The sequence below is a fragment of the Streptomyces sp. B21-105 genome, assembly GCF_036898465.1.
Taxonomy (GTDB): domain Bacteria; phylum Actinomycetota; class Actinomycetes; order Streptomycetales; family Streptomycetaceae; genus Streptomyces.
On sequence record NZ_JARUMJ010000001.1, the window covers coordinates 1 to 461373 of the forward strand.

Annotated in this window: 331 protein-coding genes, 1 tRNA gene and 39 pseudogenes; 187 read left to right on the top strand and 184 right to left on the bottom strand. The window is 70.8% G+C overall.

What is annotated here, in order from left to right; genetic code table 11:
- The 3 genes and pseudogenes from tap to QA802_RS00015 form a co-directional block, all read left to right on the top strand.
- Nucleotides 1–2072: telomere-associated protein Tap (gene tap, locus QA802_RS00005; RefSeq protein ID WP_334517129.1), on the top strand; the 2072-nt coding region annotated here is incomplete at its 5' end.
- Between the two features lie 91 nt (nucleotides 2073–2163).
- On the top strand, nucleotides 2164–2721 hold the full coding sequence (gene tpg, locus QA802_RS00010) for a telomere-protecting terminal protein Tpg (protein WP_334517131.1): 558 nt from the start codon (nucleotides 2164–2166) through the stop codon (nucleotides 2719–2721).
- A gap of 157 nt (nucleotides 2722–2878) precedes the next feature.
- A pseudogene (locus QA802_RS00015) lies at nucleotides 2879–3381 on the top strand (transposase); the annotation flags it as partial.
- A 36-nt stretch (nucleotides 3382–3417) separates the two neighbouring features.
- Here the strand turns inward: QA802_RS00015 and QA802_RS00020 are convergent.
- The 3 genes and pseudogenes from QA802_RS00020 to QA802_RS00025 all read right to left on the bottom strand — a co-directional run bounded on the left by QA802_RS00020 (nucleotide 3418) and on the right by QA802_RS00025 (nucleotide 5641).
- A complete protein-coding gene (locus QA802_RS00020; protein WP_443042249.1) occupies nucleotides 3418–4104 on the bottom strand; it encodes a transposase in 687 nt (228 codons plus the stop codon).
- Nucleotides 4105–4299: 195 nt separating this feature from the next.
- A pseudogene (locus QA802_RS41375) lies at nucleotides 4300–4398 on the bottom strand (hypothetical protein); the annotation flags it as partial.
- A gap of 40 nt (nucleotides 4399–4438) precedes the next feature.
- A pseudogene (locus tag QA802_RS00025) lies at nucleotides 4439–5641 on the bottom strand (IS3 family transposase).
- Between the two features lie 273 nt (nucleotides 5642–5914).
- Here QA802_RS00025 and QA802_RS00035 point away from each other — a divergent pair.
- From QA802_RS00035 to QA802_RS00045, 3 genes are all read left to right on the top strand, one after another.
- A protein-coding gene (locus QA802_RS00035; RefSeq protein ID WP_334517135.1) for an IS5 family transposase occupies nucleotides 5915–6732 on the top strand; the annotation gives its coding sequence in 2 pieces (ribosomal slippage) (nucleotides 5915–6257 and nucleotides 6257–6732; 819 coding nt in all).
- A gap of 154 nt (nucleotides 6733–6886) precedes the next feature.
- Nucleotides 6887–7345 carry an SRPBCC domain-containing protein gene (locus QA802_RS00040; RefSeq protein WP_334517136.1) on the top strand — a complete coding sequence of 153 codons (459 nt, stop codon included), beginning with the start codon at nucleotides 6887–6889 and terminating at the stop codon, nucleotides 7343–7345.
- Nucleotides 7342–7686 (top strand): ArsR/SmtB family transcription factor, encoded by a 345-nt coding sequence (locus tag QA802_RS00045; RefSeq protein ID WP_334517138.1) that lies wholly within the window; start codon nucleotides 7342–7344, stop codon nucleotides 7684–7686. The genes QA802_RS00040 and QA802_RS00045 overlap by 4 nt, the downstream gene beginning before the upstream one ends.
- A 10-nt stretch (nucleotides 7687–7696) precedes the next feature.
- On the opposite strand, the pseudogene QA802_RS00050 reads toward QA802_RS00045, so the two are convergent.
- Nucleotides 7697–8534: pseudogene (locus tag QA802_RS00050) on the bottom strand (IS5 family transposase).
- Between the two features lie 98 nt (nucleotides 8535–8632).
- On the opposite strand from QA802_RS00050, the gene QA802_RS00055 reads away from it, so the two are divergent.
- Together QA802_RS00055 and QA802_RS41380 are read left to right on the top strand one after the other, a co-directional pair.
- Complete coding sequence (locus QA802_RS00055; protein WP_334517140.1) at nucleotides 8633–9493, top strand: hypothetical protein; 861 nt, start codon at nucleotides 8633–8635, stop codon at nucleotides 9491–9493.
- A complete protein-coding gene (locus QA802_RS41380; RefSeq protein WP_443042053.1) occupies nucleotides 9490–9993 on the top strand; it encodes a variant leucine-rich repeat-containing protein in 504 nt (167 codons plus the stop codon). The genes QA802_RS00055 and QA802_RS41380 overlap by 4 nt, the downstream gene beginning before the upstream one ends.
- A 546-nt stretch (nucleotides 9994–10539) precedes the next feature.
- On the opposite strand, the pseudogene QA802_RS41385 reads toward QA802_RS41380, so the two are convergent.
- Both QA802_RS41385 and QA802_RS00065 read right to left on the bottom strand, forming a co-directional pair.
- Nucleotides 10540–11589, bottom strand: a pseudogene (locus QA802_RS41385) (site-specific integrase); the annotation flags it as partial.
- 188 nt (nucleotides 11590–11777) lie between these two features.
- Nucleotides 11778–12506 carry a site-specific integrase gene (locus tag QA802_RS00065; protein ID WP_334517144.1) on the bottom strand — a complete coding sequence of 243 codons (729 nt, stop codon included), beginning with the start codon at nucleotides 12504–12506 and terminating at the stop codon, nucleotides 11778–11780.
- 56 nt (nucleotides 12507–12562) lie between these two features.
- Between QA802_RS00065 and QA802_RS00070 the strand changes: the two are divergent.
- Nucleotides 12563–12706: pseudogene (locus QA802_RS00070) on the top strand (ATP-dependent DNA ligase); the annotation flags it as partial.
- A gap of 330 nt (nucleotides 12707–13036) precedes the next feature.
- On the opposite strand, the gene QA802_RS00075 reads toward QA802_RS00070, so the two are convergent.
- On the bottom strand, nucleotides 13037–14131 hold the full coding sequence (locus QA802_RS00075) for a LacI family DNA-binding transcriptional regulator (protein WP_334517146.1): 1095 nt from the start codon (nucleotides 14129–14131) through the stop codon (nucleotides 13037–13039).
- A gap of 428 nt (nucleotides 14132–14559) precedes the next feature.
- Here QA802_RS00075 and QA802_RS00080 point away from each other — a divergent pair, with 428 nt between their 5' ends.
- From QA802_RS00080 to QA802_RS00125, 10 genes and pseudogenes are all read left to right on the top strand, one after another.
- A complete protein-coding gene (locus QA802_RS00080; protein ID WP_334517148.1) occupies nucleotides 14560–15828 on the top strand; it encodes an ABC transporter substrate-binding protein in 1269 nt (422 codons plus the stop codon).
- A gap of 89 nt (nucleotides 15829–15917) precedes the next feature.
- Nucleotides 15918–16790 carry a carbohydrate ABC transporter permease gene (locus QA802_RS00085; RefSeq protein ID WP_334517149.1) on the top strand — a complete coding sequence of 291 codons (873 nt, stop codon included), beginning with the start codon at nucleotides 15918–15920 and terminating at the stop codon, nucleotides 16788–16790.
- A gap of 12 nt (nucleotides 16791–16802) precedes the next feature.
- The gene (locus QA802_RS00090) at nucleotides 16803–17639 is read left to right on the top strand and encodes a carbohydrate ABC transporter permease (protein ID WP_334517151.1); all 837 of its coding nucleotides are present in this window, start codon (nucleotides 16803–16805) and stop codon (nucleotides 17637–17639) included.
- A 115-nt stretch (nucleotides 17640–17754) separates the two neighbouring features.
- Nucleotides 17755–18612, top strand: coding sequence for a glycoside hydrolase family 43 protein (locus QA802_RS00095; RefSeq protein ID WP_334517153.1), 858 nt, complete (start codon nucleotides 17755–17757; stop codon nucleotides 18610–18612).
- A 121-nt stretch (nucleotides 18613–18733) separates the two neighbouring features.
- Nucleotides 18734–21208 (top strand): carbohydrate binding domain-containing protein, encoded by a 2475-nt coding sequence (locus tag QA802_RS00100; RefSeq protein ID WP_334517155.1) that lies wholly within the window; start codon nucleotides 18734–18736, stop codon nucleotides 21206–21208.
- A 255-nt stretch (nucleotides 21209–21463) separates the two neighbouring features.
- Entirely contained in the window at nucleotides 21464–22789 is a 1326-nt protein-coding gene (locus tag QA802_RS00105; protein WP_334517157.1) for an alpha-L-fucosidase, read from the top strand.
- Nucleotides 22790–22818: 29 nt separating this feature from the next.
- A pseudogene (locus QA802_RS00110) lies at nucleotides 22819–23067 on the top strand (TIM-barrel domain-containing protein); the annotation flags it as partial.
- 118 nt (nucleotides 23068–23185) lie between these two features.
- Complete coding sequence (locus tag QA802_RS00115; protein ID WP_334534186.1) at nucleotides 23186–23308, top strand: TIM-barrel domain-containing protein; 123 nt, start codon at nucleotides 23186–23188, stop codon at nucleotides 23306–23308.
- A 45-nt stretch (nucleotides 23309–23353) separates the two neighbouring features.
- Nucleotides 23354–23947, top strand: a pseudogene (locus tag QA802_RS00120) (IS6 family transposase); the annotation flags it as partial.
- Between the two features lie 155 nt (nucleotides 23948–24102).
- Nucleotides 24103–24423, top strand: a pseudogene (locus QA802_RS00125) (IS5/IS1182 family transposase); the annotation flags it as partial.
- 594 nt (nucleotides 24424–25017) lie between these two features.
- Here QA802_RS00125 and QA802_RS00130 read toward each other — a convergent pair.
- Nucleotides 25018–25587 (bottom strand): hypothetical protein, encoded by a 570-nt coding sequence (locus QA802_RS00130; RefSeq protein WP_334517159.1) that lies wholly within the window; start codon nucleotides 25585–25587, stop codon nucleotides 25018–25020.
- 133 nt (nucleotides 25588–25720) lie between these two features.
- Between QA802_RS00130 and QA802_RS00135 the strand changes: the two genes are divergently transcribed.
- Both QA802_RS00135 and QA802_RS00140 read left to right on the top strand, forming a co-directional pair.
- A complete protein-coding gene (locus QA802_RS00135; RefSeq protein ID WP_334517161.1) occupies nucleotides 25721–26836 on the top strand; it encodes an AI-2E family transporter in 1116 nt (371 codons plus the stop codon).
- Between the two features lie 210 nt (nucleotides 26837–27046).
- Nucleotides 27047–27766, top strand: a pseudogene (locus QA802_RS00140) (IS6 family transposase).
- Nucleotides 27767–28092: 326 nt separating this feature from the next.
- Here QA802_RS00140 and QA802_RS00145 read toward each other — a convergent pair.
- Nucleotides 28093–29295 carry a hypothetical protein gene (locus tag QA802_RS00145; RefSeq protein ID WP_334517163.1) on the bottom strand — a complete coding sequence of 401 codons (1203 nt, stop codon included), beginning with the start codon at nucleotides 29293–29295 and terminating at the stop codon, nucleotides 28093–28095.
- Between the two features lie 637 nt (nucleotides 29296–29932).
- On the opposite strand from QA802_RS00145, the pseudogene QA802_RS00150 reads away from it, so the two are divergent.
- Nucleotides 29933–30664 (top strand): annotated as a pseudogene (locus QA802_RS00150) (IS6 family transposase); the annotation flags it as partial.
- Between the two features lie 243 nt (nucleotides 30665–30907).
- On the opposite strand, the gene QA802_RS00155 reads toward QA802_RS00150, so the two are convergent.
- Entirely contained in the window at nucleotides 30908–31123 is a 216-nt protein-coding gene (locus tag QA802_RS00155) for a hypothetical protein (protein ID WP_334517165.1), read from the bottom strand.
- 198 nt (nucleotides 31124–31321) lie between these two features.
- Between QA802_RS00155 and QA802_RS00160 the strand changes: the two genes are divergently transcribed.
- Complete coding sequence (locus QA802_RS00160) at nucleotides 31322–32398, top strand: hypothetical protein (protein WP_334517167.1); 1077 nt, start codon at nucleotides 31322–31324, stop codon at nucleotides 32396–32398.
- A 138-nt stretch (nucleotides 32399–32536) separates the two neighbouring features.
- A pseudogene (locus QA802_RS41390) lies at nucleotides 32537–33655 on the top strand (IS630 family transposase).
- On the opposite strand, the gene QA802_RS00175 reads toward QA802_RS41390, so the two are convergent.
- From QA802_RS00175 to QA802_RS00185, 4 genes are all read right to left on the bottom strand, one after another.
- Complete coding sequence (locus QA802_RS00175) at nucleotides 33656–33778, bottom strand: hypothetical protein (RefSeq protein ID WP_334517169.1); 123 nt, start codon at nucleotides 33776–33778, stop codon at nucleotides 33656–33658.
- Nucleotides 33779–34031: 253 nt separating this feature from the next.
- Nucleotides 34032–35339 carry an alpha/beta hydrolase family protein gene (locus QA802_RS00180; RefSeq protein ID WP_334517170.1) on the bottom strand — a complete coding sequence of 436 codons (1308 nt, stop codon included), beginning with the start codon at nucleotides 35337–35339 and terminating at the stop codon, nucleotides 34032–34034.
- Between the two features lie 335 nt (nucleotides 35340–35674).
- On the bottom strand, nucleotides 35675–35965 hold the full coding sequence (locus QA802_RS41395) for a cytochrome P450 (RefSeq protein ID WP_443042054.1): 291 nt from the start codon (nucleotides 35963–35965) through the stop codon (nucleotides 35675–35677).
- Nucleotides 35941–36306: a hypothetical protein gene (locus QA802_RS00185; protein WP_334517171.1), complete on the bottom strand. Its 366-nt coding sequence runs from the start codon at nucleotides 36304–36306 to the stop codon at nucleotides 35941–35943. The genes QA802_RS41395 and QA802_RS00185 overlap by 25 nt, the downstream gene beginning before the upstream one ends.
- Here QA802_RS00185 and QA802_RS00190 point away from each other — a divergent pair.
- A complete protein-coding gene (locus tag QA802_RS00190; RefSeq protein ID WP_334517173.1) occupies nucleotides 36283–36468 on the top strand; it encodes an IS3 family transposase in 186 nt (61 codons plus the stop codon). The genes QA802_RS00185 and QA802_RS00190 overlap by 24 nt on opposite strands.
- Nucleotides 36469–36906: 438 nt before the next feature.
- Here the strand turns inward: QA802_RS00190 and QA802_RS00195 are convergent, their stop codons facing one another.
- Nucleotides 36907–37215, bottom strand: a complete 309-nt coding sequence (locus tag QA802_RS00195; RefSeq protein ID WP_307049451.1) for a putative quinol monooxygenase — start codon at nucleotides 37213–37215, stop codon at nucleotides 36907–36909.
- Between the two features lie 98 nt (nucleotides 37216–37313).
- Here QA802_RS00195 and pdxR point away from each other — a divergent pair, with 98 nt between their 5' ends.
- A complete protein-coding gene (pdxR, locus tag QA802_RS00200) occupies nucleotides 37314–38735 on the top strand; it encodes a MocR-like pyridoxine biosynthesis transcription factor PdxR (protein WP_334517179.1) in 1422 nt (473 codons plus the stop codon).
- 45 nt (nucleotides 38736–38780) lie between these two features.
- Here the strand turns inward: pdxR and QA802_RS00205 are convergent, their stop codons facing one another.
- A complete protein-coding gene (locus QA802_RS00205; protein WP_443042055.1) occupies nucleotides 38781–38888 on the bottom strand; it encodes a helix-turn-helix domain-containing protein in 108 nt (35 codons plus the stop codon).
- Nucleotides 38889–38954: 66 nt separating this feature from the next.
- Nucleotides 38955–39056: pseudogene (locus tag QA802_RS41885) on the bottom strand (hypothetical protein); the annotation flags it as partial.
- A 104-nt stretch (nucleotides 39057–39160) separates the two neighbouring features.
- On the opposite strand from QA802_RS41885, the pseudogene QA802_RS41400 reads away from it, so the two are divergent.
- Both QA802_RS41400 and QA802_RS41405 read left to right on the top strand, forming a co-directional pair.
- Nucleotides 39161–39448: pseudogene (locus tag QA802_RS41400) on the top strand (IS3 family transposase); the annotation flags it as partial.
- Nucleotides 39449–39496: 48 nt separating this feature from the next.
- Nucleotides 39497–39704, top strand: a pseudogene (locus QA802_RS41405) (DDE-type integrase/transposase/recombinase); the annotation flags it as partial.
- Between the two features lie 49 nt (nucleotides 39705–39753).
- On the opposite strand, the gene yczR reads toward QA802_RS41405, so the two are convergent.
- On the bottom strand, nucleotides 39754–41145 hold the full coding sequence (gene yczR / locus QA802_RS00210) for a MocR-like transcription factor YczR (protein WP_334517181.1): 1392 nt from the start codon (nucleotides 41143–41145) through the stop codon (nucleotides 39754–39756).
- Nucleotides 41146–41274: 129 nt separating this feature from the next.
- On the opposite strand from yczR, the gene yczE reads away from it, so the two are divergent.
- The 4 genes from yczE (at nucleotide 41275) to QA802_RS00230 (ending at nucleotide 44863) form a co-directional block, all read left to right on the top strand.
- Nucleotides 41275–41904, top strand: a complete 630-nt coding sequence (gene yczE, locus QA802_RS00215) for a membrane protein YczE (protein WP_443042056.1) — start codon at nucleotides 41275–41277, stop codon at nucleotides 41902–41904.
- A 515-nt stretch (nucleotides 41905–42419) separates the two neighbouring features.
- A complete protein-coding gene (locus QA802_RS00220) occupies nucleotides 42420–43028 on the top strand; it encodes a DJ-1/PfpI family protein (protein WP_334517183.1) in 609 nt (202 codons plus the stop codon).
- A 552-nt stretch (nucleotides 43029–43580) separates the two neighbouring features.
- Entirely contained in the window at nucleotides 43581–43931 is a 351-nt protein-coding gene (locus QA802_RS00225; RefSeq protein WP_334517184.1) for an STAS domain-containing protein, read from the top strand.
- Nucleotides 43931–44863: an anti-sigma factor RsbA family regulatory protein gene (locus QA802_RS00230; protein WP_334517186.1), complete on the top strand. Its 933-nt coding sequence runs from the start codon at nucleotides 43931–43933 to the stop codon at nucleotides 44861–44863. Before QA802_RS00225 ends, QA802_RS00230 begins: the two co-directional genes overlap by 1 nt.
- Before the next feature lie 73 nt (nucleotides 44864–44936).
- On the opposite strand, the gene QA802_RS00235 is transcribed toward QA802_RS00230, so the two are convergent.
- From QA802_RS00235 to QA802_RS00265, 6 genes are all read right to left on the bottom strand, one after another.
- On the bottom strand, nucleotides 44937–45254 hold the full coding sequence (locus QA802_RS00235; RefSeq protein ID WP_334517188.1) for an integrase core domain-containing protein: 318 nt from the start codon (nucleotides 45252–45254) through the stop codon (nucleotides 44937–44939).
- Nucleotides 45238–46599: an IS30 family transposase gene (locus QA802_RS00240; protein WP_443042057.1), complete on the bottom strand. Its 1362-nt coding sequence runs from the start codon at nucleotides 46597–46599 to the stop codon at nucleotides 45238–45240. The genes QA802_RS00235 and QA802_RS00240 overlap by 17 nt, the downstream gene beginning before the upstream one ends.
- Nucleotides 46512–47345: an IS3 family transposase gene (locus QA802_RS00245; RefSeq protein WP_334517192.1), complete on the bottom strand. Its 834-nt coding sequence runs from the start codon at nucleotides 47343–47345 to the stop codon at nucleotides 46512–46514. The genes QA802_RS00240 and QA802_RS00245 overlap by 88 nt, the downstream gene beginning before the upstream one ends.
- Nucleotides 47333–47620, bottom strand: coding sequence for a transposase (locus QA802_RS00250; protein WP_334517194.1), 288 nt, complete (start codon nucleotides 47618–47620; stop codon nucleotides 47333–47335). Before QA802_RS00250 ends, QA802_RS00245 begins: the two co-directional genes overlap by 13 nt.
- A 184-nt stretch (nucleotides 47621–47804) precedes the next feature.
- Nucleotides 47805–49538, bottom strand: coding sequence for a zinc-binding dehydrogenase (locus QA802_RS41410; protein WP_443042058.1), 1734 nt, complete (start codon nucleotides 49536–49538; stop codon nucleotides 47805–47807).
- Nucleotides 49539–49594: 56 nt separating this feature from the next.
- Nucleotides 49595–50059, bottom strand: a complete 465-nt coding sequence (locus tag QA802_RS00265) for a MarR family winged helix-turn-helix transcriptional regulator (protein WP_334517196.1) — start codon at nucleotides 50057–50059, stop codon at nucleotides 49595–49597.
- Nucleotides 50060–50217: 158 nt separating this feature from the next.
- Here QA802_RS00265 and QA802_RS00270 point away from each other — a divergent pair, with 158 nt between their 5' ends.
- From QA802_RS00270 to QA802_RS00280, 4 genes are all read left to right on the top strand, one after another.
- Entirely contained in the window at nucleotides 50218–51162 is a 945-nt protein-coding gene (locus QA802_RS00270) for an NmrA/HSCARG family protein (protein WP_334517198.1), read from the top strand.
- A 218-nt stretch (nucleotides 51163–51380) separates the two neighbouring features.
- Complete coding sequence (locus QA802_RS00275; RefSeq protein ID WP_334517199.1) at nucleotides 51381–51761, top strand: DoxX family protein; 381 nt, start codon at nucleotides 51381–51383, stop codon at nucleotides 51759–51761.
- 372 nt (nucleotides 51762–52133) lie between these two features.
- A complete protein-coding gene (locus QA802_RS41415) occupies nucleotides 52134–52406 on the top strand; it encodes a hypothetical protein (protein WP_443042059.1) in 273 nt (90 codons plus the stop codon).
- Nucleotides 52403–53311 (top strand): pirin family protein, encoded by a 909-nt coding sequence (locus tag QA802_RS00280; protein WP_334517200.1) that lies wholly within the window; start codon nucleotides 52403–52405, stop codon nucleotides 53309–53311. Before QA802_RS41415 ends, QA802_RS00280 begins: the two co-directional genes overlap by 4 nt.
- A gap of 401 nt (nucleotides 53312–53712) precedes the next feature.
- Here the strand turns inward: QA802_RS00280 and QA802_RS00285 are convergent, their stop codons facing one another.
- Both QA802_RS00285 and QA802_RS00290 read right to left on the bottom strand, forming a co-directional pair.
- Nucleotides 53713–54597 carry a PucR family transcriptional regulator gene (locus QA802_RS00285; protein WP_334517202.1) on the bottom strand — a complete coding sequence of 295 codons (885 nt, stop codon included), beginning with the start codon at nucleotides 54595–54597 and terminating at the stop codon, nucleotides 53713–53715.
- Nucleotides 54598–55201: 604 nt separating this feature from the next.
- Nucleotides 55202–55981, bottom strand: a pseudogene (locus tag QA802_RS00290) (ThuA domain-containing protein); the annotation flags it as partial.
- A 929-nt stretch (nucleotides 55982–56910) separates the two neighbouring features.
- Here QA802_RS00290 and QA802_RS00295 point away from each other — a divergent pair.
- From QA802_RS00295 to QA802_RS00305, 3 genes are read left to right on the top strand one after another with little or no spacing between them, the layout of a single operon-like run.
- The gene (locus QA802_RS00295; RefSeq protein WP_334517203.1) at nucleotides 56911–57381 is read left to right on the top strand and encodes an AMP-binding protein; all 471 of its coding nucleotides are present in this window, start codon (nucleotides 56911–56913) and stop codon (nucleotides 57379–57381) included.
- Nucleotides 57354–57989: an AMP-binding protein gene (locus QA802_RS00300; protein WP_334517205.1), complete on the top strand. Its 636-nt coding sequence runs from the start codon at nucleotides 57354–57356 to the stop codon at nucleotides 57987–57989. The genes QA802_RS00295 and QA802_RS00300 overlap by 28 nt, the downstream gene beginning before the upstream one ends.
- A 2-nt stretch (nucleotides 57990–57991) precedes the next feature.
- Entirely contained in the window at nucleotides 57992–58450 is a 459-nt protein-coding gene (locus QA802_RS00305) for a hypothetical protein (RefSeq protein WP_334517206.1), read from the top strand.
- Nucleotides 58451–58912: 462 nt separating this feature from the next.
- Here QA802_RS00305 and QA802_RS00310 read toward each other — a convergent pair whose 3' ends face one another.
- Nucleotides 58913–60451: a carboxylesterase/lipase family protein gene (locus tag QA802_RS00310; protein ID WP_334517207.1), complete on the bottom strand. Its 1539-nt coding sequence runs from the start codon at nucleotides 60449–60451 to the stop codon at nucleotides 58913–58915.
- Nucleotides 60452–60549: 98 nt separating this feature from the next.
- On the opposite strand from QA802_RS00310, the gene QA802_RS00315 reads away from it, so the two are divergent.
- Entirely contained in the window at nucleotides 60550–61518 is a 969-nt protein-coding gene (locus tag QA802_RS00315) for a helix-turn-helix transcriptional regulator (protein ID WP_334517209.1), read from the top strand.
- 792 nt (nucleotides 61519–62310) lie between these two features.
- On the opposite strand, the gene QA802_RS00320 is transcribed toward QA802_RS00315, so the two are convergent.
- Complete coding sequence (locus QA802_RS00320) at nucleotides 62311–62787, bottom strand: MarR family winged helix-turn-helix transcriptional regulator (RefSeq protein WP_334517211.1); 477 nt, start codon at nucleotides 62785–62787, stop codon at nucleotides 62311–62313.
- A 156-nt stretch (nucleotides 62788–62943) separates the two neighbouring features.
- Here QA802_RS00320 and QA802_RS00325 point away from each other — a divergent pair, with 156 nt between their 5' ends.
- Nucleotides 62944–64050 carry an ABC transporter substrate-binding protein gene (locus QA802_RS00325; RefSeq protein ID WP_334517213.1) on the top strand — a complete coding sequence of 369 codons (1107 nt, stop codon included), beginning with the start codon at nucleotides 62944–62946 and terminating at the stop codon, nucleotides 64048–64050.
- A 669-nt stretch (nucleotides 64051–64719) separates the two neighbouring features.
- Here the strand turns inward: QA802_RS00325 and QA802_RS00335 are convergent.
- Nucleotides 64720–65850, bottom strand: coding sequence for an amidohydrolase family protein (locus tag QA802_RS00335; protein ID WP_334517215.1), 1131 nt, complete (start codon nucleotides 65848–65850; stop codon nucleotides 64720–64722).
- Between the two features lie 201 nt (nucleotides 65851–66051).
- On the opposite strand from QA802_RS00335, the gene QA802_RS00340 reads away from it, so the two are divergent.
- Nucleotides 66052–66528, top strand: coding sequence for a MarR family winged helix-turn-helix transcriptional regulator (locus QA802_RS00340; protein WP_334517217.1), 477 nt, complete (start codon nucleotides 66052–66054; stop codon nucleotides 66526–66528).
- Nucleotides 66529–67446: 918 nt separating this feature from the next.
- Here the strand turns inward: QA802_RS00340 and QA802_RS00345 are convergent.
- Entirely contained in the window at nucleotides 67447–68247 is an 801-nt protein-coding gene (locus QA802_RS00345; RefSeq protein ID WP_334517219.1) for an SDR family NAD(P)-dependent oxidoreductase, read from the bottom strand.
- 72 nt (nucleotides 68248–68319) lie between these two features.
- On the opposite strand from QA802_RS00345, the gene QA802_RS00350 reads away from it, so the two are divergent.
- The gene (locus tag QA802_RS00350; protein ID WP_334517220.1) at nucleotides 68320–68832 is read left to right on the top strand and encodes a MarR family winged helix-turn-helix transcriptional regulator; all 513 of its coding nucleotides are present in this window, start codon (nucleotides 68320–68322) and stop codon (nucleotides 68830–68832) included.
- Here the strand turns inward: QA802_RS00350 and QA802_RS00355 are convergent.
- Together QA802_RS00355 and QA802_RS00360 are read right to left on the bottom strand one after the other, a co-directional pair.
- On the bottom strand, nucleotides 68801–69178 hold the full coding sequence (locus QA802_RS00355) for a hypothetical protein (RefSeq protein WP_334517222.1): 378 nt from the start codon (nucleotides 69176–69178) through the stop codon (nucleotides 68801–68803). The two genes, QA802_RS00350 and QA802_RS00355, sit on opposite strands and share 32 nt — an antisense overlap.
- Before the next feature lie 509 nt (nucleotides 69179–69687).
- The gene (locus QA802_RS00360; RefSeq protein ID WP_334517224.1) at nucleotides 69688–70311 is read right to left on the bottom strand and encodes a TetR/AcrR family transcriptional regulator; all 624 of its coding nucleotides are present in this window, start codon (nucleotides 70309–70311) and stop codon (nucleotides 69688–69690) included.
- 214 nt (nucleotides 70312–70525) lie between these two features.
- On the opposite strand from QA802_RS00360, the gene QA802_RS00365 reads away from it, so the two are divergent.
- The 4 genes from QA802_RS00365 to QA802_RS00380 all read left to right on the top strand — a co-directional run bounded on the left by QA802_RS00365 (nucleotide 70526) and on the right by QA802_RS00380 (nucleotide 74183).
- Nucleotides 70526–71455 (top strand): NADP-dependent oxidoreductase, encoded by a 930-nt coding sequence (locus tag QA802_RS00365; RefSeq protein ID WP_334517225.1) that lies wholly within the window; start codon nucleotides 70526–70528, stop codon nucleotides 71453–71455.
- Nucleotides 71456–71522: 67 nt separating this feature from the next.
- Entirely contained in the window at nucleotides 71523–72389 is an 867-nt protein-coding gene (locus QA802_RS00370; RefSeq protein ID WP_334517227.1) for an alpha/beta fold hydrolase, read from the top strand.
- A 33-nt stretch (nucleotides 72390–72422) separates the two neighbouring features.
- A complete protein-coding gene (locus QA802_RS00375) occupies nucleotides 72423–73229 on the top strand; it encodes a strictosidine synthase (RefSeq protein WP_334517228.1) in 807 nt (268 codons plus the stop codon).
- A 120-nt stretch (nucleotides 73230–73349) separates the two neighbouring features.
- Nucleotides 73350–74183, top strand: coding sequence for an enoyl-CoA hydratase/isomerase family protein (locus tag QA802_RS00380; RefSeq protein WP_334517230.1), 834 nt, complete (start codon nucleotides 73350–73352; stop codon nucleotides 74181–74183).
- A 128-nt stretch (nucleotides 74184–74311) separates the two neighbouring features.
- Here the strand turns inward: QA802_RS00380 and QA802_RS00385 are convergent, their stop codons facing one another.
- On the bottom strand, nucleotides 74312–75001 hold the full coding sequence (locus QA802_RS00385; protein WP_334517232.1) for an SDR family NAD(P)-dependent oxidoreductase: 690 nt from the start codon (nucleotides 74999–75001) through the stop codon (nucleotides 74312–74314).
- A 60-nt stretch (nucleotides 75002–75061) separates the two neighbouring features.
- Here QA802_RS00385 and QA802_RS00390 point away from each other — a divergent pair, with 60 nt between their 5' ends.
- Nucleotides 75062–75649: a TetR/AcrR family transcriptional regulator gene (locus QA802_RS00390; RefSeq protein ID WP_334517233.1), complete on the top strand. Its 588-nt coding sequence runs from the start codon at nucleotides 75062–75064 to the stop codon at nucleotides 75647–75649.
- Between the two features lie 254 nt (nucleotides 75650–75903).
- On the opposite strand, the gene QA802_RS00395 is transcribed toward QA802_RS00390, so the two are convergent.
- Nucleotides 75904–76029, bottom strand: a complete 126-nt coding sequence (locus QA802_RS00395; protein WP_334535196.1) for a hypothetical protein — start codon at nucleotides 76027–76029, stop codon at nucleotides 75904–75906.
- An 11-nt stretch (nucleotides 76030–76040) separates the two neighbouring features.
- On the opposite strand from QA802_RS00395, the pseudogene QA802_RS00400 reads away from it, so the two are divergent.
- Nucleotides 76041–76373, top strand: a pseudogene (locus tag QA802_RS00400) (helix-turn-helix domain-containing protein); the annotation flags it as partial.
- Nucleotides 76374–76454: 81 nt separating this feature from the next.
- Here the strand turns inward: QA802_RS00400 and QA802_RS00405 are convergent.
- Nucleotides 76455–77126 (bottom strand): TetR/AcrR family transcriptional regulator, encoded by a 672-nt coding sequence (locus QA802_RS00405; RefSeq protein WP_334517235.1) that lies wholly within the window; start codon nucleotides 77124–77126, stop codon nucleotides 76455–76457.
- 68 nt (nucleotides 77127–77194) lie between these two features.
- Between QA802_RS00405 and QA802_RS00410 the strand changes: the two genes are divergently transcribed.
- On the top strand, nucleotides 77195–78034 hold the full coding sequence (locus QA802_RS00410) for an alpha/beta fold hydrolase (protein WP_334517236.1): 840 nt from the start codon (nucleotides 77195–77197) through the stop codon (nucleotides 78032–78034).
- A 308-nt stretch (nucleotides 78035–78342) separates the two neighbouring features.
- Here QA802_RS00410 and QA802_RS00415 read toward each other — a convergent pair whose 3' ends face one another.
- Nucleotides 78343–78510 carry a hypothetical protein gene (locus QA802_RS00415; protein ID WP_334517237.1) on the bottom strand — a complete coding sequence of 56 codons (168 nt, stop codon included), beginning with the start codon at nucleotides 78508–78510 and terminating at the stop codon, nucleotides 78343–78345.
- On the bottom strand, nucleotides 78471–79097 hold the full coding sequence (locus tag QA802_RS00420) for a replication-relaxation family protein (RefSeq protein ID WP_334517238.1): 627 nt from the start codon (nucleotides 79095–79097) through the stop codon (nucleotides 78471–78473). The genes QA802_RS00415 and QA802_RS00420 overlap by 40 nt, the downstream gene beginning before the upstream one ends.
- Before the next feature lie 541 nt (nucleotides 79098–79638).
- On the opposite strand from QA802_RS00420, the gene QA802_RS00425 reads away from it, so the two are divergent.
- Both QA802_RS00425 and QA802_RS00430 read left to right on the top strand, forming a co-directional pair.
- Complete coding sequence (locus QA802_RS00425) at nucleotides 79639–81279, top strand: NAD-dependent malic enzyme (RefSeq protein WP_334517240.1); 1641 nt, start codon at nucleotides 79639–79641, stop codon at nucleotides 81277–81279.
- Between the two features lie 285 nt (nucleotides 81280–81564).
- On the top strand, nucleotides 81565–81753 hold the full coding sequence (locus QA802_RS00430; RefSeq protein ID WP_334517241.1) for a hypothetical protein: 189 nt from the start codon (nucleotides 81565–81567) through the stop codon (nucleotides 81751–81753).
- Here QA802_RS00430 and QA802_RS00435 read toward each other — a convergent pair.
- Nucleotides 81717–82439 (bottom strand): ANTAR domain-containing protein, encoded by a 723-nt coding sequence (locus QA802_RS00435; RefSeq protein ID WP_334517243.1) that lies wholly within the window; start codon nucleotides 82437–82439, stop codon nucleotides 81717–81719. The two genes, QA802_RS00430 and QA802_RS00435, sit on opposite strands and share 37 nt — an antisense overlap.
- Before the next feature lie 7 nt (nucleotides 82440–82446).
- Between QA802_RS00435 and QA802_RS00440 the strand changes: the two are divergent.
- Nucleotides 82447–82708, top strand: a pseudogene (locus QA802_RS00440) (IS256 family transposase); the annotation flags it as partial.
- Nucleotides 82705–83202, top strand: coding sequence for an HAD domain-containing protein (locus tag QA802_RS00445; RefSeq protein WP_334517245.1), 498 nt, complete (start codon nucleotides 82705–82707; stop codon nucleotides 83200–83202). The pseudogene QA802_RS00440 and the gene QA802_RS00445, both read left to right, overlap by 4 nt.
- Nucleotides 83203–83451: 249 nt before the next feature.
- Here the strand turns inward: QA802_RS00445 and QA802_RS00450 are convergent, their stop codons facing one another.
- Nucleotides 83452–83976 (bottom strand): carboxylesterase family protein, encoded by a 525-nt coding sequence (locus tag QA802_RS00450; RefSeq protein ID WP_334517247.1) that lies wholly within the window; start codon nucleotides 83974–83976, stop codon nucleotides 83452–83454.
- A gap of 28 nt (nucleotides 83977–84004) precedes the next feature.
- Nucleotides 84005–84613, bottom strand: a complete 609-nt coding sequence (locus QA802_RS00455; RefSeq protein ID WP_334517249.1) for a TetR/AcrR family transcriptional regulator — start codon at nucleotides 84611–84613, stop codon at nucleotides 84005–84007.
- Nucleotides 84614–84722: 109 nt separating this feature from the next.
- Here QA802_RS00455 and QA802_RS00460 point away from each other — a divergent pair, with 109 nt between their 5' ends.
- From QA802_RS00460 to QA802_RS00470, 3 genes and pseudogenes are all read left to right on the top strand, one after another.
- Nucleotides 84723–85145, top strand: coding sequence for a nuclear transport factor 2 family protein (locus QA802_RS00460; RefSeq protein WP_334517251.1), 423 nt, complete (start codon nucleotides 84723–84725; stop codon nucleotides 85143–85145).
- 345 nt (nucleotides 85146–85490) lie between these two features.
- A complete protein-coding gene (locus QA802_RS00465) occupies nucleotides 85491–85832 on the top strand; it encodes a hypothetical protein (protein WP_443042060.1) in 342 nt (113 codons plus the stop codon).
- 83 nt (nucleotides 85833–85915) lie between these two features.
- A pseudogene (locus QA802_RS00470) lies at nucleotides 85916–86185 on the top strand (helix-turn-helix domain-containing protein); the annotation flags it as partial.
- Between the two features lie 94 nt (nucleotides 86186–86279).
- Here the strand turns inward: QA802_RS00470 and QA802_RS00475 are convergent.
- Nucleotides 86280–86684, bottom strand: a complete 405-nt coding sequence (locus QA802_RS00475) for a type II toxin-antitoxin system PemK/MazF family toxin (protein WP_334517253.1) — start codon at nucleotides 86682–86684, stop codon at nucleotides 86280–86282.
- Nucleotides 86685–86793: 109 nt separating this feature from the next.
- On the opposite strand from QA802_RS00475, the pseudogene QA802_RS41420 reads away from it, so the two are divergent.
- The 7 genes and pseudogenes from QA802_RS41420 to QA802_RS00505 form a co-directional block, all read left to right on the top strand.
- A pseudogene (locus QA802_RS41420) lies at nucleotides 86794–86925 on the top strand (IS701 family transposase); the annotation flags it as partial.
- A 30-nt stretch (nucleotides 86926–86955) separates the two neighbouring features.
- Nucleotides 86956–87093 (top strand): annotated as a pseudogene (locus QA802_RS00480) (IS5/IS1182 family transposase); the annotation flags it as partial.
- Nucleotides 87094–87723: 630 nt separating this feature from the next.
- Nucleotides 87724–87927: a cold-shock protein gene (locus QA802_RS00485; RefSeq protein ID WP_307039055.1), complete on the top strand. Its 204-nt coding sequence runs from the start codon at nucleotides 87724–87726 to the stop codon at nucleotides 87925–87927.
- 313 nt (nucleotides 87928–88240) lie between these two features.
- Nucleotides 88241–89734 (top strand): DEAD/DEAH box helicase, encoded by a 1494-nt coding sequence (locus tag QA802_RS00490; RefSeq protein ID WP_334517258.1) that lies wholly within the window; start codon nucleotides 88241–88243, stop codon nucleotides 89732–89734.
- A 150-nt stretch (nucleotides 89735–89884) separates the two neighbouring features.
- Nucleotides 89885–90196, top strand: coding sequence for an SCO5918 family protein (locus tag QA802_RS00495; protein ID WP_334517260.1), 312 nt, complete (start codon nucleotides 89885–89887; stop codon nucleotides 90194–90196).
- Nucleotides 90197–90291: 95 nt separating this feature from the next.
- Nucleotides 90292–90666 (top strand): HAD family hydrolase, encoded by a 375-nt coding sequence (locus QA802_RS00500; RefSeq protein ID WP_334517262.1) that lies wholly within the window; start codon nucleotides 90292–90294, stop codon nucleotides 90664–90666.
- Between the two features lie 224 nt (nucleotides 90667–90890).
- Nucleotides 90891–91088 (top strand): annotated as a pseudogene (locus QA802_RS00505) (ATP-binding protein); the annotation flags it as partial.
- 511 nt (nucleotides 91089–91599) lie between these two features.
- Here the strand turns inward: QA802_RS00505 and QA802_RS00510 are convergent.
- From QA802_RS00510 to QA802_RS00535, 6 genes are all read right to left on the bottom strand, one after another.
- Nucleotides 91600–94359 (bottom strand): glycoside hydrolase family 3 protein, encoded by a 2760-nt coding sequence (locus QA802_RS00510; RefSeq protein WP_334517263.1) that lies wholly within the window; start codon nucleotides 94357–94359, stop codon nucleotides 91600–91602.
- Nucleotides 94360–94582: 223 nt separating this feature from the next.
- Nucleotides 94583–95593 carry a LacI family DNA-binding transcriptional regulator gene (locus tag QA802_RS00515; protein WP_334517265.1) on the bottom strand — a complete coding sequence of 337 codons (1011 nt, stop codon included), beginning with the start codon at nucleotides 95591–95593 and terminating at the stop codon, nucleotides 94583–94585.
- Between the two features lie 33 nt (nucleotides 95594–95626).
- Nucleotides 95627–97882, bottom strand: a complete 2256-nt coding sequence (yicI, locus tag QA802_RS00520; RefSeq protein WP_334517267.1) for an alpha-xylosidase — start codon at nucleotides 97880–97882, stop codon at nucleotides 95627–95629.
- A gap of 9 nt (nucleotides 97883–97891) precedes the next feature.
- Nucleotides 97892–98749: a carbohydrate ABC transporter permease gene (locus QA802_RS00525; protein WP_334517269.1), complete on the bottom strand. Its 858-nt coding sequence runs from the start codon at nucleotides 98747–98749 to the stop codon at nucleotides 97892–97894.
- Nucleotides 98746–99714, bottom strand: a complete 969-nt coding sequence (locus QA802_RS00530) for a carbohydrate ABC transporter permease (protein ID WP_334517271.1) — start codon at nucleotides 99712–99714, stop codon at nucleotides 98746–98748. Before QA802_RS00530 ends, QA802_RS00525 begins: the two co-directional genes overlap by 4 nt.
- The gene (locus QA802_RS00535) at nucleotides 99711–101006 is read right to left on the bottom strand and encodes an ABC transporter substrate-binding protein (RefSeq protein WP_334517273.1); all 1296 of its coding nucleotides are present in this window, start codon (nucleotides 101004–101006) and stop codon (nucleotides 99711–99713) included. Before QA802_RS00535 ends, QA802_RS00530 begins: the two co-directional genes overlap by 4 nt.
- 739 nt (nucleotides 101007–101745) lie before the next feature.
- On the opposite strand from QA802_RS00535, the pseudogene QA802_RS00540 reads away from it, so the two are divergent.
- The 3 genes and pseudogenes from QA802_RS00540 to QA802_RS00550 all read left to right on the top strand — a co-directional run.
- Nucleotides 101746–101895, top strand: a pseudogene (locus QA802_RS00540) (methyltransferase type 11); the annotation flags it as partial.
- Nucleotides 101896–101912: 17 nt separating this feature from the next.
- A complete protein-coding gene (locus QA802_RS00545) occupies nucleotides 101913–102344 on the top strand; it encodes a cupin domain-containing protein (protein ID WP_334517275.1) in 432 nt (143 codons plus the stop codon).
- A 307-nt stretch (nucleotides 102345–102651) separates the two neighbouring features.
- Nucleotides 102652–103479, top strand: a complete 828-nt coding sequence (locus tag QA802_RS00550; RefSeq protein ID WP_334517277.1) for an SCO6745 family protein — start codon at nucleotides 102652–102654, stop codon at nucleotides 103477–103479.
- Nucleotides 103480–104043: 564 nt separating this feature from the next.
- Here QA802_RS00550 and QA802_RS00555 read toward each other — a convergent pair.
- A complete protein-coding gene (locus QA802_RS00555; RefSeq protein ID WP_334517278.1) occupies nucleotides 104044–105183 on the bottom strand; it encodes a PucR-like N-terminal domain-containing protein in 1140 nt (379 codons plus the stop codon).
- Between the two features lie 86 nt (nucleotides 105184–105269).
- Between QA802_RS00555 and QA802_RS00560 the strand changes: the two genes are divergently transcribed.
- The gene (locus QA802_RS00560) at nucleotides 105270–106325 is read left to right on the top strand and encodes a ferredoxin reductase (protein WP_334517280.1); all 1056 of its coding nucleotides are present in this window, start codon (nucleotides 105270–105272) and stop codon (nucleotides 106323–106325) included.
- Between the two features lie 7 nt (nucleotides 106326–106332).
- Nucleotides 106333–107451 (top strand): fatty acid desaturase family protein, encoded by a 1119-nt coding sequence (locus tag QA802_RS00565; RefSeq protein ID WP_334517282.1) that lies wholly within the window; start codon nucleotides 106333–106335, stop codon nucleotides 107449–107451.
- 567 nt (nucleotides 107452–108018) lie between these two features.
- On the opposite strand, the gene QA802_RS00570 is transcribed toward QA802_RS00565, so the two are convergent.
- From QA802_RS00570 to QA802_RS00580, 3 genes are all read right to left on the bottom strand, one after another.
- A complete protein-coding gene (locus QA802_RS00570) occupies nucleotides 108019–108231 on the bottom strand; it encodes a hypothetical protein (RefSeq protein WP_334517284.1) in 213 nt (70 codons plus the stop codon).
- A 363-nt stretch (nucleotides 108232–108594) separates the two neighbouring features.
- Nucleotides 108595–109764 carry a glycosyltransferase family 4 protein gene (locus tag QA802_RS00575; protein WP_334517285.1) on the bottom strand — a complete coding sequence of 390 codons (1170 nt, stop codon included), beginning with the start codon at nucleotides 109762–109764 and terminating at the stop codon, nucleotides 108595–108597.
- A gap of 15 nt (nucleotides 109765–109779) precedes the next feature.
- Complete coding sequence (locus tag QA802_RS00580) at nucleotides 109780–110568, bottom strand: FkbM family methyltransferase (RefSeq protein ID WP_334517287.1); 789 nt, start codon at nucleotides 110566–110568, stop codon at nucleotides 109780–109782.
- Between the two features lie 279 nt (nucleotides 110569–110847).
- Here QA802_RS00580 and QA802_RS00585 point away from each other — a divergent pair, with 279 nt between their 5' ends.
- The gene (locus QA802_RS00585) at nucleotides 110848–111945 is read left to right on the top strand and encodes a prephenate dehydrogenase (protein WP_334517288.1); all 1098 of its coding nucleotides are present in this window, start codon (nucleotides 110848–110850) and stop codon (nucleotides 111943–111945) included.
- Between the two features lie 1298 nt (nucleotides 111946–113243).
- Nucleotides 113244–114137 carry a transcriptional regulator gene (locus QA802_RS00590; RefSeq protein ID WP_334517290.1) on the top strand — a complete coding sequence of 298 codons (894 nt, stop codon included), beginning with the start codon at nucleotides 113244–113246 and terminating at the stop codon, nucleotides 114135–114137.
- A 275-nt stretch (nucleotides 114138–114412) separates the two neighbouring features.
- On the opposite strand, the gene QA802_RS00595 is transcribed toward QA802_RS00590, so the two are convergent.
- A complete protein-coding gene (locus QA802_RS00595; RefSeq protein ID WP_319171723.1) occupies nucleotides 114413–114625 on the bottom strand; it encodes an MbtH family protein in 213 nt (70 codons plus the stop codon).
- Between the two features lie 289 nt (nucleotides 114626–114914).
- On the opposite strand from QA802_RS00595, the gene QA802_RS00600 reads away from it, so the two are divergent.
- The 4 genes from QA802_RS00600 to QA802_RS00615 are packed head-to-tail and all read left to right on the top strand — an operon-like array spanning nucleotide 114915 to nucleotide 119744.
- Nucleotides 114915–115718: an alpha/beta fold hydrolase gene (locus QA802_RS00600; RefSeq protein WP_334517294.1), complete on the top strand. Its 804-nt coding sequence runs from the start codon at nucleotides 114915–114917 to the stop codon at nucleotides 115716–115718.
- A 29-nt stretch (nucleotides 115719–115747) separates the two neighbouring features.
- On the top strand, nucleotides 115748–117682 hold the full coding sequence (locus QA802_RS00605; RefSeq protein WP_334517296.1) for an ABC transporter ATP-binding protein: 1935 nt from the start codon (nucleotides 115748–115750) through the stop codon (nucleotides 117680–117682).
- Between the two features lie 4 nt (nucleotides 117683–117686).
- Entirely contained in the window at nucleotides 117687–118775 is a 1089-nt protein-coding gene (locus QA802_RS00610; protein ID WP_334517298.1) for a hypothetical protein, read from the top strand.
- Nucleotides 118776–118805: 30 nt separating this feature from the next.
- Nucleotides 118806–119744, top strand: coding sequence for a TauD/TfdA family dioxygenase (locus QA802_RS00615; RefSeq protein WP_334517300.1), 939 nt, complete (start codon nucleotides 118806–118808; stop codon nucleotides 119742–119744).
- Between the two features lie 63 nt (nucleotides 119745–119807).
- Here QA802_RS00615 and QA802_RS00620 read toward each other — a convergent pair whose 3' ends face one another.
- The 8 genes and pseudogenes from QA802_RS00620 to QA802_RS00660 all read right to left on the bottom strand — a co-directional run bounded on the left by QA802_RS00620 (nucleotide 119808) and on the right by QA802_RS00660 (nucleotide 132993).
- Nucleotides 119808–120722 carry a GHMP family kinase ATP-binding protein gene (locus tag QA802_RS00620; RefSeq protein ID WP_334517302.1) on the bottom strand — a complete coding sequence of 305 codons (915 nt, stop codon included), beginning with the start codon at nucleotides 120720–120722 and terminating at the stop codon, nucleotides 119808–119810.
- A complete protein-coding gene (locus QA802_RS00625; protein ID WP_334517304.1) occupies nucleotides 120719–125278 on the bottom strand; it encodes an amino acid adenylation domain-containing protein in 4560 nt (1519 codons plus the stop codon). Before QA802_RS00625 ends, QA802_RS00620 begins: the two co-directional genes overlap by 4 nt.
- Complete coding sequence (gene argH / locus QA802_RS00630) at nucleotides 125275–126753, bottom strand: argininosuccinate lyase (protein WP_319171716.1); 1479 nt, start codon at nucleotides 126751–126753, stop codon at nucleotides 125275–125277. Before argH ends, QA802_RS00625 begins: the two co-directional genes overlap by 4 nt.
- The gene (locus QA802_RS00635) at nucleotides 126750–127838 is read right to left on the bottom strand and encodes a cysteine synthase family protein (protein WP_319171715.1); all 1089 of its coding nucleotides are present in this window, start codon (nucleotides 127836–127838) and stop codon (nucleotides 126750–126752) included. The genes argH and QA802_RS00635 overlap by 4 nt, the downstream gene beginning before the upstream one ends.
- A gap of 37 nt (nucleotides 127839–127875) precedes the next feature.
- Nucleotides 127876–128913, bottom strand: a complete 1038-nt coding sequence (locus QA802_RS00640) for an aminotransferase-like domain-containing protein (RefSeq protein WP_334534192.1) — start codon at nucleotides 128911–128913, stop codon at nucleotides 127876–127878.
- Nucleotides 128901–130279, bottom strand: a pseudogene (locus QA802_RS41425) (alpha-hydroxy acid oxidase). Before QA802_RS41425 ends, QA802_RS00640 begins: the two are co-directional and overlap by 13 nt.
- A complete protein-coding gene (gene hppD / locus QA802_RS00655; protein WP_319171713.1) occupies nucleotides 130276–131301 on the bottom strand; it encodes a 4-hydroxyphenylpyruvate dioxygenase in 1026 nt (341 codons plus the stop codon). Before hppD ends, QA802_RS41425 begins: the two are co-directional and overlap by 4 nt.
- Before the next feature lie 108 nt (nucleotides 131302–131409).
- Complete coding sequence (locus QA802_RS00660; protein WP_319171712.1) at nucleotides 131410–132993, bottom strand: MBL fold metallo-hydrolase; 1584 nt, start codon at nucleotides 132991–132993, stop codon at nucleotides 131410–131412.
- Nucleotides 132994–133398: 405 nt separating this feature from the next.
- Between QA802_RS00660 and QA802_RS00665 the strand changes: the two genes are divergently transcribed.
- Nucleotides 133399–134439, top strand: a complete 1041-nt coding sequence (locus QA802_RS00665; RefSeq protein WP_334517306.1) for a threonine ammonia-lyase — start codon at nucleotides 133399–133401, stop codon at nucleotides 134437–134439.
- Between the two features lie 149 nt (nucleotides 134440–134588).
- Here QA802_RS00665 and QA802_RS00670 read toward each other — a convergent pair whose 3' ends face one another.
- The 5 genes from QA802_RS00670 to QA802_RS00690 are packed head-to-tail and all read right to left on the bottom strand — an operon-like array spanning nucleotide 134589 to nucleotide 183655.
- Nucleotides 134589–151565: a non-ribosomal peptide synthetase gene (locus tag QA802_RS00670; RefSeq protein WP_334517308.1), complete on the bottom strand. Its 16977-nt coding sequence runs from the start codon at nucleotides 151563–151565 to the stop codon at nucleotides 134589–134591.
- Complete coding sequence (locus QA802_RS00675; protein WP_334517310.1) at nucleotides 151565–160777, bottom strand: non-ribosomal peptide synthetase; 9213 nt, start codon at nucleotides 160775–160777, stop codon at nucleotides 151565–151567. Before QA802_RS00675 ends, QA802_RS00670 begins: the two co-directional genes overlap by 1 nt.
- Complete coding sequence (locus tag QA802_RS00680; protein WP_334517311.1) at nucleotides 160672–161232, bottom strand: condensation domain-containing protein; 561 nt, start codon at nucleotides 161230–161232, stop codon at nucleotides 160672–160674. Before QA802_RS00680 ends, QA802_RS00675 begins: the two co-directional genes overlap by 106 nt.
- Nucleotides 161232–164324, bottom strand: a complete 3093-nt coding sequence (locus QA802_RS00685; RefSeq protein WP_334517313.1) for a non-ribosomal peptide synthetase — start codon at nucleotides 164322–164324, stop codon at nucleotides 161232–161234. Before QA802_RS00685 ends, QA802_RS00680 begins: the two co-directional genes overlap by 1 nt.
- Complete coding sequence (locus QA802_RS00690; RefSeq protein ID WP_334517314.1) at nucleotides 164285–183655, bottom strand: non-ribosomal peptide synthase/polyketide synthase; 19371 nt, start codon at nucleotides 183653–183655, stop codon at nucleotides 164285–164287. Before QA802_RS00690 ends, QA802_RS00685 begins: the two co-directional genes overlap by 40 nt.
- 361 nt (nucleotides 183656–184016) lie before the next feature.
- Here QA802_RS00690 and QA802_RS00695 point away from each other — a divergent pair, with 361 nt between their 5' ends.
- The 3 genes from QA802_RS00695 to QA802_RS00705 are packed head-to-tail and all read left to right on the top strand — an operon-like array spanning nucleotide 184017 to nucleotide 187920.
- Nucleotides 184017–185849 carry a fatty acyl-AMP ligase gene (locus QA802_RS00695; RefSeq protein WP_334517316.1) on the top strand — a complete coding sequence of 611 codons (1833 nt, stop codon included), beginning with the start codon at nucleotides 184017–184019 and terminating at the stop codon, nucleotides 185847–185849.
- Nucleotides 185850–185866: 17 nt separating this feature from the next.
- On the top strand, nucleotides 185867–186172 hold the full coding sequence (locus tag QA802_RS00700) for an acyl carrier protein (RefSeq protein WP_334517318.1): 306 nt from the start codon (nucleotides 185867–185869) through the stop codon (nucleotides 186170–186172).
- On the top strand, nucleotides 186169–187920 hold the full coding sequence (locus QA802_RS00705; RefSeq protein WP_334517320.1) for an acyl-CoA dehydrogenase family protein: 1752 nt from the start codon (nucleotides 186169–186171) through the stop codon (nucleotides 187918–187920). Before QA802_RS00700 ends, QA802_RS00705 begins: the two co-directional genes overlap by 4 nt.
- Before the next feature lie 191 nt (nucleotides 187921–188111).
- Here QA802_RS00705 and QA802_RS00710 read toward each other — a convergent pair whose 3' ends face one another.
- Together QA802_RS00710 and QA802_RS00715 are read right to left on the bottom strand one after the other, a co-directional pair.
- A complete protein-coding gene (locus QA802_RS00710) occupies nucleotides 188112–199613 on the bottom strand; it encodes a non-ribosomal peptide synthetase (protein ID WP_334517322.1) in 11502 nt (3833 codons plus the stop codon).
- The gene (locus QA802_RS00715) at nucleotides 199613–219004 is read right to left on the bottom strand and encodes a non-ribosomal peptide synthetase (protein ID WP_334517323.1); all 19392 of its coding nucleotides are present in this window, start codon (nucleotides 219002–219004) and stop codon (nucleotides 199613–199615) included. The genes QA802_RS00710 and QA802_RS00715 overlap by 1 nt, the downstream gene beginning before the upstream one ends.
- Before the next feature lie 230 nt (nucleotides 219005–219234).
- Between QA802_RS00715 and QA802_RS00720 the strand changes: the two genes are divergently transcribed.
- The 4 genes from QA802_RS00720 to QA802_RS00735 are packed head-to-tail and all read left to right on the top strand — an operon-like array spanning nucleotide 219235 to nucleotide 222951.
- A complete protein-coding gene (locus tag QA802_RS00720) occupies nucleotides 219235–220446 on the top strand; it encodes a cytochrome P450 (protein WP_334517325.1) in 1212 nt (403 codons plus the stop codon).
- 20 nt (nucleotides 220447–220466) lie between these two features.
- On the top strand, nucleotides 220467–221459 hold the full coding sequence (locus QA802_RS00725) for a beta-ketoacyl-ACP synthase III (RefSeq protein ID WP_334517327.1): 993 nt from the start codon (nucleotides 220467–220469) through the stop codon (nucleotides 221457–221459).
- Nucleotides 221460–221479: 20 nt separating this feature from the next.
- Nucleotides 221480–221716, top strand: a complete 237-nt coding sequence (locus QA802_RS00730; RefSeq protein ID WP_319168237.1) for an acyl carrier protein — start codon at nucleotides 221480–221482, stop codon at nucleotides 221714–221716.
- Complete coding sequence (locus tag QA802_RS00735; RefSeq protein WP_319168238.1) at nucleotides 221713–222951, top strand: beta-ketoacyl-[acyl-carrier-protein] synthase family protein; 1239 nt, start codon at nucleotides 221713–221715, stop codon at nucleotides 222949–222951. The genes QA802_RS00730 and QA802_RS00735 overlap by 4 nt, the downstream gene beginning before the upstream one ends.
- Before the next feature lie 19 nt (nucleotides 222952–222970).
- Here the strand turns inward: QA802_RS00735 and QA802_RS00740 are convergent, their stop codons facing one another.
- From QA802_RS00740 to QA802_RS00755, 4 genes are read right to left on the bottom strand one after another with little or no spacing between them, the layout of a single operon-like run.
- Nucleotides 222971–223642 carry a response regulator gene (locus tag QA802_RS00740; protein ID WP_334517329.1) on the bottom strand — a complete coding sequence of 224 codons (672 nt, stop codon included), beginning with the start codon at nucleotides 223640–223642 and terminating at the stop codon, nucleotides 222971–222973.
- Nucleotides 223639–224946: a sensor histidine kinase gene (locus tag QA802_RS00745; protein WP_334517331.1), complete on the bottom strand. Its 1308-nt coding sequence runs from the start codon at nucleotides 224944–224946 to the stop codon at nucleotides 223639–223641. The genes QA802_RS00740 and QA802_RS00745 overlap by 4 nt, the downstream gene beginning before the upstream one ends.
- Before the next feature lie 40 nt (nucleotides 224947–224986).
- On the bottom strand, nucleotides 224987–226201 hold the full coding sequence (locus QA802_RS00750) for an acyltransferase family protein (RefSeq protein WP_334517333.1): 1215 nt from the start codon (nucleotides 226199–226201) through the stop codon (nucleotides 224987–224989).
- Nucleotides 226194–227195, bottom strand: a complete 1002-nt coding sequence (locus QA802_RS00755) for an alpha/beta hydrolase (protein ID WP_334517335.1) — start codon at nucleotides 227193–227195, stop codon at nucleotides 226194–226196. Before QA802_RS00755 ends, QA802_RS00750 begins: the two co-directional genes overlap by 8 nt.
- A 518-nt stretch (nucleotides 227196–227713) precedes the next feature.
- Here QA802_RS00755 and QA802_RS00760 point away from each other — a divergent pair.
- Genes QA802_RS00760 through QA802_RS00770 form a run of 3 tightly spaced genes read left to right on the top strand, consistent with a single transcriptional unit; the run spans nucleotide 227714 to nucleotide 229130 of the window.
- Nucleotides 227714–228151 (top strand): DUF3995 domain-containing protein, encoded by a 438-nt coding sequence (locus QA802_RS00760; protein WP_334517337.1) that lies wholly within the window; start codon nucleotides 227714–227716, stop codon nucleotides 228149–228151.
- Nucleotides 228148–228669 carry an RNA polymerase sigma factor gene (locus QA802_RS00765; protein WP_334517339.1) on the top strand — a complete coding sequence of 174 codons (522 nt, stop codon included), beginning with the start codon at nucleotides 228148–228150 and terminating at the stop codon, nucleotides 228667–228669. Before QA802_RS00760 ends, QA802_RS00765 begins: the two co-directional genes overlap by 4 nt.
- The gene (locus QA802_RS00770; protein ID WP_334517341.1) at nucleotides 228666–229130 is read left to right on the top strand and encodes a hypothetical protein; all 465 of its coding nucleotides are present in this window, start codon (nucleotides 228666–228668) and stop codon (nucleotides 229128–229130) included. Before QA802_RS00765 ends, QA802_RS00770 begins: the two co-directional genes overlap by 4 nt.
- Before the next feature lie 96 nt (nucleotides 229131–229226).
- On the opposite strand, the gene QA802_RS00775 is transcribed toward QA802_RS00770, so the two are convergent.
- Together QA802_RS00775 and QA802_RS00780 are read right to left on the bottom strand one after the other, a co-directional pair.
- Nucleotides 229227–230036, bottom strand: coding sequence for an SDR family oxidoreductase (locus QA802_RS00775; RefSeq protein ID WP_334517343.1), 810 nt, complete (start codon nucleotides 230034–230036; stop codon nucleotides 229227–229229).
- 120 nt (nucleotides 230037–230156) lie between these two features.
- The gene (locus tag QA802_RS00780) at nucleotides 230157–230567 is read right to left on the bottom strand and encodes a VOC family protein (RefSeq protein WP_334517345.1); all 411 of its coding nucleotides are present in this window, start codon (nucleotides 230565–230567) and stop codon (nucleotides 230157–230159) included.
- A gap of 318 nt (nucleotides 230568–230885) precedes the next feature.
- Between QA802_RS00780 and QA802_RS00785 the strand changes: the two genes are divergently transcribed.
- A complete protein-coding gene (locus QA802_RS00785) occupies nucleotides 230886–231713 on the top strand; it encodes an SAM-dependent methyltransferase (protein WP_334517346.1) in 828 nt (275 codons plus the stop codon).
- A gap of 86 nt (nucleotides 231714–231799) precedes the next feature.
- Nucleotides 231800–232252: a DUF1569 domain-containing protein gene (locus QA802_RS00790; RefSeq protein WP_334517347.1), complete on the top strand. Its 453-nt coding sequence runs from the start codon at nucleotides 231800–231802 to the stop codon at nucleotides 232250–232252.
- Nucleotides 232253–232398: 146 nt separating this feature from the next.
- Here the strand turns inward: QA802_RS00790 and fdhD are convergent, their stop codons facing one another.
- The 6 genes and pseudogenes from fdhD to QA802_RS00820 form a co-directional block, all read right to left on the bottom strand.
- On the bottom strand, nucleotides 232399–233256 hold the full coding sequence (fdhD, locus tag QA802_RS00795) for a formate dehydrogenase accessory sulfurtransferase FdhD (RefSeq protein ID WP_334517348.1): 858 nt from the start codon (nucleotides 233254–233256) through the stop codon (nucleotides 232399–232401).
- A gap of 51 nt (nucleotides 233257–233307) precedes the next feature.
- Nucleotides 233308–234690, bottom strand: a complete 1383-nt coding sequence (locus QA802_RS00800; protein WP_334517350.1) for an L-serine ammonia-lyase — start codon at nucleotides 234688–234690, stop codon at nucleotides 233308–233310.
- A gap of 69 nt (nucleotides 234691–234759) precedes the next feature.
- A complete protein-coding gene (glyA, locus tag QA802_RS00805; RefSeq protein ID WP_334517352.1) occupies nucleotides 234760–236019 on the bottom strand; it encodes a serine hydroxymethyltransferase in 1260 nt (419 codons plus the stop codon).
- Between the two features lie 105 nt (nucleotides 236020–236124).
- A complete protein-coding gene (locus QA802_RS00810; RefSeq protein WP_334517354.1) occupies nucleotides 236125–237306 on the bottom strand; it encodes an NAD(P)/FAD-dependent oxidoreductase in 1182 nt (393 codons plus the stop codon).
- A 217-nt stretch (nucleotides 237307–237523) separates the two neighbouring features.
- Nucleotides 237524–238684, bottom strand: a complete 1161-nt coding sequence (locus QA802_RS00815) for an aromatic ring-hydroxylating oxygenase subunit alpha (protein ID WP_334517356.1) — start codon at nucleotides 238682–238684, stop codon at nucleotides 237524–237526.
- 61 nt (nucleotides 238685–238745) lie between these two features.
- Nucleotides 238746–238868, bottom strand: a pseudogene (locus QA802_RS00820) (S-(hydroxymethyl)mycothiol dehydrogenase); the annotation flags it as partial.
- Between the two features lie 374 nt (nucleotides 238869–239242).
- On the opposite strand from QA802_RS00820, the gene QA802_RS00825 reads away from it, so the two are divergent.
- Nucleotides 239243–240040 (top strand): IclR family transcriptional regulator, encoded by a 798-nt coding sequence (locus QA802_RS00825; RefSeq protein WP_334517358.1) that lies wholly within the window; start codon nucleotides 239243–239245, stop codon nucleotides 240038–240040.
- A 17-nt stretch (nucleotides 240041–240057) separates the two neighbouring features.
- On the opposite strand, the gene folP is transcribed toward QA802_RS00825, so the two are convergent.
- From folP to QA802_RS00875, 10 genes are all read right to left on the bottom strand, one after another.
- The gene (folP, locus tag QA802_RS00830; protein WP_334517360.1) at nucleotides 240058–240882 is read right to left on the bottom strand and encodes a dihydropteroate synthase; all 825 of its coding nucleotides are present in this window, start codon (nucleotides 240880–240882) and stop codon (nucleotides 240058–240060) included.
- A 242-nt stretch (nucleotides 240883–241124) separates the two neighbouring features.
- Nucleotides 241125–241745: a sarcosine oxidase subunit gamma gene (locus QA802_RS00835; protein ID WP_334517361.1), complete on the bottom strand. Its 621-nt coding sequence runs from the start codon at nucleotides 241743–241745 to the stop codon at nucleotides 241125–241127.
- Entirely contained in the window at nucleotides 241738–244971 is a 3234-nt protein-coding gene (locus tag QA802_RS00840) for a sarcosine oxidase subunit delta family protein (RefSeq protein ID WP_334517363.1), read from the bottom strand. The genes QA802_RS00835 and QA802_RS00840 overlap by 8 nt, the downstream gene beginning before the upstream one ends.
- 11 nt (nucleotides 244972–244982) lie before the next feature.
- Complete coding sequence (locus tag QA802_RS00845; RefSeq protein ID WP_334517365.1) at nucleotides 244983–246215, bottom strand: sarcosine oxidase subunit beta family protein; 1233 nt, start codon at nucleotides 246213–246215, stop codon at nucleotides 244983–244985.
- Nucleotides 246216–246273: 58 nt separating this feature from the next.
- Nucleotides 246274–247134 carry a bifunctional methylenetetrahydrofolate dehydrogenase/methenyltetrahydrofolate cyclohydrolase gene (locus QA802_RS00850; RefSeq protein ID WP_334517367.1) on the bottom strand — a complete coding sequence of 287 codons (861 nt, stop codon included), beginning with the start codon at nucleotides 247132–247134 and terminating at the stop codon, nucleotides 246274–246276.
- A gap of 37 nt (nucleotides 247135–247171) precedes the next feature.
- Nucleotides 247172–249610, bottom strand: a complete 2439-nt coding sequence (locus QA802_RS00855; protein ID WP_334517368.1) for a GcvT family protein — start codon at nucleotides 249608–249610, stop codon at nucleotides 247172–247174.
- A 236-nt stretch (nucleotides 249611–249846) separates the two neighbouring features.
- Nucleotides 249847–250824, bottom strand: coding sequence for an ABC transporter substrate-binding protein (locus QA802_RS00860; protein ID WP_334517370.1), 978 nt, complete (start codon nucleotides 250822–250824; stop codon nucleotides 249847–249849).
- Between the two features lie 13 nt (nucleotides 250825–250837).
- Nucleotides 250838–252856: an ABC transporter permease gene (locus QA802_RS00865; protein ID WP_334517372.1), complete on the bottom strand. Its 2019-nt coding sequence runs from the start codon at nucleotides 252854–252856 to the stop codon at nucleotides 250838–250840.
- Nucleotides 252856–253941 carry a quaternary amine ABC transporter ATP-binding protein gene (locus QA802_RS00870; RefSeq protein WP_334517374.1) on the bottom strand — a complete coding sequence of 362 codons (1086 nt, stop codon included), beginning with the start codon at nucleotides 253939–253941 and terminating at the stop codon, nucleotides 252856–252858. The genes QA802_RS00865 and QA802_RS00870 overlap by 1 nt, the downstream gene beginning before the upstream one ends.
- A gap of 20 nt (nucleotides 253942–253961) precedes the next feature.
- The gene (locus tag QA802_RS00875; RefSeq protein WP_334517375.1) at nucleotides 253962–255431 is read right to left on the bottom strand and encodes an aldehyde dehydrogenase family protein; all 1470 of its coding nucleotides are present in this window, start codon (nucleotides 255429–255431) and stop codon (nucleotides 253962–253964) included.
- Between the two features lie 216 nt (nucleotides 255432–255647).
- On the opposite strand from QA802_RS00875, the gene purU reads away from it, so the two are divergent.
- A complete protein-coding gene (gene purU, locus QA802_RS00880) occupies nucleotides 255648–256529 on the top strand; it encodes a formyltetrahydrofolate deformylase (protein ID WP_334517377.1) in 882 nt (293 codons plus the stop codon).
- Nucleotides 256530–256632: 103 nt separating this feature from the next.
- On the opposite strand, the gene QA802_RS00885 is transcribed toward purU, so the two are convergent.
- Both QA802_RS00885 and betA read right to left on the bottom strand, forming a co-directional pair.
- Nucleotides 256633–257478 (bottom strand): methylenetetrahydrofolate reductase, encoded by an 846-nt coding sequence (locus tag QA802_RS00885; protein ID WP_334517379.1) that lies wholly within the window; start codon nucleotides 257476–257478, stop codon nucleotides 256633–256635.
- A 3-nt stretch (nucleotides 257479–257481) separates the two neighbouring features.
- A complete protein-coding gene (gene betA, locus QA802_RS00890; RefSeq protein WP_334517381.1) occupies nucleotides 257482–259152 on the bottom strand; it encodes a choline dehydrogenase in 1671 nt (556 codons plus the stop codon).
- Nucleotides 259153–259353: 201 nt separating this feature from the next.
- Between betA and QA802_RS00895 the strand changes: the two genes are divergently transcribed.
- The gene (locus QA802_RS00895; RefSeq protein ID WP_319168402.1) at nucleotides 259354–260100 is read left to right on the top strand and encodes an IclR family transcriptional regulator; all 747 of its coding nucleotides are present in this window, start codon (nucleotides 259354–259356) and stop codon (nucleotides 260098–260100) included.
- Between the two features lies 1 nt (nucleotide 260101).
- Here the strand turns inward: QA802_RS00895 and QA802_RS00900 are convergent, their stop codons facing one another.
- The 5 genes from QA802_RS00900 to QA802_RS00920 all read right to left on the bottom strand — a co-directional run bounded on the left by QA802_RS00900 (nucleotide 260102) and on the right by QA802_RS00920 (nucleotide 267485).
- Nucleotides 260102–261232, bottom strand: a complete 1131-nt coding sequence (locus tag QA802_RS00900; RefSeq protein WP_334517383.1) for an aromatic ring-hydroxylating oxygenase subunit alpha — start codon at nucleotides 261230–261232, stop codon at nucleotides 260102–260104.
- Nucleotides 261233–261364: 132 nt separating this feature from the next.
- Nucleotides 261365–262528 carry an NAD(P)/FAD-dependent oxidoreductase gene (locus tag QA802_RS00905; RefSeq protein WP_334517384.1) on the bottom strand — a complete coding sequence of 388 codons (1164 nt, stop codon included), beginning with the start codon at nucleotides 262526–262528 and terminating at the stop codon, nucleotides 261365–261367.
- A complete protein-coding gene (locus tag QA802_RS00910) occupies nucleotides 262525–262887 on the bottom strand; it encodes a bifunctional 3-phenylpropionate/cinnamic acid dioxygenase ferredoxin subunit (RefSeq protein ID WP_334517385.1) in 363 nt (120 codons plus the stop codon). The genes QA802_RS00905 and QA802_RS00910 overlap by 4 nt, the downstream gene beginning before the upstream one ends.
- A 286-nt stretch (nucleotides 262888–263173) precedes the next feature.
- The gene (locus QA802_RS00915; RefSeq protein WP_334517386.1) at nucleotides 263174–264931 is read right to left on the bottom strand and encodes a BCCT family transporter; all 1758 of its coding nucleotides are present in this window, start codon (nucleotides 264929–264931) and stop codon (nucleotides 263174–263176) included.
- A gap of 238 nt (nucleotides 264932–265169) precedes the next feature.
- The gene (locus QA802_RS00920; protein ID WP_334517388.1) at nucleotides 265170–267485 is read right to left on the bottom strand and encodes an FdhF/YdeP family oxidoreductase; all 2316 of its coding nucleotides are present in this window, start codon (nucleotides 267483–267485) and stop codon (nucleotides 265170–265172) included.
- A 260-nt stretch (nucleotides 267486–267745) separates the two neighbouring features.
- Here QA802_RS00920 and QA802_RS00925 point away from each other — a divergent pair.
- The 4 genes and pseudogenes from QA802_RS00925 (at nucleotide 267746) to QA802_RS00940 (ending at nucleotide 271614) form a co-directional block, all read left to right on the top strand.
- A pseudogene (locus QA802_RS00925) lies at nucleotides 267746–268290 on the top strand (ADP-ribosylglycohydrolase family protein).
- Nucleotides 268291–268363: 73 nt separating this feature from the next.
- Entirely contained in the window at nucleotides 268364–268942 is a 579-nt protein-coding gene (locus QA802_RS00930; RefSeq protein ID WP_319168271.1) for a TetR/AcrR family transcriptional regulator, read from the top strand.
- A 150-nt stretch (nucleotides 268943–269092) separates the two neighbouring features.
- Nucleotides 269093–270784, top strand: coding sequence for a serine/threonine-protein kinase (locus QA802_RS00935; protein WP_334517393.1), 1692 nt, complete (start codon nucleotides 269093–269095; stop codon nucleotides 270782–270784).
- Complete coding sequence (locus tag QA802_RS00940; RefSeq protein ID WP_334517394.1) at nucleotides 270781–271614, top strand: hypothetical protein; 834 nt, start codon at nucleotides 270781–270783, stop codon at nucleotides 271612–271614. The genes QA802_RS00935 and QA802_RS00940 overlap by 4 nt, the downstream gene beginning before the upstream one ends.
- A gap of 139 nt (nucleotides 271615–271753) precedes the next feature.
- Here the strand turns inward: QA802_RS00940 and QA802_RS00945 are convergent, their stop codons facing one another.
- Complete coding sequence (locus QA802_RS00945) at nucleotides 271754–272287, bottom strand: 2'-5' RNA ligase family protein (RefSeq protein ID WP_334517396.1); 534 nt, start codon at nucleotides 272285–272287, stop codon at nucleotides 271754–271756.
- 161 nt (nucleotides 272288–272448) lie between these two features.
- A complete protein-coding gene (locus QA802_RS00950) occupies nucleotides 272449–272637 on the bottom strand; it encodes a hypothetical protein (protein ID WP_334517398.1) in 189 nt (62 codons plus the stop codon).
- Nucleotides 272638–272833: 196 nt separating this feature from the next.
- Between QA802_RS00950 and QA802_RS00955 the strand changes: the two genes are divergently transcribed.
- The 5 genes from QA802_RS00955 (at nucleotide 272834) to QA802_RS00975 (ending at nucleotide 279090) form a co-directional block, all read left to right on the top strand.
- Nucleotides 272834–274063, top strand: a complete 1230-nt coding sequence (locus QA802_RS00955) for a L,D-transpeptidase (protein WP_334517400.1) — start codon at nucleotides 272834–272836, stop codon at nucleotides 274061–274063.
- Nucleotides 274064–274358: 295 nt separating this feature from the next.
- Nucleotides 274359–275774, top strand: coding sequence for a family 2B encapsulin nanocompartment shell protein (locus tag QA802_RS00960; protein ID WP_334517402.1), 1416 nt, complete (start codon nucleotides 274359–274361; stop codon nucleotides 275772–275774).
- An 82-nt stretch (nucleotides 275775–275856) separates the two neighbouring features.
- Entirely contained in the window at nucleotides 275857–277221 is a 1365-nt protein-coding gene (gene tcp, locus QA802_RS00965) for a 2-methylisoborneol synthase (protein WP_334517404.1), read from the top strand.
- A gap of 15 nt (nucleotides 277222–277236) precedes the next feature.
- A complete protein-coding gene (locus QA802_RS00970) occupies nucleotides 277237–278112 on the top strand; it encodes a geranyl diphosphate 2-C-methyltransferase (RefSeq protein ID WP_334517406.1) in 876 nt (291 codons plus the stop codon).
- A 210-nt stretch (nucleotides 278113–278322) separates the two neighbouring features.
- Entirely contained in the window at nucleotides 278323–279090 is a 768-nt protein-coding gene (locus tag QA802_RS00975) for a class I SAM-dependent methyltransferase (RefSeq protein ID WP_334534200.1), read from the top strand.
- 53 nt (nucleotides 279091–279143) lie between these two features.
- Here QA802_RS00975 and QA802_RS00980 read toward each other — a convergent pair whose 3' ends face one another.
- Both QA802_RS00980 and QA802_RS00985 read right to left on the bottom strand, forming a co-directional pair.
- On the bottom strand, nucleotides 279144–279977 hold the full coding sequence (locus QA802_RS00980) for a class I SAM-dependent methyltransferase (protein ID WP_334517408.1): 834 nt from the start codon (nucleotides 279975–279977) through the stop codon (nucleotides 279144–279146).
- Between the two features lie 236 nt (nucleotides 279978–280213).
- Nucleotides 280214–280777: a hypothetical protein gene (locus tag QA802_RS00985; RefSeq protein ID WP_334517410.1), complete on the bottom strand. Its 564-nt coding sequence runs from the start codon at nucleotides 280775–280777 to the stop codon at nucleotides 280214–280216.
- 372 nt (nucleotides 280778–281149) lie between these two features.
- On the opposite strand from QA802_RS00985, the gene QA802_RS00990 reads away from it, so the two are divergent.
- The 4 genes from QA802_RS00990 (at nucleotide 281150) to QA802_RS01005 (ending at nucleotide 285656) form a co-directional block, all read left to right on the top strand.
- Nucleotides 281150–281653, top strand: a complete 504-nt coding sequence (locus QA802_RS00990; RefSeq protein WP_319168282.1) for a sortase — start codon at nucleotides 281150–281152, stop codon at nucleotides 281651–281653.
- Between the two features lie 260 nt (nucleotides 281654–281913).
- Nucleotides 281914–282495, top strand: a complete 582-nt coding sequence (locus tag QA802_RS00995) for a class F sortase (protein ID WP_443042061.1) — start codon at nucleotides 281914–281916, stop codon at nucleotides 282493–282495.
- Between the two features lie 267 nt (nucleotides 282496–282762).
- Nucleotides 282763–283599: a PIG-L family deacetylase gene (locus tag QA802_RS01000; protein ID WP_334517413.1), complete on the top strand. Its 837-nt coding sequence runs from the start codon at nucleotides 282763–282765 to the stop codon at nucleotides 283597–283599.
- A gap of 551 nt (nucleotides 283600–284150) precedes the next feature.
- The gene (locus QA802_RS01005) at nucleotides 284151–285656 is read left to right on the top strand and encodes an RICIN domain-containing protein (protein ID WP_334517415.1); all 1506 of its coding nucleotides are present in this window, start codon (nucleotides 284151–284153) and stop codon (nucleotides 285654–285656) included.
- Nucleotides 285657–285729: 73 nt separating this feature from the next.
- Here QA802_RS01005 and QA802_RS01010 read toward each other — a convergent pair whose 3' ends face one another.
- From QA802_RS01010 to QA802_RS01025, 4 genes are all read right to left on the bottom strand, one after another.
- Entirely contained in the window at nucleotides 285730–285969 is a 240-nt protein-coding gene (locus tag QA802_RS01010; RefSeq protein ID WP_319168286.1) for a DUF5302 domain-containing protein, read from the bottom strand.
- Nucleotides 285970–286251: 282 nt separating this feature from the next.
- On the bottom strand, nucleotides 286252–287190 hold the full coding sequence (locus QA802_RS01015; RefSeq protein WP_334517417.1) for a YhjD/YihY/BrkB family envelope integrity protein: 939 nt from the start codon (nucleotides 287188–287190) through the stop codon (nucleotides 286252–286254).
- A 146-nt stretch (nucleotides 287191–287336) separates the two neighbouring features.
- A complete protein-coding gene (locus tag QA802_RS01020; protein ID WP_334517419.1) occupies nucleotides 287337–288470 on the bottom strand; it encodes a sugar ABC transporter substrate-binding protein in 1134 nt (377 codons plus the stop codon).
- A gap of 466 nt (nucleotides 288471–288936) precedes the next feature.
- Entirely contained in the window at nucleotides 288937–289404 is a 468-nt protein-coding gene (locus QA802_RS01025) for a VOC family protein (RefSeq protein WP_334517421.1), read from the bottom strand.
- A 173-nt stretch (nucleotides 289405–289577) separates the two neighbouring features.
- Between QA802_RS01025 and QA802_RS01030 the strand changes: the two genes are divergently transcribed.
- The 5 genes from QA802_RS01030 (at nucleotide 289578) to QA802_RS01050 (ending at nucleotide 295989) form a co-directional block, all read left to right on the top strand.
- Nucleotides 289578–290777, top strand: coding sequence for a serine hydrolase domain-containing protein (locus QA802_RS01030; RefSeq protein WP_334517423.1), 1200 nt, complete (start codon nucleotides 289578–289580; stop codon nucleotides 290775–290777).
- Nucleotides 290778–290958: 181 nt separating this feature from the next.
- The gene (locus QA802_RS01035) at nucleotides 290959–291306 is read left to right on the top strand and encodes a DUF1330 domain-containing protein (protein WP_334517425.1); all 348 of its coding nucleotides are present in this window, start codon (nucleotides 290959–290961) and stop codon (nucleotides 291304–291306) included.
- Nucleotides 291307–291738: 432 nt separating this feature from the next.
- Nucleotides 291739–293049, top strand: coding sequence for a glucuronoarabinoxylan endo-1,4-beta-xylanase XynC (gene xynC / locus QA802_RS01040; protein WP_334517427.1), 1311 nt, complete (start codon nucleotides 291739–291741; stop codon nucleotides 293047–293049).
- 179 nt (nucleotides 293050–293228) lie between these two features.
- Nucleotides 293229–295157 (top strand): SMI1/KNR4 family protein, encoded by a 1929-nt coding sequence (locus QA802_RS01045; RefSeq protein ID WP_334517429.1) that lies wholly within the window; start codon nucleotides 293229–293231, stop codon nucleotides 295155–295157.
- A gap of 268 nt (nucleotides 295158–295425) precedes the next feature.
- A complete protein-coding gene (locus QA802_RS01050) occupies nucleotides 295426–295989 on the top strand; it encodes a snapalysin family zinc-dependent metalloprotease (RefSeq protein WP_334517431.1) in 564 nt (187 codons plus the stop codon).
- 256 nt (nucleotides 295990–296245) lie between these two features.
- Here QA802_RS01050 and QA802_RS01055 read toward each other — a convergent pair whose 3' ends face one another.
- From QA802_RS01055 to QA802_RS01065, 3 genes are read right to left on the bottom strand one after another with little or no spacing between them, the layout of a single operon-like run.
- Nucleotides 296246–298261: an FtsX-like permease family protein gene (locus QA802_RS01055; protein WP_334517433.1), complete on the bottom strand. Its 2016-nt coding sequence runs from the start codon at nucleotides 298259–298261 to the stop codon at nucleotides 296246–296248.
- A 19-nt stretch (nucleotides 298262–298280) separates the two neighbouring features.
- Nucleotides 298281–299000, bottom strand: a complete 720-nt coding sequence (locus QA802_RS01060; protein WP_334517435.1) for an ABC transporter ATP-binding protein — start codon at nucleotides 298998–299000, stop codon at nucleotides 298281–298283.
- Between the two features lie 43 nt (nucleotides 299001–299043).
- Nucleotides 299044–299415, bottom strand: a complete 372-nt coding sequence (locus QA802_RS01065) for a DUF4333 domain-containing protein (protein WP_334517437.1) — start codon at nucleotides 299413–299415, stop codon at nucleotides 299044–299046.
- Nucleotides 299416–299886: 471 nt separating this feature from the next.
- Between QA802_RS01065 and QA802_RS01070 the strand changes: the two genes are divergently transcribed.
- Nucleotides 299887–302682 carry a hypothetical protein gene (locus QA802_RS01070; RefSeq protein ID WP_334517439.1) on the top strand — a complete coding sequence of 932 codons (2796 nt, stop codon included), beginning with the start codon at nucleotides 299887–299889 and terminating at the stop codon, nucleotides 302680–302682.
- A gap of 341 nt (nucleotides 302683–303023) precedes the next feature.
- On the opposite strand, the gene QA802_RS01075 is transcribed toward QA802_RS01070, so the two are convergent.
- Nucleotides 303024–303518 carry a hypothetical protein gene (locus tag QA802_RS01075; protein WP_334517441.1) on the bottom strand — a complete coding sequence of 165 codons (495 nt, stop codon included), beginning with the start codon at nucleotides 303516–303518 and terminating at the stop codon, nucleotides 303024–303026.
- A 348-nt stretch (nucleotides 303519–303866) separates the two neighbouring features.
- Here QA802_RS01075 and QA802_RS01080 point away from each other — a divergent pair, with 348 nt between their 5' ends.
- On the top strand, nucleotides 303867–304709 hold the full coding sequence (locus QA802_RS01080) for a hypothetical protein (RefSeq protein ID WP_334517443.1): 843 nt from the start codon (nucleotides 303867–303869) through the stop codon (nucleotides 304707–304709).
- A 139-nt stretch (nucleotides 304710–304848) separates the two neighbouring features.
- On the opposite strand, the gene gad is transcribed toward QA802_RS01080, so the two are convergent.
- Together gad and QA802_RS01090 are read right to left on the bottom strand one after the other, a co-directional pair.
- The gene (gene gad, locus QA802_RS01085) at nucleotides 304849–306213 is read right to left on the bottom strand and encodes a glutamate decarboxylase (RefSeq protein WP_334517445.1); all 1365 of its coding nucleotides are present in this window, start codon (nucleotides 306211–306213) and stop codon (nucleotides 304849–304851) included.
- Nucleotides 306214–306359: 146 nt separating this feature from the next.
- Nucleotides 306360–307079, bottom strand: coding sequence for a flavodoxin family protein (locus QA802_RS01090; RefSeq protein ID WP_334517447.1), 720 nt, complete (start codon nucleotides 307077–307079; stop codon nucleotides 306360–306362).
- 458 nt (nucleotides 307080–307537) lie between these two features.
- Here QA802_RS01090 and QA802_RS41430 point away from each other — a divergent pair.
- The 5 genes and pseudogenes from QA802_RS41430 to QA802_RS01110 all read left to right on the top strand — a co-directional run.
- Nucleotides 307538–307606: pseudogene (locus QA802_RS41430) on the top strand (hypothetical protein); the annotation flags it as partial.
- A gap of 46 nt (nucleotides 307607–307652) precedes the next feature.
- The gene (locus QA802_RS01095; RefSeq protein ID WP_334517449.1) at nucleotides 307653–307889 is read left to right on the top strand and encodes a hypothetical protein; all 237 of its coding nucleotides are present in this window, start codon (nucleotides 307653–307655) and stop codon (nucleotides 307887–307889) included.
- 427 nt (nucleotides 307890–308316) lie between these two features.
- Complete coding sequence (tnpA, locus tag QA802_RS01100; protein ID WP_334517450.1) at nucleotides 308317–308745, top strand: IS200/IS605 family transposase; 429 nt, start codon at nucleotides 308317–308319, stop codon at nucleotides 308743–308745.
- Nucleotides 308742–309949 (top strand): annotated as a pseudogene (locus QA802_RS01105) (RNA-guided endonuclease InsQ/TnpB family protein). Before tnpA ends, QA802_RS01105 begins: the two are co-directional and overlap by 4 nt.
- Before the next feature lie 85 nt (nucleotides 309950–310034).
- Nucleotides 310035–310331: pseudogene (locus QA802_RS01110) on the top strand (EamA family transporter); the annotation flags it as partial.
- Between the two features lie 174 nt (nucleotides 310332–310505).
- Here QA802_RS01110 and gdhA read toward each other — a convergent pair.
- Nucleotides 310506–311852: an NADP-specific glutamate dehydrogenase gene (gene gdhA / locus QA802_RS01115; RefSeq protein WP_334517451.1), complete on the bottom strand. Its 1347-nt coding sequence runs from the start codon at nucleotides 311850–311852 to the stop codon at nucleotides 310506–310508.
- 281 nt (nucleotides 311853–312133) lie between these two features.
- Between gdhA and QA802_RS01120 the strand changes: the two genes are divergently transcribed.
- The gene (locus QA802_RS01120; protein ID WP_443042062.1) at nucleotides 312134–313195 is read left to right on the top strand and encodes a GDSL-type esterase/lipase family protein; all 1062 of its coding nucleotides are present in this window, start codon (nucleotides 312134–312136) and stop codon (nucleotides 313193–313195) included.
- A gap of 272 nt (nucleotides 313196–313467) precedes the next feature.
- Here QA802_RS01120 and QA802_RS01125 read toward each other — a convergent pair whose 3' ends face one another.
- Nucleotides 313468–313827 (bottom strand): hypothetical protein, encoded by a 360-nt coding sequence (locus QA802_RS01125; protein WP_334517452.1) that lies wholly within the window; start codon nucleotides 313825–313827, stop codon nucleotides 313468–313470.
- A gap of 222 nt (nucleotides 313828–314049) precedes the next feature.
- On the opposite strand from QA802_RS01125, the gene QA802_RS01130 reads away from it, so the two are divergent.
- The gene (locus tag QA802_RS01130) at nucleotides 314050–314220 is read left to right on the top strand and encodes a hypothetical protein (protein WP_057577173.1); all 171 of its coding nucleotides are present in this window, start codon (nucleotides 314050–314052) and stop codon (nucleotides 314218–314220) included.
- A gap of 130 nt (nucleotides 314221–314350) precedes the next feature.
- On the opposite strand, the gene QA802_RS01135 is transcribed toward QA802_RS01130, so the two are convergent.
- Nucleotides 314351–315319 carry a helix-turn-helix transcriptional regulator gene (locus tag QA802_RS01135; RefSeq protein ID WP_334517453.1) on the bottom strand — a complete coding sequence of 323 codons (969 nt, stop codon included), beginning with the start codon at nucleotides 315317–315319 and terminating at the stop codon, nucleotides 314351–314353.
- A gap of 63 nt (nucleotides 315320–315382) precedes the next feature.
- On the opposite strand from QA802_RS01135, the gene QA802_RS01140 reads away from it, so the two are divergent.
- Complete coding sequence (locus tag QA802_RS01140) at nucleotides 315383–315820, top strand: RidA family protein (RefSeq protein ID WP_334517455.1); 438 nt, start codon at nucleotides 315383–315385, stop codon at nucleotides 315818–315820.
- A gap of 136 nt (nucleotides 315821–315956) precedes the next feature.
- Here QA802_RS01140 and QA802_RS01145 read toward each other — a convergent pair whose 3' ends face one another.
- Nucleotides 315957–316946, bottom strand: a complete 990-nt coding sequence (locus QA802_RS01145) for an aldo/keto reductase (protein ID WP_334517457.1) — start codon at nucleotides 316944–316946, stop codon at nucleotides 315957–315959.
- Nucleotides 316947–317281: 335 nt separating this feature from the next.
- Between QA802_RS01145 and QA802_RS01150 the strand changes: the two genes are divergently transcribed.
- The 3 genes from QA802_RS01150 to QA802_RS01160 all read left to right on the top strand — a co-directional run bounded on the left by QA802_RS01150 (nucleotide 317282) and on the right by QA802_RS01160 (nucleotide 318792).
- On the top strand, nucleotides 317282–317767 hold the full coding sequence (locus QA802_RS01150; RefSeq protein ID WP_334517459.1) for a DUF2975 domain-containing protein: 486 nt from the start codon (nucleotides 317282–317284) through the stop codon (nucleotides 317765–317767).
- The gene (locus QA802_RS01155) at nucleotides 317767–317991 is read left to right on the top strand and encodes a helix-turn-helix domain-containing protein (RefSeq protein WP_334517461.1); all 225 of its coding nucleotides are present in this window, start codon (nucleotides 317767–317769) and stop codon (nucleotides 317989–317991) included. The genes QA802_RS01150 and QA802_RS01155 overlap by 1 nt, the downstream gene beginning before the upstream one ends.
- Nucleotides 317992–318069: 78 nt before the next feature.
- Nucleotides 318070–318792 carry a VOC family protein gene (locus tag QA802_RS01160; protein ID WP_334517463.1) on the top strand — a complete coding sequence of 241 codons (723 nt, stop codon included), beginning with the start codon at nucleotides 318070–318072 and terminating at the stop codon, nucleotides 318790–318792.
- A gap of 102 nt (nucleotides 318793–318894) precedes the next feature.
- Here the strand turns inward: QA802_RS01160 and QA802_RS01165 are convergent, their stop codons facing one another.
- The gene (locus QA802_RS01165) at nucleotides 318895–319191 is read right to left on the bottom strand and encodes a hypothetical protein (RefSeq protein ID WP_334517464.1); all 297 of its coding nucleotides are present in this window, start codon (nucleotides 319189–319191) and stop codon (nucleotides 318895–318897) included.
- Nucleotides 319192–319323: 132 nt separating this feature from the next.
- On the opposite strand from QA802_RS01165, the gene QA802_RS01170 reads away from it, so the two are divergent.
- Complete coding sequence (locus QA802_RS01170) at nucleotides 319324–320178, top strand: MOSC domain-containing protein (RefSeq protein ID WP_334517465.1); 855 nt, start codon at nucleotides 319324–319326, stop codon at nucleotides 320176–320178.
- Nucleotides 320179–320280: 102 nt separating this feature from the next.
- Here QA802_RS01170 and QA802_RS01175 read toward each other — a convergent pair whose 3' ends face one another.
- Nucleotides 320281–321456 carry a nuclear transport factor 2 family protein gene (locus QA802_RS01175; RefSeq protein WP_334517466.1) on the bottom strand — a complete coding sequence of 392 codons (1176 nt, stop codon included), beginning with the start codon at nucleotides 321454–321456 and terminating at the stop codon, nucleotides 320281–320283.
- Between the two features lie 95 nt (nucleotides 321457–321551).
- Between QA802_RS01175 and QA802_RS01180 the strand changes: the two genes are divergently transcribed.
- Complete coding sequence (locus QA802_RS01180; protein WP_334517468.1) at nucleotides 321552–322505, top strand: LysR family transcriptional regulator; 954 nt, start codon at nucleotides 321552–321554, stop codon at nucleotides 322503–322505.
- Between the two features lie 4 nt (nucleotides 322506–322509).
- Here QA802_RS01180 and QA802_RS01185 read toward each other — a convergent pair whose 3' ends face one another.
- The 7 genes from QA802_RS01185 to QA802_RS01215 all read right to left on the bottom strand — a co-directional run bounded on the left by QA802_RS01185 (nucleotide 322510) and on the right by QA802_RS01215 (nucleotide 327451).
- Entirely contained in the window at nucleotides 322510–323064 is a 555-nt protein-coding gene (locus tag QA802_RS01185; RefSeq protein ID WP_334517470.1) for a GtrA family protein, read from the bottom strand.
- Nucleotides 323065–323896: 832 nt separating this feature from the next.
- Nucleotides 323897–324811: an SGNH/GDSL hydrolase family protein gene (locus QA802_RS01190; protein WP_334517472.1), complete on the bottom strand. Its 915-nt coding sequence runs from the start codon at nucleotides 324809–324811 to the stop codon at nucleotides 323897–323899.
- Between the two features lie 311 nt (nucleotides 324812–325122).
- Nucleotides 325123–325353: a translation initiation factor IF-1 gene (infA, locus tag QA802_RS01195; protein WP_319168321.1), complete on the bottom strand. Its 231-nt coding sequence runs from the start codon at nucleotides 325351–325353 to the stop codon at nucleotides 325123–325125.
- Entirely contained in the window at nucleotides 325350–326141 is a 792-nt protein-coding gene (locus tag QA802_RS01200; protein WP_334517474.1) for a GNAT family N-acetyltransferase, read from the bottom strand. The genes infA and QA802_RS01200 overlap by 4 nt, the downstream gene beginning before the upstream one ends.
- 207 nt (nucleotides 326142–326348) lie before the next feature.
- On the bottom strand, nucleotides 326349–326486 hold the full coding sequence (locus QA802_RS01205) for a hypothetical protein (RefSeq protein ID WP_334517476.1): 138 nt from the start codon (nucleotides 326484–326486) through the stop codon (nucleotides 326349–326351).
- 71 nt (nucleotides 326487–326557) lie between these two features.
- The gene (locus QA802_RS01210) at nucleotides 326558–326758 is read right to left on the bottom strand and encodes a hypothetical protein (RefSeq protein WP_334517478.1); all 201 of its coding nucleotides are present in this window, start codon (nucleotides 326756–326758) and stop codon (nucleotides 326558–326560) included.
- A gap of 66 nt (nucleotides 326759–326824) precedes the next feature.
- Entirely contained in the window at nucleotides 326825–327451 is a 627-nt protein-coding gene (locus QA802_RS01215) for a class I SAM-dependent methyltransferase (RefSeq protein WP_334517480.1), read from the bottom strand.
- Nucleotides 327452–327726: 275 nt separating this feature from the next.
- Between QA802_RS01215 and QA802_RS01220 the strand changes: the two genes are divergently transcribed.
- Entirely contained in the window at nucleotides 327727–328176 is a 450-nt protein-coding gene (locus QA802_RS01220; protein ID WP_334517482.1) for a spore-associated protein, read from the top strand.
- Nucleotides 328177–328487: 311 nt separating this feature from the next.
- Here QA802_RS01220 and QA802_RS01225 read toward each other — a convergent pair whose 3' ends face one another.
- Nucleotides 328488–328736: a DUF3253 domain-containing protein gene (locus QA802_RS01225; RefSeq protein ID WP_334517484.1), complete on the bottom strand. Its 249-nt coding sequence runs from the start codon at nucleotides 328734–328736 to the stop codon at nucleotides 328488–328490.
- A 201-nt stretch (nucleotides 328737–328937) separates the two neighbouring features.
- On the opposite strand from QA802_RS01225, the gene QA802_RS01230 reads away from it, so the two are divergent.
- Nucleotides 328938–329873 (top strand): hypothetical protein, encoded by a 936-nt coding sequence (locus QA802_RS01230; protein ID WP_334517486.1) that lies wholly within the window; start codon nucleotides 328938–328940, stop codon nucleotides 329871–329873.
- Between the two features lie 124 nt (nucleotides 329874–329997).
- Here the strand turns inward: QA802_RS01230 and QA802_RS01235 are convergent, their stop codons facing one another.
- On the bottom strand, nucleotides 329998–333165 hold the full coding sequence (locus QA802_RS01235; protein WP_334517487.1) for an AfsR/SARP family transcriptional regulator: 3168 nt from the start codon (nucleotides 333163–333165) through the stop codon (nucleotides 329998–330000).
- Between the two features lie 318 nt (nucleotides 333166–333483).
- On the opposite strand from QA802_RS01235, the gene QA802_RS01240 reads away from it, so the two are divergent.
- Nucleotides 333484–333963 carry a hypothetical protein gene (locus QA802_RS01240; protein WP_334517488.1) on the top strand — a complete coding sequence of 160 codons (480 nt, stop codon included), beginning with the start codon at nucleotides 333484–333486 and terminating at the stop codon, nucleotides 333961–333963.
- A 236-nt stretch (nucleotides 333964–334199) separates the two neighbouring features.
- Nucleotides 334200–335558, top strand: coding sequence for a peptidase inhibitor family I36 protein (locus QA802_RS01245; RefSeq protein WP_334517489.1), 1359 nt, complete (start codon nucleotides 334200–334202; stop codon nucleotides 335556–335558).
- A gap of 187 nt (nucleotides 335559–335745) precedes the next feature.
- On the opposite strand, the gene QA802_RS01250 is transcribed toward QA802_RS01245, so the two are convergent.
- From QA802_RS01250 to QA802_RS01260, 3 genes are all read right to left on the bottom strand, one after another.
- Complete coding sequence (locus tag QA802_RS01250) at nucleotides 335746–336282, bottom strand: GNAT family N-acetyltransferase (protein WP_334517490.1); 537 nt, start codon at nucleotides 336280–336282, stop codon at nucleotides 335746–335748.
- Nucleotides 336283–336404: 122 nt separating this feature from the next.
- On the bottom strand, nucleotides 336405–337268 hold the full coding sequence (locus QA802_RS01255) for an endonuclease/exonuclease/phosphatase family protein (RefSeq protein WP_334534213.1): 864 nt from the start codon (nucleotides 337266–337268) through the stop codon (nucleotides 336405–336407).
- 160 nt (nucleotides 337269–337428) lie between these two features.
- Nucleotides 337429–338364 (bottom strand): LysR family transcriptional regulator, encoded by a 936-nt coding sequence (locus QA802_RS01260; protein WP_334517491.1) that lies wholly within the window; start codon nucleotides 338362–338364, stop codon nucleotides 337429–337431.
- Nucleotides 338365–338497: 133 nt separating this feature from the next.
- Between QA802_RS01260 and QA802_RS01265 the strand changes: the two genes are divergently transcribed.
- Nucleotides 338498–339790, top strand: a complete 1293-nt coding sequence (locus tag QA802_RS01265) for an MFS transporter (protein WP_334517493.1) — start codon at nucleotides 338498–338500, stop codon at nucleotides 339788–339790.
- A gap of 116 nt (nucleotides 339791–339906) precedes the next feature.
- On the opposite strand, the gene QA802_RS01270 is transcribed toward QA802_RS01265, so the two are convergent.
- The gene (locus tag QA802_RS01270) at nucleotides 339907–340689 is read right to left on the bottom strand and encodes a LamG domain-containing protein (RefSeq protein WP_334517495.1); all 783 of its coding nucleotides are present in this window, start codon (nucleotides 340687–340689) and stop codon (nucleotides 339907–339909) included.
- A 763-nt stretch (nucleotides 340690–341452) separates the two neighbouring features.
- Between QA802_RS01270 and QA802_RS01275 the strand changes: the two genes are divergently transcribed.
- The gene (locus tag QA802_RS01275; RefSeq protein ID WP_334534216.1) at nucleotides 341453–342262 is read left to right on the top strand and encodes a transposase family protein; all 810 of its coding nucleotides are present in this window, start codon (nucleotides 341453–341455) and stop codon (nucleotides 342260–342262) included.
- 17 nt (nucleotides 342263–342279) lie between these two features.
- Here QA802_RS01275 and QA802_RS01280 read toward each other — a convergent pair whose 3' ends face one another.
- Complete coding sequence (locus tag QA802_RS01280) at nucleotides 342280–343539, bottom strand: acyltransferase family protein (RefSeq protein WP_334517497.1); 1260 nt, start codon at nucleotides 343537–343539, stop codon at nucleotides 342280–342282.
- Between the two features lie 422 nt (nucleotides 343540–343961).
- Between QA802_RS01280 and QA802_RS01285 the strand changes: the two genes are divergently transcribed.
- From QA802_RS01285 to QA802_RS01295, 3 genes are all read left to right on the top strand, one after another.
- Complete coding sequence (locus tag QA802_RS01285) at nucleotides 343962–345122, top strand: TetR family transcriptional regulator (RefSeq protein WP_334517499.1); 1161 nt, start codon at nucleotides 343962–343964, stop codon at nucleotides 345120–345122.
- Nucleotides 345119–345751 carry a transcriptional regulator gene (locus QA802_RS01290; protein WP_334517501.1) on the top strand — a complete coding sequence of 211 codons (633 nt, stop codon included), beginning with the start codon at nucleotides 345119–345121 and terminating at the stop codon, nucleotides 345749–345751. The genes QA802_RS01285 and QA802_RS01290 overlap by 4 nt, the downstream gene beginning before the upstream one ends.
- A gap of 77 nt (nucleotides 345752–345828) precedes the next feature.
- Nucleotides 345829–347571 carry a pyruvate, phosphate dikinase gene (locus tag QA802_RS01295; RefSeq protein WP_334517503.1) on the top strand — a complete coding sequence of 581 codons (1743 nt, stop codon included), beginning with the start codon at nucleotides 345829–345831 and terminating at the stop codon, nucleotides 347569–347571.
- An 86-nt stretch (nucleotides 347572–347657) separates the two neighbouring features.
- Here QA802_RS01295 and QA802_RS01300 read toward each other — a convergent pair whose 3' ends face one another.
- Nucleotides 347658–349190, bottom strand: coding sequence for an MFS transporter (locus tag QA802_RS01300; protein WP_443042063.1), 1533 nt, complete (start codon nucleotides 349188–349190; stop codon nucleotides 347658–347660).
- 319 nt (nucleotides 349191–349509) lie between these two features.
- On the opposite strand from QA802_RS01300, the gene QA802_RS01305 reads away from it, so the two are divergent.
- The gene (locus QA802_RS01305; protein WP_334517505.1) at nucleotides 349510–350622 is read left to right on the top strand and encodes a DUF3533 domain-containing protein; all 1113 of its coding nucleotides are present in this window, start codon (nucleotides 349510–349512) and stop codon (nucleotides 350620–350622) included.
- A 175-nt stretch (nucleotides 350623–350797) separates the two neighbouring features.
- Here QA802_RS01305 and QA802_RS01310 read toward each other — a convergent pair whose 3' ends face one another.
- From QA802_RS01310 to QA802_RS01330, 5 genes are all read right to left on the bottom strand, one after another.
- Nucleotides 350798–354742 carry an nSTAND1 domain-containing NTPase gene (locus tag QA802_RS01310; protein ID WP_334517507.1) on the bottom strand — a complete coding sequence of 1315 codons (3945 nt, stop codon included), beginning with the start codon at nucleotides 354740–354742 and terminating at the stop codon, nucleotides 350798–350800.
- Between the two features lie 263 nt (nucleotides 354743–355005).
- Nucleotides 355006–356523, bottom strand: coding sequence for an NlpC/P60 family protein (locus QA802_RS01315; protein WP_334517509.1), 1518 nt, complete (start codon nucleotides 356521–356523; stop codon nucleotides 355006–355008).
- Nucleotides 356524–356768: 245 nt separating this feature from the next.
- Complete coding sequence (locus tag QA802_RS01320) at nucleotides 356769–357281, bottom strand: hypothetical protein (protein ID WP_334517511.1); 513 nt, start codon at nucleotides 357279–357281, stop codon at nucleotides 356769–356771.
- Between the two features lie 123 nt (nucleotides 357282–357404).
- Nucleotides 357405–357902 carry a hypothetical protein gene (locus QA802_RS01325; protein ID WP_334517513.1) on the bottom strand — a complete coding sequence of 166 codons (498 nt, stop codon included), beginning with the start codon at nucleotides 357900–357902 and terminating at the stop codon, nucleotides 357405–357407.
- Between the two features lie 192 nt (nucleotides 357903–358094).
- Nucleotides 358095–358472 (bottom strand): VOC family protein, encoded by a 378-nt coding sequence (locus QA802_RS01330; protein ID WP_334517515.1) that lies wholly within the window; start codon nucleotides 358470–358472, stop codon nucleotides 358095–358097.
- Nucleotides 358473–358671: 199 nt separating this feature from the next.
- Between QA802_RS01330 and QA802_RS01335 the strand changes: the two genes are divergently transcribed.
- Nucleotides 358672–359061 (top strand): DUF4333 domain-containing protein, encoded by a 390-nt coding sequence (locus tag QA802_RS01335; RefSeq protein WP_334517517.1) that lies wholly within the window; start codon nucleotides 358672–358674, stop codon nucleotides 359059–359061.
- A gap of 35 nt (nucleotides 359062–359096) precedes the next feature.
- On the opposite strand, the gene QA802_RS01340 is transcribed toward QA802_RS01335, so the two are convergent.
- Nucleotides 359097–359579, bottom strand: coding sequence for a MarR family winged helix-turn-helix transcriptional regulator (locus QA802_RS01340; protein ID WP_319168345.1), 483 nt, complete (start codon nucleotides 359577–359579; stop codon nucleotides 359097–359099).
- Between the two features lie 180 nt (nucleotides 359580–359759).
- Here QA802_RS01340 and QA802_RS01345 point away from each other — a divergent pair, with 180 nt between their 5' ends.
- A complete protein-coding gene (locus QA802_RS01345) occupies nucleotides 359760–361127 on the top strand; it encodes a pyridoxal phosphate-dependent decarboxylase family protein (RefSeq protein WP_334534222.1) in 1368 nt (455 codons plus the stop codon).
- Nucleotides 361128–361270: 143 nt separating this feature from the next.
- On the opposite strand, the gene QA802_RS01350 is transcribed toward QA802_RS01345, so the two are convergent.
- Nucleotides 361271–361750, bottom strand: coding sequence for an ATP-binding protein (locus QA802_RS01350; RefSeq protein ID WP_334517521.1), 480 nt, complete (start codon nucleotides 361748–361750; stop codon nucleotides 361271–361273).
- A gap of 175 nt (nucleotides 361751–361925) precedes the next feature.
- On the opposite strand from QA802_RS01350, the gene QA802_RS01355 reads away from it, so the two are divergent.
- Nucleotides 361926–362291, top strand: a complete 366-nt coding sequence (locus QA802_RS01355; RefSeq protein WP_334517523.1) for an STAS domain-containing protein — start codon at nucleotides 361926–361928, stop codon at nucleotides 362289–362291.
- A 72-nt stretch (nucleotides 362292–362363) separates the two neighbouring features.
- On the opposite strand, the gene QA802_RS01360 is transcribed toward QA802_RS01355, so the two are convergent.
- Complete coding sequence (locus QA802_RS01360) at nucleotides 362364–363293, bottom strand: UTP--glucose-1-phosphate uridylyltransferase (protein ID WP_334517524.1); 930 nt, start codon at nucleotides 363291–363293, stop codon at nucleotides 362364–362366.
- A 228-nt stretch (nucleotides 363294–363521) separates the two neighbouring features.
- Between QA802_RS01360 and QA802_RS01365 the strand changes: the two genes are divergently transcribed.
- On the top strand, nucleotides 363522–363800 hold the full coding sequence (locus tag QA802_RS01365; RefSeq protein WP_334517525.1) for a GlsB/YeaQ/YmgE family stress response membrane protein: 279 nt from the start codon (nucleotides 363522–363524) through the stop codon (nucleotides 363798–363800).
- Nucleotides 363801–363912: 112 nt separating this feature from the next.
- Here the strand turns inward: QA802_RS01365 and QA802_RS01370 are convergent.
- The 5 genes from QA802_RS01370 to QA802_RS01390 all read right to left on the bottom strand — a co-directional run bounded on the left by QA802_RS01370 (nucleotide 363913) and on the right by QA802_RS01390 (nucleotide 366201).
- Nucleotides 363913–363986: transfer RNA gene (locus tag QA802_RS01370), tRNA-Met, on the bottom strand.
- Between the two features lie 59 nt (nucleotides 363987–364045).
- Nucleotides 364046–364249 carry a cold-shock protein gene (locus QA802_RS01375; protein WP_009192932.1) on the bottom strand — a complete coding sequence of 68 codons (204 nt, stop codon included), beginning with the start codon at nucleotides 364247–364249 and terminating at the stop codon, nucleotides 364046–364048.
- Between the two features lie 179 nt (nucleotides 364250–364428).
- Nucleotides 364429–364956 (bottom strand): hypothetical protein, encoded by a 528-nt coding sequence (locus tag QA802_RS01380; RefSeq protein ID WP_319168349.1) that lies wholly within the window; start codon nucleotides 364954–364956, stop codon nucleotides 364429–364431.
- A 148-nt stretch (nucleotides 364957–365104) separates the two neighbouring features.
- Nucleotides 365105–365596, bottom strand: a complete 492-nt coding sequence (locus tag QA802_RS01385) for a hemerythrin domain-containing protein (RefSeq protein WP_334517526.1) — start codon at nucleotides 365594–365596, stop codon at nucleotides 365105–365107.
- A 113-nt stretch (nucleotides 365597–365709) separates the two neighbouring features.
- On the bottom strand, nucleotides 365710–366201 hold the full coding sequence (locus tag QA802_RS01390; protein WP_334517527.1) for a GNAT family N-acetyltransferase: 492 nt from the start codon (nucleotides 366199–366201) through the stop codon (nucleotides 365710–365712).
- Between the two features lie 288 nt (nucleotides 366202–366489).
- Between QA802_RS01390 and QA802_RS01395 the strand changes: the two genes are divergently transcribed.
- On the top strand, nucleotides 366490–367626 hold the full coding sequence (locus QA802_RS01395; RefSeq protein WP_334517528.1) for a T6SS phospholipase effector Tle1-like catalytic domain-containing protein: 1137 nt from the start codon (nucleotides 366490–366492) through the stop codon (nucleotides 367624–367626).
- Between the two features lie 181 nt (nucleotides 367627–367807).
- A complete protein-coding gene (locus QA802_RS01400; protein WP_334517529.1) occupies nucleotides 367808–368668 on the top strand; it encodes an oxygenase MpaB family protein in 861 nt (286 codons plus the stop codon).
- A 54-nt stretch (nucleotides 368669–368722) separates the two neighbouring features.
- On the opposite strand, the gene QA802_RS01405 is transcribed toward QA802_RS01400, so the two are convergent.
- Entirely contained in the window at nucleotides 368723–369085 is a 363-nt protein-coding gene (locus QA802_RS01405; protein WP_319168353.1) for a MerR family transcriptional regulator, read from the bottom strand.
- Between the two features lie 560 nt (nucleotides 369086–369645).
- Between QA802_RS01405 and QA802_RS01410 the strand changes: the two genes are divergently transcribed.
- Nucleotides 369646–370155, top strand: coding sequence for a DinB family protein (locus tag QA802_RS01410; protein WP_319168354.1), 510 nt, complete (start codon nucleotides 369646–369648; stop codon nucleotides 370153–370155).
- Between the two features lie 56 nt (nucleotides 370156–370211).
- Here the strand turns inward: QA802_RS01410 and QA802_RS01415 are convergent, their stop codons facing one another.
- From QA802_RS01415 to QA802_RS01425, 3 genes and pseudogenes are all read right to left on the bottom strand, one after another.
- Complete coding sequence (locus tag QA802_RS01415) at nucleotides 370212–371765, bottom strand: FAD-dependent oxidoreductase (protein WP_334517531.1); 1554 nt, start codon at nucleotides 371763–371765, stop codon at nucleotides 370212–370214.
- A pseudogene (locus tag QA802_RS01420) lies at nucleotides 371762–372492 on the bottom strand (class I SAM-dependent methyltransferase). Before QA802_RS01420 ends, QA802_RS01415 begins: the two are co-directional and overlap by 4 nt.
- Nucleotides 372493–372619: 127 nt before the next feature.
- Nucleotides 372620–373813 (bottom strand): lycopene cyclase family protein, encoded by a 1194-nt coding sequence (locus tag QA802_RS01425; RefSeq protein WP_334517532.1) that lies wholly within the window; start codon nucleotides 373811–373813, stop codon nucleotides 372620–372622.
- A gap of 529 nt (nucleotides 373814–374342) precedes the next feature.
- Between QA802_RS01425 and QA802_RS01430 the strand changes: the two genes are divergently transcribed.
- From QA802_RS01430 to QA802_RS01445, 4 genes are read left to right on the top strand one after another with little or no spacing between them, the layout of a single operon-like run.
- Nucleotides 374343–375728, top strand: a complete 1386-nt coding sequence (locus QA802_RS01430) for a polyprenyl synthetase family protein (RefSeq protein WP_334517533.1) — start codon at nucleotides 374343–374345, stop codon at nucleotides 375726–375728.
- Nucleotides 375725–377284 (top strand): phytoene desaturase family protein, encoded by a 1560-nt coding sequence (crtI, locus tag QA802_RS01435; protein ID WP_334517534.1) that lies wholly within the window; start codon nucleotides 375725–375727, stop codon nucleotides 377282–377284. The genes QA802_RS01430 and crtI overlap by 4 nt, the downstream gene beginning before the upstream one ends.
- Complete coding sequence (locus QA802_RS01440) at nucleotides 377281–378312, top strand: phytoene/squalene synthase family protein (RefSeq protein ID WP_334517536.1); 1032 nt, start codon at nucleotides 377281–377283, stop codon at nucleotides 378310–378312. The genes crtI and QA802_RS01440 overlap by 4 nt, the downstream gene beginning before the upstream one ends.
- Entirely contained in the window at nucleotides 378309–379367 is a 1059-nt protein-coding gene (locus tag QA802_RS01445) for a Rieske (2Fe-2S) protein (RefSeq protein ID WP_334517537.1), read from the top strand. Before QA802_RS01440 ends, QA802_RS01445 begins: the two co-directional genes overlap by 4 nt.
- A 111-nt stretch (nucleotides 379368–379478) precedes the next feature.
- Here the strand turns inward: QA802_RS01445 and QA802_RS01450 are convergent, their stop codons facing one another.
- A complete protein-coding gene (locus QA802_RS01450; protein WP_319168363.1) occupies nucleotides 379479–379703 on the bottom strand; it encodes a hypothetical protein in 225 nt (74 codons plus the stop codon).
- Nucleotides 379704–379951: 248 nt separating this feature from the next.
- Between QA802_RS01450 and QA802_RS01455 the strand changes: the two genes are divergently transcribed.
- From QA802_RS01455 to QA802_RS01470, 4 genes are all read left to right on the top strand, one after another.
- Entirely contained in the window at nucleotides 379952–381112 is a 1161-nt protein-coding gene (locus QA802_RS01455; protein ID WP_334517539.1) for an ABC transporter substrate-binding protein, read from the top strand.
- 134 nt (nucleotides 381113–381246) lie between these two features.
- Nucleotides 381247–382503: a sensor histidine kinase gene (locus tag QA802_RS01460; protein WP_334517540.1), complete on the top strand. Its 1257-nt coding sequence runs from the start codon at nucleotides 381247–381249 to the stop codon at nucleotides 382501–382503.
- Nucleotides 382500–383144: a response regulator transcription factor gene (locus QA802_RS01465; protein ID WP_334517541.1), complete on the top strand. Its 645-nt coding sequence runs from the start codon at nucleotides 382500–382502 to the stop codon at nucleotides 383142–383144. The genes QA802_RS01460 and QA802_RS01465 overlap by 4 nt, the downstream gene beginning before the upstream one ends.
- A 691-nt stretch (nucleotides 383145–383835) precedes the next feature.
- Nucleotides 383836–385638, top strand: coding sequence for an RICIN domain-containing protein (locus QA802_RS01470; RefSeq protein WP_334517542.1), 1803 nt, complete (start codon nucleotides 383836–383838; stop codon nucleotides 385636–385638).
- Between the two features lie 107 nt (nucleotides 385639–385745).
- Here QA802_RS01470 and QA802_RS01475 read toward each other — a convergent pair whose 3' ends face one another.
- Nucleotides 385746–386774 carry a saccharopine dehydrogenase family protein gene (locus QA802_RS01475; RefSeq protein ID WP_334517543.1) on the bottom strand — a complete coding sequence of 343 codons (1029 nt, stop codon included), beginning with the start codon at nucleotides 386772–386774 and terminating at the stop codon, nucleotides 385746–385748.
- Nucleotides 386775–386981: 207 nt separating this feature from the next.
- On the opposite strand from QA802_RS01475, the gene QA802_RS01480 reads away from it, so the two are divergent.
- The 4 genes from QA802_RS01480 to QA802_RS01495 all read left to right on the top strand — a co-directional run bounded on the left by QA802_RS01480 (nucleotide 386982) and on the right by QA802_RS01495 (nucleotide 394774).
- Nucleotides 386982–387962 (top strand): helix-turn-helix domain-containing protein, encoded by a 981-nt coding sequence (locus QA802_RS01480; protein WP_334517544.1) that lies wholly within the window; start codon nucleotides 386982–386984, stop codon nucleotides 387960–387962.
- A gap of 231 nt (nucleotides 387963–388193) precedes the next feature.
- On the top strand, nucleotides 388194–391877 hold the full coding sequence (locus QA802_RS01485) for a family 78 glycoside hydrolase catalytic domain (protein ID WP_334517545.1): 3684 nt from the start codon (nucleotides 388194–388196) through the stop codon (nucleotides 391875–391877).
- Between the two features lie 250 nt (nucleotides 391878–392127).
- Complete coding sequence (locus QA802_RS01490; RefSeq protein WP_334534225.1) at nucleotides 392128–392772, top strand: class I SAM-dependent DNA methyltransferase; 645 nt, start codon at nucleotides 392128–392130, stop codon at nucleotides 392770–392772.
- 355 nt (nucleotides 392773–393127) lie between these two features.
- Nucleotides 393128–394774 (top strand): SpoIIE family protein phosphatase, encoded by a 1647-nt coding sequence (locus QA802_RS01495; RefSeq protein ID WP_443042250.1) that lies wholly within the window; start codon nucleotides 393128–393130, stop codon nucleotides 394772–394774.
- 143 nt (nucleotides 394775–394917) lie between these two features.
- Here the strand turns inward: QA802_RS01495 and QA802_RS01500 are convergent.
- A pseudogene (locus QA802_RS01500) lies at nucleotides 394918–395408 on the bottom strand (RICIN domain-containing protein); the annotation flags it as partial.
- On the opposite strand from QA802_RS01500, the pseudogene QA802_RS01505 reads away from it, so the two are divergent.
- The 7 genes and pseudogenes from QA802_RS01505 to QA802_RS01535 form a co-directional block, all read left to right on the top strand.
- Nucleotides 395406–395600 (top strand): annotated as a pseudogene (locus QA802_RS01505) (GntR family transcriptional regulator); the annotation flags it as partial. The pseudogenes QA802_RS01500 and QA802_RS01505 overlap by 3 nt on opposite strands.
- 273 nt (nucleotides 395601–395873) lie before the next feature.
- Nucleotides 395874–396704 (top strand): NAD(+) synthase, encoded by an 831-nt coding sequence (gene nadE / locus QA802_RS01510; RefSeq protein ID WP_334534228.1) that lies wholly within the window; start codon nucleotides 395874–395876, stop codon nucleotides 396702–396704.
- 200 nt (nucleotides 396705–396904) lie between these two features.
- Nucleotides 396905–398137 carry an acyl-CoA dehydrogenase family protein gene (locus QA802_RS01515; protein ID WP_334534230.1) on the top strand — a complete coding sequence of 411 codons (1233 nt, stop codon included), beginning with the start codon at nucleotides 396905–396907 and terminating at the stop codon, nucleotides 398135–398137.
- Between the two features lie 157 nt (nucleotides 398138–398294).
- The gene (locus tag QA802_RS01520; RefSeq protein ID WP_334517549.1) at nucleotides 398295–398432 is read left to right on the top strand and encodes a hypothetical protein; all 138 of its coding nucleotides are present in this window, start codon (nucleotides 398295–398297) and stop codon (nucleotides 398430–398432) included.
- A 203-nt stretch (nucleotides 398433–398635) separates the two neighbouring features.
- Nucleotides 398636–399742, top strand: coding sequence for an aliphatic sulfonate ABC transporter substrate-binding protein (locus tag QA802_RS01525; protein WP_334517551.1), 1107 nt, complete (start codon nucleotides 398636–398638; stop codon nucleotides 399740–399742).
- A gap of 44 nt (nucleotides 399743–399786) precedes the next feature.
- Entirely contained in the window at nucleotides 399787–400584 is a 798-nt protein-coding gene (locus QA802_RS01530) for an ABC transporter ATP-binding protein (RefSeq protein ID WP_334517552.1), read from the top strand.
- A complete protein-coding gene (locus tag QA802_RS01535; RefSeq protein ID WP_334517554.1) occupies nucleotides 400571–401506 on the top strand; it encodes an ABC transporter permease in 936 nt (311 codons plus the stop codon). Before QA802_RS01530 ends, QA802_RS01535 begins: the two co-directional genes overlap by 14 nt.
- Before the next feature lie 17 nt (nucleotides 401507–401523).
- Here the strand turns inward: QA802_RS01535 and QA802_RS01540 are convergent, their stop codons facing one another.
- The 6 genes from QA802_RS01540 to QA802_RS01565 all read right to left on the bottom strand — a co-directional run bounded on the left by QA802_RS01540 (nucleotide 401524) and on the right by QA802_RS01565 (nucleotide 410255).
- Nucleotides 401524–402759, bottom strand: coding sequence for an ABC transporter substrate-binding protein (locus QA802_RS01540; RefSeq protein WP_334517556.1), 1236 nt, complete (start codon nucleotides 402757–402759; stop codon nucleotides 401524–401526).
- Nucleotides 402756–403718 carry a hypothetical protein gene (locus tag QA802_RS01545; protein WP_334517558.1) on the bottom strand — a complete coding sequence of 321 codons (963 nt, stop codon included), beginning with the start codon at nucleotides 403716–403718 and terminating at the stop codon, nucleotides 402756–402758. Before QA802_RS01545 ends, QA802_RS01540 begins: the two co-directional genes overlap by 4 nt.
- The gene (locus tag QA802_RS01550) at nucleotides 403715–405166 is read right to left on the bottom strand and encodes a vWA domain-containing protein (protein ID WP_334517560.1); all 1452 of its coding nucleotides are present in this window, start codon (nucleotides 405164–405166) and stop codon (nucleotides 403715–403717) included. Before QA802_RS01550 ends, QA802_RS01545 begins: the two co-directional genes overlap by 4 nt.
- 127 nt (nucleotides 405167–405293) lie before the next feature.
- Entirely contained in the window at nucleotides 405294–407486 is a 2193-nt protein-coding gene (locus QA802_RS01555; protein ID WP_334517562.1) for a tetratricopeptide repeat protein, read from the bottom strand.
- Nucleotides 407487–407490: 4 nt separating this feature from the next.
- Nucleotides 407491–409194 carry a S1 family peptidase gene (locus QA802_RS01560; protein ID WP_334517563.1) on the bottom strand — a complete coding sequence of 568 codons (1704 nt, stop codon included), beginning with the start codon at nucleotides 409192–409194 and terminating at the stop codon, nucleotides 407491–407493.
- A gap of 167 nt (nucleotides 409195–409361) precedes the next feature.
- Nucleotides 409362–410255: a Rieske (2Fe-2S) protein gene (locus tag QA802_RS01565; protein WP_334534234.1), complete on the bottom strand. Its 894-nt coding sequence runs from the start codon at nucleotides 410253–410255 to the stop codon at nucleotides 409362–409364.
- A gap of 173 nt (nucleotides 410256–410428) precedes the next feature.
- Between QA802_RS01565 and QA802_RS01570 the strand changes: the two genes are divergently transcribed.
- Nucleotides 410429–410599 carry a DUF5670 family protein gene (locus QA802_RS01570; protein ID WP_057580461.1) on the top strand — a complete coding sequence of 57 codons (171 nt, stop codon included), beginning with the start codon at nucleotides 410429–410431 and terminating at the stop codon, nucleotides 410597–410599.
- A 253-nt stretch (nucleotides 410600–410852) separates the two neighbouring features.
- Here the strand turns inward: QA802_RS01570 and QA802_RS01575 are convergent, their stop codons facing one another.
- Nucleotides 410853–411119, bottom strand: coding sequence for a hypothetical protein (locus tag QA802_RS01575; RefSeq protein WP_334517564.1), 267 nt, complete (start codon nucleotides 411117–411119; stop codon nucleotides 410853–410855).
- Between the two features lie 326 nt (nucleotides 411120–411445).
- Between QA802_RS01575 and QA802_RS01580 the strand changes: the two are divergent.
- Nucleotides 411446–411847 (top strand): annotated as a pseudogene (locus QA802_RS01580) (transposase); the annotation flags it as partial.
- A 40-nt stretch (nucleotides 411848–411887) separates the two neighbouring features.
- On the opposite strand, the gene QA802_RS01585 reads toward QA802_RS01580, so the two are convergent.
- The 4 genes from QA802_RS01585 to QA802_RS01600 form a co-directional block, all read right to left on the bottom strand.
- A complete protein-coding gene (locus QA802_RS01585; RefSeq protein ID WP_334517565.1) occupies nucleotides 411888–412520 on the bottom strand; it encodes an MBL fold metallo-hydrolase in 633 nt (210 codons plus the stop codon).
- Nucleotides 412520–413605, bottom strand: a complete 1086-nt coding sequence (locus tag QA802_RS01590; RefSeq protein ID WP_334517566.1) for an S-(hydroxymethyl)mycothiol dehydrogenase — start codon at nucleotides 413603–413605, stop codon at nucleotides 412520–412522. Before QA802_RS01590 ends, QA802_RS01585 begins: the two co-directional genes overlap by 1 nt.
- A gap of 311 nt (nucleotides 413606–413916) precedes the next feature.
- Nucleotides 413917–414339, bottom strand: coding sequence for a DUF3618 domain-containing protein (locus QA802_RS01595; protein ID WP_334517568.1), 423 nt, complete (start codon nucleotides 414337–414339; stop codon nucleotides 413917–413919).
- Complete coding sequence (locus tag QA802_RS01600; RefSeq protein WP_334517570.1) at nucleotides 414336–414779, bottom strand: phage holin family protein; 444 nt, start codon at nucleotides 414777–414779, stop codon at nucleotides 414336–414338. The genes QA802_RS01595 and QA802_RS01600 overlap by 4 nt, the downstream gene beginning before the upstream one ends.
- Nucleotides 414780–414991: 212 nt before the next feature.
- Here QA802_RS01600 and QA802_RS01605 point away from each other — a divergent pair, with 212 nt between their 5' ends.
- The 6 genes from QA802_RS01605 (at nucleotide 414992) to QA802_RS01630 (ending at nucleotide 420686) form a co-directional block, all read left to right on the top strand.
- Nucleotides 414992–415474 carry an excalibur calcium-binding protein gene (locus QA802_RS01605; RefSeq protein ID WP_334517571.1) on the top strand — a complete coding sequence of 161 codons (483 nt, stop codon included), beginning with the start codon at nucleotides 414992–414994 and terminating at the stop codon, nucleotides 415472–415474.
- An 80-nt stretch (nucleotides 415475–415554) separates the two neighbouring features.
- The gene (locus tag QA802_RS01610; protein WP_334517572.1) at nucleotides 415555–416064 is read left to right on the top strand and encodes an MSMEG_6728 family protein; all 510 of its coding nucleotides are present in this window, start codon (nucleotides 415555–415557) and stop codon (nucleotides 416062–416064) included.
- 81 nt (nucleotides 416065–416145) lie between these two features.
- Nucleotides 416146–417207: a YihY/virulence factor BrkB family protein gene (locus tag QA802_RS01615; RefSeq protein WP_334517574.1), complete on the top strand. Its 1062-nt coding sequence runs from the start codon at nucleotides 416146–416148 to the stop codon at nucleotides 417205–417207.
- 289 nt (nucleotides 417208–417496) lie between these two features.
- Entirely contained in the window at nucleotides 417497–418618 is a 1122-nt protein-coding gene (locus QA802_RS01620; protein WP_334517576.1) for a sugar ABC transporter substrate-binding protein, read from the top strand.
- Nucleotides 418619–418650: 32 nt separating this feature from the next.
- Nucleotides 418651–419430 (top strand): ATP-binding cassette domain-containing protein, encoded by a 780-nt coding sequence (locus tag QA802_RS01625; protein WP_334517578.1) that lies wholly within the window; start codon nucleotides 418651–418653, stop codon nucleotides 419428–419430.
- Complete coding sequence (locus tag QA802_RS01630) at nucleotides 419421–420686, top strand: sugar ABC transporter permease (RefSeq protein WP_443042251.1); 1266 nt, start codon at nucleotides 419421–419423, stop codon at nucleotides 420684–420686. Before QA802_RS01625 ends, QA802_RS01630 begins: the two co-directional genes overlap by 10 nt.
- A 246-nt stretch (nucleotides 420687–420932) precedes the next feature.
- Here QA802_RS01630 and QA802_RS01635 read toward each other — a convergent pair.
- The 3 genes and pseudogenes from QA802_RS01635 to QA802_RS01645 all read right to left on the bottom strand — a co-directional run.
- Nucleotides 420933–422420, bottom strand: a pseudogene (locus QA802_RS01635) (carboxylesterase/lipase family protein); the annotation flags it as partial.
- Between the two features lie 109 nt (nucleotides 422421–422529).
- The gene (locus QA802_RS01640; protein WP_334517580.1) at nucleotides 422530–422940 is read right to left on the bottom strand and encodes a RidA family protein; all 411 of its coding nucleotides are present in this window, start codon (nucleotides 422938–422940) and stop codon (nucleotides 422530–422532) included.
- 102 nt (nucleotides 422941–423042) lie between these two features.
- A complete protein-coding gene (locus QA802_RS01645; RefSeq protein WP_334517581.1) occupies nucleotides 423043–425874 on the bottom strand; it encodes an ATP-binding protein in 2832 nt (943 codons plus the stop codon).
- Between the two features lie 235 nt (nucleotides 425875–426109).
- Between QA802_RS01645 and QA802_RS01650 the strand changes: the two genes are divergently transcribed.
- The 3 genes from QA802_RS01650 (at nucleotide 426110) to QA802_RS01660 (ending at nucleotide 427689) form a co-directional block, all read left to right on the top strand.
- A complete protein-coding gene (locus tag QA802_RS01650; RefSeq protein ID WP_334517582.1) occupies nucleotides 426110–426661 on the top strand; it encodes a pyridoxamine 5'-phosphate oxidase family protein in 552 nt (183 codons plus the stop codon).
- A gap of 82 nt (nucleotides 426662–426743) precedes the next feature.
- Complete coding sequence (locus tag QA802_RS01655; protein WP_334517583.1) at nucleotides 426744–427217, top strand: iron chaperone; 474 nt, start codon at nucleotides 426744–426746, stop codon at nucleotides 427215–427217.
- 136 nt (nucleotides 427218–427353) lie between these two features.
- Nucleotides 427354–427689 carry a hypothetical protein gene (locus QA802_RS01660; RefSeq protein ID WP_334517584.1) on the top strand — a complete coding sequence of 112 codons (336 nt, stop codon included), beginning with the start codon at nucleotides 427354–427356 and terminating at the stop codon, nucleotides 427687–427689.
- Nucleotides 427690–427746: 57 nt separating this feature from the next.
- On the opposite strand, the gene QA802_RS01665 is transcribed toward QA802_RS01660, so the two are convergent.
- The 7 genes from QA802_RS01665 to QA802_RS01695 form a co-directional block, all read right to left on the bottom strand.
- A complete protein-coding gene (locus tag QA802_RS01665) occupies nucleotides 427747–428580 on the bottom strand; it encodes a class I SAM-dependent methyltransferase (protein ID WP_334517585.1) in 834 nt (277 codons plus the stop codon).
- Nucleotides 428581–428734: 154 nt separating this feature from the next.
- Complete coding sequence (locus QA802_RS01670) at nucleotides 428735–428878, bottom strand: hypothetical protein (RefSeq protein ID WP_173985839.1); 144 nt, start codon at nucleotides 428876–428878, stop codon at nucleotides 428735–428737.
- Nucleotides 428879–429048: 170 nt separating this feature from the next.
- Nucleotides 429049–429516 carry a cell envelope biogenesis protein OmpA gene (locus QA802_RS01675; RefSeq protein WP_334517586.1) on the bottom strand — a complete coding sequence of 156 codons (468 nt, stop codon included), beginning with the start codon at nucleotides 429514–429516 and terminating at the stop codon, nucleotides 429049–429051.
- A gap of 150 nt (nucleotides 429517–429666) precedes the next feature.
- Nucleotides 429667–429843, bottom strand: coding sequence for a hypothetical protein (locus QA802_RS01680; protein ID WP_319171605.1), 177 nt, complete (start codon nucleotides 429841–429843; stop codon nucleotides 429667–429669).
- Between the two features lie 172 nt (nucleotides 429844–430015).
- Nucleotides 430016–430708 carry an alpha/beta hydrolase gene (locus tag QA802_RS01685; RefSeq protein ID WP_334517587.1) on the bottom strand — a complete coding sequence of 231 codons (693 nt, stop codon included), beginning with the start codon at nucleotides 430706–430708 and terminating at the stop codon, nucleotides 430016–430018.
- Nucleotides 430709–431111: 403 nt separating this feature from the next.
- Nucleotides 431112–432110: a type I glyceraldehyde-3-phosphate dehydrogenase gene (gene gap, locus QA802_RS01690; protein WP_319171603.1), complete on the bottom strand. Its 999-nt coding sequence runs from the start codon at nucleotides 432108–432110 to the stop codon at nucleotides 431112–431114.
- A 130-nt stretch (nucleotides 432111–432240) separates the two neighbouring features.
- Entirely contained in the window at nucleotides 432241–433197 is a 957-nt protein-coding gene (locus QA802_RS01695; RefSeq protein ID WP_334517588.1) for a GlxA family transcriptional regulator, read from the bottom strand.
- Between the two features lie 221 nt (nucleotides 433198–433418).
- Between QA802_RS01695 and QA802_RS01700 the strand changes: the two genes are divergently transcribed.
- Complete coding sequence (locus tag QA802_RS01700) at nucleotides 433419–434267, top strand: pectate lyase (RefSeq protein WP_334517589.1); 849 nt, start codon at nucleotides 433419–433421, stop codon at nucleotides 434265–434267.
- Nucleotides 434268–434369: 102 nt separating this feature from the next.
- Here the strand turns inward: QA802_RS01700 and QA802_RS01705 are convergent, their stop codons facing one another.
- Nucleotides 434370–436040, bottom strand: coding sequence for a sigma-70 family RNA polymerase sigma factor (locus QA802_RS01705; RefSeq protein WP_334517590.1), 1671 nt, complete (start codon nucleotides 436038–436040; stop codon nucleotides 434370–434372).
- A gap of 266 nt (nucleotides 436041–436306) precedes the next feature.
- Between QA802_RS01705 and QA802_RS01710 the strand changes: the two are divergent.
- The 4 genes and pseudogenes from QA802_RS01710 to QA802_RS01725 all read left to right on the top strand — a co-directional run.
- Nucleotides 436307–436567, top strand: a pseudogene (locus QA802_RS01710) (ABC transporter ATP-binding protein); the annotation flags it as partial.
- A pseudogene (locus QA802_RS01715) lies at nucleotides 436564–437028 on the top strand (ABC transporter transmembrane domain-containing protein); the annotation flags it as partial. The pseudogenes QA802_RS01710 and QA802_RS01715, both read left to right, overlap by 4 nt.
- Nucleotides 437007–437991 (top strand): annotated as a pseudogene (locus QA802_RS01720) (SidA/IucD/PvdA family monooxygenase); the annotation flags it as partial. The pseudogenes QA802_RS01715 and QA802_RS01720, both read left to right, overlap by 22 nt.
- A 145-nt stretch (nucleotides 437992–438136) precedes the next feature.
- A complete protein-coding gene (locus QA802_RS01725; RefSeq protein ID WP_334517591.1) occupies nucleotides 438137–439327 on the top strand; it encodes an MFS transporter in 1191 nt (396 codons plus the stop codon).
- 441 nt (nucleotides 439328–439768) lie between these two features.
- Here QA802_RS01725 and QA802_RS01730 read toward each other — a convergent pair.
- A pseudogene (locus tag QA802_RS01730) lies at nucleotides 439769–440075 on the bottom strand (MFS transporter); the annotation flags it as partial.
- Here QA802_RS01730 and QA802_RS01735 point away from each other — a divergent pair.
- Nucleotides 440029–440415: a hypothetical protein gene (locus QA802_RS01735; protein ID WP_334535198.1), complete on the top strand. Its 387-nt coding sequence runs from the start codon at nucleotides 440029–440031 to the stop codon at nucleotides 440413–440415. The pseudogene QA802_RS01730 and the gene QA802_RS01735 overlap by 47 nt on opposite strands.
- 9 nt (nucleotides 440416–440424) lie before the next feature.
- Here QA802_RS01735 and QA802_RS01740 read toward each other — a convergent pair whose 3' ends face one another.
- Complete coding sequence (locus QA802_RS01740; RefSeq protein WP_334517592.1) at nucleotides 440425–441171, bottom strand: phosphotransferase family protein; 747 nt, start codon at nucleotides 441169–441171, stop codon at nucleotides 440425–440427.
- A gap of 478 nt (nucleotides 441172–441649) precedes the next feature.
- On the opposite strand from QA802_RS01740, the gene QA802_RS01745 reads away from it, so the two are divergent.
- The 5 genes and pseudogenes from QA802_RS01745 to QA802_RS01765 form a co-directional block, all read left to right on the top strand.
- On the top strand, nucleotides 441650–442582 hold the full coding sequence (locus tag QA802_RS01745) for a hypothetical protein (RefSeq protein ID WP_334517593.1): 933 nt from the start codon (nucleotides 441650–441652) through the stop codon (nucleotides 442580–442582).
- 127 nt (nucleotides 442583–442709) lie between these two features.
- The gene (locus QA802_RS01750; RefSeq protein ID WP_334517594.1) at nucleotides 442710–444188 is read left to right on the top strand and encodes a glutamate-cysteine ligase family protein; all 1479 of its coding nucleotides are present in this window, start codon (nucleotides 442710–442712) and stop codon (nucleotides 444186–444188) included.
- Between the two features lie 136 nt (nucleotides 444189–444324).
- Nucleotides 444325–444822: a peptidylprolyl isomerase gene (locus tag QA802_RS01755; RefSeq protein ID WP_334517595.1), complete on the top strand. Its 498-nt coding sequence runs from the start codon at nucleotides 444325–444327 to the stop codon at nucleotides 444820–444822.
- A 252-nt stretch (nucleotides 444823–445074) separates the two neighbouring features.
- On the top strand, nucleotides 445075–445905 hold the full coding sequence (locus QA802_RS01760) for a site-specific integrase (RefSeq protein ID WP_334517596.1): 831 nt from the start codon (nucleotides 445075–445077) through the stop codon (nucleotides 445903–445905).
- Nucleotides 445820–446535, top strand: a pseudogene (locus tag QA802_RS01765) (APC family permease); the annotation flags it as partial. The gene QA802_RS01760 and the pseudogene QA802_RS01765, both read left to right, overlap by 86 nt.
- Nucleotides 446536–446546: 11 nt before the next feature.
- On the opposite strand, the gene QA802_RS01770 reads toward QA802_RS01765, so the two are convergent.
- Nucleotides 446547–446921 (bottom strand): DUF6223 family protein, encoded by a 375-nt coding sequence (locus QA802_RS01770; RefSeq protein WP_334517597.1) that lies wholly within the window; start codon nucleotides 446919–446921, stop codon nucleotides 446547–446549.
- A 228-nt stretch (nucleotides 446922–447149) separates the two neighbouring features.
- Between QA802_RS01770 and QA802_RS01775 the strand changes: the two genes are divergently transcribed.
- The 4 genes from QA802_RS01775 (at nucleotide 447150) to QA802_RS01790 (ending at nucleotide 450962) form a co-directional block, all read left to right on the top strand.
- The gene (locus QA802_RS01775; protein ID WP_334517598.1) at nucleotides 447150–448277 is read left to right on the top strand and encodes a sensor histidine kinase; all 1128 of its coding nucleotides are present in this window, start codon (nucleotides 447150–447152) and stop codon (nucleotides 448275–448277) included.
- The gene (locus QA802_RS01780; RefSeq protein WP_334517599.1) at nucleotides 448274–448936 is read left to right on the top strand and encodes a response regulator; all 663 of its coding nucleotides are present in this window, start codon (nucleotides 448274–448276) and stop codon (nucleotides 448934–448936) included. Before QA802_RS01775 ends, QA802_RS01780 begins: the two co-directional genes overlap by 4 nt.
- A 504-nt stretch (nucleotides 448937–449440) precedes the next feature.
- A complete protein-coding gene (locus tag QA802_RS01785) occupies nucleotides 449441–450013 on the top strand; it encodes an AMIN-like domain-containing (lipo)protein (RefSeq protein WP_334517600.1) in 573 nt (190 codons plus the stop codon).
- Nucleotides 450014–450185: 172 nt separating this feature from the next.
- A complete protein-coding gene (locus QA802_RS01790; protein WP_334517601.1) occupies nucleotides 450186–450962 on the top strand; it encodes a polysaccharide deacetylase family protein in 777 nt (258 codons plus the stop codon).
- A gap of 178 nt (nucleotides 450963–451140) precedes the next feature.
- Here QA802_RS01790 and QA802_RS01795 read toward each other — a convergent pair whose 3' ends face one another.
- The 5 genes from QA802_RS01795 to QA802_RS01815 all read right to left on the bottom strand — a co-directional run bounded on the left by QA802_RS01795 (nucleotide 451141) and on the right by QA802_RS01815 (nucleotide 456128).
- Entirely contained in the window at nucleotides 451141–451623 is a 483-nt protein-coding gene (locus QA802_RS01795; RefSeq protein WP_334517602.1) for a hypothetical protein, read from the bottom strand.
- A 36-nt stretch (nucleotides 451624–451659) separates the two neighbouring features.
- Nucleotides 451660–452520 carry a DUF1932 domain-containing protein gene (locus tag QA802_RS01800; RefSeq protein ID WP_334517603.1) on the bottom strand — a complete coding sequence of 287 codons (861 nt, stop codon included), beginning with the start codon at nucleotides 452518–452520 and terminating at the stop codon, nucleotides 451660–451662.
- 56 nt (nucleotides 452521–452576) lie between these two features.
- Nucleotides 452577–454127 (bottom strand): MFS transporter, encoded by a 1551-nt coding sequence (locus QA802_RS01805; RefSeq protein WP_443042064.1) that lies wholly within the window; start codon nucleotides 454125–454127, stop codon nucleotides 452577–452579.
- A gap of 332 nt (nucleotides 454128–454459) precedes the next feature.
- Entirely contained in the window at nucleotides 454460–455431 is a 972-nt protein-coding gene (locus QA802_RS01810) for an AraC family transcriptional regulator (RefSeq protein WP_334517604.1), read from the bottom strand.
- 49 nt (nucleotides 455432–455480) lie between these two features.
- Nucleotides 455481–456128, bottom strand: a complete 648-nt coding sequence (locus tag QA802_RS01815) for a hypothetical protein (protein WP_334517605.1) — start codon at nucleotides 456126–456128, stop codon at nucleotides 455481–455483.
- Nucleotides 456129–456469: 341 nt separating this feature from the next.
- Between QA802_RS01815 and QA802_RS01820 the strand changes: the two genes are divergently transcribed.
- Nucleotides 456470–457795: an alpha/beta fold hydrolase gene (locus QA802_RS01820; RefSeq protein ID WP_334517606.1), complete on the top strand. Its 1326-nt coding sequence runs from the start codon at nucleotides 456470–456472 to the stop codon at nucleotides 457793–457795.
- A gap of 109 nt (nucleotides 457796–457904) precedes the next feature.
- Here the strand turns inward: QA802_RS01820 and QA802_RS01825 are convergent, their stop codons facing one another.
- The 3 genes from QA802_RS01825 to QA802_RS01835 all read right to left on the bottom strand — a co-directional run bounded on the left by QA802_RS01825 (nucleotide 457905) and on the right by QA802_RS01835 (nucleotide 461026).
- Complete coding sequence (locus QA802_RS01825) at nucleotides 457905–458237, bottom strand: hypothetical protein (protein ID WP_334517607.1); 333 nt, start codon at nucleotides 458235–458237, stop codon at nucleotides 457905–457907.
- Nucleotides 458238–458329: 92 nt separating this feature from the next.
- The gene (locus QA802_RS01830; RefSeq protein ID WP_319171614.1) at nucleotides 458330–458602 is read right to left on the bottom strand and encodes a hypothetical protein; all 273 of its coding nucleotides are present in this window, start codon (nucleotides 458600–458602) and stop codon (nucleotides 458330–458332) included.
- 153 nt (nucleotides 458603–458755) lie between these two features.
- Nucleotides 458756–461026, bottom strand: coding sequence for a M4 family metallopeptidase (locus tag QA802_RS01835; protein ID WP_334517608.1), 2271 nt, complete (start codon nucleotides 461024–461026; stop codon nucleotides 458756–458758).
- Nucleotides 461027–461373: the final 347 nt, after the last annotated feature.

Below are 461373 nucleotides of genomic sequence, written 5' to 3' on the forward strand. Positions count from 1 at the left end.
TGAACGAGGAGCCGCACCTGCCGCCACCGGCGGAGCGTGCCCGGCTGCGTGAGGCCGCCGGCATCACGCAGGCCCGCCTGGCGGCCGCGTTGAAGACCACGACCCAGTCGGTGAAGAACTGGGAGAACGGCCGCAGCGAGCCGAAGTCGCCGCGCCTGGACGCCTACCAGCGGCTGCTGAACGGGTGGGCGGCGAAGTACCCCGCCCCCGGCACAGCTCCGACAGTTCCGGTTGCCGCGACCGTGCCTGCGGCGTCTGCCGAACCGGGTGCGTCCAGGGCGGAGACGGCAGATGCCGCGGCCCCTCAGGCTTCCGCCGTTCCGGCTGCGGCGCTGGCACGCCCTGCCGTCCGGCCTGCTGCGCCGTCGCGGCGTCCGGCCACGAAGAGGGCGGCGCAGCCGGCAGCCGACCCGCGCTTCCCGCACGGCCCGCTCGCGGTCCTGGACGGTGACGGCTGCGCGTACGGCACGGGCGGGATCGTGCTGGACTGCCCGGCGACCACCGTTCCGGAGTTGGTGGAGTGGACGCTGCGCGAGTCCGGCCTCGGCGCGCCGAAGCTCAACCGCTACGGCAAGGACTCCGACCCGCTGATCGTCCTCACCGCCGCAGCCGCCGTGAAACTCGGACTGCCCGAGCGCCTGGAAGGCCACGAACAGCGCCGCTCCCTGCGCCTGCCCGAGGACCACCCGGTGGTCAAACAGGTGGCGAAGGCGAAGTGGCGGCTCACTCAGCGCGGGTTCGGGCCGTGGGCAAGGATCTACCGCAAGGCACAGGGACGCGACCGGCAGTGCGTGCAGCTCGCGATCCTGTCCTGGGACGCCCTCGACGAGCGGTCCTGGCCCGGGGTGGCGGAGATGGAGCCGGCCGACGTCGCCCGCGTCCTCGGCGTGTACGCGACCCGGGTCATCACCCCGCGCGGCTCCACAGCCGTATCGGGCCTTGAGCTGATGACGGCGCTGCGCCCGCCCACCCGCGCGGTGCGCGACGAGGCGAGCGGGAACTGGGTGCCCGGCCACAACCCCGGCAGCCTTGGCACCGAGCCGATGGCCCCCGCGCCGCCGGAGGCCACCCCCGAACACCCGGTCGTCGTGGACAGCGGCTGGAGCGGCGGGTTCTTGAACGAGGAGGCGTACCAGTGGGTGCGGCCGGTGGACCTGCTCAGCGATGAAGAGTGCACACTTCCGTACGCGGTCGGCCTGGACCTGAACACCGCCTTCCTCGCCGCCGCGGCCCGCCTGGTCGTCGGCCTGTCCGGCCCCGACCACTTCCACGCCCCAACGTTCAACCCGAAGATCCCCGGGAGCTGGCTGGTCGACCTGTCCCACGTCGAGGTGGACCCGCGCCTGCCCTCACCGTTCACACCGACCGGGGAGCGGCCGACGGGACCTGCCTGGTATCAGACGCACACCGTCGCCTACGCCCAGGAACTCGGCCACAACGTCGCCCCGCTCGAGGCGTACCTGCGCCGCGAGACCGGCGCCTACCTGGACCCGTGGCACGACCGCCTCAAGGAGGCGTACATCGACACCCTCACCGACCTCGGCGTCACCAAGGAACTCACGGACGTTCAGTTCCTGGCGGCGATGGAGCGGCACAAAGACGCCGACCCGGCCATGGCGGCTGTCCTGGCGGCTATCAAGGCCACCGTCAAGGGCGGCATCGGCAAGCTCCGCGAACGCCCCCAGGGCAGGAAATACAAGGAGGGCGAACGGTGGCCGGCCCTCCAACGCCCCACCTGGCGGCCCGACATCCGCGCCGCCGTCATCTCCAAGGCCCGCGTCAACATGCACCGCAAGATGCGCAACATGGCCACGATGACGGGCCTGTACCCGCTCGCCGTGCTCTCCGACTGCGTCGTCTACCCCAGCCCCGGGGACAGCCCGCTGGACTTCCTGCCCTACGCCGCCTCCGGCAAGCCCCAGCCCGGCGGCTTCCGCCTCGGACCCACCCCCGGCCTAGCGAAGCTGGAGGGCGTCCAGTCGATGCTCTGGGCGGTCGACCTCATGGAACAGGGCCACAACCCCGCCCGCCACATCAAAGGCGGCGACGCCGTCCTCGACGAAGGAGAGTAGGCCAGTGCCCGACACCGGATGGACGCACACGACGCGGACCCCGTCGGCCGACACCGGCGGCCAGGACCCCACCGTCGAGAAAGGCTGAGCCGTGGCAGAAATCGAGGACGCCATCGAGCGGGCCGACAGGGAAGCGTTCACCCGCCAGCCCCCCAAGACCCTCAAAGGGCAGATCGGCTACCTGATCAAGCAGCTCAAGACGACCCGCGCTGTCGCCGAGGAGATCGGGGTCAGCCAGCGGTCGGTCGAGCGCTACCGCAAGGGCGAACGCAAACACCCGCCACAGGCGATCACGGACCGCATCGACGCCGCCGTACGGACCCGCTGGCAGCCCCAGGTCCGCAAACGCCGACAGAAACAGGCCGCCACCACCACGGGCATCACCGTAGAGACAAGGGCCCGCTTCGGATACACCGCACCCATCGGCACCACCGACGACGGAAGATTCCGACGGCTTACCGTCCACCTCCCCCCGACCTACGCACAGCGCTTGTTCAACGCCCGCGACGCCGGAGCCAGCGACCAGCAGATGCGCCAGATCATCGCCGAAGGATTCAAAGACATCTACTTCCAAGACGGCGGAGCCCGCGCCATGGGCCTCTCCGACGTCACCCTCAACGACATCGACTACCTCGACCTCGACTACTAACCTCCAGACCCGCCGGGAGCCGGGAGTGTTCAATGATCGGCGGATCCGATGATCAAGGAGACGCCTGATGAGCGACACCACCATCGAGCAGATAGCGCGCGCGGATGTCGAGCCGGTGGCTGCGCCGGTGCTGGCGAGTGACGAGCAGTTGGTCGCGATGCTGGTGGACCGGGCCCGCAGCGAGGGTCTGCAGCTGACCGGGGAGGGCGGGCTGCTGCAGCAGTTGACCAAGCGGGTGCTGGAGTCCGCCCTGGAGGGCGAGATTACGGATCACCTCGGATACGAGAAGCACGACGCCGAGGGCCGGGCAGCGGCAACTCCCGCAATGGCACCAGGGCGAAGACCGTGCTGACCGATGTCGGCCCGGTAAAGGTCAATGTACCCCGGGACGTGGCGGGCACGTTCGAGCCGGCCATCGTCAAAAAGCGCCAGCGCAGGCTGTCCGGCGTGGACGAGGTGGTGCTGTCGTTGTCCGCGAAGGGGCTCACCCACGGAGAGATCTCCGCGCACCTGGCTGAGGTCTACGGGGCGAGCGTGTCCAAGGCCACCATCTCCACGATCACCGACAAGGTGATGGACGGCATGGCGGAATGGTCCAACCGCCCGCTGGACAGCGTCTACCCGGTCCTCTTCGTCGACGCCATCAACGTCAAGATCAGGGTTCTGTCGACGATCTTGTGATCCGGACCGTGCTGCTCATCGTGTGAGCAGGACGCGTTTGCGAAGGAGATCGAGGCTGGCCCGGCCGAACATCTGGCGCTTCAGCATCTTCAGCCGGTTGATGTTGCCCTCGACAGCGCCGGAGCTGTGGGGCAGGGACAGCCCGTTGCGGACAGCGTCGAAGTCGCGGCGGAGGTTGTGGGCGAAGCCTGCGAGTGGAGCCAGGTTGTCCTGTTCGACAGTGGCGATCCAGTCCTCGAGGCGGTCGCCGTGGCGTCCGGTCATCATCGCGGCGAACTTTCTGACGTGACCGGTGAGCCGGTCCAGCTCGGGATCGCGCTCACGCAGGCGGTGCAGCTCGTCGGCATCCCTGCCCCGCAGGTGTTCGGGGTGGGTCATGATCCAGGAAGTGACCTCGCGGACCGACGGGGGCTTGGGGCCCACGGCAGGTGCGTGTCCGCGCCCGGTGCGGTAGCGCCGCAGGTGTCGTTGGACGGCCAACTCCCCACCCGGGTAGCCAAGTTGTTGTATCTCGCGGTAGAGCTGTGCGGCGTTTCTGACGCCTTCGTTCCAACGCCGGTGCAGGTAGCCGACGTACGGGTCCACGATGTGCGCCCGCTGCAGGCTCTTGGCAACGACATCGTCCGCGGAGCGGGCACCCACCAGCTTGCGGACAGTGGCCTGGTGCAGCTCGAGTTTCCGGCCGATCGCCGCCTTCGACATCCCCTGTTCCCACAGTTCGTGGGCGGCAGCATGCTGCTCACGCAGCCGGGTCACGATCTTCAGCTCTTTTGGTGGCTGGACCACCTCGGGCTTTGCCTCCAGGTGGTCGGGGTTGCCTTCCCGGCCGGGAGGCGGTTCAGCCAGGCGGGAGCGATAGGCGTTGACTGTCTTCTCGACCGCCTGGCCGAGGTTGGCCCACAGGTGGTAGCGGTCAGCGACCTGCTCGGCCTGCGGTGCCCCGGCCCGTGCTCCCTCGCCGTAACCGCTGGAACGGTCCCGGCAGATCACCTTCACCTCGGGGTGACGGGCCTTGACCCGGAATCTTGGACACGGGCTATGCGGCTTGGGCCAGGGTAGTTGATGTTGTGTCGAGTGCTGTCTCGTAGGCGATGGGACTGCGTTGTCCGAGGCGGGAATGACGGCGTCGGGTGTTGTAGCGGTTGAGCCAGCGGAACGCGTCGAGACGGGCCTCGCGTTCGCTGGACCAGTGCTTTCGGCCCTGAAGCGTCTCGCGTTTGAACGTCGCGTTGAAGGACTCGGCGAGCGCGTTGTCCGCCGAGCTGCCGATCGCGCTCATGGACTGGCGGACGCCGGCCTGGCGGCAGGCGTCGGCGAAGGCCCGGCTGGTGTACTGGGCTCCGTGGTTGGTGTGCATGACCGCCCCGGAGAGGCTGCCGCGGGTCCGTTCGGCGGCGGACAGGGCGTCGGTGACGAGGTCGGTGCGCATGTGGTCCGCGATCGCCCAGCCGGCCAGGCGGCGTGAGGCGAGGTCGATGACGGTGGCCAAATACAGGAACTTCCCGCCGTCCAGCGGGAGATAGGTGATGTCACCGACGTACTTCGTGTTCGGCTCGCTTGCCGTGAAGTCGCGGCCGATGAGGTCCGGGGCCTTCGCCGCGGCCGGGTCCGCAACAGTGCTGCGGTGTCTGCGGCGCAAGCGCATGCCCGATAGACCGGCACCCCGCATCACCCGCGCGATCCGCTTGTGGTTGACGCGCTCGCCCGCCTCGCGGAGCTCGGCCGTGATTCTGGGGACGCCGTAGGCGCCGTCCGACTCGCGGTGCACGGCCCGTATCCGGGCGGCGAGGCGGGCGTCGGCCGCCTGCCGGGCGGCCCGGTCCGCGGCCGTCGCCCGCCAGTAGTAGAAGCTGGAGCGGGCGATGCCCAGGATGATGCACAGCCGCTTCACGCCGTAACGGCGCTGATGGTCAGCGACGAACTGGAAGCGGTTCACCAGCGCGTCTCCCCGGCGAAATACTTCGCCGCCTTCCGCAGGATCTCGCGCTCTTCCTCCAGCTCACGGACCTTCTTCCGCAGAGCGGCGTTCTCCGCCTCCAACAGCGTCGGCGGCTCGGTCGGCACCTCCGCCCGGCGCCCCCGGGGCCGGCTCGCACCGGCTGCCCGGACCCCGTTTGCGCAGGGTCTCGGGGTTGATCCCCAGATCGGCGGCGACCTGCCTGATCGTCGCCTCGGGCCGCGACTGGTACAGCGCGACCGCGTCCGCCTTGAACTGCGACGGATAGTTCTTCATGACCACGAGATGTCCGTTCTCAGATCCTCAGGATCAAGTGTCTCGTGTGTCCAGGATCAAGGGTCAAGGCCCGGCAATGCGGTCACCCGCCCGGCGTCGACCTCCGCCTTGGGAACGCTTCACCTCTGTAGGCGGCACAACGCGCCGGAACAGCACCCACAGCTCATCCGGCACCAGCCGCTCAATCAAGTCAGCCATGAACCGTAAACGACAAGCCGCCGCCATAAGAAACGATGTCTAAGACCGTGTCCTACGTGGTGAGGCGTCGTTGACCTCGGTATGGGGCGGGGTACGTGGAGTGGGATTGTTCCGGACGGGCTGTGGGAGATCGCGAAGCCGCTTATCCCGCCGTCGAGGGTGCGGCCGCAGGGCGGCGGAACGCAGGACACGCCTGATGAGACGCTGTTCGCGGCGATCATCTACGTGCTGGTCAGCGGATGTGCCTGGCGCCAACTACCGCCTTGCTTCGGCATATCGAAGTCGACCGCCCACCGCCGGTTCCTGATCTGGTCGAGAGCCGGCCTCTGGGGGCGGTTACACGAGGCCGTGCTGCACCGGCTCGACGACGCCGGCCTTATCGACGTCACCCGCGTCCTCCTGGACACCGCTCACGTCCGGGCTAAAAAGGGGGCGAACACACAGGTCCGAGCCCCGTGGATCGGGGTAAGCCGGGTTCCAAGATGCACGTCCTGTCGGACGCGAACGGACTGCCCCTCCTCGTCGGCGTCTCGGCCGGCAACACCCACGACAGCGAAGGGCTGAAGCCCATGGTCGAGGGTCACCAAACGAGACACGACCCCCACCGCGGACGGTACTTCAAGCCCCAGCGCCTCCACGCGGACAAAGCCTACGACCGCGCCGACCTGCGGAAATGGTTACGTGGCAAACGCATCGGAGTACGGATCGCGCGCAAAGGCATCGAGTCCAGCGAACGATTGGGTCGCCGCCGCTGGGTCATCGAGCGGACGATGTCCTGGCTGTCCGGCTACCGACGCCTGAGCCCTCGCTACGAGCGCGATCCCCGCAACTACCTGGCCTTTCTCGGACTGGCAGCCGCCCTGTGCTGCTACAAACGACTCGTCCGCCTCACCACGTAGGACACGGTCTAAGAACTCCTAACGAAATGAGTAGCGGTGCTCGAGGCTTGGCGGAACCCGAGCAGCGCCACCCCCCATGTGCAACCAATCAGTTGCGCATGGGTTTCCAGATGTGCAACATTTGGGTAGCGCATCCGGATGAGATGAGGTTGCAATGATCCCCAACACGATCGAACGCGCCATCCTGATCAACGCCTCCAGGGAACGGGTCTGGTCCGTGCTGAGTGAGCCCGCTTTCCTCGGCCGCTGGTTCGGCAATGGAGAGCCGGTCAAGATCGACCTGCACCCCGGCGGTCTGCTGGTCTTCGACCACGGCATCCACGGCGTCATTCCCGCCCGTATCCAGACGGTCGAGCCGCCGCGCGTCCTGTCCTGGCGGTGGTCCCAAGGCGCCGCAGGCGAGGAGCCGGACGACTCCAACGCCACTCTCGTCGAGTTCACCCTGACCGAAGACGGCTCCACCGGAGGCACCCGGCTGACCATGGTCGAGAGCGGCTTCGCGCACCTCGGGCTGCCCACCGACGAGGCCACCGACCGGCATCGCGCCAACAGCCAGAACTGGCCCGGCAAGCTCGACCAACTGCGCGCGGCCTGCGAACAGACCACGGCATGACCCGCACCACCGAGGGCGAACGGGCCCCCGAAGACGTCCTGGTGGCCCTGACCGACCCGATCCGCCGAGAGATCCTGGCCGTCCTTGCCCGCGAAGGCGGCGCGACCTCGACGTCCCTCGCAGCAAGCCTCCCTGTCACCCGCCAGGCGGTGGCCAAGCATCTGGCCGTCCTCGACCGCGCCGGACTGGTGCGAGCCCACCGAGCCGGACGTGAGGTCCGCTACGAAGCCGACCTGCAACCACTGAGGCGGACGACGCGATGGATGGACACCCTCGCCACCCAGTGGGAACACCGCCTCAACGTGATCAAGGATCTGGCGGAGGGGGTCACTGGCCCCTGAACCTGCCGCCTCAAAGGCCCGTCGCAGTGCGGAGTCTTCTCCAGCAGATCAGTGCGCATCCCAGGGTGAGGAAGGCTTCGTGGATGTCGTCGCGGATCTCCCAACGGATCCGCAGGCGGCGGAACCAGTGCAGGTGGGCGAACGCGCGCTCGATGACCCAGCGTTGGGTGCCCAGGCCGGAGCCGTGCTCGGTGCCGCGGCGGGCGATCAGCGGCTTCACGCCGAGGTCCCAGACCAGGCGGCGGTACTTGTCGTGGTCGTAGCCGCGGTCGCCCAGCACTACATCCGGGCGGCGCCGGGGCCGGCCGCGCTTGCCCCGCACTGGCGGCACGGCTTGGAGGAGCGGGATCAGCTGGGTGACGTCGTTGCGGTTGCCGCCGGTCAGGGTGGCGGCGAGCGGGATGCCGGTGGCGTCGGTGATCAGGTGGTGTTTGCTGCCCGTCCTGCCCCGGTCGACGGGGCTTCGTCCCGTCTTGGACCCCCCTTTAATGCCCGGATGTGGGAGCCGTCGACGGCCGCCCGGGAGAAGTCCAGGGCGTTCGCGCCGCGCAGCTTGGCAAGGAGGACCTCGTGCAACCGGGGCCATACCCGGCCTCGGTCCACTCAGCCAGACGGCGCCAGCAGGTCATGCCCGAGCCGAAGCCGAGTTCCTGCGGCAGGTGTTCCCACGCGGTCCCCGTGTGCAGCACAAACAGGATGCCCTGGAACACCAGCCGATCTGGATGCCGCTTGCGCCCAGGATGCCGACTTCGGCGTTCCACCTTCGGCAACAGCGGCTCGATCACCGCCCACAGCTTGTCGTCGACCTCCCACGGCTTCGGCCGCGCCACCCCGCACCCCCAGATCATCAGTCCGGGAGTGATCCAACCACCTCGAAGATCATTTCGTTAGGAGTTCTAAGGACCAATGGAAGGCTGGCACGCAGCGGCCCGACTAGGTTGAGCGCATGACAAGCCTCGATCACCCCCAGATGTCCGGGCTGGGGCGGAACCCAACAGCCCCTCAGGACGTCCTGATACGCCTGGCCACACACAAGGCCGGCCGACACGGGATATCGCTGCGTCGCGGGCGGCTGGAGGACGCTGTTGTCGAGGCTCTGCTGACGCACGGCGACGACAACACCGCGGTGCGCCTTCACGGAGACCGGGTCTCCCCGGCGATGCGCCGCAGGATCGCCGAGCATCCCAATCCGGCGATCCGTGACGCGTACGCAGACTTTGTCCGCGGCATGGTGGATCGCAAGGTGCCGATCGGCATCGATGCCCTGGAGGAAGCCTACGGCCAGCCTCGGGCGGCACTCGTCAGCGCGACGAGTCCGAGCCTGCGCGCCGCGGTCGCGCGAGCCTGGTACGACCGGCCTCTCGCCGTGCAAGTGGAACTACTCGCCGACCCGGATCCGCAGGTCCGTGCAGCCGCCACCGAGCACAGGCAACCGGGTGTCCCGCCTGAGTGGAGGGAGCGTTGCCTTGCCGACGCTGCTGTGTGCGTCAACGTGGCGCGCTACGCCCCGCTCACGTCGGAGCAGTTTGTGCAGCTCATGCGGAGCGAGGAAGAGAAGGTCCATCAGGCTGTCGCCGGGAACCCTCATCTATCGGCAGAGATGATTGCCCGGCTACTGGACATCAACGACCCCCTCGTGCGGATCGCGGCTGCGCAGAGTCGCCATGTGGACGCCGAAACCCGGGACCGACTGTATGCGCTCGTAGAAGCCGAACGCGCGGACGGAAGCATCGAGGCCGAGGTGGCTCTGAACTGGAACTTCGCCGAACCGGACTGGCTGCGCGAAGCGCCCTCAACGAGCAGATGACCTACCTGGACTGCCGGTACACAACATTCCGGCGCGTACTGGCCTCCTGTCACGACCTGCCTGAAGAGGCATGGCGTCGGCTGGACAACGACCCGGAACTCCTGGTCCGTCGTGCCGCCGCCCGTCGGCCAGACACACCACCGGAGGTCCTGGAAGGGCTGGTACGCGCACACGGCGACGTATTCCACATCCGACCGCTACTCGTCGACCACCCCAACTTCCCCCGTCACATGCTGCGCACGTTCGTTGACGAACCAAGCCCGAACGTGCGCTACCTCGCCCTGCAAGACCCAGAACTACCAGTGCCAGAACTTCAGCAACTCGCCGCCGCTGCCGAGTCCTTCCTGCGCCGCGGGGTCGCCCGTCACCCCAACATCACGGACGCGTTGCTGGAGCATCTGCTCTCTGACCCAGACCCCCAGGTAGCCGACGATGCCGCTGCCAACTCCGTGCTGCGGCCGACCCAGATGTATCGAATGCTCACCGCTGCTGGCTTGTGACTCCACGAGAGCCTCAGGCCCGGGCCCCGTGTTCTCCCGGTTCTCGCGGACGCGGCGGTGCGGGGTCGGTGAAGACGGGCATGCCGAGGTCGACCAGTTGGGGTCGGCCGTCGACCGGGGCCCGGCTGAGGCTGTTGAGCTTGGCGGTGGCGGCGTCGAGACTGACCTGGAGTCCTTCGACTTCTCCGAGCCAGCCGTTGCCGCGGGCCTCGCGGATGCGGTCGCGAAGGTTCTGGATGATCTCGATGAGGCGGCCACGCTGGCGGGGGTCGATCTGGAGGACCGGGCAGCGAATGCAGGCGTGTTCGTGCTTGCAGGGGGTCCCGTAGGGCGTCCGCAGGTACCGAGGGAGACCTTGCGCAGCTCGAAGTGCTGCTGGAAGTCGCGCCACTCCTGCTCGGTGGGCTCGCGGTACTCCTCCTGGGGCCGGTCGGCCCGGCGCCGGTCCAGGAAGCTGCGGTAGGTCCGCACCAGGTCGTCTTGGAAGACGGCGAGGTATGCCTGGGTGGTGGCCAGCGTCTTGTGCCCGAGGATGCGGGCGGCGATGTGGACGGGCAGGCCCCCGGTGACGGCTTCGGTGGCGAACATTCGGCGAAAGTCGTGCGGGGTGTAGCGCAGGGGCTCTCCGGCAGCGTCGCGTAGACCGGTGGCCACGAGGGTGCGGTCGAGGAAACGTTTGATGCTGGTCTCGTTCAAGACCTGGGCCTGCCAGTAGGGCCGGCGCTGGAAGAGGCGGGGGAGCTGCGGGCCGGTGACGCGCTCGTGCTGGTCGTAACGGGCGACCAGGGGGATCTTGCCGTCGTTCGCATCGCGCAGGCGCTTGACGATGGTGGCCAGGACGCTGGCCAGCTCGGGGCTGACGAGCAGGAGCCGCTCCTCGTTGCTCTTGGACGGCACAATCTGGAGCAGTGGGACGATCTCGCTGGTGTCGGGGAGCTTGTAGGAGACCAGGGCGAGGTGGGTCAGCTCGGTCAGTTCTTCAGCACGGACGCCGGTGTGTCGGAGGGTCTCGATGGCTGCCCAGGCCCAGAAGGCGTCGTCTTCGACGATGCTCTGGTTGATCCGGCGTCCGGTGCTGTAGACCTCCTTGATGTAGACGTGCTGGGAGCCGTGATCCAGACGGCTGGGGATCTGGTTGACCTTGGGCAGGATGCGCAGGTAGCGGGTGCCCTCGTGCTCGAAGACCTCTTCGAAGGGGGTGGCTCGGGCGGCTTCCAGCAGCGCGGCTGCCTCGCTGCGGACGCGCTCTGCGGTTTCCAGCAGGACTGGCAGACGGGGCAGGCGTTCACGGACGCGCTGGTGCATCCGGGAGTGGACCTGGGCGACGATCTTGTGGTTGCCCGCGCCGTCGCCGCGGGTGATCGGGCTGGGGACTGCCCACTGAGCCCAGAACGGGTCGTCGTGGGCCCATTCTTGGATGTCCAGGTAGAAGCCGCGGACACGCATCAGCGGTGGCCACCAGCACACGCCGCCGCTCGACACCGTCGAGCCTGCCGACCGGAACCCACCGGCCCGCCATCCGCACTGCCGGCCGGGAGGGGTCCTCCACCAGCAGCGATCGCCGGGTCGGGGTGTAGAAGCCGCGCGTACGGCCATAGTCGAGCATCTCGCGCCGGTCCCACTCCATATAGTCGCGCACGTCCCGCAAGGCCGACACCGGCCAGTACACCGCCCGCCCCGAGGAGCCCTTGGCGATCGCCTGCGGCAAGACCGCACGGGCGTTGACAATCCCCGACCCGGCCGGAGGCATCTCCGGCAGCTCGAACACCGTCAGCACCGACTGCTCACACAGCCGCAGCCCCGTGCGGACCATCGAATCGGCGTACGCCGCGTTCCGCGCAGCCCACCGTCCACGGAACCCCGACCGTGGCAGCTCTCCCGCATCGAAGCCGCACAGCCCAACGTTGCCACAGCCGATACGAGGCCGGCGGCAGCCACTTCACCTCCTGGCGCGGCCCCGTATGGGACGCCTCCGCCGGCACGTGCCGCACCTCTCCCCGGCCGGGTCCACGCGTCCACGGCGACCACGCAGCTGCCACGCGCTGCCGAATCGGATTCGCCCGAACGAGGTCCTGCTCGATCGCCCACAGGTAGAACTGGTTGACCGTCGAGACCTCCCGGTCCCACGAGGTGTCCTCCACCCGCGGCCCGCGCTCATCCCGTCGACGCCACCACTCGTACGCCGCGCGATCGTCCACCGTGGCTCCACGCCAGTTGTGCACTCCGCGCGCGAACCACAGGAAGTCGAAGAACGTACGCAGGTCACGGGCATGGGCGGCCTGCGTATTCCACGGAGAGGACGCCAGCCACACCGAGAAGTACCGGGTTAACGCGATGTCGTACTCGCCCTCCGGGCTGATCAGGAACGGCTGCCCTTCGGGCACTCCCAACTCGTCCAGACGCTGTTCGAGCCCAGCGAACACGGTACTGAACTCCCGCATGAATGCCGTCGCCTCGCGTGGCCACGGCCGCTCACGGCGAGTGAAGTGAACCCGCCATCCCGTGATCGACATGGCGCTGGACGATATCCGCGAACAGCTCAACAGGCGCATAACCCAAGTGGGACGGCTACCGCGCCCAGCTCGCCCGCTACGCAGACGGCCGCGTCCTGCTGCGCTCCCGCCGCGGCACCGACATGACGCCCTCGTTCCCCGAGATCCGGGCAGCGGCCGCGCAGCTGCCCGGGGACACCGGCCTGGACGGGGTTATGTGACCTGTATGGGTGTCTCACACCCAGAGTGTCTCGGTCGGCGCGCCTCCGTAGACGAGAGGCGCAGATGCCCGCCCGGCCCGCCACCGAACGCGACGAAGAAGCGATCACCGCATGGCGGGATGTGAACCGGCAGGAGGTAAACCCTCCGGGCGGCGACCGGCGCGTTCATCTGCTTCGAAGACGAAGCGGGCGTGACCGGCCGTCCGCCCAAGGGCCGCACCTGGGCCGACGCGGCAACTTCCTACGGGTGGGGCGCCCTTCGCCCACGAGCCCGGACGAGCCCTTCGTTCCCGATGCCACGGCCGGGTGACAGTTTGGAGCGGAGGGCCGTCACCCGTTCGCGGACGCCCTTCGGGCGCCGCCCTCACGCCCCGCCTGGTTCGCGGCGTGCCGGTGCGGCATCGCAGGGTCACGCCGTGCCGCCGGCGGGGCGGTGGAGTTGCGCACCACGAGTTCGGTGCCCACCTCCATGTGCTCCATGAGTAGCCTCTGCCCGTCGATGAGGGAGAGCAGCGCGCGGGCCGCCTTCTGGCCCATGTCGTGCAGCGGCTGACGCACGGTGGTCAGGCCGGGGAAGCTCTGCGCCGCCTGCGGGAGGTCGTCGAAGCCGACGACCGAGAAGTCGGCGGGCACGCTGAGGCCGCGCGCCCGGGCGGCGTCGACGGCGCCGAGCGCCATCAGGTCGGCGCCGGCGACGATCGCCGTCGGACTGTGCTCGTCGATCAGACGAGCCGTGGTGCGGAAGCCGCAGGCGTAGGAGAAGTCGCACGTGGCGACCAGCCGCTCGTCGACCTCCAGTCCGGCGAGCCGCATCGCGTCCTCGTAGCCCTGGAAGCGGATGGACGTGCTTTCCAGGTCCTCCTCACCGCGGAGGTAGGCGATGCGGGTGTGCCCCAGGTCGATGAGGTGCTGCGTGCCCTGACGCATGCCGTGGTAGTTGTCGACGCTCAGGCGGGGCAGCGGTACGTCCAGCCGCCGGGGGTCGATGATGACGCAGGGCAGCTTCTGACGGCGCAGCAGTTCGACGGTCTCGTCCTCGAGGACCGGCGCGATCATGAGCACACCGTCGACGAGGCCACGGGCCAGGAACTCGATGCGGTCCTTTTCCCGCACCGCGTCGTGGTAGGTGGCGTTGACGAGCAGTTCCTGCTCGGCACTGGCCAGTTCGTCGGCGACGCCGCGCAGAATCTCCAGGCCGTACTGACTGGTCAGGTCCAGCGCTATGAGGCCGACGAGCCCGCTACGGCCGGCCTTGAGGTTGCGGGCCGAGACGTTCGGCCGGTAGCCGAGTCGTCCGGCCACCTCCATGACACGGCGTCGGGTCTCATCGGAGGCCCCCGGCTTGCCGTTGATGACATTGGACACGGTCATCGCGGAGACGCCGGCCTCCTCGGCCACCTGCGCGATGGTCGCCCGTCCTGCCACCCGAACTCCTTCTGTCTGCCGACTTCGGCGAAGCGGCTCCGTTCGTCCAAGCGGAGCCGGAAGGGCTTCCCTCACCCATGAACACACGCTGGAAAGTGTAACGATAAGGCGGCGGGACCGTCAACGACACCCCTCATCGACGCAGGGTTCAAACCTGAAAAAAACGGTCTTAACTGGCCATTTGGCCTACCCTTCAAGGCTTGGCGACCACGCTGACCGCGCTGACCGGCGACAGAAAGTTACGTATAGATGTCGCTTAAGTTTTGCGTTACAGTCCCCGCAATCGGCATGAACGATCGCCGCAAAGGCGGGTGGAACGATCCCTTTCCGCATGTGTCAGTACTTCCCCGGCACGGAAACGGACCAGCCCGTTCAAACCCCTTCAGAGATGACAAGTCGGTCCGTACCGACGATGGGTGAGGTGTGCAATGAAGCGCTCTGGGAGACGTCTCGCGGTCGCCACCACGGTCGCCGCCATGGCGATGTCGCTGGCAGCGTGCGGAGGCGGGTCGTCCGGTGCCTCCAAGGACGGCAAGGTGACCCTCCACGTACAGGCGTGGAAGGGCGGCGGCGCGGAGCCCGCCAACGTCGCCGAGATCAACAAGGCGTTCGAGAAGGCCCACCCCGACATCAAGGTCGACTTCGAGTACATCACCGCGAACGACACCTACGTGCAGAAGCTCCAGCCCGAGCTGCTCGGTGGCAAGGCCGGCGACGTGATCATGGTCGACACGGACAAGATGAAGAAGTGGGGCGCCTCCGGCTACCTCGCCGACCTGTCCGGGGAGTCGTGGGCGAGCCGGATAGCCCCCGATGCCAAGCCCTACGCGCAGGCCGACGGCAAGACCCTCGCGATGCCGATGGAGCTGATCGGCATCGGCCTGTACGCCAACATGGACCTGCTGAAGAAGGCGGGCATCACCGAGGTCCCTGCCGACTGGCCGACTTTCCTCGCGGACCTCGCCAAGGTCAAGAAGGCCGGCATCGACCCCATCGCGCTGCCCGACAAGAGCGGCTGGACCGGCAGTTCCGTCTTCCAGGCGAGCGGTTCGACCACCGTCTACCAGAAGAACAAGCAGTGGGACGCCGACTTCCTCGACGGCAAGGCGTCGTTCGACCCGGACTGGAAGTCGTCGCTGGAGCAGTTGAAGACCCTGGAGGACAAGGGGTACATCAGCTGGAAGAACGAACTCGGCGTCGACGAGTGGGCACAGGGCCCGCAGGACTTCAGCGCCGGCAAGAGCGCCTTCTGGTACCAGGGCGCATGGCAGGTCTCCAACATCAAGAAGGCCGGTTTCCCGGTCTCCTTCGCCCCCTGGCCGGGCGGCGCCGAGGGCACCAAGCCCAACAGCATGCTGTTCGCCGGCACGATGTGGGGCGTCAACTCCCAGTCGCAGCAAGGTGACGCGGCCCGCGAGTACGTCAAGTTCTGGTCGCAGAACGAGAACCTCGCCAAGTACCTGGGGGCCGAGAACGCGGAGTCTCCGTTCACGGACGGCATCACGCCGGAATCCGCCGAGACCACGACCTTCACCACGGCCTTCAGGGAGGGCCGTTACCGGATCCTCCCGTCCAACTCCTGGTACGCCGCGGCCGCCGAGACCGAGACCGGCTCCAGGATCCAGGCCTACCTGCTGGGCAAGGAATCCGCCGCGCAGACCCTCAAGGACATCCAGACCGCGGCGTCCGCCAAGTAACCGGCCACCCCTGGTCAGCCGTGGTGGGAGCACGATCGGCGGCTCCGACCGCCCCCACCACGGCCCGTCCGGGCATGAGGAGGACCCCCGTGTTCCACCGACGGCGTGCCACCATGGCCGCCTTCCTGCTTCCGGCGATCGTCATATACGGCGTGTTCATGCTGTATCCACTGGCCCGCGGCGTGTATCTGAGCATGACCGACAGCCTCGGCGGACCGATCGCCAACTTCGTCGGCACGGAGCAGTACCGTGCCATGGCCGACGACCCGAAGGTCACCGCGGCCCTGTGGCATACCGTGCTGTACGCGGCGGTCGTCGTGGTCGCGCAGAACGGACTCGGTCTGCTCTTCGCGAGCCTGCTCTTCCGCCGGCCCAGGGTGCGCAAGACGCTCAGCGTGGTGCTGCTGACCCCCACGCTCGTCTCCCCGGTGATGGCGGCCTTCATCTGGTCGTACCTGTTCGCCCCGGAGGGCGGCATCAACGCGCTGCTCGGCCTGTTCGGGCTCGACTCATTGCAGCACGTCTGGCTCGGGGACACCTCCACCGCCCTGTACGCGGTCGCCGCCGTCAACGTCTGGATGTTCGCGGGCTACTCCTGCGCCATCTTCCTCGCCGGCTACATGAGTGTGCCCCCCGAGCTGCTCGACGCGGCCGCGGTGGACGGCGCGAGCGGCTGGCAGCGGTTCCGCAGCGTGGAGTGGCCGATGCTGGCTCCCGCGCTGACCGTGAACGTCACGCTCAGCCTCATCGGCTCGCTCAAGGTCTTCGAGTTTCCTCTCGTGCTCACCAACGGCGGCCCGGCCGGTGCCACGGACACCCTGACCATGCTCGTCTACCGCAACGTCTTCGGCGGCGGGAAGTTCGCCTTCGGCATCGCGGTCTCGGTCCTGCTCCTGGTCACCGTGGTTGTCCTGTCCAGCGCCACCTCTTCCCTGCTCCGGCTTCGCGAGCGACGAATCTGACGGACGGCAACCATGATCTCCACCCTCTGGCGCCGGACCTCCGGCACCCTCGGCACTGTGCTGCTGTGCCTCGGCACGCTGATGTTCGTCCTGCCGTTCCTCTTCACCGTCGTCACCTCGCTGCGCACCGCGGCGGATGTGGCGAGGTCCCCGCTGGGCTTCCCGCACTCCCTGACCCTGCACAACTTCACCGAGGCCTTCGGGCAGATCCACTACGGGCGCAGCGCGCTCAACACACTGCTCATCACGGCTCTGTCGTGTCTCGGCATCACCGTGGTCGGCTCCCTGGCCAGCTACCCGCTGGCCCGCATCACCCAGAACTGGTCGACCTGGGTGTACCGGTTGTTCATCCTGGGCACCTCGGTACCGATCTTCGTAGTTGTGGCGCCCCTGTACCTGCTGATGCGGGACCTGGACCTGCTCGACAGCTACGCGGGAGTGGTCATCATCTACACGGCCATCAACCTCCCGGTCGCCGTGTTCTTCTACACCAGCTTCGTCCGCTCGATCCCCGTGGACCTGGAGGAGGCCGCCGCCCTGGACGGCTGCGGAGCGTTCCGCACCTTCTTCACCATCATCCTGCCGCTGCTGCGCCCGATCACCAGCACGCTGCTGACCTTCGTCGCCCTCCAGGTCTGGAACGACCTCCTGGTTCCGCTGGTCTTCCTGCAGGACCCCGGCAAACGCACCGTCATGGTGAACGCCTACTCCTTCATCGACCCGCACACCGTGCAGCCGACGACCCTGTTCCCGGCCGCCCTGCTCGGCGTGCTCCCGCTGCTGCTGATCTTCGTCTTCCTGCAGCGGCACGTGGTCGCCGGGATGTCGGCCGGCGCCGTCAAGTCGTAGAGCCCGGCCCGGCCGCCGAGGCCTGAACACGAACACCGTCACCGTCGAGGGCGCCCCCATGCCCCGACGCCCGGCATCCCCGCCGTCCCGAACATCCCGGAAGGACCAACCACCGATGTACGTGGTCTCATACTTCACCGACACCGACGAGGCGCTCCACCTCGCCTACAGCCACGACGGTGCGGAGTTCTCGGTGGTGAACGGCGGCCGGCCCGTCCTACGGGGCACGGTCGGCACCGGCAGGCTGCGGGATCCGTTCATCGGGACGGGCCCCGACGGGCTGTTCCATCTGCTGGCCACCGACGGCTGGACGAGCCCGTGCATCGTCCACGCCACCTCGGCCGACCTGCTCACCTGGTCGGACCAGGAACTGGTCCCGGTCATGGCCGGGGTGGACGGCGCCCACAACGCCTGGGCTCCGGAGTTCTTCCTGGACCGCGCAACCGGGCTGTACCACCTCATCTGGTCGTCGGTCGTCGAGTCCGGGAGCACGGCCGAGGGCCGCGACTACGAACATGTCGGCCAGGACCACCGCATCTGGCACTGCACCACCGAGGACTTCAGCACGTTCTCGGCCCCCGACGTCTTCTTCGACCCCGGTCACTCGGTCATCGACGCCACGGTGCGGCAGCTGGACGAGGGCGGGTTCCTCATGGCCTTCAAGGACGAGCGCGGCACCAACGACCTCGCCACCGCGCACAAGGACATCCACCTGACCGCCTTCGAGACCCCCGGCGGTCCGTACACCACCGGCACGGGACCGGTCACCCCCTCGGTGGTGGAGGGGCCGTCGATCTTCCGGCGCGGAGACGAGCTGGTCATGATCTTCGACCACTACCTCGAAGGGCGATACGGGGCGGCTCGCAGCAAGGACGGCGTGGACTGGGAGCCCGTCTCCCTGGCGCTGCCGCCGGGCATGCGCCACGCCTCCGTCCTCGAAACGCCGCTGCCGGTCTCGATCCCGCCGCGCTGAAGCCCTCCGCCCCCGCCACAGATTCCGGACGTGCCCGCTTCGGCCGACCCGCCCGGTGCAGGAAGCCCCGCGTCGCATCCCGCGACGCGGAGGACACACCCACCCAGCAAGGAGCGTCGCAATGAAGCGTCGCAGATCGGACCGCCCAGGCCTCAGGGCGTCCCGCGTCCTCACCCTGCTCGCCACGCTGGCGGGCGCCCTCCTCCTCCCGGCCCCTGCCGCCATGGCGGCAGGCAGCACCTACTACGTCAACTGCTCGGCCGCCACGAACGGCAACGGCACCCAGGCCAGCCCCTGGAACTCCGTCACCAGCGTCAACAACACCACCTTCGGCGCGGGCGACAACATCCTCTTCGCCACCGGCACGACGTGTTCCGGCCAGCTCGCTCCGCAGGGCTCCGGCGCTTCCGGCAGCCCCGTCACCATGGGGTCGTACGGCACCGGAGCCAAGCCGGTCATCGACGCGAAGGGCGCCACCGGCCCCGTCATCCACCTGCTCAACCAGCAGTACTGGGAGATAGGCGGCCTGGAACTCACCAACGCGGCCTCCTCGCCCGCCTACCGCTCCGGCGTCCTCGCCGAGAACAGCTCCGGCGGCGTCCTGCACCACATCCGGGTGCACGACATGAACATCCACCACATCAGCGGCTGGTCGGGCGGCTGGTACGCCACCAACGCGGGCGTCGGCGTCCAGACCGACCACACCACACCCGTCTCCACCTGGGACGACGTGGTGGTCGAGAACAACACCTTCGACCACGTCGACCGCATCGCCGTCGCCGTCACCCCGGACGGGGACGGCCAGGGCACCGGCCAGACCACGGGCACGGTCATCCGTGACAACACGATGACCTACGACGGCGCGGACGACATCCTCGTCGTCAAGAACGACGGCGCCGTCATCGACGGCAACAAGGCCGGCTACGGCGGCGCGAAGCACACCTGCCCGCCCTCCGGGCAGTACTGCAACGGCGCCTCCGCCGGCATCTGGATGTCCGGCAGCAACGACACCGTCGTCCAGAACAACGAGGTCTACTGCCACGTCAACGGCGCCGACGGCACCGGCTACGACGTGGACTGGGGCAACCACAACACCACGTTCCAGTACAACTACAGCCACCAGAACCTCGGCGGCTTCATGCTGATCATGCCGCCGTTCTCGATCGCCAACGAGCCCACCTCGACCGTCCCCAGTGACGGCACGGTGATCCGCTACAACATCAGCGAGAACGACGGCACCAACGTCGGCTGCCCCGCCGCCGGCACCCCGACCCACGGCACGGGTGTCTTCCACTTCGTCGGCAACATCCCGAACAGGAGCGGCAGTTCGGTCGCCGTCCCGCTCATCTACAACAACAGCATCTACATCAACCAGAGCGGCCTGAACACCCCGATCCTGTACTCGCGCCGGGGCACCAGCGTCACCGGCACCCTCTCCTTCCGCAACAATGCGGTGTTCAACTACGGCACCGGCGGCTACTTCACCACCAGCGCAGGATCCGTCTACTCCAACAACCTCTTCTACGGCACCCACCCGTCCTCCGAGCCGGCCGACTCGGCGAAGGTCGTCAGCGACCCCGAGTTCCGCAACCCCGGCAACGCGGACACCTCCTCCTCGTTCACCGGCACGGATGCCTACCAGGTCCACCCCTCGTCCCCGGTGATCCGGGCCGGGGCGGTCATCAGCGGCAACGGTGGCAAGGACGCCTTCGGCAACACCGTCTCCGCCACGGCCGCGCCCAACATCGGCGCCTACAACGGCACCGGCGGCAACCTCGTCGCCAACGCCGGTTTCGAGACCGGCGCGATGAGCCCGTGGACCAACAGCGGCGCCGCCCCCTCGGTCACCTCCTCGGACCCCCGCACCGGCGGGTACGCCCTGACGACCCAGGCGAGCGGCAGCGGCGCCAACCAGAACCTGACCGGGCTGACCCCCAACACCGCCTACTTGCTCACCGGCTGGGCCAAGGTGACGAACGCCGGGGAGACTCTCGCCATAGGCGTCAAGAACTACGGCGGCACCGAAACCTTCACCAACATCGCCACAACCTCGTACTCCGAGGCCGCCGTTCTGTTCACCACCGGCTCCACCAACACCACGGCCACGCTGTACTGCTGGAAGAACTCCGGCGGCACCGCTGCAGGGAACTGCGACGACATCGCGGTGGAACGCGTGTCCACCCCTGCAAACCTCCTGACGAACGCCGGCTTCGAGACGGGCTCGCTCAGCCCGTGGACCCTCAGCGGCAGCGGATCCTCCGTGGTCACCTCGAACGCCCGCACCGGCACTCACTCCCTGCAGACCGGAGCCTCCAGCAGCGGCGTGGACCAGGCCACCGGCGGTCTGTCGCCCAGCGCCACCTACCTGCTGACCGGCTGGGCCAAGGCCGCAGGCGGCAGCGAGCAGGTCGCCGTCGGCGTGAAGAACTTCGGCGGCACCGAAAGCTTCTCGAAGACCACCGGTACCGCCTACGCCCAGCAGCCGATCTTCCTCACCACGGGAAGCGGCAACACCTCCGCCACCGTCTACTGCTACAAGAACTCCGGCACCTCCGCCGGATACTGCGACGACTACACGCTGATCAAACTCTCCTGACCGTCACCGGCACACCAGGAAAAAATCACCCCCTCCCTCAGGCGGGCCGGCTCGCCCGGCCCGCCCGAGGGCTCCTCGGTCACAGGGCCTCCCAGACGCTGTCGAGGACTGCTTGCTGAAGGGGGAGCGCCGCGAGGTTCGTACCCACCGCAATACCTTCCGACCTGTCGATTTCCCAGGTCGCCGCATCCGGCGCGCCCCCCCAGTGTTCACGGTTCCTCGCGTAACAAATGCGATGTAGCGGGAGTTTCAAGCATGAACGAGTTCCCTCTGAGCGGTCGGCTGGTCCCTGAGTGGTTCACCGACGCCAAATTCGGCATCTTCATCCACTGGGGCGCGTACTCGGTGCCGGCCTGGGCCGAGCCCATCGGCGCCCTCGGCGACGTCGACCCCGATGTGTGGTTCAAGCACAACCCGTACGCCGAGTGGTACTGGAGCACCATCCGGATCGAGGGCAGCCCCGCCCAGGAACACCATCGCACCATGCACGGCGGACGCCCCTACGACGAGTTCCTCGACGTCTGGAAGGCCGAGCTCTTCGACCCCGCGGACTGGGTGGAGCTGTTCGCCCGGGCGGGTGCGCGCTACGTCGTCCCCACGACCAAGCACCACGATGGAATAGCCCTGTGGGACGCCCCGGGCACCGGTACCCGCAACACCGTCCATCGCGGTCCACGCCGAGACCTGATCGCCGACCTCGCCGACGCCGTCCGGGCCCGCGACCTGCGGTTCGGCGTGTACTACTCCGGCGGCATCGACTGGTACGCCGGACGCCGGGACCCCGTTCTCCACGAGGACCGGATGGACGATGGGAGGCCCCATGAGGCCGCCTACGCCGCCTACGCGCACCGGCAGGTCCTCGACCTGATCGAGCGGTATCACCCCGCGGTGCTGTGGAACGACATGGGCTGGCCCCGAGCGGGCCGGGCCGAACTGCCGGAGTTGTTCTCGCACTACTACGCCACCGTGCCGGAAGGCGTGGTGAACGACCGCTGGGACAGCGCCCACGCCGACTACCTCACCAGCGAGTACGAGCTGGACCGGGCCAACGAGCGGGCAGCCTGCTGGGAGAACACCCGGGGAATCGGATTCTCCTTCGGCTACAACCAAGTGGAAAGCGCCGAGCACATGCTGGATCCGGCATGCGCCGTCCGCCTGCTGGTCGACGTTGTTTCACGCGGCGGGAACCTGCTGCTCAACGTCGGTCCGAAGGCCGACGGCACCCTCCCGCAGGAGCAACGCGCCGTTCTGGAGGGCATGGCGTCATGGATGGCCTGCCACTCCGAGGCCGTGCACGCCACCACGCCACTGGAACCAGGTTCCGCCGACCCGCAGAACGGCGGCCCCTGGGTGCGTTGGACCCGCGACGAGCGCCACGTCTACGCCTTCGTGGCCGACGTTCCTGACGGGGCCGGCGGGCATATCGTGCTGAAGGCGCGTCCGGGCCTGCTGGATCCGGATACGGCAGAACGCCTGGACGGCCAACCCGTCAAGGCCGAATCGGGACCGGAGGGTGTCCACGTCACGTCCGACGGTCTCGACACGCCGCTGCCCACCGCGATCCGCTTCGCCGCGCGGTGACCGACCGCTGACCCGGTCGTTCGCTGGGCGTGGGCAACTTCTGGCTGGACGCCTGCGAACCCGACCCGAGCCCGGAGGCCGCCGAACGCGCCGTCTACGCGGCCGGGCCGGCAGCCGAGGCCGCGAACCTCTACCCCCTGCTGCACACCCGCGCGGTGGCCGGCGGGCTGCGCGCGGCGGGCGACGACCGGCCGCTGTCCCTGGTCCGGTCCGCATGGGCGGGCAGCCAGATGTACGGGGCCGCGCTGTGGTCCTGCGACATCCCGCCCATCTTCGACGCCGTCGCCCGCCAGATCAGGGCCGGGCAGAACGTCGCCAAGAGCGGTATCCCCTGGTGGAACACCCGACATCGGCGGCTTCGCCGGCGGCCGCCCGGGCGGTCCGGGGTACCGCGAGGTGCTGATCCGTTGGCTGCAGTACGGCACCTTCAGCCCCCTCATGCGGCTGCATGGCAACCGCCTGTCGCACGATCAGGACTTCTGCACGGAGGCGACCGGCGGGCACTGTCACGTTGGCTGACCGGTGGGATGATCTTCTGGTTGATGAGCCTGGGAAGGGTCGTCCGTGGGGAGCGCGTCGCTGTCGTACAAGGGCACCGGTACCCGGTCGAGGTCATCTCCCACTGTGTGGGGCTGTACCACCGCTTCCCGCTCAGCTTCCGCGAGGTCGAGGAGCTCATGCTCGAGCGCGGCGTGACCGTCTCCTACGAGATGATCCGCCGCTGGTGCGCCAAGTTCGGGCAGGCCTACGCCAACGCGCTGCGCCGCCGGCAGCCCCGGCCCGGTGACAAGTGGCACCTGGACGAGGTCTTCATCAAGATCAACGGGCGGTTGCAGTACCTATGGCGGGCCGTCGACCAAAACGGCAACGTCCTGGACATCCTGGGCAGAACCGGCGGGACAAGGCCGCGGCCAGGCGGTTCTTCCGCCGCCTGATGAAGAGGACGGGTGCGGTGCCACGGGTGGTCGTCACGACAAGCTCCGCTCCTACGGCGCCGCCCACCGCGAGGTCATGCCCTGCGTCGAGCACCGCCAGTCGAAGTACCTGAACAACCGGGCGGAGAACAGCCACCAGCCAACAAGGCAGCGCGAACGGGCGATGAAGGGCTTCCGCTCCGTGGGCGGAGCACAGCGGTTCCTCTCCGCGTTCAGCGGTATCTCGCCCCCACTTCCGACCCCGCCGCCACCTGATGCCCGCACACCACTACCGCGCCGAGATGACCGTCCGCTTCGCCATCTGGGAGCAGATCACCGGCGTCGCCGGCCTTGCCACCGCGGCCTGAGCACAGGCCCGGCTCCCAAGCCCACCCTGCCCCGACGCGCCGTCAGGCAGTCACAGCCGACAACGTGACAACGCCCTCACGGGCCATCCGCTCCGGCTTACGTCGGCGCGGCATCCGGGCGGTCATCCCTGAACGGGCCGACCAGGTCGCGGGCCGACGGCGTCGTGGATCGGCTGGCGGACGACCGCCCACGTTCGACTCCGAGCAGTACAAGACCCGCAACGTCGTCGTGCGCTGCTTCAGCAGGCTCAAGCAGTTCCGGGCCATCGCCACCCGTTTCGACGAGCTGGCCGCCCGCTACCTCGCCGGCATCCGCATCGCCTCACTCATCCTCTGGCTCCGCGAACCGTGATCATTTGTCAGACAGAAAGTAGCCCTGGTCCGGCTCGGCGTTCCGGCACCACGGCCGAGCGCCGTTCCGCGACCGGTGATCGCCATTTGTTGTAGCGGCCTTGAATCGCGTCTCCCACACGATGGCCGCGAGAACGCCCAGGCAGAGCACGGCGGAGATCTTCCACTCCTGCGCGAAGCTCGCGAAGTGGCACCCGCCGAGCACCAGCCCGCCCTCGGCGCCGGCCCTCAACCGGATGACGCGTGTCCAACAGCACATGCGACCGGCGCCGGGAGCGGCTCCTCGCCCGGCTGCCGGAGGGGCGCGGCATGAACCTGTCCGTGCGAGCCCGGCCGACGTGCTGTTGGAGTGGGTCGCGCAGCCTCCGACACAGGGACATACTCCGCCTTCGGGAAAAGGACAGGGCATGACGTTCTTCCACCGGTGGCGGACACGAGAGACGTGAGTTCTTGGTGGTGGCCCCTCATGGCTATGCATGCGACAACGGGAGACGTCTGTCGACGGCTTCGGGAGTCATCTCGCCGTACGCCAATGCGTGACAGATAAGCGGTATCGGCGAGTGTGTTCACGAGGTCACGAGCCTTGCACGACCTGCTACTTATCCCAGACCGTGATTTCCGCCTGAGCGCTGTCCTCGTTCGGATCATCAGTGCCGCCGAAGAGAACCTTCTTCAGCTTCACAAGAGCTGTTCGATCACGACCAGTGATGAGACACAATGACTCTCCGGCGGTGGCCTCCACCACGTCCCTGCCTTGAGTGTGCACCAGGTTCGCGCATTCGCTCTGTGTCGGCGGCTTCTGATCAGCCTCGACCAACGCCATCCTGATATCCGCGAAGCGGGCGATGCCGTCTGACAGCGTTTCAGGCAACAGGATGTCCCCGCCGACCGCCAGGCCTTCGCTGGGTGGATTCGTGTCCAACTCGAAGTATCCCTCCAGGCGGACGGTGCCGTGATAGAACACGGCTGTTGTGGCGTCTGAGGAAGCCGTCGGTGCGGGAGTCCCCTGGTCCCCGCCTTTGTCCTGTAGAGGCTTGTCGCTTGCTGCGGTCACCGTCGCTGTTACGGTGACCGTAGGTTGTGCCGCGCCGGTCGGCGACCTCAAGCCCGTGGCTGGAAGGCCGAAGAAACCGGCAACGATGCCGAGTACGGCGACCACTGCCATGACGACCGCTGCCCAACCCTGCATCCTGGCCGAGCGCGGCTGTGTCGGTCCGAGGGTGCCACCTGGGGATGAGGGGCGGACCGGGCCGCTCCCCGTCCGTGGCGGGGACGGTCGTACCCATAAGGTGACCCCCATGTCTGCCACCTTGAGTTCCACGAAGACACGTGCCGCACTGCGCACATTGGCGCGCGTCTCGGTCGAGTTGCTGCTGGTGCTGGTGATGGCCGCCACGGTCATCTGGTTGCTCGGACGCATGTGGTCGGTCGTCTGGCCGTTCATAGTCGGTCTATTCATCACGACGCTGACGTGGCCCCTGACGCGCTTCCTGCGCAACCGCGGCTGGCGCCCGGCCCTGGCCGCGTCGGTCGTGACCGTGCTGTTCCTCGTCGTGGCGGCGGGCACCGTGGCGCTGATCGCGGTGCCGGTGGCGTCCCAGTCCGGCGAACTGACCGATGGTGTCGTCGACGGCATCCAGAAGCTGCGCGAGTGGGCGGCCGGACCGCCGCTGAACATCGGTGAGGATCAGATCACCGGGGCCTCGGACGCCGCGGTCGAGCGCATCCGCAACAGCGCGGGCAGCATGGTCACCGCGGTCTTCACGGGCGTGAGCACCGTGGTGAACGGCGTCGTCACCGCCGTCCTAGCCGTCTTCCTGATGTTCTTCTTCCTCAAGGACGGCCCGCGGTTCCTGCCCTGGCTCACCCGGCAGCTGCCCGGCCGGCTCGCGACCGACATCCCGACGGTGGCCGCCCGCGGATGGGACACGCTCGGAGCGTTCGTACGCTCCCAGGCGATCGTCGGTCTGCTCGACGCGGTCTTCATCGGCATCGGACTCTGGGTGCTGGGCGTCCCGTTGGTGCTTCCGCTGGCGGTGCTCACCTTCGTGTCCGCCTTCGTGCCGATCGTGGGCGCGCTGTTCGCCGGTTTCGTGGCGGTCCTGATCGCCCTGGTGTCGAACGACCTTACTGACGCCCTGATCGTGCTGGCGATCATCGTCGTGGTGCAGCAGCTCGAAGGCAATGTGTTCCAGCCCATCATCCAGAGCCGCGGACTGGGTCTGCACGCCGCGGTGGTCCTCCTGGCAGTCACCCTTGGCGGCAGCCTGGCCGGCGTCGTAGGCAGCCTGCTCGCGGTTCCGGTCGCCGCCCTCATCGCCGTGGTGTGGAACTACGTGCGCGAACAACTCACCGACCCGACGCGGGAGTCGGACGCCGAAGGCTCGCCGGACGGTGCGGTCGTCCCGTCGTAGGCCGCGGTCAGCGGCGGACTGTCGCCCGTGCGGGGAGCAGTCCGCCGCGCCCTGTCGCCGACCTCACACCGGACAGGCGTCCAGAGGTTTTGAACACGTTCAAGTCCAGACGTACTGTCCTGTCATGAACGACAGAGCCGCCCTGCGGCACTGTCACGTTGGCTGGCCGGCGGGATGATCTTCGGTCGATCAGGCTGGGAGGGGTGGTCCGTGGGGAGTGCGTCGCTGTCGTACAAGGGCACCGGTATCCGGTCGAGGTGATCTCCCACTGTGTGGGGCTGTACTTCCGCTTCCCGCTGTCGTTCCGCGAGGTCGAGGAGCTCATGCTCGAGCGAGGGATCGTCGTCTCCTACGAGACGGTGCGCCGCTGGTGCGCCAAATTCGGGCAGACCTACGCCAACGCGCTGCGCCGCCGGCAGCCCCGGCCCGGTGACAAGTGGCACCTGGACGAGGTCTTCATCAAGACCAATGGAGACCAGAAGTACCTGTGGCGGGCCGTCGACCAGGACGGCAACGTCCTGGACATCCTGGTACAGAACCGCCGGGACACCGCTGCGGCCAGGCGCTTCTTCAGCAGGCTGATGAAGAAGACCCGCACGGTGCCACGGGTGGTCGTCACCGACAAGCTCCGCTCCTACGGCGCCGCCCACCGCGAGGTCATGCCCTGCGTCGAGCACCGCCAGTCGAAGTACCTGAACAACCGGGCGGAGAACAGCCACCAGCCAACAAGGCAGCGCGAACGGGCGATGAAGGGCTTCCGCTCCGTGGGCGGAGCACAGCGGTTCCTCTCCGCGTTCAGCGGTATCTCGCCCCCACTTCCGACCCCGCCGCCACCTGATGCCCGCACACCACTACCGCGCCGAGATGACCGTCCGCTTCGCCATCTGGGAGCAGATCACCGGCGTCGCCGGGCTCGCCACCGCGGCCTGACCACAGGCCGGAACCGGGCTCCACCACGCCACGACGTGCGACAGACGCCTATCCACCCAACAACGTGACAGCGCCCTCCGTCGGGCAGGTGCACCCAGATCCCAGCGAGGCCAGTACCGAGGCATCTTTCGACAGCAGGCGGCGGCAGCGCTTGAATGCGCAGCGTCGCCGTTTCGTCGTCCCTCCGGCCGTGATGCCCATCGTCACCACCAGCTCCAGCGTGGCGCCGACCGGGACGGCGGGGAAGGGCGTGCCACGCGAGCCGTTAACGAGCGGTGACTTCAGCGTTCGTTCGGAGCGCCTGCCCTGCAGAGACGGAAGGAAGGTCACAGCGGCGGGCCGACAGAGCGCACCCAGCAGCCGTCCTCGTAGCTCCAGATCACATTAACGCTCCTCCCTTGCGAATTTGGCCTGACAAGCCATTCCAATGCGGTTTCATCCCGACTGCGGAGCGACCAGAGCACCGACGGGGGCAAATCGCCGGGCATATACCAGGAGACACAGCGCTCAAAGTCCCTGAAAATCATGAGCGATACGGGACTACCTCCCCGACCACGGTGGAAAGTCGCCCGGATCGTGTGGCGCGCGGCTTTATCTGAGCACCTAAGCTCCTGGAAGATCGCTTGGAGGAACGACAGGAACCCTGCAGCACGGATTCCCTGGATGAGCGACGCGCGGGGGATCGCGCGACGGACAGTTTTCAGGATCTTGGCGCGTGCAGCGTCGTCTGGCTTACACCTGGCCTGTTCGGCGACCGATCGGAGGAACGGTAGGAGCCCGTCGGGCTCGACCCATACCGTGATGTCGCCTTCGGACTCCGGAGGCAGTTTGGCCGGCACAGAGATCACCGGTGCCATGAACAGCGGATGAAAGAGCATCTGATTCCATGGCTCGCCTGTCTGCGCGGCAAGCTTCACAAGGCAGACTGCTACGTGACCGACTGCATGGGCGAACATCTTTTCTTCGTGCCGACTGGAGCGCGGCCGTTGCGCCTCTGCCGTGTCCAACCATGCCTGTAACAGCTCCGGCGTCAGCCGAACCGGCACACTACCTTGCTCCCGCCCCGCTCGCGCCGGCCGAGCCACCAACTCCAGCACGGTGCTGATGGCAGCGATGTCTCCCTGCGCAGCTCGCGCCTGTAAGTCCTCAGCAAAAACTGACCCTTCCTCCCCTTCCTCCGGCCAGGGACCGGATCGGGGCTCCAGCGGCTCAGACACCACGGGGGCCGTGAACAGCGGATGGGTGAGCAGGGCGTTCCAGGGCTCGCCCGTCTGAACGGCAACTCCCACAAGCCGGCCGATGACGTTACCGACCGCGTTGGCGAACATCTCTTCTTCGCGCCGGCTGGAGCGCGGCCGTTGCGCCTCTGCCGTGTCCAACCATGCCTGTAACAGCTCCGGCGTCAGCACCACAGCCGTATTGGCACTTCGCCACAACACCAATGTTATGGGGTCGATCCTCGCGCCCAGCAGTGTGCTGATTGCTTCGATTTCGCCCTGCGCAGCGCGCCCAGGTAAGTCCTCAGGCATCAAGTTATTCTCCCCTACCTATTTCTGTCTGGCCGTCATGGCATACCCGGCTCGGGCCTCGTTTTGACCGCCGCGCCGAAGGCGGCTGTGCCCAGCTGTGCGCCCGCACGTGTAGGGCGAGAGCGAGAGCGGTACGGACGAATCCTTCCTGCAGCCGTACCGAGCGGCGGGCGGCAGGTCTGGCCCGAGCATCGCCTGTGCCCGACCTGCCAGTTTGCCGAGGGCCCACGTCTGCCGATCCGGGTCCGGAGGTTCCGCCGCAGTTCCCGGGCCGCGTCACGGGCGGCCCGCAACACGCCACGGGCTAGCTGGTCGAGATGCTTAGGCGACGTGATCGACGCCCCACCCGGCTCCTGGTCGTCGGTGCCCATCTTTTCCCCCTCCCCGGCCGGCCCGGCGGCACGAGTTGGATAGGGCCGGTAGGCCCAGGGTGCCCCGCATGATGCAGTTGTTCCAGACCCAATGCCGAACGTGGCAGATTGCACGAGCGGTAACCGGGTGGCTGGTTGCAACCCTCACAGTCTCGGGAGTGGGAGCCGGTGGGCCCGGCGCCGCCGAAGGCCACCGTGGAGCACCGGTTGTCATGAACTCAGGTCGGGCCGGCGGCTGGCGCTGTCACGTTGGCTGAGCGGGTGGGATGATCTTCTGGTTGATCGTGTTGGAGGGGGCTGCTTCCGTGGGGGCCGTGGCTCCGTCGTACGAGGGGCACCGATACCCGGTCGAGGTCATCTCCCACTGCGTATGGCTGTACCACCGCTTCCCCTCAGCTTCCGCGAGGTCGAGGAACTGATGCTCGAGCGCGGGATCGTCCTCTCCTACGAGACGGTGCGCCGCTGGTGCGCCAAGTTCGGGCAGCGGTACGCCGATTCGCTGCGCCGTCGCCGGCCCCGGCCTGGTGACAAGTGGCACTTGGACGAGGTCTTCATCGAGATCAGTGGGGAACAGAAGTATCTGTGGCGGGCGGTCGACCAGGACGGCAACGTCCTGGACATCCTGGTACAGAACCGCCGGGACACCGCTGCGGCCAGGCGCTTCTTCAGCAGGCTGATGAAGAAGACCCGCACGGTGCCGCGGGTGATCGTCACTGACAAGCTCCGCTCCTACGGCGCCGCCCACCGCGAGGTCATGCCCTGCGTCGAGCACCGGCAGTCGAAGTACGAACAACCGGGCGGAGAACAGCCACCAGCCAACAAGGCAGCGCGAACGGGCGATGAAAGGCTTCCGCGGCACCGGCGCAGCCCAGCGGTTCCTGTCCTCGTTCAGCGGCATCTCACCCCACTTCCGGCCCCGACGCCACCGGCTGTCCGCACACCACTACCGAGCCGAGATGGCCGTCCGCTTCGCCATCTGGGAGCAGATCACCGGCGCCGCCTACCCCTCCACACGGCCTGAGCACAGCCCGGAACCGGGCTCCACCACGCCACGACGCACCATCAGACACCTACCCACCCAACAACGTGACAGCCCCCCGTTATGTTCTTCGCGGTCCTGCAATAGGGCCGCTGGCCTCCGGGCCCGGCATGACTGTGTCCCCCTGTCGAAGGCATGACCTGGGGGGGTGTCACCGGGCTCGGGAGGTGCCGTCGGAGACGCTGATGAGTGCCTCTGTGTGTCAAGCGGCCGAAGCAAGAGTCGTGTGGCGGTCGCGTTTGAGTGTGCGGTAGACGACGTTCGACAGGCGTCGTTTGAGGGCCCTGCGGGCCTCTGCAGGCGTCTTGCCTTCGGCGATTTTCCGCAGGTAGTAGTCCTGGCCTCGGCCGCCGTCGCGGATCTGGCAGACCGCGATGATGTGCAGCACGGAGTTCAGCGCGCGGTTGCCTCCGGACATCGACTACCTCGACCTCGACTACTGACCTTTCATCTTCGCGTCGGTGGCTGCCTCGGTGCTGAGCCGAAGCACGATGGTTGTCAAATAGGCAGGCTGGTTGTCACCGTGGCCGGGGTTGGTGGGCGTTGTGGCCAGTTGAGCGGTGACGCGGGTTGAGGCGGCAGGGGACTGTCGGTGGCTGGTGGCAGGATCACCGGCATGGTTTTCGTACGTACTACTCCTCCGCGGCCCGTCCAGGTGACCGCGGTCTTCCCCGAGTTGGCCCCGTTGGCGCGACCTGCCATCCGGTTGCATCCACGTCCGGGGTCGCCTTCGGTCAGGGACAGCTCGGTCGGCGGGCTGTTGCTGTGGCCGGCAGGGGAGCCGTGGCCGCACTGCGAGGACGTGCATCTGCACGTGGACACTGGATTCCGTGAGTCACTGACCGATGTGCGGCTCCAGAGACGCTTGCAGTCCCGGTGGCGCCCTGATGACCGGCCTCCCGCGTACACGCCCGAAGAGGAAGCGTTCAAGGAACGCGCTGCCGCACGACTCGCTGAACGGCTCGACGCCGGCCCTCCCTGGCCCGCTGAGTGCCCGATCCCGCTGTTGCCCGTGGCTCAGCTGTTCCTGCGTGACATACCCCTGTTGCGGCCGCCCGGGCAGGCCGATCTGCTTCAGATTCTCTGGTGCCCGTACGAACACGAACCGGACTACAAGCCGTCGACCGCACTGTTCTGGCGGTCGGCCGCGGAGGTCGGCGACATCCTCGCCACCCCACCGGAACCGTACGAGGCGGACTATCCGGGTTACGTGCCAGAGCCGTGCGTGCTGGCGCCAGAAGCGATCACCGAGTACCCCAACAGCCTGGATCTGAGCCCGGAGCTGCAGCGGATGCTGGATGACTGGAGCAGGTGGCAGGCAGCCGGTGCCGGCGTGGACAGCTCCTACGGGCAGTATCCGCGCGAGTTCTACCACGTTCACCTGGGCAACGCACCCGGCTGGAAGGTCGGCGGCTGGCCCCCTTGGGGCCGCACCGACCCGAACCCCCGGTACTGCGCTGTGTGCGAGGTGCAGATGGTCCCGCTGCTGACGATTGCTTCCCGGGAGTGGGACGGCGGTGAAGGTCGCAGCTGGGCGCCGCAGGAAGAGCAGGCTACCGCCCTCGCTGGCTCTCGCCGCCCGGGCCGGTACCCCTCGCAGCCGACGAGGGTAGAAGTGGGCAGCACGGACAACATGCAGATCTACGTCTGCCCGGCCTCCCCCGAACATCCACACACAGACCTGATCCAATGAACTGTCGGCCTGTCACACACCCTCCCGTAGACGGGGACAGGAATGCTGCCGAGTCAGGGCGTGTGACGAACCGCTTGCCTCACCGGTGACAACCAGGCTGCTTCGTCCGGTTGAAACCTCAGGTCACGGAGGCCGTTGATGACAACTACCGTGCTTCGGCTCAATGCGTGGTCCTCGCGTTATGCCGGTCGATATCCGCAGGGTGGTGGGCTGACGCCTGAACGGCAGGCGTTTCGCGAGCGGATCCGGCTGGAGGCCGCGGAGCGATTCGCTGCGGGCGCCTCCAACGCCGAGGTCGCCAAGGACTTACGGGTGAGTGTGAGCTCGGTGCAGCGCTGGCACCGAGCCTGGCACGATGCCGGCGCCGAGGGCCTGCGTTCTGCCGGGCCGGTGTCCCGGCCCAGGCTGAGTGAGGCCTTGTTCTGCGTGCTCGAGCAGGAGCTGGCCAAGGGGCCGGTCGGGCACGGCTGGCCGGACCAGACGTGGACGCTGGCGCGAATCAAGACGCTGATCGGGCGCCGGTTCCACACGAGCATGACGCTGTCGGCGATCGCGCGGATGCTGCACCGGCACGGCTTCAGCCACCAGGCCCCGGCCCGCCGCGCGGTCGAGCGTGACCAGGAGGCCGTGGCGGGCTGGGTGAAGGAGACCTGGCCGCAGGTGGAAGGTCCGTGGCGGCGCTCGACGCCTGGCTGTGCTTCGAAGACGAAGCCGGCTTCTCGATGACGCCGCCCACCGCACGGCCCTGGGCCCGGCGCAGACGCACACCCGTCATCCGGGTCCGGGGACGCTCCCAGCGCCGCTTTGGCCTGCTACAAGCACGGTGAACGCTCACGGCTGGTCTACCGGCCCAAGCGGCATCTCGATCACAAGCGGGGCGGCAGACGCAGTTTCACCTGGACCGACTACCGCGACCTGCTCATCGCCGCACACCAGCAGCTCGGCGCATCCATTGTCCTCGAGTGGGACAACCTCAACGTCCACAAGGACCGCCGACTGCGGGAGTTCATCGACACCCACGACTGGATCACCTGCTACTTCCTGCCGGCCTACGCACCCGACCTCAACCCCGTCGAGCGCGTCTGGTCCCTGCTGCGACGCAGCAGCCAGGCCAACACCGCCTTCACCGACCCCGACCACCTCATGAGCGCGCTTCGACACGGTCTCCGCCAGATCCAGTACCGCAGCAACCTCATCGACGGATGCCTCGCCGAAACCGAACTCACCTTCACGACATCACGGCGACAACGTCAGTAGTCAGCCCTCCTCCTTGGGGCCCCAGCAGTCGCCGTACGCCTCGTCGTTCCGGTCGTTGGCCATGTCCTGGCGGAACTGGTCCGAGGCCGTCGCGTCAGTGTTCTGAGGGATGGTGTCGCTCACGAGAGTGCCTCCTGGGCTCGGGGTCGTTGTCCTGGTGGGCGCCATCCCCCCAAGGTTCGTGGCGCCCTTGGGCACCAGGACAACGGCGTCGAGCCCCACGGCCTCAGCCACACGCCACCACGGCGACGGCTGGCACCCGCCCTGTGGCCAACCCCCGGCGGGTCTGGCGTGGAACCCGCGCAGGGAGAGACGGCCCCGGTGACCAGCAACACCGCCCGCGCCCGTGCACCAGGCGATGGACGGTGCGGGCGCCTCAGCCGATGAATCGCACGTCAGGGTGGAGCGGCGAGGGGCCGTCGAGCAGCGGCTGGTGGCGGCCGCGTAGATGCTGGTCGAAGAAGGCGGTGAGGTAGGCCCGTCGGCTCACGGTGAACCGGGCCGGGTCGACGGTACCGGTCATCCGGGTCGGTAGCCCCTTCGGCAGCGTGAGCCGCTCGGCGAGGCCCGGGAGGATCGTCTGGTAGTCGGTGAACGAGTTGTGCTCGGCCGCCTCCGTCCACAGATCGCGCTTCCAGGCGGTGGAGTTCCGCCACATCGCCCGCCAGGACGGGGAGTTCTCATGGGTGTGTGGCAGCCTGCCGGACGGGACTTCGAGCCAGGCCCCCATCTGCAGAAACGGCCGGTCCAGCCCGGTGCGGGCGACCGGCAGCAGCAGTTCGGGGTCAGTCCAGTCGTAACCGAGCGGGCCGTCGAGGTTGACCCCGGCGCGGATGCGGCGGTCCACGCGCATCGCCTCTGCGGTCGTCATCCCGCCGAGTGAATGCCCGAACATGCCGGTGCGCGCGAGGTCCAGGCTCTCCCCGAGACCGCGCGGCAGCGGCCGCCTCCCGGCGTCGGGGTTACCGCCGCGGGCGAGCACGGCGAGCTGGTCGAGGACGAACGGGATGTCGGCGACCCGGACCTCCAGCGCCGCCCTGGACCGGTCGGCGCCCGCCTCGATGGCGCCGAGCCCGGGTGCCGGCTCGATGACGCGACCGTCCGGGAACTCGACCGCGTGTGCCTCGTGGACGGGGTCGACGGTGACCACCACATAGCCGTGGCTCGCCAACTCCTCCACGGCGGTGGTGTCGAGCGTGCGCTCGTTGTACATGCCCGGCGAGTACAGCACCACGGGTCTCCGCACGGCCCCGGGCACCGGGGCCACCCCGATGCGGGCGTGGGTACCGAAAGCGGACCAGTCGATGGCCCCTTGGTCGACGCCGAGAATCTTCGCCGCGCCCGCCCCGAAGACCGCGCCCGCGCCCGCACGCATGTAGGACGCCCGAGGCCCGTCTTCCGCCGCGGCACGGTCGGCCGGATACCAGACGCTCACCATGAGCTCCCGGAACTCCCCGGCCGCGTCGCCCGCCCACCAGGGGCCACGGCGCGTCCGGTCCACCAGACGCAGTTCGGTGACGCCGAGCGGACATGGTCCGGTGGGGCGGGGGAGTTCGAGCCGTACAGGCCCTTCGAGGGCCGTCGGCGCAGCGGACGCGCGAGCGGCCGGCGCCAGAGCCGAGGCGGCGCCCAGTGCGGCTAAACCGCCGGCGCGGGCCAGCAGTCGCCGCCGCGTCACGGACATGGCCGAAGAGTCAGCAGGGGCGGAGGAGCCTGAGAAGCCGGACGAGCCGGAAGCGCTTGTGAATCGCATGACGCGATCCTGGTCGCGCTCCGCGCCCGGGTCCATGGGGCCAGCCGGATGGTGTCCGTCGCCCAACAGACCTAGGGCGTGTTTCGAAAGTCCCGTCTGTCCGGCGAGGCCTGGCACGCACTCCCCCAGAGGGGGGACCCCCAGCCGCGTTGTCGGGATCACCCCGGTACAACCAGTATCGGGGCGACCCTCCGCCTTGCGATCGCACGCACCAGACGCCGCCGGGCCTGCCCTTCGGGCAGACGACGCCACTTTCGAAACACGCCCTAGGAGGGGGAAGGGCTCCGTGCTGGCGCGGTGGCCGATTCCCTCGTCCTGTCGCGTCGCGGCAGGAGCTGCCCACGGCGGATGAGTGTGTGCACCAGCACGGTGACTTGCAGGAAGGCCAGTTGACCGTCGATGCAGGCGTGCGTGTCAGCACCGAAAGGCAGCCAGGCGCCACGAGGAGGCCGGTTCCCCAGGAACCGTTCGGGACGGAACTCCTCCGGATCGGGGTACAGATCGGGGTTTCGGTGCAGATCCCATAGGCTCGCTACGGCGAATGTCCCGGCCGGCACGTGGTATCCGCCGATGTCGCATGGCCGCGCAGCAGCCAGGGGATGGCTGTGACCGGCGGTCGCAAACGCAGTGCTTCCCGGATGACTGCGTCTGTATAAGGAGCGCTGCCATCCTGTCCGGATGCCTCATCGACCAGCCGTTGCCACACGTGCGGTGTGCTCGTGGCGCGCTCGATGATCCAGGCCGCTATCAGGGCGGGAGCCTGGGCAGCCAACAAGTAGAAGGCGATCTGGTCGCACAGCACCGCGTCGGTCAGTAGTCCATGGGCCGGGTCGGCTCGTGTTTCGACAACGCCGTCAGCGAGGCGTTCAACAGCGTGCTGAAGGTCGAGTACGTCCACCGGCACACCTTCGCCACCCGCGCCGCGGCCCGGATCAGCATCGCGACCTGGATCACCCACTTCTACAACACCCGTCGGCTACACAGCGTGTGCCATTGGAAGAGCCCGATCGACTACGAACACGACTACTGGGCCGGCTTCACCGAGGAGCTGGCTGCATAGGAAGGTCTCCACAGTTCGAGGGGATTGACAGGGCGACGGCCGTGGGCGTGACCGGCGTAGCGGTCGGTGCAACGGTGGGCGGTGTCGGCCTTCGGGGCGTGCTGGGCGGCATCGCCATGATGGTCTTCGGACTGCTTCTGACCCTCACGATCATCGGCGCCACTATCGGAATCCCCATGATCGCGACAGGGGCGGCCGGCCCCCTTCACCGGAGGCACCGCGGCCGCCACGGTCGGCACGGCGGTCGGGATCACGCAGGCCCGGCCGAGGGCGGTCGCCGAGGAAACCGTGCCGAGCGGCAGCGAGTCGGAGGTCGCCGCCGCCCGGCATCGCACTACGTCAGACTGGATGAGGGCGTCGCGTAGGCGGACATACCGTGCTTTGAGCTTCTGCCCGGCCTGCCTCCAGGGCAGGGCGAGGCTTGTCGAGCGAACGGATTCAGGCGATGTGGCGTAGAAGGGTGACCCGAAGCTCGCCGTCGAGGAGATCGTCCAGCCGGGCCACGAAGTCCTGCAGGTGGGCGGTCTGGAGGTTGGCGGCGTGCTCGTCGCGGCTGCGCCAGATCTCGTAGAGGCAGAACGAGGCGGGGTCGTCCACACCGACGTGCAGGTCGTAGGTGACGCAGCCCGGCTCACGCGACGTGGGCGCCACGAGCGCAGTGAGCGCCTGGCTCAGAACCTGCTCCTTGCCGGGCTTGGCTCGCAACTGGGCGACGACTGTCAATGCGGCAGATTCGATGTTCGTCATCAGGGATGGGTGTTCCTGTTCGTGGCGCGGCGGCCTGTTGCCACCAACTGCGTAGAACGACGGTAAAGAAGAATGGTCCGGCTATACAGTCCTCTTTTGTGGATATTCACCGAACCAATCGAGCCAGCGGCCTCCTCATCGAACTGTCCGAGGACGGCGGGTCGCTGTACGAGCGCCTGACGAGTGGGATCAGGGCCGCGATCGTGGCGGGCCGCCTGGCACCGGGCCACCTGTTGCCCCCGAGCCGCGTGCTGGCCGCCGAACTCGGCTGCTCCCGGTGGGTCGTCAACGAGGCGTACACCCAGCTCGCCGCCGAGGGGCAACTGCAGACGCGGCAGGGCTCCGGCACGCGCGTCACGACCCATCCCGCCACGCGCGACCCGGACCGGACACCAGAGACCGGGCGAGCTCCTGCCCCGCCGCCGGTGGTGGCCGACCTTCGGCCGGGCGCCCCGGATGTGGCGGCTTTCCCCGCACCCGCGTGGACCCGGTCCCTGCAGCACGTCCTCACCACCATCGAATGGGAACCGTCGCTCTTCCCGCCGCCGGCAGGAGCGCGGCGGTTGCGGGAGGTCGTAGCCGCCTATCTGAGCCGGGTGCGCGGACTGACCGTCGAGGCTGACGAGGTACTCATCACCTGCGGTACCTCCCATGGGGTCTCCCTCGTGGCGCGGGTCCTGGCCGCGCGAGGAGTGTCGCACCTGGCCGTCGAGGATCCCGGCTGGTCCCGTCTGCACCAGGTCGCGGTCGCCGCCGGCCTGCCCACCGAGCCGGTCGCCGTGGACGCCGAGGGCCTCGACGTCGAGGCGCTGCGTCGAACAGGCGCCCAGGCGGTGCTGTGCGCGCCGGCCCATCAGTTCCCCACAGGCACGGCCCTGTCGCCCACACGCCGATTGGCTCTGCTCGCCTGGGCCACGCAGCGCACCTCCGTGATCATCGAAGACGATTACGACGCCGAGTTCCGCTACGACCGCAGACCCATTGGCGCCCTGGCCGGCCTCGACCGTAGCCGTGTGGTCTACCTGGGCTCGGTCAGCAAGACCCTGCATCCAGGACTGCGGCTGGGCTGGATGGTCCCGCCACCGGCGTTGCGCCAACCGCTGCTTGACGCTCTCGATTCCGCAGGCGCCGGCCCCAGCACCCTGGATCAGCTCACCTTCGCCAGGCTCGCTGCCACCGGCGGCTACGACAGGCACCTACGCCGTGTGCGCAAGGTTTACCGGGCCCGCCGCGACGCCCTCGTGACTGCGCTGGGCAGTCACGCCGTCATCCGCGACTGCGGCCCGGTCCACGGCATCGCCGCGGGTCTGCATCTGCTGGTTCCGCTGCCCCCCGGACTCCACGATCACATGATCGCCGAACACCTCGCAGGCCGCGGAATCGCCGCCATGGCCCTTTCCGGATACGCCACCCGGCGCCACGCGCCGGCCCTGGTCATCGGCTACGGCCGCCTTACCGCGACCCGCGCGCAGTGGGCGGCCGAGCAGCTCGCGGAGGTCCTCCTCGACCTTCGCCCCTGAGCAGAAGGCCCGCCATGAGCAGAGGTCCCGCGCCAGCGCACTGGCTCAGTCTTCGCGGCTGATCGTCGACACCGCACGGCCCAGCAGGCCAGCGATCGCCCGGTAGGAATCGCCAGCACAAAGCCCGCGTGAGATCTTCTCCCGCTCGCCCATGGTCAAGCTTCTGGCGCGCCCTTTGCGGAGTCCGGGAGCGATTCCTCCGTGGTGCTTGAGGACGGTGAACACCGACCCGGGCGGCTTACCGGTCTGCCTGGATATGACGCTGATCGACTCCCCGGACCTCCACCGCCGCCACAAGTCGGCCTTCATCTCGTCCGACATCCCCGGCCGACCCAGTCTCTCCACGTAAACCGTCCTCAACCAGCACTGTTGCTCCGACCGGTTGAATCTAAGACGGCTTTCTTCGCGAAGGAGACCCGGTGACGGTGCACCCGTTCATCGAGGCGGAGAAGCGTGCAGGTCACAGCGTCAAACGAGCGTGTGAGCTGCTGAAGGTCTCCTGGACCGCCTTCTACGCCCGCCGCGCTGCCAAGCCTGGTCCCCGCGCGGTCCGTGACGCCGAGCTGGCGGAACAGATCGCCGACGTCCACACGAGATCGCGGGGAACCTACGGCGCCCCGCGCGTCCATGCCGTGCTCAAGCGGGCAGGCGCCGGATGTGGCCGCCGACGTGTCGCGCGGCTGATGCGGGCTGCCGGCCTGCAGGGCCGACACCGCAGACGACGGCACCTGACGACGATCCCCGATCCACGAGCTGCCCTGCGGCCCGATCTCGTCGTCCGGGACTTCCAGCCCGACCCCGCCGGCCTGGATGCCCGTTGGTGTGGCGACATCACCTACATCGCCATGGAGGAGGGCTGGCTGGCTCTATCTGGCCACCGTCATCGACATCGCCTCCCGTCGCGTGGTCGGTTGGGCGACGGCCGACCACCTGCGGACCGATCTGGTCGCCGATGCCCTCACGGCCGCCTGCCGCCAAAGCGGAACAAGCTCAGTGCGGCTCATGTCGCTGTTGACGCTCATGCAGTGGGTGCAGGTGTGTGCGTCCCCGTAGCGCCGCGCGCGAGCGCCTGCTCGGTTTCTGCGAGTCTGCGGATCGCTCGGGTCAGTTGGCTCGGAGGGAGCGTGTACGGCAGTCGGATGTTGCGTTCGAACGCGCCTCCGACGCCGAATCGCGGTCCGGCCGCGATGGTCACTCCATGGTCAGGAGCCATGGCTGCCAGCCGTGAGCTGATGGGCTCGGGGAAGGTCGCCCAGAGCGTCACACCGCCGACTGGTCGCAGGATGTCGACGTCAGGTAGATGCTCGCTGATGGCTTGCCGCAGGGCCTCACGTTGTGATCTGAGTTGCTGCAGCGTTTCGGGTTGCCGGGTCTGGTGCTTGTCCAGGAGGACGGCTGTGGCGAGCTGCTCGACGACGGGGGTGCCAAGGTCTGTGGTGGGACGGACTTGTTCGACGCGTTCCAAGAGAGAGGGAAGTGCGCGGATCCAGCCCGTGCGCAGGCCTCCCCAAATGCTCTTGGACACTGAGCCGATGCTGATGACTGCCGGCATGTGCAGCGCGAGGGGCTGAGGACTCGGAACGTCCAGAGCCAGATCAGTCATGGTCTCGTCGACGACTGTCGGACACGCAAGTCTGAGCCGTTGGCGCACGCTCGTAGGCATGCACATGCCGGTGGGGTTGTGAAAGTCGGGTATCAGGTAGGCCAGACTCGCGGCTCGCACTGCTGCTTGAAGCTGCTCGGTGTCCCACCCCGAAGACGTCACGGCGACGGGCAGAAGCCGGGCGCGCGCTTGAGTGAAGGTCGTGATCGCGTGTGGGTAGGTGGGATGGTCGATGAGGACTTGGTCGCGTGGCGACACGAGTGTCCGCGTCAGAAGAGCGAGCGCGTGCTGTGCACCGTTGGTGATCAGGATGTGATCTGGCCGGGTGGGAAGCCCTCTCCGCTGATACCACCGGGCGACTGCTTCGCGCAGCTCCGCAGTGCCGTAGCGGTCGTAGCCGTGCCGTTCGAAATGCCGTGGCAGTTGTTCAAGGGCGGCCGCGAACGCGGCATGGAGGATTTCGACGGGTGCAGCCGGCGCGGCAATGGATAGGTCGATGGTCTCCGCATCCGTACCGACTGGGGCTGCCGACGTAGTCCCATCGGGCAGCCGTACCGTCGCCCTGGTACGTGCCTGTGTGGCGAGGTACCCGTGGTCGACCAGGGTGCGGAATGCGGTACCGACGGTGGTTCTGCTCGTGCCGAGGGCGATGGCCAGGTCACGCTCGCTCGGCAGGGTCGCCCCTAGGGAGATGCGCCCATCGAGGATGAGCAGGCGCAGCCTGTCGGAGAGGCGTTGATGTGCCGGTCCTGGCCCCTCCTGCCATGTCCCCAACATACGCACTACCGCGTGCGAACCGATCTTCACCGAACCAGGATAGCCAATCTGGCTATGGAATGCAGGTCCAGACGGCATCAGACTCGCCGCATGGCATCTCGCGCTTCCACGGCACACACCCTCGTCCCGGCTCGTCACGACGCACCCGTGCTACCGCGCATGGACGCAGCTGCCCAGGTTCGGGCTGCCCGAAAAGCACGTCGGATCCCCCAGCTCCTGCTCGGCTTGGCCGGGTACGGGGCTGCCGTGATGGTGCTCGTCCACTCCGGACTGGGCGCGGCCAGTTGGAACGTGCTCACAGAAGGCACCGCCAAAGCCCTTGGCATCTCGTTCGGCTGGGCGACGAACCTGATCTCACTGCTGGTCCTCTTCGCATGGATCCCACTGCGCGAACTGCCGGGGCTCGGCACGCTCCTCAACGTTGCGATCGTCGGCTTCGCCGCCGATGCCACCGCGGCTGTACTTCCCGATCCGCAGGGGTCACTCGCGCAGATCGGATACCTCGCTCTCGGTCTTGTCGCACTCGCATTCTTCGATGCCCTCTACCTCGGTGCGCAGTTCGGGTCTGGACCACGCGACGGCATCATGACGGGACTCGTTCGGCTCACCCGCCTACCCGTCGCCCTTGTGCGCACCGGCATCGAAGTCACCGTCGCCGGCGTCGGCTGGCTCCTGGGTGGAACCATCGGCGTCGGAACCGTGCTGATCGCACTGTGCATGGGGCCGCTCGTCGGTTACTTCCTGCCCCTGGTAGCGGTTCGCCTCCCTGCCGTCTCCGCAGCCACATGACACACCCGGCGACCACGAGGAGACCATCACTTCACCTTTGCGCCGAAGGGTTGCCACATGGGCAGGTTTGCTGGCACCGAGCGGGCGGTCTTGGACACAGCGAGGACGTTGCGTCGTCGCAGGCGGCGACCTCCACCACGGCCAAGCTCGCTCCGCGCCACGTGTGTCGCTGATGGGTCTCATGCGTGCCATCACACACGGCCGCACGCAGGGAGATGACCGCGGACGGACCGGTCCGCCCGGTCGAGTCCGTTGCCCCGTTAGGCACGTGCGCTGAAGGCCCGAGTCCGCGCTTCGCGGGCTTGGTCACCGAGATGGTGATCATGCGCCAGTGCCACGGCTCAGACTTCGATATCACCACGGGCTTTGTGCCGACGGATCCCGTGTGCCGGCAGCGCACAGGGAGTCGCCCGAAACGCCTGGCGCCAGCAGGCCACCGGCCCTCGGTTGGCCCTCGCACCGGAACGGCGTGCCGGGAAGACTATGGAGCCGGTGCCGTACTTCAGGGAGTTGTGGTGCAGGTAGCAGTCGTCACCTTCGACGGATTCAACGAACTCGACAGCTTCATCTCTTCCGCGCTGATCAACCGAGGCCGCAAGGACGGCCTGGAGGCGTTCATCACGACACCGACGCCGGTGGTCACGTCGATGAACGGCGTCCAAGTGACCGGGCAACGCCCGATGGGTTTCGTCACCGAAGCCGAGGTCGTACTGATCGGCAGCGGCGTGAAGGCGCACGAAGTGGCGGCGGACGACCGGATGCTCTCCCGCTTGCAACTCGACCCGTCACGCCAGCTGATCGGCGCGCAGTGCTCCGGCGCGCTGGTGCTCGCCCGGCTGGGGTTGCTGAACGGCATGCCGGTCTGCACGGACGTGAAGACCCGGGCCTTGCTGGAGGCCCTCGGCGTCACCGTGCTGGACGCCCCTTTCCACACTGAGGGAGACATCGCTACTGCGGGCGGCTGCCTGGCGTCCCAGTACCTGGCCGCCTGGGTGATCACGCGAACGCTGGGGGAGGAGGCGGCGCGCAATGTCATCGACTACGTGGCCCCGGTCGGCGAGAACCAGGAAGCGGTGGAGCGGGCGATGCGGGCCGTGCACGCGGGCAAGGCCACATTGCACTGAGGCTGTCGTGATCATTCTTTTGAGGCATTCATAAGGTGGGTCCGCTGGATCTGCCGGATCTGAGATCGTGGTCAAAACGGTTCCCTGCCGTAGCCGCCCGCCCACGGCTCCTCGTCTTGTTCGTCAGGCAGCGAACCTGTGTCTTCGCCCCAGGACTTGAGACCATCGAACAGCGCATGCGCTCCCGCCACGCCCGCGCCGCCAAGGCCCTGGACGTACGAGTCGAGCCGGGCGGGGAGTTCTCTTTCGCTCTGGGGGAAGAACTGGTGACTGGACGTGAGAGTGGCTGGCCCGTAGATCGTCGGCGTGACGTGATCATTCCTCGGCCGCAACGACCTCTCTTTTCTCCCGGCGATCTTGATGTGAGCGTCCTTTGCCCGTGTCTTTACGGACCCGCTGACCGCCGTGGCAACCCCTTTGCCCGCCCCGCTGTAGCCACTTAACAGAACCAGGCGTCTCTGCCGCCTGGATACACTGCCCCGTCGGGTGGGATCTTTTCCTCTGCCCGTGCCAGTAGGGTCGGCAGGTGGCTTGATGTGAAGGAGTCCGAGCGTGGATGCCCCACATGTGGTGGGCGGGCCCGCCCAGGTGCCCAGGAGGGCGGCGTTGGAGGTGAGCCCGTTGCCAGGTCGTTCCGGGATACGTGCCCGCGGTGAGATCAGCGTCCTCACGCGTCCGTCTTGGGAGCAGGCCCTGTCCGAGCTGGCCCGGCGCCACGCTGGCGTATCGTACGTGGAGCTGTCGGATGTGGCGTTTGTTGACGTGGCCGGGGTGAGCGCGCTGGCGGTCACCGCCATGAACCTGCCCGACGGGAGGGTTGTGGTCGAGAATCCCCCGCCGCAGCTGCCGCGGGTTTTGGAGATGTTCTGGCCGGGCCTGGACCGGATCGAGGTGGCTCTGTGATGAGCACGGTGACCACCCACGAGGCGTTCGTGCACCCTGCCCTTTTCTACTGCACCGAGCAGGAGTACACGCAGCAGACGGTGGCCTTCCTGCGTGAGGGCCTGACCAACGGCGAGCCGATGGCTGTGGCGGTGCCCGGCCCCAACCTGGAGCTGATCAAGGCAGGTCTGGGCGGGGACGCCGAGGGCATCCTGTTCCTGGACATGACCGAGGCCGGCCGCAACCCGGGGCGGATCATCCCCAAGGTGCTGCGCGGATTCGCCGACGCCCACCCCAATGGGCGTGTGCGGATCATCGGTGAGCCGATCTGGGCCGGGCGCAGCGCGGTGGAGTACCCGGCCTGCGCGCAGCACGAGGCGCTGATCAACGCCGCGTTCGAGGGCCGGGCGGTGACGATCCTGTGCCCCTACGACGAGGTGCGGCTGGATCCGCAGGTGATCGCCGATGCACGGGTTACCCACCCGACCCTCCTCAGCGGGGAGGGCCGTGAGTCGGTCAGCGACGTCTACGACTGGCAGGCGGTCGTCTCCCGCTACAACCAGGAGCTGCCGACGGTGCCGGACGCCGCGGCCTTCCCCTACGGCGAGGGGGACCTTCCGGCGGTCCGCCAGTTCGCTCTCGCTGAGGCGATGCGGCTGGGCCTGGCCGGGGAGCGGCTGATGGATGTGGAGCTGGCGGTCGCGGAGTTGACGACCAACAGTGTGGTGCACGGCGGAGGCCGCGGGACACTCGCGGTCTGGGCCGAGCAGGGGCAGCTGGTGTGTGAGGTCCGTGATGCGGGCCGGCTGACCGATCCGCTGGCCGGCCGCCGGCCGCCGGAGCGCGGCCAGCTAGGCGGCCGGGGCCTGATGCTGGTCCACTACGTGGCCGACCTGGTGCGGCTGCACACCGGCGACGACGGCACGACCGTGCGCTTCTACCTCAGCTTGTGACAGCACGCGTGGGCAGCCACCCTGTGCGGGTGGATGCCCGCCCTGTCAATCCCCTCGAACTGTGGAGACCTTCCTATGCAGCCAGCTCCTCGGTGAAGCCGGCCCAGTAGTCGTGTTCGTAGTCGATCGGGCTCTTCCAATGGCAGCTGTGTAGCCGACGGGTGTTGTAGAAGTCGGTGATCCAGGTCGCGATGCTGATCCGGGCCGCGGCGCGGGTGGCGAAGGTGTGCCGGTGGACGTACTCGACCTTCAGCACGCTGTTGAACGCCTCGCTGACGGCGTTGTCGAAACACGAGCCGACCCGGCCCATGGACTGGAAAACGCCCAGCCGGCGGCAGGCCCGGCGGAACCTCCGAGAGCCGTACTGGGCGAGTTCAACCAGTCGTTGCAACACAGGGCTGTTGCAGCGAGCGTAGCTGCTCTTCGAAGACCTCGGCCGGTGTCCGCCAACCGAGTACCTTGCGGGGCCGGTTGTTGATCGCCATGGCGACGGCTTCGAGGTCCGTGGACGACCAACGGGAGAGATCAGTGCCCTTCGGGAAGTACTGACGCAGCAGCCCGTTCGTGTTCTCGTTTGTCGGTCGTTGCCAGGGCGAGTGCGGATCGGCGAAGAACACCTTTGTCCCGGTATCGAGAGCGAACTGGGCATGACCGGAGAGTTCCTTCCCGCGGTCCCAGGTGAGGGTCTTGCGTAACTGCTCGGGCAGCGGTGCCATCGACGTGGTGAGCGCCGCGTTCATCGCGATCGCGCCATAGCCCCCGAGCGAGGGGCCGTTCTTCACGGGCGGCCTCTCGCCCCAGCCCTCAAGCCGGGGCAGGTGCACCAGGAGCGTGGAGCGGCTGCTGCGCTCGACAAGCGTGCCGATCGCGGAGCGGCCCGTCCCGATGATCAAATCGCCTTCCCAGTGTCCGGGGACCGCGCGGTCCCCGGCCTCGGCGGGGCGTTCACTGAGGATGACGTCCGCGGTGACATGCCCCTGCGGCTTGTTCTGCGACCGTGCACGGGGAACCCGCAGCGCCCGGCCGGTGCGCAGACACATGACCAGTTCCCGCTTGAGCGCGCCACGGCCCTCGATGAACAGCGCCTGGTAGATCGCTTCGTGGCTGATGCGCATGGACTCATCATCGGGGAAGTCGACACGGAGCCGGTGCGAGATCTGCTCCGGGCTCCATGCCGTCGCCCAACGCCTGTCCTGCCGATGCGGCTTGTTCAGCCCCTTCCACCCAGGCGTCTCAGGCCCGGTGACGATCATGCCGTCGGGGCGACGGACGCTGCCGGCGAGCCGCTCCTGCACGTACTCTCGCAACCTGTCGTCGCCTGCGAGCTTCGCGGTCTTCGGGCGCTTCGCAGCCTGCTGCGCTTTCCACTGCGCCACCAGAGCCCGGTAGACCGGTTTGCCGCCCCGGGTCGCCGCGTTGCGGCGCAGCTCGCGTGAGATCGTGCCCGCGTCGCGGCCGATCCTGCGAGCGATCTCCCGCACGCCGAACTCCTGGGCGCGCAGCAGCGCGATCTCCTCACGCTCGGCGAACGACAGATAGCGGCCGGTGGGCTCGTCCAGGCTGATCGGCGGCATCCCGCCAGCGTGACGGAACCACCGGGTTGCGACCGGCCATGAAACGCCAACAGCCACCGCGGCCTCTGCCGTCGTCACTCCCGACGCGATCCGCCGCCAGAAGTGGCGCTGCACCGCACGAGACGGCTCCGGCCGACCCGGTGAACGCATCGGCGGTCGCATCGCCCGATCCGCCGCCCACTGCCGTCGCGCTCCCGCAGGCGCCTTTGGCACCTTCTGCTTCCGGTCTCGTCCCATCGCATACCTCCGTGATCAAGGTGTTGCGACGACCAGTTGAATCCGCCCTCGCTGCCGCGGTCCGTGTGGAAAATGACACCGCACACGTCCCCGCCGCGGGTCGCCGCGGCCATGCGCAGGGCGGCGACGACCAGCCCAGCATCGTGGCGTGCCCCCATCGCGTAGCCCAGACGCCGGGAGAAGAGGTCGATGACCGTGGCCAGGTACAGCTTGCCCTCGCCGGTTTCGATCTCCGTCATGTCCCCGCACCAGACCAGGTCGGGTGCCTCGGCGGTGAAGTCGCGGCGCACGAAGTCCGGGGCCGTCGGCCGCTTCCCCGGGCGGGTCAGCCCCCGCCGTCTGCGCACCTTCCGGGCGACCAAGCCCAGCTCGGCCATGATCTTCGCGATGGTGTTCACCGAGACCCGCCAGCCCTGCCGGACCAGCCTGATCCAGATCCTCGGCGAGCCGTAGGTGCCGCCGGAGTCGTCGAACTCCCCCTTCACCGCCTCAATCAGATACTGTCTGCGCAGCTCGCGTCGGGTGGGCTGGTAGGTGCGGCGCTTGTAGAACCACGACTCGCTCACGCCCAGGGCGCGGCAGGAGACGCGGTGCGAAATGCCGTGCTCGGTCCTGAAGTCGCTGATCACCCCGACGACGGACGCCGGGTCCGCCACGGCTACTTCACCCACAGGACCATGCAGCGTTTGAGTACATCACGCTCCATGGCCAGCTCCTTGTTGTTCCGCCTGAGCCGGGCATTCTCCCTCCTCAGACGCTCCAGCTCGTCAGCACCACCAGCCGGTGCGGCCTCCGTCCGGCGGGCACGGGAGACCCAGCTCGCCAGCGTGGTCTCGTTGATCCCCAGGTCTTCGGCGACCTCCGCGATCGTCTTGCCGGTCTCCATGACGATCCGTACAGCTCCCTCACGGAACTCCGGGTCGAACTTCCGTCGCTTCTCCGCCATGACTCCCAACTTCCCCTGCAGTCATGGTCTCTACGCTACGAGGGGAGGGTCACAGCGACGAGAGGTACGGGAACCCTAGGAGTGCCTGCAACCGGGGGCACTGGTTCCGAAACACGAGAAGGCGCGTGGTGCCTGTGCGAGGTCAGGACCCGGTCGGTCGGGACTGGTGAGGGCCTGGTGTGACTCAGGGCTTGAGGATCAGACGTAGCGGGTTGCCCTCCTTCGTGCGCAGGCGCTCTACGGCGACGCTCGCCTTCTCCAGCGGCAGTACGTCGGTGATGGACCGGGAGAAGTCGAGCCGTCCGCCGCCCACGAGTTCCACGAGCTGCGGTACGGCGTCGAGCTTGGTGCCGAAGTGCCCGCGGACCTCCTGCTTCAAGTAGCTGAACATGGCACTGTCGTTCACGACGAGCGGCCGGCCGGACAGTCCGGCCAGGATCAGGCGGCCTCCTGGCGCCAGGACGGTCAAGGCCTGCTCGTGCACGGTGCTGACGCCGGCGAAGTCGAACGCCGCGTTCAGAGCCCGTCCCTTGGTGACGGACAGCACCTGCTCCCTGAACGTTTGGATGCCGGAGTCGAGGGCAACGTCCGCACCTAGGTCCAACGCCCGCCCTCGCGCGGCGGCAACCGGGTCGACCGCGATGATCGGGAAAACGCCGACGGCCCGCAGCAACTGCACGGCGTGGGCTCCCAGACCAGCCACGCCCCAGACACCGGCCGCCTCCGCCCGGCCGGACGGCGCCGGTACGTGCGATGGCGTCCCACGGGGTCGACACGGCGTCGGGGATGATCGCCGCCTGCTCGAACGGAAGGGAGTCGGGCAGGGGGAACACGGACTCGACGCTCGCCAGGGTGTATTCGGCCCAACCGCCGTCGAAATCCACTCCGCGGGTATGCATCTGACCACCCCTGGTGTCACCGCCTGCAGGACCACCCGCTGGCCGAGGGTGAACTGAGTGACGTCGTCGCCGAGTTCGGCGATCGTGCCGGAGACCTCGTGGCCGACGGTGACGTTGTCGCCCTGGAGGTGCGGAGGACGGCCGAGGGTGCCGTCGATGAGGTGGACGTCGGACATGCACACTCCGGCCGCCGCAACCTCGATGAGCACATGGCCGGGGCCGGCCGTCGGCCGGGGTGCCTCCTCGATCGTCAGCGTATGGGTGGGCAGGTGCAGGCGCGCGGCTCGCATGAGGGTCATGGATGTGTCACTCTTCTGAAGGGCTTCCTCGGATCTCCACGCGTACCAGCGGAGCGGGGCGGCCTGCCGCCGACAGCCGGGAGTCGTCGGCGATCCTGCCGTCGGTGAAGTGCTCCTCGGGCCGCAGGAAGGCGATCGCGGCCGGTGCCTCCGTCTGCCCGTAACCCTGGAACATGACAGGGCCGAAGAACCCTGGAACATGACAGGGCCGAAGACCTCGATGGCTCGGCGCAGTTTCTCCGTCGACATGGGCGCGGAGCCGTACATGAGGTACTTCGGTGAGGAGCAGTCCCGCTGCTCGATGCCCTGGATCTCCAGCAGCCGGTAGATCACGGTCGGGGGCAGAAAAAGCTCGGTGACGCGGTGCTTCTCCATCAGGTCGAGCAGCTGCACCGGATCCGGCCGGCTCATCACTACGACCGTGCCGCCGCGCGCCGTGCAGGGCAGCGTGAGGGTGCCCACCGTGTGCGTCATCGGTGCGGCGACGAGGTTCACGACGGGGTCGTCCCGGTGGGTCGACGGCGAACAGGGCCACGCACTCATCCGGCAGATCGCCTTCGCCGAGCGGACGAATCCGCCTGCCTCCAGCACGGCCCGGGTGACCGTGTCGCTCTCGTCCGGTGCCGCGTCGACCCGGCGGCAGCGCGGGTCGGTGACGCATGGTCGTGCCGTACGGGCGGCCGGCGGGTGGTGCGCGGCGCGGTGGACGTACAGCACCACGCCGCACCGCCGACCCCCGTCCGCCGAGGTCACCGGCCGTGTTACCCGTGCGAGGGTCACGGTGACTCGTTGTCCAGCTGTTCGAGGATGCGGTTAGAGAGCCGCGCGAAGGTGGCGAGTTCGTCCGTGCCGAGGGCGTCGATGACCAGGCGGCGGACCGTGGCTACATGGTGGGGTGCGGCGGCCTCGATGGTTTTGCGGCCGGCCGGTGTGATGGCGACGAAGGCACCGCGTCCGTCCTCGGCGCAATCTTCCCGGGCCACCAGGCCGCGTTTGGTCATCCTGGCGATCTGGTGGGACAGGCGGCTCTGTTCCCACTCGATGGTGTTGGCGAGGTCCTGGAATCGTTGCCGGCCGTCGGGGGTGTCGGTGAGGGCAACGAGGATCTGGAAGTCGGCGCCGGACAGTTTGTGCGCCTTCAGGTCACGCTCCAGTGTGGCCGAGAGTTTCTGGTGCAGGCGGATGAAGGCGCGCCAGGCGTCCTGCTCGGCGGGGCTCAGCCATGCGGGTGTGTCGTTCATGTGCAGCGAGTTTACCTGGGTGCTTGACATGTCATACACCTCCGCCCTAACGTACATGACACATCATCTGACACGTCGTGCACCTTTGGGCGCCGAGTTGGATGACGTGACATGCAGTAGGGGTGTGTCGCCCCCGACCCAACAAGAAGGAGAAGGCCGTGGCGGAGAAGAAGGTCATCGCGGTGGTCGGCGCGACCGGTTCCCAGGGCGGCGGGCTGGCCAGGACGATCCTGGCCGACGCCGGTGGCGGGTTCGCGGTACGTGCGCTGACCCGCAACCCCGACGCGGACACCGCACGCGAGCTCGCGGCCCTGGGTGCCGAGGTGGTGAAGGCCGACCTCGGCGACCTGCGGAGCCTGACGCAGGCGTTCGACGGGGCGCACGGGGCGTTCCTTGTGACCAACTTCTGGGCGGACATGTCGCCCGAGAGGGAGAAGCAGGAGGCGGCAACCATGGCCCGGGCCGCCAAGGACGCGGGCGTGGCCCATGTGATCTGGTCGACGCTGGAGGACACCCGCGACTACATCCCGCTCGACGACGAGCGCATGCCGACGCTGATGGGCGGCTACAAGGTGCCGCACTTCGACGCCAAGGCCGAGGCCAACCAGTTCTTCACCGACGCCGGAGTGCCGACCACCTTCCTGCAGACCACCTTCTACTGGGAGAACCTGCTCGGCCCGATGGCGCCGCGACGGGGAGACGACGGCCGGCTCGTGCTGGCCATGCCGATGGCCGACAGCCTGCTCGCCGGCATCGCCGCCGAAGACATCGGCAAGACCGCCTACGGCATCTTCCGCCGCGGCGGCGACCTCATCGGCCGCACCGTGTCTATCGCGGGCGAGCACCTGACCGGCAAGCAGATGGCCGAGCAGCTCAGCGTGGCCCTGGGTGAAGACGTGGCGTACGTGCCGGTGCCCTTCGACGTGATGCGGGCGCAGCCGTTCCCCGCCGCGGCCGAGTCGGGCAACATGTTCCAGTTCTATGCGGAAGTGCCCCAGTTCAACGCGGTCCGCGACCTCGACGTCGTCCGCGACCTGAACCCGCAGCTGCAGACGTTCCAGGAGTGGCTGAACGCACACAAGCCCGCCTTCACCGACGCCTGACGGGCGACCCGGCGGACCTCGTTCCCCGCACCTAACCCTCCAGGGCCAGGCGTTCCCGCTGAACGCCGCTCTCGTCCCGTCGCGACGGCTGCGGCTGCGGCTCACCCGACCTCGTAGCTGATCACGGCTGTTGGAGCCGAGGTCGCACCACCGGAGCACATCGGGACGCATCACGAGAAACGTCGTGGCCCTGTCTGATACCCCCTGATTGGTAACTCATGAACATCGTTTTGTGGATTCTGGCCGGCCTGCTCGCCGCGATCTTCCTGGGCGCCGGCGGCGCGAAGCTGGCCCAGCCGAAGGACAAGCTCGTCGCCTCGCCGAACATGGCGTGGGCCGAGGACTTCTCTCCGGGCATGCTCAAGCTGATCGGCGCCCTGGAGGTGCTGGCCGCGATCGGGTTGATCCTGCCCGCCGCGCTGGACATCATCCCCGTCCTGGTTCCGGTGGCCGCCTTCGGCCTCGTGCTGGTGATGGCCGGGGCGGCGATAACCCATGCCAGACGCAAGGAGTCCAGCGCAATCGTGCCGAACCTCGTGCTGATCGTACTGGCCGGTGCGGTGGCATGGGGCCGTTTCGGCCCGTACTCCTTCGCCTGATCGCCACAGCGTGCGTACAGGAGTGCGCGCACTGCCCGCCATCACCCTCGAGGACGTCCTCGGCCTGCTCCGGCTGCCCACGCTCGCCCCTGTCAGGACCAGGATCCCCGCTGGCACCGGTGAGCCTGGGAACGCACTGGATCGCGGGTCGACCGAGGGTGTCGCACACCGTGCTGAACACGATGACGGCTTGTGCGGCTCCGCACCCGGCCGGAGGGGGCGCCGATGCCGCGGTGGCGCGCGGGCGAGCGGGGGCGTCGTGGAGCCGGCCGAATACCGAGAACCTCGTAGTCGGTCCGCGTCCAGGAACGTCAGCGAACTGGCTGAACGCGACATCGCCTACGGCCGCCTCGAGGGCATGGTTCCGCACAAGTGCCGATCACACTGGGCCGGGACTTCGCCGGGATCGTCGAGGCCGTCGGTGAAGGCATCAGCGAGGTGGAGGTCGGCTGCCGGCCGTCTTCGGGGCCGCGCCGGCGGCCCCGAAGACAGGTTATGGCCCAGGCCGCACCGACGTCGTGCACCGGCCGTGCCCCGAGATCCTTGGGCGCGCGGCGAGGTCGCCCCGCAAGTCGCCTGAACCCGGCCCATCCCCCCTTCGTCACTCCGTCTCCTTTCGAGCCGGGCACCAGGGAGCAACCATGACCGAACAGTTGACGGGTGACCGCACACTGACCCGCATCACCACCAAGCAGCAGCTGGGCCCCGACGCGCAGGTCGACGACAAGGCACTCGTCTTCGTGCCGACCGACCCGGCCCTGACCGACCCCTTCCTCGCCCTGGTCGAGGACTGGTTCTCCACCCCCGGCTTCGAGTGGCACCCCCACCGCGGCCTGGAGACCGTCACCACCGTCGTGGACGGCGTCCTGGAACACGGCGACAACCTCGGCCACGCCGGGGCGCTGCAGGCAGGTGAGGTGCAGTGGATGACCGCCGGGCGCGGCATCATCCACCGTGAGCTCGCCTACCGCGACGAGCACGCGCACGTGCTGCAGATGTGGCTCAATCTGCCCGCCGGGAAGAAGCTGACGCCGTCCCGCTACCAGGACCTGACCACGGCCGCCATGCCGCGCGTACGCGCGCCGGGTGTGACGATCGACGTCCACGCCGGCACCGTCGGCGGCGTCACCGGCGCAACCGACACTTATCACCCGGTGCAGGGCGTCGTCGCCACCCTTGACCCCGATGCCCTCTACGTCCTGCAAGTCCCCGCCGAACACCGGCTGTTCGCCCACGTCATGAACGGGCGCCTGCTGATCGGCGGCCGGGAACTGCACGGCGGGCAGACCGGCTGGTCCGACCCCGTCACGGGGAGGAGCGGGGACGACGGCGGTGCTCCGGCGGCCACCTCGCTGCACCTGGCGGCCGTCGACCCCGAACAGCCCGCCCGCGTCATGGTCTACAGCGGCACGCCCATCCACGAACCCGTCGCCATGGGCGGCCCGTTCGTCATGAACACCAAGCTGGAGATCACCAAGGCATTCGCCGACTTCCACGCCGGCGCCTTCGGCCCGGTGCCCCGCCAAACCCGCCTCGCCTACGACCGATGACCGGACATGTGCGATAGCGGGGGCGCAGCTCCGCCACTTCGCAAGTCGTCACCCACCGCCGTCTCCGGCTTGAGCGCGAGGAAGACATTGCGGCCGAAGAGCAGTGTGTCGCCGACGGCGGACGATGCTGCGCGGGACGCGGTTGTGCTCGGTGCGCAGCCGCTCGGTGCTCGTCAGCTCCAGCGAGGTGGAGCCGATCTCCTCGGTTCGGCGGGCGGCCGTCGCCAGGCGGCCGCCCGGTGTGCTCACCTCCGACCGAGCGGTGCTCCGGCATCGTTGCCGCAGCACGCTTTGCGACAATGTCGCTGTGCGCGCCGACACACCTCTGCCGTCCAGCAAACGGTCGATCGGGTTCTTCCTGACGGTACGGCGGCGGGCGGAGACCGAGGCGGCGGTCCGGTTCAGTCGAGCCGCACGTTCAGCCAGTGCATCGCGTCCAGCGCCAGACCCACGTTGGTGCCGTGCCGCTCGAGTGTCGTCGGGAGGAGCTGTTCGGCGCGGCGGACACGCTGCAGAACGGTCTTTCGATGCGTGTACAGCAGACGAGCCGTCTGTGAGGCGTTGTAGCGCTCCCGGATGAACACCCTCAGCGTCTGTCGCAGTTCGGCCGGGCCCGCGGCCAGGGGGCCGAGCGTGGTGTGGACGAATTCCCGAAGCCGGTCGCTCTCCGCGGCCAGAAGGAGCACGGCGGCGACGTCGTCGTAGAAGACGATCCGCTGCTCGCCGTGGTCGCGGACCAGACGCTGTGCTTCCAGTGCCCTGTGGTGGCTGCGTCTGAAGCCGTCCACCCCCTCGTCCCGCGGCCCGACGACGAGCCTCACATCGGGATGCTGTGCAGTGGCGGTTTCAAGGTCGTCCGGGGTCATGAGCGCCCGTGGCGTCACCCACAGCCAGAGCGACGACGTGCTGGCGTGGACGAGAAGCTGATGCGCCGACTGGGTGAGTCGGCCGACGATGCTCGCGGCCTGCACGAGACGTGCGCCGTCCGCGAGTCGCTGCGGTGCGGAGGCGCCCAGGTGGGAGGCCGACAGCGGGTATCCGAGGGCCTGCTCCAGGTTGTCCGTCGGCGCGGAGGAGCCGCCGAGTACGAGATTGACCAGTTCGAGTCGTCGAACCTGTGCGTCACCCGACAGAGCCGTGCGTTCCCTCTCGAGGAGTTCCAGCAGCGCGGCGGAGGTGTCCTCGACCCAGCGGGCGAGCGAACGGGAGACGTGGTCGAGAGCGGGCAGCAGGACCTCGGGATCGTCGTGCAGTGAGAAGGCCAGCCGCATCCAGAGGGACCACATCGCCTGCTCACCGGCGCGATATGCCGTGCGGAGAGTCTTCTCTTCTCCGTACCCCAGCGGAACCCTTCTCCGGCGATGCCGACGACCTGGCTGCTCAAGGTGGGTGCGCCCCTCAGCCGGGGGTGCTCGTACATCGACCGCGTCCAGTGGAGCGCGTTCTCCCGGGTCGCCTCGCCGAGCGCCTCGACAATGGACGGATCGGCAGCGAACGGGCCTCCCGCGGCGTCGACGACCGTCGCGTGCACCGGCATGAGAATGCCCGGATCGGCGAGTATCGCTCTCGAGACGCCTCGGATGAGCTCCTCGGAGTCACCTCCGACGTGGTGGCAGTCACCGGGCCTACTGTACTGGCGTGTGTCGCACCGCCCCGTTCGCTGTCGATCCTGCGTGCAGACCACCATTGACCTCGCGAACCACGCCCGGTTCCGGTAGACAGCCCCACACCATCTCGCCACCTTCGAGCAGCAGCCGGACAACACCGGGCAACGGACCCCACTGCAACCCGGCACTGCACCGTACGGCTCACGCAGCAATGCCCCGGACCAAGGAAGTCCGGGGCGCTGCTGCGGGGCTCTCGGGAGGCACTGCGCCTCAGCGTTCTCTAGCCGTTCTCCGGCCGACAGTCCGCCTCGACGGCGCCGGTGGCCCACTGGATTCCGCCCAACAGGTGCTGACGGACGGCGGGTTCGGCGAAGGACTCCTTGCTGTGGCCGACGCCGGTGTAGAAGGAGCGGCCGCCCTGGTAGTTCTGGCACCAGGCGATCGGATGGTCGCCGTTCATGTTGCCGCCCCAGTACGAGGACTCGTCGAGGGAGGCAAGGACGCGGACCCGTTCCCGGGGGTTCGAGCGGAAGTTGTACCACTCGTCGGTGCGGTTCCAGGTGGTGGGCAGGCTGGCGGTCGCCGGGTGGGCGCGGTCCTCGACGTGCACCGTGGCACGCATCGGCCACCACGGATGCGACTCGAAGTAGGCACCGACGAGCCCGCCGTAGAACGCCCAGTCGTACTCGGTGTCGGCGGCCGCGTGGATGCCGACGTAGCCTCCGCCACTGCGGATGTAGCCCTCGAAGGCCGTCTCCTGGGCGGCGTTCAGGACGTCACCGGTCGTCGACAGGAACACGACCGCGTCGTAGCGGCCGAGGTTGTCGGCCGTGAAGGCTCCGGCGTCCTCAGTCGCGTCGACCGTGAAGCCGTTCGTCTCGCCGAGCTGTTTCACCGCCGCGATGCCGCTGGAGATCGAGCCGTGGCGGAAGCCGGCCGACTTGGAGAACACCAGCACCCGTGTGCCGTCCTGCTTCGCCTGTGACACGGCCGGTCCCGAGACGCAGCCCAGGAGAACGGCCGCTCCGACGACTGATGTTGTCAGTCGGTTGATCGATCGCATGCTGTGTATGTCCCTCTCATCGGGTGGTGAATGTGAAGTCGTCCACGTCGTACAACGCGCCGGTGCCGCGCCCCTTCAAGATCCGGCTCATCGCCGTCACCGCTGGCCATGACGGCCGATCACCCGCCCGAAATCTGAAAACAGGCGCTCAGGTACGTACGGCGAGCTGGGTCGAGGCGGGCGGGTCAGGCCGGGGTCATTGGTCGGCCTGCGACAGGCCTTCCGCGACCTGGGTGGTGACGACGTCACGATCACGCCCGGGCCTCCTACCAGGCCACAACTGCCCTGCGAACACCGCACGTTCACTGCGGTGTTCTTGTGTAGCGCGAAGTGACCAAGAGCGCGCCGGGGTTGACGGGGGTTGGCGAAAAGCGGCCCTCCTGGCTTGATTGCGCAGGTCAGGGACGCGGCTGTCCCGGGCCGCGTCCATCGCCGCCCGCTGCCGGGCGAGTTGCGCGGCTGTCCCGTCTCATTGGATCTTGCGGATATGGGGCCGTTGACCTGCGGAGTGACAGGTTGGAGTGGGATTCGCGGCGGGGTTGGCGGGGCCTCGTGGAGGCCGTGTCACTGGCGCCGAGCGTGAGTCTCTTCGATCATGGCGAGGCCGATGTGTCCTGAGCTGGTCTGTGTCAGGACGGTGGACTGACTGCTTCCAGAGTTCTCACCGAAGGTGGCCGGTTCCGTGTCAGAACCTGCTGCTGAACCTGACAACTCAATTGCGGGTGCAGCCGATGCGTACGGGCCTGAGTTCGGGTGCTCAGTAGGGTCGGGAACTGGTGCGGTGGCTGAACACTCCGTTGCCAGTCCCCCGACCCTACTGAGCTCGCCGTTGCGACTTGGCGGACTCAGCGCCGGCGAACGATCACAGCCGATCGGTTGTGCAAGCCCGGGACTTTCAGTCCCGGGTCGTTGACAGGAGATCCGCGGCCGTGACGCGATGGAGGTGTGTCAGCACGTACCCGGCGATCCTGATGTTCACCTCCGGCACCACCGGCACGCCCAAGGGTGTCGTCCTCACCCATGGAAACCTCTGGTGGAACTCCGTGAATGTCGAGCTCCGTCTCGACACACGTCGTGGCGACGTCACCTATGCCGCCGCTCCGCTGTTCCACATCGGCGCCCTGAACAGCTTCGTGCTCCGCACGACGGTGCGTGGGGGCACGGTGGTGATCAGACGCGGGTTCGACCCGCAGACGTGTCTCGAAGACCTGGTCACCCACCGGGTCAACTCCATGTTCGGCGTCGCCCAGATGTTCGCCGCCCTCGCGAGACAACCCGGCCTGTTCGACGAGGACCTGAGCCACCTGCGGTCGATCGTGGTCGCGGGCGCGCCGGTGCCGCCTCACTCATCGAGCTCTACGCCAAGCACGGCGTGTTGCTCCAGCAGGCCTGGGGCCTGACGGAGACGGCACCCTTCGCCACGCATCTGCCCATCGAGCGCACCCTGGACAAGATCGGTTCCGCGGGCATCCCCATCCCGTTCACCGAAGTCCGGGTTGTCGACGCGGCCACCAACACGCCCCTCCGGCCCGGGGAGCCGGGAGAGATCGTCGTCCGCGGCCCCAACGTCACCGCCGGCTACTGGAACACCCTGGAGGCGAACCGGGCGGCCTTCGACGAGGAGGGCTGGTTCCACTCGGGCGACATCGGTTACCTCGACGAGGAGGGTTACCTGTACATCGTCGACCGGCTCAAGCAGATGATCATCAGCGGGGGTGAGAACGTCTACCCGGCGGAGGTCGAACGCGTGCTGGCCTCCATGCCGGGTGTGGTCGATGTCGCCGTCGTGGGGATTCCCGACGCACAGTGGGGCGAGACCGTACAGGCCGTCATGAGCGTGGACGACACGGCGGCGATCACCCTGGAGGCCGTACACGAGTACGCGGCCGGACAGCTCGCCCGCTACAAGCTGCCCCGACGCCTGAAGATCGTGCCGGCTGTGCCCAGGAACGCCTCCGGAAAGCCGGACAAGGCCGGCGTCCGGCGACTGGCCGACGAGGGGAACTGACGATGCTCACCGTGCCGGCCCTGCCCGCGCTCGACGTCCCCGGCCCCTGGCGGACCACCGTGGAGTCGTGGACGCGCTTCACGGGCAGTCTGCGCCTGCGCGGGCCGAGCGGCGAGGCCGTCGTCGCAGTGGAACGCTGCGCGGCCGGCCGGCTCCGCGACGCCTATCCGGTCGGTGCCCGGGACGTGGAACTGCTGATCCACACCGGCCTGCGGGCCGAGAACCTGCCGGAAATCCTCCGGCCGCTGGTACGTGCCGTCCGGGCAGCGGATCCCGGCTGCCGCCGGGTGGTCTATGCCGTCACGGAGGGCGACCGGGCCGGTGTCAGGGCCGCAGAGGCGACCGGCTTCCGGTACGCGGTCGACGTCGATCTCCAGGACGAGCAGCTGAGCCTGCTGGTGGCCGAACCCGACTGGGTCACCATCACGGACATGGACCTGGATCACGTACCGGGAACCTGACGAGCCGGGACTCGGCCGTGCCCTGTCATCCCCCCGCTCCCCCGCCCGGGCGACCGTTTCGACCAGCTGCGGCTCACCGAGCTTCTTGCACAGCTCCACACGTGACCCGGACGGTGATGGTGAAGGGGTCGATGTCCTCGTCCCGTTCCTTCTCCGGCAGCTGTTCGGCCGAAAACCACCTGCGGCAAGGAGCAGCTCAATGAGGACGGCCGGCCTGCCTGACGGTGAGTGCGTCAGTGGCCTCGGTGTCGGGCGCGTCCGTCCTCGTGGCGAGCGCACCGGCACCGACGCCGGCAGGACCTCGTGCAGCCGCTGCCACCGGCCGACCTCGTTCCAGTCCCGCCGGCCGACGCCAGCACGTCATGCCCGACCGCCAGCTGAGGTCCGCCCCCAGACCACCCAGCATCAGGATTCCCGCGGCGCTTCCGTGAAGGCGGCCGGTCGCATGGGATCCCCAGTGCGTCAGGTTGGCGGGGTGGGCCAGAGGGCGGTGACGTCGTCGGCCGGAGGTTCGGTGATCATGCGGTCGGCGTCGGCCGGGGAGCCGCCGATGGCCCGGGAGTTGCCCGCGGTTTCCGGGGCGTACGCCGGCCAGCCCGGGGAGCCGGTGGCGGCGAAGGCGGCCCAGGCGCCGACGAGGGTGTCGCGGGCGGTGCGGTGTTCGGGCGTGTCGGCGCCGACGAGGGACAGTTTGTCGAAGACGTGGAGCAGGTCGGCGCCGTGGAAGGCGCCCATGGCCGGTCCGCACGGTTCGTCGACCAGAAGGTAGTGGTAGGCACGGCCTCCCGCCTCTGCCTGGGCCCGGGCCAGACGCGTGGCCGGGATCCGGTAGAGGGCGTCGGTGAGGAAGGCACCGCGCAGGGCTGACAGGTCGTCGGGGTCAGCGATGCGGATCCGGTAGGCGTTGAGGAGCTTCTCCGGGTCTGTGACACCGGCCCGCCGCATCTCGGTGTACAGGGCTGTTTCGTCCTCGGGGCGAAAGGAGTCACCGCCGATCATCTGGAAGACGCGGACTTCGTCGCGGGTGGCGCCGACGAGCAGGGGGATGCCGGCGGTGGCGCCAGCGGCGACGGCTTGCTGCGGGGCGAGGGGCAGCACGCTGCCGTCGAGTACGGCACCCCAGGACCGGCCGCCGGGCAGGTTGCGCTGTCCGATGTCGCCGGTGACGACGGTGCTCTGCGCGTCCAGGATCCGCCGGCAGGTGACGGTGAGCAGGTCCTCGGGGCCGTCGAGGTGGAGTGCGGTGATCAGGTCCTCGGCCATGGTGGTGGCGGTGTCCCGGTCGAAGAGTCGGGACGTGCTGCCGCTCTGCAGGATCGCCTTGTGGACGAGGCCGGCGGCCGCGGGTGCGGCCAGCAGGGCTCCGATGGAGAAGGCACCGGCGGACTGCCCCGCCACGGTGATGTTGCCGGGGTCACCGCCGAAGGAGGCGATGTTGTCCCGCACCCAGCGCAGAGCGGCCATCTTGTCCTGCAGGGCGAGATTGGTGGACCCGGCCCACTGGCTGCCGAGGTCGGCCAGGTGCAGGAAGCCGAGGGCTCCCAGTCGGTAGTTGGCGGTGACGACGACCGCGCCGGTCTGCCGGGCGAGCGCGGCCCCGTCGCTGTAGGGGGGTGCGGCGGAGCCGGCGTCGTATCCGCCGCCGTAGATCCACACGATGACGGGGCGGACAGCGTCCTCGGCCGTCGTCGTGGGGGTCCAGACGTTGAGATACAGGCAGTCCTCGGACGTCTCCCGGATCTCCGCCGTGGGGAAGGTGGGGAAGGACGACTTCTGGCTCGCCCCCGGCACCAGGGAAGACGCGCCCTGCGCGGGCGCCGGTGCGAAGCGGTCGGCCCGGCGGACACCCTGCCACGGCCGGGGCGGCTGGGGCGGGCGGAACCGCAGCTCGCCCACCGGGGGTTCCGCGAAGGGGATACCGGCGAAGAGACGACCCCCGCCGGGACGTGCGCATCCGCGAACGGTTCCCGCGGCGGTATCAGCCAAAAGTGTGTCGGTCATGGGCGTGAGCCGCCTTCCCAAGGATGCGAGGTCAGGTGGGCGGAGGTGAGCATTCCACCCCTACGTGACATCGCCCGTCAGGATTTACGCTCGTTTTCGTGAAAGCCGACCGACTGCTGTCCATCCTGCTGCTCCTCCAGACCCGCGAGCGGATCTCCCACGTCGAGCTCGCCGAACGCCTGGAGGTCTCGGTCCGCACCGTCTACAGGGACGTCGAAGCACTGTCCGCCGCCGGTGTCCCGGTGTGGACGGAGCGCGGACGCAGCGGCGGCGTGCGGCTGCTGCCCGGCTACCGCACCGACGTCACCGGGCTGACCAACGACGAAGCACGCGCCCTGTTCGTCCTCGCCACCGAGGGCACGCACGACGCGCTCGGCCTGGGCGAGGCGATCCGCTCCGCGCTGCGCAAGGTCATGGCCGCGCTGCCCGCACCGCACCGCGGCGAGGCCGAGCGCACGAGCGAGCGCATCCTCGTCGACCCCGTCCGCTGGATGCACGGCATCGAAACGGCCACCGACGCCCATCTCGCAGAGCTGCAGCGCGCCGCCTTCACCGACCGCCGGCTCCAGCTGACCTATCGCAGCGGCGACGCCCGCGAACCGCGCGGTTATACCGTGGACCCGTACGGGCTGGTCAGCAAGGCAGGCGTCTGGTACCTGGTCGCCGACCGGGACGGTGAGCCCCGGCTGTTCCGCGCCGACCGCGTCCTTGCCGCCGCGGTCACCGACGAACCCGTCCACCGTCGTCCGGGCCAGAACCTCGCCACCGTCTGGGCCCTGCTGCGCGAACGCTTCGAGAGCCTGCCGGACGGCCTCCGCGTCCACTGCCGGGTACACCGCGAGCAACTGGAGCTCTTCCAGCGCCTGTTCGCCTCCCAGCTGGTCGCGCCGCCCCACCCCACGGACGGCGGTTGGGCACGCGCCGAACTTGCCTTCCGCGAACTTCCCGACGTACGCGGCCTACTGTCCCTGGGCGCCACCGTCGAGGTCCTCGATCCGCCCGAGGCCCGCGCCGAACTCGCCGCCGTGGTCGCCGAGCTCGCCACCCTCTACAGTGCACCCGCCTGACGCCGCCGACCGACCCGCACAAAACGGCACGTCGGCATCGAGACCACCACCGCATGCGTCGCGCTGCGCCAACCGGTCCCGCCGCCCCTGCACCGGTGCGGCCGTCCTGTCCACGGCAATCAGCGCCGGCCCGGCCCCTCCCCGCCTGCGGCCGGACCGGCCGCAGGCCTGGGACCAGGCCGGTAGACGACCGTAATCCGACGGCGGACAACCTCGTTCTCCTCCGGCTCGTCGACCAGAGGGGCGGCGTAGTCCTCGGCGCTGATGAGGCTGCGGCCGGTCGCGTCTCCCGAATCGGGCAGAGACGTGCCAGTCGAGTGCGCCCCGCGTCCGCCCAGGAGTTCGTCCCCTGGAGCCTGCGTGGCTCCACGACCGCTAACCAGAGCGCGCCCACCACACCGTCGAGCCCCGAGTCGGTTTCAGGCCGTCGGCGCCACCAGCGACGACCAGACATCGCATGCCGCCCGTGCGCGACCCCTCGACGAGGAGCGGTAGAACGCCGCGAACGGGGCGGTCGGGTCGGGGCCGTCCCGGGGCGGGAAGACGGCAGACACCGTGTCATGCTCGACGGCAACCTCGGCCACCGCGCCGGGCACAGACATGGCGAGGGCCGGCGGGGCCGGGACCGGATGCTCGGGCAGGGCGCGACGGTCGCCGAGGCGGTTGGCGGCGGTCCCTCGTGGCCGCGGCTCGGCCGTCCGTCGCGACGTGGGAGCCGCCTCATGCCGATGGCGCCGGTCAAGAGGGCCTTCCCAGCGGCGAGCTGGAGGGCTGCAGGGAAAGGCTCGCCGGTTACGACCGTGCGGGCCCCTGCACCGGGCCGCGTGCGGAGTGGGCCAACAGCTTGGTCACCAGCTCGCGCAGGACCAGCCGCTCGACCGGGGTGAGCGGCTCCACGAGGTCGGCGGTGACCTGCGGGCCATGCGCGGCGAGGGCGCGTTCCAGCAGTTCACGCCCTTTCGGGGTGGCTTCCAGGAGCGCGGCCCGGCGGTCATCGGGGTGGGGGTGGCGAGCGAGCAGCCCGGCCCCCTCCATGCGGGCGATCAGCCGGGTCAGCCCGCCCGAGGTGAACGACAGGTCATCGGCCAGGCGCGCGCTGGTGGTCCGGTTCTCCGGGTGGCGGGCCAGACGCAGGAGCACCTCGAACTCGGAACCGCCCAGCCCAGTGGCCTCGCGGATGGTGCGCTCGGCCTGTCCGCCGATCGCGTCCGTCAGTCGCAGGATGTCGCCGTACAGGACGACGGCCTCATCGTTCAGCAGCTCACCCATAAAGCTGACGATACAGCAATCCAGCAGACGTGCTGGGCACCAAGTCACCGCGCCACCGGGAGACATGACTAACTTGAAAATTGAAATAAAGCTGCGCAGGAAGGTATCTTCCTCACCGTCCATCGCACTGCAGCACCACACGGAAGGGGAACGTCCATGTCGGTCGGACGACGTCAGGTACTCGCCGCAGGTTCACTCACGGCCGCCGGGGTCGCATTGGGCGCCGGAACGGGATACGCCGCGAAGCCCGGTGAGGAGGCCAAGAGCCTGAAACAGCTGTACCGCGAGGCGAAGGCGGAGGGCGGCACCCTCACCGTCTACGCCGGCGGCGACACCGCCACCCAGCAGGACGGCAACAAGGCCGCCTTCGAGAAGGCGTTCCCCGGCATCACGCTGAACATCGTCGTGGATTACAGCAAGTTCCACGACGCCCGCGTCGACAACCAGCTCGCCACCGGCTCCCTCGTCCCGGATGTCGTACAACTGCAGACCCTGCAGGACTTCCCCCGCTGGAAGCACGAAGGCGCCCTGCTCCCCTACAAGCCGGCCGGCTCCTCCCGCGTCCACCCGGCGTTCAAGGACCCCGACGGCGCGTGGACCGGCATCTTCGTCGACGCCTTCTCCACCATCTACAACGTCGACAAGGCCGGCGGCACGACACCCGCCTCGGCCCGGGACCTCCTCGACCCACGCTGGAAGGGGAAGATCGTCTCGACCTATCCGAACGACGACGACGCGGTGCTGTACCTGTACAGCCTCGTCGTCGACAAGTACGGCTGGGAGTGGCTGCGGCGGTTCGTCGCCCAGGACGTGGCCTGGGTGCGAGGTACGCAGGAACCCGCGGACCGGGTCGAGGCGGGCAGCGCGGCCGTCGCACTGGGCACGGACGGCATGCTGACCCCGGCAGCGGGCGTGAAAACCCGCTTCGTCGTCCCGAAACACGACCCGTTCATGGCATGGGCCCAGCGCGCCGCCATCTTCAGGCACGCGAAGCACCCCGCCGCCGCGAAGCTGTACCTGAACTGGTGGCTGTCGAAACAAACGCAGTCCGACTTCTACATGTGGTCGGTGCGCACCGACGTCCAGCCCCATGCGGGCTACCGCCCCATCTGGGAGTACCGCAACGCCCACCTCGACGGTTTCGAGGACTTCATGGCCGATCGGGCTCTCGTCGAGCAGTTCAGGCAACAGCTCACGCTCTACGTCGGCGAGGTGACCGGGGCGCCCTCCCCGGGATGGCTCGGCCTGCACCCCGGGCGCTGACCGGGACGGCGGCCCCGCGCCACGAAGCTCCGGCCGGGGTCTGCTTCCGCGGGGGTCGGCGGCTCGTCAGCACCAAGAAGGACTCCCGGCGCCTTACTTGACTCTTGTCGGGGATCTCAGTGGGCGTCATCGCCCCGGTGCTTCATCCCGTAATCGGTGTTTGATCCAGAGGTATCGGGTCGCGCCAGGAGATGGTGGCTTCGCCGGTGAGGCGGCGGGCCATCAGGTCGGGCACGGCCGCCGGCGGCCAAGTGAATCATGGCTTCGGAGCGGGCCAGCAGGGTCTCGCAGTCGCGGGCGAGGCAGTGGTGCAGCGTGAGCCAGCCGTGGCTCCGCGGCGGGGCTGGGTGGGCTGCCGGCACAAAGAGCTGGTCACATGGCTCTTGGCGGACACCTGCGAGATCTGCGGGAGGCTGGTGATGTCACGGTGCATCACATCCGCACCCTTGCTGCTCTCGCTCCTGACGGACGGCCGCCGTCTGGCTGGGCGCACATCGTGCTCGATCGGCGCCGCGAGACGGTCGTGGCCTGCGACGCCCGCCACGATCACATCCACGAGGCACAAGCGGCCAGATCAATCACACACCGTGAGTGCTCGCATGGTTGGGCCGGCGGTGCACACGTGTGCGCCGTCGGCCCAACCACACTCCTCACCTGCTGCGGTCCTGATCAGAGGTTCAGCAGGTGTGCCGCGTTGCGGTGCGCGATGCGTTTGAGGTCGGCGCGGGAGAACGGCGCCGTGCGGAGGAACTCGACTGCCTCGGCCGTTGATTCGTAGGGGTAGTCGACGGCGAACAGCAGCCGGTCGGCGCCGATGGCCTGGACGGCTCCGAGGAGGGCCGCGTGGGAGAAGACGCCGCTGGTGGTCGCGTAGAGGTTGTTCCGCAGGTAGTGGGAGGGCAGGTGTCGCGGCCTGCCCTTGGGGTCGGCCTGGTGGTAGCGGCTGTCGAGCCGGGCCAGCTGGAAGGGCAGCAGTTCTCCCATGTGCCCCAGCGTCACCGAGGCCCCGGGGAACTCGTCGAACACTCCGCCGTAGATCAGGCGTAGAGCGTGGGCGCCGACCTGCGCCGTCCATCCCCAGGACGGCCCGCTCAGCACGGGATGCCCCTGGAACACGCGCCACTGATCGGCGGGGAAGAGCGCGGGATGGACGTAGAGCGTCACGCCGAGCCGTTCAAGCTCGGCCCACACCGGCCGGAACTGCGGCTCGTCGAGGTAGTGGCCCAGAACGTGGTCGTTGTGCAGGACCCCCTTGAGCCCGAGTTGCTCCACCGCCCGGCGCAGTTCGACCACGGCGGCCTTCGGGTCCTGAAACGGCAGGGTGGCGAAGCCGGCGAACCGTGTCGGGTGAGCGGCGACCACGTCCGCCAGGCGGTCGTTGACCCGGCGGGCCGTGGCCACGGCCTCGGCCGGGTCCTCGATGGCCTCCACGCCGGGTGAGGTGAGCGACAGGATTTGCATGTCCACGCCATGCTCGTCCATGTCCGCCAGCCGCAACTCCGTGAAGTCGGCGAGTCGGCGCCCCCACTCCTGCCCCCAGCCGGGGGGCATCCGGGCTTCGCCCGGCCACGGGATCAGCTCGGGAACGGAGAACGCCTCTTCGACCGCGATCACCTTCATGCCGCGCCCCGGGTCGCCGGCGGAGGTCCCGGCCGACGTGGAGGGGGCGGCCTGCGCGGGGGCGGGCGAGGCCGCGAGGGCTGCCGCGCCGGTGGTGGTGCCGGCCGCGGCGGCCGGCAGGCGCCGCCGCGAGGTGCCCGCGGCGAGGGGGGATTCAGACGATCCTGGCGTCATCGTCATGCCTTTCCATCGGTTTACAGGAAGCAGGCGCATGGGTCGACAGGTGGGGTTCGATTCGAACTCCACCATTAGGCAACCTATTCATAGGCTACCTAATAAAGAAGAATCTCGGAAGCTCCGGCGATGTTGGACACCAGACCTGACCGGCCTACGATCGACAGACCGCGCCGAACCGACCGCCCACCGCGAAAGCAGAACCACATGCCCTCCTCCCCGCCTGAATCCGAGCCGCTCATCCGGCTGCTGTGGCGCGCACACAACTGGTTCCGAGCCGCCCTGACCACTGCGTTCGAGGCCCAGGAAGACGGGTCCGCCATCAGCGCGGCACACGTGACCCTGCTCAGTCAGCTCCCGCCAGAAGGGGCGAGCATCGCCGAGCTGGCCCGGCGTCTGGGCGTCAGCGCCCCGACAGCGCACCAGTGGGTCCACGAACTTGTCGCCCTGGGCGTGGTGACCGTGGAGAGCGATCCGCACTCCGCCCGGTCGAAGCTCGTACTCCTCACGGAGACCGGAGTCCGGCGCCGCGCGGAGACGATGCAGATACTGGCCGGGCTCGAAGCCGCACTCGCCGAGCGCGTCGGTGCGGATACCGTCATCGCGCTTCGGGCCGCACTGGAGAAGCCATTTGGAGCTCCGGAATCGGCGGTAGTGGAACTCCCCGGCCCTTCCGCCTCTTGACACTGTCGGTTCCCGGGCACAGTGGCCGGCCCCTCCCCGGGCAACAGGCTGCAAGGCCACCACACGCGGACCGCGCGACCCGTCCGGTGGGAATTCGCAGGACGGTCAGACACTGGAACGTCTACGGAATCCCTGCCGCCCCGGCCGCCGTCCGCGCCGCCGCCGGCTGACCAACCTCTACGCCGACAAGGGATATTACGACCACCCGCATTCGTTCGCCTCGCAAGCGCGGCGTCACCCGCAAGGGCATGGGGCCATCGACTGGGGCCGCCACCGCTGAACGATCGAACACACCGCCTCCTGACTGACCTGATGCCGCCGCGTCTGCGCCCTCGTCCGGTTCCGCCGTCTCACCGGCTGACCTTGTCGGTCGACCTGCTCGCCGTCGGCGCACAGGTCGGCGGTGATCCTGGGGACGCCGTAGGTGCTATCCGAGTCGTCATGGTCGACGTCGGGGTGACGCCAGCCGTCACCCACGCCGCCCGGCGTCCTCGATGCCACCGGCCGCCGCGCTCGCGACCTGCCCATCACCCCGGAACGCGCCTCTGCTCCCGGGCTCCCGGCCATTCCGCCCGCCGCCGCGCACATTCCCCCATGCCGGACCGGCATCTGCGAAGCCCAGCCACCGCAGGAGGCGCTCACCACTCCCGGCTTCGCTCGGCCGGGGACCCTCGTGCTGCGGTCTCAGGATTACCCACGGACGTCCGGTATGAGGACGACACGCCGCCTTGCGATCGCCCGCACCAGGTGCTGCGGGCCCGCCCGACGGGCGGGCCCCGAGATCGTCACAACAGGCGGATGAGCGTGCCGCAAGGGTCTCCGGGGGCACTCCGCTGTCGGGCCTTGGCGGCGTCGGCGATCAGGGAGGATCACGCAGGTCACAGCGACGCTGCTGGACTCCTCCTGCGGGCCCGGTCCTCAGCGTGTGGGCTGGGGGTGCGGGTGGCTGTAGCGAGCGGCGGGAGTGGGTCGGTTGCCGCCCGCGAGCAGGGCGGCCTCGCCGGCCAGGAAGGCGTCGAGCGCGGCGGTCTGGTCCTCCAGGCCCGGTACGCAGATCGTCTCCCCCAGGCGCAGTCCGGCGAGGCTGGCTCCGGCCACGCCCTCCGCGGTCATGGCGGAGGGGATGTTTCCGTATCCGCCGGCGAACTCCGTCGCCACGACGCCCGGGCAGACCACCTGGGTGCGGATGGGCGTGTCGGCGAGTTCATGGGCGAGGGTGCGGGTGAAGGCGACGGTGGCGGCCTTGGCGGCGTTGTAGATGGTGCGGGGCGGCATGTGCGGGTTGCTCTGCCCGGCGCTGAAGGCCAGCAGGGAGGCGACCGTGACGATGGTCCCCTCCCCCGCGGTCAGCATGCCGGGCAGGGCGGCGCGCGCGAGCTGGATGGACGCCACGCCGTTGAGGGTGAGTAGGCGGTCGATCTCCTCCGGGGCCACATCGGCGAGCGGTGCGTAGCCGCCGTCTCCCGCGTTGCTGATCAGCAGCCGGACATCACCGGCCGCCAGGCGCTTGGTCACCGAGGTGAGGCCGTCGTGGTTCCCGAGGTCCGCGGGAAGGACCTCCACGGCGGCGCCGGCCGCGCGGAGTTCGTCCGCGAGCACGGAAAGGCGGTCGGCCCTTCGGGCCACCAGGACGAAGTCGCAGTCGGCCGCGAGGAGGCGGGCGTAGGCGGCGCCGATACCGGAGGAGGCTCCGGTGATGAGAGCAAGAGTACGAGACATGAGGACAGCTTTATTCAAACGTCTGCATCATGTCAAACGTTTGATGGTTGGCCAGTGTCGTATTCTCCCCGCATGACGCTGCATGACGAGGGCCCCGTCGGCGCCGACGCCCTGGACCGAGTGACCTGGGCACTGCGGCGGGCGGAATTGGCCGTGACAGCCCTCAAGGAGCAACGGCTGCGCTTGCTGGGCATGGCGGCGGCACACTATTCCCTGCTCATCGCCGTCCACGTCGATCCCGGCCTGGCCGGAGCGGAACTGGCCCGCCGCCTGAACGTCACCCCGCAGGCGGTGGCCTCCCTGGTGACCCGACTGGAGGGCCGGGGTCAACTGGAACGCCGGCCGCACCCGCGCCACCGTCACGTGCAGGAGCTCCACCTCACCGACGCCGGCCGCGACGCCCTTCGCAAGGCCGACTCCGTGATCGCGGAGATCGAACAGCAGATCACCGAGAAGCTCGACACCAAGAGCTCCAGCCAACTGAAGGCTCTTCTCGACCAGGTGACCGACGCGATACAACAGGTGCAACCGGCAGACCCCCTCAACAGACCCGTCACCTTGCGCAAAGACGGCACACCGGGGTGACCGCGCGAGCAGCCAGCACGTCCCAGCCGTCATCAAGGGCCTCCAGCGCAGCGGCCGCCGACACTCGAACGGAACGGGGCAGGCCGTCGTAGGCGGAGAGCCGGTACGCGACGCTGAGACGGGCCTCTTGTTCCTCGTCGCTCACCCCATCAGTGGTGAGTGGGAAAACCGCAGCCTCGTACATCGCGATGCTCAACAGGACCCCGTCGGCGATACCTTCCGCATAGCCGTCGCCCCTGGCCGCCCGGACGGAAGCCACCGCGGGCCGAGAGCGAACAAGCATGCCGAATCCCGCGCCCAGGCCGGCGGCACCCGCGCCCGGCACGGCACCCGCCCAGTCGGCCACGAGTAGCCCAAGCAGGCTCCGCTACCCGCCACGCACACCAGCACCGCGACGGTCATCATGTACACGCGGGTCCCGAGCGGGGTCGTCATGGCCAGCAGTATGCCCACGCCCTCGGGTGTTGCGGCCGGGGCCCTCGTGTCGTCTGCGAGCGGAGTTGCGCATCACCCGCCGGGCGATGCGCAGCCACTCGGGTGGCGGACATGGCGGGTGGAAGGGACGGCAGGTGACATGGACACTACCGGAGCGGATGCTGACCACCCCCGTGTCCGTGCCCGATCTGCGGCCTGACTCAGCTGCGGAGCCGAAGTCATGGACAGCGTTTGCGGCTGTCCCGACTGCCGGACTGCCGGACTGCCGGACTGCCGGACAGGATGTTCTTGCCGAGTTGCGCGGCGCGGATCGCGGCTACGTACCGGCTCGAGCCGGCACCGGGACGATGACGTCGTAGTGCGCGCTCATGATGTGCCCCCTTTCCAGGGGGTTCGATGGTTGGCTCGTGGAGCGAGTGGTCATGCGGCGCGATGGTGGGGTGCCAGGGTGGCGTGGACCTGGTCGCGGATGTCGGCGAGGACGGCTTCGTCGCTGCGGTGCAGGTACAGGGTGGCGGTGGTGCTGATGTGGATGATCGCGGTGATCACTCGCGCCAGCGTCGCCGCGTCGGCGGCGCCGATGTGTTCGTCGCGGGTGAGCAGGCTGGTGATGCCGTCCTCGAGGCAGCCGGCAAGGGCCAGACCCGCTTGCCGGTAGGGCTCGGCCGGGTCGCCGAAGACGAGTTCGTGCAGGTATGTGCGGCCGTTCTCCGTGTGCTCCCTCAGGCACTCCACCACGGGACGAAGGAGAGCGATGACCGGCTCCAGCACGCCCTGTCCGACGGCGGCGTTGGCGGCGGCGAGGCCGGCGTCGATGGCGGCGGCGAACTTCTCGTTCTGCACCATGATCAGCAACTCGGCCTTCGTGGACGCGTACAGGTAGAGGGTGCCGATCGCGACGTCGGCCCGGTGGGCGATCTGCTGCGTCGTGACCCCGCTGACGCCGTGTTCGGCGAACAGCTCGCGGGCTGCGGTCATGATGCGTTCGCGCTTGACCTGTTTGGCCCGCTCGCGGCGCCCGATCGGCATGTGGCCGCGTCCCATGGGACCCTCCCTTGACAATAATTCTGAGTAGACTCATAGTTGAGTGTACTCAAATTGATGCAGTGAGGCGAGACCCCGGAAGTCGCGCTGAATTGGCTGATCTGGCCTCAAACCCGGATAAACAGTATGAAGGCAAGGAGAGACGTCCCATGCGAGCGTTCGTCGTCACCAAGTACAAGGAGCCGCTGCAGGAGGCGGACGCCCCGAGCCCACCATGGGGGAGCACGACGTGCTGGTGCGGGTGGAGGCCGCAGGGCTGAACCCGCTGGATGAGAAGATCCGCGCCGGTGAGTTCAAGCAGATCCTGCCCTACAAGCTGCCGCTGATCCTGGGGAACGACGTAGCGGGCACCGTCATCGGTGTCGGGACGGCGGTTCGCGGCTTCAAGCCCGGAGACGAGGTCTACGCCCGGCCCGGCCAGGACCGCATCGGCACGTTCGCCGAGCGCATCGCCGTCGCGGAGGGCGACCTGGCGCTCAAGCCGGCCTCGATCAGCATGGAAGAGGCCGGCTCGCTGCCGCTGGCGGCGCTCACGGCGTGGCAGGCGCTGGTGGAGCGCGGGAAGGTGCGGCCCGGGCAGAAGGTTCTGATCCACGCCGGTGCCGGCGGGGTCGGTTCGATCGCGATCCAGCTCGCCGCGCACCTCGGTGCGCACGTCGCCACGACCGCCAGCGGTTCCAACGCGGACTTCGTGCGCGCGCTGGGCGCGGACACGGTGATCGATTACCGCAGCCAGGACTTCGAGCAGCTTCTGACCGGCTACGACCTGGTGCTGGACAGCCTCGGTGGGGAGAATCTCGAGAAGTCCCTGCGGGTGCTCAAGCCCGGCGGCAAGGCCATCGGGATCGCTGGTCCCCCGGACCCCGCGTTCGCCCGCGAGGCCGGCCTGAACCCGCTGCTGCGCCTGGCGGTCGCAGCCTTGAGCGGCAAGATCCGCAGGCAGGCGAAGAAGCTCGGCGTGACGTACGAGTTCCTGTTCATGCGCGCCAGCGGCGACCAGCTCCGCCAGATCACCACCCTCATCGACCAGGGCGTGGTGCGTCCGGTCGTGGGAAAGGTGGTCGGCTTCGACCAGACCCCGCAGGCGCTGCAGTCCCTGTCCCAGGGCGGCATCCGCGGCAAGGCCGTCATCGGCCACAGCTGACCCGCCGCAACCGCGACGGGCGACACGAAACACCACAGCGACACAGAACACGCAAGGAGACTCCGTCATGAGCAGCACCGACACCCCGAACGAAGCCGTCATCACCTCCTATGCGAAGGCTCCGGCCCGCACCGTCAGGGCCGGCGGCGTCACCTACGCCTACCGCGAGCTGGGGCCGAAGGGCGGCATCCCCGTCGTCTTCTTCGTCCACCTCGCCGCGACCCTGGACAACTGGGACCCCCGCATCATCGATCCCATCGCGAAGGGGCGTCACGTCATCGCCTTCGACAACCGCGGTGTCGGAGCGTCCACCGGTCAGGTGCCGGACAGTGTCGAGGCGATGGCCGACGACGCCTACACCTTCATCAAGGCGCTCGGGTACGGCAAGATCGACGTCTTCTCCTTCTCCCTCGGCGGGATGGTCGCCCAGGCCCTGGTGGTGAAGCACCCCGAGCTCGTCCGCAAGCTGGTTCTCACCGGCACCGGGCCCAAGGGCGGCAAGGACATGGACAAGGTCGCCAGAGTCACCTACTGGGACATCCTGCGCGCCACCTTGACCCGTTCGGACCCCAAGGAGTTCCTGTTCTTCAACCGCAATGCCACCGGCAAGGCCGCCGGGCGCGCGTTCGTCAACCGGCTCAAGGAGCGCACCGTCGACCGCGACGCGGAGATCAAGACCAAGGCGTTCCAGACGCAGCTGAAGGCGATCAAGAAGTGGGGGCGCTCCGCCCCCGACGAACTGTCGTCGATCACGCAGCCCACCCTGATCGCCAACGGCGACAACGACCGCATGGTGCCGTCGGTCCTGTCGGAGGACCTGCACCGGCGCATCAAGGGCAGTGAGCTGATCATCTACCCCGACTCCGGGCACGGCGGCATCTTCCAGTTCCACGACCGGTTCGCCCCCGTGGCGGTCGAGTTCCTGGCCCGATGACCACCGCCTGACCAGGAAGAGAAGGGCAACATCATGAGCACGTCACCGGCCGCCGCGCCCCCGGAAGTGAAGAAGCCTCTCACCTCCTCGATCCTGCTGTGGGTGCGCACCGACCAGCCCCGCCAGACCGGCATGGACCACTGGAAGGGCCCGCACTCAGGGATCATCTCCGCCACCCCGGGCCTGGAGGAGTACCGGCAGATCCACCTCGCCGAGCACAACACGGGCCTGTGGCCGGCCATCGACGGGGTCCAGACCGCGATCCCCGCCGACCGGAAGATCGACGGCGTCGCGGAAGTCACCTTCCAATCGGCGCTTGCACCCCTGAAAGGGCGCGAGCAGACGAAGCTGGCCTACGCCGACGAGATCAACGTGTTCCGCCGCACCCTGCTCTACGCCGGCCCGCCGAACTCCTCTCGGTGGTACGACGTCGCAGGCCCCGGACAGCCGGTCGGCGCCCGCGCGCTGATCTACCTTCGCCGCAGGGACGGGGCCGGCGCCGGCGCCTTCCGGAAGTTCGTCAACGAGCAGCTCGCCCCCGCGCTCGCCGGCACCGGAGTGCTGAAGGAGCTGCGCACGCAGACGTTCCTGCCCTGGACGAAAAAGCTCTGGGACACCCCGGACGTCGCCCACGACAACCCCCACGACCAGCGCTTCCACGCCTCGGTCAGCCTCGGGTTCACCGACACCGCGGCACGGGACGCCTTCTTCACCGGCCCCGTGATCGAGGACCTGTCCGACCGGCTGGCACCGCAGGTCTCCGCGATCCACGCCTACGACGTCACCGCCACCCTCACCTACGTCAAGAACGGCGACATCCTCCCGCGCTACCAGGCGTGAGCAGCGCGCAGACGGAAAGCGGGACCGCCCGATCTGCTCAGCAATCCATCCGCCCCGGCTTCCTGGCCCTCCTCGCGCCACCGTCGCCATCTCTTACCCACCACGCATCCGGAGCCAGCCATGAGCGAGCAGCAGAGCACCATCCACTACGAGCGCACCTCACCGCAGATCGCGAAGATCACCTTCGCCAACCCACCCGTCAACCTCATCGCCGGCGAGACAGTCCTGCGCCTCATCGAGATCGTCACCGAACTGGCCACCGACCCGGACATCCAGGTCGTGCTGTTCGACAGCGCCACCCCCGACTTCTTCTACAACCACTTCGACCTGGCCGCCGCCGCCGACTTCCCCGCCCCCGAGGGCCCGGACGCGCTACCGGCATGGACGAATCTGGTCCTGGAACTCTCCAAAGCGCCGTACATCACCATCGCCGCGATCCGGGGACGCACCCGCGGCGGCGGGAACGAACTCGCCCTCGCCCTCGATCTGCGCTACGCCAGCCGTGAGAAAGCGATCTTCGGACAGCCCGAGGTCGGCAGCGGACTGCTGCCCGGCGGTGGCGGCAGCGAACGCCTTCCCCGGGCCATCGGACGCGACCGCGCCCTGGAAGCCATCCTCACCAGCGACGACTACGACGCCGACACCGCCGAACGCTGGGGCTGGGTCACCCGCGCCCTCCCCGACAGCGAACTCGACGCCTTCGTCGGCACCGTCGCCGCCCGGCTCGCCTCCTTCGACCGCACCTCACTCGCCTCGGCCAAAGCCCAGGTCAACCGGGCATCCCTGCCCCCGGACGCGGACCTGGTCGCCGCGTACGGCGAGTTCGCCCACTCCCTCACCCTCCCCGGTTTCCTCACCCGGGCCGCAGGCACGCAGGCCGTCGTCGAACAGGCCGGCATCGACTTCGAGTACCGTCTCGGGCACTACATCGGCATCGCCAACCAGCAACGCTGACACCCATCAGAAATCGAGGACGACGCAGCGGATGCCGCGTCCGTCCTCGTTTGCCGCGGGGCCCACCTGATTTCCGACGTCTTCGGCACCGTGGTCGGATCGGGCTGCCGCCGGACCGACCGCCGACGTCATCCACCGCTCGACGGCCGCGACGGTGCAGCCCGTCTCGACACCGGCCGGCCAACCGTTCGAACGCCATGGATCACGGGGGGCCGACGTGAAGAGATCACGTCGGGCCCGAAGAACAAGCTCAGGCGTCCGTACTGTGCAGGTCCGGGTAAAAGCGCCTCGACCGGGCCGCTCAGAGCCGCCTTGACCCCCTGGGTCAACTCGTCGGCCAGGACCTCGTATTCTCCGGACTCGACTGCGTCGTAGACCGTCGTCACCAGCTGCGTCGGCAGCATCTTGGGTCCGTCGGCGTGCGCGGCCATCCCGGTGTCGACGTAGCCCATGTGCACACCCGTCACGTGGACGCCCATGGGTGCGAACTCGATGCGCAGCGAGTTGGTGGCCGACCACAGTGCGGCCTTGGGCGCGCTGTAGGCGCCGCCGAAGGCATACCAGCTGGCAACGGAGTGCACGTCGATGAGGATCGACCCCTTCTTGGCGGCGAGGACCGGTGCGAAGGCGCGGGCAAGGAAGACGGGCCCGAAGAAGTTCGTCTCCATGTTCGCCCGGATGTCCGCCTCGGAGACGTCCAGCAGACTCGCGCTCGGCGGGATGGCGCCCGCGTTGTTGAAGTGCGTGGCTGCGCACGGATGGAGCGATGACTCCTTGCCCCGCGATGGGAGAATGAGCGGAGCCACATTCGAGCCCACGCGGCATTGAGTGCAATCATAACTGATTACAGTCAGAATCTACGCCTGGAGGACACCGTCATGCCTGTCGGACGGCGCGAGCGGAAAAAGCAGGAGAAACTCGACCGCATTGTCGCTGCCGCCAGTGAGCTGTTCGCCGAGCACGGCGTCGATGAGGTCACGACCCAGCAGATCGCGGACGAGGCCGACATCGGCACCGGAACCCTGTTCCTTTACGCCAAGACCAAGGGCGAACTCCTCCTGCTCGTGCAGAACGCCAAGTACGCCGAAGCGCTAGAGCAGGGCCGGGCGGACGCCGAGACCGTCCCGGGCGTGCTGGACGCGGTGCTGGCGATCGTCCGGCCGATCGTCGAGTGCAACCGCACCCAGATCGACAACGGACGTACCTACCTGCGAGAGATGGTCTTCGGCGACCCCGAGGAGCCCCGGCACGGCGCAGCACTCGCCATCGTCGCGCAGACCGAGGAGGCCGTCGCCGCCGTTCTGCGCCGAGACGAACGGGTCACAGAGGGCGACGCCGCGACGCTGGCACACATCGTGTCCGCCGTGATGTTCCTCAGCATGGCGGTGAGCCTGAACATCGCCTTGAGCGTCGAGGAGATCGTGCAGGACATCCGGGGGCAGGTCGAGGTCCTGCTGCCTCGCTGAAGCGCGGCCCAGCCTCAGGCCCAGGTGACATCCGGGCAGTCCTCGGCTGCGCCATGGCCCGAATCCCCAAATGACAGGCCGTCCGGCCGCCTCCGCCCATTCCGACATGGCCGGAGGCGGTGGGGCGGGCGGCCGGCGGGCTACCGCCACCGTGTGCTGCTGGGATTTCGGAGATTGCCTACCTACGTGGCGTCAAGTCCCTGTCGTAACAGCCCCTTACCCCAGGATTCCGGGTCAAGGCCCGTGTGGTGCGGTCAAAGCTCTGTGGGTCGATTCCAGGATCTTCTCCGGAGTTCTGTGCCCGCCGTGGCGCGGGCGAGCAGGATCGCGCCGACCAGGGTGGCCACCACGGGAAAGCCGTCGTCGGCGTCGGTGGACATCCACGCGGCGAATCGGTCTCACCGAGGGCCCTGACGGCCTTGTCCGCACCGCCCGCCTGCCGCTGTCGAGCGCAACCTTGAACTATCTCGCCTGCCTGATACGCGGCCGCCTGAAGAAAATCGCCTCGCGGTGGCGGGCGCTGCCCGCCGGGAAGATCGCCGGCATCGTGCTGGCGGTGCTGCGCTGTGACCAGCGGCCCGGCGATCTGGCCGGCAGGAACGGGGTGCACCGCACCACCGTGAGCCGGTGGGTGCGCGAGGTCGTGGGCCTGCTGGCCGCCCGCGCCCCGCGCCTGGACCGCGCGTTCAAGAAGATCGCCCAAAAGGGCGGCGGGGTGGTCCTGCCGGTGTTCGTACTGAGGCGACTGGGAGCCGGCCTCGTGCTGCTCATGGTACTGAGCTGGGCTTGCGTCGGTCGGCTGTGGTCAGGCTTCCTGGCTCCGTGCCGCCGACTGGTCGCTGGTGTCGTGCGCCAGTGACGCGAGAATTTCCTTGCGGCAGACATCGAGGATTTCGTCCGCCAGGGGAGAACCGTCCGGGCATGCCCGCGACAACATGATCGCGCCGACCGAATGGGCGAGCATGTCGATCACCATCATGCGGGCCGCGCGCTGGTCCGCATCCCCCGGCGTATCGCTTTGGGACTGAAGGGCCGTCAGCAGGTTCTCGATCCCGGCTGCGAACTCTGTTCTGATGTCCGCCGGCTGACGTGCGGCGTCGCCGCCGAGGGCCGCGATGGTGCAGCCGTCGCCGCGCCCGTCGCGATGCTCCCGCGAGACGTAGCGCTCGACGAACTCGGCGGGGTCCAGACCTTCTGTCCGTGCCACGGTCTGCGAGAGCCCGCTCGCGGACGCTTCGGCCATCAGGTCGGCCTTGGAGCGGAAGTGCTTGTAGAACCCGCCATGGGTGAACCCGGCGGCTGCCATCAGTTCTGCCACGCCGACACCGTCATATCCGCGCTCACGGAACAGCCTGGCGGCTGTCGCGACGATGTGGGCACGGTTCTGCTCTGCCTGTGCCTTGGTGACCCGCATGTCCAGCCGTCCCTTCGCCGGTCGACGCTCGACGGTCCAGCATACATAGATGTCGATCGGCATCAAAGAGCTTGACTTTTTAGATGACGATCGTCATCGTATTGCTCACCCCCTCCAGAAAGGCTCAGGCCATGAGTGACACGCATGTGACCGCACCGACTCAGTACATCGAGGTCGACGGCGACCGGTTCGCCTACCGGCGCTGGGGCAAGCCCTCGGGCGTCCCGATCTTCCTGGTCCAGCACTTCCGCGGCGGGATGGACAACTGGGACCCGCTGCTCACCGACGGCCTGGCCGAAGGCCGTGAGGTCATCCTGTTCAACGGCCGCGGCATCGCCTCGTCATCGGGCACGCCGCGTAACCGGATCGAGGACATGGCCGACGACATCGCCGCGGTCATCCGGGCACTGGGGCTGGAGCAGGTCGACCTGCTCGGCTTCTCGCTCGGCGGTTACCAGGCGCAGGAGGTCGCGCTGCGCCACCCCCAGCTGGTGCGCAAGCTCCTCCTGCTCGGCACCGGCCTCCGCGGCGGAGACCCGACAAGTGACCCCCAGGTGCCTCAGTACGCCCTGAACCCGGTCCCCACCCTGGAGGACTTCCTCTTCCTGTTCTTCGGCCGCTCGGAAGCCGCGAAGCAAGCGGGCAAGGCCTTCTGGGAGCGCCGCCACCAGCGGGCCGACCAGGACCCGCCGAGCTCGCCCGCGGTCGCACAGGCGCAGTTCGAAGCGACCGTCGCCTACGCGGAACCGCTGCCGGGCGAGAACCCCTACGCCCACCTGAACGCGATCACCCAGCCGACGCTGGTCCTCAACGGCGAGAACGACGTGATGATCGCCTCGATCAACTCCTGGCACCTCGCCCAGAACATCCCCAACGCCCAACTGCTGATCTACCCCGACGCCGGGCATGGAGCGCAGTTCCAGTACCCCGAGCGGTTCCTGAAGCACGCCATTCAGTTCCTCGAGGAATAACACCTGCAGGGCTTCGGTGCAGTCGCTGACGCCTGGTCCGTGATGACGGGCCGCAGGCTCACCGGATCCCCGGAATGCGACACGCACACCTTCCCAGGCCATGGAGTCCTCTGCGCCCCCGTGGTCGAAACGGAAGACAGTCCGGCCAACGGATCGTCGCCGATTCCGCCGGCTGTGGTGGGGACTCCGGGCCAACCGGGCCGGCCCCGCGCCGCCGTCAGGCGTCGACTGAAGAGGCCGCAGGACGACGCTCCCCACGGCTGTGGGTGAGGGAGCGTCGTCGTCTCCGGCGGGCCCACTCCGCCCCCTCAGCGGCCTATCGGCTCCAGGTAGCGCTCGCGGCGCCGGTCGGGGGCGTCAACGCCGATCTCGTACCAGGGCTCGCCGCGCTGGAGCCGGGGCAGAGTGTTCACCCACATCGCGACGGCGATCCCCTTCACGTCGTCGGTGAGCACTTGGAGGCGGTTGTCGAGCAAGTGCTCCTCCCCTTGCCCGCCAGGACGACGTGCAGTCGCGGGAAGGTCTGGGAGCGGGTGTAGCGGCGGCGCCAGAAGGGGAAGGTGCGGCCGTGGGTGCCGCGGGCTCCTTCCCAGACACGGTGCCCGGCGTAGCACTCGTAGTCCCTGACCTCCTTGGCGAGGGGGGCCTGGGACATGGTGCCGTTGTCGAGCTCGAAGATGCGCACCTCGCTGGTCTTGGTCGGCAGCGCGAGGACGGCGTCGGTGTTGAATCTCAGCCCGGGCTCCTTGCAGGCGTGGTTGACCTCCACCTGCCAGTCGGTCAGGTGCTCACGGCCGCCGTAAGTGAGGATCATGTCCGTCACCGCGACACCGTGATGGCCGAACCCGGCTTTCACCGCCTTCGCGCCGGTGCCGGCCTTCGGTCGGGGAGGCAGCTCGTTGCCGTCAGCCAGAGCCTTCTGGCCCGCCGGGGTCAGGTTCCAGATCTGATGCTTGCCGTCCTTGCCGTTCGTCTCCGCCAGTCCCAACTCCGCCAGCTTGTTCATCGCCCTGCGCACGTACGACCGGCCGTCGGCATCCTCCGCCGTGATCACCTGAGCCATCTGCCGGACAGTGGCTATCCGCACGCACCCCAACATCCGCAGTCCATAGGCCCGCACCTTGGCCGCAGGGGTGCACTTCTTCCCCTTCGCCGACGTCTCAGGGGAAGGGAGAGAGGTGTCAGCGTGCCGTGCCGGAAGCCCCCCTGGCGGGGGGTGTGAGCTGCTGCAGCCACGGCGCCCACCCCTACCGCGTCCCGGTCGCCGTCACCACCAACCCCGACGACCGCACCGGCACCGGTACAACCACCGGCCGCAGAATCAAAAGCGACACCGAACGCGGCTTCCACCGCGCCGAACACCTCCTGGCCGTAACCGAGCGGGATGTCCACGGGCGGGAACCACAGGTCGCACTGCGCAAGTTCGGGCTTGCGCGCACATGCCTTCATCGTGCTGGCGGCCCCTTCCGGCGCCACGCCTGGCGGGCAGAACAGGGTCCGCCGACGCGGCGGGGATGTCGTCGGACGTCAGCTGGACGAAGTGATGACCGTTATTTGCCGATGGTTTTGCGTCCATGCGCACGAAGCACGGGAAGACGGCTCACATGACAGTGAACGAATTTCCGCGCGGCGCGGCCCTCCTCGCAGACCCCCTGCGCAACAAAGGCACCGCTTTCAGCCTCCGGGAGCGGGCCGACCATGGTCTGGACGGGCTGCTTCCGGCCGCCGTGGAGACGCTCGACGAACAGGCCGACCGCGCGTACGAGGCGTTCCGCGGCTATGACAAGCCGCTGAACCGGCACATCTATCTGCGCCAGTTGCAGGACACCAACGAAATCCTCTTCCACCGCCTGGTCACCCGGCACCTGGAGGAGATGCTGCCCGTCGTCTACACGCCGACCGTCGGCGAGGCGTGTCGGCGCTTCAGCGAGATCTACCGCCGCCCGCGCGGGCTGTTCCTGTCCTACGAGGACCGGCACCGCTTCCGGGAGATCCTGCGCAACCGCCCGCACCCGGACGTGGATGTCATCGTCGTCACCGACGGGCAGCGCATCCTGGGTCTGGGCGACCAGGGCGTCGGCGGCATGGGCATCCCGATCGGCAAGCTCAGCCTCTACACCGCCATCGGCGGCATCCACCCGGCCCGTACGCTGCCGATCCTGCTGGACGCCGGGACCGACAACGAGGAGCTGCTGGCCGACCCGCACTACCTGGGCCGCCGGGAGCGTCGTGTCACGGGCGCCGCGTACGACGAGCTGGTGGAGTCGCTGGTGGCGGCCGTAGAGGCAGAACTGCCCGGCACGCTGCTGCAGTGGGAGGACTTCGCGACCGCCCACGCCCGCCCGATCCTCACCCGCTACCAGGACCGGCTGCTGACCTTCAACGACGACATCCAGGGCACGGCAGCCGTCGCCCTCGGAGCGCTGACCACGGCCACCACGGTCGCGGGCACCCGCCTGGCCGACCAGCGGATCGTGATCCTCGGAGCCGGTTCCGCGGCGGTCGGGGCGGCCGACATGATCCGAACGGCGATGACGGACGAGGGCCTGTCGCCGGACGAGGCCCGCTCACGCTTCTGGTTCGTGGACGTCGACGGGCTGCTGACCGCCTCCCGCGACGGGCTCAGCGAGGAACAGCGCGTCTACGCCCGCGACGACGAGCAGGAGTCGTACGGACTCGCCGAGGTGGTCCGGCGGGCGGAGCCGACCGTGTTGATCGGCCTGTCCACCGCGAAGAACGCCTTCACCGAGGACGTCGTCCGGCAGATGGCGTCCGCCTGCGAGCGGCCGGTGATCTTCCCGCTGTCCAACCCGACCTCGCACGCCGAGGCCGACCCGGCCGACCTCGCCCGCTGGACGGACGGCAAGGTCCTGGTCGCCACCGGCTCGCCGTTCCCGCCCCTGAAGGCCGACGGCCGCGAGGTGCCGGTGGCGCAGGCGAACAACGTGTACGTCTTCCCGGCCATCGGCCTTGCGGTGACCGCAGCCCGGGCGACCCGGGTCACCGACCGGATGATGGTCGCCGCCGCCCGCGCCGTGGGCCGGTGTGCCGCACGGTCCGCGACGGACGACGCCGTCCCCGCGCCGCTGCTGCCACCGCTGGGAGAGATGCGCGACGCGGCCCGGGAGATCGCCGTGGCCGCGGGGATGGCCGCCGTCGAAGACGGCGTCGCCCCGCACGCGACCGAGGACGAGCTGCGGGCAGCGGTCGAACGCGCCCAGTGGACCCCTCGGTACGAGCGATGACCCATGCCGAATCGTCTCCGGATCGGCGGGAGATCCCACGCATCCCCGCCGGTCTAAGACCACGGCCAGCGGGACGATGCGGCACGTGAAGCGGAGCCCCTTGTCCTCGTTGCCGCTCCCGGCATGGGCGGGATGCGGCTCGGAGTCGGGCCGACGTGTGGCGGCCGAGTCTCAAAGTAGTGGCTGGACACCAGGCAGGGCGGGTTGGACCGGTCAGAATTGACGTCCCCTCGGGTGCCTGCCGATAGCTGCTGCGGTCGGTTGTGGACGGTGATGGTGCTGGTCATGCAGACCGATGCACCGTTCTGGGACTCGCTGGTGTCCGATGGAATCGACGAGATGGATGTCGAGGCGGTCACGGCCGCGCTCGGCACGGTCGAGGTGGTGGCGAAAGGCCGCACGGCCGAGGCGGCATGTCCGGACACTGCGGCTGCTTCTCAGACCGAGTCCACGGCCGTTACCAGCGCAGGCTGAAAGGTTCTTCCACTCGCTGAGCAGGGCCTGGCGATCCGGCTGACGGTCCGACGCTTCGTCTGCGGGTCGGCGGACTGCCCGCGCCGAACGTTCGCCCGACCATTCTTCCAGCCGCCCGCCCCGTACGCACGGTTCACCACGCGGCTCGACCACGCCCTGGAGCGGGTGGGGCTCGCCTTGGCGGGGCGGGGCGAGGCGGGCCGGCGCCCGGCTGGCAGCCCAGCTGGGCTTCGGCGCCGGAAGGATGAACTCAGGCCGGCATCGCCGCCGTGGCCTTCACCTACCGGCACTTCGGCGACAGCGGCGGCCACCCGCGCCATCACTCGGGCTGGCCCGGGGTTCGCCCTCGATGCGGGCGCCGCTGTACCGCAGCGTTCAGCTTCAGTCCCACCGGCTCCTGCAGCGGCCGGTCCAGCACCCAGCCGATCAGGTCTTCCGCGACCGTGTGCAGTTTGATGTTGGATGTTGGTGTGCTGGGAAACCTCGCGCAGGACCTCGAACTCGGCAGTCGGCGGGAGCCGGTAAGTCGCGACGAGGACGCCAATGGCCTGGTCAACCGTCGCATGGGAATCGACCGCACGCCGCAACTGGGCGTTCTCCTGCTCAAGACAGGCCACCGTGGCGTCATGCGTTCCGTCAGGCGCGGTCCGCTGCTCGCGGGAGGTCGTCATGACGGGGTTCTCCATGGTTCTACGGCTTCCCGCCGAACACTGGGTCCACCTCAGAACGACGAACCCCGATCGAATCCACCTTCAGCACCGTCAAGTTGCGGACCCGGGTCACCCACGGAGATGGCAGCCCCGCAGCGGCCCTGGCCATGGTGTTCACGCTCACCGAGTCCGCCCGGGCCCGCCGGCGCGCGATCACCGCATCCCACCTCGTCGCCCTCATCCGCAACGACGCCACATTCCACAACGGCCACCTCGTCGAGCGTTCCGAGGTGAGCGCAGCATGACCAGGCGCGAGAACCGCCCACTGCTCTTCCTGGACGTCGACGGGCCGCTCCTGCCGTTCGGTGACGGCCCGCAGCGCGATCTCGCGGGCACCGCATCCACCTCGCACATGGCGCGGCTCGACCCGCAGATCGGGCCGCGGCTCGCGGCGCTGCCATGCGACCTGGTCTGGGCCACCACCTGGGAAGAAGAGGCCAATATCGAGCTGGCACCGCGACTCGGCCTGCCGCAGCTGCCGGTCGTGAACTGGCCAGAGCCCTCAGCCGCCCACGATCGCGAAGACCAGTGGTTCGGGCTCCACTGGAAGACCCGAACCCTCGTCGCGTGGGCGGACACACGCCCGTTCGCCTGGGTCGACGACGAGATCACCGAAGCCGACCGGGACTGGGTATCCACCCATCACCCCGCTCAGGCGATCCTCCATCACGTCGCGTCGTCCCGCGGCCTCACCGACCAGGACTTCGCAGTCCTCGATCAATGGCTACACCTGGCTTGAGGTTCTCCGCGCTGATCCGCAGGATTTGACAATTGCTCCGGGTCTCGCCGTTCGCGTCCACTGTCACAGTGGCGCGGCGGTTGCCCGGAACCGGTGCTCCGATAACGAAGAACATGGCCTTCCCTCCGCTCGAGCACCGCCGAACCGGTCCGGGCCGGCATTCCGAGTCCCCGCTGCAAGATCACCTCATGGGTCATGCGGGCCCGGGAGACGCGCCGGCTCCGGCGTCTCGTCGTCGGCGCCTCCTCCTCACTGCGCGGGCAGGGCGAGTGCCACCTTGCCGGGCGCGGGGGGGCGTGTACACGGGGCCGGCGAAGGTCGTGTAGGAGCCGGCGTCCCTCTCCAGGGTGCTGCTGGTCGGCCAGGTGTCCAGGGTGACCTCCCGCGCAGCGGCGCGTTCTGGACGGCAAGGATCGTCTCGGGCGGCAGTGGGGCGAGCGCGTCCCAGGTCGGCGCGACGCCGAGGGCTGCCGCGATCGTCGCGGTGACGGACTCGGCCTCGGCGCCATTGCGGATCCCGGAGGGGATGCTCTGGGTGATCGCGCGCCGGAACAGGCCGCGCGCGGCGGGCGCAGCCATGAGCGGGGCGGTGGAGGCGGCGCCGGCGGACTGGCCGAAGACGGTCACGTTGGCGGGGTCGCCGCCGAACGCGGCGATGTTGTCCCGGACCCACTCCAGGGCGGCGACCTGATCGCGCAGCCCGCGGTTGTCCGCGACCCCGGGCAGGTGCCCGAAGCCCTCGAAGCCGACACGGTAGTTGAAGGTGACTACCACTACGGGCGCAGGCAGTACAGGGACCTCATCACGGGGCGTTGCTTTCTGTAGGCGGCTGGCGCATGGGTGCGATTCCCGCGGTCACCAGGCGCAGGAACAACGCCTTGCGCTGCTCACGCAACTGCGGGTCCGCGCTCGTCTTCTTCAGCCCGTCCACGACCGCGAGGAGGAGAAGCACGATGTCCTCGGCGGTCGCGTCGGAGGTCGAGAACTGCACTTCTCCCGCTGCTGCGGCGGTATGCAGCGCAGAGGCGAGCCGGGCGACCAGAGCCGCATGGGCCTCGCTGACGATGTCCCCGGCGACGTCGAGACTCGCATCGAGGACTTCCCCGCCGTGCACGCTCGACGAGATCTGCGCCAGGAGTCCTCCGAAGTAGGCGGTCACCGCGGCGTCGATTCGGGACAGCACGTCGCCCTGCTGGGCGAGAGCCGTGTCCACATCGCCGAGCGCCCGGGAGTGTGCCCGGCGGGACCCTGCGCGGAAGAGATCTTCCTTGCTGGCGAAATGCAGGTACAGAGCAGCCCGGGACATCCCGGCGGCACGGGCCACGTCCTGCATGGTGGTCTTGCCGTAGCCGTACTGACAGAAGGCGGTCAGTGCGGCATCGAGGATGTGTTCCGTTCGGTCATCTGCCATGCTGTAATCCTGACGCAATGGACTCCCAGCGTCAATGAGTCCAATTTGGCTGGTCACCCCGGGTTTCCACGCCCGATGCCTGCCTCTCAACCCATCAGGAGTGAAACCCATGGCGCAGACAGCCGTTCCGGCCGGTGGTGTGATCGCCGAGCAGATCCGCGAGGTCGAGCGGGCCAGGCTCCGAGCGCTCGTCGCAGGCGACATCCGTGCCGCTTCCGAACTGCACGCATCCGACTTCCAGCTCGTCACCCCCGTCGGCCAGGTACTGCCCAAAGACGCATACCTCCAGGCGATCGCGACCGGAGACATCGACTACGTGGAATGGGAACCCGGCCCCATCGACGTCCGCATTCACGGAAACGCCGCCGTCATCCGCTACCAGGCCATGCTGGAGGTGATCTTCAAGGGCCGCCGGGTACCCCGCGCGAGCTACTGGCACACCGACACCTATGAGAACGCAGACGGCCAGTGGCAAGCAGTCTGGTCCCAGGCAACCGCGATCGAGCAGATCATGCAGCCTCCCCTCCCGTAGCGGACAACCGGACCTGAGAGCGCCGCAGCTCCCCGGGACGCGTCCGCGGACGCTTGCCGCGCGCTCTGCTCACCTCGGCGATATTCCGGCCATGGGGGCCGCCGGCCGGTCCCGCGACGGCTCATCACGTCTGCGTACTCGACCGCTCGGCGGTGTCCGCCTCTGTGCGGGGACGGGGCGCGGCAGCCGCCGGCCCCAGGTCGAGGCGCTTGCTCATGCATCTCGGCGGGACCGGAAGGACCGGCATCATCGACGGCACCGAGATCCCGGTCCGGCACCGGTCCAAGGCGCAAGGACCGGGACAAGTTCATCTCCGGGAAGAACAAGCAGAACACCGTCAAGTCCATGGCGGTCACGGACGGCGAAGGACGCGTGCTGTGGTGCAGCCCGAGCAAGCCCGGGAGTTGCACGGACATCACCCACGCACGCCAGTCGGGGCTGCTCGGGCTCGGCGCAGGTGCACGGGGCATGGGGACACGGAGCCGAGGACGCGGCGTGGTTCCTGCTGGGAACGGGCCCCTGTCGCCACCTGATGGAGCAGACCGACGCGGCTGCACGGGCCTGCGCCCGCCGCACCCTGACGGAACATCTGCGCGACCACGAGACGGCGGACGGCACGGTCGGCTGCGCAGCACGTCGTGGCTGGTCACGGCAGATCGCCCAGCCGACCCATCGGGCAGGCCCTAGTGCCGCATCAGGCAACGTTCGCCCTGTCCTGACGCGCCGTCCAGATGTGCTCTGGGCGGCGCGTTGTGCGTCATGCTGGGCCAGTGGCTGAGCGTGTGCGGGTCCGAGGGATCGATGACTACGAGGGACAGCGGCTGCTGCGGATCATCCGCCGAGGGACCGGGTCCGTGGTGACCTGGCGGCGGGCCCAGATGGTGCTGCTGTCCGCGCAGGGCATGGACGTGGCAAAGGTTGCCGAGGTGACGTTCACCAGCCCCGACCGGGTCCGGGACGTGATCCACAACTTCAACGCGGACGGCTTCGACTCGCTCTATCCGAAGTGCAAGGGCGGGCAACCTAGTACTGCAGCCCTAGATCGTGATCTCGATGGTGAGGGGCGCCGAGGCGACAGTCGGACGGCGTCGACCATCTGGCCGAGACCTCCCACGCCGTCGGCTCCTTCTCCCGCTACCCGAGTTCACCGCGACGGAGGGCGTCCCTTATCTCGCTGAGCTTCGCGGTCGTCGCCGGGGTCTGCTCCTGCGCTTGTTCAGCGCGTCGGAGGGCATCGTCAATCTCGCTGAGCTTCGCCGAGGACAGGACGGCCGCCCGCTCTATCAGGTCGTCCCGTGACACAGTGGTCAGCCACGTGCAAGGGGTGAAGCCTGGACGCGGGAACGCGAGCCGCAGCACGCCTTCGAACGGCACTCCTTCACCGGCGCCCACCAGCACTTCGATGCCCAGACCGCTGATGTCGACGCCCGCCGGAGCGACGACCTGCATCACCCGGATCCCGGACGCGTCGTCTCCCGACAGCAGTACGACCAGCCTCCGCTCGTCGAACTGGACCCACCAGACTTCGCCACGTTGCACAAGTCCTCCAGACACAGGACGACAAACAGACGCTGCGCGAGCCTGACGCGCTGTGGAGACGGGTGCAGCCACCGTTGATCATCGGTGTGTGAGGACTGAAGATCACGCGGTGGCCGCGGGTCACAGCGTAAACCCTGCCCACTGGCAGGAGGCGTTCGAGGGCCTGGTGAGCCGGATAGCGGGACGGTTCACGCGGGTCGAATCCCGGTGCCGAGCCCGGAAGTTGGCACTCGGCCTGCTGTAGGACCTGCGGCGCAAGAACTGCTGGACGCTGGCCCGGACCCACACCCCGGTCGAGCGTGGTGTTGCCCGCCTCAAGTCCTGGCGGGTCTTCCGTCACGCCCGCTGCGGCCCGAACCGCATGACGTCGATTGCCGAAGCCGTACTCACCCTGGAGCGGCACCGCTGAAGAACCTCTGTGAAGTGGTTCAACGCGGAGAAGGGCTTCGGCTTCGTCGCCCAGGGCCTGAAGGTCGACAGGTCGAGCACATCAACCTGGGCCGGCCTTCCCGCCCGCGTACCGAGCGTGCCACGGCCCCTGGGGCAGGCCAGGCGCCCGCTGCCGACCCGGCACCGGGCGTCGGCCCTCCGGGCGGACGGTGGCCCGATCCTGGGCAGCACGTGAGCAGGGCCGCGACCGGCGACGGACCGATGCGCCCGACGCCGGGCGAAGTGCGGCACCGCCGGGAAGATCACACCGCTCCCAGCCGTGAACAGCCACCGCTCCTCCAGAAACACCGCAAGCCCGGCCGGGAAAATATCTGTGACCCCGAGGTGAGGATTTACCACGCCACACGGGGAGCGTTTTTACGGCAACCGGCAGAGCGGAAATATCCTCCGTACACGACCTGCTACCTCATGCTACTGTTGATCTCAGTTGCAGTTGTGGTTCCCAAAAAACTCCAAGCTCCGTCGCCGGCATATCCCGGCCACCGGAAGCTTTCGTCATTGCCGGTTTTTTCCCGGACGGGGCATCATCGCGGCGACCTGGTATCCGTGCATCACGGGTCCCGGCGTACTGCCCCAGAGGAGATATGACGTGGCATCAGGCATGGTGAAGTGGTTCAACGCAGCCAAGGGTTTCGGCTTCATCGAGCAGGACGGCGGCGGCCCCGACGTCTTCGCCCACTTCTCGAACATCGCCGCCCGCGGCTACCGCGAGCTGCTCGAAGGCCAGAAGGTCACCTTCGACATCGCGGCGGGCCAGAAAGGCCCGACAGCTGAGAACATCGTTCTCGCCTGACGTCGGCGCACACTTCGCAGCTGGGGCCCGCATCCCTCGGGGTGCGGGCCCCAGCTGCGGACATTCGTGCAGTGGCGGCCCACCGCACGCGGCGATCTTTCACGGGTGCGTGCTTCTTGGGAGCTGAACCGGCCGGCGTCCGGGATTCCATGACCACATGACGCCCCCGTTCCACCGCCTGCACCCCGCAGCGGGTCTCCACTGCACGCCATATTCACTTTCACATTCCATTCCGGCCCGTTCTTGTGATTCCCCGCGCTGTTCTCCTGCTGCGGGAATTCCTTGATACGCGCCGTATCAAGGAAGGTTCTCCATGAACCCCACACGTACGAACGGCCGCTCCTCCCGCTCCCGCCGGACCGACGGACCCGCTTTCGCCCCCAGCACCGGTTCGAGGCAGGGCGGACGCTTCCGCTCGCCCACCCCGAGCCGCGCGGGGGGCCACGGCCGGCGGCCCGCAGCGGTCCAGGGAGAGTTCGCCCTACCGGAGACCATCACTCCCCCGCTGCCCGCAGTCGAGAGGTTCGCCGACCTCGACATGCCGGGGCCGCTGCTGGCCGCGCTGACCGCACAAGGTGTGAGCGTCCCGTTCCCGATCCAGGGCGCGACCCTGCCCAACACCCTCGCGGGGCGCGACGTCCTGGGCCGCGGGCGCACCGGCTCCGGCAAGACCCTCGCCTTCGGTCTGGCCCTGCTGGCCCGCACCGCCGGACAGCGCGCCGAGCCCGGCCGGCCGCTGGCCCTCGTCCTCGTGCCGACGCGTGAACTGGCCCAGCAGGTGACCGACGCGCTCACCCCTTACGCCCGCTCGGTGAAGCTGCGCATGGCCACCGTCGTCGGCGGAATGTCGATCGGCAGGCAGGCCAGTGCGCTGCGCGGTGGCGCCGAGGTCGTCGTCGCGACGCCGGGGAGGCTCAAGGACCTCATCGACCGCGGTGAATGCCGACTCAACCAGGTCGCGATCACGGTCCTGGACGAGGCCGACCAGATGGCCGACATGGGCTTCATGCCCCAGGTCACCGCGCTTTTGGACCAGGTCCGCCCCGACGGCCAGCGGATGCTGTTCTCCGCCACCCTCGACCGCAACGTCGACCGCCTGGTCCGCAGCTACCTCACCGACCCGGTCGTCCACTCCGTCGACCCCTCCGCAGGCGCGGTCACCACGATGGAGCATCACGTGCTGCACGTCCACGCCGCCGACAAGCAGTGGGCGACGACGCAGATCGCGGCGCGCGAGGGCCGCGTGATCATGTTCCTGGACACCAAGCACGCCGTCGACCGGCTGACGCAGGACCTGCTGAACTGCGGTGTGCGGGCCGCCGCCCTGCACGGCGGCAAGTCACAGCCGCAGCGCACCCGAACCCTGACCCAATTCAAGACCGGGCACGTCACCGTGCTCGTGGCCACGAACGTCGCGGCCCGCGGCATCCACGTCGACCACCTCGACCTCGTCGTCAACGTCGACCCGCCGACCGACCACAAGGACTACCTCCACCGCGGCGGCCGTACCGCACGCGCCGGCGAGTCCGGCAGCGTCGTCACCCTGGTCACTCCCCACCAGCGCCGCGACATGACCCGCCTCATGACCGCCGCCGGCATCGTGCCCCGGACCACGCAGGTCCACTCCGGCGAGGACGAACTCAGCCGGATCACCGGCGCCCAGACCCCCTCCGGGATTCCGGTGACGATCACCGCGCCGGTGGCCGAGCGGCGTAAGCGCGGCACGGCCTCACGCGGCCGGCGCAGCCCCGCTGCGGCGGCCCGCCGCGTGAGCCTGCGGCAGTCCTCCCTCGACACGGCTGCCTAGGAACTTCGTGATCCGCGCGTTCGGCCCCGGCCCGGCCCGGCTCACCGCGGTCCGGGCCGGCTCCGCCTGCACGGACACGTGCATCGTCGCCCGCTGGACCGCCTCGACCGCAACAGAACCCCCTCGTCGTTTCTCTCCCTGTGAGGCATCATGCGCTGTGTCATCGCCCGCTTCCCGTTCGACCTCACCAAGAGCGGCGTCCTGGAATCCATGAAAGGCGTCAAGCCTGAGGAAGTCCTCGGGGCGTCCGTGATCGTCGGCCGCCGCACCTACCCCGCCAAACAGGTCGGACAGGTGGTCACACACCAGGACCGCCGCGATTTCACTGCCTCCGAAGTCCTGCGGGCCATGATCCAGCTCGGCTTCACCTGCCGCGACGTATCCCGGGCCGCCGCGCCCACACGCGTTCTCGACCCGTACCAAGAGGCTTCCGCGCTGCTCGGAGCCCCTGCGGCCGCCTGACCGGCGCGCAGTCGCGTGCCGCCGCGCAAACAGCGCTGAGGGTCCGACCGGAACACTCCGGGCGGACCCTCACCGCGTAGCCGACACGCGAGGCGTTGGGCAAAGCGCGGGCGTACGGCTGGACTTGCGTCATTGTCACCAACGGCCGCACCGTCCAGCAGGAGGCGAAGATCCGGAAGACCGGACTCCACCGACTGGTCCACAGCTGGGTCATCTCCGAAGCAGTCGGCCACAGGAAGCCAGAACCGGAGATCTTCCAAGCGGCAGCCGACGCCGTCGGTGTCCCCCTCCCCGGCGCATGGATCATCGGCGATTCACCCCACGCCGACATCGCGGGAGCCGGCACACTCGGCCTTCGAAGCGTGTGGGTCACGGACGGACGCTCCTGGGCCCAGGACTCCTACCAACCCACACATATCGCTGAGGACGTCGCCTCTGCGATCAGCCATGTTCTCAGAACGTCGGGATAGGCTCCGCCGTCCACGTCTCCGGGTCAGTCCAGGGCATGCGCCGGTGCGTGCGCCTGACCCACCGCCCAGGCAGCATGTCCTCGGGCGACTGCCGAACAACATGCCTCTGCCATGTATGCGGGGAGGGCAGGTACTCGTGCACTCGTGTACGGGGAATGAGGGCGAGGCCAGGGGAACCCCCATGCCGACGGAGAAGGCCATGAGGCGGCGAACGGAACGTTCGCGCCGTGGAGGTCGTCGTGTGGGACGGCGATCCCACCGTTCCCGCTGCCCGGGCCGCCGATCCGGACCGGATCGGCCAGCACGGCCTGGAGGTCGTCAGGGCCGTCGCCGAGGACCTGTTCACCGAGCGGGAGCCGGTCGGCAAGCGCATCACGGCCCGCATCGCCCCGACCGACGCCTCCGGTAGCTGCCCCCAGTAGCCGCACGCTCCTCCCGGCCCCAACCCGTTTGCCACGACGGCCCCAGCGGCACGGGCCACGGAACCCGTGGGGCGGGCAGCCACACATCCCTGGCCGGCAGGGGCGCGGTTCAATCAGGCCATGACTTCCGCGTCCGGGAAGCGCCCGAGCCCATGACCGGTCTCCGGTCGGCCTGCTCGTCCTTCTCAGCCTGTCATGGCTCTATCGGCCTCTCCCTGGTCGCCGCCCGCGGCGGCCGATCACCTCGCCGACGAACGCACGAAAATGGCGGTTGTCGGTCGGTGGTCGGTGGACGCCGGTCCGCCCTGGCGGCGAACCGGCCCTCCCCGCCCTGCTCCTCCGCAGGAGCTTCGCTTCTCCCCCCGCAAGCGGGAGGTACCCCCACCCCTGCCCGAAGGGCAGGGGTATCCACGAAGGAGAGACCCGATGAGCACATGCTCGCCGAAGATACCCGGCGCCGGTACTTGGACGCCCTCTCGACCGGGTCATCCGCCGCTGACGGGCCCGGTACTCAGCGCAGGCTGAACGTCGACAAGCGCACCCCCTTGCTCAGTACCAAGTACACGGCCGTACGACCCTTCGCTCCTGTCAGCGGAGCCGTCACCGTCTCGTACGTGTACGGGGACGACGTCCCGTCGAAGCGGGCCGTTCCCACCAGTCGGCCCGTCGGTGAGCCCAGCCGTACCTCCAGCGTTCCGGACGCGCCCGCGAGCTGGGCCGTCACCTCCGAAGCCCCTGACCGGAGCCGCGTGTCCGCGAACTTCAGCCACGCCCCGTCCGTCGTGGCCGACACCGCCGTCCCGCCGGCCTTGGACTCGTCGACCAGGCTGATCGCGCTGTAGTCGTCGAAGTCTTCGGCTGACGTCACCGCCGACAGATCCCGGGGCGGGATGGTCTCCCCCCGTACTTTCAGCGACGTCCGCGAGCGGATGTCCGTCGACGACGCGCCGACCATCACGTCGTACGTCGCCGATTCCACGACCCACTTCGAGCGCGTGACGTCCCAGTGCGCGAGGTCCGAATCCCGCAGCTTCAGACGGACCGTTTGCGTCTCGCCCGGCTTCAGCGACACCCGTTTGTACGCCTTCAGCTGCTTCAGCGGCTGCTTGTCGCGGGATTCCCGCTGGTGGACGTACAGCTGGACCACCTCGTCACCGGCCCGGCGGCCCGTGTTGGTGATCTTCACCTCATAACCGTCGGAGACCCGTTTCAGCCCGCCGTAGCGGAACGTCGTGTACGACAGTCCGTAACCGAAGGGGTAGAGCGGCTGCCCCTTGTAGTAGAGGTACGTCCGGTTCGACTTGATGATGTCGTAGTCCAGGATCGACGGCAGGTCCGAATCCGAGCGGTACCAGGTCTGTGTCAGGCGGCCCGCCGGGTTCGCGTCGCCGTACAGCAGGTCGGCCAGCGCGGTGCCGGTCTCCTGGCCCGCGTGCGTCGTCCACAGCAGGGCCGGGACCTCCTTCTGCAGCGCGCCCAGCGTGGTGGGGTAGCTGTTCTCGACCACGACCACCGTCTTCGTGTTGGCCTTGCGGACCGCCCTGACCAGCGCCTCCTGCGACGGGGACAGGCCCATGTCCGTGCGGTCGTGGGCCTCGCGCCCGTTGATCGCCGGCATCGAGCCGACCACCACGACGGCCGTGTCCTTGCCCTTGACCGCGGCGACCGCCTCGTCGACGCCGCTGCGGACCACGTCCTTCGAGTAGTGCGCGGCCTTGTCCTCGGCCACCAGGCCGAGCGTGCCGTCGGCGTCCACCGGGCCCAGGTACACCGGGTTCGTCCACCAGGACTCGCCGGTCTCGTAGCCCGCGTACCGCAGCAGGTACGTCCCGTCGTCCTGCCGCTCCAGCTTGAACTGCTGCTGCACGAACCAGCCGTTCGGCTGCGTCTGGTCGTTGACGAAGTTCGACCAGTTGTAGCCGACGTACTTCCCGTTCGCGGCCGAGCGGAGGGCGACGACTCCCGAGCCCCAGTCGAACACGTCGAACTGCGCGCCGGCACCGTTCTCAGTCGTCTCCTTCAGCGGCGCACCCGCGTCCCCGGCCCCCGCCGTCACGTATCTACCGGTCGCCGTGTCCTTCAGCGAGATCCGGTCCACGCCCTCGCTGCTCGCTACGGACGTGCCGAGCTTGGCCTCGATGCCGTCCTTCGGCGTCACCGCGTACGGCAGACTGCCTGAGTACCAGTCGGTGTAGAGGGTGTCGGCGAGCGGGCCGACCACGGCCGCGCTCCCCGACTTCTTCAGCGGCAGCGCACCGTCGTTCTTCAGCAGCACCGCCGCCTCGGTCGCCGCCTTGCGGGCCAGCGCTCGGTGCGCCGGGCTGTCGATGACGGACGCGTCGATGGAGCCGTACTTGCCGCCGCCGGGGTCGAACTCGCCGAGCCGCACCCGGATGCTCAGGACATGGCGTGCCGCGGTGTCGACGTCCGACTCCTTCAGCAAGCCCGACGACAGCGCCGACGTGAGCGCGGTCGTCGTCGGCCCGGAGTCCGTGTCGTTGTCGGTGAAGCTGTCGATGCCGGCCTTCAGCGCCGCCGCGTCCGCCTCGGTCTGGGTGCCGTAGTACTTCTGGCTGCCGACCAGGTTGCCGGGCGCGTAGGCGTCCGTGACGTTCAGCAGGTCCTGCGAGGTCCAGGTGCGCACGGTGTCGTTCAGGGCCGGGTTCACCGTGTTGGGGCGGCCGTTGACGAGGTTGTACGAGGACATGACGCCCGTCGTCGCGTCCGCCTCGATCGCGGGCTTGAACGCCTGCTCGTCGTACTCCTTCAACACGCGCGGGCGCAGTTGCGAGGATGTGGTGTCGCGGTGGATCTCGTTGTTGTTGGCGAGGAAGTGCTTGATGGTGGGTGCTGTCTTCAGGTGGTTCGGGTCGCCGCCCGTAAGGCCCGTGCCGTAGGCCGTGGCGATCGAGCCGGTGAGGTACGGGTCCTCGGAGTAACCCTCCTCGTTGCGGCCCCAGCGCGGGTCCCGCAACGGGTTCACCACCGGTGCCCACAGGTTGAGGCCCCAGCCGGCCGGGCGCTGCTGCTGGAAGCCGCGGGCCTCGTCGCCGACCGCCGAGCCGACCTGGCGGATCAGCGAAGGGTCCCAGGTGGCGGCGAGCCCGATCGCCTGGGGGAAAACCGTCGTCTTCCCGAGCCAGGCCACGCCGTGCAGGGCCTCGGTGCCGGTGCGGAAGGACTGGATGCCGAGACGGGGGATCGCGGGTTCGTACTGGTGGAGGAGGGAGATCTTCTCATCGAGAGTGAGGCGGGAGAGGAGGTCGTCCACGCGCTTCTCGACGGGAGGTTCGGGTTGCGGAAGGGGTGGGCGGGATCGTCGGCCTGGGCGGGGGCGGTGGCGCCGAGTCCCGCGATCAGGGCGAGCGCCACGACCAGGGTGGTTCTGCGTCTTCCTCGCGTGTCATTCATGCCACGGCTCCTTCTCATCAGGGCCTTGCAACGTGATGAAACGGGTCGAACTGCCGGGTCTCGCAGCTTCGAGCCTTCCGGCTTCAGGGTGCTGAGCGCGGTGCGGTGCTCCCGCGGAGCGTGAGGTGCGGGACGAGGAGGGTGGCTTCCGGAACGGCCGACCCACCCAGCTTCTTCGTCAGCAGCTCCACCGCCCGCTCACCCACCTCGGCGGACGGGACGGCGACGGACGTGACCGGCACCCGGGCGTCGGCGGCCTGCTCCTCCGGGCAGATCGCGGTGACGGACATATCGCCGGGTACGCGCAGGCCGAGTGACTCGAAGGCGTCGATCAGCGGCTCGAGCACCGCCTCGTTGTGCACGACCACCCCGGTCAGCGCGGGCTGCTCGCGCAGCAGCCGCTCGGCGACCCCGCGCGCGGCGGCCGGCGCCGCCTCGCAGGGGTGCACCGACGACACCAGCCGGTGCCGGTCGGCCGCCGCGGTGAACCCCTGCACCACCCGCTGCGCGAACCCGGTCCCCCGCACGTACACCTCCGGCGGCGACCCGACCAGCGCGACCACCCGGTGCCCGATTCCCACCAGGTGCTCCACGCACAGTTCGCCCGCCGCTATGAAGTCGAGGTCGATGCAGGTCAGCCCCTGCGCGGAGGCAGGGAACCCGATCAGCACGGACGGCCGGTTCAGAGCCCGCAGCAGCGGCAGCCGCGGATCGTGCAACTGAACGTCCATCACGATCAGCGCGTCCACCAACGCCGTGTCCGCTACGCGCCGCAGCCCGTCCTCGCCCTCCTCCTGGGTGAGCAGCAACACGTCGTGGTCGTGCCGGCGCGCGGCCGTGACGACGGCCACCGCGAATTGCATGACCACCGGGACGTTGATCCCGGAGCGCAGCGGCATCACCAGCGCCAGGACGTTGGACCGGCTGCTGGCCAGCGCGCGGGCGCCGGCGTGCGGGCGGTAGCCCAGCTCGCGGATGGCCTCCTCGATGCGCAGCCGGGTCTCCTCGGAGATGGGACGCTTGCCGCTGAGGGCGTAGGAAACGGTGCTGGGGGAGACCCCCGCGTGCCGGGCCACGTCCGTGATCTTCACCATGTCAGTCCAGCTCCTGTGGGGGGCGAGGATCCATCACTCCGAGTCCAGCTCCAGCGAGAGGAACCCGGTGCCCGCCGCCGCGCGGGCGGTCCGCTCCCCGCTCGCAAGGGCCCAGGGCGCCCGGGGATCACTGCAGGAGGCCCGCAGCGTCTTCCCCTCGCGTACGACCGTGAAGGTCACGTCCCCGACCGGCACCGTCACCTGCGCGCCCTGCTCCAGCCCGAACGCGCGCAGGGTGACCCCGTCGGCGTACGGATAGTCGGGGCGGTCGTCCACCGCGCCGACCGGGATCACCGCACCCGGCCTGACCAGCAGCGGAACACTGGAGAACCCGTGCCGCTCGCGCAGCCAGCGCGGTCCGGTCACCGTCCTCCCGGTCAGGTAGTCGGTCCACGTGCCCTCGGGTACGTAGTAGGAGACGTCCCCCTCGTCGCTGAAGACCGGCGCGACGAGCAGGTCCGGGCCGAGCATGTACTGCCGCTCCAGGTGCGCGCAGCCGGGGTCGTCCGGGAACTCCAGCACCATCGCCCGCATCACCGGCACGCCCTCTTGGGCGGTGCGCGCGGCCTCGTACAGATACGGCATCAGGCGCAGTTTGAGCCGGGTGAAATGCCGCAGCACGTCCACGGACTCCTCGTCGAACAGCCACGGCACCCGGTAGGAGGAGCTGCCGTGCAGCCGGCTGTGCGAGGACAGCAGCCCGAAGGCCAGCCATCGCTTGAACAGCGCCGGGGTCGGCGTGCCCTCGAAGCCGCCGATGTCATGGCTCCAGAACCCGAAGCCCGACAGACCGAGGCTGAGCCCACCGCGCAACGACTCGGCCATCGACTCGTACGTGGCCTCGCAGTCGCCGCCCCAGTGCACGGGGAACTTCTGGCTGCCCGCGGTCGCCGAGCGGGCGAAGACCACGGCCTCCTGCTCACCGCGGTGTTTGCGCAGCACCTCGAAGACGGTGCGGTTGTACAGGTACGTGTAGTAGTTGTGCATCCGCTCCGGGTCCGAGCCGTCCGCGTAGGCCACGTCGACCGGGATGCGCTCCCCGAAGTCGGTCTTGAAGCAGTCGACGCCCTGGGTGAGCAGCGCCTCCAGTTTGGCGGCGTACCAGGCACGGGCGTCCGGGCTGGTGAAGTCGACCAGGGCCATGCCCGGCTGCCACAGGTCCCACTGCCACACACTGCCGTCCGGCCTCTTCAGCAGATGGCCAAGGGCCTTGCCCTCGGCGAACAACGGTGAGCGCTGCGCGATGTAGGGGTTGATCCACACGCTTACCCGCAGCCCGCGCTCCTTCAGGCGGGACAGCATGCCCTCCGGGTCGGGGAAGACCCGCGGGTCCCACTGGAAGTCGCACCAGTTGAACTCACGCATCCAGAAGCAGTCGAAGTGGAAGACCGACAGGGGCAGTTCGCGTTCCTTCATGCCGTCGATGAAGGAGGTGACGGTGGCCTCGTCGTAGGAGGTGGTGAAGGAGGTCGACAGCCATAGGCCGAACGACCAGGCAGGCGGCAGGGCCGGGCGGCCGGTGAGGGCGGTGTACTTGCGCAGGATGTCCTTCGGGGTGGGCCCGTAGATGACGTAGTACGTCAACTGCTGGCTTTCCACGCTGAACTGGACCCGTGACACCGCCTCCGAGCCGACCTCGAAGGACACCTTGCCCGGGTGGTCGACGAAGACGCCGTAGCCCGCGTCCGTCAGGAAGAACGGGACGTTCTTGTAGGCCTGTTCGGTGGCGGTGCCGCCGTCCGCGTTCCAGATGTCGACGACCTGGCCGTTCTTCACCAGCGGCCCGAAGCGTTCACCGAGGCCGTACACCGATGTGCCGACTCCGAGGCCCAGCTGTTCGCGCAGGTAGTGGCCGCCGGTGGCGTCTCGCATGATGCCCATGTTCTTGGGGCCGCTGGTGGTGAGGGTGCGGCCGTGGGCGAGGAAGTCGACGTGCCAGGGGCCGGTGCGTGTGACCCGGACGGAGAGGACGCCCGCGGTGAGAGTGGCCGTCTCCTCGTCGTACTCGGCGTGCGGGGTGAAGGCGTCGTCCCGCTGGATGTCGAACCTCGGCCCCCGGGGCTGTTCGCCCTCGAAGTGCGTGAAGGTGAGGCCGATGACGTCCGGCATCGGCGCGTGCGCGCTGATCGTCACGACCGGTCCCTTCAGCAGGTCGCCGCGGTGGCGGATGGGCTGGGTCGGGGCGTGGATCTCCAGGGCTCCCGGGGGCGTGGTCACGTCCAGGACCTGCACCGGGTGGGCTGCGGTGACGCCTTCGCGCAGCAGCCAGTAGCCGTCGGTGAACTTCAAGCGTGCCCCCTACTTGACGGCGCCCACGGCGATGCCGCGGGTGAGAGTGCGCTGGAAGACGAGGAAGAAGACGATGGCGGGCAGGACGCCCAGCAGGGCTGCCGCGTTGGTCATCGTGGCGTCCATCAGGCGCTGGCCCTGCAGGACGCCGAGCGCCACCGACACCGTCTGGTTGTCGTTGGAGATCAGCATGACCAGGGGCAGCAGGAACTCGTTCCACGTCCAGATGAAGAAGAAGACGAGCAGCACCCCGATCGTGGGCCAGCTGACCGGGACCACGATCCGCCACAGCACCTGCCACTTGTTCGCCCCGTCGATCCGGGCGGCTTCGATGATCTCGCGCGGGAACTGCCCGAGGACCGAGGAGAGCAGATAGGTGCCGAAGGCGGCCTGGATCACCGTGAAGACGATGATCACGCTCAGCCGGGTGTCGTAGAGGCCGGCCTGCTTGCTGAGGTAATACAGCGGGTAGACCAGCGCCTCCTGCGGCAGCACGTTGGCGAGCACGAAGAAGGCCAGCACCCAGGTGCGTCCTTTGATGCGGCCGATGCCGATCGCGTACGCGTTCAGCACGGACAGGACCGCTGCCAGGACGGCCACCGAGCCGCTGATGAGGACGGAGTTGAGGAGCTTCTGGCCGTAGTCGACGCGCTGCCAGAAGTCCTTCAGACCGTCCAGGTACAGGCCATTCGGCAGGCTCAGCGGCCCGTGCTGGGAGTATTCGGCGGGTGACTTCACGGCGTTGACGGCGACGATGAGGAACGGCAGCACCATGAACAGGGCCGCGATGCACAGGGCGACGACGACCGGGGAGCGGCCGAGGGCCGTGCGGCGCCGGGTGCGGATCTCGGTGCGTACGGCGGTCATGCGCGGGCTCCTTCCTCGGCGTCCTCGGCGCGGGTCTGGAGCTTCAGGCCCACCATCGCGAGGAGCAGGATGATCACGGTGAGGACGGTGGAGATCGCGGCACCGTACCCGGCCTGCGTCTTCTCGAAGAAGGTGGTGAAGGAGAAGTAGGACGGGACGTCGGTCGCCCCGCCGGGGCCGCCCTTCGTCAGCACGTACACCGCCCCGAACACCTTCAGCGCCGCGACCGTGCACCAGGTCAGCACCACATAGATCTCCGGCCTGATCTGCGGCAGCGTGATGTGCCAGAAGCGGCGCCACCAGCCGGCGCCGTCCAGTTCGGCCGCCTCGTACAACTGCGGGTCGACGCGCTGGAGTCCCGCCATGAAGACGACCAGCGGGAAACCGAGCTGCACCCACACCATCACCCCCATGACGCTGTAGAGGGCGACGTCCGGGTCGCCGAGCCAGTCCTGCTGCCAGGAGCCGAGACCGACCGCCTTCAGCAGCGCGTTCAGCGAGCCGTCGTCGGGGGCGAGGATCCAGCTCCAGACGATGCCCGCCACCGCGATCGGCAGCACCTGCGGCAGGTAGAAGCAGGCGCGGAGCACAGCGGCGACCTTGCTGCCGAAGTGCTTGCCGATGTAGTCGAACAGCGCGGCGGCGAGGACGAGTCCGATCACCGTCGGCACGGCCGCCATGGCGACGACCATGAACAGACTGTGCCGGAACGACGCCCAGAACTCGCTGTCGTCCAGCAGTCGGCGATAGTTGTCGAGCCCGGTCCACTTCGGCGAGCCGATGCCGCTCCACTCGGTGAAGCTGACGCCCGTGTTCATCAGGAACGGGACGATGATCACGGCGAGAAACGCCAGCACGCCGGGGAGCAGGAAGAGCGCGTACGAGGTCTGGGAGCGGGGGCGGCGAGGACCGGGGTGCGGGCGCTTGCCGACGGCCCGCGCGCCCCGTTCGACGGTGATCGTCACTGCTTCGGCGCGCCCTGGTCGTACGCCTTCTGCAGCGCGCTGAGATAGGCGTCGGGCTGCTCGCTGCCCGTGATCAGCTTCTGCGTCTCGGAGACGAGGGTGTCGTAGAAGCCGGGGACGGGCCAGTCGGGGTAGAAGGCGAGGCCGTCACGCTGGGAGAGCGTGTTGAAGTCGGCGATGAGGGTCTTGGACCGCGGGTCGGTGATGGCGTTCGGGTCGGCCGCGACCGGGACGCCGCCCTTGTTGCCCAGAAGGTTCTGGATCTTCGGCGACATGGTGATGTCGATGAAGTCGTAGGCGAGGTCCTTGTTCTTGGCGCCCTTGGGCACGACCCAGAGGTTGCCGCCGGAGCCGAGGGTGAGGTTGGAGCCGGGCCAGAGCATGGTGCCCCAGTCGAACTTGTTCTCCGTCTTGAAACGCCCGTACCACCAGCTGCCGCTGAACAGGATCGGATTCTTGCCCTGGGTGAAGGCGACGCCCGCGTCCTCGGCCTTGGTGCCGCTGGACGTCTTGCTGATGTAGCCCTTCTTCACCCAGTCGGCGAAGGTGGTCGCGCCGTACGTCCAGGCCGCGTCGTGGAAGTCGGTCTTGCCCTTGTACAGCTCGTACTTGTCGACCCAGGAGCGGTCGGCCTTCGACAGCGCGAGCTGGTAGAGGTACTGCTGGGCCATGTACTCGGCACCGGAGTTGGCGAGCGGGGTGATGCCCTTGGCCACGAACTTGTCCATCGCGGCGGTCAGGTCGTCGAACGTCTTCGGCTCGGCTATCCCGTACTTGTCGAACAGGTCCTTGTTGTAGAACACCATGGTGTATTCGGCATAGTTGGGCACTCCGTACCACTTGCCGGAGCTCATGACGCCGTTGGTGTCGTACTGGCTCGTGGTCTTCACACCCGCGCTGAGCTTCTTGTCCCAGCCGCGCTTGGTGACCTCATCGGTCAGATCGGTGAGAAGTCCCTGCTTGGACAGCAGGCCCGCCGTCGCGTTGCCCTTGTTGTACTCCATGATGTCGGGTGCGTCGGAGGAGTTGAGCACCATGGGCGCGGTCTTCTGGATCTGTTCGAAGCCCTTCTCCTCGAACTTCACCTTCACGCCCGGGTGCTTGGCCTCGAACTCCTTGATGGCCGCGTTCCAGGCGGCGCCCATCGCGCTGTCAGGTCCCTCGTAGTGCCACAGCTTCAGCGTCTTGCCGTCGGAGGAGCCGCTGTCCGAGCCACCGCAGGAGGCCAGAAGCAGGGATCCGGAAAGGACCACCGCGGCCGTCGCCACCACACGCCGTCGTGCTGTCAACATCCAGTGCCTCCGGGGAGTCGGATGGGTATCGGAGCCATCACGCACGAATCATCGAATCGTTTCGATGCGTGATGTCGAAGCGCTTCGACGGGGGAAGGTATGTGGACGGTGTGAGCGCGTCAATGGGGGGCGCACGAATCCGTCCGGATTCCTTCGACCGCCCTGTGTCCGAGGGTGATCGCCATGGCGAGTCCCGAGGCGGTCGTGGGGAGGGCGAAACCGCCGGTCGGGGGCAAGTGCTCCACCGCCCAGCCGCCGGTGGCGGAAACCGCAGGCCACTCCCCCGAGCAGAGCCGTCACGGCGAGGGTCACGCCCTCGTTCGAGCGGCTCTGGCTCGACCAGCCCTGACTGGCGGGCGTGGACGATGTCCGCGCAGCTTGCGGGCCGCGCCGGGCTGCACCACGGCACGCGGCCTCCGCCGTCCGTGACCACCATGGACTGACGGCGTTCTGCTTGTTCTTGCCGCAGATGAACTTGTCGCGATCCTTGCCTCCGGCGGCGGGACACGTCCGGGCCTACGGCGGCGGGACACGTCCGGGCCTACGTCACTCGGACGGCGAACGCGGACGGGTCTCCCCCTGCGGGCCCACCCCCGCCGTGATCTCGGCAGGACCCGCATGCAGCACCCCGCCCTCGCCGCTTCGATAGCCTCGGCCCATGCTCTTCGACCTCCAGCCTTACCTGAGCCGGCGCGCTCGTGAACGTCAGGCCGCTGAGTGAGGAGGACTGCGATGACCTGGTGCACTGCGCTGCCCGGTGGGCCACACCTTCGACATCGCCCGCCACGGCTACGCCGGCCTGCTGACGGGTACCCGCGCCACCAGCGGCGACGACGCGGCCATGGTCCAGGCCCGGGACCGATTCCTGTCTGGTGGCACTCACACGCCCAACGAAGGAGAGACCCGATGAATGAGATCTCCGAGCTGGTCAGTCATCTGGGGCTGGAGCCGCACGTCGAAGGCGGGTGGTTTCGGCAGACCTGGCGGACCGGCCCAACAGCGGTTCCGGACGGGTACACGGGGCCCCGCCCCTTCGCGACCGGTATCTACTTCCTCCTGCACCCCGGTGAAGTGTCACGTTGGCACCGGGTGCGTTCGGACGAACTGTGGCTGTGGCACCGGGGCGGCCCGCTGACCCTTCGGCTCGGCGGAAACGGAGCCGCTCCGCAGGAGGCGGCCATCGCTTCAATGGGGCCGGACGTCGAGAGCGGGCAGCAGCCGCAGTTCCTCGTGCCCGCCGGGGTCTGGCAGACCGCACAACCAGCCGGTGACCAGCCGGTCCTGGTGTCCTGCATTGTCGCTCCCGGCTTCGAGTATGAGGACTTCGAGATGCTGTGACGCCTGCACGAGCCCGGATTGCCGAGAGCTGCTCTTGAGGGGTGTGCGTCCAACGGGCCGCGGGTGATCGCAGCTGGCCGAAGACACGAGAACAGGCCTTGGTGACTCGGGTTGCGAAGCCGGGCTCCTCGAGCCGACGCACCCTCGTTGCCCTTGAGCACCTGACGCTCAAATCGGACCAGAACCCGCTCTCGCCTACACAGCCGCACGGACGCCAGCCCATCTGCGCTGTTTCGCTTCGGTCGCGCCGATGAGTTTCGGTCTGCCGGATGGTCCAAGTCGGCATACCTGACAAAGGGAGAAACCGATGACTCACATCGCCCGTCGCATGTTCGAGCTCCTGGAGCCGATCTGCCTGGTCACCTACTTCGCCGACGAGTGCAACCAGGAACTGTCCGCACTCGGCCACCGCACCTACTGGGACGGCTATTTCGCCAGCCGCGCCGCACCACTGGGACGGGTGCCGGCCCAAGTCGTGCACGCGGCCTTCTACAACTTCGCCGACGGGGAAGCCGCCCGGCACATCCCCAGCGCCTGGGTGACGATCCCGCCCGAGGCCTCCGTCGCCGCGCGGGAGCGGGGCAGCACGGCTTCCCTACGGCGCATTCTCGGCGACGAGCTGGCCGACTCCCCGGGCCTGGTGCGTGCCGCAGACCTGACCGCCAAGGCCGCTACGAGCGCCCCCACCGAAGGCCGGGTGATGTACGCCGGCATGCGCACCCTCGAGGTACCCAGCGACCCCGTCGCCCGACTGTGGCATTCCGCGACCATGCTGCGCGAGCACCGCGGCGACGGGCACATCGCCGCCCTCGTCGGCGCGCGTATCGGCGGCACGGAGGCCCACGTGCTCTCTGCTCTGGAACAGGGCATCCACCCCCCAGAGTCGTTCGGACGCATCCATCACCTACCGAAAGAGCGCCTGGCCGCGGTCATGGACGGCATGCGCGAACGCGGACTCATCGACACCGACGGCCACTTCACCGACGCCGGCCGCGCGGCCAAACAGCGCATCGAAACGTCCACCGACGAACTCGCCGCCCCACCCTACGACGCCCTGTCCCCCGCCGAACTCGACGAACTGATCACCGAGCTCGAACCCATCACCGCGACCCTGGTGGCCACAGGCTCGCAGTGACACGCAGTGCCGAACCTCCCCGCATCTCTCCGGCCGGCGGCGTCTGCGGTGGAAGGCGTTCCGCGGGCGTACGACCGTCCCCATCCGGCCCGGACGCCGGGGCCTCGGGGCACTGCTCCTCGGTGTCAGCGGAACGGGAAGCGGGGCCCTGCGGCGGCGCGTCGTGCTCACTGGCGATGCCTTCCGGACTCCCCCACGAGACCCCGGCATTCCGCGGGTCCGCAGGGGGCCCGGCAGGCTCCCAGGTCCTTCCTGATGGGATGTCCGCGCCCCCCTGGTCAGGCAATATCGACCCCTGCTCGCCTACTTCGACTTTCACCTGCGCGGGCATCGCGCCCCGATCCTCGAAGCCAGGCGTGTGGGCGTCGGACCGACCTTGCGCAGGTGACGAGTGGCGTACCGCGGGGGTCACACGATGTGACCACCCAAACGCGACCCGAAGGTCGGCCATGCCGCACTCTCGGGGGCCGCATGAGCCGGACGGTGGCACCGGGAATGGAGCACCATTCCTGAACTGCTCGCGGACACGGACACGGACGCGGTCGTGGACGGTCGACGTACGCGTCAGCTGCCCCGAAGACCGACCGCCAGCGTCAGTTCGAGGACCCGGTGCGGCGTTGCGAGATCCGGAAAGAGCTCCCGCAGCTGCGACATCCGGTACCGGACGGTCTGGGGATGGACGAACAGCGCCGCCGCCACCTCGTCCCGCCTGCCCTGGTGCAGCAGCCACGCCCGCAACGTCTCCTCCAGCCGCCCCGCGGTCGCGACGGGCAAGGTCCGCAACGGTGCGAGGGCCCGGGCACGCAGGTCGGCGAACGCGTCCGCGTCGGCGCTCAGCACCAACTCGGGCAGATGGTCCTCGGTGTCGCGGATGTCGCAGGAGAGGGAGCGGGCGCGTGCGGCTCGTGCGTAGGAGGCGGACGCACGCGTCCATGGCCGGGCCGGGCCGACCACGGCGGTGCGATCGGTCAGCTGCCGCAGCAGATGTGGCCGGTCGGCATCGGGGACGAGCAGCACACCGGTGGCGTCCGGCAGGTCGTCGAGGACGAGGGTGCTCGGGTCGAGCGCGCGGTAGGCAGGCCGGGCCTGGGCGGCGGGCAGCAGGACCGCGGTCAGTGAAACCGGAGGCTGCCACCCGGCCCGTTGAACAGAGGCCAGCAGCACGTCCGGGCTCGCGCCGGCGAGGAGGTCGCGGGCCAGGTGTTCCAGGTGGCGCTCGTGGTCTCTGCCCCGGGCGGCCAGTTCGTCGGCGTGGCCCGCGGCGCTCGCGGCGGAGAGCTCGTCGATGTAGGCGAAGGTCAGCTCGGCGAACTTGGCGACCTCGGCGGCGGGCAGACCTGCGGGTACGGCACCCGCTGCCAGGCATCGCCAGGCCACGCGGGCGCCGACGCGGTAGGCGCTGAGCAGGGCGTCCATCGAGCGGCCGTCGCGCACCTCGCCGCGGCCCAGCTCGTAGGCCGCGTCACCGGCGTCGCCGCCTGTGGCGTTCCCGCTCGCGACGTCCAGGTAGTGCCCCAGGGCGGTGCGCACGGCTCGGCGGATGGTGGCGCCCATGTGGCCCGACAGGGCGTTGGCGTAGGGAGGGACCTCGTCGATGATCGCCTGGACGACCTCGTCGGCCGTGGTCCTCAGCGCGGCCCGGAGTGCGGTGACCGTCGTCTCGTCCAGGGCCAGTTCGCTGGCCCTCCGGATTACATGGCTCATATTTTGTTCCCTGCGAACAATTCGGCCGACCAGATTTACGTCCTGCGGTCAGGACTTTACGCCCTGAGGCACAGCAAGCTGGAGTCATGACGAGTACTGCCCTCCGCAGCAGGGCATGGAAACTGCTGGAGATGGTCACGACGCCGCTGCTGCCGTCGGACTATCTCGACCTGGTCAGCCCGCTGCGTGCGGGCGCCGACCTGCGGGGGCGCATCGAGGCCGTGCACCCCGAGACGGGTGACGCCGCGACCATCGTGATCAGGCCGGGACGGGGCTGGCGCGGCCACACAGCCGGTCAGTACGTGCGGATCGGGGTCGACGTCGACGGGGTGCGCCTGTGGCGTGCCTACTCCCTCACCTCGCCGACGAACCGCCGGGACGGCCGCGTCACGATCACCGTGAAGGCGATCGAGGACGGCAAGGTCAGCAACCACCTGGTCCGCAGGACGAAACCGGGCACGCTGATCCAGCTCGACCAGCCGACCGGTGACTTCGTGCTGCCGCAGGCCAAGCCCGCCAAGATGCTCTACCTGACGGCCGGCAGCGGCATCACGCCCGTGATGGGCATGCTGCGCGACACCGAGTTCGACGACGTCGTCCTGGTCCACTGCGCGCCGCGGCCGCAGGACGTGATCTTCCGCGACGAACTGCACGACCTGGTCGCCGACAAGAAGCTGCGGCTCACCGAGGTGCACACCGACACCGACGGCAAGCTCGACATCGCCCGTCTCGACGAACTCGTGCCCGACTGGGCCGAGCGCGAGACCTGGGCCTGCGGGCCCTCGGGCCTGCTCGACGCCGCCGAAAAGCACTGGAGCGTGCACGGCGTCCCGGAGCGCCTGCACACAGAACGCTTCCGGCCCGGCATCGTCGTCGCCGGCGACGGCGGCGAGGTCACGTTCAGCGCCACCGGCAAGACCGTCGACGCGGACGGCGCCACGCCGTTGCTGGACGTCGGCGAGGAGGCCGGCGTGCTCATGCCCTCCGGGTGCCGCATGGGCATCTGCTTCGGCTGCGTCTCGCCGCTCAAGGCGGGCGCCGTCCGCGACCTGCGCACCGGCGAGATCACCGAGGCCGAGCCGGGCGTCCTCATCCAGACCTGCGTGTCCGCCGCGGCGGGCCCCTGCGACATCGAACGGTAGGAACACCTTGACCGCCATCGACCCCACCGCCCACCTGAGCGCGGAGCAGATCGAGGAGCTCGGCCGGGAGCTGGACGCGATCCGCGACGAGGTGATCGCCGGCCGCGGCGAGAAGGACGCCGCCTACATCCGCAAGGTCATCTCGGCGCAGCGCAGGCTCGAGCTGGTCAGCAGGGGTGTGCTGCTGTTCTCGATCTTCCCGCCCGCATGGCTGATCGGCACCGCCGGGCTGTCCGTGGCGAAGATCATGGACAACATGGAGATCGGCCACAACATCCTGCACGGCCAGTGGGACTGGATGCGGGACCCGAAGATCCACTCCACCACCTGGGAATGGGACCACGTCTCGCCGGCGGACCAGTGGAAGCACTCGCACAACGAGCTGCATCACACCTACACCAACGTGATCGGCAAGGACAACGACCTCGGCTACGGCATCATGCGCGTCGACGAGGACCAGAAGTGGCACCCGTTCCATCTCGGCCAGCCGCTGTGGAACTTCCTCAACGCCTGCTTCTTCGAGTACGGCATCGCGGCGTACGACCTGGAGCTCGGCAAGAACCTGCACAAGCGCCGCCGCAAGAACCCGGAGTTCCGCGCGCGGGCCAGGGCCGTGGGCCGCAAGATCCGCAAGCAGGTGCTCAAGGACTACGTGATCCACCCGCTGCTGTCGGGCCCCTCGTTCCTGCCCACGCTCGCCGCCACGTTCACCGCGAACCTGGTCCGCAACATCTGGTCCCACTCGGTGATCATGTGCGGGCACTTCCCCGAGGGCGTGCAGGTTTTCGAGCGCCGGTCGATCAAGGGCGAGACGCGGGGCCAGTGGTACCTGCGCCAGATGATGGGCTCGGCGAACATCAGCGGCAGCAAGGCCATGCACTTCATGACCGGCAACCTGTCGCACCAGATCGAGCACCACCTGTTCCCGGACCTGCCGAGCAACCGGTACGCCGAGGTCGCGGTGAAGGTGCGCGCCCTGTTCGAGAAGTACGAGCTGGAGTACGTCACCGGGCCGCTGCCCAAGCAGGTGTTCTCCGCGTGGCACAAGGTCGTCCGGCTCTCGCTGCCGAACAAGAAGCCCAAGGTCAGGACGCCGGACCGCGAGCAGGAACTCGTCGCCGCCTGATTCCCGGCTCGGTGACACAGATGCCGCCGTGGGGCGGCTGATTCCCGCGAACGCCCGATGGCGGCATCGGCGCCCGCTGCCGTGCCGGCTCTGCCACGCGAAAAGAAGCAGGCCGGTCCGAGTGGGCGTTCTGCGGCGTTGCCGCCCCGGGTGGGAACGGCGGCTGCCGCTGACGGCATCCACTGCGGGCGGCACCCGGCTTTTGCGGAAGATCCGCACCACCGGACCTCCGTCGTGCGGGCACGCGCGCCCGACAGGCGCGCGTGCCGCCGTGAAGCGGGCTGCCGGCGGGCGGCCTGGCCGGTGTGAGGCCGCCACGGCCGCATGGGGCGCCTGCGCGGTGTCGTCACCCCGGGGACCCGCTCCGTCGAAGGCGCGGTCGGCGAAGCCGCGGTGCACAGGGGGTCGTGGTCGTGGTGACGCCTGTCCCGTCAGTTTTGCGACGGCCGTGTCCAGCCCTGCGATCCGAGTGCTCCACCCACCACACGTCCGGCCACACAGCAAGCCCGGCTCCGCGCCGGGGCCTGGCGGGGCCGGACCGCGCCAGCGCCGGGCCAGGGCCGGCGTTCACCGGGCGGGTGTGTGGTCCACCGCACCGGCGACCGCGCCGAAGGACGGACCGGCTCCGGCGGCGCGTCCCGCGTACGGGCCTTCGCGGCCGGGCCCGCACAGGCGCGTACGGGCCTTCGCGGCCGGGCCCGCACAGGTCAGCCCGGCCGCGAAGGCCCGTACGCCGCTGTACCCGAAGGCTACGAGGCGCGCCTCCCCGGTCGACGACATGGCTTCGCCGGAGCCACGCGGGACGCTTGGGCCGACGGCGACGACGAAGGCGCACGAAGGGGCCGCCCGCGTGCCGGGCCGGACGCCCGACACCCTGCCCGCGCCGGCGCCACGCGGGGCGTGATCGTTTGCACAGGTGCGGCGGGCGTTGTCGTCGTGTGCGCCGTTCGCCGTCGCCAGGATGCGGGGTCATGGAGGTCACGGCCCCTTCGAGGGGCCCGGGCAGACAGTGCCCGGCTGCTTGGTCGTGGCATCTGCCATGTGGGAACCGCGGCCGGTGCCACCGCGGCCGCCCTGGGATGCGCGACGGTTGCTGTTCCTGCGCCGGCCTGTTCCTGCGTCGGCTGTTCGCGCGGGGTTGTCCTATTCCTGGCCGGGCGCCGTCGCCGGGGTGCGCTCGGGTGTCAGGAGGTCGGTCAGATGCCGGGCCGACGCGTCCCAGGACCAGCGTTCCCGGACCCACTGGCGGCCCGCCGTGCCCATCTCGGCGGCCCGGTCGGCGTCGCGCAGTATCCGGGTCAGCGCGCCCGCCACCGCCGCCGGGTCGGTGCCGTCCACGACGCTGCCGGTCCTGCCGTCGAGCACGGTGTCCGGAGCGCCGCCGGAATCGCCGACGACGACCGGCAGACCACTCGCCGACGCCTCCAGGAACACGATCCCGAGCCCCTCCGCCTCCAGACCGGCCTTGCGGGTGCGGCACGGCATCGCGAAGACGTCCGCGGCGGCGTAGTAACGCGGCGTCTCGGAGTGCGTCCTGCCGCCCGCGAAGACGACCGAGCCGTCGTCGGTGCGGCGCCGGGCCAGTTTGCGCAGCCGCGCCTCGTCGGGCCCCCGGCCGACGAGCAGCAGCACCGCGTCCGGGACCTCTCGCCGGATCAGGGGCAGGGCGCGGATCAGCGTGTCCTGGCCCTTGCGCGGGACCATCCTGGCCACGCACACGATCACCCGTCTGCCCTGCAGCCCGAGTTCGGTGCGCAGGTCGGCGGCGGTGTCGTAGTCGTTTTCGGCGTCGGGCCGGTAGACGTCGGCGTCGACGCCGGGGACGAGGCGGCTCATCTGCGTGTGCGGGCCCAGGGCGGGCTCGATCCGGTCGCGGGTGTACTGGCCGAGGTAGGTGACGACGTCCACGCCGTCGCCTATCCTCCGCATCATCCGGCGCGCGCCGGGAAGCCGGGCCCACCAGATCTCATGGCCGTGGGTGGTCGCCACCATGCGCCGTATGCCGCTGCGGCGCAGGGCCGGCGCCATCAGGGCGAGCGGCGCCGCCGCCCCGAACCAGACCCGGTCACAGCCGTGGGCCCTGGCTGTCTCGATGGCTTTCCTGGTGACCCGCCCGGTCGGCAGGAGCATCCTCGTGGAGTCCCGGACGACCGGAAACGGAAGAGTCGCGTCGTAGGCGGCGTCGCCCGGCTCGTGCGAGGTGTAGACGACGACGCGGTCGTGCGGCATGCGGGTGACCATGGCGTGCACGAATGTCTCGATCCCGCCCTGGCGGGGCGGGAAGTCGTTGGTGATGACGAGGGTGGACGCCATGAGTGTGTCAGTCCTTCAGGGGGTGGGGATCGGGCGTGCCGTGAAAAGGTAGTTGCGGCAGTCGTCCGTGACTTCGGCCACCGGCTCCCAACTCCCCTTCCGCCAGCGGTACATGCCGTAGCCGAGTGCGGTGAGGCGGCGTACGAGGCCGGTCGGCTCCATGCCGTACTTCGCGAGGTGACGGTCCTCGATCTCCAGCAGGAGGGCGGGCCGGTGGCGCAGCAGCGTGGTCCGGGCGCCTGACAGCACGGCCGCCTCCGCCCCTTCGACGTCGGCCTTGATGAAGTCGACGCGGTCAAGACCCATGTGGTGGCACAGGCCGTCCACCGTGCGCACCGCAGTGGTCACCGGATGGGACCGGGCGAATTCCACGTTGGGGCCGGGTCCCGACGCGCCTTCGGTGAGGTATGCGCGCCCATGGACGGGCAGCAGCCCGCGCCGGGGCAGACTCATCGTGCCGTGCCGTCGTGCCCGCTCACCGAGCGCGGTGCGGTGCACGGTGACGTTGCCGCAGCCCAGAGCCGCTGCCGTGGTACGCAGCCACCGCGCGGGACCGTGCAGCGGCTCCACGCTGTGCACAGCGCCCGAAGGGCCCGTCAGCGCGGACAGGATCCAGGTGTACAGGCCGTACTCGGCGCCTATGTCGAGACACACGGCGCCCGGCCGCACCAACGGCCGCAGCCCCGCCACCTCTTCCTCGACGAAGCTGTACCGCGGCGCCGCCCAGCGCAGCGCGAGCGCCACCGCGGTCACCCTCGCCCCCGCGTAGCGGGAACCGCCGCGGCGCATCGACGTGCCAGTCATCCCCCGACCCCTCATCTGCGAGACGAAACGCCCCACGCCCCACCGAAGATACGAACATCCGACGGTAACACCACGACGGTTCGCCCCTTGAAGGCGAGCCCGGAACACTCCCCTACGCCGCGACACAAAGCGGCACTTCGCGCACCGCACCCCAAACCCGCGGTCGCGGACCACCGCTGCCCGGCACCCGATGTCCGAGGCCCGACCCGCCTTTCACCCGACACCGGCCGCCGTCTATGGTCCCGAAGGTCCCGAACGACCGGGTGGTCAACCAAGCGAATGGACGCTGATGTCATGCACTCCGCGTTGGTGATCGGCACAGGACTCATGGGAACCTCCGTCGCGTTGGCACTTCGCTCGCGCGGCGTGACGGTGCACTTACGGGATGTCGACCCGGCGGCGGCACGGACAGCCGCCGCCCTGGGGGCCGGAACGGAGCGACCCCCCTCGGAGGCCGTCGATCTGGCGGTGGTGGCGGTGCCGCCGCCCCTCGTCGGCGGGGTGCTGGCGGATGTGCAGGCGGAGGGTGTGGCGCGGCACTGCACGGATGTGGCGAGTGTCAAGGCGCAGCCGCAGCACGACGCCCTCGCCCTCGACTGCGACATGTCCCGGTACATCGGCGGCCATCCGATGGCCGGCGCGTCACGCAGTGGCCCGCTGACCGGCCGAGCCGATCTGTTCGAGGGGCGCATGTGGGTACTCACACCGACGCCGGACACCGCCACCGAAACACTCAACATGGCCCTGGAACTCGTGGCCCTGTGCGGTGGCGTACCCGTTCTGATGCAGGCATCCGCGCACGACCGGGCGGTCGCCCTGGTTTCCCACGCGCCTCATGTCGTGGCGAGCCTGATCGCGATGCGATTGGAGAACGCCGGGGAACGCGAGGTGAGCCTCGCGGGGCCGGGCCTGCGGGACCTCACCCGGATCGCCGAGGCGGACCCCGCACTGTGGCTGGACATACTGAGCGCCAACGCCGCGATCGTGGCCGACCTGCTCGAGGAACTGAGCGGCGACCTGGACCGGACGGTCGTGGGCCTGCGCGCCATCGCCGCGATGGACGAGGAAAAGCGCCGCGGTGGCGCGGAGATCGTCGAGGGCATGCTGCGCAGGGGCAGGTCGGGCCGGGCCCGGATCTCCGGCAGACACGGCACCCGGCCCGAGCGGTTCGAGGTGGTGACCGTCATGATCGGGGACCAACCGGGTGAGCTGGCACGGCTGTTCTCGGACGCCGGCCGTGCGGGCGTCAACATCGAGGACATCCACGTCGAGCACGCCGCGGGCCGGCCCGCCGGGCTGGTCCACGTCAGCGTCGCACCCGGCCGGACCACGCCCTTGCGTGAGGCCCTCCAAGCACAGGGCTGGCAGGAGCGCTAGGTGTGTCGCCCTGAGAGGTCGGGGACGCGGCCGACGGGTGGCCGGGCGTCGCGTTCGCCGTCGAGGACAGTGATCGCGGACTGAGTGCCTCGTCCGTCCGGCTCCCTCAGGGGGCCGCCGTCCCGGTGGGACACGCGTGCGACGACATCTCCGCGACCCCACCCCGGGAACTGACGGCGGAGCAGTTCGTGGATATGTCCGCCGCCATTGGGTGCGGTTCAGGAAGGGTCACGGCCGGGCCGAGGACTGAGCATCACGGCGTCATTCCGCTTACCGCCAAAAAGGACTGGGCAACGACTCGGCCAGCTGCCAGTATGTACGGTGCCGATTACGCCCTCGCAGCACGCGCGAGGGATTTACCTGAATACCCGCACCAATAATCGTGGTGCGGCTACGGTGACGTGGCGAACGGAAGCGACCTTACGGTATGGCGTTCGGCGCGGACGCAGCCGTGTTTCGACAAACGTTGTGTCAGCCCCTCACGCACGGCGGCACGGAAAAGGCCGGGAGCCCTCAGGGCGCCCGGCCTTTCGCTCTCCCACCCCACGCGGCACACATGAGCCCATACTTAGTGGACGAGGTGGAATCGGACACTCCGGCGCGGATCGAGCCATAGCCGATATCACCCCGCGCCCTCCCTCGTCGTGCGGCTCTGAACGTCTCGACAGCGTCGCGACGAAATACGAGCATGAGTCCGGGCCTTGTTGCGTGTGTTTCGGACGAGGCGGCTGTGAGCCGCGAAGCCGATCGCCGACAGTAGGGCAAGATCGACAACAGCACTGTGCGACGCGACTTGTTGGGGGGCGGGTGGAGCGACGGTGTTTTGGGGGCGACGAGGCCGTCCTGGGCATGCGGCCGGGGCGTGCGACGACTGTGAACGTGGCTGTGCAAGAACGCCCGGGAGCACCGCTGTACCTCGTACCGGCTCACACCCTCCCCACTCAAGACGCGCGTGGGAGCCCGGCCAGACGGCCGACGCGAGAGGAACAGACCGACGGTTCGGGGAGCTCCCGAGACCGGACCTGACCGAAACCGGCCGAAGAAACGTCCACACGGGGTGAATGAAATTGCATAGTCCAGATATCGGCGGACTCGCGTCCGCGCCCACTTCAGCGATCAGGCCCGCAGTCGGCCCGCCCACGGCCGTCGAGCGCCGCGAGCCGGGAGTCACCCCGGTCCCGATCGCGTCTCTTCTGCCCGGTGAATCCCCCCGCTCGGAAGGGCCGGACCAGGAACACGTCGCCCGGCTGGCCGAGGTCGACGGACCGCTGCCCGCCATCCTCGTCAGCCGCTACGACATGCGCGTGATCGACGGGATGCACCGGCTTCTGGCCGCCCTGATCCGTGGTCAGGTGACGATCGATGTCGAGTTCTTCGAAGGCACCGCCGAGGACGCCTTCTTACGGGCGGTCCAGGCGAACATCGCCCACGGCCTGCCGCTGTCGCAGGCCGATCGGCGCGCCGCGGCCACCCGCATCATCGCGTCGCATCCTCAGATGTCGGACCGGGCCATCGCGCGGGCATCCGGCCTGGGGGCAAAGGCGGTTGCCGCCATCCGTCGCCGTTCAAGTGACGCCGTGCCGCAGTTGAACGCACGGATCGGCCGTGACGGACGGGTCCGCCCGCTGAGCAGCGTCGAGGGCCGGTGGCGCGCCGCCGAACTGATGGCCGAGAACCCGCAGGCATCGCTGCGCGAAGTGGCGCGGATCGCCGGGATATCACCGGCCACGGCGAGCGATGTCCGCAAACGCATTCAGTCCGGTGAGCTGCCCGCGGCGCTACGACCGGAGGCCGCCACGGTCCCGGAGGCGCCGCAGCCCTCGCCGGCCACGCAGGAGACCGAGGCCGCGCAGGACATCGACCACGACGTCGATGCGGACACCAGGATGCCCGCCCAGGCAGCCCAGTTCGGGCAGGGCCGCAAGGCGAGACCGGCACCGCCGGATCCGGGCACGGTCCTGGACAAGCTGCTGCGCGATCCCTCGTTGCGCCTCAAAGAGGAGGGCCGGCATCTGCTGCGCCTCCTGCAACAGAACGCGACGGCGGAGTGGAACCATCTGACGGCGGCCGTGCCGCCGCACTGCGGGGAACTCGTCGGCAGCCTCGCACGCCAATATGCGGCGACCTGGCTGGAGTTCGCCGAGGACCTCGACCAGCGCGACCGCTCGGTCCCCCACAAGGCAGTGGTTTGATCATTCATCCGGGTGTGCGCTGCCCGAGGTGTCCCGGTCCAGCACTGCCTCGATGCGGACTCTCCGCCGATGAACATGCCGACAGCACGTCAGGCGTTCGCCATGCGGACGCCCGACGTGCCATCTGTCCCCTCTTTCCGGGGAGTTGAGCCCCCGGCGCGGCGAACCGGTGCGGTTCGCCGGACAGCGGAGCGACCACGACGACGACAGCCCCCGTGGCTTCGCACCCCGCGTTCGGGGGCGAAGCCACGGGGGCTCTCGCCGTTCGCTTACGGCTAGTTCTTCGCCATGGCCTCGATCAGGCTCTTGGGGCGCATGTCGGTCCAGTTCTTCTCGATGTAGTCGAGGCACTCCTGGCGCGCCGCCTGCCCGAAGACCGACTTCCAGCCATCGGGCACATCGACGAAGACCGGCCACAGCGAGTGCTGGCCCTCTTCGTTGACCAGGACCAGGTAGTCGGCATCGGGGTCTTCGAACGGATTGGTCACCACGTCATCCTCTCTCGGGTACATGAGGTGGATCGCTCCGGTCGCGCACCGGTCGACCCCACTGGAAGCCACTATGAACCAGGGCTTCATCAGCGCGTCAACAATGACCCGCACCCGCACGCCGGCGTGTCGCCCACGCCCGTTCAACTGCGTCGGAACGCCAGTTGAACAGCGCGGAAGCGGGTCGGCGCCCACCTGTCTTGATCGGCCCGAGGGCCCGGTGCCATGGTGAGGAAGGAGCCGCTTCCCGGCCCGCCGGGCGACTCCCTTCGACGACCAGGAGACCTCCATGCCCTTCGTGAGCACCAACGGGATCCGGCTCTCCTATCAGCGCTCGGGCCAGGGGGAGCCGGTGCTCCTCATCATGGGCTCGGGTGCCGCGGGCCACGTGTGGACCTTGCACCAGACCCCGGCACTGCACCGGGCGGGATACGAGACGATCGTGTTCGACAACCGGGGCATCGGGGCGTCGGACACGCCGGCGGGGAAGTACACGCTCACCGACATGGTCGCGGACACCCGGGGCCTGATCGAGGCCCTGGACCTCGGACCGTGCCGTATCGTCGGGACCTCCATGGGCTCCATGATCGCCCAGGAACTGGCCCTCGAATCACCGCACTTGGTCCGCTCGGCGGTACTGCTCGCCACCAAGGCCCGTTCGGACCGCATGCGGCAGGCGCTGGCGGCGGCGGAGCAGGCGATGCGGGAGAGCGACGTGGAGCTGCCGCCCCGGTACGAGGCCGTCAGGACCGTGCTCGAAATGCTGTCCCCGGCGACGCTCGACGACGACGCGGCCGTCGCCTCCTGGCTGGAGATCTTCGAACTGACCGGTGGCGGCAACAACACCGCCGACGGTCAGGCATGGGTCAGCAACGCCGGCGACCGGCGCGCTGCGCTGCGCGCCGTGACGGTGCCGTGCAGGGCGATCGCCTTCGCCGACGACCTGATCTGCCCGCCGCATCTGGTCGCCGAGGTGGCCGAGGCCATCCCCGGCTGCGACTTCGTGGAGATCCCCGACAGCGGCCATCTCGGGAATCTGGAGCGCCCCGATGCCGTCAACGCCGCGATCGTCGAGTTCCTCGACAAGTACTGACGCTCATCACGGAGACGAGGCAGGTATCCATGGCGCGGACCGGGAGTCCCAGCGCGGGGCGGACGCATGTTCGGTTCGACGACAACTCGATCACCCGCCAGCGGATCAAGCGCGGCACGGTACGGCGGATCCTGCCGTACGCCATGAGACACCGCTGGTCACTGGCTCTGCTCCTACTGGTCACCATGGTCCACGCGGCGATCACGGCCACGAGCCCGCTGATCCTCAAGATGATCATCGATGACGGCATCCTGCCCGGCAGGACCGACGTCGTCGTCTGGCTGTGCATCGCCGTGGCGTGCCTGACGCTGCTGGACGCGGTGACGATCTTCGTCCAGGCATGGTGCTCGGGCCGGGTCGGCCAGGGGCTGGTCTACGACCTGCGGACCCGCGTGTTCGGGCATGTGCAGGAGCAGCCGCTGGCGTTCTTCACCCGGGCCCAGACCGGCTCCCTCGTGAGCAGGCTCAACGCCGATGTCATCGGGGCACGGGACGCGCTGACCGCGTTGCTGATCCAGTCCGTGTCGACCGTCCTGACCTTGATCCTGGTCCTGGTGGCGATGTTCTACCTGTCCTGGCAGATCGCGCTCGCGGCGCTGGTGATGGTCCCGTTCTTCCTCTTGCCGACCCGGCTGATCGCCCGTCGGCTGCAGCGGCTCTCACGGGAGGCGATGCAGCTCGACGCCGAGATGAGCTCGATGATGAGCGAGCGGTTCAACGTCGCGGGCGCGATGCTCGCCAAGCTCTACGGCCGCTCGTCGACGGAGGCGGACCTGTTCGCCGACAAGGCCGGCCGGGTCCGTGACGTCGTCGCCGTACGCGTCGTATACGGCCGGATGCTGTTCATCATCATCACCGTGCTCACCGGGATCACCACTGCCCTCGTCTACGGCCTGGGCGGCAGCCTCACCATCGACGGAACGCTCCAACTCGGCACCCTGGTGGCCATGGTCGCCCTGCTGCTCCAGCTCTACGGCCCGATCAACCAGCTGTCGACCATGCAGGTCACCGTCATGACGGCCCTGGTCAGCTTCGACCGGGTCTTCGAGGTCCTCGATCTGAAGCCGCTCATCGCGGAACGGACCGACGCCCGCGCGCTGCCCGCCGCCGCACCGGACGCCGAGGAAACGGTCCCGCTGGAGATCGAGTTCGACCAGGTTCGCTTCCGCTATCCCCACGCCGACGAGGTCTCCCTGGCTTCACTGGAGTCCATCGCCCTGCGCCGGCCCGAGAAGGCCACCGAGGCGTGGGTGCTCCAGCAGCTGAGCTTCCGCGCCCCGGCCGGGAAGCTGACGGCGCTCGTCGGCCCCTCGGGAGCCGGCAAGACCACGATCTCCCAGCTCGTTCCCCGGCTGTACGACCCCACGGAGGGGGCCGTACGGATCGCCGGCCACGACATCCGGGAGCTGACCCTGCAGTCCCTGAGAGACACGGTCGGTGTGGTGACCCAGGACGCACACCTGTTCCACGACACCCTGCGGGCCAATCTCGCGTACGCCCGGCCCTGCGTGACGGAGGAGGAGCTCATCGCGGCCTGCGAGGCGGCGCTGATCTGGGACACCGTCACCGCCCTTCCGGACGGCCTCGACACCGTGGTCGGCGATCGCGGCTACCGCCTCTCCGGCGGCGAGAAGCAGCGCATCGCCCTGGCTCGACTGCTGATCAAGGCCCCGCCGATCGTCGTCCTCGACGAGGCCACCGCGCACCTCGACTCCGAGTCGGAGGCCGCCATCCAGCGGGCCCTCAAGACGGCCCTGGCCGGCCGCACCTCGCTGGTGATCGCGCACCGGCTGTCGACGATCCGCGAGGCCGACCAGATCCTGGTCGTCGAGGCCGGCCGGATCCGCGAATGCGGCACCCATGACGAACTCCTGGCCGCGGGCGGCCTCTACGCCGACCTGTACGACACCCAGTTCGCCCAGCAGTCCACCGACGGGCAGCGGGCCACGACGCGGAAGTTGTGATCGGATGAGCATCGACGACGCAGACGAGGGCGCGGGCAGGGCGGTGAAGGCCGCCGCCGAAGCACTCGGCGACAGCCTGTCCGACCCCGTCGGCCTCGGCCACCGCAGTACGGTGCTCCGCTGCCGCAGCGCCCGGTACGGGACAGTGCTGGTCAAGGCCTACTCCGAGCGCACCGCGTTCGTCACAGAGGCGTCCGCGCTCGCCCTCGGAGCGGGAGGGCCGGAACTCCTCGCCGTGGACGCGGACCATCCGCTCGTCGTGATGGCCGACCTGGGACAGGGACCGAGTCTGGCCGACGTCCTGCTGGGCGACGACGCCGAGGACGCCGAGGAGCGACTGCTCGAATGGGCCCGGGAGCTGGGCAAGGTCGCGAGACGCGGGGCGGACAGGCAGCGCGAGTACGACGGAACGCGCAGGGGCTATGAGCCGTCGGCCGTCGCCCAGACGGCCAAGGACGCCGCGTCCGTCCGGTTCCTGCAGCGGCTCCCGTCTGTCCTCGCCGACGCGGGACTCACACCCCCGAAGGGGCTGGCGGACGACCTCGCCGAGATCGGCGCGCTCGTCGGTGACGCCTATCCGGGGCTCACGCCGGGTGACACCTGCCCCGACAACAACCTGATCACCCCGTCCGGGGTGCGGCTCCTGGACTTCGAGGCCGCAGGATATCCCTCGGTCTTCCTGACCGCCGCGTACTGCCGCATCCCCTTTCCCACCTGCTGGTGCTCCTTCCGGATCGAGCCCGCGCTCGCCGCGCGGGCCGAGGATGCCTACCGCGGGGAACTGCTGGCCGTCCACCCGGACCTGGCCGACGACGGCATCTGGCACACCGGTGTGCGGCGGGCCCTCGCCGCATGGGCTGCCAAGCTGATGTTCGTGTTCCCCGACGCGATGAACGAGGACAGGGTGCGCAACAGCCGCGGCGGCCCCTCGCCGACGGTCCGTCAGCTTCTGCGCCACCAGTGCGAGGTGCTCCACCGCGAGCTGACCGCTGCCGGAGACCTCGAGGCCCTGGCCGAGACCGCCGCCCTGGTGCTGCGCGGCGCCGAGTCATGGCAGACCCCGCCGCTGCCGCCGTATCCCGCCTTCGCGTGACCGGCGCCTCCCCAGAACCGGAGATCCCTCATGTCCGAACAGCGCACGCCCCTCCCGGGCCGTCTGGAGGCCGGCCCCGCCCGCGACGCCGTGTCCTGGATCGGCGAGCACGGCGCCCTGATCCGGGAGTCGGTGGCCACGCACGGTGCCGTCCTCGTCCGCGGCCTGCCGATCGGTGACCGCGCCGCGGCCGTCGCCGCCGTACGCGCGGTCATCGGCGAGGGCCTGGCGGAGCGGGAGGGGTTCGCCCCGCGCGACGCGTACGGCCCCGGCGTGTACTCGTCCTCGCACTGGCCCGCCGACCAGCCCATGTGCATGCACCACGAGCTGAGTTACGCGGCCACCGCACCCCGGCTGCTGGCCTTGGCCTGCGTCACTGCGCCCGCGTCCGGAGGCGTCACCGCCCTCGCCGACGCGCGGGCCGTGCTGCGCGATCTGCCGGCGGATCTCGTCGAGCGCTTCGAGCGGCACGGCTGGCGGCTGACGCGCAGCTACAACCCGCTCGTCGGCACCGCCTGGCAGGACGCATTCGGCACCAAGGACCGCGCGGAGGTGGAGCGGTACTGCGAGGCGGGCGGCCTGGAGGTGCTCTGGCGGGGGGACGACGAGCTGATCACCACCCAGTCCCGGGCGGCCGTGGTGGCGCACCCGGACTCCGGCGAGCGCTGCTGGTTCAACCAGATCGCGTTCCTCAACGAATGGACGATGGAGCCCGAGGTGCGGGAGTTCCTCACCCAGGAGTTCGGCCCCGAGGGCCTGCCGTTCAACACCTTCCTCGGCGACGGCACCCCTCTCGACCGGGCCACCGTCGACCTGATCAACAAGGTCTACGAGCGGCACACGGTGCGCGAGCCGTGGCAGCGTGGTGACGTCCTGGTCGTCGACAACGTCCGTACGGCGCACAGCCGCGAGCCCTACCGGGGTGAGCGGGAGATCGTCGTGGGCCTGGGCGAACCGTTCCGCCCCTGAGCGTGAGCAAGAAGGAAGAGAGGGGCGCACCCGGTGTGCGCCCGGTTCGTGCCGTGCGACGCCTCAGTCGAAGCTCAGCGTGCGGTACACCGTCACGTTCCCGGCGAGCTGCTGGCATTCCTGGGCGGCGGCCGCCAGCCGGGCGGGGAAGTCCGGGGCCGCCGTGTCCAGGAGGATGCCCAGCGTCGTGCCGCTGTGTCCGACGACGACGCCCAGACCACTGACCGAGTCACAGATGCCGGTCATCGCCTCCAGCGACCACTTGTACCGCAGGGCCTGGTTCATCCGGGCGCTGGCCGTCGCGACCCGGCCCACCGCGGCCAGGTCACGGCGGGCCACCGCCCGGGTGACGCGCTCCAGCAGCCGTGCGTACCGCCGTTTGTCGGCGGCGGTGAAGGGCTTGGGGATGCTGTTGAAGGCGACCGTGTCCACCTCGCCGCCCTCGTCGACGCTGACCACCGCCATCGACGGCAGCGAGCCCAGCCGGGCCCGCAGCCGCACGCTGCGGTGGTGGTAGGCGACGATCGACGGGTACAGCACTCCGTCGGTGGGCTCGATCCTGGCGAGGTGGGATTCGATACGCCGCGGGGGCATGGGCTCGTCCAGCGCGTTGGCCACGGCGCGGGCCGTGGCCACGAGGTCGGCGGACGAGCTGGCGAGGCCCTTGCCCTCGGGCAGCATGCTGTCGATCCTCAGGACACCGGCGGCCGGGCTGCCCACCTCCTCGAGGATCATCGAGGTGAGCCGCAGCGCCTTCTTCTTGCGCGGCGGCCACACGAGCAGCTGTTCGCCGTCCGGGTGGAGCTCGAAGCGGGCCACGGCCCAGCCCGCGACGGGCAGCGTCACCAGGAAGTCGCCGTCCTTTTCGGGCAGCACCCCTTGGAGCAGCTCGCCGAAGGTACCGAAGGCCGCGCTGACCCCGGTGGCGGCCACCCGGCGGTAGTGCGAACCCGCCGGGAGTGTCTGGAACGTGGTCACCTGGGTCCTTCCTGGTCCTCTCGCCCGTACGGCACGCAGGCCGCCCGCACCAGATCCGCGGCGTCCGCCGGCCGGGTGCTGACGAAATAGTGGCCGCCCTGCTCCAGTTCGTGAAGCGTCACCCGGTCGGAGACCGCCTTCCAGTCGCCGAATCCTGCCGCGTAGCGTGCTGTGGACGCGTCGTCGCGCGCGACGACGACGTCGACCGGGGCGTCGATGCGGTGGGGCGCGGCGTCCTCTCGGATCCGGATCTGGTGCGTGTTGGAGGTGAGGACGTCGTGCCGGTAGGCGCGGCCTGCCACGTCGGCGCGTTCCGGCTTGAGCGCGTCGAGTTCCACGTACGCGTTGTCGGCGCGCAGCCGGCCGAGCAGAGCCTTGTTGTCGGCGGCGGACACCTCGGCCATCTCCGCGCGCAGGGCGTCGGTGTCCTCCAGCAGGAGGGCGCCGATGAAGACGCGCTCGGCCGGGCTTGCGGTCTCCTCCAGGAGCCGGGCCGTCTCCAGCGCGGCCGCGGCGCCCGCGCAGTGCCCCCACAGCAGCACGGGCGTGGAGACCCGGTCGGCTATCTCGTCGCGCACCCGGCGTGCGATGGCGGGTACGTCCTCCATCGCCTCGGTGTCGTCGGCGAAGTCGTGTCCGGGCAGCTCCACGCCCAGCACGGCGATGCCGTCGCGCTCCAACTCGGCCGCGAGTGAACGGAAGTTGACGGCGTTGCCGCCCGCGTAGGGGAAGCAGACGAGGGTGTGGTGCGGGGTGCGTACCGACGACAGGGGCTGGAGCAGCTTCACTGCCGTGTCCTCGCCGCCGCCGCCGCTGCCGCGCTCGTCGAACGCGGCGGCGAGGTCGGCGAGGACCGGGTGGGCGACCAGGTCCTTGAGCGAGAGCGCGCGGTCGAGGCGGACGAGGAGGCGTACCGCGGCCAGTGAGGTCCCGCCGAACTCGAAGAAGCTGTCCGCCCGTCCGATCCTTTCGAGCGGTACGCCGAGGACCTCCGCCCACAGCATCGCGAGTCGCCGCTCGGTGGGGGTGCTGGGCGCGGCGTAGGTGGCGCCCGCGTGGCCGAGGGTGCCGGCGAGGCGGACCAGGGCCTTCTTGTCGATCTTGCCGTTCTCGGTGAGCGGGAGCCGCTCCAGCTGGTGGAAGTAGGTGGGCAGCATGTAGTCGGGCAGGAGCGCCGCGAGGAAGTCGCGGGCCTGTTCGACGGGCACCGCGTCGGCGCTGCTGAAGAACGCGACGAGGTTGCGCTGCTCGCCGATGCCGCCGTCGATGACGACGGCGGCCTCCCGGATGCCGTCCATGGTCAGGAGCTTGTTCTCGATCTCGCCGATCTCGATCCGGAACCCGCGGATCTTGACCTGTTCGTCGCGGCGCCCGAGGTACTCGATGCGGCCCTCGGGCAGCCAGCGCCCGAAGTCGCCGGTGCGGTACATCCGGGTGTCCGCGCGGAACGGGTCGGGGACGAATGCCTCCCGGGTGCGCTCCTCGTCGTTGATGTATCCGCGGCCCACGCAGATGCCGGAGAAGGCGATCTCGCCGGCCGAGCCGAGCGGCACCAGTGCCAGGTTCTCGTCCAGGATGTAGGTGTTGACGTTGCGCAGGGAGCGGCCGACGGTGATGAAGTCGCGCTCGGGTACGCCGTCGAGGATCTCGTGCATGGTGTCGTCGGAGACCTCGGTCGCCCCGTAGGCGTTCGACAGCTTGATGCCGGGGAAGGCGGCGAACCAGCGTTGCACCAGTTCGTACTTGAGCGCCTCACCGGTCACCGAGAGGATGCGCAGCACGCCGAGGTCGCGCGGGTTGCGCTCCAGGTGCGTGAGCAGCACCTCCAGGTACGAGGGCACGATCTGGGCCACCGTGACGCGGCCGTCGGTGATCTCGTCCAGGAACCCGGTGATGTCCAGGAGCACGTCGGTGTCGACGACGCGGACGGTGCCGCCGGTCAGCAGGGGCGCGGCGAACTGCCACAGGGAGATGTCGAAGCACTGGGACGCGACCTGGGTGACGACCTCACCGGGCCCCTCCTCCATCCCCAGGTCCTCGATCTTCATGTAGAGGTGGTTGAGCATGCCCACGTGCTCGCACAGGGCTCCCTTGGGGGCGCCGGTGGAGCCGGAGGTGAAGTAGATGTACGCCGCCTGTTCGGGGAGCACGGTCACGGCGGGCGGCTCGGCCGGGCCGTTCGCGGCGTGGACCGCGGGGACGGACAGGGCGACGGGCGGTGTGGCGACGGCGGCGGAGGCGTCCCGTACGAGTTGCTCGCTGCCGGGTTCGGTCAGCGCGAACTTGCAGGCGCTGCGGTCGAACTGGGCCGCGACCCGGTCGGCGGGGAAGTCGGGGCGCACCGGGAGATAGACGCCGCCCGCCTTGAAGACGCCGAGGGCGGCCGCGATCCAGTCGAGGGTACGGTCCATGACGACGGCGACCACGTCCTCGGTGCCCGCGCCTTCGGCCAGCAGCGCGTTCGCGACGCGGTTCGCGCGCGCGTCGAGTTCGGCGTACGTCCAGCGTCGGGTGCCGTGTTCGGCGGCTGTCGCGTCGGGGCTGCTGCGGACCCGCTCCTGGAAGAGGTCGACGAAGGTCTTCTCGGGCAGTTCGGCCCGGGGTCCGGCGAGCCCGTACAGCTGGGTGTCGATCTCGGCGTCGGACAGTAGGCTCTGCCGGTCGTGCCGCTCGGCCGGATCGGCGACGAGCAGCCGCAGCGCGGCGAGGTGGTATCCGGCAAGCCGTTCGGCGTACGTCGCGTCGAGCACGGCCCGGTCGTACCGGATCCGCAGCGCGAGCCCGTCGCCGTCCCGGTCCCATGCGGTGCGCAGGACGACGCCGTCGCCGAGGACGCCGTCGTCGGCGGCGGCCGCGTGGCCGGCGAGACCCGACAGGTCGAGCACGGTCTCCGGGCCGATCGAGCCCTCGACAGCCGCGCCGGCCGCGGCGGTGACCAGGTCCGCCCAGGAGGAGTCGGCGACGGTCAGGCGCAGTGTCGTCCCGGTGGCGTCCGGCTGCCGTACGAGGCCGATGAGCAGGTCGCGTTCGGCGGCGACGGTGGCCAGTACGCGCGCGTGCGCGGCGGTCAGCAGGGCCGTCAGGGTGGCGCCCAGTCCGGTGGCGGTGTGCTCCAGCGCGTCCGCGAGGCCGGCGGGCAGCCGGGTCCGGTGCGTGCCGGTGCCCTGGCCGCCGCCGGAGGGTGCGGTCCATCGGGGGATCTTGGTGAACGCCTGCTTCTTCGTGTCGTCCCTCATGGGCGCCCGACTCCTTGCTCCGGTGCGTGCGGGGTTTCCGGGATGCGGATGCTGCGGCGTCGCCGTCGTCGGATCGTCCAGGTGGATGCCGATCATCCGGGTGGCCGCCAGGGCGCGCCCGGCGGCCTGCTCCGTGTCGGATCCGGTGGCGACCACGCAGCCCAGGCGGTCCTGGAAGGAGTGCGTGATGCGGACGGTCCGGCCCACGGCGGTGCTGGTCGTCACGGCCACGACTCCGGGGGCCGCCGCGGCGGCTTCGGTGCCGTCGACGGCCGTGACCCGTCCTTCCCGCCGCGCTTTCAGGAAGCGGACGGCTGCGTGCCCGGTGCCGGTCCTCGCGGGCGCCGGATCCTGCCCGGCCGTCCGTGCGACGACCGCGTCCACTAGGTCGACGCCGAGGGCTGCGCGTACGGCGACGGGGATCATGCCGCCCGCGAGGCGGGGGTTGACCTCGATGACGACGGGGCCTTCGGGGGACAGGCGCAGTTCGGTGTGGGCCGCGCCCCAGCCGAGGCCGAGGGCGGCGAGAGCGCCGAGGGCGGTCCTCGCGAGGGCCTCTGTGATCGCTTCCGGTACGGGCGCGGGCACGTCGTGCCCGGTCTCGACGAAGTACGGCTCGGGCCCGATGTGCTTGGCGACGACGGCGACCACGGTGTCGTCGAACGTCTCGACGGAGAACTCCGCTCCGGTGACGGCCGCTTCGACGAGGATCCGCGTCGGCACGGGATTTCCGCGCTCGTCGGTGGACCGGCCGAGCAGTTCGTCCGCCCAGGACCGGGTCTCGCGGCGGTCGCGGCACAGCCGTACGCCCACGGAGCCCGACCCGCTCACCGGTTTGAGCACGACGGGGTGGCCGATCGCGTCGGCGGCCCGTACCGCCGCGTCCACATCGTCGACGGCCGTGAACGCGGGCACCGGCACCCCGGCCGCCCGCAGTGCCAGGCGCTGGACGTCCTTGCTGCGGCAGCGGGCGACGGCGTCCCCGTCGGCGGCCGGCAGCCCCAGCTCGGCGGCCGTGTGGGCGGCGGTCGACACGAAGTACTCGGAGCTCGAGGTGACCCCGGCGAGGCCTCCGTCGGCGACGAGCGCGGCGCAGGCGTCGAGGACGGCCGGCAGGTCGCCGGTGTCCAGGACCCGGATGTCGATGCCGTCCGTCTCGGCATACGGATAGCGGGCGGGGTCACGGGTCAGCAGCACCGGGCGCAGCCCGCGTGCCCGTGCGGCGGCGCAGAACTCCCGTCCGGTGCCGGTGGTGTTGCTCTCCAGGAAGGCGAGCCAGCGGCCGTCCGCGCCCGCTTCACGTACTGTCGACGGCCTCATGTCGTGCCTCCGGTCCCGTGCTCCGTGACGACGGCGTCCACCGCCGCCGCCAGCTCCCGGGCCGCGTCACGCACGCGGGCCCGGTGCCCCGTGAGCCATTCGGCGTGGCCGGCGAGGCACTGCCGCAGGACGCCGACGATCCTGTCGCACTCCCCCGGGCCGCCGCCCCGGTCGTGCGCGGCGACGACGTCGCGGAGCGAGGCGAGTTCGGCGCCCAGGTCGAGGGGTGTCCCGTCCGGCAGCGCGATCTTCGTGAGTTCGGTGTCCCCCGCCTCGACGGCGTCCCGGACGGCGGCGCCGACGACATGGTGGGCGGTGCGGAACGGCACGCCCCGGGCGACGAGCCGGTTGGCGATCACGGTCGCGGTCACGAAGCCTTCCCGCGCCCGCTGCTCCATGCGGGCGGCGGCGGGGCGGGCTCCGGTGACGAGGACCTGGGTGAGCAGGACGGAGTCCCGTACGGCGGTGAACGCAGGCCAGGCCACGGCGACCGCTTCGGTGCCGACCTCGATGGAGTTGGTGAAGGGCGTCGACTTCATGGCGGCCGCCGAGGCCGTCCACGCGCCGACGGCGGCCGCGGCCTTCGCCTTGACGTGTTCGAGGAGGAAGGCGTTGCGCTTCTGCGGCATGGCGGAGCTGCCGCCGACGAGTCGTTCGGGGAACTCGATGAAGCCGAACTCCTGGGTGCTCCACAGCTGGAGGTCGGTGGCCAGGCGGGTGAGGGTCAGCCCGGCCGACGCGACCGCGGCGAGAGCGCGCAGCACCGTGTCGCGGGCGGCCACCGCGTCGGTGGCGTGCAGCGGCGGCTCGGCGAAGCCCAGCAGTGCGGCGGTCCGCGCCGGTTCGATGGGCAGGTCGGTGCCGGCCACCGCGCCCGCGCCGAGGGGGCAGCGGCGCAGTTCGTCGATGGCGTACCGCAGGGCGGCGATGTCGCGGTCGAGTGCCGTGGCGAGGCCGGCGAGGTAGTAGCCGTAGCCGATGGGCATGGCGGGCTGGAAGTGGGTGTAGACGGGCATGACGACGTCGCGGTGGACGCGGGCGCGGGAGAGCAGGGCGGCCTGGAGCCGCAGGATCTCGCCGAACAGGTCCGTCAGCTCGGTGCGCAGCCGGATCGCGGTGATGGTCGCCTTGATGTCGTTGCGGGAGCGCCCGGTGTGCAGCTTTCCGCCGATGTCGGCGCCGAGTTCGGCCACCAGGTGGCCCTCGTACATCAGGTAGAGGCCACGGGGTGCGTCGAGGCCGTACAGCTCGCGGAAGTCGTCGTTCTGAAGGCTCGTGATGCGGGCGAGGAGGGCTGCGGCCGTGCTGCCCGACAGCAGCCCGGTCTCGGTCAGCATCACGATGTGGGCGAGGTCGATGGTGCTGGTGAGGTCCAGCTCGGCGCGGATCTCGCCGGGGCCCGGTTCGCCGTACACGACGCGGCGGGTGCGTGGTCCGAGCGTACGGGTGAGCCGGCCGGTACCGGCGGCGGTCATGACGGGGTCCGCTCGGTGAGGGCGCCAGGGGCGTCGACGAAGCGGGGCACGGCGCCCGGTACGTCGTCGTAGGCGCGGCGGCCCCAGGCGAACCGGGTCCATCGGTCCTCGGCCTTGTCCGGGGCTTCCACGGTCACCGGCCCGGCCGGCCGGTCGGCCTTGGCGAGCAGATGGCCGTTGTCGGCGAGCCACGCGTCGTCGTAGACCGTGGCCTGGTAGCGGTAGCCCTCGTCGGGAAGCATCACGACGCAGGTCCGGTCGGGGTGGCGCTCGGCCCACCAGCGGGCGACCAGGTACGCGGCCCCGCTCGTGGGGCCCTGGAAGAGGGCGTGCCGGGCGTGCAGCTCACGGGTGTGGGCGAAGGCCTCGGCGGCGGAGCACCAGTGGACCTCGTCGAAGACGCTGTGGTCGAGGTTGGCCGGCCACAGGCTGTTGCCCAGGCCGCGCAGTGCGCGCGGTCCGTCGGCCTGGCCGAACAGGACGCTGCGGTGGGAGTCGACACCGATGGCGAGCGTGTCCGCGGTGCGCTCGCGCAGGCCGCGCACGGTGCCGCACATGGAACCGCCGGAGCCGACCGGGCCGACCACGCAGTCGACCGTCGTGAGCGCGCGGGAGAGCTGTTCGGCGACCACGGCGTACGAGCGCGGGTTGTCGGGGTTGCTGTACTGCTCGGGGCAGAACGTGTCGGGCAGTTCCGCGCGGATCTCGGCGAGCCTGCGCAGCCGTGCCTCCTGGAAGCCGCCGACTTCCGCGGGCTCCTGGCAGATCTCGATCCGGGCGCCCAGGTCGGTGAGCCTTCGGTACAGGTTCGCGTCGATGGCGGGGTCGCTGACCAGGATCAGTTCACGTTTCAGCAGCGCCGCCCGCATCGCGAGGCCGAGGCCGAAGGTGCCCGACGTCGTCTCCACGATCACCGTGTCCGGCCCCAACTCGCCGCGTTCATCGGCTCGTTCGAGTATGTACGAGGCGGGCAACAGCTTCATCAGGGTGAAGGAGGCACCGTACAGGTTGGGACCGAGCCTGATCAGCCGCGGCATCATCTGCGCCTCGGCGATCGAGTCGTACATCCCGGTGGTCACCGGCATGGAAAGCTCCCGCGGGTCTGTGGCGGACGAGAGGTGATCATGAGTGGCCCTGGGACCTGATGAAGTGCGCGAGACGTGCGACGCCCTCCGCGATCTGTCCGTGCGTCAGATAGCTGACGGACAGCCTGAGGGTGCGGTCTCCGCCGCCTTGGGGATAGAAGTACGACATCGGCGTCCAGATGACCCCGAACTCCTCGGCGGAGCGCACCAGGGCTGCGTTGTCCGCCCGGAAGGGCACCGTGACCGTGAGGAAGAAACCACCGGTGGGCTCGTTCCAGCGGACGCCGAGCGCCGCCCTCTCGTCCTCGGGGAAGCACGTCGCGAGCTCCGTCAGCGTGACCCGCATCGCGTCGCCGTAGTACGCGGCCGTCTTGGTGTTGAGCTGCGAGGTCCGTCCGCCGGCGGCGAGAAGCATGCCCGCCACCACCGCCTGGCTCACCGGGGAGGTGTTCACCGTCACCATGCTCTTGATCTTGGAGAGCTCGTCCGCCAGCAGGCCGGTGGCACCGGTCCGGTCGGTGACGAGCTGGTCCGCGACGGCGAAGCCGATCCGGGCGCCGGGGAAGAGCGTCTTGGAGAACGAGCCCAGATGGACGACCCGGCCTGTGCGGTCGAGGGACTTGAGGGTCGGCAGCTGCTGTCCCGGGCTGACCATCCGGTAGGGGCTGTCCTCCAGGATCAGGATGTCGTGACGGTCGGCCACGTCGAGCAGTTCCCGGCGCGTGCCGAGCGGCATGGTGTTGCCGGACGGGTTCGAGTGGTCAGGAGTCACGTAGAAGGCGCGTGGGCGGCGTCCGCGTGCCTTCTCGGCGAGGATCGCCGCCTCGAGATCGGCGCAGCGGAATCCGTCCTCGGCCTCCTCGACGGCGATGGTGACGACGTCGAGGAGGCGGGCCGCACCGGTGATGCCCACGTAGCAGGGGCTGGCGACCAGCAGCACGTCCTCGGGGCCCGGGATCAGCGCGCGTACCGCGAGGACCATCGCCTCCTGGGCTCCGACGGTGACCACGATGCTCTCGGGCGGTACGTCGATGTCCTCGTCCCGGCGCAGCGATTCGGCGATCAGTTCGCGGATCTGCCCGCTGGTGGGCCCGTACTGGAAGAGTGCGGAGCGGACCTCGGCGGGGAGGCCCCGCTCGTCTCCAGGTGGTCGAGGTAGCGGCGCAGGTACGTGAAGATCTGCTCGGTGTCGAAGAAGCCGTCGTACGGGCGGCCCGGCGCGAACGAGATCGCCTCGGGGTAGCGGTGGGTGATCTCGTTGAGGAAGTTCATGGTGTCGAGCACCGGATCGCGGAGGCTGCCGTGCAGGTCCTCCTTGCGCAGCCCGGAACCGTTCGGTGGGGCGGGCGCCTGCCGGGGGGCCGGCAGCGTGGGGGGCCGCACCAGTTCGGGGCCCGCGGTGGCGGTCGATCGGGTGCCGGTGAGGGTCATCGCCTCGGTCAGTTCGCCGGTGACGATGTCCAGGACGTGCTCGACACCCTCCTGTCCGCCGACGGCCAGGCCGTGCAGGACCGGTCGGCCGATGAGCACCGCGTCGGCGCCCAGCGCGAGGGAGGCGAGGACGTCCGTACCGCGCCTGATCCCGCCGTCGAGGAGCACGGGGCACGCCCCCGCGACCTCCGCCGCGATCTCGGGCAGCGCCTCCAGGGTCGCCGGGGCCCCGTCGAGCTGGCGGCCGCCGTGGTTCGAGACGACGATGCCGTCCACCCCGGCGGCGATGGCCAGCCGGGCGTCGAAGGCGGTGAGAACGCCCTTGACCAGGACGGGGAGTGAGCTGACCGCACGCAGCCAGTCGATCACGGACCAGTCGAGGGCGGGGTCGAACTCGGCGAGGGCGTGATCGCTGGGCGAGGAGTAGTCCCCGCGGGGGAGGTTGGCCGGTTCGATGCCCGCCGGAAGCCGGAAGCCGGCCCGTTCGCTGCGCAGCCGGCGGCCGAGCCGGGGGTGTCGACCGTCAGGACCAGCGCCTCGAAGCCCGCCTCCTCCGCGCGTTCGATGAGCTTGCGCGTCGTCGCGCGGTCGCGGAAGCAGTACGCCTGGAGCCAGAGCGGGCCGGTGGCGGCCGCGGCGATGTCCTCGAAGGTACGGCTCGCGAAGGTGCTCACGATCAACGGCACACCGGCCGGTCCGGCGGCGCGGGCGGTCGCCACCTCGCCTTCGGGGTGGGCCAGCGCGTGGTAGGCCACGGGTGCGATGCCGACCGGCGCCGCCCACGTGCGTCCGAGCATCCGGACCTCGGTGTCGGGCCTGCCGACACCGGTCAGGAACCGGGGCCGCAGCCGGGTCTCCTCGAACGCCTGGACATTCGCCGCGAGTGTCCGCTCCTGCCCCGCGCCTCCCGCGAGGAAGTCCCAGACGTCCGGTTCGAAACGCCCCTGAGCCGCGCTCTCGTAGTCGGCCAGGGTGAGCGGACGGCCGGCGGCGGGGCCGGTGACGCTCATCCGGCGGTCAGCCGGTCGCGCTCCACCGCTTCGTACAGGGCCCGGATGTTGGCGCTGCCGAAGCCCCGGGAGCCCCGGCGCTGGATGAGCTCGAAGAAGAGCGTGTTGCGCTGGTACGGGGAGCGGGTGAACAGCTGGAGCAGATGGCCCCATTCGTCGCGGTCGGCCAGCACCTGCGCACCCTTGAGCCCGGCGATCTCGGTGCGCAGATCGGCGAACCGCTCGGTGAGCATGTCGTAGTAGGTGTCCGGGGTGGCGAGGAACTCCACGCCCCGGTCACGGAACTCCCGTACCGCGGGGATGATCTCCTCGACCAGGAAGGCGAGGTGCTGCACGCCCTCACCGCCGTTGCGCTCCAGATAGGCGTCGAGCTGTCCCGGCTGCTTGCCGGGGTCCGGGGCGACCAGGGTGAAGATGACGCGCTCGGACGCGCTGCGCACGACGACGGAGTCCATCGCCTGATCGCCGACGGCGACGTATTCGGAGGAGTAGCGGGTGAAGCCGAAGGCGTCCCGGTAGAAGTCGGCGTAGCTCTGCAGGCTGCCCCCTTCGAGGCAGACCGCCACATGGTCGAGGCGCTGGATCGGTCCGTCAGCCGCCGGGGCGTCGGTCACCGGGGCGGCGACCCAGGTGCGGCCCGTGGGCGGCGTGGCGAAGGGGCGGTCGACCGACGGGAGGAGGGTGTGGGTGACGTCGCCGAATCCCGACACGATGGGGGTGTCCCGCAGGGACGTGACGACCTTCGCGCCGGCCGCCACCGCCGACTCGCTGGTGGCCTTCACATCGTCACAGGTCAGCGCGAGGTCGGCGATGCCGTCGCCGTGGTCGTCCAGGAACTTCCAGACGCCCCGGCCCGAGGTGACGACCAGTTGCACCTCGCCCTGGCGCAACAGCACCGAACTCCTGTCGACCTCCACGCAGTCCGCGACCCGCGTGAAGCCCATCGCCGAGACGAAGTAGTCGACCGTGGACACCTTGTCTCTTGTGTAGAGCTCCGCGTACGCGATGTCGTGCACTGCCATGGAAGTACCTCCTGAAGGGGCTGGTCGCCAGAAGTCGGTCGGTGCTGTTCGCAACTGGCCGGTCCAGGGCCTGCGCTCCGGGCCAGGCCCTGGACCAGGACGGCCTGGCTACCAGCGCCACTCCTGCTGCTTGAAGAGGTGTCCGGCCTTGATGTCGCGGTCCTTGCACCAGGTGAGGAACTCTTCGATCTGCTTGATCTGGTAGGTGTCCTCGGTGTAGGTGGTGGCCATGACGTGGCCGAGCCAGTCCTCCTCGCCCATGGCGTAGATGTACGCCTCCTTGGCTCCCAGCTCGGTCATGATCGCGGCTGCCTGCTCGGCGTTGGAGCCGGAGAGCTTGCGCGAGTTGCTCATCTTCTTGGTGACCGGGATGGTCAGGAGCGCCTGGTAGAGCCAGGTCAGCGGGGCACCGTCGCACTCCATGCCGAGGAAGGCGTAGTCGGCCGTGCCCAGGTGGTTCTTGACGTAGCGGTACAGCGCGGGCTCGATGCCGGAGGAGTCCGCGCCGATGAAGATCTTCTTCCCGGCGAGCTCGGCCCAGAAGGTCGACTTCGCCCGGATGTCCAGGTCGCAGTGCTCGCCGAGGAACGGCGTCGCGGTGATCTTGCCGCCGGGGAACTCGACCTCGTCGAAGTCGTCGACCTCGATGACGGGGAAGCCCTGGTTCTCCAGCATGAGCTTGATCGACGGGTCGGCCAGGTTGCCCTTGGAGTAGCGCGGCACGACGATCGCTCCGACCCGGCCGCGCAGCTGGAGCAGCGTCTCCAGGACGATGTGGTCCTGGTGGCCGTGGGTGATCAGTACGAGGTCGATGAAGTCCGGCAGGTCGTCGAGCGTGTACCGGTCGCCGGCGGTGTTGTCCGCGCTGATGAACGGGTCGGTGACGATCGCGGCCTCGGGCGTCTGCAGGACCAGGCAGGCGTGGCCGAAGTAGCGGATCCGGCCGCCGCTCTCGATGTGCCGGTCCTCGGCCAGGCTCGGCTGCGTGCTGAGCATGCCGGACAGCTGCGCCGCCTGGGCGTCGTCGAGCTCCAGCGACTCGCGCAGGTGGCGCAGGGTCGTGGGGCGTACGCGGGTCTTGAACAGCTCCGCGAGCCCGTTGTGGCGGAACGGGATACCGAGCTCCAGCACATCGGGCGAGGTCAGCCGCGGCGTGCTCAGAATGAACGGTCGCTCGATACCGGTCTCGAAGGACAGCTGGACCGACTGGCGGGCGTCCGTGTAGACGGGGCTCTGGTAGATCAACGGCTCTATGAAGCGCAGCTGTGCCTGGTTGTCGGTGTCGTAGGCCAGCTCGACGAGGCCGCCCAGCTCCGGCGGCAGCTTCGGGTAGAGCGGGGTGAGGTCGAATCCGGTCGCGTTCGCCCGCAGGATTTCCTGGCCGGCGGCGATCGCCTCGGCGAACTTCAGCATGTCCGCCCGGTCACGCTTGATCGCGGCGAGCAGGTCACGCACCTCGTCGGCGCGCTCCTGGGGAATATTGATGAAGTAACCGCCGCGCAGCTCCGGGTTGTTGCTGGCCGCGACGTGGACCTGCGGGGATTGCAGATAAGACTCGAGCAGTGGCACGTGCAGAAACGCCAGATTCATCGACGCCTGCACCGGCGCAATCGTGTGCGGCTGGGCGACGAACCTGTCCACCAGCGGCTCAACGATGACCTTCGACCGCAGAAACAGCTGCTCATCAGTCATCTGCGCTCCTCCTTTCAGGAAACCAACAAATTGAGACGACAGCCACGCAGGGACAGCGAAATCCTGAAATTCAGGGCGTCGACGGGAACGCACCCACCGCGCTGCACAGGATGCGTTCCCGCAGCAGAATGACCCCGGGCCGCTCGGTCGATCAATACTCGGAGTTCAACCGCCGCGATGCAGCAGTTGAACAGTGCCACCCGGCACACCTTCGGGAGCGCCCTGAGACATGCTTCGGGCCCGTCTTCACGCCTGTCTTCACGCCTGTCTTCGTGCCTGTCTTCGTGCCTGTCTTCACGCCTTCCCCCAGGCCGCCCTTCGGGCCTGCCGGCCGTGCCCCGGTCGCCCGTGAGCACCGCGAGCGCATAGCGTCTGGGGCGCTTGCCCGTAGCCGAAGGAGCCCCCATGGGGAAAGCATGGGCGCAGGAGGCAACCGCCTTCTCCGCAGCGGAAAAATATGATATGAGACTCGACCGCGGCGATATCAGCCGCGCGGAGCGACGACTGACCGGTCGGATATGGAGAACCCCGGTCGTCCGCTCCGAGCACTTGGACGAACTCGCCGGCGCGCGCCTCTGGCTCAAGGCCGAGAATCTGCAGCGCGGTGGATCTTTCAAGGTCAGAGGGGCATTGCTGGCCGTCGAGCAGTTAGCTTCCGCCGGGAGCCGTGGCGTCATCGCGCAAAGCACGGGAAACCATGCGATCGCGGTTTCCCTGGCGGCTCGCGAGTATCGCTTGCCCGCCATTCTCGTACTGCCTTCCGATGCGGCACCGATCAAGATTCAGAGAATTCGGGAAAACGGCGCCGAAGTCACTCTCGCCGGCGTCGTGCTCGCCGACCGGGTGGCCATGGTGGAGAAATTACGGAACGTGCACGGATACGACGTGGTGGACCCGTACGAGAATCCGCACGTGGTCGCCGGACAGGGAACCGCGACCGCCGAGCTGCTCGGTGAAACGTCCGCGAGGGGCGTCGCGCTGGACGCCGTGGTCGTGCCGATCGGCGGGGGCAGCGCGATCGCCGGCGCCTGTCTGGCCGCCCGGGGGCACGGGGTGGCGGTGGTCGGGGCCGAGCCCGAGACCGTGCCCGCGTTCACCGCCGCGCTGCGCGAGCGGCAGCCGGTGACCGTGGCCGTGGGGCACACCATCGCCGACGGCCTTCGTCCCGAGCGGATCGGGGCCCTCCCCTTCCGTCTGGCGCAACAAAGCGTCGCCGAGGTCGTCACCGTGAAGGAAGCGGCCATCGCCGAGGCCCTGTGCGCCGCGTTCCTCGACGCCCGGCTCGTCATCGAGCCCGCGGCGGCGACCGCACTCGCCGCGGCCCTGAGCCACGCCGCCGGCTTCGGTAGAGACGTCGGGGTCCTGCTCAGCGGGGGAAACGTCGAACCGGGCCTGGTCGCCTCGCTGCTGACCGGCCGTGCGGACGACAGCCGCCGCGTTTTGTAGGGGCCAAAGGACATGCCGGAGACGGCCCGCGACCTGACAGTCAGGCGCGGGCCGCGTCCGTGTGGCCTCCACCGCGGTGAGCGCCCTTGTCCCTCCCACCGCAGTGCCAGGGCCTGTCCGGGGGATCAGGCCCTGGCACTGCGGCGCCGTCAGTCCTTTCGTCCCAGCCAGGACGAGACGGCGGCCCACACCTCGCCCAGATTCGCGGGGTCACCCAACTCGTAGTGGGTGCACGGGATACGGGCTTCCGCGATCTCACCGGTCACATGGGGCTCCCAGAGCTCGCCGGTACGCCCGCCTTCCGGTGTGCTCCCCTCCGCGACGATCAGCAGGGCGTCGCCGTCGAATCGTCCGAACGTGTGCCCCGGGCGCAGCGACCGGTGGTTCTGGAGCACACGGGCCAGGGTCCGGTACTCCTCGTCCGTCATGGCGCCGATGGCGGTGCCTGCCTCCTGGCGGACCACCTCGATCAGGTTCTCGACCTTGGCGTCCAGATCCTCCTTTGGCTCGGCGTCCGGGCCGGCGGGCTCCTGGTCCGTCTGGTCATCCTGGTCCGTCTGGTCCTCCTGGTCCGGCCGCTGGGACCACGGGTACATGTCCATGATCACCAGGGCGCCGACCTCTTCCCCGGCGGCCCGCAGCTGGATCGCCATCTCGTGCGCGATCGGACCGCCGTAGGACCAGCCCAGCAGATGGTAGGGACCGCTCGGCTGCACCGAGCGGATCTGCTCGACGTAGTCCGCCGCCATCTCCTCGATGGACCGGGCGAGTTCCGTCGTCCCGTCCAGGCCCCGGGCCTGAAGACCGTACAGCGGGATGTCGGGGGCGACGTACCGCGTCAGGGGCATGTAGCACCAGCTCAGACCGCCCGCGGGGTGTACGCAGAAGAAGGGCGGTTCGCTGCCCTCGGCCCGGATGGGAAGCAGCACGTCGAGCGCGTCCCGTACGGACGACAACGACATCCTTTTCATGAGTTCCGCGGTCGTCGGGGCCGCGAACAGGTCACGGACCGCGATCGACACGCCCCGCTCCCGCAGCCGCTCCACCAGCCGGACCGCCAGCAGGGAGTGCCCGCCGAGGGCGAAGAAATCGTCGTCCACCCCGACCGACTCCACCCCGAGGACCTCGGCGAACGCCGCGCACATGCTCGCCTCCACCGCCGTGACCTCCCAGCGGGTGGCCTCCTCCCCCGTCGTGCTGTCTGGGACCGGCAGGGCCTTGCGGTCCAGCTTGCTGTTCGGCATCAGCGGCAGCTTCTCGATCACCACGACCGCCGACGGGACCATGTATCCCGGCAGCCGGTCCTGGGCCAGTGCCCGTACGGCCTGGGCGAGACCGTCGGTCCCCTCGGCGGCGGCGTCCCTGGTGGGCACCAGATAGGCGACGAGCCGCTGGTCGCCGGGAGCGTCCTCACGGATCAGCGCCACCGCCTGCGCCACCGAGGAATGCGAGGCCAAGAGCGCCTCGATCTCCCCCAGTTCGACCCGGAACCCGCGGATCTTCACCTGGTCGTCGGAGCGGCCGACGTACTGCAACTGACCGTCGACGGTCCACCGCACCACGTCGCCCGTGCGGTACATCCGCTCACCGCCGCCGCCGAACGGGCACCCCACGAAGCGTCCCGCCGTCAGTCCCGGCCGGCCCAGATAGCCGCGCGCCATGCCCTGGCCGGCGATGTACAGCTCGCCCGCCACGCCCGGAGGCACTGGGGCGAGAGCGTCGTCGAGGACGTACACCTGGGTGTTGCCGATCGGGCCGCCGATCGACGACGCATCGGCCGCGTCACCCCGGAGCTCCGCGGCGGTCGACCAGACCGTGGTCTCGGTCGGACCGTACAGGTTGGTCAGGGACGGCGTCCTGGCCAGCAGAGTGCGCGCCAGGTCGCTGGGCAGCGCCTCCGCGCCGATCATCGCGCGCACCCCCGTCCAGTCCACGGGATCATCGGCATCGGCCACCAGGCCGCGCCACAGGCTCGGTGTGGCGTGCACCATCGTCGTACCGGTGGAACGGATCAGTGCCCGCAGCGCCCACGGGTCGAGCACCTGCTCCTGCGCGGCGAGCACCAGCCGGGCGCCGTTCAGCAGCGGCAGATAGAACTCGAAGCCCGCCATGTCACAGCCATGCGTGCTGACCGCGAGGAGCCGGTCCTCGGCGCTCAGCGTGAACATGTCCTGCATGGACGCCAGGAAGTTCACGATCGCCCGGTGTTCGACGAGCACACCCTTGGGGCGTCCCGTGGACCCGGAGGTGTAGATCACCCACATCGGGTGCTCGGGCAGGAGGGCGGCCGTGCGCTCGCCGTGGGCCAACGGGCCACCGGCGAAGCCCGCCAGCTCGTCGACGACGGCGGGGTCGTCGAGGAGCACCACGGGCACGGCGTTGCGGCCCTCGCTCCCGACCTCGAACTCATGCAGCCTCGTCCGCATGCTCTCGCCGGTCAGCACGCACACCGCGCCCGAGTCCTCGATCACGTACGCGATCCGGTCGGCCGGGTAGTTGGGGTCGATCGGCAGGTAGGCGGCTCCCGCCTTGATCACGCCGAGGAGCCCCACCACCAGGTCGACCGTGCGCTCGAAGACGACCGCGACGATCGACTCCGGTCCCACGCCCCGGCCGGTGAGGTACCGCGCGAGGCGATTGGCCCGGGCATCGAGTTCCGCGTACGTCAACTCCACATCCCCGAAGGTCAGCGCGGTCCCGTCGGGGGTTCGGGCGACCTGCGCCTCGAACAGTCCGACGACTGTCTCACGAGGTACGTCGGCGTCGGTGTCGTTCCACTCGCTGAGCATGCGCTCCCGCTCGGTCCCGTCGAGTACGTCGACGGCGCTCAGACGTACGCCGGGATCGTCGGCAAGGGCCACCAGGACGCGCACGAATCGCTCGGCGATCCGCGAGACCGACTCGGGGTCGAACAGGTCCGCCGCCGCGACCATGGCGCCGCGCATCCCGGCCGGCGCACCCCCGGCGTCGAACATCTCGGCCACGCTGACGTCCAGGTCGAACTTGACGACCGACGTGGTGAGCGGGCTCTCGCCACGGTCTTCGGCGCGTGCCGGAGCTTCAGCGCCTGCGGGGACTGCGGGGACTTCGGTGCCTGGGGTGCCTGTGGGAAGAGCTCCGCGACGGGCCCCGAGGCCAGGCAGATCGAGCACCGCACCCGCCGTGTTCTGCAGCAGCAGCATCACCTGGAACAGCGGATGGCGGGCCATCGACCGGCTCGGGGACAGCTCCTCGACGAGGCGCTCGAACGGCACGTCCGGGTGGGCGAACGCCCCCAGACCGGCCTCCCGCACCCGCGCCAGCACGTCACGGAAGGTCGGATCGCCCGACAGGTCGGTCCGTAGCGCGAAGGTGTTGACGAAGTAGCCCACGAGGTCGTCGAGCGCCTCGTCGGTGCGCCCGGCGATCGCCGAGCCGATCGGGATGTCGGTGCCCGCACCGAGCCGGGACAGCAGCACCCCCAAGGCGCCGTGCAGCACCATGAACATCGTGACGCCCTCGGTCCGCGCCACCTCCTGGAGCCGTGCGTGCGCGTCCGCCGGGATCTCCAACGGCACCCGGTGCCCCCGGTGGCTCGGCACTTCCGGGCGTATCCGGTCGAAGGGCAGCTCCAGTTCCTCCGGGACGCCGGCCAGCGTCTCGCGCCAGTAGGCGACCTGGGCGGCGAGCAGACTGTCCGGGTCCTCGCTGTCACCCAGCACCTCGCGCTGCCACAGCGCGTAGTCCGCGTACTGGACCGGCAGCGGCACCCACTCCGGGACACCGCCCTCGCGCCGGGCCGCATAGGCCGTGGAGACGTCCCGGGCCAGCGGGGCCCACGACCAGCCGTCGGTGGCGATGTGGTGGACCACGACCACCAGCACATGCTCCACGGGCCCGGTCTCGAACAGCCAGGCTCGGATGGGCACTTCGGAGGCCAGGTCGAAGGTGTACGCCTCGGCCTCGGCAATCGCGGCCGCCAGCTCGCCCGGGGCCACGGCGGCCACGGTCAACTCCCAGTCCAGCTCGTCGAGGTCGAGGATGTGCTGGTAGGGGGTGCCGTCAGCCATCGGGAACACGGTGCGCAGCACCTCGTGCCGGCCGATCACGTCCCGGAAGGCCTCGCCCATCGCCGCGCCGTCCACGCCGCCGGTCAGCCGCGCGGCGACCGGGATGTTGTAGGTCGCGCTGGGACCTTCGAGCTGGGCGATGATCCACATACGGCGCTGTCCGTACGACAGCGGGGGCTGCTCGGGGCGCGCCCCTGCCGTCAGCGGAGCCCGCGCGGCGGTGGCTTCGGCCAGGCGGGCGGCGAATCCGGCGACCGTGGGAGCCTCGAAGAGCTCCCGGATCTCGGCTTCGACACCGAGGACGGTACGGATACGGCTGATCAGCCGGACCGCGAGGAGCGAGTGGCCGCCCAGCTCGAAGAAGTCGTCGTCGACGCCGACGCCGTCCAATCCGAGGACCTCGGCGAAGGCGGCGCACAGGATCTCCTCCCGCACGTTGGCCGGGCCTCGGCCGGCGCCCGCCATGCCCGCGAAGTCGGGGGCGGGGAGAGCAGACCGGTCGAGCTTGCCGTTCGCGGTCAGCGGCAGCGCGTCGAGGACCACCACCACCGACGGCACCATGTGCTCCGGCAGCCGACCGGCCGCGAACTGACGTACGTGTGCGGAGAGTTCACTGTCCGCCGCGTCCTCGTCGTCGGGTACGACGTAGGCCACCAGGCGGGTGTCTCCCGGCGTGTCCTCACGAGCTATCACAGCAGCCTGGACGACCTGCGGGTGTGCGGTCAGTACGGCCTGCACCTCACCCGGCTCGATCCGGAAACCCCGGATCTTCACCTGGTCGTCCGTGCGGCCCAGGAAGACGACCTGACCGTCCACCGTCCACTTCGCCCGGTCACCGGTGCGATACATCCGCCCACCGGTAGCGGAGAACGGGTCGGCGACGAACCGCTCCGACGTCAGTCCCGCACGCCCGACATAACCACGCGCAACACCAGCACCCGCGACATACAACTCACCCGCAACACCCACCGGCACCGGCTGCAACCGGTCATCCAGCACCCAGAAACGAGTGTTGGCGATCGGCGTACCCACGGGAACCGCCTCGCCCGAAACACGGTCCTGCGTCAGCCGGACGGTCGCGACACCGATCGTGGCCTCGGTCGGACCGTAGTGGTTGAACACCCCACACTCACCCGCGGCCGCCACCAGCTCCCGCACCCACGACACCGAAGCAGCCTCACCACCCAGCACCAACGACTTCGCCGGCAAGACACCTCCCAGACCACCACCAGCAGACAACGCCGCCAGATGCGAAGGCACCGCCTTGAGATAGTCGATCCGGTGCTCCCTCAGATACGCGGCCACGACAGCCGGATCCGTCACCGCACCCTCGTCCAGGATGTGCAGCTCACCGCCCGTGGCAAGAGCCGCGAAGACAACCGTGTTACCCAGATCCGTCGCCTGCGCCTGCAACAACGCATAACGACCACCCGGCTCACCGAACCCCACCCGCCCCGGAACCGACACCACATAATTCGCCAGACCACCATGGGTGACCGCAACACCCTTCGGCTGACCCGTCGAACCCGACGTATAAATCACATACGCCAACGCTCCTGCCGGAACGACCACGTCAGGCACGGTCGCCGCAGCCGCAGCAAGCTGCAACTCCATCAACGCACCGTCAACCGCCACCAGACGCCCCCGACCAGCCGGAAGCTCCTCGAGAACCTCCTCCGTCGTCAGCGTCAGCACCACACGGCTGTCACGGAGCATGTACGAGATCCGCTCCGTCGGCTGAGCCGGATCGATCGGCAGATAACCCGCACCCGCCTTCCACACACCCAAAATCCCCGCAACCATCTCCACACCACGCGGCAAAGACAGACCGACAACAGACTCCGCACCCACACCCTGGCCAAGCAGATAATGCGCGATCCGGTTCGCCCGAGCGTCCAGCTCCGCATACGACACCGACACACCGTCCGCGACCACCGCCACAGCATCCGGCGTCCGCGCCACCTGCGCCCCGAACACCTCATGCACCGCAACAGCAGGCACAACAACCGCCGTGTCATTCCACTCACCCACCACCCGACGACGCTCAACCTCATCGAGGATCCGAACGCCACTCAACCGGGACTCCGGCGCCCCGACCAAAGACTCCACCACCCGCGCGAAAGCCCCCGCAATCCGCCCGGCCCACTCCGCATCGAACAAGTCCAACGCCACCGTCACCGAACCACGCAGTCCTGCGGGAGCGCCGTCCGCGTCGAACGCCTCCTGGACCATCACGTCCAAGTCGAACTTGGCCGCTCGCCCACCTGTCGAGACACCTCCGGCGCGTGCGGTCGGCAGATCGAGCACCGCGTCAATGGTGTTCTGCTTGGTCAGGACCACCTGGAACAGCGGATGCCGGGCCAGCGACCGGCTCGGAGCCAGCTCCTCCACCAGCCGCTCGAACGGCACATCCTGATGCGCGAATCCGGAAAGGCCCAGCTCCCGTACGCGGGCCAGCACTTCGGTGAATTCCGGGTCTCCGGTCAGGTCCGCCCGCAGCACCAGCGTATTGACGAAGCAGCCCACGAGATCGTCCAGGGCTTCGTCCGTACGCCCGGCGTGTGCCGAGCCGATCGGGATGTCGGTTCCCGCGCCCAGCCGGGACAGCAACACCGCCAGCGCCGCCTGCAACACCATGAACGTGGTCACGCCCTCGGCACGCGCCAGCTCAACCAGCCGCGCGTGCACCTCGGCCGGGATCACGAGTGGCGCACCGTGCCCGCGGTGGGAGGCCACGGTCGGCCGCGACCGGTCGAACGGCAGCGCGAGCTCCTGCGGCGCGCCGGCCATCGTCTCACGCCAGTAGGCGATCTGCCGGGACATCAGACTCTCAGCGTCCCGCTCGTCGCCGAGCAGTTCGCGTTGCCAGAGGGTGTAGTCCGCGTACTGCACCGGCAGCGGCTCCCACTCCGGGGCACGGCCCTCGCAACGCGCCTTGTACGCCTGGGCGAAGTCCTTGGCCAACGGCGCCCGCGACCATCCGTCGCTGGCGATGTGGTGGACGGCGACCACCAGCACCTTTTCCTCTTCACCCGCGTCGAAGAAACAGGCTCGGATCGGCACTTCGGTCGCCAGGTCGAACGCGTACTTGGCGGCCTCGACGACGGCGTCGGCGAGATCCGCGGCCGCGACCTCGACGACAGTCAGGTCCCAGGTCAGCTCGTCGATGCCGAGCACGTGCTGGTAGGGCTCGCCGTCGTCGGCGATGCCGAACTTCGTACGCAGCACCTCGTGCCGGCCGATGACGTCCCGCAGCGCCATGCCGAGCGCGTCACGGTCCACGTCACCTGACAGGCGCAGGGTGATGGGGGTGTTGTAAGTGGCGCTGGGGCCCTCGAGCTGGCCGATGAACCACAGCCGCTGCTGGGCGAACGACAACGGCACGCGCTGCGGACGTTCGGTCGCGGTCAGCGCCGGGCGTGCCGTCTCGGCGCCGGTCAGGTGGGCGGCGAGTCCGGCGACGGTCGGCGCCTCGAAGAGCTCCCGCAGCGGCACCTCGACGCCCAGCACCGAACGTACCCGGCTGATCAGCCGTACCGCGAGGAGCGAGTGCCCGCCCAGCGCGAAGAAGTCGTCGTCGACGCCCACGTCCGGCAGGCCCAGGACCTGCGCGAACGCTCCGCAGAGCAGTTCCTCCTGGGGTGTGACCGGACCACGGCGCGTACCACCGGCCGCGTCGCCGTGGTCCGGGGCAGGAAGGGCCTTGCGGTCGAGCTTTCCATTGGCGTTGAGCGGCAGCGCGTCGAGGACCACGACGGCGGGGACCATATAGCCCGGCAGCCGTTCGGAGGCGAACTGTCGTACCGCTGTGGACGGTTCGACATCCTCGCCGCCCTCAGCCAGTACGACGTAGGCGACCAGGCGCTTGTCGCCCGGGATGTCCTCGCGGACGGTCACCACAGCCTGAGCAACCTGCGGATGCGCGACCACAGCCGCCTGGACCTCGCCCAGCTCGATCCGGAAACCGCGTACCTTCACCTGCTCATCGACCCGGCCCAAATACTCGACCTGACCATCACCGTTCCACCGCACCAGGTCACCGGTCCGATACAGCCGCTCACCCCCACCGAACGGATCGGCCACGAACCGCTCCGCCGTCAACCCCGCACGCCCCACATACCCACGCGCCAGACCCGACCCCGCGATATAGAGTTCCCCGGCCACACCCACCGGCACCGGCGACATCGCACCGTCCAGCACATACACCCGGGCATTCGAGATCGGCCGCCCGATCGGCACCAGCCCCTCGACATCCACGTCCGTGGACCACGCCGTCGCATACACCGTCGCCTCGGTCGGACCATAGATGTTCGCCACCCGGGCTTCCGGCAACGCCCCACGAATACTCCCGACCACATCCGCGGTCAGCGCCTCACCCGCCAACACCACCGCCCGCGGCCGCACAGAAAGCCCACCACCAGCCACCACCTGCGCAAACGCCGACGGCACACCACTGACCAGACTCACCGCCCCCACCCCGGCCCCACCATCAGCCAGCGCCAGCACATCGTCCACGATCACCACACTGCCGCCCGACACCAACGGACCGAACAACTCGAACACCGACACATCGAAGTTGAACGACGTCGACACCAACACCCGCGAGAAATCGGCACCGCCGAACTCACCGACCGCCCACGACAACAAGTTCACCACCGAACGATGCTCGACCACCACACCCTTCGGACGCCCCGTCGACCCGGACGTGAAGATCACATACGCCGGATTCTCCGGCCGCGGCCCCACGCCGGCGAGGCCACCGCCATCCAGGCGGGCCAGCTCCTCGACCACCGACGGCGCGTCCACCACAACCCGCGCCACACCGCCCGGCACCACACCCTCCACCGCCGCCGAAGTCAGCACCACGACAGCACCGGCATCCCCGAGCATGTAACTGATCCGCTCGGCCGGATACCCCGGATCAACCGGCAGATACGCACCACCGGCCTTCATCACACCCAGCAACGCCGCCACCGTCTCGACACCACGCCCCATACACACACCCACCACCGACTCCGCACCCACACCCCGCCCGATCAGCAACCGCGCCAACCGGTTCGCCCGCACATCCAACTCCGCAAACGACACCGACACACCATCCGCCACCACCGCCACCGCACCCGGCGACCTCACCACCTGCGCCTCGAACAACCCCACCACCGTCGAAGACGCAACCACAGCCCCGGTGTCGTTCCACTCCGACACCACCTGCCGCAACCCCGCCTCACCCAGGACCTGGACCGAACTCAACGGCACATCCGGACCACCGGCCAACACCTGCTCAAGCGCTGATACCAGCCCTTCCGCTGCTGTACGCACCAGCGCACCCACGGACTGCGGATCGACCGGAGTCACCGTGTGGACGTCCAGCGAGACGGAGTCCCCGTTGTCGTCGACCGAGACCATCAGCGGATAGTTGGTGCGCTCCCGGACGAATATCCTCCGGATCCCGTCGAGTCCCCCGTCGCGCCTCTCGTCCGCGCCGTCCTCGGAGCGCTCGGAGGCTTCGAAGCCCTGGCCGATGTTGTGCCGATAGTTGAACAGCGCGGTGAACAGCGGCGTATCGCCCGCCACCCCGCTGGCTCGCTGTGCCACGACGAGGGGCGCGTGCTCGTGCTCGAGCAGCCCCGCCAGCTGGCCACGCATCCCCGACACCGCAGCCGACACACCCACCGCGTCGGTACGTACCCGCACCGGCAGCGTGTTCATGAACGGGCCGGGCACGCGCTCGGCACCCGCCCCGGCGTTCATCCGTCCGAACAGGACCGTGCCGAACACCACGTCTTCTCGGCCGCTGACCGCGGCCAGCACCCGCGCCCACGCAACATGCAGCACCGTCGCCGCGCTCACCCCCGCCCGGCGTGCGGTCTCGCGCAGCCGCGTCTGGAGCTCCCGTGTGAAGGGGACTCGCGCACGTACCGTGTCCGATCCGACGCCTCGCACGTCCACGAGTCCGAACGGCGCGGTCGGCTCGGTCACGTCACCCAGCAGCTCGGCGAAGTACCGCTCATGCTCCGAGCTGTCCACGCCGGCACGGGCCTGCGCCACGAACTCCCGGAACGGCAGCGGGTCCACGAGCGTGTCGCCCCGCCCGGACAGGAGGGCCTGCACCTCCCCGAGCAGTACTTCCAGCGCGGTGTGGTCCTGCACCATGTGGTGGATCCGGACGACTGCCAGCCACCGGCCGTCCGGCGCACCCGCCACGTGCAGATCGATCAGCGGGGCCCGGTCCAGGCCCATCGACAAGCCGGCGGCCTCGAGCAGCTGCTCGGCGAGCGGTTCCTCGTCCCGGGGATCCAGCACCACTTGCCGTACGGGCAGCGTGGCGCGGCGCCACACCACCTGCACCGGCTCCCGCAGCCCTTCCCACACGATCGAGGTCCGGTAGATGTCGTGCCGGTCCACCACCCGCTGGAACGCGTCGACGAAGGCGTCGAGCCGCTCCCGCGAGTCGAATTCGACGGCTGTCGGGGTCACATAGGCGTCCTCGCCGCCGTCGGCCAGGAGGTGGTGGTAGAGCATGCCTTCTTGCAGGGGCGCGAGCGGATACACATCCGCCACGTTCGCCGCGCCGCCTTCGACCGTGGCGACGATCCGCTCGACCTCGGCGGTCGAAAGGTCCACCAGCGGCAGCATCTCCGGCGTGATGACGCTCGCGTCCGCCGGAATCAGGTTCTCGGGTACGGCGACCTGTTCCGCGCCCGCCGACCGCGCCAGTCCGGCCGGCGTCGACGTCTCGAACAGGGCCCGCACCGACACGGACACACCACGCGTCTGCAAGCGTGCCACCAGCCGAATCACCAACAGTGAATGACCGCCGAGCCGGAAGAAGTCGTCGTCTACGCCCACGTTCTCCAGGCCGAGCACCTCGGCGAACGCGGCACACAGAATCTCTTCCCGTGCGTTGGCCGGCCCCCGGCCCGTCCCGGCCTCGAATGTCGGGGCGGGCAGGGCCGTGCGGTCCAGTTTCCCGTTGGCGTTGAGCGGCAGCGCGTCAAGGGCCACGATCGCGGAGGGAACCATGTACGACGGCAACCGCCGCGCGACGAACTCGCTCACCCCTACCGTCAGTTGACCGTCGGCACCTTCGGCGGACACGACGTAGGCGACCAGGCGCTTGTCGCCCGGGATGTCCTCGCGGACGGCCACCACAGCCTGAGCAACCTGCGGATGCGCGACCACAGCCGCCTGGACCTCGCCCAGCTCGATCCGGAAACCGCGTACCTTCACCTGCTCATCGACCCGGCCCAAATACTCGACCTGACCATCACCGTTCCACCGCACCAGGTCACCGGTCCGATACAGCCGCTCACCCCCACCGAACGGATCGGCCACGAACCGCTCCGCCGTCAACCCCGCACGCCCCACATACCCACGCGCCAGACCCGACCCCGCGATATAGAGTTCCCCGGCCACACCCACCGGCACCGGCGACATCGCACCGTCCAGCACATACACCCGGGCATTCGAGATCGGCCGCCCGATCGGCACCAGCCCCTCGACATCCACGTCCGTGGACCACGCCGTCGCATACACCGTCGCCTCGGTCGGACCATAGATGTTCGCCACCCGGGCTTCCGGCAACGCCCCACGAATACTCCCGACCACATCCGCGGTCAGCGCCTCACCCGCCAACACCACCGCCCGCGGCCGCACAGAAAGCCCACCACCAGCCACCACCTGCGCAAACGCCGACGGCACACCACTGACCAGACTCACCGCCCCCACCCCGGCCCCACCATCAGCCAGCGCCAGCACATCGTCCACGATCACCACACTGCCGCCCGACACCAACGGACCGAACAACTCGAACACCGACACATCGAAGTTGAACGACGTCGACACCAACACCCGCGAGAAATCGGCACCGCCGAACTCACCGACCGCCCACGACAACAAGTTCACCACCGAACGATGCTCGACCACCACACCCTTCGGACGCCCCGTCGACCCGGACGTGAAGATCACATACGCCGGATTCTCCGGCCGCGGCCCCACGCCGGCGAGGCCACCGCCATCCAGGCGGGCCAGCTCCTCGACCACCGACGGCGCGTCCACCACAACCCGCGCCACACCGCCCGGCACCACACCCTCCACCGCCGCCGAAGTCAGCACCACGACAGCACCGGCATCCCCGAGCATGTAACTGATCCGCTCGGCCGGATACCCCGGATCAACCGGCAGATACGCACCACCGGCCTTCATCACACCCAGCAACGCCGCCACCGTCTCGACACCACGCCCCATACACACACCCACCACCGACTCCGCACCCACACCCCGCCCGATCAGCAACCGCGCCAACCGGTTCGCCCGCACATCCAACTCCGCAAACGACACCGACACACCATCCGCCACCACCGCCACCGCACCCGGCGACCTCACCACCTGCGCCTCGAACAACCCCACCACCGTCGAAGACGCAACCACAGCCCCGGTGTCGTTCCACTCCGACACCACCTGCCGCAACCCCGCCTCACCCAGGACCTGGACCGAACTCAACGGCACATCCGGACCACCGGCCAACACCTGCTCAAGCCCGGACACCAGGCCGTCCACCGCGGTGCGCACCAGCACCGCCACCGCGCGCGGATCGACCGGTGCCACCGCGTCCACGGCCAGGGAGATCGAGTCCCCGTTGTCGTCGACCGAGACCATCAGCGGATAGTTGGTGCGCTCCCGCGAGTACACCAGCCGGATGCCCTCCATCGCGCCGGCCCGGCCTTCGTTCTCGTCGTGCCGACCGCTGTTGTGGCGGTAGTTGAGGAACGACGTGAACAGGGGGGTGTCTCCGGGGACCCCGCTGGCCCGCTGCGCCAGCGCCAGCGGTGCGTGCTCATGCTCCAGCAGGCCCGCAAGCTGGTCGCGCATCGCCGCCACCGCCGCGAGTACGTCCGTCTCTTCGGTCCGGACACGTACGGGCAGCGTGTTGATGAACGGACCCGGCACACCGTCCGCGTCCGTTCCGGTGTTCATCCGGCCGAACAGGACGGTGCCGAACACCACGTCGGTCCGGCCGCTGACCACGGCCAGAACGCGCGCCCATGCGACATGCAGTACCGTCGCCGCACTGACACCCAGCTGCCGGGAGGCATTCCGCAGCCGCTCGTGCAGATGCTCGTCGAGGGGAACCCGGGCCCGCACCGCGTCGGCTCCGTCACCACGCACGTCCACGAGCCCGAACGGTGCCGTCGGCTCCTCGACATCCCCCAGAAGCTCGGCGAAGTGCCGCTCGTGCTCCGCACGTTCCACCCCGGACCGCGCCTGAGCCACGAAGTCGCGGAACGGCAGCGGCTCGGGCAGCGTCTCGTCGTGCCCGGTCAGGAACGCCCGTACCTCGGCGAGCAGCACTTCCAGGGCCGTGTGGTCCTGCACCATGTGATGCGCCCGTGCCAACGCCAGCCACCGGCCGTCCGGCAGGCCCGTCACATGGAGGTCGATCAGTGGGGCCCTGCCCAGATCCATCGACAGCCCGACCGCTGCCTGCAAGTCGGTCACCGGGTCGGTGCTCCGCGGGTCCAGAGTCACTTCGTCCACCGACAGCTCGGCCCGGCGCCACACCACCTGGACCGGCTCCCGCAGCCCTTCCCACACGATCGAGGTCCGGTAGATGTCGTGCCGGTCCATCACCCGCTGCAGCGCGTCCGCGAACGCGTCCAGTCGCGTACGCGAGTCGAACTCCACGACCGTCGGCATCACGTACGCGTCCTCACCACCCTCCGCGAGCAGGTGGTGGAAGAGCATGCCTTCCTGGAGGGGGGCGAGCGGGTAGACGTCGGCCACGTTGGCCGCGCCGCCGTCGACGCCCGCGACGACCCGCTCGACCTCCTCGGCCGACAGATCCACCAGCGGCAGCATCTGAGGGTTGATCACGGTCGCACCCGCGGGGATGAGGTTCTCCGGCACCGCGACCCGTTCGGTGCCCACCGACAGCGCGAGCCCGGCGGGAGTCGGAGCCAGGAACAGCGCACGCACCGAGACCGAAACACCCCGGGCGCGCAGGACCTGGACCAGCTGGATCGCCATCAGCGAATGCCCGCCCAGCGTAAAGAAGTTGTCGTCGACACCTACCTTCTCCAGGCCGAGGACCTGCGCGAACGCGGCGCACAGGATCTTTTCCCGTGCGGTGGCCGGGCCACGGCCCGCACCCGCCGTACGCGCGTAGTCCGGAGCCGGCAGGGCCCCTCGGTCCAGCTTCCCGTTCACCGACACAGGCAGCGCGTCGAGCACCACCACGGCCGAGGGCACCATGTACTGCGGCAACCGCTCGGCCGCGAACCCCCGTACCGATACAGACAGTTCCTCAACGGCCTCCTCAACGGCCTCCTCAACGGCCCCTGCGGTCACGACATAAGCCACGAGCCGGATGTCGCCCGCGGTGTCCTCCCGCGCGATCACCGCCGCCTGGGCGACCTGGGGGTGCCCGGCGACCACCGCCTGGACCTCACCCGGCTCGATCCGGAAGCCCCGTATCTTCACCTGGTCGTCGGCCCGGCCCAGGTACTCCACCTGACCGTCCCCACTCCACCGCACCAGGTCACCGGTCCGGTACAGCCGCTCCCCACGCGAGGAGAAGGGATCGGCCACGAACCGCTCCGCCGTCAGCCCGGCACGACCCGCATATCCGCGCGCGAGCTGCACACCCGCCAGATACAGCTCACCCGTGACACCCACCGGCACCGGCCGAAGACGCTCGTCCAGCACGTACACCCGGGTATTGGCCACCGGCGCACCGATCGGCACCGATCCGGCCTGCTGTTCCGCCCTGCATCGCCAAGCGGTGACGTCCACCGACGCCTCCGTCGGACCGTACAGGTTGTGCAGCTCCACACCCGTACCGAACACCTCGAAGAACCGGGCCTGAGCGGACAGCGGCAGTGCCTCACCCGAGCAGATCACCCGGCGCAGACTCACGCACCCGCCGGCCGTGGTACCCGCCAGGAACGCGTCCAGCATCGACGGCACGAAGTGCGCCGTCGTCACCCCCTGCTCCCGCACCAGCGACGCAAGGTACTCCGGGTCCTGGTGCCCACCCGGCCGCGCCACCACCAAGGCCGCACCCTCCAGCAGCGGCCAGAAGAACTCCCACACCGAAACGTCGAAACCGAACGGCGTCTTCTGCAGCACCCGGTCCCCGGCTGTCAGACCGAACCGCTCCTGCATCCACCCCAATCGGTTCACGATGCCCGCGTGCGGAACCACCACGCCCTTCGGACGCCCCGTCGACCCGGACGTGAAGATCACATACGCCGGGTTCTCCGGGGCCACCGGCACATCCGGCGCCTCCCCGCCCAGACCCCCGAGCTCCCCGGCCACATCCGCCGAGTCCAGCACCACTACAGGTCCCGCCACCACACCAGCCGTGCCCGCCGACACCAACGTCACCACCGGCACCGCGTCCTCGACCATCAACGCGACCCGCTCCGCCGGATACCCCGCATCGATCGGCAGATACGCACCACCCGCCTTCACCACCGCAAGCAGCGCCACCACCATCTCGACACCACGCTCAAGACACACACCGACCACCGACTCCGGACCCACACCCCGCCCGATCAGCAACCGCGCCAACCGGTTCGCCCGCACATCCAACTCCGCATACGACACCTCAACACCCTCGAACACCACCGCCACCGCACCCGGCGACCTCACCACCTGCGCCTCGAACAACCCCGCCAACGTCGAAGACGCAACCACAGTCCCGGTGTCGTTCCACTCCACCAACACCCGACGACGCGCATCCTCATCAAGCACGTCCACCGCGCTCAACCGCGTCTCCGGATCGGACGCCACCACCTCCAGCACCCGGACCCACCACTGCGCGAGCCGCTCGACCGTTGCCGCGTCGAAGAGGTCCGTGGCCGCGATCACGACGCCGCGCAGTCCCGCCGGGGCCCCGTCGGCGTCGAACGTCTCGCCTGCCGACACTTCCACGTCGAACTTGGCCGCCGTCGCCGCCGCCGCGATGCCGCCTGTGCTGACACCCTTCAGGTCCAGTACGGCCTGGGTGTTGTTCTGCAGGTTCAGTTGCACCTGGAACAGCGGGTGCCGGGCCATCGACCGGGCCGGGGCCAGCTCTTCCACGAGCTTCTCGAAGGGAACGTCCTGATGCTCGAGCGCGGCCCATCCCTCGGTGCGCGCCCGGCCCAGTGCCGCACGGAAGGTCGGGTCGTCCGACAGGTCCGTGCGGATGACCAGGGTGTTGACGAAGAAGCCGACCAGGTCGTCCAGCGCGACGTCCGTGCGCCCGGCCACCGTGGTGCCGATCGGGATGTCGGTGCCCGCGCCCAGGCGGGACAGGAGCACGGCCAGTGCGGCCTGGAGCACCATGAACATGGTCGCGCCCTCGGCGCGTGCCAGCTCCGCCAGCCGCGCGTGCACGTCCGCTGGGATCTCCAGCGGTACCCGGTGCCCGCGGTGGGAGGCCACGGCCGGGCGCGGCCGGTCGAAGGGCAGAGCGAGCTCCTCCGGTGCGCCGGCCAGCGTCTCGCGCCAGTAGGCGATCTGCCGGGAGATCACACTCTCGGGGTCGTTCTCGTCGCCCAGCATTTCCCGCTGCCACAGCGTGTAGTCGGCGTACTGAACCGGCAGGGGCTCCCACTCCGGGGCCTGCGCCGCTCGCCGTGCCTCGTATGCCGTCGAGAGGTCGCGTGCGAGCGGGCCTCTCGACCAGCCGTCGCTGGCGATGTGATGGAGCACGAGCACGAGCACCTGTTCGTGCGATCCGGCGTCGAACAGCCACGCCCGGATCGGTAGCTCGGATGCCAGGTCGAACGCGTACTGCGTGGCTTCGGCAACGGCGGCGGACAGCTCCGCCGGGGCCACCTCGGCCACCGACAGCTCCCACTCCAGCTCGTCGAGCTTGAGAATGCGCTGCTGGGGCTCACCGTCATCGGCCGGGAAGACCGTACGCAGCACCTCGTGCCGCCCGATCACATCCCGCAACGCCTGACCGAGCGCCGCCCGGTCCACGGTGCCCGACAACCGCAGCACGACCGGAATGTTGTACGTGGCACTCGGACCCTCCAGCTGCCCGATGAACCACAACCGGCGCTGCGCGAAAGACAACGGGATCATCAGGACTCCTCCTGGATACGCATCGGCCGCAACGCCGGCCTAGCTGACTTCTGACTGCCAAGCCGCTGTGCGAGCCCGGCCACCGTCGACGCCCCCAGCAGTACCCTCAAGGGCAGCTCGACGTTCAGCACGGCACGGATCTGGTTGATCAGCCGGACAGCGAGCAGTGAATGCCCGCCGAGTTCGAAGAAGTCGTCGTCCACGCCGACCTCGGGCAGGCCGAGGGTCTGCGCGAACACCTCACACAGGACCTTCTCCTCGTGAGTGGACGGCTCGCGGCGCGATCCGGCGGCGCCGGAGTAGTCCGGGGCGGGCAGGGCCTCGCGGTGCAGTTTGCCGTTCACCGTCAAAGGCAGTGCGTCCAGCACCACCACCGCCGAGGGGACCATGTGCTCGGGCAGTCGTCCTGCCATGAACTCGCGTACGGCTTTTCCGAGTTCCGCGTCCGGGCCGACGGGCTCGGTGGGTACCACGTAGGCGACGAGCCTCGTATCGCCCGGTGCGTCCTCACGGGCGACGACAGCGCTCTGGGCGACCTGTGGATGCGCGGCCATCACGGCCTGCACCTCGCCCGGTTCGATCCGGAACCCACGGATCTTGACCTGCTCGTCCGAGCGGCCCGCGAACATCAGCTGGCCGCCTGTGGACCACCTCGCGAGATCTCCCGTGCGATACATCCGCGCACCGGACTCGAACGGGCAGGCCACGAACCGCTTCGCCGTCAGACCGGGGCGGCCCACATAGCCGCGCGCCACCTGCACCCCGGCGATGTACAGCTCACCCACCACTCCGGGGGCCACCGGCCGCAGGTGCGCATCCAGCACATACAGACGCGTGTGGGCGATCGGACGCCCGATCGGCACCACATCGTCCACAGGATCACCCGCGGCGACTTCGAACACGCAACATCCGACGACTGTCTCGGTGGGCCCGTACTCGTTCACGACGACCGAGTCCGGCGACCGCTCCAACCACTGCCGCACCGCGGCACCCGGCAGAGCCTCACCGCCGACCACCCAGGTCCGCGCCGCCGACGCCATCCGGTCGCCCGCCAACAGTTCCGACAACAAGGAAAGATGGGCCGGGACGACCTTGGCCATGGCGAAATCGCCGTGGACACGGACCAGTTCGGCCAGGCCCTCGGCGCCACCGGCCGGGCTCACCACCACCGCGGTTCCCGACACCAACGGCACCAGCACACTCGTCACCGTCAGGTCGAACGCGAGCGACGAGTGCAGGGGCGCACCACCGGGCCCCTTCCCGTACGTGTCCGCCGCCCACGTCACATAGTTGGCCAGGCCGCCGTGGGTGACCGCCACACCCTTCGGGCGTCCCGTCGAGCCCGAGGTGTAGATGACGTATGCCAGACCGTCCCGCTCCACCGCCACGCCGGGAGACGTCGCCGGGGCGGCCGCCAACTGCGTCGCGGTCAGCGGGTCGTCCAGCGCCACCAGGCGTCCACGGCCGGCGGGGAGTTCATCGAGGATGTCCTCCGTCGTCAACGCCAGCACGGACCGGCTGTCACGGAGCATGAACGCGATGCGCTCCGCCGGGTAGTCCGGATCCACAGGCAGATAGCCGGCCCCGGCCTTCCACACACCCAGGATCGCCGCCACCATGTCCACGCCACGCGGAAGGCACAGCCCCACGACCGACTCCGGGCCGACACCCTGGCTCACCAGGAACCGGGCGATCCGGTTCGCCCGCTCGTCGAGCTCCGCGTACGACATCTCGACGCCCTCGGCGACGACCGCCACCGCGTCCGGCGTCCGCGCCGCCTGGGCTTCGAACAGCCCCGGCACCAGCCCCGTCGGCAGCTCCCGCGCCGTGTCGTTCCACTCCACCACCACCTGGCGGTGTTCGGTCTCGTCGAGGACCTGGATCTCGCTCAGCCTCAGCTGCGGGTCGGCGACGAGGAGTCCCAGGACCCGCACCCACCGCTTCGCATAGCCTTCGACCGTCGTCACGTCGAACAGGTCGGCCGCCGCGGTCACCGCACCGCGCAGCCCTGCCGGCGCGCCCTGTGCGTCGAGGACCTCTCCGACGGATACCTCGACGTCGAACTTCGCCACCGCTGCGCCGACCGGCGCCCCACCAGTACGGACCCCTGGCAGGTCGAGGACGGCCTGGGCGTTGTTCTGGAGGTCGAGCTGCACCTGGAACAGCGGGTGACGGGCCATCGAACGGCTCGGAGCCAGCTCCTCCACCAGCTTCTCGAACGGCACCTCCTGATGCGCGAGCGCCGACAGACTCGTCTCCCGCACCCGCCCCAACAGCTCCTGGAACGTCGGATCACCCGACAGATCCGTACGGATCACCAACGTGTTGATGAAGAAGCCGACCAGGTCGTCCAAGGCCTCGTCCGTACGCCCCGCGTTCGCCGAACCGATCGGAATGTCCGTCCCCGCACCCAGACGGGACAGCAGCATCGCCAACGCCGCCTGCAACACCATGAACGTCGTCACACCCTCGGCACGCGCCACCTCCTGCAGCCGCGCGTGAACCTCCGCCGAAACCTCCAACGGCACCCGATGACCCCGATGCGACGCCACCGACGGCCGCGTACGGTCGAACGGCAGCTCCAGCTCCTCCGGAGACCCGGACAACCTCTCACGCCAATAGGCCACCTGACGCGAGATCACACTCCCGGCGTCGCCCTCCTCGCCCAGCAGCTCCCGCTGCCACAGCGCATAATCCGCGTACTGCACCGGCAGCGGCACCCACTCGGGGATCCGGTTCTCACACCGCGCCGCGTAAGCCGTGGAGAGATCCCGCGCCAGGGGGCCCCTGGACCAGCCGTCACCGGCGATGTGGTGCATCGTCACCACGAACACGTGCTCATCCGGTCCGGCCGAGAACAGCCACGCCCGGATCGGCACCTCACAGGCGAGGTCGAAGGCGTATCCGGCCGCCTCGGCGACCGCGCTGTCCAGCTCCGCCGACGCCACCTCGGCCACCGACAGCTCCCACTCCAGCCCGTCGAGCGGCAGGACGAGCTGGTACGGCTCGCCGTCCGTGACCGGGAAGACAGTGCGCAGCACCTCGTGCCGGCCGATCACATCCCGCAACGCCATGCCGAGCGCCGCCTGGTCCACCTCACCCGACAGACGCAGGGCGACCGGAACGTTGTAGGTGGCGCTCGGCCCCTCCAACTGCCCGATGAACCACAGCCGCTGCTGGGCGAACGACAACGGCACCCGCTCCGGACGCTCCCGCGACGCCAACTCCAGCCGTGCTTCGTCAGCCCCGGCCAAACACCCGGCAAGACCCGCGACAGTCGGCGCCTCGAACAAGACCCGCAGCGGCACCTCGACACCCAGCACCACACGAATCCGGCTCACCAGCCGGACCGCAAGAAGCGAATGCCCGCCGAGAGCGAAGAAATCGTCGTCCACACCGACGCTCTCCAGGCCGAGGACCTCGGCGAAGGCGGCGCACAGGATCTCCTCCCGCACACTCGCGGGGCCTCGTCCGGCACCCGAGCGGTGTTCCGGGGCGGGCAAGGCACTCCGATCGAGCTTTCCGTTCGCGTTCAGCGGCAGCGCGTCCAGCACCACCACCGCCGACGGCACCATGTACGACGGCAACCGCCGCGCGACGAACTCGCTCACCCCTACCGTCAGTTGACCGTCGACACCTTCGGCGGACACGACGTAGGCGACCAGGCGCTTGTCGCCCGGGATGTCCTCGCGGACGGTCACCACAGCCTGAGCAACCTGCGGATGCGCGACCACAGCCGCCTGGACCTCGCCCAGCTCGATCCGGAAACCGCGTACCTTCACCTGCTCATCGACCCGGCCCAAATACTCGACCTGACCATCACCGTTCCACCGCACCAGGTCACCGGTCCGATACAGCCGCTCACCCCCACCGAACGGATCGGCCACGAACCGCTCCGCCGTCAACCCCGCACGCCCCACATACCCACGCGCCAGACCCGACCCCGCGATATAGAGTTCCCCGGCCACACCCACCGGCACCGGCGACATCGCACCGTCCAGCACATACACCCGGGCATTCGAGATCGGCCGCCCGATCGGCACCAGCCCCTCGACATCCACGTCCGTGGACCACGCCGTCGCATACACCGTCGCCTCGGTCGGACCATAGATGTTCGCCACCCGGGCTTCCGGCAACGCCCCACGAATACTCCCGACCACATCCGCGGTCAGCGCCTCACCCGCCAACACCACCGCCCGCGGCCGCACAGAAAGCCCACCACCAGCCACCACCTGCGCAAACGCCGACGGCACACCACTGACCAGACTCACCGCCCCCACCCCGGCCCCACCATCAGCCAGCGCCAGCACATCGTCCACGATCACCACACTGCCGCCCGACACCAACGGACCGAACAACTCGAACACCGACACATCGAAGTTGAACGACGTCGACACCAACACCCGCGAGAAATCGGCACCGCCGAACTCACCGACCGCCCACGACAACAAGTTCACCACCGAACGATGCTCGACCACCACACCCTTCGGACGCCCCGTCGACCCGGACGTGAAGATCACATACGCCGGATTCTCCGGCCGCGGCCCCACGCCGGCGAGGCCACCGCCATCCAGGCGGGCCAGCTCCTCGACCACCGACGGCGCGTCCACCACAACCCGCGCCACACCGCCCGGCAGCACACCCTCCACCGCCGCCGAAGTCAGCACCACGACAGCACCGGCATCCCCGAGCATGTAACTGATCCGCTCGGCCGGATACCCCGGATCAACCGGCAGATACGCACCACCGGCCTTCATCACACCCAGCAACGCCGCCACCGTCTCGACACCACGCCCCATACACACACCCACCACCGACTCCGCACCCACACCCCGCCCGATCAGCAACCGCGCCAACCGGTTCGCCCGCACATCCAACTCCGCAAACGACACCGACACACCATCCGCCACCACCGCCACCGCACCCGGCGACCTCACCACCTGCGCCTCGAACAACCCCACCACCGTCGAAGACGCAACCACAGCCCCGGTGTCGTTCCACTCCACCAACACCCGACGACGCGCATCCTCATCAAGCACGTCCACCCGGCTCAGCGGCACGTCCGCACCGCCGGACAGCGCCTCCTCCAACGCGGACACCACACCCTCGGCGGCGATGCACACCAGCGCACCGAGCGCCCGTGCGTCCACGGGGGCCACCGCGTCCACCGACAGCGCCATCCGATCCCCGTGGTCGTTGACCGAGATCATCAGCGGATAGTTGGTGCGCTCCCGGGAAAAAACCGGGCGGATGCCGCGCAGACCGTCGCGCCCGCGCTCGTCGGCCTCTCCTCGTGCCTCGGGGCCCGGTCCGGTGCTGTAGCGGTAGTTGAACAGGGCCGTGAACAGTGGCGTGTCACCCGGCACCCCGCTGGCTCGCTGCGCGAGGGCAAGCGGCGCGTGCTCGTGCTCCAGGAGTTCCGCCAGCTGAGCACGCATCGCCGACACGGCCGCCAGTACGCCCAGCTCGTCCGTACGCACCCGTACCGGCAGCGTGTTGATGTAGGGGCCCGGCACCCGGTCCGACCCCGCCCCGGCATTCATCCGGCCGAACAGCACGGTTCCGAAGACCACGTCGTCACGGCCGCTCACAGCGGCGAGAACGCGTGCCCACGCCACATGCAGCACCGTCGCCGGGCTCGCGCCCAGCCGCCTGGCGACATCCCTCAGCCGTTCGTCCAACTTGTCCTGGAGGGGCTGGACTTCGCGCACCAGGTCGACGCCCGCACCGCGCACGTCCGCGAGCCCGAACGGCGCGGTCGGCTCGGTCACATCACCCAGCAGCTCCGCGAAGTACCGCTCGTGTTCGGACCGCGCGACCGCACCACGTGCCTGTGCCACGAAGTTCCGGAACGGCAACGGAGCGGGCAGCTCGTCGCCCCGCCCGGCGAGGAACGCGTTCACCTCCGCGAGCAGCACCTCCAGCGCCGTGTGGTCGCGCACCATGTGGTGCGCCCGTATCAGCGCCAGCCAGCCACCACCCGTCGGCTGTGCCGAGTCCGGGATCGCCGCGACATGCACACTCATCAGCGGAGCCAGGCCCAGGTCCATGGCCAGGCCGCCGGCCGCGACCAGTTCCGCCACCGGGTCCGCGCTGCGCGCGTCCAGCACCACTTCCCGTATCGGCAGCGTGGCGCGGCGCCACACCACCTGCACCGGCTCCCGCAGTCCCTCCCACACGATCGACGTGCGGTAGATGTCGTGCCGGTCCACCACCCGCTGGAGAGCGGAGAGAAAGGCGTCGAGACGGTCGCGTGAGTCGAACTCCACCACCGTCGGCATGACGTACGCGTCCTCGCCGCCGCCCGCGAGCACGTGGTGGAACAGCAGGCCCTCCTGGAGCGGCGCCAGCGGATACACGTCCGCCACGTTCGCCGCACCACCCTCGACGGTGGCGACGATCCGCTCGACCTCGGCCTCCGAAAGGTCGATGAGCGGCAGCATCTCCGGGGTGATCTCGACCGCGTCCACCGGGATCAGGTTCTCCGGCACCACGACCTGCTCGGCACCCGCCGACGCCGCCAGTCCCTCCACCGTCGGCGTCTCGAACAGGGCCCGGACCGACACGGACACGCCTTGGGTGCGCAGCACCTCCACCAGCCGCACCACAAGCAGCGAGTGGCCGCCCAGCTCGAAGAAGTCGTCGTCGACGCCGACGCCGTCCAATCCGAGGACCTCGGCGAAGGCGGCGCACAGGATCTCCTCCCGCACGTTGGCCGGGCCTCGGCCGGCGCCCGCCATGCCCGCGAAGTCGGGGGCGGGGAGAGCAGACCGGTCGAGCTTGCCGTTCGCGGTCAGCGGCAGCGCGTCGAGGACCACCACCGCTGACGGCACCATGTGCTCCGGCAGGCGACCGGCCGCGAACTGACGTACGTGTGCGGAGAGTTCACTGTCCGCCGCGTCCTCGTCGTCGGGTACGACGTAGGCCACCAGGCGGGTGTCCCCCGGCGTGTCCTCACGAGCGATCACAGCAGCCTGGACGACCTGCGGGTGTGCGGTCAGTACGGCCTGCACCTCACCCGGCTCGATCCGGAAACCCCGGATCTTCACCTGGTCGTCCGTGCGGCCCAGGAAGACGACCTGACCGTCCACCGTCCACTTCGCCCCGTCACCGGTGCGATACATCCGCCCACCGGTAGCGGAGAACGGGTCGGCGACGAACCGCTCCGACGTCAGTCCCGCACGCCCGACATAACCACGCGCAACACCAGCACCCGCGACATACAACTCACCCGCAACACCCACCGGCACCGGCTGCAACCGGTCATCCAGCACCCAGAAACGAGTGTTGGCGATCGGCGTACCCACCGGCACGACACCATCGGCAACCAGGTCCGCACTCAGCCGGACGGTCGCGACACCGATCGTGGCCTCGGTCGGACCGTAGTGGTTGAACACCCCACACTCACCCGCGGCCGCCACCAGCTCCCGCACCCACGACACCGAAGCAGCCTCACCACCCAGCACCAACGACTTCGCCGGCAAGACACCTCCCAGACCACCACCGGCAGACAACGCCGCCAGATGCGAAGGCACCGCCTTGAGATAGTCGATCCGGTGCTCCCTCAGATACGCGGCCACGACAGCCGGATCCGTCACCGCACCCTCGTCCAGGATGTGCAGCTCACCGCCCGTGGCAAGAGCCGCGAAGACAACCGTGTTACCCAGATCCGTCGCCTGCGCCTGCAACAACGCATAACGACCACCCGGCTCACCGAACCCCACCCGCCCCGGAACCGACACCACATAATTCGCCAGACCACCATGGGTGACCGCAACACCCTTCGGCTGACCCGTCGAACCCGACGTATAAATCACATACGCCAACGCTCCTGCCGGAACGACCACGTCAGGCACGGTCGCCGCAGCCGCAGCAAGCTGCAACTCCATCAACGCACCGTCAACCGCCACCAGACGCCCCCGACCAGCCGGAAGCTCCTCAAGAACCTCCTCCGTCGTCAGCGTCAGCACCACACGGCTGTCACGGAGCATGTAAGAGATCCGCTCCGTCGGCTGAGCCGGATCGATCGGCAGATAACCCGCACCCGCCTTCCACACACCCAAAATCCCCGCAACCATCTCCACACCACGCGGCAAAGACAGACCGACAACAGACTCCGCACCCACACCCTGGCCAAGCAGATAATGCGCGATCCGGTTCGCCCGAGCGTCCAGCTCCGCATACGACACCGACACACCGTCCGCGACCACCGCCACAGCATCCGGCGTCCGCGCCACCTGCGCCCCGAACACCTCATGCACCGCAACAGCAGGCACAACAACCGCCGTGTCATTCCACTCACCCACCACCCGACGACGCTCAACCTCATCGAGGATCCGAACGCCACTCAACCGGGACTCCGGCGCCCCGACCAAAGACTCCACCACCCGCGCGAAAGCCCCCGCAATCCGCCCGGCCCACTCCGCATCGAACAAGTCCAACGCCACCGTCACCGAACCACGCACACCCGTCGGGGAGCCATCCGCGTCGAACGCCTCCCCGACGACCACGTCGAGGTCGAACTTCGCGGCCGACTTCCCGGCCGACAGGTCACCCGACGCGCCCGCCTGCACACCCCGCAGGTCGAGCACCGCTTCGATGGTGTTCTGCATCGTGAAGACGACCTGGAACAGCGGATGCCGGGCCAGCGACCGGGCCGGGGACAGCTCCTCCACCAGCTTCTCGAACGGCACATCCTGATGCGCGAACGCCGACAGGCTCGCCTTCCGCACCCGCCCCAGCAGCTCACGGAACGTCGGGTCGCCCGACAGATCCGTACGCACCACGAGCGTGTTCACGAAGCACCCGACGAGATCGTCCAGGGCCTCGTCCGTACGCCCGGCATGTGCAGAGCCGATCGGGATGTCGGTTCCCGCGCCCAGCCGGGACAGCAACACCGCCAGCGCCGCCTGCAACACCATGAACGTGGTCACGCCCTCGGCACGCGCCAGCTCAACCAGCCGCGCGTGCACCTCGGCCGGGACATCGACGAACGCACTGTGCCCGCGGTGGGAGGCCACGGCCGGGCGTGTCCGGTCGAAGGGCAGCGCGAGCTCCTCCGGTGCGCCGGCCAGCGTCTCGCGCCAGTAGGCGATCTGCCGGGAGATCACACTCTCGGGGTCGTTCTCGTCGCCCAGCAGCTCCCGCTGCCACAGCGCGTAGTCCGCGTACTGGACCGGCAGCGGCTCCCACTCCGGGCACGGCCCGCACACCGCGCCCCATAGGCCGTCGAGAGATCCTGCGCCAGCGGGCCTCTCGACCAGCCGTCGGTAGCGATGTGATGCACCGTCAGCACCAGCACGTGCTCGTCCGGTCCTGCCGAGAACAGCCACGCCCGGATGGGCACTTCGGCCGTGAGGTCAAACGCGTACTGCGTGGCTTCGGCAACGGCGGCGGACAGCTCCGCCGGGGCCACCTCGGCCACCGACAGCTCCCACTCCAGCTCGTCGAGCTTGAGAATGCGCTGCTGGGGCTCACCGTCATCGGCCGGGAAGACCGTACGCAGCACCTCGTGCCGCCCGATCACATCCCGCAACGCCTGACCGAGCGCCGCCCGGTCCACGGTGCCCGACAACCGCAGCACGACCGGAATATTGTACGTGGCACTCGGACCCTCCAGCTGCCCGATGAACCACAACCGGCGCTGCGCGAAAGACAACGGGATCATCAGGACTCCTCCTGGATACGCATCGGCCGCAACGCCGGCCTAGCTGACTTCTGACTGCCAAGCCGCCGTGCAAGTCCGGCCACCGTCGGAGCATCGAACAGTTCGACGATCTCCACCTCAGTGCCCAGTACCGTCCTGATCCGGTTGATCAGCCGGACCGCGAGCAGCGAATGCCCGCCGAGTACGAAGAAGTCGTCGTCCACGCCGACTCGCTCCAGGCCCAGGACCTGCGCGAACACCTCACACAGGACCTTCTCCTCGTGGGTGGACGGCTCCCGGCCCGATCCTGCGTCGCCGGAGTAGTCCGGGGCGGGCAGGGCCTCGCGGTGCAGTTTGCCGTTCACCGTCAAAGGCAGTGCGTCCAGCACCACCACCGCCGAGGGGACCATGTGCTCGGGCAATCGGGCGGTTGCGAACTTCCTCACGAACGCGGGCAGTTCGTCTGCGTCCGCTTCGTCGCTGGGTACGACGTAGGCGACCAGCCGCCTGTCGCCCGGAGTGTCCTCCCTCGCGACCGTCGCCGCCCGAGCCACCCCGGGATGCGCCAGCAGCGCCGCCTGGACTTCGCCGGGTTCGATCCGGAATCCACGGATCTTGACCTGCTCGTCCGCCCGGCCCAGGTACTCCAGTTGGCCGTCGGCCGACCACCGCGCCACGTCCCCCGTCCGGTACATCCGCAGCCCGGAGGCGAACGGCGACGCCAGGAACCGCTCCGCCGTCAGAGCCGCACGGCCGAGATAACCGCGCGCCAACTGCTCACCCGCGACATACAGTTCGCCCGCCACGCCCACCGGCACCGGTGACAGCCGCTCGTCCAGCACGTACAACTGTGTGTTCGCCACCGGGCGCCCGATCGGAACGGACTCCCCGACCTCCTGTCCCAGTCGCACCGAGAACACGCTGCATCCGACGACGGTTTCGGTGGGCCCGTACTCGTTCACGACGACCGAGTCCGGCGACCGCTCCAACCACTCGCGGACGGCGGCGCCCGGCAATGCCTCACCACCGACCACCCAGGTGCGGGCGGAGGCCGTCGCGTGGTCGTCCGCGAGCATCTCGGACAGCACCGGCAGATGTGCGGGGACCACCTTGGCAAACCCGAACTCATCGTTCGTGCGGACCAGTTCGGCCAGGCCCTCGGCGCCACCGGCCGGGCTCACCACCACCGCGGTTCCCGACACCAACGGCACCAGCACACTCGTCACCGTCAGGTCGAACGCGAGCGACGAGTGCAGGGGCGCACCACCGGGCCCCTTCCCGTACGTGTCCGCCGCCCACGTCACATAGTTGGCCAGGCCGCCGTGGGTGACCGCCACACCCTTCGGGCGTCCCGTCGAGCCCGAGGTGTAGATGACGTATGCCAGACCGTCCCGCTCCACCGCCACGCCGGGAGACGTCGCCGGGGCGGCCGCCAACTGCGTCGCGGTCAGCGGGTCGTCCAGCGCCACCAGGCGTCCACGGCCGGCGGGGAGTTCATCGAGGATGTCCTCCGTCGTCAACGCCAGCACGGACCGGCTGTCACGGAGCATGAACGCGATGCGCTCCGCCGGGTAGTCCGGATCCACAGGCAGATAGCCGGCCCCGGCCTTCCACACACCCAGGATCGCCGCCACCATGTCCACGCCACGCGGAAGGCACAGCCCCACGACCGACTCCGGGCCGACACCCTGGCTCACCAGGAACCGGGCGATCCGGTTCGCCCGCTCGTCGAGCTCCGCGTACGACATCTCGACGCCCTCGGCGACGACCGCCACCGCGTCCGGCGTCCGCGCCGCCTGGGCTTCGAACAGCCCCGGCACCAGCCCCGTCGGCAGCTCCCGCGCCGTGTCGTTCCACTCCACCACCACCTGGCGGTGTTCGGTCTCGTCGAGGACCTGGATCTCGCTCAGCCTCAGCTGCGGGTCGGCGACGAGGAGTCCCAGGACCCGCACCCACCGCTTCGCATAGCCTTCGACCGTCGTCACGTCGAACAGGTCGGCCGCCGCGGTCACCGCACCGCGCAGCCCTGCCGGCGCGCCCTGTGCGTCGAGGACCTCTCCGACGGATACCTCGACGTCGAACTTCGCCACCGCTGCGCCGACCGGCGCCCCACCAGTACGGACCCCTGGCAGGTCGAGGACGGCCTGGGCGTTGTTCTGGAGGTCGAGCTGCACCTGGAACAGCGGGTGACGGGCCATCGAACGGCTCGGAGCCAGCTCCTCCACCAGCTTCTCGAACGGCACCTCCTGATGCGCGAGCGCCGACAGACTCGTCTCCCGCACCCGCCCCAACAGCTCCTGGAACGTCGGATCACCCGACAGATCCGTACGGATCACCAACGTGTTGATGAAGAAGCCGACCAGGTCGTCCAAGGCCTCGTCCGTACGCCCCGCGTTCGCCGAACCGATCGGAATGTCCGTCCCCGCACCCAGACGGGACAGCAGCATCGCCAACGCCGCCTGCAACACCATGAACGTCGTCACACCCTCGGCACGCGCCACCTCCTGCAGCCGCGCGTGAACCTCCGCCGAAACCTCCAACGGCACCCGATGACCCCGATGCGACGCCACCGACGGCCGCGTACGGTCGAACGGCAGCTCCAGCTCCTCCGGAGACCCGGACAACCTCTCACGCCAATAGGCCACCTGACGCGAGATCACACTCCCGGCGTCGCCCTCCTCGCCCAGCAGCTCCCGCTGCCACAGCGCATAATCCGCGTACTGCACCGGCAGCGGCACCCACTCGGGGATCCGGTTCTCACACCGCGCCGCGTAAGCCGTGGAGAGATCCCGCGCCAGGGGGCCCCTGGACCAGCCGTCACCGGCGATGTGGTGCATCGTCACCACGAACACGTGCTCATCCGGTCCGGCCGAGAACAGCCACGCCCGGATCGGCACCTCACAGGCGAGGTCGAAGGCGTATCCGGCCGCCTCGGCGACCGCGCTGTCCAGCTCCGCCGACGCCACCTCGGCCACCGACAGCTCCCACTCCAGCCCGTCGAGCGGCAGGACGAGCTGGTACGGCTCGCCGTCCGTGACCGGGAAGACAGTGCGCAGCACCTCGTGCCGGCCGATCACATCCCGCAACGCCATGCCGAGCGCCGCCTGGTCCACCTCACCCGACAGACGCAGGGCGACCGGAACGTTGTAGGTGGCACTCGGCCCTCCAACTGCCCGATGAACCACAGCCGCTGCTGGGCGAACGACAACGGCACCCGCTCCGGACGCTCCCGCGACGTCAGTGTCAGGCGGGCCGCTTCGGCCTCGGTCAGGCGCCCGGCGAGTGCGGCGACGGTCGGCGCCTCGAACAGGTCCCGCAGCGGCACCTCGACACCCAGCACCACACGAATCCGGCTCACCAGCCGGACCGCAAGAAGCGAATGCCCGCCGAGAGCGAAGAAGTCGTCGTCCACACCGACCCGCTCCAAGCCCAGGACCTGCGCGAACACCCCGCACAGGATCTCTTCCTGGAGGCTGGAGGGGGCCCGGCCGGTACCGGTGGTGAGCTGCGGGGCGGGCAGGGCCTTGCGGTCCAGCTTGCCGTTCACCGTCAACGGCAGTGCGTCGAGGACCACCACCGCCGACGGCACCATGTACCCGGGCAGACGTCCGGACGCGAACTGCGCGATGTGGCCTTGTAGTTCGGCCTGGGCGGCGTCGGTGTCCGCGGGAACGACGTACGCCACGAGGCGGGTGTCACCCGGCGTGTCCTCGCGGGCGACGACGGCGGCTTGAGCGACCTGCGGGTGCGCGGCGATGACGGCCTGGACCTCGCCGGGTTCGATCCGGAAGCCTCGGATCTTGACCTGCTCGTCCGCACGCCCCGCGAACACCAACTGACCGTCCGCCGTCCACCGCACCAGGTCACCCGTGCGGTACACGCGCTCACCACCGCCGAACGGATCGGCGACGAACCGCTCCGCCGTCAGCCCTGCCCGTCCTACGTATCCGCGTGCCAGCTGCGTGCCACCGATGTACAGCTCACCGGCCACACCCACCGGAACCGGCCGCAAGCACTCGTCCAGGACGAACATCCGCGTGTTCGCGACCGGTCCACCGAACGGCAGCGCCCCACCACCGTCCGGATCGACCTGCCCGACAGCCGTGATCACCGTCGCCTCCGTGGGCCCGTACGCATGCACAAGCCGCCGACCCCGCGCCCACTCCCGCGCCAACCCCGGATCCATCGCCTCCGAACCCACCACCATCGGCCCCACCCCGGCCAGATCCTCCAACTCCAGCACCCCGAGCAACGACGGCACCACACTCGCCGACCGCACACCCGCCGACTCCACCAGCCCCCGCAACAACGCAGGCTCCGCCCGCTCCGCCGCACCAGCCACCACCAGCGCACCACCACAACCCAACGCCACCGCCACATCCAGCACCGACGCATCGAAACTGAACGAAGCGAACTGCAGAACCGGAACCCCAGGCCCCACCTCCAACAACGGCCCGAACACCGACACCAGATTCGCCAACGAACCGTGCGAAACCCCCACACCCTTCGGCAGACCCGTCGACCCCGACGTATAGATCACATACGCCAGACCCTCCCGATCCACAGCCCCACCCGGAGCCGTAACCGCAAACCCCGCCAGCTCACCCTCCACCACCGGATCCCCCAGCCACACCACACCCAGGCCAGGGCCGGCCACCACGCCCTCCGTCACACCCCGTTGCCCGACGACAAGCTCCGCACCACTGTCCGCGAGCACGAACGCGATCCGCTCCGCCGGATACTCCGGATCGAGCGGCACATACGCACCACCCGCCTTCCACACCGCCACAATCGCGACGACCATCTCCACACCACGCGGCAGACACAGACCCACCACCGACTCCGGACCCACACCCCGCCCGATCAGCAACCGCGCCAACCGGTTCGCCCGCACATCCAACTCCGCATACGACACCTCAACACCCTCGAACACCACCGCCACCGCACCCGGCGACTCCACCACCCACCCAGCGAACAGATCCGGAACCATGACCGGCGCAACCTCGACCGCCGTGTCGTTCCACTCCACCAACACCCGACGCCGCTCCACCACACCCAACACATCCACCGCGCTCAACGGCAGGTCGGGGTCGGCGAGCAGGGCTTCCAGCACCCGGGCAAAGCGGCCCACCAGCTGTTCGGCCGTCTCCGCGTCGAACAGGTCCGCCGCCGCGACGACCGATCCGAGCAGCCCTGCCGGTGCGCCCTCCGGGTCGAAGACCTCCCCGACGGACAGTTCCAGGTCGAACTTCGCCGAGCGGGCTCCGGCCGGCATCCCACCGGCTTGCAGGCCCGGCAGTTCCAGCGTCGCCTCGGCATTGTTCTGGACCGTGAGCATCACCTGGAACAGCGGGTGGCGTGCCAGCGAGCGGGCCGGGGACAGGATCTCCACGAGCTTCTCGAACGGCACGTCCTGGTGGGCGAACGCCGACAGGCTCGTCTCGCGCACCCGGGCCAGCAACTCACGGAAGGTCGGATCGCCCGACAGATCCGTACGCACCACCACGGTGTTGACGAAGAAGCCGACCAGGTCGTCGAGGGCCACATCCGTGCGGCCGGCGTTCGCCGAGCCGATCGGGATGTCGGTGCCTGCCCCGAGCCGGGAGAGCAGGGCCGACAGTGCGGCCTGCAACACCATGTACGTGGTCACACCCTCGGCCTGTGCGACCTGCACCAGGTGGGCGTGCGCCTCGGCCGGGACAACCAGGCTCAGGCTGTGCCCGCGGTGGGAGGCCACGGCCGGACGCGAACGATCCGCCGGAAGTGCCAGCTCCTCGGGGGCGTCCGCCAGAGCGCGCCGCCAGTACGCGATCTGCTGGGAGATCACGCTGTCGGGGTCGTTCTCGTCGCCGAGCAGCTCCCGCTGCCACAGGGCGTAGTCGGCGTACTGGACCGGCAGCGGCTCCCACTGCGGGGCCCGCCCCGCGCAGCGTGCCGCGTAGGCCGTGGAGAGGTCGCGGGCCAGGGGGCCCCTGGACCAGCCGTCACCGGCGATGTGGTGCATCGTCACCACGAACACGTGCTCATCCGGTCCGGCCGAGAACAGCCACGCCCGGATCGGCACCTCGCAGGCCAGGTCGAAGGCGTATCCGGCCGCCTCGGCGACCGCGCTGTCCAGCTCCGCCGGCGCCACCTCGGCCACCGACAGCTCCCAGTCGAGATCGTCGAGCGGCAGGACGAGCTGGTACGGCTCGTCGTCGGCGATCGGGAAGACCGTACGGAGTACCTCGTGCCGGCCTATGACGTCCCGCAGGGCCTGGCCGAGTGCCTCCCGGTCCACTCCGCCCGACAGCCGCAGGGCCACCGGCGTGTTGTAGGCGGCAGTGGAGTCTTCGAGGCGACCGATGAACCACAGCCGCTGCTGGGCGAACGACAGTGGCACCCGCTCCGGACGCTGACCTGCCGTCAGCGCCGCGCGCGCCCGCTCCGCGCCCGCCAGCCGGGCGGCGAGTCCGGCAGCCGTGCGCGCCTCGAACAGCGCCCGGACCTCCATCTCCACGCCCAGTACGGTCCGTACCCGGCTGGCCAGCCGGGTGGCGAGCAGGGAGTGGCCGCCCAGCACGAAGAAGTCGTCGTCCACGCCGACCCGCTCCAGACCGAGTACCTCGGCGAACGCGGCGCACAGGAGTTCCTCCTCCACGGTCGTCGCCCGACGTCCGCCGGGCGTCAGCGCGGACGCGTAGTCGGGGGCGGGCAGCGCCTTGCGGTCCAGCTTCCCGTTCACCGTCAGCGGCAGGGTGTCGAGCGCCACCACGGCCGCGGGCACCATGTGCTCCGGCAGGCGCTTGGCCACGAACTCCCGGACCGGTTCGGTGAGGTCTCCCTCGTCGTCGGCCGGCACGACGTACGCCACCAGGCGCTTGTCCCCCGGCGTGTCCTCGCGGGCGATCACCGCTGTCCGCACCACCGACGGGTGCGCGGCGATCACGTTCTCGATCTCGCCCGGCTCGATCCGGAATCCCCGGATCTTCACCTGGTCGTCGACGCGCCCGGTGAAGACGAGCTGCCCGTCCGCGGTCCACCGCACCCGGTCGCCGGTGCGGTACATCCGCTCGCCGGCGGTGCCGAAGGGGCAGGCCACGAAGCGGTCCGCCGTCAGGCCGGCCCGCCCGAAGTAGCCCCGCGCCAGACCCGCGCCCGCCACGTAGAGCTCACCCGCAACGCCGACCGGCACGGGGTTCAGCGCGTCGTCCAGGACGAACACCCGAGTGTTGGGGTTCGGCGCACCGATGGACGGTTCCGCCCCCGGCCTGAGCGGCTCGGACATGGTCGCGCAGACCGTCGTCTCCGTCGGGCCGTACGCGTTGACGAGGCGACGGCCGTCCGACCAGCCGGACAGCAGCTCCGCGTCGAGCGCCTCGCCCGCGGTCACCAGCGTGGTCACCGACGGCAGGCTGCCCAGCTCCAGGACGGCCAGCACCGCGGGCGGAAGCGTCACATGGGTCACCCCGTGCCGGGCGACCACGTCGGTGAGACCCGAGGATCCCGACCCGGGAACGAGCTCACGCGACGCGGCGAGCACCAGGCGGGCGCCGGAGCACAGGGCCATCAGCACTTCCGATGTGGCCGCGTCGAAGCTCATCGACGCGAACTGCAGCACCCGGCTGTCGCCGGTGACCGCAAACCGCTCCATCTGCGCAGCCACGAGGTTCCCCACACCCGCGTGCGGCACCAGGACGCCCTTGGGCCGCCCGGTGGAACCGGAGGTGTAGATGACGTACGCCAACCCGTCCGGGGCCACCCGCACACCGGGGGTGGTGGTGGGCGCGGCCGCCAGCTGCATCGTCGTCAGCGTGTCGTCGATCGCGACCAGACGGGACCGGCCGGCCGGGAGGTCGTCGAAGATCTCCTCGGTCGTCAAGGTGAGCACGGCCCGGCTGTCGCGGAGCATGTACGCCACCCGGTCCGCCGGGTACTCCGGATCCACGGGCAGGTACGCCGCCCCGGCCTTCCACACACCCAGAAGCGCCGCGATCATGTCCACGCCGCGCGGCAGGCACAGGGCGACCACCGTCTCCGTGCCGACGCCTTGGCCGACGAGGTAGTGCGCCAGCCGGTTCGCGCGGGCGTCCAGCTCCGCGTACGACGTCTCGACACCGTCGGTCACGATCGCGACGGCGTCAGGGGTCCGCGCCGCCCGCGTCTCGAACAGGCGCAGCGCCGACGGCTCCACGGGCTCGGTGGTGGTGTCGTTCCACTCGGTCAGCAGGCGGTGCCGCTCGGCCTCGTCGAGCACCTGGACCGCACTCAGCGGGAGGCCCGGCTCGGCGGACACCGTCTCCAGCAGCCGCGCCAGCCGTGCCGCGAGCCGCTCGACCGTCTCCGCGTGGAACAGGTCCGCCGCGGCGACGACCGAGCCGTGCAGGCCCGCCGGTGTGCCCTGGCCGTCGTACACCTCGCCGATCAGCACCTCGATGTCGAGCTTGGAGGCCCGCGTGGCCGAGGAGCGCTCACCGGACGTGCCTTCGGCCCGTACGCCCGGCAGATCCAGTACCGCTTCGGCGTTGTTCTGCATCGTGAAGACGACCTGGAACAGCGGGTGACGGGCCAGGGAACGGACCGGCGCCAGCTCCTCCACCAGCTTCTCGAACGGCACCTCCTGGTGCGCGAACGCCGACAGGCTCGCTTCTCGCACCCGGCCCAGCACCTCACGGAACGTCGGGTCGCCCGACAGGTCGGTACGCAGCACCAGCGTGTTCACGAAGAACCCGACCAGGTCGTCCAGGGCCTCGTCCGTACGCCCCGCGTTCGCCGAGCCGATCGGGATGTCGGTGCCCGCCCCGAGCCGCGACAGAAGCACGGCCAGCGCGGACTGCAGGACCATGAACATGGTGACGCCCTCGGCGCGCGCCACCTCCACCAGCCGTGCGTGGACCTCGGCCGGCACGGTCATGGACACGCTGTGGCCACGGTGAGAAGCCACGGCCGGACGGGAACGGTCCGCGGGGAGAACCAGCTCCTCCGGTGCGCCGGCCAGCGTCTCGCGCCAGTAGGCGACCTGGGCGGCGAGCAGGCTGTCGGGGTCGTTCTCGTCGCCGAGCAGCTCCCGCTGCCACAGCGCGTAGTCCGCGTACTGGACCGGCAGCGGCTCCCACTCCGGGACACCGCCCTCGCGCCGGGCGGCGTACGCGGTGGAGACGTCCCGGGCGAGGGGACCCGTGGACCAGCCGTCGCTGGCGATGTGGTGGATGGTCACCGACAGGACCCGCTCGTCAGGGCCCGCGTCGAACAGCCAGGCCCGGATGGGCACCTCGGTCGCCAGGTCGAAGGCGTACTGCGCCGCGTCGATGAGGGCGGCGTCAAGCTCCGCGGGCTCCACGGCGGCCACGGTCAGCTGCCAGTCCAGCTCGTCGGGGTCGAGGATGTGCTGGTAGGGGGTGCCCTCGGCCATCGGGAACACCGTGCGCAGCACCTCGTGCCGGCCTATGACGTCCTGCAGGGCCATGCCGAGCGCGTCACGGTCCACGTCACCTGACAGGCGCAGGGTGATGGGGGTGTTGTAAGTGGCGCCCGGGCCCTCGAGCTGGCCGATGAACCACAGCCGCTGCTGGGCGAACGACAACGGCACGCGCTCGGGACGTTCGACGGTGGTCAGCGCCACCCGGGCCTGGCCGACCCCGGCCGCCAGCTGGGCGGCGAGCCCGGAGACGGTCGGAGCCTCGAACAGCTGCCGGATCTCCACCTCGACACCGAGGACGGTACGGATACGGCTGATCAGCCGGACCGCGAGGAGCGAGTGGCCGCCCAGCTCGAAGAAGTCGTCGTCGACGCCGACGCTGTCCAGCCCCAGGACCTCGGCGAACGCCACGCACAGGATCTCCTCCTGAAGCGTCGCCGCACGACGGACACTGGCACGGTTGAAGCCGTAGACGGGGGCGGGGAGAGCAGACCGGTCGAGCTTGCCGTTCGCGGTCAGCGGCAGCGCGTCGAGGACCACCACCACCGACGGCACCATGTGCTCCGGCAGCCGACCGGCCGCGAACTGACGTACGTGTGCGGAGAGTTCACTGTCCGCCGCGTCCTCGTCGTCGGGTACGACGTAGGCCACCAGGCGGGTGTCTCCCGGCGTGTCCTCACGAGCGATCACAGCAGCCTGGACGACCTGCGGGTGTGCGGTCAGTACGGCCTGCACCTCACCCGGCTCGATCCGGAAACCCCGGATCTTCACCTGGTCGTCCGTGCGGCCCAGGAAGACGACCTGACCGTCCACCGTCCACTTCGCCCGGTCACCGGTGCGATACATCCGCCCACCGGTAGCGGAGAACGGGTCGGCGACGAACCGCTCCGACGTCAGTCCCGCACGCCCGACATAACCACGCGCAACACCAGCACCCGCGACATACAACTCACCCGCAACACCCACCGGCACCGGCTGCAACCGGTCATCCAGCACCCAGAAACGAGTGTTGGCGATCGGCGTACCCACCGGCACGACACCATCGGCAACCAGGTCCGCACTCAGCCGGACGGTCGCGACACCGATCGTGGCCTCGGTCGGACCGTAGTGGTTGAACACCCCACACTCACCCGCGGCCGCCACCAGCTCCCGCACCCACGACACCGAAGCAGCCTCACCACCCAGCACCAACGACTTCGCCGGCAAGACACCTCCCAGACCACCACCGGCAGACAACGCCGCCAGATGCGAAGGCACCGCCTTGAGATAGTCGATCCGGTGCTCCCTCAGATACGCGGCCACGACAGCCGGATCCGTCACCGCACCCTCGTCCAGGATGTGCAGCTCACCGCCCGTGGCAAGAGCCGCGAAGACAACCGTGTTACCCAGATCCGTCGCCTGCGCCTGCAACAACGCATAACGACCACCCGGCTCACCGAACCCCACCCGCCCCGGAACCGACACCACATAATTCGCCAGACCACCATGGGTGACCGCAACACCCTTCGGCTGACCCGTCGAACCCGACGTATAAATCACATACGCCAACGCTCCTGCCGGAACGACCACGTCAGGCACGGTCGCCGCAGCCGCAGCAAGCTGCAACTCCATCAACGCACCGTCAACCGCCACCAGACGCCCCCGACCAGCCGGAAGCTCCTCAAGAACCTCCTCCGTCGTCAGCGTCAGCACCACACGGCTGTCACGGAGCATGTACGAGATCCGCTCCGTCGGCTGAGCCGGATCGATCGGCAGATAACCCGCACCCGCCTTCCACACACCCAAAATCCCCGCAACCATCTCCACACCACGCGGCAAAGACAGACCGACAACAGACTCCGCACCCACACCCTGGCCAAGCAGATAATGCGCGATCCGGTTCGCCCGCGCGTCCAGCTCCGCATACGACACCGACACACCGTCCGCGACCACCGCCACAGCATCCGGCGTCCGCGCCACCTGCGCCCCGAACACCTCATGCACCGCAACAGCAGGCACAACAACCGCCGTGTCATTCCACTCACCCACCACCCGACGACGCTCAACCCCACCGAGCACATCCACGGCACCCAACCGAGTCCGCGGATCATCAGCCAACGCCCCCAGCACCCGCAGCCAGGCATCCGCGATCCGACCGGCCCACTCCGCATCGAACAAGTCCAACGCCACCGTCACCGAACCCCACAACCCCGCCGGGGCACCATCAGCGTCGAACACCTCCCGCACCATCACATCGAGATCGAACTTGGCGGCCCGTTCCCCCGCCTCCACGCCACCGGCAAGCACCACGGGTACATCGACCACGGCGTCGATCGTGTCCAGCTTGGTCAGGACCACCTGGAACAGCGGGTGCCGTGCCATCGACCGGCTGGGGGACAGCTCCTCCACCAGCTTCTCGAAGGGCACATCCTGATGGGCGAAGCTCGAAAGTCCCGACTCCCGCACGCGCGAGAGGAGTTCGGTGAACATCGGGTCCCCGGTCAGATCGACCCGCAGCACGAGCGTGTTGACGAAGCACCCGATCAGGTCGTCCAGGGCTTCGTCCGTACGCCCGGCATGTGCCGAGCCGATCGGGATGTCGGTTCCCGCGCCCAGCCGGGACAGCAGCACCGCCAGCGCCGCCTGTACGACCATGAACAGGGTCACGCCTTCGGCGCGCGCCACCTCCACAAGGCGTGCGTGCACCTCGGCCGGAATCTCCAGCGGCACAGTGTGCCCACGGTGAGAAGCCACGACCGGGCGCGGCCGGTCGAAAGGCAGCGCAAGCTCCTCCGGTGCGCCGGCCAGCGTCTCCCGCCAGTAGGCGACCTGGCGGGAGATCACACTCTCGGGGTCGTTCTCGTCGCCGAGCAGCTCCCGCTGCCACAGGGCGTAGTCGGCGTACTGGACCGGCAGCGGCTCCCACTCCGGGGCCCGCCCCGCACACCGCGCCGCGTAAGCAGTGGAGAAGTCCCGGGCGAGGGGGGCCTGTGACCAGCCGTCGCTGGCGATGTGGTGGATGGTCACCGCCAGGACCCGCTCGTCAGGGCCCGCGTCGAACAGCCAGGCCCGGATGGGCACCTCGGTCGCCAGGTCGAAGGCGTACTGCGCCGCCTCGGCAACCGCAGCGGCCAGCTCCGTAGGCTCGACCTGTGCCACGGTCAGCTCCCACACCACGTCCGCCGGGTCCAGGACGTGCTGGTACGGCTCACCGTCCGCGACCTTGAGCACCGTGCGCAGCACCTCGTGCCGGCCTATGACGTCCTGCAGGGCCATGCCGAGCGCGTCACGGTCCACGTCACCTGACAGGCGCAGGGTGATGGGGGTGTTGTAAGTGGCGCCCGGGCCCTCGAGCTGGCCGATGAACCACAGCCGCTGCTGGGCGAACGACAACGGCACGCGCTCGGGACGTTCGACGGTCGTCAGCGCCACCCGGGCCTGGCCGACCCCGGCCGCCAGCTGGGCGGCGAGCCCGGAGACGGTCGGAGCCTCGAACAGCTGCCGGATCTCCACCTCGACACCGAGGACGGTACGGATACGGCTGATCAGCCGGACCGCGAGGAGCGAGTGGCCGCCCAGCTCGAAGAAGTCGTCGTCGACGCCGACGCTGTCCAGCCCCAAGACCTCGGCGAACGCCACGCACAGGATCTCCTCCTGAAGCGTCGCCGCACGACGGACACTGGCACGGTTGAAGCCGTAGACGGGGGCGGGGAGAGCAGACCGGTCGAGCTTGCCGTTCGCGGTCAGCGGCAGCGCGTCGAGGACCACCACCACCGACGGCACCATGTGCTCCGGCAGCCGCTGGACGGCGAACTGCTTGAGAACAGCGGCCAGTTCAGTCGGGACCGCGTCCTCGTCGTCGGGCACGACGTAGGCCACCAGGCGGGTGTCTCCCGGCGTGTCCTCACGAGCGATCACAGCAGCCTGGACGACCTGCGGGTGTGCGGTCAGTACGGCCTGCACCTCACCCGGCTCGATCCGGAAACCCCGGATCTTCACCTGGTCGTCCGTGCGGCCCAGGAAGACGACCTGACCGTCCACCGTCCACTTCGCCCCGTCACCGGTGCGATACATCCGCCCACCGGTAGCGGAGAACGGGTCGGCGACGAACCGCTCCGACGTCAGTCCCGCACGCCCGACATAACCACGCGCAACACCAGCACCCGCGACATACAACTCACCCGCAACACCCACCGGCACCGGCTGCAACCGGTCATCCAGCACCCAGAAACGAGTGTTGGCGATCGGCGTACCCACCGGCACGACACCATCGGCAACCAGGTCCGCACTCAGCCGGACGGTCGCGACACCGATCGTGGCCTCGGTCGGACCGTAGTGGTTGAACACCCCACACTCACCCGCGGCCGCCACCAGCTCCCGCACCCACGACACCGAAGCAGCCTCACCACCCAGCACCAACGACTTCGCCGGCAAGACACCTCCCAGACCACCACCGGCAGACAACGCCGCCAGATGCGAAGGCACCGCCTTGAGATAGTCGATCCGGTGCTCCCTCAGATACGCGGCCACGACAGCCGGATCCGTCACCGCACCCTCGTCCAGGATGTGCAGCTCACCGCCCGTGGCAAGAGCCGCGAAGACAACCGTGTTACCCAGATCCGTCGCCTGCGCCTGCAACAACGCATAACGACCACCCGGCTCACCGAACCCCACCCGCCCCGGAACCGACACCACATAATTCGCCAGACCACCATGGGTGACCGCAACACCCTTCGGCTGACCCGTCGAACCCGACGTATAAATCACATACGCCAACGCTCCTGCCGGAACGACCACGTCAGGCACGGTCGCCGCAGCCGCAGCAAGCTGCAACTCCATCAACGCACCGTCAACCGCCACCAGACGCCCCCGACCAGCCGGAAGCTCCTCAAGAACCTCCTCCGTCGTCAGCGTCAGCACCACACGGCTGTCACGGAGCATGTAAGAGATCCGCTCCGTCGGCTGAGCCGGATCGATCGGCAGATAACCCGCACCCGCCTTCCACACACCCAAAATCCCCGCAACCATCTCCACACCACGCGGCAAAGACAGACCGACAACAGACTCCGCACCCACACCCTGGCCAAGCAGATAATGCGCGATCCGGTTCGCCCGAGCGTCCAGCTCCGCATACGACACCGACACACCGTCCGCGACCACCGCCACAGCATCCGGCGTCCGCGCCACCTGCGCCCCGAACACCTCATGCACCGCAACAGCAGGCACAACAACCGCCGTGTCATTCCACTCACCCACCACCCGACGACGCTCAACCCCACCGAGCACATCCACGGCACCCAACCGAGTCCGCGGATCATCAGCCAACGCCCCCAGCACCCGCAGCCAGGCATCCGCGATCCGACCGGCCCACTCCGCATCGAACAAGTCCAACGCCACCGTCACCGAACCCCACAACCCCGCCGGGGCACCATCAGCGTCGAACACCTCCCGCACCATCACATCGAGATCGAACTTTGCCGCAGCTCTGCCGGCCGACAGGTCGTCCGACACGCTGCCCGCCCACACACCCGGGAGGTCGAGCACAGCGTCGATGGTGTTCTGCATCGTGAAGACGACCTGGAACAGCGGATGCCGGGCCAGCGACCGGGCCGGGGACAGCTCCTCCACCAGCCGCTCGAACGGCACATCCTGATGCGCGAACGCCGACAGGCTCCTCTCCCGCACCCGCCCCAGCACCTCACGGAACGTCGGGTCGCCCGACAGATCCGTGCGGATCACCAGCGTGTTGATGAAGAAGCCGACCATGTCGTCCAGGGCCTCGTCCGTACGCCCCGCGTTCGCCGAACCGATGGGGATGTCCGTGCCCGCACCGAGCCGGGACAGCAACACCGCCAGCGCCGCCTGCAACACCATGAACGTGGTCACGCCCTCGGCGCGCGCCACCTCCACAAGGCGTGCGTGCAGCTCCGTCGGAATCTCCAGCGGGACGGTGTGCCCGAGGTGGGAGGCCACGGCCGGCCTGGACCGGTCGAACGGCAGCTCAAGTTCCTCCGGCGCACCGGCCAACGCTTCACGCCAGTAGCCGATCTGCCGGGACATCAGACTCTCCGCGTCCCGCTCGTCGCCGAGCAGTTCGCGTTGCCAGAGGGTGTAGTCGGCGTACTGCACCGGCAGCGGTCCCCACTCCGGGGCCCGCCCCGCGCACCGCGCCTCGTAGGCGACCGACACATCCCGCGCCAGTGGGCCCATGGACCAGCCGTCACCCGCGATGTGGTGGACCACCACGACCAGGACGTGTTCGTCCGGTCCGGCCGTGAACAGCCAGGCCCGGATCGGCACGTCGGAAGCCAGCTCGAACGCGTACTGCTCTGCCTCGGAGATCGCATCCGCGAGCTCGGTCGACGCGTCGTCGGCGGTGAGGTCCACCGACTGAAGCTGCCACTCCAGCTCGGCCAGTTCCCGAACCTGCTGGTACGGCTGTCCGTCCGCCTCTGCGAAGACGGTGCGCAGCACCTCGTGCCTGCCGATCACGTCCCGCAGCGCCGTGCCGAGGGCGTCGCGGTCGACGTCACCCGACAGGCGGAGTGTCACGGGGACGTTGTAGGTGGCGCTCGGGCCCTCCAACTGCCCGATGAACCACAGCCGCTGCTGGGCGAACGACAACGGCACCCGCTCGGGACGCTCCCTCTGTGTGAGCGCCTTGCGCGCCGCGTCGACGCCGCCCAGCTGGGACCCGGCCAGCTGGGCTGCGAGTGCGGCGACGGTCGGCGCCTCGAACAGGTCCCGCAGCGGCACCTCGACACCCAGCACCACACGAATCCGGCTCACCAGCCGGACCGCAAGAAGCGAATGCCCGCCGAGAGCGAAGAAGTCGTCGTCCACACCGACCCGCTCCAAGCCCAGGACCTGCGCGAACACCCCGCACAGGATCTCTTCCTGGAGGCTGGAGGGGGCCCGGCCGGTACCGGTGGTGAGCTGCGGGGCGGGCAGGGCCTTGCGGTCCAGCTTGCCGTTCACCGTCAACGGCAGTGCGTCGAGGACCACCACCGCCGACGGCACCATGTACCCGGGCAGGTACTCGGACACGAACGCGCTCACCGATGCCGGCAGCGTGTCGTGCTCCGACCCGGCAGGAACCACATAGGCCACGAGGCGCGTATCCCCCGGCGCGTCCTCGCGGGCGACCACCGCCGCCTGCGCCACACCCGGGTGCGCCGCCACCGCCGCTTGCACCTCACCCGGCTCGATCCGGAAGCCTCGGATCTTGACCTGCTCGTCCGCACGCCCCGCGAACACCAACTGACCGTCCGCCGTCCACCGCACCAGGTCACCCGTGCGGTACACGCGCTCACCACCGCCGAACGGATCGGCGACGAACCGCTCCGCCGTCAGCCCTGCCCGTCCTACGTATCCGCGTGCCAGCTGCGTGCCACCGATGTACAGCTCACCGGCCACACCCACCGGAACCGGCCGCAAGCACTCGTCCAGGACGAACATCCGCGTGTTCGCGACCGGTCCACCGAACGGCAGCGCCCCACCACCGTCCGGATCGACCTGCCCGACAGCCGTGATCACCGTCGCCTCCGTGGGCCCGTACGCATGCACAAGCCGCCGACCCCGCGCCCACTCCCGCGCCAACCCCGGATCCATCGCCTCCGAACCCACCACCATCGGCCCCACCCCGGCCAGATCCTCCAACTCCAGCACCCCGAGCAACGACGGCACCACACTCGCCGACCGCACACCCGCCGACTCCACCAGCCCCCGCAACAACGCAGGCTCCGCCCGCTCCGCCGCACCAGCCACCACCAGCGCACCACCACAACCCAACGCCACCGCCACATCCAGCACCGACGCATCGAAACTGAACGAAGCGAACTGCAGAACCGGAACCCCAGGCCCCACCTCCAACAACGGCCCGAACACCGACACCAGATTCGCCAACGAACCGTGCGAAACCCCCACACCCTTCGGCAGACCCGTCGACCCCGACGTATAGATCACATACGCCAGACCCTCCCGATCCACAGCCCCACCCGGAGCCGTAACCGCAAACCCCGCCAGCTCACCCTCCACCACCGGATCCCCCAGCCACACCACACCCAGGCCAGGGCCGGCCACCACGCCCTCCGTCACACCCCGTTGCCCGACGACAAGCTCCGCACCACTGTCCGCGAGCACGAACGCGATCCGCTCCGCCGGATACTCCGGATCGAGCGGCACATACGCACCACCCGCCTTCCACACCGCCACAATCGCGACGACCATCTCCACACCACGCGGCAGACACAGACCCACCACCGACTCCGGACCCACACCCCGCCCGATCAGCAACCGCGCCAACCGGTTCGCCCGCACATCCAACTCCGCATACGACACCTCAACACCCTCGAACACCACCGCCACCGCACCCGGCGACTCCACCACCCACCCAGCGAACAGATCCGGAACCATGACCGGCGCAACCTCGACCGCCGTGTCGTTCCACTCCACCAACACCCGACGCCGCTCCACCACACCCAACACATCCACCGCGCTCAACGGCAGGTCCTCGCCACCGTCCAGCGCGTCTTCCAGTGCGGCTACCAGGCCCTCGGTCGCGGTCCGCACCAAGGAACCGACGGCGTGCGGGTCGATCGGTGCCACTGCGTCGACAGACAGCCCGATCCGGTCCCCGCTGTCGTCGACGGAGACGGCGAGCGGATAGTTGGTGCGCTCGCGCGAGAAGACGGGGCGAAGCCCCTGGATGTCGCCCGCCGGTCGGCCCTCGTCGCCGAGGGGGGTGGCGGTGGTGTTGTGCCGGTAGTTGAGGAACGAGGTGAACAGCGGCATGTTCGCCGCGACACCGCTGGCGCGCTGTGCCACGGCCAGGGTCGCGTGTTCGTGCTCCAGAAGCTCGGCCAGCTGTCCGCGCATCGCGGACACGGCGGCCAGGGCGCCCACCTCGGCCGTCCGGACGCGTACGGGCAGCGTGTTGAGGAAGGGACCGGGTACCTGGTCGGCGCCGGCCCCGGCGTTCATGCGGCCGAACAGGACGGTGCCGAAAACCACGTCGTCCCGGCCGCTGACGGCCGCCACGGCACGCGCCCACGCCACGTGCATCACGGTCGCCGCGCTGACTCCCAGGCGACGCGATATCTCCCTGAGGCGATCGCGCAGCTCGGGTGAGAAGTCGACTTCGGCCCGCTTCACGCCGGACCCGTCGCCGAGTACGTCCGTCAGGCCGAACGGGGCCGTCGGTTCGTCCACGTCGCCGAGCAGGTTCTCGAAGTAGCGCTCATGTCCGGCGCGCGCCGACTCGTCGCGTGCCTGGGCCACGAAGTTCCGGAACGGCAGTGGCTGCGCCAGCGCTTCGCCGTGGCCCGCCAGGAATGCCCGTACCTCTGTGAGGAGCACTTCCAGGGCCGTGTGGTCCTGGACCATGTGGTGCACCCGGACGAGGGCCAGCCACCGGCCGTCCGGCAGGCCGGCGGTGTACGGGTGGATCAGCGGGGCCCGTCCCAGGTCCATCGCGTCGCCGGCGCGCGCCATCAGCTCGGCCACCGGGTCGGTGCTCCGCGGGTCCAGAGCCACTTCGTCCACCGACAGCTCGGCCCGGCGCCACACCACCTGGACCGGCTCGCGCAGGCCTTCCCACACGATCGCCGTGCGCAGGATGTCATGGCGGTCGACCACCCGCTGGAGGGCGTCGAGGAAGGCGTGCAGCCGGTCGCGGGAGTCGAATTCGAGGACCGTCGGCATCACATACGCGTCGTCCTCGCCGTCGGCGGCCAGGAGGTGGTGGAAGAGCAGACCTTCCTGGAGGGGTGCGAGCGGGTAGACGTCGGCCACGTTGGCCGCGCCGCCGTCGACGCCCGCGACGACCCGCTCGACCTCCTCGGCCGACAGATCCACCAGCGGCAGCATCTGAGGGTTGATCACGGTCGCACCCGCGGGGATGAGATTCTCCGGCACCACCACCCGCTCGGTGCCCACCGACAGCGCGAGCCCGGCGGGAGTCGGGGTCTGGAACAGCGCACGCACCGACACGGTCACGCCCCGCGCCCGTACCGCCTCGACGAGGCGGATCGCCAGCAGCGAGTGTCCGCCCAGGGCGAAGAAGTCATCGTCGGCGCCGACGCTCTCCAGGCCGAGGACCTCGGCGAAGGCGGCGCACAGGATCTCCTCCCGCACACTCGCGGGGCCTCGTCCGGCACCCGAGCGGTGTTCCGGGGCGGGCAAGGCACTCCGATCGAGCTTTCCGTTCGCGTTCAGCGGCAGCGCGTCCAGCACCACCACCGCCGACGGCACCATGTACGACGGCAACCGCCGCGCGACGAACTCGCTCACCCCTACCGTCAGTTGACCGTCGGCACCTTCGGCGGACACGACGTAGGCGACCAGGCGCTTGTCGCCCGGGATGTCCTCGCGGACGGTCACCACAGCCTGAGCAACCTGCGGATGCGCGACCACAGCCGCCTGGACCTCGCCCAGCTCGATCCGGAAACCGCGTACCTTCACCTGCTCATCGACCCGGCCCAAATACTCGACCTGACCATCACCGTTCCACCGCACCAGGTCACCGGTCCGATACAGCCGCTCACCCCCACCGAACGGATCGGCCACGAACCGCTCCGCCGTCAACCCCGCACGCCCCACATACCCACGCGCCAGACCCGACCCCGCGATATAGAGTTCCCCGGCCACACCCACCGGCACCGGCGACATCGCACCGTCCAGCACATACACCCGGGCATTCGAGATCGGCCGCCCGATCGGCACCAGCCCCTCGACATCCTCGTCCGTGGACCACGCCGTCGCATACACCGTCGCCTCGGTCGGACCATAGATGTTCGCCACCCGGGCTTCCGGCAACGCCCCACGAATACTCCCGACCACATCCGCGGTCAGCGCCTCACCCGCCAACACCACCGCCCGCGGCCGCACAGAAAGCCCACCACCAGCCACCACCTGCGCAAACGCCGACGGCACACCACTGACCAGACTCACCGCCCCCACCCCGGCCCCACCATCAGCCAGCGCCAGCACATCGTCCACGATCACCACACTGCCGCCCGACACCAACGGACCGAACAACTCGAACACCGACACATCGAAGTTGAACGACGTCGACACCAACACCCGCGAGAAATCGGCACCGCCGAACTCACCGACCGCCCACGACAACAAGTTCACCACCGAACGATGCTCGACCACCACACCCTTCGGACGCCCCGTCGACCCGGACGTGAAGATCACATACGCCGGATTCTCCGGCCGCGGCCCCACGCCGGCGAGGCCACCGCCATCCAGGCGGGCCAGCTCCTCGACCACCGACGGCGCGTCCACCACAACCCGCGCCACACCGCCCGGCAGCACACCCTCCACCGCCGCCGAAGTCAGCACCACGACAGCACCGGCATCCCCGAGCATGTAACTGATCCGCTCGGCCGGATACCCCGGATCAACCGGCAGATACGCACCACCGGCCTTCATCACACCCAGCAACGCCGCCACCGTCTCGACACCACGCCCCATACACACACCCACCACCGACTCCGCACCCACACCCCGCCCGATCAGCAACCGCGCCAACCGGTTCGCCCGCACATCCAACTCCGCAAACGACACCGACACACCATCCGCCACCACCGCCACCGCACCCGGCGACCTCACCACCTGCGCCTCGAACAACCCCACCACCGTCGAAGACGCAACCACAGCCCCGGTGTCGTTCCACTCCACCAACACCCGACGACGCGCATCCTCATCAAGCACGTCCACCGCGCTCAACCGCGTCTCCGGATCGGCCGCGACCACCTCCAGCACCCGGACCCACCACTGCGCGAGCCGCTCGACCGTTGCCATGTCGAACAGGTCGACCGCCGCCGTGATGTCGCCCCGCACCCCTGCGGGGGCGCCGTCGGCGTCGAAGACCTCCTCGGCCGAGACCTCCAGGTCGAACTTGGCCGCCGCGGCTCCCGTGGTCAGCTCGGCGGACATGTCCACGATGCGTGCGCCGGGCAGGTCGACCGCCGCGCCCCGGGCGACGTTCTGCACCGCGAGCATCACCTGGAACAGGGGGTGCCGGGCCATGGAACGGGCCGGCGCCAGTTCCTCCACCAGCTTCTCGAACGGCACTTCCTGGTGGGCCAGCGCCGACAGGCTCGTCTCGCGCGCCCGGCCCAGCAGCTCCCGGAACGTCGGGTCGCCCGACAGGTCCGTCCGCATCACGAGCGTGTTGACGAAGAAGCCGACGAGGTCGCCCAGGTCGACATCCGTACGTCCGGCCACGGCCGTGCCGATCGGGATGTCGGTGCCCGCGCCGAGGCGGGACAACATCATGGCCAGTGCGGCCTGGAGGACCATGAACGTGGTCGCGCCCTCGGCGCGCGCCACCTGTGCCAGCCGGGCGTGCACGGCGGCCGGGACGGCGAACGGGACGCTGTGGCCCTGGTGGGACGGGACCGCCGGGCGCTGGTGGTCGAAGGGGAGTTCCAGTTCCTCGGGCGCGTCCGCCAGGGCGTCGCGCCAGTAGTCGACCTGCCGGGAGATCACGCTCTCCGGGTTGTTCTCGTCGCCGAGCAGCTCGCGCTGCCACAGCGCGTAGTCGGCGTACTGGACCGGCAGCGGCTCCCACCCCGGGGTCCGGCCCGCGCACCGCGCCTCGTAGGCGACCGACACGTCCCGCGCCAGCGGGCCCATGGACCAGCCGTCACCCGCGATGTGATGGACGACCACGGCCAGGGCGTGCTCGTTCGGCCCGGCCGAGAACAGCCAGGCACGGATGGGCAGTTCGGACGACAGGTCGAACTCGTGGCCGACGACGCCAAAGACGGCGCCTGCCAGGTCCGCGGGCGTGGCGGAGCCGGGCAGTTCCACGACCTGGAGCTCCCAGTCCAGGTCCGCGACGTCCGTGATCCGCTGATGGGGCTCGCCGTCGGTCACGGCGAAGGTGGTGCGTAGCACCTCGTGCCGCTCCAGGACGTCCCGCAGTGCCGCGCCCAGCGCCTCCCGGTCCACCGTGCCCGACAGGCGAAGGGCGACCGGGATGTTGTACGTCGCGCTCGGGCCCTCCAGCTGCGCGAGGAACCACAGCCGACGCTGCGCAAAGGACAACGGAATCATCAGGACCCTCCTGGTTACGTCCGGGACGCACGGCGGCCGTCCGCGCTTCGGTGGCGGTCGCCCTGCCGGAAACCAGGCGTTCCTGAATCACCGCCCGTGAAAACCGGGCAGTGGATGTCACCGACGGCATTTCATGGCACCGCGCCACACCACTGCCTCACCGCGCCCACTATGACTCAGGGCCTATCGCTGATCAATCAATCGGGTCTGCGGCTGTTCAACTGTGCCGCGGCAGCAGTTGAACACCTGCGCCGGCAGCACCGGAGCGGCTTTAATCGAGGCGGAGTTGGCGAAGGTCGGTGCGGACGGGCCATGATTCCGCGACAGCGGGCATCATCTTCCATCGAGGGGCGGGAACGCCATGCTCCGACCTGGGTCCATCATCGACGTGGTCCGTTCGCACGCCGAGCGCCGGCCGAACGAAACAGCCTATTCCTTTGTGGCCGTCGACGCGTCCGGACTTCACATAACGCGGCAACTGAGTTATAGCGAGCTCAATGCCAATGCGGCCGGAATTGCGACGACTCTGCGGAATTCCTATGAACCCGGGGACCGGGTGCTGCTGGCCTGTCCGCCCGGCCCTGATTTCGTCGTGTCCTTTCTCGGCGCGCTGTACGCGGATGTGGTACCGGTGCCCGCTCCGCTGCCGTCCGGCAACAAAGGGCAACAGGCGCGCGTGAACGGCATCCTGACGTCGGCCGGGGTGAGCGCGGTGCTCACCGACGAGCGGAACGTCGACGAGGTCCGCGACCTCCTCGCCGGGTCGGCGCCCGAGGTGTCCTGTCTGTCGGCCGAGCGGGCGGCCGCCGGAGACGGCCGGGCGTGGCGCCCGTCGGCCGTCGATCCGGACCGGCTCGCGTTCCTTCAGTACACCTCCGGATCGACCAGCGATCCGCGCGGGGTGATGGTCAGCCATGCGAACCTCGTGGAGAACCTCGGGCTGATCCAGCGGTCGTACGGGGTGCCCGACGGCGCTCGGGTCGGCGGCTGGCTGCCGCCGTACCACGACATGGGTCTCATGGGAACACTGCTGCTGCCGTTGTTCATCGGCGGTCAGGGGTTCCTCATGGCGCCCGCGACCTTCCTCCGGCGGCCGGCGATGTGGCTGGAGATGATCGACAAGCATGACGTGGCGTTCAGCCCGGCGCCCAATTTCGCCTACGACCTGTGCGTACGACGGGTGTCCGCGGAGCGGGCGGCCACGCTGGACCTGTCGCGTTGGCGCTGGGCGGTCAACGGTGCGGAACCCGTGCAGAACGCCACCGTGCGGAACTTCGTCCAGCACTTCGCGTCGGCGGGGCTGCGGCCGGAGGCGCTCTGCCCGAGCTACGGAATGGCGGAGACGACCCTTTTCGTCTCCGGCAGTGCGGGGCGGTCCCCCGCCGTCGTGAGCCGGGTGGACGCGGAGCGGTTCGAGCAGCACCGGTTCACACCGGCCGGACAGGGTGAGGATGCGCGGCTCGTCGTCAGCAGCGGGCCGGTCTGCGACGGATTCGATCTGCGGATCGTCGATCCGCACTCGCTGCGGGAACTCGCCGACGGCGAGATCGGCGAGATCTGGCTGCGGGGGCCGAGCGTGGCGCGGGGGTACTGGCGTCAGGAGGAGGAGACCGAACGGTCCTTCCGCGCCAGTACCGCGAGCGGCGCCGGCCCGTTCCTGCGGACGGGTGACCTGGGCGTGCGCCATGAGGGCGAGCTGTATGTCACCGGCCGGATCAAGGAGGTTCTGATCCTCAACGGCCGCAACATCTATCCACAGGACATCGAGCGCGAGGCGAGGGACCAGCATCCGGCGTGCGCGGACGGCGCCGGGGCGGCGTTCACGGTGACCGTGGACGAGGGCTCCGAGAGCGTCGTACTCGTACAGGAGATCCGGTGGAGCGACCCGGACGAGGGAGCGCTGCGGGACCTGGCGCGCGGCGTGATGGCCGGTCTGTCCGCGAGTATCGGCGTCCCCGTCGGCAACATCGTGTTCGTCAGACCGGGCGCGGTGCTGCGCAGCACCAGCGGCAAGGTGCAGCGGGTCGCGATGCGCCGGCTCTTCGAGGATGCGGCTCTGACGCCGGTCACGGAGGAACTCGACGCGGGCGTCCGGCGCACGTTTCGAGCGCATCGCGAGCATGCGGCGCCGTCGGGTGGGCCGGCCGCGTTCTCACCGCCGCTCGCACAGTCCACGGCCCAGACCAACGCCTGACAGAAAGAGACGCTCCTGTGAACACGCACGACTCAAGCCTGGGTGACGGGACCGGCGGCGGCCGGCCGGCGGCCGAGGAGATCCAGCGCTTCCTCGCCGAGCAGGTCTCCGTGATGGCCGGTCTGCCGGTCGGTCAGGTGGACGTGTCCGCGCCGATCGCCTCCTTCGGCATCGACTCCGTGCACGCCATCGAACTGGTGGTCACCATGGAGGAATGGCTGGGCATTCCGCTGCCGGACAATCTGCCGTGGAGCCATCCGACGATCGAGATGATCGCCGAGGAGCTCGGCTGCGGGGAGCGTCCCTCCGAGATGTCGGCATGAGTGCCCATGGGGCGGCCGCCGGACTGGAACGGTTCCTCGGTGATCCGCGGGAGCGCGCCTCGCATGTCTCGTTCCACGCCCAGGTCCGCTCCGACGAGCGTGAGGAGCTCGCCGTGGCCGCCGTGGACGCGCTGCGGGAGTGGGGGTTCCCGGACTTCCTCGTGCCGCGGGAGGTGGGCGGGCGGCTGCGTTCGATCGATGAACTGCTGCAGCTCTGGCGTGTTCTGGCGCGGCGTGATCTGGCCCTCACCGTCGGTTACGGAGCCACTTTGCTCGGTGCCCTTCCGGTGTGGCACTGGGGCGACGGCCGGCAGCGCTCCCGGGTGGCGGAGTTGATCGGGGCGGGCGGGTTCGGCTCGTTCGGGCTCTCCGAGCGCGACCACGGAAGCGACCTGCTGGCCTCCGAGCTCGTCGCCGAGCCGGCCGGGGACGGGGAGGGCTATCTGCTCTCCGGGACGAAGTGGCCCATCGGCAATGCCACCCGGGGCCGTTTCGCGACCCTGTTCGCCAGAACGGGGAGCGGGCCGCGCGGCTTCTCGATGCTGTTGCTGGACAAGGAGAACTCCGCGGCCGACCGATGGCGCTGCGAGCCCAGGGTGCCGACCATGGGTCTGCGCAGCGGAGACCTGTCCGGGATCACCTTCGACCGGTGTCCGTTTCCGGAGCAGACACTGGTGGGCCGGCAGGGACTGGGCCTCGAAGAGGTGCTGAAGACCCTCCAGATCACCAGGACGCTCATCACGTCGCTGTCCCTGGGCGCGGCGGACACCGCGCTCCGGGTGGCGCTGGGGCACGCCCGTGAGCGGCAGTTGTACGGCAGGAGCGTGTACGCGATCCCGGTGATCCGGGATCAGCTCATCTCGGCGTACCTGGACATCCTGATCGCCGAGTGTGTCGCGATACCCACGGCCCGTGCCGTTTCGCTGGCGCCCGAGCGGCTCAGTCTGTGGTCGGCGATCGCGAAGTACACGGTGCCCGTGCTGACCGACGAGATCATCGCCGCCATGAGCGCGGTCCTCGGCGCACGTCACTTCCTGCGGGACGACGTCGTGGACGGCGTGTTCCAGAAGCTGATGCGTGATCACAGCATCGTGAGCGTCTTCGAGGGCACGACCCATGTGAACCTTCACGTGGTGGCGGGCCAGCTGCCGTCCTTGCTGCGGGACGACGTCGTGCGGGACGGGGGCGAGGTGTCGACGGCCGGGCTGTTCTCCCGGAGCGGCCGGGCACCGGACTGGAGGCCCCGCACGTCGCGGTTGCGGCTGACCAACCGCGGCTTCGACGAGATCACCCAGTCGTGGGCGGAGGCCGTCGCGACGGTCGGCAAGCTGTGCGCGGAGGAGGCGTCCGGACCGGCCGGGCCGCTCGCCGCCGAGCTGAGCGGTGTGCTGGGCGCGCTCGAGACGCTGTGGAGCAGGCAGCGCGCGGACGTCCAGGAGGTCCTCTCCGAGGAGGGCAGCCTTCATTTGGGAGTACGAGGCTTCGAACTCGCTCGACGCCATTGCCTGTTGCACGCCGCGGCGTGCTGTGTGCACACCTGGCTGGCGAACAGGCAGGAGCAGGGGACGTTCCTCGGCGACGGCACCTGGCTCCTGCTGTGCCTGCACCGGATCCTCGGCAGGCTCGACCCGGCCGCGCTCCGCGGTGAGTCCCCGCACGCCTCGGTGGTGGAGCGGGAGATGCTGCGGTGCCTGACGGAGAACGAGCTGTTCTCGCTGACGCCGTTCGCGCTGGGTGGCACGCGTTGACGGCCGGTCGTTCACCGCTGGTCGCCGGAGCGCGGTGGCCATGACCTGACCTGTGGTCCGCTTCTCACGACGCCTGTGTCCCAGCGGTGGCGCTGGGCCGCAGGCGTCGTCGTTCTCGTGCCGGTGACCCGGCGTGGCGGAGCCCGGCCGACTCGGCCGGGCTCCGCCGTGAACCGGCACTCAGCGGGGCATCAGCGGGAGCCCCCTTGATCGCGCATCCGGCGCAGGGCCGGCCGGGAGGATTTCTCGGTCCCCATCTTCCGGGCGAACCCGGCGACCGTCGGTGCGTCGAACAGGTTCCGGATGGGCACGTCGACGCCCAGCGCGGCACCGACCTGGGCGATCAGCAGGGTCGCGAGGAGCGAGTGCCCGCCCAGCTCGAAGAAGTCGTCGTCGACGCCCACCCGCTCCAGGCCGAGGACCTCGGCGAAGATGGCGCACAGGACCTCTTCCCGCTCGCTGGACGGGCCCCGGCCCGTACCCGCCATCCCCTCGAAGTCCGGGGCGGGCAGGGCCGCGCGGTCCAGCTTCCCGTTCGGCGTGAGCGGCAGGGCGTCGAGCACCACGACGGCCGAGGGCACCATGTACTCCGGCAGCCGCTCGGACACGGACTCCCGCACCAGCGCGGGCAGTGTCCCGTCGGCGTCGGCACCGGCGGGCACCACATAGGCCACCAGGCGGATGTCCCCCGGCGTGTCCTCCCGCGCGATCACCGCCGCCTGGGCGGCCCGCGGGTGCGCGAGGACCGCGGACCGCACCTCGCCCGGCTCGATCCGGAAGCCGCGGATCTTGACCTGGTCGTCGGCCCGTCCGGCGAACAGCAGCTGGCCGTCCCCGGTCCAGCGCGCCCGGTCACCCGTGCGGTACATCCGGGCGCCCGGTACGAACGGGCAGGCCACGAACCGTTCCGAGGTCAGCCCGGCGCGCCCCAGATAGCCGCGCGCCAGCCCCGCTCCCGCCACGTACAGCTCGCCCGCCACACCCACCGGCACCGGCCGTAGGCTGTCGTCGAGGACGTACACCCTCGCGTTGAGGATCGGGTCACCGATGGGTGGCACGTCCGCGCCCTTCAGGGGACGGCTCATGGTGGCGCACACGGTGGTCTCGGTGGGCCCGTACGCGTTGATCATCCGGCGGCCTTCGGACCACCTCCCGACCAGCTCCGGCGGGCATGCCTCGCCCGCCACCACCAGCGTCATCCCGGCCGGAAGGCCGTCCTCGGGCAGCACCGCCAGCGCCGCGGGGGGCAGCGTCGCGTGGGTCACGCCGTGCCGTCGCAGCACTCCGGTCAGGGTCTCGCCCGGCAGCAGCTCGTGCGCCGGGGCCATCACGAGCCGTGCGCCGGACAGCAAGGCCATGCACATCTCCGACACCGCGGCGTCGAAGCTCGGGGAGGCGAACTGCAGCACCCTGCTCGCAGGGACCACCCCGAAGCGTTCGATCTGCCCGACGGCCAGTCCGGCGATGCCGGAGTGGGTGACGACGACTGCCTTGGGGCGGCCGGTGGAACCGGAGGTGTAGGTCACGTACGCGGGCGAGGCCGATGACAGCGGGGCCGTACGCTCCGCGTCCGCCACGTCACCACCGTCCTCGCCGTCCACGCCGTCCACCAGCAACTCGTCCAGCAGCACCTGTGGCACCGAGCGCGGCAGCACCCCGGAGGTGGCCGCGTCCGTCAGCACGCACACCGGAGCGGCGTCGCCCAGCATGTAGCCGATCCGCTCCCCCGGGTACTCGGGATCCACCGGCAGATACGCCCCGCCGGCCTTCGCGACCGCCAGGACCGCCACCAGCCACTCCACCGAGCGGGGCAGCGCCACGGCCACGATCTGCTCCGGGCCCACGCCGATGCCGATGAGATGCCGCGCCAGTCGGTTCGCTCGCGCGTTCACCTCCTCGTACGACAGTGCCAGTGCGCCGAACTCGACCGCCACCGCACCGGGAGCCAGCCGTACCCGCTGCTCGAACAGCTCCGCCAGGCCCGCGGCCGGCAGCGCCCTGAGCGAGTCGTTCCACTCGTCGAGGAGCCGATCCCGCTCGCCCACCGTCAGCACCTCCACGGTGCTGATCCGCCGGCCGGGTTCCGCCGTCACCGACTCCAGCAGTCGCACCAGGCGCTCCGTGAGGGACACCACGGTCGTCCGGTCGAAGAGGTCGGAGGCGTAGATGACAGCGCCGGTGATACCGGCCGGCGCACCGGCGGCGTCCCGCCGCTCGCGCATGCTGAAGGCCAGGTCCAGCTCGGCGGACTCGATGTCGACGGCGGCGGACTCGACGCGCAGACCGGCGAGGTCCAGGGCGGCGTCGTCCTGGTTCTGGAGGGTCAGATTGACTTGGAACAGCGGGTGGTGGGCGAGCGAACGAGCCGGGTTGATCGCCTCCACCAGCTTCTCGAACGGCACTTCCTGGTGCGAGAACGCCGACAGGGTTGTCTCCCGCACCTGCGCGAGCACCTCGCCGAAGGTCGGATCGCCCGACAGATCGGTGCGCACGACCAGCGTGTTCACGAAGAACCCGACCAGATCGTCCAGCGCCTCGTCCGTCCGCCCGGCGTTGCCGGAGCCGATCGGAATGTCGGTGCCCGCGCCCAGCCGTGACATCAGCGCCGCCAAGGCGGCCTGCAACGCCATGAACATCGTCACGCCCTCGGCGCGCGCCACCTTCACCAGCCGTGCGTGGACCTCGGCGGGAACGTCCAGGGGCACGCTGCCGCCCCGATGGGAGGCCACTGCCGGACGGGGACGGTCGAAGGGCAGCTCCAGCACCTCCGGAACGCCGTCCAGGGCCTTGCGCCAGTACTCCACCTGCTCGAAGAGCAGACTCTGCGGGTCCGACTCGTCGCCGAGCAGCTCCCGCTGCCACAGCGCGTAGTCCGCGTACTGCACCGGCAGCGGCGCCCACTCCGGAGCCCGGCCCGCGCACCGCGCCACGTACGCCCTGGCGAAGTCCCTGGCCAGCGGCCCGTCCGACCATCCGTCACTGGCGATGTGGTGGAGCACCACGACCAGCACCTGCTCGTCCGGACCGGTCTCGAACAGCCAGGCCCGGATCGGCACCTCGGTCGACAGGTCGAAGGCGTAGCCGTTCGCCTCGGCGACCGCCTCGTCGAGCTCCGCCGGCGCCACCTTGCGCACCGTCAGCTCCCACTCCAGGGTGTCGAGGTCCAGGATGTGCTGGTACGGCTCGCCCTTCGCCTTGGGGAACACCGTACGCAGCACCTCGTGCCGGCCGATCACGTCCCGCAGCGCCGCCCCCATCGCCCGCCGGTCCACCCGGCCGGACAGACGCAGCGCCACGGGAATGTTGTACGCGCCGCTGGGTCCGTCCAACTGGCCGATGAACCAGAGTCGTTGCTGGGCGTAGGAGAGCGGCACCCGGCCGGGGCGCTCCCCTGCTGCCAGGGGTGTACGCACCGCACCCGGGCCGGTCAGCCGTGCGGCGAGGCCCGCCACCGTCGGCTCCTCGAACAGCACCCGGATGTCGAGGTCCACCCCGAGCACCGTCCGTATCCGGCTGGCCAGCCGGACCGCGAGCAGCGAGTGCCCGCCGAGGGAGAAGAAGTCCTCGTCCACCCCCACCGTCTCCAGGCCGAGGATCTCCGCGAACGCGGCGCACAGGAGCTCTTCGCGCACCGTGGCCGGACCGCGGCCGGCCGCGGTGGCGAGGGTCTCGGGAGCGGGCAGCGCGCCGCGGTCCACCTTGCCGTTCACGGTGAGCGGCAGCGCGTCGAGGACCACCACGACCGAGGGCACCATGTACTCCGGCAGCCGTTGGGCGACGAAAGCCCGCACAAGCGTGGGCAGCCCCCGGGCACCGTGCGCCGGAACCACGTACGCGATCAGGCGCTTGTCCCCGGGGGTGTCCTCACGCACGAGCACGGCGGTTTGGGCCACCTCGGGATGGGCGTTCACCGCGGCCCGGACCTCGCCGGGCTCGATCCGAAAGCCGCGGATCTTCACCTGGTCGTCCGAGCGCCCCGCGAACACCAGCTGCCCGTCGGCCGTCCACCGGGCGCGGTCACCGGTCCGGTACAGCCGCGCCCCTCCCGGGGTGAACGGGTTGGCGACGAAACGCTCCGCCGTCTGCTGGGGCCGGCCCACATAGCCGCGGGCCAGGCCCACGCCCGCGACGTACAGCTCGCCGACCGCGCCCGCCGGCACCGGGTGAAGGGCCGCGTCCAGGACGTACACCTGGGTGTTGACCACCGGGCGGCCGATCGCCACGTCCTCGGCGCCCGGATCGCACGGCCACAGCGTGGCATCGACCGTGGTCTCGGTGGGGCCGTAGGAGTTGAACATCCGCCGGCCCCGTGCCCACCGCCGCATCACTTCCACCGAGGTCGCCTCGCCGGCCACCACCAGCACGGTGTCCGGGGCGATCGATCCCTCCTCCAGCGTCGCCAGGACCGCGGGCGGCAGTGTCACATGCGTCACCCGCTCCTTCGCGAGGAGCGCCGGCAGGGCGTCGCCCAGGCGCTGCTCACGTGGGATCACCACCAGCGTCGCGCCCGACACGAGCGCCATCAGCCATTCCCAGCCGAAGGTGTCGAACCCCGCCGAGGCGAACTGCCCCACCCGGGACCCGGGGCCGACTCCCAGGTGGCGGACATGACCGGCCACCAGGCTCGCCACACCCGCGTGCGACACCAGCACGCCCTTCGGCCGCCCCGTCGACCCCGACGTGTAGATCACATACGCCGCGGACGTGGGCAGCAGCACCCCTCCGCGCTCGTCCTCGGTCGGCGCACCGCTGTCGTGGGCCTCCAGGGCGCGGACGGTCGCCGGGTCGTCCATAACGACGCGGCGCACGCCCTTCGGGAGCGTTCCGCCCCACCCGGTGCTCGTCACCACGCAGTGGGCACCGGCATCGGCCAGCACGTACGCGATGCGCTCCGCCGGGTAGTCCTGGTCCAGCGGCAGATAGGCGCCGCCGGCTTTCGAGACACCGAGGAGCGCGACCATCAGGTCGACGCCGCGCTCGAGGGCGACGGCGACCACCGACTCGGGGCCGACGCCCCGGTCGATGAGCAGCCGGGCCAGCCGGTTCGCCCGCGCGTCCAGCTCCGCGTACGAGAGGTCGACTCCGTCGGCGGTCACGGCGACCGCGTGCGGTGCGCTCTCGACCCGGGCCTCGAACAGCTGCGGGACCGTAGCCGGCGGCACCTGGTCCGCCGTGTCGTTCCATTCGGTGAGGACACGACGGCGTTCGTCCTCGTCGAGGACGTCCACCGCGCCGAGGCGCGCCTGCGGGTCGCCGACGAGCTGTTCGACGACCCGGGTCAGGCGGGCCACGAGCCGTGCGACGCTCTCCGGCTCGAACAGGTCTCCCGCTCCGGTCACCGTGCCGCGCACGCCCGCCGGGGAGCCCTGCGGGCCGAACGTCTCCCCCACGATGAATTCGAGGTCGAACTTCGACACGGGCACGCCGTCGGGCATCGCCTCGACGCGCAGACCGGGCAGGTCGACGACGGCTTCCTCGATGTTCTGGAGCGTCAGCATCACCTGGAAGAGGGCGTGGCGGGCCATCGACCGGCTCGGCGACAGCTCCTCGACCAGCCGGTCGAAGGGGACGTCCTGGTGCGCGAACGCCGCCAGAGCGGTCTCCCGCACCCGCCCCAGCACCTCACTGAACGTCGGGTCGCCGGAGAGGTCGGTGCGCAGGACGAGGGTGTTGACGAAGGAGCCGATCAGGTCGTTCACGGCTTCGTCGGTGCGCCCGGCGTTCGGCGACCCGATCGGGATGTCGGTGCCCGCGCCCAGGCGCGACAGCAGCACGGCCAGCGCGGCCTGGAGCACCATGAACACGGTCACGCCTTCGGCGCGCGCCACCTCCGCGAGGCGGGCGTGGACCTCTGCGGGAATCTCCAGCTGCTCGCGGTGCCCGCGGTGGGAGGCCACCGCCGGGCGCGTGTGGTCGAAGGGCAGCGCCAGCTCCTCCGGGGCGCCCTCCAGGGCCTGGCGCCAGTGGGCGACCTGCTGGGAGAGCATGCTGTGAGGGTCCTGCTCGTCGCCGAGGAGTTCGCGCTGCCACAGCGCGAAGTCCGCGTACTGCACCGGCAGCGGCTCCCACCGCGGGATCCGTCCCGCGCACCGTGCCGCGTACGCCCGCGAGATGTCCGCGGCCAGCGGCGCCGTGGACCAGCCGTCACCGGCGATGTGGTGCGTCACGATCACCAGGGCGCTGTCCTGCGGACCCACCTCGAACAGCCAAGCCTTGAGCGGTACTTCGGACGAGAAGTCGAAGGTGTGCCCGAGTGCTTCGGCGACTGTGGCGTCCAGTTCGTCCGCCGTCACCGGCGCCACCCGCAGCTCCCAGTCCAGCTCGTCGATGCCGACGACCCGCTGGTAGGGCTCCCCGTCGGCCACCGGGTACACGGTGCGCAGCACCTCGTGCCGACCGATCACGTCCCGGAACGCGGCGCCGAGGGCGGCACGGTCCACGCCGCCGGTGAGCCGCAGGGCGAAGGGAATGTTGTACGTCGTGCTCGGTCCCTCCAACTGGCCGAGGAACCACAGCCGTCGCTGCGCGAACGACAGGGGCAGCCGCTCGGGCCGCTGCCCGGCCGTCAGCGCCGGGCGGGCCGTGTCCGAGTCGGCCAGGCCGGCCACCAGCTTCGCGACCGTCGGCGCCTCGAACAGCGCCCGCAGCGGCACCTCCACGCCCAGCAGCGATCGCACCCGGCTGATCAGCTTGATCGCCTGCAGCGAGTGGCCGCCGAGCTGGAAGAAGTCGTCGTCCACGCCGATCCGGTCCAGGCCGAGGACCTGGGCGAACGCCGCGCAGAGCAGTTCCTCCCGCACGGTGGCCGGTGCCCGTCCCGAGCGCGCCGCGCGCTGCTCCGGATCCTCCTGGTCCTGGTCCTGCGACCGGTCGGCGAAGACCAGCTGACCGTCCGTGGTCCACCGGGCCCGGATCCCCGTCGGGTACAGGCGCGATCCGTCCCCGGCGAACGGGTCCGGCACGGACCGCTCCACCTTAAGCGGCGGGTGCCCCTCATCCGTACCCGTCACATACAGCTCGCCCACGACGTGGGCCGGCACCGGCGCCAGCCACTCGTCCAGCACATGGACCCGGGTGCCCGGCACCGGCGCCCCGGGGCCCGAGGTGTGGCGGCCGTACGTCTGCGCTGCCGAGTGGCTCCACTCCGACAGGATCCGGCGCCGCTCGGCCGCGTCGAGGAGGTCCACCTCGCTCAGCCGGGTCCGCGGGGTCCGCGACAGCTGGTCCAGGGCCCGTACGAGACGTGCGGCGAGCCTCTCGACCGATGCCGCGTCGAACAGGTCCGCGGCGCCGGCCACCGAGCCGCGCAGCCCCGTCGGGGCCCCCTGCGCGTCGAACGACTCCTCCATCGTCACCTCGAGATCGAACTTCGCCGCCGGAAGACCGGCCGGCACGGCACGGGCCCGTGCTCCGGGCAGGTCCAGCACCGCATCGGCGTTGTTGTGCAGGGTCAGCACGGTCTGGAACAGCGGGTGCCGTGCCAGCGAGCGGACCGGGGACAGCTGCTCCACCAGCTTCTCGAACGGCACCTCCTGGTGCGCGAACGCCGACAGGCTCGTCTCCCGCACCCGGCCCAGCACCTCGCCGAACGACGGGTCGCCCGTCAGGTCGGTGCGCAGCACCAGCGTGTTCACGAAGAAGCCGACGAGGTCGTCCAGGGCCTCGTCCGTACGCCCGGCCACATCCGTACCGATGGGGATGTCGGTGCCCGCGCCCAACCGTGCGAGCAGTACGGCCAGCGCGGCCTGCAGCACCATGAACATGGTCACGCCCTCGGCCCGCGCCACCTGCGCGAGGCGGGCGTGGACCTCCGCCGGAACCTCCAGCGGCACACCGTGCCCGCGGTAGGAAGGCGCCGCGGGACGCGGCCGGTCGGCCGGCAGCGTCAGCTCCTGCGGCGCGCCGTCGAGCTGCCTTCGCCAGTACGCGACCTGCTCCGCGATCAGGCTCTGCGGATCCTGCTCGTCTCCCAGCAGCTCCCGCTGCCACAGCGCGTAGTCCGCGTACTGCACCGGCAGCGGCTCCCACTCGGGAGCCCGGCCCGCGCACCGCGCCGCGTACGCCACGGAGACGTCCGCGGCCAGCGACCCCGTGGACCACCCGTCACCGGCGATGTGGTGGGTCGTCACCACGAGCACCCGCTCGTCGGGCCCGGCCTCGAACAGCCACGCCCGGATCGGTATCTCCGCGTCCAGGTCGAAGACGTACCGTGAGGCCTCGGCGACCGCGTCGTCCAGCTCGGCCGGCGCCACCTCGGCCACCGACAGCTCCCACACCAGGTCCTCGGGATCCAGGATGTGCTGGTAGGGCTCGCCGTCGGCGGTGGGGAAGACCGTACGCAGCACCTCATGGCGCCCGATCACGTCCCGCAGCGCGGCGGCCAGCGCCTCCGTGTCCAGTTCGCCCGATATCCGCAGGGCGACCGGAACGTTGTACGTCGCGCTCGGCCCCTCCAGCCGGCTGATGAACCAGAGCCGCTGCTGGGCGAACGACAGCGGCAGCCGCTCGGGGCGCTGCGCCGCAGTGAGGGCCGGGCGGGCCGCGTCCGATCCGGACAGGCCGGCCGCGAGCCGCGCCACCGTCGGCGCCTCGAACAGCGCCCGCAGCGGCACCTCGACACCCAGCACCGTCCGGATCCTGCTGACCAGCCGGGCGGCGAGCAGGGAGTGTCCGCCCAGGGCGAAGAAGTCGTCGTCCACGCCGATGCCGTCGACGCCGAGGATCCGGGCGAACGCGGCGCACAGGAGTTCCTCCCGCAGCGTCGCCGGCCGCCGGCCCTTCCCCGTCGCGTACTCCGGGGCGGGCAGGGCGTCGCGGTCCAGCTTGCCGTTCGTCGACAGGGGCAGCGCGTCCAGTACCAGCACTGCCGAGGGCACCATGTACTCCGGCAGGCGCCGGCCGACGAACCGCCGCGCCGCGTCGGACAGCGCGTCGTCCGCGCCGGGCGTCGCGACGACGTACGCGACCAGACGCCTGTCCCCCGGGCTGTCCTCCCGCGCTGTCACCGCTGCCTGCGCGATCTGCGGGTGCTCCAGCAGTGCCGCCTGGACCTCGCCCGGCTCGATCCGGAAACCGCGGACCTTCACCTGTTCGTCCGCGCGCCCCAGATATTCCAGCTGCCCCTCCGCGTTCCACCGCGCCAGGTCTCCGGACCGGTACATCCGCTCGCCCGGTGCGAACGGGCACGCCACGAACCGCTCGCCGGTCAGCTCCGGACGGCCGACGTATCCCCGCGCGAGCTGCGCGCCGGCGATGTACAGCTCGCCCGCCACCCCTACCGGTACCGGCCTCAGCCCGCTGTCCAGGACGACCAGCCGGGTGTTGGCGACGGGGCGGCCGATCGGCACGGACTCGCCGATCTGCTGCCCTGCCCGCACCTCGAACACGGAACAGCCGACCACCGCCTCGGTCGGTCCGTACTCGTTGACCACCACCGAGCCGGGCGAACGCTCCAGCCACGCGCGGACGACCGGGCCGGGCAGCGCCTCACCGCCCACCACCCAGGTCCGCGCGGACGTCGCGGCCTCGGCCCCGGACAGTATGTGGGACAGCAGGGGCAGGTGTGCGGGCACCGCCTTCACCAGTCCGAACCCGGCACTCGTGCGGACCAGTTCGGCCAGTCCTTCGACGCCGCCGGCCGGGCTCACCACCACGGTCGCGCCGGCGACCAGGGGAACCAGCACGCTCGTCACCGTCAGGTCGAACGCCGCCGACGAGTGCAGCGGCACGCCGTCACCACCGGTCACCCCGTACGACGAGGCCGCCCAGAGCAGGTAGTTCGTCAGCCCCGCGTGCGGGACCACCACGCCCTTCGGCCGCCCCGTGGAGCCCGACGTGTAGATGACGTAGGCGGGATGCCCCGGCAACAGCCCATCCGTACGCCCGGCGGGCGCACCGTCGTCCGGATCCGTGAGGGCCCGGGCCGTCGCCGGATCGTCCAGCACGACCCGCGCCACGCCTTCCGGCACCTTCCCGGCCAGGCCGCTCGTCGTCACCACGGCCACCGGCGCCGCGTCGTCGATCATGAAGGTGACGCGGTCCGCCGGGTGTTCCGGGTCGATCGGCAGATACGCGCCCCCGGCCTTGAGGACCCCCAGCAGCGCCACCATCAGCTCCGCCGAGCGTTCCATCGCCACTCCGACCACCGACTCGGGGCCGACGCCCCGGTCGATGAGCAGCCGGGCGAGCCGGTCCGCCCGCGCGTCCAGCTCCGCGTACGACAGTTGGACCCCGTCGCACACCACGGCCACCGCGTCCGGGGTCCGCGCCACCTGAGCGTCGAACAGCTCGGGGAGCGTCGCGCTGCCCAGATCGGCCGCCGTGTCGTTCCATGCGGTCAGCACCTGATGGCGCTCGGCCGCGTCGAGCACGTCCACCGCGCTCAACCGGACCTGCGGGTCGGCCGCCAGAGCCGTCACCGCCCGCACGAACCAGGCGGAGATCCGCTGCGCGGTCCCGGCGTCGAACAGGTCCTCGGCCACGATCAGAGAGCCCCGGACCCCCGCGGGCTCGCCCCCGGCTCCGAACAGCTCCTGAAGGCCCAGCTCCACGTCGAACTTCGCCGCGGGCTGTCCCGTGCGGACCTCCTGCGCCTGGAGACCCGGCAGGTCCACCACCGCTTCGGCGTTGTTCTGCAGCGCGAGCATCACCTGGAACAGCGGGTGCCGTGCCAGCGAGCGGACCGGGGACAGCTCCTCCACCAGCTTCTCGAACGGCACGTCCTGGTGCTCGTGTGCGGACAGGCTCGCCTCCCGCACCCGCGCCAGCACCTCACGGAACGTCGGGTCACCCGACAGATCCGTGCGCATCACCAGCGTGTTGACGAAGAACCCGACCAGGTCCTCCAGCGCCTCGTCCGTACGCCCCGCGTTCACCGTGCCGATCGGAATGTCGGTGCCCGCGCCCAGCCGGGACAGCGTGATCGCCGTCGCGGCCTGCAGCACCATGAACATGGTCACGTCCTCGGCCTGCGCGATCTTCACCAGCCGCGCGTGGGCCTCCGCCGGGATCTCCACCTGAACATGACGCCCGCGGTAGCCGGCCTGCGCCGGCCGCACCCGGTCGAAGGGCAGGGACAGCTCCTGCGGCAGATCCACCAGGGCGTCCCGCCAGTAGGACATCTGACGGTTCATCAGGCTTTCGGTGGAGTCCTCGTCTCCCAGCAGCTCCCGCTGCCACAGGGTGTAGTCGGCGTACTGCACCGGCAGCGGCTCCCACTGGGGAGCCCGCCCCTCGCGCCGCGCCGCGTACGCGGCCGAGAGATCCCGCGCCAGCGGTCCCATCGACCATCCGTCACCGGCGATGTGGTGCACCACCACGACCAGCATGTGCTCGTCCGGCCCGGCCGAGAACAGCCAGGCCCGGATCGGCACCTCGGCCGCCAGGTCGAACACCTGGCTTTGTGCCTCGGTGAGCGCGCCGTCCCACTCCTGCGGCGACACGTCGGCCACCCGCAACTCCCACTCCAGGTCCGCGAGTTTCAGGATGTGCTGGTACGGCTCGCCGTCAGCCATCGGAAAGACCGTGCGCAGCACTTCGTGCCGGCCGATCACGTCCCGGAACGCCGCCTCCAGGGCCCGCTGGTCCACACGGCCCGACAAGCGCAGGGCGACGGGGATGTTGTAGGTGGCGCTGGGGCCTTCCAGCCGGTCGATGAACCACAGTCGACGCTGAGCGAACGACACGGGAACCATCAGGAGTCCTCCCGGTTGCGCATCGGCCGCAGTGCGGGCCTAGCTGCCTGTTGTTTTCCGGATTGCTTTGTCAGCCCGGCGACCGTTCGGGCCTCGAACAGGTTCCGCAGGGTCACCTCCACGCCCAGCACCCTCCGGACGCGGCTGAGCAGCCGTGTGGCCAGCAGGGAGTGCCCGCCCAGGGCGAAGAAGTCGTCATCGACCCCGACCCGCTCAAGACCGAGCACCTCCGCGAACGCGGCACACAGGAGCTCTTCCCGCTCGTCGGCCGGGCCGCGGCCCGTACCCGCCGTGACCGCGAGGTCCGGGGCGGGCAGGGCCTTGCGGTCCAGCTTGCCGTTGACCGACAGGGGCAGCGTTTCCAGCACCACCGTCGCCGAGGGCACCATGTACTCCGGCAGCCGCCGCGCCGCGAACTCGTGCAGTCGCGCGCCGAGTCCGGGGTCCGCCGTCTCACCGTCGGCCGGTACGACGTAGGCCACCAGCCGGGTGTCGCCCGGGACGTCCTCCCGGGCGACGACCGCCGCGCGGCCGATCTGCGGATGGGCGGCCACCACGGCCTGGACCTCGCCCGGCTCGATACGGAACCCGCGGATCTTCACCTGTTCGTCCGTGCGCCCCAGATACTCCAGGCGGCCCTCCGCGTCCCACCGCACGAGGTCACCCGTTCGGTACATCCGCTCGCCCGCACCGTCGAACGGGGACGCCACGAACCGCTCTGCGGTCAGCCCAGCACGCGCGACGTACCCGCGCGCCAGCTGGACGCCGGCCAGATACAGTTCGCCGCCGACGCCCTCCGGCACGGGGTGCAGGAAGGCGTCCAGCACGTAGACCCGGGTGTTGGCGACCGGCGTGCCGATCGGCACCGACCCGCTCCGCGGGCCCGGACGGCAGCGCCACGCCGTGACGTCCACCGACGCCTCCGTCGGTCCGTAGAGATTGTGCAGCTCCACCCCGTCGCCGAAGACCTCGAAGAACCGGGTCTGCGCGGGCGGCGACAACGCCTCACCCGAGCAGATCACCCGCCGCAGGCTCGCACAGTCACCGGCGGCCGGTTCGGCCAGGAACGCCTCCAGCATCGACGGCACGAAGTGCGCCGTGGTCACCCGCTGCTCACGCATCAGCCGGGCGACGTACTCCGGATCCCGATGTCCGCCGGGCCGGGCCACCACCAGCGTGGCGCCCTCCAGCAGGGGCCAGAAGAACTCCCATACGGACACGTCGAATCCGAACGGCGTCTTCTGCAGGACCCGGTCCCCGGACACCAGGGCGAACTCGCGCTGCATCCAGCCGAGACGGTTCGCTATCCCCTCGTGGGCGACCGCCACGCCCTTCGGCCGCCCCGTCGAGCCCGAGGTGTAGATCACGTACGCCGGATGCCCCGGCAGCAGTGCCGCCCGCAGCTCGTCCGCCGCCGGTGCGCCGCCGTAGCGGCCCGCCAGGTCCGCGGCCGTCGCCGGTTCGTCGACGACGACCCGCTCCACGCCCGTCGGCAGCACCTCGTCCAGAGCGGCGGTCGTGAGCACCAGCGACGCCGCGTCCTGGAGCATGAACTCGATCCGCTCCGCCGGGTACTCCGGGTCGACCGGGAGGTACGCGCCTCCGGCCTTCAGCACGCCCAGCAGCGCCACGACCATGTCGACGCCGCGCTCCATGCACACCCCGACGACCGACTCCGGGCCGACGCCCCGCCCGATCAGCAGCCGCGCGAGGCGGTTCGCCCGCGCGTCGAGCTGCGCGTACGAGACCTCGACGCCGTCACAGACCACCGCGACCGCGTCCGGAGCACGCGCCACCTGAGCGTCGAACAGAACCGGCAACGTCGACTCCGACACCTCCGCGGCCGTGTCGTTCCACTCCGACAACACCCGGTGCAGCTCGGTCTCGTCCAGCACCTGCACCGCGCTCAGCGGCACGTCCGCACCACCGGCAAGGCCCTGCTCCAGGGCATCGAGCAGGCTCTCCGCCGCGGTACCCACCAACGCTCCCACGGCCTGCGGGTCGACCGGCTCCACCGCGTCCACAGCCAGCGAGATCCCGTCCTCGGTGTCGTCGACCGACACCATCAGCGGATAGTTGGTGCGATCCCGGGCGAAGCGGAGCCTGGCTCCCTCCATCATGCCGTCCTCTCCGCGGCCGATGCCGTGCCGGAAGTTCAGGAGGGAGGTGAACAGCGGCGTGTCGCCCTTCACGCCGCTGGCCCGCTGCGCCACCGAGAGCGGTGCGTGCTCGTGCTCCAGCAGACCCGCCAGCTGGCCGCGCATGGCCGACACCGCCGCCAGCGCGCCCAGCTCGTCCACCCGCACCCGTACCGGCAGCGTGTTGATGAAGGGACCCGGCACCCGGTCCGAGCCCGCCCCGGCGTTCATCCGCCCGAACAGCACGGTGCCGAACACCACGTCGCCCCGGCCGCTGACGGCCGCCAGCACACGCGCCCACGCCACGTGGAGGACCGTCGCCGTGCTCACACCCAGCCGCCGGGACACCTCCCGCAGCCGGCCGTGCAGCTCCGGGCCGAAGGGGACCCGCGCCCGCGTCGAGCCGCGCCCGTCGATACGGGCGTCCACCAGCCCGTACGGCGCCGTCGGCTCGGTCACGTCACCCAGCAGCCGGCTGAAGTACCGCTCGTGCTCGGAGCGCTCCGTGCCGCCCCGCGCCTGCGCCACGAAGTTCCGGAACGGCAACGGCGCGGGCAGCTCCCCGTCCCGGCCGGCCACGAACGCCCGCACCTCCTGGAGAACCACCTCCAGCGCGGTGTGGTCCTGCACGATGTGGTGCACCCGCACGAGCGCAAGCCAGCGGCCGTCCGGCAGACCGGCCACGTCCAGGTCCATCAGCGGGGCGCGACCCAGATCCATCGACAGTCCGCCGGCCGCCACCAGATCGGCCACCGGGTCGGCGCTCGCCGGGTCGAGCACCACCTCCTCGACCGGCAGGACGGCCTGCCGCCACACCACCTGCACCGGCTCGCGCAGTCCCTCCCACACGATCGACGTGCGGTAGATGTCGTGCCGGTCCACGACCCGCTGCAGCGCGTGGACGAAGGCGTCCAGCCGTTCGCGGGAGTCGAACTCGACGACGGTCGGGGTCACGTAGGCGTCCTCGCCGCCCTCGGCCAACATGTGGTGGAACAGCAGGCCCTCCTGGAGCGGCGCCAGCGGATACACGTCCGCCACGTTCGCCGCACCACCGTCGACACCCGCGACGACCCGCTCGATCTCCTCGGCCGTCAGGTCCACCAGCGGCAGCATCCGAGGGGTGATCACGGTCGCGTCCGCCGGGATCAGGTTCTCCGGCACCACGACCGCTTCCGCACCCACCGACGACGCCAGCCCCGCCGGCGTCGGGGTGTCGAACAACGCGCGCACCGACACCACCACTCCGCGTGCCTGCAAGTGCGCCACGAGCCGGATCACCAGCAGCGAGTGGCCGCCCAGGGCGAAGAAGTCGTCGTCGACGCCCACGCTCTCCAGACCGAGGACCTCGGCGAACGCCGCGCAGAGGATCTCCTCCCGTACGGTGGCCGGGCCACGCCCGGTACCCGCGCCGGCGGCGAAGTCCGGGGCCGGCAACGCCTTGCGGTCCAGCTTCCCGTTCGGTGTCAGCGGCAAGGAGCCGACGGTCACCACCGCCGACGGCACCATGTGTCCGGGCAGGCGGTCAGCCGCGAACCGCCGTATCGCCGCGGGCAGTCCACCGTCGTCCTCCTCGTCCTCGACCGGCACCACGTAGGCGACCAGGCGCTTGTCGCCCGGCACGTCCTCCCGTACGACCACAGCGGCCTGTGCGACACGCGCATGCGCGGCCACCACCGCCTGGACCTCGCCCGGCTCGATCCGGAACCCGCGGATCTTCACCTGTTCGTCCACCCGGCCGGCGAACACGAGCTGCCCGTCGGCGTCCCACCGGACCCAGTCGCCCGTCCGGTACATCCGGGAACCCGCCGGGCCGAAGGGATTCGCCACGAACCGCTCCGCCGACAGACCCGCACGCCCCAGATACCCGCGCGCCAGTCCCGCGCCGGCCACGTACAGCTCCCCGGCCACCCCTACCGGCACGGGCGACAGGCGTTCGTCCACGACGTACACCTGGGTGTTGACGATGGGCGTACCGATCGGCACCTCGTCCACTCCCGGACGGCACCGCCACACTGCCGCGTCGACCGTGGTCTCCGTCGGCCCGTAGGAGTTGAACATCTCCCGGCCGGCCGCCCAGCGCCCGACCAGCTCCGGTGGGAGCGCCTCGCCGCCCACGTCGATGACGACGTCCGCCCCGATCTCCCCGTCCTCCATGCCGGCCAGCACCGCGGGAGGGAACGCCGCGTGCGTCACCCCTTGCTCGGTGATGAACGCCGCCAGCTCCGATCCCAGCCGTCGCTCCGGTGGCACGACCACCAGTGCCGCACCGGCGGGCAGCGTCAGCGCCCACTCCGAGCAGAACATGTCGAAGCTCACCGACGCGAACTGCAGCATCCGCGAGCCGGGACCCACCTTCGTGGGATAGCGCTGGGCCAACGCCTGTGCCGTGTTCGCGAACCCCTCGTGCGTCAGCACGACGCCCTTCGGCCGCCCGGTGGAACCCGAGGTGTAGATGACGTACGCCGGATGCGCGGGCAGCACCGCCGCCCGGTCGCCGTCCCCCATGTCCCCCGCCGCCTGACCCTCCAGTGCCGACGCCGTCCCGGGCGAGTCGAGGATCACCAGGGGAGCCGCCGAGCGCGGCACCAGGCCGGCCGTGGCGGTCAGGGCCAGCACCAGCACCGGCGCCGCGTCCTCGAACATGTAGGAGATCCGCTCGGCCGGATAGTCGGGGTCGACGGTCAGGTACGCACCGCCGGCCTTGAGGACACCCAGCACCGCCACCATCAGGTCGACACCGCGGTCCATGGTCACGGCGACCACGGACTCCGGGCCCACTCCCTGGCCGATCAGCAGCCGGGCCAGCCGGTTCGCCCGTGCGTTCAGCTCTCCGTACGCCACCTCGACGGCCCCGGCCACGATGGCCACCGCGTCAGGAGCACGCGCCGCCCGCGCCTCGAACAGCTCCGGCACCGTGGCCGGCAAAACCTCGGCGGCCGTGTCGTTCCACCGGGTGAGCACCCGGTGGCGCTCCTGCTCGTCGAGCACCCGAACCGCGTTCAGGGGCACGTCGGGACCGCCCGCGAGCCTGCGCTCCAGGGCGTCCACCAGTCGCTCGGCCGCGGTGCGGACCAGGACACCCACCGCGTGCGGATCGACCGGCGTCTCCGCGTCCACGGCCAGCGAGATCGCGTCGCCCTCGTCGTCGACCGAGACCGACAACGGATAGTTGCTGCGCTCCTGCGAGAACAGCAGCCGGACTCCCTCCAGGACTTCGTCGCGGTCCTCGGCCTCGGCCTTGCCGGTGTTGTGCCGGTAATTGAGGAACGCGGTGAACAGGGGTGTCTCGCCGCTCACTCCGCTCGCCTGCTGGGCGAGCGCCAGCGACGCGTGCTCGTGCTCCAGGAGCTCCGCCAGCTGGCCGCGCATGGCCGACACCGCCGCCAGCACGTCCAGCTCGTCCACCCGCACCCGTACCGGCAGCGTGTTGATGAAGGGACCCGGCACCCGGTCCGAGCCCGCCCCGGCGTTCATCCGCCCGAACAGCACGGTGCCGAACACCACGTCGCCCCGGCCGCTGACGGCCGCCAGCACACGCGCCCACGCCACGTGGAGGACCGTCGCCGTGCTCACACCCAGCCGCCGGGACACCTCCCGCAGCCGGCCGTGCAGCTCCGGGCCGAAGGGGACCCGCGCCCGCGTCGAGCCGCGCCCGTCGATACGGGCGTCCACCAGCCCGTACGGCGCCGTCGGCTCGGTCACGTCACCCAGCAGCCGGCTGAAGTACCGCTCGTGCTCGGAGCGCTCCGTGCCGCCCCGCGCCTGCGCCACGAAGTTCCGGAACGGCAACGGCGCGGGCAGCTCCCCGTCCCGGCCGGCCAGGAACTCCCGTACCTCCGCGAGCATCATCTCCACCGCGGTGTGGTCCTGCACCATGTGATGGGCCCGCATCAGCGCGAGCAGGCGACCGTCCGGCAGAGCGGCCACGTGCAGGTGGGACAGCGGTGCCCGGCCCAGGTCCATCGACAGGCCGCCGATCGTCACCAGGTCACCCACGGGGTCCGTGCTCCGCGGATCCAGCACCACCTCCTCGACCGGCAGGACGGCGTGCCGCCACACCACCTGCACCGGCTCGCGCAACCCCTTCCACACGATCGACGTGCGGTAGATGTCGTGCCGGTCCACGACCCGCTGCAGCGCGTCGAGGAAGGCGTCGAGCCGCGCCCGGGAGTCGAACTCCAGCACCGCCGGCAGCACATACGCGTCCTCGCCGCCCTCGGCCAGCATGTGGTGGAACAGCAGGCCCTCCTGGAGCGGCGCCAGCGGATACACGTCCGCCACGTTCGCCGCACCACCGTCGACGCCCGCGACGACCCGCTCGATCTCCTCGGCCGTCAGGTCCACCAGCGGCAGCATCCGAGGGGTGATCACGGTCGCGCCCGCCGGGATCAGGTTCTCCGGCACCACGACCGCTTCCGCACCCACCGACGACGCCAGCCCCGCCGGCGTCGGCGCCTGGAGCAGCGCCCGCACCGACACCGATACCCCCCGGGCACGCAGGGCCTCCACCAGCCGCACCGCCAGCAGCGAATGCCCACCGAGGGTGAAGAAGTCGTCGTGGACGCCCACGCTCTCCAGACCGAGGACCTCGGCGAAGGCCGCGCAGAGGATCTCCTCCCGTACGGTGGCCGGGCCACGGCCCGCTCCTGCCGTGCTCGCGAAGTCCGGGGCGGGCAGCGCCTTGCGGTCCACCTTTCCGTTGGGCGTGAGCGGCAACTCGTCGAGGACCACCACTGCCGCCGGCACCATGTGCTCCGGCAGCCGCTCGCCCGCGAACCGGCGGAGCGCGTCGACGAGTTCTCCACTGCCGGTGTTCCGGTCCGCCGGGACCACGTACGCGACCAGGCGCTTGCTGCCCGCGCTGTCCTCACGCGCCATCACCGCCGTCTGGATCAGCGCGGGATGCGTGGCCAAGACCGCTTGGACCTCGCCGGGCTCGATCCGGAAGCCGCGGATCTTCACCTGCCCGTCGGCACGCCCGGCGAAGACCAGCTGCCCGTCCGCCGTCCAGCGCGCCCGGTCCCCGGTCCGGTACATCCTCGTACCGGCCGCGCCGTACGGGTCCGCCACGAACCGCTCCGCCGACAGACCCGCACGGCCCAGATAGCCGCGTGCCAGACCCACACCCGCGATGTACAGCTCGCCCACCACTTTGGCGGGTACCGGTTGCAGGCGTCCGTCGAGCACGTAGACCCGCGTATTGGCGTTCGGCCGGCCGATCGAGGGTTCGTCGCCGGGCTCCAGCGGACCGGCCGTCGTCGCGCACACCGTGATCTCGGTCGGTCCGTACGCGTTGATGAACCGGCGGCCCGGCGCGTACCGCGCGATCAGCTCCTCGCCCAGCGCCTCACCGCCGGACAGCAGCGTGGTCACCGAGGCCAGGTCCTCCTCTCTCATCACCCCGAGCACCGACGGCGGCAGCAGCACATGGGTGACGCCGTGCCGCGCGATCACCTCGGCCAGTCCCGCTCCCGGCAGCAGTTCCTCGGCCGGGGCCACCACCAGGCTCGCCCCCGACCACAGGGCCATCAGCAGCTCCCACGTCGCCGCGTCGAAGCCGACGGAGGCGAACTGGAGCACACGGCTCTCCGCGCCCGTGTCCCAGCCGCCGGCCGCCACCAGGTTCACCGCGCCCGCGTGCGTGACCGCCACGCCCTTCGGCGTTCCCGTCGAACCCGACGTGTAGATGACGTACGCGGGATGCTCCGGCCGCAGCGCACCCGAGCGCTCGTGCCCGGCGAGCGCACCGCCGTCCGTACGGGCGAGCTCGTCCGTCACGGACACCTCGTCGACCAGCACCATCGGGATCCCGACCGACTCCGGCACCCCCGGCGCGGTCGACACCTCGGACACGACCAGCGCCGCACCGGCGTCCGACAGAGTGAAGGCGATCCGCTCGGCCGGGTAGGCCGGGTCGATCGGCAGATACGCGCCGCCTGCCTTCAGCACGGCCAGCAGCGCGGTGATCAGGCCGACGCCGCGCTCCATCACCACCGCGACCACCGATTCGGGGCCCACGCCCCGGCCGGTCAGCAGCCGCGCGAGGCGGTTCGCCCGCGCGTCGAGCTGCGCGTACGAGACCTCGACGCCGTCACAGACCACCGCGACCGCGTCCGGAGCACGCGCCACCTGAGCGTCGAACAGAACCGGCAACGTCGACTCCGACACCTCGACGGCCGTGTCGTTCCACTCCGACAACACCCGGTGCAGTTCGGCCTCGTCCAGCACCCGTACCTCAGCAAGCGGCAGGTCCGGGCCGCCGTCCAGCGCTTCCTCGAGCCCGGACACCAGCCCCTTCACCGCCGCGCGCACCAGCACGCCCACGGCCCCCGGGTCGATCGGAGCGACCGCGTCCACGAACACCCCGATGGTGTGGCCGTCGTCGGCGATCGCGACGGTCAGGGGGTAGTTGGTGCGCTCACGCGCGAACACCAGCCGAGTGCCCTCCAGCGACCCGTCCCAGCGCTCGTCCATGTCCTGGCCGGTGTTGCGCCGGTAGTTGAGGATGGAGGTGAACAGTGGTGTGTCACCGGCCGTCCCGGCGGCCTGCTGGGCCACCACCAGAGGGGCGTGCTCGTGCTCCATGAGCTCCGCCAGCTGGCCGCGCATCCCCGAGACCGCCGCCAGCACGCCCAGCCCGTTCATCCGCACCCGCACCGGCAGCGTGTTGAGGAAGGGGCCCGGGACGCGGTCCGCGCCCGCTCCGGCGTTCATCCGCCCGAAGAGCACCGTCCCGAAGACCACGTCGTCACGGCCGCTGACCGCCGCCAGGACGCGTGCCCATGCCACATGCATCACCGTTGCCGGGCTCACTCCCGCACGGCGCGCGACGCCCCGCACTCGTACGTCCAGCTCCGGCGCCAGCACGACGTGGTCGCGCACGACGTCCGCGCCGTCTCCACGCACGTCCACCGACCCGAAGGGAGCGGTCGGTTCATCGACGCCTGCCAGCAGCTCGGTGAAGTACCGCAGATGTTCGGATCGCTCCACACCGCCCCGTGCCTGCGCAACGAAATCCCGGAAGGGCAGCGGCTCCGGCAGCTCCCCCGCACGCCCGGCGAGCACCGCCTCCACCTCGCTCAGGAGCACCTCGAGCGCGGTGCCGTCCCGCACCATGTGGTGCACCCGCAGCAGCGCCAGCCATGGGGTGGCGCCGGGGACCGCCGCGATGTGCACACCGATGAGCGGCGCCCGGCCCAGGTCCATCGACAGTCCGCCGGCCGCCAGCAACTCGGCCACCGGGTCGGGGGTCTGCGGATCCAGCACCACTTCCTGCACCGGCAGGACGGCCTGCCGCCACACCACCTGCACCGGCTCGCGCAGCCCTTCCCACTCGAGCGAGGTGCGGTAGATGTCGTGCCGGTCCACGACCCGCTGCAGCGCGTCGAGGAAGGCGTCGAGCCGCGCCCGGGAGTCGAACTCCATCACCGTCGGCATCACATACGCGTCCTCGCCGCCCTCCGCGAGCAGGTGGTGGAACAGCAGGCCCTCCTGGAGCGGCGCCAGCGGATACACGTCCGCCACGTTCGCCGCACCGCCCTCGACGCCCGCGACGACCCGCTCGATCTCCTCGGCCGTCAGGTCCACCAGCGGCAGCATCCGAGGGGTGATCACGGTCGCGCCCGCCGGGATGAGGTTCTGCGGCACGACCACCCGCTCGGCGCCGGCCGACGACGCCAGGCGGGCCACCGTCGGGGTGTCGAACAACGCGCGCACCGACACCGACACGCCCCGGGCGCGCAGGCGCTCCACCAGCCGCACCGCCAGCAGCGAATGCCCACCGAGGGTGAAGAAGTCGTCGTCGACGCCCACGCTCTCCAGACCGAGGACCTCGGCGAAGGCCGCGCAGAGGATCTCCTCCCGTACGGTGGCCGGGCCACGGCCCGCGCCTGCCGTGCTCGCGAAGTCCGGGGCGGGCAGCGCCTTGCGGTCCACCTTTCCGTTGGGCGTGAGCGGCAGGGCGGCAAGGGTCACCACGGCCGACGGCACCATGTGCGCGGGGAGCCGCTCCGCCGCGAACCGCCGTACCGAGGCCGACAGCGCCTCGTCGCCCTCGTCCTGTTCGGCCGACACGACGTAGGCGACCAGCCGCGTCTCCCCCAGGGTGTCCTCACCCGCGGTGACCACCGCCTGCGCGATGTGCGGGTGGGCGGCCACGACGGCCTGGACCTCACCCGGCTCGATGCGGAAACCACGCACCTTCACCTGGTCGTCCGTGCGTCCCGCGAACACCAGCTGACCGCTGTCCGTCCATCGGGCCCGGTCGCCCGTGCGGTACATACGAGCTCCCGGCACGAACGGGCAGGCCACGAACCGCTCCGCGGTCAGCCCGGCACGGCCCACGTATCCCCGCGCCAGGGCCGCGCCCTCGACGTACAGCTGGCCGACCACCCCGGTCGGCACCGGCTGCAGGCGCTCGTCCAGGACGTAGAAACGGGTGTTGGCGATGGGCGTGCCCACCGGGACAAGTCCACCGGAGACCAGGTCGGCCGAAAGCCGGGTGGTCGCGACGCCGATGGTGGTCTCGGTGGGCCCGTAGTGGTTGAACACTTCACGCCGACCGGCCGCGGCCAGCAACTCCGCCACCCACCCGGGCGAGGCCGCTTCACCGCCCAGGACCAAGGACTTCGCCGGCAGTACGCCTTCCACACCGCCGGCGGCGCTCAGTGCCGCCAGATGCGAGGGCACGGCCTTCACACAGTCGATCCGGTGTTCCGCCAGATACGCCGCCACCGCCGCCGGGTCGGTGACCGCATCCTCGTCGAGAATGTGCAGCTCACCGCCGGTGGCGAGGGCCGCGAAGACGACCGTGTTGCCCAGGTCCGTCGCCTGCGCCTGCAGCAGCGCATAACGGGCACCGGGCGTACCGAATCCGACCCGGCCCGGCACCGACGCCACATAGTTGGCCAGGGAGCCGTGGGTGACCGCCACGCCCTTGGGCTGCCCGGTGGAGCCGGACGTGTAGATGACGTACGCCAACTGCCCTGGCCTCAGAGGCACTTCAGGCGTGGTCGCGGGGGCGGAGGCGAGCCGCGTCGCGGTGAGGGCGTCGTCGATCGCGACCGGGCGGCCCCCGACGGCACGCAGGCCGTCGAGGAGCTCCTCGGTCGTCAGCGTCAGCGCGGCCCCGCTGTCGCGGAGCATGAACGCGATGCTGGCCGCGGGCTGCTCGGGATCGACCGGCAGGTAGCCGGCCCCGGCCTTCCAGACCGCCAGGATCCCCGCGATCATGTCGACGCCACGGCCCAGGCACAGCCCCACCAGCGACTCCGGGCCCACGCCTTCGCCCACCAGGAACCGCGCCAGCCGGTTCGCCCGTGCGTCCAGCTCCGCGTACGACACCTCCACGCCGTCCGTGACGATCGCCGTCGCGTCGGGTGTGCGGGCCGCCCGGTCCTCGAACAGTTCACGGACCGGAGGGGCGGGGAGCGGTGTCGTCGTGTCGTTCCACTCGGTCAGCACACGGTGGAGCTCACCCGCTTCGAGGACGTCCACCGAGCTCAGCGGCGCCTCCGGCGCGCCGTCCAGCGCCTGCTCCAGCAGGTCCGTCAGGCGTTCCACCGCGGTGCGCACCAGCACGCCCACGGCATGCGGGTCGATGGGGGCCACCGCGCGGACCGCCAGCGAGATGCTGTCCGCGTTGTCGTCGACGAGGACCGCCAAGGGGTAGTTGGTGCGCTCGCTCGACAGCAGCAGCCGGATCCCCTCCACCGCCCAGCCAACGCCCTGGCCGGTGTTGTGGCGATAGTTGAGGTAGGAGGTGAACAGCGGCGTGTCGACGGTCGTCCCGCCGGCCTGCTGCGCCAGCGACAACGGGGCGTGCTCGTGCTCCAGCAGATCGGCGAGCTGTCCGCGCATCGCCGCCACCGCCGCCAGCACACCGAGCTCGCCGGTCCGGGCGCGTACCGGCAGGGTGTTCAGGAACGGGCCGGAAACCTGGTCCGCGCCGGCCCCCGCGTTCATCCGGCCGAAGAGCACGGTCCCGAACACCACGTCGTCGCCGCCGCCGACCGCCGCGAGTACGCGTGCCCACGCCACGTGCAGCACCGTCGCCACGCCGGTCCCCAGACGGCGCGCGACGTCCCGCAGACGTCCCTCCAGCTCCGGTGGGAGCAACTGTGCGTCCTGCACCATGTCCGAGCCGTCGCCGCGTGCGTCGAGCACCCCGTACGGTGCCGTCGGTTCCTCGACGTCGCCGACGAGCTCCGCGAAATACCGCTCGTGCTCCGACGTTTCCGTTCCGCCGCGCGACTGGACCACGAAGTCGCGGAACGGCAAGGGCTTCGGCAGCTCTCCGTCCCGCCCGGCGAGGAACTCCTCCAACTCGTGGAGCAGGATCTCCAGCGTCGTGTGGTCCTGCACCAGGTGGTGCACCCTCACCAGTCCCAGCCACCGGCCGTCCGGCCGGGCCGCCACATGCACGTTGATCAGCGGTGCCCGGCCGAGGTCCATGGACATTCCGCCGGCCGCCATCAGCTCGGTCACCGGGTCCGCGCTCGTCGGGTCGAGCACCACCTCCTCGACCGGCAGGACGGCCTGCCGCCACACCACCTGCACCGGCTCGGGCACGCCCTCCCAGACGAACGAGGTGCGGAAGATGTCGTGCCGGTCGACCACGCGCTGGAGCGCGTCCAGGAAGGCGTCCAGCCGTGCCCGCGCGTCGAACTCCAGCACCGACCTCAGTACGTAGGCGTCCTCGCCTCCGTCGGCCAGCATGTGGTGGAACAGCAGGCCCTCCTGGAGCGGCGCCGGCGGATACACGTCCGCCACGTTCGCCGCACCACCGTCGACACCCGCGACGACCCGCTCGATCTCCTCGGCGGTCAGGGCCACCAGCGGCAGCATCCGAGGGGTGATCTCGGTCGCGCCCGCGGGGATGAGATTCTCCGGCACCGCCACCCGGTCGGCGCCCGTCGACGACGCCAGGCGGGCCACCGTCGGGGAGTCGAACAACACCCGCACCGACACCGACACACCCTGCGTCCGCACTCTCTCCACCAGCCGGATCGCCAGCAGGGAGTGGCCGCCCAGGGCGAAGAAGTCGTCGTCGACCCCGACGCTGTCCAGACCGAGGACCTCGGCGAACGCGGCACACAGGATCTCCTCCCGTACGGTGGCCGGGCCGCGGCCCGCGCCCGCCGTGTGCTCCGGCGCGGGCAGGGCCTTGCGGTCGAGCTTGCCGTTCACCGTCAGCGGCAGCGCGTCCAGCATCACGACCGCCGAGGGCACCATGTGCGCGGGGAGCCGCTCCGCCGCGAACCGCCGTACCGAGGCCGACAGCGCCTCGTCGGCCGCGTCCGCCTCGTCCGGCACCGCATAGGCCACGAGTCGCAGATCCCCGGGGGTGTCCTCGCGGGCGATCACCTCGACCTGCCCGACGCGAGGGTGGGCGGCCAGTACGGACTGCACCTCGCCCGGCTCGATCCTGAAGCCGCGGATCTTCACCTGGTCGTCGGTCCGTCCGGCGAACACCAGCTGCCCGTCCGCCGTCCACCGGGCCCGGTCCCCGGTCCGGTACATCCGCTCACCCGGCGCGAACGGGCAGGCCACGAACCGCTCCGCCGTCAGTCCCGGCCGGCCCAGGTAGCCGCGCGCCAGCTGGCCCCCGGCCACGTACAGCTCACCCGGCACGCCCACCGGCACCGGCGCCAGGTACTCGTCCAGCACGAACACGCTCAGTCCCGGGAGGCCGCGGCCGATCACACTGCCCGCGGCGGCGCTGTCGGCGTGGAGCTCTTGGAAGGTGACGTGCACCGTGGTCTCGGTGATGCCGTACATGTTGACCAGCCGCGGCCCGCCGTCCCCGTGGCGCGCCCACCAGCCCGCCAGCCGGGCGGGATCCAGCGCCTCACCGCCGAACACGACCGCGCGCAGACCGGCGACCGCCCCGGGCCGCCGCTCCTGCGCCGCCATCAGCTGGTAGAACGCGGACGGGGTCTGGCTCAGCATCGTGACCCGCTCGCGCTCCAGCAGCGCGAGGAACTCCTCCGGCGACCGGGACACCGCGTACGACACGACGACGACCCGCCCGCCGTGCAGCAACGCGCCCCACAGCTCCCACACCGAGAAGTCGAAGGCGAACGAGTGGAACCAGCTCCACGCGTCGTTGGGCCCGAACGCGAACAGCCCTCGTGTCTGGGCCAGCAGACGCGTGACGTTGCGGTGGGTCACCGCCACGCCCTTGGGCCGCCCGGTCGATCCCGAGGTGTAGATCACATACGCCGGGTGGTCCGGCCGCGGCTCCCGCCGCTCGTCTCGCGTCAGTGCGGTCCCGTCCTGCTCCGACAGGGCGCCGGCCGTCTCCGGGGCGTCGACGGCGATCCACTCCGCGTCCCGTGGCAGGAGCGCGCCCAGCTCGGTGGTCGTCACGACCAGCGCCGGAGCCGCGTCATCGAGCAGGTAGGTGATGCGCCCGGCGGGATAGGCGGGATCGACCGGCAGATAGGCGCCGCCGGCCTTCAGCACGCCGAGCAGCGCCGCCACCAGGTCGACGCCGCGCTCCATGCACACGCCGACCAGGGACTCCGGCCCCACGCCCCGGCCGATCAGCAGCCGGGCGAGACGGTTCGCCCGCGCGTCCAGCTCGGCGTACGACACCTCGACGCCCTCGGCCACCACCGCCACCGCGTCCGGGGTCCGGGCCGCCTGCGCCTCGAACAGCGCGGGCAGCGTCGTCGGCGGCACCTCGGCCGCCACGGTCTGCCACTGCGAGAGCACCCGGTGGCGTTCGTCGTCGTCGAGCACGTCGACCGCGCTCAGCCGCAGCTGTGGGCCGTCCGTCAGCAGCGCGAGCACCCGTACCAGACGCTGGGCGAGCCGCTCGGCCGAACCGGCCTCGAAGAGGTCCGCCGCCGCGATGACCGAACCCCGCAGCCCCGTCGGCTCCCCTTCCGTACCGAACTGCTCCTCGACGCTCACGTCGACGTCGAACTTGGCCGTCGTCGAGCGGGTCGACAGCACTTCGGCCTGGAGGCCGGGCAGGTCGAGGGCGGCCTCGGCGTTGTTCTGAAGCGTGAGCATCACCTGGAACAGGGGATGGCGTGCCATCGAACGGGCCGGGGACAGCTCCTCCACCAGACGCTCGAACGGCACGTCCTGGTGCGCGAACGCCGTGAGCCCGTTGTCCCGTACCCTCGCCAGCACCTCCCGGAAGGTCGGGTCGCCCGACAGATCGGTGCGCAGCACCAGGCTGTTGACGAAGAACCCGACCAGGCCGTCCACGGCTTCGTCGGTGCGGCCCGCGACAGCGACGCCCATCGGTATGTCCGAGCCCGCCCCGAGGCGGGACAGCAGCACGGCGAGGGCGGCCTGGAGCACCATGAACGTGGTGACGCCCTCGGCCCGCGCCACCTCCACCACGCGTGCGTGCACCCGCGCCGGCACGGTCAGCGGCACCTCGTGCCCACGGTGGGAGGCCAGGGCCGGGCGGGGGTGGTCGAACGGCAGCTCCAGTTCCTCCGGCTCCCCGGCCAGGGCCTCCCGCCAGTGGGCCACTTGGCGGGACAGGACGCTCTCCGGGTCCTGCCCGTCGCCCAGCAGCTCCCGCTGCCACAGTGCGTAGTCCGCGTACTGCACCGGCAGCGGCTCCCACTGCGGAGCCCGCCCTTCACGCCGTGCCGCGTACGCCGCCGAGAGATCCCCGGCGAGCGGTCCCATCGACCAGCCGTCACCCGCGATGTGGTGGATCAGCAGGACGAGCACCTGGTCGTCCGGGCCGGTCTCGAACAGCCACGCCCGGATCGGCGCCTGTGACGACAGGTCGAACGTGTGGGACGTCGCTGCGGCCACCGCGTCGTCCAGTCCGGCCGGTGCCACCTCGGCCACCTGGAGCTCCCACGCCAGGTCGGCAGGGTCCACGATCCGCTGGTACGGCTCCCCTTCCGCCGTCGCGAACACCGTCCGCAGCACCTCGTGCCGTCCGATCACATCCCGCAGCGCCGCGCCCAGCGCCGCACGGTCCACGGCGCCCGACAGACGGATCACGACCGGGATGGTGTACGTGGTGCCTGGCCCTTCTAGCCGGTCGATGACCCACAGCCGGCGCTGCGCGAACGACAGCGGCAGCCGCTCGGGACGCTCTCCCGCGGTCAGGGCCGGGCGGGCCACGTCCGACTCGGCGAGCCGGGCCGCCAGTCCGGCCACGGTCGGCGTGTCGAACACCACCCCCAGCGGCACTTCCACCCCCAGCGCGGCCCGGATCCGGCTCAGCAGCCTGGTCGCGAGCAGCGAGTGCCCGCCCAGGCGGAAGAAGTCGTCGTCCACGCCGACCGCGGGCAGCCCGAGCACCTCGGCGAACGCGGCGCAGAGGATCTCTTCCCGCGGCGATGCCGGACCACGGCCGCCCGCCGCCGCCCCGGTCCCGTAGTCGGGTGCGGGCAGGGCCTTGCGATCGACCTTCCCGTTCGGCGTCAGGGGCAGCGTCGTGAGGAGGACCACCGCCGAGGGAACCATGTACGCCGGCAGCCGCTCGGCGGCGAAGGCGCTCAGCGTCGCCGGCAGAGCCGGGTCGTGGTCCGAGGGCACCGCGTAGGCCACGAGGCGCTTGTCGCCGGGGACGTCCTCACGGGCGACCACCACGGCCCGGGTCACCGACGGGTGGGCCGCCAGGACGGCCTCGATCTCCCCCAGCTCGATGCGGAAGCCGCGCACCTTCACCTGGTCGTCGACCCGCCCCAGGTACTCCAGTTGTCCCACGGCGTCCCATCGGACGAGGTCACCGGTGCGGTACATGCGCTCACCCGCCGCACCGAACGGGCAGGCCACGAACCGCTCCGCCGACAGACCCGGCCGTCCCAGGTATCCGCGGGCCAGGCCGGCACCGGCGATGTACAGCTCTCCCGCCACCCCCGCGACCACGGGGGACAGCGCGGCGTCGAGCACGTAGACCTGGGTGTTGGCGATCGGGCCGCCGATCGAGGAGACTCCGCCGCCCACCTCCGTCACGGTCTTGGCGGTCGACCAGATCGTGGTCTCGGTCGGGCCGTACAGGTTCGTCACGGACGCCGCCCGGCCCATCAGGGTGCGCGCCAGCTCGCCTGGCAGGGCCTCGCCGCCGACCAGCGCCCGCAGCCCGGCCGGCATGTCACCGGCGTCGGCGTCGTCCTCGGAGACCAGCGCCTGCCACAGGCTCGGTGTCGCCTGCACGACCGTCGCTCCAGCCGACACCAGCAGCTCGCGCAGCGCGCGTGGATCGCGCACCACGTCCCGCGCGGCGAGCACCGTCCGCGCACCGTGCAGCAGCGGGAGGTACAGCTCCAGGCCCGCGATGTCGAACCCGACCGTGGTGACCGCGACCAGCCGGTCGTCCGCGCCCAGCGCGAGACGCCGCTCCATCGCGGCCAGGAAGTTCACCAGCGCCCGGTGCTCGACGACGACGCCCTTGGGCCGGCCCGTCGAACCCGATGTGTAGATCACGTACGCGGGGTGCTCCGGCAGCAGCTCGCCCGTACGCTCGTCCGGGCTCAGCGGCCCGCCGTCGAGCGCCGCCGCCTCCGCGGCCACCTCCGGGTCGTCGACCGCCACGAGCGTCGCACCGGCCGCGCCCCGGAGCCCGGCCGGCCCGTCGAGGAGTCCCCTTTCGGTCAGCACGCACCGCACGTCGGCGTCGGCCAGCATGTAGGCGATACGCTCCGCCGGGTACTCCGGGTCGATCGGCAGGTACGCGGCTCCCGCCTTCGCCGCACCCAGCAGTGCGGCCACGAGATCGGCGCCTCGCCGCAGGCATACGCCGACCACGGACTCCGGCCCCAGGCCGCGCCCGGTCAGCAGCCGCGCGATCCGGTTCGCCCGCCCGTCCAGCTCCGCGTACGACACCTCGACGCCCTCGGCCACCACCGCCACCGCGTCCGGCGTCCTCGCCGCCTGCGCCTCGAACAGCTCCGGGAGAGTCGCCCGGGGCACCTCGGCGCCGGTGCTGTTGAAGTCGCTCAGCACGCGCTGCCGTTCGGCCTCGCCCATGAGGTCGGCCCGGCCGACGAGTTCGGTGGGTGCTGCCGCCGTGAGCCATCGCACGATGTTGAGGAAGCGTCGCGACACTTCGCCCGCGGACGCCAGATCATGGAGGCCGGGATCGGCGGCCACGCACAGCCGCATACCGGCGCGGTCGTAGACGTCGATCCGAACGCCGTCGACGGGTCCGCTGGAAAGGGTGTGGCCCGTGGCGGTGAGATCGCCGAATCGCAACTCCTGGTCGGCGGAGAGGACGTTGATGTGGAGGCGGCAGGGATTGCTGTCGGCGATCTTCAGATCGCGGAGCATGTCCTCGTACCGGTACCGCTGGTGCCGCAGGCCGTTGCGGACGGCCCGGGACGTCTGCCGCACGATGTCCTCGACCGACGTGTCGTTCTCGATCGTCAGACGGAGGGGCAGTGTGTTGGCGGTCATACCGGGAATGCCGGACTCCCGTATTCCCGACCGGCCGCGCACCGGGAGGCCTATGACCACGTCCCGCTTCCCGGTGGTGCGGTGTTCGTACACGGCCGCGGCGGCGATCAGCAACCAGGAGGGGAGGGTCCTGAGCTGGTGTGCGGCCGCGCTCAGGGCCGCTTCGTCCTCGGCGGCGACGTCGCTCGTGTGCCGTACCGGTGCGTGCTGGGCCCGCAGGGCGCGGTGGGCCTCGGCCCCGTCCGTCCCCGGCAGGTCCGACAGGACGCCGTGCCAGTACTGCCCGTCCTGTTCGAAGGCGGCGGAGGCCCGGTAGGCGCGATCCGCGTCCTCCAGCACCGACAGCGGGCCCAACGCCCCGTCCCCGGGTGAACGGCCTTCCGCGAGTGCGGTGTAGATCTCGGCGCCCCGGCCGGCGAGGGTCCAGCCGCCGTGTCCGTCGAGGGCGAGATGGTGTCCACGCTGATACCAGAAGAACAGGTCGTTTCCGACCTTGATGACGGCCGTGGAGGACAACGGTCCACCGAGGAGATCCACCGGCTGGTCCAGCTCGGTGCGCATCCACTCCGCAGCGGCCGCGCGCGGGTCGGGCTCGCCGCTGAGGTCGATGACGTGGACGGGATAGTCACGCGAGTCGTGAACGTACTGCTGCGGAATTCCGTCGATCAAGCGGAAACGCAAACGGAGGCTCTCTGCCTCGTCCAGCCTTCGGCGCGCCGCCCGCACCAGCAGGTCCGGATCGACAGGGCCGTGGATCTCCAGGAACTCGGCGGTGTTGAAGCCTCGATTGTCGGGTGCGAGTTGCTGGGCGTACCAAATGGCGAGCTGGCCGGCCATGAGTTCCCGGAAGCCGTCCTCGGGTATAGCCATTTGCGCACACTCCAATCGTCTGACAATCGACTGGAACAGCACAGGCCGCCACCATCGGGGCATGCCGCATCACCGCCCAGCGCAGCCCATTCACCCATGCCGCCACCAGGGCGTTCAACTGTTCCATCGCCGCAGTTGAACGCCCTGTACGCAGGCACTCGGGACCTTGACGGTGCATGAATGACCATGTCACGTTGAAAACCGCCTAGAAGACCCTTGCGAGGCATCGCATGCACAGTGAGCCGACCGAAACGGCGCCAGATATCAACCTGGTCGATCCCGGACTTTATTCACATGGCGACCCGTTTGCGCAATGGCGATGGCTGCGTGCCAACTCGCCGGTCCACTGGCACCCGCCGGCCGCCGAGCTCCCCGGCTTCTGGTCCCTGACCAGGTACGAGGACATCCGTGCGGCGTACCGCGACGCCGAAACCTTCAGCTCGGCCCAGGGCATCCTGCTGCGGCCCGCCGACCACGGGGCCGACCCGGGTGGCGGGCGCACCCTCGCCCTCACCGACGCGCCCCGGCACCGACAGCTCCGGGGGCTGGTCGACGAGTGGTTCGCGGTCCGGTCCGTGCGGGCTCTCGAGGCGGAGATGAAGGCCATCGCCCAGCGCGTCGTCGATGAGGCCCTGGAGCGCGGGAGCTGCGACTTCGTCGCCGAGGTCGCCGCCCGGATCCCGCTGTACGTGATCTGCAAGATGATGGGCGTGCCGGAGTCCGACTGGCAGCACTTGTACAACCTGACCAGCCAGGCCTTCGCGGCCGGCGACCCGCTCACCCGCAGGTTCGCCCACCTGGACATCCTCGGGTACTTCGAGAAGCTCCAGGCCGAGAAGGCGGCGAACCCCGCCGACGACCTGGTGAGCGTGCTGGCGACAGCCAGCATCAAGGGTGAACGCCTCAGCTCCGAGGACGTCATCCTCAATTGCGACAACCTGCTTGTCGGCGGTACCGAGAACACCCGCATAGCAGCATCCAGCGGCATGCTGACATTCCTCCGGCATCCCGACCAGTGGCGCATTCTTGTCGAAGAGCCAGACCTGCTGCCGTCCGCCGTCGAAGAGGTTCTCCGCTGGACGTCCACCGCGACGCATATCATGCGCACCGCGGTACGGCCGACCGAGATCCACGGGAAGAAAATTGCGGCCGGCGACCGTGTCGTATTCTGGCTCCCGTCGGCCAACCGCGACGAGACGGTATTCGAGAATCCCGACCTTTTCGATGTGCGCCGACAGCCGAATCGGCATCTGACACTGGGTTTCGGTGAGCATTTCTGCGTCGGGAGCATGCTCGCCCGAGTGGAACTCAGACTTCTCTACGGTGAACTGCTCAGGAAATCCGTCGACATTGAGCTCGACGGTGAACCGAAACTGCTCGATTCCATAGTCGTCAACGGTCCGGAGCGTCTTCAGGTCCGTCTGACGCCGCGTGCCGCGTAGTCGGACGGGGAGCCAGTCAGATGCCTGCACCAGCAGCGGTGGTAGCCGGACTCGGTACCTGCCTGCCGACCGAGGAGTTCGACAACGCCTGGCTGGCGGCCCGGCTGGACACCAGTGCCGAGTGGATCCGGACGCGCACCGGAATCGCGGCACGACGCCGGGCGGCGCCCGACGTCTCCATGCGGGATCTCGCCTGCGAGGCCGGGGCCAACGCGCTGCGTTCGGCCGGACTGCGGGATGTCGGCGGTCTGATCCTCGCCACCACGACACCGGACCGTCCCTGCCCGGCCGCCGCCCCGGAGATCGCCCTGCGCCTCGGGCTCGGCCCGGTTCCCGCGTTCGACCTGTCCGCCGTCTGCACGGGGTTCCTCTACGCCGTGACGACGGCCGCGAGCATGATCACGGCCGGAATCGTGGACAGCGTCCTGGTCGTGGCGGCCGAGACCTACACCCGCGTCGTCGACCCGTCGGACCGCAGCACCGCCGTGATCTTCGGTGACGGCGCGGGCGCCGTGGTGCTGCGGCGCGGCTCGTCGCAGGAGCGGGGCGCGCTGCTCGCCTTCGACCTCGGCAGCGACGGGTCCGGCAAGGACCTGATCCACATCCCGGGCCCGCGCGAGCAGAGCGACGGTCCGCGCTGGTTCTCGATGGCCGGCCGGAAGGTGTACCTGCGGGCGGTCGAGCAGATGACGGCCTCGGCTCTGCGGGTGATGAAGGACTGTGCCTGGAGCCCGTCGGGCGTCGACGCCCTCGTACCGCACCAGGCGAATGCGCGCATCATCCAGGCGATGGCGGAGCGGCTCGGCGTGCCGCCGGAGCGAGCGGTGTGCGCGCTGGGCCGCGTCGGCAACACGGCGGCCGCCTCCATCCCGCTGGCGCTCGCCGAGGCGCTGCGCACACATCAGCTCCAGGAGGGTGCCCGGACCGTGCTGACCGCCTTCGGCGGCGGACTGACCTGGGCATCGACCGCACTGACCTGGCCGCGGCTCTCCGCCGTGAGTTCAGAGATCTGAGTGAGAGGAAGAAAACCCTGATGATCGCCGACTACCTCGCCACCATCCTCGGCACGGTCTACAAGGTCCCCGGAGTCATCGAGCCCACGATGTCGTTCCAGGATCTGGAGATCGATTCGCTGTCCCTTGCGGAGCTGGGCGCCCAGCTGGAGGACGACCTCGGCGTCACCGTCGAGGAGGAGAACCTCGCCCCCACGACCACGGTGGCCGAACTGGTCGAGCTGCTGGAGGCCCAGGGGGCGGTCGTCCCCGCATGACCGGCTACGGATACCGGCGCCCGGACGTCGTCATCACCGGGATCGGCATGGTCACCCCGGCCGGGGCCGACACCACGACGGCGTGGAAGGCCACCTGCGCCGGGCTGCCCGCGGCCGCGGCCGATCCCCGGCTCGCGGGCTTGGCGGTCGATTTCAGCTGCCCCGTGACCGGGTTCGATCCGGACGCGGTGCTGGGCACCGAGGCCCGTCGTATGGATCCCTTCACACAGTACGCCGTCGCCGCGGCCCGCGAGGCGGTCGCCGACGCGGCTCCGGGCGACGGCGACTGGGACCCGGCGCGGGTCGGGGTGGCCCTGGGCACCGCGGTCGGCGGACAGCGGACCTGGGAGGAGCAGGGGCGGCGGCTGGGCGAGCGGGGCCAGCGTGCCGTCAACCCGCTGACCGTCCCCAAGGCCATCGGCAACATCGCCGCGGGCTCCGTCGCCATGGACCTCGGTCTGCACGGTCCCTCGCTCGCCCTCTCCACCGCCTGCGCGGCCGGTACGACCGCCCTGGGCCTCGCCCTGGACCTGCTGCGCGCGGGCCGCTGCGACGTGGTGCTGGCCGGCGGGACCGAAGCCGCCGTGACGCCCCTCGTGTCCACCGCCTTCGACCGGCTCAAGGCGCTGTCCCGGCGGGTCGAGGACCCCTCCGGCGCGTCCCGGCCGTTCGACGAGCACCGTGACGGCTTCGTGCTGGGCGAGGGCGCCGCCGTGCTCGTCCTGGAGCGCGCGGACGACGCGCGGGCCCGCGGCCGGCGTCCCTACGCGCGACTCCTGGGGCACGGCGCCTCGTCGGACGCCTACCATCTCACCTCGCCCGATCCCGACGGGCGCGGTGCACGGCTCGCCCTGCGGCTGGCGCTCGAAGACGCGCGGGTCGGCGCCGGCGACGTCGAACTCGTCAACGCCCACGCGACCAGCACGCCCCAGGGCGACGCGGTCGAAGCGGGCCTGATCGAGGACGTCTTCGGCCGGGACACCGCGGTGACCTCGACCAAGGGGGTGACCGGGCACATGCTCGGTGCCGCGGGGGCCGTCGAGGCCGCGTTCACCGCCCTGTCGATCGAGCAGGGAGTGATCCCGCCCACCGCCAACTTCGGTGCGCCCGGCGCGGACATCGCCGGGATCGACATCGTCCACGGCACGTCCCGGCACGCCCCCGTATCCCTCGCCGTCAGCAACTCCTTCGGCTTCGGCGGTCACAACGCGGTCGTGGTCCTCGGCAGCGTCTGAGGGGCGTCCGGCCGCGGCGTCAGTAGCCGGCCGGACGCACCAGGCCAGTCTCGTACGCGTGGATCGCGGCCTGCGTCCGGTCGCGCAGGTTCAGCTTGACCAGGATCCGGCTGACATGCGTCTTGACGGTCTGCTCCGCCACCACCAGCCGCTGCGCTATCTCCCCGTTCGCCAGGCCCTGCGCGATCAGTGACAGGACCTCCGTCTCACGCTCGGTCAGATTGCCGTTACGGCCCTTGAGCGGGGTGTGCGGAGAGTCGGTCACCCGGGAGAACTCGGCGATGAGGCGCTTGGTGATGTTCGGCGCGAGCAGGGCCTCGCCCGCCCCCACCACCCGTACGGCGTGGGCGAGTTCCGTGGCGGACGCGTCCTTCAGCAGGAATCCGGACGCGCCGGCGCGCAGCGCCTCGTACACGTACTCGTCGAGGTCGAACGTGGTCAGGACGAGGACCTTGGTGGTGGCTGCCGGCGGCGCCGTGATGCGGCGCGTCGCCTCGATGCCGCCGAGGCCGGGCATCCGGATGTCCATCAGGACGACGTCGGGGTCCAGTTCGGCGACCTTGGTCACCGCGTCGTTACCGTCCACGGCTTGGCCGACGACTTCGATGCCGGGTTCGGCGTTGAGCAGCACCGTGAATCCCTGGCGGACCATCATCTGGTCGTCGGCGATCAGCACGCGGATGGTCGTCATGCGGTGTCCTCCACAAGGTCGGCCTGTTGAGCGGGGAGCTTCGTGGGCAGCTCCGCGATCACTTCGTACCCCCCGTCGGGGGTGGCGCCGAAAGCGAGCGTGCCGCCCAGCATCGCGGTGCGCTCGCGCATGCCCAGCAGACCGTGACCGGCGCCCGGCGAGGGCGGGGTGTGCCGGTCCGGTGCGGTGTTGGCGACCCTGATCGTGACGGCGGTCGGCCGGTGGTCGATCTCCACGCGTACCTCCGCTCCCGGCGCGTGCCGCATCGCGTTGCTCAGTGCCTCCTGGATGATACGGAATGCCGAGAGCTCGATGCTCGAGGTCAGGCGGGCCCGCTCGCCCGTGGTGTGCGTGGTGACGGTGAGACCGGCGCCGCGCACGTTGCCGACGAGCTCGTCCAGCCGGTCGAGGGTGGGCTGCGGGGCGTGCCGCTCGTTCTCCGGTACGGGGTGCTCGGAGCGCAGTACGCCGAGCACCTGACGCAGTTCGGTCAGCGCCTCCTTGGCGTTCTCCCGGATGCTCGCCAGGTTCTCCTTCAGCTCGTCGGAGGGGTTCTCGACCAGGTGCGGGGCGACCTGCGCCTGGATGGAGATGACCGACATGTGGTGGGCGACCACGTCGTGCAGCTCGCGGGCGATCCGGTTGCGCTCCTCCAGGAGCGTGCGCCGGGCCCGCTCCTCGGCGGTGAGTTCCTCCATCTCGACCAGTTGGGAGCGGGCCACCTGGCGGCCGCGCAGCGAGGCGCCGACGACCGTGGCGATCACGGGGACCGCGGCGGCGAGGGGGGCTCGATCGCCGTGGCCGGTGGCGAACGCGAAGGCCAGACCCGGCACCGCGCCGATCACCAGCGACTCGACCGCGGTTCTGGGACGGGCCCGCAACGCGACGAGGAACAGCACCCATGCCTGGAGGACGAGTTCGGAGCCGGTCCAAGGGAACTTTCTGCCGCCGACCGTGTCGGCCAGCTCGAACCACGCGACCAGAAGCGCCAGCTGAATCATCGTCGCCCCCCACCAGGCGGGGATCGGGCGGTACAGCGCGACGACGAGCACCGACGCCTGGGCCACGGCGAGCACGTAGCCGAGTTCGCCCAACTGGTAGGCCCAGGCGTACTTGTTGCCGTTGGACGCGACGATGACCGCGCCCAGCAGCACCGCCACGGTCACCGCGAGTCCCCGCGGCCAACGCGGACCCCCGGCTGCGGGCCTCAGCTCGGCGGTCCCCGTCCAAAGGTCCTCCTGCAGTGCGCGCGGCAGCGCCCGCAGGCCCGCCGCGAACCGCTCTGCCCTGTCCGACGTCGTCATGCGGGACACAGTAGGGCGTGTCTCCTCAAGTCGTTTCTCCTCAGGGGGTGTCCGGCGAAGGGCGCCGGACTCCCGATGCTCCCTGGGCACGCCGTGCGAGCTTCGCCGGGTCCGGACGTCCCTCGCGAACGATCCGGCCGCTCTGCCGTGTCTTTGCGGGCCGGCCTCGTTCGTACGTGTGGAACGCGGCGACGCAGACCGCCAGCGCCACGGCGAAGGCGGGCAGCCAGGCAAGCCTCGCGAGCACCCAGCCGCCGCCGTCCGGCACCGTGTGCAGTCCCGGCAGCGCCTCGGCCGCCTGGGCGCCGATCGCCGTCACCAGTAGCATCGCGGTCTGGTGCCAGAGGAAGACGGTCATGGCGCAGAGGTTCACGCCCGCCACCGCTGCCCAGGCGGCGGGCCGCTCCAGCACCCGCCGCAGCGGGCCGAGCAGCAGCAGGGCCGCACCGCACTGGGCGATGCCGAACGTGACCGCCGCCAGGTTGGGCGGGTCGAGATTGGAGATCTCCGTCCCGGGCACGCCGACCATGGAGGCGGGGTAGCCGGCCCACAGGATCAGCCCGGCGGCGGTGACGGCCCCGCCGAGCAGCAGCGACCAGCGCGTCGCGCGGCTGCGCAGACCGCCCCGGGACCAGGCCGCGCCGAGGCAGTACGGGACCAGCCAGCCGGCCACCACGTTGACCGAGGAGAGCCAGGCCGGGCCCGCCAGCCCGAACCGGATCACGTCGATGTGCAGCACGACGGCGAGCGGCCAGAGCGGATGAAGCTTGGCCACCAGCGGGGTCATCGCCGTGAGCGCCGCGAACACCAGCAGGAACCAGAGCGGCGACCACACGAGCTTGCACAGTGCGCGCACCGTCTTCTCGTCCACTCCGGCGGCGAGCATCGCGACCGCCGCCACGGCCCACACCGCCAGCACGACGGCGACCGGCCGGAACAGCCTGATCATGCGGGCGCCGACCCACTCCCGGTATGTCGTGCCGCGCGCTTGAGCGCAGGCGTACCCCCTCGCCCCCACCATTCCACCCACCAGGAAGAACACCGCGAGCGTCTGGAACACCCAGGAGATGGGGGCGAGGTAGGGCATGAACGTGAGCGGACTGGCGCCCCGCAGGGTGCCGCTGTCCTCGATCAGGGCGGTCACAAGCCAGTGGCCGAGGACCACGCCCACGATGGCGAACGCGCGCAGGGCGTCGACAGCGCGGTCGCGGTCGGGAGGAGTCGAGGATTCGACGCGCCGGACGAAGTCACGCATGACGGCCTCCCGAAGTGCTTTCGGACGGGTCTTCAGGGTCTTGTCCGCAGACGATCCGAGCGATGTTCTTCAGCGGTACGGAGCCTGGCTTCAGGTAGTCGCTGTGCCCGCCGTCGCCCGCCGGGAACCGCTTGGCGCCGAACTCCTCCGACACCGGATCGGTCCCGAACCCGATCTCGGTGACGAGCAACGGGACCCTCAGGTGCGGCACATCGGCGACCCAGTCGCCGGAGCTGCGGCCCGTCCAGACGGTGGCCCGGGTCTTCAGCGCGGCGGCGTTGTCGTAGCCGGTGCCGGGGCTGCCGTACAGGACGACATCGGCGAGCCCCGGGGTGGAGGCGGCGCGGGCGCAGACGACGGTGCCGTAGGAGTGGCAGACGAGGGAGGTCCGGGCAGCGGGCTTGAGCATCTCCAACTCATCGAGGAACCGACGCAGTTCATGAGCGGCGCCGTCGGCACGCCCCGAGGTCACCGCCGCCAGGCTGACCGTGGACGGCGTTTCGTAGCCGAGCCAGGCGACGACTGCGGACCGGTCGCCCAGTTCCTTGTGCAGCGCTCTCGCGCCGCCCAGTAAGCGCCAGTAGTTGTCGACGAGCACGCCGGCGCCCGGCACCACCACGGCGATCCGTTCGGCGCGGGCGAGGTCTCCGACGACCTCGACGGTCCGGCCTCCCTCGCGGCCGTCGAAGGACAGGAAGTGGCGTGCCGGCCGCCCCATGACGCGCAGGGCGTCGGCCCGCTTGCGATCGCCGTGGGCGGCGGCCATGCGCCCGGCCGCCCCGATGTCACGGCGCGACGCGGCGTACCGCTCGGCGAGCGCGGCCGGAGTGGCGGCCGCCGGCAGTCCGGTGACCGTCGGTGCGGGCGCCGGGACCTGCGCGGGGCTCGCCGCACCCGATACCGGCACGGCCACCGAGGCGGCGACCAGGGTGGCGTACAGGGCGCGGCGCAGACGGCCTCTGCGGGTACGGCCTCTGCGGGTACGGAGCGCCATGGCAGACGTACTTCCTTCCGTGCCGGATGCCTGTCGTGCTTGCGGCACCGAAGCTACGGCTCGCGCCTTGCGACCCGCGTCCCGCCAGGGAGTGAACCGTCCTTGTAGCTCTGAAGTACTACGGGTAGGGGGTGTGGTGGCGTCCTGTCGGGGCCAACCCCCGGTGCCAGAAGGACGGTTCGTTTCCCTTACCCGCGAACTGGGCATCACAGTGCGGGGTTTGGACCGGCGACGCTCACCTCGCGCCACCACCGCGCAGCAGGTCCTCGATCGAAGCCGTACCGCGGCGCCGTCCAGCGCCGCGCGAGCGCCACCGCCACCGCCACCCGCGCAGCGGTCACCACTGCGTGCACGCCGGCCGCCCGCCCGAGCTGCTGTGGCGCCCGGGGCGGACGCGGGTAGGTCGGGCCGGGTGGGCCCGGGTGACTCGGAAGAGTTTTACCTACCGCGAGGGAACGTTTCGCAGGGACGGCTGCTCTGAAGGGCGACAGATTCCCGAAGTCACCGCAGGAGGACCCATGTCGCGTCCGACCGATGCTCTCGCCCCCACCCGCGCCGCCGCGCTCGTCGCCTCGGTGCTCACCCTGGACGCCCTGCTCCACCTGTACTGGACGACGGGCGCCACCTGGCCCGCGGCCGACGACGGGAGCCTGGCCCAAGCGGTTCTGGGCACGGACGTACCGTTCACACCGCCGGTCCTGCTCCCACTCGCCGGCCTCCTCCTCACTGCCTCCGCCTTCGTGCTCGCCCACTCACGCCGCCCCCGCCACCTGATCCTGCGTCTGGGCACCCTGGGCGTGGCCGCGGGCCTTACGCTGCGCGCCCTCGCGGGAACCTACTGGCTGTTCGCCAAAGAGACAGGCACCCCCTTCTACTTTCTCAACCTCGCGCTCTACACCCCGCTGTGCGCAATCCTGGCCGTCGCCACCTGGCGCGTGGCGCGATGCAAAGGATGAGACCTGTGCCCGATGAGCGACGCGACGAGCAGACGGTCAAGCTCGTGCGAGCCGCCCAGCGCGGCGACACCCTCGCCATGGCCGAACTCCTGGACCACCTCGCGCCGTACGTGGGCCGCATCTGCGCGCCCATCGCCCTGGACCAGGGCGCGGACGCGGCGCAGGAGACCCTGGTGGCGGTCTTCACGTCACTGCGCACCCTGAAGAACCCGGCCGCCCTGCACGGCTGGGTCCGTGCCATCGCCGTGCGCGAAGCGGTCCGCACCGCGCATCGCGCCGCACGCACCGTACCGGCCGATCTCAGCGCGCTCCCGGCCCGCGGCGACCCCCAACTCGGCGCCGACATCAGGGACGTACTGGAGCGGCTCTCCCCCGAACACCGCGCCGTGCTGACGCTGCGCGACGTGGAGGGCCTGGACGAGCGCACGGCCGCGTCTTTGCTCGGTGTACGCACGGGCACCGTCAAGTCTCGGCTGCACCGGGCCCGCGACACCTTCCGGAAGGCGTGGACGTCATGAACGAGCTCTGGCCCACCACCGACCTCGACCCGGTACGCCGCCTGCACGCCCTGGCCGCCGGCATCAGCGGCGCCCGCGTGACCGAGACGCATGTCGACGCGCCCTTCGAGCAGGTCTGGACCCTGCTGGGCGACCTCGAGGGCGGGTTCGGGCAGGTGGTGACCGACATGGAGCGACTGTGCGTCGTTCGCCGTCAGGGCGAGCGCGTCGAGGCCCTCGCCCGCAGCAGATACGGAATGCGCGCCCGCCTCCTCGGGGTTCAGCGGCCGGGCTGGTGCTGGCTGCAGAGCCGGTTCCTGCTGATCGGCGTGGCCGCGACACCCGAAGGCCCGGGCACGCGGGTGGCGTTCACCGGAGGCGTGCGACTGCCGTCCCGCGCCGCCCTGATCCCCTGGGGCGTAAGCCGAGAGGGCAGCCGCAGCGTGGAGAACCTGACAGCCCTGCTACAGGCCCGACGCTGAGCGGAAGGACGCACTCGACTGCCCAGCCGGCCGCTGTCCGCACAGCGGCCGGCGTCCGGCCCGGCCGCCGCCCTGCACGTGGGCCGAGCCCGGCGGTCAACGGGCGAGGCCGCCGTTGCTCTTCAGCAGTTGTCCGTTGATCCACTGCCCCTGCGGTGAGCACAGGAACTCCACGAGGTGGGCCGTGTCCTGCGGGCTGCCGAGCCGTCCCAGCGGCGTCTGCCGCACCACCTCGTCCCGGATGGCGTCGGACATCCACCCGGTGTCCACCGGCCCCGGGTCGATCACGTTGGCGGTGATCCCGAGTGGGGCGAGTTCATGGGCGGCGGCCAGTGTGATGCGGTCCAGCGCACCCTTGCTGGCTCCGTAGGGCAGGTTGCCGACGGTGTGGTCACTGGTGAGGCTGATCACGCGTCCGGTTCCGCGAGTTCCCTGGAAGCGACGGCCGTACTCGCGGATCAGCAACCAGGTGGCGCGTGCGTTCACCGCGAAGTGGCGGTCGAAGCTTTCCAAGGTGGTGTCGAGCAGCCCGGAGTCGACCGACTCGCAGTGGCACATCACCAGGGCGGTGACGTCGCCGAGGCGGCGCCGGGCCTCGTCGAAGACGCGCTCCGGGGTATCCGGATCGGCGAGGTCCGCCTCGACGGCCGCCGTCTCGGCGCCCTGTTCCACCAGGGACCTGGCGATGGTGTCCGCGGCTTCGGCCTCGGCGCCCCAAGCCATTCGCGCGTCGTACGGGCTCCAGTAGGTGAAGGCGATGTTCCAGCCGGCCCTGGCCAACCGGCGGGCGATACCCGCGCCGATCCCGATGGAGCGGCCGACTCCGGTCACCAACGCGACCGGCCTGGCGGCACCGGGCAAGGGCTTCTCTCCTGCGGTCGTCACAAGGTGAATCGTTCGACCCATGGCACGGACTCGGCAACCGATATTCCTTCAGCCGGACCGAAGGGCCGACACAGGGGGCGGCCGTGCCTTCGGCGTCTCGATCGCCCCCCTGACGCATCGGGGACCGCTCGAGACGACTCCTCACGCGGGCAGGTTCAGCTGCCAGGAGACGCCGAACCGGTCGTTGACCCAGCCGAACTTGCGGCTGAAGCCATAGTCTCCCAACGGCATGAGCACGGCGCCCTGCTCGGCCAGGGCCGCGAAGAGGCGGTCCAACTCGGCTTCGTCCTGACACTGGACGAAGAGCGAGACCGCGGGCGTGAAGGTGAAATCGTGCTTCACGGGACTGTCGATGCACAAGAACTGCTCACCGGCGAGCGAGAACGTCGCGTGTTCCACGCTCCCCTCCTTGCCGGGACCCGCGGCTCCGTAGCGGCTCATGCTGACCACCTCGGCATCATCGAACAGTGAGATGTAGAAGGTCATCGCGTCTTCGGCGTTCCCCTCGAACATCAGGAACGTGGTGATCTTCCGTGAGGACACGATCTCCATACGGGTGGCTCCTTCGACGCTGTAAGACGGTCGGCAGGCGGCCAGGCTAGTGCCCGACGCCCGCAGGTCAGCCGAAGCTCGCCGCACCGGGCGGCCGACCGGGCACCGTGGCGGACCCGACGGCTCTGCCGGGCAGGGCGTCCTCTCGGCCGCGAGGCCCTGGCTGCTGGTTCCCCTGCGGCGATGCACCCTGTCCACGACGCGCGGGGCGCTCGCTCCGAGCGCTTCACCGTCGCCCCACGGCTCCGCTCCCCGCGACGACGATCAAGCCGCCTGAGGGCCTCAAAACGAGGGTGCGCGGGCGGTGTTGGAGGAAGAATGGCCGACATGACCTACGAAGGCTCCTCCATCGACCCGACCAAACCCAGCATCGCCCGTGTCTACGACTACCTGCTCGGCGGCAAGGACAACTACGCCGTGGACCGTGAGATCGGCGATGTGTTCAAGCGCGACCTGCCCGGTTCGGTGGCCATCGCCTTCGCCAACCGCGCGGCTCTGACCCGGGCGGTCCGGGAGATCGCGAAGAACACCGGCATTCGGCAGTTCATCGACCTGGGCAGTGGCCTGCCCACCGCGGACAACGTCCACCAGGTCGCGCAGCGGCACGCTCCCGAGTCCCGGGTCGTCTACGTCGACACCGACCTGCAAGTGCTGGTCCACGGCCGTGCCCTGCTGGAGAACAACGACCGGACCCGCGTCGTCGCGGTCGATGTGCGCGACCCCGAAGGCATCCGTACTCACCCCGACACCCTCGAAGTCATCGACTTCACCCGTCCCGTCGCCGTCATCCTCAGCGCCATCCTCCACCACGTCAACGATGAGGAGGACCCGGCCGGCATCGTCCGCTACTGGCGCGACAACGTCCCTTCCGGAAGCTACTTCTTCATCAGCCACTTCCGCTCCGGCAACAACCCGGAGACCGCGGCGGCCGAGAAGGTTCTCCAGAAGACGTTCGGCCGCGGCCGGTGGCGCACGGACGCGGAAATCGCCTCCCTGCTGGACGGCCTGGAGATCCTCGCCCCCGGGATCGTCCCCGCGTCCCTGTGGCGTCCCGAGGAGACGGACAACCCGTGGAGCGGCGGCGAACGACGAGAGCTCACGGTCTGGGAACACCTGATCGCCGCCGGACTGGCGCGGAAGGCGTAGACGTGGTCCCGGGAGGGCGGTCGCGGGCGGTCGCCGGACCCGCGGGAACAAAACAGTTTCGTTTTGTATCACTGTAAGCTCGCGACATGCCCCCGATCGATCTCGCCCGGCTCGCTGAACGGCTGCACCAGAACCTCGGCCGCCCCGAGCGCGAGCTGCTGGCGCCGGGAAGTCCCTGGAATCTGTCCCAGACGCTGCAGCACTGTGCCCAGACCGTCCGCTACTCCGTGACCGGCTACCCCGCGCTCAAGCCCGCCCTGTTCCGGGCGACGGCAGGCGCCCTGGCCAAACGGGTCTTCCTGCTCCGCGGCGCGATGAAGCACTCGCTCGCCGCGGAGATCGTCGGAGCGCCGCCCCTGGACCCGGAACTGCCGGTGACGGAGGCCGCGGCCGGCCTTACGGACGCGGTGGCCCTGTTCACGGGCCACACCACAGAGCATGCCCCCCACCCCGCCTACGGACGCTGCACACACGACGAGTTCGCGCGGCTGCACGCCATGCATCTCGCCGAGCACCTTCCCGGCCTGGTGGACGCCTGACGACACCCGGACGGCACCCGGACGGTGTCGGCCGGAGCGGCCCCGCAGCCGGACACTCCTCCCTGGCGCGGTCGCCGTCGTGACCCGGTGGAGCGGCCCGTGACCGGTGCCCCGGCGCCGTCGGCCGGCCGCCCGTCGAGGCGGGGTCACGCACCGGACGCGGCCCGGGCCCCGGCCCGCAGGTCGATGCGGTGCTCACCCGCGTACACGTTCATGGAGCCGCCGCGCAGGAAGCCGACGAGGGTGAGTCCGGTCTCCGTCGCCAGGTCCACCGCCAGGGAGGACGGCGCGGAGACGGCGGCGAGCACGGGGATGCCCGCCATGACGGCCTTCTGGGCGAGTTCGAAGGACGCGCGTCCGGAGACCAGCAGGACGGTTCGGGACAGCGGGAGTTCACCGGACCGCAGCGCGCGGCCGACCACTTTGTCGACGGCGTTGTGCCGGCCGATGTCCTCCCGCAGGTCCAGCAGGTCTCCCTCGGGCGAGAACAGCCCGGCCGCGTGGAGTCCGCCGGTCCGGTCGAACACCTGTTGCGCGGCCCGCAGTCGGTCGGGCAGGCCGGCCAGCAGGCCGGGGGTGACCCGGACCGGGGGTGTGTCGGCGATGGGCCACAGCGCCGTGGTCCGCACGGCGTCGAGGCTCGCCTTCCCGCACAGGCCGCACGACGACGTGGTGTACACGTTGCGTTCCAGAGTGATGTCGGGCAGCTGTACGCCCGGGGCCAGGCGGACGTCGACGACGTTGTAGGTGTTGCCGCCGTCCTGGGTGGCGCCCGCGCAGTACACGATGCTCGCCACGTCCGAGGCCCGGCTCACGACGCCCTCGCTCACCAGGAATCCCGCGGCGAGGGCGAAGTCGTCGCCCGGGGTGCGCATGGTGACGGCCAGGGGTCTGCCGCCCAGGCGGATCTCCATCGGCTCCTCGACCACCAGCGTGTCGGGGCGGGTGCTCGGCGCCCCGTCCCTGATCCGCAGCACGCGCCGTCGTTCGGTGACCCGGCCCATGGCCTCACTCCCAGTTCTGTCGTCGGGGCCGCAGCCGGTGGTCCGCGGTGCTCAGCACTCGATGACGTTGACGGCGAGGCCGCCGCGTGCGGTCTCCTTGTACTTGACCTTCATGTCGGCGCCGGTCTCCTTCATGGTCTTGATGACCTTGTCGAGGGAGACATGGTGACGGCCGTCGCCGCGCAGGGCCATACGCGCGGCGGTGACGGCCTTCACCGCGGCCATGCCGTTGCGTTCGATGCAGGGGATCTGGACGAGGCCGCCGACGGGGTCGCAGGTGAGGCCGAGGTTGTGTTCCATGCCGATCTCGGCGGCGTTCTCGACCTGTTCGGGGCTGCCGCCCATGACCTCGGCGAGTCCCCCGGCGGCCATGGAGCAGGCGGATCCGACTTCGCCCTGACAGCCGACCTCGGCGCCGGAGATGGAGGCGTTCTCCTTGAAGAGCAGGCCGATGGCGCCGGCGGCGAGCAGAAAGCGGACGATGCCGTCGTCGTCGGCGCCCGGGACGAAATCGAGGAAGTAGCGCAGGACGGCGGGGATGATGCCGGCCGCGCCGTTCGTCGGGGCCGTGACGACCCGGCCGCCGGCGGCGTTCTCCTCGTTGACCGCCATCGCGTACAGCGTGATCCACTCCATGGAGCGGGCCTGCGGGTCGCCCTCGCTGCGCAGGGCGCGGGCGGCCGCCGCGGCCCGGCGACGGACCTTCAGACCGCCGGGCAGGATGCCCTCGCGCCCCAGGCCCCGAAAGATGCAGGCCTCCATGACACGCCAGATCTCCAGCAGGCCCGCTCGGATCTCCGCCTCGGTGCGCCAGGCCCGCTCGTTCTCCAGCATCAGCGCGGAGATCGACAGCCCGGTCTCCCGGGCGAGCCGCAGCAGGTCGTCGCCCGTGCTGAACGGATGGGGCAGCACGGTGTCGTCGAGTGTGATGCGGTCCGCGCCGGCGGCTTCCTCGTCGACCACGAAGCCGCCGCCGACGGAGTAGTACGTCTTCTCCAGCAGGGGGACGCCCTCGGCGTCGTACGCGAAGAGGATCATGCCGTTGGCGTGGTACGGCAGTGACCGCCGCCGGTGCAGGATCAGTTGGGTCGAGGCGTCGAAGGCGACCTCGTGGGCGGCGCCGATCTCCACGCCGAGCAGACGGATGCGCCCGGTGGCGCGGATCCGCTCGACGTCCAGGTCGGCCCGGGCGACGTCGACCGTGTGCGGCTCGTTGCCCTCCAGACCGAGCAGCACCGCCTTGGGGGTGCCGTGGCCGTGGCCGGTGGCGCCGAGGGAGCCGAACAACTCCGCGCGTACGGCGGCGGTCTGGGCCAGCGCGCCGTCCTGCTTCAGCCGCCTGACGAACATCCCGGCGGCCCGCATCGGGCCCACGGTGTGCGAGCTGGACGGGCCGATGCCGATGGAGAACAGGTCGAAGACGCTGATTGCCACGCCACGCTCCGTGGAGTTGGAGGAGGCGTGCCGGTCGGTGACGGCACGCCTCCTGCGGGAGGTCGTCGGTTACAGGCCGGGGTAGAGCGGGTGCTTGTCGGCGAGGGCCTTGACCCTGGCCTTGAGGGCTTCGGCGTCGTACGACGGTCTCAGCGCCTCGGCGATGACGTCGGCGACCTCGGTGAAGTCCTCGGCGGTGAAGCCTCGGGTGGCCAGGGCCGGCGTGCCGATGCGCAGGCCGGAGGTGACCATCGGGGGCCGGGGGTCGTTGGGGACCGCGTTGCGGTTGACGGTGATGCCGACCTCGTGGAGGCGGTCCTCGGCCTGCTGCCCGTCCAGTGCGGAGTTGCGCAGATCGACCAGGATCAGGTGCACGTCCGTGCCGCCGGACAGCACGTCGACGCCGGCCTCACGGGCATCGGGGGCCGTCAGCCGCTCGGCGAGGATCTTGGCGCCCTCCACGGTGCGGCTCTGGCGCTCCTTGAACTCCTCGCTCGCCGCGACCTTGAAGGAGACCGCTTTCGCCGCGATGACGTGCTCCAGCGGACCGCCCTGGAAGCCCGGGAACACCGACGAGTTGAGCTTCTTCGCGAACTCCGCGCTCCGGGCGAGGATGATGCCGCCGCGGGGGCCGCCGAGGGTTTTGTGGGTGGTGGAGGTGACCACGTCCGCGTACTCGACCGGGTTCGGGTGCAGACCGGCCGCGACCAGCCCGGCGAAGTGGGCCATGTCGACCCACAGGAACGCGCCGGTCTCGTCGGCGATCCGGCGGAAGGCGGCGAAGTCCAGCTGACGCGGGTAGGCGGACCAGCCCGCGATGATCACCTTCGGGCGGTGCTCCTTGGCGAGCCGCTCGACCTCGTCCATGTCGACCAGACCTGAGTCGTCGACGTGGTAGGGCACGACCTTGAACTGCTTGCCGGAGAAGTTGATGCGCATGCCGTGGGTGAGGTGGCCGCCGTGGGCGAGGTCCAGGCCGAGAATGGTGTCGCCGGGCTGGGCCAGGGCGAACAGGGCGGCCTGGTTGGCGGAGGCGCCGGAGTGCGGCTGGACGTTGGCGTACTCGGCGCCGAAGAGGTCCTTGACCCGGTCGATGGCGATCTGTTCGGTGACGTCGACGTGTTCGCAGCCGCCGTAGTAGCGGCGGCCGGGGTAGCCCTCGGCGTACTTGTTGGTCAGGACCGTGCCCTGGGCCTCCATTACCGCCACCGGGGCGAAGTTCTCCGAGGCGATCATCTCCAGGGTGGACTGCTGGCGGTTCAGCTCGGCGTCGACGGCGGCGGCGACCTCGGGGTCGAGGTCGTGCAGGGACTGGTTGAGCAGGGTCATCAGCGGTCTCCTGTGCGGGTTCCGGAGGGAGGAGGGAGAGCGGGAGGACAAGTGGAAGGCCCACAAGTGGATGGCTCACAAGTGGGAGGCCCACGAGCGCGACGCTCAGGACACGGCGACCGCGGCAGCGGGGACGAGCGTGCGGCGGAGCCGGTTGAAGAACTTCGGCTGGTTGAGGGAGAGCACGGCCACGGGGTCGCCCCGGTGCCGGTAGACGGCCGTGAACGTACGGCTGTCGAGGTCGCCCTCGACGATCACGGGCGTCGCGCCCGGGACGACGTACCCGGCGAGCTGGATGCGCGTGCGGTACTGGTCGGACCAGAAGTACGGAGCGGTGGGCGGGGCCGGGGCGGACACCCCGGTCAGCAGGGTCCGGGCGGCGGTCCTGGCCTGTTCGGTGGCGTTGCTCCAGTGCTCGATGCGGGCGTGGCGGCCGGTGAAGGGGTGGGGGCAGCGGGCCACGTCACCGACGGCGACGACGCCCGGGACGGTGGCCGCGCAGCCGGCGTCGCACACCACGCCGTCGTCCACCAGGACTCCGGAGCCGGCGAGCCAGTCGGTGTTGGGCCGGACGCCCACGCCGGCCACGACCACGTCGGCGGGCAGCACCCGCCCGTCCGCCAGCCGGACACCGGTGACCCGGTCCTCGCCGAGCAGTTCGGCCACGCCGGTACCGCACAGCAGGCCGACGCCGTGATCGGTGTGCAGGGAGGAGCAGAGCAGGCCCATCTCACGGCCGAGCTGGCGCTCCAGCGGTACGTCGGCCGCCTCGACGACGGTGACGTGCAGGCCGAGCCGGTGGGCGGTGGAGGCCACTTCGGCGCCGATGAAGCCCGCGCCGATGACGACGACCCTGGGCCGGCCGTCCAGCAGTTCGGCCCGCAGGGCGAGGGCGTCGTCCAGGGTGCGCAGGGTGTGGACACCGGCGAGAGCGTCGGATCCGGGGAGCGTGCGGGGGCTCGCGCCGGTGGCGACGACCACGCCGTGGGTGCGGACCTGCTGCCCTCCGGTCAGGGTGACGGTCCGGGCGACGGGGTCGAGACGGACCGCGCGTTCGCCGAGCAGCCAGTGCACGTCCAGGCCGTCGTACTCGTCGGCGTCGCCGAGGGCGAGCGCGTCGGCGTCGATGTCGCCCGTGAGGAAGTCCTTGGACAGCGGAGGACGGTCGTAGGGGGTGTGGCGCTCCTCCCCCACGACGACGATCTCGCCGTCATAGCCCTCTGCTCGCAGCGCGCGGACCGTGCTCAGGCCCGCCAGTGACGCTCCGACGACGGTGATGCTCCTCATGCGGGCTCCAGACGACGAGATGTCTCACATGACACAACGACACGCGTTATGCGCAACATGGTTTCGATGGAACTCGGGAGTGTCAAGAGGGCGGACCACCGATTGTTCCTGATGACGCTCCACGTTGCGTCGACCGCAACGTCTACGACCGCGGCCCGTCCACCTGCCGCCGGGACCGGAGCGGCAGGTGGACGGGGGCTCGAGGGACCGGGCCGGGTCAGTGCGCGAGTCCTGCGTCTCCTGCGCCTCCTCCGTCCCCTGCGTCGAGCCGGTTCTGGAGCCAGGTGTGGAACTCGCCGATGTGGTGCTCGCTGGGCACCAGCACACCGCCCTTGGCGTACAGCCGTGAGCTCATGCCGGGCTGGGTGCGCTCGCAGGCGTCGAAGTCCTGCTGGTTCACCCGGTGGAACAGCTCCACCGAACGCTCCACGTCCTTGCCGCTCTCGACGACGTGCGGCAGATAAAGCCAGTCGCACTCGACGATCGTGCGGTCGGCCGCCACCGGGTACATCCGGTGGAAGATCACGTGGTCGGGGACGAGGTTGATGAACACCTGCGGCCGCACGGTGATCGCGTAGTAACGCCGGTCCTGGTCCTCGGCGACCCCCGGAATGCGGTCCAGGCCCTCGGAGCCGTCCACCGTGAACCCCCGCACCTCCTCACCGAACTCCGCGCCATGGCCCACGTAGTACTGGGCCGCGTACCCGTCCGCGAACTCCGGCAGCACCTCGGTCAGTTCGGGATGGATCGTCGCGCAGTGGTAGCACTCCATGAAGTTCTCGATGACGAGCTTCCAGTTCGCCTTCACGTCATAGGTGATCCGACGCCCGACGGACAGGTTGTCGATGTCGTACCGCTCGATCGACTCGACGTCGCCCAGGCGGGCCACGACCTCACCGATGACGTCCTCCTCGAAGGACGGCGGGTTCTCCGCGAGGCAGACCCAGACGTAGCCGAGCCATTCCCGCACGGCGACACTCACCAGGCCGTACTCGGTGCGGCCGACGTCGGGCATCTTGGTCAGGTTCGGCGCCGCGACCAGCTTGCCGTCCAGACCGTACGTCCAGGCGTGGTACGGGCACTGGAAGGCCCGCTTGACCTCGCCGGACTCCTCGGTGCACAGCTTGGCCCCGCGATGCCGACAGACGTTCAGGAAGGCCCTGACCGACCCGTCCCGGGAGCGGGAGACGAGGACGCTCTCCCGTCCGACCTGGCAGGTGCGGAAGGCCCCGGGTTTCGCCAGCTCGGAGGCGCGGGCCACGCAGAACCACATGGTCTCGAAGACCCGCTCCTGTTCCTGGGCGAAGACCGCGGGGTCCGTGTAGTACTCGCCGGGCAGCGTGGGGATGAGGCTGGGCGGCAGATTCGCGAGGGTCATCGAGTCACCTTCGGGGGATGCGTGAGTGGAGGCGGACCGCGCCGGGCGAGTGGCCGGAGGCGACCGGGCAGGCCTGCACCCGCACCAGCGCCTCTCCGGGGCCGGGGTCCGACACCAGGACGGTCTCCACCGAGACCGGCGCGCCCCTCCTGCGGGCGACGACGGCGCGTACCTCGTGCGTCACGGTCGATCTCCTCGTCGAGGGACGGCCGAATCCGTGCTTCGGCCGGATGTGCTGGATGGCGGGAGGACGGCGGTCGCTCCCCGGAGCTGTCGGCGGGAAAGCGGAAACGCTGAAAGGGGGAGGGAGTGAGCCCGATTCGTCATGTTCCGTATAGCGCAACAATCTCCACTATGAGCAACGACGACCAAACTGTCCCGTCGGCGACTCCCCCTGTCAAGAGGTCGACCGCATCGACTTGCGCATGCCCCCTCGGCGCCACCCTCTTCCCCGGACGGGAGGGGCCGTGCGACCATGCGGGCGACCGGTTCCGGCCAGCGCCGATCCTTGCCGCGGACACCTCGGGATCTCCGGACGCGACTGCGTATAGTTGCATCATGAGCAACTACGCGGCAGAGGACGCAACAACAGGGTCTGCGGTGAACGGTGTGCAGTCCGTCGACCGCGCCGTCAGCGTCCTGGAGATCCTCGCCCGGCGCGGCGAGGCCGGTGTCAGCGAGGTCGCCGCCGAGATCGACGTCCACAAGTCCACCGCGTTCCGGCTTCTCGGGGCGCTGGAGGCACGCGGACTGGTCGAGCAGACCGCCGAACGGGGCAAGTACCGGCTCGGTTTCGGCATCGTGCGGCTCGCCGGCGCCGTCACCGGCAGACTCGACATCACCCAGCAGGGCCGGCAGGTCTGCGAGCGGCTCAGCGAGGAGATCGGCGAGACCGTCAACATCGCGGTGCTGCAGGAGCACTACGCGGTCAACCTCCACCAGGTACGCGGGCCCGGCGCGGTCGGCACCCACAACTGGGTCGGTCAGCTCACCCCCGTGCACGCCACGTCCAGCGGCAAGATCCTGCTGGCCCATCTGTCGGAGCGACGGCGGGCCGAGGTGCTGGAGGCGTCCGGGTTGCGGAAGCTGACGCCGCACACCCTCACCACCAGGACGAAGCTGGAGAAGGACCTCACCGAGGCGCGCGAGCTCGGTTACGCGGTGACGATGGAGGAGCTGGAGATCGGACTGCACGCGATGGCGGCCCCGATCCGCTCCCGCGAGGGCGAGGTCATCGCCGCGCTCAGCGCCTCCGGCCCGGCCTACCGCTTCACCGAGGAACGCATGCGCGAGCTCGTGCCCGTGCTGACGCGGGGCGCGGGGGAGATCAGCCGCAGAATGGGCTACCTGGGCTGACCGCCCGAGAAGGGCACTCAGCCCAGCGGCGCCCGCGCCGCCGCCGTCTCGACGCCCCAGCGGGCGGTCACCCGCACGGCGTCCAGCGTCGAGGCGACATCGTGCACCCGCAGGCACCAGACGCCCTGAGCGGCGGCGAGTGCGGACACCGCGGTGGTCGCGGCGTCACGCTCGCGCGCCGGGCGCGGTTCCCCTGTCGTCGGGTCGGCCAGCAGGCGCCCCAGGAACGCCTTGCGGGACGCGCCCAGCAGGACGGGACGGCCCAGCGCGCGGATCTCCCCGAGGCGGCCCAGCAGCTCCCAGTTGTGCTCGGCCGCCTTGGCGAAGCCCAGCCCGGGATCGACGATCAGCGACCCGGGCGGGACGCCCGCCTCCAGAGCGGCGTCGATCCGCAGCCGCACTTCGCCGAGCACCTCCCCCACCGCGTCGCCGTAGACGGCGTTCGCCTGCATCCCGGCGGAGTGGCCACGCCAGTGCATCAGCACGTACGGCACTCCCGCCCGCGCCATCAGGGGCAGCATCCCGGCATCGGCGAGGCCCCCCGACACGTCGTTGACCAGCCGTGCGCCCGCCTCCAGGGCGCGGGCGGCGACCTCCGCCCGCATGGTGTCGACACTGACGACCGCGCCCGCCGCCGCGAGACGCCGGACGACGGGCAATACCCGTCGCAGCTCCTCCTCGACCGGTGGGCGCAGCGCGCCGGGGCGGGTCGACTCCCCGCCCACGTCCACGATGTCCGCGCCCTGCTCCAGCAGGGCGAGCCCGTGCGTCACGGCAGCGTGCTCGGCGAACGACAGGCCGCCGTCGGAGAACGAGTCCGGCGTGACGTTCACGACGCCCATGACCAGCGTCCGGCCGGGCCGCGGAAGGCCATGCGGAGACAGGTCCAAAGTCAGGTCCGGCGTTCCCGGACACGGGGGTCTGCCGGTGGCGGGGGCCGTGACGATCACTGGTGTCCGACTTTCGACGTGCTGACAGGACGCGTGGGCGGGACTCGTGGGCGGGACACGTGACAGGTGCGCACGCCCTGCCGCACACAGCCCTGTGGGAGCCCTTCACCGGAGCTCCCACAGGGGTGACGGGGTCACCCCGCAGGGGTGACTCGGACGTACTCCGTGGCCGCGTCGAGCAGCCAGTCGGCCAGATACCCGGCGAACGAGGAGCGGACCAGGATCCAGAAACCGGCGCTGGGCTCCTCACGCGCGACCAGGACGACCTGGGTGCGGCCCAGGGTGGTCTGGGCACAGCGGCCGGGACGGAAGGCCCTCGGATGCAGGTCCAGCGAGCAGCCGTGGGCCAGCAGGTCACGGGCGCCCCCGCCGGCGACCAGGACCGTGGTGCGCTGCGCGGAGACGTCGGTGACCGCGACCGGCTCCTCTCCCGCGGCCTCCCGGATCCGGCTCTCCAGTTCACGCTCCCCGCCCGGCGGCCCCACGAGCAGCCACTCGTCGGGGCCGAGCCAGAGCGCGGTCAGCTCCCCCGCGCGGACGACGGTGTCGGGCTCCAGGGGCAGCGGAAGACCCAGTGCGAGGCCGACGGCGTCGGCCGCCGCCCCCTTGGCCTCGAGACGCACGTCGAGCTGGGTGAGGAAGGGGAGTTCGGCCAGCCCGATCGTGCCCCCGGAGGCACGGGTGACGGCGGCCAGCCGGTCGGCGGCCCCGGCCAGCGGGCTGCGGGGCCGGGAGGTCGGGGCGGTGTCAGCCATCGCGGCGGGCTCCCTCGGGGTCGTAGAGGACGGGGCTCGCGACGGTCACCGGGACCAGTCGGTCGCCCACGGGGGCGTACAGCCGCTCGCCGATGCGGTCCCGGCCGCCCTTGATAAGGGCGAGCGCGAAGGTGCGGCCGAGGGCGGCGCTGCGGTAGCTGGAGGTGACATGGCCGAGCATCGGCACGGGCGGGGCCGACAGCACGCTGTCGGCGACCAGGTGGGTGCCCTCGGGGAGGAACGCGGCCGGGTCCTCGGGGAGCAGGCCGACGAGATGCTTGCGGTCCGGGCGCACCGTGTCGGCGCGGGCGAAGGAGCGCTTGCCGATGAAGTCGGGCTTCTTCTTGGAGACCGCCCAGCTCATGCCGAGGTCCTGAGGGGTGACCGTGCCGTCGGTGTCCTGGCCGATGATCGGGTAGCCCTTCTCGGCGCGCAGGACGTGCATGGTCTCGGTGCCGTACGGGGTGATGCCGTACGGGGCTCCGGCCTCGTACAGGGCCTCCCAGACGGTCAGGGCCTCCCACGGCGACACGTTGATCTCGTAGGCGAGTTCGCCGGAGAAGCTGATCCGGCAGACCCGGGCCTCGACGCCCGCGACGGTCGTCTCGCGCCAGGCCATGAACGGGAAGTCCTCGTTGGCGACGGCGAGCCCGGGTGCGAGGGAGCCGAGCACCTCACGGGACCTCGGGCCGACCAGGGCGACGGTGGCCCACTGTTCGGTCACGGACGTGCAGTGCACCTTCAGTCCGGGCCACTCCGTCTGGAGCCACTCCTCCATCCAGTCCAGGACGGCGGCGGCGTTGCCGGTCGTCGTGGTGACCAGGTAGCGGTCCCGGTCGACCCGGATGACGGTGCCGTCGTCGAAGACCATGCCGTCCGGGCGGCACATCACGCCGTAGCGGATCATGCCGACCTTCAGGGTGCTCATCATGTTGGTGTAGAGCAGGTCGAGGAAGACCCCGGCGTCCGGGCCCTGGACGTCGATCTTGCCGAGGGTGGAGGCGTCCATGAAGCCCACGCCCTCGCGGGTCGCCGCGCACTCGCGCAGCACTGCGGCCTCCATGTCCTCCCCGGCCTGCGGGTAGTACCAGGGGCGCTTCCACTGACCGACGTTCTCGAACAGCGCGCCGTGCCCGGCATGCCACTCGTGCAGGGCCGTCGTGCGGACCGGGTCGCTCAGCACGCCCCGGTCGCGGCCCGCGAGGGCGGCGAACGAGACCGGTGTGTACGGCGGGCGGAAGGTGGTCGTCCCGAGGGCCGAGACGTCCACGCCGAGCAGTTCGGCGACGGCGCCGCTCGCCAGCACGCCGGAGGTCTTGCCCTGGTCGTTGGCGGTGCCGGCCGTGGTGTACCGCTTGGTGTGCTCGACCGAGCGCAGGCCGGCGCCGGTCGCGCGGGCCAGGTCGGCCACCGTGACATCACGCTGGAGGTCGACGAACCGGGGAGCCTCGGACTCGCCGGGGACGACAAACACGTGCATCGGCGGTGTCGGGGCGGGCTGCGCGGCCACCGCCGGGAGGCGGGGCGCCTCGGCCGTGTACCCCTCGGCCTCTATCGCGCGGGCGCCGGCGGCGGCGCCCTGGGCGAGGACGGCGGCCGGGTCGAGGAGACCGCTCGCGCCGCCCACGACCTCGACGGCCTGGCGGGCGGTGTCGGGCACGAAGGAGCCCAGTGTCTCGTCGTGGCGCAGCTTGCCGCCGGACTGGCTGAACAGGTGCGCCACCGGGTTCCAGCCGCCGGACACCAGCAGCAGGTCGGCGGGGAACTCCCGCTGCCCGGCGGACTCGCCGTAGGGGGCGGCGGTCACGGCGGTGAGGCGGGCCTCGCCCTGCGTGCCGGTGACGGCGTGCCCGGCCAGGACCTCGATGCCGGCGGCCCGGGCACGCTCGGCCCACTCCCCCGGTTCGGGGCGGGTGTCGACGATCGCCGTGACGGCGAGGCCCGCCGAGGCGAGGTCCAGGGCTGCCGCGTAGGCGCTGTCGTTGGTGGTGAAGACGACCGCGTGGCGGCCGGGCAGGGCGCCGTGGCGGTTGACGTGGGTGCGGGCCGAGGAGGCCAGCATCACGCCGGGGCGGTCGTTGTCCGCGAAGGCCAGCGAGCGTTCGTGGGCCCCGGTCGCGAGGACCACGCGACGGGCGCGGATGCGCCAGACGCGTTCCCGGGAGACGTTCTCCGGGGCGGCGGCGCCGAGATGGTTGGTGCGGCGCTCGACGGCGAGGAGGTGGTTGTCGTCGTAGTAGCCGAAGACGGTGGTGCGGCGAAGGACGCGGACCTCGGGGGCGGCGTCGAGCAGGGCGGCGGTCTCGGCCACCCAGTCGAGGTGTTCGGCGGTGCCGAGGAGGCTGCCGCCGAGCTCGGGCTGGTCGGCGGCGAGGATCACGCGGGCGCCGCTGTGCGCCGCCGCGGCGGCGGCCGCGAGGCCCGCCGGTCCCGCGCCGACGACCAGCAGGTCGCAGTGGGCGTGTACGGCGTCGTAGCGGGCCGGGTCGGGTTCGGTGGCGAGGCGGCCCTGGCCGGGGAGGCTGGTGGCGACCAGGCCGTCGTACAGCTCGACGGTCGTCGCGGGAAGCATCGGTTCGGGGAATGGTTCCTCGATCTGGATGACGGCGTTGGGCTCCTCGACGCCGGCGGAGAAGATGCCTCGGGGGCGGCCGAGCTTGATGCTGGTGCCGACCTGGATGACGCCGTTGGCGAGGAGGGCGGAGGCGAGGGTGTCGCCTCGGTGGCCCTGGTACTCGGTGCCGTCGAAGGTGAAGGTGAGGAGGGTGTCGCGGTCGATGCGGCCTCGGGTGGGGTGGCGGAACGGTTGGGTTGTCTCGCCCCCGCCGCCCCTTCCCGTCCCGTCCCTGGGGGCGCTGTCCCCAGACCCCCGTTCCGCCTGGACGGCCTCGTCCTCAAGCTCCCCCAGAGGGGGGACCCCCGGACGGGCTGAATGGGCCGGGCTCGGGTCCGGGGTTTCCGGGCGGTCCTCGCCCGTGCGGTACACCGTCAGGATCTCGTTCGTCGAGGTGTCGCGGATCGCGTTGAACCAGCGGCGGCAGCCCGCCGCGTGGCTCCAGCGTTCGGCGAAGGGGCCCTTGGTGTTGTCGCGGAAGAAGAGGTAGCGGGCCCACTCCTCGTCGGTGAGGGTCGAGGGGGTCTCGGGGTAGGCCACGTGGGCCTGGCCGCCGTAGTGGAACTCGGCCTCGTCGCGGGGCCCGCACCACGGGCAGGGGATGAGCAGCATGGTTGGGCTCCCTAGTGGGCCACCGCGGCCGCGCCGTGCTCGTCGACGAGCGCGCCGGTGGTGAAACGGTCGAGCGAGAAGGGGGCGTTGAGGGCGTGCGGGGTGTCGTGGGCGATGGTGTGGGCGTAGACCCAGCCGACGCCCGGGGTGGCCTTGAAACCGCCGGTTCCCCAGCCGCAGTTGAGGTAGAGGTTGTCGACGGGGCTGAGCCCGACGATCGGCGAGGCGTCGGGGCTGACGTCGACGATGCCGCCCCAGGTGCGCAGGACGTGGGCGCGGGCGAAGACCGGGAAGAGCTCCAGGGCCGCGGCCATCTGCTCCTCGATGATGTGGAAGGCGCCGCGCTGGGTGTACGAGTTGTACGCGTCGATGCCCGCACCCATCACCAGCTCGCCCTTGTGTGCCTGGCTGACGTACACGTGCACGGCGTTGGACATGACGACCGTGGGGTGCACCGGCTCCAGGAGCTCGGAGACGAGGGCCTGCAACGGGTGCGACTGGACGGGGAGTTGGATGCCGACCATGGCGGCGAGGACCGAGGTGTGGCCCGCCGAGCAGAGGGCGACCTTGCCCGCCGCGATGCGGCCACGAGTCGTCCGGACGCCGACGACCCGGTTGTCGACCACGTCGAGGCCGGTGACCTCGCAGTTCTGGATGATGTCGATGCCGGCCGCGTCGGCGGAGCGGGCCAGGCCCCAGGCCACGTGGTCGTGCTTGGCGATGCCGGCGCGCGGCTGGTAGGTGGCGCCGAGGACCGGGTAGCGCACGTCCTGGGAAATGTTGACGATGGGGCAGACTTCCTTGACGCCGTCGGCGTCGAGCCACTCCGCGTCCACGCCGTTGAGGCGGTTGGCCTCCACGCGGCGCACGCTGTCGCGGACGTCCTGGAGGCTGTGCGCGAGGTTCAGCACACCACGCTGGGAGAAGAGGATCGGGTAGTCGAGCTCCTCCTCCAGTCCCTCCCAGAGCTTCAGGGCGTGCTCGTAGATGCCGGCGCTCTCGTCCCACAGGTAGTTGGAGCGGATGATCGTGGTGTTGCGGGCCATGTTGCCGCCGCCGAGCCAGCCCTTCTCCAGCACCGCGACATCGGTGATGCCGTGGTTCTTCGCCAGATAGTGGGCGGTGGCCAGGCCGTGTCCGCCGCCGCCTACGATCACGACGTCGTACGACTTCTTCGGCTCGGGGTCGCGCCACAGCCAGTCGGGGTGCTCGGGGAGGTCTGCGCCGGGGGTGCGGGGGCTCATCGGACGTCTCCGTCTTCCGAAGGGTACGGGTGCTGCGGGTACTGGGGGGCGTGCGCGTTCATACGGCGGTGGCGTTCCTCTCGGCGGCCTCGACGACGTTGGCCAGCAGCATCGCGCGGGTCATGGGGCCCACGCCGCCGGGCATCGGCGCGATCCAGCCGGCGACCTGGGCGGCGTCCGGGTGGATGTCGCCGACCAGGCCCTGGTCGGTGCGGGTGATGCCGACGTCCAGGACGGCCGCGCCGGTGCGCAGCATGTCCTTGGTGATCAGGCCGGGTGAGCCGGCCGCCGCGATGACGATGTCGGCCTCGCGGGTGTGCCAGGCCAGGCCCTTGGTGCCGGTGTGGCACAGGGTCACGGTGGCGTTCTCGGAGCGGCGGGTGAGCAGCAGGCCGATGGGACGGCCGACCGTGATGCCCCGGCCGACCACGCAGACCCGGGCGCCGGCGAGCGGTACGTCGTGGCGGCGCAGGAGTTCGACGATGCCGCGCGGGGTGCACGGCAGCGGGGCGTCCACGCCGAGAGTGAGCCGGCCCAGGTTGACGGGGTGGAGTCCGTCGGCGTCCTTGGCCGGGTCCATGCGTTCCAGGACGGCGCCTGCGTCGAGGTGGCGGGGCAGCGGGAGCTGGACGATGTAGCCGGTGCAGGCCGGGTCCGCGTTCAGTTCGTCGATGACGTCCTCGACCTGCTGCTGGGTGGCGTCGGCGGGCAGGTCGCGGCGGATGGAGGCGATACCGACCTGGGCGCAGTCGCGGTGCTTGCCGGCGACATAGGCGTGGCTGCCGGGGTCCTCGCCGACCAGGACGGTGCCGAGACCCGGCGGGCGGTCGCCGGCGGCGGTCAACTTGGCCACGCGCTCCGTGAGTTCGCGGCGGATGTCGGCGGCGGTCGCCTTGCCGTCGAGCAGAGTTGCGTTCACCGGCGGTGTTCCTTCCCTCTTCGGTCGTGGCCGGGGGTCAGCCACGGAGGCGGGACATGGTGGGGTCGAACAGGGGCTCCTCGCTGACGACCGCCTCGACGCGCTGGTCGAAGTAGCCGATGTGCAGCACCGTCCCGGGGGCCGTGAGTTCCGTCGGGAGCCAGGCGTAGGCGATGCCCTTGCCGATGGTGTAGCCGTAGGCGGCGCTGGTGACGTAGCCGACGGGGCGGTCGCCGTCGAGGACCGGCTCCTTGCCCAGGACGACCGACCGGGGGTCGTCGATGACGAGGCAGGACAGCTTGCGCCGGACGTTCTCCTTGCGGCGCAGCAGGGCGGCCTTGCCGACGAAGTCGTCCTTGTCGAGCTTGACGGCGAAGCCGACGCCGGCCTCGTAGGGGTCGTGCTCGTAGGTCATGTCGGTGCCGAAGGAGCGGTAGCCCTTCTCCAGGCGCAGGCTGTTGAAGGCGCCGCGGCCGGCGATGACGCCGCCGAGCGGCCGGGCCGCCTGCCACAGGGTGTCCCAGAGCTTCTGGCCCTGGTCGGCGGTGGTGTAGATCTCCCAGCCGAGTTCGCCGACGTAGCTCAGGCGCATGGCGGTGACGGGCACCGAACCGATGTAGGCGCGCTTGGCGCGGAAATACTTCAGGCCGTCGTTCGAGAAGTCGGCGTCGGTGAGGGGCTGGAGGACCTTGCGGGCCAGCGGGCCCCACAGGCCGACGCAGCAGGTGCCGGGGGTGATGTCACGGACCTGGACGGTGCCGTCGGCCGGGAGGTGCCGGGTGATCCAGTCCAGGTCGAGGTTGCCGTTGGCGCCGATCTGGAAGGTGTCGTGGGCGAGCCGGGCGACGGTGACGTCGCTGCGGATGCCGCCGTCGTGGTCGAGGAAGAGGGTGTAGGTCACCGAGCCGACGGACTTGGCCACCTTGCCGGTGCACAGGCGCTCCAGGAGGTCGGCGGCGCCGGGGCCGCTCACCTCCAGGCGCTTGAGGGCCGTCATGTCGTACATCGCGACGGTCTCGCGGGTGGCCTGGGCCTCGGCGCCGACGATCGGCGACCAGAACCGTGCGGCCCAGTCGCCCGGGGTGGGGATGGAACGGCCCTCGACGAGGCCGGCGTTGGCCTCGTACCACTGCGGGCGCTCCCAGCCGTTCGCCTCCAGGAAGAAGGCGCCGTGATCCTGCTGGCGGGCGTGGAAGGGGCTGGTGCGGATCGGGCGCGGGTCCCCGGACGGCTGGAGGGGGTGGAGGATGTCGTAGACCTCGACGAAGTTCTGGCAGTCGCGGGCCAGGACGTACTCCGGGGCGAGCTGGTGCGGCTCGAAGCGGTTGACGTCGCACTCGTGCAGGTCGAAGGAGGAGCAGTAGCCGTCGACCAGCCATTCGGCCATGGCCCGGCCGACGCCGGCGGAATGGGTGACCCAGACCGCCTCGGCGACCCAGAAGCCCTTGACGTCCCGTGACTCGCCGAGGAGGGGGAAGTTGTCGGTGGTGAAGGAGAACAGGCCGTTGATGCCCTCCTCGATCTTCGCCTCCTTGGTGGAGGGGAGCAGCGCCTGGGTCTCGGTCCAGGCGTCCGCGAAGTCGTCTTCGGTGAACTTCAGGACCGACGGCATGTCGTCGGCCTCGTCCACGGAGAGGATCTCGTCGGCGGTGATGGGCATCGGGCGGTGGCCGTAGTAGCCGATGCCGATGCCGTCGAAGCGGTCGCGGTAGTAGAGGTCGGCGTCCTGGTGGCGCAGGATCGGCCGGATCGCCTCCTCGGTCTGGCCGGCGAGCGCCGGGATCGGGCCGGTCCAGGCGAGTTGGTGGGCGAGCGGGGTGAGTGGGAGGTTCATGCCGGCCATGCGGGCGATCTTCGGGCCCCAGATGCCGGCGCAGCACACGACGATGTCCGCGGGGATCTCGCCCTGGTCGGTGAGGACGCCGGTGACCTCGCCGTCGGCCTTCAGGACGTCGAGGACCTCGTGGCGCGACAGGAAGGCCACGCCGCGCTCGGCGGCCCGGCGGATCTGCGCCTCGACGGCGAGGACCGCCTTGGCGAGGCCGTCGGTGGGGACCAGGAGGCCGCCGAGGACCTTGTCGGGGTTGACCAGGGGGTGCTGCTCGAGGCATTCGTCCGCGGTGAGCAGGCGGGCCTCGATGCCCCAGGCGGTGATCCAGCCGTGCCGGCGGCGCAGTTCGGTCAGGCGCTCGGGGGTGGTGGCCACTTCGAGGCCGCCGACCTGGAGGAAGCAGGGCTTGCCGTCGACGTCGAGGGAGCAGAACTTCTCGACGGTGTAGCGGGCCAGCTCGGTCATCGTCTTGGAGGAGTTCGTCTGGAAGACCAGTCCGGGGGCGTGCGAGCTGGAGCCTCCGGTGGCGGGGAGCGGTCCCTGGTCGACCACGGTCACCTCGGTCCAGCCTCGCGCGGAGATCTCGTCCGCGAGAGCCGCTCCCACGACTCCCGCTCCGATGATGACCACTCGGGGTCCCGCCATCGCCGCACCTCCGGTCTGTTGATCAGCCGAGCCGATCGAGTTGCTGTTTACGCAACGCGGTTCAGGTTGCGCAACTCAATGTGCCTTCCGCGCAGGTGGGTGTCAAGGGGCCCGGGACCTCGGAAAACAGGGGGAGAAAAGGGCCCGGACACGGCGATGCCCGGTGGGCGGCGCGCATCCCGCGCGCACCGCCCACCGGGCAGGGTCCGACCGGCTGCCCACGCCGGTCCGTGCGGCTACTTGAGCCAGGCGTCCACCTTCGCGCGGTTGGCGTCGACCCACTTCTCGGCCGCGGCCTCGGGCGTCATCTTGTCCACGGCGATGTACTTGGCCACGATGTTCTGGTCGTCGTTCGTCCAGCTGAAGTTCTTCACCAGGTCATAGGCGGGGCTGCCCGAGTCGGCGAACTTCTTGCTGACGATCTTGTCCAGCTTGTAGACCGGGTAGTCGCAGGCGACCTTCTCGGCGTCGGCGTCGCAGCCCTCCTTGTAGTCGGGCAGCTTCACCTTCACCAGCGGCACCTCGGACATGAACCACTGGGGCTCGTAGAAGTAGCCGATCACCCATTCCTTGTTCTTCTCCGCCTTGCGGAAGGTCTGGATGAGGGCCGTCTCGCTGCCCGCGTACACGACCTTGTAGTCCAGCTTCAGGTTCTTGACCAGCGCCTCGTCGTTGGTGACGAACGACGGGTCGCCGTCGAGGAGCTGGCCCTTGCCACCGGACTCGGACGTCTTGAACTTCGCCGCGTACTTGTCGAGGTTCTCCCAGTTCGTGATGTCCGGGTGCTCCTTGGCCAGCCACGGCGGCACGTACCAGCCGATCAGGCCTTCGTTGCCGGTCGCACCGGCGTCCACGGCGGTCTTCTGGCCGGTGATGTACTTCTTCTTCAGGTCGTCGTGACCCCAGTTCTCGACGACCGCGTCGACCTCACCGGTCCCGAAGCCCTGCCAGGCGATCTCCTCCTTGAGGTCCTTCTTGGTGACCTTGCAGCCGAGGTCCTTCTGCGCGACGTGGGCGATGACCGCCGCGTTCGCCTCGTAACCGACCCACGGGTTGACCGCGAGGTTGAAGGTGCCGCACTTGGCGGAGCTGCCCGAGCCGCCCGCGTCCGAGGAGCTGTCGCCGACCTTCGCACCACCGCACGCGGTGAGGGTGAGGCCGAGAACCGCCATGCCGGCCGCGCCGACGCTCCATCGTCTTGCTTGCCTTGCCATGATCTGTTGCTCCTTATGCGCCGGTACGCCGCGCCGCGGCCTGGGTGATGCGGTCGAACATGACTCCGAGAAGGACGATGGCGAGCCCTGCGGCGAGCCCCTTCCCGAACAGCTGTCCCTGCGAGAATCCGGCCACGACGTCGTAGCCGAGGGCGCCCGCCCCTACCAGGCCGCCCACCACAACCATCGACAGCACGTAGATCAGGCCCTGGTTCGTGGCGAGAGTCAGGGCACCGCGCGCCATCGGCAGCTGGACCTTGGTGATGATCTGCCAGGTGTTGCACCCGGCTGAGGTGGCCGCCTCCACGGTGGCCGGGGGCACGTTCCGCACCCCGTCCGCGATGATCTTCATGGCGACGGGGGCCGCGTAGACGATCGCGGCGACGATCGCCGTGAAACGGGTCGCGCCGAACAACGCGAGGAACGGCACCAGATAGACGAACGGCGGCATGACCTGTGCCGCGTCCAGGCTCGGCCGCAGCACGCGGTCCACCAGCCGGTTTCGGCCCATCCACACGCCGAAGCCGACGCCGAGCAGCATCACGAGAAGGGTGGCGACCACCGTCGAGGCCAGCGTCGTCATGCTGTCCGACCACATCCCGGTGGCGAGAAGCAGTCCCACGCACACCGCTGTGGTGATTCCGGCCCGACGTCCGCCGAGGACGACGCCGAGCGCGATCAGCACGGCGCCGACGAGCCACCACGGGGAGTCCGTGAGCAGCGACTGGAACGGGTTGAGCAGCCCGTTGGTGACGATGTCGCGGACGGTGTTGGTGATACCCGACAGGTTGTCCTGCACCCAGGTCGTCGTGGTGTCCGCCGCGCTCGCGATGGAGCTGCCGATGCCGCCCTCGCCGGGGAACTCGGCCGCCCACACATAGGTGTGCGACATGAAGACCAGGACGGCCGTGACGACCGCGCCCGCGCCGAGCAGCGGCCGCCGCCAGGCGAGGAACCGGTTCTTGGAACGTCGGGCCTCCTCCTCGCGTGCGCTCGCCGCGGTCGTGACCCGGTCGAGGACGATCGCCATGACGACGATGGACAGGCCCGCGTTGAAGGCGGTGCCCACGTCGAGCGACTGGAGCGCCTGGACGACGGTCTTGCCGAGGCCGGGAGCGTCGATGAGGGCCGCGATGGTCACCATGGCCAAGGCGGCCATGATGGTCTGGTTGACGCCCATCACCACGGTCCGCTTGGACATCGGCAGCAGGACCTTCAGCAGGGCCTGCCGGCGCGTCGCCCCAAGCGAGTCGGCCGCCTCCACCGTCGTCTTCGGCACGGTCCGGATGGCGTGCGCGGTGATCCGGATCGCGGGTGGCGCCGCGTAGATCACCGTGGCGATGGTGGCGGAGGCTCCGCCGATGAGGAAGAACAGGGTCAGCGGGGCGAGGTAGACGAAGGTCGGCATCGTCTGCATGAAGTCCAGCAGGGGCGTGATGATCCGGTTGACCCGGTCGGACAGTCCCGCCCACACGCCCAGCGGGATCCCGAACAGCAGCGCCACCAGGACCGCGGAGACGGTGAGCGCCAGGGTGTCCATGCTCTCCTGCCACAGGCCCTGCAGGCCGAGGAAGGTGAAGCCGGCCACCGCCAGCAGCGCGACCCGCCAGTTGCCGAAGGCCCAGGAGACATAGCCCGCGATGCCGACGACGCCGAGCCAGCCGATCTGCGGAAGGGGCCGGCCGACGGAGGGCTGGGAGATCAGCTCCTGCACGAAGGTGGCCACGGAATCGATGACCAGGCGGATCTCGTTGAAGAAGTACAGGAACAGCGGGTTGGAGTTGCGGTTCGCGCCGATCGAGTCGTTGACGTCGTTGAACCACCGGTGCAGATCGGTCAGGTCCGCCGCCCCGAGCGCGAGGGTCTGCTTGCCGCGCAGGACGGCGAACAGCACCAGCCAGACGGCCAGGATCGCGCCGAGGACCAGGGAGCGGCTGATCCTGCGGGGCTCCGCGGCCGGGGCCGGCTCCTCGGCGGGCCGGGTCTTCTCCGGTCGGCCCGGCGGCTCGGTCTTCTCCACGACGACGGTCATCAGGCGCCGCCTTCCTGCCCGGCGACCACGGCGAGGATCTCCTCGTCACCGACGATGCCGAGCAGTTTGCCGTTCTCTACGACCTTGACGGGCTTGTCGGCCGCGAGCACCGCGCGGGTGGCCTCCTTGACCACGACGTCGGGGCCCAGCTCGGGGCCGTCCAGGGCGTCGCCGTCCGCCGGCGGCCGCATGATCCACCGCAGGGTGAGCACATCGCCGCGCGGCACGTCCTTGACGAACTCGCGCACGTAGTCGTTGGCCGGGGCGCCGACCAGCTCGTCGCCGGTGCCGCACTGGACCATCTTGCCGTCCCGCATGATCAGGATGCGGTCGCCCAGCTTGAGGGCCTCGGACAGGTCGTGGGTGATGAACACCATGGTCTTGCCGACCTCGTGGTGCAGGCGGATGACCTCGTTCTGCATGTCGCGGCGGATCAGCGGGTCGAGCGCCGAGAACGGCTCGTCGAAGAAGAGCACGTCGGGGTCGCCGGCCAGCGCGCGGGCCAGGCCGACGCGCTGCTGCATGCCGCCGGACAGCTGGTCGGGGTAGGAGTTCTCGTAGCCGGCGAGGCCGACGAGCTCGACGACCTCCAGTGCCCGCTTGGCACGCTCGGCCCTGCCCATCCCCCGGATCTCCAGGCCGAAGGCCACGTTGTCGACGACCCGGCGGTGGGGCAGCAGCCCGAAGTGCTGGAAGACCATGGAGAACTTTCGGCGGCGCAGGTCGCGCAGGCGCTTGTCGTCGGCCTGGCGGATGTCCTCGCCCTCGAAGACGATCTCGCCCGCGGTGGGCTCGATCAGCCGGGTCAGACATCGCACCAGGGTGGACTTGCCGGAGCCGGACAGCCCCATGACGACGAAGACCTCGCCGGGCGAGACGTCGAAGTGCACGTCGCGCACGGCGGCGGTGCAGCCGGTCCGGTCCATCAGCTCACGCCGGGTGAGACCGCACAGCTCCTCGGACTCCGGCACCCGGTCGGCCTTCGGCCCGAACACCTTCCACAGCCTGCGCACGGAGATGACCGGGGTGGGACCCGAGTCCTGGGGGGTGCCGCGCCGCTGCGGCACCTCGGTCTGGGTGGTCATGTTCGACCTTCTTTCGGCGTTCAGCCGCTGAACCAGCGCTGCGGCCGGGGTTGGATGTTCTGCCATATGTGCTTGGGCTCTCGGTACTCGTTCAGACCGGACGGTCCCAGCTCCCGGCCCACACCCGAATGCCCGAAACCACCCCACTCCGCCTGCGGCACATAGGGGTGGTAGTCGTTGATCCACACCGTGCCGTGCCGCAGCCGCCGGGCGACCCGCTGCGCCTTGCCGGCGTCCTGCGTCCACACCGCCCCGGCGAGTCCGTACTCGGTGTCGTTGGCGATGCGTACGGCGTCGTCCTCGTCGGTGAAGCGCTCCACGGTGAGCACCGGGCCGAACGACTCCTCGTGCACCACGCGCATGTCCTGCCGGCACTCGTCGAGCACGGTGGGCGGGTAGTAGTGGCCGCCCGCGAGGGCGGGGTCGTCGGGGCGTGCGCCGCCGCAGCGCAGTACGGCTCCCTCGGCGAGGCCGGCCGCGACATAGGCCTCGACCTTGTCCCGGTGCTGTGCGGAGATGAGCGCTCCGGTCTCGGCCTCGTCGTCGTAGGGGCCGCCGAGGCGGATCAGCCGGGCGCGGCGGACGACCTCGTCGACGAAGCGGTCGTGCAGTGAGTCCTCGACGATCAGCCGGGCGCCGGCCGAGCACACCTGGCCCGAGTGCAGGAAGACCGCGGTGAGGGCGAAGTCCACGGCCGTGTCGAAGTCGGCGTCGGCGAAGACGACGTTGGGGTTCTTGCCGCCCAGTTCCAGCGCGACCTTCTTCACGGTCGCGGCGGCGGTGGCCATGATGCGCCTGCCGGTCTCCAGGCCGCCGGTGAAGGAGACCATGTCGACGCGGGGGTCCTCGGACAGCGGAGCCCCGACCTCGGGGCCGGCGCCCAGGACGAGGTTGGCCGCGCCGGCCGGCAGCCCGGCCTCCTCGAGCGCCTTCATCAGCAGGATCGAGGTGGAGGGGGTGAGTTCGCTGGGCTTCAAAACGATCGTGTTGCCGGCCAGGAGGGCCGGGGCGACCTTCCAACTGGCTTGCAGCAGAGGGTAGTTCCACGGGGTGATCAGTGCGCACACGCCGATCGGCTCGTACACGACGCGGCTGACGGTGTCATTGCGGCCGGTGTCGATGACCCGGCCCGCGTCGGTTCCGGCGATGCCGCCGTAGTAGCGGAAGCAGGAGACGACGTCGGCGATGTCGTACGCACTCTCCACCACCCGCTTGCCGGTGTCCAGGGACTCCGCGCGGGCGAAGACCTCGGCGTCGCGCTCGATCAGGTCGGCGGTGCGCAGCAGGAGTGCGCCGCGCTCACGCTCGGGGGTACCCGGCCAGGGGCCGGCGTCGAAGGCCTCCCGGGCCGCGGCGATCGCCGCCTCGGTGTCGGGGCGCGTTCCTTCCGATACGGTCGCCGTGAGCGTCCCGTCAGCGGGACATCGGATCTCCCGGTGACCGCCGGCCACCGGGGCCCGCCATTCGCCATTCACATACAGGTCTGCCACGCGCCGAGCCTTCCGACCGAATCCGTTGCGCATCGTGCACCCGATTGCTTGTGATGGAACACCCTGTCGGCTGGCCAGACAGACGTCAAGACATTGGCGGATGACGATTTGGCCATGCGGTCACTTCCCCGCCCACTCTTGACCGCAGGCGGCGCCGAGCCGACCATGTTGCGTATCGCTCACCTTGTTGTGCAATACGCACCGACGGAGGCCGTCGTGTCCAAAAGGTTCCCCCGCCCGCAGCCTGGCCGTGAGTTCGTCCTCACCCTTTCCTGCCCCGACAGTGCCGGGCTGGTTCACGCCGTGAGCGGCTATCTCGTCAGGAACTCCGGCAACATCCTGGAAAGCCAGCAGTTCGACGACCGGCTCCAGGGCCGTTTCTTCATGCGGGTCCACTTCGACGTCTCCGACCCGAACGTCGATCTGGAGGGCCTGCGGTACCGCTTCGGCCCCGTCGCCCAGGCCTACGGCATCTCGTGGTCCCTCAGCGACGCCGCCACGCCGACCCGGACGCTGATCATGGTGTCCAAGTTCGGGCACTGCCTGAACGACCTGCTCTTCCGCCAGCGGGCGGGCGCGCTCAACATCGAGATCCCCGCGATCGTCTCCAACCACCAGGAGTTCGAGAAGCTCGCGGAGACGTACGGCATTCCGTTCCACCACGTCCCGGTGACCCGGGACACCAAGCCGGAGGCCGAGGCACGACTGCTCGAACTCGTCCGTGACCTGGACATCGACCTGGTGGTGCTGGCCCGCTACATGCAGATCCTCTCCGACGACCTGTGCAAGCAGCTCGAGGGCCGCGCCATCAACATCCACCACTCCTTCCTCCCCAGCTTCAAGGGCGCACGCCCCTACGACCAGGCCTACGACCGCGGGGTGAAGCTCGTCGGCGCGACGGCGCACTATGTGACGTCGGACCTGGACGAGGGCCAGATCATCGAGCAGGGCGTCGTGCGGGTGGACCACTCGCTGGACCCGGGCGAGCTGGTCACGGTCGGCCGGGACGTGGAGGCGCAGGTGCTCGCGCACGCCGTGAAGTGGCACAGCGAGAGCCGCGTGATGGTCGAGGGCAACCGCACGGTCGTCTTCCGCTGAGCGGTACGACTTCCGCATACGAACGCCGGACGGGCGAAGAGCCCGTCCGGCGTTGCGTTTTTGGAGTCGTGTGGCGGCGGCAGGCGGCGCGGGAGCGGTGTGCTCAGCCCTCCAACCGGTCCAGCAGGGACCGCCGCCACCGCTCCGTCTCCGCGATCTGGTTGAAGGTGAACAGGTGCAGCCCCGCAACCTTGGACGCCGGGTCTGTGAGGGCGTTCCGCGTGCGGGCGAGCAGCGTGTGAGGCGCGTAGCCGCCGGGCGCGGCGAGGCGCACGAACCACGACGGGTGCCGGGTCAGGAAACGGGCCGACTCCCCCACCCCGATCTTCGTCGCCATGGCCAGCAGCTTCGCCCGCTGCACGGGCCCCGCGACGCCGACATGGACCGGCAGGGTCACGTCCCGGCGCCTGATACGCCCGAGCCACTCCCCCAGCACCCGCGGGTCGAAGCAGAGGTTGCTCACGAGGTACGTGGCGTGCTCGCGCTTGTCCCACATCGCCTGGACGGTGACGTCGTCGTGGATGAGCGGGTGGCTCTCGGGATAGCCGGTGACCCCGACGCGGGCGAACGGCCCGCCCAGCTCGCTCAGGCGGCGTAGCACCGGCAGCGACCCCTCGTAGGGTCCGGCCGGCGGGTCGGCGTCGCCCGCCGGGACGAACACGTCGTCCACGCCCGCCTCGCGCAGCCGGTCCACGACCTCCTTCAGGTGCAGGTCGTCCCGCAGGAGCCGGGCGGGGACGTGCGGGACCGTGCGGTACCCGTGCGCGGCCAGCCGGCCGGCGAGGTCGAGGGTCGGTTCCAGGCCCTTGACCGGTGACGCCGTCACGGTGACGACGACGTCCCGCGGGACATGGGCGAGGACCTTCTCCTCGGTGGTCCTCGCCGGCAGCACCTCGTAGCGGACCGTCCTCAGCAGCGCGCCGAGCCCGCCGAGTCCTGCGGCGGCCAACGTCTACTCCGCCCGCAGCCGCGCGTCACCGTGGCGGTAGTACGCGGCGTTCGACGGCGCCAGGGGCTTCTTGCCGAGGATCAGGTCGGCGGCCTTCTCGGCGATCATCATCACCGGTGCGTAGATGTTGCCGTTGGTGACGTACGGCATGACGGAGGCGTCCACCACCCGCAGTCCGTCCACGCCGTGCACGCGCATGCTGGCGGGGTCGACGACGGACATCTCGTCTGTGCCCATCTTGCAGGTGCAGGACGGGTGCAGGGCGGTCTCGCCGTCCTCGGCGACCCAGGCGAGGATCTCCTCGTCCGACTCGACGGACGGTCCGGGGGAGATCTCCCCGCCGTTGTAGGGGGCGAGCGCGGGCTGGTTGAGGAGCTTGCGGGCCACCCGGATCGCCTCGACCCACTCGCGGCGGTCCTGCTCGGTGGAGAGGTAGTTGAAGCGCAGGGCGGGGTGCTCCCCCGGGTCCCGGCTCTTGATCTTCACCGAGCCGATGGCGTCGGAGTACATGGGTCCGACGTGCACCTGATAGCCGTGTCCGCCGGCCGGCACGGAGCCGTCGTAGCGGACCGCGATCGGCAGGAAGTGGAACATCAGGTTGGGATAGTCCACGTCCTCGTTGCTGCGGGCGAACCCGCCGGCCTCGAAGTGGTTGGTGGCGGCCGGGCCCTTGCGGAACAGCCACTGGAGCCCGATGAAGGGCGCCCGCCACTTCGCCAGGTACGGCTGCATGGAGACGGGCTGCTTGCAGGCGTACTGGATGTAGACCTCCAGGTGGTCCTGCATGTTCTCGCCGACGCCGGGGAGGTCGTGGACGACGTCGATGCCGAGCGCCCGCAGTTCCCCGGCGTTGCCGACGCCGGAGAGCTGGAGCAGCTGCGGCGAGTTGATCGCGCCGCCGCAGAGGATGACCTCCTTGGCGCGCACCTGCTTCGGGGCGCCCTTGCCGCGCCGGTACTCGACGCCGACCGCCTTCTTGCCCTCGAAGAGCACACGGGTGACGAGGGCGCGGGTGGTGACCGTGAGGTTGGGGCGTTTGCGGACGGGCTTCAGATACGCCTTCGAGGCGGAGAGCCGGCGACCGCGGTGGACGTTGCGGTCGAACTTGGCGAAGCCTTCCTGCCGGAAGCCGTTGACGTCGTCGGTGGGGGCGTGGCCCGCTTCCTCGGTGGCCTTGAGGAAGGCGCCGAAGAGAGGGTTCGTCGCCGGGCCGCGCTCCAGGACGAGGGGGCCGCTGTGGCCGCGGAACTCGTCGTCGGGGTCGGCCGCGAGGCAGTTCTCCATGCGCCGGAAGTAGGGCAGGCAGTGCGCGTAGTCCCAGGACTCCATGCCGGGATCGGCGGCCCAGCGCTCGTAGTCCATGGGGTTGCCACGCTGGAAGATCATGCCGTTGATGCTGCTGGACCCGCCCAGTACCTTGCCGCGCGCGTGGTAGACGCGCCGACCGCCCATGTGGGGCTCGGGCTCGGACTCGTACTTCCAGTCGTAGAAGCGGCTGCCGATCGGGTAGGTCAGCGCCGCGGGCATGTGGATGAAGACGTCCCACGGGAAGTCCGACCGGCCCGCTTCCAGGACCAGAACCCGGTTCGCCGGGTCGGCGGACAGCCTGTTTGCCAGTGCACTGCCCGCGGAACCACCACCGACGATCACGAAGTCGTACTGCACAGGAGCCATGGTGCCTCGTCTCACTCGCGCCGTAGATATGCGTGGCATGCTAGACCCGGTCGCGCTATACGCACCAGGTTGCGAACGGCGCAACTTATGGAAGTTCGCCGCGGGGTGCTTGCTTGCAATCGCGTTGTTTACTGCGCGTATAGTTGCACGGTGAGCAACTACAGCCTTGACTCAGAAACGTCGAACGCACCGGCGGGCGGGGTGCAGTCGGTCGACCGCGCCATCAGCGTCCTGGAGATCCTCGCGCAGCGTGGCGAAGCCGGTGTCAGCGAGGTGGCCGCCGAGATCGAGGTGCACAAGTCCACGGCCTTCCGTCTCCTCGGAGCCCTGGAAGCGCGCGGCCTGGTCGAGCAGGCCGGCGAGCGCGGCAAGTACCGGCTCGGCTTCGGCATCGTGCGCCTGGCCGGCGCGGTCACGGGCCGTATCGACATCACGCAGCAGGGCCGTCCGGTGTGCGAGCGGCTGGCCGAGGAGATCGGCGAGACCGTCAACATCGCCGTGATGCAGGAGCAGTACGCGATCAACCTGTACCAGGTGCGCGGACCGGGAGCGGTCACCGCGCACAACTGGGTGGGCCAGCTGACTCCGCTGCACGCCACGTCGAGCGGCAAGATCCTGCTGGCCCACCTGCCGGCGAAGGAGCGCGCCACGCTGCTGACGGCCGCGGGCATGAAGAAGGTCACCCCGTACACCATCACCGCGAAGACGAAGCTGGAGAAGAACCTCGTCACCGCCCGGGAGCAGGGTTACGCCTTCACCCTGGAGGAGCTGGAGATCGGTCTGCACGCCATGGCCGCCCCGGTGCGCAACCGGGACGGCGAGGTCATCGCCGCTCTCAGCGCCTCCGGACCGTCGTACCGGTTCACCGAGGAACGGCTGCACGAACTGTCCCCGGTGCTGGTCAAGGGCGCCGACGAGATCAGTCACCGCATGGGCTTCCTGGGCTGATTCACCCCCGGGGAGCGCCGAGGCGCTCGTTCACCCAGTCATGGAAGGCACCGATGTGGTGTTCGCTGGGCACCAGCACACCGCCCTTGGCGTACAGCCGTGAGCTCATGCCGGGCTGGGTCCGCTCACAGGCCTCGAAGTCCTGCCGGTTGACCCGGTCGAAGAGTTCCACGGACCGGCTGACGTCCTTGCCGCTCTCGACGACGTGCGGCAGATAAAGCCAGTCGCACTCGACGATCGTGCGGTCGGCCGCCACCGGGTACATCCGGTGGAAGATCACGTGGTCGGGGACGAGGTTGATGAACACCTGCGGCCGCACGGTGATCGCGTAGTAACGCCGGTCCTGGTCCTCGGCGACCCCCGGAATGCGGTCCAGGCCCTCGGAGCCGTCCACCGTGAACCCCTGGACCTCCTCACCGAACTCCGCGCCATGGCCCACGTAGTACTGGGCCGCGTACCCGTCCGCGAACTCCGGCAGCACCTCGGTCAGTTCGGGATGGATCGTCGCGCAGTGGTAGCACTCCATGAAGTTCTCGATGACGAGCTTCCAGTTCGCCTTCACGTCATAGGTGATCCGACGCCCGACGGACAGGTTGTCGATGTCGTACCGCTCGATCGACTCGACGTCGCCCAGGCGGGCCACGACCTCACCGATGACGTCCTCCTCGAAGGACGGCGGGTTCTCCGCGAGGCAGACCCAGACGTAGCCGAGCCATTCCCGCACGGCGACACTCACCAGGCCGTACTCGGTGCGGCCGACGTCGGGCATCTTGGTCAGGTTCGGCGCCGCGACCAGCTTGCCGTCCAGACCGTACGTCCAGGCGTGGTACGGGCACTGGAAGGCCCGCTTGACCTCGCCGGACTCCTCGGTGCACAGCTTGGCCCCGCGATGCCGGCAGACGTTGAAGTAGGCGCGGATCGAGTTGTCCCTGGCCCGGGTGACCAGGATGCTCTCGCGGCCCACGTCGACGGTGCGGAAGGCCCCGGGCTTCGCCAGCTCGGACGCCCGGGCGACGCAGAACCACATGGTCTCGAATATGTGCTCCTGCTCCTGGGCGAAGACCGCCGGATCGGTGTAGGAGGAGCCGGGAAGAGTGGCGATCAGGCTGTCGGGCAGGCCGGTCGAGGTCACGGGGCACTCCTCGGTGAACGTCGCGTAGGGGTCATTCGGACGCCGGGAGAGGAACGACTCCGGACGGCGTTGTGTGTGGAGCAACGCTGCGCGCTATGGGCAACCGCAGCATGGGGTGGCGCCGGGGTGCTGTCAAGACGTTCCGGCGGCCAGTTGCTTGCGCGCCCGCATGAACAGCCGCGGCTGGTTCATGCCGAGCACGGCGACCGGCCGGCCGTCACGCCGGTAGACGGCGAGGACGTCGCGGTCGTCCGCCGAGCCCGCCTCGACGGTGATGCTGTCGGCCTCGGCCGCGTGGCCGGCGAACTGGATGCGGACGCCGTACTGGTCCGACCAGAAGTACGGCGGCCGGGGCACACCCGGCTCGACCGCACCCCCCGCCAGCAGGGTGGCGACGGCGGCCTCCGGGCGCTCGCGCGCGCCGGTCCAGTGCTCCACGCGGCGGTGACGGCCGACCCGGGGGTCGTACCAGTTGGCGCAGTCGCCGACCGCGACCACACCGGCCAGGCTGGTACGGCCGTCCGCACCGCACTTCACGCCGTCGTCGAGGGCGATGCCGGAACCCTCCAGCCATGCGACGCACGGGCGGGCCCCGACTCCGACGACGACGATGTCGGCGGGGACGCTGCGGCCGTCCTCCAGCAGGACGGCGTCGACCCGGTGCTCCCCGCTCAGCCCCTTGACACCGACGCCGCACAACAGCCGCACACCGTGATCGGTGTGGAGACCGGAGACGACGGCCCCCATGGTGGCGCCGAGCGGCCCGGCGAGCGGGGTGGGGGCCGCTTCCACGACGGTCACGTCGAGACCGAGGGCGTACGCGGTGGAGGCGACCTCGGCGCCGATGAAACCGCCGCCTATCACCACCAGGCGTCCGCCGCCCGCCAGTTCGTCCCGCAGGGCACGGGCGTCGTCCAGGGTGCGCAGGGTGTGCACTCCGGCGAGGCCCGCGGAGCCCGGCAGGGCGCGCGCCACGGCACCGGTGGCGATGACGAAGCCGTCGGCACGCACCTCACGTCCGTCGGCGAGACGGACGGTGCGCGCGGGGTGGTCGAGGCCGGTGGCGCGGGTGCCGAGCAGCCACTCCGCCGCCAGGTCCTCGCCCTCCGCCTCCAGGGCGAGTTCGGCCTCGCCGAGGGTGCCGGACAGGAACTCCTTGGACAGCGGGGGCCTGTCGTAGGGGCGGTGCGGCTCGTCCCCGATGACGACCAGGCGTCCGTCGAAGCCCTGCTTGCGCAGCGAGCGCGCCGCCGACAGACCGGCGAGGGAGGCGCCGACCACGGCGACGGTCCTCACGCGGGACCCCCGGCGAGCCGGGCGGAGATGCAGGGCGGCAGGTTGGGCGCCTCCGTGGAGAGCCGGACGTGGATCATGCCGTCCTCGACGACGACCTCGTGCGTCCGGACCGGCAGCTTCGCCGGCGGGGAGTCGACCGAGCCGGTGCGCAGGTCGAACTTGGAGGCATGCAGCGGGCATTCCACCTCGCAGCCCTCCAGCCAGCCGTCGGCGAGCGAGGCGTCCTGGTGGGTGCAGGTGTCGTCGATGGCGAAAACCTCGCCGTCGTCGGTGTGGAACACCGACACCGGCGGGTCGACGTCGAGCCTGAAGGCCTCACCTCGCGGGAGATCCGCGAGACGGCACGCGGGAATCATCATGACACCTCGGTGCGTATAACGAAACGGTTTGCGGTAAGCGCAACATCAGTCTGGAGTCGCCCAGAACCCTTGTCAAGGCATCCAGAGGCCCCTTCGAGTCCCGCAAGGCGTTGCGGCATCCACAACTCACCTCACATAGAACAACTCAAGACGCCTACGTCGTCGCCCCGCGGCGACCGCGGGGCGAGGGCGGGCGCATGCTCCCGGAGGCGGACGCGAAGACCCGGCGGGCCCGTGGCCGCGCAGAGCGGTGCCACGGGCCCGCCGGTCGGCGGGTCCGGCGGTCTCAGACGGCGGACGAGACGGACGGCGAGGACTCCCCGGTCTGCGAGGGCCCCGCACTCTCCTCGCCGGCCGTGGACGTGGCGGGGCCGATGCGAAGCTCGAAGTCCCCGTCGTATTTCTCGTGGCCGGCGATGACGGCCGTCTCGACGGCCTCCTCGCCCATGCGTCCGCGGATGATGAGCGGATCGTGACGCAGGTCCCGGTTGAGCGCGACGCACAACCCGATCATCACGAGGGTGAAGGGGGCCGCCGCGAGGATGGTGAGGTTCTGGAGCCCCGTGAGCGCGTCGCCCTTGCCTCCGCCGATGAGCAGCATGACGGCGGCGACGGCCCCGGTCAGCACACCCCAGAACACCACGACACCCCGGGAGGGTTCCAGGGAGCCCCGCTGCGAGAGCGTCCCCATCACGATGGAGGCGGCGTCCGCGCCGGAGACGAAGAAGATGCCGACGAGCACCATCACGACGACGCTCGTCACCGTGGCCATGGGGTACTGCTGGAGGACGTCGAAGAGCTGACCCTGGGCGGTCGCGGCGTCGTTGAGGCGACCGGACTCCTGGAGACGCATCGCCGAGCCGCCGAAGACGGCGAACCAGAGCAGGCTGACACTGCTGGGCACCAGGATGACGCCCCCGACGAACTGCCGGATGGTACGGCCGCGGCTGATGCGCGCGATGAACATGCCGACGAACGGCGTCCAGGAGATCCACCACGCCCAGTAGAAGACCGTCCAGCTCGCCAGCCAGTCGGCGACCCCCTTGCCGCTGGACGCCTCGGTACGGCCCGCCATCTGGGCGAGGTCGCCGAGGAAGGCGCCGACGGAGGTGGGCAGCAGGTCGAGGATGAAGACGGTCGGGCCGACGAGGAACACGAACAGCGCGAGGGCCACCGCCAGCACCATGTTGGTGTTGGAGAGCCACTGGATGCCCTTCTCGATCCCGGACACCGCCGAGGCGACGAAAGCCACGGTCAGCACGGCGATCACGAGGACCAGCAGTCCGGTGCCGACCGACCCCAGCCAGCCGAGTCCCGTGAAGCCGCTGCCGATCTGGAGGGCGCCCAGCCCGAGGGAGGCCGCCGAGCCGAAGAGGGTGGCGAAGATGGCGAGGACGTCGATGGCCCTGCCGGGCCAGCCGTTCACCCTCTTCTCACCGAGCAACGGGGTGAAGACCGCGCTGATCAGCTGGCGGCGTCCGCGCCGGAAGGTGCTGTAGGCGATGGCGAGACCCACGACCGCGTACATCGCCCACGGGTGGAGCGTCCAGTGGAAGAGGGTCGTGGCCATGGCGGTCTCCATGGCCTGGTTGGCGTCGGCCGGGTCGGTGCCCGGCGGCGGTGTGACGAAGTGCGAGAGCGGCTCGCTCACGCCGTAGAACATCAGGCCGATGCCCATGCCGGCGCTGAACATCATGGCGATCCACGAGACGGTGCGGAACTCGGGCTGCTCCCCCTCCTTTCCGAGGGTGATCCGCCCGTAACGGCTCATCGCCAGCCAGAGGGCGAAGACCACGAAGCCCGAGGCGGCGAGGACGAAGGCCCAGCCGCCGTTGCGGATCGTCCCGTCCAGCAGCTTCCCGGACACGCTCTCCAGCGCGTCGGTCGCGGTGGCTCCCCACACGACGAAGGCCAGGGTGAGGGCCGCGGAGACGCCGAACACGACGGGGTCGGTCCGGGGACGGCCGGCGGCCGCCCCGCCTCTGGGCGGTTCCTGTCCGACGGGACGACCTGCGCTCCCGTTCCGTTCGCGGGCTCTGCTCATCAGATCGTTCCTTCCACAGACAGCGGTGGATGCTCCGCCCGGGCGACGGTCGCGCCCGGGCAGGAAGGGAGTGGTATCGACAACGGGGCGACTGCCACCAAGATCAGGTTGCGAATAGTGCACCAGAATCCACTATGAGCAACAACGATCTGACGCCCGGGGGAGGCTGTCAAGGGATGCGTCAAGACGACGTGCGCGTGCTCCGGATCGGGCAGCGGAGCGTTCTCCTCGTCGGACCTCAGGTCCCCGTGGGCCGGCCGGCGGGGACCGGCTCCAGGCGGACGACGATCGACTTCGAGGTGGGGGTGTTGCTGACCGCCGCCGTGGAGTCCAGGGGGACCAGGACGTTGGTCTCGGGGAAGTAGGCCGCGCAGCAGTCGCGGGGCGTCGGGTAGGGCACCACGCGGAAGGCCGGCGCCCTGCGTTCCACACCGTCGTCGTACTCGCTGACGATGTCGACGAGGTCCCCGTCGGCCAGGCCCCGGTCGGCGAGGTCGTCGGGATGCACGAAGAGGACCCGGCGGCCCTGGTGGATGCCGCGATAGCGGTCGTCCAGGCCGTAGACGGTGGTGTTGTACTGGTCGTGGGAACGGAGGGTCTGGAGCAGCAGCCGGCCCGGCGGCACATGGGGCCGTTCCAGCGGGTTGGCGGTGAAGTGGGCCAGCCCCGTGGCGGTGGTGAACCGGCGTTCGTCGCGCGGCGGGTGGGGCAGCGCGAAGCCGCCGGGCTCTCGTACCCGGTGGTTGAAGTCCTGGAAGCCGGGGATCACGCGCGCTATGCGGTCGCGAATACTGTCGTAGTCCTTCTCGAACTCCTCCCAGGGCACGTGCGAGCCCGCTTCCCCGAGCGCGGCACGCGCCATCCGGCAGATGATCGCGGGCTCGCTCAGCAGATGATCGGAGGCGGGGGCGAGGCGCCCTCGGGAGAGGTGCACCATGCCCATGGAGTCCTCGACGGTGACCTGTTGGGGTCCGGCAGGCCGCAGGTCGGCCTCGGTGCGGCCGAGACACGGCAGGATGAGCGCCTGCTCGCCTGCGACGACGTGCGAGCGGTTGAGCTTGGTGGAGATCTGCACGGTGAGGCGGCAGTTGCGCAGGGCCCGCTCGGTGAGGCCGGTGTCGGGGGCGGCGGCGGCGAAGTTGCCGCCGAGTGCGACGAAGACCCGTACGTCGCCGTCGCGCATGGCACGGACGCTCTCGACCGCGTCGTGGCCGTGGCGCCTCGGGGGCGTGAACGCGAACTCGGCGCCGAGCGCGTCCAGGAACGCGTCGTCCGGCTTCTCGTAGATGCCCATGGTGCGGTCGCCCTGCACGTTGGAGTGGCCGCGCACCGGGCAGAGGCCGGCGCCCGGGCGGCCGATGTTGCCGCGCAGCAGGAGGAAGTTCACGACGTCGCGGATGGTGGGGACGGAGTGCTTGTGCTGGGTGAGGCCCATGGCCCAGCAGACGACGATCTTCTCGGCGGCCGGCACCTCGCGGAACGCGGCCCGGATCTCCTCCTCGGGCAGGCCGGTGGCCGTCAGGATCTCGTCCCACGACACCCTTCGGGCGTGCTCGGCGAACTCCTGGAAGCCGTGTGTGTACCGGTCGATGAAGGGCGTGTCCAGACAGCTGCCGGGAACCTGGTCCTCCGCCTCCAGCAGCATGCGGTTGAAGGCCTGGAACAGCGCCTGGTCCCCGCCCAGTCTGATCTGGAGGAACCGGTCGGCCAGGCGGGTGCCGCCGCCGAGGACACCGGACGGCCGCTGGGGGTTCTTGAACCGCAGCAGCCCCGCCTCGGGAAGCGGGTTGACCGCGATGATCCGGGCGCCCCGGCGCTTGGCGGTCTCCAGCGAGGAGAGCATCCGGGGGTGGTTGGTGCCGGGGTTCTGACCGACCACGAGGATGAGGTCGGCGTCGTGCAGATCCTCCAGGGTGACGCTTCCCTTGCCGATGCCTATCGTCTCCGTCAGCGCCGATCCGCTGGACTCGTGGCACATGTTGGAGCAGTCCGGCAGGTTGTTGGTGCCGAGCATCCGGACGAACAGCTGGTACAGGAAAGCGGCCTCGTTGCTCGCCCGGCCGGAGGTGTAGAAGGCGGCCTGGTCGGGGTGGTCGAGGGCGGCGAGTTCACGGGCGATCACGGCGAACGCGTCGTCCCAGGAGATCGGCCGGTAGCGGTCGTCGCCGGCCGCGCGGTACATGGGGTGGGTCAGCCGGCCCTGCCGGCCGAGCCAGTAGTCACTGGCGGGGAGCAGGTCCGCCAGGGTGTGCCCGGCGAAGAAGTCCGGGGTGACCCGGCGCACGGTGGCCTCCTCGGCCACCGCCTTGGCGCCGTTCTCGCAGAACTCCGCGGTGTGCCGGTGCTCCGGCTCGGGCCAGGCACAGCCGGGGCAGTCGAAGCCCTCCTTCTGGTTGACCCGGAGGAGGGTCAGCAGGCCCCGGCGGGCTCCCATCTGCTCGCCGGCATGCCGGAGCGAGGAGGTGACCGCGGGGAGGCCGGCAGCGTACTCCTTCGGGGGACCGACCCGCAGCCGGGCGTCTCCGGGGTCGTCGGCAGGTGCGTTGCGAGTCATCTGAAGCGCCACTCCGGGGTGTAGGGGATCAGAGCCGTCCCGTCGCCGGGCGTCCCGGCCTCCCGCGCGGGCCGTGCGGCCGTGCGGGCCGTCGGCACAGACCCCGAGAGGTTACGAGGTTGCGTACTACGGAACAGTGCCGCCATATGCAACGATGACACCAAGAAAGCGTGATCCCGACCCCCTGTCAAGACCGCCGTGCCGCCCGACCGGCGAGGTCGACCCGGTTCGGGCCTGCGGGCGACGGATGACCTGCGCGGGTGAAGCGGATTCAGCGAGCCGCCGGAGCGGTCGTCGGCTCAGCGGTCGGTGACGCCCTGGGCGGACCCTTCGAGTTCGGCCCCCGAGGAGCTTTCTCCGCACGGTTCCCCGCGCCCGGCACCGGTGGCGAGATGTGCGGAGGCGGCGGCTGGGACCCCGGCGAGGCCACCGACGACACACAGATGGCCGTTCTGGTCGCGGAGTCCCTGCTGGAACGCGGCGGACTGGATCTGCCGGACATCTTCACCCGCTTCCAGCGCCGGCCACCGAGTTCAACGGCGCCGTCTGGCCCTGCCTGGGCTCCGCCGTCTGGGCCCTGCGCACCACCACCGGCTTCGAAGACGCGATACGCGCGGCGGTCGACCTCGGCGGCGACACGGACACCGTCGCCGCGGTGACCGGAGGTCTCGCGGGGGCCCGCTACGGGCCGGCGGCGATTCCAGCCCACTGGACGCAACCGCTCCACGTCCCCCTCCCGGGTTTGGACGGACGCGTGCTGCGCCTGGCGGATCTGCTCCACCTCGCCCGCCGCCTCGCAGGCTGACCCGAACCGCGGCAGGACCCAGTTACTCTGCTCGAAGTGGTTCGAACGTAGTACTACATTTGGAGTGACGTCGATGGCGAGACGGAACGACCAGAGGCGCGCGGCCCTCGTCGACGCGGCGATCGAGGTGCTGGCCCGGGAGGGCGCACGTGGTCTGACGTTCCGGGCTGTGGATGCCGAGGCCGCCGTTCCGGCCGGCACGGCGTCCAATTATTTCGCCAGCCGCGACGACCTTCTCACTCAGGCCGGGGCCCGGGTGTACGAGCGGCTCCAGCCCGACGAGGCCACGGTCGCCCGCCAGCAGGCGGCCGGCCGCGACCGGGAGACCTACGCGGAACTGATGCGCGAGCTCGTCGGCCGCGTCGCCGCGTTCCGCACCGGTTACCTCGCGCTGCTGGAACTTCGCCTCGAGGCCACCCGGCGCCCCGAACTGCGCAGGATTCTCACGGAGCGGGTCCGGGCCGACGTCGACGCCAACGTCGCCTATCACGAGGCCTCCGGCCTCCCCGGCGACGCCATGGCCGTCAAGCTCCTCATACTGACGCTGAACTGGCTGATCGTCGAGCAGCTCACGCTGCCGGACGTCTTCACGGAGGCGGAGCGCGAACGACTGGTGACGGCGGCCGTGGAGCGCATCGTGGCGGCCACGTAGCCGCTCCCCACCGCGTGCCCCAACGTCCGGCCGGGAGGGGGCCGAGGTCCCGCACCGCAACCGCAGCGGCCGAAACGGTGTCTCCTCACGCGTGGCTCGATGCTTGTCAAGGGTGAGAGTCGAGCCGCGCGGCCGCGGTGGGGGGATGGAATGGACACATGGGCAGTGCCCGGATACACCGAGTCGCTGGAACTCGGGGCAGGGGCGAGCGGGCGGGTCGTTCTGGCCGTGCACGAGGAGACCGGCGTCCCGGTGGCGGTCAAGTATCTCAGCGAGTCGCTGCGTACGAAGCCTGGCTTCGTACAGGGGTTCAGGGCTGAGGCGCGGCTGCTCGGCGGGCTGGAGAGCCCTTACGTCGCCGACCTGTACGAGTACGTCGAGAGCCCGGACGGCGCCGCCATCGTGATGGAGCTGGTGGACGGCGTGTCGTTGCGCACCCTGCTGACCAGGGTGGCCCCGCTCGAGCCCGAGGCGGCCCTCGTGGTCCTCAAGGGATCGCTGCTCGGTCTGGCCGACGCGCATCGCGTCGGCGTCGTCCATCGCGACTACAAGCCGGAGAACGTCCTGGTCGTGCCGGACGGATCGTCCAGGCTCGTCGACTTCGGCATAGCGGTGGACGTCGGCGCCAGCGCCGGCGCAGCCGGGACCCCCTCCTACATGGCCCCGGAGCAGTGGACCGGCGCCCCCGCCTCTCCCGCCGCCGACGTGTACGCGGCCACGGCCACCTTCTTCGAGTGCCTGACGAGCCACCGGCCCTACACCGGTGACAATCTCGCCGCACTCGCCCTGCAGCATGTCGATGGGCCGATCCCGGCCGACGAGGCCCCCGAGGCGGTGCGGGAGCTGGTGCGACGCGGCCTCGCCAAGGACCCGGGGGAACGTCCCGCACACGCCGAGGCGTTCGTCGCGGAGCTGGAGGCGGCCGCCGGCGCCGCGTACGGGTCCGACTGGGAAGAGCGCGGGCGCGGCAGGCTCGCCGCGCTGGTGGCTCTGGTGCCGCTGCTCCTGCCGTCGGCCCGCAGCGCCCCGCCGAGCACCACGACGGACACCGCACGCACGGTCCTGGGCCGCGAAGCGGCCCGCGGCGGGGCCTCCGGTAAGGCACCCGGCGGGGCCCGGTCGTGGTTGCCCGGCCGGGCGGGGCTGCTCGTCACGGCCGCGGCCGTCCTGCTGGGCGTCCTCCTGTCCTACGACCTGCGGCACGCCCCGGGGGCGGCGCCGCAACAGGCGGCGCAGGCCCTGGCCACCAGCAGTGCCCGAGCCGCGGTGGATCCGGAAGCGTCCGTCGCTCCGACCACGCCGGCCCCCTCGGCCGCACCCCCGTCGTCCACCGCGTCACCCGGCCCGTCGGACTCGGCCTCGGCGTCGGCGTCCTCGTCGGCGTCCGTCGGCACCGACGAGCCCTCGGCGTCCGCCTCCGCATCCCCGACCGAGGAAGCCACACCCGGCGAAGCGCCCGGCGGGCCGTCCACCGGGGCGACGCCGACGACGGCCTCCCCGACCCCGCCGCGTGCTCCCGCTGTCAAGGACATCACGGTGAGGGACTTCCGGCAGACGGGTTCGACGACCGCCACAGCGACCATCGCCGTCACGACGGACGGAACCGGCCCGCTCTCCCTCACCGTCTCTTGGTCCACGGGCAACGGCGGCCGAGGGCTCGGGGCTTCGGACGGCGCGCCTCAGGCCTTCGAACGAAGCGGGTCCACCCAGTACGTCCTCACCGTGGCCCACACCTTCCGGAACGCCGGCTGCTACTGGGCGGTACAGGCGACGACCGTCCCCGCCGCCGCCGACGGCGGCGGCTCGCAGCAGCTTCTGACCAGGCAGTGTGACATCCGATGAGCACGCACGACGACCGCACGCACGACGACCGCACGCAGGTCTTCGTGGAGGACGGCGAGCCCACCCAGGTGCTCGGCCGCACCGCCTCGTCCGCCACACCCGCCTCGTCCGCCACACCCGCTTCGCCCGCCACACCCGCTTCGCCCGCCGCGCCCGCATCTGCCGCCTCGCGCGTCGAAGGCGGCCCCGACGACGCCGAGTACAGCGCCACCGTGCTGGCCAGTCACTGGATCCAGCGGCCGCCCGAGACGGACACGACCCTCGTCGCGCCTCCCTCCACGCGGACGCAGGACACGCCGACCCCGGTGCAGACGCCGACGCCCGCACCGGATCGCGTCGAAGGCACCGTGCTGCGCTTCGGCCCGGGCGTGACCGCCGCCGTCGCACAACGCACCCACCGGACCCTGCCCTCGATACCGCCGCCTCCCGCGCCCTCACGTCGGCGTCCGCGCAGACATGCGCTGCCCGCGCTGGTGCTGATCGGCGTCATCGCACTCCTCGCCTGGCAGCGCCTCGGGCCGTCCCTCGCAACGGGCGCGGTACAGGTCGTGGCCCGGCCGGCGGCCGTGGGGTGCGACGGCACCGCGGACGTCGTCGGCGTCGTCGCCACCAACGGCCGACCGGGCACGCTCTCGTACCGCTGGACCCGAAGCGACGGCACGGCCTCGGGTGTGCTGCGGGAAGTGGTGGCCGAGGGCCGGCATCAGGCACGCCTGCACCTGCTGTGGACGTTCCAGGGCAGGGGCCACTACGCGGCCCGGGCCGAACTGCATCTCCTCTCCCCCGTCGACCGCACGGTCGTCGTCGACCTGACGTACGACTGTCCCTGAGCGACCGCGCACACCCGCCTGCCGGTGTCCTCGCCCTCGGCGCGTGGACTCCGGCGGGCGGGCGATCTGACGTGGCGTCGGGTCCGTCGGGTCCGGCAGTGGGCAACCGGTCGTCCGGCAGCGCGAATACGTTTGCGTCTCAGGAACGAGGTTCAAGCACTTCCAGGGCGCCCGTTTCGGTGTCGTAGCTGCGCAAGGTGGTGAGGCGGACCGACAGGGGCGGCGCCGGCAGCAGCTCGGAGATCCGTCGGTCGGCGAAGGCAGCGGCCCGTCGGGTCCGGCCGAGGGTGACGTGCGGGCTCCAGCGTCCGGGTTCGTGGAAGGGATTGAGGGCTTCGGGCCCGCCGTCCGACACGACCGCCTCCCACACCCGGCGGTGCAGACCGGCCAACGCACTGTCGAGGTCCAGCGCCCAGGCCAGCACCGATGTCGGCCGCTCGAAGCGGACCACACCGGTGAACCTCACCGCCAGCGGCAGCGCGGCCGCCACCTCGGCGAGCTCCCAGCGGATCGGGGCAGTCAGCTCCCCGCACGAGGCCAGCGTGAGATGCGGACTGTTGGTGGGAGAGCGGTGGCGCGCCTGACTGGGCAGCCCCGCGTCCGCGAGCCGCCGCCATGCCTCCCGCACGGCCACGTCCGCCGTCTCGTCCAGCAACATCTCGACCGTGCGCACCACCGCAGCCTAGCGGCGATCATCCGTGGTCCCGCCGAGGCGGCGCCCAGCCAGGGCCACGGACGACGGCACGCGAACAGGGCAGCGACCCGGGGCCGGGTTCGACGGGGACGGTGCCGGCGCGTCCGCGAGGTCGAGCAGACCAGCAGCCGGCACGGCGCCTACTCGTCCCCGGTGCTCTGCCGTGAGCGGGAATTCCGGCTCGTGCTGCGGGCCAGCTCGCCGCCGAGCAGTGTCGCCTTCGCCACGCCACGTGCCCAGCGAGGGGCATCGCCCCTGGCCTCCCAGAAGACGCAGACACAGCCGCCGATGACGAGCAGCACGACGACCGCCAGTACGAGTACGAGCACACTCTCCCCCTATGTGTTCTGTTCGTTCGATGGTGGGGCCCATCCTCTCAGGCGGGCGACGGGCTCGGCACGCGTGGCCTTCACCACAATTTGCCCATTTATGGACATAGGCATGTCTAAGTAGTCTCAAGGCTGGTTGCGCTTCTTCGGTGATCAGCGCAGGGATGCAGAGACAGCGCCATAGGAGAAGTGTTTGATGCTGAGGAAACGACGCACCGGACTGGTGGCTACGGCCGGCGTGCTCGGCGGCGTACTCACCGTCACGGCCCTCGGCGGTACAAGCAACGCTGCCACCAGCACCGACGACGGCGGGCGCCACCCCACGTCGCAGACGGGCCCACAGCAGGCGGGCGCCCCGGAGGCCTCCGAGGCCCGCATAGTGATCACGCCCGGGGAAGGCGCCCACAACGTCGGCACCGACGACCCCGTCGGCGTCACCGTCCGCAACGGCAAGCTCACCAAGGTGACCATGACCGCCGTCGCGACCGGCGCCGAGGTGCCGGGAACCGTGTCCGCGGACGGCACCTCCTGGAAGCCGAACGGCGGGCTGAAGGGTGCGACCAGGTATCAGATCGCAGCTGAGGCCAAGGACGCCAAGGGTCGCCCCGCCTCCGGTAACGCCTCGATCACCACCGTCTCCCCCGCCAACGACTTCATCGGGCACGTCTCCCCCGAGGACGGCTCGACCGTCGGCGTGGGCATGCCGGTGACGGTCGGTTTCGACAAGGCGGTCAGCGACAGGGCCGCCGTGCAGTCGGAGATCCAGGTCAGCTCCAGCAGCGGCCAGCAGGCCGTCGGCCACTGGTTCAACGACCGTCGCCTCGACTTCCGCCCCGAGCATTACTGGACGCCCGGTTCCACCGTCACCGTCACGCTCACCCGCGACGGCATCCAGAAGACCGTCACCTTCACGATCGGCCGCAGCCAGATCAGCACCGTGGACGTCAAGACGAAGCGGATGACCGTCGTCCAGAACGGCAGGCCGATCAGGACCATCCCGATCTCGGCGGGCAGCCGCGAACACCCGACCTACAACGGTCAGATGGTGATCTCCGAGAAGTTCCGGCGCATCCACATGAACGGTGCGAGCGTCGGTCTCACGGAGAAGGACGGCAAGCCCTCGTACGACATCAAGGCCGTGCCGCACGCCATGCGCCTGACCGACTCGGGCACGTTCATCCACGGCAACTACTGGGGTACGGACTCGGTCTTCGGCAAGGTCAACACCAGTCACGGCTGCATCGGTCTGAGGGATGCCCGGGGCGGCGGCAACGACAGGAAGCCCGCCGCGTGGTTCTTCGACCACTCGATGATCGGTGACATCGTGATCGTCAAGAACTCCGAGGACAAGACAGCGCTGGCCCCGGACAACGGCCTCAGCGACTGGAACATGCCGTGGAGCCAGTGGGTCGCGGCCAGCTGGTAGAGGCGGGCGACCTCGTCCTGGGGGCGACGCCGACCGCCCGTGCCGCCGGGCACCGCTGCAGCACGGCGCGGGTGCGGCGATGACGCGTGACGGACCGATAAACCGCATTCAACTGATTGTCACCGCTTCGAGGTAAGCATCCCCTCTCTCCGGTGGATGTGGCGAGTTCGACGGCTAGCTTTCTGCAGGTGGACGGATGCCCGCGATCCTTCCCGCTCGTTGCCCACGCCCCCTGCCTCCCGTCCGGCGCACCCGTGTGCGCCGGACGGCCTGCCGTGCAAGGAGAGAACCCCCGATGTCCGTCGACAGCATCCCGGAGACTCAGGCCCCGCCCGCAGCGGCGCAGCAGTCCCTGAGCACGGCCGCCGCCCGCAACCTCGCCACCACCACCAAGTCAGCCCCGCAGATGCAGGAGATCACCTCCCGCTGGTTGCTGCGGATGCTGCCCTGGGTGGAGGCCGAGGGCGGCGCCTTCCGGGTCAACCGGCGGCTGCGCCATACCGTCGGCGACGGCCGCATCGAGTTCGTCCAGGAGGGCGCAACGGTCCGGGTGATCCCCCGGGAGCTCGGTGAACTGGCCGTTCTGCGCGGATTCGAGGACACGGAGGTTCTCACCGCCCTCGCCGACCGCTGCACGCAGCGCGACTTCACGGCGGGCGAGGTCCTCGTCGAACGCGGCAGCCCCGCGGACCGGATCCATCTGATCGCACACGGCCGGCTCATCCAGACCTCCGAGGGACAGTACGGCGGAGAGAACGCCCTCGCGGTGCTCGCGGACGGCGACCACTTCGGCGAGAACGCGCTGTCGGACTCCGACGCCCGCCACGACTGCACGGTCACCGCCGAGTCCTCCGGCACCCTCCTCACCCTCTCCCACGCCGACTTCGCCGCCGTCCAGGCGCGCGCACCCCACCTACGGGCCCACGTCGGCAGGTTCACGTCCCGCGGGCGGCTGCGGCAGAACAAGCACGGCGAGGCCGAGATCGCCCTGTCCGCCGGTCACGTCGGCGAGGCCGAACTGCCGGGCACCTTCGTCGACTACGAACCGAAACCGCGTGAGTACGAGCTCTCCGTCGCCCAGACCGTGCTGAGGATCCACACCAGGGTCGCCGACCTCTACAACGGTCCGATGAACCAGAGCGAGGAGCAACTCAGGCTCACGATCGAGGCGTTGCGGGAGCGTCAGGAGCACGAGCTGGTCAACAACCGCGAGTTCGGGTTGTTGCACAACGCCGACTTCAAGCAGCGCATCCAGCCCCGCTCCGGACCGCCGACCCCGGACGACATGGACGATCTGCTCTGCCGTCGGCGCGGTACCAAGATGTTCCTCGCCCACCCCAGGACGATCGCCGCCATCGGACGTGGCTTCAACGCCTGCGGTCTCTACCCCGACCATGTCGACCTGGGCGGGCAATCGGTCCCCGCCTGGCGCGGGGTCCCCATCCTGCCCTGCAACAAGATCCCGATCAGCAAGGAGCAGACCAGCTCCATCATCGCGATGCGCACCGGAGAGAAGAACCAGGGCGTCATCGGCCTGCGGCAGACAGGACTGCTGGACGAGTACGAACCGGGGCTCTCCGTGCGGTTCATGGGCATCAACGAACAGGCGATCATCTCCTACCTCGTCAGCACCTACTACTCCGCCGCGGTGCTCCTGCCCGACGCCCTCGGCGTGATGGAGAACGTGCAGATCGCCCCCAGGCCGCGCTGATGCCCTGACCGGCTGCAGGCGACACACCTGGCCCGCCCCGAGCACGACGGAGCGCTCACCCCACCGCAGCAAGGAGCCGACGATGCCCGATTCCGGGCCCCTCGGACCATCCCCCGCCGAGCGGCGACCGACGCCGCCCAGAGCCGTGCCGGACACCCCCGCGCGGGTGGTCCCGGACCTTCCGGCGACACCGGCCGCCGCGGGCTTTCTGGCGGCACTGCATCCTCCGGTCCCGATCCCGATCCCCGACCCGCCACCGGCCCCCACGCCCGCCTCCGCCGTACGACACACGCCCGGCACGCCCGCCTCCGCCGTACGACACACGCCCGGCACGCCGGCGGCCGGCACCGCCTTCCAGGGGATCATGCGCGGACCTACCGGACTGGGCACGACCTCCCTGACCCTGTCCGCCAGGGACGCACCCCCGCTCCCGGATCCGGAGGCCACGGCACCGGCTCCGTCCGCCGCTGGGCGAGCCGTTCCCGGTCTCTACCACCATCCCGTCCCGGAGCCCGACCCCGTGCGCGTCGAGGAGGTGAGCCGCCGGATCAAACACTGGGCCGAGGACGAGGTGCGGCTCTATCCCGAGGAGTGGGAGGGACAGTTCGACGGCTTCTCCGTCGGCCGCTACATGGTCGCCTGCCACCCCGACGCTCCGACGGTCGACCACCTGATGCTCGCCACCCGGCTCATGGTCGCGGAGAACGCGGTGGACGACTGCTACTGCGAGGACCACGGCGGGTCACCCGTCGGTCTCGGCGGGCGCCTCCTGCTCGCGCACACCGCGCTCGACCACGTCCACACCACCGCGGAGTACGCGTCGGCGTGGCAGGAATCCCTCACCTCGGACGCCCCGCGCCGGGCGTACCGCAGCGCGATGGACCACTTCGTCCGCGCGGCCACCCCCGCACAGGCCGACCGCTACCGGCACGACATGGCCCGGCTGCACATGGGCTACCTCGCCGAGGCCGCCTGGGCACAGACCGGCCACGTCCCCGAGGTGTGGGAGTACCTGGCGATGCGCCAGTTCAACAACTTCCGCCCCTGCCCCACCATCACCGACACCGTCGGCGACTACGAACTGCCCGCGGATCTCCACGCCCGGCCGGACATGCAGCGGGTGATCGCCCTCGCGGGCAACGCGACCACCATTGTGAACGACCTCTACTCGTACACCAAGGAACTCGACAGCCCCGGCCTCCACCTGAACCTGCCGGTGGTGATCGCGGAACGCGAGCAGCTCTCCGAGCGAGACGCCTATCTGAAGGCCGTCGAGGTTCACAACGACCTCCAGCACGCCTTCGAGGCCGCCGCGGCCGACCTGGCGAAGGCCTGCCCCCTGCCCCCGGTGCTGCGCTTCCTGCGGGGAGTGGCCGCCTGGGTCGACGGCAACCACGACTGGCACCGCACCAACACCTACCGATACAGCCTGCCCGACTTCTGGTAAAGAACGGACATTTCTGTGACCACTGAGACGACCTCCACCGCCACCGCGAAGATCCCGGCCCCGGCCACCGCGTACCAGGAGGACATCGCCCGCTACTGGAACAACGAGGCCCGACCGGTCAATTTGCGCCTCGGTGACGTGGACGGGCTCTACCACCACCACTACGGCATCGGCGACGTGGACCAAGCCGCGCTCGGCGACCCGGCACACAGCGAGTACGAGAAGAAGCTCATCGCGGAACTGCACCGGCTGGAGTCGGCACAGGCGGAGTTCCTCATGGACCACCTCGGCGGCGTCGGTCCCGACGACACCCTCGTCGACGCCGGCTGCGGGCGCGGCGGGTCCATGGTCATGGCGCACCGCCGATTCGGTTGCCGGGTCGAGGGCGTCACCCTGTCCGCCGCCCAGGCCGACTTCGGCAACAGGCGCGCGCGGGAACTACGTATCGAGGACCATGTCCGCTCCCGTGTGTGCAACATGCTCGACACGCCTTTCGACAAGGGCAGCATCGGGGCCTCGTGGAACAACGAGTCGAGCATGTACGTCGACCTCCACGACCTGTTCGCCGAGCACTCCCGTTTCCTGAAGGTGGGCGGCAGGTACGTGACGATCACCGGCTGCTGGAACCCCCGCTACGGCCAGCCGTCGAAGTGGGTCTCGCAGATCAACGCGCATTTCGAGTGCAACATCCACTCCCGCCGCGAATATCTGCGCGCCATGGCCGACAACCGGCTCGTGCCGCACACCATCGTCGACCTCACGCCGGACACCCTGCCCTATTGGGAGTTGCGGGCCACGTCGTCGCTGGTCACCGGAATCGAGGAGGCGTTCATCGAGTCCTACCGGGACGGCTCCTTCCAGTACGTCCTGATCGCGGCAGACCGCGTGTGAGCCCGGCCTCGCGGGGCCGGGGCCGCGTCCTTCACGGGCGGCCCCGGCCCCGCGGGGCTCACTCCCTTCTCGCGACGGCAGTCCACTCCCGCGGCTGCTCGGCCGCCGACACGATCCGTGACGCCTGCTGTCGTCCGCTGTCGCACCGCCCCCGGGGCTACTGTCTGTCGGGTGAACGCAGACGACGCGAACCGGCGATGGACGCGGTCCATGCCCGAGGCCTACGAACGCCACCTCGTGCCGGTCCTCTTCCGCCCGTTCGCCACCGACCTGGCGGCCAGGGCTGCCGCGCTACGGCCCCGAAAGGTCCTGGAGCTCGCCGCGGGGACCGGTGCGTTGACCTCGGCCCTGCTCACCGCGGCGCCCACGGCCTCCGTGGTGGCCAGTGACCTGAACGAGGCGATGGTCGCCGCCGGGTCGGCACGCGAGCCCCGCGCCGACTGGCAGCAGGCGGACGCCCAGGAACTGCCCTTCGAGGACGGCGGCTTCGACCTCGTCGTGTGCCAGTTCGGCGTGATGTTCTTTCCCGACAGGCCCGCCGCCTACGCGGAGGTGCGCAGGGTGCTGACCCCGCAGGGACGCTTCTTGTTCAACAGCTGGGGCCCGCTGTCCACGCACGGGTTCGGGGCGGCCTTCCAGGACGCCCTGGAACAGTCCATGCCCGGCAGAGCGCCCGCGTTCCTCGAGGACGTGCCGCACGGTTACACGGATCCGGCCCTGGTCGCCTCGGACCTCGAGGCCGCCGGGCTCGCCCTGGACACCGCCGACGAGGTCACGCTCGACGCCGTCGCGGCGTCGGCCGCCTCCATCTCCACCGGGTTCCTCACCGGCACACCGGTCAGCGCCGCCCTGGAATCCCGCCGCGACGCCCGGACCATCAGGGCCTCGGTCACCCGGAGGATGACGGACCGGCTCGGCTCCGGTCCTGTGACGGCGGCGATGACCGCGACCGTCTACACCGCGCACCGCCCGGACTGACGCTTTCCGACACCACACGGCCGACCCGGCCGCGTTCGTCGCAGGCGGCCTCCTCAGTCGGTGTTCCGCTCGGCCGTGACCAGCAGGTACTCCCATTCCATGGTCCCGTCCGCGAGGTGCCGGGCGGCCAGGTCCGTGAGCGCCGCGTCGAGGGCGGACACCTTGTCGGGGTCGTCGGCGATGGCCCGGTACACCGCGAGGGTCGGGCCGTAGCAGGACTTGAAGAACTCCCGGAACTCCTCGGCCCGGGCGAACCGGTCGACACGCAACCGCCGGCGACGGGCGTCGAAGGCACTCACGCGGTCGCCGAGCAGTGCACGCACGTGGTCCTCGTCGCCCCACAGCGGTGGCGGCTGCGCTCCGGGCGGAGGCGGGGGCGCGTACGGGCGCATGACGGCGAACATCTGGCCGACGAACCCTTCCGGTGTCCAGTTGGCCAAGCCGATCCTGCCGCCCGGCCGGCACACGCGGACCAGTTCGTCGGCCGCCCGCTGGTGGTGCGGGGTGAACATGACGCCTACGCAGGAGACCACGATGTCGAACGAGGCGTCTGCGAACGGCAGCGCCTCCGCGTCGCCCTCTCGCCAGTCCAGGTGGGCGCCGCGCTCGGCGGCGAGCCGCGCTCCGGCCGCCAGCAGTTCCGGCGTCAGGTCCACCGCGACCACGTCGGCTCCCGCGAGAGCGGCCGGGATGGCGGCGTTCCCCGAACCGGCCGCGACATCGAGCACCCGCGAACCCGGCTGCACGCCGCTTCCCCGTACGAGCTCCGGTCCGAGGTCAGGGATCACGTCCGTGGCCACCAGGGGGTAGTCGCCCAGCGCCCACATGGCCCGGTGCCTGGCCTTCAGTGCTTGGTCCGCGCGGGTCGCTTCACTCGCCTCGGTCATGACGGATCCCTCCGCTGCCGCGCCGTGTGCGTACGGTGCCGGGCGGTGGCCGCCGTCTCGGACCGGCACGCCCGCGTCTCGCCGCCTCGGCGCCTCCTCCGACTGTCTCACGGTTCGACCGTCGGCGCCGGGCCTGGCACGAGACGCCGGGCAGCCGACCCTCGGCCGGGGCGTCGGTCGATCACGTCGTCCCTCACACCCCGAGCGCCTGCCCCCTTGTCGGCGCCGGGGTCAGTTCACCGTACATAGGAGTCGCAGAGGGCAGCCGCTCCCGAGGGCGCGGGAGCCTGATGGGCCCAGCCGCACACGGTGCGCAGGTCGTAGGACGGCCTCGGCCGGGCAGTACGCGGCCGCGTCGGCCGGTGGCCGGGCCGCTTCGGGGCTGCGTCGCGGTGGCGGGTACGCGGCGCCTCGGGCCGGGGCGGCTCGGACCGCACGGCTCTGGGCTGCGGTCGCTGCCGCTGCGGTTGCTGTTGCTGTGGTTGCCGTTGCTGTGGTTGCGGCATGCGGCGGGTGCGCTCGCGGCCGGTGGCGCCCGAGGGGCGCCGCTGCCGCTGTGCGGGGCGGCGGTCCGCATGCCGCTTCGTCGTCTTCTCGACGGGGGTGGTGGCGAGGGGGGTGGTGGCGACGAGGGCGGTGCGCGCGGAGGGCTGGGCCGGCGACGGCGGCGGGGACGGCGTGCGTGCGGCGGCCGTGTCCACCCGTGGGACGGGCGGCGGGGCGCCGACGGGGACGGAGACACAACCTCCGGCAAGCAGGACGCAGGCCAGGACGAGAGCGAGGGAGAGCGGGCGGCGCATGCCCCCAGGATGGTCGGCGGCGGACACGGCTGGCGTGCCGTTCCGCTGATGATCACCGGCACGGGTGACGCGCCGCGGTCCGCGCACCGTCCGCACGTCCAGCCGTTCGCCACGACGTCGTTGGCGGCACTCCCCCGTGCGGTGGGGTTAGCCTGTTCGCCGACCTCCGGCGGTTCCCCCACCTCTTCGACTAGCACCTCCCTGACCTGCGCGAATACCGGTGTCCGAACCGTCGATACGTCCGTCCGAGCGAGGCGTGTGCCGATCTGTCACGTTGCGGAGGTGACGCAGCGTCGGTTTTCTCGGCAGTGCTACGCACGCACTTCGGGTGCCGTGCAACAGACCAAACTGCTGCTTCGCTGGAGGGTTCTCGTGGGCAATGCACGTGTGGGCGTCGGCATCGGCATCGGCATGGGTTTGATGGCCGGGTTGCTGGCTCTTCAGGTTCCGGTCGCTGCTGCTGCCGGTGACTCAGGTCTCGACATCCGCGCGCGGCAGACCGCCCACGGGTTCACGGTCACGGTCAGCACCACCGCATGTGGTGCGGACGTGACCTACGGGAAGGGCGAGTCCGAGGCGGCAGGGGCGTTCCATCTCTTCGAAGGCGAGCGCAAGGGCGTCCTCACCGGCGAGTTCACGGTGCCGGAGGGTGCTTCCCCCGGCACCGACACCGTCACCGTCAAGTGCCCGCCGCGGATCAGGATCACGGACTCGTACCGGCTCCCGACCCGCCGGCCCGACGGTGCCGTGGAGGCCGGTTTCGGAGACACCGGACAGGCAGCCCCGCAGCTGGCTCTGGGCGCGGCGCTGGTCGCCGCAGCCGCCGCCGGGATGCTGGTGAGGAGGCGTCGCCGCGCCAACCCGGACGGCGACTGACCGCCCTCATCGACCCGGCCCACTCACCCCGGCGGCTCCCGGCGCGCTCCTCGTCCGGCAAGCCGCCGGGAGCCCGTTGCCTCCCTCGTCCTCGCCACTTCTCCCCCGCTGCGAGCAGAGACCCCACCGCGATGGCTCCCAGGCGTACCTCCGACTCTTCCGCTTTCTTGGGTTCCTCGGGTTCCTCGGGTTCCTCGGGTTCCTCGGGCATCGTTTCCGTCAGGCTTCTGGCCTGGACACTCGTCACAGGAGTCCTGCTGGTGGCAGGCGCGGTGCACGACGAGCGGCCACGTCGGCCTTCAGCGGGTGAGGCGTTGTCACCCCGGCCCGGAGCCACTGTTCACCGCACCGCCGCCCCGGCGGACCCCGCCGTCGCCCCGCTCCCGCCCGCGGAACCGCTCTGGCTCCGGATCCCCGCCATCCACGTGAACACCACCGTCGCCAAGCTGCACCTGGACTCATCGGGGGCGCTCGAACCCCCGCCCGCCGACCCTCCGCACCGTGCCGGCTGGTACAGCGAGGGCACGGCACCGGGATCCGCCGGCACAGCCGTCACCGCGGGCCACGTGGACCTCCCGACCGGCGCCCCGGGCGTCTTCTACGAGCTCGGCGCCCTGACCGAGGGCGACATCATCGAGATCTACCGGGCGGACCGGCGGACAGTCGTGTTCACCGTCACCGCTCTCGAGGTCTACGACAAGAAGGCCTTCCCGAGCGAGAAGGTGTACGGCGGCTCCGAGCGGGCCGAACTACGGGTGATCACCTGCGGCGGCGGTTACTCCAGGCGGACCGGGTACCAGGGCAACATCGTGGTCTACGCGACTCTCACCGCGGTGAGGTGAGGGAGGTGCACGGCGCCGGAGGATCCGTTGTCGCTGCGGTCGGCGTGCTCGGGTGCGGTGGGCTTCGCGCCTGCGGGAATGGACGTGGTCCTCGGTCGGTTTGCCATGACGGCAACCAGCGCTGACGCACCTCCGCCCAGGTCACGGAGGGCTTTCGCGTCGAGTCGCGCTGGACTGCCTGCGACAGCGTGGTGAGTCTGCGGGGCGAGCGCTCATAGGCTCGTCGCAGACTTCGACCGAAGCCTTGTTCACTCAGGAGGATGCTTCATGACTGACCGGCCCTTGACGCTCATGGCCGTGCACGCCCACCCCGACGACGAGGCCACGGGAACCGGTGGTGTCCTGGCGCGGTACGCGGCGGAGGGGGTGCGCACGGTCCTCGTGACGTGTACCGACGGCGGTTGCGGCGACGGACCGGGAGGTGTCAAGCCGGGCGATCCGGGGCACGATCCGGCGGCCGTCGCCTTGATGCGGCGTGCCGAACTCGAGGCGAGCTGTGAGGTTTTGAAGATCAGTCATCTGGAGACGCTGGACTACGCCGACTCCGGGATGATGGGCTGGCCGACCAATGACGCCCCGGGCTCCTTCTGGCAGACGCCCGTGCAGGAGGGTGCCGCCCGGCTCGCGGAACTCCTGCAGCGCTACCAGCCCGATGTGGTCGTCACCTACGACGAGAACGGTTTCTACGGTCACCCCGACCACATCCAGGCCAACCGCATCACGATGGCGGCGCTGGAGCTGACCGAGCTGACACCGAAGGTGTACTGGACGACGGCGCCGCGCTCGATGATGGCGCGGTTCGGGGAGGTCATGCGCGAGTTCGGGGCGGTCGGCGAGCCGGAGCCGGATCCCGCCGAGACCGCCGCGATGGCCGAGATCGGGCTCCCCGACGAGGAGATCACCACCTGGGTGGACACCTCCGCGTTCGGCGGCCAGAAGTTCGACGCGCTGGCCGCCCACGCCAGCCAGGGCGAGAACATCTTCTTCCTCAGGATGGGCAAGGAGAAGTTCACCGAGTTGATGGGCGTCGAGACCTTCGTCCGCGTCCAGGACACCACCGGCGCGGCCGCGCCCGAGAACGACCTCTTCGCCGGACTGCGCTGATCCGACCGCACACCGGTCAGGTGCGGGCCGCGCCGGTCGGCCCGCACCTCGAGGCGGTCGGGGCCGCGAACAGCAGGGTGTGTTCCGCGGGTTGCGAGCGACCCCCTTGTCGAACAAAACCCACCAGTAACCCAACTGCGCCGCCCTGGTGCAGTGTTGTGCGCTTCGACCGCTCGGCGGTCGCCCGGTCCGCGTAGGCACTGCAGCTCACAGGGACAGGGAAGACCGCGTGAGCGACCGTCGGCCTGCGGGCGTCGCGCTCTCACCTGTCCGACTGGATCGGTCAAAAAGAAACATAATTCAACGCGCGCTTCTTGACAGGGCTTCAGGCAGCCGTTGTCATTGACCCGCCAGACGGCAGACGCATACGTCCTCCCGTCAGCCGGTCTCGGACCCGGCGCAGCCCTACCGGGCCTCAGCCGTACCAGGCCTCTCCCTGCCCAGGTAGCCCGTGCCCGGCTCCCCCTCCCCGCTTCGGCCACGCAAGCCGCACCGCGGTGCCGCGTCCGAACGGACACGAGTCCGGCACCTCGAAGAAGAGGTGAAGAAGCATGTCCCGAGGAACGTCTTCCGGCCACAGCCGTGGACGCAGGGCGCGACGCACCGCCGTCGCCCTCCTCCTGAGCCTGCTGGCGGCTGCCGCCGCACTCCTGATACCGGCCTCGGCCGCCCAGGCCGCCACCACCGTGACCTTCACGACCGGCGCGTCCCGGACGGACACCAGCGGCAACACCCTGCAGCTGCACGGCATGGGCATCATCAAGGTCGGTGACACGTGGTACGGCTTCGGTGAGAACAAGGCGGGCCAGACGTCGTCCAACACGTCCTTCCAGGCCATCTCGTGCTACAGCTCGACCGACCTGGCGAACTGGACGTACCGGGGCGACGCGCTGTCCCGGCAGGCCGCGGGTGACCTCGGCCCGTCCCGGGTGGTCGAGCGGCCGAAGGTGATCTACAACGCCACCACCCAGAAGTACGTGATGTACGTGCACATCGACAGCCTCACCTACTCCGAGGCCAAGGTCGGCGTCGCCACCAGCAGCACTCCCTGCGGCCCCTACGACTACCGGGGCAGCTCCCGCCCGCTCGGCCAACTGAGCCGTGACATCGGCCTGTTCCAGGACACCGACGGCACCGCCTACCTGATGTCGGAGGACCGCAACAACGGCCTGCGCATCGACCTGCTCTCCAGCGACTACCTCACCCCGGTGAGCACGGTCGCCGTCCTGGGCAGCGGCGGCGGCGCCAACAGCTTCGAGTCACCCGCCATGATCAAGGCCAACGGTGTCTACTACCTGCTGGCCTCGCACCTGACGGGGTGGAGCCTCAACGACAACGTCTACTCCACCGCCACCTCCATCGGCGGCGCATGGTCTGCGATGCGGAACTTCGCCGCCCCGGGCACCAAGACGTACGGCAGTCAGACCGCCAACATCATCACGGTGGCCGGCGCCTCCGGTACGACGTACATCTACGCCGGTGACCGCTGGAACGCCTCCGACCTCGGCGCGTCGCAGCTCATCTGGCTGCCCCTGACCATCAGCGGTACGACGGTGAACCTCGGCCAGTACCCGACCTGGTCGCTGGACGTGCAGGCGGGCACCTGGACGCCGGGCAGCGGCGTACCGACAGCGGCGGACCACACCCTGAAGAACTCGGGCAGCTCCCTGGTGCTCGACGTCACCGGCGCCTCCACCGCCTCCAACGCCAACGTCGTCCAGGCGACCGGCACCGGCGGGGCGAGTCAGCGGTGGACGGTCACCAAGGTCTCCGCGAACATCTACACGCTGAAGAACGTCAACAGCGGGCTGTGCCTGGACGTCCCCAGCAAGTCGACCGCCGAGAATCGCCAGCTCATCCAGTGGACGTGCAACGGCGGCACCAACCAGCAGTTCTTCTTCGACCTGGTCGGCAGTTACACCGGCAGCGTCTACATGCTGGTGGCCGTGCACAGCGGACTGAACCTCGGGGTCCTGAACAACGCGACGACGACCGGGGCGGCGGTCGTCCAGCTGACGGGCACGGGTGCGGCGAGCCAGAAGTGGACCGTCGGCTGACGCCCTCGCGGTGAGGGGGAACCGGACGGCAACCTCGCCGGCCGGTTCCCCACTGTTTTTCCACTGTCAGAACTCAGCCGCTCTTGCGACGGAACGAGCGCTGACTGGCGGCCGGACCGTGCGTGCCGTGCACCTTCGACGTGTCGGTGTTCGCAGCGACATCGGCGGCGTCCGCCTGCATCCCTCGTTTGCGTGCCAGGGCTTCTCGGAACTTGCGCTTCAAGTCGTCCTGGCCGTCATGTTCGGGCGCGGGAGCACCCTCGTCGCCGTCGACCGGCTCCGCGCTTTCGGACGATGAAGACTCTCCAGCCATGGTGACCTCCTGGGACCGGGCAGTGGAGAGCACAGCTTGTCATGCCGAGCGCGCCGCTCGGTGCCGCGCCCACGGCATCGTCCGTCACCGTCCTGGCTCGAAGCGAGTCAGACCACGGTGCGGGGCCGGCTCGTCGGTCGCGGCGAAAGCGGCGGCCTGCGCGCTGTCGCTCTGGGCCCGCGCCTCCTGCCACCGCTTCTCCCACTCCTGCGGGTCGCCTCCGCGGCTCTCGCGACCGGTACGACCGCCGCCACCGCGACCGGCGCCGGACGGTGGCCCCGCTCACCGGTCCGTCGCGCCGCGCTTCGCACGCCGCCGGACGACGTCCTCGCGCACCGTGCGCCAACGTGACCGCGTCTGCTCCAGGACGTCCTCCCACTGCCGGCGAACCTCGTGCTCCGAGGGGTGCCGACCCTGGCGGATGCGCGCGAGTTCCTCGCTCACCTCACGTCCCAGCACCGCCGAGGCGACGATGACGAACATGGCGGCGAACAGGGCCGAGAGCATGGCGAAGACGGCGCCGACCACGCCGTAGCGGCCGGTGTAGGAGTTGAACAGACGCGGCAGGTAGAGGGCCGCCGCCCAGGAATACACGCTGACCAGCACCGCCCCGGTGATCCCGAACGGGATCAGCTCGACGCCCCGGACCCGTTTCGCCGACAGGATCCAACCGCTCCACACCAGGAACACCGCGCTCACCGCCGCCTCGCACACGGCGGCCGGCAGGCCGCCCGCCCATCCGCCGAGCACCGCGGAGATCCATCCGGCGGCCAAGGCGTAGCCGCCGAGAGAGAAGATCCACCACAGGCCGTTGCGTGAATTGCGCACGCTGAGCGGCGAGAGCCCCCAGGTCTGCTCCACCAGCCGCTGCGCCGCGCGCGCGAAGCTCAGCACCGACACCATGAGGAACAGCACGCCGAGCACGCCGACAGCGGCGCTCGCCTCCTGCACGGGCGAGAACAGGTACGTCACGGCCTCCGCTCCGGCCCCGTCCAGGTCGTACCGCTGGATGATCCACTGCGCCGCGTCGACGTGGACCATGCCGCCCAACACCGCCCCGGCCAGGACCGTGAGCGGGATCAGCGCGGTGAACGCGCTCGACGCCAGCGCCATCGAACGGTCGAACCCGATGACTGCCTGGAACCGCCCGACGACGCGCAGCAGGAAGGCAGGCCGCAGAAAGAAGGTCAGCGTCCTCAACAGACGCTCACGACGGAGCACTGTCCTCGTGCCCTCCTTCCCGACGGCCCTTCCCACACCGCGTGAGCGTAACCGCCGGTGTCTCCTCGTCCGGGGACGCCGCACGGACCACTCGCCCAAGCGGTGGGACGCCCGGCCGCGGGTGGGCGAGAGCGCGTGCGTGGCCGCTACTTCAGGCCGATCGCGGCGCAGTCCGCCTTGTACTCGGCGGTGCAGATGTCGTTGACGGTGTAAACGCCGTCCCGGACGACGGTGTCCTCGATGTTGTCCTTCGTGACGGCGACCACCGGCACCAGGCTCGCCGGAATCCCCTCCTGGGTCGGGCTGTCGACCTTTTCGCGGGTCAGCGCGTCGAACTCCAGTGAACGCCCCTGCACTTTGGCCACCGCCAACTTCGCGGCCTGCACCGCCTCCAGCAGGAACGGCTTGTACACGGTCATGTACTGCTCGCCCGAGACGATCCGTTGTACGGCGGCCAGGTCCGCGTCCTGCCCGGTCACCGGCGGGAGACGGGTGGCGCCCGCGTCTTTCATGGCGTCGATGACGGCCCCTGCCATGCCGTCGTTCGCCGAGTACACGGCGGCGATGCCGTTCAGTCCGACGGCTCGGATCGCCTTCTTCATGTTGGCCTTCGCCACGCTGGGCAGCCAACGGGAGGTGGAGTAGGTCTCCGCGATGACGACGTTGCCCTTGAGCTCGCTCATCGCGCCCTCCTCGAACAGGGCGGTGTTGGGGTCTTCCGGCGAGCCGTTCATCATGATGATCTTGCTGGTGGCGGCCTTCTCGCCGAGCGCCTCCCGGAGCGAGCGGCCCTGTACCTCGCCGACGAGTTCGTTGTCGTGCGAGACGTAGGCGTCGATCGGCCCCTGGGCGAGCCGGTCATAGGCGATGACGGGGATGCCGGCCTCCTTGGCCTTCTCGATGCCGCTCTTGATGCCCCGGGCGTCCACCGCGTCCACGAGGATCACGTCGACCTTGGCGGCGATCATGTCCTCGAGTTGCTTCATCTGTACGGCCGGGTCCGCCCCGGCGTTGGCGTACTTCACCTTGCCCTTGCCGTCGGTGAGGTCGGCGACGTCCCTCTTGATGAGCGGGTAGTCGAACTTCTCGAAGCGGCTGGTCTCGGTGTCGGGCAGGAGGAGACCGACCGTGATGTCGTTGTTCCTGGACGGGGTCTTCGCGTTGTCGCCGACGGAGTCGACGAGGCTGCAGGCGGCCAGGGAGAACGAGGAGACGCAGGCGACGACGGCTATGGCGAGGCGTCGTGCGGGAGCGGAGGTGCGGGTGGAGCGGGTGGTCACGGCGTGCGCCTTCCGGGGCGGTGGGGCGGGGAGCGGTCCCCGTGCGGGCACGCGCCGGCCAGGCCCGAAGAGGCGCACCGGCGTGTGGGGGTGGCCGGCGCTTTACGGACCTGGGGCGACGGTTCGGGAACTCTAGCCGCCCGGCCGCCCAGCAGTGTGACGTTGAGGGCCTGCTCGACGGCCATGAACGTGACCTTCACCAACTGGTCACCGAACCCGAACACCGTCGCCGACATCACCACACACCCGGACGTCTTGAGACGTCGTGACGACGTCGGCGGAGGTCATGGTCGAGGTGCGTCGCGGACGACGCCGACGTCCCGCCGCGCCGGACCGGACCAGGGCGACGGACGTCGAACGTCCTGGCTAGTTCCCTGTCCCGGCGGCGTCGGACGGCGGGCGCGGTCCGCCGAAGCCGTGTTCCGAGAGGTCGAACCAGTTTCCCTCCGGGTCCGTGGCCCGCTACTCAGCGAAGGGACGGTCGCTGAAAGCGTTCGGCCGGCTTCGGAGTACCGGCCGCGACCAGGGCGTCCGAGGTGGACGAGGTGTCCTCGACCTGGAAACCGAAGTGGTTCATGTCGACCGGGGTCTCACCGTCCAGCCTGTGCTTGATCAGGGCGAGCGTCAGGTAGCCGCCGGAGACGAAGCAACTGCCGTCCGGGTCCCGGTGGAAGAGCTCCATCGCGAAGACGGAGGTGTAGAACCCGGCCAGTGCGCCCGGGTCGCGGGCCACGATGGCAAGGTGCCGGAGCTTCGGCCGGGCGGTGGGCCGGTCCACGGTGGAATCCGACACGGCGGGGGCACGGTCCGCAGGTCGGGGCGCGGGAACCATGTTGTGAAACGCCCGGATCAGCCACCGGCCGTCCGCGGTGCGTTCCACGACGGCCAACGCGTGCGTGCTGGTGAGGGACTCGCCGTGGGAGTGGAACGGCACCACATCCGTGGCGACAGCGGTGGGCCCTGCGGATCGACGCCCCGGCGGAACGGGCGCCCCCGGCGCGGCCGTGGGCGGTCCGCTGGGCTGTTTGCAGCAACAGGAATCGGCAACGGCTTCGACGGCCGGTGAGGCTTGAGCTGCCATGCCGTCGCCCACCGTCAGGAGCCTCGATGTCACCACGCCCCGCACGGCTTGCCCGTACCGTCCGGCGATCACGTCCGGGGACCGTGATCGTCATCGCGGCCACCGTTCTCGCGGTGCTGGCGCCGGTCACCGCGGGCGCCGCCGCCGGCACCGCCGGTCCGGTGAACGACCGCACGCTCCAGCGTCAGATCGAGCGGTTCGTGAGTGAGCCGGGCGGTCCTCCCGCAGTCATCGCGGTGCTGCGCGACGGCAAGCAGACCCGCGTGTTCCGGGCCGGCGTCGCCGACCTCGCGACGGGCCGCCCGCCGCGCGTCGACGACCACATGCGGATCGCGAGCACGGCCAAGGCCTTCAGTGGAGCGGTGGCACTGTCCCTCGTCGACCGTGGCGCACTGCGTCTGGACGACACCTTGCGGGGGCGCCTCCCGCAGCTCCCGGACGCCTGGGGCCGGGTGACGCTGCGGCAGCTGCTGCAGCACACCAGCGGTCTGCCGGACTACTCCCAGTCCCCCGGCTTCATGGCGGAGCTGGCGGCCGATCCGCGCCACCGCTTCGACTCCCGCCACCTGCTCGACTACGTGTCCGGCGAGCCCTTGCTGTTCGCCCCGGGCAGCCGGTACGCGTACTCCAACTCCGACAACATCGCCGTGGCCCTGATGGCGGAAGCGGTCACCGGCACCCCGTACGAAGAGCTGCTGCGGCGACTGGTCTACCGGCCGCTGAAGCTGCGCGAGACGAGTCTCCCGCAGGGCTATCGCATGCCCAAGCCGTACCTGCACGGGTACGACGTGAGCGACCCCGTTTCTCCGGAGGACGTCAGCGAGCTGGTCAGCGCCTCGGGTGCATGGGCGTCCGGGGGCATCGTCTCCACTCCGCTGGACATGACCCGGTTCATCCGCGGCTACGCCTCGGGCGCGCTCTACGGCAAACACGTCGTGCGAGAGCAGCGCCGCTGGATCACGGGTTCGTCCGTGCCTGCCGGACCGGGACGCAACGCCGCGGGTCTGGCCATCTTCCGATACACAACGCGGTGCGGCGTCGTGCTCGGCCACACCGGGAACTTCCCCGGCTACACACAACTGGTGGCCGCCACCCCTGACGGCCGGCGCTCCCTGACGTTCTCGCTCACCAGCCAGATCAACGCGGTCGCCGATCCCGTGCGGCTCGAGAGGCTGCGTGCCGTCCAGGAGAACTTTGTCTGCGCGCTGCTGCGCGACGGACGCTGAGCACGCTCGGGCCTTCCTCCGAGGACGCGACCACCGGACCCGGCCGGCGGCGTGGGGCGTGGGCACGTGGTCGCGGCGGCCTGGCCCGCCCGGCGCACTTACCCGGGAGGTCATCGACCGCGGCACGTCGCGGTGTCAGGATCGGCGGCACAAAGGACACCACGAGCCCGAAGGACCGCGCATGTCTGCCTACGCGATCGCACACCTGCAAGAGGCTGCTCCCCATGCGGAGATCGCCGAGTACATCGAGCGCATCACGGACACCTTCGCACCGTACGGGGGCCGCTTCCTGGTGCACGGCGCACAGCACGAGGTGAAGGAGGGCAGCTGGCCCGGACACGTCGTGGTGATCGGCTTCCCCTCGCTCGCCCAGGCACAGGCGTGGTGGGGTTCCGCCGCGTATCAGGAGATCGCTCCGCTGCGTTCGCGGCACATCGAGGGCGACATCATCCTGGTCCCGGGCGTCGCCGACGGATACGACGCGACGACCACCGCGCGGGCGGTGCGGGAGACGCTGTCCGCTCGATAGCCCGCGTGCCGAGGGCCCGGTCCCGGTGAGGGTGTCGAGGGGTCTTCACGAGCGGGAGCCGTAGGCGCACCGGCCGGCAGCGGAACCTCGTCATGAGGCGAGCGCGGCACCGGGCTTCTCTCGGTCGCGCGACAACGCTTCCCCAAGGCTTGACGTTGCAAGGGGGTGCACCTACGGTCCTCTACACCGCGACGCGATCGGTCGACAGCCCGAAACATTCGCCGGGAAGGGGGCACTTCCACACCCGTCGCGGCCCCGGCTCCGCCCGGGGTCCGGCCGACGCCGCAGGGGCTCCACTCGGACGGCCGGTGCTGATCATCATACGGACGGCGAAATTTTCGGCACCGTGCCACCGAAGTCGTGCCGAGAGGCGGAGCAACGTCATCGAAACGGGGACGAGAAGGCACTCAGCGCCGAGTCCAGGAGGAACCCATGGCGTCACACCACCGCGCATCCGGCGGCACCGGGTCCGAATTACCCAGCCGCCGCGCCGTTCTGGCGACGATGAGCGCCCTGCCCGTCCTCGTGGCCGCGACGCCTGCTGCCGGGGCGTCCCGCACACCGTCCGCGGCGGCGGCCTCGGTGACCGTCGACCCGTCGGCCACGCGGCAGACGATCCGGGGATTCGGCGGCATGAACCACCCGCTCTGGATCGGCGACCTGACATCGGCCCAGCGGGACACGGCCTTCGGCAACGGCGAGGGCCAACTGGGGTTCTCCGTGCTGAGGATCCCCGTATCCGAGGACCGGGCGAACTGGAGCCGCGAAGTCGCAACGGCCAAGCGCGCCACCGAACTCGGGGCGATCGTCTTCGCTTCGCCGTGGAATCCGCCCGCCCACATGGTCGAGACCTTCGTCCGGGGCCAGCAGACCGACGCGAAACGGCTCCGGTACTCCATGTACGGCGCCTACGCCCAACACCTGAACGACTTCGTCGCGTTCATGAAGAGCAACGGGGTGAACCTGTACGCCATTTCCGTGCAGAACGAGCCCGACTACGCCCATGACTGGACGTGGTGGACCCCGAGTGAGATGACCAGGTTCCTGCGGGAGAACGCCGGGTCCATCAGCACCAAGGTCATCGCCCCGGAGTCCTTCCAGTACGTGAAGGCGTTCTCCGACCCGATCCTCAACGACGCCGCGGCACTCGCCAACCTGGACATTCTCGGGGCGCACCTCTACGGCACGTCGTTCCAGAATTTCCCCTACCCCCTCTTCAAGCAGAAGGGCGGGGGCAAGGAACTCTGGATGACCGAGGTCTACTACCCCAACAGCAGCGATTCGGCCGATCTGTGGCCCCAGGCTCTCGACGTCGCAGAACACGTCCACCGCGCGATGGTGGACGCCGAGTTCCAGGCGTACGTGTGGTGGTACATCCGGCGCGGCTACGGGCCCATGCGGGAGGACGGGCGGATCAGCAAGCGCGGCGCCGGCATGGCGCACTTCTCCAAGTTCGTCCGCCCCGGGCACGTACGGATCGCCGTGACCCCCAGTCCCCAGTCGAACGTCTACGTCTCGGCGTACAAAGGCAGCGGCTCACGGGTGGTCCTCGTCGCCGTCAACAAGGGCACCTCGCAAGTGAGTCAGCAGTTCACCCTGCGGAACAACACCTCGTCCGGCGTGTCGTCCTGGGTGACCGACGCGAGCAGGAACCTCGCGTCCCAGGGCGGAATCACCGTGGCGAACGGCGCCTTCACCGTCCGGCTCCCGGCTCAGAGCGTGACGACCTTGGTCACCGGCTAGCGCAGACCACGCGCCGTATCCGACGCGCGGGGGTGCGGGTGCCGGTGCGGGTGCCGGTACCCGCTCGCCGGGCCGGGCCGGGCCGGGTGCCGGCAGCGGCGAGGCGCATCCCGTGGCCCGGTAGCGGTGCAGCGAACCGGTCCGCCCGTGTTGTCAGTGGCGGGTGGCACCATCGGGGCATGAGTGGTGAGTCTTTCGACTGGCACGACTTCCTTGGGCGTTGGCAGGAAGAGTGGGTCCCGGACGAGGAAGAGGACGACGCCGAGGACAGCGGGCCCGGCGTTTCCCTGGGCAGGCCCGGGGCGGACGAGGCGGCGATCGCCGCGGCCGAGGAGCGGCTGGGGCAGCGGCTGCCGCCCTCGTACCGGGCGTTCCTGACGGCGAGCGACGGGTGGCGCGTGGACCAGACGGCCGGTGTCTACGTGCTCGGCTGCGTCGCGGACATCGGCTGGTTCCAGGATCCGCACGGCCTGACCCCGCTGTACGAGCAGGAACTGGGCGACGACCCGCGCGAGGAGGAGGTTTTGCTGGCCGGGATGTGGCAACGGGCGCTGCGGCTGGAGACGGACTCGGACATGTCCAGCGCCCTGCTCGACCCGGGCGACAGCGACCAGGACGGAGAGTGGGCGCTCTACGTCCACAAAGGGTGGAGCGGTGAACTGCCCGAGCGCTACCCGTCGTTTCGTGCGTACATGGAGGCCATGTATCGCGGCTTCCACGGTAGCCGGGCGGGCAGGCCCGACTTCGTGAACGCGACCACGCGCGCCCAGGACGCCCGCGTGGAGGAGGCCCGCCTGCTCGCCCTGCGCGGACGCTACGAAGAGGCCCTGCCCCTGCTCGAGGAGGCGCAGTCCTTCGGACGGCCGCACAGCCGCATCCTGCTGCAGCAGCTCCAGCACCTGATGACACCCGGCGTCGCGCCGGATTACGGGCTCCTCGCGGCCGACCCGCGTTGTCTTTCGGAGATCCTGCCGGTGGAGGCCATGGCGCCGGCACGCGGCGAGTGGCGCCTCGGCGGGGACGACCACTGGCTCGGGATGATGACCGCCCGCGGAGTGGACCGCAAGACCGCCGAGGCCGTGCTGAGCGCGATGCGGGACGGTGTCTACCGCTACGCGCCGCCCGGCCCGTGGGGGAGGGCGGTCGCCGAGGCTTGGGAGGAGGCCCGTTGGGGCGCGACCGACGCGGCGTGGCGGGTGCTGCGGGACGCGCTTGCGCTGTGGGAGGCGCCGGGGCCCGCGTTGATTGCCCCGATCGGGCTGCTCGCCGACCCGTTCCTCGGCCCGCTGATCACCCCCGAGCGTGGACGGGAAATCCTCGCCACACCACGGGCCGGGGAGGCGGGCCCCGCCCATGACACGCCGTCCGATCCGGTGCCCGACCTCGACCCGCCGGGCCTCACCTGGCTGAGGAAACCCGCGGTCCACGGGCAGCCGCTCGACGGATACCGCTGTGTCTGGGTCGAGGGCGCCGACCCCGCCGCGCTGCCCGCCCTGATCGGGCAGGAGGGCGCCGAACTGGACGTCCCCACCACTGCGCGCGAGTTGGCCTGGCGGGCGTTCAGGCCTCGCGAGCGGGACGGCGTGGAGCAGGCGGAAGCTTGGGAGGACCGTGCGGTGGTCGCCGCGGGGCGCACCGCGCAGGGGTGGGCTTTCGCTTTCGACGGCCATTCCGGTCGCCCTCTGAACGAACGGTTCACGTCGCCCGCTGCGGCCGCCTCCGCGTCGGGCCGGGCGGTGGTGGTGTGGCGCGAGCCGAGGGGCTCGTCTCCGGGGAATCGCCCGGCCGCGTTCCACCTCTCGGTCGCCGAGCGGGGCCAGGAGCTCTACGCGTTCACCGTGCGCGGTACGGAGATCCGGCGGTCCGGCGAGATACCCGAGCGCCTGGACCCCGCACGGCTGTTCCGCCCGGAGGTGAGTGAACCCGACAGCGAGCTGCGCGCGCTGGCGGCCCTGCACCTCGAACTCGGGCTGTCGCTGCCCCGCTTCGCGCTGACACGCGGCAGGCTCCGCACCTTCACCACCCGGTCCTGGACCCGCGCCCCTCGCGCGGGCGAGCGATACGTCCACCTCAGTTTCGTGCGGCACCGGCACCAGCACCGGCCCTGAGGTCGGGCGGGGCACACGCCTTCGGCGCAGGACACGGGGGGCCGGCGACCGCGCGGAGCGGCACGAGGAACGGCACGAGGAACGGCAAGAGGAACGGCACGCAGAGCGAATTGTCGGCCGATACCTCGGAAGGAACCGCAGTCGCGGCAGATCACGGTGCTCGAGTGCGCCTCGCGTCGACGGATTCGTCCGGCCTCCGGCTGGGCAGTGGACTCGTGAATGTCATGAGCACGACTATCCTTCCCCTTCCCCCACGAGGAGGTCGATCATGCACGTGCGTACGCTCACCGGCGGCCTGGCCGCTGCCTGCCTGACGTCTCTGGCCCTGGCAGGCGGTCACGCCTCGGCGGCACCCCACGTTGCGAGCACCCCGGCAGCCGCCGCCCGTGTACTGACCTACGACGCCGGCGGCTCCGCGGAGTTCCGCAGCGCCGTCGACCGCGGCGCGGCGATCTGGAACGAGAGCGTCCACGCCGTGGAGCTCCGGCCCGCTGCCGCCGGGCAACGGGCGAACATCCGCGTCCTCGCGGACAACGGCTGGCCGCGTGCCCTGCCCACCACCCTGGGCAGCGGCACGGTGTACATCGGGCGTCAGGCCGTGGACCAGGGCTACGACACGGTCCGCATCTCCGCGCACGAACTCGGGCACATCCTGGGTCTGCCGGATCGCAAGCCTGGTCCGTGCTCGAGTCTGATGTCCGGTTCCAGCGCGGGCACCTCGTGCACGAACCGGTACCCGAACTCCGCGGAGAAGGCCGAGGTCGAGGGGAACTTCGGGGGCGCTTTCATCGGCCGGGCTCCCGCGGCGAGCGGCGAGGTGATCGTGGACTGACGAACCTGACGTAACCTCACGTACCACGTCTCAGACGCCCGGCGGCGACTCGGGACAGGGTGAACGCCTACGATCCGCGCGGCGCCGATGCCTCGTGGACGACAGGCAGGGCCTGTCCCGGGCGAGCGGCGCCCGCAGAGGCGTTGCGACCGCCTGTCGCAGTCCCCGTGCTTCGGGCTGCGACAGGCGGTCGGCGCCGCCGCCGGGAGTGACGTGGCCAAGGCGGTTCGGTCCGGGGCGGAGCGTCGGATCGGCGTCAGTCCGCCGTCTGCACCGGACCCTCCGTCACCTTCCGCAGCAGCGGCCTGCTGCCGGCGATCGCCGCGAGCATGACCAGCGCCCCGACGGCCAGACAGATCACCAGTTGCACGGCCCCGGAGACGTTCATCGTGGTGCCCGCCACCTTGTTGACCTGCGTGGCGCCGAAGGCGCCCATCGCGGTGGTGCCGCCGGCCAGCACGACCAACGGGATGACGGTCTCGCGTATCCGGGCCCGTTCCAGCACCTTCAGCGGGGTGCCGGACAGCCGCAGCAGGCCGTACACCCTGCGTCGGTCCAGGACGTTCGCCGCGGCCGTCAGCCCCGCGGAGGCGGCGGCGACGAGGAAGCTCAGCACCAGGGTCGCGGTGCTGACGGTGGCGACGCGGGCGATGATGACGTCGTCCGTCGCAGAAACGTACTCCTGCGTGACCGGGTACCTGCCCGACCCGAGCGGTGTCAGCGCGGTGACGGCCGTGTCCACGCCCGCCCGGCCGCCGGAGACCTGGGCGATCACACCGTCCACACCGCCGAGGAGACTGTCGAAGGCGTCCTCGCCGGTCACGGTGACGGTCGCCGTGACGCCCGCCCTGTTCAGAAGCGTACGGGCCTCGGTGGCGGCGTGCCGGGCGTCGGCGGCGTTCGCGGTGATCACCGCGACCTGCCCCTGGTAACTCGCGCCGTCGATGCTGAGCGTGCTGATCGAGAAGAACCCGGCCACGAACCCCGCGAGGACCAGGCCGCTGACGGTGCGCCAGGCCCCCCGCGGGTCGTCGCTGAGCCGACGCGCGGCGAGCAGCGTGGCCGGACGTCTGGCACGGCGGCCCACGACCCGGCCCAGCCGGTCCACGACCCAGGGGCCGAACAACCAGAACGCGCCGTAGAAGAGCACCAGCAGGGCGATCAGCTGCCGGGTCCTGAGCTGGCCGCTGTCACCGGTGGTCATCCAGATGTAGGCGAGCACGGAGACGAACAGCACCAGGCGGATCGCGCGGGTGCGACGCGGATTCGCCTGCTGGGCGACGCCCAGAGGGGAGGTCGCCACCTGGCGGAGCGTCGTCAGCGCGCTCAAGGTGATCAGCGCGGTGACGGCCGACACCACCGCCGCCAGCCAGGGCGGCCCCACCCACAGCCGGCCGGTGTACCAGGCGCCGACGCCGTACGGCAGCTCGGCGAGCGCGGGCAGCAGTGCCGTGAAGGCGAGCGCTCCCGCCAGGGCGCCGGCCGCGCCGACGACCGCCGCCTCGACTGCGGTCATGGCGAGAATCTGCCGCGGGGTCGCCCCGGCCAGCCGCAGCGCGGCGAGCCGCAGTTCACGCCGGGCCGCGCCGAGCCGTCCGGCGGCCGAGGCCAGCACGACGACCGGCGTGATCAGCAGCACCACGCCCAGCAGGACGGTTCCCTGGTCGCCGCCGGTGAACAGGCTCGCCCGGGTGCCGGTGAAACCGGAGATCAGCGCGCGTTCGGTCATTCCGTCGTCGTAGTAGTTCTGCTCGCCGGCGGTCGCGGCGACGGCCGGGTCGGTGGGCGCCCGTCCGACCACCGCGACCAGTTCGTCGGGCGCGGCGAGACCGGCGGCGCCGATCGTGCCGTAGGACCTCACCTTCGGGAAGCGGTCGGCGAGTCGGCCGGCGGGCAGCTCGTGCAGCAGTGCCGCCAGAGCGGGTGAGACATACACTTCGCCCGGCTTCGGGAAGGCGGTCAGGCCGGGGGGCGCGGGGGTCCGCCCACGGTCGGCCAGCTGAGCCAGGCTCACCACCGTGACGGGTTCGCGGCGGGCATACGTGACGGTCGTGACCTGCACGGCGGTCGCCCGCTGCGCCGGTACCGCGACGGGAGCGCGCCACGTGGTGTGGTCTGCGCGAGCACCGGCGCCGAGTGCGGCGGCGACCATCAGCAGCAGGAGGAACGAGCCGACGGCGGCGGCGCCGGCCGCGAGCAGCTGCGACTGGAGGCCGCGGCGGCCGGAGGATCTGGCGAGGTGCCAGGTCAGGGGCAGGACGGGGGAACGCACGGGAGTCACTCCTGCGGAATCAGGCGACGGTGTATTGGGTGTGGCCGCTGATACGGCCGTCGCGGACCTGGAGGATCCGCCCGCAGTGGGCGGCGACGTCCGCGTCGTGGGTGACCATGACCAGGGCGGCGCCCGTCTCCCGGGTCGCGAAGGTCAGCAGCTGGACCACCTCCGTGCTGGTGCGCTGGTCCAGGGCGCCGGTCGGCTCGTCGGCGAAGACCACGTCCGGCTCGACGGCCAGGGCGCGGGCGATGGCGACCCGCTGCGCCTGCCCTCCGGAGAGCTGACCGGGGCGGCGGTGCTCCAGCCCGTCGAGGCCCAGCGGAGTGAACCAGCGGCGGGCGCGGGCGACGGCCTCGCGGCGCGGCATGCCCTCCAGCATCAGCGGCAGGGCGACGTTCTCCTCGGCGGGCAGCTCGGGCAGCAGCTGGCCGGACTGGAAAACGAATCCGAAGCGCTTGCGGCGCAGCGCGCTGAGCCTGTTCTCGCCGAGGTCGTCGATGCGCCGCAGGCCTTGGGCCGGGGACCCGTCCGCGCTCCGCTCGTCGCGCAGCAGCACCTCCCCTTCGTCGGGGCGGATGATGCCGGCGAGGGTGTGGAGGAGCGTCGACTTGCCGGACCCGGACGGGCCCATGATCGCCAGTGAGTCGCGTTCGCGGATCTCGACGTCCACGCCGGCCAGGGCGGTGGTGGAGCCGTACTTCTTCACGAGGCCGTGTCCGGCCAATACCGTGCTCATGGTCTCTCCGTCTCTGCGTCTCTGCTTCTCTCCGTCTCTGCGCTCAGCGCTCGAACGCCCAGGTGACGCTCTTGGCGCCGGCCTTGGTCACCCGCACGGGGATCCGGACCGTCTTGCCGTCGCTCTTCTTGCCCGTGCAGGTGAGGGTGGCTCCGGCGACGGCCTTCAGCCCGGTCGGGCAGGTCACGCCGGAGACCTTGTCGCCGACCCAGGGCAGCGGGTGGTACTTGCTCTCGGTGCGGCCGGCGACGATGTTCGCCGCGAGGGCGCGGTGGCCGTCCACCGACACGGTGGTTCGGGCGTCCAGGCCCGTGGTCGACTCCGTGCCGGAGAGCAGATGCGTGCCGATTCCGCCGAGCGCGACGACGGCGGTCGCGCCCCCGACTGCGCCGACGAGGAACTTGTTGCGCTGCATCGTGTACTCCTGATGTCCGTGGTGAGGATGCGGCTCCAGCCTCGCCCGGGCCGGCGGGCGCACGCCTCGGCCGAACGGCCGGGATCGAGGTCCGGATGCACCGGTGCCCTCGACCGTTCGGCCGATCCCGCTGCGGGAGCTCCCGGTCGGCAATGCCTCGGGGGCGGCGCGGGCCGGCAGCAAGGTCGTGCGGAGGAAGCGCAGGATCGGTGGATCCGACCGGCGGTCGAGTCGTCCGGTCGCCCTACCCGTGACATCAGATCCTCGAACGACCGCCACCTGCACCGATGTTGACACCCGCACGCGTCAACACCCCTTTGCCGTCGGCGACTTGTTGCGCAAACCAGGTGGATCTTGTGCGAATGCTGTGCGGTGAGGTGACAGGGCGTTCGAATGTGATGCCTTTGGTGTGCTGGGGGAGTCCGGGGGCCCGTGGGGTTCTCGGAGCCAGTGACCATGAGAGGACAACAAGTGAACCGTGTCTCGCGCGTGATGGCCGCTGTGACAGCGGCCTTCGCGCTGGCGATGGCGTCGCCGGGGCCGGCGCAGGCCGCGCCGGAACCGGAGCCCGGGCGGTCGTCCGCCGCCGGGACTCCAGCGCTTCCCGAGGGCTGGCGGACCACCGGGTCCGGGGAGTCGCAGGAGCTGGTGTGGCGCTCGCCCCGGAAGGTGCCGGTGGGCGATGCCCAGGTGGAGTTCCGCAGCGGAGAACGCCTGTTGGGCACCCCGAGACCCGCCGCCGACGGGCGCACCTTCCGGCTTCCGCTCGACGGGGTGCGTCTCGGCAGGCCGGGCGACCTGCGGGTCGAGGCCGCGGGGCGCCCTCTGGACGCGGCCGGAGTGAACGCCGCCGTGCGTGAGCGGCGCGGACTCGACAGCTCGCCCGGGCCGTCGCGCCTGCCGCGGGCGGCGACCGTGAACCAGGTCGACCCCGGCGTGGCCGGCTCGTTCCGCACGACCAGCGGTGAGTACTCCCTGCCGTCGGTCCGGCTGCCCGGTTACGACACCGAGGCGGAGATGAAGGCCGTGGTGGTGGCGCCGGAGGGCGCCACGGGCAGCCGCCCGCTGGCGCTGTTCCTCCACGGTCGCCACGCCACCTGCTTCAAGGACTCCGACACGACCCTCGAGTGGCCGTGCCCGGTCGGCCACGAGCCGATACCGAGCTATCGCGGCTACCTGCACGACCAGCAACTCCTCGCCTCCCAGGGCTATGTGACGGTCTCGGTCTCGGCCAACTCCGTCAACGCCCAGGACTGGCAGGCCGCCGACGCGGGCGCGCAGGCCCGCTCCTCGCTGATACGGCTGCACCTGGCTCACTGGGCGGACTGGGCCGCCGACCCGTCCACGGCCCCCGAGGTCGTACGACGGGCGCCCCGCGCCGATCTGGACCGTGTGCTGCTGGTGGGTCACTCCCGTGGCGGCGAAGGCGCCGACCGGGCCGCGATGGACAGCCTCACCCCGCCGCCCGCCGACCAGGACGGCTACCACGGCCGAACCCGCTGGACGATACGCGGAACAGTCCTCATAGGCCCCACCATCTTCGGCCAGAACCCGCAGCCCGACGTGCCGTCCGTGACGATCCTGCCGGGCTGCGACGGAGACGTCGTCGACCTGCAGGGCGAGTACTACGTCGACGGCACCCGCGGGGTCAGCCGCGGCAAGGCCCTGCACAGCGCGGTCTACATGACCGGCGCGAACCACAACTACTTCAACAGCGAGTGGACCCCCGGCCAGGCCGCGGCACCGGCCGAGGACGACTTCCTCTACGGCGGCGACGCGTACGACCCCCTGTGCTCGCCGGACACCGCCACCCGCCTCACGGCCGAGCAGCAGCAGACGGCGGGCTCGACGTACATAGCCGCCGCGGCGCGGCTGTTCGTCGCCGGTGACGACCGGGTCCGCCCGCTGCTCGACGGGTCCCCGGCGCGTGCCGCCTCCGCCGGCCCCGCCCGTGTCCTCACCCACGCCGTCGGCGCCGCCCGCTCGGGGGCGTTCCTGCCCGTCTCCTCCGCCACGGTCGGCGGCGGCCGGCTGTGCGCCCAGGTGGACCCGGTCCCGGACGTCTCCTGCCTGGATCCCGACCTCAAGACCGCTTCCCCGCACTTCGCCCAGTGGCGGAGGGTGACCCCCGGCAAGGAGCCGGACCGGTACGCGCTCGCCATGAACTGGAGTCGCCCCGGCGCCCCCACCGAGCTCAGCCCCGCCCGCCCGGTCTCCCTGTCCGGCGCGAAAGCGCTGAGCCTGCGCGTGATCGTCCCGCCGAACAGCACCGGCACCGAGCTGGACGTCGCCCTCACCGACGTCTCCGGCAAGCGGGCGGACCTCGGCCGGGTCGGCGTCGACGGCCTGCCGGGCACCTCCCGCACCTCCTCCTACTGGGCGCGTGAGGTCCGCGTCCCCCTGTCCGCCGCGACCCGGGAGGGCATCGACCTCGGCCAGGTCAGGACGCTGCACCTCACCCCGCGTACCGAATCCGGGACGGCATGGCTGGTGGACGCCTACGGCTGGCGCCCCGGCACCCCCGCCGTCGAGCCCGCCGAGCTGGCGCGCGTCGACGTCGGACACCTGAGCGTCAAGGAGGGCGACTCCGGCACACGCACCTACCAGGTGCCGGTCCGGGTGTCCGGATCGGGCAGCGGCGAGGTCCGGCTGTTCGTCGACGAGCCCGGCAGCGACTTCCCCGTCGCGCGCACGGTGCGGGTCCGGGCGGGCACCCAGGTCGACATCCCGGTGACCGTCGAGGGCAACACCCGCTTCGGCGCCGACGCGGACCACCGGGTGGCCGTCAAGACCGTACGCGGCACGGTGGTCGGCTCCTTCCTGGGCGGGGTCACCGCGCAGAACGACGACCCCCAGCCCACGGTGACCGTGACGCCGGTCGCCGACCAGGTCGTCGAGGGGCAGCCGCTGGTCTGGCGGATCAGTCTCTCGGCGGCCGCCGACGTCGTCCAGTGGACGGACCTGCAGCTGCTGGCCGTCTCCCACGGTGCCGAACTGTCCACCGTGGACGTCCCCGCGACGTGGCTCGCCGCAGCGTTCGAGGCCTCGCCGGATCCCGAGCGGCCACTGTCCGCACTGCCGGACGGCGCGCTGCTCATGTCGGAGGTGCCCGCGGGAAGCCTGAGCATCGACGTGTCCGTGCCCACCGTCGCCGATGAGGCGGGCGAGGGCACGGAGTCGCTACGGCTGCGTCTTTGGACCTACGACCCCGCGGGTGCGCCGGTCGAGGGCCCGGAGTTCACCGGCACGGTGCGTGACGCCTCCTAGCCAGGCGCCCGTACCGCGACGGGACTCCTGAGGTGCCGTCGGCCCTCCCGCTTCCGGCGGGGGCCGACGGCACCTCGTCAAGGGGGACAAGGTCGCGGTCACCGTCCCACGGGTGGAGACCTCGGCATCGGCTGCGACCTGTCGTGCAGACCGGCGGGCTCCCGAACCGGTGCCGCCCACGGAGCCGAGTCGCAAGATCTCGTCGCGTCGCCCCTCCCCCGGCCGCCCAGCTGCAAGGTTGTCCTGCCCCCGTGGCGGGGCAACCTTGCAGCTGGGCGATACCCCCGAAGAGACCGGCGGCGCGTGCTGCGCGCCGACGGACAGGGCGCGCTCACGGCCGGTCAGGGGCAGGACGCCGTTCCCTGGTCGAGGACGTGTGCATCGGCGTTGTCCCCGACCTTCACCCACAGCGCCGACGTACCCCGTCGGTCGTAGGTGCGGGTGAAGTCGGGCTGCCCGGTGCGGACGAACTTGACCTTGTAGCACCAGCCGGCGTCCACGCGGAACGCGTCCCAGTCCTCGTTGTACGGCGTGTGGCCGCCCCGGGCCGTGAGGTTCTGGCTCTTCTGGCGTGCCCCGTCGGGGGCGCATTTCGGTTCTGTGGCCGTCGAGTCGCCCGTGCTGTCGCCGCCTCGGCACCAGTTGAAGTAGGCGGTGACTCCGTAGGCGCTGTCGTTCACGGTCGTCGAGCACAAGCCGAGCGTGCAGCCCGTGCCGGCCTGGGCGTTCGGCGCCACGCCCATGACGGCGGTGCCGCCGAGCGCGGCGACGACGACGACCGAGCGGACCCGCCCGGTACCGAACCGCCTGGCGAGCCCTTTCATGTGCATGTTCACACACCCTCCTTGTCCGGCGGCGACCACCCGGGGCCCGCGACCGTCCGTGTTCCGTGACGTCCACGCTGACCCATCGACCTTGCGAAAACCTTGCGGCACCGTCCGGACTCCGTCTCGGGCCGCCGGCGACAGCCGGCACGAAGGCGAGCGCACACCCGCGTCAGTGCGCCCCGGCGGGACGGCGCCGATCGCTCGGGGCGTCGCCTGCGAGGCGTTGCCGAAGATCTCACCGCACCCGGATCGCGTCCCACGCCATGACGCCCGCGCGGGCGTCACCGGAGTTCACTCGGGCCGGCCCGACGGCGTTTCAGTCGTCCTCGGTCCTGCCGGCCGTTCTAGGCTCGGCCCGTGGGGCAACCTGAGCAGCGCGCCGATGGCGCGGGACCGTTCACCACCCGGCTCACCTGGCGCCTGCCCGACGGTGGCACCGCCGTCTGGGAGTCCCGGCTCGCGCGGCGGCGTGGGGTGCTCGCCGTCCGTCCTCCCCACGCCGCAACCACTCGTCACATCCGAGCGGACGCTGTCTCCCGCACTCGTCTGCGTCGGCTGGGCGACATCGCCGCGATCGCGTTCGTCATCGGGGGCGCCCTCTTCACGGCCGGCGCGGCCGTCGCCCAGTTCGGCGCCGCCGACGCCACCGAGTGCGCCTCGGTCTATTTCACGGGCGGCCTCTTCTTCACCACCGGCGGGTACGCATCGCTGCTCCAGGCGATCAACGCGCCCCGCCACGTCCCTGGCGGCGAAGGACAGTTGGTCACATGCCCCTGGCGATGGTGGAGCTACGAGCCGACACGGGTGGACTGGCTGAGCACCTTCGTCCTCTTCGCGGGCACACTCGTCTTCGCCGTCGATCTGCTGGACTCCTTCCTCCAGGGACTGACCGCCCGGCAGGCCAACCGGCTGATCTGGGCGCCCGACGTGATCGGCTGCGTCCTCTTCCTGCTCTCCGGCCACCTGGCCTTCGCCGAAATCTGCCACGGGCGGTTCGGCGTCCGGCCGCACGACCTCGGCTGGTGGATCGTCGCCGTCAACCAGCTGGGGTCCGTCCTGTTCATGGTCTCGGCGCTCGCCGCCTACACCCGCCCGGCCACCGGCAGCCTCGTCAACGCCGACATCGCCAACTGGGGCACTCTCATCGGCGCCCTGTGCTTCTCCTTCGCGGGCGTCCTCCAACTCGGCGAACACTCATAGTGCTCCCGCCGCGCCCGGCGTCCTCGGGAGATCCGTCGAACGGGGCCTTCGCCGAGACCGCGCCCGCTGCCGGCGGGTCGCCCCCCTCAGCGGCCGCTGGTCGAGGTCGGGCGGGGCGACACCGCTTCGCCGCGTGTCGTCAGTAGCCGGTGCCGCGCTTGACCTGGTTGCGCTCGATGCCGTGGGTCGCGCCCTTGTCGTCCAAGGTGCGGCACGCGTCGGCGATGTCCTGGCTCAGGCGGTCGACCTGCTCGCGGCTCAGCGTCTCCTTGACCAGGGCGCGCAGGATCTTCACCCGCTCCGCGCCGGGCGGAAGCGTGTACGCCGGCACCATCCATCCGCGTTCGGCCGAGAGCTGCCAGGCGATGTCGGACTCGTCGTAGGAGTGCCGGCCGACGAGACGGAAGGCGACGAGCGGCAGTTGCTCGAGGTCGCTCCCGATCACCTCGAATCGGCCGCTGCCGCGCAGGTTGTCCGCCAGCGCCCGGGCGTTGTCCTGCATCATCCGCATGACGTAGGTGTAGCCCTGGCGCCCCAGCCGCACGAAGTTGTAGTACTGCGCGAGCACCATCGAGGCGCCGGTCGAGAAGTTCAGTGTGAACGTCGCGTCGGTCTTGCCCAGGTAGTTCTCGTAGAACACCAGGTCCTCGGCAAGGTCGGACTCCTCGCGGAAGACGAGCCATCCGATGCCGGGGTAGACCAGGCCGTACTTGTGGCCGGACACGTTGATCGAACGGACCTGCTCGAGCCGGAAGTCCCATGCCGAGTCCGGGTAGAGGAAAGGCCACACGAACGCCCCGCTGGCGCCGTCGACATGGATCGGGATGTCGAGGTCGCGCTTGGCGCGGACGTCCCTCAGGAGTGTGTCGATCCCGACGACGTCGTCCTTGTGGCCGGTGAACGTGGTGCCGAGGACGGCGACGACGCCGATCGTGTTCTCGTCGATGCGGGGCTCCACGTCCTGCGGGCCGATCGTGTACTTGCCCTCGGCGAGCGGCACGATCCGCGGCTCGACGTCGAAATAGCGGCAGAACTTCTCCCACACGACGTGGACGTCGCCGCCGAAGACGAGATTGGGCCGGTCGGTCGACAGACCGGCGGCCTGGCGGCGCCGACGCCACTTCCACTTCAGCGACAGCGCGCCGAGCATGATCGCCTCGGACGACCCTTGCGTCCGACAGCCCGTGGTCCTGCCCGGCGCGTGGAAGAGATCGGCGAGCATGCGCACGCAACGCCGCTCGATCTCGGCGGAGATGGGGTACTCCGCGTGGTCGATGAAGTTGCGGTGCAGGTTCTCGGCGATCAGCCGCTGCGCCTCCGGCTCCATCCACGTGGTGACGAACGTGGCGAGGTTGCGTTGCGGGTCGCCCTCCATGGCGAGATCCACGTCCACGAGCCGCATCGCGTCGGTCGCCGCCATGCCCTTCTCGGGGAAGGTCTCCGAGGGGGCGGGAACCGTGAGGAACCGGTTACCGAAAAGAGTCGCGTCATCACTGATGGTCATGGGGCGATTCAAACAGCGCAGGACCCCGCCGTGGGCGAGGGACACACGGAACACCGGCGGACGCCCGGCCAGGAGTCCGGCGTGGCGCGGTCCGAGCCGCTGCGAAACAGCTCGCGTCGCGCGGGTCCCGGGACCGGGACCCGGCTTCAGCGGTGCTCGGGGTTGTCGGCGTCCGCGCGGCAGTCCGCGTCCCATCGCGAACGCTGGTTGCCCTGGGCGGGGATACCCCCGGCGCGTTTGAGCAGGGCGGCCATGTGCATGAGGTTCCAGGTCATGAAGGAGGTGTTGCGGTTGGTGAAGTCGTTCTCGGGGCCGCCCGAGCCGGGGTCGAGGTACGACGGCCCGGGGCCGGCCGCACCGATCCAGCCGGCGTCCGCCTGGGGCGGGATCGTGTACCCGAGGTGCTGCAGGCTGTAGAGGACGTTCATCGCGCAGTGCTTGACGCCGTCCTCGTTGCCGGTGATCAGACAGCCGCCGACCCGGCCGTAGTAGGCGTACTGGCCTTGGGAGTTGAGCATTGAGGAACAGGCGTAGAGGCGCTCGACGACCTTCTTGGTCACCGAGCTGTTGTCGCCCAGCCAGATCGGGCCGGCCACGACCAGGATGTCGGCGGCCATCACCCTCTCGTAGAGCGCCGGCCACTCGTCGGCGGCGAAGCCGTGCTCGGTCATGTCGGGGTACACGCCGGTGGCGATGTCGTGGTCGACGGCCCTGATCTCGTCCGTCGTCACTCCCTGTGCGTCCATGATCGCGCGGCTTCTGTCCACCAGGCCTTGTGTGTGACTGAGCTGGGGGGACGGTTTGAGGGTGCAGTTGACGTAGAGCGCGGTGAGGTCGTCGAACCGGTGCGGAGAAGGTGTGTCCATGACGGGCAGCGTCTCGCGTGTACAGAAATTTGTCCCGGTTCGACGCGCCCACGGCTCAGGGGAATTCTCGGAACCCGCCCGAATCCCGTCACACGGCCGGTGAGAAACAGAGCGATTCGGCGTCCGCGCGATACAGGTCGTCGGTTCGTCGTGGGCTCATCAATTCACCGGCAGAGCGGTCCCATACCACCGAAGTCGCCCGCCGTCCGCCCAGGAACCGGTGAACGGAACGGGCCGGAGGAAGGACGGGGGCAACGCCCTGCGGACCTCTCCTCCCGGCAAGACCCCTCCTCCCGCCGAACCGTTCGCCGCAACCCGGTCTCGGGGTCCGGCACATGGGTGTCGTGGGCACTGTGTGCCAGGTGAAGGCCCTTCCGGGGGAAGGGGGGTGGTCGGCAGGCTCGAGGGTGTCGACCACTGCGGGTCGCCTCCGTCGAGCCCCTCCGGGAGAGACCAGAATGGACATCCGGCAACTCCGAACCTCTCACCGCCTGGCCGCGCCGGGGAGCACCACCCGGGCCGCGGCCGAACTGAACTGCGCGCAGTCCTCGGTGACCGCACAGATCCAGAGCCTTGAAGCGTCCCCGGGGGGCCGAGCGGTTCGGGGGCAAGGTGAAGCCGGCCCCGGCGGGGACGCGGCTGCTGCCCTACGCGGGGCAGACGCCGGCCCTGGCGGACGAGGCACGGGGCGCCGCGTCCCCGGACGCACAGCCCGAGGGCGTGCTGACCATCGGCGCCATGGAGAGCATCACCGCCGGCCGGAACGGCGGAGTGCCTGGATTTCATGAGCGGTCCGCATGCCGCTCATAAACGTATCGGCTTTATCCGATCGACGAAACAGACAGGAGTCATCTGCGAAGCCGAACGAGATTTACGGACTTCTCTATCGGGCCGCCTGAAGAATGTTGCGCAGTCTCAGCAATTCGGCAAAGAGAGTTCCTATGTCACAGGTCCGCAACCTCGGGCCGGACACGAATCCGGATGTGCCGCGAGGGCTCAACGAACTGTTCACGCGAGGCGGACTGCAGTACGCGGTCCCCCTCCAGTGACCCCCACTCCCCTTCCCCTTGGAAAGGCATCTCACCATCAGGACCTAGCCAGGGGACGCCCCGCTTTAGCGGGGTGGGGAATGGCTTCTGAGCCCTGCTCTGACCTCAACTGGGTTCACGGATCCGCACTGTTCACCTGAGCCCACCTCTCTGCCGCACTAGACCTGCGGCGCGTGTATAGTAATCGTGTGGCCGTGACCAGGAAGGTTCGCCGATTCTCCAGCGGCGTGTACGACCTCGGGCTCCACGTGGTGTGGTGCCCGAAGTACCGCCGTCCGGTCCTCGACGGCCGGGTCGCGGAACGACTGGACGAACTGATCCGGCAGAAGGCAGACGAACGCGGGTGGGAGATCATCGCCCTTGAGGTGATGCCCGACCACGTGCACCTGTTCGTGAAGCACGATGCGAAGTCGTCGGCGTCGTACGTGGCGAACCAGTTCAAGGGCTTCACCTCCCGCGTGCTGCGCGAGGAGTTCGGGCACCTGAAGTCACGGATGCCCACGCTGTGGTCGTCGTCGTACTTCGCTGCCTCGGCCGGCGCCGTGTCGCCAGCCACGGTCGAGAAGTACATCAACACCCAGTGGGAACGACCGTGGAAGAAGGGGGACGGCTCGTGATCCGCGCGTACAGTTCCTCCTGCGCCCCACGGCCCGTCAGACGGCAGCGCTCGGCGAGATGCTGCGGGATCACTGCTCCCTCTACAACGGCGCGCTGCAAGAGCGCCGGGACGCCTACCGGCACACCTCGAAGACCAGTGTCCGCTACGGCGACCAGTCCGCCCAGCTCAAGGAGATCCGCGCGTTCGATCCCGAGCGGCAGGGCCGCTGGTCCTTCTCCTCCCAGCAAGCCACCCTGCGCCGCCTGGACAAGGCGTTCCAGGCGTTCTTCCGCCGGGTCAAGGCCGGCCGGACGCCGGGCTGCCCGCGCTTCAAAGGCGTCGGACACTTCGACACCGTCACCTTCCCCAAGGACGGCGACGGCTGCCGCTGGGACTCCACCCCCCACGACGCGCAGACCCGCGTCCGTCTGCAAGGTGTCGGGCATATCCGCGTGCACCGGCATCGGCCCGTGCACGGCCGCGTCAAGACGGTCTCGGTGAAGCGTGAGGGGAACCGCTGGTACGTCGTCCTTGCCTGCGACGAGGTGCCCGCCGAGGAGCTGCCGCCTACCGGGGCGGTCGTCGGTATCGACATGGGCGTCGCCCACTTCCTGACCACCTCGGACGGCGAACACGTCGGCAACCCGCGCTTCCTTCAAGCGATGGCCGACGAGCTGGCCGAAGCGCAGCGGCACCTCGCGACGTTCCCCAAGCGGACCCGGCAGCGCACCAAGCGCCACCGCGCCGCCGCCCGGAAGGTCGCCAAGCTGCACGGCAAGATCAGGCGGCAGCGCGCCGACTTCCACCACAAGACCGCCCGCGCGCTCATCACCGGCCACGACGTGATCGCCCACGAGCGGCTCAGCACGGCGGGCATGACCAAAAGCCCCGCACCCAAGACCGACCCCGAACAGCCCGGCAGCTTCCTGCCGAACGGCGCTGCCGCGAAGGCCGGACTCAACCGCAGCATCCTCGACGCGGGTTGGGCGCAGTTCCTCGGAATCCTGGCGAACAAGGCCGAGAGTGCCGGTCGCCTCGTGGTCCCGGTGGACGCGCGCAACACCTCCCGCACATGCCCCGAATGCGGGCATGTCGCGAAAGAGAACCGCGCCACCCAAGCGAAGTTCGCATGCACAGCGTGCGGGTTCGCGGCGAACGCGGACCACGTCGGCGCGACGAACGTCCTCAACAGGGCCGGGCTGGCCCTCTGCGCGGCGGCTTAGCCGCCGACGCAGGAAGCCCGCGCGTTTACGCGTGGGTGGAGTCACGAGTACTGACACTCGGCCGACGGTCGAGCTGACCCTCGCCATGGTGCTCTCCGGCACCCTCGGCGTCTTCGTCATCGAGTCCCGCGCCTCGCCGTTCAACGTGGTCTTCTTCCGCTGCCTGTTCGGCACGGCGACGCTCGGCCTCTACTGCCTGGCGCGCGGCTTCTTCAAGAACCACGGCTTCGCCCCTAAGAAGCTGGGCCTGGCCGCCCTGGGCGGTGTCTTCATCGTCTTCAACTGGGCGTTCCTCTTCGAGTCGTACGAGGACACCTCCATCTCGGTGGCGACCGTCGTCTATCACACGCAGCCGTTCTACGTGATGCTGCTGAGCGCCGTAACGGTCGAGCGGGAGCCGCCTGGTTCCAGGGGCGTCCCCGCGGCGACATCGGCAGCCCGCCGTCCATGAACGGCGGGCCCGCGAGGCGGGCGACGCGGGACGGGCGCGCCGCACTGCGGATCCCGTTCCCGCCCCGCCCGGCATCCGGTCGCGCCGCGTCCCCGACGACCCGCGCTATACGACGCCCTGAGCGGTCATCGCCTCCGCCACCCTCAGAAAGCCCGCGATGTTGGCGCCCAGGACGTAGTCGTCGGGGGTGCCTCCGTATGTCTCCGCGGTGGCCCGGCACTGGGCGTGGACACCCCGCATGACAGCCGCGAGACGCGTCTCGGTCTGCTCGAAGGTCCACACGTCACGGGAGGCGTTCTGCTGCATCTCCAGCGCGGAGGTGGCCACACCGCCCGCGTTCGCGGCCTTGCCGGGGCCGAAGAGGACGCCCGCCTCACGGAAGACCTCGATCGCCTCCGGGGTGCACGGCATGTTGGCGCCCTCCGCGACGGCCAGGACGCCGTTCTTCACCAGGGCCCCGGCCTCCTGTCCGCCCAGTTCGTTCTGTGTGGCACACGGCAGCGCGATGTCGCAGGGCACCTCGAAGACCGAGCCCCGCTCGGAGAACCGCGCCCCGGGCTTGGCCTCCGCATAGGCCGACAGGCGGGCCCGCCGCACCTCCTTGACCGTTTTCAGCAGGTCCAGGTCGATGCCGTCCGTGTCGGCCAGGAATCCGGACGAGTCCGAACAGGCCACTACGGATCCGCCAAGGGCGTGCACCTTCTCGATCGCGTAGAGCGCCACGTTGCCCGAGCCGGAGACCACGGCCTTGCGGCCGTCGAGCCCGTGTCCGCGCGTGGCCAGCATCTCCTGCGCGAAGTACACCGCGCCGTAGCCGGTGGCCTCCGTCCGGGCCTGCGAGCCACCCCAGGAGACCCCCTTGCCGGTCAGGACCCCCGCCTCGAAACGGTTGGTGATCCGCTTGTACTGGCCGAAGAGGTAGCCGATCTCGCGCCCGCCCACCCCGATGTCACCGGCGGGGACGTCGGTGTGCTCGCCCAGGTGCCGGTACAGCTCGGTCATGAACGCCTGGCAGAAACGCATGACCTCGTGGTCGCTGCGGCCCTTGGGGTCGAAGTCCGAACCGCCCTTCCCGCCGCCGATCGCCAGACCGGTCAGCGCGTTCTTGAAGATCTGCTCGAAGCCCAGGAACTTCACGATGCCGAGGTTGACGCTCGGGTGGAAGCGCAGACCGCCCTTGTAGGGGCCGAGCGCGCTGCTGAACTCCACCCGGAATCCCCGGTTCACCTGGACCCGCCCCGCGTCGTCGACCCACGGCACCCGGAAGATCAGCTGCCGCTCGGGCTCGCACAGCCGCTCGGCGATCAACGCGTCGACGTACTCCGGATGCGCCTGCAACGCCGGCGCCAGCGTGTGCAGCACCTCTCCCACCGCCTGATGGAACTCGCTCTCACCGGCGTTGCGCCGGCAGACCTGTGCGTAGACGGCCTCGATGTGAGCACTGGGGTTCATGCGCGCCTGCTCTCCTGTGGTCCGCCAGGCACTCACCTTGTCCAGCGTGCCCGGCCGCTGTCCTGACAACGAATACGGACGCCAGGGGTCGCTGTGTCAGCGAAGAAGGTCACCGATATCGGCGGACGGATCCGGTCGGACACGGCACCGTCCCGACCCGTCCGAGATATTGACGTGCCAGCGTCAACAGTGGCTTGATAAACGGTACGCGGATATGGGAGCGCTCCCACGCCGCGCGCACCGCACTCCCGCTCCCGCCCCCACTCCGGGAAGGAAACCCCGTGCGCAGCAGCAGACATCGTCCCCTCCTGGCCACGTTCCTGGCCGCCCTGGTCGTGGTCGCCGCAGGCCCAGGCCTGACCGGCGCCCCGTCCGCCGCCGCCTCGGCAGCGGCGGCCCCGGTACGGATCATGCCGCTCGGCGACTCCATCACCGGCTCCCCCGGCTGCTGGCGTTCCCTGCTCTGGAACCAGCTGCAGAACGCCGGTTACACCGACATCGACTTCGTCGGCACACTGAACGCCCAGAGCTGCGCCCTCACGCACGACGCCGACAACGAAGGCCACGGCGGCTTCCAGGCCACCGCGACCGCCGACCAGAACCTGCTGCCCGGTTGGCTGGCGGCAACCCGGCCGGACATCGTTGTCATGCACTTCGGCACCAACGACGTCTGGAGCAGCATCGCGCCGGACACCCTCCTCGCCGCGTACACCAAACTGGTCGGCCAGATGCGGGCCGCCAACCCGTCGATGAAGGTGCTGGTCGCCCAGCTCATCCCGATCAATCCGAGCAGCTGCGCCGAGTGCGCCGCCCGTACCGTGGCCTTCAACCAGCGCATCCCAGCCTGGGCGCAGGGCATCACCACCGCGCAGTCGCCGGTGACCGTCGTCGACCAGTGGACGGGCTTCGACAGCGCCACCGACACCTACGACGGCGTCCACCCCAACGCCTCCGGCGACGCCAAGATGGCGGCCCGCTGGTACCCGGCGCTGTCGTCCCTGCTCACCCCGGGCGACCCCGGCGACCCCGGGGACCCCGGCAGCGGCGGCTGCTCCGCGGCATTCCGGGCCGTGTCGGTGTGGCAGGACGGCTACCAGGGCGAGGTGACGGTCACCAACACCTCGTCCACGGCGGCGATCTCCTCCTGGACGGTGAATCTGACGCTCCCGGCGGGCAGCCGGGTCACCCAGGTCTGGAACGGCGCGCAGACCGGGACGACGGTACGCAACGCCGGATGGAACGGGACGGTGCCGGCTGGGGCGAGCACCACCTTCGGCTTCCTCGCGAGCACCTCGGCCGCGGCGGGCACGCCATCGGTGACGGCCGCGTGCTCGGCGTCCTAGATGTACTGATCACGAGCGTGGTCGACACCGGCGGGTCTTGAACAGGGCGGAGACCTCCGATGCGGTGGAGCTGTCCGGGAACACACCGCACGGAGGTCTTCGTGTCCCACCGTGCAGCCGGGCTCTGGCCGTTCAGCGCAGGCGGCTGGTGAACACGGCGGGCATCGCTTCCGCACGACCGGGCGGGAGGTCCGCCACTTCGGTGAGGCGGGTGCGGTGGGCGTCCGGACCGAACGGGCTCGATGGACCTTGATGGACAGTGTCCTGCCCGGTCACTTCGGGTGGTGCAACCACCGCTGGAGGGCGGCGTTGACGCTGCCGGACAGGGCGCTGAGCTGTTCGATGGCGTCGCGGTCCTCGGGGCGGGGCGGGATGCCTGCCGCGGTGAGCGCCGCGTGCAGGTCGAGACGCCGATGGTCGCGGGGGCTGATGCCGATGCTGAGGCGCTCGGCGGGGTTGGGCGGCGGCAGCAGGTGTGCGTCGGCGCCCTGATCGTAGTCGTCCGGGGCGGCCGGCCAGAGCGCTTCGGTCGCGTCGACGGCGTAGGGGTCGACGTAGGCATGGGGGGCGACGTGAGCGTGGGCGGCGACGTAAGCGTGGGGGGTGAAGTGTTCGGGGGCAGTGGTCGTCACGTTGGTCTCCTCACCGGCGTCTGCTGGTTCTGCTGGACAGGAGGCGCGCAAGGTCCACGGCGGTTGCGGTGCCGGCCCCGAATCACGCTGACGGCGTCATCGGCGGCTCATCCTCTGGTCCGACCGGCGGCCCGGTACCCGCAAGAACGGTGAAGAAACCAGGGGAAACCACTGCGTGTTCTTCGATTTGCCGGGCACGAGGACCATCGGAGGTTGATAACTATGGTTCCCCTGCTTCTCGTTCTTCTGCTGGCCCTGGTCCTCTTCGGTGCGGGTTTCGCGCTGAAGGCACTGTGGTGGATCGCCGTCATCGTGCTGGCCGTCTGGCTGCTCGGCTTCGTCATGCGCAGTGCGGACACCGGCGGCCGCAAGGGCCGCTGGTATCGCTGGTAACCTGCCGGCAGCCGGTCTGTGGGCCCCGGGAAGACCCCGGGGCCCACAGTCATGTCCCGCCGCCGCACCACCTCGCCGGGAGACCCGGCCGCCTTGAGCGGCGCCTCGCAGGACGACCGCTCACCGCCGCTCACCGTTCGTAGCGGCGGGCGATCGCGGCGGCACGCTCCCGCAGTGAGTCGCGCAACCAGCGCGGGGCGAGGACCTCGGCGTCCACGGCGAGCTGCCACACCGCCCAGTCGGCGTGCCTCGCATCCTGGAAGGTCGCCTCCAGTCGCAACCAGCCGTCCGCGTCCGTCACTTCGGCGACGACAGCCAACGCGGTGCCCACCAGCTCCTCCCGACGTGTCGGGCTCACCCGTACCAGCACGGTGACTTGGTCGCCGCCGGTGCGAAACCGTGTGCTGCGTTCCCGCCAGACGCGGTCCAGATCGATCCGGTCGGGTCGTCGTGCCGGTTCGGCGAGTTCCTCTGCGGCAAGGAGCCGGGACAGCCGGTAAGTGCGCTCCGTGCCGGACCGCGTGGCCAGCAGGTAGCCCTGGTCGCGTACTGTGACGAGGCCTATCGGGTCCACCGTGCGCCATTTCGGACTCTGGCCGACGGCCGCGTAGTGGATGCGCAGCCTGTGTCCGGCGAACACCGCCCGCCGGACCTCGGTGACCACGGTGTCGGGCACCTCCTCGGCGACCAGCCGGCGCGCGAGGAGGTCGGTCTCGGGGTCGATGAGCACGCGCTGAGCCGCGCCGGCAGCGGTGGCCCGATGGCTTTCGGGCAACGCGTCGACCACTTTGCGCATGGCCGAGGCGAGCGCCCCGCCGAGGCCGAACGCCTGCGCGCCGGGGCGTGATCCGGCGACCAGCAGGGCGAGTGCCTCGTCATGGTTCAGTCCGGTGAGCTCCGTCTGGAAGCCGGGCAGCAGGGCGAATCCGCCGCGCCGACCACGCTCGGCGTAGACCGGGACGCCGGCTGCGGACAGCGCCTCGATGTCGCGCAGCACCGTGCGAGTGGACACCTCCAGCTCGCGGGCCAGCGTGGTCGCGGACAGCCGGCCGTGCTGCCGGAGAAGCAGCACCAGCGATACCAGACGGTCGGCGCGCATACGGAAAACCCTACCGGTATACGCGACACACGGTGTCATGTATACCTTGCGAGGCTTACCCGCATGACATGGACCCATCGCCCGCAAGAGGCGCTCCGCACAGCTCCCGCCCTGGTCAACCCGGCAGGTCTGCACGACCCGACGCCGTTCGGATACAGCCATACCGCCGTCGTCCCCGCCGCAGCCGAACTGGTGCTGGTCGCGGGTCAGTACGGGTCGGGCCCGGACGGCGCAGTCGTCTCGGCCGACTTCACCGAGCAGGTGCGGCAAACGTTCCACAACATCGGCGTCGCTCTTGCCGCGCACGGGCTCGACCTCAGCCACGTCGTCCAGCTCAGGACGTACGTGGTGAACCATGACGTCAGCAAGCTGGGGCCGATCGCCGCGGCCGTACATGAGGGTTGGGGTACGGAACCGCCCACGCAGACCCTCATCGGTGTGGCGGCCCTGGCCGCGCCTGACGTCCTGTTCGAAGTCGAAGCCCTGGCCGCCAGAGCCTGACTCCCGGTCGCCACGTCGGGTTCCCGGGCAGGTCACTCGGGCCGGACGACCGTCGTGCGCGTCCTGGTCGCCCCGGCCGGCAGCGGACACCACGGGACCCGTCGGGGTCCCGTGGTGCGCCTGCTCGGTCGGGGCATCAGCGGTTGACGCTCCGCATCCCCGCCTCGTCGTATCGCTGACCCGCCGCCTCGGGCAGCTCCGCGTCGATGCGGGCCAGGTCGTCCTCGGTCAGCGCGACGGCCGTCGCGGCGGCGTTCTGTTCCAGGTAGGTGCGGCGCTTGGTGCCCGGGATCGGCACGAGGTCCTCCCCCTGGGCCAGCACCCAGGCGATGGCCAGCTGGGCCGGAGTCACCTCCTTCTCGGCTGCGATCTCCTTGACCTTCTCCGCCAGCCGCAGGTTCGCCTTCAGGTTGACGTCCTGGAAGCGCGGGTTCTCGCGGCGCCAGTCGTTCGCGTCCAGCTCGTCCAGCGAGGCGAACCGTCCGGCGAGGAAGCCGCGGCCGAGCGGCGAGTACGGGACGAAACCGACGCCCAGCTCACGGCAGGCGGGCAGCACCTCGGCCTCCACGTCCCGTGACCACAGCGAGTACTCGCTCTGCACCGCGGTGATCGGGTGAACGGCGTGGGCGCGCCGGACGGTGTCCGCGCTCGCCTCACTCAGGCCGATGAACCGCACCTTGCCCTCGGCGACCAGTTCGGCCAGCGCACCGACCGTCTCCTCGATGGGGACGTTCGGGTCGACCCGGTGCTGGTAGTAGAGGTCGATGTGGTCGGTGCCCAGTCGCTCCAGGGAACCGTGGACCGAACTGCGGACGTGCTCGGCCGAGCCGTCCTGGGGGCCGACCGTGCTGATGTCGCCGGGTACCGCGTCGTCCATCCGGTAGTTGAATTTCGTCGCGATCACATACTCCTCGCGATGCCCCCGGATCGCCTCGCCGACGAGTGACTCGTTGGTGAGGGGCCCGTACATCTGCGCGGTGTCGAGGAAGTTCACCCCGAGCTCCAGGCCGCGCCGGATGGTCGCGATCCCCTCCTCCTGATCGGTGGATCCGTAGAAGGCGGACATACCCATGCACCCCAGGCCGACGGCCGATACCTGGAGGTCCCGCAGACTGCGCTTCCGCATGCCGTATCCCAGCCTTTCCCTGCGTACTCGTTCGTCGTCCGGACGCCACGAAACCCACGCCCTCATCCATCAACCGATGGATTCCACCGCTCGGCATCCCGTGAGAGACCGGGCGGCACGGGTTCGTGTGCCGCGGCGTCCGCGACGCTACGCCTTGGAGCGCACTCCAGCGCAAGCCGCCGTCCAGGGGCCCTGTCCGGGCTCCGGATGGGCCTCACCATGGGCGGACCACCGCCGATCCACCCCGGCCCTCGCCCGCCCAAACCCACCCAGCTCTTGCCCGATCGATCGAATAACGATAGATTTCCATCGCTGCTCGATGGAAGGATGGGGTCGTGGGAAAGCTGACCGTACGTGCGCTGCGCGCCGTGCTCGTGGTGGTGCTCGCCGGCACCGTGTTCGTACAGGCGTCGATGGTGTGGGCACTGGCCACCGACCCGGAGGACGGGTCCCTGCCGTTGACCCCGTTGCGCGTGATCACGATTCTGGGCATGGCGACGGTTCAGTTCGCCGTCGTGTGCGTATGGCGACTGGTGACGATGGTGCGTCGCGGAACCGTGTTCTCCCACTCCGCCTTCCGGTACGTCGACGGCGTGATCGGCTCGATCGTGGCGGCCGCCCTCCTGTGGTTCGCGGTGACGGCCGTCAACGCGCCCGGCCAGCGGGACGACCCGGGCGTCACCCTCATCATGGGCGGGGTCGGCGTGGCCATCCTGGGGATCGCGCTCATCGTGCTCGTGCTGCGGACGCTGCTCGTCCAGGCCGTGGCGCGCGACGTCGAAGCGGTGCGGATGCAGGCCGAGCTGGACGGGGTGATCTGATGCCGATCTCCGTCGACATCGACGTGATGCTCGCCAAGCGGAAGATGTCCGTGGGCGAACTGGCGGACCGCGTCGGGATCACGCCCGCCAACCTCGCGGTGCTCAAGAACGGCCGCGCACGGGCCGTGCGCTTCGCCACGCTCGCCGCGCTCTGCGAGGTGCTCGAGTGCCAGCCGGGCGACCTGCTGCGCTGGGAGACCGAGGACGCCGCCGCAGGCGGTTGACACAGTCGGACGACGACTCCGGGGCAGGCCGTGAAAAGGGGTGCTCGCAACGTCAGTGGATGGGAGACACTCGGGGGCATGACCAGTCGACTGTTCGCGATCTGCTTCAACGCCGCCCGGCCGTCCGATCTGGCGCGATTCTGGTCCGGGGTACTGGGCTGGGAGTCGGCCGACGGTCCGGGCGACGACGTCGCGATCCTGCCCCCTGATCCCGCCGGATTCCGTATCCGTTTCCTGCCCGGCCAGGAGCCGAAGTCCGGCCAGAACCAGGCGCACTTCGACCTCACGAGCACCTCCCCGAAGGATCAGCGACTGACCGTGGCCAGGGCCCTGGAACTCGGCGGGACCCACATCGACGTGGGCCAACTCCCGGAAGAGGGGCACGTGGTGCTCGCCGATCCGGAAGGCAACGAGTTCTGCGTCATCGAAGCGGGCAACACGTTCCTCGCCGGCACCGGCTTCATCGGGGCACTGGCCTGCGACGGTACGCAGGATGTCGGCTACTTCTGGAGCGAGGCGCTGCGGTGGCCGCTGGTCTGGGACCAGGACCAGGAGACCGCGATCCAGTCGCCTGACGGCGGTACGAAAATCACTTGGGGTGGTCCGCCGGTGGCGCCGAAGACGGGTACGAACAGGCTGTACTTGGAGCTTGCGCTCCCCGCCGACGCCGATGGCGAAGCGGAGACGGAACGCCTGATCTCGCTCGGCGCGAAGCGCACCGACAGCGGTGAGGGCGGCGGCGGCCGACTGCGCATGCTCGACCCGGACGGCAATGAGTTCGCCGTACGGGGGCTTCGGTAGCGGGGGTGTCGTCGGCGTGCCGTGCCGCACGGGTGTTCGCCCAGGAGGACCGGGGCCTGGGCGGTGCCGCCTGCCCGGTGACCGAGCGGCGACACCGCCGGCTCAGGACTCGCCCGTGACCTCGGAGGCATCGCCGGCACCGGCATGGGACGCCTCGTCCCGCGCCATCCCGAGAAAGCGCCGGACGGCTTCGACCGGCATGTCCAGCCCCTCGGACGCGGCGTGCTCGTCGCCGAACACCTGCACGGCCTCGGTGACGGCCACGGCCAGTTCGATCTCAGCCTTGCGGACCTTGGCCTCGGCCTTGTCCACGGTGTCCACCACCGCAAGCTGACGGCGCTGCTTCTCCTGCAGCCTCTGCTTGCGGGAAAGGGTCTTGTCGGAGTTCTGCACAGACATGATCAAGATCATAATCGGTGGACCGCGCGTCCCTGAACTCGGCTGCTCCCCTGCGCTGTTGAAGCCGGTGCCGTGCGGGCCGGGGAGGGACCGGCCTTGCCCTGCGCCGACCCGGCTCCGGATACTGTGCCGATGACACCGGCACGATCGACACCACCGGGAGTGGTCGACCGGCTCCTGCGCTATCCGGTGAAGTCGATGCTCGGGGAGGAGATCCCCCTCACCGACGTCACCCCAAGGGGGCTCGACCAGGACCGCCGACTGGCCCTGGTCGACGAGGAGACCGGCAAGGTCGCCAGCGCCAAACACCCCCGCCTGTGGCGCCGTCTGCTCACCATGACGGCGACGGCCGGGACGTCCGCGGTACGCATCACCGCATCGGACGGCAAGGAACTGTGCTCGACGGACCCGGGGGTGAACTACGCGCTGTCAAAGATCGTCGGCCGCCCCGTCCTGATCACCGACACCCCGCCGCACGAGGCGATCCTCGACCGTGCCCACCCCGAAGAGGTACTGCGCCAGGACGACACGCGGCAGCCGGTCAGCACGCGGACGAGCCGCATCGGCATCGGCTCCCCGGAAGGAACCTTCTTCGACTTCGCGCCCGTCCACCTGATGACGACGTCGACGCTGGCCCGGATCGCTGGACTCACCCCGCACGGCGACGCCCGGGCGGAGCGCTACCGCCCCAACATCGTGATCCGCACTCCTCACGAGCAGGGCTTCCCGGAAGACGACTGGCTCGACCGGACCCTGCGCGTCGGGGCCGACCTCGTCCTGCGCGTCATCGCCCGCACCCCGCGCTGCGCCATCCCCACGCTGGCCCACGGCGCCCTGCCGGCGGACACGGCGGCTCTGCGCGTCCTGGCCGAGGAGCATCGGGTCACCCCGATGGCGTCGATGGGAGCGCAGCCCTGCGCCGGCGTGTACGCCCAGGTGCTGCGCCCCGGTCGGATCGTGCTCGGGGATGCCGTCCGCTGGTCCTGAGCGGGGCGACGGCGAGCAGCCGATCCACGGCCGGTGCCTCGGTCGGCACGAACGCCCGCCGCAGGTCGCCCGTGCCGGCACGGCGCGCAGCCGTCGGCGCACTCAACTGCGCCGGTGATAGGCCTTGTTGGCGATGCGCCAGCCGTCGTCGACGCGGACCAGCAGGAACATGTCGGTGAAGGTGTCCACGCCGTGCGAGAGCGTCATGGTCGCGGTCGCGACGGTGCCGTGCACGTCGATGGTGTCGATCCGGCGAGACCGGTTCGGTTCGTCGGGGGCCGGCCGGCCGGGGAAGAGGGCGCAGTACTCGTCCAGCGGCCACGAGACGAACGCGCCGTCCCGGATCCCTTCGATGTGGGCGGTGGGCAGGAAGGCACGGTGGAAATGGGTGGGGTCGCCGGTGGCGTGACCACGGATGTAGGCGCGGAGCGGTTCGAGGACGGCGTCCTGCACGGCGGGGACCGTCGCGGCGACGGCGATGTCGGACTCGGGATCGCCGGCGGCGTCGAGCAGCCTGGCCGCGCTGTGCAGAGGGGTGTTCGAGGCGGCGGTCAGCAACGTCAGGTCCTTGGCCAGCGCACCGATGGTGAATTCAGCGCTGAGCGTGTCCGACTCGCCGACCAGAAAGGGTCGTTCGACCAGGAAGGGTCGTTTGCGGGCCACGAGCGCGCCCAGCTGGCCGAGTTCGAGGACGTCCAGCGTCTGGGCGCGGGGCAGGCCGAGGGCGTCGGACTGACGCAGTGAGTCGCGCAGCGCGAGGACGGCGCCGGCGAGGCCGTTGTTGGCGATCAGCTTGAGCGACGCGGCGGTGGCGGCGTCGTCGACGCGGCGCACGGTGCCGAGCGCGTCGAGCACGGGCCGGGTCCGTTCGAAGGCGTCCTGGCCGGCGGCGGTGAGAATCTGCAGGGCGCCCGCCGAGGCAGCGGGGACGGAGCCGAGCACGGGCGCGTGTACGTAGGATTCGCCGAACTGCCGTGCCAGCTCCGATGCTTCGGCGGGAGCGATGGTGCCGGTGTTCAGCACGATCGTGTCCGGTCGCAGCGAGCCGCGGACGTCGTCGAGGACCTTCCGGCAGGCCGGACCGTCGAACAACGCCAGGAGCACGAGGCCGGCTTTCGCCACGGCCTCGTTCACATCGGTGGTCGTGCGTACGGCGCCTGACGTGCGCCCGGAACGTGTCCAGCCGACGACGTCCCAGTCCTCGGCGGCCAGTCGTGTCGCCATCGCGTCGCCCATGCGGCCCAGACCGAGGACGGCGATCGTGTGCGGTGAGGTCATGCACGCCAGGCTCCTGCCCGGCCGTGCATGCGACAAGCGCAGATCTCGCAGCTCAGCCCTGCGTGACATGCATACCGGATGGTCATACTGGTGCCATGGATCTGACGGTGTGGCGGACCTTCGTGACGGTGTGCCGGCTCGGGTCGCTGTCGGCGGCGGCTGCCGCGCTCCATCACACGCAGTCGGCCGTCTCGCGGCAGATCGCCGGACTGGAGCGGCAGCTCGGAGTGCCGCTGATGGAACGCCATGCGCGCGGGATGCGTCCGACGCCTGCCGGCGAGGTGTTCCGGCGCCATGCTCTGGCCACGCTCAACGAGGCCGACCGCGCCATTCGTGCCGTACGGGAGGCCGGTGCGGGAGCGTACGACCGACCACTGGCCGTCGGCGCAACGCCGTCCCTGGCCGCGGGAGTCGTCCCCGAGGCCATCCGGGACCTGCTGAGAGACACCGGATCGCTGCGGTGGAGCCTGCTGCCCGGCCTGAGTGCGGCACTGCACGACCGCGTGATCGCCGGCGATCTCGACATCGCCGTCGTGACCGACGCACCGCCGGGACTGCCCGAGGAGCCACGGCTCGAACGCCGGTTCCTCGGGCTGGACGACATGGTCGTCGTGGTGCCCGTCGGGCATCCGCAGGCCGGGCACGGTCCGGTGCGCATGCAGACGCTCGCCGATCAGACCTGGGCCGAGGACAACGACGGCTCGGCCGCGCTCTTGCACCAGCATGCCGCCCGTGCCGGAGTCAGCGCCCGCATCGATCTCATGGCAGCCGATCTGCCCGGCAAGCTGGCCCTGGTCGCCACCGGTCATGCCATCGCGCTGATCCCCGGGGTGCTGATGGGCACGCTGCGACCCGACGTCACCGCCGTGGCTCTCGTCGACCCCCCGACCCGCGGCGTCTACACGATCACGCCGCGTCGCGATCCCCACCCCGCCGCGGCGTCCCTGTCCGACCGGCTCGCCACAGCCTTCGCCGGGGCCCCGGCCGGCTCGAGCGGGAACCGGCCGACCTGGACGGACGCAGCCCCGGGAGGCACGCTCTCCGGCTGAGCGGTCAGGCTGCGCGGCAGAGCGTCGCCGGGTCGGTCGGAGCCGCGCCGCGGGTGGCTGCCGGACGCACGGGACGGGCCGCGCCGGCGGCGTCAGTGGCCCGCGGGCCGCCGTGCGCGGGGCCCGCGGCGTCCGAACGGTTGCGGGCGAAGACCACGAGCCGGAGCACCGCGAAGCGCGCGATACCGGCGAGTCCCGTGGCGGACAGGTACACGATCTGTTCGAGCACCACACCGGGCGTCGCCACCGACTGCCGCAGAACGAACATCGCCACGCAGGTCACCGCGTACGCGGCTGCCGCGGACCCGGCCGACTGCGCATGCTGCCGCCTCGTGGCGGGTCCGCCGGCACCGAAGGTGAAGCGGGCATGCAGCTCGGTGGCGAGGAGCGTGGAGACCACGGTGGTCACGGCGTTGGCCAGGACCCAGGGCGTCCAGGAGGCGAGCGCCGCCACTGCGAAGCTCGAGGCGATCCCCACTCCCCCGCCGCACAGCACGAAGCGCACGAAAGCGGCGAAGGCGTCGGACATCGCCCGATCTTTGCTCCGTGCTGTTTCCATGACCCCCCGCCCCGTTGCCCGATCACCGTTGTGTAACGCGCGCTTCCCGGCCCCCAAGACCCTTGCCCCCTCATTCCTCATGCCGGAAACGCTACGTTGCATTCATACTTTCGGCAACTGATTTACCCCAAGGGAGCGCAGTATGCGCAGGTGAACGTGATGAAAATGTTGCAATGATGCCGCACTAACGCAACCCATCCTGCCCTTCGTTGCAACGAGCAGGGGTGAACGCTACACCGGGGGCTCCGGCCTGGCAGGGGGCGGGGCTGCCGCCGGTCCCACCCAAGCGGAACCGACTCGCGTCTCACCAGAGCCGTGCTCGGGCGCAGCAGCCACCCGGGGTTCGGGCTCAGCGCCTGGCGCCGCATCTGTCGGCTGCCGGCCGACCGCATTGCCGACGGGCGTTTCCCGGGGGTTTCCCGTTGCCCGATCGGCCGGTCGACGTCTGTCCGTCGACAGGGCGGTCGCACCGTCGGCAGGCTGCTGTTGATCACGCCTGCCCATGCATCGAGAACACAGGAGAATCATGTTCGGCAAACACGTCAAGGCAGCCATCATGTCCGCCGCGCTGGCCACGGTGCCGGCCGGAACGCTGGCCGCTCCCTCCGCACAGGCGGCTCCGTCGGCAGCGGCGGCGGAATGCGGCGTCCGGGCCCACGACGGCCTGCTGTGGTGCGGTAACCGCGGTGACGCACCGACCCGGCTGCAGCCGGTCCACGAGAGCCCCTTTCGAGGTTTTCGAGGACGAGACCGGCGGCGGAGACCGGCTCGGCGCCCCCGGAGGGCCTACCCTCCGGGGCCTGCCGGCCGGGCGACACCGCCGCCCTTCCTGTCAGTGGCTTCCGTGCCGGCGTGACAGGCGCTTGAGCACCGCCCCCGCCATGGCTTCCTCACCCTTGGCGTTGGGGTGTGCGGGTGCGGCGGGCGAGGTGGGCCGCAGCGGTTCGATCCACCGCTGGTCCGCGGGCTTGCACATGTCGTGACCGACGGTCGGGCCGTAGGTGTCGACGTACTCCGCGCCGCTCCAGCGCGCCACCAGACGCAGCATCAGGTTGAGGCGCTTACCGGTGTCGCGCAGGTAGGGGAAGTCGCGCGTGGCGAACGGCACCGAGGGTGCGCAGCCGCTGCCGTCGTCGGGCAGCAGGTCCGGGTAGCCGACGACGAGGACGCGGGCATGCGGCGCCCTGTCGTGCACGGCCCGCAGCACCCGGGCGACCTTCGGCCCGGTCTTGGCGATCGCCACGGTGAGCTCGTCGACGCCCGAGGCGCTGTAGTGGCGCTGGCACGGATTGCCGGTGGGGTCCTGCGGGGCCAACTGGGCGCAGGTGCCGATGATGGAGCCGAAGCCGATGTCGTTGCCGCCGATCTGGACGGACACGATGTCACTGTTGCGGCCCACGGCGTCGAGCTGAGGGCTCTTGGTTCCCTGCGGTTTCCACATGTGCTCGGTCGTGGCCCCGCCGCAGCTGACGTCCTTCAGGACGGCCGTGCGCAGCCGACCCGCCACGAGGGACGGGTAGTTGTGATCGGAGCGGGCGCAGTAGGCGTCCACCTGTCGGGGAATGAGGGGACCGGAGGTGTAGGAGTCGCCGAGCGCGACGTATCGCGTCGTGCCTCCCCCGCCGTGCGCCGCGGCGGGTGTCGCGGAGGCGGCCACCAGAGCGCAACTGCCCAGCGCCGCAAGCAAGGTGACGCCCTTTCTGCCACGACCGACAGCCGTTCTCCCCGTACGCGCGTCGTGCTGCATCGAGCCTCCCCCTGGTCACCCACGCCCACCGGCGACGCCGTCCGGACGGCCGTCGTTCCGTTCGACCAGGCTTGTATACCGCCGAGTAGGCCATGGGGGCCAGCACCGGGAACGAACCTTCTCCCGCCGAGCCGCGGCGACCTGGTCCCTCCCGCGCGGTTCCTTGGGACTGCGTCACGCTCGTGGCGGAGCGCCCCGTCGTCGAGGCCCCGGTCACGAAATCGCCGCGACCGGGGCCTCGCTGTCGGCCGGCGCAGGAGGTGCCGACTACGAACAGTTTCTGTCGGCTACAACCGGTTGCCGGCCGGCCGTTACGACTGGTTCCGGTACCGGAACACGATCCGGCCGCGGGACAGGTCGTACGGCGGGAGCTCCACCAGCACCCGGTCCTCCAGCAGGATCTTGATGTAGTTCTTGCGGATCTTCCCGCTGATGTGTGCGAGCACCTGGTGGCCGTTGTCCAGCTCCACGGTGAACATGGCGCTGCGAAGGCACTCGACGATCCTGCCCTCGACTTCGATGACGTTCTTGTTCTTGGTCATCGCACCAACTCCAGGTTGCTGCTCACCGGTCGGGCGCAGACGCCCTCGAACAGCGCCGAGGCTGCCTGGTTGGACTCGTGGACCTCGGTCCACGCCTCGGCGAACCCGGAACGGTGCTGTGTCTCCAGCGCGTGGGCCAGCAGCGCCCGCGCGATGCCGCGGCGCTGCTCGCCGGCCCGGACCGCGATCAGTCCGATGCGCGGCCGGATCGCCGTCACCACCCGGATGAGACCCAGGTAACGGTCCGGCGCCGCGGCCACCGCGTACTTCGACGGGTCGACGACGGTGTCGCCTTCCGGATGGGGAATCACCTCCGCGGGCATCGACTGCCACCCGACGGTCGCCTCGACCTCGTCACGGATCGCGCGGTCCACGGCTCGGAGCAGACCCTCGTCCGCGTGACCGGCGGGCACGATCGTCACGCCAGGGGGCGGCAGGACCGCTTCGAGCCCGGTGACCCGCGGGTCGGTCGGCACGGCGTACTCCCACTCGCGGCGGCGGATCGTGAACCCGGCCCGCCGCCAGCCGGCCGTCAGCTCGATGTCCGCCTCGTCGACGACCGTGTACAGCGGCGCCGGCAGTGCCGCCAGCATCGCTTCCGCGAGGCGGTCGAAGACGGCGCCGTGCCAGGCGTCGACGCTGACGAACAAGCGTCCGTCGGGCCGATGCCCCGCATGCCCGCGACCGACCACCAGGTCGTCGTCCAGTGCGTGCCATTGCCGTTCCGCTACGCGCGTGATCGTCACCGCGTTCGCGCCCGGGCCTGATGTGAAAGGTTTCGTGTTCATCGGAGTCTCCCTCCAGGAGTGCCTCGATCTCAGGCGCTCCTGGCGACACCGAACGTCAGCCGCCGGACCGTGACGGGATGGGGGAGCACCCATGGGTAACTGTGTTCACGGGTCTCACCTCCATACGACGACTTCACGGTCCACCGCGAAAGTAACAGCGGGGCGTCGCTTCGCTCAAACCCTTTTCCGACCGTGCGCGAGTCCTCCTTATGAGTCGGTCCAGCCGATCGGGTGGCCCGACGCGTCTGTGGTGAGCCAGGATCCGTCACCGAGGGGCCGCAGGTCGTAGGAGTTGTCCGTGCGTGCGTCGAACCCGGCGCGCACCTGTCCCAGGTGCGCGTCCACGCGGTAATGGCGGAACCACTCCTCCTCGTCCTCGGTTTCGCCGCCCAGAGTGACGATGACGGTGTCCGGGCTCAGGTAGCCGCCGCTCCATCCACGTAGACGTGCGCAAGGCCGGCGGCGACGGCGTGGTCGACGACGTCCTCGTCGGCGGACGGCCGGCAGACCAGGACCGGCGACAGCACGCCCCGGTCGCCGGCAGCCAGGTCATAGGCGCAGATGCGTCCGTCGACGAGCCGGGTGATCATCTGCTGGGAGCGAGGGATGCGATCCACGCCTGGCAGGTCAGGGCCTGTCCCGGCCGGGACACTCCTCGGGCCCGGCCAGGCACCGGGCCAGGGTCAGGCGACGGGGCGGGCGTGGACGCTGACCGCGTAGCCGCCGCCGGGGCGGTAGGGGTCGCCGGACCAGGTGGCGAAGCGCTGCCGAAGCGTCAGTCCGGCGTGTGCGCACCAGTCGTCGAACTCCTCCAGCGTCACCGTCGGTTCCGGCAGCGGCAGGTGCTGCGCGTCCAGTCCCATACCGGTGATCAGAAGCCCGCCGGGGCGCAGTACGTCGGCGAGCTGCCGCACGACGGCCGGTTCGGTACCGGGGGCCAGCAGGGGGATGACGTTTCCGGCCGCGAGCGCCAGGTCGAAGCCGGGTTCCAGACCGAGGCCGTCCAGGTGTGCCAGGTCACCGTGGATCCAGTCCTGTGCGGGGGCGTGGCGGCGGGCGACCGCGAGCATCGAGCGGTCGACGTCCACGCCCGTGCAGCGGTGCCCCAGCTCGGCGAGCCGGATGGCGATCCGCCCGGTGCCGCAGCCGGCGTCGAGTACTCGGGCGGCGGGCTCCAGCAGCGCGTCGCAGAAGGCGGCCTCGCCGTGGACGTCCTGTCCTGATTCGGCCAACCGCGCGAACCGCCGGGCATACTCCTCTCCGGCTTGCCCGCCTGTCAGTTTCGCCCAACGGTCGTCCTGGCTGCTCATGGTCTGCGTACCTTCCGGTGGAGCCGAACAGAACGGTGCTACGCACATTCTTCTTCCTCGACGTCCTGCTCGACGCCCTGCTCGACGTCCGGCTCACCGTGTCGGCGCGCGATCGGCGGCTCCACTTGGGAAGGCGGCTCTGGTTGCGTCCCAATTCGGCCTGTCGTGCCGCGAGTTATGGCTGAAAACCCCGGTGAATCCGACACAACCATCCACATGGTCCGTGGGTCACATAAGGCAGGAGTAACCAACTCGTAAGATCACAAGGGGGAAATATGCGCTTCACTCGCTCCATGCTGGGCGCCGCGGTGCTGGCGACTCTGTCGCTGGGGGCCACGACCGCTCTGGCGGCACCGGCGTCCGCCGCGCCCAACACCACGCCGCAGAAGGTCTGCGGAAGCAGCTACAAGACCGTGAACTCCGCGCCCGTCGGTTCGCTGGGCACGGTCTACCTGACGTACAACGCCGCCAACGGCAAGAACTGCGTCACGACCATCCGCAGCAACCCCGGTACCGCCCTGGACATGTCGGCGTGGATCTACGTCCCCGCCACCGACAACAGCGACGATGACTACGGGCGGTACACGTCCTACGCGGGTCCGACGTACATCTACGGCAAGGGCCAGTGCGTCGACTGGGGCGGCTACATCAAGAACGTGTACGTCCAGGTGTCCGGCTCCAACTGCGGCTCGCTGCGGGAGCACCGGGTCACCTACACCCGCTGACACCCGTTCCTCCCGTCCGGCCGCCACGTCCGGTGTGACGGCGGTCCTGTCCTGCGGGGATCGCCCGTCGACGGCCGGCGGACCGCGTCATGCCGCAGGCCGCAGGCCGCACAGGAGGTGGTGTCGGCTCGGCTCGCCCTGGTGGAACCCGCGCGGTTCCGCCAGGGCGGCGGCACACACCGTCCGCACGCCGGACCCGGTCCGCGCGCCGCAGACTTCGCGGCGAGCGCGCCCGCAGGACGGTTCCGTGCCGAGTTCGCGCCGGAGGCGAACCGACCCTAGGGCGCGCCCGATCCCGGACGGCTGTCCGCTCAGCGAATGCGACGGCGGCGGCGGATCCGGATGGGGCCCCGGGCCGCTGCCGGCTCGACGGGGCGGCCGGCCTGCGTGATCTCCACCTCGCCGGCCGCGACCAGCCGCCGGGCCGCACGACGTGCCGGTTCCATGAGCGCGCGCCAGCCGTCGTCGCCCCCCTTCTGCACCGCCCGCGCGGCGTCGGAGGGGCAGATGGTGGCCGTCGGGCCGCGTCGCTCCGGCAGCTCCAGGATCGCCCGCTCCAAACGGCGGCCGACCTGCCGTTCGATGTCCGGTCATACCGCTATTGTCCGCCCCGGTTGTCCGCCGCTGTCGTCCGCCGCCGGGAAGCGTTCGGGACGGGTGGCCGACGAGTGTCACGGATCCCCGTGAGGGGGAAGACTGCGGACATGGGTGATGTGCTCAGCAGCGGCCCGGACCGACCACCGTGGAGACCGTCGCGCCGGATGCTTCTCGCGGCCGCGGCCGTCGTGTCGTCCGCTGCGGTCGTCATGGCGGTCGTGGCCGTGAACGGGCCCGACGGTCGAGGCCCGCGCGCTCCCGAGAGCCCGTCGGCGGCGGCGTCCTCCGGCAGCGCGTTTCCGCACGGCCCGGACGCGCCCGTCGGAGCGGGACAGACGCCCGGCCTCGTGATCGCGGGCATACCGCTGCCCCGGGGCGCGACGTTGATCAAGCGTGACCGCTCAGCGGGCGCGGGACCGTGGACCGTGGTCCTGCGGCGCTCGGACGGAAGCGGGTCTCTGGGACGGCACGGCGCGGTGGTCACGTTCCCCGTGGCGGCGCCGTCGGCAGGACGACCGGTCCGGGTCGGCGGCGTTTCGGGGAGGGCTTCGGCGCGGGAGATCACCTGGCCGGTCGAAGGATCGTACGCCCGGGTCCGGGGCGATCTGCCGCGGTCCGAACTGATCGCCGTCGCGGCCGCGACCCGCGTCGCATCGGGACGCCCCCGCGTCGTCGCACCGCGCGGGCTGTCCGTAACGGCCACGGACACCCTGTGGCCGGCTCACATGAACGAGACCCGCTACAGCTCCCGCGCGACAGGGGAGACCGACGAGCTCTCCGGCGGCCTGACCTTCACCGGCGTGGCCCGATGCGGCGGCTTCGAGGACGCGCTGTACGCCACCGGCGTCCGGGCGGCAGGGACCGTGCACGGCAGACCCGCGGTGCTCACGTCGGCGTTCGGCGGCAACGGCGCACTGGCCTGGGAGCCTGCGCCCGGTGTCGTGGCGTACGTCGGCTACAGCGGCGCGCAACTCGACCAGGGAGCCGTCGACGCCCTGCGCCGACTGGCCGAGCGGACACGTCTGTTGAGTCCCGGTCAGTGGCGGGCCACCGGTCCTTGGACGAGCGACCAGACCAACGATCTCGGCCGGGCCGACTGAGTCACTGCCCGACTGTGCGCGCCGGCGAGCCGGGGCAAGGGCGGCCCGGACGTCGCGAGTGGACCGAGCCGGCCCGGACATCGCGAGTGCACCGAGCCGGGAACGGACCTGTCCGGTCACCGTGCTAGCCGGCCGTTACGGACAGGAGCGTCTTGCGCGTTTCCTCCGCGCGTGGAGATCCCATTGCGGTGTAGAGCGACAGCGCCTGGTGAAGGTGGTCGACGGCCTGCGACACCTCCCCCCTGCCCTGCCGGACGCGTGCCGCGCCGATGTGCGCGCGGGCCTGTTCTTCCTGCTCACCGATACCGCCGGCCACTTCCAGCGCTGACGCGTGCGCCTCCAGTGCCTCGGTGTGTCGCCCGGCGCCGTGCAGAGCCTCGCCGAGGCCGTTGAGGGCACCCGCCTCCCCGTAGGGTTCCCCGGTCCGCCTGAAGTGGCCGAGGGCCTGCCGCTGGTGCTCGGCGGCCTCCTCGTACGCGCCCTGGTGGCACAGCGCGTCCCCGAGGTTGGACAGGGCGTGCGCCTCACCGCCGGTGTGCCCGAGCCGCCGGAAGACAGTGAGCGCCTGCTCGAAGCGCCCGGCCGCGGCCGCGTGGTCGCCCAGGCGTGCCAGCACGATCCCCAGGTTGCCGAGGGCGCTGGCCTCCCCGACCGCGTGACCCGTCCGCCGGTACAGCGCCAACGCCTGCTGGTACCGCTCGATGGAGGCCTGGTAGTCCTCGAGCAGTTCCTGCACGATGCCCAGGTTGTTCAGCACGTCGGCCTCGCCGTGCGCGTCACGGACGGCGCGGAACAGTTCGACCGCCTGCTCGTGGTGGTCGGCCGCGTCCTGGTAACGGCCCTGCAGCTCGTGCAGTACGCCGACGTTGGTGAGATGACGCGCCTCCCCCGCCTGATAGCCCACCCGCCGGCACAGCGCCAGCGCGTCCGCGTGGTGCCGGTGGGCGCTCTCGTAGTCTCCGAGCCGCCGGTGCACCGCGCCGACACCCACCAGGACGTCGACCTCACCGGCGACGTCCCCCACCGCGCGGGCCGCCCGCAGGGCGTGGGTGTGCACGGTCAGTGCGTCGGCGAAATGCCCCGAGCGCTCGTAGTGGCGGTGGAGCGTGGTGGCGATCCGCACGGTGTGCCGGGAAGGCCCGGGCTCCTCGGTCCGGGAACACAGGGCCACCAGGGTGTGCTGCGAGGCACCCAGCCAGGCGCGGCATTCGTCGGCCGTGCGCAGCGGCGGCAGACCGGTGCCGGGCGCCTCGACGACGGGCCGCAGATGCCGTTCGGCTGGGTACAGCACGTCCATGGCCGCCGCCGACGCCGCAAGGCAGTGGTCCAGGAGCCGGGTGAGGGCGGCGTCGCACTCCGCCGCGCCGTCGTGCCGGCGCCCGAGGTCCGCGGCGTAGGCGCGCAGCAGATCGTGCATGGCGTGACGGTCGGGGCCGCTGCGGCGCACCAGGTGCGCGCGGGCCAGGACGTCCAGGGACCGCCGCGTCCGTTGCACGGTCTCGCCGGCCAGGGCGGCGGCCGAGTGGGCGTCCATGTCGGGCCCCGGGTGCAGGCCCAGCAGCCTGAACAGGCGCGCCTCAGGCTCGGGAAGACGGTCGTAGGACCATGAGAACACGGCTCGTACGGCCGCCCGGGGGTCGCCGTCGCCGGAGTCCAGCACCTCCAGACGCCTGCGGTGGTCCCGTAGTTCCTCCACCAGGTGGGCCAGGGGGTCCTGGGGGCGTGACAGCACCAGTTCGGCCGCCACGCGCAGGGCCAACGGCAGTGACCCGCACTGCTGCGCCAGGGCGGTGGCCGCGGCGTGGTCGGTGTCGACGCGGGCTCCGATCAGGGCGCGCAGCAGGGTGTGCGCCTCCGGCGGGGAGAGGACGTCGAGGACGACGCGGTGCGCGCCGTAAACCGACACCAGGGACGACAGCGAGTCCCGGCTCGTGATGACCACTTTGCACGTCGGGCTCCCGGGCAGCAACGGACGCACCTGTGCGGCGGAGACCGCGTTGTCGAGGAGGACGAGCAGACGCCGTCCGTCGACCGCCGTGCGATAGCGCGCCGCCCGGTCGTCGAGCCTTTGCGGTATGTCCCGGCCGGGCACGCCCAGGGCGGTGAGGAACCCGGCGAGGGCCTGAGCGGCGGAGACCGGCTCGTCGGGGTCATAGCCTCGGAGGTCGACGTAGAGCTGTCCGTCGGGGAAGGCCTGACGGACCTGGTGTGCCCAGCGCACGACCAGCGCGGTCTTGCCGACGCCCGCGGTGCCGGACACGGCGGAGACGACCACGGCAGCCCCGGGCGCCCTCGCGCCCGGGCGGTCCCCGTCTATCAGGCACCGTGTGAGTTCGGTCAGTTGCTGCTCCCGCCCGCTGAAGTGGCTCGTGTCCATGGGAAGTTGTGCGGGTATCGGGAGGTGGGCCGCACCGGGGGCGTAGCCGAGGGCCGCACTGGAGGCCGCGCCGGCCGCCGTGCCGGCGGCCGAGGCGGGAGGGCCGGCAGCGGGCGGCGCGGATCCCGTACCCGGCGGCCCGACCCGTCCGGCGTCGCGCAGCATCTCTTCGTACGCCGTCTGCAGTTCGGCGCCCGGAGCCACACCCAGTTCGGTGCGGATCCGGGTGCGGATCACGGTGTACGCGTGCACTGCCTCGGCGGCTCTTCCGGCGGCGGCCAGGCTGCGGATCACCGCCACGGCGAGCGGCTCGCACAGCGGATGCTCCGTCAGCAACGGCTGGAGAACAGCGGGCACGTCCTCGGGCGTGGCCTGTCGCAGCAGGGCTCGGGCCCAGGCGAGAGCCGCCTCCACGCGCTCCTGCGTCCAGGCGGCCCGCGTGTGCTCCGCCCACACGCCGGGAATCCCCGCCAACGGCGCTCCGCGCCACAGCCGCAGCGCCTCCCCCAGGACGTGTGCGCGGCGGGTGTCGGGCAGGTGCGGCTCGCGTCCCTGCGCGACGAGCGAGCGGAAGCGCAGCAGGTCGACGGTGTGCTCGTCCCCTTCCAGAACGTAACCACCGGCGGTCCGGCGGATGACGATCGGCGCAAGGGGCGTCTTCGCACCGGCGCCGCCTGCCGTGGATTCCGCGCCGTCAAGGAGCCTTCGCAGGCGGCTGATGTGCGAGTAGAGAACCGAACGGGCTCCGTCGGGCGCGGCGGTGTCCCAGACCCGGTCCACCAAGGTGTTCACGGACACGGGCCGTCCGGTGTCGGCCGCCAGCGCCGCGAGGACCGCTCGCCGCCGCGGCTGCCCGACGTCGACCGCCCTTCCCGCGATGCGCAGTTCCAGGGGTCCCAGCAGGTGCAGGTTCATCGTGCCTCACGCGGAGCAGGTGGTGGAACGGCCCGTCGGCGACGCGGATTCTCCGCCGAGCGGGAGCCCGGACTCCACGCAGTTCTCCGTCATTCGCTCCGGGGCCGTCACAGGAAGGCCGTCACAAGGTTTTCGCAAGGTTCACCGTAGATCCTCATCTCACGTGCCGTCAGGCGGATCGCGGCAGCCGTCGCGACCGCCGGAACGCCTGCGGCCGGCTCGCACGCGGGGCGCTCCGGCCACCGATGTCGCCGGCGTCCTGTCCGCGGTCGGGCGAGGCGTGGGCCGAGCCGACGTGATCAAACGAATGGAACTGTCATGGGCAAGATGATGTCTCGGGTGAACCGGACGGCCGTCGCGGTCGTCGCCACCGCCTTCATGGCGTCAGGAGTGGTCGTCGCGGGGGCGACGACCGCGTCCGCGGACGGCTGCGTGGGCTCCCTGTGCGGCGCGGTGAAGAACAGGACCGGCCAGACGATGCACTACACGATGAGTCTCGGCTCGGGCCCGCACTTCTGCGACGTGTGGAACTGGGGCGGCGGCACCGGCAGCGAGTTCAAGCACGCCAAGTGCAAGCAGGAGACGTTCGGCAACGGAACGCGCGGCGGCAACGGCACCGGCAAGGACGTGGACGCCTTCACGTTCGCCTCCCACGGGTACCACGAGCGGTTCTCGCGGGTCGGTACCTGGCACTGGCGGGCGAAGGGCGTCTGGACGAAGATCCGGAGCGGGGAGATCGCCGACTGCGGCATCGGCGACAACGACGAGGTGTGGTGCACGGTGCTCGTGCAGGCCTGAGACGGCCCCGGGAGGCGGCGGCACCCACGTGCCGCCGCCTCCTGGCGGGCCCGGGCCGGCGCCGTCGGCGCGGTCCGCCCGCAGGTGAACCGCCGCAGGTGAACGGCCCCGGGTGACCGCCGCAGGGGAGAGGACGAGAAGCAGTCCGGGACGGCTCTTTGCTCCCCGGCGACAGATCGACTCTCGGTAAAGTGGTGATCCGTCCAGTCGTCCCGCGAGAGGTAGTTGTTTCTCGGATGCACATACGCGCAAGATTCCTCTCTTTCCTATCGGCCGCCGGGCTCGTTCTCGCCGGCTTCGTCGGCACGGCGTCGCCTGCTGCCGCGGCCGAGGAATGCCCGGCCAACAGCCTCTGCCTTTACTCCAGTACCGATCTCAGAGGGCTGAAGTTCACGGCCGCCAGTACGAGCGCCTGCTTCTGGTTGGGACGTTACGGCCTGGGTGAGGGCACCAACGGCATCAATTCGTACGTCAACAACCTCCCGGTAACCGCGCAGGTGTACCAGTTCGACACAGGCTCGGGAACCAGCTCGGCGGACCACACCCTGCGCGGCAGCATCAGGGTCGGCGGCGCGAGCAGTGACACCGACGCCGTGAACCCCGCTTCGCCGTGGCACGAGCTGGACAAGATCTGCACAGGCGGCGCGGATCCGATGACATCGCCTGGTTTCGACGTGGCGGCTCATTCGACCGCGGACCCGCTCAACTACGCGGACGTCCCCGGTACGAAGCTGGAGTTCGACGCCACGGCGGGTCAGAAGTCCTATCTGTGGTCCCGCGACGTCTCGATCCGGAACCTCACCTCACTGGCCGAGCATCGAAACGTCGGCGTGACCGCCGCCTTCCGTTGCATGTACGCGGACGGACGAGCTCTGCCGAGCACATACGAGACGGGCGCCTACTGGGCGGCGAACTTCGTCCCGACTGTCGAGACGGCGCTCCTGCCCTCGATCCGGTGGACGTTCACCGCTCCGACGGCGGACCGGTACCGGTGCCGGATCTCGGTCCTTCCCTATGCGACGTGGATCGACGGAACCAACACGCCGACGATGCGGGTCGAGGCGGGCGCCACCTTGGCGCGAGCCGTCCACAGTGGAATGGACCGGTGGACCCTGGGCGGCGCCGAACCGGCAGCGCTCGCGCCCGGGACCACGACGAGCGTCCTTCAGCATGTGTACACGCCCAGCGGGACAGACAGCATCGCGATCGTCATGGACGCCAACGTGACCAGCTGCAACAACGACAAGGACGGCGTCTCGCCCAACTACGGCATCGACAAATGCGCGGAGCCGGGAGATCCGACGGCGCATCACACCAAAGCTTCCACGTGGATCGAGGCTCAGCCGGAGAAGAGCGACGGAACACTGTGCGGCAGCCCGCTGAAGAGCGTCGTGGCGGTGTGGAACATCTCTGAGCGCAAGCACCACCAGACCGCTACGAACGCCCTCTATCTCAGCACGTCACAACTGGGTGCCTGCGACAGGCTCCGGGTCTCGCTGAACGTGTCCAACGCCGAGGGAAACCGACTGCAGATTCACGCCGGACTCGCCTCGCAGAACATCGCCAAGACCCGCGGGCTGGCTTTCACCTACTGACCCCGCCGCACGGGCCGACCGTTGTTTCCCGACGGGCCGTTCCGTGATCCGCGTGGCAGTTGCCTTGGACGGGGCCCTGCTCGTCCGCTCCCCGGCGGGCGAGCAGGGCCCCGGCACAGGGGCGCATGAGGTCGCCCCCCTCGTCCGTTCCCTCGCGTCCTCCCCGTCACGCCCACAGGTGAGCGGGTCAGCACTCGTCGTGCCAGTCGGTGGGTGTGACGGTGCCGGTCTCCCAGTCTCGGCGCAGTGTCGCGTACCCGACGGAGTCGTACCGGCGCCCACCGGCTCCGGGCCAGGCGTCGCGATAGTGGGCTTCTTTGACGTAGCCGCCCCTTTGGAACGTCCTCCGCATGGCCACGTTGTCCTGCCGGGTGGTGCCCTCTATCCGCTCCGTGTCAGGGAGCTCGGTGAACAGGTACCGGGTGAGCCAGGCGAGAGCTCGGGTGCCCACACCCCTGCCGCGGTGATCCGACGCGATCCTGAGGTCGAACAAGGGGGTGTCGTCGCCGAGGTCCATGAGCCTGATCAGGCCGGCGGCCTCGCCGTCCACGATGATCCAGAAGGTACGGGTCTGCTCGCCGTCGAACACACCGTCGGCGGCCCACTCGCGCACATCGTCCCTGGTGACGTCGGCCGCGACGTGGAACGGCCAGGTGTCGCGCGCCAGGAAACACGCCACCGTGTCGACCTCGGAGGCGGCGAACCGTCGGAATGCAATGTCCATGACCTCACACCACGTCCTTCATGACACCACCCTGATCGAGGGGAACACGGCTGGGTGGTACCCCGGGTCGCCTTCGCGTCAGGCCCATGGGCCTGACGGTAGCGACACCCGCCGCACACTGCTCACGGTTTTCTCGCGGTGCCGCCGGCAGTCGCCGTGGTGCCCCGAGTGACGTCCAGGTCGGTGCGGAGCAGGTCGTGGTCCGAGTACCGGGATGGCTGCACGTGGTGTTCGAGCGCGGTGACGCCGCGCAGGAAGACGTAGTCGAACTTGCTGTGCCAGTCGGTGGTCGTTTGGCATCCTTCCGCGGGCGAGGGGTGGCACTGGGGGTCCGTGTCCTCGGCCAGTGCCCACATCGGGGCGAGTTCGGGAGCGTCCGGCACGGCGTTGAAGTCGCCGAGGACGATCGCGCGGTCGTACCTGGCCACCTCCGCCGCGAGCACCTCGACCTGGTCCGCGCGGACCGATTCCTGACGTCGTTCGGCGAGGTGGGTGTTGAAGACCCGGACGAGCCGGCCGCCCACCGAGGTGGTGACCGCCAGGTACCCGCGGTCCTCGGATCCGCCGTCGGGATATTCCACGTTGACCCGGCCGGTCATGGGCGCCGCGGAGAGCAGCGCCTGGCCGTAACCGTCCGGGCTCCACGGCAGGCCTCCGCAGCGGCCCCAGTCCTGGAGAACCGATCCGTACACGACGCGGTAGACGAGCCCGTAACGCCTCTCCAGCTCGTTGCGGATCCCCGCGACGTCAGCCGCGCACGCTTCCTGGAGGCCGATCACCTGAGGCGCATAGGCGGCGATCTCCGCAGCCCGGTCGGCGTTGCTCTGCTCGCAGGGGTTGCAGAGGTTCCACGTCATGACCCGGTGGGGTACGACCTCCCGGACGGCTCCGGGGGGCAGTGACCCGCCGGCGAGGGCGCCGCTCGGCGCGCTGGGGCCGAGGAGCACCGCGCAGACCACGGTCATGGCGCCAGCAAGCCATCGCATGCCCCGTCCGATCACCCTCGTCTCCTCGATCTCGCCCACGCCGCAACTGATGCCTGCACGCACGAGGTTACGGGACGGAACTGTCAGCCACACCTGCCCCTGTGATCTCTCGCCGTCCCCCGGGTCTTGTTCGCGCGACCGACCGCATCACTCGCGGCCTTCAGTGCGGAACCACCCAGTTCGGCGTCCAGGAGCCGGCGGCGTCGTGGCCGGTCGCCGCCGTGGCGAGGTGGGCGCGGAGGGTGGCCAGCGCCGGGTGCGGGTTGTCGCGGCGCCAGAGGAGCGAGTGCGGATAGACGGGTGTCGGGTCGGTCACCGGGATGCGCCGCAGGCCGTGGCCGGCCGGCCAGACGAGGCGGGTGTGCCCGCCCATGAAGGTGGCCAGGGCAGGGGTGTCGGCGATGGTGTCGAGGAGTGCGTCGGAGCCGAAGTTGGGGCCGGTCGCCTCGATCGTGAGACCGAACTCGGCGACGAGGTCCTCGTAGTAGGCGGCCCACTCGGTGCCCGGGACGATGCCGGGCATCCAGATGCGGTGCCCGGTGAGCTGGGCGACGGTGACCGATCTGGCGGCCGCGAGGGCGTGCGCGGGACCGGTGAGGAGCTCGAGCGGCTCGTCGAGCACCCGGACGGACTCGATGTCGTCGGGAAGCGGCCGGCCGGGCACGGCGACCGCGCGGAAGGACGCGTCGATGGCGCCGGACCGAACGGCCGCGACAGCCGTCTCGACGTCGAAGATCATCATCACGTCGAGCTCGATGTCGGGGTATGCGCGGTGGAAGCCGCGCATCAGGGCCGACTGCGCGCTGCGGGAGGCGATCACGTCGACGCGCAGCGGACGACGGCCGGTGCGCACGGACGCGACCGCACGCTCGGCGACGCGCAGCAGTTCGCGCGCATGGGGCAGGAACGCCTGTCCGTCGATGGTGAGCCCGGCGCCGCGCGGGGTGCGGGTGAACAGTCGCACCCCCAGATCGCGCTCCAGAGCGGCCATGCGCTTGGAGACGGCCTGCTGGGTGACCGCGAGTTCGGCGGCGGCCTCCTGGAACTGCCCCGCGTCGGCGGCTGCGACGAAGGTGCGCACGGTGTCGAGGTCCATGCGTGACACCCTACGTGCACAACTGTCGGTTGTGCCTGATAGCCCGGTGGTTGTTTGCTTCGCAGGTAGCGGGATCGCTTTGATGCTTCTGATCGCAGATTGGTTGTGCAGGGCGAGGGTTCGGGGGTCTTTCATGCGGAGCGGGCGCCGGCTCGGACGGCAACGCGGGCACCGGCTCGGACGGCGGTCCGGGCACCGGCTCGGACGGCAATTCGGGTGGCTCTGGGCGGCGTACGGGGCGGGCGCCCTCGGCACCTGGCTCGCGTTCGGCGCGTTCCCGCTGATCGCCGTTCAGGTGCTGCACGCCGGGCCGGCCGAGGTCGCCGCGCTCTCCTCCGTCGGGGCTGCGGTGGGGGCGGTCTCGGCGGTGCCGCTCGGCCCGTGGGTGGAGTGGCGCCGGAAGCGGCCCGTGCTGATCACCATGGACCTGGTACGGTCCGCGGCCCTGCTGACGGTCCCGGCCGCGTTCGCGCTCGGCGTGCTCACCTTCCTCCAGCTCCTGCTGGTCTGCGTCGTCGTCGCGGCGGCCGACATCACCTTCCGCGCCGCGTCCGGCGCGTACCTGAAGACGCTGCTGCCGGCCGAGGACCTGCTCGTCGCCAACGCCCGGTTCGAGTCCACGGCCTGGGCGACCACGATCATCGGACCGCCGCTCGGCGGCATGGCGATCGGGTTTCTCGGTCCGGTGGCGACGGTGACGGCGGACGCGGTCAGCTACCTGCTGTCGGCCCTGGGCATCCGCGCGGCGGGCGGACACGAGGCGCGGCCCGAGCGCCGGGCGGACACGCGCATGCGGGGCCGGGACCTGCTCGACGGCTGGCGGTACATCCTCGCCGACACGACACTGCGGCCGCTGTTCTTCAACACCGCCCTCTTCAACGGCCTGGTGATGGCCAGCCAGCCGCTGCTGGCCGTCCTGATGCTCGGCCGGTTCGGGTTCTCCCCCTGGCAGTACGGGCTCGCCTTCGCCGCACCCTCGATCGGCGGGCTGCTCGGCTCACGGCTGGCCCGACCGCTCGTCACCCGGTTCGGCGGGCATCGGGTCCTCGTCGTGTCGGGGGCGGTGCGCGCGCTCTGGCCGTTCGGTCTGGCCTTCGTGGCGCCGGGCACCGTTGGGCTGCTGCTGGTCATCGCCGTCGAATTCGGGCTCATCCTCTGCTGCGGGGTCTTCAACCCCGTGTACACCACCTGCCGACTCGAACACACCGCGAACGACCGGGTCGCCCGCACACTGTCCGCCTGGGCGGTGACGACGAAGGCCTCGACCGCTCTCCTGACGGCCCTCTGGGGCATGCTGGGCAGCCTGCTCGGCCCGCGAACCGCCATCGGCCTGGCCGGCCTGCTCCTGCTGGCGACCCCGCTGCTGCTCCCCCGCCGTACCGCAGCGCCGCGGTCCGAGCCGGAGACGGCACCGAGCGGGGGTTGACCGGTCATGGTCCGGGCCGACCTGCCTCCCCGACAGGCGCCGGCCGCGGGCAGTGGAGGAGCGGTGGCCTCCGTGGGAGGGCCGTGGCCGTCACCGGACCGAGACGCGGCACCAGGTCACAGCAGGCCGTCGCCCCCGGCCACGACCTCCGATTCGGCTTCGGGTTCGGGTTCATCGGACTGCTCGTCCACGAGCGCGGCCGGTCGCCGCACCACGAGGTTCTGCACCTCGTACGACATCTCCTTCACGTGTGGTTCCGGCGCCGGGTGGTAACGCCCCGCGCACACCGACAGGTTGACGATGAGGTAGGCGTGCCAGGTGCGTCCCACGCCGCGCCGGTCGGCGAACACCCGGTTCCCGTTCACCCACCAGACCACGGACCGGGAGCCGAACTCGACACGCAGGTCGATCCACGCGCCGGGGCGGACAGCGGGGTCGCGAAAGTAGAGGTTGCCGCCGCGCACGTGGTTGGTCAGTTCCAGGAGATCAGGGTTGTCGGGGTGGTACTCGAAGACGTCGATCTCCTGACCGCCGTCCCGCCAGGTCCAGACGGCCGGCCAGGCCCCGACTTCACGCGGCAGCCTGACCCGCGCTTCGAGCACATCCCCCGCGCGGACGGTGAAGGCCTCCTCGCTCCCCTCCGTGGTGAGCAGGCCGGCTTCCCACAGGCCGTCCGCGCGGCGGGTGGCGCGGAAGACGCCCGAGCGGCTGTAGGAGGGATCAGCCGTCAGGTGATCCAGTTTGTTGTCGCCGGGGTTGACCGGCCCACCGTTCGGATACGCCCACGAACGCCCTGCCACCCATTGACGCAGGGAAGTGAAGTCCGCCGTGAAGACGATCTCGGGTCCGGGCCGGCTCCCCTCCGCCGACGGCGTTCCGTCGCATGCAGGAATGTCCATGCGCGGATGCTGCTCCGCAAATGACGTCGGCACGCAGATGCCGAGGAATCCCACGGCCATGACCACACGCACGGGTGAACCGCGCGGTCGAACCTCGGATTTCCGTCCCACCGGGCGATCCTGCCGATGGCGTACGGCGTACGGACCCGTGCCTCGGAGCAGGACGCTGCCGCACCGCCCGCATCGGCGCCTCGCGGTCACTGACGTTTTCTCAATGGAGTTCACGTAGCCACTGCTATCCCGTGCCTTGCAGCAGGGTCACATGCCGCCCTGCCCCTTCGGTCATGGGCAGGGCGGCATGAACTGGAGCCAAGGCCTGAGCAGGCCTGTCCGTCCTGGGGGCAATCTGGCAAGATCCACGGTCGCGGGCACACGAGCACACAACCCAGCTGGCCGCGGACGGAGCGGAAGATGATCAAATGGCGGCCAACGCAATGGTCGGCGCGGCACTGGATTCTCCTGGCCGTCATCCTGGCGTTGAGCCCGGTCGTGGCGTCACTGGGCAGTCATCGATGGTGGCAAGGGGCGACAATCATTGTCTGGGTGTACTTGATGAACCGACTGCCAGTGCCGGACCTCTCCTCCTGGGTCCGAAAGCGGCAAGCGCCGCCGGCGCCCGCCTATGGTGACGAGGGGGAAGCATCGCGATGAATGTGGCAGTTGCTGCAGGACGCGTACACAGTGCGGTCTCAGATAGACGCGAAGCCCCTGGTAGGACAGGTCTCACCACAAGATCATGTCCGCAATGACCAGAGGCTTCACGTTGGTCACCTATGCTGCCACGCTCGACGTCCCGCGCCACGTCGTGGATCACCTGTCACGTCTGTTGGCCGCGCACCGCCGCCGCATCGGCACACCAAGGGGCTCTCGGGCGCTTGGCCCGTTCCGCCAGGCCGTGCTGGTGCTGCGCTGGTTCCGCGAACGCGCCTGCATGCACTGCCTGGCGCGCGACGCTGGCGTCTCCCAGGCCACCGGCTACCGGTACCTGCACGAAGGCATCGACGTGCTCGCGGACCAGGCCCCGGACCTGCACGAGGTCCTGGACCGCTGCCGGAGCAAGGACATGACCCACGTGATCCTGGACGGCACACTGATCGAGTCCGACCGTGTCACCGGCCTCCGAGAGAACGGCAACGACCTGTGGTTCAGCCAGAAGCACAAGGCGTTCGGCGGCAACGTGCAGTTCCTCGCGGCCCCCGACGGCACGCCTTTATGGGTCTCCGACGTCGAGCCCGGCTCCACCCCCGACATCACCGCCGCCCGCATCCACGCACTACCGGCGCTGTACAAGGCCGCAGTCGCAGGGCTGCCCACGTTGGCAGACAAGGGCTACATCGGCGCGGGCATGGGCATCCGCGTCCCGGTCCGCCGCCCCAAAGGCCAGTCCGAGCACGCCCTACACGCAGACACCCGGACCACGAACAGCCTGATCAGAGGCATCCGCGCACTCGGTGAACGAGCCGCTGCCGAACTCAAACAGCGCTGGCGCACCCTGCAACGCATCACCCTCAGCCCCGGCCGGATCGGCGACATCGCCCGCGCCGCCCTCGTCCTCAACGAACTCTGGAAATGATCACCGCTGAGAAAACGTCACTGGCCGGGCGATTGCCGAGAGCAGTCCTCCGACGAGTTCGTCGCGGAGGCTCGCACGGGGACTCCGGGCCGAGCCGGCTGAGTGCCGATCGTCTCGGCATCGTCAGATCGACGGCTCTCACGAACCCGCCCGTCCGGCAGTCGTTGTGGGCTCCCCCCGCTTCTGCCGGCCCAGTGGGAACGCCCCGTTTTTTCGACTATTGATCTCCAGGATCTGTTCCGCTTGAAGGGAAGTTCGAAAAGCCGGGCGAAGAGCCATGCCGCAAGCAGTGAGACCGGCAGGCCCGAGACGAGCGTGAACCAGAAGGTTGGCAGGCCCGGCGACACGAAATGCGGGGCCACGCGCCGGATCACGGCCAGGACGATCGGCAGATGGATCAGGTAAAGGCTGTAGGAGAACTCACCGAGAAGACGAATGGGGCGCGCGGTCAACACCCGTACGAGGACGGCGGATCTGCCGGTGGCCACGGCGGCGATCAGCATCGTCATGGCGGGAGCGACGGCGAGATCCACCCAGAAGTAGTGCGTCAGCGTCCACACGGAGCCCTGGACGACGCCGAGGGCCAAGGGTGGCACGGCGGCCAGGACGGCGAACCATCCCCATGGCAGACGCCGAACCCGGTCCGACGCGACGACGACTCCGGCGCCCACCATGCCGGCGACGAACACGGGCGCGAGATGCGGCGTGAGCCAGTTGGCGCCCTCCACCGGAGTTCCGCCCGGCGCCATCAGGCCGCGGATCACCACCGGGATCGTCACCAGCACCACCAGGACCGCCGCACTCGACCGCCGCCGGACGAACAGGAAGAGCGGGAAGAGGACGTAGAGTTCGGCCTCCACGGCGATCGACCAGAAGGCCCCGTTCGGCGTCGGCGCCGTGAGGACGTCCTGACCGAGGAGACCGTAGACCAGAATGGACGCGCCGGTAGGCGGTCCGGAATGCGAAGCCGGCACCACGAACCAGGCGATGATCAAACTCATGCACAGCGCCGCCCAATACGGCGGCAGGATCCGCCAGGCGCGCCGACGCAGGTACTCGGCGACTCCCACCGACCGCCAACCGTGCCGCGCCGGGGAAATCGCCAGGGAGAATCCGGACAGCACCAGAAAGAAGACGACCGCAAGGCGCCCGTACATCAGCCCGTCCAGCCATGGGGGAGCCGAACTGTCGGGATATCCGGGGAAGGTGTACAACCAGCAGTGGAACAGCACCACATAAAGGGCGGCAAGACCCCGGAGACCGTCAAGGCCCTGCACTTGCCGATCGACGGGTGCCCCGCTCGCCTTGTCCGCCGGCCCCGGTGGGGCGGCTGGCACGAGAGCGCTACGGACGGCACGGCTCGAATCCACTGAAATCCTTCAACCCTTTCCTCGGACACCGCATTGTCGCCCCCCCGGCCCGCCTCGGCGGACGTCGCGCGAGGCGGTGGGCGCGACCGGCAGACGTCCACCGACCCGCTGTTCCCGTGCGCGGACGGCACAGCGCCCCCGCAGTGGACTGGTACGCGGGGTCCCGCCGAGCCGTTCAACGGCGGGACGGCAAGACAGCGCCCCGGCCGGCGAACACGGTGAACTCCGAGAGCGGGACCGGCACTCCGTCCCTTCCGTTTCGGATGGGCTCGCCATCGGGATGTTCCAGGTATCCTTTGGTCTCCGACGGCCGAGGGAAGGGGTGGCGGATGGTCCGGTTGTCCCGGGCCCAGCAGCAGGAGCGCACGCGTGCGGCCGTGCTGACTGCGGCGAAGGCGGAGTTCAGCGAGCGCGGATACGCCGCTGCGAAGATCGACGAGATCGCCGAGCGCGCCGAGTTGACCCGTGGCGCGGTGTACTCGAACTTCCCGAGCAAACGCGCGCTCTACCTGGCGGTGCTGGCCGACATGGCTGACCCAGCCGAGGTGACCGGCATGGCCGATACGGCAGACACGGCCGACGTGACCGGCGTGGCCGAGGCGCTCGGCGCGTTCGCGCGGGCCCGCCTCGAACGCGTGCCCCTGACCGGGGACGCACCCGCCTTCGGTCAGGTGCAGTCGCGTTCCCTTGCCGGTGTGCTGGACGACGAACCGATCCGCACCGCGTTCGGACAGGTGACCCGTTTGGAGGCGCTGCTGCTGGCGCTGGCGCTGGAGTCGCGGACACCGGACGGGGTGCGCCCCGTCCGGCAGGTGCGCCGGGCCGAACTGGTGCTGAGGCTGCTGGACGGACCGGGCGCGTCGGTCGATCCGGCACTCGTGTCCGGCGATCCGTTCGACGTCGCCCATGCCTGCGCGCATCTGGGCGACCTCGCGCTCGCCGACGCCTGGGACCCCCCGCACCTGCCCTACGTCCCTGCGGCGCAGCCCTGCGGCGAGCCGTGGTCCCCGCCGGACGAAATGCCTGATCTGATCACCGGCCGCCCGGTCGGGTTCGACGAGGACGGCGTGATCGTGCTCCTCGGCAGCCACCGACTGGAGGCCGCCGAGGAGAGCGTCCGTGCCGCACGGGCCGGTGACCGGATCACCGTGGCCGTGACGACGGCCGACCCGGCGGAGACCGGACGCCTCGTACGGCTGCGGATCGACGACTTCGCCCGTTGCCTGCGGCGGGTGTTCGCCCCGGAAGCCTGGCCGCGCCTGCGTGTCGTCCTGGACGACCGGGGCCTGCTGGCGTCCGCCGTCGGCGTACCGAACGCCGACGACGCCGCCGAACACGCGGTGCGCGTGCGGCAGTCCGCGCTGGTCGCCCGAGCCCAGGGCCGGGGCGCCGCGCACGCCGTCACCGCTGCCGCCGCCGCGACCGTTGCCGCAGCCGGCCGCACAGACCCGTTCCTCTCCCGCACCTCACCTGATGGGACAGCACCATGACCCGGCACGTTTCGTCCCACCCGACCAGCACCGACCTCCTCGTGCTCCACGCCCTGCGCTGCGCCGGCTTCTCGGGCCGCGCGAGGGTCGCCGCGGTGACCGGGCTCGCCGAGTCCGACGTGGAGTCGGAGCTGATCGACCTCGCGGTGGCGGGACTCGTCACCCACACCGCGGGCGCCTTCGGCGGCTGGGGCCTGACGGAGGCCGGCCGGTCCGCTGACGCGGCACGCATCGCCGACGAGTTGGCGTCGGCCGGCGCCCGGGCCGCGGTGACCGCGGCGTTCGAGCGGTTCCTCGTCCTCAATCCCGAACTGCTCGACCTCTGCACGGCATGGCAGATGCGCGCCGCCGACGGCGCCATGACGATGAACGACCACACCGATGCCGCCTACGACGCTCGGGTCCTGAACCGGTTCACGGAATTCCACGGGCGCGCCGAACCCGTCTGCGCGGAGCTGTCCGCGGTGTTGCTCCGGTTCCGGCGGTACCCCGTCCGGCTCGCCGAGGCGCTCGCCCGCGCGAAGGCCGGGGAGTTGGAGTACGTGGCGGACGGCACGGCCTCGTATCACGCCGTGTGGTTCCAGCTCCACGAGGACCTGCTGGCCACCCTCGGCATCCCGCGCCACTGAGCCCCCGTGCGTCCGAACCCGGCCCCCGCCCCGCACCGGCGCCCCGGCCACGAGGACGACGACCCCAGGACGACGACATGAGGGGACGACGACATGAGGACGACGACACGATGACGTGGATCCACCCGCTGTCGGCCGAGGTCGAGGAATCGGCGGAGGTACTCGGGGGCAAGGCGCACGGCCTCGTCGTACTCAGGCGTCTCGGGCTGCCCGTCCCCCCGGGGTTCGTCATCACCACCCAGGCGTGCCGCGCCTTCTTCGGCAGCGGACGGCTCCCGAGCGGCCTCGAGTCCGAACTGGCGGACGCCGTCGCGGGCCTCGAGGCCTCGACGGACCGCAGACTCGGCGGGACCGCGCGGCCGTTGACGGTGTCCGTCCGCTCCGGCGCAAGCGTGTCGATGCCGGGCATGATGAGCACCGTCCTCAACCTCGGACTGACCACCGCGGCGACCACGGCGCTGGCCGAGGAAACGGGCGACCTGCGCTTCGCGCTCGAATCTCGGCTGCGGTTCCTGTCCGGCTTCGCCTCCGAGGTCCTCGGCGTCGGCCGGGAGGCCCTGGCTGCCGTCGACCGCGCTATCGCCGGACAGGGCAGCGACTCGGCCCGACCGATGAGCGACGCAGACCGACTGGACGCCCACACGGACATGGACACGGACCGATTCACCGAGGCGGTCCGGGGCGTCGAGCAACTCATCCGGCAGCGCGGCGGCGCCCCCGTACCCGAGGACGCCATCCGGCAGTTGGAACTGGCGATCGCCGCCGTGTTCTCTTCGTGGCACACACCGCGCGCGAAGACCTACCGCGAACTGCACGCCATCGCGCACGACCTCGGCACGGCGGTGACCGTACAGGCGATGGTGTACGGAAACCGGGGCCGGCACAGCGGGACGGGTGTCGCGTTCAGCCGCGATCCCAACACCGGTGAGCGCGTCCCGTTCGGTGAGGTCCTGTTCGGGCGCCAGGGCGAGGACGTCGTCTCGGGCCGGTCGCCGACCCGGCCCCTGCACCAACTGGCCGACCGCGAGCCTGCCGTATGGGCCGGGCTGCTGGACGCGCTGGACCGGCTCGAGGAGCACTACCGCGACGCGTGCTACGTGGAGTTCACCTTCGAGGAGGGCGAGCTGTGGGTCCTCCAGGTGCGCCCCGGGCGGTTCGTGGGGCGCGCGGCGGTCCGGGTCGCGGTCGACCTCGCCGACGCCGGCACGATCGGCCGCGACGAGGCGATCCTCCGGGTCTCCCCGCAGCTTCTCCAGCACGTGCGCACGCCGCGGATCGCCCTCGACGACGCGCAGGACGTGTTCACGCGCGGACTGGGAGCGTGCCCCGGCGTCGCGGTCGGCAGGGTGGCGACGACGGCCGACGGCGCGGCGCGGCTGGCCGCACAGGGGCCGGTCGTCCTGGTGCGCCCGGAGACCTCACCGCTCGACATGCACGGGCTGGCCGCCGCCGCGGGAGTCGTCACCGCGCGGGGCGGCCCGGCGAGTCACGCGGCCGTCGTGGCGCGGGCGATGGGGAAGCCGGCCGTGGTGGGAGCCGCCAACCTCACCGTCGAGGAAGGCGTCGGCGTTCGGGCGGGGGACCGCACGCTGCCGGAAGGCGCCCTCATCGCCATCGACGGCACCGGCGGAGAGGTCGTCGTCGGCGACCCTCCCGTCGTCTCGACGACGACCGATCCGCAACTGCACCGGTTGCTCACCTGGGCCGACGAGATCACGGGTCACGCCTCGGACGGCGACGAGGCGCGGCGCCTCACCTCGGCACGGACCGCTCTCCTCCGGCGGCAGGGGGCAGCCGGGTCGGCCCGGCGGGTGTCGTAGCGCCGGCGGGGCGACCCCGGGCCGCCGGCGCGGTCAGCCCGCCGACGTGAGCGGCCCGCTCGGCGGGTTCGGCTCGCCGAAGGAGGTCAGCGTCGGCCGGCCTTCTCCCGGCCGACGCGGAACAACTCCTGCGAGGTGGCGATCAGTTCACGGCGTTCCTTCGTGGATCCCACCATGGGCTGGGAGCCGTGCAGGGAGACCTGGGCGCTCTCGGGCAGGAAACGGACGGTGACCAGCCCGACGGCGCCGGCCGCCATGAGGTAGAACGCGGGCACCATGTCGTTTCCGGTGAGGCTCACGAGCGCCTCGGTGACCAGCGGGGTGGTGCCGCCGAACGCCGCGACCGCGAAGTTGAAGCCGATGCCCATCGCGGCGTAGCGGACGGCCGTCGGGAACAGCGCCGGCAGCGTCGCGGCGCTCGGCGCGGCGAAGCACGCCAGCAGGGTGGACAGGATCAGCACTCCGAGGACCGGCGGCCACGTCCCGGCCATCTTGATCAGCAGGAAGGAGGGTACGGAGAGGACGATCATGCCCGCTGCCGCGTAGCCGTAGAGGGGGCGTCGGCCGACGTGGTCGCTGAGCCTGCCGAGGAAGGTGATCAGCAGCACGATCCAGACCATGCCCACGAGTACGAGGACGTCGGCGGAGCTGCTGGAGCGTCCGAGGGTCTCCGTCTGGTAGGTGGGCAGGAAGCCCGTGATCATGTAGTTGGTGACGTTGTAGAGCAGTACCAGGCCCGTGCAGATGAGCAGGCCGCGCCAGTGGTCCTTGACGATGGTCCTGAACTCGGTGCCCGCCGACTCCTTGGCGAGGCTGTGCTCGTGTTCGTCGAGTTGCTGCTGGAAGGCGGGCGACTCCTCCAGCTTGAGGCGCATGTAGAGGCCGATCACTCCGAGCGGGCCCGCGATCAGGAACGGGACCCGCCAGCCCCAGGAGAGCATCTGCGCGTCGCTGAGGGCGAGATTCAGTGCGGTGACCAGGGCGGAGCCGAGCGCGTAACCGACGAAGGTGCCGAAGTCGAGCCAGCTGGAGAGGAAGCCTCGGCGGCGGTCGGGCGAGTACTCGGCGACGAAGGTCGTGGCGCCCCCGTACTCGCCGCCGGTGGAGAAGCCCTGGAGCATGCGGGCGAGCAGCAGCAGGATCGGCGCGGCGATGCCGATCGTGGCGTAGCTGGGGATGAGACCGATGGCGAAGGTGCCGACCGCCATCATGATCATGGTGGTGGCGAGTACCTTCTGCCGGCCGAGTCGGTCCCCGAGCGGGCCGAAGACCAGGCCGCCGAGCGGGCGTACGACGAACGCCGCCGCGAAGGTGGCGAAGGACGAGATCACCTGCGCGGCGGGCGACGCGCCGGGGAAGAAGACCTTGCCGATGGTGGCCGCGAGGTAGCTGTAGACGCCGAAGTCGAACCATTCCATGCAGTTGCCGAGCGCCGAGGCGCCGACGGCTCGTCGCAGCAACGGTGGTTCGACGACCTGTACGTCCTCGTCGCGGAAGGGACGTTTGTTGCGCCGCAGCCTGCGGGTCAGGTCCTGGCGGACCTGGGCGGGCAGACCTGCAGTCTCGCGGTGCCCCGACCGAGCTGGTTCGGGCTGCCCGTCGGTGTGTACGTCGGCCACTGCGGTTCCTTACCCGTCGTGCGTAGGCGCCCCGTGCCCGGCGTGAGGCACGGGGTGACTTCTGTGCGTATGACTTCTGTGCGTACAGACCCTGCTGCCCCCTTTCACCCCCCTCATGCGGTGACCGCGGCCACAGCGCCGCGTCCCGGTGACGTGCGGAGCTCGCGGTGTCCGCAGCCGCCGTCGGCGTCCGTGGCGCGGTGGTGTGCCGCCGTCCGGCACCCCGCGGAGGGCGAGGGCAGGGCTTTGGAGCGGGCCGTGGGGAACGGTTCCGGTCAAGCGGAGCGGGGGATTCACCCGGCTGTGGGATCATGCGCCCGTGAACGCACCCTCCACCCCCGCTCAGAGCGGATCCCCTGCCGGCCTCCAGCCCAAGTCGTCCGGTTTCGCCGCCGAGTTCAAGGACGCCGTCACCCTGCGGGCCTTCGGGCTCGTGCTCGGCGCCCTGCTCGTCCAGCTCGCCTTCGTCGTGTCCTACGTCGGCGCCTTCCACTCCCCCACGCCGCACCGGATACCCGTGGCGGTCGCCGCTCCGCAGCAGGCGTCCGCGAAGATCGTCGCCCAGCTGGACGCGCTCGACGGCGACCCGGTCGAGGCGACCGCGGCGCCCAGCGCCGAGGCCGCGCGGCAGTGGGTCCTCACCAGGAAGGCCGACGTCGCCTTCCTCTTCGACCCGACCGGCACCCAGGACACCCTCCTGGTCGCCTCGGCGGGCGGGCCGTCGGTGTCGCAGACCGCGACGCAGATCGCCCAGAAGATCGAGGCGGCGCAGAAGCGTCAGATCACCGTCACCGACATCCGTTCTCCCAACCCCGGGGACGGGCGCGGGATGACGTCCTTCTACCTCGTGCTCGGCTGGGTGATCGGCGGCTATCTGACCGCGACGATCATGGGCATGGCGGCGGGCGCCCGCCCGGCCAACCGACAGCGCACCCTGATCCGTCTCGCCGTGCTCGTGCTGTACGCGGTCGCGTCGGGGATCGCGGGATCGGTCGTCGTGGGGCCGGTGTTCGACGCGCTCGGGGGCCATTTCTGGGCTCTGAGCGGCATCGGCACGCTGGTCGTCCTCGCCTCGGCGGCGACCGCGCTCGCGCTGCAGACCCTGCTGGGTCTCGCGGGCACCGGCGTGGTCATCCTGCTCTTCGTGGTGCTGGGCAACCCGAGCTCCGGCGGTGTCTACCCGGCGCCGCTGCTCCCCTCGTTCTGGAGCGCGATCGGGCAGGCTCTGCCGCCGGGGGCCGGCACCACCCTGGTGCGCAACACGGTGTACTTCTCGGGCCACGCCGTCACCGCGGCGGTCTGGGTGCTCGGCGCCTACGCGGTGGGCGGCGCCGTACTCGCCTGGGCGGCGTCCTGGCGGAACGAGAAGCGGCGCCTCGACGCCCCCACCCCCGAGGCCGGGCCCCCGCCTCAGGCCTCGCCCGCCGTCTGACGCGACGTCAGGCCGTGCCGGAACCCAGGGACCACGCCGACGCCCAGGGGACCGCGCCGGAGGCCAGGGACCGCGCCGGAGCCCTGGCGCCGCCCCGGAGCCCCGGGGAGCCGCTCCGGCGCCACGGCCGTCCGGACCGACCCGCCGGACCCGGGGACCGCCCCGGGCCGACGGGTCAGGCCGCGCAGGTGGGTGAGTACGCGTATCCGGGCAGCAGCCGTTGCCATCGCCGGCGGTCGACGGGGCCCACCACACGGCACAGCGCCGCGACCCGGTCGGCGATGCCGGGATCCCACAGCCGCACGGTGCCGTCGTTGCCGGCGCTGGCGACGGTCCTGCCGTCCGGGGCGTAGGCGACGCTCCACACCGCTCGGGTGTGCCCGGTCAGGGTCGCGACGAGCCGTCGCCGCACGGGGTCCCACAGCCGCACCGTGCGGTCGTTGCCGCTGCTGGCGAGCGAGCGCCCGTCGGGGCTGAACGCCAGCCCCCGCACCGCCCCGGCGTGCTGGCCGAGCAGCCCCGTCACCCGGGCCCCGGCCACGTCCCACATCCGGATGACGCCGTCGTTGCCCGAGCTGGCCAGGGAGCGGCCGCCGGGTGCGAACGCCACGGCGCGCACGGAGCCGCCCTTCGCGGTGAGGACGGTGGCGAGGCGGGCCCGCGAGACGTTCCAGAGCCGCAGGGTGAGGTCGTCGCTGCCGCTCACGAGCGTGGCGCTGTCGGCGCTGAAGGCCAGGCAGTTCACGAAGTCGGTGTGGCCGGTGAGCACCGTGGCCCGCTGCCCTGCCGGACCGCCCGCGGACGACATCCTCCACAGCCGTACGGTGTGGTCGGCGGAGCCGGAGGCGAGCCATCGGCCGTCCGGACTGAACGCCACGTCGAACACGGCACGGGTGTGACCGCCGAGCACGACCGGGGCGCCCCCGCCGGCCGCGACGGGCCACAGCCGCACGGTGTGGTCGGCGCCGGCCGAGGCGAGCCACCGGCCGTCCGGGCTGAACGCCACGGCGTAGGCCGCGCCGCTGTGGCCGGTCAGGGTGCGGACGAGGGTGCGGCGCGCCACGTCCCAGAGCTGCAGGGCGCCGTCCGTCGCGGCGGAGGCGAGCATCCGGCCGTCCGGGCTGAAGGCGGCCTTCCACAGTTCGCTGACCGGGTAGGCGCTGAGGGTGTGGCCGGTGAGGTCCCACAGGGCCACGGTCCCGTCGAAGCCGGCGGTGGCCAGCAGGCCGCCCTTCTCCGCGACGGCGACGGCCATCACGTAGTCCGTGTGACCCGAGAAGGAGTCGACCGTGCGGCGGGTGTGGACGTCCCAGCGGACGATCGTGCCATCGCCCCCCGCGGAGACCACGGTGTGGCCGCCGGGTCCGAAGGCGAGGCCGTTCACGTCGTCGTCGTGCCCTGCGAGAAGGGCGGTCTGCCGGTGGGTCGCGGGATCCCACAGCCGTACCGTGCGGTCCGCGCCGCCGGTGGCGAGCACCCGGCTGTCGGGACTGAACGCCACGGCGAGGACATCGCCGCTGTGGCCGCTCAGGACGCCGACGGCACGACGGGTGTGCGGATTCCACAACCGTGCGGTGCGGTCGGCGCCCGCGCTGGCCAGGAGGGAGCCGTCGGGGGCGTACGCCAGCGCGAGGACGTCCCCGGAGTGCCCCGGCAGTCGCCCGGTCTGCCGGTGGGTCCGGGTGTCCCACAGGCGCACGGTGCCGTCCTGGCCGGCGGAGGCCACCGTACGGCCGTCGGGCGAGAAGCTCACGGCGCGGACGGGTCCGCGATGCCCTGTCAGTGCGGCGATCTGACGCCGGCCGGACACCGACCAGAGGCGGATCGTCCCGTCCGAACCGGCGGAGGCCAGGGTGCGCCCGTCCGGCGAGAAGGACACGGACCGCACGGGCCCGTGATGACCGGCGAGTACCCCCACGGCCCGTCGGGCGGCGACGTCCCACAGCCGCACGGTGCCGTCGGAGCTGGCCGAGGCCAGCAGCCGCCGGCCGGGGCCGAAGACCACGCTGTTCACCGCTTTGTGGTGGCCGGTGAGGCGGCCCGCGAAGGCGCCTGCCTGCGTGCTGAGCAGTGCGCTGCGCGCCTCCGTGGTCCGCGAGGTGCGGTAGGCGGCCTCCGCCAGCAGCATCGAGGCCTCCGGCTGCCCGAACGCGAGTTGGGCGGAGCGGGCCGCCATGGCCTGCGACAGGGCGGTCCTGCGCTGTTCGTCGGCGGAGGTGCGCTGTTCGAAGACGGTCGCGCCGGCCAGGAGGGCCAGGGCGAGCAGGACGGTCAGCACGACGACCCCCATCCGCTGCTGGCGCACCCGGCGCCGCGACAGGCGACGGCGCAGTTCCTCCTCACGGTCGGAGGCGCGCAGGAAGTCGGCCTCCACGGGCGTCGGCACGCTGTCCCGGCCGCTGGGACCCGCGGCCCACTCCCGGGCGGCCGTCAGCCGGGCCCCGCGGTAGAGCAGGCCGGGGTCTCGGCCCTCGCGGTCCCATTCGCGGGCGGCGGCGCCCAGTTGCTGGTGCAGGAGCAGGTCGGCGCGCGTCGTCCTGACCCAGGTGCGCAGTCTGGGCCACTCCCGCAGCAGGGCCTCGTGCACGATCTCCACGCGGTCGGCGTCCACCGTCAGCAGACGGGCCGTCACCAGTGCGTCGAGCGTGGCGCGTGCGGCGGCCGGGTCCCGCAGCCCCTCGAGCAGTTCGGACGTGGTGCGCGGCCGTCGGGAGGCCTCGTTGTCCTCGCCGACGCGCACCAGCCGCAGCAGCAGCCGGCGGGCGGCGTTCTGCCGGACCGGTGACAGCGCGGCGAAGAGGTCCTCGGCCGCGGTGGCGACCGAGCCGTGGATCCCGCCCGTCGCCAGGTAACCCGCCACGGTCATGGTGGAGTCGGTGCGCCGCTGCCAGGTCTCCCGCAGGGCGTGTCCGAGCAGCGGGAGGGCCCCGGGCCGACCGATCGGGGCGGCCGGGTCCGCACCGTTGCCCGCGGGGTCCGGTGTGTCGGCCGCGCCCAGGTCGCGCAGCAGCAGTTCGACCAGTCCCGGCTCCAGGGAGGTGCCCGTCGCGGTGGCCGGACGGACGATGCACTCCCGCAGTTCGTCGGTGGTCATGGCGCCCAGCGCGAACAGCCCGTCGCTGACGACCGGGACGAGCTGCGGGTACTCCAGACAGCGTCCGGTGACGTCGGCGCGCACGCCCAGCACCACGGTGAACGTGAACGCCTGCTCGGCCGACTCGGTTTCGTCGCCGCCGCCGGCGAGTGCGGCGAGCGCCGCGACGTAGGCTCTGCGTTCCGTCTCGTCGTCGCAGAGGGTGAAGACCTCCTCGAACTGGTCGACGATGACGACACAGCCGTGGGGCCGCGGCGCGGCGCCGGCCCAGGAGCGCAGGGCCGCCACGAGCAGGTCGGCGCGTTCGCCGGGCGGGCGGTCGTCGTGGAGGTGGTCGTGGTGGAGGCGGTCGTCGTGGAGGCGGTCGTCGTGGAGGTGGTCGTCGTATAGGTGGTCGAGCAGTCCGGCGGGCAGCGCGGCGCGCAGCGCGTGCATGAGAGCGGACAGCGGTCGGGCGGTGGGGGTGCACATCACGATCGGAGCGCCGCTGCCTGTGCCGCTGCCTGTGCCCGTGCCGGCGCCGAGGCCGCCGTCCACGAGTGCGGGGACGAGGCCCGCACCCAGCAGCGAGGACTTGCCCGACCCGGAGAGCGCGACGACGGCCACCGGCCCCTTGCCGAACCGCTGGTCGAGGCGCTCGACGAGCGCGGCGACCGCTCGTTCCCGGCCGAAGAACCGCCCGGCGTCACGCGGGCCGAAGGCCGACAGGCCCGGGTACGGACAGCTCTCGTTGTCGTCCGGGCCCGACCGCGCCCCGCGCAGGGCCGGCGGCAGCAGGGCGAGCAGGGCGCCGTCGGCCGCCAGAGCGTCGTCGCACAACCGCGCGACATCGCCGTTGACCGGTTTCCTGCCGTTCTCGATCTTGCTCAGATAGCCCTTGCTGTAATGCGTGGTCCGCGCCAGGTCGGCCAGTGACAGGCCACGTTCCAGGCGCAGTTCGCGAAGCGCGACGCCGAACGACGAGTGTTGCGGCCGCCGTCGGGCGGCGACCGACGGGTGCGCGGACCCGCCGTCCTTGTGGTCCATGAGTGGTGTGCCCCGAGGCCAACGGCGCGCGGAACGCCGTTTCTGACGCCGACTGGTCAGGTCGGCGACCGTATGTCTGGGGGATGGTAAGCCGGGACGAGAACGGGGCCTCCGAGGCGTGACGGGAAGTGACGAGTGTCACAAAAACCAACCGCCGTCCGGCACATGGGTTTCCGGCCGGTCCAGGAAGCCGCCCCGGTACGCGGGCCCCCCGTGAGCCTGCCTACCGGGGCGGTGGATATGGGATCAGCCGACGGGATCGGTCAACTCACGCCGGGAATCACACAGTTCCGGACGCCGTCCAGCCATGCGTCGCCCTTCATGTAGATGTTGCTGACCCAGCCCTGGTACTCGGGCAGGTACGACCAGGCGTCGTTGGTGTACCCCTCGGCCGTCACGCTCTCGGCGTGCTTCTGGCAGGAGACCGCCACGCCGGTCGGGCCGGAGAGCCGGGTCACGACGCCCGCGCCGGTGGAGGGCGTGCTGCGGATCGTCACCCCGGTGCCCCAGGTGCTGTAGGCGTGTGTGCCGACGGGGGTCGCGGTGCCCCTGCCGTCGCAGGCCGGGACCCCGGCCAGCCAGGCGTCGCCCTTCATGTAGATGTTGGTGATCCAGGCGCCGTACTGCGGCAGGTAGGACCATGCGTCGTTGGTGTAGCCCTCCGACGTCACGCTCTGGGCGTGCATCTGGCAGCTGACGGCGACCGAGGTGGGACCGGCCAGCCGGGCGACCGTCGTCCCGTTGACGGTGGACGGCTGGGAGCGGAGCGCCACGTCCGTGCCCCAGGTGCTGTGGGCGCCGCCCTGGGTCGCGTTGCCTCCGCCGCCGGGGCCGATCTGCGGGTCGTAGTCGGACCCTGTGCAGGTGGGCACCTCCGGCAGCCAGGCAGGGCCCCTGAGGAAGATGTTGCTGATCCAGCCGCCGCGGTTGGACAGGTACGTCCAGGCGTCGTTGGTGTAGCCCTCCGCGGTGATGCGCTCTCCACGCTGCTGACACTTGGCGTACACGATGTCCGGTCCGGACAGCCGCGTCACCTGGTCGGCCGAGCGGTTGGGGTGCCGGCGCACGGCGACGTCGGTGCCCCACGTCACCTGAAGCGTGCCGTCGTAGCCCGGGGGTTCCGTGAACGGGCTGCCCTGCGGCATCCGCGTGACCCCGACCAGACGGTTGTCGCTGATGCGGGAGTTGATGTCGATCACACGGATCGGCAGCTGCGACTGGTAGGCCTCGACGACATAGCCGTCCCCGAGGTAGAGCATCACGTGGCTGATGTCCTTCACCTGACCGCCGCCCGCCGTGTACACCAGGTCGCCGGGCTGCATGTCGGACACGGCCGGCTTGCCTCCGCCGGCGCCGTGGACCTGCTGGTACTTCCGCCCCCCGTTGACATACATGTCCCAGGCCGTCCCGCCGCCGAGGATGTCGTACCCGGCCGCCCTGAACCAGGCCCAGCGCGCGAAGCCGGAGCAGTCGAACCCTCGGGTCTGGGGGTCGAGCGCGGTCTCCTCGAAAGCGGTCGGGCTGCTGAGGTCCCAGGTGCCGTAGCTCTGGCCGGGAGCCGGTCCATGGCCTCCGCCCCACGTGTACACCGTCCGCGCACGCCATTCCGCGCAGGCCGCGTCGATCGCGCGGTGCGCCTCGGGCGAGGCGATGCCCTGCACGGCGCACCAGTTCTGCTCCCCCGTGCCGGCCGCCTGTGCGGCGGTCGTCGGCAGCAGTGCCAGGAGGAGAGCGGTCACCGTCATGGCGACCAGCCCCGCTCCCCGGCGCAGTGTTCTCATCCCGTTCTCCTCTCGCGGCCGTGCCACGTCGCCGTGGCGCCGACAGTCCGGACCGCGTTTCGATCACGCCCCCGTGTGGCTCAGGAGCAGAACAGGCCTCACCGTGGCCCGAGCGGGCGGCCGGGAACAGGGGTTTCCCGTTGCCTCTTGGCACGGTGACCGGGAAACCCCTGCTCCGGCCCCTGCTCCGGCCCCCTGTGGACTTTCCGGTCTCTTCCTTCTCCGCGCTTCCTTCTCCGGCCTGGTCAGCCGCGCCAGATCTTGACGTACGTCACCGCGTCGTTGAGCGTGTCGCCGACGTAGGAAATGGAGCGCCCGAAGGTGCCGTTGCCCCTCGGGCCGCTGAGGAAGGCCTTGGTGCATCCCCCGTCGACGAGGAGCGACGACAGGTGCGTGGACCACCAGCTGTTCGGGTCGAAGCTGTAGCCCGCCGCGTCGCAGGGCCCGGCGTTGCCGTAGACCTTGGTGTACTCGCCGCCCCAGTCGGCGTGCTCGGACCAGGTCATCAGCTCCGTCTGCGCCGCCGCGCGCGGTACGGCCGCCGCGGCCCGGGCGGGGGCGTCGGGACCGCTGAAGCACTGGTGCAGGCTGACGTGGGACGTGCTCTCGCCGGGCTTCACCTCGTCGAGGACGAGGACGCAGTGGGCCGGGCCGGCCCCCTTGGCGGCGACGGGGGCGGGCGCGGCGACAGCGGGACTGCCCAACGCTCCCACGAGGGCGGCCGTCGCGAGCGCGAGCACGGTGCGTGACTTGTTCATGGGCTTCTCCAAAGGGATTTCGTCGTCACGGTCGTCGGACGGACGCCATGCGGAGCCCGACGGGCGTATGGGCATGCGGTCATGCAGGCGTATGGGCACGCGGGCGTACGGGTGGGCGGCGGCCTACCACCACGGGTCCGTGCAGTGGATGCCGGACCGGGTCGAACCGCACGCGCGGAACTTCCAGTTGGGGTCGTGGCTCGTGCGCTGGGCCGCGCTCGTCTTGTTCTCGCCGCCTCGTGAGGTGAACGGCCCGCACTGGATCCAGGTCCGGCCGCCGTCCCGGGTCCAGTCCAGCCACACCTGGTTGCCCGGCTGCACGTCACCGGCGATGAGAGCCCAACCGCGCTGGACGCCGCGGATGTTGCCGTACTGCAGACTGATGTTGATGCCCTCGCTCCACAGCGTCACCTGACGGGCGGCGGTGTCGTACGCGTTGTCGGAGATGTCGATGAACCCGTTCCTGCCGCCCTCGCAGTCCGAGGCGGCGGCCTGCGCCGAGCCCGCCGGCCCGAGGAGCGTCATGCCGCCGGCGAGCAGCGCCGCGGCCGCCGCCGTGGACAGGGCCCTGCCCCGGACGGACCGCCGCGCGGCGGACGAAACGCGATTCCAACTGATCACTGGCCCAGATCCCTACGTGAGTTCCGTCCCGGGGCCGACGCTCGGTGCGACGGCGCTGCCTGGAAATCGGCGATGCTCACGTTGTCGTCAGGGGCCTGGGACGACCAGGCGTTTCCCGGGGTTGTCCCGTTGCCCTTGCCGTGGGAAACACCTCACCGCGGCCGTCCCGCGCCGCCACCGGCTCCTTCGTGTTCAGTCCCGGACGAGGCAGAAGGGGTGCCCTGCCGGGTCCGCGAAGACGCGCCAGCTCCGCCGCTCGCCGCCTTCGTCGAGGAGGGTGCCGCCCAGGCCGAGGACGCGCTCCTGAGCCCGGTCCAGGTCTTCCACCCCCAGATCGAGGTGGAACTGCTGGGGGTGTGCGGGATCCGGCCACCGCGGGGGCCGATGGTCTTCCACCCGCTGGAAGGCCAGCACGAACCCGTCGTCGGTGTGCAGCGTCGCCCAGTCGTCGCCGAGCGACCACCGTGGATCGGGCCGGTTCACCTCGCCGCCGAGGAGAGACTGATAGAACCGGGACAGCTCGAGGACGTCGGTGCAGTCCAGCACCACACACTGCAGCTTGGCGAACATGGAGGGCAGCGTAGAACAGCACCTCGCATCCTCGTGCCGCCGGCGGTCGGCCGACCGGCGGAGGGGGACGGCACGGCCGGCCGGGGTTTCTGGCCAAATGGCCGAGGCGCCCGCCCGTGCCCGCGAGGGAGAGTGGAGCCGCCCCCTTCACCCGATCATTGTTGTTCGCAGGTCCAGCACCCGAACCCGGGAGTACGAGATGCAGCGCGGTTTCCTCGTCGGCGCCGTCGGTGGCGCGGTCGCCGTGGCCGCCGTGGCCGGTGTCGTCACCTGGCTCTGCGCCGCCAAGGATGTCCAGCACACCACGGTCAACCCCGTCGCCCGGGGTCTCTACGTGAAAGTGGACGACCGGTTGGCGGTGGCCGACACCGTCCTCGAGGCCCGCATCCAGGGCTGGTACCACCCGCTCCCCTGGCTCGGACGCGAGATCCACGACGTCTCCTGCCCGTCCCATCTCAAGGCGGTGGTCGGCGCGTCCGAGACGTGCACGGCACGGTCCGGGGGCGAGCGGATCTCGATTCCGGTCCGTGTGATCGACGTCGAGGGAGACCCCGCCGAGCCACGGGTCACCTGGAAGTTCGACCGCTGACCGCTGACATCCGTGACGACCGGCCCCGCAGGCCCTCAGTCGTCGCCGAGCGCCTTGTGGATCTCGGCGAGCGAGCCCGTCAGTCGCGGGTAGTCGCCCGGGGCCACCGGCGTGACGAAGTACCGCTCGACGACCCGCGAGTGGACCTCGGCCGCCCGCAGGAAAACGCCGCGACCGTGGTCTGTGATCTCGACCAGAACGCTCCGACGGTCCTCGGGTGAGGGCACACGGCGGGCCACGGCGGCCTCTTCCATGCGGTCGATCAGCCGGGTGATGCCACCGCTGGTGAGCGTGAGGTCGTCGGCGAGCACACGCTGGGTGACCTCCTCGTCCGGCCGGCGACAGAGTCTGAGGAGGACCTCGAACATCGTGTGGCTGATCCCGCACTCGCGCCGCAGCGCGTTGTCGATCCGCCGTTCCAGCCGGGTGGCGCTCTTGATCAGCAGCCCGAAGTCGTGCACGAGCGGGCTGTTGGCGGCGCGGGCGGCCTCGTCGCCCGGCCGGTCGGCCGCATCCACCTGTTCGTGTCCTCTCCTGCCGCCGGCCCCCTCCTGACGAGGGGTCCTCCGCGCGCCCGACTTTACTGCCTGCTCACCTACCGATGTCTCAATTGCTGAGCAGTCAATTGCTGAGCGATCAGCAAAAGCTTACGATGACGCCCACCGCCACCGCAGCAGTCGGAGAAAGGGGACATGTCCATGGACCTGCAGCACTGGCTCGGTCGGGCCGTCCATGCCATACAGGAGTGGACCGACACCTACAGCCCGTACGAACCGCACCCGTCGCTGCACGTCGACGACGAGCGCTTCGCCTCCGCCGTCCAGGAGCTCACCGGTCGGCTGACGACGGGCAACTACCCCTTCTTCCATCCGCACTACGCGGGCCAGATGCTCAAGCCCCCGCACCCCGCCGCCGTGGTCGGCCATCTCGCCACCATGCTGATCAACCCCAACAACCACGCCCTGGACGGCGGGCCGGCCACCGCGGCGATGGAGCGCGAGGCGGTCGCGCAGCTCGCCGCCATGTTCGGCTACGACACCCACCTCGGCCATCTCACCACCAGCGGCACGATCGCCAACCTCGAAGCCCTCTTCGTCGCCCGGGAGCTCCACCCCGGCCGGGGAGTCGCCTACAGCACCGAGGCCCACTACACCCACGGCCGTATGTGCCACGTACTCGGCGTGAAGGGACACCCGGTCCCCACCGACGAAGGGGGCCGCATGGACCTCGACGCCCTGGAGGACGTCCTTCGCAGCGGAGACGTCGGCACCGTCGTCCTCACCGCGGGAACCACCGGCCTCGGCGCCGTCGACCCGATCCATCGCGCGCTCGAGCTGCGGGACCGCTACGGCGTACGCCTCCACGTCGACGCCGCATACGGAGGCTTCTTCACCCTGCTCGCCGGCGCCGACGGCCCGGAAGGCCTCCCGCCCGAGCCCTGGCGGGCGATCGCCCGGTGCGACTCGATCGTCGTCGACCCGCACAAGCACGGACTCCAGCCCTACGGCTGCGGGGCCGTCCTCTTCCGTGATCCCGAGGTGGGGCGCTTCTACCTGCACGACTCGCCCTACACCTACTTCACCTCCACCGAGCTCCACCTCGGCGAGATCAGCCTGGAGTGCTCGCGGGCGGGTGCGGCGGCCGCCGCGCTGTGGCTGACCTTCCGCCTCATCCCGCCCACCCCCGCCGGTCTCGGCCGCGTGCTGGCGGCCGGCCGCCGGGCCGCGCTGCGGTGGACCGACCTGATCTCGCAGTCCGACGTGCTGAAGCTGTACCAGCGGCCCGAGTTGGACATCGTCGGCTACTTCCCGGCCGTGGAACCCGCCGCCCTGTCCGCCGTGGACGCCGCGTCCGCCCGGGTTCTCACGGACGGGATGAACGACGGCGATCCGGTGTTCCTGAGCACCCTCAAAGCCGGTCGTGAGGCGTTCGCGGCCCGCCATCCGGAGATCGCCGCGGACGCCGACGGCGCGCGCATCCTCCGCAGCGTCCTGATGAAGCCGGAATCCGAGCACCACGTCGAACGTCTCCACGACCGGGTGGAACAGCTCGCGCGACCGCGCTGACCGAGGCGTGCGAGCGCCGCACGCCGGCCGCCGGCGCCCCTCACCGGCCTCGGGGTGCGGGCAGCCCCTGCGCGTCGTCCTTCATGGTCCCGGCATGGTCCCGGCTGTCCGCTCCGGTTCGGCTGCGGAGCTCGGCCGTCTCGTCACGGCGGGCGGCGGGCCGCCGCGTCACCGCCGGGCGGGTCCGCGAGGACGATGCGGGCGATGACGCGTTTGCCGTCCGGCCGCCGCTCGACGGCGAGGTCATGGGCGACGGCCTGGACGATCTCCAGGCCGTGCCGGCCGATCCGGGCGGGATCGGCGGTCCCCGCCACCGGCACGGTGGGATCGCTGTCCCGGACCACGACCTCCACCATGGCTCCGGTGACCCGCAGCTGCATCAACGCCGGCCCCGGCGCGTACTTGCGGACGTTGGTGACCAGCTCGCTGACCACCAACTGGGTCAGGTCCATGGCCCGCGAGGACACGTCCACACCGCGTTCGTCCCGGGCCCGCGTGAGAAAGTCGGCGGCATCGCGACGCGCCTGAGCGATGCACCCGTCGCCTCCCGCCAGGGCGTACCCCGCCTGGATCAGGTCAGTGCCGGGCCCCGTGCCGCCTTCGTCGTCGGATCGCGATTCCACCGGGCATCGTCCCTCTGCTTCCCACTCACGGTGTGCGTGTACCCGCCACGTTGTCATGCATGTCACGGGCCGTGTTCTTCGGCACAGCCGGTCGGGATCGAGCGACCGGGACCGTGCGGCAGAATTGGCTTTCACAGACGCTGCCCCGGGCAGCCCAGGTGCGATTGAGGAAACGGTGACTGACAACCAGGAAACGGGCCGACCCGACCGACTGTCCGTCGAACACGCCAGCGTCGACGGCATCCGTGTCGTGACCCTGCGCGGCGAGATCGACCATGACGTCAAGGACGCGTTGAGCGAGGCACTGCTGTCCCGAAACGGTGATCACACGCATCGGATCGTGGCGGACCTCAGTGGCGTGACCTTCCTGGACTCCAGCGGCATCAACGTGTTCGTCCAGGTTCACCAGCGCGTGAGCGCCGCCGAGGGGTGGCTGCGGCTGGCCGCCGCCCAGGAATCGGTGGCGCGGGTCGTGCAGCTCGTCGGCCTCGACTCGGTGCTCTCCTGCCACAGCACCGTCGAGCAGGCGCTGACCGCCTGATCGTCGATCTGCTCGGCCGGCCGGCCTACGGCCGCTCGCTGCGAGCGGGCGGCCCGGGCGGTAAGCCGCAGATCAGGAGCTGTTCTCCTGCCTGGGGCCGGCAGCGCGGTCGGCGTCGAGTCCGGCGACCAGGCCCCGCAGCACCGGCCCGTACTCGGGATGGGCGAGCGCGAACGCCATCTGAGCGACGAGGTAGTCGGCCGGGTTGCCGGTGTCGTACCACCGTCCCTGGATGACCTGCCCGTACACCGCGCGGGTGGCGGCGTAGGCGTTGATCGCGTCGGTCAGGTAGATCTCGCCGGTCCGGTGCTCGTACCAGCGCCGGGTCTGCTCGCGCAGTTCGTCGATGATGCCGGGGGTGACGACATAGCCGCCGATGGCCGCGTACGACGACGGTGCGTCGACGGGCCGGGGCTTCTCGACCAGGCCGGTGATGCGCAGGGTGCCGCCGCCGAGGTCCTCCTTCACGATGGGCACGCCGTAGCGCTGGGAGTCGCCCGGGTCCATCGGCAGCAGGGCCAGGACCGGACACCCCGTCAGTTCGTAGGCCCGGATCAGCTGTTGGGCGCGGGGCACCTCGGCCACGAAGACGTCGTCGGGCCACAGCACCAGAACGGGTTCGTCGCCGAAGGCGCGGGCGGCGTTGAGGACGGGGGTGCCGTTGCCGTACGGGCCGTGCTGGTCGAGGTAGGTGATGTGGCCCTGCCGGGCCAGCTCGGCGACCTCCTCCACCGCGTCCGCGTAGGCCGTCTTGCCGTCCTCACGAAGTTGGGCGACGAGGGCCGGGTTGGGGCGGAAGTGGTCCTGGATGAGGCTCTTGCCGCCCGAGACGACGATGGTGATGTCGGTGATCCCGGAGTCCACCAGCTCACGCACGGTGTGCTCGATGACCGGCTTGTCGCCGACCGGGAGCATTTCCTTGGGAGTCGCCTTGGTCAGGGGCAGCAGACGGGAGCCCAGTCCGGCGGCAGGGATCACGGCCCTGCGGATCGTCGGGGACATGAGATCTCTCTCGGTCGAGCGGCACACCGTACCGGCCGGCACGGCACAGGCCGACGCTACCAACGCCCGCCGGCGCTCCCGCCCTGAGGCCGGACCCGCCGGCCGTCCGGCCGCGTCCGGCGGTGGTCGCACCGGCGATGAGGAATCTGAACACAGACGTTTGTTCGGGCGCGGACGGTGCACACGAGAAGCTAACACTGTCCTTATACGAGGAAGCGGAGACACATCATGGGCATCATCGCGTGGATCGTCATCGGCCTGCTCGCCGGCGCCATCGCCAAGGCCTTGATGCCGGGCAAGGACCCCGGCGGCATCATCGTCACCATGCTCATCGGCATCGTCGGCGGTCTGCTGGGCGGCTGGCTCGGCAAGGTGATCTTCGGCGTCGACTCCATCGACGGCTTCTTCGACCTCTCCACCTGGATCGCCGCCATCGTCGGCTCCTTCGTCCTGCTCGCCCTCTACCGCCTCGTGACCGGCAACCGGCACTCGCACCGCCACGCGTGACCGGCCGATGGCACAAGCGTCCGTGCGCGTGAGCGGCTCTTTCGTGCGGATCACGCAGGCCTGTGCCGCAAAGGCGAAGGGGCCCGGCGGTGTGCCGGGCCCCTTCTTCTCGTAGCGGGGACAGGATTTGAACCTGCGACCTCTGGGTTATGAGCCCAGCGAGCTACCGAGCTGCTCCACCCCGCGTCGGTAGTGCCACTCTACACGGTGGCGTCGGCGGGGCGGTGCGGGGCCGTGCGGCGGTGTCAGCCGCGGACGATGTTCTCGGCCTGGGGTCCCTTCTGGCCCTGGGTCACGTCGAAGGTGACCGGCTCTCCCTCCACCAGTTCCCGGTAGCCGTTCCCGGAGATGTTGGAGTAGTGGGCGAAGACGTCCGGTCCGCCGCCGTCCTGGGCGATGAATCCGAAGCCCTTTTCGGAGTTGAACCACTTCACGGTGCCGCTGGCCATGCTGCTTGTCCTTCAGTTCTCGCCGGGAGTCCCGGCTGGTCCGTGTTACGGGGCCTGTCCGTGAGCGGAAGGCACCCGGCATCCGTTCTACCCCGCGGACGGCGGGGTTATCCGACTATTGCGCCGGTCGCGGCGCGTCGTGTGCCCGAACCGGTGACGGGGGCGGCCGCTCAGGGGCCTCAGGTGAAGTACAGCGCCGCCTTGTCCATGACGTGACGGCTGAACATTCCCCCGTACACGACCCTGCCCCGGTACATGGTGACCCGGCTGACCCCCGACCCCGACGTCTCCACCGTGAGCGGTCGGCCGATCAGGGACGTCCCGAGGATCCGGGCGTCCGCGGCGGCCCAGGTCCGCGCGGCCGGCTGGACGGCGCCGCTGACCAGTGCGGGCAGGACCATCGCCGCGTTGCGGGCGCCGGCCAGACCGCTGCGGATGCTCTTCGCGTAGTCCATGGCCCACCCCGTGAACTGGGCCATCGACGCTTCGTCCACCGCGGGAACGGCGGCGGCGAAGACGAACAGTTCCACCTTGGTGCCGAACCACCGCGCCTTGCGGTCCGATCGGCTGCCGATCACCACGGGGCAGTCGCTCCAGGCGGACGCGGTCACCGCGCATCCGTCGGACGTGAGCCGTCCGCGGAGCGCTTCCAGATAGGCGTCGGCCGGGTCTGCCGGTGGCGCCCCGTCGGTTCGCTGCTGAGTCATGCGCGAGCCCTCCCCCGTCGGTGTCGCAGGCCGACCGGCCGGACCCGGCCGGTCGGACGTCAGCTCATGATCGCGCCTGCGACGGTCCGCGTAAATACGTGGAACCTCGCCGGCGGGGTCGCGCCCGCCCCGTCATGCCGTCATGCCGTCATGAGTGGACGATGCGGCGCACGTTGTCCACATCGCCGCAGCCTGCCCTCAGCTGCCGCTCCCGCTCCTGCGAGAACGCCTCGCCGAGCTCCTCCCGGCGTTTCATGGCGGTGTTCTCGCGGGCACCGTTGAGGATCGTGCGCTCCTCCTCGTCGGCGTGATGGGTGACGGCCTGGACGAGCTCCTCGAGTTTCTCGTCCCACTCCTCGGAGCCGACCTCGCCCACTTCCAGGAGGGCGAGGAGCGCCTTGTTGCCCTCCTCGTGCTCCTCCTCGCCGTGCTCCACCTCCTCGTCGTCGATCTTCCTGTAGCGCTTGAGGGCGGGGTACACCTCCGCCTCTTCCGCCAGGGCATGGGCGACCAGCAGGTCGGCGAACTCCCGCAGCGCGGCCGCCCGGTCGGCTTCGACACTGCGCATCAGACGGAAGAGATCCTCCATTCTCCGGTGGTCCTGGAGAATGAGTTCGACGACGTCTCGTGTCTCGGCCATGGAACGGTGTCACTTTCCTACGAGGGAACCTTGCCGGCTCCGACTACCCCCGCCGGCCGTCTTCAACAGTCGGGACGCGGATGCCGGCGCCCGCTCGAGCGCCGGCCCGTGTTCTACGGGCGGGGAAGCAGATCGCGCTCGTGCCAGATGCCCGGCTTGCCGTCGAGGTCGGCCGGGCCCACCGCGACGAACCCTGCCTTCGCCAGCACCTTGCGGGACGCCGCGTTGTCGTGGGTGGTGGCCGCTCGCAGTGTGCGCAGCCCGTGGCGGGCGACCGCCAGCCGGCACAACTCCTGCACGGCGGCGGTGGCCACGCCACGACCGGCGGCCTTCTCCGCGACCCGGTAGCCGAGTTGCGCGGTGCCGTTCTCGAAGTCGTACAGGTTGAACCGGCCGAGGACCGAGTCGTCGTCCGCGACGAGCAGGTAGAAGGCGCAGACGTCCGCCTCCTGCTCGGCCAGCAGGGCGTCGTGCCGGTCGGCGTACTCGTCGAAGAAGGCGTCGCCGCGGTCGGGGATCGCGGCGGCGAAGTAGGCGCGGTTCGCCAGCTCGAAGGCCAGGACCTCCGGGGCGTGGTCGGCATGCAGCCGTTTCAGCTCGGGCACCGGCCGACTCTACCCAAGCGGTGTGCGTGAGCGCCGAGTTCGGAGCGTGGGCACCGAGTTCGCAGGGGCGGCGGGGAGTCCGCCGGGGTGAGTGGCAGTCCCGGTAGGACGGTGCCACCATGAAAGGACCGGGGTGCGAGGCCCCGTCTCTGCTGCGGCTTCGGTCACAGAACACGCGCCCGAGAAGCAGTACTGCGGCATCGAGACGCTTCGCGACCCCGGACGGGCCGCGCGGCCGTGCTCGCGCATGAGGTGCGGCCCGGACGCTCGCCTGCCAGGAGGGATCACATGGCCAAGCGTCTGATCGTCTGCTGTGACGGCACATGGAATTTCGCCGACCAGCCCAGCAAGACGAACGTCACCAAGGTCGCCCTGTCCGTCCGCCCGCAGGACGGCGACGTCACGCAACGCGTCTACTACCACAGCGGTGTCGGCACCAGCCGACGGGAGCGGCTGCGCGGCGGCGCGTTCGGTGTGGGGCTGTCCCGCAACGTCGTCGACGCGTACCGCTTCCTGGTCGACAACTACGAGCCCGGGGACCAGCTGTACTTCTTCGGGTTCAGCAGGGGCGCGTTCACGGCCCGCAGTCTGGCCGGTCTGGTGCGCAACTCCGGGATCCTGCGCGGGGAGTACAGGGATCGCGTCGGTGATGCCTGGACCCTCTACCGCAGCCGGACGGAGGAGCCGACGAGCACGGCGTCCAGGCTGTTCCGCCGCTCCTACGCCCACGAGACGGGCATCCGGTTCATCGGCGTGTGGGACACCGTCGGCGCCCTGGGCATCCCGATGCCCGCCTCGCGCCGGCTCGCCGCGGGCGTGGACCTGTTCAACCGCCGCTGGGCGTTCCACGACACCACGTTGAGCAGTTGGGTGCAGAGTGCGTTCCATGCGCTCGCCGTCGACGAACAGCGCTCGCCGTTCCCGCCCACGCTGTGGCGTCGGCAGGCCGTGACCGACAGCGAGGAGGCTCTGCGCCGGCGTGGCGGCAAGGCCCAGGAACTCAAGCAGGTGTGGTTCACGGGGGTGCACTGCGACATCGGCGGCGGCTACGAGGACCCGGCTCTGTCCGACATCCCCCTGCTCTGGATGGTCGGCGAGGCGAAGCGCTGCGGCCTGAAGTTCGAGGACGCGGCGTTCACAAGGAGCGAGCCGGGGGCGGCGCCGTCCGGGGACTCCACGGACATCAGGGTCCAGCCCGACGTGATGGGCGAGCGGCACGACTCGCGAACGGGCCTGTACCGGTGGGTCGCGCCGGTCCCGCGGCCCATCGGCGAGGCCGTCGGCGGACACGAACGCGTCTCGGACACCGTACTGCGACGCCATGACGCCGACCCGGGCTACCAGCCGAAGAACCTGGCCGACTACCTCAAGGACTCGGACCCGCAGGTCGAGAACGTACGCCCGCGGATCCCGGGCGGGGAGTAGCCGTCGATCGACCGTACGGATCGCCTCCCTTCACCTCGGGTGCTCGAGGGGCCGCGGAGAGTGCCGGGCTCCTCGCGCGATGACCGCCGTGAGCGTCTGTCGGCCGGTGGGGGATCTCTCGCCGTTTCCGCGTTCCGGCGGGTGTCGCGGACACTGGACGGCAGGAGAGGGGAGGCCGCCCGTGCTGACCACCGTCCGTGAACACCTGGGACAGGTCCTGTTCCGCCGCGTCGCCGGCCCCGACGGGCCGACGACACGTGCTCGCATCCACGACACCCCCGGACCGCGCTGGTTCGCGCCGGAGCGTCCGATCCGCACGGTCCACGGCGACGCCTCCATGTTCATCGGCGGTCTGAGCGCACTGCTGCTGCAGTCTCTGCATCCCCTCGCGATGGCGGCGGTGGCCGGGCACTCCGGCTATCGCGGCGACCCGTGGGGCCGGCTCCAGCGCACCAGCACCTTCCTCGCCGTGACGACCTACGGCACCGCCGCGGACGCCCAGCGGGCGGTCGACCACGTCCGGGGCATCCACGAACGGATCCGTGGGACGACGGCCGACGGCGTGCCGTATCACGCGGCCGATCCGCAGCTGCTCGGCTGGGTGCACGCCGCCGAGACGGACAGTTTCCTGCGCGCCCACGAACGCTACGGAGCCGCTCCGCTGGACGCGGCCGGTTACGACGCCTACGTCGCCGACACCGCGCGGGTCGCGGAGGCGCTCGGCGTGAGCGATCCGCCCCGCGACCGCCGCGCCCTGTCCGCGCGCCTGGCCGCCTACCGGTGGGAGCTCACGGCGACGCCCGAGGCCCGGGCCGCCGCCCGCTTCCTGCTGTTCCAGCCGCCGCTGCCGCTCGCGGTCCGGCCGTTCTACGGCGGGCTGGCCGCGAACGCCGTGGCGCTGCTGCCGGACTGGGCGCGCGGCATGCTGTGGCTGCCGCGCGTCCCGGTCGTCGAGCAGCTCGCCGTACGGCCCGCCGGACAGGTCCTGACCCGCACCATCCGCTGGGCCATGACGCCGCCGCGCCGGCCCCGGCCGGTATGAGCGGCGCCGTGTCGGACTGCCTTCGCCCTCCCGTCCGCCGGGTCGGCGCCGTGGTCAGGCGGTGGACTTCTGCTGTGACACGTGTGGCGCGTGTGACGCCCCGCGCTCGTTGCGCAGTTCCTCGTTCATGCGCTGGGCTTCTTCCAGCTGGTCTTCGAGGATGACGATGCGGCAGGCGGCCTCGACGGGGGTGCCCTGGTCGACGAGTTCGCGGGCACGCGCCGCGACGCGCAGTTGGTAGCGGGAGTAGCGGCGGTGCCCGCCTTCGGAGCGCAGGGGGGTGATCAGGCGGTGTTCGCCGAGGGCTCGGAGGAAGGCGGGGGTGGCGCCGAGCATCTCGGCGGCCCTGCCCATGGTGTAGGCGGGGTAGTCGTCGTCATCGAGCGGGGCGACGGGGCGGGTACTGCGTGGGGGCATAGACCTCTTCTTCCGGGGGACGCGTCGGGGGGCCCGGGTGCCGTACCGGCACCCGGGCCCCGAGCTGTCAACACCATCTGCCGACTGCGTGCGCCGGCGCCTTGTTCCGCAGGGCCCACCCGAAGGGGCTGGGCTGCGGGGATCGCTGCTGCGTGACCGGGGACCACCTTCCAATCCGGGGTCTGCGGTACCCGGGCGGACTTCCTCCGCGCCCGGGCGATCCTGATGGCGTCTGCTCCTTACTTTCGGCTACACGGTGGACTGTTACTGCTGGATACCGCGGGTACTGCTCGCGACCCGGCGGGCCGCGTCCTTCTTGGACTGCGTGTGCGCCAGTTCGTGTCTGCCGCACTCTCTCGACTTCTTGAGTACGAGAGAAACAGTAACCCGGCAGTGCGGCCATGTCTACTCTCGTCAGCACAGATTTTCTCCGTCGCCGTGACCTGGACTTCTGACCGTGCGACATCCGGAAGAGTGTCGCGCCGGGAAAACCGGCTCCCTGGCATCTGCCGTCCGGCGGATACTGGCCTTTCCTACCGGCGAAACGAGGAGCACGGCACGTGACCCGCGACGATCGCACAGGACCGCCCGGCTTCGGGACCGAACGAGACATGCTGCGGGCCTTCCTCGACTACCACCGCGCGACCCTCGCCATGAAGTGCGAAGGCCTCACCGACGAGGAGCTGCGGCAGCAGTCGATGCCCCCGTCCACACTCTCGCTGCTCGGTCTGGTGCGGCACATGGCGGAGGTCGAACGGGCCTGGTTCCGGCGGGTGTTCGAGGACAACGACGCGCCCATGGTCTGGTCGGACGAGATCGACTTCCAGGCGGCCTACGACGCGAGCGCCTCGACCAGGGAGGAGGCGTTCGGCGCCTGGCAGGCGGAGGTGGAGAACTCGCGCCGGGTCGAGCGGGCGGCCGAGTCCCTGGATCAGGCCGGCTACCAGCCGAGGTGGGAGGAGGAGGTGTCGCTGCGGATGGTGATGGTGCACGTCCTCCTGGAGTACGGCCGTCACAACGGGCACGCGGACTTCCTGCGGGAGGGCGTCGACGGAACCGTGGGCGCCTGAGTTCGGGGGAGGCGTCGTCCGCGGAAGCCTCAGCCGAGTGGGGCGAGTGGGCCGAGTCAGGCGAGTCGGGCGAGTCGGCGCAGCGGTGCGCTACGGCCCCGGTCCGGCACCGTCCACAGGGTCTGGCCGCGGACGCCCCAGCGCTCCAGCAGCGCGTTCGCGGCGAGGAAACCGCTCGTGGCGGCGCGTTCCATGAGCGCCACCGGCAGTTCCGTGCGCACGAGGTCGCCGGCCACCACCAGGCCCGGGTCACAGGTGCGGACGGTGGGCCGGTCGTCGTAGCCGCCGACCGGGAACAGCGGGCAGTCGGCCCGCCATTCGTGCCGTTCGTCGACCACCCTCGCCGCGCGCGTCTCCGGATACACCCGGTGCAGTTGCTCCAGCAGCTGTTTCTGCTCCACGTCGCGGGCCGGGCGGTCGGGCAGCGCGTAGGCGTGCAGTTCGACGACCGAGCCTTTGGTGCGGGAGGTCCAGCGCGCGGCCTCGCCCTCCCAGCGTTCGAGCACGCTGACGTTGTCGAGGGTCCCGTAACCGCTGGTCCCGAGGAATCCCGGGCGGTCGGCGGCGACCGGGCGGTCCAGCCACAGGCGTGAGACGAGGAAGGGCGGCGCGGTGCGCAGCCTGGTGGTCCGCTCCCGCCAGGCGGCGTCCGCCAGCCGCGGGGAGCGTGCGACGAGGGATCTCAGGCCCGCCGCGTCCAGGGCCAGCACGGTGGCGTCGTAGCGGTGCTGCGCGGCGTCGGCGGCGACGAGGAAGCCGCCGTCCGCGGTCGGCTCGACGGCGTCGACGGGGGTGCCGGTGCGCAGTTCGACGCCGTGGCCGCGCAGATAGCCGGCGAGAGGGTCCCAGAGCGCCGCGGGGAAGGGCTCGTCCGGCACGTCGAACAGCAGCCCCTCGGACGAGCCGAAGAAGTAGATGTGGAACATCAGGACCATCTCCGCCGCCGAGAGGTGGCGGGGGTCGGCGAAGAAGCTCCGGGAGAAGACCTCGAACGCGAGGTGGTGGGCGGCCTCGGGGAAGCGGATCGACCGGAGGTAGTCGTGTGCGCTGACGTCGTCGAGTCGCGCGTAGACGTCGGGGACGCGCACGTCCAGGAGGGGCAGCGCGGCGACCGGGTTCATGCGGGCGAGGTCGCGCAGGCCGAAGGTCGGGCTCAGTGCCACGAATCCGAGAGCGCTCCAGGGCGGGGTGCGCGGGACGTGCCGGAAGCTGTCGTGCAGGCCGTTGCCGTGCCGCAGCGGGTAGTCGGGCAGCCCGCGCAGGCGCTCCAGCCCCGGATCGGTGCGGCGCAGAAGTCCGCGCAGGTTGTAGTACTGGCGGAAGAACGCGTGGAAGCCTCGGCTCATGGTGACTTCGCTGCCGTCGGCGAGGGCGGTGGGCCGGCCGGCGAGGCGTCCGCCCAGAGCGTTCTCGCGTTCGTAGAGCGTGACCCGCGCCCCCCGTTCGGCCAGGGCCGTCGCGGCGGCCAGGCCGGCGATGCCGCCGCCCACGACCGCGGTCGTCGGACGACGGTCGCCGGTGAGGCGGGGTGCGCCCGGCGCGGGCAGCAGGGTGCGGGCGCGCCGGTCCCGGCCGCGCCGGGCAGCGGTCGGCCGCGGGGAGCGGGTCATCGGGCGTTCTCCGCGCCGGCGTGCGGGCGGCGGGCGACGACGGTGTGGGTGACGCCGGTCTGCCAGCCCGGCAGGGGCAGCGCCCGCACGTCGCGCAGGCCGACCGCGCGGACCCGGGCGGCGAAGCGGTCCGCGGTGTCGAACTCCACGACACTGCGCCACAGATGGCGGTAGAGGTCGCCGTCGCCGAGCATGGTGGCGACGGGCAGGACAAGGCCTCGGCACACGCCCGTCCACACCGCACGGTGAGCGGTCCGGCCGCTCAGGGTGTACTCGTGGACCGCCAGCCTGCCCCCGGGGCGAGCGCGTCGCGGACCGCCGCGAGCACGGCGTCGGGATCGGCGACGTTGCGGAAGAGATAGGCGGCGAAGACCGCGTCGAAGGGGCCGTGCACGCCTGCCTCGGCCAGCCGCTCGGCAGGGGCCCGCACGAACGTCACCCCGCTCCGCCACGGTTTGCCGGCGGCACGCTCCAGCATGCCCGCCGAGGCGTCCACGGCGGTGATCTCGGCGCCGGGCAGGACGGCGGCGAGGGCTGCCGTGGAGGCGCCGGTGCCGCAGCCGAGGTCCAGCACACGAAGCCCGGCGCCGCCGCGGGGCAGGCCGAGACGGCGCGCCGAGCGGCGCAGTTGGCCGTGGTAGCCGGGATTGGCGGCGACCAGGGCGTCGTAGCTGCGGGAAGCGTGGTCGAACGCGGCGGCCAGCTTCTCGTCGCGCAGCAGGGTCATACGGTCTCCTCGGTCATACGGTCTCGTCGGTCGTGCGGACTCGTCGGTCGTGCGGACTCGTCGGTAGGGGGGCGCGGAACTGTGCGGAACCTTGTCGGGTGGGGGCACGGTCGGTGTCGGACCGGGGTCACGGGCCGGACCGGGCCGTGCGGGGAAGCCAGGGCAGCTCGGCCGCGCTGTGGAGCATCGGCAGGACGGGGGTGCGGATGCCGACGGAGAAGTCCTCGTGAAGTCGGGTCTCGCCGTCGAGGAAGCGCAGCAGCCGTCGCATCGGCACCTGGGCGAAGAGCCGGGCGAAGAAGGCGGCGCCGTCGACGCGGCCGCTGTCCAGCGCCCGCAGCATCACCGCGTCCATGGCGCGCGAGCGGGCGGAGTGGGCGGGCGGGGGCAGCGGATGGCGCCCCGCGCGCAGGGCTTCGGCGACGGCCCGCGTCTGACGCTGGACGGCGGAGAACGTGTATCCCGTGGACGGCCGGGTCGCGCCGCCCGCCGCACCGATGCGGAACACCGACGGCGCCGCCCGGCGGGCGAAGCGGGCGTCGGTCATCGGGATGACGCCGGTCTCCGTGGCGGTGACCTCGAAGCCGCCGAGGCGCAGCACGTCGCCGGTGTAGTGGCGCAGCGCCTCGTCGTAGGCGTGTCGGGTCAGGACCGCGTGGGAGAACTGGGTGTACTCCACGAGTGCCCGGTGGCGGTCGGTGGGGAGCAGGTAGCCGAAGGCGAGTCCGCGGGACGGCTGCGGCACCCGGAAGTCCATGAGCATCGCCGTGCCGGGGTCGAACGCCGGGCGGTCGGTGCGCACGAACCAGCCGCGGAAGTGCTGCAGCAGGGTGGTGCGGGCCGCCGGGAGGCGGGCGAGCGGGCGGGAGTCGAACACCCAGCGGGCGTGCACGGCGACGGGCCGGCCCTCGTGGGTGCGCGCGAGGATCTCGGCTCCGTCGGCGTCGCCGCGCACCGTCTCGACGGCCGCCTCCAGCCGTCGGACGTCGTCGCTGTGGGCCAGGGCGTGGTCGACATGGCGGGCGAAGTCGTCGGAGCGGAGCATCTTGTAGCGCAGCGGGGCGATGTCGTCCTCGGTGGGCCGCCCGGTGGAGTCGTGTACGCGCAGCCGCCGCCATTCGGCGGTCACGGCGTCGTCGTAACGCCCGCCCCCCGCTTCCCAGAAGCACCATGTGCGGCGCGGCGGACGAAGGGGGCCGGGCGGGGCGTCCAGCAGCACGGTGGACACCCGCCGGCCTTGCGGGGCGGGGTGCGAGAGGCGGTGGGCCAGGGAGAGTCCGGCTGCTCCCGCGCCCAGGATGGCCACCTCTGCGTGCAGCACGAGCCGCTCCCTTCGTACGACGCTCCCGCCGGCGGCGCGTCTGCAGCAGCATTCACCCGGGGAGGCCTCGGCGGATGCAGGCTCCGCCGGTTGTCGGCCATCCGGGGCCGCCGAGTGCGTGACCGGCCCGTTCTCTCCCACCTCGCGTCGGTCGTGCGTCGGATCAGCCCGCGTGGTCGGGAACGCCGTCCTCCCGGAGGCAGCGGCCGAGCCGGTGCAGACCGCGTCTGGCGTGACTCTTGACTGCATGCCGTCTCGGACGCATGCCGTCTCGGACGGCTGTCGCGGCTCCCTCACCATGCGAAGCGCGTCAGTGGCGCGACAACTCGCATCGTCTGTGCGTCGTTTTGCGCCCGCTTCGGGTGGGCGGCGGCGTCGCCCGATCGCCCGATCGGGCGAAAACCGACCGCACGTTGTCCCCCGATGGCGCATCCGTGGCGGCCTCGGCCGCGGAAGGCATTACGTCAGACCCGAAGCGACCGTGGCGAGAGGAACCGGGATGCGTCCCACCGAGGCGAAGGATCTTCCTGTGCCCGAGAAGGCACCCGACCCTCGGACCGAGCGCCCTCCGAGCGGCCGTCCCCGCCTCGGGGACGGCCCCCGCTCCTCCGGCGGCCGCGCATCGGACCCGCAGGACCCGCACGTCCGGCCGCCGTACCCGCACGTCCGACGCGACCCCCACGTCCGGCCCGACCCGCACGTCCACCCGGACCCGGATGTGAACCGGCTCGACGCCGTCGACGGCGATGTGCCCGCCGCCGTGGGGCGCGTCCTCGACGCCCTCCTGGCCGAACGGGTGGAGCAAGCCGCCGCGCTGGATCCGGTGTTCGGCCGTGACGTCGCCGAACGCGTCGCACAGTGCACCGTGGAGGGAGGCAAGCGCATGCGCTCCCAGTTCGTGTGGTGGGCGCTGCGTGCCTGTGGCGGCGGCGCCGCGGAGGCGGAGGCCGCCCTGCGGGTCGGTGCCGCCCTCGAACTGATCCAGACCTGTGCGCTCGTCCACGACGACGTCATGGACGGCTCCCGGCTGCGCCGCGGACGGCTCGCCCTGCACGCGGACGTCACCGCCCAGTACGCCGACGCCGTGCCCGCCGACCGCGCCCGGCGCTTCGGCGAGGCCGCGGCGATCCTCGCCGGGGATCTGGCCCTGGCCTGGGCCGACGACACCGTCGCGACCGTCGTGGCGCCCCCGGACACGGACCGCGCCCTGCGCGATCTGTGGAGCACCATGCGCACGGAGATGGTGGCCGGGCAGTATCTCGACATCCAGGGCCAGGCGACCTCCTCGCTGTCCCTGGCCCGGGCCGTCCGCGCCGCCTGCCTCAAGAGCGCGCTGTACTCCGTCGAACGCCCGCTGGCGCTCGGAGCCGCCCTGGCCGGAGCGGACGGTGCACAGAGCACGGCCCTGTGCTCGGCGGGCCGGTGCGTCGGCATCGCGTTCCAACTGCGCGACGACCTCGCCGACGCCTTCGGCGACCCACGGCGCACCGGCAAACCCGTGGGCGGCGACATCCGGGCGGGCAAACCCACCTACCTGGCGGCCGTGGCGCGGGCCCGTGCGGAGACGACGGGCGACCGCCGCGCCCTCGCCGTGCTGCGGCGCTCCCTCGGCCGCACCGACCTCTGCGAGAGCCGTCTCGCCGAGGTCCGCGACGTCCTGGTGGCCACCGGCGCCCGTGACCTCGTCGAGGCGAAGATCGACCGGCTGGTCGCCCAGGGGATGCGCCACCTCGACTCCGCCGTCCTGGAGCCGCAGGCCCGAGGGCGCATTCGACGGCTGCTGCACGCCTCGGCCGGCACGACCCCCACCGCCATCCTCAGCCCAAGTCCCACACCCGGAGGGTGCGGAGCGGAGGACGGCGGCCCGCCGCTCTCCCTCCTCCCCTCCGCCGGCACCGACGGAGTCCCGCGATGACCAGAACCGTTCCCGGACGCACGGATCACGTCGTGGTGATCGGCGCCGGGCTCTCCGGCCTGGCGGCCACGCTGCACCTGCTCGGCGCGGGCCGCCGGGTCACCCTGGTCGAACGCGACCCGCTGCCCGGCGGCCGCGCCGGACGCCTGGAGCGCGGCGGCTACCGCATCGACACCGGGCCCACCGTGCTGACCATGCCCGACCTGGCCGACGAGGCGTTCGCGGCGGTCGGCGAGAACCTGCGCGACCGCGTCGACCTCGTCCCGCTGCACCCCGCCTACCGGGCGCTGTTCGCCGACGGCAGCGGCCTCGACGTGCACACCGACCCGCAGGCGATGGAGGCGGAGGTCGAGCGTTTCGCGGGTGCCGCCGAAGCCGCGGGCTACCGGCGGCTGCGCGCGTGGCTGGAGCAGCTGTACCGGGCGCAGCTGCGGCGGTTCATCGACGCGAACTTCGACTCCCCCTTCCAGTTGCTGACCCCGGACCTGGCCCGGCTCGCCGCCCTCGGCGGATTCGGCCGGCTGGACGCGAGGATCGGCCGTCACCTGCGCGACGAACGGCTGCGCCGCGTCTTCTCCTTCCAGGCGCTGTACGCCGGGGTCGCCCCGGCGCGAGCGCTGGCCGCGTACGCCGTGATCGCCTACATGGACACCGTCGCCGGCGTGTACTTCCCCCGCGGGGGCATGCACGCCCTTCCGCAGGCCATGGCGGACGCCGCCGCGAGGGCCGGCGCCGATCTCCGGTTCGGCCAGGACGTCACCCGGCTGGAACGCTCCGCCGGCCGGGTCACCGCCGTCGTCACCGTCCAGGACCGCATCGCGTGCGACGCCGTGGTCCTCACCCCGGAGCTGCCCGTCTCCTACGCGCTCCTCGGTCGCACACCGCGGCGTCCCGTGCGGATCCGGCACGCGCCGTCGGCCGTCGTCCTGCACGCCGGAACGGACCGTACCTGGCCCGGACTCGCCCATCACACTCTGTCGTTCGGGGCGCGGTGGCACCGCACCTTCGACGAACTCACCCGCGAGGGGCGTCTGATGAGCGACCCGTCGCTGCTCATCACCCGGCCCACCGCCACCGACCCGACGCTCGCCCCGCCCGGCCGGCACCTCCACTACATCCTGGCCCCCTGCCCGAACACCGACATCGGTCCGGACGCCGCCGCCTGGAGCGACCTCGCACCGCGCTGCCGCGACAGCGTCCTGCGGGAACTCCAGCGACGCGGACTCGACGGCATCGCCGAAGCCGTCGAGGAGGAGGTCCTCGTCACTCCCGCCGACTGGACGGCACAGGGGCACGCGGCCGGCACCCCCTTCTCGGCCGCCCACACCTTCGCGCAGACCGGCCCCTTCCGGCCGCGCAACCTCGTTCGCGGCACCGACAACGCCGTGCTCGCGGGCTGCGGCACCACACCGGGGGTCGGCGTTCCCACCGTACTGCTGTCCGGCAAGCTCGCCGCGGCGCGGATCACCGGCCGGCAGGCGCCTCCCGGGCGCGGCCCGTCGACGGTGGCGGCGGCACCGCTCATGTCGCCCGTGCAGGAAGGAGCGCGCCCGTGACCGCCCGGGAACTCGACGCGGCGGGCATCACCGAACCGGCGCTGCGCGCGGCCTACGCACAGTGCCGTCGGCTCAACGCCCGGCACGGCCGGACGTACTTCCTCGCCACCCGGCTGCTGCCCGTGGAACGCCGTCCCGCCGTCCACGCCCTCTACGGCTTCGCCCGCTGGGCCGACGACATCGTCGACTCCCCGGCAGCGGACGTCCCCGTCCATCGCCGGGCGGCCGACCTGACCCACCTCGAGCAGCGCCTGCACCGCGGGCTGCGGGACGGCCGCAGCACCGAGCCGGTGGTCCTCGCGCTCGCCGACACGGCCCGCCGCTACGCCATCGACCACCGGCACTTCCACGACTTCATGGCGTCCATGCGCAGCGACCTGGAGGTGACCGACTACCCGACCTACGCCGACCTGCGCGCCTACATGCACGGTTCGGCCGCGGTGATCGGGCTGCAGATGCTGCCGATCCTGGGCACCGTGGTCCCCCGTGAGGAAGCGGCCCCGCACGCCGCGGCCCTGGGGGTCGCCTTCCAGCTGAGCAACTTCCTGCGCGATGCGGGCGAGGACCTCGACCGCGGACGCGTCTACCTGCCCGCCGACCTGCTGTCCGCGCACGGCGTGGACCGCGAGCTGCTGCACTGGAGCCGGAGGACCGGCCGCCGCGACCCACGGATCCGCGCGGTACTCGAAGCCTTCGCGCACCTGACCCGGGGCGTCTACCGCGAAGCGGCGCCGGGCATCGCCATGCTCGACCCGGTGTCCCGTCCCTGCATCCGCACCGCGTTCGTGCTGTACGGCGGCATCCTGGACGCCGTCGCCGCCGACGGATACACGGTGCTGCACCGCCGTGCCGTGGTCCCGCGGCGACGGCGCGCCACGATGGCCGCCGACGGGCTGGTGCGCCTGCTGGCCGCCCGCACCGCGGCGCGCGCGGGCCGCCGGACCGTGCTTCCCACCGCGCCCGCCCGAGGACGGCCCACGGCGTCCGGGACCTCCGCGGCGGCGCCCCTGCACGAGGAGGCCGTGTGAGCCCTGACCGTTCCCTCCGCCGCGGACGCTTCCCGCTGTCGCTGCGCCGGCGCCCGGTCGCCTGGGAGCGACAGCGTCCGACCTGGCGCGAGGCCCGTCCGGCGGTGATCGCCGAGGCGCTCAAGCGCGCGCAGGCCCGCCCGTCGGGCAACTGGTACGTGGTGGGCGCGAGCCGGGACGTCCGCGACGACCGGCCGCTGGCCCGCACGATCGCCGGGCAGGAGATCGTCGTCTGGCGCGACGCGTCGGGCCGGCTCGTCGCCGGACCCGGCATCTGCCCTCATCTGGGGGCGCCGCTGCGCGACAGCCCCGTGCGGTGCGGCGCCCTGGTCTGCCACTGGCACGGACTCGCCCTGCGCGGCGGTCCGTTCGCGGGCTGGGACCCCCTGCCCGCACACGACGACGGCGTGCTGGTGTGGGTGCGCCTGGACGACGTGGGCGGCGAGCCTCCTCTCGGGGCGCCGGTGGTGCCGGTCAGGCCCGCCCTGGCGGGCGCGGTGTCGGCCGTCTACGTCGGCGTCGGCACGTGCGAGCCGGAGGACGTCGTGGCCAACCGGCTGGATCCGTGGCACGGCGCCTGGTTCCACCCCTACTCCTTCGTCGACCTGACCGTCGTCGACGCTCCCGGAGCGAAGGCGCGGGCCACGGCGGAGGCATTCGGGACGGCGGCGGCGCACGACTCGGACAGGGAGGACGGTTTCACCGTCGACGTCTCCTTCAAGCTCGCCGGCCGGCTGGTGGTGCCCGTCCGCGCGGTGTTCACCGCGCCCGAGCCGCGCACGGTCGTCATGCGCATCGTCGAGGGCGAGGGCCGGGGGTCGGTGGTGGAGACCCACGCGACACCGCTCGGGCACGACGACCGGGGCAGGCCGCGCACGGCGGTGGTGGAGGCGGTCGTGGCCGCGTCGGACCGCCCCGGCTTCGCCGTGGCGCGCACGCTGTCGCCGCTGCTGCGACCGCTCGTGCGGGCCGCCGCCGGACGCCTGTGGCGCGACGACCTGGCGTACGCGGAAAGGCGCCGGCACCTGCGCTCGACGGGGCGTTTCCCCGGCTGATCCGGTCCGGTCCTTGTCCTCGGCGTCGTCTGTCGCCGTCGTCATCGTTCTCCGGGAGCCACGAGCCCACGGGCGAGGCCGTCAGGCTGCCCGCCGTCCGCGCGTCCGCCGTCAGGCGGCCGACCACTGGTGCGGTCTGCCTCCCCGCCACTCGACCCATCGCGCGTCGTCGAGCACACGGTCCGGTTCGGCTACCCCGGCCGCTTCGAGGAACACGGTCAGATCATGGTCGGAGTAGGCCGTGCCGAGGATCTCGTCCCGCCCGCCGGTGTGCACGGTCACCCGCCGGCCGCCCGAGGGGGACGGCCGGTGGACGACGATCGGAGCACCCGCCATACCTCCAGCGTGCGCCCCGGACGACGCCGGAGCCAGTCCGCGGCGGCCGGAGCCCGAGCGACGGTGCGACGGGGGCGGTCGGCACCCCGCGGGCCGTTCCGTTCAACCGTTCGGTTGACATCGGGTTCCGTCTTTCGCCGCCCCGGTCGATGCGAACGGACGACGCGGGACGGCGTCGGGCCCGCCGACACTGACAGGGCCCAGGCGCCGGGCTTCCTACGCCACCCCCTCAGAAAGGCCCGATCAGCGTGTCCAGTTTTGTGAGCAGACGACATGTCCTCGCCACCGGCGCCGGCGCCGCTCTCGGTCTCGGCGCGGCCGGTGCGACCGGTGCGAACGCGGCCCCGGCGGCCGCCGCCCCCACCGCCTCCCGACACCCGGCCGGCGCCGGGGCCGAGGAGAGAAGGACGCTGGACGAGCTCTACCGGGACGCCGTCGCGGAAGGCGGCAGGCTCGTGGTCTACGCGGGCGGCGACACCCCCACCCAGCAGGACGCCACGAAGGCCGCCTTCCGCAGCAGCTTCCCGGACATCGACCTGACGCTCGTCGTCGACTACAGCAAGTACCACGACGTCCGCCTCGACAACCAGTTCGCGACCGCCAGCGTCGTGCCGGACGTCATACAGCTCCAGACCCTCCAGGACTTCACGCGCTGGAAGGACCAGGGCCGTCTGCTGCACTACCGGCCCGCCGGGTTCTCCCGGTTGTACGACGCCTTCAAGGACCCCGAAGGCGCGTGGGTGGCCGTCGGCGCGCTCGCCTTCAGCTTCATGTACGCCCCGGCGGCGGTCGGCTCCCGACCGCCCCTCACCCCGCTCGACCTCGTCGACCCCCGGTGGAAGGGGCAGATCGCCTCCTCGTACCCGCACGACGACGACGCGGTGCTGTACCTGTACTCCCTGTACGTGCGGAAGTACGGGTGGGAGTGGGCGGCGAAGCTCGCCGCGCAGGACGTGCGCTTCGCCCGGGGCAGCCACACGCCCAGGCAGGCCGTGACCGCAGGCGAGAAGGCGATCGGCATCGGCGGCGGGGGATCGCTGACCGCCCCGCCCTCGTCGCCGGTCCGCTTCGTCGCCGCCGACGGCCACCCGTTCATGGCCTGGGGGCAGCGCGCGGCGATCCTCAAGCAGGCCGCCCACCCCACGGCCGCCAAACTCTTCCTCAACTGGCAGCTGTCGCCGGAGAGGCAGAACGGCTCTTCCAACGGCTGGTCCGTGCGCACCGACGTCACCCCGCCCAGCGGCCTCAAGCCGATCTGGGAGTACCCGAACGGCAACCTGGACGGGTTCCCCCGCTTCATGGCGGACCGGGCCCAGGTCGAACGCTGGAAGCAGACCTTCGCCCTGTACTTCGGCGAGGTCCAGGGCGAGCCGACGCCCGGCCGGCTGGGGCTGCACCCGGGGGCGTAGCCGCGCGGCGGGGGCCGCCGGCGCGCCGGAGAGACGACCGGCGGCCGGCGGTCCTGGCCGCACGCGGCCGGTGCAGGCGGTGGATAGACTCGGGCGGCCTGTCCGAGTGGATCATCCGTCCAGGGGAGTTCGCCGTGACCGACCACGCCTCCGTCCGCACCCCGTCGTCGGCCCGCCGCGCCCTGTCGACGCTCGACCGCGTCCCGCATTTCGTCTTCTTCTGCGTCGTCGGCGCCGCGTCGGTCCGGCTCGTCCGTGAACCGAACCCGCTGTGCACGGAGATCGTGGCCGTCAGCGCAGTGCTCGCCGTGGGCTACGCGGCGGGCTTATGGCTGTGGAGCAGATTCGACGGACTCGCCCGCAGTCTGTGGGTGACCGCCCTGCTGCTGCTCTGGACCACGCTCATGGTCCGCAACCCGCCGTCCCTTGCCGCTGCCTACGCCTGGTGCGGTGTACCGCTGGCCTGCCTGGTCCTGCGTGCCCTCGAACGGCGCGGCGCGACGATCGCCCTGGCCGGCGTCACCGTGGTGCTGCTCGGCGGCCTCACGCACCAACCGGGGGGATTCGACGCCGAGTTGGTGCTGATCCCCGTGGCGGCCGTCTGGGGCACCGTGACGTTGTACCGCACGCTGCAGCAGGACGCGACGGAGCGTCAGCGTCTGCTGGCGGAGCTGCGCGGGACGCGGCGCGTGCTGGCGGACGAACAGCGCAGGGCGGGTGCGCTGGCGGAGCGGGAGCGGATCGCCAGGGATCTGCACGACACCCTCGCGCAGGAGCTCGCCGGTCATCTGATGCTGCTGCACGCCGCGGAACGGGATCTGGTGGAGCGTCCGGACGCCGCGCGCGACCGGGTCCGCGCGGCCGTCGACGGGCTGGACGCGGGCCTCGCGGAGACCCGACGGATCATTCACGACCTCACGCCCTCCGCCGTGGCCGAATGCGGTCTCGAGGACTCGTTGAGACTGCTGTGCGCCCGTGCGCAGCAGGAGGGGACGGCCGGGTGTGTGACGTTCCGTTCGGTGGGAGCCCACCCGGCGGAGGTGAGCGTGGGAGCCGCGGCCACGCTGTTCCGGGTCGCGCAGAGCTCACTGGCCAACGTCAGGGAGCACGCGCGCGCCGGGAACGTGCTGGTGACGCTTCGTCAGCGGCAGGGCGCCCTCGAGCTGGAGCTGCTGGACGACGGGATCGGTTTCGTTCCGGCCGTCGCGGGCGCGACCGCGGCGCGGGACCGGGGACTCGGTCTGCGCGCGGCGCGGGCACGGCTGCGTGAGCTGGACGGTGACCTGCACGTCGACAGTGAGCCCGGCCGGGGCACACGGATACGTGCCGTGGTGCCGGCCCGACGCGCGTCGGGCCGCGCGCTGCCCGCGGCCGCGGCCGTGAACCGGTGACGGCGACCGGCGTGCGGCTGCTGATCGCGGACGACCATGTAGTGGTCCGCGCGGGCCTGCGGGCGCTGCTGGAGGGCGAGCCGGACGTCGAGGTGATCGGGGAGGCCGGCAGCGGCGAGGAGGCCGTGCGACTGGCCCGGGAGGTCGCGCCCGACGTGGTGCTGATGGATCTGCGGTTCGCCGGCGGGGGCATGGACGGCGTCGAGGCGGTCCGGCGGTTGACGGCCGAGTCGCCGGGCCTGCCGGTGGTCATGCTGACCAGTTACGCGGGGCGGGCGGACGTCGTGCGCGCGCTGGAGGCCGGTGCGCGCGGGTATGTGCTGAAGGCGGGACCGCCCGAGGAGCTGTTCCGTGCCGTGCGCGGCGTCGCCGCCGGCGGCATGGGTCTGACGCCGGAGATCGTCGAGGGTCTCGTCGGCCGGGCGATCGGCGTCCGGACGGATCTGACGCAACGCGAGCTGGACGTCGTCCGGCTGATGGCCGAAGGACACGGCAACCGCTCCATCGCGGAGGCCCTCTTCCTCAGCGAGGCGACGATCAAGACGCATCTGGTGCGCGTCTACCGCAAGCTCGGGGTCGACAACCGGGCGGCCGCCGTCTCGGAAGCGGCCCGCAGGGGACTGATCGACCTCTCGCCCTGAGCCCCCTGCCGTCGGCCCGCCCCCGGATCGCGTCATGATCCCGGCAGGCACCGCGCCGGGGACTCCTGCCCGACCTCGCCGGCACCCGACGAGATGCTCCGCCGGGCCGGTCGCCCGGGACCGGGTACCGGCCCGCTCCTGCCCGAGGGGCGTCGACCGCCCCTCCCGCCGCACCGCCTGTACCGACGAATCCGGTCCAGAGTCTTGACGGCACCGGTATGACTGCGCTGACATGGCTGCGCAGTCATACGGAGCGTCGGACATGGACGACACCGGCTGCACCGGGTTCGGACGGCGATCGCCTGGAGACTTCATGACGCGAGCGGCAGGACGGGAGACGCGTCACGGCACACCGTGCGATGACGGCACGGCCCGGCAAGCCCGCGTCCCCGTCCGGCGACGTCCCCGGCGGTTACGCGGTAGCCCGGCACCCGACTGATCCGGGGCGCACGAGCCCGGACCACAGCCGGCTTCCACAGTTCCCGTCACCCCGGACGAGCCGCCGTACCGGCTGCCCGACCCTTCACGACTCCCCGGCCGGGCGCACCCCTGCCTGCCCCACCGGGGATGTGGAACCGGAACCCGAACCCGAGCCCTGGGCCGTCCGCGTCCTTGCCGCCGAACGGCCCCTCGACTCCCCACCCGCATCAGGGAATCCGGCCGTCTTCACGGCCGTCCCCAAGGAGGAACCGTGCAGAGAAGAAAGCTGGGCAGAGCGCTCGGAACGTTCGCCGCGGCCTCGGCGTTGCTGGCGGTGCCGGCCGGAGCGCAGGCGTACAACCCGACGGGCGGCAATCTGTATCAGCTCGGCAGCGAGCCGTGTCTGAAGGGACGCGGCAACTGCGCGGTCTACCCCAAGTCGGCGCAGCTGCCGAGCGGGCGTCTGGTGGCCGCGTTCGAGAAGTCCACGGTCGTGACGGCGTCGGGCAGCGCCGACGGACAGACCCTCCCGGTCTACAGGAGCGACGACAAGGGCACGTCCTGGCAGCCGCTGTCCGAGGTCAAGGCGCCCGCGTACATCTCCTCCGACCCTCAGTACGCGAAGTACACGAGCAACTGGACCAACCCTTACCTGTACGTCCTCCCCCAGGACGTCGGGGACCTGAAGCAGGGCACGCTGCTCCTCGCGACGGTGGTGTCGGGCGACGACTACTACTACAAGGAGCACAAGGCCGCCGACCCGAACTGGACGCCGTCCAACGACGGGGACCGCAAGGACCTGGCGATCGCCCTGTACTCCAGCAGCGACGAGGGTGCGACGTGGAAGATCGTCAACGTCGTCGCGACGGGTGGCTGGCAGGGCGGCAGCGCGGGCGCGGTCGGCCAGAACGTGGCGAACGCCAACGCGAACCGGCAGGTGGACCCGCTCTGGGAGCCGTACCTGATGGTCCACAAGGGCCGGCTCGTCTGCTACTACTCCGACGAGAACGACTACACCGGCTTCAACGCGACCACCGGCGTCCCGACCCTCGACCCCGCCAACGACACCGCCACGGATTCCCTCGGCCAGATCCTCGTGCACAAGACGTGGGACGGCCGCAGCGCGAACTGGAGCTCCCCCGTCGTCGACATCGCCGGCCTGACCCAGGCCATGGGCGGCGGCAAGACGGAGATCGGGGGCGGCCGACCGGGCATGACGAACGTCGTGCGCACCACCGACGGCAAGTGGATGATCACCTACGAGTACTGGGGCGGCGGGGCCGACACCCGCTACCGGGTCGCCGACGACCCGCTGAAGTTCTTCACCGGGTCGGCCACCGGCACAGGGATCGACTCGCTGCCGGTCGACACCGGTTCCCGTCCCCTCGCGAGGGGCGGCAGCCCGGTCCTGATCAGGCTCCCCGGCGGCCGCCTGGTCTACAACGCCGCCGGCGGCGGCAACGTCTGGGTGAACGAGAGCGGACGCAGCGACGGCACGTGGAAGGAGTACCAGACGACCTCGCCGGGCGCCTACAGCCGCAACCTGCAGTACGTCGACGGCACCGGCCGCATAGTGATCCTCAACAACCAGGGCACCTCGACGCTCAGGTTCGCCGAGGTCGACCTCGGTCACACCGACGGCGCCTACCACCAGCTGGTGAACCGTAAGACCGACCAGGTGATCGGGACCGGGAACAAGACCAACGACGCCAACCTCGGCAACGGGGACGTTCCCGACGTCCGTCTGGAGGCCCCCGGTTCCGCGGCGAACGCGGACACCCAGTTCTGGCACGTGACGACCGAGCCCGGCGGCGGTGTGACCCTGCTGAACAAGGCCGGCGGGCGTGCCGCGGCCATCTGGACGGGCAACGCGACGGCCGGGCAGAAGATCGGCCAGTGGGTCGACAACAGCAGTGCCGGCAGCTGGAACCTGGTCAAGACCAGCGACGGCTTCTACCGGCTGCAGTCCGTCAAGAACACGAGCCTGTATCTCACCGGTGCGTCCGCAGGGGCGCAACTGACCCTGCAGAACTCGGTCACCGACGGCTCGCAGGACTGGGAGCTGGTCCAGTAGGCCCCGCCTCACCGATCAAGGAACTCACGGCGTGCGGGCGGGGGCCTGGCGACGGCGGGCGGGGGCCTGCTTGCGGGGGCCGGAGGCCGAGTGGCTCCCGCTCGCTGTCAGGGACGCGGTTCCACCGTGATGTGCGGCGACAGCGCACGAAGGAAGTCCGGCGCGTCGAAGACCTCACCCGCGGAGACGACGCCCACCGCCTCCGTGCGTCCCGTGAGGATGCGGGCGACCGCCTCGACCACCAGGGGCGCGGTGACGGCGTAGATGTCCCGGCCGCGGGCCACGGTCCGCCGTTCGGCGTCGCCGGAGCGCACGACGACGTCGACGAGAAACGTCTGGTCGGAGCGCCCGCGCTCGTCGGCCGCGGCCGGCGTGGGAGTGTCCGGGGCCGCGATGTCCCGGGCCGCCTCGACCGTCATGTAGGTGCGCACGTCGGGGATGGACAGGTGGCTCGGTACGGTCACGACGTCGGCCATGGTGAACTCCCCGATGACGGACCGAGGTCCCAGCGGCTCGGGGAACGGCCACTCCAGGATCGGCGAGGCGTCGTCGCGGTACTCCAGCCGCCCCTCGGCGTAGCGGACACGCCGGCCGTCGCGCCGCTGCCGGGAGACCGCGCCCGCCGTGCGCGTTCCGGCGGTGGGATGCCAGTTGCTCAGCCCGTACGCGATGTGGGCCTCGTCCGCCGTCGCCCAGCCCCGCGCAGCCGCGGTGACCAGCAGGTCGCCGAGGCCGCCGAAGAAGGCCATCGCCGGGACGACCAGCGCTCCCGCCTCCCGTGCCCGGTCGGCGAAGCGCGCGAAGGTGTCGACGTTGGCCTCGATCTCGGCCGCCACGTCGAGGTACGGGATCCCGGCCCGCAGCGCCGCCTCGATCACCGGGGCGGCCGTCGTGGCGAAGGGCCCGGCGCAGTTGATCACGGCCGCGGCGCCGGTCAGCGCCCGGTCAAGGGCGGCCGGGTCGTCGACGGACGCCGGGCGTGCCTCCCAGCCCGTCTCGTGCTCCAGCGCCTTCAGCTGATCGGCGTCGCGGCCGGAGAGGACGGGGCGAAACCCGCGCTCGCCGAGCTCCGTCACCACGAACCGCCCGGTGTGCCCGTAAGCGCCGAACACCGCTACCTGCTGTCCCGTTCCCATGGGTACTCCCCCGTACTCGATCGTTCCGCCGCACTCTGCATGCACTGTGCTCTCCATGCAGTGCGCACTGCGTTCACTGCGCTCCGCATGCACCGCGCACTGCGTTCTCTGCGCACTTCCTGCACCGCGCTCTGTCATGGACATCTTGGCGAAAGTCCGCTCCCGGCCGCCACCGTCCGGAACGCCATGCCTCGTACACTTCCGGACATGACCACCGTCGCGCTGGCCGTCACCGACGGCATGCTGCACTTCGAACTGGCCCTGGCGTGCGAGGTGTTCGGCTCCGACCTGACCGGCGTGGCGGACCCCTGGTACCGCTTCTCGCTCTGCGGACCGACCGCCGTGCGGGTCGGCCACTTCCGACTGGAGCCCGATCACGGACTCGACCGGCTCGAGCACGCCGACACCGTGATCGTCCCGGGCTGGGCCGACATCGACCAGGATCCGCCGGCCGAACTGGTCGAGGCGGTGCGCGCGGCCCACGAGGCGGGCGCACGCGTGGCCTCCCTCTGCACAGGCGCCTTCGTGCTGGCCGCCGCCGGTCTGCTGGACGGCCGGCGCGCGACCACGCACTGGGCGCACGCCGACGTACTGGCCGCGCGCCATCCCCGGGTGACGGTCGACCCGGACGTTCTCTATGTGGACGACGGCAGCGTGCTCACCTCGGCCGGCAAGGCCGCCGCCATGGACCTCTGTCTGCATCTCGTCCGCCTCGACCACGGCTCGTCGGTCGCCAACACCCTCGCCCGCCGGCTGGTCGTGCCGCCGCACCGGGACGGGGGTCAGGCCCAGTTCGTGCGGACGCCGGTTCCCGCCCCGGGCAACCACCCGCTCGCCGAGCTGTTCCCCTGGGCGTTGCGCCGGCTGGACCGTCCGCTCACCGTGGAGGACCTGGCCCGCCGGGCGCGGATGAGTTCGCGGCACCTGGGCCGCCACTTCAGGTCGGTCACCGGCACCACCCCACTGCAGTGGCTGCTCATCCAACGGATCCGCCGTGCGCAGGAGTTGCTGGAGACCACCGACGACACCGTCGACACCATCGCCACGGCCACCGGCATGGGGACCGCCACGACGCTGCGCCGGCACTTCAACCGGACGGTCGGCGTGGCGCCGGACGCCTACCGCCGTACCTTCCGCTCCCGGAGCCTTCCCCCGAAGCACCGGGAACTCCACAGCGCGACCGGATGAAACCGGAGACGTTGACAGCGCGGCATATGCGCCTCAGGATGTCAGCCACTCACTCCGCCCCTGGTCAGGGAGACGTTGTCCCCGCTGATTGAATCGTTTTAAGGACCCGCCGTGCCGCCTGTCGCCCCGCCGTCCCGCGCTGCCCGAAGACACCGCAGATCCCGCAGAGCCGGATCCCCCCGTTCTCTTCTGACCGTCCTGCTCACCGTCTGCTTCGCCGTCTTCGGCGGCGTGACCGGACAGCTGCCTCTGGCCAGTGCCGCCCAGGACAGCCCCGCGGCGCTGACCGTGAACAGCCTGACCGCCCCCGTCGACGTGGCCCCCGACTCCACCCCGCTGCTCGGCTGGCAGGTCGGCGGCGACCGGCAGACCGCCTACCGGATCCAGGTCGCCACGACCTCCGCCGCCCTGACCGGCACCCCCGACGTGTGGGACTCTGGCCAGGTCACCTCCGCGGCCGACGGCAACGTCTCCTACGGCGGCCCGGCCCTGACGGCCTCCGCCGGCTACTACTGGCGGGTCCGCACCTGGGACTCCTCGGGGGCGGCGTCCCCGTGGTCCGCAGCGGCGACCTTCGGCACCGGGCCGGGCACCACCTGGCCGGGAGCCACCCCGATCTGGAGCGGCGCCCCCACGGCGTGGACGAACTACACCTTCCAGGGCAGCTTCGTCATCGACGCCAAGTACGCCAGTGTCACCTTCCGCGCCCAGGACACCAGCAACTACTACCTGTGGCAGTTCAAGGGCAACGGCGAGAACGCCATCGCCCCGCAGATCCAGAAGAACGGCGCCTTCACCGCCCTCAAGACCGCCGCGGCCCTCCCCTTCGCGCTCACCACCGGCTCCACCTACGACTTCCGCGTCGTCGCCTCCGGCTCCACCTTCACCACCTCCCTCAAAGCACACGCCGACACCACCTGGACCCAGGTCGACACCACCACCGACTCCACCTTCACCTCAGGCGGCATCGGCTTCCGCACGGGTCTGACCGAGCAGGCCACCTTCGACGACCTCACCGTGACCGGCAGCGGTGGCCAGTCCCTCTACGCCAATGACTTCGGCGACGCCGACAACGCCGACTTCGCCTGCGGCACGGTGACGAACGGCGCCCTGTTCGTCGACAAGGCGAAGAACTGCGGCACCGGGTTCCCGACCGCCTGGACGAACTACACCTTCCAGGGCAGCTTCGTCATCGACGCCAAGTACGCCAGTGTCACCTTCCGCGCCCAGGACACCAGCAACTACTACCTGTGGCAGTTCAAGGGCAACGGCGAGAACACCATCGCCCCGCAGATCCAGAAGAACGGCGCCTTCACCGCCCTCAAGACCGCCGCGGCCCTCCCCTTCGCGCTCACCACCGGCTCCACCTACGACTTCCGCGTCGTCGCCTCCGGCTCCACCTTCACCACCTCCCTCAAAGCACACGCCGACACCACCTGGACCCAGGTCGACACCACCACCGACTCCACCTTCACCTCAGGCGGCATCGGCTTCCGCACCGGCAGCACGGAGCAGGCCACGTTCGACGACCTCACCGTCACCGGCGACAACAACCGGTCGCTCTACAGCAACGACTTCAGTGACGCCGCCAACGCCGACTTCGCCTGCGGCACCGTCACGAACGGGGCGCTGTCCCTCGGCACGGGCAAGAACTGCGGCACCGGGCTGCTGACGGTTCCCAGCTGGTCCTTCCTGCGCGGCAGCACCAAGCTCGCCGTCGGCAAGAGCATCGCCTGGGCCCACCTGTACGCCACCGGCGCCTCCACCACTCCGGCCCGCCAGTTCGTCTACAAGCTGTGGGTCAACGGCAGTTTCGTCGGCGTGGGCCCGACCCGGCCGGTCGGCTCCGAAGCGCGCTACGACGGCTACGACGTCACCTCGCTGCTGACCGCCGGCGCCGTCAACACCGTCGGCGCGCTCGGGTACACCACCAGCGATCAGCGCTTCCTCGCCCAACTGGTGGTCCGCTACACCGACGGCACCACCAAGACCCTGAGCACCGGCGCCGGCTGGAAGTCCCTGGACGGCACCCGCATCCTGCCCAACGCCGGTTCCATCGGCACCAGTTACTACAGCGCACCCAAGGAGAACTTCGACGCCCGCCGCTACCCCTTCGGCTTCGCCACGTCCGCCTTCGACGCCTCCGCGTGGCCCGCGGCCGTCCCCAAGGCCGTCTTCGGCAACCTCCAGCCGGCGCCCACCGCGAAGGTCCGGCAGTCGTTCAGGACGCCCGTGTCGGTCACCGAGTACTCCGCCGGCAACTACTTCGTCGACTACGGCCGCACCTGGATCGGCGGACTGTCCCTGAACCTGACGGGCACCGCCGGGCAGGTGGTCGACATCCGCTACGGCGAGGTCACCTCCGGCACGAACACGGTCAAGTACCAGACCTCGGCCGGCAACACCTACCAGGACAAGTGGGTCCTGAAGTCCGGCAGTCAGCAGCTGGAGACCTGGGGCCTGCGCGTCTTCAGGTACGTCCAGGTCATCGGCGCCCCAACAGGGCTGACCTCGTCCGACTTCAAGGCCGAGGCCTACCTCTACCCGTTCGACGAGTCGGCGGGCGCCTTCGCCTCCTCCGACACCTCGCTCAACGCGGTCTGGGCGCTGTCCCGCAACACCGTCGAGGCGACCAACCTCAACCTGTACGTCGACTCGTGGGAGCGTGAGCGCGACATCTACGAGGCCGACACCTACCTCCAGCTCATGGGCAACCTCTACACGGGCGGTGACACGGCGCTCGGCGACTACTCGCTGAACTTCCTCAGGTCCAACCGCACCTGGCCCACCGAATGGCCCATGTACGTGATCCTGGCGATGCACGACAGTTACGAGACGACCGGCAACACCGCGCCGCTGTCCGCCGCGTACACCGCCCTGCAGGGCAAGCTGCCGGACAAGTGGTACGAGTCGGCGACGGGCCTGATCCACAAGACCACCGGCAGCACGGGCGCCAGCAGTTGCACCGACTGCGACATCGTCGACTGGCCCACCTCCGAGCGCGACGGCTACGTCTTCACCTCCTACAACACCGTCGTCAACGCCCTCGCCCACCGCGCCTACACGAACATGGCGGACATCGCCACCGCGCTCGGCAAGAGCGCGGACGCGGCCGCCTACACGGCGAAGGCCACCGCCATCAAGAACGCGGTAAACGCGCGGATGTGGGACTCCGCCAAGGGCGCCTACCGCGACGGCCTCAACAACGACGGCACGGTGATCAACCACTACGCCGTCCAGGCCGGCGCCTTCGCCACCGCCTTCGGCCTCGCCGACTCCTCGCAGGCCGCTCAGGTGGCCTCCTACCTGGGCAGCCGAGGCATGGCGTGCAGCGTGTACTGCGCCCCGTTCGTCATCCAGGCCCTGTACGAGGGCAACCGGCCCGACCTCGCCCACAGCCTGCTGACGTCGACCGGGACCCGCAGCTGGATGAACATGATCAACGACGGGGCAGGGGCCACCATGGAGGCCTGGGACCTGTCGCTGAAGTCCAACACCACCTACTCCCACCCGTGGGCGGCCTCTCCGTCCTACACGATCGCCCGCAGCATGTTCGGCATCCAGCCCACCGCCCCGGGCTACCGGACCTTCCGGATCAAGCCACAGCCGACGTCGGTCACCTGGGCCAACGTCACGGTTCCCACCGCGCACGGCACCGTCGGGGCCGCCTACGACACCACCGGCGGCGGCCGCGTCGACGTCGGTGTGAAGGTGCCGGCCAATACGACCGCCTCGGTGTACCTGCCGGGCGGCACGGCGGGCACGACCAGCGTCTTCATGGACGGCAGCAGCGTCGCCGCCACGTACGACAACGGCTTCCTGCGCGTCGACGGCGTCCAGCCGGGCTGCCACATCCTCACCACGGCGTCCGACAGCAGCCCGTACAGCGACACCAGACTGACCGGCATCTGCTGAGAGCACCTGCCCGCCAGGCCCGAGGCGCCCCGGACGTTGCGGGGCGCCTCGGTGCGTGACACGGACACGGGAAGCAGCCGAACGGCCACCTGCGCGTCGTGACACAGCGTGTCCGTCGGCCGGCACTCTCGCCCCGGCGGATCGCGCCCTTCGGACCACGCCCAAGTGTGCATAAATGTGAAAAAATCGCGCATAAGGCATAAGGAGGGTCCTCGTGAGCGATCCTGCCGACGAGCTCGGCTACGGGAGCATGGAACTCGACCGCGCGGGCCAGGCCGAGGCCTTCGACGCCATCGGCGACGACTACGACGAGGCCTTCCCCCACAAGGAAGGGCAGGTCGCGTCCGCCGAGTGGCTCATCGGATCCCTGCCGGCCGGGTCCCGTGTCCTGGATCTGGGCTGCGGCACCGGGGTCCCGACCGCCCGCCGGCTGGCGGAGGCGGGGCTGCAGGTCGTCGGCGTCGACCTGGCGGACAGGATGGTCGCGCTCGCCCGCAGGAACGTGCCCACCGGGGTGTTCCACCGGGCCGACATCGCGGATCTGCGGCCCGGCGGCCCACGGGACCTCGGCCGTTTCGACGCGGTGACGGCCTTCTTCGCCCTGCTCATGCTGCCGCGCGCGGAGATTCCCCTCGCCCTGCGGACCGTCCACCACCTGCTGCTTCCGCACGGACTGTTCGCGTTGTCGATGGTCGAGGCCGATGTGGACGACTTCACCATCCCCTTCATCGGCAGGACGATCCGGGTGTCCGGCTACCTCCGGGAGGAGCTGCGCGAGATCGTCGAGGAGACCGGCTTCGAGATCGTGGAGGAGACCGGGTACTCGTACGCTCCGGCGACCGTGGACGTCCAGCCCGAGGTGCAGATCTTCCTGCGATGCAGGCGGCGCGCCTGACGACCCCTGGCCCACGCTCCCCGGGCGGGATTGCACGGCAGGAAGGACGCGCGTGACGAAACACCGCGGAGCCGACACAGGCGCCGGCGACCAGACAGCCGGCGTGCACGAACCCGCTGCTCGCAGGCATGGACGGGAGCGCCCCGCGCCGTCACCGGAGGCCGGAGACCGCGCCGAGGCGGCGCCCGCGCGGCCGGACGAGGCTCCGTGTCCCCGAGGCGGCGGCCGGGCGGTGCGCCTGTCGGCCGCGGACGCTCCCGCAGGACGGGCGAAAGGCGCCGCGCGTGACGCCGGCGAGCCGCAGACCGACCGGCTGCGGTACCTCGACGCGGCGACCCGGCAGATCGCCCGGGGCATGAACCTCGACGAGACGTTGCGGGAACTGTGCCGGGCGGCCGTGCCGGCCTTCGCCGACCTGGCCTTCGTCCACCTGTACGCACCACTTCCGGTCGGTGACGAGATCACCCCCTCCCCCGGCGTCCTGCGGCTGCGCACCACGGACCGCGCGCCGGCGGGCCGGGCCGCCCCGTACGGGCCCCGGTCGATCCCACCGGCCGTCGGCACCGTCCAGGCGGCACAGGTCGTCCGGACGTCGGCCACCGGCTTGCTGGCCCGGCTGCTGCGGGCCGGGCGGCCCGTGTTCGGGGACCTGCCGGGCGTTCGTTCCGTGGTCGCCGAGCTGCTCGGGGTGGCGGGCAAGCCCGGTGCGGTGCCGCCCGGACGGCGGCTGATCCTCGCTCCGCTGCACGGCCGCAGCCACGCCATGGGCAGCGTCGTCCTCGTCCGCGGGCCCGGCCGGCCGGACTTCACCGGCGACGACCTGCTCGTCGCCTCCCAACTCGCCACGCACACCGCCCTCGGCATCCACAAGGCGGTGCTCTACGTCCGCGAGGCGTCCGTGGCGGACGCGCTCCAGCGCACCATGCTTCCGCCGTCGCTGCCGGAGCCGACCGGAGTCACGCTGGCCAGCCGCTATCTGCCGTCCTCGAGAACGGCACAGGTCGGCGGCGACTGGTACGACGCGATCCCGCTGCCCGGCAACCGTGTCGCGCTGGTCATCGGCGACGTGATGGGCCACTCCATGACCTCCGCCGCGATCATGGGGCAGTTGCGCACGATCGTGCAGACGCTGGCCGGGCTGGACCTGCCGCCGGACGAGATCCTGCACCACCTCGACGAACAGGCGGAGCGGCTGGGCAGTGAGCACACGGCGACCTGTCTGTACGCCATGTACGACCCCGTACAGCACCGGCTGCTGGTGTCCAACGCGGGCCATCTGCCACCGGTTCTGCTCCACCCCGACGGCAGCACGGAGGTCCTTCCGGTCCCGCCCGGGGCTCCGATCGGCGTCGGCGCCGGCGGATTCGAGTCCATCGAGATGCACGCCCCGGCCGGAGCGACCCTGGTGCTGTACACCGACGGCCTGGTCGAGTCCCGCGACTCCGACGTGCTGACCGGGGTGGACCGGCTGCGCGCCCGACTGCGGACGGCCCGCTCGGGATCCGCGCCTTCGGCGCTGGAGGAACTGTGCGATCGGGCGCTCGGACCGCTGGGGTCGGGAGACCGGGACGACGACATCGCGCTGCTCGCGGCCCGCTTCGAGGGCATCCCGCCGGAGACCGTCGCGTACTGGTACATGGCCCCGCGTCCGCAGACCGCGCGGCAGGCTCGCCGGCTGACCCGCAGAACCCTGCACCACTGGGGTCTCGACTTCCTGACGGAGTCCACCGAGCTCCTGGTCAGCGAGGTCGTGGCGAACGCCGTGCGCTACGCCACCCGTCCGATCACCCTGCGGCTGCTCCGCACGGACGTGCTGCGCTGCGAGGTGGCGGACGACTCGCCCCTGGTGCCCCGGTTGCGGCACGCCCGGCTGAGCGACGAGGGCGGACGGGGACTCTTCCTGGTGGACCGGTTGGCGCAGCGCTGGGGGGCGACGCGGGTGAGCGTGGGCAAGGTCGTCTGGTTCGAGCAGCCGCTCCCGGGCGGTCAGGACCCCGGCTGACGGGATGCGGCCGCTGGGGCCGCTCGCGATGTCGGACCGACACGCGGCCCGGCCGGGCCACCCGTGATTCCCGGTGGAGGGGCTGCTGCGGGGATGTGGGGGAGCACGCCCCCGTAGCCCAACCGGTCTGTCGTTCGGGGAGGTCAGAGCGCGGTGAAGGTCCACAGCAGGTCGGTGCTGGAGCCGTAGGTCCACTGCTTGGTGACCGCTCCTGAGGCGACGCTGCCGCCGCCGTCGAGCACCAGCCCGGTGGTGCGGTTGACGGTCGAGTAGCGGTCGCCGTCGCGCCGGGTGATCGTCCACTGCTGGTCGGGGCTGCCGTTCCAGGCGGCCTGTCGGGCCGGCGAGCCTTCGGCGGTGGCGCCCGAGCCGTCGGCGACCATGCCGCTGGTCCGGTTGACCAGGTTGTGGCAGCCGCCTCCCACGTCCACCGCCTGCCACTGCAGGTTGGGGGTCGCCGTCCCACGACCACTGCTCGAGGTTGGCGCCGGAGGCGACGTTGCCGCCGCTGTCGAGGGTGAGGCCGTCGGTGACGTTGGTGATCCGGAGGTATGTCGCCGGGTCGAACTGGACCTTCAGGGAGGCGATCTGGTCGTTGTTTGCCGGTGACCCGCAGGTCAGGGCTGTCGACGGTGGTCCGCTGCGCGCCCGCATCTGACGCGGCCGGACGGACGACCGGTCCGCGGGCCGCGCCCTGGCCGAGCACGAGGCGATCCACCGGGCGCCGTCCACCCGCGACGCCGCCCTCAGTCAGGCCGCCGCGCTGCTGCACGTGAGCACCACCGAGCAGTGGCTGAAGAAGCACCTGCGTGCCAACGGGCCGCTGGTCTCCGCGTCGCCTCCGCGTCGCCTCGGCAGCGACAGCGGCCCGGCGGACGTCGACCCCGGTCGCCCGGGACGACGGGGAACCGGGCCGGGACGACGGGGCCCCGGCGCGGTGGTCATGGCATCCGTGTCACTCGGCGCCTCGCGTCCGATGTCCGACGCATGGCCGACAGTGATCCGGGGGACTCCTGGATCACGGTGTCCGCTGCGGGTCCCGCCGGACCCGCAGCCACGTGAACGAGCGCACCGAGAACAACGAGCACGAGGAGCAGTCGTGAACGAGCCCGAGCGCCTCGCCCTGCGGCAGGAGATCGCCAGGGAACTCCAGGTCGCCGAGAGCTTCGAGGTCGAGGCGGAGATCGAGCGCCGGGTGGCCTTCCTCGCGGAGCGGCTGACCTCCACCGGCTTGTCCTCCTTCGTGCTCGGCATCAGCGGCGGCGTCGACTCCACCACCGCCGGCAGGCTGTGCCAGCTCGCGGTCGAGCGGGCCCGGGACGCCGGGCACTGCGCGCGGTTCTACGCGATGCGGCTGCCGTACGGAGTCCAGGCCGACGAGCACGACGCCCAGCTCGCCCTCTCCTTCATCCGACCCGACCGGGTGCTGACGGTGGACGTCAAGCCCGCGAGCGACGCCGCGCTCGAGGCCCTGCGCGCCACCGACGTCACCTTCCGGGACGCCGGTCACCAGGACTTCGTGCACGGCAACATCAAGGCCCGACAGCGTATGATCGCCCAGTACGCGGTGGCCGGCGCGCACCACGGCATGGTCGTCGGCACCGATCACGCCGCCGAGGCGGTCTCCGGCTTCTTCACCAAGTTCGGCGACGGCGCAGCCGATCTCGTCCCGCTGTCCGGCCTGACGAAACGACGGGTGCGAGCCGTGGCGGACGCGTTGGGGGCGCCCGCCGAGCTGGTGCGGAAGGTTCCCACGGCCGACCTGGAGACCCTCGACCCGGGCAAGGCCGACGAGGACGCGCTGGGCGTCGCCTACGACGACATCGACGACTTCCTGGAGGGCAGGCCCGTCACGGAGCGCGTCTTCGCGACGATCGTCGACCGCTACCGCCTCACGGACCACAAGCGGCGCCCGCCCATCGCCCCGTGACCAGACGCGGGCTCCCCGCCCGTAGACCCCCGCCGCACTCACCGTCCTCGCGTCTTCTCCGGAAAAGATTCCCGATATTTCCTATCGGATAACTAGGGAACCATTGACGACCCGCTCGCCGGATGCGCAGGATGAAGCACGCGCGAGCCATGCACGGTGTGAGCCGCGTCCCTGCCCCGGATCCCGAGGAGACCGCCGTCATGGGCGTTGCCGCCGCGCCGTCCGCACCCGCCTCGTCGCACCACCGGACCGCGCCCGGCGGCCGTGCGCACTGGTTGCGCGTGGCCCGGGAGGCGGCGGACGACCTGGCCACGGACGCGGCGGCCAGGGAGCAGGCGGGCAAGATCCCCTTCGACGAGGTGTCGCGGCTGCGCGAGGCGGGGCTGCTGACGCTGCTGGTGCCGGCCGGTCAGGGCGGTGGCGGCGCCGACTGGAGCACGGCCTACGCGGTGGTCCGGGAGATCGCCGCCGCCGACGGTGCGATCGCCCAACTCCTCGGTTGTCACTACTTCCTGGGGTGGAGCACCGGGTCTCTCGCCGAGCCGGGCCGGGGCGCCCAGGTCGAGCGGCAGTCCGTGACGGAGGGCTGGTGCTGGGGCGGCGGCCTCGCCCGCCGGGAACCGCCGGTGACGCTGACCAGGACGCCCCAGGGGTACGCGCTCGACGGCCGGCAGAGCTACGCCTCGGGGATCCTGGTCGCCGACCGCATCGCCGTGCGGGCGGTGCGGTCGGACACCGGCGAACCGCTCGCCGTCGTCGTGGACCCGGCCGACCACCGGGTGCGGACGGACGGCGACGCCGGCGCCTTCGGCCAGCGGCTCGCGGCCGGCGGCGCCGTGGAGTTCGACGCCGTGCCGGTCGCCGCCCGTGACGTGCTCGGCTCCCTGTCCGCCGACGAGGAGGTCCTGTCCCCCGCACTCGCGCTGGCCTCGCCGGTGGGACGCCTCCTCTCCGTCCAACTGCTGCTCGGCATCACGGAGGGAGTGCTCGCCGAGGCCCGGGAGTACCGCAGGGCGGGCCACGCACCCTGGCATCCCGCCCGGCCGGCGGACTCCTCCCGGGACCCGCACGTCCTGGCCGCGTACGGAGAGCTGACGGTCCTCGCGCGCTCCGCCGCCGCGCTCGCCGGGCAGGCGGTCACGGCCGTGGAGGGCGCACTGGCGCGCGGCGCGGACCTCTCCTACGACGAGTACGCGGAGGCGTCCGTCCTGGTGGCCGTGGCCGAAGCCGCCGTCGCCAGGGCCGCGCAGGAGTCCACCACCCGCGCCCTCGACATCATCGGCGCCCGCTCCGCGTCCTCGCGGCTGGGCTTCGACCGCTTCTGGCGCAACGCGCGGGCCCACACGCTGGACGAGCCCGCGTCCCACCGCCTGCGCGACGTCGGGGACTACTTCCTCAACGGCGCCCATCCTCCGTTCACGCTGCCCGCCTGACCCGCGGACCCAGGCCGCCGGGCCGCGCCCCGGCAGTACGCCGTCTCGATGGACGATACGAAGCTGTCCATCATGCGAACACCCTCTTGGGAGAAGCGCGCACTTCTGCCACGATCCCTATCAGCCAGGTAGGAATACTAGGGATCAGGGGGTGGCCATGAGTTCGTTCGACCGCACCGGCCGGGCGCTGCCCCTGCTGACCTCGCGCCGTCACATCGACTTCGGCCGCACCTCCAGCGCCTTCTGTCGGCCCGTCCGACACCACAGCAGCTGCACTTCTCGCCACCAGCGCTGAACTCCCGTCCGGCTCGCCGCACTCGGCGCGCCGGGCGCCCCCGGCTCGCCGCTCCCCCCACTCCCCCGCGCTCCGCCGCCCGGCCCGCCACGGCTCCTGTGCCGTCGAAGGCCGGGAGGCGGTGTGCCGGCGCACGCGGAAGGCCGTCGCCCCGACCCACCCGCAACGCTCCGCTCTCTCCGTTCCCCTGAAAGGACACCGCCGTGTCTGCCGCAAGACCGCTCGCCGCACTGCGCGCCCTCGCCGCCCTCGCCGCCCTGCCTCTCCTGCTCACCGCCTGCGGCTACGGGTCCGAGGCCACCGACGGTGACAAGCAGACCCCGGTGGCGGCGGGCGCCAAGAAGCTCTCCGCCGACGAGGTCAGCATCGGCTACTTCCCCAACCTGACGCATGCCACCGCCCTGGTGGGCGTCCAGGAAGGCCTGTTCCAGAAGGAGCTCGGCGGCACCACGATCAAGGCGTCCACCTTCAACGCCGGCCCCTCCGAGATCGAGGCGCTGAACGCCGGTTCCATCGACATCGGCTGGATCGGCCCCTCCCCGTCCATCAACGGGTACACCAAGTCCCAGGGCAAGAACCTGCGCATCATCAGCGGTTCGGCGTCCGGCGGGGTGAAGCTGGTGGTCGACCCCGAGAAGATCAAGACCCTGGACGACGTCAAGGGCAAGAAGATCGCCACCCCGCAGCTCGGCAACACCCAGGACGTCGCGTTCCTCAACTGGATCGCGGAGAAGGGCTGGAAGGTCGACGCACAGAGCGGCAAGGGCGACGTCTCCGTCGTCCGCACCGACAACAAGATCACCCCGGACGCCTACAAGTCCGGCTCCATAGACGGTGCCTGGGTGCCCGAGCCCACCGCGTCCAAGCTGGTCAGCGAAGGCGCCAAGGTGCTGCTGGACGAGTCGACGCTGTGGCCGGACAACAAGTTCGTGATCACGAACATCATCGTGTCGCAGAAGTTCCTCAAGGAGCACCCCGACGTCGTCGAGGCCGTGCTGCGCGGCTCGGTGAAGACCAACGAGTGGATCAACGCCAACCCCGACAAGGCGAAGGCGTCCGCCAACACGGCGCTGAAGAAGCTGTCGGGCAAGGCGCTGCCCGCCGACATCCTCGACCCGGCCTGGAAGTCCATCGCCTTCCTCGACGACCCGCTGGCCGCCACGCTCGACACCGAGGCGCAGCACGCCGTCAAGGCCGGTCTGCTGGACAAGCCCGACCTGAAGGGCATCTACGACCTCAGGCCGCTCGACAAGGTCCTCAAGGCCGCGGGCAAGCCCGAGGTCAGCGACGCCGGGCTCGGCGTCGAGTAGCGGAAGAAACCACCCGCCCGTACAGCTCCCAGGAGGTGACGACCATGGCCGCCACGATCGCCCAGGCTGCCGAGAACGCCACGGCGGCGACCCACGCCGCCCGCATCGCGCACGTCTCGAAGTCCTTTCCCGTCCCCGGCGCTCCCGGCGGACAGCAGCTCGTGCTGGACGACATCACCCTCGATGTCGCACCCGGCGAGTTCGTCACCCTCCTGGGAGCCTCCGGCTGCGGCAAGTCCACGCTGCTCAACCTGGTCGCGGGCCTGGACCGGCCGACCGCCGGCTCGATCGCCACGGACGGCCGGCCCGCCCTGATGTTCCAGGAGCACGCCCTGTTCCCGTGGCTGACCGCGGGCAAGAACATCGAACTCGCCCTCAAACTGCGGGGGATCGCCGCACCCGAACGCCGTCAGGAGGCGGAACGGCTCCTGGACCTCGTCCGGCTTCGGGGCGCGCACGGCAAGCGCGTGCACGAACTCTCAGGCGGGATGCGCCAGCGCGTGGCCCTGGCCCGTGCGCTGGCCCAGGACAGCCGGCTGCTGCTGATGGACGAACCGTTCGCGGCCCTCGACGCCATCACCCGTGACGTGCTGCACGACGAACTGACCCGTATCTGGCGCGAGACGGGACTGTCGGTGCTGTTCGTGACGCACAACGTGCGGGAGGCCGTGCGCCTCGCCCAGCGGGTGGTGCTCCTGTCCTCCCGGCCGGGGCGCATCGCCCGCGAGTGGACGATCGGCATTCCGCAGCCGCGCCGCATCGAGGACAGCGCGGTCGCCGAGCTGTCCGTCGAGATCACCGAAGAACTGCGCAGGGAGATCCGCCGACATGGCCAGCACTGACACCGGCGCCACCGGCTCCACCGTCGGCGACGACGGCCGCCCGGCGACCGGGGAACCCCGTGACCCGCACGACCTGACGGGGCTCGAGGCCGGACTCGACGCGCTGGAGACGGTGCAGACCTCTCGTACGCCGCTGCGCGAGACCCTGCTGCGCAAGGTGCTGCCGCCCGTCACCGCCGTCGTGCTGGTCCTGGCCCTCTGGCAGTTGCTGGTGTGGTTCGAGGTCGCCCCCGACTACAAGCTGCCCTCGCCGGCCGACGTGGGCAGCGAGATCCGCGACGCCTGGTTGCAGGGCACCCTGCTCGACTACATCTGGACCAGCGTCTCGCGGGGGCTGCTCGGCTTCCTCCTGGCGCTCGTCATCGGCACCCCGCTGGGCCTGCTGGTCGCCCGGGTGCGGTTCGTCCGGGCGGCCATCGGCCCCGTCCTGTCGGGACTGCAGTCCCTGCCGTCGGTGGCCTGGGTGCCGCCCGCCGTGATCTGGCTCGGCCTGGACGACTCGATGATGTACGCCGTGATCCTGCTCGGCGCGGTGCCGTCCATCGCCAACGGTCTGGTGGCGGGCGTCGACCAGATCCCGCCGCTGTTCCTGCGGGCCGGACGCACCCTGGGCGCGACCGGGCTGCGCGGAGCCTGGCACATCGTGATGCCGGCGGCGCTCCCCGGCTATCTGGCGGGTCTGAAGCAGGGCTGGGCGTTCGCCTGGCGGTCGCTGATGGCCGCCGAGATCATCGCCTCGTCGCCCGATCTGGGCGTCGGTCTCGGTCAGCTGCTGGAGAACGGACGCAGCAACTCGAGCATGCCGCAGGTGTTCCTGGCCATCTTCCTGATCCTGCTCGTCGGTGTCGCCATCGACCTGCTGATCTTCAGCCCGCTGGAGCGACGGGTCCTGCGCGGCCGGGGTCTGCTGGTCTCCCGTTGACCGGAAGGACGTCCACGTCACCCCGGGCCGGCGCAGAGCTTGTCACGGGGAACGGGGGAACTGCCCAGCTGCTCCTGGACCTGGTCGAGATCCCCTAGGTACCGGTCCGGGTCCGTCGTCGTGGCGGTCGCGTAGTCGAGGACCGCCCGGTAGAAGGCGGCCGACACGTCGGGCGTCATCGCGTCGGCGGCGCCGAAGCACAGGGTGTAGCCGGAGCTCGGTCGGAGCATCTGGGCTATCCGCTGCTGCACCGAGGTGGCGTAGCGGGTGACGTGACTGTCGGCGGAGAAGGCCGCGCCCGCCGCCTGGTCCACCCACAGCTGCTGGGCTTTCGTCCCGGCGAGGAAGGCGATGAACGCCTCGGCGCTCGGGTTGTCGTCGGTGAACATGCCGACGAAGTCCGCCGAGACCTCCAGTCGGCGGGTACGGGAGGAGGTCACGAAGTCGTGGGCGTGTCCCTTGTCGAACCCCATGGCGGACAGCGCGCCGTGCGCGAGGGAGCACCTGGGGGGCGTCGTGGTCATTCCCGCGGCCGCCTCGCCGAAGTTGCGGACGGCCGCGCCCTTCACGCCGGCGCCCATGAGAGCACGCCAGGTGGTCCACGCCTCGTCGACCTGGGGCGTTCTCCATTTCTCGGTGCCGGCCAGCCACTTCGTGTAGAAGTCGGATCCGGTCCGGGCGAGGAGGATGTCCGCGATCCAGTCCGCGCCCGGCCAGCCGGAGGTGGGTCCGGACTCCAGTCCCAGACACCAGATCCCGGGCGTGCCGAGATCGGGCGGCGCGGACCGTCCGGTCGTCGCCTTCGCGAACCAGGCGAGGCTCTTGACGTCCACCTTGACGGGCACCGCGTAGACCTTGCCCCGCACGGTGGCCAGCCCGCGGAACGGCTCCAGATAGGCGCCGGTGGGCACGTCGAGCGGCTGCAGTGTCCGTTCCTTCCCGTTCCCCCGCTGCGCGTAGCCGTGGACGGCTCCCACGCTCGGCAGCATGGCGAGGTCGGGCGGCGCCCCGGCCGTCACGGCGGCGTCGAGCTGCTGGGTCAGGGCTCGGGTGACCTGGACGTCCACCTGGATGCCGGTCTCCTTCTCGAACGCCGTGAGAACCGCGTAGAAGGCCTGGAACTCGTCACCCGACCAGGGGATCATGATCGTCACGCGGTCGGGCCGGGACGCGTCGCCGCAGCCGGCCGCGGCCAGCAGCAGGCCGAGGACCAGGACCCAGCGCGTGAGCCGCGCCGTCAGCGTCTGCTTCATGGGCGCGGGAACCTGTACTCGGAGAGACGGGGACGGTAGCCGAGGTAGGCGAGCACCGCGGCGACGGCGAGCAGGCCCAGGGTGAGCGTGGTGGTCAGCCAGTGTCCGAGCAGCGGGGTCTGGTGCAGGGCCAGGGTGTCGCGTCGGCCGAGCCGGCTGGCGGTGATCCCGACCGCCGCGGTGGCGGCCAGGGCGGCGACCAGGCGCAGGCCGACGAAGCGCCGGAAGCGCCGGGCGAGTACGTACCCGGTCGCGAGGACGCACCCGAGCATGACGGCCGTCGGCCCGACGAGCAGGGAGCGGACGTAGACCGGGTTCAGCCAGCGCGACCGCTTCTGCGCGTCGAGGGCCTCGTTCTGCAGGTCCTTCAGGTCGGTGAGGGACGCCGTGAGTCCGCCCGTGCCGGGGATCCATTTCCCCGTCCGCGGGTCCTTCGCCCGGGGAGCGGTCAGCGCCAGCCGGGCGGAGTCGAGGACGCCGGGGCCGCTGCGCGCGTAGTCGCGCACCGCCGTGTTGGCCAGCTGCAGACAGGTGGTCAACTGGCTCTGGACGTACTCGAACTGGGTGCGTCCCCGGTTGCCCGCCGCGTTGCCCGCGGCCGCCGACGTGACGAGGGTGTTCACCCGTGCGGTGTCGTTGGCGAACTCGGTGCCCGTGCCGATGAGCGTGACCTGCCGGGTGGCGGCGACCTCGGCGAGCGCCGCCTCCGCCGCCACTGCCGTACCGCGGGCCTGCTCGATGTCCGCGACGGCGGCCTCGGTGCGTCGGGCGGCGGCCATCTGGTCTCCGGCCTGCGCCGACACCAGCAAATAGAGCAGCGCCGTGGCCGCCACCATGGCGAGTACGCCCGCTCTGAGCCACCGCAGCACTGCGACGGGGTGGACAGCCCGCACCCGTCGGCGCCCGTCGGACGCCCTCTCACGCAGGGACCGCCGGGACCGGCCGGCCGTGGCGCTCACGAGGCGTCCGCCGGTCCGCCGCCCGGCGCGTCCACTCTCGCGTCGAGGCTGTGGCCGCACGCCTCGCAGAACCGCGCCGAGCGGGTGGACGGCGTAGTGCCGCACCGGGGGCAGCGGCGGACGGCGTCGTGGCCGTCGGCCGTCGGCAGGTGCACCGCGTCGACGGGCGGGGCCACGGTCCTGGTCGAGTCGAGTCCCAGTCGTTGCACCTGACCGCGGGAGACGTCGCGGCGCATCTGCGGCAGGCCGTCGGGGCCGTCGACCGACACCGAGCGCAGCAGTCGCAGGCGCGCGGTGTCGCGGAGTTCCTCGGCCAGCCGTATCGCGATGCGCAGTTCCCGGTCGGCGCGTTCGCGTAGCCCCTTCTGGTGGGCGTCGGCGCAGGCCCGCATCGCCATGCCCAGTTCGTGCTCGTTCTCCACGCGGGTGAGGTCGGCGGACGGCGGGATGTCGAACCCGGGTGTCCCGCGCCGCCGCACCACCATGGCCCGCGGCTCGCTGCACGGCGCGCGGGTCCCGTCGCTCTGCTCGCAGTGCAGCGTGATGCTGGCGGCGCGCAGGTCCTCCTCGACGGTCAGCGCGTCGGGGTCGTAGCGCAGGGACACCTGGTACTGGCGGGTTTCCGGCGGCCAGGCGCCGAGCGGGACGTGGATCTCGTCGCCGTGCTGCCGACGGGCCGTCAGCTCCGACTCCACGGGGCGTGTCTGGCGTACGAAGCCAAGCCGGAACCGGCTGTTGAGGCGCAGGCCGAGGTAGACACGGGGTACGACGATGCGCTGGGCGTGCCGCATGGTCCGGGTGAAGTCCCCTGCGAGGTCGGAGGCGGTAACGACGGCTTCGGCGTTGCCGTGCAGAGCCTGGGTGATCCTCAGCAGCTCCGCGTAGTTCCAGTCGTCGCCGAGCCCCCGGGCGTCGCAGACGAACCGGTCGGCGCACGACTCCAGGACGCTGCCCAGTTGTTCGGGTGTCTCGTGTTCGTCCTTGCCGTCCGTGTAGAGCACCGCGTGGCGGACGACGCCGGGCGAGGCCGCCGCCGCGAAGAGGCGGTCCGCGCAGGCCAGCCACCGGCCGATCGCCGTGCCGCCCTCGGCCAGCTGGCCGATGATCCGGCTCTTGGCCTCCTGCCGGGCGCCGGCGTCCACCGTCGCGAGGCCGCCGGTGGCGGGGAAGACGACCTCGGCCTCGTGATGGCCCGCGACGATGCCGACGAGGGTCCCGTCCCGCAGGGCGTCTACGGCCGCGCACAGGGCGCGTTTGGCCTCGTCCAGCTTGCCGTGCCCGGCCATGGACAGCGACTTGTCCATGATGAGGACCACGGCGGTCTGCGTCCGCGACGCCTGCCCGTCGACCGGGCGGGCCCGGACGGTGACGAGGGCGTCGGCGCGCGTCCCGTCGTGGGCCAGGTCGGCAGGTGCGTCCACGTCCACGTCGAAGCTGAGCCCTGTCAACGGCGGCCTGTCCCCCACCGGCACCACCCGACTGTGTCCCCTGTGTCCCCGTGATCCGGGCTTCCCGTGCGTCTCCGTATGCCGGTGCGTATGCCCGTGGGCATCCCCGTATGCCGTGCGTAGCGACTCAGGAGCTTAGCGTGTCGGGTCCCGCTCCGACACGGGAACGACCGGTTCGCCTGCGAAGCGCCGGCCACCGCCAGTCGAGCGGCGGGCGCAGCCGGTTCGCGAGGTCCACCAGGGCCACGTAGGCGCGTTCGGTGGCAGCGTGCGCACCGAGCCCGCGGACGGCTTCCGACAGCCGCAGCCGGTCGTGGGCGCGCAGGAACTCGGCGTACTGGATCTCCGCCTCGAGGCCGGCGGCCGCGGCGTCGTCCACGTGGAGGCCGTCCAGCGCCCCGCGAGCGCCCGCCAGGTCGTCGGGCGCAGGCGGGGCGGACGGGGTCTGTCGGGCGGGGACGGTGACGAGCAGGCGGATGACCGCGACCCGCGCCTCGCGCTCGTAGCGGAACTCCTGGGTGAGCCGTTCGGCGACGGCCACGGCTTCCGCGCGCCGGCCGGACAGCAGGTGCACCCGGGCCAGCCCGAAGCCGGCCGCGCCGAGCGCGGGCGTGGTGTCGAAGACGGTGCCGTAGTGCGAGCGGGCGACCTCACGGTCGTCGCGGAACTCGGCGCACAGGCCGAGCGCGAGCTGCGGGATCAGCTCCCCCGGCAGGGCCCGGCGCACCTCGGTGAAGTGGCCGGCGGCTCTGGGCACGTCCTCGCGGGCGAGCGCGATCAGGCCGCGGTACCAGGCATGCAGCCAGTGCCAGTCGGGCAGTCCCGCGCGCGTGAGCGCCCGTGCGGCCCGGGTGACGTCACCGCGCCGCAGCGCGAGCCGGCTCTCGGCCAGCGCGTTCGTGGCCGGGTCGCCGATGTTCGGATCGTCGGGGTCGGACAGGGGTGTGGGGAGGGCGCCCGCCATGTCGCGGGGGCCCGGGCAGGAGAACGGCGCGGGCAGGGTCAGCAGGGCGTCCCCGGTCACGGTCGCCCGGACCCAGTGGTCGAGAGGACGCGCCGCGCCCAGCCCGCCGTGCAGGGGCTCGGTCATCGAGCCGAACAGCGCCGAGGGCCGGGCGACCTGCCGGCCGGCCGGCGGCGCGGCCACGATCTGCCGGACCACTCCGCTGAGCTGCTCGCCGAACTGGCGTGCCGAAACGAATCTCCGCTCGGGCACGTCGATGTCCGTGGCACGGTCCAACAGCAGCATCAGCGAGTCCGCTCCCGGCGCCGCCCGGTCGGCGCCGTGTGCGCGGCACACCTCCCGCAGGGTCATGCCGAGGCCGTACAGGTCGAATCCGGGCGTGGGCTTCACATGCTCGGGGTCGTCCTCGGGGGGCGCGTACGCCTTGGTGTAGGCGACGATCGGCCCGGCCTCCTCCTGGGAGCGCACCGCGCCGAAGTCGATGAGCCGCACCCGGTCCAGCGGTCGGGCGGAGCCCGCGGAGCCCTCCTCCCGGAACCTGATGACGTTCAGGGGTTTGACGTCGCAGTGCAGCAGCCCCCTGGCGTGCAGGTAGTCGAGTGCCTGGAGGATGCGGACGCCGTGCGCGAGCAGCGTCTCGAGGCGGTCTCCGTCGCGCGCCGACAGGGCGACGCCCGGCACGTACTCGAGCACGAGGTGGGGTCCCTCGGGTTCGTAGCCGAGGATGCGGACGATGCTGTCGTGCCGGAGCCCGACCAGCACGTCCCGCTCGTGCTCGGCCGTCCTGGCCACCGACCGGTTCAGCGCCTTGAGGACCACCTGAGTCTCGAGGTTGCGGTCGTGTGCGAGGTACGCGGCGCCGTAGGCCCCGGAGCCGAGGACCCGCTCGACGTCGTAGCGGCCGGCGATGGTGAGGCCCTGCGGCTGGGCGAAGTCGAAGCGGGTTCCGCAGTGCGCGCAGAAGCCCGCGGTGCGGCCGGGCTCCTCGCCGTGCCCTCGGCCCACCGGCTGCCCGCAGACGGGGTTCGCGCAGAACCGGTGCTCCTCGGCGACCGGACCCGCCGCGGGGAGCGGCGGGTCGGGGAGATCGGCGGCGAGGCCGGAATCGATCAGGCCGAGGCCGTACCAGGGGTCCGGGCGCACCGGCGCCACACCGACGCCGACGCCCCGTACCTGTTCGGCGCCCCCCGCTGAGCCGGCGCCGACGCTCCCCGCCGCGCCGGCGCGCTGTTCCGGAGCCGCACCGGCGGGCGAGGCGGCGTGCTCCCGCGGCAGCGGGCGCCGGTCGCACACCGGGCAGAAACCCTCGCCGTCGATCTCGCCCAGGCCGCAGTCGGGGCGGTTGCACCTCAGCACGGCGTCACCCTTCGTCGATCCGGCGGTTGACCTCGTCGGCGTGGAGCCGGACCAGTCTGCGGGCGGCCGCGAGGTCGATCGGCACGGTCTGCAGCGCGCGGGCCGCGGGGGCGTGCAGCTCGGCGAGCCGCCGGTCCTCCTCGCCGAAGAACCGCGCCGCGCGCACCCGGTGCAGTTCGAGGCTGGTGCCGAGGTCCGCGTGGTCCTCGACCAGCCGCCGCAGCGCCCGGTCGAACGCGGCGACCTCGGCGCGGGCTTCGTGGGCGCGGTCGCGGACGGCGGTGAGCTCGGGGTTGGGCTCGGTGGTCCGGGCGACGGCCAGCCGGATCCGCAGGCGGGGTGCGGCGCTGCGCGGCGGGCGGGGCGCGCCGAAGAACTTCCCGCCCCACCGCGCCCACAGCCGCGCCGCGGCCTCCTCCTCGGCGGCGAGCTGTCCGACCGCCGTCTGCGCCTGGCCCGAGGTCACGTTCGCGGTGGCGGCCGGTCCGACGACGGGCGCGGGGTCGAGGGACACGTCATGGGCGAGGTCCGCCGGGGGCCGGTCCTCGAAACCGAGCACGAGACGCAGGCCGCTCGAGCGGGCCCGGCGAGCCAGCGGCCCCAGCAGATCCCGTAACAGTGCGTCCGGGTCCGCCGCCCGGTCGACGCGGCCCACCACCAGGCACGCGGGAGGCCGACGGCGCGCCAGCCGGCGGACCGCCTCCCGGTCGCCGTCCGCGCGGAGCCCGAACCGGCCCGTCAGGTACCGGCGCACCTCGGCGACCGACCTGCCGCCGGCGTCGTACGCCGCGTCGATGGAGCCGAGTCCCAGCACGGTGTCCCCGGGGGCCCCGGTCAGCTCGGCGTCGGACACGGTCACGCGGGCCGCCGGGTCGGCCGTGCGCACCAGCCGCACCAGCCACGAGGAGCCCGCGCCGACGGAGGCGTCGGTGCCGACGACGACGGTGCCCGACCAGTCGCCGTCGAGCAGTCGCGTGAGTTCCTGGGTGAGCGCGAGACGCAGCGGGTCGTGCAGCACGTCCTGGGGCAACTCGCCGCCGGCCGGCCCCAGTTCGTCGGTGCGGTGGCCGCCGGTGAACTCCTTGATGCTCGGCAGGTACGTCAGCAGCGTCTCGGTCGGCAGCATCCAGGCCGCGCGGGCGTCGCCGTTGACGTAGTCGGCCACCACGATGCCGATGACGCTGCCCTTGAACTCGCCGTCCAGCGCGATGACTCCGGCGCCGGAGTAGCCCGCCTCGATCCACGGGTCACCGGCGCGGATCTGCCTCAGCAGTCCCCATTCGCCCTCCCGGCCGCCGGAACCGGCCAGCTCGGCGTCGGTCGCGATGCCGTAGGGCTCGGCCTGCGGGAAGCCGTACACCCGCACCCTGCCGCCGGAGATCGGCACCTTCCACAGGGTGGTCCTGGTCGCGCAGTCGACCGGCTCGTCGAGTGCGAGCAGCGCCACGTCGCCGCGCCGTGTGCCGTGCTCGTGCACCCACGATCCGGGGACCACGCGCGCGCTGCGCGTCCACTCCGGACTGCACGCCACGCTCCTGATGCGTACGCAGGACGCCGTGCCCTCCGGTTGCGCTCCCGCGTACCGGACGACATGCGCGCAGGTCAGCACATGCCGGTCGTCGAGGAGCACCCCGGCACCGCACGGAGCCCCACCCTCGTCGTCCACCCTCACCCGCCACGCGTTCTCGCTGTGGTGATGCAGCGCCATCCCTCAACAGTATGGCAACTCCCGCCCCAGGGGCCCGAGATGGCACGATCGCGGTGGCCGCCCCGGGAAACGCGGGCCGCGGCGAGGCGGGACAGGCGCCGGACCGGTCCTCATCCGCCGTCCGCACTCGCATCCGCCGTCCGCACTCGCATCCGACGTCCGTGGCCTCATCCGACGTCCGTGGCCTCGTCCTCGTGCCGTGTTCCGTCCCGCAGACGGATCTCCACGTGGCCGTCGACGACGCGGGTGTCGAAGGCGGGCTGGGGCGCGGTCGCGGGGCCGCGCACGTTCAAGCCGTCCGACAGCCGGAAGACGCTGCCGTGCCAGGGGCACGTGACGCAGCCGTCCGCGACGGCGCCCTCGGACAGGGGTCCCGAGAGGTGGCTGCACCGCTCGGTCAGCGCGTGGATCGTCCCGCCCGGCTCCCGCACCACCACGACCGGGACGTCGTCCACGGCGCGCCGTACGGGCCGTCCGGCCGGAAAGTCGGCCACCGCGCCGACGCGGTGCCAGCCCGGGGTGACGACGTGCGGCACCTCTTCCGCGTGGTTGGCGCCCGAGGCCTGGCGGTAGGCCAGGTGACCGCCCAGCATGCCGCCCAGCCCGGCCGCCGTCAGGCCGAGGAACCCGAGGGTCCGGCCCCGCGCCGTGCGTCCGGTGACGCGGCACACGAGCGAGGCGCTGTACAGGCCGACAGCGGCCGTGTTGGTCAGGGCGTGCACCAGCCCGACGCGTTGCTGCTGTCGGTGCAGTTCCGCCCAGTCGACCGCGCCGGTGAGCACGGCGGGAGCGGCGGCGGCCAGCCCGACGCCGACGAGGAGCCCCGCCCCGCGGGTGTGGCCGGGGCTCAGGTCCAGCACCGCCGCGGACACCCAGCTGCCGATCGGCACCTGCACCGCGAGCGGATGCACGGGGTGCCCCAGCCACAGGCCGTGCAGGATGTCACGGCCCTGCCCCAGGGGCAGGGACCGGACGCCCTTGCCGAGCACGTCGATGACCCCGTCCGCCCAGGTCGCACGCTCGAGGCCGTCCAGCAGCCGCAGGGCCCGGTTCTGCCGCATACGGCGATGAGAAGGCATGGTGCTCATGCGCACCGGGTCTCCCTCCTGACCCACGGCAAACACCTCGCCGGCGAACCCGTCAGTGTGCCCGCGGCGGGATATAAGAAACAGATAAAGATCGTGGGCATGCGGGGCGTACGGCGGGGCACACGGCGGAACGGAGGTTGATGACGATGGTTCCCTTGCTGCTGGTTCTTCTGCTCGCCCTGATCCTCTTCGGCGCCGGGTTCGCCCTCAAGGCGCTGTGGTGGATCGCCGTGATCGTCCTCGTGGTCTGGCTGGTCGGCTTCTTCGCCCGCTCGACCGGAGCGGGCGGGACACGGGGCCGCTGGTACCGCTGGTAGAGCGGGTCGGCACGGTCGGAACGACAGGTCGACAAGCACGACATGACATACGGGTGGGGCGCACCGGACAGGACACCGGTGCGCCCCACCGGTATGTGCGCAGCAACCTCACCCGACGCTCACACACCTGTCCGTATCGCCGGCCGGACCGCGGGTAGGCGGCTGAGCAGCTCGGGGCCGGCGCCTGTGCCGGCAGGGAACCCCGGCGCCTCCAACAGGCGCCGGCCCCGAGTCATCGGCGTCGTCCCGTGGTTCAGGCGTTGACGTGACGGCGCACGGCCGTCGCCTTGCGCGGCGCGGCATGGTGCGCCCGCTCGCTCGTCCGGGAAGGCCGCTGCCGGCCCAGCCACAGTGACGTCAGGGACAGCAGCCCCGCGAAGACCACCAGGAAGAACACCGACACCCACATCTGACGGCTCCCCGGGTCCTCCCTCCCCGTCCAGCCGGCCGACACGGCCCACAGGACGGCGCCGCCCGCGTAGACGGGGCGGATGCGCCGCAACTGCCGCACGGCACGCACGGATTCAGCGTGATCGATTTTCGAAGCCATGTCCGCCCTGGTACCCCGATCCGCGCCCTCCACCGCGAGGACGCGGACGGGGTTTCGCCACACGCCCGGGCCGGCACCCGGGCGCGCGCCCGCCTCGCCGTGCCGTGCGGCCGCGGACGGGGCCCGGGACGGGGTGCCGACCCTGGGACGGGCACGCGTCTGCGGGAGCCGGGGGTCGGAGCTGCTCGGCTTGGAGTGTGCTCGAGAGCGTTCTGGTGAGTGGGAGTGAGTGTGGGTGGTCTGTGCGCACCGGCGCCTACGGTGCCGAGATCGCCCGTTTCCTGACCACACAGGGTGTCCCCGTCATCTCACCACGGCTGATCGCCCTGCCCGGCGTCGGCCCCGAGAGCGCGGGCCAGCTGCTGACCACCGTCGGCGACAACCCGGACCGCCTGCGCTCGGAAGCGTCCTTCGCCCACCTGTGCGGCGCCGCCCCGCTGCCGGCCTCCTCCGGCCGCACCAACCGGCACCGCCTCAACCGGGGCGGCGACCGCCAAGCCAACCGGGCCCTGCACACGATCGTGCTGGTCCGCATGCGCCACGACCAGCGCACCCGCGAGTACGTCGCCAGACGCACCGCCGAAGGCATGACCAAGAAGGACATCATGCGCTGCTTGAAACGGTTCGTCGCCCGCGAGGTCTACCAGCATCTGCTCCGCCCGCACATCACCGCCGAACAGTTCAAGCAAGCCGCTTGACGATCTATAGGAGCTTCTCCCGCTCAGTCTCTAGGAACGGTCAGAACCCCCGGTCGATCCAGTCCTGCAGATGCGGGGCCTCCGCCGCGACGGTCGTCGTCCCGCCGTGGCCGGTGTACACGGTCGTGTCGCCCGGCAGGGTCAGCAGCCGGTCCCGGATGGAGTCGACGATGGTCGGGAAGTCGCTGTACGACCTTCCGGTCGCTCCCGGCCCGCCGGCGAAGAGCGTGTCGCCGCTGAAGAGGGCCCCGAGGGCGGGTGCGTGCAGGCAGACCGCGCCCGGGGCGTGGCCCGGGGTGTGCAGCACGGTCAGCTCGACGCCGCCCACGGTGACGACCTGGCCGTCGACCAGCTCGCCGTCGGGGGACCGGTCGGGGTGGGTCTGCTTCCACAGCGGCAGGTCGTCGCCGTGCAGCAGGATCGGGGCGCCGGTGCGGTCCGCGAGTGCGGGCGCGGCGTCGATGTGGTCGTTGTGGGCATGGGTGCACACGATGGCCCGCAGGGTGCGCCCGCCGAGGGCGTCGGCGATGGCCTCGGCGTCGTGCGCGGCGTCGATGACCACCGCCTCCTCGGCGTCGCCGACGATCCACACGTTGTTGTCCACGTCCCAGACCCCGCCGTCCAGCGCGAACGTTCCCGAGGTGACGAGCCGTTCGATCGTGACGCCGGCCATCAGAAGACCACCACCGAGCGCAGCACGTCGCCGCGGTGCATCCGCTCGAAGGCCTTCTCGACCTCGTCCAGGGCGATGGTCTCGGTGACGAAGGCGTCCAGGTCCAGACGGCCCTGGAGATACAGGTCGATGAGCATCGGGAAGTCCCGGCTGGGCAGACAGTCGCCGTACCAGGAGGACTTGAGGGCGCCGCCGCGGCCGAAGACGTCCAGCAGCGGCAGTTCCAGCTTCATCTCGGGCGTCGGCACCCCGACGAGGACGACCGTGCCGGCCAGGTCGCGGGCGTGGAACGCCTGCACGTACGTCTCCGGACGGCCCACGGCCTCGATCACCACGTCCGCGCCGAAGCCGCCGGTCAGCTCGCGGATCGCCTCGACCGGGTCGGTCTCCCTGGCGTTCACGGTGTGGGTCGCGCCCAGCTTCCGCGCGGTCTCCAGCTTGTGGTCGTCGATGTCCACCGCGACGATCCTCGACGCGCCCGCCAGGTTCGACCCGACGACGGCCGCCGCTCCCACCCCGCCGCAGCCGATGACCGCCACGCTGTCACCGCGCCCGACCTGTCCGGTGTTGATGGCCGCGCCGATGCCCGCCATCACCCCGCAGCCGAGCAGTCCGGCCGCGGCCGCGGAGGCGGCGGGGTCGACCTTGGTGCACTGCCCGGCCGCCACCAGCGTCTTCTCCGCGAACGCGCCGATGCCGAGGGCCGGCGAGAGCTCGGTGCCGTCCAGGAGGGTCATCTTCTGCTTCGCGTTGTGGGTGGCGAAGCAGTACCAGGGCCGGCCGCGCAGACAGGCCCGGCACTGCCCGCACACGGCACGCCAGTTGAGGATGACGAAGTCGCCGGGGGCGACGTCGGTGACGCCCTCCCCCACGGACTCCACCACTCCGGCGGCCTCGTGACCGAGCAGGAAGGGGAAGTCGTCGTTGATGCCGCCTTCGCGGTAGTGCAGATCGGTGTGGCAGACCCCGCAGGCCTCGACCTTCACCAGCGCCTCACCCGGGCCCGGGTCCGGCACCAGAATCGTTTCCAGGCTGACGGGGGCGCCCTTGCCCCGCGCGACGACGGCACGGACCTGGTGCGTCATGGCCACTCCTCGACTGATACGACAAATATGACAACTGCGACAAGCTCGTGGATGCTTGCGGGAAACGGCGACTGATGTTGCTTATTACGGCACGCATCTCACGGGTCGCAACAAGCATCGTGGAGGGCCGACCAGCGGTCAAGGCGTCGCACCCCGCGGAAGTCGCCGACGCGGCATCCGCGGACACGGCCGGAGCCGCCGGAGCGGCATCCGCGCACACGAAGGGGCGCCGCCCGCTCGGTGAGCGTGGCGGCGCCCGGGGGTGGAGCGGCGCCCGGGGTGGAGCGGCGCGCCCGGGGGTGTCGTCGGGACTACTTCCGGCCGTGCCGCAGGAGCAGGAAGGCGAGGGCGGCGGCCGCGGCAAGGCCGATGACCGCTGCGCGGTGGTCGCGGACCGGCTCGGGCGCCTTGTCCTGCCACAGCCGTTCGGCCTGCCCCGCCCTGGTCCTGACCTGCCCCGCGGCCGCGGCCGCCTTGTCCTTCACCGGAGCGGGGACCTTCTCCTCCAGGGCGTGGGCCGCCTCGGCGGCCTTCGCCCTGGCCTGTTCGGACAGATGCGTCGCCTTCGCGCCCGCGTGTTCCTTCAGCTCGGCCGCCTTCTCCTGGGTGCGGGCCTTCACATCCGTCTTCGCGGCCAGCGACTCGACCGTCGCGCCGAGCTCGTGGCGCGTCCGCTCGACCCGGCGGCGCAGCTCGTCGGGGCCCGTGGGCTCGTTCTGGGAGGGCTGGGTCATCGTCGTGCACTCTCCTTGATCTCCGACACATCGGCCTTCACGCTCTGCACGGCGCGCTCGGGCACCGGCGGGGCGGCCCGGCCGACCTGCTTCTTGCCGGTCAGCGCCAGTACGGCGGTGATCACCGCCAGCACGCCGGTGACGATCAGGGCGGCGGCCCACACCGGGAGCGGCACCGCGAGCCCGGCGATCGCGGCGGCGATCAGCGCCTGAAGGGTGAGGACGCCGAAGAGCCCGGCCCCGCCGAACAGTCCGCCGCCCTTGCCGTACCGCTTTCCTTTCTCGGCCATCTCCGCCTGCGCGAGCCGCATCTCGCCGCGCACCAGCTCGCTCAGCTGCTGCGAGGCGCGTTGCACCAGTGCGCCGACGGAGTCCCCGCCGTTCTCGGCGCTGCGTACGCCATGGCCGCCGCTCCTGCCGTACCGGCCCGTCTCAGCCATCCTCATCACCCCTTTTCAGCATGCGATGCCCGCCGAGTACCCGCCGAACGGCAAGAAAGGCATACGGACCGCTCCTTTTCGGACCGGACACCCCGCGTGACGCCTGACCGCGGGCCGGGCGGGTGCACCCGGTTGGACCCCCGCCTCGCGCGGCGGCGCCGGTCGTTGCCTAGCGTCGAGGCGAAGGCCACCTCGGCCGGGAGGAGACGCCCATGCCAAGCCGCGCCACCCTCGCAGGCATAGCCGCCACGATCCTGACCACCACGATCCTGACCGTCGCTCTCCTGAGCGGCGTCGCCCACGCCCAGGACCTGAACTGCAGCGACTTCACCTCCCAGGAAGACGCCCAGGCCGTCTTCGACCAGGACCGCAGCGACCCCAACCGGCTCGACGAGGACCGGGGACCGGACGACGGCATCGCCTGCGAGGTCCTCCCCCACCGGTCGCTGCCCACCCTGGCTCCCGCGACGAGCAGCCCCGCACCGCGGTCGATCAGCCCCGCACCGGTCGTGAGCGGTTCCGCGACCGCCTCGGGCAGCCCCGCGCCGCTGCCCGCCCTCGGCGTCCGGGGAGGCGTCGGCGGCGCCGTCACCGGCGGCCCGACCGGCTGGGACGTCGGCATCGGCGCAACCCTCACCGCGGCGGGCCTGCTGGCCGCAGCCGGCTGTGTACGACGTCGCCGGCGCCGTCTGTAGTCGCGCACACCGCGGCCGCGAGCGTTCCCCTGCCCGCCCGATGTGCCGGGCCGCGGCAGTCGGGGTACGCGGAGCGGAACATGCAGACCTTCCTGCCGCATCCGGACTTCACCGCGTCGGCAGCCGCCCTGGACCCACGGCGGCTGGGCAAACAGCGCGTCGAGGCACTCCAGGTGCTGCGCGGCCTGACCGTCGCGGGCTACGGGTGGCGCCACCATCCGGCGGTGCGCATGTGGACCGGCTACGAGGAGGCGCTGGTGCGCTACGGCCTCGAGGTCTGCGGCGTCTGGACGGCGACCGGCCGCGCGGACACCTGCGCCGCCTCGCTGATGACCGCCTTCGCCGGCCGACGGCCCGGCGTCCGCACCCAGCAGGAGCTCGCCGAGGCGCGCGAGCTGCCGCCGTGGCTGGGTGACGCCGCCTTCCACCGCAGTCACCGGTCGGCACTCGTGCGCAAGGATCCGGCGTTCTACACGGCACGGTTCCCGGACGTGCCCGACGATCTGCCGTACGTCTGGCCGGCGTCGGACCGGGATGACGACCGGCCGCCGCAGAGGCGGGCGCAGGGTCGGGCGCAGAGGCGGGCGTAGGCCGCTGTCGGCGCGCCGACGGCGAGTCCGATTTACGGAGAATGCACGCATGGGCCGGGTGAGGGCGGATACCCGAGCGGCATGGTACGGACACTGAAGCGGCACGGACGGCACAACGGGCGCGGTACGGCCGCCCCGGAGGCGGAGCGCGGCCGGGCAGCCGCCGCGGGGCCGGACGAGCAGGTGGAGGAACGGGCCCCGGACAGTCCGACGGAGCTGCCCAGGCACTCCTGGAAAGCGGTGCTCAAAGGCACGCTCAAGGAGTTCAAGAAGGACGAGCTGACCGACCGGGCGGCGGCCCTGACCTACTACGGGATCCTGGCGCTGTTCCCGGCACTCCTCGCACTCGTGTCCCTGCTGGGCATCATCGGGCAGTCGGCGACGCAGCAGGTGCTGGACAACATCCAGAAGCTCGCCCCCGGCCCGGCGCAGGACATCCTGCGCAACGCCGTGCGGCAGATGCAGGGTGGCAGCGGGCTGGGCTCGGTCATGGCGATCGTGGGCCTGGTCCTCGCGGTGTGGTCGGCGTCCGGCTACGTCGCCGCGTTCATCCGCAGCGCGAACGCGGTCTACGACGTCCCCGAGGGCCGTCCGGTGTGGAAGGTGCTGCCGGTCCGGGTCGGCGTCACCGTGGTCCTCATGGTGATGGCCGTGATCAGCGCGTTGATCGTGGTGTTCACCGGCGGCCTCGCGCGCCAGGCGGGCACCGCCCTCGGGGTCGGCGACGCTGGACTGACGGCGTGGTCGATCGCCAAATGGCCGGTGCTGGTGGTTCTGGTCACGATCATGATCGCGCTGCTGTACTGGGCGACCCCTAACGCGAAGGTCCGCGGCTTCCGCTGGATCACGCCGGGGAGCTTCCTCGCGCTGCTGATCTGGATGATCGCCTCCGCCGGGTTCGCGCTCTACGTGGCGAACTTCGCGTCGTACAACAAGACGTACGGCACGCTCGCGGGTGTGATCGTCTTCCTGGTGTGGCTGTGGATCACCAACCTGGCGATTCTGCTCGGTCTGGAGTTCGATGCCGAGCTGGCGCGCCAGCGCGCCGTCGCCGGGGGCCACCCGGCCGACGAGGAGCCGTACATCCAGCCGCGCGACACCCGTAAGTGGGACGAGGAGGACCATCGCCGCCTCGGTTCCTGACCTGCGGGCGCGGTCGCCCCTCGCGGGACCGGTCGCCTCCTTCGGGCCCCTCCGTCGTCATCCGTGACGGGAGGGGCCTCCTCGGCCCGTCCTGCGCGACAGGAGCTTCGCGTCAGGCGGTTCGCTGCGGGCGGTTCGCGACGGGCGGTTCGCGACAGGACCTGTCAAGAACGTCGTCGCGATAGGCCGTTCGCCGCCCGGAACGGGACAGGGCGGCAGACATGACTACGCTTGGCAGGAGTCGCTCATCACGGGATAAAATCTGACAAATTTCCCTAAGGAACCGAAGATGGGTCTCCGCGTCAGCCTTTCGGCCGGGAAGGGCCGGTCCCTCGTCCGTGCGTCCATGGCGCTCACGGTCGCCGTCGTCCTGACCCTGTCCGGGGCCTGTGCCGGGGCCGGCGGGAGCGGTGGAAGCGGCGACGGGGAGGACAACCCCACCGTCGGCCTGCTGCTCCCGGGCGGCGGCGCCTCCCGATTCGGCCAGTTCGACCGGCCGCTGATCGAGAAGAAGCTGAAGGAGCTGTGCCCGCACTGCCCCACGACCTTCGCCGCCACGCCCGACCCGGCCATCCAGCGGCAGCAGCTCGAGTCCATGATCACGAGGGGGGTGGACGTGCTGATCGTCGCCGCCGTCGACCCGGAGCTGCTGCGCCCGTCGGTCGAGGCCGCGCACCGGGCCGGCATTCCGGTCGTCGCCTACGACCGGCTCGCGCAGGGCCCGATCTCCGGTTACGTCACCTTCGACGGCGCGCAGGTCGGCAAGCTCCAGGGCGAGGCACTCCTCAAGGGCATGGGGGCGAAGGCGCCCGGCGGGCAGATCGTCATGATGAACGGGGCCACCACCGATCCCAACGCCGCCTGGTTCAAGCAGGGGGCCCTCGACGTCCTCCGGGGCAAGGTGAAGATCGGCAAGTCGTACGACGTCGTCGGCTGGCGGCCGGAGAACGCCTTCGTCGACATGCGCAGCGCCATCGCCGCGCTGGGCGGGGGCGACATCGACGGCGTCCTGGCCGCCAACGACAGCCTGGCCGGCGCAGTGATCTCCGCCCTGCGGGCCGCGGGGGTGCGTTCGCTGCCGCCGATCACGGGCCAGGACGCCGACCTCGCGGCGGTGCGCCGCATCGTCCGGGGCGACCAGTACATGACCGTCTACAAGCCGTACAAGTCGGCGGCCGACGCGACGGCCGAGATGGCCGTCGCGGCGGGACGCGGCGAGTCGGTCGGATCCATCGCCACCGGCACCGTCGACAGCGCCACCACGAAGGACATCCCGGCGGTCCTGCTTCCGCCGGTCTCCGTCACCGTGGGCACCGTCAAGGAGACCCTGGTAAAGGATGGTCTGTACACCATCAGTCAGATATGTCCACCGAGCCTCCGCGCCGCCTGTGCCGAAGCCGGACTCATCTGACGGGCGTTCCCGGACACGACAGGAGGTGGCCCGTGGCGGTTCAGCCCTTGCTGGCGCTGCGCGGCGTCTCCAAGCGGTTCGCCGCAGTCCAGGCGCTGGTGGACGTGGAGCTGGAGATCCGGGGCGGGGAGGTGGTCGCCCTGGTGGGCGACAACGCCGCCGGCAAGTCCACGCTCGTCAAGGTGATCTCCGGCGTCGGGCCCGCCGACCGGGGCGTCATCGAGTGGCGCGGCGTCCCCATTCAGATCAAGCGCCCCCAGGACGCCCGGTTGCTGGGCATCGCGACCGTCTACCAGGACCTCGCGATGTGCGACAACCTCGATGTCGTCGGCAACCTCTTCCTCGGCCGGGAGATCCACCGGCTCGGGGTTCTCGACGAGGTCGAGATGGAGCGCCGCACCCGCGATCTGCTGCACACCCTGTCCATCCGCATCCCTGACGTGCGGGTGCCGGTCGCCGCCCTGTCCGGCGGTCAGCGGCAGGTCGTCGCGATCACCCGTTCGCTCCTCGGCGAGCCCCGGCTCCTGCTGCTGGACGAGCCCACCGCCTCCCTGGGCGTCGAGCAGACGACGCAGCTCCTGGACCTCATCGAGCAACTGCGCGACCGGGGCCTCGGCGTTCTCCTCATCAGCCACAACATGGGCGACATCAAGGCCGTCGCCGACCGGATCGCCGTCCTGCGTCTCGGGCGCAACAACGGCGTGTTCGACGTGAACACCGCCTCCCAGGAGCAGATCATCTCCTCCATCACCGGCGCGTCGGACAACGCCGTCGGCCACCGCTCGACCCGTGCCGAGGAGACCTGGCCGTGACGGGGAGGAAGAACGGGGCGCACGCCGACGAGGCCGCGCCCGACACGGGCCGCACGCAGAACCCGGCACGGCGGGGCGCCGGGGTTCTTCGGGCGGGCGCCGATGCGGTGGGCCGCCGGCTGCACACACACGACCTCGGACCGGTCCCCGTCCTGCTCGCTCTCGTCGTCACCTGGACGATCTTCCAGATCCTCGACCACAACTTCCTCTCGCCGCGCAATCTGTCCGTGCTCAGCGTGGACATCGTCGGCACCGGCATGATCGCCGTCGGCATCGTCTTCGTGCTGCTGATCGGCGAGATCGACCTTTCGGTGGGCTCGCTCGCCGGCCTGGCGGGCGCCGTGTTCGCCTCGCTCAATGTGAACCTCGGGATGCCGGAATGGCTCGCCGTGATCATCGCGGTGCTCTGCGGCGCGGCCGCCGGGGCGGTGCACGGGTTCTCCTTCGCCCGGATCGGCGTTCCCGCGTTCGTCGTCACCCTCGCCGGCCTGCTCGCCTGGAACGGCCTGATGCTCTACCTGCTGGGGACCGAGACCGCCATCAACTTCGACGAGACCGGTCTGGTCGCCACGCTGACCAGCCGCAACTTCAGCTCCGCCGCCGTCACCTACGGCCTGGCGACGCTCGCCCCGGCCGCCTACCTCCTCGCCTCGCTGCGGGAGCACGGACGCCGCGCCGCAGCCGGGATGCCGGGCCCGCCGGTGAGCGGGATCTGGGTGCGCGCGGCCCTGCTGGCGATCGTCGCGTTCGGCGCCGTCCTGGTCCTGAACCGGTTCGAGGGAGTGCCGCTCGCCCTGCTGATCTTCCTCGCGGTCGTCGTCGCCTCGGACCTCTTCCTGCGCCGCACGCCGTACGGCCGGCAGGTCCTCGCCCTGGGCGGCGGCGTCGAGGCGGCCCGGCGATCCGGCCTGGACGTGACGCGCGTGCGGATCGCGGTGTTCGTGGCGTCGGGGACGCTGGCGGCGGTCGGCGGCCTGTTCGTCGCGTCGCGCCTCACCTCGGCGAGCCAGGTGCCGGGCTCCGGCATGCTGCTGATCAACGCCATCGCCGCAGCCGTCGTCGGCGGCACCAGCCTGTTCGGCGGGCGCGGCTCGCCCTGGTCGGCGCTGCTGGGCGTGCTCATGATCCAGTCGATCGCCTCCGGCATGGCGCTGCTGGGGGTCGAGCCCCCGGTGCAGTTCATGGTCACCGGCGGGGTGCTGTACACCGCGGTGGTCCTGGACTCCCTGGCCCGCCGCGCCGCACGCGCCCGGTGACGCCCCTGAACAAGCACCCCTGAAGACGCGGCACGCCATCAGGACGAGGCGTTGGCCTCGGGCGGAAAACTCCTGTGCGCCGGCTCGCACACCTCTGCGATCATCCCCGGATGGACGACAGTCTCGTCTCGCTGGTCATCCGAAATCCGCGCGGCCTGATCCCGGGCTGAGTGCTGGCGTTGGCCGCGGCGAGGCCATGAAGGGGCCCGGTCGGCCGGGAGGTGCGTACGGGGCGCGGGGACGGCGCTATCGCAGCAGGTCGAACCGTACGTCCCGCCACATCGCGCGCGCTGGGGACCGGGCGTCGTCGGTCAGCTGGTCGTCGGGAACGGACCAGACCTTCACCGGAGTGGCGCCGGCCGTGAGCGCCGGCCAGCCCGGGTCCCCGTCGGCGGCGAAGCCGACCCATGCGCGCATCATTCGCCGGGACAGGGCGCGGTCCGGGTCGTCGGGGGCGCCGCCGATGAGGAAGGCGGCGCCGGGCGCGTCCAGGTTGCCGAAGGCGAACGGAATGTCGGCGGTGTGCCAGGGCCGTGCCTCGCCGTCCGGCGTCCGGCGGCGGCGGGCGAAGCGGGACGCGTGGGCCCGGCCGCCCGCCCGCGCGTGGTGCTCGGCGAGCCGACTGCCGTACTCCCCGAATCGGGCGTCGCCGAAGAGGGCGAGGTACCGGTCGAGCAGCGGGGCGTCGGGCATGAGGGCGCGGTAGCCGTCGAGCAGGCGGGCGGGCAGACCGAGAACGCGGGCGAAGTCCGCGAGTTCGGCCTCCGACGAGATCTCCCGTACACCGCCGACGGCGTGCAGGAACCAGCACTCCTCGACCGTGTGGCACACCAGGAGGTCCACGTCGCGGGCGACGCCCGTGTCCAGTGCACAGAGCGGGTCGGTGGGCAGTACGTCGCCGTCCACGACCGGCTGGAAGACCACCGGGTCGTAGGCCTGCGGCGCCGCCACCGGGTCGTCCCGGAGCTGACCGGCGACCCTGTCGGACGCGGCCACCAGCCGGTGCGGGGAGGCGGAGAGCAGCCCTTCGCCCGTCGGGGCGACTTCGGCCTCGGCCGCGATCCGCCGGGCGACGGCGGCCGCCGTCGCCACGGGGTAGAACGCGTTGGGCACGCTGTGGGCGATCGCTCTGCGGAACAGTCCTCGCGTCTCCTCCCTCGCCATCAGGCACGCGATCGATCCGGCTCCGGCGGAGTGCCCTGCCACCGTGACGCGGTCGGGGTCGCCGCCGAACGCGGCGATGTTGTCGCGGACCCAGCGCAGCGCGGCCGTCTGGTCCAGCAGCCCCCGGTTGTCGGGGAAGCCCGGCACATGACCGAACCCCTCGAATCCGACACGGTAGTTGCAGCCGACCACGACCGCGCCGGCACGGGCGAGCGCGCCGCCGTCGAAGTCGGGCTGGGCGGAGGAGCCGAAGGTGTAGGCGCCTCCGTGAATCCAGAACAGCACCGGCAGGGGGCCGGCGTCCGAAAGCGCCGACGTCGGCGCCCAGACGTTGACGCTGAGAACGTCCTCGTCGCCCTCCTGCCACACCGGTGAGCCGGGCAGCCGCGCCGACTGCGGCGCGATGGGTCCGAAACGGCGGCAGTCCCGCGCGGCGCCCGGGTCCACGAGGGGCTGCGGCGCGCGGAAGCGGTTCGGCCCGAAGGGCGGGGCGGCGTACGGGATGCCGAGGACGGCCGTCACGCCGTCGGGTGACCGTTCGCCGCGCAGCACGCCGCTCGTCGTCCGGAATCTCGCAGCCCCGGGCTCGGCGCCCGGGGCGTCTGCCGTGCGGCGCCCTGCTCTCCTCCCGTGGCCTCTCCGGTCGGTGGGACGCGCACGGTGCGGTCGTCCTCGGGGCTCAGGCATCGAGGACTGCGGCGACGGCCTCGATCTCGACGAGCTGGTCGGTGTAGCCGAGGACGGTGACGCCCATCAAGGTGCTGGGGACGTCGTGGTCGGCGAACGCGTCCCGGACCACCTTCCAGGCCGTCACGAGGTCCTCCTGCCGGGACGACGCGACGAGCACCCGGGTGCTGATGACGTCGTGGAGGGACGCGCCCGAAGCGGCTAGCGCGGTCCGCATGTTCTCGACGGCCTTGCTCGCCTGGCCCGCGTAGTCCCCGACCGCCGCCGTGGAGCCGTCCTCGTTCAGGGGGCACGCCCCGGCGAGGAAGATCAGACGGGATTCGGCGGGCGCCGTGGCCGCATACGCGTACTCGGCGACGTCGGACAGGGCGGCGGAGCGGATCAGGGTGACGGCACGAGGCACGGTCTGCGGGTCCTTTCCCGGGACGAGGAGCCCGGACATCCTCGCAAAGGCCCGGGGCCCGCCGCCTCTCCTTTTTCGAACGGCCTTACCGGGGGCCGGTGTTCAGCCGGCGCGAGGGGCGAGGCCCAGGCCGGTGAGCGCCGCCTCGCCGGCGGCCGCGTGCGCGTCCCCGGCGAGCAGCAGGGTCCGGGCCGCCTGATAGCGGCAGCCCGCCGCGTCGAACGCCGCCGCGACGGCGAGCAGTCGCGCCCGGTCGCCGTCCAGCAGCGCTTCGGAACGGTCCAGTTGGGCAGTGGCGACCAGGTTGCCCGCGACCGTGCCGCGTGCTGCCCCGATCCGCTCGCGGGCGTCCGGGTGTCCGGCCAGCGCCGACGCCTCGGCCCGCACCGCCGCGTACCAGTGCAGCCAGACCCAGGTGACCCACTTCCACACCCGGTCCGGCGGCGGCGCCACCCGTTGCAGCGCCGCGTCGGGTTCCCCGCGGTGGAGCAGGACCGTCGCGTCGAAGACCGCGCCGTAGCCGTGGCGGTGCTCGGACTCATGGCCGGCGTCGTCGACGATCGCGAGCCACGCCGCCCTGGCCTCGTGATCGGCGCGCAGCCCGTGGATCATCGCGACCGACGCGGCGGCCGGACCGAGCGAGAACGACCGCGGCCGGCCGCCGCGCTCCCACGCGTCGAGGAAGCGCACGCTGCCCGCGAGCACGTCGTCGGCGGCGCCCGCGAAGGCGTCCGCGACCAGCAGCCAGGAGACCCCGTGATGACCCGCCTCCGCCAGCAGCGGGTGACCGGCGAGCTCCTCGCCCCACCGCCTGGCCTGCTTCAGCTCGCCCACCCCGAGCGCGGTCGCGGACGCCATGGCGAGGGCGTCCATGCGCTCGTGCGCGGCGGCGGGCGTGCGCGGCGCCGCGGCCAGCACGTCGATGCGGTGGCGGGCCGCGTCCGCCGCCGCGAACGGGCGGCCCGCCCAGCTGTGAGCGCCGGAGAGCGCGTCGAGGGCCGCCGACTCGGCCACCGGATCGCCCGCCCGCCGGGCCGCGTCCACGGCCCGCTCGGCGTGTCCGACCGTCTCGTGCGCGGAGTTGTCCGTGTCGCCCTGGACCGCGCCGAAAGCGTCCGCCACCACCGCCGCCTCGGCCAGCGCGACCGCCGCCCCGGCCGCCGGGCCGCCGTCGCGGGACAGCTCACGCGCCGCCGCGAGCAGGCTGGCCGCCTCCCGCGCGGTGGGGACCCGTTCGAACGTGCTGGAGAAGCGGTACGCGACGGCGGCGGCGGCCGCCAGGTCACGCCCGGCAGCCGCCGTGTCACCGGCCCGGCGGGCCGCGTCCGCGGCAGCACGGTGCAGGCGGAACATGTCGTCGCCGAGGCGGCGGCAGCCGGCCACCCCGGCGGCCCGGCGCAGCGCGGCAGCGGCGCCGGCCGGGTCGCCCGCGGCGTCGGCGAGCGCGGCCGCCTGTTCGAAGCGCTGCTGGGCCTCGCCGACCAGGGTGCGGGCGAAGGCAAGACCGGCCAGGGACAGTGCGAGGCGGCAAGCGTCCTCGCGCCGCTCCGGCCGGTCGGCCGCCCAGGCCAGGGCGGTCCGCAGGTCGTCGGCCGTCGCGTCGAACCGTGCCCGGCGGCCCTCGTCCACGAACTCCGCCGACAGGTCGGCCGGTCGGGCGTCCTCGAGGTCGGACGCGGCGGTCAGGCACCAGCCGAGGTGGCGGGCGCGGACGTCCGTCAGCTCGTCGGCGTCGGCCAGCCGCCGGGTCCCGTACTGGCGGACGGTCTCCAGCGCCCGGTACCGGACGCCCGACGGGGACGGCGTCGCGGTCAGCAGACTCTGCTCGGCGAGCCTTCCGAGGCCGTCGGCGACCGCGGCCGCGTCCAGCGGCGCGAAGGCGGCCACCACGGCCGCCGCCTCGGCCGTGAACGGCGCCGCGAACACCGAGATCCGGCGCAGCAACGCCCGGTCCCGCGGCTCGAGCAGGTCGTGGCTCCAGTCCAGCGCCGCCCCCACCGACCGGTGCCGGTCGTGCGCACGCGGCCCTCCGGCGAGCATGAGCAACTGGTCGGTGAGACCGGCGGTGAGGCCCGGCAGCCCCAGGGCGGGATAGCGCGCCGCCGCCAGCTCGATGGCCAGCGCCATCCCGTCGAGGCCGGCACAGAGCGCCGCGACGTCCTCGCGCGCCGACGCGTCCGGAGCGCGGCCGGCCGCAGCCGCCCGCTCCACGAACAGCGCCACGGCGTCCGACTCCCCGCCGTCCGCCCAGGACAGCGGCGGCACCTCGAAGGCCCACTCGAACGGCACCAGCATCCGGGCCCGGCTCGTCGCGAGGACCTGTACCCCCGGACAGGCCGTCAGCAGCCGCTCCAGGAAGGGGGACACGCCGTCGATGACCTGCTCGCAGTTGTCCAGCACCAGCAGGGCCCGGTGGTCCGCCAGCGCGGCGAGCACCGTCTCGTCGACGCCACGACCCGGCTGCTCGCCCGTGCCCACCGTCGCCGCGACCGCCGCGCCCACCCGTCCCGGATCGGTGACCGGGGCCAGATCCACGAACCACACCCCGTCGGGGAAGTCCCCGGCGGCCTGTGCCGCGACCGCCAGCGCGAGCCGGGTCTTGCCCACGCCGCCCGGCCCGACTGCGGTCACCAGCCGGCGCGCCTTCACGGCTTCGGCGAGGTCGGCGCGCTCCCGCGTCCGGCCCACGAACGCCGTCAGCGGCGTCGGCAGTGCGGGCGCCGGGCACGCCCGACCGGCATGGGCGAGATCGGCCGCACGCCGGGACAGCGCGCGCCGGTCCAACGCCCCGAGCTTGCGCAGCAACGCGGAGACGTGCGACTCCACCGTGCGCACCGAGATGAACAACTGCGCGGAGATCTCCGCGTTGCTGAGGTGCTCGCCGAGCAACGCGAGCACTTCTGCTTCCCGGGCCGAGATCACTGGAGTGGACACCGGGACATTATCCGGGGGGCGCCCTGGTGCGGCTCCGGGCGGTACGGGTCCTGTCCGTAGCCTCTCCGTAGTCCTCTCCGCATGCCGGTCCGTGGTGCTTTCCGTGGTGCTCTCCGTGGTGAGCACGGACGCGGTGACCACTGCGGCCGGGAGAGGCTGTGACCACGGCGTTCGAGCCCCGGCAGGGACACCCCGGCGCCACTCGTCACCCCACCCACCGACCGCAGGAGCGACCATGACCGGATCGTCCGCCCCGGCGTCCGAGACCACAAAGACCACGGAGTCCCGGGAGACCACGGAGACCACAAAGACCACGGACCCGCTGCCCGGGACCACGGGCGCCGGCCCTCGCCCCCGTGCGGTGCGCCGCCGCGACACCGAGCACCGGCTCGCCCACGACGTCGACGTCTGGGTGGCCAGCGCCTCTGCCGACGGCGTGCCCCACCTCGTGCCGCTCTCCTTCGACTGGGACGGCCGCACACTGCTCATGGCCACCCCGGCGGACAGCCCGACCGGCCGGAACCTGACAGCCTCCCGGACCGCCCGGCTGGCACTCGGCCACACCCGGGACGTCTGCATGATCGAGGGCGAGACCGAGGTCCTCGGCATCGACGCCCTGCCACCCCGGCAGGCCGACCGGTTCGCCGAACGCACCGGCTTCGACCCGCGCACGCTCACCACGCCCTACCGCTGGTTCCGCGTCACCCCCCGCCGCATCCAGAGCTGGCGCGAGGCGGACGAGCTGTCCAGCCGCGAGCTCATGCGCGACGGCCACTGGCTCGCCTGACCGCGCCGTGCCGCCGTTCAGCCGCCCCGAAGTGCCCATCTGTGCATACGATCTGATGGACCGTCCAACAAGGAGATCCGCGATGACGAACACCCAGCAGCCCGCCGCCGGCAGCGCCGCGCCCGAGCGGTTCGACGGGTTCTCGGCCGAGGAACGCGAAGCGATGAAGGAACACGCCCGGGACCTCAAGACGACCGCGCGCCGCAGCCCGCGCAGCGCCAAGGCGGACGGCGAGAAGGACGTGCTGGCGAAGATCGCCGACATGGCGGACGCCGACCGCGTCCTCGCCGAACGACTGCACACGATCATCAGGACGGCCGCGCCGGACCTCGCGCCCAAGCTCTGGTACGGCATGCCCGCCTACGCCAGGGACGGCAAGGTCGTGTGCTTCTTCCAGAGCGCGCAGAAGTTCAAGACCCGGTACGCCACCCTCGGCTTCAGCGACCAGGCGCGCCTCGACGACGACACCATGTGGCCCACGACGTACGCCCTGACGAAGCTGGACGCCGCCACCGAGACCCGCGTCACCGAGCTCGTCGTGAGGGCGGCGGGCTGAACCGAAGCGGCGGCCCTGCCGCAGCCGAGCCGGGGTTCGCGGTGGGCGTTCGGGTGCTGCTGAACACCCTCGGTCTTCCTCTGATGCTCCTCAAGTCGCTTGGCAGGAGCGGGACACGGCGGCCACGATGATCGACATGACGGCAATCGCGGGACTCACCAGGAAACAGGACGTCGTACTGCTCGTCCGGGACGCGGATTTGGTCTGTGCCGCCCTTCGGCAGGCGTTGGCCGAGGCCTCGCCCGAGGAGCGCCCCGGTCTGGAACGCGCCGCCGCCCTGGTCGAGTCCACCGCCGCCGCCACCGACGGTCAGCTGCGTGCCCGTTGGGTCCGCTCCCGGCTGGCCTCGGCCGGTTTCACCGGCGACATCGGCTCGATCTCGGCGGTGAGGGCGCTGCGCAAGGCGGAACCGGGCCTGAGCCTGCTGGCGGTCGTGCGTCTGCAGAAGGACGCGGTGGCGTTCCCGGAGTGAACCGGACGTGCCCGGGCACTGTGCGCGCGGCCCGCCGCCCACCGTTCGCCGGCCGGGTCAGCGGGGTGTCCGCCAGGTCATGACCTCGGTGGGCGGAAGGCGCTCGGCGAAGCGGTCGTCGGGCGCTTCCTCCCGCAGCAGCGCGCGCAGCTCCCGCTCGAAGTCCCCCAGCCGGTCGCCGAACAGATGCGGCGCGGAGTCGGAGCGGGAGAACGCCCACGCCACGAGGTCGTCCGCGGTGCGCTCGACCACTCCCCCGGCCGGCACGACATGTCGCCGGAAGTCCACGAACCCGGCCCGGGCCATGACGAGGTCCTCCCGGCCCGGCGTTCCGTTCACGAGCACTCCGCGTCCCGCGCGGCGCACGGGGCCCACATAGCGGCGCACGAGGGCGCCGATGCGGTCGTACGGGGGCGCGGGCGACGGCAGCGGCCTCGGATCGGGAGGCGGGTTCTGGTGGTCGCTGACGTGGACGAAGACGCCTCCCGGCTCCAGCATCCGCAGCACCGTGGCGGCGACACTGTCCCGGTCGGTCCAGTGGAAGGACTGGGCGAACACCACCGCCCGGAACTCCCCCAGCCCCGCCGGCAGATCTTCGGCGCGGGCTGCCGTCCAGCGGGCGGCGACGCCGTGACGTACGGCCCGGCGTCGGGCCGCGGCCAGCATGGCCTCGTCCGGGTCGACGCCCACGGCCTCGGCGAAGTAGGGCGCGAGGGCGATCAGCACGATGCCCGGGCCGCAGCCCACGTCGAGGAGTCTGCCCCGGCCGTCCAGACCGAGGGCGTCGGCGACGGTCTCGGCGAAGCCCGGAGCGTACGGGAGCCGGCCCCGCTCGTAGTAGGCCGCGCTTCCCCGGAACAGGGAGCTGTCCCACTCCCACCCGTCAGGCATCGCATCCCTCCATCGGACCGTAGTCGCCTTCTGCCGCCGTCGGCGGCAGTTCCCGCGTGCACGGGCGTCCGCCGCGCGCCGTCGGGCGGTCACCGCGGGGCGCGGGGGCTTCGGGGTAGGGAGTGACGTCGTCCGGCCCGGCCATGAGGGGGCTTCAGCGGCGGCCGCGCAGCCGGGCCAGGAGGCCGCGTGCCTGGGCGCGGCGGCGCGGGTCGGCCGCGGCACGCCGTGCCTGCTCGATCGTGCGCTGCCCCTGAGGGCTGCGCGCGAACGTCTTGATGCGCTGGATGAGGCTCATCGCTGTGCTCCCGTGGGGTCCGTCGACGTCGTCACGTCTTCTCGGCTCGGTCTCTCGGCTCGGTCTCTCGGCTCGGTCTCTCGGCTCGGTCTCTCGGCTCGGTCTCTCGGCTCGGTCTCTCGGCTCAGTCCTACCCCCGAACGGGTCGAACAGGCCGGCCGGTCGCGGGTTCACGCACACCGCGCCGCGGGCGCCACGCTCAGGCCTCGCGTCACCTTGCCGGCCGGGGTGCGGGCGGGCGCGGACGGGGTCCGTGCGGTCGCGGGGGCGGTGCGGGCCGGCCGGACCCGGTAGGTCGTCTTCGCCGGGTCGGCGACGGGCTCGCCGAGGATGATGCGTCCGGCGGCGTGCAGCGCGTCGCATTCGGCGCGGGACAGGGCGACATAGCAGCCTCCCCGGCCGCTTCCGGCGTCCAGCGGCCGCCAGTAGCCGTAGGTGCGCCGGCCGTTCGCGTGCTCTGTGACGAAGACGGGGGTGCGGGGATCGGCGACGATGCGCAGGACGTCGGCTCCGGCGCGGCTCAGCGGCTCCGCGGGGCGGGAGGGAGCCTTCCGTACGACGGACCCCGTACTGCGCTCGTCCGGGAGGGGCAGAGGTCGTGCCGCGGCTGGCCCGCGATCGGCGGTGGTCGACATCATCGGTGACCTTTCCTGGACGGGGACTGGAGACCGCCTACCCGGCCGAGCCGGAGTTGATCTCTCTGCGGAGGCATCCTTCATCACACCACTGACAACGGGCCGTTCCTCAAGCGCCGTCGCCTTCCTGGCGTCTGACGGATCCTCACGGCGTCAGGAGAAGAACCCCCGCGGCGCGGGCAGGCCCGGCGTGAAGGAGGACGGCGCGCTCATGACCCGGTCGAGGTCGCGGCGGATGCGTTCGGCCTCGCCGCGCACCTGCGCGGGCACATCACCTCGTTCGCTGACGAGACGGTGGTAGATCGGGGTGTCTTCGAAAAGGGGGGTCACCGAGGAGGCTCTTCTTTCGGGTCGAACCGGCGCTTGGGGGCAATCGCCTGACGGCCCGGCAGCGGAACCGCCGAACGGCGACATCATCGTATTGTCCCCGACGCGACGCGGTGCGCGCGACACGGGGCCTGTGGTGGGCGGTGCGGCTCGGGGCGCGACGGAGCGTCCGGCGTCACCAGAGCAGGGGGTCCCGCGCCGCGCAGGCCCGGCCGGCGAGGCCTGCCGGGGAGCCGGGCGCCGACTGCGCCCGCAGCAGTTGCGCGACGACGGCAGCCGTGGCGCGGTGCCAGTGGCCGCCGCGCCGGAGCATCGCGTGGTCACCCCCGCGGACGAGGACGAGACCGGCCTGCGCGTCGGCCTGCCGGGCGCGCCGCACGTACTCCGCGGACGCCGCGGGGTCGGTGACCCGGTCACGGTCGCCGTGCAGGACGACGACGCGCGTCTCGGCGAGGTGGGCGGCGGGTTCGCCGGGTGGACACCACGGCGCCAGGGCCAGCACACCGCGCACCGCCGGGTCGGCTGCCGCGCGCAGCGCGGCCCGGCCCCCCATCGAGTGACCGACCAGGATCACGGGCACCTCACCGGCGAGGCGCCGCAGCTCGTCGAGGGCCCGTGCGGCGTCGTCCACCGGGTCCGCGGTGGCGTTCCACCCCTGATAGCGGTAGCGCACCTCGCCGACGAGGACGTCCCGGCGGTCCGTCGAGGCGACCGCGGCCCGCACGAGCGGGCGCATGCGCAGGGCGGCCGGGTGCCAGGCCCTCGAGGCCCTGCGGCTGTGCTCCCGGCCGCCGTGCAGGACCAGGACCGCGGCCCCGGCCGGCGCCGTCGGCCGGCGCCGCACCACCAGCGCGGCCCCGGCCGCCACAGCCGTCTCCCTGGCGCCCGCTCCTCTTGCGCCCGCTCCTCTTGCGCCCGCTCCTCTTGCGCCCGCTCCCCTGTCGCCCACTGCCACGCCGCCTCCCGCAGCTCGCCCCGGACCGTCCCGGACCGTCGCGGACGGCCCGGGACACCTCCCGGCCGGTCCGGCGGCCACGGCCGAGGATGTCAGAGACAGCCCGGGTCCGCAGGCGCGCGGCTCACCCCGACGGACGGAGGGCTGCCCGGCCCCGGATGTCCCGCTCCCGCCGAGAGCGCCGCCGGCCCTGGCCCGCTCCCGGGTGCGGGCCGCCGCGGCGCGTCACGGGGCGGATCCCGTCGGGCGGGCGACCGCCGTCCGCCCGGCGCAGCACAAGCCGGGCGACGACCGGGCCCGGCCGTCGCGGGTCGGGTCAGCGGGCGGCGAGGAGTTCGAGGGTGTCGATGACGCGGTTCGAGAACCCCCACTCGTTGTCGTACCAGGCGACCACCTTGACGTGCCGGCCGTCGACGCGGGTGAGGGCCGAGTCGAAGATCGACGACGCCGGGTTGCCGGTGATGTCGGACGACACCAGCGCGTCCTCGGAGTACTCGAGGACGCCGGCGAGCGGACCCTCGGCCGCCGTGCGGTAGGCGGCCAGCACCTCGTCGCGCGTCACCTCGCGGGCGACGGTCGTGTTCAGCTCGACGATCGATCCCACCGGGACCGGCACCCGGATCGAGTCGCCGGACAGCCTGCCGTCGAGGTTCGGCAGCACGAGGCCGATCGCCTTGGCGGCGCCCGTCGTGGTCGGGACGATGTTGACGCCGGCGGCACGGGCCCGGCGCGGGTCGCGGTGCGGGCCGTCCTGGAGGTTCTGCTCCTGCGTGTAGGCGTGCACGGTCGTCATGAAGCCGTGCTCGATCCCGGCGAGACCGTCGAGGACGGCGGCCAGCGGCGCGAGCGCGTTGGTGGTGCAGGACGCGTTCGAGACGATGGTGTGCAGCTCGGGGTCGTAGGCGTCGGTGTTGACGCCGTAGGCGAGGGTGACGTCGGCACCGTCGGAGGGCGCGCTGACGAGCACCTTGCGGGCGCCCGCGTCGAGGTGGGCGCGGGCGGCCTTGGCGGAGGTGAAGCGGCCGGTCGCCTCCAGCACGATGTCGACGTCGAGCTCGGCCCACGGCAGCTGCGCCGGCTCGCGTTCGGCGAGCACCTTGATGCGGCGGCCGTCGACGACGAGGGCGCCGTCCTCGACGGTGACCGGGCGGCCGAGCCGGCCGGACGTGGAGTCGAAGGCCAGCAGCCGCGCGAGGGCGGTGGGCTCGGTGAGGTCGTTGACGGCGACGATCTCGAGGTCGCTGTCGCGTTCGAGGAGCGCACGCAGCACGTTGCGTCCGATGCGGCCGAATCCGTTGACGGCGATGCGAGTCATGAGTGGTGTCCCTTCGGTTCGTCACCCAGCCTCGCGCGGGGCGGGCGGGGTCGGCCACGGCGTGCGCGCCATGGTTCGAAAGGATCCCGCCACCCTACGGCACCGTGCGGACGGACGGCTCGGCTCACGGTCACTCGCCCCGGGTGAAGGTGCGCCGGTACTCGCTCGGCGTGGTGCCGAGGATCTGCTGGAAGTGCGTCCGCAGGTTCGCGCCGGTGCCGAGCCCGACGTCGTTCGCGATCTGCTCGACGCCGCGCTCGGAGCGCTCGAGCAGCTCGCGGGCGGCGTCGATACGGGCGCGCATGATCCACTGCATGGGCGTGTATCCGGTGTCCTCGACGAAGCGCCGCGAGAAGGTGCGCTCGGAGACCGCCGCGTGCCGGGCCATCGCCGCCAGGGTCAGGGGTTCGTCCAGCCGGTGCAGGGCCCACTCGCGGGTGGCGGCGAACCGCTCCCCCAGCGGCTCCGGCACGCTGCGCGGCACGTACTGCGCCTGGCCGCCGCTGCGGTAGGGGGCCGCGACCAGGCGGCGGGCCGCGTGGTTGGCGGCGGCCACCCCGAGGTCGCGGCGCAGGACGTGCAGGCAGAGGTCGATGCCGGAGGCGGCGCCGGCCGAGGTGAGCACACTGCCCTCGTCGACGAAGAGGACGTTCTCGTCGACCCGGACCCGCGGGTGCCTCGCCGCGAGGGCCCGGGCGTAGTGCCAGTGCGTCGTGGCGCGCCGGCCGTCGAGCAGGCCGGTGGCGGCGAGCGCGAAGGCGCCGGTGGAGATGGCGGCGAGCCGGGCGCCCCGGGCATGGGCGGCGATCAGGGCGCGCACGACGGCCTGCGGCGGGTCCTCGCGGTCCGGAAAGCGGTAGCCGGGGAGGAAGACGACGTCGGCCCACTGCAGCGCCTCCAGGCCGTGGGCGACGTGGTACGACAGTCCGTCGCCGCCGCTCACCGGGCCGGGCGCGGCGCCGCAGACCCGGACCTCGTACGGCATGCTCGCGCGGGTCGTGAACACCTGCGCCGGGATGCCGACGTCGAGGGGCTTCGCTCCGTCGAGCACGAGGACGGCGACGCGCCGGAGGCGGGAGGACGACATTCGGCCCAGGGTACGGGGCGGGCGCACGCGCGCGTCCGTCGCGCCGCCCGGGGTGTCGGACGGCCTCACGGGGCGTCGCGGGGGTGTCACGGCGGGCGTCGCGGTGGGCGTCGCGGTGGGCTCCGCGGTGGGGCGAGCGGTGGCGGACCGGGGGGGGTGAACACGCTCACGGCCGTGCGCGTATGCCTCTTTGACGGTTCGTGGAAAGGCGCGGTGCTCACGTGACAGTTCATTCTCCCCACTCCGGTCACCGCAGGCGTCAGAACCGGACCCCGCTGATCGTCGGCGCGGCGGCCGGCGTCCTCGCGGTCACGCTGGCGGCCCAGGTCGCCCTCGCGGGCGGAGAGCAGGGGACGGCGACCGGTGGGGCGGGCGCCCACGTCCTCGCCGTTCCGCGGGCCGCGGGCGAGGTGCGGCTGACGGCGACCCGGCGGGTCACCGGCGTCCTCGACGGTGCGCGGACCCGGTTCACCGGGGCGGGCGCGCTGGGCGGCGGGGGTCGACAGGCGGGCCGGGCACCGCTGTTCGAACTGGCGGACGGCGCCGTCCTGAAGAACGTCATCCTGGGCGCTCCCGCCGCCGACGGTGTCCGCTGCCTGGGCAGCTGCACCCTGGAGAACGTGTTCTGGGAGGACGTCGGCGAGGGCGCGGCCGCCTTCCTCGGCAGGTCCGCGGACGCCGTGTACACCGTCAGCGGCGGCGGTGCCGCGGACGCGGCGGGCACGGTGTTCCGGTTCGACGGGGCGGGCACGTTGACCGTGCGCGACTTCGCCGTGGCCGGCTTCGGGGAACTGGTGCGCTCCTGCGGCGACTGCGGTGAGCGGTTCCGGCGGGACGTGGTGCTGGAGAACGTCACGGCCACCGCCCCCGGCGGCCAACTCGTGGGCATCAACAGCGACTTCGGTGACACCGCCCGGCTGAGCGGCGTCACCGTGGTCGGCGACCCGGGCCGGGACGTCGTGCCCTGCCAGAAGTTCGCGGGGGCGACCGGCGGCGAGCCGGTGAGGCTCGGTGCCGGGCCCGACGGGGTGAACTGCCTCTTCGAGGAGTCCGACGTCACCTTCCGGTGAGCACGCGGTCACGGCCCGCCGGACACCCGGACACCCCGTCACCGGGTCACCGGGTCACCGGGTCACCGGGTCACCGGGTCACCGGGTCACCGGGTCACCGGGTCACCGCTTGGCGCCGAAGTTCTGCGTCCACCACGGGCCGCCGGCGCCGTCGTGGATGCCCACGCCGATGTTCTTGAAGTCGCAGTTGAGGATGTTGGCGCGGTGGCCGGGACTGTTCATCCAGGACGTCATCACCGACTCGGCCGTCTGCTGCCCCATGGCGATGTTCTCGCCGTAGGTGGACCAGCGGTAGCCGGCGGCCGTGATGCGCACGCCGGGGTCGGCGCCGTCGGGGTTGGTGTGGTCGAAGAAGTCGCGGGCGGCCATGTCGTCGGAGTGCCCCTGGGCGGACTTGCGCAGCAGCGGGTCGCCCGTGAGGGGACCGCAGCCCGCGGCCGCCCGTTCCTTGTTGACCAGGGCGATCACCTGACTCTCGCGGTCGGACGGCCCCGACTGCGGGAGTGGCGCCTTCGAGGCGGACCGCCGCGCGCCGGCGGCCGGCTTCGCCGGCGTCTTGGCCGGGGCGCTGCGGGAGGCCCTGGCGCTCGGCGAGGTGCTCGCGGTCGGTGACTTCGACGCCGACGGCGAGGCCGAGACCGACGGGGACGGCGAAGGCGACGCACTCGCGGCGCCGGCGTCCGGGGAGGGCCGGTCGGCGGCGAGGGCGTCGTTCGCGGGCTGCACCGCGGTGCTCTCCCCCGACCCCGGGTCCGTTTGCGCCCCGAAGTAGTAGAGCCCGCCGCCCGCCACGCACGCGGCCACCACCGCTCCGCCGACCACGCGCCGCCGTGTGCGCCGGCGGCGGCGAGCCGCCGTGCGGGAGACGGTGCGATCCCCGGCGCGGCGCCCCGTCCGCGTGATCACGGTGGGGTCCCCGTCCCCGTCCCCGCCCCCGTTCGCGGACGGGGAGGTGGCCGAGACGGCCAGGGCGACGGTGTCGGCGGCGCCGGGCGTCCTCGCCAGGAGCGCGGACGACACCGCGACCAGCGCCAGCCCGGCCAGCAGGCCCTCCGCGGGCAGCAGTCCGCTCCACAGGCCCGAGCACCGGGCGCAGCCGCGGGCGTGGCGGGCTATGCGCTTGCGCCACAGCGCCGAGGGCCGGCCGTCGAAGCCCGCGAGCGCGTCCCGCAGCTCCGGGCACGGCGGCTGCGCGTCCAGCGCCCGCACCACGACCCGTGCCGCCTCCAGCTGCGCCTTCATCCGCTGCACGCGCACGGCCGTGTGCTGCGGTGTCAGTGTCAGGGCGTCGGCGATCTCGGCGCGGGTCAGCTCGCCCGCGCACTCCAGCCACCACAGGGACAGCAGGCCGCGGTCGTCGGGCTCCAGCCAGCGTGTGGCGCGCGCGGTCTCCTGCCGCTGGCCGGACAACTGCAGCTGGACGATGGTCAGGTCCACGAAGTCGGCGCCCGGATCGGCCACCTCGTCGGCCTCCTCCATGCCGCCCTGCGCGGGCTGGAGACGGTTGAAGTGCGCGCGGACCTGGTTCATCGCGATGGCCACCAGCCAGGAGCGGAAGCTCTCGGGCGACCTGAGCGTGCTCAGCGAGTCGAGGGCGCGCAGCATGGTGTCCTGCACGACGTCGTCCACGTCCACCGACCCGTTCAACGCCCGGCCCACGATGTTGTAGACCAGCGGGAGGTAGGCGCCGACGAGCGCGTCCTGAGCCGCCTGGTCGCCCGCCCGGGCGGCCCTCACCAGCTCTGTCGCGTCCACCGTGTGCCGTTCGCTCATTGCTGCTTCCCTGTCCTCGACTCCGAACGATGCTGTCCCTCGCTTCGGGGATCACCGCGGGAGCACCGGATAACAGTTCCTCGTAAAAACGTGCGAGGAGAGAGTCGCCGCTGTGGCGGCGTCGGCGCAATGGACGCGGTCACACCGGCGCACCGAAGCGCGACGGAGAAAACATGGCGAACTCACCGGAAACGGACGGTGGGACGCAACGGGCGGGCAGCCGGGCGATTGACCGGCGAAGGGTGCTGGCACCGACGGTGAAATGAAGGGCGCTCGCCGCCGACGCGCCGGTCCTCGTCCTGCACGAGCCCACGACGGCCGTCGACGCCGTCACGGAGGTCCGCATCGCCGGCGGCATCAGGGAGATCCGCGCGGGCCGCACCACCGTGCTGGTCACCAACAGCGCCGCCCTGCTCGCCGTCACCGACCGGGTCGTCCTCCTCGACGGCGGCCGGCTCGCCGCGAGCGGCGGCCACGACCAGCTCGTGCGCGCCTGCGCCCCCTACCGGACGGCGGTCCTGTCATGACCGGTTCCCCGGCGGCCCCCGACCGGCCCGGGACGGCGGCGGACGCGCCCGCGCTGCTGCCCGTCGCCTCGCCCGCCCGCACCCGCGCGGCCGTCGTGGCACTCCTGCGGCCACAGCGACGACTGGCCCTGGCCGCGCTCGCCGTGATGGTGGCCGCGACCGCCGTCGGACTGCTCGTGCAGCCGCTGCTGGGCCGGATCGTGGACCTCGCCGCCGACCGCGGCTCCGCGAACGCCATCACCGTCACCGCGGCGCTGCTCGCCGCCGTCGCCGTCGTGCAGGGCGTAGCGACCGGGCTGGGTCTCTCGCTGATCTCCCGGCTCGGCGAGACGACGCTGGCCCGGTTGCGCGAGCGGTTCGTCGAACGGGCCCTGGACCTGCCGCTGGAGCGGGTCGAGAAGGCCGGCGCCGGCGACCTCACCGCCCGCGTCACCGCAGACGTGTCACTCACCTCGTCGAGTACTCCGCCGAGGTCATGTCCGTGCTGCCGGTCGTCGAGGACGGCGAGGTACGCGCGTTCGACGTCGCCTCCCACGACCCTGCCGCTCCGGGCGCGCCGACGGTCCGCCGCACCCGCACCCTCTGTGTCGCCACCGGCCTGGAACCGCACCTGCCGCCGGGCATCGCACCCTCCGAACGGGTCTGGCACACCAGTGAGTTGCTGCCCCGCGTCGAACAACTGGCGCGCTCCGGCGGGCCGGTGCGCCGTGCCGTCGTGCTCGGCGCGGGCCAGAGCGCCGCCGAAGCCGTCGACTACCTCCACCGCAGCTTCCCCGAGGCCGAGATCTGCTCCGTCTTCGCCAAGTACGGCTACACCCCCGCGGACGACAGCCCGTTCGCCAACCGGATCTTCGACCCGGAGGCCGTCGACGTCTACTACGGGGCGCCGTCCGCGGTGAAGCAGTCGCTGCACGACTACCACCGCAGCACCAACTACTCCGTGGTGGACATGGACTTGATCGAGTCCCTGTTCCCGGACCATGTACCGGGAGAAGGTGCAGGGCAGGCAGCGGATCCGGATGCTCAACGTCTCCCGGCTGCGCGAGGTCGCCCCGGCTGCGGACGGGGTGCGGGTCACCGTGGAGTTCCTGCCCACCGGCGAGGAGGCGGTGCTCGACTCGGACCTGCTCGTGTACGCCACCGGTTACCAGCCGCGCGGCCTGGGCGAGAACCTCGGCGAGATCGCCAAGGTCTGCCTGCGCGACGAGGAGGACGCGCTGCTCGTCGGCCGCGACCACCGGGTCGAGACCGCCGCCCACGTGTCCGCGGACGTCTACCTCCAGGGCGGCACCGAGCACAGCCACGGACTGACCTCGACACTGCTGTCCACCACCGCCGTCCGCGCCGGGGAGATCCTCAGCTCGCTCCTCGCCCGCCACGCCGCCCGGCGGACCGCCCCGGCGGACAGTTCGGCGCATCGGTGAGAACCGTGCGGTACGTCGTCGGACAGGACCGCGGACACCCCGGCTGACACCTCGACGGAGCCGCCCCCGAGCCACCCCCGAGACTGACCGCGCCGGTGCGCGCCGGTCGGTCGCCGGCGCGGCGCACGGCGTTACTGTCGCCGGCATGGACCGTGAACGCCGAGGCCGGCTCCCGTGTCTGCTCGGCGGCGCCGTGTTCGCCGTGTGCATGGCCGGCACCACGCTGCCGACCCCTCTCTACGGCCTCTACCAGGAGAAATTCGGCTTCTCCGAGCTGACGGTCACCGTCGTGTACGCCGTGTACGCCTTCGGCGTCATCGGGATCCTGCTGCTGGCGGGCAACGCCTCGGACACCGTCGGCAGACGTCCGGTGCTGCTGTGGGCCCTGGGCTTCGCGGCCGCGAGCGCCGTCTGCTTCCTGTGCGCCACCGGGCTGAGCTGGCTGTACGCGGGGCGGCTGCTGTCGGGACTGTCGGCCGGACTGTGCACCGGGGCCGCCACGGCGTACGTGATGGACCTCGCCCCGCCGGGCGGCGCCACCCGGGCCACCCTCGTGGCGACGGCCGCCAACATGGGCGGCCTCGGCTGCGGTCCGCTGCTGGCCGGGGTGCTCGCGCAGTACGCGGACGGGCCGCTGTACCTGCCGTTCGCCGTGCACCTCGTCCTGATCGCCGGCTCGGCCGCCGTGCTCGCGCTCCTTCCGGAGACCGTGGCGGACCGGGGACCGGTCGGCGCGGTGCGTCCGCAGCGGCCCGGGCTGCCCCCGCGGGTGCGGACGGTGTTCGGGCCCGCGGCCGCCGCCTCCTTCGCCGGGTTCGCCCTGTTCGGCGTGTTCACCTCGATCAGCCCGGCGTTCCTCGCCCGGTCACTGGACGTCGGCAACCATGCGGTGAGCGGGCTCGTCGTCGCGCTGGCCTTCTTCGCCTCCATCGCCGGGCAGACGGCCGTCGGCCGCCTCGGCGTCGCGCGGTCGCTGCCGCTGGGCTGCGCCGTGCTCCTGGCCGGCCTCGCGCTGCTCGCTGGCGCGCTGGCCTGGGACCTGCTCGCGCTGGTCGTGCTCAGTGCGGTCGTCGGCGGGACCGGTCAGGGGATGACGTTCCGCGGCTCGCTGTCCGCGGTGGCCGCGGCGTCCCCGCCGGAGCAGCGCGCGGCGGTGATCTCGACGCTCTTCGTGGTGGCCTACACGGGCATCTCGGTGCCGGTGATCGGTGTGGGCGTGCTGGTCGGTCCCCTCGGACTCGAGGGCGCCGGCCTGGTGTTCATCGCCTGCATGGCCGGCCTCGTCTCGCTGGCTGCGGCCTACCTGCTGCGGCGACCGGTGCCGGCGAATCGCTGACCGCGAACGGCTGACCGGACGGCGGGGTTCGACGTCGCCCGCGCGCCGCGTGCCCGCCTGGGCGCGTCCGTACGGGTGGGTTCGGCCCCGCGGCGAAGCGGGACGGGGCGGATCCGCGTTGTGCAGACCCCATTCGTCTTCACGTCATCACGGGAAAGGCCCTTCGATGCGACGTACCGCTCTTCTCGCCGTCTGCGCCCTGGTCAGCGCCGCGGCCACGGGATTCTTCACCACCAGCGCCCTGCGCAGCCGCTGACAGCGCGGCCGGGGCGGCTTCTCACGGCTTCCCCGGCCCGGTCCGTACGGCCCGGCCCGTACGGCCCGGCCCGTGCTCTCCGCCCTGCGTTGTCCGCCCTGCGTTGTCCGCCCTGCGTTGTCCGCCTTGCGTTCTCGACGCCGTACCAGCGGCTCCTGCGGCGCCATTTCGGGCTGTGCCGCGCCGCCCGGGTGCCGGCTCGCGCACAGGAAGCCGATCCCCAGGGCGACGGCCCTCCCGTAGAACACCCACTGGTTGGCCTGGGCGAAGTCCATGCGGATCGCGGACATCGACTCGCGCACCGTGTTCGCGACCGGCCCGTCCCCACTGGGCTGCCGGTTGTCGGCGTTGCCGGTCACCGCTTCCGCGACTCCGCGCGCCGCGTCGCCCGCCGCCCCGGACGGCACCCCCGCGCGATTCGAGGGTGTCCCGCACGTTGTCGGTCATGGCGTGGGTCGGCAGCGTGCTGAAGAGCGCCAGGCCGACGCTGGCTCGTCTCATCGAACGACAGATCGCTGAAGGCCGGAGACACTCGGCGGTGGGAGCCCTGCCCGACAGCGAGCACCAGGAGCTTCTTCTCCCGGGCCGTCTCGCCGGCCGCCCACGAAGCCCTGGTGGCCTGTCGGCGCAGCTCGCGAAGCACGGTCTGCCCACCCGCGCGGCCCGCAACACGGCCTTGTTCGGCATGGCCGGTGAACTTCCGCCGATCATCATGTGCGACCTGTTCGGAATCCACAGGAACACCGCCACGCAGTGGGCGGCTTTGGCCCAAGACAGCTGGGCTGGCTACCTCGCGGCTCTCGCGACTCAGAACAAAATGTCGCAGCAGTAGGGCGCAGCCTCACATCCGGGATCGCAGCACGTCGACCTCGCAACCTGGCGCGAACGGGTCGAAACCGTGCTCGACCAGCCAACGAACCGCCAGCAGGCTTCGCAACGACCACCACGCGTGGATCACATCGAGGTCGATGTCAGTGCCGTAGCCGGCGATGACGTCGTCAAGGTGCTCCTCGTGTCCGAGCGTGAAGGTGGCGAGGTCGTACAGGGCATCGCCCTGGCCCGCCTCGGACCAGTCGATCATGCCCGTGACCTCGTCGCCGTCGACGAAGACGTGCGCGATCTGCAGGTCGCCGTGCGTGAACGACGGAGTCCACGGCCGGAGCGCGGCCTCGGCGACCAGGCGGTTGCGGGTGACCAGGTCGGCGGGCAGGATGCCGTTCGTCACGAGCAACTCGCACTCGTCGTCGAGTTCCGTCGCCAGCGCGGCGATGCTCCGGCCGGCCCCGCCCGGCCGGGGCGGCAGCGGCGCGTCGTGCAGCTTCCGGATGACGGCGCCCGCCGCGGCCCACGCCGCCGGCGACCCTGTCGACGGCCCGCCGAGGCGCCCAAGCGTCGTCCCCGGGAGTGCGGCGACCGCAAGCACGGGCGGCTTGCGCCACAGGACCTCCGGGGTCGGGACCGGCGCGAGGGACATCGCCTCGACCTCGACGTCGATGCGCGCCTGATCGGCGTCCACCTTCAAGAACACGTCGCCGACGCGCAGAGTCGCACGCTCGGAATGGGCGACGACGACTTCGATCTCATCCATGGGCGACCAGTATCCCGGGGCTGATCGCCGACGTCGCCGGGTTCATCGCGTGCGATTACGTGGCTGGCCGCATCCCTCTACCGGCGGCCTCGTGCACGACACCGACCTCAGACCAGGTCGAGCAGTCCTCAGAGCCGCTGAATAGCGCACTACCAGAACACTGCCTCTTCACCAGTAGATGAACGTCATCGCCACCGCGAACATCATGGCCGCGAGAGCCACCGAAGGCGAGGGCACGCCCTGGCCCGCCGACGTCCCCGCCCGCCGCTTGGTGTACATGCCAGTCATCACCTCAGTCTGCGCCCGGACACGCGGTGCCGCATGCGCGGACAGGCGGGAGGGGGCGCGCGACGGAACGGGACGCACGGCGGGACGGGCTGCACGGCGGGAGGAATGCGCGGCGGGACGGGCTGCACGGCGGGAGGAATGCGCGGCGGCCGGGGTGCGCGGCGGGCCGGTCGGGGGGAAGCTGACGATCATGGCAGGCAAGCGGGTGGGACCGGTCGAGGAGGACGGCGTGGAGCACGTGCTCGACGCCCTCTACGCCACGCCGCCGTCCGATTTCGTCTCCCGGCGCGAACAGGAGGCCTTCGCGGCCCGGTCCGACGGGCGGGCGGCCGACGCCCGCCGGATTCGGGCTGCCCGCCGCCCGACGCCGGCGGCCTGGGCGGCGAACCTGCTGCTGCGCGCCCAGCCGCAGGAGTGCCGCCGGTTCCTCGAACTGGGGCGGGCGCTGCGCGAGGCCTACCGCACGCTGGACGCCGACGGCGTCAAGGAGCTGTCCGAGCAGCGCCGCGGCATCGTCTCGGCGCTGTCCCGGCAGGCAGCCGAGCTGGCGCACGAGGCCGGGCACCGGTTGTCGGACGCGGCCCGGCAGGACGTCGACGCCACCCTGCGCGCCGTCCTCGCCGACCAGGACGCGGCGGACCGCTGGGCGGCGGGTCGCCTGGAGAGCGCCCTCACCCCGCCCACCGACTTTCCGGCCCGCTCGGCCGACACGGCGGCGGGCGGCCGGACCGAGCGGGCCCGGGTGGAGGCGCCGCGCCCGTCGTCGCACGCACGGAAGAAGGACGAGCTCGCCGAGCGGCGCCGACGGCGTCAGGAGCAGCTCGACGCGGCCCGGCGGGCGGCCGAGGAGGCCGGGCGCCTGCTGCACGACCTGAGTGCCGCCCGGGCGGACGCCGCGCCGGCGCTCCAGCAGGCCCGCGACCGCCACGATCAGGCCGCGCGACGGCGTGCCACGGCCGAGGAGGAGCTGCGCCGGGCGGACGAGGAGCTGGCGAGAGCCGACCGGGAACGGCAGGAGGCCGAGGAAGCGCTGCGGGCGGCCGGCGACGCCGTGAAACGGGCCGAACGCACGGCACGGGACGCCGAGAAGGAGGCGGCACGCCTGGCCGGACCGAACAGCTAGGCACGGCTGGGGCCCAGCGCGGAATCGGGTGCGGTGGAGGCGACCGGGATGCCGCCTGGTGAGGGTCGTCCGGTGGTGCGACGCTGGAGGCGAGAGGCGTCCGAGAAGGGACGCGCCGGGAGGGCCGATGGGACGCGACGTCCCGGCGCTGGTCTTCACCCGCGAGGACCGCCGCCGGTACCGGATCAAGATGCAGGAGTGCCTCGAGGTGTTCGCGCAGATGCTGCGCGAGTCGCGGTTCGAGTCCGAGCGGCCCCAGGTCGGCCTGGAGATCGAGCTGAACCTGGTCGACGCCGAGGCCGAGCCGGCGATGCGCAACACCGACGTCCTCAAGGCGATCGCAGACCCCGCCTGGTCCACCGAGCTGGGACGGTTCAACCTCGAGATCAACGTCCCGCCCCGCCGGCTGACGCAGGGCGGACCCGACGCCTGGGCATCCGAGATCCGGGCCGCGCTCAACCATGCCGAACAGCGCGCCGGCTCGGTCGGCGCCCGACTGATCATGGTCGGCATCCTGCCGACCCTGCGGCAGGAGAACGTCGGAGCGTCCTCGCTGTCGGAGAACGCCCGGTACCGGCTGCTCAACGACCAGGTGTTCGCGGCCCGCGGCGAGGACCTGCACATCGAGATGGACGGTGTCGACCGGCTGCGCACCTACGCGGACACGATCACCCCGGAGGCCGCCTGCACCAGCACCCAGTTCCATCTCCAGGTCTCCCCCGACGAGTTCGCCGCCTACTGGAACGCGGCCCAGGCGATCGCCGGCGTCCAGGTCGCGCTCGCGGCCAACTCGCCGTTCCTGTTCGGCAAGGAGCTGTGGCACGAGACCCGCATCCCGCTGTTCGAGCAGACCACCGACACCCGCCCACAGGAGATCAAGGCGCAGGGCGTACGCCCCCGGGTGTGGTTCGGAGAACGGTGGATCACCAGCGTCTTCGACCTGTTCGAGGAGAACCTGCGCTACTTCCCGGCGCTGCTCCCCCTGTGCGACGAACAGGACCCGCGCGAGACCCTGGCGGAAGGGGACGTCCCCGAACTCGCCGAGCTGACCCTTCACAACGGCACCATCTACCGGTGGAACCGTCCGGTCTACGCCGTCGCCCACGACCGGCCGCACGTACGGGTGGAGAACCGCTGTCTGCCGGCCGGCCCGACCGTGGCGGACACCCTCGCCAACGGCGCGTTCTACTACGGCCTCACCCGCGCCCTGGTGGAGGAGGAGCGGCCGGTGTGGTCGCGGATGTCCTTCCGGACCGCCGAGGACAACCTGCACGCCGCCGCCCGGCACGGCATCGAGGCCCGGCTGTACTGGCCCGGCATGGGCGAGGTCACGGTGCCCGAGCTCGTCCTGCGGCGACTGCTGCCGCTGGCCCACCAGGGTCTGGAGCTGTCCGGGATGGACGCGGCCTGGCGGGAGCCGCTGCTCGGCGTCATCGAGCAGCGGTGCGTCACCGGCCGCAACGGGGCGGTCTGGCAGAAGGAGATGTTCCACCGCATCACCGCCTCCGCCCACGCGGGCCGGCACGAGGCCCTGCGGCGGATGACGCAGCTCTACATCGACTACATGCACCTCAACGCGCCCGCCCACACCTGGCCGGTCGACTGACCGACACGCCGACACGCCGACACGCCGCCCCGATCACGCCGCGCACCCTTGCACACCCCGCACACGAACCACGACACAAGGGGCAACACGGGACGTTCAGTGCGACAGCGCTCCGAGGAGCGTGCAGGATAGTCCTATGGCGATCAAGGTTTACTTCGACATCACCATCAACAACGAGCCCGCCGGGCGGATCAACTTCAACCTGTTCGACGACGTCGTGCCCAAGACCGCGGAGAACTTCCGCGCGCTCGCCACCGGCGAGAAGGGATTCGGCTACGCCGGTTCCTCCTTCCACCGGGTCATCCCCGCCTTCATGCTCCAGGGCGGAGACTTCACCCGCGGCGACGGAACCGGCGGCAAGAGCATCTACGGCGAGAAGTTCGCCGACGAGAACTTCACGCTCAAGCACGACCGGCCGGGCCTGCTGTCCATGGCCAACGCGGGCCCGAACAGCAACGGCTCGCAGTTCTTCGTCACCACGATCGTGACCGACTGGCTCGACGGCAAGCACGTGGTGTTCGGCGAGGTCGCCGACGACGACAGCATGGCCCTCGTCAAGAGGATCGAGGCGCTCGGCTCCCGTAGCGGCTCGACCTCGGCGAAGATCACCATCGCGGCCTCCGGCCAGCTCTGATCCGGACTTCCCGACCGCCCGCCCGGCCGGGGCGCCGTCCGGCGCGGCGCGGTGACGCCGTACTGTGCGACATCCCGTGAGTTCTTCTTGAGCCTCGCTGAGTCCCTGGCCACGTGGCCAGGGGATTCTCCCTCCTTCGAGCGCCTTGTGGCCTTGTGGCCTTGTGGCCTTGTGACGTAACTTCGGGATTCTTGAAGCGTTCTCACCTCGTCCGACCGATCCACAGTCGGGCCGAAGGCGAGGAGGCTCGGGTTGGCGGCGCTGGCAGTCGTACGGGACCTGCGTGGGCACTGGGCACCCGTGTCGGCGGAGGAGCTGGAACGGTTCGAGACCGACGTGCTGTCGGGGTTTGTGCTTGCGCGGGCCTCGGCTGGCCTGGCGGACGGCACGATCCGTGGGGACGTCGGGCACCTGGACCAGATCAGGACCTGGTTCGGCCGGCCCCTGTGGGACATGGAGCCCGCTGACGCTGACGCGTACTTCGGGAAGGTGCTGCGGAACTCGCCCAGCGGCACCCGGCTGGCCCGGTCGCAGGCGCTGACTACGTACTTCATGTTCCTGGAGCTGCGGCACAAGGTCGAGCTCCACCGGATGACCGGCCGGGTCGTCGAGTGCCCGATCGACGAGATGAACCGGCCGCGTGGAGCCAAGGACGCCCACCTACGGATCCCACCGAGCGAGCCGGAGGTCGGGACACTGTTCACGGGCTGGGGCGGCGGGCTGGCGACGTGCCGCAAGTTCGCCCCTACGGCCAGGAACTACACCGCCTCGAAGCTGATGTCCCAGGTCGGCCTGCGGGTGAGCGAGGCATGCAAGCTCGACCTGGCCGACATCAAGTGGGACCTGGGCCGCTTCGGCAAGCTCCACGTTCGCCACGGCAAGGGTGCCCGTGGATCGGGGCCACGTGAGCGGATGGTGCCGCTGATCAACGGCGCTGATCCAGTTCGACGACGATCACACACGCCCTGGTGCCCCGCTGTTTCCCTCCGAGCGCAAGAGCACCGACGGCTCCTCCCGCCAGGTGGGCGACGACGCCCTGCGAAGCGGGCTCGAGGATCGGCGGGGGTGGGCCTGTCGGGGTGATGCTTCCTGTGCGCTGATGATCGCACCGGCCGCGCCGGGACGAGCAACTGGCCGTACGTGCTACTCCTCCGTCGCCATCGCCGTCCTGGCCGTCCTCGGCCCGAAGAGCTGGCGGAGGCTGCCGCACCGTTGTCGGACGCGGCCAGGGCGACAGGCGCCGACTGGCTGACACCGGTCGTACGTGTCGGTGCTGCCGTGGCCGCGCTCGGCTCACTGCTCGCGTTGTTCCTCGGCGTCTCCCGCACCACGCTGGCCATAACCCGTGATGGGCACCTGCCACGTGCTGTGACCGCGGTGCACCTGCGGGGCAAGGTGCCGCACCGCGCCGAGTTGGTGGTCGGCGCGGTGGTGGCGCTGCTGGCGGCGACCACGGACGTACGCGGGGCGATCGGGTTCTCCTCGTTCGGTGTGCTGGCGTACTACGCCGTCGCCAACGCCTGCGCCTGCGCCTGGACCCTGCGGCCGCAGGAGGGCCGTCCCGCGCGGATCATCCCCGTGGTCGGGCTTGCCGACCGCCTGCTCCTGGCCTTCGCTCTGCCGCTGTCCTCGGTGCTCTCCGGGGCTACGGCGCTGGCCGTCGGTGCCTCCGCCTACGGGGTCCGGCGCGCGGTGGCCACACGCACGCCGTGACCCGGTGGCGGTCAGACGGTCATCCGATCGATCGGCCGGTCGGCGCCGCGGAAGCGGGTCAACGCCCGGCGGCCGAGGAGCACGGCGCCCAGCCCCAGCGGGACGGCGACGATGGCGCCGACGAGCCCGTTGCCGGTGCCGGGACCGCCGCTGGAGGTGGCCAGGTGCAGCACCGCGAGGGCCGTGCCGGCCAGACCCACCGCGATGGCCGACATCCCGCCGGTGCGCGCGTTGCCGATGCTGATCCGGCCGCCGGCGCGGGCCAGGGCCAGCCAGCCGATAGCCAGGCCGAGCAGCCCTACCCCCAGGGCCAGGTTGGCCCCGGTCCGCCCGTCGCCGATGATCCCGCCCTCGGCGGCCACCATCAGCGCTGCTGAAGCACTCATGCCGCTCTCCTCCTTCTCCGTCGCTGACTGCGAGGTTCGATGCATCTTGAGCATGCGCGCCGGCCCCCTGCCGATCGTCCAGCAGACGCAGGCACTTTCCACTGCCGCATCCGCGGCATCCGGATACCGCGGATGCGGCAGGCGGCGCGCCGGTACCGCACACGCGGTAGCCGATCACTCGTCCAAGAGCCGGACTCGCCCACAACCGAGCCCGGTTACGGTGCACCCATGGACAAAGGACGGTTCGCTCTCCCGGCGCCGGTCACCGACTGGGCGATCGCCGTGGGCGTGGCGGCGCTGCTGCTGGGCACCGGGTTGTCCGGGCCAGCCCCGGCCGGGGGCTGCGAGTTGCCCGGGTCCGTGCTACTGGCGGCCGGCGGGCTGGGGCTGGCCGCGCGCCGCCGGGCACCGCTCGTGGTCCTGGCCGTCACCGGGCTGTCCGCGGTGGGCTATCTGGCGGCCGGGTTCGAGGTGCTCGCCGTCTCCTACCTGGTCGCCGTCTACGGCGCGGTACGTGCCGGACACCGCGCCGTCGCAGTGGTCGCATCCGTGGGCCTGGTGGCCGTGCTCCACCTCACCGCCCTGGTCTTCCACGACGGGCCCGCGCGCGAGGTCGTGGCGCAGGCCCGGAACACCCTTGAGATCGCCTGGCTGATCGCCGCCTTCGCCGCGGGGGAGGCGGTGCGGCAGGCCGAACGGCGGGCGGACGAAGCCGAGCGCACCCGCGAGGAGGCCGCCAGGCGCCGGGCCGACGAGGAGCGGCTGCGCATCGCGCGGGAGCTGCACGACTCGCTCACCCACCAGATCTCGGTCATCAAGGTGCAGTCCGAGGTCGCCGTCCACGTGGCCCGGCGGCGGGGCGAGCAGGTGCCGGAGTCCCTGCTGGCGATCCAGGAAGCCGGCCGGGAGGCGAGCCGGGAGCTGCGCGCGACCCTTGAGGCGCTGCGCGACGACGACACCACCCCGCCGCACGGACTCGACCACATCTCAAACCTGGTGAAAGGGTTCCAAACAACCGGCCTGGAGACGACGCTGACGATCGAAGGACATCCGCACGCCGTGCCGGCCGCAGTGGGCCGTACCGCTTACCGGATCGTTCAGGAGTCGCTCACCAACGTCGCCCGGCACGCCGCCGCAACCACTGCCTCGGTGCTCATCGACTACCGGCCGGACGCCCTCGCCATCCGCGTCGACGACAACGGAAAGGCCACCCCGCACCCCGCGCCGGCGCCCGGCCTCGGCCTGCTCGGCATGCGCGAACGCGTCACGGCCCTGGGCGGCCGATTGCGCACCGGGCCGCGCAGCGCCGGCGGCTTCACCGTCCAGGCCGAACTCCCCACGAATGGAGCGTCGTGATCCGGGTCCTGCTGGTCGACGACCAGCCGCTCATCCGCAGCGGCTTCCGCGCGCTACTCGACCTCGAAGACGACATCGAGGTCGTGGCCGAGGCCGCCGACGGCCAAGAAGGCCTGGCGCTCATCAAGGAGCAGCTGCCCGACGTCGTGCTCATCGACATCCAGATGCCCGTCATGGACGGCATCGAAGCGACCCGGCGCATCGCCGCAGACCCGGCCCTGGCCGGCGTACACGTCGTCGTGCTGACCAACTACGGCATGGACGAGTACGTCTTCGACGCGCTGCGCGCCGGCGCCGCCGGGTTCCTTGTCAAAGACATCGTGCCGGAGGACTTCCTGCACGCCGTACATGTCGCCGCCCGCGGCGACGCCCTGCTCGCGCCCGCGATCACCCGCAAGCTCATTGACCGGTACGTCACCCAGCCGCCCCCCGCCCGCGCCGGCAGCGGGCTGGAGGAGCTGACCAGCCGCGAACGCGAGGCCGTCGCCCTGGCCGCACAGGGCCTGTCCAACGACGAGATCGCCGACCGCCTGGTCATCAGCCCGTTGACCGCCAAGACCCACATCAACCGGGCCATGGCCAAGCTCCATGCCCGTGATCGCGCCCAGCTCGTAGTCCTTGCCTACGAATCCGGCCTGGTAGCTCCGCGCAACTCCTGACCCCAGCGCGCCGTTGACTGGCCAGGACGCTACGGCGCCTCGTCGACCGGCCGGCCGCCCGGTGCGCCGGGAAACGACCGCCGACGGCCGGAGGCAGCCCGCCGAAAGCGGGACGTCGGCCGCAGACGGTGCGACCGCCCGCGCCGCAGGACGCGATCCGGTCCTCTCCCGGCCGACCGCCTGCGCCGCCGTTGCCGGCTCTCGTCGACTTCGAGGTCTGGCTCACCAGCCTCACGGCCCAACTCGCCGGTGCCGAAAGAGGTCTGTCGGGCATGCCCCACCACCGCACCGCCGGCGAACGGCGAGACCACCCCTGACCGCACCGGCCTGACCGCACCGAACGCCCGCCGGGAACCGTTGCCGAGGCGTCAGCCGCACCACCGGCGCACCACTGGCGCTCCGCGTTCCCGGACGCACCCCACAGAGGGCGTGAGACAGCGCAACCTTTCGGTCATTCAGGTTGTCTCAGTTGATGTCCGACACACGACTCCTTCGGGGGAGATCATGGTGCGAAACAGAACCGTCTGGGCCACCGCGGCCCTCATGACCGCCACCCTGGCCGTTGCCGTGGCTCCGGCCGAAGCCGCCCCGGCGACCGCCGCCCGGGCCGCCGCCGCCTGTCCCACCGGCTGGGGCAGTCTGGCCGAAAGCTATGTCACCAGCACGGCGACCCCCTTGACCGACGTCCGGACCGGCCGCCACGACTGCTACGACCGGTTCGTCATCGACGTGCCCGGTGCGAGCGCCTCCCAGCTCGGCTTCTTTGTCGGATACGTCGACCAGCTCTACCAGGACGGCTCGGGCCGGCCCATCCCGGTCGGCGGCGGCGCGATCCTGGAGGTGCGGGTCAACGCCCCGGCCTACAACCCGGAGACCGGCACGCCCACCTACCCGGGGCGGCCGGCCCAGACCCTGCCGGGCGTCAACCTCGCCGGATACAGCACCTTCCGGGACACCCGGTACGGCGGGAGCTTCGAAGGCGTCACGCAGTTCGGGCTCGGCGTGCGTGCCCGTCTGCCCTTCCGGGTGCTGCGCCTGACCGACCACGTCGTGGTGGACGTCGCGCACACCTGGTGACACCCGCCGACCCCGCACCGCCGTACTGCCGTTCCCTGCGCGGACGTTGCCGCGTTGCGTCGCCGAACGCCCGCAGAATTGTCCGTGGTCGGTAACAGCGGGATCCCACGGCCGCTCTTCTCCGTCCTGTCATCTGCACGGATTCCACCGGGACGACAAGGGCAGGGCAGACATGGCGCGGCATGGTGGGCGGGGTTGGTACGGCCGGGTGATCGCGGCGGCGGTCGGGGTCACCGCGATGGCCGCGGTCACCTCGGTGTGGACCGCACAGGCCGACGGCAGCGGCGCGGGGACAAAAGCGGAGGCGTCCGCGCCTCCCTCCGCGTCGGCGTCCGCCCCGGCGCGGGTCGCCGTGGACATCGCGCACGCGTCCGACCACGGGCCGCGGGGCGTCAACATCACCATCGACGACGGCCCTGATCCCGCCTGGACTCCCCAAGTCCTCGACGTGCTGCGGGAGAACGGGGTGAAGGCGACCTTCTGCATGGTGGGCACCCAGGCGCAGGCGCATCCGGACCTGGTCAAGGCCGTGGTGGCGGCAGGTCACCGGCTGTGCGACCACACCGTCTCGCACGACACGTCCATGGACGCCAAGTCGCAGGCCTACCAGTCGCAGCAGATCCTGGACGCCGAACGCATGATCACCAAGGCTTCCGGGGGCGTCCGCCCGCTGTACTACCGGGCGCCGGGCGGCGCGTTCACCCCCTACAGCCGCGATCTCGCCGCTTCCCGCGGGATGCGACCGCTGGGCTGGAACGTAGACACCAAGGACTTCGAGCGGCCGGGCGCGGCCGCGATCGTCGCCACCGTCAAGAGCGAGGTGGGCAACGGTCCGACCATTCTGTTCCACGACGCCGGCGGTGACCGCGCACAGACCGTGACGGCGCTGCGCGAGGTCCTGCCCTGGTTGAAGCAACAGGGCTACTCCTTCGGCTTCCCGGTGCGCTGAGCGATCCGGAGTTCGATGTCGCCGGCGTGGAACAGGGGGTAACCGCACCCGGCGGCTTCCCGCGCCCCCGGGGTTCGGGCGTCGGAGATCGACGCCGGGAACCGGCCACCGGCGGGCGGCGGGCGGGCGTCGGAGGCCAGCCTGGCACGGCCCAGGTCGCAGCCACGGCTGCGGGAGGTCAGATCCGGCCGCCGGTGAGCCGGGTGAGGGGACCGTGCGTGTGGCGGGCCGAACGGCGCCCGACGGCGTACGAGGCGGCCGTCAGCGCCGACAGCCCCGCGCCCACGCCGGCCGCGATCAGCTTTCGGTGCGCGACGACCGTCCAGGCCGTCTTCGCGGTCGCGGCCACCTGGCCCGAGGTCGTGACGATCGCCTGACGGCTCGCCTCGACGCCCCGCGCGGCGCTGTGGGCCGCGCTCTGCACGGCGCCGGTCGTCGCCTCGGCCGTGCGCCGGACGCCGGTCCTGGTGACCTCGGCGGCGTCGTCGGTCTTCGTCGCGGCGTCACGCGCGGCGCGTGCGGCCGGAGCCGTCGCCTTCGCGGTGGTCTGGCGGGCCTTGGCCGCGGTCGCCCGCTTCGCCGCGGACCCGTCGCCCGCGGTCGCCTTTCCGGAAGAGTTCGTGTGGGTGCTCGTCTTCTTGTTCGGTTCACTCATGGACATCGCGTTGCCCCTCACTCCGGCGGCAAACCCGTCCGCTCACCCCTCGTGAGGGTCGCGCTCGACCAGGTCGGCGATCAGCTGCGCGCCGGTGACGGCCGGATCGTCCTTGTGGGCCTCCCACCGGGCGAACGTCCGCGCCGCCGCCTCGGCGAGCCCGGCCGGCGCGCCCACGGCCCGCCAGGCGCCGGCGATCTCGTGCATCTCCGGTTCCCATCGCCAGGCCCGCGACCCGGCGGCGGCCCACCGGTCCTTCGCCGCCAGCGGCGTTCCGGGCAGCAGGTGGTCCGCCAGGTCGAGCAGATCGTCCAGCACACCGTGGCCGTCGGCCAGCGCGCAGGCCTGGGCGGCCAGAGCGTACGAGATCTTGTTGTACGCGGCGAAGGACAGCTTGAGCGCCGACGCCCGCCCGATCGGGCCCGGCAGGGCGACCGGGGTGAGCGCGGTGCCGTCGAACACGTCGGCGACGCGGGCCACGGCGGCGGCGTCGCCCGAGAGGTACAGCCGGGTCATGCCCGCCCGGCGCGGCGGCGGTCCGGTGATTCCTCCGTCGACCACCGTGACGTCGGCCCCCTCGAACACCGCGGCGATCTCGGTCATCCGCTCGGGACTCACCGCGTTGGCGTCGACGTACACGCCGCTGAAGCCGGCCGACGCCACCTGTTCGGCGACGTCGAGCGCGGCGGCCGGCGGGCACACGCTCAGCACGAGCCGGCACGTCCCGGTCAGTTCCTCGATGCCGGAAGCGGACCGCAGACCGGAGGCGGCGGCCCGCTCCCGTGTCGCCGCCGAGCGTCCGCGCGGCAGCCACCAGACCTCGGCTCCCGCGGCCACGGCCGCCGCCGCGACAGTCGCTCCCATCTCCCCCGGATGCAGGATTCCCACGCCTCGATGCCCCATGGGGTGGACCATATCCCCGGCGGACCGGGCGGGTGCCGGCCGCCGGTGGGCGACGGTCAGACTCCGCCCGGGACCGTGCCGCCCTTGAGGCGTTCCAGGTCCGACGGACGGACCTGGATGACCAGCACCGCGATCAGAGCGGCGAGGACCGTGAAGATCGCCGCCATGACGAAGGCCGCCGAGACGCCGGAGGTGAGCACCTCGTCACCCCAGGGGTCGGGGAGCACCCCGGTCTGCCGGAAGCGCAGGCGTTCGGCGGGAGTCGCCTGCGCCAGGAAGTCGGACACCTGCTGGTCCGCCTCGTTCCGGCTGGCCGTGCCGTACATGGTGACCAGGATGGACAGGCCCAGCGAACCGCCCACCTGCTGGGTGGCGTTGAGCAGGCCGGAGGCGGCACCGGTCTCCTGCGGGGTGACGTCGGAGAGCGCCATGAGGGTGAGGGAGACGAACTCCATGCCCATGCCGAGGCTGAAGACGAGCATCGGGCCGAGGACGCTGCCCGCGTACGTGGAGTGCACGTCCGTGAGGGTCAGCCAGGACAGCCCGGCCGCCGCGAGGACCGCGCCCCCCACCATGAACGGTTTCGGGCCGTACTTCGGCAGGAACCGTGAGGCCAGTCCGGCGCCGACCGCGATGACCGCGCTCACCGGCAGGAAGGCGAACCCGGCGGCCAGCGGGCTGAAGCCGAGCACGTTCTGCACGAAGAGCGTGAGGAAGAAGAACATGCCGAAGATCGCGGCGGCGAGGCACAGCATGATGCCGTACGTGCCCGCTCGGTTGCGGTCGGCGAACATGTGCAGCGGCGTGATGGGCTGCCGGGAACGCCGCTCGATCAGGACGAACGCGGCGAGGACGACGACGGCCGCGGCGAACGAGACCAGCGTGATGGTGTCCCGCCACCCTTCCTGGGCGGCTCTGATGAACCCGTACACCAGCAGGACCATGCCCACGGTGGAGGTCAGCGCCCCCGTGAGGTCGAAGCGGCCGGGATGGCGCTCGGACTCCTTGATGTAGCGGGGGGTGGCCAGCGCGATGAGCAGGCCGATGGGGACGTTGACGAAGAGCACCCACCGCCAGTTCAGCCATTCGACGAGCATGCCGCCGGCGAGCAGACCGATCGCGCCGCCGCCCGCCGAGACCGCGGCGAAGACGCCGAACGCCCGGTTGCGTTCGGGGCCTTCACGGAACGTCGTGCTGACGAGGCTGAGCGCGGTCGGCGACGCCACGGCCCCGCCGACGCCCTGCAGGGCGCGCGCGGCGAGGAGTTGGGGTTCGTTCTGGGCGAGACCGCCCAGCAGTGAGGCGACCACGAACAGCAGCACGCCGAAGACGAACACGCGCCGCCGGCCGAGGATGTCGCCGGTTCGGCCGCCGAGCAGCAGCAGACCGCCGAAGGTGAGGGTGTAGGCGTTGACCACCCAGGCCAGGCTCGTCGTGGAGAAGCCCAGGGAGCGTTGGATGTCCGGCAGCGCGATGTTCACGATGGTGATGTCGAGGACCACCATCAGCTGGCACGAGGCGATGACCAGCAGCGCCATCGCGTTGCCGCCGCCGTCCTTTCGGGCGGCGGCCTGGGCTGCTGAGGTCGGCTGGGGAACGCTGCTCATGACGCCTCGTCCGCTCGGGAGGCGGGCCCTCGGCGAGAGGTCGGTGGACGGGTGCGTCCTGCGTCCACCGCCGGGTCCACCGTTTGACCGTACGCCCGTGGCAGAGCCCTCACCACTCGGGCCGTGCCAGGGCTCCCCTGTAGTCCTGGCACGGCTTCCGCAGGTCGCGGGCGGTGCCGCGCGTGACCAGGATGCAGGAGAGACGCCCGGTGTGTCGTTGGCGGACCGTCCACTTCCGCTTGGCACAGCGTCCACAGCTGACGACAGGACCGGACCGGAACGGCGGCCGGAGGTACCGGATCGCCCCGGAGGCCCCCGGATCGTCCGGAGGGTCAGGGCTCGGTGAGCGCCTGTTCGCGCAGTTCGCTGGGCGGGATGCCGTAGGCGGTGCGGAACGCCCGGGTGAACTCGGCGGCGCGGGGAAAGCCCCAGCGGGCGGCCACGGCGTGGACGGGCAGGGAGCGCAGCCGGGGGTCGGCGAGGTCGCGGCGGGCGTGTTCGAGGCGCTGGTCGCGGATGTAGGAGGCGACGGTGAGGCCTTCGGCCTGGAAGAGGCGGTACAGGTAGCTGCGGGAGATGTGGTGCGCGGCGGCGATGGCGGCGGGGGTCAGGTCCGGGTCGCCGAGTCGCCCGCGGATGAACGTCTTGATCTGGAGGGCGAGGGTGCGGCCGTGGCTCTCCGGCGAGAGCCTGGGGTCGGCGTCCGCGGCGTGCGCGAAGACGGCCGTGACCAGGTCGGCGGCGACCGTGCCCAACCGGGGCGCGTCCGAGGGCTGATAGGCGGACGTGTCCGACACCAGGCGCAGGAGGAACTGTGCGAGCAGTGCGCCGATGCCTTCGCGGCCCGATATGTGGCGTCCGATGACCTGGTCGGCGTGGTGCCCGGGCACGGCCACCAGCGACCGCGGGATCTCGACGCCGACCATGGTGACCGGCTCGGGGCCGGTGTGGATGTCGTAGCTCCGGGAGGAGGAGTTGGTGTGGAACTCGTTGATGCGGTAGGCGGCCTGCTGCCGCCCCCAGTCGGCGGCGCCCTCGCCCTTCAGCAGGAGGGAGAGGTGATAGACCTCGGGATCGGACTGGCGGACGAGCTTGGGGGTGCGGCGGAAGACCAGGTGGTCGAAGGTGGCAGGCCACACGGTCACGTCGCCCAGGGGGATGACGCGTTGCCGGCCCCGGTAGTCCGCGGCGCGGTCGCTGGAGAGCTGCATGGGCGCGTGCGTACGGCCCATGCGCTCCGCCCACGCCTCGAACCGGGCGTCCACCGGCAGGTCGGTGGTGCGGAAGACCGACTCGTGCAACACGGGCGTAGTCAACCACACCGCCCATACAGGCCGTTCGGCGGCGCTCGGGTCACTTCAGGTGGGCCGTGTCGACGGTGACGGAGTCGTTGTCGTTGGCGGTGACCGAGATGTAGCCGGGGTCGCCGTTGCGGTCGAGGTAGCACGTGACGTAGGCGACGCCGACCGCGGTCCTGCGCACGGGGTGCTCGGTGACGGCCTTGCGGCAGCCCTGAGCGGTGGGCGGCTCGGACGATCCCCACTCGGCCAGTTTGCCGGCGGTGGACAGCAGGTATCCGCCCTGCGCGTAGACGGCGTCCGTGCCGGCGTCGGCCACCGCGGGCGGGGATTGGGTGAAGTCGTAGCCCGTGGGCACCGTCCGGCCGTCCGCGTTCTTCATGACGAACCCGCGGACCACGGCGGTGGACGGCGAGGGCGTCGAGTCGGGCAGGGCGGCCGACACCGCCGCGCCGCCTCCCCCGACGACCGCCACGGCCGTGAGGCCTGCGATCACGGGATGGGCGAAGGCCAGACTGAGCAATGGCCCGACGACCGGGACCGAGAATTTCATCTGGGTGTTCTTCTGCGTGATCCTGGCGTTGTCGCCCGCGGTCACCGTCTGTGTCGGGGAGTGGTGGGCGCCGGGCGGGGGCGGCACGTCGGTGTCGTCGTGCGGGGCGGGGCCGCCGGGTCGCGCGCCGCGCATACGGTCGGTGTTCATGACTCGGGACGCTAGCGACGTGGCGTCCACCGGTCTTGTTTTGTCAGCGATTGTCGCCAACAGGCCATTTGTGGACGCTCTGAGCGACGAGCGTGACCGGCGCGACGAAGAGTTCGGACATGCTACCGCGCAGTCATATTACTGAACCGTAACCTACCGACCGCTACCCGAGGTAACCGTGCCCTCGCTACGGTCCTGACAGTTCGTCTAAGAGCGGTACCGGGCAGCGGAGGCGACCGCGGCTCCGGGCCGCTCGGTCGTCACGGTCCGCACCCCACCGGACCGTCCTTTGTCCGAGCCGCAGACGAAGGCTCGGCCTCCCTCTCCCCCGGAGGTCCGCCATGCCCACCCCCACCCGCATGCTGGCCGCGGCCGTCACCGCCGCCGCCTGCCTCGGCGTCACCACGGTACCGGCCGACGCCGCGTCCGAGCCGGGGGCCGTGGTCTCCCGCGGCGTCACGATCCCCGCCTTCTACACCCCGCCCGCCGCGCTTCCCGCGGCCGACGGCGCGCTGATCCGCTCCGAGCCGCTCCCCCTGGCGCTCAGCCTGCCGGGGATCGACGGACCGCTGCCGGGCACCGCGACCCGCCTCATGTACAAGTCCACCGACTCCGCCGGCCGGCCCATGGCGGTCACCGGCGCCTACCTCGAGCCGTCCGCCCGCTGGAAGGGCAAGGGTCCACGGCCGCTGGTCGCCCTGGCCCCCGGCACCATGGGCCAGGGCGACCAGTGCGCGGCCTCGCTCGGCCTCGAACGCCCGCTCCTGGTCAACGGGCAGACGCTGTCCGTCGGTTACGAGGACCTGGCGATCTACCGCCTCCTCGCCCGCGGCATCGCCGTCGTCGTCACCGACTACGCCGGCCTCGGCGGCACGGACCGGCTGCACACCTACGTCAACCGGGTCGACGAGGCGCACGCCGTCCTCGACGCCGTCCGCGCCGTCCGCGCGTTCCCCGGCGCCTCGCCGACTGCGGGCTCCCGGATCGCGCTGTACGGATACAGCCAGGGCGGCGGGGCCACGGCCGCCGCCGCCGAACTCCAGCCCTCCTACGCACCGGACGTCACCCTCGCCGGCACCTACAGCGGCGCGCCGCCCGCCGATCTGGCCGCCGTCACCAAGGCCATCGACGGCAGCGACCTGGCCGGCGCGCTGGGCTGGTCCGTCAACGGCTTCCTGCAGTCCGACCCCGAGCTCGAGCCGATCGCCCGGGCGCACCTGAACGACGCGGGCCGGGCCGCCCTCGAGGACCTGTCGACGATGTGCGTCGGCGACGCCCTCCTCGCCTACAACTCGGCGCGCAGCAACGCCTGGACCGCCGACGGGCGTTCCCTCAGCGCCGTCGTCGAGTCGGAGCCGAAGCTCGAGGCGTTCCTGGCCGACCAGCGCATCGGCGCCCGCGCACCGGCGTCCCCGGTACGGGTGGCGACCGGCACCGCCGACGACCTGGTGCCGCACGCGCAGGCGCGCGGCCTCGCCGTCGCCTGGTGCGCCAAGGGCGTCTCCGTCACCTACAAGCCGGTGATCCTGCCCGGTCTCGGCCGGGCGCTGATCAACCACTTCACGCCGTTGATCGTCGACCAGGGCGAGGCGATCTCCTGGCTGACGGACCGACTCGACGGGAAGCCCGCCGCGTCCGACTGCGCCACGCTCCCGCTGCGCCCCTGACCCCGCCCAGGACGGCGGCGGCCGGTGCGCGCCTCGCGGACGCGCCGGCCGCCGCCACGGCCCTTCCCGCTCCCCACGGCGTCTCGCATCAGCAGCCCCGGAACCGGTCTCAGAACCACCACTGAATGAAGAGGGAGCTCAGGAAGACCGTGAGGCCGATGTGGAAGATGACCAGGTAGATCCACTGCGACACGCGCATGCGCCAGGCGGTCGACTTGAGGATCTCCCACTCGCTGACGGCGTAGGCGGCCAGGCCGAGCGCCAGCACCTCCCACACCACGAGCCACCAGCCCGACGGGTGCTCCCCCGTCGTCGCGGCCATCGCGGCCGGGATCCGGGCCACGCGCCCCAGGATGACGAGGGCGATGAGGAGCTTGTGCCAGCCATGACGGACCGCCGGTGCGGCCGTGACGTGAGGGGCGGAGATGGATCCTGTGGACATTCGCACATTTGATCACCCTCGCGCGACGGAATCCACCGTTCCTCCTGTCTGCGCGGCAACGGACTCACCGCCCGGCCCGGTCGGCGGGCTGCTCAGTCGGCGGCCGGGGCGTCGCCCCGCCAGTCGAGACGGCGGCCGTCGGCGCCGCGTCGCCCGTACAGGGCGCGGCCGCCGGGCCCGTAGCGTCCGATCTCCGTGGTCAGCGCCACCTCGCGCAGGTCATGGTCGGGCCGGTCCGTGACGTCCAGCAACAGCCCGTCCAGCGGGCCGCCCACCAGTTGTGCGTACGCGCGGCCCGGGCGGGGGCCCGCGTCGTCGTGGTCGGCGCCGTACACCCGGCCCCGCAAGAACTCAGCCTCGTCCATGACCGACAGCGTGGCATCCACCACTGACAACGCCCCGCTCGCCGACGGGTCCGCGCCGAAGGGGTCGACACCCATGTGTCCCTGACGGGCTGATCCGGACGCACCGCCGCTCGGGTCTCGAAGGACCCGGGCGGCGGTGTGGGGCGGTCGGCGTCAGGGGGTGAGCTGCCAGCTCTGGACGTATCCGACGTCGATCGCCGCACGGTCCTGGACGCGCAGCTTCCAGGTTCCGTTCACGGGCTGGGCGGAGGCGTCGACGGTGAAGGTCTGGTCGACGTTGTCGGCGGAGCCGCCGCTGCGGTTGAGAAGGGAGTGGACGGCGCCGTCGGGGCCGACGAGGTCGACGGTCAGGTCACCGCGGTACGTGTGGACGATGTTGACGTGGACCGACGTGGTGGCGGAGGCGTTGCCGTCGCGGCCGGTGATGGTGACCGGGGACTCCACGGCAGCGCCGTTGTCGGGGATGTCCACCCGGTCGGCGTTGGCGTAGATGTACGCGATCCGCCAGGTGAAGTCGTCCGAGACGGAGGCACCCGTGCTGTCCGTGACCTCGACGGTGACATCGCTGCTGCCCACGGCGGTGGGCGTCCCGGTGATGAGGCCGCTCGGGCTGATGCTCAGACCGTCGGGCAGTCCGGTCGCCTCGTAGGTGAGACCCGCGCCGGAGTTGGTGGTGTAGGCGTCCACCTGGAGGCTGACCGCCTGGCCGACGCCGCTGGTCTGGTCCGTGATCGGGGCGACATTGACGCCGAGGGCTATCCGGCTGCCGACGTTGACGGCGGCCCAGGAGTCGGCCACGGCGAGGTAGGTCGGGCTGTAGGCGCCGAAGAGGTCGCTCGCGGCCTGGAGGGTGGCGGTGCGGGCGCCGGCGTAATCGGTCGACGAGATCATGTACGTCGTCAGCGCCCGGTACCAGACGGCGGCGGCGTTCTCGATGCCGATGCCGGCGACCGGCCGCCCGTCGTAGGTCGGGCTGTCGTAGTCGACGCCGTTGACGGTCTTCGCGCCGCTGCCCTCGGAGAGCAGGTAGAAGAAGTGGTTCGCGGGACCCGAGGAGTAGTGCACGTCGACGCCGCCGAGGGTGGAGCTCCAACTGTCGCGGGAGGAGCCGTCCTTGGAGGGTTTGTCCATGTAACGCAGCGGGGTGCCGTCGCCGTTGATGTCGATCTTCTCGCCGACGAGGTAGTCGCCGGGGTCGGCGGCGAGGCCCGCGTGGAACTCGACGGCCGCGGCGAAGATGTCGGAGGTCGCCTCGTTGAGGCCGCCGGACTCTCCCGCGTAGGTGAGGTCGGCGGTGGCCGCGGTGACTCCGTGGCTCATCTCGTGGGCGGCCACGTCGAGGGCGGTGAGTGGGTGGGTGTTGCCCGACCCGTCGCCGTAGGTCATGCAGAAGCAGCTGTCCTGCCAGAACGCGTTGACGTAGTTGCTGCCGTAGTGGGCGCGGCTGTAGGCGGCGACGCCGTCGTTGCGGATGCCGTTGCGGCCGAACACGTCCTTGTAGTAGTCCCAGGTGGCGGCGGCGCCGAAGGCCACGTCGACGCCCGCGGTCTGACGGTCGGACGGCAGACCGTTGCCCCAGACATCGTTGTCGTCCGTGAAGAGCGTTCCGGTGCCGGACGTGCCCTGGTTCAGGTCGTACGTCTTGTGCCCGGCGCGGTCGCCGTCGACGAGCTGGTACGTCGATCCCGACAGCGTGGTGCCGAGCGGGACCGTGCCGCTGAACTGGCCGGTGCCGGTGCCGGTGTGGACCTTCTCGGCGGCGAGGATCTGCTTGCCCGTGGCCGCGTCGGTCACGACCTGGAGTTCGCTGGGGGTGCCGTCCTGCTGCACGCCCTCGACGACGGTCTCCCAGGCGAGGACGGGCTTCGCCGCTGCGGCCCACACGACCAGACGTGGCGCGCGTTCCGTCTCGGAGCCCTTGACCCGTGCGTTCTTCGCGGCCGCGAGAGCCTTGCCGGCGGCCTGGGAGGCGGCGAGCTTCGGGGTGAGTGAAGGCAGTGTGAGCGTCGCCCCGCTCGCCCTGGTCACGGTGGTCCGGCCGCTCTTGAGTTGGACGACCAGGTCGCCGCCGAGGACGGGAAGTCCGGCGTAGGTGCGTTCGTAGCGGGTGTGGGTGGTGCCGTCGGCGTCCCGGACGACGTCCTTGACGAGGAGTTTCTCCTGGGTTCCGAGGGCGAGCCGACGGGCCTCGGCGCCTGCCGTGGCCTGCGCGCTCTTGATCAGCGAGGCGCGGGCGGCCGGTGCGAGGGGCGTCGCCGCGGCGCCCGCGCGGGGCGTCTCGGTGATGCCGGCCGCGCCGGGGCCGGGGGTGGGCGCCGCGACGCCGGTGCCCGTCTGGACCCCGAGGGTCAGCAGGGTGGCGGCGGTGAGGGCGAGTGCGGTGGCGCGTCTGCGCCGGAGGACGGGGAGGTGTCGCCGGGGCAACGGGTTCTCCTTCAGTGCGACGGTCGGCCGGTGATGGGGCCGAGGTGGGGCGGACCGGCGGGATGGGGCCGGTCCGGAGCGCTGCACGATTGGGGGGGTGGAAGGAGGTGGGGGGTGGGTGACAGGTGCTCCGCATGATGCGGACGTGAAGGAATGGTGAACGTCGGCAGCAGCGTGGCACCGGGTGCACAGTTTTGTCATGTGACTGCCAAGACAACGGCTTGAAATGACCATGTGCGGCTGGGGATTCCGCCTGCTCGGCACGATTTCAGCCGTCGGCGCCTCCGGATCACCCTGACCTACCGGGGGACCGGCCGGAGCAGTTCGGACGGGTAGCCCCTTGCCCC

Coding starts and splice junctions, on each gene's coding strand:
- QA802_RS00340 (WP_334517217.1), top strand. CDS start 66,052: ATGCCCTCCTCCCCGCCTGAATCCGAGCCGCTCATCCGGCTGCTGTGG.
- QA802_RS00310 (WP_334517207.1), bottom strand. CDS start 60,451: ATGACCGACACACTTTTGGCTGATACCGCCGCGGGAACCGTTCGCGGA.
- tcp (WP_334517404.1), top strand. CDS start 275,857: ATGCCCGATTCCGGGCCCCTCGGACCATCCCCCGCCGAGCGGCGACCG.
- QA802_RS01830 (WP_319171614.1), bottom strand. CDS start 458,602: ATGGACGAGGCTGAGTTCTTGCGGGGCCGGGTGTACGGCGCCGACCAC.
- QA802_RS00690 (WP_334517314.1), bottom strand. CDS start 183,655: ATGATTCCGTTGTCCTTTGCGCAGCGTCGGCTGTGGTTCCTCGCGCAG.
- QA802_RS01320 (WP_334517511.1), bottom strand. CDS start 357,281: ATGAACAAGTCACGCACCGTGCTCGCGCTCGCGACGGCCGCCCTCGTG.
- QA802_RS00780 (WP_334517345.1), bottom strand. CDS start 230,567: ATGGAGATCGTGTCCTCACGGAAGATCACCACGTTCCTGATGTTCGAG.
- QA802_RS00775 (WP_334517343.1), bottom strand. CDS start 230,036: ATGGGTCGAACGATTCACCTTGTGACGACCGCAGGAGAGAAGCCCTTG.
- QA802_RS01170 (WP_334517465.1), top strand. CDS start 319,324: ATGACACCGGCACGATCGACACCACCGGGAGTGGTCGACCGGCTCCTG.
- QA802_RS00725 (WP_334517327.1), top strand. CDS start 220,467: ATGCCTGCACCAGCAGCGGTGGTAGCCGGACTCGGTACCTGCCTGCCG.
- yczE (WP_443042056.1), top strand. CDS start 41,275: ATGGACGCAGCTGCCCAGGTTCGGGCTGCCCGAAAAGCACGTCGGATC.
- QA802_RS00320 (WP_334517211.1), bottom strand. CDS start 62,787: ATGGGTGAGCTGCTGAACGATGAGGCCGTCGTCCTGTACGGCGACATC.
- QA802_RS01770 (WP_334517597.1), bottom strand. CDS start 446,921: ATGAGTGCTTCAGCAGCGCTGATGGTGGCCGCCGAGGGCGGGATCATC.
- QA802_RS00665 (WP_334517306.1), top strand. CDS start 133,399: ATGGGGAAAGCATGGGCGCAGGAGGCAACCGCCTTCTCCGCAGCGGAA.
- QA802_RS01065 (WP_334517437.1), bottom strand. CDS start 299,415: ATGCAGCGCAACAAGTTCCTCGTCGGCGCAGTCGGGGGCGCGACCGCC.
- QA802_RS00390 (WP_334517233.1), top strand. CDS start 75,062: ATGCCTGTCGGACGGCGCGAGCGGAAAAAGCAGGAGAAACTCGACCGC.
- QA802_RS00585 (WP_334517288.1), top strand. CDS start 110,848: ATGGACGCTGATGTCATGCACTCCGCGTTGGTGATCGGCACAGGACTC.
- QA802_RS01365 (WP_334517525.1), top strand. CDS start 363,522: ATGGGCATCATCGCGTGGATCGTCATCGGCCTGCTCGCCGGCGCCATC.
- QA802_RS00155 (WP_334517165.1), bottom strand. CDS start 31,123: ATGTCCGGAGGCAACCGCGCGCTGAACTCCGTGCTGCACATCATCGCG.
- QA802_RS00670 (WP_334517308.1), bottom strand. CDS start 151,565: ATGATCCCGTTGTCTTTCGCGCAGCGCCGGTTGTGGTTCATCGGGCAG.
- QA802_RS00715 (WP_334517323.1), bottom strand. CDS start 219,004: ATGGCTATACCCGAGGACGGCTTCCGGGAACTCATGGCCGGCCAGCTC.
- QA802_RS01130 (WP_057577173.1), top strand. CDS start 314,050: ATGGTTCCCCTGCTTCTCGTTCTTCTGCTGGCCCTGGTCCTCTTCGGT.
- QA802_RS01160 (WP_334517463.1), top strand. CDS start 318,070: ATGACCAGTCGACTGTTCGCGATCTGCTTCAACGCCGCCCGGCCGTCC.
- QA802_RS01290 (WP_334517501.1), top strand. CDS start 345,119: ATGACCCGGCACGTTTCGTCCCACCCGACCAGCACCGACCTCCTCGTG.
- QA802_RS00360 (WP_334517224.1), bottom strand. CDS start 70,311: ATGGGACGCGGCCACATGCCGATCGGGCGCCGCGAGCGGGCCAAACAG.
- QA802_RS00395 (WP_334535196.1), bottom strand. CDS start 76,029: ATGTCCACCGACGCCGACGACGGCTTTCCCGTGGTGGCCACCCTGGTC.
- QA802_RS00855 (WP_334517368.1), bottom strand. CDS start 249,610: ATGGCGGGACCCCGAGTGGTCATCATCGGAGCGGGAGTCGTGGGAGCG.
- QA802_RS01530 (WP_334517552.1), top strand. CDS start 399,787: ATGGCCGCCACGATCGCCCAGGCTGCCGAGAACGCCACGGCGGCGACC.
- QA802_RS00100 (WP_334517155.1), top strand. CDS start 18,734: ATGAAGCGTCGCAGATCGGACCGCCCAGGCCTCAGGGCGTCCCGCGTC.
- QA802_RS01785 (WP_334517600.1), top strand. CDS start 449,441: ATGGTGCGAAACAGAACCGTCTGGGCCACCGCGGCCCTCATGACCGCC.
- QA802_RS01200 (WP_334517474.1), bottom strand. CDS start 326,141: ATGAACACGAAACCTTTCACATCAGGCCCGGGCGCGAACGCGGTGACG.
- QA802_RS01135 (WP_334517453.1), bottom strand. CDS start 315,319: ATGCGCGCCGACCGTCTGGTATCGCTGGTGCTGCTTCTCCGGCAGCAC.
- QA802_RS01620 (WP_334517576.1), top strand. CDS start 417,497: ATGGGTCTCCGCGTCAGCCTTTCGGCCGGGAAGGGCCGGTCCCTCGTC.
- QA802_RS00740 (WP_334517329.1), bottom strand. CDS start 223,642: ATGACGACCATCCGCGTGCTGATCGCCGACGACCAGATGATGGTCCGC.
- QA802_RS00365 (WP_334517225.1), top strand. CDS start 70,526: ATGGGGGAGCACGACGTGCTGGTGCGGGTGGAGGCCGCAGGGCTGAAC.
- QA802_RS00525 (WP_334517269.1), bottom strand. CDS start 98,749: ATGACCGCCGTACGCACCGAGATCCGCACCCGGCGCCGCACGGCCCTC.
- betA (WP_334517381.1), bottom strand. CDS start 259,152: ATGGCTCCTGTGCAGTACGACTTCGTGATCGTCGGTGGTGGTTCCGCG.
- QA802_RS01535 (WP_334517554.1), top strand. CDS start 400,571: ATGGCCAGCACTGACACCGGCGCCACCGGCTCCACCGTCGGCGACGAC.
- QA802_RS00280 (WP_334517200.1), top strand. CDS start 52,403: ATGACCGAACAGTTGACGGGTGACCGCACACTGACCCGCATCACCACC.
- QA802_RS01395 (WP_334517528.1), top strand. CDS start 366,490: ATGGCCAAGCGTCTGATCGTCTGCTGTGACGGCACATGGAATTTCGCC.
- QA802_RS01250 (WP_334517490.1), bottom strand. CDS start 336,282: ATGGACATTGCATTCCGACGGTTCGCCGCCTCCGAGGTCGACACGGTG.
- QA802_RS00635 (WP_319171715.1), bottom strand. CDS start 127,838: ATGCCGGTGACCACCGGGATGTACGACTCGATCGCCGAGGCGCAGATG.
- QA802_RS00380 (WP_334517230.1), top strand. CDS start 73,350: ATGAGCGAGCAGCAGAGCACCATCCACTACGAGCGCACCTCACCGCAG.
- QA802_RS01560 (WP_334517563.1), bottom strand. CDS start 409,194: ATGGCGCTGCATCACCACAGCGAGAACGCGTGGCGGGTGAGGGTGGAC.
- QA802_RS00920 (WP_334517388.1), bottom strand. CDS start 267,485: ATGACTCGCAACGCACCTGCCGACGACCCCGGAGACGCCCGGCTGCGG.
- QA802_RS01090 (WP_334517447.1), bottom strand. CDS start 307,079: ATGGACACACCTTCTCCGCACCGGTTCGACGACCTCACCGCGCTCTAC.
- QA802_RS01010 (WP_319168286.1), bottom strand. CDS start 285,969: ATGGCTGGAGAGTCTTCATCGTCCGAAAGCGCGGAGCCGGTCGACGGC.
- gdhA (WP_334517451.1), bottom strand. CDS start 311,852: ATGAACCCCAGTGCTCACATCGAGGCCGTCTACGCACAGGTCTGCCGG.
- hppD (WP_319171713.1), bottom strand. CDS start 131,301: ATGGCAGTGCACGACATCGCGTACGCGGAGCTCTACACAAGAGACAAG.
- infA (WP_319168321.1), bottom strand. CDS start 325,353: ATGACCAAGAACAAGAACGTCATCGAAGTCGAGGGCAGGATCGTCGAG.
- QA802_RS01375 (WP_009192932.1), bottom strand. CDS start 364,249: ATGGCCAGCGGCACCGTGAAGTGGTTCAACTCCGAAAAGGGCTTCGGA.
- QA802_RS01005 (WP_334517415.1), top strand. CDS start 284,151: ATGTCCCGAGGAACGTCTTCCGGCCACAGCCGTGGACGCAGGGCGCGA.
- QA802_RS00735 (WP_319168238.1), top strand. CDS start 221,713: ATGACCGGCTACGGATACCGGCGCCCGGACGTCGTCATCACCGGGATC.
- QA802_RS01235 (WP_334517487.1), bottom strand. CDS start 333,165: ATGAACCTGCACCTGCTGGGACCCCTGGAACTGCGCATCGCGGGAAGG.
- QA802_RS00910 (WP_334517385.1), bottom strand. CDS start 262,887: ATGATGATTCCCGCGTGCCGTCTCGCGGATCTCCCGCGAGGTGAGGCC.
- QA802_RS01385 (WP_334517526.1), bottom strand. CDS start 365,596: ATGGCCGAGACACGAGACGTCGTCGAACTCATTCTCCAGGACCACCGG.
- QA802_RS01570 (WP_057580461.1), top strand. CDS start 410,429: ATGGTTCCCTTGCTGCTGGTTCTTCTGCTCGCCCTGATCCTCTTCGGC.
- QA802_RS00835 (WP_334517361.1), bottom strand. CDS start 241,745: ATGGCTGACACCGCCCCGACCTCCCGGCCCCGCAGCCCGCTGGCCGGG.
- QA802_RS00625 (WP_334517304.1), bottom strand. CDS start 125,278: ATGAGGCCGTCGACAGTACGTGAAGCGGGCGCGGACGGCCGCTGGCTC.
- QA802_RS00845 (WP_334517365.1), bottom strand. CDS start 246,215: ATGAGCCCCCGCACCCCCGGCGCAGACCTCCCCGAGCACCCCGACTGG.
- QA802_RS00410 (WP_334517236.1), top strand. CDS start 77,195: ATGAGTGACACGCATGTGACCGCACCGACTCAGTACATCGAGGTCGAC.
- QA802_RS01565 (WP_334534234.1), bottom strand. CDS start 410,255: ATGCGGCAGAACCGGGCCCTGCGGCTGCTGGACGGCCTCGAGCGTGCG.
- QA802_RS01495 (WP_443042250.1), top strand. CDS start 393,128: ATGAACCTCGACGAGACGTTGCGGGAACTGTGCCGGGCGGCCGTGCCG.
- QA802_RS00785 (WP_334517346.1), top strand. CDS start 230,886: ATGGCCGACATGACCTACGAAGGCTCCTCCATCGACCCGACCAAACCC.
- QA802_RS01255 (WP_334534213.1), bottom strand. CDS start 337,268: ATGCGATGGCTTGCTGGCGCCATGACCGTGGTCTGCGCGGTGCTCCTC.
- gap (WP_319171603.1), bottom strand. CDS start 432,110: ATGACTCGCATCGCCGTCAACGGATTCGGCCGCATCGGACGCAACGTG.
- QA802_RS01220 (WP_334517482.1), top strand. CDS start 327,727: ATGCGCTTCACTCGCTCCATGCTGGGCGCCGCGGTGCTGGCGACTCTG.
- QA802_RS00610 (WP_334517298.1), top strand. CDS start 117,687: ATGAGCATCGACGACGCAGACGAGGGCGCGGGCAGGGCGGTGAAGGCC.
- QA802_RS01175 (WP_334517466.1), bottom strand. CDS start 321,456: ATGACCTCACCGCACACGATCGCCGTCCTCGGTCTGGGCCGCATGGGC.
- QA802_RS01745 (WP_334517593.1), top strand. CDS start 441,650: ATGGCAGGCAAGCGGGTGGGACCGGTCGAGGAGGACGGCGTGGAGCAC.
- QA802_RS00455 (WP_334517249.1), bottom strand. CDS start 84,613: ATGGCAGATGACCGAACGGAACACATCCTCGATGCCGCACTGACCGCC.
- QA802_RS01740 (WP_334517592.1), bottom strand. CDS start 441,171: ATGGATGAGATCGAAGTCGTCGTCGCCCATTCCGAGCGTGCGACTCTG.
- QA802_RS00055 (WP_334517140.1), top strand. CDS start 8,633: ATGACAAGCCTCGATCACCCCCAGATGTCCGGGCTGGGGCGGAACCCA.
- QA802_RS01050 (WP_334517431.1), top strand. CDS start 295,426: ATGCACGTGCGTACGCTCACCGGCGGCCTGGCCGCTGCCTGCCTGACG.
- QA802_RS00205 (WP_443042055.1), bottom strand. CDS start 38,888: ATGGGCGAGCGGGAGAAGATCTCACGCGGGCTTTGTGCTGGCGATTCC.
- QA802_RS00490 (WP_334517258.1), top strand. CDS start 88,241: ATGAACCCCACACGTACGAACGGCCGCTCCTCCCGCTCCCGCCGGACC.
- QA802_RS00915 (WP_334517386.1), bottom strand. CDS start 264,931: ATGAGCAGAGCCCGCGAACGGAACGGGAGCGCAGGTCGTCCCGTCGGA.
- QA802_RS01240 (WP_334517488.1), top strand. CDS start 333,484: ATGGGCAAGATGATGTCTCGGGTGAACCGGACGGCCGTCGCGGTCGTC.
- QA802_RS01600 (WP_334517570.1), bottom strand. CDS start 414,779: ATGGCTGAGACGGGCCGGTACGGCAGGAGCGGCGGCCATGGCGTACGC.
- QA802_RS00425 (WP_334517240.1), top strand. CDS start 79,639: ATGACAGTGAACGAATTTCCGCGCGGCGCGGCCCTCCTCGCAGACCCC.
- QA802_RS00980 (WP_334517408.1), bottom strand. CDS start 279,977: ATGACCGAGGCGAGTGAAGCGACCCGCGCGGACCAAGCACTGAAGGCC.
- QA802_RS00335 (WP_334517215.1), bottom strand. CDS start 65,850: ATGACGATGACGCCAGGATCGTCTGAATCCCCCCTCGCCGCGGGCACC.
- QA802_RS01675 (WP_334517586.1), bottom strand. CDS start 429,516: ATGATGTCGACCACCGCCGATCGCGGGCCAGCCGCGGCACGACCTCTG.
- QA802_RS00590 (WP_334517290.1), top strand. CDS start 113,244: ATGCGCGTGATCGACGGGATGCACCGGCTTCTGGCCGCCCTGATCCGT.
- QA802_RS01800 (WP_334517603.1), bottom strand. CDS start 452,520: ATGGGGCATCGAGGCGTGGGAATCCTGCATCCGGGGGAGATGGGAGCG.
- QA802_RS01665 (WP_334517585.1), bottom strand. CDS start 428,580: ATGCCTGACGGGTGGGAGTGGGACAGCTCCCTGTTCCGGGGAAGCGCG.
- QA802_RS01215 (WP_334517480.1), bottom strand. CDS start 327,451: ATGAGCAGCCAGGACGACCGTTGGGCGAAACTGACAGGCGGGCAAGCC.
- QA802_RS01145 (WP_334517457.1), bottom strand. CDS start 316,946: ATGCGGAAGCGCAGTCTGCGGGACCTCCAGGTATCGGCCGTCGGCCTG.
- QA802_RS00615 (WP_334517300.1), top strand. CDS start 118,806: ATGTCCGAACAGCGCACGCCCCTCCCGGGCCGTCTGGAGGCCGGCCCC.
- QA802_RS01030 (WP_334517423.1), top strand. CDS start 289,578: ATGTCACCACGCCCCGCACGGCTTGCCCGTACCGTCCGGCGATCACGT.
- QA802_RS00815 (WP_334517356.1), bottom strand. CDS start 238,684: ATGACCCTCGCGAATCTGCCGCCCAGCCTCATCCCCACGCTGCCCGGC.
- QA802_RS01515 (WP_334534230.1), top strand. CDS start 396,905: ATGGGCGTTGCCGCCGCGCCGTCCGCACCCGCCTCGTCGCACCACCGG.
- QA802_RS00755 (WP_334517335.1), bottom strand. CDS start 227,195: ATGGCGCTCCGTACCCGCAGAGGCCGTACCCGCAGAGGCCGTCTGCGC.
- QA802_RS00825 (WP_334517358.1), top strand. CDS start 239,243: ATGAGCAACTACGCGGCAGAGGACGCAACAACAGGGTCTGCGGTGAAC.
- QA802_RS00705 (WP_334517320.1), top strand. CDS start 186,169: ATGAGTGCCCATGGGGCGGCCGCCGGACTGGAACGGTTCCTCGGTGAT.
- QA802_RS01750 (WP_334517594.1), top strand. CDS start 442,710: ATGGGACGCGACGTCCCGGCGCTGGTCTTCACCCGCGAGGACCGCCGC.
- QA802_RS00580 (WP_334517287.1), bottom strand. CDS start 110,568: ATGACTGGCACGTCGATGCGCCGCGGCGGTTCCCGCTACGCGGGGGCG.
- QA802_RS00810 (WP_334517354.1), bottom strand. CDS start 237,306: ATGAGGAGCATCACCGTCGTCGGAGCGTCACTGGCGGGCCTGAGCACG.
- QA802_RS00680 (WP_334517311.1), bottom strand. CDS start 161,232: ATGATCCCGTTGTCTTTCGCGCAGCGCCGGTTGTGGTTCATCGGGCAG.
- QA802_RS00860 (WP_334517370.1), bottom strand. CDS start 250,824: ATGGCAAGGCAAGCAAGACGATGGAGCGTCGGCGCGGCCGGCATGGCG.
- QA802_RS00460 (WP_334517251.1), top strand. CDS start 84,723: ATGGCGCAGACAGCCGTTCCGGCCGGTGGTGTGATCGCCGAGCAGATC.
- QA802_RS01590 (WP_334517566.1), bottom strand. CDS start 413,605: ATGACGCACCAGGTCCGTGCCGTCGTCGCGCGGGGCAAGGGCGCCCCC.
- QA802_RS01285 (WP_334517499.1), top strand. CDS start 343,962: ATGGTCCGGTTGTCCCGGGCCCAGCAGCAGGAGCGCACGCGTGCGGCC.
- QA802_RS01185 (WP_334517470.1), bottom strand. CDS start 323,064: ATGGAAACAGCACGGAGCAAAGATCGGGCGATGTCCGACGCCTTCGCC.
- QA802_RS00535 (WP_334517273.1), bottom strand. CDS start 101,006: ATGTTGACAGCACGACGGCGTGTGGTGGCGACGGCCGCGGTGGTCCTT.
- QA802_RS01330 (WP_334517515.1), bottom strand. CDS start 358,472: ATGTTCGCCAAGCTGCAGTGTGTGGTGCTGGACTGCACCGACGTCCTC.
- QA802_RS00020 (WP_443042249.1), bottom strand. CDS start 4,104: ATGTCGAAGGCGGCGATCGGCCGGAAACTCGAGCTGCACCAGGCCACT.
- QA802_RS01660 (WP_334517584.1), top strand. CDS start 427,354: ATGACGGCAATCGCGGGACTCACCAGGAAACAGGACGTCGTACTGCTC.
- QA802_RS00285 (WP_334517202.1), bottom strand. CDS start 54,597: ATGTGGTCCCTCTGGATGCGGCTGGCCTTCTCACTGCACGACGATCCC.
- QA802_RS00160 (WP_334517167.1), top strand. CDS start 31,322: ATGGTTTTCGTACGTACTACTCCTCCGCGGCCCGTCCAGGTGACCGCG.
- QA802_RS01405 (WP_319168353.1), bottom strand. CDS start 369,085: ATGCCCCCACGCAGTACCCGCCCCGTCGCCCCGCTCGATGACGACGAC.
- QA802_RS00080 (WP_334517148.1), top strand. CDS start 14,560: ATGAAGCGCTCTGGGAGACGTCTCGCGGTCGCCACCACGGTCGCCGCC.
- QA802_RS00550 (WP_334517277.1), top strand. CDS start 102,652: ATGACTCACATCGCCCGTCGCATGTTCGAGCTCCTGGAGCCGATCTGC.
- QA802_RS01480 (WP_334517544.1), top strand. CDS start 386,982: ATGACCACCGTCGCGCTGGCCGTCACCGACGGCATGCTGCACTTCGAA.
- QA802_RS01650 (WP_334517582.1), top strand. CDS start 426,110: ATGACCGGATCGTCCGCCCCGGCGTCCGAGACCACAAAGACCACGGAG.
- QA802_RS00975 (WP_334534200.1), top strand. CDS start 278,323: ATGCCCGAGGCCTACGAACGCCACCTCGTGCCGGTCCTCTTCCGCCCG.
- QA802_RS01180 (WP_334517468.1), top strand. CDS start 321,552: ATGGATCTGACGGTGTGGCGGACCTTCGTGACGGTGTGCCGGCTCGGG.
- QA802_RS00435 (WP_334517243.1), bottom strand. CDS start 82,439: ATGGAGAACCCCGTCATGACGACCTCCCGCGAGCAGCGGACCGCGCCT.
- QA802_RS00305 (WP_334517206.1), top strand. CDS start 57,992: ATGCTCACCGTGCCGGCCCTGCCCGCGCTCGACGTCCCCGGCCCCTGG.
- QA802_RS00960 (WP_334517402.1), top strand. CDS start 274,359: ATGTCCGTCGACAGCATCCCGGAGACTCAGGCCCCGCCCGCAGCGGCG.
- QA802_RS00405 (WP_334517235.1), bottom strand. CDS start 77,126: ATGCCGATCGACATCTATGTATGCTGGACCGTCGAGCGTCGACCGGCG.
- QA802_RS00465 (WP_443042060.1), top strand. CDS start 85,491: ATGGCGGTCACGGACGGCGAAGGACGCGTGCTGTGGTGCAGCCCGAGC.
- QA802_RS01820 (WP_334517606.1), top strand. CDS start 456,470: ATGCCCACCCCCACCCGCATGCTGGCCGCGGCCGTCACCGCCGCCGCC.
- QA802_RS01670 (WP_173985839.1), bottom strand. CDS start 428,878: ATGAGCCTCATCCAGCGCATCAAGACGTTCGCGCGCAGCCCTCAGGGG.
- QA802_RS01755 (WP_334517595.1), top strand. CDS start 444,325: ATGGCGATCAAGGTTTACTTCGACATCACCATCAACAACGAGCCCGCC.
- QA802_RS00605 (WP_334517296.1), top strand. CDS start 115,748: ATGGCGCGGACCGGGAGTCCCAGCGCGGGGCGGACGCATGTTCGGTTC.
- QA802_RS01265 (WP_334517493.1), top strand. CDS start 338,498: ATGCGGAGCGGGCGCCGGCTCGGACGGCAACGCGGGCACCGGCTCGGA.
- QA802_RS00600 (WP_334517294.1), top strand. CDS start 114,915: ATGCCCTTCGTGAGCACCAACGGGATCCGGCTCTCCTATCAGCGCTCG.
- QA802_RS00420 (WP_334517238.1), bottom strand. CDS start 79,097: ATGGCTCAGGTGATCACGGCGGAGGATGCCGACGGCCGGTCGTACGTG.
- QA802_RS00750 (WP_334517333.1), bottom strand. CDS start 226,201: ATGCGTGACTTCGTCCGGCGCGTCGAATCCTCGACTCCTCCCGACCGC.
- QA802_RS01815 (WP_334517605.1), bottom strand. CDS start 456,128: ATGAACACCGACCGTATGCGCGGCGCGCGACCCGGCGGCCCCGCCCCG.
- QA802_RS01335 (WP_334517517.1), top strand. CDS start 358,672: ATGCAGCGCGGTTTCCTCGTCGGCGCCGTCGGTGGCGCGGTCGCCGTG.
- QA802_RS00840 (WP_334517363.1), bottom strand. CDS start 244,971: ATGCTGCTCATCCCCTGCCCGTGGTGCGGGCCCCGCGACGAGGCCGAG.
- fdhD (WP_334517348.1), bottom strand. CDS start 233,256: ATGGGCCGGGTCACCGAACGACGGCGCGTGCTGCGGATCAGGGACGGG.
- QA802_RS00145 (WP_334517163.1), bottom strand. CDS start 29,295: ATGCCTGAGGACTTACCTGGGCGCGCTGCGCAGGGCGAAATCGAAGCA.
- QA802_RS01595 (WP_334517568.1), bottom strand. CDS start 414,339: ATGACCCAGCCCTCCCAGAACGAGCCCACGGGCCCCGACGAGCTGCGC.
- QA802_RS00180 (WP_334517170.1), bottom strand. CDS start 35,339: ATGTCCGTGACGCGGCGGCGACTGCTGGCCCGCGCCGGCGGTTTAGCC.
- QA802_RS00730 (WP_319168237.1), top strand. CDS start 221,480: ATGATCGCCGACTACCTCGCCACCATCCTCGGCACGGTCTACAAGGTC.
- QA802_RS00720 (WP_334517325.1), top strand. CDS start 219,235: ATGCACAGTGAGCCGACCGAAACGGCGCCAGATATCAACCTGGTCGAT.
- QA802_RS00695 (WP_334517316.1), top strand. CDS start 184,017: ATGCTCCGACCTGGGTCCATCATCGACGTGGTCCGTTCGCACGCCGAG.
- QA802_RS01380 (WP_319168349.1), bottom strand. CDS start 364,956: ATGACTCAGCAGCGAACCGACGGGGCGCCACCGGCAGACCCGGCCGAC.
- QA802_RS00250 (WP_334517194.1), bottom strand. CDS start 47,620: ATGGCGGAGAAGCGACGGAAGTTCGACCCGGAGTTCCGTGAGGGAGCT.
- QA802_RS00040 (WP_334517136.1), top strand. CDS start 6,887: ATGATCCCCAACACGATCGAACGCGCCATCCTGATCAACGCCTCCAGG.
- QA802_RS01490 (WP_334534225.1), top strand. CDS start 392,128: ATGGAACTCGACCGCGCGGGCCAGGCCGAGGCCTTCGACGCCATCGGC.
- QA802_RS00930 (WP_319168271.1), top strand. CDS start 268,364: ATGGCGAGACGGAACGACCAGAGGCGCGCGGCCCTCGTCGACGCGGCG.
- QA802_RS01605 (WP_334517571.1), top strand. CDS start 414,992: ATGCCAAGCCGCGCCACCCTCGCAGGCATAGCCGCCACGATCCTGACC.
- QA802_RS00575 (WP_334517285.1), bottom strand. CDS start 109,764: ATGGCGTCCACCCTCGTCATCACCAACGACTTCCCGCCCCGCCAGGGC.
- QA802_RS01190 (WP_334517472.1), bottom strand. CDS start 324,811: ATGCAGCACGACGCGCGTACGGGGAGAACGGCTGTCGGTCGTGGCAGA.
- QA802_RS00325 (WP_334517213.1), top strand. CDS start 62,944: ATGTCGGTCGGACGACGTCAGGTACTCGCCGCAGGTTCACTCACGGCC.
- QA802_RS00240 (WP_443042057.1), bottom strand. CDS start 46,599: ATGCGACCGCCGATGCGTTCACCGGGTCGGCCGGAGCCGTCTCGTGCG.
- QA802_RS01060 (WP_334517435.1), bottom strand. CDS start 299,000: ATGAGCACGGTATTGGCCGGACACGGCCTCGTGAAGAAGTACGGCTCC.
- QA802_RS01585 (WP_334517565.1), bottom strand. CDS start 412,520: ATGGCCGGCGTCACGATCGAACGGCTCGTCACCTCGGGAACGTTCGCG.
- QA802_RS00865 (WP_334517372.1), bottom strand. CDS start 252,856: ATGACCGTCGTCGTGGAGAAGACCGAGCCGCCGGGCCGACCGGAGAAG.
- QA802_RS01615 (WP_334517574.1), top strand. CDS start 416,146: ATGGTACGGACACTGAAGCGGCACGGACGGCACAACGGGCGCGGTACG.
- QA802_RS01825 (WP_334517607.1), bottom strand. CDS start 458,237: ATGTCCACAGGATCCATCTCCGCCCCTCACGTCACGGCCGCACCGGCG.
- QA802_RS01140 (WP_334517455.1), top strand. CDS start 315,383: ATGACATGGACCCATCGCCCGCAAGAGGCGCTCCGCACAGCTCCCGCC.
- QA802_RS00430 (WP_334517241.1), top strand. CDS start 81,565: ATGCAGACCGATGCACCGTTCTGGGACTCGCTGGTGTCCGATGGAATC.
- QA802_RS00660 (WP_319171712.1), bottom strand. CDS start 132,993: ATGACTGATGAGCAGCTGTTTCTGCGGTCGAAGGTCATCGTTGAGCCG.
- QA802_RS00545 (WP_334517275.1), top strand. CDS start 101,913: ATGAATGAGATCTCCGAGCTGGTCAGTCATCTGGGGCTGGAGCCGCAC.
- QA802_RS01260 (WP_334517491.1), bottom strand. CDS start 338,364: ATGGACCTCGACACCGTGCGCACCTTCGTCGCAGCCGCCGACGCGGGG.
- QA802_RS00770 (WP_334517341.1), top strand. CDS start 228,666: ATGAACGAGCTCTGGCCCACCACCGACCTCGACCCGGTACGCCGCCTG.
- QA802_RS01520 (WP_334517549.1), top strand. CDS start 398,295: ATGAGTTCGTTCGACCGCACCGGCCGGGCGCTGCCCCTGCTGACCTCG.
- QA802_RS01035 (WP_334517425.1), top strand. CDS start 290,959: ATGTCTGCCTACGCGATCGCACACCTGCAAGAGGCTGCTCCCCATGCG.
- QA802_RS01475 (WP_334517543.1), bottom strand. CDS start 386,774: ATGGGAACGGGACAGCAGGTAGCGGTGTTCGGCGCTTACGGGCACACC.
- QA802_RS01695 (WP_334517588.1), bottom strand. CDS start 433,197: ATGTCGTCCTCCCGCCTCCGGCGCGTCGCCGTCCTCGTGCTCGACGGA.
- QA802_RS00935 (WP_334517393.1), top strand. CDS start 269,093: ATGGACACATGGGCAGTGCCCGGATACACCGAGTCGCTGGAACTCGGG.
- QA802_RS00560 (WP_334517280.1), top strand. CDS start 105,270: ATGACGAGTACTGCCCTCCGCAGCAGGGCATGGAAACTGCTGGAGATG.
- QA802_RS00555 (WP_334517278.1), bottom strand. CDS start 105,183: ATGAGCCATGTAATCCGGAGGGCCAGCGAACTGGCCCTGGACGAGACG.
- QA802_RS00515 (WP_334517265.1), bottom strand. CDS start 95,593: ATGGTGAAGATCACGGACGTGGCCCGGCACGCGGGGGTCTCCCCCAGC.
- QA802_RS01315 (WP_334517509.1), bottom strand. CDS start 356,523: ATGAGAACACTGCGCCGGGGAGCGGGGCTGGTCGCCATGACGGTGACC.
- gad (WP_334517445.1), bottom strand. CDS start 306,213: ATGACCATCAGTGATGACGCGACTCTTTTCGGTAACCGGTTCCTCACG.
- QA802_RS00870 (WP_334517374.1), bottom strand. CDS start 253,941: ATGACCACCCAGACCGAGGTGCCGCAGCGGCGCGGCACCCCCCAGGAC.
- QA802_RS01155 (WP_334517461.1), top strand. CDS start 317,767: ATGCCGATCTCCGTCGACATCGACGTGATGCTCGCCAAGCGGAAGATG.
- QA802_RS00195 (WP_307049451.1), bottom strand. CDS start 37,215: ATGACGAACATCGAATCTGCCGCATTGACAGTCGTCGCCCAGTTGCGA.
- QA802_RS01725 (WP_334517591.1), top strand. CDS start 438,137: ATGGACCGTGAACGCCGAGGCCGGCTCCCGTGTCTGCTCGGCGGCGCC.
- QA802_RS01540 (WP_334517556.1), bottom strand. CDS start 402,759: ATGAAGCAGACGCTGACGGCGCGGCTCACGCGCTGGGTCCTGGTCCTC.
- QA802_RS01655 (WP_334517583.1), top strand. CDS start 426,744: ATGACGAACACCCAGCAGCCCGCCGCCGGCAGCGCCGCGCCCGAGCGG.
- QA802_RS01735 (WP_334535198.1), top strand. CDS start 440,029: ATGGCGTGGGTCGGCAGCGTGCTGAAGAGCGCCAGGCCGACGCTGGCT.
- QA802_RS01360 (WP_334517524.1), bottom strand. CDS start 363,293: ATGTCCCCGACGATCCGCAGGGCCGTGATCCCTGCCGCCGGACTGGGC.
- QA802_RS00745 (WP_334517331.1), bottom strand. CDS start 224,946: ATGACGACGTCGGACAGGGCAGAGCGGTTCGCGGCGGGCCTGCGGGCG.
- QA802_RS00495 (WP_334517260.1), top strand. CDS start 89,885: ATGCGCTGTGTCATCGCCCGCTTCCCGTTCGACCTCACCAAGAGCGGC.
- QA802_RS00350 (WP_334517220.1), top strand. CDS start 68,320: ATGACGCTGCATGACGAGGGCCCCGTCGGCGCCGACGCCCTGGACCGA.
- QA802_RS01805 (WP_443042064.1), bottom strand. CDS start 454,127: ATGAGCAGCGTTCCCCAGCCGACCTCAGCAGCCCAGGCCGCCGCCCGA.
- argH (WP_319171716.1), bottom strand. CDS start 126,753: ATGACCGCCGCCGGTACCGGCCGGCTCACCCGTACGCTCGGACCACGC.
- QA802_RS01450 (WP_319168363.1), bottom strand. CDS start 379,703: ATGGCGGGTGCTCCGATCGTCGTCCACCGGCCGTCCCCCTCGGGCGGC.
- folP (WP_334517360.1), bottom strand. CDS start 240,882: ATGGGCGTCGTGAACGTCACGCCGGACTCGTTCTCCGACGGCGGCCTG.
- QA802_RS41380 (WP_443042053.1), top strand. CDS start 9,490: ATGACCTACCTGGACTGCCGGTACACAACATTCCGGCGCGTACTGGCC.
- QA802_RS01165 (WP_334517464.1), bottom strand. CDS start 319,191: ATGTCTGTGCAGAACTCCGACAAGACCCTTTCCCGCAAGCAGAGGCTG.
- QA802_RS00095 (WP_334517153.1), top strand. CDS start 17,755: ATGTACGTGGTCTCATACTTCACCGACACCGACGAGGCGCTCCACCTC.
- QA802_RS00570 (WP_334517284.1), bottom strand. CDS start 108,231: ATGTCGTCGACCGGGGAGGCGCGCCTCGTAGCCTTCGGGTACAGCGGC.
- QA802_RS00090 (WP_334517151.1), top strand. CDS start 16,803: ATGATCTCCACCCTCTGGCGCCGGACCTCCGGCACCCTCGGCACTGTG.
- QA802_RS00955 (WP_334517400.1), top strand. CDS start 272,834: ATGCTGAGGAAACGACGCACCGGACTGGTGGCTACGGCCGGCGTGCTC.
- QA802_RS00790 (WP_334517347.1), top strand. CDS start 231,800: ATGCCCCCGATCGATCTCGCCCGGCTCGCTGAACGGCTGCACCAGAAC.
- crtI (WP_334517534.1), top strand. CDS start 375,725: ATGACCAGAACCGTTCCCGGACGCACGGATCACGTCGTGGTGATCGGC.
- QA802_RS00710 (WP_334517322.1), bottom strand. CDS start 199,613: ATGGTTCCCGTGTCGTTCGCTCAGCGTCGACTGTGGTTCATCGACCGG.
- QA802_RS00765 (WP_334517339.1), top strand. CDS start 228,148: ATGAGACCTGTGCCCGATGAGCGACGCGACGAGCAGACGGTCAAGCTC.
- QA802_RS01295 (WP_334517503.1), top strand. CDS start 345,829: ATGAGGGGACGACGACATGAGGACGACGACACGATGACGTGGATCCAC.
- QA802_RS01415 (WP_334517531.1), bottom strand. CDS start 371,765: ATGACCCGCTCCCCGCGGCCGACCGCTGCCCGGCGCGGCCGGGACCGG.
- QA802_RS00445 (WP_334517245.1), top strand. CDS start 82,705: ATGACCAGGCGCGAGAACCGCCCACTGCTCTTCCTGGACGTCGACGGG.
- QA802_RS00345 (WP_334517219.1), bottom strand. CDS start 68,247: ATGTCTCGTACTCTTGCTCTCATCACCGGAGCCTCCTCCGGTATCGGC.
- QA802_RS00265 (WP_334517196.1), bottom strand. CDS start 50,059: ATGAACGACACACCCGCATGGCTGAGCCCCGCCGAGCAGGACGCCTGG.
- QA802_RS01610 (WP_334517572.1), top strand. CDS start 415,555: ATGCAGACCTTCCTGCCGCATCCGGACTTCACCGCGTCGGCAGCCGCC.
- QA802_RS01230 (WP_334517486.1), top strand. CDS start 328,938: ATGCTTCTCGCGGCCGCGGCCGTCGTGTCGTCCGCTGCGGTCGTCATG.
- xynC (WP_334517427.1), top strand. CDS start 291,739: ATGGCGTCACACCACCGCGCATCCGGCGGCACCGGGTCCGAATTACCC.
- QA802_RS00940 (WP_334517394.1), top strand. CDS start 270,781: ATGAGCACGCACGACGACCGCACGCACGACGACCGCACGCAGGTCTTC.
- QA802_RS00370 (WP_334517227.1), top strand. CDS start 71,523: ATGAGCAGCACCGACACCCCGAACGAAGCCGTCATCACCTCCTATGCG.
- QA802_RS01345 (WP_334534222.1), top strand. CDS start 359,760: ATGGACCTGCAGCACTGGCTCGGTCGGGCCGTCCATGCCATACAGGAG.
- glyA (WP_334517352.1), bottom strand. CDS start 236,019: ATGACCCTGCTCAACCAGTCCCTGCACGACCTCGACCCCGAGGTCGCC.
- QA802_RS00105 (WP_334517157.1), top strand. CDS start 21,464: ATGAACGAGTTCCCTCTGAGCGGTCGGCTGGTCCCTGAGTGGTTCACC.
- QA802_RS00130 (WP_334517159.1), bottom strand. CDS start 25,587: ATGGCAGTGGTCGCCGTACTCGGCATCGTTGCCGGTTTCTTCGGCCTT.
- QA802_RS00065 (WP_334517144.1), bottom strand. CDS start 12,506: ATGTCGATCACGGGATGGCGGGTTCACTTCACTCGCCGTGAGCGGCCG.
- QA802_RS01775 (WP_334517598.1), top strand. CDS start 447,150: ATGGACAAAGGACGGTTCGCTCTCCCGGCGCCGGTCACCGACTGGGCG.
- QA802_RS00375 (WP_334517228.1), top strand. CDS start 72,423: ATGAGCACGTCACCGGCCGCCGCGCCCCCGGAAGTGAAGAAGCCTCTC.
- QA802_RS01045 (WP_334517429.1), top strand. CDS start 293,229: ATGAGTGGTGAGTCTTTCGACTGGCACGACTTCCTTGGGCGTTGGCAG.
- QA802_RS01310 (WP_334517507.1), bottom strand. CDS start 354,742: ATGGACCACAAGGACGGCGGGTCCGCGCACCCGTCGGTCGCCGCCCGA.
- QA802_RS01705 (WP_334517590.1), bottom strand. CDS start 436,040: ATGAGCGAACGGCACACGGTGGACGCGACAGAGCTGGTGAGGGCCGCC.
- QA802_RS00760 (WP_334517337.1), top strand. CDS start 227,714: ATGTCGCGTCCGACCGATGCTCTCGCCCCCACCCGCGCCGCCGCGCTC.
- QA802_RS01795 (WP_334517602.1), bottom strand. CDS start 451,623: ATGTCCATGAGTGAACCGAACAAGAAGACGAGCACCCACACGAACTCT.
- QA802_RS00275 (WP_334517199.1), top strand. CDS start 51,381: ATGAACATCGTTTTGTGGATTCTGGCCGGCCTGCTCGCCGCGATCTTC.
- QA802_RS00135 (WP_334517161.1), top strand. CDS start 25,721: ATGTCTGCCACCTTGAGTTCCACGAAGACACGTGCCGCACTGCGCACA.
- QA802_RS00045 (WP_334517138.1), top strand. CDS start 7,342: ATGACCCGCACCACCGAGGGCGAACGGGCCCCCGAAGACGTCCTGGTG.
- QA802_RS01000 (WP_334517413.1), top strand. CDS start 282,763: ATGACTGACCGGCCCTTGACGCTCATGGCCGTGCACGCCCACCCCGAC.
- QA802_RS00230 (WP_334517186.1), top strand. CDS start 43,931: ATGAGCACGGTGACCACCCACGAGGCGTTCGTGCACCCTGCCCTTTTC.
- QA802_RS01270 (WP_334517495.1), bottom strand. CDS start 340,689: ATGGACATTCCTGCATGCGACGGAACGCCGTCGGCGGAGGGGAGCCGG.
- QA802_RS01790 (WP_334517601.1), top strand. CDS start 450,186: ATGGCGCGGCATGGTGGGCGGGGTTGGTACGGCCGGGTGATCGCGGCG.
- QA802_RS00985 (WP_334517410.1), bottom strand. CDS start 280,777: ATGCGCCGCCCGCTCTCCCTCGCTCTCGTCCTGGCCTGCGTCCTGCTT.
- QA802_RS01245 (WP_334517489.1), top strand. CDS start 334,200: ATGCACATACGCGCAAGATTCCTCTCTTTCCTATCGGCCGCCGGGCTC.